421 protein-coding genes, 5 tRNA genes, 1 pseudogene and 1 riboswitch (2 of these 428 cut by a window edge) are annotated in these 452519 nt (G+C 66.0%); of the genes and pseudogenes, 203 read left to right on the plus strand and 224 right to left on the minus strand.

Going from position 1 to position 452519, the window contains the following annotated elements:
* The 4 genes in view from ftsE to J2X38_RS00285 are tightly spaced (at most 10 nt apart) and all read left to right on the plus strand, a layout consistent with a single transcriptional unit that may run on beyond the window.
* Positions 1–244: the final stretch of a cell division ATP-binding protein FtsE gene (gene ftsE, locus J2X38_RS00270; RefSeq protein ID WP_058539318.1), read on the plus strand. The gene continues 488 nt to the left of window position 1, outside the view; 244 of the gene's 732 nt are visible here — the last part of the coding sequence; its start codon lies off the left edge, out of view; it ends in the stop codon at positions 242–244.
* 10 nt (positions 245–254) lie between these two features.
* Positions 255–1160 carry an ABC transporter permease gene (locus J2X38_RS00275; RefSeq protein ID WP_058539317.1) on the plus strand — a complete coding sequence of 302 codons (906 nt, stop codon included), beginning with the start codon at positions 255–257 and terminating at the stop codon, positions 1158–1160.
* Positions 1157–1687, plus strand: a complete 531-nt coding sequence (locus J2X38_RS00280) for a YdcF family protein (protein ID WP_058539316.1) — start codon at positions 1157–1159, stop codon at positions 1685–1687. Before J2X38_RS00275 ends, J2X38_RS00280 begins: the two co-directional genes overlap by 4 nt.
* Positions 1684–2403 carry a 1-acyl-sn-glycerol-3-phosphate acyltransferase gene (locus J2X38_RS00285; protein ID WP_058539315.1) on the plus strand — a complete coding sequence of 240 codons (720 nt, stop codon included), beginning with the start codon at positions 1684–1686 and terminating at the stop codon, positions 2401–2403. Before J2X38_RS00280 ends, J2X38_RS00285 begins: the two co-directional genes overlap by 4 nt.
* An 87-nt stretch (positions 2404–2490) precedes the next feature.
* On the opposite strand, the gene J2X38_RS00290 is transcribed toward J2X38_RS00285, so the two are convergent.
* Positions 2491–3396 (minus strand): prephenate/arogenate dehydrogenase family protein, encoded by a 906-nt coding sequence (locus J2X38_RS00290; RefSeq protein ID WP_310252641.1) that lies wholly within the window; start codon positions 3394–3396, stop codon positions 2491–2493.
* Positions 3393–4508, minus strand: coding sequence for a histidinol-phosphate transaminase (gene hisC / locus J2X38_RS00295; RefSeq protein WP_310249875.1), 1116 nt, complete (start codon positions 4506–4508; stop codon positions 3393–3395). Before hisC ends, J2X38_RS00290 begins: the two co-directional genes overlap by 4 nt.
* Before the next feature lie 79 nt (positions 4509–4587).
* Here hisC and J2X38_RS00300 point away from each other — a divergent pair, with 79 nt between their 5' ends.
* The 3 genes from J2X38_RS00300 to metW are packed head-to-tail and all read left to right on the plus strand — an operon-like array spanning position 4588 to position 6727.
* Entirely contained in the window at positions 4588–5712 is a 1125-nt protein-coding gene (locus tag J2X38_RS00300; RefSeq protein ID WP_310249877.1) for a homoserine O-acetyltransferase, read from the plus strand.
* A complete protein-coding gene (locus tag J2X38_RS00305; RefSeq protein ID WP_058539311.1) occupies positions 5709–6146 on the plus strand; it encodes a GNAT family N-acetyltransferase in 438 nt (145 codons plus the stop codon). Before J2X38_RS00300 ends, J2X38_RS00305 begins: the two co-directional genes overlap by 4 nt.
* Entirely contained in the window at positions 6143–6727 is a 585-nt protein-coding gene (gene metW / locus J2X38_RS00310; protein WP_058539310.1) for a methionine biosynthesis protein MetW, read from the plus strand. The genes J2X38_RS00305 and metW overlap by 4 nt, the downstream gene beginning before the upstream one ends.
* Position 6728: 1 nt before the next feature.
* Here the strand turns inward: metW and J2X38_RS00315 are convergent, their stop codons facing one another.
* A complete protein-coding gene (locus tag J2X38_RS00315; RefSeq protein ID WP_137891631.1) occupies positions 6729–7394 on the minus strand; it encodes a TetR/AcrR family transcriptional regulator in 666 nt (221 codons plus the stop codon).
* 260 nt (positions 7395–7654) lie between these two features.
* Between J2X38_RS00315 and J2X38_RS00320 the strand changes: the two genes are divergently transcribed.
* Positions 7655–9952 carry a TonB-dependent receptor gene (locus tag J2X38_RS00320; RefSeq protein ID WP_310252642.1) on the plus strand — a complete coding sequence of 766 codons (2298 nt, stop codon included), beginning with the start codon at positions 7655–7657 and terminating at the stop codon, positions 9950–9952.
* Between the two features lie 48 nt (positions 9953–10000).
* On the opposite strand, the gene J2X38_RS00325 is transcribed toward J2X38_RS00320, so the two are convergent.
* Genes J2X38_RS00325 through hemC form a run of 5 tightly spaced genes read right to left on the minus strand, consistent with a single transcriptional unit; the run spans position 10001 to position 14927 of the window.
* Positions 10001–11134, minus strand: coding sequence for a CaiB/BaiF CoA-transferase family protein (locus tag J2X38_RS00325; protein WP_310249882.1), 1134 nt, complete (start codon positions 11132–11134; stop codon positions 10001–10003).
* A complete protein-coding gene (locus tag J2X38_RS00330) occupies positions 11127–12329 on the minus strand; it encodes an acyl-CoA dehydrogenase (protein ID WP_310249884.1) in 1203 nt (400 codons plus the stop codon). The genes J2X38_RS00325 and J2X38_RS00330 overlap by 8 nt, the downstream gene beginning before the upstream one ends.
* A gap of 48 nt (positions 12330–12377) precedes the next feature.
* Positions 12378–13274, minus strand: a complete 897-nt coding sequence (locus J2X38_RS00335) for a hypothetical protein (RefSeq protein ID WP_310249887.1) — start codon at positions 13272–13274, stop codon at positions 12378–12380.
* Between the two features lie 19 nt (positions 13275–13293).
* Positions 13294–13983: a uroporphyrinogen-III synthase gene (locus tag J2X38_RS00340; RefSeq protein ID WP_310249890.1), complete on the minus strand. Its 690-nt coding sequence runs from the start codon at positions 13981–13983 to the stop codon at positions 13294–13296.
* Positions 13980–14927 (minus strand): hydroxymethylbilane synthase, encoded by a 948-nt coding sequence (hemC, locus tag J2X38_RS00345; protein ID WP_310249894.1) that lies wholly within the window; start codon positions 14925–14927, stop codon positions 13980–13982. The genes J2X38_RS00340 and hemC overlap by 4 nt, the downstream gene beginning before the upstream one ends.
* Positions 14928–15070: 143 nt before the next feature.
* On the opposite strand from hemC, the gene tsaD reads away from it, so the two are divergent.
* From tsaD to J2X38_RS00360, 3 genes are all read left to right on the plus strand, one after another.
* Positions 15071–16105 (plus strand): tRNA (adenosine(37)-N6)-threonylcarbamoyltransferase complex transferase subunit TsaD, encoded by a 1035-nt coding sequence (tsaD, locus tag J2X38_RS00350; RefSeq protein WP_310249897.1) that lies wholly within the window; start codon positions 15071–15073, stop codon positions 16103–16105.
* An 11-nt stretch (positions 16106–16116) separates the two neighbouring features.
* Positions 16117–17109 carry an NAD(P)H-dependent glycerol-3-phosphate dehydrogenase gene (locus J2X38_RS00355; RefSeq protein ID WP_310249900.1) on the plus strand — a complete coding sequence of 331 codons (993 nt, stop codon included), beginning with the start codon at positions 16117–16119 and terminating at the stop codon, positions 17107–17109.
* 76 nt (positions 17110–17185) lie between these two features.
* On the plus strand, positions 17186–18718 hold the full coding sequence (locus J2X38_RS00360) for a lipopolysaccharide biosynthesis protein (protein ID WP_310249904.1): 1533 nt from the start codon (positions 17186–17188) through the stop codon (positions 18716–18718).
* A gap of 3 nt (positions 18719–18721) precedes the next feature.
* Here J2X38_RS00360 and J2X38_RS00365 read toward each other — a convergent pair whose 3' ends face one another.
* Together J2X38_RS00365 and J2X38_RS00370 are read right to left on the minus strand one after the other, a co-directional pair.
* Positions 18722–18979, minus strand: a complete 258-nt coding sequence (locus J2X38_RS00365) for a hypothetical protein (RefSeq protein ID WP_310249906.1) — start codon at positions 18977–18979, stop codon at positions 18722–18724.
* A 56-nt stretch (positions 18980–19035) separates the two neighbouring features.
* Positions 19036–20034: an adenosine kinase gene (locus J2X38_RS00370; RefSeq protein WP_058539299.1), complete on the minus strand. Its 999-nt coding sequence runs from the start codon at positions 20032–20034 to the stop codon at positions 19036–19038.
* A gap of 109 nt (positions 20035–20143) precedes the next feature.
* On the opposite strand from J2X38_RS00370, the gene J2X38_RS00375 reads away from it, so the two are divergent.
* The gene (locus tag J2X38_RS00375) at positions 20144–20827 is read left to right on the plus strand and encodes an EI24 domain-containing protein (RefSeq protein WP_310249909.1); all 684 of its coding nucleotides are present in this window, start codon (positions 20144–20146) and stop codon (positions 20825–20827) included.
* Positions 20824–21201 (plus strand): hypothetical protein, encoded by a 378-nt coding sequence (locus J2X38_RS00380; RefSeq protein WP_058539297.1) that lies wholly within the window; start codon positions 20824–20826, stop codon positions 21199–21201. The genes J2X38_RS00375 and J2X38_RS00380 overlap by 4 nt, the downstream gene beginning before the upstream one ends.
* Before the next feature lie 20 nt (positions 21202–21221).
* Here the strand turns inward: J2X38_RS00380 and queG are convergent, their stop codons facing one another.
* Positions 21222–22286 carry a tRNA epoxyqueuosine(34) reductase QueG gene (gene queG, locus J2X38_RS00385; RefSeq protein WP_310249912.1) on the minus strand — a complete coding sequence of 355 codons (1065 nt, stop codon included), beginning with the start codon at positions 22284–22286 and terminating at the stop codon, positions 21222–21224.
* A gap of 66 nt (positions 22287–22352) precedes the next feature.
* Here queG and J2X38_RS00390 point away from each other — a divergent pair, with 66 nt between their 5' ends.
* From J2X38_RS00390 to msrB (J2X38_RS00405), 4 genes are all read left to right on the plus strand, one after another.
* On the plus strand, positions 22353–23309 hold the full coding sequence (locus tag J2X38_RS00390; RefSeq protein WP_310249915.1) for an ATP-binding cassette domain-containing protein: 957 nt from the start codon (positions 22353–22355) through the stop codon (positions 23307–23309).
* Positions 23306–24598, plus strand: a complete 1293-nt coding sequence (locus tag J2X38_RS00395) for an ABC transporter permease (protein WP_310249919.1) — start codon at positions 23306–23308, stop codon at positions 24596–24598. The genes J2X38_RS00390 and J2X38_RS00395 overlap by 4 nt, the downstream gene beginning before the upstream one ends.
* Positions 24599–24688: 90 nt before the next feature.
* Entirely contained in the window at positions 24689–25939 is a 1251-nt protein-coding gene (locus J2X38_RS00400) for a cytochrome P450 (RefSeq protein ID WP_310249922.1), read from the plus strand.
* 43 nt (positions 25940–25982) lie between these two features.
* Complete coding sequence (gene msrB / locus J2X38_RS00405) at positions 25983–26468, plus strand: peptide-methionine (R)-S-oxide reductase MsrB (RefSeq protein WP_058539292.1); 486 nt, start codon at positions 25983–25985, stop codon at positions 26466–26468.
* A gap of 4 nt (positions 26469–26472) precedes the next feature.
* Here the strand turns inward: msrB (J2X38_RS00405) and J2X38_RS00410 are convergent, their stop codons facing one another.
* The 4 genes from J2X38_RS00410 to J2X38_RS00425 form a co-directional block, all read right to left on the minus strand.
* Positions 26473–28344 carry a hypothetical protein gene (locus tag J2X38_RS00410; RefSeq protein WP_310249925.1) on the minus strand — a complete coding sequence of 624 codons (1872 nt, stop codon included), beginning with the start codon at positions 28342–28344 and terminating at the stop codon, positions 26473–26475.
* Positions 28341–28772, minus strand: a complete 432-nt coding sequence (locus J2X38_RS00415) for a GtrA family protein (RefSeq protein WP_058539391.1) — start codon at positions 28770–28772, stop codon at positions 28341–28343. The genes J2X38_RS00410 and J2X38_RS00415 overlap by 4 nt, the downstream gene beginning before the upstream one ends.
* Before the next feature lie 25 nt (positions 28773–28797).
* Positions 28798–30333 (minus strand): NAD(P)/FAD-dependent oxidoreductase, encoded by a 1536-nt coding sequence (locus J2X38_RS00420; protein ID WP_310249930.1) that lies wholly within the window; start codon positions 30331–30333, stop codon positions 28798–28800.
* Positions 30334–30399: 66 nt separating this feature from the next.
* Positions 30400–32244, minus strand: a complete 1845-nt coding sequence (locus J2X38_RS00425) for a hypothetical protein (protein WP_310249933.1) — start codon at positions 32242–32244, stop codon at positions 30400–30402.
* A 226-nt stretch (positions 32245–32470) separates the two neighbouring features.
* Between J2X38_RS00425 and J2X38_RS00430 the strand changes: the two genes are divergently transcribed.
* Positions 32471–33433: a patatin-like phospholipase family protein gene (locus J2X38_RS00430; protein ID WP_310249935.1), complete on the plus strand. Its 963-nt coding sequence runs from the start codon at positions 32471–32473 to the stop codon at positions 33431–33433.
* Between the two features lie 133 nt (positions 33434–33566).
* Here the strand turns inward: J2X38_RS00430 and J2X38_RS00435 are convergent, their stop codons facing one another.
* From J2X38_RS00435 to J2X38_RS00475, 9 genes are all read right to left on the minus strand, one after another.
* Positions 33567–36338 carry a carboxypeptidase-like regulatory domain-containing protein gene (locus tag J2X38_RS00435; protein WP_310249938.1) on the minus strand — a complete coding sequence of 924 codons (2772 nt, stop codon included), beginning with the start codon at positions 36336–36338 and terminating at the stop codon, positions 33567–33569.
* 17 nt (positions 36339–36355) lie between these two features.
* Positions 36356–37180, minus strand: coding sequence for a molecular chaperone (locus J2X38_RS00440; RefSeq protein ID WP_310249942.1), 825 nt, complete (start codon positions 37178–37180; stop codon positions 36356–36358).
* Between the two features lie 188 nt (positions 37181–37368).
* Complete coding sequence (locus tag J2X38_RS00445) at positions 37369–37866, minus strand: DUF4402 domain-containing protein (RefSeq protein WP_058539286.1); 498 nt, start codon at positions 37864–37866, stop codon at positions 37369–37371.
* A 308-nt stretch (positions 37867–38174) separates the two neighbouring features.
* Entirely contained in the window at positions 38175–39140 is a 966-nt protein-coding gene (locus J2X38_RS00450) for a ParB/RepB/Spo0J family partition protein (protein ID WP_310249945.1), read from the minus strand.
* Positions 39141–39923: a ParA family protein gene (locus J2X38_RS00455; RefSeq protein ID WP_062186227.1), complete on the minus strand. Its 783-nt coding sequence runs from the start codon at positions 39921–39923 to the stop codon at positions 39141–39143.
* Entirely contained in the window at positions 39920–40570 is a 651-nt protein-coding gene (rsmG, locus tag J2X38_RS00460; RefSeq protein ID WP_310252644.1) for a 16S rRNA (guanine(527)-N(7))-methyltransferase RsmG, read from the minus strand. Before rsmG ends, J2X38_RS00455 begins: the two co-directional genes overlap by 4 nt.
* Positions 40571–40735: 165 nt before the next feature.
* Entirely contained in the window at positions 40736–42604 is a 1869-nt protein-coding gene (gene mnmG / locus J2X38_RS00465; protein ID WP_310249950.1) for a tRNA uridine-5-carboxymethylaminomethyl(34) synthesis enzyme MnmG, read from the minus strand.
* A 76-nt stretch (positions 42605–42680) separates the two neighbouring features.
* Positions 42681–44000: a tRNA uridine-5-carboxymethylaminomethyl(34) synthesis GTPase MnmE gene (gene mnmE / locus J2X38_RS00470; protein ID WP_310252646.1), complete on the minus strand. Its 1320-nt coding sequence runs from the start codon at positions 43998–44000 to the stop codon at positions 42681–42683.
* Between the two features lie 8 nt (positions 44001–44008).
* On the minus strand, positions 44009–44305 hold the full coding sequence (locus J2X38_RS00475; protein ID WP_310252647.1) for a DUF6489 family protein: 297 nt from the start codon (positions 44303–44305) through the stop codon (positions 44009–44011).
* 107 nt (positions 44306–44412) lie between these two features.
* On the opposite strand from J2X38_RS00475, the gene J2X38_RS00480 reads away from it, so the two are divergent.
* Positions 44413–45111 (plus strand): dienelactone hydrolase family protein, encoded by a 699-nt coding sequence (locus tag J2X38_RS00480; protein ID WP_310249952.1) that lies wholly within the window; start codon positions 44413–44415, stop codon positions 45109–45111.
* On the plus strand, positions 45108–45512 hold the full coding sequence (locus tag J2X38_RS00485) for a nuclear transport factor 2 family protein (RefSeq protein ID WP_058539279.1): 405 nt from the start codon (positions 45108–45110) through the stop codon (positions 45510–45512). Before J2X38_RS00480 ends, J2X38_RS00485 begins: the two co-directional genes overlap by 4 nt.
* Here the strand turns inward: J2X38_RS00485 and J2X38_RS00490 are convergent.
* The 6 genes from J2X38_RS00490 to hemE form a co-directional block, all read right to left on the minus strand.
* Positions 45509–45895, minus strand: a complete 387-nt coding sequence (locus J2X38_RS00490) for a DUF1489 domain-containing protein (protein WP_310249955.1) — start codon at positions 45893–45895, stop codon at positions 45509–45511. The genes J2X38_RS00485 and J2X38_RS00490 overlap by 4 nt on opposite strands.
* A gap of 77 nt (positions 45896–45972) precedes the next feature.
* A complete protein-coding gene (locus J2X38_RS00495; protein WP_156419827.1) occupies positions 45973–46635 on the minus strand; it encodes a TerC family protein in 663 nt (220 codons plus the stop codon).
* Between the two features lie 59 nt (positions 46636–46694).
* The gene (locus J2X38_RS00500; RefSeq protein WP_058539277.1) at positions 46695–46988 is read right to left on the minus strand and encodes an antibiotic biosynthesis monooxygenase; all 294 of its coding nucleotides are present in this window, start codon (positions 46986–46988) and stop codon (positions 46695–46697) included.
* Between the two features lie 9 nt (positions 46989–46997).
* On the minus strand, positions 46998–48254 hold the full coding sequence (rho, locus tag J2X38_RS00505) for a transcription termination factor Rho (RefSeq protein WP_058539276.1): 1257 nt from the start codon (positions 48252–48254) through the stop codon (positions 46998–47000).
* A 265-nt stretch (positions 48255–48519) separates the two neighbouring features.
* Positions 48520–48936, minus strand: a complete 417-nt coding sequence (locus J2X38_RS00510) for a CopD family protein (protein ID WP_405053411.1) — start codon at positions 48934–48936, stop codon at positions 48520–48522.
* A gap of 33 nt (positions 48937–48969) precedes the next feature.
* Positions 48970–49998, minus strand: coding sequence for a uroporphyrinogen decarboxylase (hemE, locus tag J2X38_RS00515; protein ID WP_082639746.1), 1029 nt, complete (start codon positions 49996–49998; stop codon positions 48970–48972).
* Between the two features lie 348 nt (positions 49999–50346).
* Between hemE and J2X38_RS00520 the strand changes: the two genes are divergently transcribed.
* From J2X38_RS00520 to J2X38_RS00575, 12 genes are all read left to right on the plus strand, one after another.
* Entirely contained in the window at positions 50347–51159 is an 813-nt protein-coding gene (locus tag J2X38_RS00520; RefSeq protein WP_058539273.1) for a pyruvate, water dikinase regulatory protein, read from the plus strand.
* Positions 51156–51752 carry a Maf family protein gene (locus tag J2X38_RS00525; protein ID WP_310249961.1) on the plus strand — a complete coding sequence of 199 codons (597 nt, stop codon included), beginning with the start codon at positions 51156–51158 and terminating at the stop codon, positions 51750–51752. Before J2X38_RS00520 ends, J2X38_RS00525 begins: the two co-directional genes overlap by 4 nt.
* The gene (gene aroE, locus J2X38_RS00530; protein WP_310249964.1) at positions 51749–52564 is read left to right on the plus strand and encodes a shikimate dehydrogenase; all 816 of its coding nucleotides are present in this window, start codon (positions 51749–51751) and stop codon (positions 52562–52564) included. The genes J2X38_RS00525 and aroE overlap by 4 nt, the downstream gene beginning before the upstream one ends.
* On the plus strand, positions 52561–53184 hold the full coding sequence (coaE, locus tag J2X38_RS00535; RefSeq protein WP_310249967.1) for a dephospho-CoA kinase: 624 nt from the start codon (positions 52561–52563) through the stop codon (positions 53182–53184). Before aroE ends, coaE begins: the two co-directional genes overlap by 4 nt.
* 19 nt (positions 53185–53203) lie before the next feature.
* A complete protein-coding gene (gene dnaQ / locus J2X38_RS00540) occupies positions 53204–53905 on the plus strand; it encodes a DNA polymerase III subunit epsilon (RefSeq protein WP_310249970.1) in 702 nt (233 codons plus the stop codon).
* Positions 53906–53950: 45 nt separating this feature from the next.
* Positions 53951–54523 (plus strand): ribosome hibernation-promoting factor, HPF/YfiA family, encoded by a 573-nt coding sequence (gene hpf / locus J2X38_RS00545; protein WP_310249973.1) that lies wholly within the window; start codon positions 53951–53953, stop codon positions 54521–54523.
* Between the two features lie 148 nt (positions 54524–54671).
* Positions 54672–55136 carry a PTS sugar transporter subunit IIA gene (locus tag J2X38_RS00550; protein WP_037514302.1) on the plus strand — a complete coding sequence of 155 codons (465 nt, stop codon included), beginning with the start codon at positions 54672–54674 and terminating at the stop codon, positions 55134–55136.
* A 163-nt stretch (positions 55137–55299) separates the two neighbouring features.
* Positions 55300–55638 carry a DUF1491 family protein gene (locus J2X38_RS00555; RefSeq protein WP_310249976.1) on the plus strand — a complete coding sequence of 113 codons (339 nt, stop codon included), beginning with the start codon at positions 55300–55302 and terminating at the stop codon, positions 55636–55638.
* 194 nt (positions 55639–55832) lie between these two features.
* Complete coding sequence (locus J2X38_RS00560) at positions 55833–56510, plus strand: cell wall hydrolase (RefSeq protein WP_058539267.1); 678 nt, start codon at positions 55833–55835, stop codon at positions 56508–56510.
* 161 nt (positions 56511–56671) lie between these two features.
* Entirely contained in the window at positions 56672–57292 is a 621-nt protein-coding gene (locus tag J2X38_RS00565) for a DUF4136 domain-containing protein (protein WP_310249979.1), read from the plus strand.
* Positions 57289–58398 (plus strand): M14-type cytosolic carboxypeptidase, encoded by a 1110-nt coding sequence (locus J2X38_RS00570; protein ID WP_310249981.1) that lies wholly within the window; start codon positions 57289–57291, stop codon positions 58396–58398. Before J2X38_RS00565 ends, J2X38_RS00570 begins: the two co-directional genes overlap by 4 nt.
* On the plus strand, positions 58398–58871 hold the full coding sequence (locus J2X38_RS00575; protein ID WP_310249984.1) for a GNAT family N-acetyltransferase: 474 nt from the start codon (positions 58398–58400) through the stop codon (positions 58869–58871). Before J2X38_RS00570 ends, J2X38_RS00575 begins: the two co-directional genes overlap by 1 nt.
* A gap of 64 nt (positions 58872–58935) precedes the next feature.
* Here J2X38_RS00575 and J2X38_RS00580 read toward each other — a convergent pair whose 3' ends face one another.
* Entirely contained in the window at positions 58936–59391 is a 456-nt protein-coding gene (locus J2X38_RS00580) for an Hsp20 family protein (RefSeq protein ID WP_310249986.1), read from the minus strand.
* 188 nt (positions 59392–59579) lie between these two features.
* On the opposite strand from J2X38_RS00580, the gene gpmA reads away from it, so the two are divergent.
* Positions 59580–60266 (plus strand): 2,3-diphosphoglycerate-dependent phosphoglycerate mutase, encoded by a 687-nt coding sequence (gene gpmA, locus J2X38_RS00585; RefSeq protein WP_310249988.1) that lies wholly within the window; start codon positions 59580–59582, stop codon positions 60264–60266.
* A 42-nt stretch (positions 60267–60308) separates the two neighbouring features.
* Here the strand turns inward: gpmA and J2X38_RS00590 are convergent, their stop codons facing one another.
* Positions 60309–62399, minus strand: coding sequence for a TonB-dependent receptor (locus J2X38_RS00590; protein WP_310249991.1), 2091 nt, complete (start codon positions 62397–62399; stop codon positions 60309–60311).
* A 212-nt stretch (positions 62400–62611) separates the two neighbouring features.
* Between J2X38_RS00590 and J2X38_RS00595 the strand changes: the two genes are divergently transcribed.
* On the plus strand, positions 62612–64645 hold the full coding sequence (locus tag J2X38_RS00595) for a DUF3857 domain-containing protein (RefSeq protein ID WP_310249994.1): 2034 nt from the start codon (positions 62612–62614) through the stop codon (positions 64643–64645).
* Between the two features lie 18 nt (positions 64646–64663).
* Here the strand turns inward: J2X38_RS00595 and dapD are convergent, their stop codons facing one another.
* Together dapD and J2X38_RS00605 are read right to left on the minus strand one after the other, a co-directional pair.
* Positions 64664–65506, minus strand: a complete 843-nt coding sequence (gene dapD, locus J2X38_RS00600) for a 2,3,4,5-tetrahydropyridine-2,6-dicarboxylate N-succinyltransferase (RefSeq protein WP_310249996.1) — start codon at positions 65504–65506, stop codon at positions 64664–64666.
* On the minus strand, positions 65503–66180 hold the full coding sequence (locus tag J2X38_RS00605; protein ID WP_058539261.1) for a pyrimidine 5'-nucleotidase: 678 nt from the start codon (positions 66178–66180) through the stop codon (positions 65503–65505). The genes dapD and J2X38_RS00605 overlap by 4 nt, the downstream gene beginning before the upstream one ends.
* Positions 66181–66336: 156 nt before the next feature.
* Here J2X38_RS00605 and J2X38_RS00610 point away from each other — a divergent pair, with 156 nt between their 5' ends.
* Both J2X38_RS00610 and J2X38_RS00615 read left to right on the plus strand, forming a co-directional pair.
* The gene (locus tag J2X38_RS00610; RefSeq protein WP_310250000.1) at positions 66337–68721 is read left to right on the plus strand and encodes a S8 family peptidase; all 2385 of its coding nucleotides are present in this window, start codon (positions 66337–66339) and stop codon (positions 68719–68721) included.
* A gap of 42 nt (positions 68722–68763) precedes the next feature.
* Positions 68764–70065, plus strand: a complete 1302-nt coding sequence (locus tag J2X38_RS00615) for an amidohydrolase family protein (RefSeq protein WP_310250002.1) — start codon at positions 68764–68766, stop codon at positions 70063–70065.
* Between the two features lie 2 nt (positions 70066–70067).
* Here J2X38_RS00615 and J2X38_RS00620 read toward each other — a convergent pair whose 3' ends face one another.
* On the minus strand, positions 70068–70562 hold the full coding sequence (locus tag J2X38_RS00620) for a DNA-deoxyinosine glycosylase (protein WP_310250004.1): 495 nt from the start codon (positions 70560–70562) through the stop codon (positions 70068–70070).
* 305 nt (positions 70563–70867) lie between these two features.
* Between J2X38_RS00620 and rpsL the strand changes: the two genes are divergently transcribed.
* The 28 genes from rpsL (at position 70868) to J2X38_RS00760 (ending at position 88331) form a co-directional block, all read left to right on the plus strand.
* Positions 70868–71239, plus strand: coding sequence for a 30S ribosomal protein S12 (rpsL, locus tag J2X38_RS00625; RefSeq protein WP_037515637.1), 372 nt, complete (start codon positions 70868–70870; stop codon positions 71237–71239).
* A gap of 73 nt (positions 71240–71312) precedes the next feature.
* On the plus strand, positions 71313–71783 hold the full coding sequence (rpsG, locus tag J2X38_RS00630) for a 30S ribosomal protein S7 (RefSeq protein ID WP_039578261.1): 471 nt from the start codon (positions 71313–71315) through the stop codon (positions 71781–71783).
* Between the two features lie 96 nt (positions 71784–71879).
* A complete protein-coding gene (gene fusA / locus J2X38_RS00635) occupies positions 71880–73973 on the plus strand; it encodes an elongation factor G (protein ID WP_310250007.1) in 2094 nt (697 codons plus the stop codon).
* 118 nt (positions 73974–74091) lie between these two features.
* Positions 74092–75282: an elongation factor Tu gene (gene tuf, locus J2X38_RS00640; protein WP_058539580.1), complete on the plus strand. Its 1191-nt coding sequence runs from the start codon at positions 74092–74094 to the stop codon at positions 75280–75282.
* 148 nt (positions 75283–75430) lie between these two features.
* A complete protein-coding gene (rpsJ, locus tag J2X38_RS00645) occupies positions 75431–75742 on the plus strand; it encodes a 30S ribosomal protein S10 (RefSeq protein ID WP_003042199.1) in 312 nt (103 codons plus the stop codon).
* Between the two features lie 298 nt (positions 75743–76040).
* A complete protein-coding gene (rplC, locus tag J2X38_RS00650; protein WP_058539599.1) occupies positions 76041–76817 on the plus strand; it encodes a 50S ribosomal protein L3 in 777 nt (258 codons plus the stop codon).
* A gap of 2 nt (positions 76818–76819) precedes the next feature.
* Positions 76820–77446: a 50S ribosomal protein L4 gene (rplD, locus tag J2X38_RS00655; protein ID WP_310250021.1), complete on the plus strand. Its 627-nt coding sequence runs from the start codon at positions 76820–76822 to the stop codon at positions 77444–77446.
* Positions 77439–77747: a 50S ribosomal protein L23 gene (locus J2X38_RS00660; protein WP_037515644.1), complete on the plus strand. Its 309-nt coding sequence runs from the start codon at positions 77439–77441 to the stop codon at positions 77745–77747. The genes rplD and J2X38_RS00660 overlap by 8 nt, the downstream gene beginning before the upstream one ends.
* 21 nt (positions 77748–77768) lie before the next feature.
* Positions 77769–78605: a 50S ribosomal protein L2 gene (rplB, locus tag J2X38_RS00665; protein ID WP_039578277.1), complete on the plus strand. Its 837-nt coding sequence runs from the start codon at positions 77769–77771 to the stop codon at positions 78603–78605.
* Positions 78606–78608: 3 nt separating this feature from the next.
* A complete protein-coding gene (gene rpsS / locus J2X38_RS00670; protein ID WP_037515648.1) occupies positions 78609–78884 on the plus strand; it encodes a 30S ribosomal protein S19 in 276 nt (91 codons plus the stop codon).
* Positions 78884–79264 carry a 50S ribosomal protein L22 gene (rplV, locus tag J2X38_RS00675; RefSeq protein WP_037515650.1) on the plus strand — a complete coding sequence of 127 codons (381 nt, stop codon included), beginning with the start codon at positions 78884–78886 and terminating at the stop codon, positions 79262–79264. Before rpsS ends, rplV begins: the two co-directional genes overlap by 1 nt.
* Position 79265: 1 nt before the next feature.
* Positions 79266–79973, plus strand: coding sequence for a 30S ribosomal protein S3 (rpsC, locus tag J2X38_RS00680; RefSeq protein WP_037515652.1), 708 nt, complete (start codon positions 79266–79268; stop codon positions 79971–79973).
* 11 nt (positions 79974–79984) lie between these two features.
* Complete coding sequence (gene rplP, locus J2X38_RS00685; protein ID WP_037515653.1) at positions 79985–80416, plus strand: 50S ribosomal protein L16; 432 nt, start codon at positions 79985–79987, stop codon at positions 80414–80416.
* Between the two features lie 5 nt (positions 80417–80421).
* On the plus strand, positions 80422–80625 hold the full coding sequence (rpmC, locus tag J2X38_RS00690) for a 50S ribosomal protein L29 (RefSeq protein ID WP_310250030.1): 204 nt from the start codon (positions 80422–80424) through the stop codon (positions 80623–80625).
* Between the two features lie 11 nt (positions 80626–80636).
* A complete protein-coding gene (gene rpsQ / locus J2X38_RS00695) occupies positions 80637–80906 on the plus strand; it encodes a 30S ribosomal protein S17 (protein WP_039578283.1) in 270 nt (89 codons plus the stop codon).
* 60 nt (positions 80907–80966) lie between these two features.
* A complete protein-coding gene (gene rplN, locus J2X38_RS00700) occupies positions 80967–81335 on the plus strand; it encodes a 50S ribosomal protein L14 (RefSeq protein WP_011543078.1) in 369 nt (122 codons plus the stop codon).
* Between the two features lie 2 nt (positions 81336–81337).
* A complete protein-coding gene (gene rplX, locus J2X38_RS00705; RefSeq protein WP_056373119.1) occupies positions 81338–81658 on the plus strand; it encodes a 50S ribosomal protein L24 in 321 nt (106 codons plus the stop codon).
* Entirely contained in the window at positions 81651–82229 is a 579-nt protein-coding gene (rplE, locus tag J2X38_RS00710) for a 50S ribosomal protein L5 (RefSeq protein ID WP_058539579.1), read from the plus strand. Before rplX ends, rplE begins: the two co-directional genes overlap by 8 nt.
* 50 nt (positions 82230–82279) lie before the next feature.
* On the plus strand, positions 82280–82585 hold the full coding sequence (gene rpsN, locus J2X38_RS00715; RefSeq protein ID WP_058539578.1) for a 30S ribosomal protein S14: 306 nt from the start codon (positions 82280–82282) through the stop codon (positions 82583–82585).
* 12 nt (positions 82586–82597) lie between these two features.
* Entirely contained in the window at positions 82598–83002 is a 405-nt protein-coding gene (gene rpsH, locus J2X38_RS00720) for a 30S ribosomal protein S8 (protein ID WP_037515661.1), read from the plus strand.
* Positions 83002–83535: a 50S ribosomal protein L6 gene (gene rplF, locus J2X38_RS00725; protein WP_056373116.1), complete on the plus strand. Its 534-nt coding sequence runs from the start codon at positions 83002–83004 to the stop codon at positions 83533–83535. The genes rpsH and rplF overlap by 1 nt, the downstream gene beginning before the upstream one ends.
* A 3-nt stretch (positions 83536–83538) precedes the next feature.
* Positions 83539–83892: a 50S ribosomal protein L18 gene (rplR, locus tag J2X38_RS00730; RefSeq protein ID WP_058539577.1), complete on the plus strand. Its 354-nt coding sequence runs from the start codon at positions 83539–83541 to the stop codon at positions 83890–83892.
* A 2-nt stretch (positions 83893–83894) separates the two neighbouring features.
* Positions 83895–84593 (plus strand): 30S ribosomal protein S5, encoded by a 699-nt coding sequence (gene rpsE, locus J2X38_RS00735; RefSeq protein WP_082521561.1) that lies wholly within the window; start codon positions 83895–83897, stop codon positions 84591–84593.
* A 4-nt stretch (positions 84594–84597) separates the two neighbouring features.
* The gene (gene rpmD, locus J2X38_RS00740) at positions 84598–84783 is read left to right on the plus strand and encodes a 50S ribosomal protein L30 (RefSeq protein WP_037515666.1); all 186 of its coding nucleotides are present in this window, start codon (positions 84598–84600) and stop codon (positions 84781–84783) included.
* A 55-nt stretch (positions 84784–84838) separates the two neighbouring features.
* Positions 84839–85363 (plus strand): 50S ribosomal protein L15, encoded by a 525-nt coding sequence (gene rplO / locus J2X38_RS00745; RefSeq protein WP_082521560.1) that lies wholly within the window; start codon positions 84839–84841, stop codon positions 85361–85363.
* Between the two features lie 143 nt (positions 85364–85506).
* A complete protein-coding gene (gene secY / locus J2X38_RS00750) occupies positions 85507–86880 on the plus strand; it encodes a preprotein translocase subunit SecY (RefSeq protein ID WP_058539576.1) in 1374 nt (457 codons plus the stop codon).
* A 48-nt stretch (positions 86881–86928) separates the two neighbouring features.
* Positions 86929–87588: an adenylate kinase gene (locus tag J2X38_RS00755; RefSeq protein WP_310250048.1), complete on the plus strand. Its 660-nt coding sequence runs from the start codon at positions 86929–86931 to the stop codon at positions 87586–87588.
* A 47-nt stretch (positions 87589–87635) separates the two neighbouring features.
* The gene (locus tag J2X38_RS00760; protein WP_310250051.1) at positions 87636–88331 is read left to right on the plus strand and encodes a hypothetical protein; all 696 of its coding nucleotides are present in this window, start codon (positions 87636–87638) and stop codon (positions 88329–88331) included.
* Here J2X38_RS00760 and J2X38_RS00765 read toward each other — a convergent pair.
* Together J2X38_RS00765 and J2X38_RS00770 are read right to left on the minus strand one after the other, a co-directional pair.
* The gene (locus J2X38_RS00765; RefSeq protein ID WP_310250054.1) at positions 88328–88858 is read right to left on the minus strand and encodes a YceD family protein; all 531 of its coding nucleotides are present in this window, start codon (positions 88856–88858) and stop codon (positions 88328–88330) included. The genes J2X38_RS00760 and J2X38_RS00765 overlap by 4 nt on opposite strands.
* Positions 88855–89385, minus strand: coding sequence for a ubiquinol-cytochrome C chaperone family protein (locus J2X38_RS00770; RefSeq protein WP_310250058.1), 531 nt, complete (start codon positions 89383–89385; stop codon positions 88855–88857). The genes J2X38_RS00765 and J2X38_RS00770 overlap by 4 nt, the downstream gene beginning before the upstream one ends.
* Positions 89386–89556: 171 nt before the next feature.
* On the opposite strand from J2X38_RS00770, the gene J2X38_RS00775 reads away from it, so the two are divergent.
* Positions 89557–90039 carry an outer membrane protein assembly factor BamE gene (locus J2X38_RS00775; RefSeq protein WP_310250061.1) on the plus strand — a complete coding sequence of 161 codons (483 nt, stop codon included), beginning with the start codon at positions 89557–89559 and terminating at the stop codon, positions 90037–90039.
* A gap of 61 nt (positions 90040–90100) precedes the next feature.
* Here J2X38_RS00775 and J2X38_RS00780 read toward each other — a convergent pair whose 3' ends face one another.
* Entirely contained in the window at positions 90101–92365 is a 2265-nt protein-coding gene (locus J2X38_RS00780; RefSeq protein WP_310250064.1) for an NADP-dependent malic enzyme, read from the minus strand.
* 131 nt (positions 92366–92496) lie between these two features.
* On the opposite strand from J2X38_RS00780, the gene mutS reads away from it, so the two are divergent.
* Positions 92497–95160 carry a DNA mismatch repair protein MutS gene (gene mutS, locus J2X38_RS00785; RefSeq protein ID WP_310250067.1) on the plus strand — a complete coding sequence of 888 codons (2664 nt, stop codon included), beginning with the start codon at positions 92497–92499 and terminating at the stop codon, positions 95158–95160.
* Positions 95157–97916, plus strand: a complete 2760-nt coding sequence (locus J2X38_RS00790) for a [protein-PII] uridylyltransferase (RefSeq protein WP_310250069.1) — start codon at positions 95157–95159, stop codon at positions 97914–97916. Before mutS ends, J2X38_RS00790 begins: the two co-directional genes overlap by 4 nt.
* Here J2X38_RS00790 and J2X38_RS00795 read toward each other — a convergent pair.
* From J2X38_RS00795 to hisN, 9 genes are all read right to left on the minus strand, one after another.
* The gene (locus tag J2X38_RS00795; RefSeq protein WP_310250071.1) at positions 97913–98464 is read right to left on the minus strand and encodes a methylated-DNA--[protein]-cysteine S-methyltransferase; all 552 of its coding nucleotides are present in this window, start codon (positions 98462–98464) and stop codon (positions 97913–97915) included. The genes J2X38_RS00790 and J2X38_RS00795 overlap by 4 nt on opposite strands.
* Positions 98465–98543: 79 nt before the next feature.
* The gene (locus J2X38_RS00800; protein WP_310250075.1) at positions 98544–99494 is read right to left on the minus strand and encodes an alpha/beta hydrolase; all 951 of its coding nucleotides are present in this window, start codon (positions 99492–99494) and stop codon (positions 98544–98546) included.
* 37 nt (positions 99495–99531) lie between these two features.
* The gene (gene pheT, locus J2X38_RS00805; RefSeq protein ID WP_310250078.1) at positions 99532–101919 is read right to left on the minus strand and encodes a phenylalanine--tRNA ligase subunit beta; all 2388 of its coding nucleotides are present in this window, start codon (positions 101917–101919) and stop codon (positions 99532–99534) included.
* Positions 101916–103034, minus strand: a complete 1119-nt coding sequence (gene pheS / locus J2X38_RS00810; protein ID WP_310250080.1) for a phenylalanine--tRNA ligase subunit alpha — start codon at positions 103032–103034, stop codon at positions 101916–101918. The genes pheT and pheS overlap by 4 nt, the downstream gene beginning before the upstream one ends.
* Before the next feature lie 144 nt (positions 103035–103178).
* On the minus strand, positions 103179–104081 hold the full coding sequence (locus tag J2X38_RS00815) for an AraC family transcriptional regulator (protein WP_082639963.1): 903 nt from the start codon (positions 104079–104081) through the stop codon (positions 103179–103181).
* 572 nt (positions 104082–104653) lie between these two features.
* The gene (gene rplT / locus J2X38_RS00820) at positions 104654–105019 is read right to left on the minus strand and encodes a 50S ribosomal protein L20 (RefSeq protein ID WP_037515683.1); all 366 of its coding nucleotides are present in this window, start codon (positions 105017–105019) and stop codon (positions 104654–104656) included.
* Positions 105020–105032: 13 nt separating this feature from the next.
* Entirely contained in the window at positions 105033–105236 is a 204-nt protein-coding gene (rpmI, locus tag J2X38_RS00825) for a 50S ribosomal protein L35 (protein WP_037515684.1), read from the minus strand.
* A gap of 117 nt (positions 105237–105353) precedes the next feature.
* Positions 105354–105704: a GFA family protein gene (locus J2X38_RS00830; protein WP_310250087.1), complete on the minus strand. Its 351-nt coding sequence runs from the start codon at positions 105702–105704 to the stop codon at positions 105354–105356.
* A 17-nt stretch (positions 105705–105721) separates the two neighbouring features.
* Positions 105722–106504, minus strand: a complete 783-nt coding sequence (hisN, locus tag J2X38_RS00835; protein WP_310250090.1) for a histidinol-phosphatase — start codon at positions 106502–106504, stop codon at positions 105722–105724.
* Positions 106505–106619: 115 nt separating this feature from the next.
* Here hisN and J2X38_RS00840 point away from each other — a divergent pair, with 115 nt between their 5' ends.
* On the plus strand, positions 106620–107162 hold the full coding sequence (locus J2X38_RS00840; RefSeq protein ID WP_310250093.1) for a TetR/AcrR family transcriptional regulator: 543 nt from the start codon (positions 106620–106622) through the stop codon (positions 107160–107162).
* 5 nt (positions 107163–107167) lie between these two features.
* On the opposite strand, the gene J2X38_RS00845 is transcribed toward J2X38_RS00840, so the two are convergent.
* Positions 107168–108103 (minus strand): ribose-phosphate pyrophosphokinase, encoded by a 936-nt coding sequence (locus J2X38_RS00845; RefSeq protein WP_037515690.1) that lies wholly within the window; start codon positions 108101–108103, stop codon positions 107168–107170.
* A gap of 137 nt (positions 108104–108240) precedes the next feature.
* Here J2X38_RS00845 and J2X38_RS00850 point away from each other — a divergent pair, with 137 nt between their 5' ends.
* From J2X38_RS00850 to rpmG, 5 genes are all read left to right on the plus strand, one after another.
* Positions 108241–109899: an NAD+ synthase gene (locus J2X38_RS00850; RefSeq protein ID WP_310250095.1), complete on the plus strand. Its 1659-nt coding sequence runs from the start codon at positions 108241–108243 to the stop codon at positions 109897–109899.
* A gap of 6 nt (positions 109900–109905) precedes the next feature.
* Entirely contained in the window at positions 109906–110109 is a 204-nt protein-coding gene (locus J2X38_RS00855) for a hypothetical protein (RefSeq protein WP_310250098.1), read from the plus strand.
* A 33-nt stretch (positions 110110–110142) separates the two neighbouring features.
* Complete coding sequence (gene gltX, locus J2X38_RS00860) at positions 110143–111453, plus strand: glutamate--tRNA ligase (RefSeq protein WP_310250102.1); 1311 nt, start codon at positions 110143–110145, stop codon at positions 111451–111453.
* Between the two features lie 143 nt (positions 111454–111596).
* Positions 111597–112334, plus strand: a complete 738-nt coding sequence (locus J2X38_RS00865) for a TonB family protein (protein WP_310250104.1) — start codon at positions 111597–111599, stop codon at positions 112332–112334.
* Positions 112335–112552: 218 nt separating this feature from the next.
* Positions 112553–112720 (plus strand): 50S ribosomal protein L33, encoded by a 168-nt coding sequence (gene rpmG / locus J2X38_RS00870; RefSeq protein WP_037515700.1) that lies wholly within the window; start codon positions 112553–112555, stop codon positions 112718–112720.
* Positions 112721–113017: 297 nt separating this feature from the next.
* Here the strand turns inward: rpmG and J2X38_RS00875 are convergent, their stop codons facing one another.
* The gene (locus tag J2X38_RS00875) at positions 113018–113503 is read right to left on the minus strand and encodes an Lrp/AsnC family transcriptional regulator (RefSeq protein ID WP_058539557.1); all 486 of its coding nucleotides are present in this window, start codon (positions 113501–113503) and stop codon (positions 113018–113020) included.
* A 137-nt stretch (positions 113504–113640) separates the two neighbouring features.
* On the opposite strand from J2X38_RS00875, the gene J2X38_RS00880 reads away from it, so the two are divergent.
* Positions 113641–113802, plus strand: a complete 162-nt coding sequence (locus J2X38_RS00880) for a hypothetical protein (protein WP_156419787.1) — start codon at positions 113641–113643, stop codon at positions 113800–113802.
* 25 nt (positions 113803–113827) lie between these two features.
* On the opposite strand, the gene J2X38_RS00885 is transcribed toward J2X38_RS00880, so the two are convergent.
* Both J2X38_RS00885 and J2X38_RS00890 read right to left on the minus strand, forming a co-directional pair.
* Complete coding sequence (locus J2X38_RS00885; protein WP_037515849.1) at positions 113828–114163, minus strand: glycine zipper 2TM domain-containing protein; 336 nt, start codon at positions 114161–114163, stop codon at positions 113828–113830.
* 162 nt (positions 114164–114325) lie between these two features.
* Entirely contained in the window at positions 114326–114688 is a 363-nt protein-coding gene (locus tag J2X38_RS00890; protein ID WP_037515703.1) for a response regulator, read from the minus strand.
* Between the two features lie 77 nt (positions 114689–114765).
* Here J2X38_RS00890 and J2X38_RS00895 point away from each other — a divergent pair, with 77 nt between their 5' ends.
* The 4 genes from J2X38_RS00895 to J2X38_RS00910 are packed head-to-tail and all read left to right on the plus strand — an operon-like array spanning position 114766 to position 117307.
* A complete protein-coding gene (locus tag J2X38_RS00895) occupies positions 114766–115029 on the plus strand; it encodes a DUF3572 family protein (protein ID WP_310250114.1) in 264 nt (87 codons plus the stop codon).
* On the plus strand, positions 115026–115667 hold the full coding sequence (locus tag J2X38_RS00900; protein ID WP_310250117.1) for an HAD family hydrolase: 642 nt from the start codon (positions 115026–115028) through the stop codon (positions 115665–115667). Before J2X38_RS00895 ends, J2X38_RS00900 begins: the two co-directional genes overlap by 4 nt.
* Before the next feature lie 15 nt (positions 115668–115682).
* Positions 115683–116147: a RidA family protein gene (locus J2X38_RS00905; RefSeq protein ID WP_310250120.1), complete on the plus strand. Its 465-nt coding sequence runs from the start codon at positions 115683–115685 to the stop codon at positions 116145–116147.
* 8 nt (positions 116148–116155) lie between these two features.
* Complete coding sequence (locus tag J2X38_RS00910) at positions 116156–117307, plus strand: GNAT family N-acetyltransferase (RefSeq protein ID WP_058539553.1); 1152 nt, start codon at positions 116156–116158, stop codon at positions 117305–117307.
* Here the strand turns inward: J2X38_RS00910 and J2X38_RS00915 are convergent.
* Both J2X38_RS00915 and panC read right to left on the minus strand, forming a co-directional pair.
* On the minus strand, positions 117304–117618 hold the full coding sequence (locus tag J2X38_RS00915) for a sel1 repeat family protein (protein ID WP_056373095.1): 315 nt from the start codon (positions 117616–117618) through the stop codon (positions 117304–117306). The two genes, J2X38_RS00910 and J2X38_RS00915, sit on opposite strands and share 4 nt — an antisense overlap.
* A gap of 137 nt (positions 117619–117755) precedes the next feature.
* Complete coding sequence (gene panC, locus J2X38_RS00920) at positions 117756–118598, minus strand: pantoate--beta-alanine ligase (protein ID WP_310250125.1); 843 nt, start codon at positions 118596–118598, stop codon at positions 117756–117758.
* Positions 118599–118684: 86 nt separating this feature from the next.
* On the opposite strand from panC, the gene J2X38_RS00925 reads away from it, so the two are divergent.
* The 7 genes from J2X38_RS00925 (at position 118685) to J2X38_RS00955 (ending at position 125029) form a co-directional block, all read left to right on the plus strand.
* A complete protein-coding gene (locus J2X38_RS00925) occupies positions 118685–119506 on the plus strand; it encodes a division plane positioning ATPase MipZ (RefSeq protein ID WP_137892187.1) in 822 nt (273 codons plus the stop codon).
* A gap of 291 nt (positions 119507–119797) precedes the next feature.
* Positions 119798–121192, plus strand: coding sequence for a phosphoglucomutase/phosphomannomutase PgmG (gene pgmG, locus J2X38_RS00930; protein ID WP_310250129.1), 1395 nt, complete (start codon positions 119798–119800; stop codon positions 121190–121192).
* Between the two features lie 191 nt (positions 121193–121383).
* Positions 121384–122199, plus strand: a complete 816-nt coding sequence (gene lptB, locus J2X38_RS00935) for an LPS export ABC transporter ATP-binding protein (RefSeq protein WP_310250132.1) — start codon at positions 121384–121386, stop codon at positions 122197–122199.
* 15 nt (positions 122200–122214) lie between these two features.
* Positions 122215–123681, plus strand: coding sequence for an RNA polymerase factor sigma-54 (gene rpoN, locus J2X38_RS00940; protein WP_310250135.1), 1467 nt, complete (start codon positions 122215–122217; stop codon positions 123679–123681).
* A 172-nt stretch (positions 123682–123853) separates the two neighbouring features.
* Positions 123854–123979 (plus strand): type B 50S ribosomal protein L36, encoded by a 126-nt coding sequence (gene ykgO / locus J2X38_RS00945; protein WP_003046794.1) that lies wholly within the window; start codon positions 123854–123856, stop codon positions 123977–123979.
* A gap of 97 nt (positions 123980–124076) precedes the next feature.
* Complete coding sequence (locus J2X38_RS00950) at positions 124077–124688, plus strand: HAD family phosphatase (RefSeq protein ID WP_310250137.1); 612 nt, start codon at positions 124077–124079, stop codon at positions 124686–124688.
* On the plus strand, positions 124688–125029 hold the full coding sequence (locus J2X38_RS00955; protein ID WP_310250140.1) for a hypothetical protein: 342 nt from the start codon (positions 124688–124690) through the stop codon (positions 125027–125029). Before J2X38_RS00950 ends, J2X38_RS00955 begins: the two co-directional genes overlap by 1 nt.
* A 106-nt stretch (positions 125030–125135) precedes the next feature.
* Here J2X38_RS00955 and J2X38_RS00960 read toward each other — a convergent pair whose 3' ends face one another.
* Positions 125136–127298 (minus strand): S9 family peptidase, encoded by a 2163-nt coding sequence (locus tag J2X38_RS00960; RefSeq protein WP_310250143.1) that lies wholly within the window; start codon positions 127296–127298, stop codon positions 125136–125138.
* A gap of 68 nt (positions 127299–127366) precedes the next feature.
* On the opposite strand from J2X38_RS00960, the gene J2X38_RS00965 reads away from it, so the two are divergent.
* The 6 genes from J2X38_RS00965 to J2X38_RS00990 all read left to right on the plus strand — a co-directional run bounded on the left by J2X38_RS00965 (position 127367) and on the right by J2X38_RS00990 (position 132516).
* Complete coding sequence (locus tag J2X38_RS00965) at positions 127367–129205, plus strand: aminopeptidase P family protein (protein WP_310250146.1); 1839 nt, start codon at positions 127367–127369, stop codon at positions 129203–129205.
* Positions 129206–129212: 7 nt separating this feature from the next.
* Complete coding sequence (locus J2X38_RS00970; RefSeq protein WP_058539544.1) at positions 129213–129674, plus strand: thioesterase family protein; 462 nt, start codon at positions 129213–129215, stop codon at positions 129672–129674.
* Positions 129675–129973: 299 nt separating this feature from the next.
* Entirely contained in the window at positions 129974–130435 is a 462-nt protein-coding gene (locus tag J2X38_RS00975; protein ID WP_310250152.1) for a hypothetical protein, read from the plus strand.
* 34 nt (positions 130436–130469) lie between these two features.
* Entirely contained in the window at positions 130470–131414 is a 945-nt protein-coding gene (gene ribD, locus J2X38_RS00980; protein WP_310252648.1) for a bifunctional diaminohydroxyphosphoribosylaminopyrimidine deaminase/5-amino-6-(5-phosphoribosylamino)uracil reductase RibD, read from the plus strand.
* Between the two features lie 8 nt (positions 131415–131422).
* Positions 131423–132049 (plus strand): riboflavin synthase, encoded by a 627-nt coding sequence (locus tag J2X38_RS00985; RefSeq protein WP_310250155.1) that lies wholly within the window; start codon positions 131423–131425, stop codon positions 132047–132049.
* Between the two features lie 32 nt (positions 132050–132081).
* Positions 132082–132516: a GFA family protein gene (locus J2X38_RS00990; RefSeq protein WP_082639966.1), complete on the plus strand. Its 435-nt coding sequence runs from the start codon at positions 132082–132084 to the stop codon at positions 132514–132516.
* On the opposite strand, the gene J2X38_RS00995 is transcribed toward J2X38_RS00990, so the two are convergent.
* The 6 genes from J2X38_RS00995 to J2X38_RS01020 are packed head-to-tail and all read right to left on the minus strand — an operon-like array spanning position 132513 to position 137351.
* Entirely contained in the window at positions 132513–132980 is a 468-nt protein-coding gene (locus J2X38_RS00995; protein WP_310250160.1) for an MmcB family DNA repair protein, read from the minus strand. The two genes, J2X38_RS00990 and J2X38_RS00995, sit on opposite strands and share 4 nt — an antisense overlap.
* 16 nt (positions 132981–132996) lie before the next feature.
* Complete coding sequence (gene ssb, locus J2X38_RS01000) at positions 132997–133554, minus strand: single-stranded DNA-binding protein (RefSeq protein ID WP_310250163.1); 558 nt, start codon at positions 133552–133554, stop codon at positions 132997–132999.
* A gap of 32 nt (positions 133555–133586) precedes the next feature.
* Complete coding sequence (locus J2X38_RS01005) at positions 133587–135449, minus strand: ferrous iron transporter B (RefSeq protein ID WP_058539538.1); 1863 nt, start codon at positions 135447–135449, stop codon at positions 133587–133589.
* The gene (locus J2X38_RS01010) at positions 135446–135706 is read right to left on the minus strand and encodes a FeoA family protein (protein ID WP_310250170.1); all 261 of its coding nucleotides are present in this window, start codon (positions 135704–135706) and stop codon (positions 135446–135448) included. The genes J2X38_RS01005 and J2X38_RS01010 overlap by 4 nt, the downstream gene beginning before the upstream one ends.
* 54 nt (positions 135707–135760) lie before the next feature.
* Positions 135761–136426 carry a COQ9 family protein gene (locus J2X38_RS01015; protein WP_310250173.1) on the minus strand — a complete coding sequence of 222 codons (666 nt, stop codon included), beginning with the start codon at positions 136424–136426 and terminating at the stop codon, positions 135761–135763.
* A gap of 4 nt (positions 136427–136430) precedes the next feature.
* Positions 136431–137351, minus strand: coding sequence for a DMT family transporter (locus tag J2X38_RS01020; protein ID WP_310250176.1), 921 nt, complete (start codon positions 137349–137351; stop codon positions 136431–136433).
* Positions 137352–137465: 114 nt separating this feature from the next.
* Between J2X38_RS01020 and J2X38_RS01025 the strand changes: the two genes are divergently transcribed.
* The gene (locus tag J2X38_RS01025) at positions 137466–138551 is read left to right on the plus strand and encodes an alkene reductase (RefSeq protein WP_310250180.1); all 1086 of its coding nucleotides are present in this window, start codon (positions 137466–137468) and stop codon (positions 138549–138551) included.
* A gap of 36 nt (positions 138552–138587) precedes the next feature.
* Here the strand turns inward: J2X38_RS01025 and J2X38_RS01030 are convergent, their stop codons facing one another.
* The 5 genes from J2X38_RS01030 to J2X38_RS01050 are packed head-to-tail and all read right to left on the minus strand — an operon-like array spanning position 138588 to position 142496.
* Positions 138588–139256 carry a hypothetical protein gene (locus J2X38_RS01030; RefSeq protein WP_310250183.1) on the minus strand — a complete coding sequence of 223 codons (669 nt, stop codon included), beginning with the start codon at positions 139254–139256 and terminating at the stop codon, positions 138588–138590.
* Complete coding sequence (gene ribH / locus J2X38_RS01035; RefSeq protein WP_058539533.1) at positions 139249–139674, minus strand: 6,7-dimethyl-8-ribityllumazine synthase; 426 nt, start codon at positions 139672–139674, stop codon at positions 139249–139251. Before ribH ends, J2X38_RS01030 begins: the two co-directional genes overlap by 8 nt.
* A gap of 10 nt (positions 139675–139684) precedes the next feature.
* Complete coding sequence (locus J2X38_RS01040) at positions 139685–140536, minus strand: EamA family transporter (protein WP_310250186.1); 852 nt, start codon at positions 140534–140536, stop codon at positions 139685–139687.
* A 7-nt stretch (positions 140537–140543) separates the two neighbouring features.
* Positions 140544–141818 carry a 3,4-dihydroxy-2-butanone-4-phosphate synthase gene (gene ribB / locus J2X38_RS01045; protein ID WP_058539593.1) on the minus strand — a complete coding sequence of 425 codons (1275 nt, stop codon included), beginning with the start codon at positions 141816–141818 and terminating at the stop codon, positions 140544–140546.
* A 57-nt stretch (positions 141819–141875) separates the two neighbouring features.
* Positions 141876–142496, minus strand: coding sequence for an ankyrin repeat domain-containing protein (locus J2X38_RS01050; RefSeq protein ID WP_058539592.1), 621 nt, complete (start codon positions 142494–142496; stop codon positions 141876–141878).
* An 86-nt stretch (positions 142497–142582) separates the two neighbouring features.
* Between J2X38_RS01050 and J2X38_RS01055 the strand changes: the two genes are divergently transcribed.
* The 3 genes from J2X38_RS01055 to J2X38_RS01065 are packed head-to-tail and all read left to right on the plus strand — an operon-like array spanning position 142583 to position 144379.
* Positions 142583–143227 carry an SCO family protein gene (locus J2X38_RS01055; RefSeq protein ID WP_310250191.1) on the plus strand — a complete coding sequence of 215 codons (645 nt, stop codon included), beginning with the start codon at positions 142583–142585 and terminating at the stop codon, positions 143225–143227.
* Positions 143227–143667 (plus strand): YcgN family cysteine cluster protein, encoded by a 441-nt coding sequence (locus J2X38_RS01060; protein ID WP_037515752.1) that lies wholly within the window; start codon positions 143227–143229, stop codon positions 143665–143667. Before J2X38_RS01055 ends, J2X38_RS01060 begins: the two co-directional genes overlap by 1 nt.
* On the plus strand, positions 143648–144379 hold the full coding sequence (locus J2X38_RS01065) for a YgjP-like metallopeptidase domain-containing protein (protein WP_310250195.1): 732 nt from the start codon (positions 143648–143650) through the stop codon (positions 144377–144379). Before J2X38_RS01060 ends, J2X38_RS01065 begins: the two co-directional genes overlap by 20 nt.
* Here J2X38_RS01065 and J2X38_RS01070 read toward each other — a convergent pair whose 3' ends face one another.
* The 5 genes from J2X38_RS01070 to J2X38_RS01090 form a co-directional block, all read right to left on the minus strand.
* Positions 144380–146575 (minus strand): PBP1A family penicillin-binding protein, encoded by a 2196-nt coding sequence (locus tag J2X38_RS01070; RefSeq protein ID WP_405053414.1) that lies wholly within the window; start codon positions 146573–146575, stop codon positions 144380–144382. It abuts the gene before it with no gap.
* 55 nt (positions 146576–146630) lie between these two features.
* Positions 146631–147038 (minus strand): peptide-methionine (R)-S-oxide reductase MsrB, encoded by a 408-nt coding sequence (gene msrB / locus J2X38_RS01075; protein ID WP_056373070.1) that lies wholly within the window; start codon positions 147036–147038, stop codon positions 146631–146633.
* A gap of 97 nt (positions 147039–147135) precedes the next feature.
* The gene (locus tag J2X38_RS01080; protein WP_310250198.1) at positions 147136–148233 is read right to left on the minus strand and encodes an FAD-dependent oxidoreductase; all 1098 of its coding nucleotides are present in this window, start codon (positions 148231–148233) and stop codon (positions 147136–147138) included.
* Entirely contained in the window at positions 148230–148943 is a 714-nt protein-coding gene (locus J2X38_RS01085) for a methyltransferase domain-containing protein (RefSeq protein WP_310250201.1), read from the minus strand. The genes J2X38_RS01080 and J2X38_RS01085 overlap by 4 nt, the downstream gene beginning before the upstream one ends.
* Entirely contained in the window at positions 148940–150007 is a 1068-nt protein-coding gene (locus tag J2X38_RS01090; protein WP_310250204.1) for a 3-oxoacyl-[acyl-carrier-protein] synthase III C-terminal domain-containing protein, read from the minus strand. The genes J2X38_RS01085 and J2X38_RS01090 overlap by 4 nt, the downstream gene beginning before the upstream one ends.
* A 94-nt stretch (positions 150008–150101) precedes the next feature.
* Between J2X38_RS01090 and J2X38_RS01095 the strand changes: the two genes are divergently transcribed.
* Positions 150102–150614: a DUF4402 domain-containing protein gene (locus J2X38_RS01095; protein WP_310250208.1), complete on the plus strand. Its 513-nt coding sequence runs from the start codon at positions 150102–150104 to the stop codon at positions 150612–150614.
* A 39-nt stretch (positions 150615–150653) separates the two neighbouring features.
* Here J2X38_RS01095 and catB read toward each other — a convergent pair whose 3' ends face one another.
* Both catB and J2X38_RS01105 read right to left on the minus strand, forming a co-directional pair.
* The gene (catB, locus tag J2X38_RS01100; protein WP_310250210.1) at positions 150654–151286 is read right to left on the minus strand and encodes a type B chloramphenicol O-acetyltransferase; all 633 of its coding nucleotides are present in this window, start codon (positions 151284–151286) and stop codon (positions 150654–150656) included.
* Positions 151287–151502: 216 nt separating this feature from the next.
* Positions 151503–152165 (minus strand): YggS family pyridoxal phosphate-dependent enzyme, encoded by a 663-nt coding sequence (locus J2X38_RS01105; RefSeq protein ID WP_310250213.1) that lies wholly within the window; start codon positions 152163–152165, stop codon positions 151503–151505.
* Positions 152166–152222: 57 nt separating this feature from the next.
* On the opposite strand from J2X38_RS01105, the gene J2X38_RS01110 reads away from it, so the two are divergent.
* Positions 152223–152873 carry a thiamine phosphate synthase gene (locus J2X38_RS01110; RefSeq protein WP_310250216.1) on the plus strand — a complete coding sequence of 217 codons (651 nt, stop codon included), beginning with the start codon at positions 152223–152225 and terminating at the stop codon, positions 152871–152873.
* A gap of 115 nt (positions 152874–152988) precedes the next feature.
* On the opposite strand, the gene J2X38_RS01115 is transcribed toward J2X38_RS01110, so the two are convergent.
* Positions 152989–153651, minus strand: a complete 663-nt coding sequence (locus J2X38_RS01115; protein WP_231732727.1) for a hypothetical protein — start codon at positions 153649–153651, stop codon at positions 152989–152991.
* Between the two features lie 328 nt (positions 153652–153979).
* On the opposite strand from J2X38_RS01115, the gene J2X38_RS01120 reads away from it, so the two are divergent.
* From J2X38_RS01120 to holA, 4 genes are read left to right on the plus strand one after another with little or no spacing between them, the layout of a single operon-like run.
* Entirely contained in the window at positions 153980–154441 is a 462-nt protein-coding gene (locus J2X38_RS01120) for a DUF3576 domain-containing protein (RefSeq protein WP_056373063.1), read from the plus strand.
* A gap of 54 nt (positions 154442–154495) precedes the next feature.
* Positions 154496–157045: a leucine--tRNA ligase gene (leuS, locus tag J2X38_RS01125; RefSeq protein WP_310250218.1), complete on the plus strand. Its 2550-nt coding sequence runs from the start codon at positions 154496–154498 to the stop codon at positions 157043–157045.
* The gene (gene lptE / locus J2X38_RS01130; RefSeq protein WP_310250221.1) at positions 157045–157593 is read left to right on the plus strand and encodes an LPS assembly lipoprotein LptE; all 549 of its coding nucleotides are present in this window, start codon (positions 157045–157047) and stop codon (positions 157591–157593) included. The genes leuS and lptE overlap by 1 nt, the downstream gene beginning before the upstream one ends.
* Positions 157590–158621: a DNA polymerase III subunit delta gene (gene holA, locus J2X38_RS01135; protein WP_310250225.1), complete on the plus strand. Its 1032-nt coding sequence runs from the start codon at positions 157590–157592 to the stop codon at positions 158619–158621. The genes lptE and holA overlap by 4 nt, the downstream gene beginning before the upstream one ends.
* A gap of 242 nt (positions 158622–158863) precedes the next feature.
* On the opposite strand, the gene J2X38_RS01140 is transcribed toward holA, so the two are convergent.
* The 8 genes from J2X38_RS01140 to J2X38_RS01175 form a co-directional block, all read right to left on the minus strand.
* Entirely contained in the window at positions 158864–161647 is a 2784-nt protein-coding gene (locus J2X38_RS01140; RefSeq protein ID WP_310250228.1) for a TonB-dependent receptor, read from the minus strand.
* A 243-nt stretch (positions 161648–161890) separates the two neighbouring features.
* Positions 161891–164698, minus strand: a complete 2808-nt coding sequence (locus J2X38_RS01145; protein WP_197411534.1) for a TonB-dependent receptor — start codon at positions 164696–164698, stop codon at positions 161891–161893.
* Positions 164699–164857: 159 nt separating this feature from the next.
* Positions 164858–165574, minus strand: a complete 717-nt coding sequence (pdeM, locus tag J2X38_RS01150; RefSeq protein WP_310250234.1) for a ligase-associated DNA damage response endonuclease PdeM — start codon at positions 165572–165574, stop codon at positions 164858–164860.
* A 40-nt stretch (positions 165575–165614) separates the two neighbouring features.
* Positions 165615–166640, minus strand: coding sequence for a retroviral-like aspartic protease family protein (locus J2X38_RS01155; protein ID WP_058539517.1), 1026 nt, complete (start codon positions 166638–166640; stop codon positions 165615–165617).
* 84 nt (positions 166641–166724) lie between these two features.
* Positions 166725–169133 (minus strand): ligase-associated DNA damage response DEXH box helicase, encoded by a 2409-nt coding sequence (locus J2X38_RS01160; protein ID WP_310250239.1) that lies wholly within the window; start codon positions 169131–169133, stop codon positions 166725–166727.
* A 181-nt stretch (positions 169134–169314) separates the two neighbouring features.
* The gene (locus tag J2X38_RS01165; RefSeq protein WP_310250243.1) at positions 169315–169782 is read right to left on the minus strand and encodes an SRPBCC domain-containing protein; all 468 of its coding nucleotides are present in this window, start codon (positions 169780–169782) and stop codon (positions 169315–169317) included.
* Positions 169779–170105: a metalloregulator ArsR/SmtB family transcription factor gene (locus tag J2X38_RS01170; RefSeq protein ID WP_310250245.1), complete on the minus strand. Its 327-nt coding sequence runs from the start codon at positions 170103–170105 to the stop codon at positions 169779–169781. The genes J2X38_RS01165 and J2X38_RS01170 overlap by 4 nt, the downstream gene beginning before the upstream one ends.
* Positions 170102–170575 (minus strand): VOC family protein, encoded by a 474-nt coding sequence (locus tag J2X38_RS01175; RefSeq protein WP_310250248.1) that lies wholly within the window; start codon positions 170573–170575, stop codon positions 170102–170104. Before J2X38_RS01175 ends, J2X38_RS01170 begins: the two co-directional genes overlap by 4 nt.
* A 100-nt stretch (positions 170576–170675) precedes the next feature.
* On the opposite strand from J2X38_RS01175, the gene J2X38_RS01180 reads away from it, so the two are divergent.
* Entirely contained in the window at positions 170676–171605 is a 930-nt protein-coding gene (locus J2X38_RS01180; RefSeq protein WP_310250251.1) for a glutaminase, read from the plus strand.
* A gap of 173 nt (positions 171606–171778) precedes the next feature.
* On the opposite strand, the gene J2X38_RS01185 is transcribed toward J2X38_RS01180, so the two are convergent.
* Together J2X38_RS01185 and gyrB are read right to left on the minus strand one after the other, a co-directional pair.
* A complete protein-coding gene (locus J2X38_RS01185; RefSeq protein WP_058539511.1) occupies positions 171779–172189 on the minus strand; it encodes a septal ring lytic transglycosylase RlpA family protein in 411 nt (136 codons plus the stop codon).
* Positions 172190–172322: 133 nt separating this feature from the next.
* Positions 172323–174899 (minus strand): DNA topoisomerase (ATP-hydrolyzing) subunit B, encoded by a 2577-nt coding sequence (gene gyrB / locus J2X38_RS01190; protein WP_310250254.1) that lies wholly within the window; start codon positions 174897–174899, stop codon positions 172323–172325.
* A 107-nt stretch (positions 174900–175006) separates the two neighbouring features.
* Here gyrB and J2X38_RS01195 point away from each other — a divergent pair, with 107 nt between their 5' ends.
* Positions 175007–175441 carry a hypothetical protein gene (locus J2X38_RS01195; RefSeq protein ID WP_310250257.1) on the plus strand — a complete coding sequence of 145 codons (435 nt, stop codon included), beginning with the start codon at positions 175007–175009 and terminating at the stop codon, positions 175439–175441.
* Positions 175442–175793: 352 nt separating this feature from the next.
* On the opposite strand, the gene J2X38_RS01200 is transcribed toward J2X38_RS01195, so the two are convergent.
* From J2X38_RS01200 to J2X38_RS01235, 8 genes are read right to left on the minus strand one after another with little or no spacing between them, the layout of a single operon-like run.
* Positions 175794–176297, minus strand: a complete 504-nt coding sequence (locus J2X38_RS01200; RefSeq protein WP_310250260.1) for a hypothetical protein — start codon at positions 176295–176297, stop codon at positions 175794–175796.
* 2 nt (positions 176298–176299) lie between these two features.
* Positions 176300–177001: a nitroreductase gene (locus J2X38_RS01205; RefSeq protein WP_058539507.1), complete on the minus strand. Its 702-nt coding sequence runs from the start codon at positions 176999–177001 to the stop codon at positions 176300–176302.
* Positions 176988–177860, minus strand: coding sequence for an RDD family protein (locus J2X38_RS01210; protein WP_310250263.1), 873 nt, complete (start codon positions 177858–177860; stop codon positions 176988–176990). The genes J2X38_RS01205 and J2X38_RS01210 overlap by 14 nt, the downstream gene beginning before the upstream one ends.
* Positions 177857–178897 carry a stage II sporulation protein M gene (locus J2X38_RS01215; RefSeq protein ID WP_310250266.1) on the minus strand — a complete coding sequence of 347 codons (1041 nt, stop codon included), beginning with the start codon at positions 178895–178897 and terminating at the stop codon, positions 177857–177859. Before J2X38_RS01215 ends, J2X38_RS01210 begins: the two co-directional genes overlap by 4 nt.
* Complete coding sequence (locus J2X38_RS01220) at positions 178894–180210, minus strand: DUF58 domain-containing protein (RefSeq protein ID WP_310250269.1); 1317 nt, start codon at positions 180208–180210, stop codon at positions 178894–178896. The genes J2X38_RS01215 and J2X38_RS01220 overlap by 4 nt, the downstream gene beginning before the upstream one ends.
* Positions 180207–181169, minus strand: a complete 963-nt coding sequence (locus tag J2X38_RS01225) for a MoxR family ATPase (protein WP_310250274.1) — start codon at positions 181167–181169, stop codon at positions 180207–180209. Before J2X38_RS01225 ends, J2X38_RS01220 begins: the two co-directional genes overlap by 4 nt.
* Positions 181159–182394: a DUF4350 domain-containing protein gene (locus J2X38_RS01230; RefSeq protein WP_310250278.1), complete on the minus strand. Its 1236-nt coding sequence runs from the start codon at positions 182392–182394 to the stop codon at positions 181159–181161. Before J2X38_RS01230 ends, J2X38_RS01225 begins: the two co-directional genes overlap by 11 nt.
* A complete protein-coding gene (locus J2X38_RS01235) occupies positions 182391–183101 on the minus strand; it encodes a DUF4129 domain-containing protein (RefSeq protein WP_310250281.1) in 711 nt (236 codons plus the stop codon). Before J2X38_RS01235 ends, J2X38_RS01230 begins: the two co-directional genes overlap by 4 nt.
* A gap of 132 nt (positions 183102–183233) precedes the next feature.
* Here J2X38_RS01235 and J2X38_RS01240 point away from each other — a divergent pair, with 132 nt between their 5' ends.
* Positions 183234–185435, plus strand: a complete 2202-nt coding sequence (locus tag J2X38_RS01240) for a thiamine pyrophosphate-dependent enzyme (RefSeq protein WP_310250284.1) — start codon at positions 183234–183236, stop codon at positions 185433–185435.
* A complete protein-coding gene (locus J2X38_RS01245; RefSeq protein ID WP_310250287.1) occupies positions 185432–186478 on the plus strand; it encodes an ACP S-malonyltransferase in 1047 nt (348 codons plus the stop codon). Before J2X38_RS01240 ends, J2X38_RS01245 begins: the two co-directional genes overlap by 4 nt.
* A 172-nt stretch (positions 186479–186650) precedes the next feature.
* Here the strand turns inward: J2X38_RS01245 and J2X38_RS01250 are convergent, their stop codons facing one another.
* Entirely contained in the window at positions 186651–187304 is a 654-nt protein-coding gene (locus J2X38_RS01250) for a LuxR C-terminal-related transcriptional regulator (RefSeq protein WP_310250291.1), read from the minus strand.
* A gap of 382 nt (positions 187305–187686) precedes the next feature.
* Here J2X38_RS01250 and J2X38_RS01255 point away from each other — a divergent pair, with 382 nt between their 5' ends.
* From J2X38_RS01255 to J2X38_RS01275, 5 genes are all read left to right on the plus strand, one after another.
* Positions 187687–188283 (plus strand): sigma-70 family RNA polymerase sigma factor, encoded by a 597-nt coding sequence (locus tag J2X38_RS01255; RefSeq protein WP_310250294.1) that lies wholly within the window; start codon positions 187687–187689, stop codon positions 188281–188283.
* The gene (locus tag J2X38_RS01260; RefSeq protein ID WP_310250299.1) at positions 188280–189341 is read left to right on the plus strand and encodes a FecR domain-containing protein; all 1062 of its coding nucleotides are present in this window, start codon (positions 188280–188282) and stop codon (positions 189339–189341) included. Before J2X38_RS01255 ends, J2X38_RS01260 begins: the two co-directional genes overlap by 4 nt.
* An 83-nt stretch (positions 189342–189424) precedes the next feature.
* On the plus strand, positions 189425–192850 hold the full coding sequence (locus J2X38_RS01265) for a TonB-dependent receptor domain-containing protein (protein WP_082639706.1): 3426 nt from the start codon (positions 189425–189427) through the stop codon (positions 192848–192850).
* 338 nt (positions 192851–193188) lie between these two features.
* Complete coding sequence (locus J2X38_RS01270) at positions 193189–193704, plus strand: hypothetical protein (protein ID WP_156419776.1); 516 nt, start codon at positions 193189–193191, stop codon at positions 193702–193704.
* Between the two features lie 218 nt (positions 193705–193922).
* Complete coding sequence (locus J2X38_RS01275; protein ID WP_310250374.1) at positions 193923–196439, plus strand: hypothetical protein; 2517 nt, start codon at positions 193923–193925, stop codon at positions 196437–196439.
* Between the two features lie 29 nt (positions 196440–196468).
* Here the strand turns inward: J2X38_RS01275 and J2X38_RS01280 are convergent.
* From J2X38_RS01280 to J2X38_RS01310, 7 genes are all read right to left on the minus strand, one after another.
* A tRNA-Glu gene (locus J2X38_RS01280) sits at positions 196469–196543 on the minus strand.
* Positions 196544–196594: 51 nt separating this feature from the next.
* Positions 196595–196670, minus strand: a tRNA-Glu gene (locus tag J2X38_RS01285).
* 67 nt (positions 196671–196737) lie between these two features.
* On the minus strand, positions 196738–197121 hold the full coding sequence (locus tag J2X38_RS01290; RefSeq protein WP_058539184.1) for a VOC family protein: 384 nt from the start codon (positions 197119–197121) through the stop codon (positions 196738–196740).
* A gap of 22 nt (positions 197122–197143) precedes the next feature.
* Positions 197144–198913, minus strand: coding sequence for a single-stranded-DNA-specific exonuclease RecJ (gene recJ, locus J2X38_RS01295; RefSeq protein WP_310250381.1), 1770 nt, complete (start codon positions 198911–198913; stop codon positions 197144–197146).
* Positions 198910–200442 carry a PH domain-containing protein gene (locus tag J2X38_RS01300; protein ID WP_310250384.1) on the minus strand — a complete coding sequence of 511 codons (1533 nt, stop codon included), beginning with the start codon at positions 200440–200442 and terminating at the stop codon, positions 198910–198912. Before J2X38_RS01300 ends, recJ begins: the two co-directional genes overlap by 4 nt.
* The gene (locus J2X38_RS01305; RefSeq protein ID WP_310250387.1) at positions 200439–200966 is read right to left on the minus strand and encodes a PH domain-containing protein; all 528 of its coding nucleotides are present in this window, start codon (positions 200964–200966) and stop codon (positions 200439–200441) included. Before J2X38_RS01305 ends, J2X38_RS01300 begins: the two co-directional genes overlap by 4 nt.
* A 25-nt stretch (positions 200967–200991) precedes the next feature.
* Positions 200992–202953 carry an alkyl sulfatase dimerization domain-containing protein gene (locus tag J2X38_RS01310; RefSeq protein ID WP_310250390.1) on the minus strand — a complete coding sequence of 654 codons (1962 nt, stop codon included), beginning with the start codon at positions 202951–202953 and terminating at the stop codon, positions 200992–200994.
* Between the two features lie 64 nt (positions 202954–203017).
* On the opposite strand from J2X38_RS01310, the gene J2X38_RS01315 reads away from it, so the two are divergent.
* Together J2X38_RS01315 and J2X38_RS01320 are read left to right on the plus strand one after the other, a co-directional pair.
* The gene (locus J2X38_RS01315; RefSeq protein ID WP_310250393.1) at positions 203018–203506 is read left to right on the plus strand and encodes an NAD(P)H-dependent oxidoreductase; all 489 of its coding nucleotides are present in this window, start codon (positions 203018–203020) and stop codon (positions 203504–203506) included.
* A 106-nt stretch (positions 203507–203612) separates the two neighbouring features.
* Positions 203613–204776 (plus strand): serine hydrolase domain-containing protein, encoded by a 1164-nt coding sequence (locus J2X38_RS01320; protein WP_310250396.1) that lies wholly within the window; start codon positions 203613–203615, stop codon positions 204774–204776.
* A gap of 128 nt (positions 204777–204904) precedes the next feature.
* Here J2X38_RS01320 and glpX read toward each other — a convergent pair whose 3' ends face one another.
* Entirely contained in the window at positions 204905–205873 is a 969-nt protein-coding gene (glpX, locus tag J2X38_RS01325) for a class II fructose-bisphosphatase (RefSeq protein WP_058539191.1), read from the minus strand.
* A gap of 111 nt (positions 205874–205984) precedes the next feature.
* On the opposite strand from glpX, the gene J2X38_RS01330 reads away from it, so the two are divergent.
* Positions 205985–206407: a hypothetical protein gene (locus tag J2X38_RS01330; protein ID WP_310250400.1), complete on the plus strand. Its 423-nt coding sequence runs from the start codon at positions 205985–205987 to the stop codon at positions 206405–206407.
* On the opposite strand, the gene J2X38_RS01335 is transcribed toward J2X38_RS01330, so the two are convergent.
* The 3 genes from J2X38_RS01335 to J2X38_RS01345 form a co-directional block, all read right to left on the minus strand.
* Positions 206404–207240 carry a hypothetical protein gene (locus J2X38_RS01335; RefSeq protein WP_310250403.1) on the minus strand — a complete coding sequence of 279 codons (837 nt, stop codon included), beginning with the start codon at positions 207238–207240 and terminating at the stop codon, positions 206404–206406. The two genes, J2X38_RS01330 and J2X38_RS01335, sit on opposite strands and share 4 nt — an antisense overlap.
* A 69-nt stretch (positions 207241–207309) precedes the next feature.
* Positions 207310–208641, minus strand: a complete 1332-nt coding sequence (locus tag J2X38_RS01340) for a homoserine dehydrogenase (protein WP_310250405.1) — start codon at positions 208639–208641, stop codon at positions 207310–207312.
* A 226-nt stretch (positions 208642–208867) separates the two neighbouring features.
* Positions 208868–209674: a hypothetical protein gene (locus J2X38_RS01345; RefSeq protein ID WP_310250408.1), complete on the minus strand. Its 807-nt coding sequence runs from the start codon at positions 209672–209674 to the stop codon at positions 208868–208870.
* Between the two features lie 342 nt (positions 209675–210016).
* On the opposite strand from J2X38_RS01345, the gene J2X38_RS01350 reads away from it, so the two are divergent.
* The 4 genes from J2X38_RS01350 (at position 210017) to J2X38_RS01365 (ending at position 212654) form a co-directional block, all read left to right on the plus strand.
* Positions 210017–210673 carry an energy transducer TonB gene (locus J2X38_RS01350; protein ID WP_137891529.1) on the plus strand — a complete coding sequence of 219 codons (657 nt, stop codon included), beginning with the start codon at positions 210017–210019 and terminating at the stop codon, positions 210671–210673.
* Between the two features lie 58 nt (positions 210674–210731).
* Entirely contained in the window at positions 210732–211544 is an 813-nt protein-coding gene (locus J2X38_RS01355) for a MotA/TolQ/ExbB proton channel family protein (protein ID WP_197411515.1), read from the plus strand.
* Between the two features lie 127 nt (positions 211545–211671).
* Positions 211672–212193, plus strand: a complete 522-nt coding sequence (locus J2X38_RS01360; protein WP_037517271.1) for a biopolymer transporter ExbD — start codon at positions 211672–211674, stop codon at positions 212191–212193.
* Positions 212194–212228: 35 nt separating this feature from the next.
* Positions 212229–212654, plus strand: coding sequence for a biopolymer transporter ExbD (locus J2X38_RS01365; protein ID WP_037517269.1), 426 nt, complete (start codon positions 212229–212231; stop codon positions 212652–212654).
* Between the two features lie 131 nt (positions 212655–212785).
* Here J2X38_RS01365 and J2X38_RS01370 read toward each other — a convergent pair whose 3' ends face one another.
* The gene (locus J2X38_RS01370; RefSeq protein WP_310250419.1) at positions 212786–213706 is read right to left on the minus strand and encodes a hypothetical protein; all 921 of its coding nucleotides are present in this window, start codon (positions 213704–213706) and stop codon (positions 212786–212788) included.
* A 210-nt stretch (positions 213707–213916) separates the two neighbouring features.
* On the opposite strand from J2X38_RS01370, the gene J2X38_RS01375 reads away from it, so the two are divergent.
* A complete protein-coding gene (locus J2X38_RS01375; RefSeq protein WP_310250421.1) occupies positions 213917–214489 on the plus strand; it encodes a superoxide dismutase family protein in 573 nt (190 codons plus the stop codon).
* 90 nt (positions 214490–214579) lie between these two features.
* Here J2X38_RS01375 and J2X38_RS01380 read toward each other — a convergent pair whose 3' ends face one another.
* Positions 214580–216178, minus strand: coding sequence for an MFS transporter (locus J2X38_RS01380; RefSeq protein ID WP_310250423.1), 1599 nt, complete (start codon positions 216176–216178; stop codon positions 214580–214582).
* Positions 216179–216285: 107 nt separating this feature from the next.
* Here J2X38_RS01380 and J2X38_RS01385 point away from each other — a divergent pair, with 107 nt between their 5' ends.
* The gene (locus J2X38_RS01385) at positions 216286–216777 is read left to right on the plus strand and encodes a low molecular weight protein-tyrosine-phosphatase (protein WP_310250426.1); all 492 of its coding nucleotides are present in this window, start codon (positions 216286–216288) and stop codon (positions 216775–216777) included.
* On the opposite strand, the gene thpR is transcribed toward J2X38_RS01385, so the two are convergent.
* Entirely contained in the window at positions 216684–217301 is a 618-nt protein-coding gene (gene thpR, locus J2X38_RS01390; protein ID WP_310250429.1) for an RNA 2',3'-cyclic phosphodiesterase, read from the minus strand. The two genes, J2X38_RS01385 and thpR, sit on opposite strands and share 94 nt — an antisense overlap.
* Before the next feature lie 158 nt (positions 217302–217459).
* Between thpR and J2X38_RS01395 the strand changes: the two genes are divergently transcribed.
* Positions 217460–218188 (plus strand): Bax inhibitor-1/YccA family protein, encoded by a 729-nt coding sequence (locus J2X38_RS01395; protein ID WP_310250431.1) that lies wholly within the window; start codon positions 217460–217462, stop codon positions 218186–218188.
* A 57-nt stretch (positions 218189–218245) separates the two neighbouring features.
* Here the strand turns inward: J2X38_RS01395 and J2X38_RS01400 are convergent, their stop codons facing one another.
* Together J2X38_RS01400 and J2X38_RS01405 are read right to left on the minus strand one after the other, a co-directional pair.
* Positions 218246–218812: a GNAT family N-acetyltransferase gene (locus tag J2X38_RS01400; protein WP_310250434.1), complete on the minus strand. Its 567-nt coding sequence runs from the start codon at positions 218810–218812 to the stop codon at positions 218246–218248.
* A complete protein-coding gene (locus J2X38_RS01405; RefSeq protein ID WP_310250438.1) occupies positions 218809–219438 on the minus strand; it encodes a glutathione S-transferase family protein in 630 nt (209 codons plus the stop codon). Before J2X38_RS01405 ends, J2X38_RS01400 begins: the two co-directional genes overlap by 4 nt.
* A 102-nt stretch (positions 219439–219540) precedes the next feature.
* Between J2X38_RS01405 and J2X38_RS01410 the strand changes: the two genes are divergently transcribed.
* Complete coding sequence (locus J2X38_RS01410) at positions 219541–220302, plus strand: competence/damage-inducible protein A (RefSeq protein ID WP_310250439.1); 762 nt, start codon at positions 219541–219543, stop codon at positions 220300–220302.
* On the opposite strand, the gene J2X38_RS01415 is transcribed toward J2X38_RS01410, so the two are convergent.
* Entirely contained in the window at positions 220275–221528 is a 1254-nt protein-coding gene (locus J2X38_RS01415; RefSeq protein ID WP_310250442.1) for an MFS transporter, read from the minus strand. The genes J2X38_RS01410 and J2X38_RS01415 overlap by 28 nt on opposite strands.
* A 60-nt stretch (positions 221529–221588) precedes the next feature.
* Here J2X38_RS01415 and J2X38_RS01420 point away from each other — a divergent pair, with 60 nt between their 5' ends.
* A complete protein-coding gene (locus tag J2X38_RS01420; protein ID WP_310250445.1) occupies positions 221589–222371 on the plus strand; it encodes a transglutaminase family protein in 783 nt (260 codons plus the stop codon).
* A gap of 101 nt (positions 222372–222472) precedes the next feature.
* Here the strand turns inward: J2X38_RS01420 and J2X38_RS01425 are convergent.
* Positions 222473–222546 (minus strand) — tRNA-Gly (locus J2X38_RS01425).
* A gap of 73 nt (positions 222547–222619) precedes the next feature.
* Positions 222620–223090 carry an Lrp/AsnC family transcriptional regulator gene (locus J2X38_RS01430; RefSeq protein ID WP_310250449.1) on the minus strand — a complete coding sequence of 157 codons (471 nt, stop codon included), beginning with the start codon at positions 223088–223090 and terminating at the stop codon, positions 222620–222622.
* A 97-nt stretch (positions 223091–223187) separates the two neighbouring features.
* Between J2X38_RS01430 and putA the strand changes: the two genes are divergently transcribed.
* Entirely contained in the window at positions 223188–226283 is a 3096-nt protein-coding gene (putA, locus tag J2X38_RS01435; RefSeq protein WP_310250452.1) for a bifunctional proline dehydrogenase/L-glutamate gamma-semialdehyde dehydrogenase PutA, read from the plus strand.
* 477 nt (positions 226284–226760) lie between these two features.
* Here putA and J2X38_RS01440 read toward each other — a convergent pair whose 3' ends face one another.
* Positions 226761–227699, minus strand: coding sequence for a tetratricopeptide repeat protein (locus J2X38_RS01440; RefSeq protein WP_310250454.1), 939 nt, complete (start codon positions 227697–227699; stop codon positions 226761–226763).
* 158 nt (positions 227700–227857) lie between these two features.
* Here J2X38_RS01440 and gdhA point away from each other — a divergent pair, with 158 nt between their 5' ends.
* From gdhA to J2X38_RS01465, 5 genes are read left to right on the plus strand one after another with little or no spacing between them, the layout of a single operon-like run.
* Positions 227858–229213 carry an NADP-specific glutamate dehydrogenase gene (gene gdhA, locus J2X38_RS01445; RefSeq protein ID WP_310250457.1) on the plus strand — a complete coding sequence of 452 codons (1356 nt, stop codon included), beginning with the start codon at positions 227858–227860 and terminating at the stop codon, positions 229211–229213.
* A 49-nt stretch (positions 229214–229262) separates the two neighbouring features.
* Positions 229263–230690, plus strand: coding sequence for a multiheme c-type cytochrome (locus J2X38_RS01450; RefSeq protein ID WP_310250460.1), 1428 nt, complete (start codon positions 229263–229265; stop codon positions 230688–230690).
* A gap of 4 nt (positions 230691–230694) precedes the next feature.
* Positions 230695–232665, plus strand: coding sequence for a heme-binding protein (locus J2X38_RS01455; protein ID WP_310250462.1), 1971 nt, complete (start codon positions 230695–230697; stop codon positions 232663–232665).
* 3 nt (positions 232666–232668) lie between these two features.
* On the plus strand, positions 232669–234600 hold the full coding sequence (locus J2X38_RS01460; RefSeq protein ID WP_310250465.1) for a hypothetical protein: 1932 nt from the start codon (positions 232669–232671) through the stop codon (positions 234598–234600).
* A 41-nt stretch (positions 234601–234641) separates the two neighbouring features.
* On the plus strand, positions 234642–238892 hold the full coding sequence (locus J2X38_RS01465) for a hypothetical protein (RefSeq protein ID WP_310252653.1): 4251 nt from the start codon (positions 234642–234644) through the stop codon (positions 238890–238892).
* A gap of 83 nt (positions 238893–238975) precedes the next feature.
* On the opposite strand, the gene J2X38_RS01470 is transcribed toward J2X38_RS01465, so the two are convergent.
* On the minus strand, positions 238976–241069 hold the full coding sequence (locus J2X38_RS01470) for a bifunctional (p)ppGpp synthetase/guanosine-3',5'-bis(diphosphate) 3'-pyrophosphohydrolase (RefSeq protein WP_310250468.1): 2094 nt from the start codon (positions 241067–241069) through the stop codon (positions 238976–238978).
* A gap of 192 nt (positions 241070–241261) precedes the next feature.
* On the minus strand, positions 241262–241594 hold the full coding sequence (locus tag J2X38_RS01475; RefSeq protein WP_310250471.1) for a CC_3452 family protein: 333 nt from the start codon (positions 241592–241594) through the stop codon (positions 241262–241264).
* Between the two features lie 125 nt (positions 241595–241719).
* Here J2X38_RS01475 and J2X38_RS01480 point away from each other — a divergent pair, with 125 nt between their 5' ends.
* The 3 genes from J2X38_RS01480 (at position 241720) to J2X38_RS01490 (ending at position 244233) form a co-directional block, all read left to right on the plus strand.
* Positions 241720–242241: a helix-turn-helix domain-containing protein gene (locus J2X38_RS01480; RefSeq protein ID WP_037517228.1), complete on the plus strand. Its 522-nt coding sequence runs from the start codon at positions 241720–241722 to the stop codon at positions 242239–242241.
* Between the two features lie 64 nt (positions 242242–242305).
* Positions 242306–243430 (plus strand): sensor histidine kinase, encoded by a 1125-nt coding sequence (locus J2X38_RS01485; RefSeq protein WP_058539236.1) that lies wholly within the window; start codon positions 242306–242308, stop codon positions 243428–243430.
* Positions 243427–244233: a LytTR family DNA-binding domain-containing protein gene (locus tag J2X38_RS01490; RefSeq protein ID WP_037517222.1), complete on the plus strand. Its 807-nt coding sequence runs from the start codon at positions 243427–243429 to the stop codon at positions 244231–244233. The genes J2X38_RS01485 and J2X38_RS01490 overlap by 4 nt, the downstream gene beginning before the upstream one ends.
* Positions 244234–244326: 93 nt before the next feature.
* Here J2X38_RS01490 and ribA read toward each other — a convergent pair whose 3' ends face one another.
* From ribA to J2X38_RS01510, 4 genes are all read right to left on the minus strand, one after another.
* Positions 244327–245373, minus strand: a complete 1047-nt coding sequence (gene ribA / locus J2X38_RS01495) for a GTP cyclohydrolase II (RefSeq protein ID WP_310252655.1) — start codon at positions 245371–245373, stop codon at positions 244327–244329.
* A gap of 5 nt (positions 245374–245378) precedes the next feature.
* Positions 245379–246173 carry an exodeoxyribonuclease III gene (locus tag J2X38_RS01500; protein ID WP_058539237.1) on the minus strand — a complete coding sequence of 265 codons (795 nt, stop codon included), beginning with the start codon at positions 246171–246173 and terminating at the stop codon, positions 245379–245381.
* Between the two features lie 390 nt (positions 246174–246563).
* A complete protein-coding gene (locus J2X38_RS01505; RefSeq protein ID WP_405053439.1) occupies positions 246564–247196 on the minus strand; it encodes a LolA family protein in 633 nt (210 codons plus the stop codon).
* A gap of 125 nt (positions 247197–247321) precedes the next feature.
* Positions 247322–249640, minus strand: coding sequence for a DNA translocase FtsK 4TM domain-containing protein (locus J2X38_RS01510; RefSeq protein WP_310250484.1), 2319 nt, complete (start codon positions 249638–249640; stop codon positions 247322–247324).
* Between the two features lie 124 nt (positions 249641–249764).
* Between J2X38_RS01510 and J2X38_RS01515 the strand changes: the two genes are divergently transcribed.
* Positions 249765–251006 carry an FAD-dependent monooxygenase gene (locus tag J2X38_RS01515; protein WP_310250487.1) on the plus strand — a complete coding sequence of 414 codons (1242 nt, stop codon included), beginning with the start codon at positions 249765–249767 and terminating at the stop codon, positions 251004–251006.
* A gap of 97 nt (positions 251007–251103) precedes the next feature.
* On the plus strand, positions 251104–251802 hold the full coding sequence (locus J2X38_RS01520) for a sigma factor (protein ID WP_310250490.1): 699 nt from the start codon (positions 251104–251106) through the stop codon (positions 251800–251802).
* A gap of 4 nt (positions 251803–251806) precedes the next feature.
* Here the strand turns inward: J2X38_RS01520 and J2X38_RS01525 are convergent, their stop codons facing one another.
* Together J2X38_RS01525 and J2X38_RS01530 are read right to left on the minus strand one after the other, a co-directional pair.
* Positions 251807–252457, minus strand: coding sequence for an LON peptidase substrate-binding domain-containing protein (locus J2X38_RS01525; RefSeq protein WP_310250493.1), 651 nt, complete (start codon positions 252455–252457; stop codon positions 251807–251809).
* Positions 252457–253368, minus strand: a complete 912-nt coding sequence (locus J2X38_RS01530; protein WP_310250496.1) for a tetratricopeptide repeat protein — start codon at positions 253366–253368, stop codon at positions 252457–252459. The genes J2X38_RS01525 and J2X38_RS01530 overlap by 1 nt, the downstream gene beginning before the upstream one ends.
* 191 nt (positions 253369–253559) lie before the next feature.
* Between J2X38_RS01530 and J2X38_RS01535 the strand changes: the two genes are divergently transcribed.
* The 3 genes from J2X38_RS01535 to J2X38_RS01545 all read left to right on the plus strand — a co-directional run bounded on the left by J2X38_RS01535 (position 253560) and on the right by J2X38_RS01545 (position 255397).
* Positions 253560–253634: transfer RNA gene (locus J2X38_RS01535), tRNA-Gly, on the plus strand.
* A gap of 396 nt (positions 253635–254030) precedes the next feature.
* Entirely contained in the window at positions 254031–254690 is a 660-nt protein-coding gene (locus tag J2X38_RS01540; RefSeq protein ID WP_310250498.1) for a helix-turn-helix domain-containing protein, read from the plus strand.
* A 71-nt stretch (positions 254691–254761) separates the two neighbouring features.
* The gene (locus tag J2X38_RS01545) at positions 254762–255397 is read left to right on the plus strand and encodes a class I SAM-dependent methyltransferase (RefSeq protein WP_310250501.1); all 636 of its coding nucleotides are present in this window, start codon (positions 254762–254764) and stop codon (positions 255395–255397) included.
* A 12-nt stretch (positions 255398–255409) separates the two neighbouring features.
* On the opposite strand, the gene J2X38_RS01550 is transcribed toward J2X38_RS01545, so the two are convergent.
* The 8 genes from J2X38_RS01550 to J2X38_RS01585 form a co-directional block, all read right to left on the minus strand.
* Positions 255410–256330 carry a cation diffusion facilitator family transporter gene (locus tag J2X38_RS01550; protein WP_310250504.1) on the minus strand — a complete coding sequence of 307 codons (921 nt, stop codon included), beginning with the start codon at positions 256328–256330 and terminating at the stop codon, positions 255410–255412.
* Positions 256314–259520, minus strand: a complete 3207-nt coding sequence (locus J2X38_RS01555) for a CusA/CzcA family heavy metal efflux RND transporter (RefSeq protein WP_310250509.1) — start codon at positions 259518–259520, stop codon at positions 256314–256316. Before J2X38_RS01555 ends, J2X38_RS01550 begins: the two co-directional genes overlap by 17 nt.
* A 3-nt stretch (positions 259521–259523) precedes the next feature.
* The gene (locus J2X38_RS01560; RefSeq protein ID WP_310250512.1) at positions 259524–260672 is read right to left on the minus strand and encodes an efflux RND transporter periplasmic adaptor subunit; all 1149 of its coding nucleotides are present in this window, start codon (positions 260670–260672) and stop codon (positions 259524–259526) included.
* A gap of 4 nt (positions 260673–260676) precedes the next feature.
* Entirely contained in the window at positions 260677–261948 is a 1272-nt protein-coding gene (locus tag J2X38_RS01565) for a TolC family protein (protein WP_058538635.1), read from the minus strand.
* A 57-nt stretch (positions 261949–262005) separates the two neighbouring features.
* Positions 262006–262332 (minus strand): hypothetical protein, encoded by a 327-nt coding sequence (locus J2X38_RS01570; RefSeq protein ID WP_310250522.1) that lies wholly within the window; start codon positions 262330–262332, stop codon positions 262006–262008.
* A gap of 13 nt (positions 262333–262345) precedes the next feature.
* Positions 262346–262720, minus strand: coding sequence for a DUF3703 domain-containing protein (locus J2X38_RS01575; protein ID WP_310250523.1), 375 nt, complete (start codon positions 262718–262720; stop codon positions 262346–262348).
* A 157-nt stretch (positions 262721–262877) separates the two neighbouring features.
* Complete coding sequence (gene copD / locus J2X38_RS01580) at positions 262878–263816, minus strand: copper homeostasis membrane protein CopD (RefSeq protein WP_310250526.1); 939 nt, start codon at positions 263814–263816, stop codon at positions 262878–262880.
* 4 nt (positions 263817–263820) lie between these two features.
* On the minus strand, positions 263821–264201 hold the full coding sequence (locus tag J2X38_RS01585; protein ID WP_058538638.1) for a copper resistance protein CopC: 381 nt from the start codon (positions 264199–264201) through the stop codon (positions 263821–263823).
* 150 nt (positions 264202–264351) lie between these two features.
* On the opposite strand from J2X38_RS01585, the gene J2X38_RS01590 reads away from it, so the two are divergent.
* The 8 genes from J2X38_RS01590 (at position 264352) to J2X38_RS01625 (ending at position 273367) form a co-directional block, all read left to right on the plus strand.
* Positions 264352–264615: a hypothetical protein gene (locus tag J2X38_RS01590; protein ID WP_058538639.1), complete on the plus strand. Its 264-nt coding sequence runs from the start codon at positions 264352–264354 to the stop codon at positions 264613–264615.
* On the plus strand, positions 264615–265055 hold the full coding sequence (locus J2X38_RS01595) for a periplasmic heavy metal sensor (RefSeq protein ID WP_310250532.1): 441 nt from the start codon (positions 264615–264617) through the stop codon (positions 265053–265055). The genes J2X38_RS01590 and J2X38_RS01595 overlap by 1 nt, the downstream gene beginning before the upstream one ends.
* Positions 265052–265636, plus strand: a complete 585-nt coding sequence (locus J2X38_RS01600) for an RNA polymerase sigma factor (RefSeq protein WP_310250535.1) — start codon at positions 265052–265054, stop codon at positions 265634–265636. Before J2X38_RS01595 ends, J2X38_RS01600 begins: the two co-directional genes overlap by 4 nt.
* A gap of 102 nt (positions 265637–265738) precedes the next feature.
* Positions 265739–267535, plus strand: coding sequence for a copper resistance system multicopper oxidase (locus tag J2X38_RS01605; protein ID WP_310250538.1), 1797 nt, complete (start codon positions 265739–265741; stop codon positions 267533–267535).
* Positions 267532–268695: a copper resistance protein B gene (locus J2X38_RS01610; RefSeq protein ID WP_310250541.1), complete on the plus strand. Its 1164-nt coding sequence runs from the start codon at positions 267532–267534 to the stop codon at positions 268693–268695. Before J2X38_RS01605 ends, J2X38_RS01610 begins: the two co-directional genes overlap by 4 nt.
* A 523-nt stretch (positions 268696–269218) precedes the next feature.
* Positions 269219–271921 (plus strand): TonB-dependent receptor domain-containing protein, encoded by a 2703-nt coding sequence (locus tag J2X38_RS01615; RefSeq protein ID WP_310250543.1) that lies wholly within the window; start codon positions 269219–269221, stop codon positions 271919–271921.
* Positions 271922–271931: 10 nt separating this feature from the next.
* A complete protein-coding gene (locus J2X38_RS01620; protein WP_310250546.1) occupies positions 271932–272636 on the plus strand; it encodes a PepSY domain-containing protein in 705 nt (234 codons plus the stop codon).
* Entirely contained in the window at positions 272633–273367 is a 735-nt protein-coding gene (locus J2X38_RS01625) for a PepSY domain-containing protein (protein WP_310250548.1), read from the plus strand. The genes J2X38_RS01620 and J2X38_RS01625 overlap by 4 nt, the downstream gene beginning before the upstream one ends.
* Positions 273368–273378: 11 nt before the next feature.
* Here the strand turns inward: J2X38_RS01625 and hutC are convergent, their stop codons facing one another.
* Positions 273379–274179, minus strand: coding sequence for a histidine utilization repressor (gene hutC / locus J2X38_RS01630; protein WP_058538647.1), 801 nt, complete (start codon positions 274177–274179; stop codon positions 273379–273381).
* Positions 274180–274389: 210 nt separating this feature from the next.
* Complete coding sequence (locus tag J2X38_RS01635) at positions 274390–275286, minus strand: LysR family transcriptional regulator (RefSeq protein WP_310250554.1); 897 nt, start codon at positions 275284–275286, stop codon at positions 274390–274392.
* Positions 275287–275420: 134 nt separating this feature from the next.
* On the opposite strand from J2X38_RS01635, the gene J2X38_RS01640 reads away from it, so the two are divergent.
* From J2X38_RS01640 to J2X38_RS01650, 3 genes are all read left to right on the plus strand, one after another.
* Positions 275421–276476, plus strand: coding sequence for an alpha/beta fold hydrolase (locus J2X38_RS01640; RefSeq protein ID WP_310250557.1), 1056 nt, complete (start codon positions 275421–275423; stop codon positions 276474–276476).
* Positions 276477–276588: 112 nt separating this feature from the next.
* Positions 276589–277596 carry an alpha/beta hydrolase gene (locus J2X38_RS01645; RefSeq protein WP_310250561.1) on the plus strand — a complete coding sequence of 336 codons (1008 nt, stop codon included), beginning with the start codon at positions 276589–276591 and terminating at the stop codon, positions 277594–277596.
* A 48-nt stretch (positions 277597–277644) separates the two neighbouring features.
* Positions 277645–278499 carry a carboxymuconolactone decarboxylase family protein gene (locus J2X38_RS01650; protein ID WP_310250563.1) on the plus strand — a complete coding sequence of 285 codons (855 nt, stop codon included), beginning with the start codon at positions 277645–277647 and terminating at the stop codon, positions 278497–278499.
* 46 nt (positions 278500–278545) lie between these two features.
* Here the strand turns inward: J2X38_RS01650 and J2X38_RS01655 are convergent, their stop codons facing one another.
* Positions 278546–279040 carry a PilZ domain-containing protein gene (locus tag J2X38_RS01655; RefSeq protein ID WP_171013627.1) on the minus strand — a complete coding sequence of 165 codons (495 nt, stop codon included), beginning with the start codon at positions 279038–279040 and terminating at the stop codon, positions 278546–278548.
* Positions 279041–279532: 492 nt separating this feature from the next.
* Here J2X38_RS01655 and J2X38_RS01660 point away from each other — a divergent pair, with 492 nt between their 5' ends.
* Genes J2X38_RS01660 through J2X38_RS01685 form a run of 6 tightly spaced genes read left to right on the plus strand, consistent with a single transcriptional unit; the run spans position 279533 to position 300307 of the window.
* Complete coding sequence (locus J2X38_RS01660; RefSeq protein WP_310250568.1) at positions 279533–293608, plus strand: VCBS domain-containing protein; 14076 nt, start codon at positions 279533–279535, stop codon at positions 293606–293608.
* A gap of 52 nt (positions 293609–293660) precedes the next feature.
* The gene (locus tag J2X38_RS01665; RefSeq protein WP_310250571.1) at positions 293661–294383 is read left to right on the plus strand and encodes an OmpA family protein; all 723 of its coding nucleotides are present in this window, start codon (positions 293661–293663) and stop codon (positions 294381–294383) included.
* Complete coding sequence (locus tag J2X38_RS01670; RefSeq protein ID WP_310250574.1) at positions 294383–295777, plus strand: TolC family protein; 1395 nt, start codon at positions 294383–294385, stop codon at positions 295775–295777. The genes J2X38_RS01665 and J2X38_RS01670 overlap by 1 nt, the downstream gene beginning before the upstream one ends.
* 35 nt (positions 295778–295812) lie before the next feature.
* Positions 295813–297960 (plus strand): type I secretion system permease/ATPase, encoded by a 2148-nt coding sequence (locus J2X38_RS01675; protein WP_310250578.1) that lies wholly within the window; start codon positions 295813–295815, stop codon positions 297958–297960.
* Positions 297957–299048: a cell wall hydrolase gene (locus J2X38_RS01680; protein ID WP_310250580.1), complete on the plus strand. Its 1092-nt coding sequence runs from the start codon at positions 297957–297959 to the stop codon at positions 299046–299048. The genes J2X38_RS01675 and J2X38_RS01680 overlap by 4 nt, the downstream gene beginning before the upstream one ends.
* A gap of 2 nt (positions 299049–299050) precedes the next feature.
* Positions 299051–300307 carry an HlyD family type I secretion periplasmic adaptor subunit gene (locus tag J2X38_RS01685; RefSeq protein ID WP_310250583.1) on the plus strand — a complete coding sequence of 419 codons (1257 nt, stop codon included), beginning with the start codon at positions 299051–299053 and terminating at the stop codon, positions 300305–300307.
* Here J2X38_RS01685 and J2X38_RS01690 read toward each other — a convergent pair.
* The 15 genes from J2X38_RS01690 to J2X38_RS01760 all read right to left on the minus strand — a co-directional run bounded on the left by J2X38_RS01690 (position 300253) and on the right by J2X38_RS01760 (position 314755).
* Complete coding sequence (locus J2X38_RS01690) at positions 300253–301326, minus strand: transglutaminase-like cysteine peptidase (RefSeq protein ID WP_310250586.1); 1074 nt, start codon at positions 301324–301326, stop codon at positions 300253–300255. The two genes, J2X38_RS01685 and J2X38_RS01690, sit on opposite strands and share 55 nt — an antisense overlap.
* 84 nt (positions 301327–301410) lie before the next feature.
* Positions 301411–301935: a bifunctional adenosylcobinamide kinase/adenosylcobinamide-phosphate guanylyltransferase gene (gene cobU, locus J2X38_RS01695; RefSeq protein WP_310250589.1), complete on the minus strand. Its 525-nt coding sequence runs from the start codon at positions 301933–301935 to the stop codon at positions 301411–301413.
* Positions 301932–303389, minus strand: a complete 1458-nt coding sequence (locus J2X38_RS01700; RefSeq protein WP_310250594.1) for a cobyric acid synthase — start codon at positions 303387–303389, stop codon at positions 301932–301934. Before J2X38_RS01700 ends, cobU begins: the two co-directional genes overlap by 4 nt.
* Entirely contained in the window at positions 303377–304315 is a 939-nt protein-coding gene (gene cbiB, locus J2X38_RS01705) for an adenosylcobinamide-phosphate synthase CbiB (RefSeq protein WP_310250597.1), read from the minus strand. The genes J2X38_RS01700 and cbiB overlap by 13 nt, the downstream gene beginning before the upstream one ends.
* Positions 304308–305282, minus strand: a complete 975-nt coding sequence (locus J2X38_RS01710) for an aminotransferase class I/II-fold pyridoxal phosphate-dependent enzyme (protein ID WP_310250599.1) — start codon at positions 305280–305282, stop codon at positions 304308–304310. Before J2X38_RS01710 ends, cbiB begins: the two co-directional genes overlap by 8 nt.
* Positions 305279–305998: an adenosylcobinamide-GDP ribazoletransferase gene (locus J2X38_RS01715; RefSeq protein ID WP_310250602.1), complete on the minus strand. Its 720-nt coding sequence runs from the start codon at positions 305996–305998 to the stop codon at positions 305279–305281. Before J2X38_RS01715 ends, J2X38_RS01710 begins: the two co-directional genes overlap by 4 nt.
* Positions 305995–306564 (minus strand): histidine phosphatase family protein, encoded by a 570-nt coding sequence (locus tag J2X38_RS01720; RefSeq protein WP_310250604.1) that lies wholly within the window; start codon positions 306562–306564, stop codon positions 305995–305997. The genes J2X38_RS01715 and J2X38_RS01720 overlap by 4 nt, the downstream gene beginning before the upstream one ends.
* Complete coding sequence (cobT, locus tag J2X38_RS01725) at positions 306561–307577, minus strand: nicotinate-nucleotide--dimethylbenzimidazole phosphoribosyltransferase (RefSeq protein WP_310250608.1); 1017 nt, start codon at positions 307575–307577, stop codon at positions 306561–306563. The genes J2X38_RS01720 and cobT overlap by 4 nt, the downstream gene beginning before the upstream one ends.
* A complete protein-coding gene (locus J2X38_RS01730; RefSeq protein ID WP_310250611.1) occupies positions 307574–307981 on the minus strand; it encodes a DUF1636 domain-containing protein in 408 nt (135 codons plus the stop codon). The genes cobT and J2X38_RS01730 overlap by 4 nt, the downstream gene beginning before the upstream one ends.
* Positions 307981–308526: a hypothetical protein gene (locus J2X38_RS01735; RefSeq protein ID WP_310250614.1), complete on the minus strand. Its 546-nt coding sequence runs from the start codon at positions 308524–308526 to the stop codon at positions 307981–307983. Before J2X38_RS01735 ends, J2X38_RS01730 begins: the two co-directional genes overlap by 1 nt.
* On the minus strand, positions 308526–310490 hold the full coding sequence (locus tag J2X38_RS01740; RefSeq protein ID WP_310250617.1) for a TonB-dependent receptor domain-containing protein: 1965 nt from the start codon (positions 310488–310490) through the stop codon (positions 308526–308528). The genes J2X38_RS01735 and J2X38_RS01740 overlap by 1 nt, the downstream gene beginning before the upstream one ends.
* Before the next feature lie 141 nt (positions 310491–310631).
* Positions 310632–310816: riboswitch (cobalamin riboswitch) on the minus strand.
* 51 nt (positions 310817–310867) lie between these two features.
* Positions 310868–312337 carry a S41 family peptidase gene (locus J2X38_RS01745; protein WP_310250620.1) on the minus strand — a complete coding sequence of 490 codons (1470 nt, stop codon included), beginning with the start codon at positions 312335–312337 and terminating at the stop codon, positions 310868–310870.
* A gap of 34 nt (positions 312338–312371) precedes the next feature.
* Positions 312372–313070 (minus strand): RlmE family RNA methyltransferase, encoded by a 699-nt coding sequence (locus J2X38_RS01750; RefSeq protein ID WP_310250623.1) that lies wholly within the window; start codon positions 313068–313070, stop codon positions 312372–312374.
* On the minus strand, positions 313067–314158 hold the full coding sequence (locus tag J2X38_RS01755) for a Ppx/GppA phosphatase family protein (protein ID WP_058538667.1): 1092 nt from the start codon (positions 314156–314158) through the stop codon (positions 313067–313069). The genes J2X38_RS01750 and J2X38_RS01755 overlap by 4 nt, the downstream gene beginning before the upstream one ends.
* 189 nt (positions 314159–314347) lie before the next feature.
* A complete protein-coding gene (locus J2X38_RS01760) occupies positions 314348–314755 on the minus strand; it encodes a glycine zipper 2TM domain-containing protein (RefSeq protein ID WP_058538668.1) in 408 nt (135 codons plus the stop codon).
* A 161-nt stretch (positions 314756–314916) separates the two neighbouring features.
* Here J2X38_RS01760 and J2X38_RS01765 point away from each other — a divergent pair, with 161 nt between their 5' ends.
* On the plus strand, positions 314917–315918 hold the full coding sequence (locus J2X38_RS01765; protein ID WP_310250629.1) for an esterase-like activity of phytase family protein: 1002 nt from the start codon (positions 314917–314919) through the stop codon (positions 315916–315918).
* A 37-nt stretch (positions 315919–315955) separates the two neighbouring features.
* On the opposite strand, the gene rpmB is transcribed toward J2X38_RS01765, so the two are convergent.
* Positions 315956–316249: a 50S ribosomal protein L28 gene (rpmB, locus tag J2X38_RS01770; protein ID WP_037517097.1), complete on the minus strand. Its 294-nt coding sequence runs from the start codon at positions 316247–316249 to the stop codon at positions 315956–315958.
* 139 nt (positions 316250–316388) lie between these two features.
* Here rpmB and tadA point away from each other — a divergent pair, with 139 nt between their 5' ends.
* On the plus strand, positions 316389–316844 hold the full coding sequence (tadA, locus tag J2X38_RS01775; RefSeq protein ID WP_058538670.1) for a tRNA adenosine(34) deaminase TadA: 456 nt from the start codon (positions 316389–316391) through the stop codon (positions 316842–316844).
* 86 nt (positions 316845–316930) lie between these two features.
* On the opposite strand, the gene J2X38_RS01780 is transcribed toward tadA, so the two are convergent.
* Complete coding sequence (locus J2X38_RS01780; RefSeq protein ID WP_310250635.1) at positions 316931–317635, minus strand: NAD-dependent deacylase; 705 nt, start codon at positions 317633–317635, stop codon at positions 316931–316933.
* Between the two features lie 127 nt (positions 317636–317762).
* Between J2X38_RS01780 and dapB the strand changes: the two genes are divergently transcribed.
* The 3 genes from dapB (at position 317763) to J2X38_RS01795 (ending at position 320625) form a co-directional block, all read left to right on the plus strand.
* Positions 317763–318491: a 4-hydroxy-tetrahydrodipicolinate reductase gene (gene dapB / locus J2X38_RS01785; RefSeq protein WP_058538672.1), complete on the plus strand. Its 729-nt coding sequence runs from the start codon at positions 317763–317765 to the stop codon at positions 318489–318491.
* 4 nt (positions 318492–318495) lie between these two features.
* Complete coding sequence (gene nth / locus J2X38_RS01790; protein WP_310250638.1) at positions 318496–319152, plus strand: endonuclease III; 657 nt, start codon at positions 318496–318498, stop codon at positions 319150–319152.
* Between the two features lie 99 nt (positions 319153–319251).
* Complete coding sequence (locus tag J2X38_RS01795; RefSeq protein WP_310250642.1) at positions 319252–320625, plus strand: M20/M25/M40 family metallo-hydrolase; 1374 nt, start codon at positions 319252–319254, stop codon at positions 320623–320625.
* Positions 320626–320628: 3 nt separating this feature from the next.
* On the opposite strand, the gene J2X38_RS01800 is transcribed toward J2X38_RS01795, so the two are convergent.
* Positions 320629–321219 (minus strand): TetR family transcriptional regulator C-terminal domain-containing protein, encoded by a 591-nt coding sequence (locus J2X38_RS01800; protein ID WP_310250645.1) that lies wholly within the window; start codon positions 321217–321219, stop codon positions 320629–320631.
* 33 nt (positions 321220–321252) lie between these two features.
* On the opposite strand from J2X38_RS01800, the gene J2X38_RS01805 reads away from it, so the two are divergent.
* From J2X38_RS01805 to J2X38_RS01815, 3 genes are read left to right on the plus strand one after another with little or no spacing between them, the layout of a single operon-like run.
* Positions 321253–322416 (plus strand): aromatic ring-hydroxylating dioxygenase subunit alpha, encoded by a 1164-nt coding sequence (locus J2X38_RS01805; protein WP_310250648.1) that lies wholly within the window; start codon positions 321253–321255, stop codon positions 322414–322416.
* A gap of 25 nt (positions 322417–322441) precedes the next feature.
* Positions 322442–323656 (plus strand): FAD-dependent oxidoreductase, encoded by a 1215-nt coding sequence (locus J2X38_RS01810; RefSeq protein ID WP_310250651.1) that lies wholly within the window; start codon positions 322442–322444, stop codon positions 323654–323656.
* Positions 323653–325257, plus strand: coding sequence for an NAD(P)/FAD-dependent oxidoreductase (locus J2X38_RS01815; protein WP_058538677.1), 1605 nt, complete (start codon positions 323653–323655; stop codon positions 325255–325257). Before J2X38_RS01810 ends, J2X38_RS01815 begins: the two co-directional genes overlap by 4 nt.
* On the opposite strand, the gene J2X38_RS01820 is transcribed toward J2X38_RS01815, so the two are convergent.
* The 7 genes from J2X38_RS01820 to J2X38_RS01850 all read right to left on the minus strand — a co-directional run bounded on the left by J2X38_RS01820 (position 325219) and on the right by J2X38_RS01850 (position 337292).
* Positions 325219–326529, minus strand: a complete 1311-nt coding sequence (locus J2X38_RS01820) for an amino acid permease (RefSeq protein ID WP_310250654.1) — start codon at positions 326527–326529, stop codon at positions 325219–325221. The two genes, J2X38_RS01815 and J2X38_RS01820, sit on opposite strands and share 39 nt — an antisense overlap.
* A 168-nt stretch (positions 326530–326697) precedes the next feature.
* Positions 326698–329130: a TonB-dependent receptor domain-containing protein gene (locus J2X38_RS01825; RefSeq protein WP_310250657.1), complete on the minus strand. Its 2433-nt coding sequence runs from the start codon at positions 329128–329130 to the stop codon at positions 326698–326700.
* Positions 329131–329271: 141 nt separating this feature from the next.
* Positions 329272–331089, minus strand: coding sequence for a sulfotransferase (locus J2X38_RS01830; RefSeq protein WP_310250660.1), 1818 nt, complete (start codon positions 331087–331089; stop codon positions 329272–329274).
* On the minus strand, positions 331086–331241 hold the full coding sequence (locus tag J2X38_RS01835) for a hypothetical protein (protein ID WP_156419744.1): 156 nt from the start codon (positions 331239–331241) through the stop codon (positions 331086–331088). Before J2X38_RS01835 ends, J2X38_RS01830 begins: the two co-directional genes overlap by 4 nt.
* A 17-nt stretch (positions 331242–331258) precedes the next feature.
* Entirely contained in the window at positions 331259–332860 is a 1602-nt protein-coding gene (locus tag J2X38_RS01840) for a DsbA family protein (RefSeq protein ID WP_310250665.1), read from the minus strand.
* Positions 332861–332916: 56 nt separating this feature from the next.
* The gene (locus tag J2X38_RS01845; protein ID WP_310250668.1) at positions 332917–334320 is read right to left on the minus strand and encodes a M48 family metalloprotease; all 1404 of its coding nucleotides are present in this window, start codon (positions 334318–334320) and stop codon (positions 332917–332919) included.
* 257 nt (positions 334321–334577) lie between these two features.
* Positions 334578–337292, minus strand: a complete 2715-nt coding sequence (locus tag J2X38_RS01850; RefSeq protein ID WP_310250671.1) for a ribonuclease E/G — start codon at positions 337290–337292, stop codon at positions 334578–334580.
* Positions 337293–337937: 645 nt separating this feature from the next.
* Between J2X38_RS01850 and J2X38_RS01855 the strand changes: the two genes are divergently transcribed.
* The 7 genes from J2X38_RS01855 to J2X38_RS01885 all read left to right on the plus strand — a co-directional run bounded on the left by J2X38_RS01855 (position 337938) and on the right by J2X38_RS01885 (position 346657).
* Positions 337938–338882, plus strand: a complete 945-nt coding sequence (locus tag J2X38_RS01855) for an N-acetylmuramoyl-L-alanine amidase (RefSeq protein ID WP_405053417.1) — start codon at positions 337938–337940, stop codon at positions 338880–338882.
* 252 nt (positions 338883–339134) lie between these two features.
* Positions 339135–340388: a D-arabinono-1,4-lactone oxidase gene (locus tag J2X38_RS01860; protein ID WP_310250678.1), complete on the plus strand. Its 1254-nt coding sequence runs from the start codon at positions 339135–339137 to the stop codon at positions 340386–340388.
* Positions 340385–341530 carry a DSD1 family PLP-dependent enzyme gene (locus tag J2X38_RS01865; RefSeq protein WP_310250681.1) on the plus strand — a complete coding sequence of 382 codons (1146 nt, stop codon included), beginning with the start codon at positions 340385–340387 and terminating at the stop codon, positions 341528–341530. The genes J2X38_RS01860 and J2X38_RS01865 overlap by 4 nt, the downstream gene beginning before the upstream one ends.
* Positions 341527–342150, plus strand: coding sequence for a helix-turn-helix domain-containing protein (locus tag J2X38_RS01870; protein WP_310250683.1), 624 nt, complete (start codon positions 341527–341529; stop codon positions 342148–342150). The genes J2X38_RS01865 and J2X38_RS01870 overlap by 4 nt, the downstream gene beginning before the upstream one ends.
* Positions 342151–342212: 62 nt before the next feature.
* The gene (locus tag J2X38_RS01875; RefSeq protein ID WP_310250686.1) at positions 342213–344732 is read left to right on the plus strand and encodes a transglycosylase domain-containing protein; all 2520 of its coding nucleotides are present in this window, start codon (positions 342213–342215) and stop codon (positions 344730–344732) included.
* A gap of 72 nt (positions 344733–344804) precedes the next feature.
* Entirely contained in the window at positions 344805–345932 is a 1128-nt protein-coding gene (gene prfB, locus J2X38_RS01880) for a peptide chain release factor 2 (RefSeq protein ID WP_056372785.1), read from the plus strand.
* Positions 345932–346657, plus strand: coding sequence for a class I SAM-dependent methyltransferase (locus tag J2X38_RS01885; protein ID WP_310250689.1), 726 nt, complete (start codon positions 345932–345934; stop codon positions 346655–346657). Before prfB ends, J2X38_RS01885 begins: the two co-directional genes overlap by 1 nt.
* 148 nt (positions 346658–346805) lie before the next feature.
* Here J2X38_RS01885 and J2X38_RS01890 read toward each other — a convergent pair whose 3' ends face one another.
* The 8 genes from J2X38_RS01890 to J2X38_RS01925 all read right to left on the minus strand — a co-directional run bounded on the left by J2X38_RS01890 (position 346806) and on the right by J2X38_RS01925 (position 354483).
* Positions 346806–347180, minus strand: coding sequence for a DsrE family protein (locus J2X38_RS01890; protein ID WP_310250692.1), 375 nt, complete (start codon positions 347178–347180; stop codon positions 346806–346808).
* Positions 347159–347908, minus strand: coding sequence for a HesA/MoeB/ThiF family protein (locus tag J2X38_RS01895; RefSeq protein ID WP_310250695.1), 750 nt, complete (start codon positions 347906–347908; stop codon positions 347159–347161). Before J2X38_RS01895 ends, J2X38_RS01890 begins: the two co-directional genes overlap by 22 nt.
* Position 347909: 1 nt before the next feature.
* Positions 347910–348458, minus strand: a complete 549-nt coding sequence (gene dut, locus J2X38_RS01900) for a dUTP diphosphatase (RefSeq protein ID WP_405053418.1) — start codon at positions 348456–348458, stop codon at positions 347910–347912.
* On the minus strand, positions 348421–349761 hold the full coding sequence (locus J2X38_RS01905) for a bifunctional phosphopantothenoylcysteine decarboxylase/phosphopantothenate synthase (RefSeq protein ID WP_310250697.1): 1341 nt from the start codon (positions 349759–349761) through the stop codon (positions 348421–348423). The genes dut and J2X38_RS01905 overlap by 38 nt, the downstream gene beginning before the upstream one ends.
* 109 nt (positions 349762–349870) lie before the next feature.
* Positions 349871–350983 (minus strand): hypothetical protein, encoded by a 1113-nt coding sequence (locus tag J2X38_RS01910; protein WP_310250700.1) that lies wholly within the window; start codon positions 350981–350983, stop codon positions 349871–349873.
* Complete coding sequence (locus tag J2X38_RS01915) at positions 350971–352095, minus strand: glycosyltransferase family 2 protein (RefSeq protein ID WP_058538692.1); 1125 nt, start codon at positions 352093–352095, stop codon at positions 350971–350973. The genes J2X38_RS01910 and J2X38_RS01915 overlap by 13 nt, the downstream gene beginning before the upstream one ends.
* Before the next feature lie 109 nt (positions 352096–352204).
* The gene (gene ubiB / locus J2X38_RS01920; protein WP_310250702.1) at positions 352205–353749 is read right to left on the minus strand and encodes a 2-polyprenylphenol 6-hydroxylase; all 1545 of its coding nucleotides are present in this window, start codon (positions 353747–353749) and stop codon (positions 352205–352207) included.
* Positions 353746–354483, minus strand: a complete 738-nt coding sequence (locus J2X38_RS01925; protein WP_058538694.1) for a class I SAM-dependent methyltransferase — start codon at positions 354481–354483, stop codon at positions 353746–353748. Before J2X38_RS01925 ends, ubiB begins: the two co-directional genes overlap by 4 nt.
* Before the next feature lie 94 nt (positions 354484–354577).
* Here J2X38_RS01925 and mutM point away from each other — a divergent pair, with 94 nt between their 5' ends.
* The 3 genes from mutM (at position 354578) to dnaA (ending at position 357705) form a co-directional block, all read left to right on the plus strand.
* Entirely contained in the window at positions 354578–355387 is an 810-nt protein-coding gene (mutM, locus tag J2X38_RS01930) for a bifunctional DNA-formamidopyrimidine glycosylase/DNA-(apurinic or apyrimidinic site) lyase (protein ID WP_310252657.1), read from the plus strand.
* A gap of 187 nt (positions 355388–355574) precedes the next feature.
* Positions 355575–355838: a 30S ribosomal protein S20 gene (gene rpsT, locus J2X38_RS01935; RefSeq protein ID WP_037514171.1), complete on the plus strand. Its 264-nt coding sequence runs from the start codon at positions 355575–355577 to the stop codon at positions 355836–355838.
* Positions 355839–356340: 502 nt separating this feature from the next.
* On the plus strand, positions 356341–357705 hold the full coding sequence (gene dnaA, locus J2X38_RS01940) for a chromosomal replication initiator protein DnaA (protein ID WP_310250707.1): 1365 nt from the start codon (positions 356341–356343) through the stop codon (positions 357703–357705).
* A 303-nt stretch (positions 357706–358008) separates the two neighbouring features.
* Here the strand turns inward: dnaA and J2X38_RS01945 are convergent, their stop codons facing one another.
* From J2X38_RS01945 to secB, 4 genes are all read right to left on the minus strand, one after another.
* Complete coding sequence (locus tag J2X38_RS01945) at positions 358009–358710, minus strand: DUF4136 domain-containing protein (protein WP_058538696.1); 702 nt, start codon at positions 358708–358710, stop codon at positions 358009–358011.
* A 170-nt stretch (positions 358711–358880) separates the two neighbouring features.
* Positions 358881–359879, minus strand: coding sequence for a tryptophan--tRNA ligase (gene trpS, locus J2X38_RS01950; protein ID WP_058538697.1), 999 nt, complete (start codon positions 359877–359879; stop codon positions 358881–358883).
* 3 nt (positions 359880–359882) lie between these two features.
* Positions 359883–361487, minus strand: a complete 1605-nt coding sequence (gene murJ / locus J2X38_RS01955; protein ID WP_310250711.1) for a murein biosynthesis integral membrane protein MurJ — start codon at positions 361485–361487, stop codon at positions 359883–359885.
* 24 nt (positions 361488–361511) lie between these two features.
* Positions 361512–362030, minus strand: coding sequence for a protein-export chaperone SecB (gene secB / locus J2X38_RS01960; RefSeq protein ID WP_058538698.1), 519 nt, complete (start codon positions 362028–362030; stop codon positions 361512–361514).
* Between the two features lie 251 nt (positions 362031–362281).
* Between secB and J2X38_RS01965 the strand changes: the two genes are divergently transcribed.
* Genes J2X38_RS01965 through J2X38_RS01975 form a run of 3 tightly spaced genes read left to right on the plus strand, consistent with a single transcriptional unit; the run spans position 362282 to position 364851 of the window.
* Positions 362282–362944 (plus strand): Tim44/TimA family putative adaptor protein, encoded by a 663-nt coding sequence (locus J2X38_RS01965; protein ID WP_137893901.1) that lies wholly within the window; start codon positions 362282–362284, stop codon positions 362942–362944.
* Between the two features lie 4 nt (positions 362945–362948).
* Positions 362949–364274, plus strand: coding sequence for an MltA domain-containing protein (locus J2X38_RS01970; RefSeq protein ID WP_310250716.1), 1326 nt, complete (start codon positions 362949–362951; stop codon positions 364272–364274).
* A gap of 1 nt (position 364275) precedes the next feature.
* Positions 364276–364851 (plus strand): Smr/MutS family protein, encoded by a 576-nt coding sequence (locus tag J2X38_RS01975; protein ID WP_058538700.1) that lies wholly within the window; start codon positions 364276–364278, stop codon positions 364849–364851.
* Here the strand turns inward: J2X38_RS01975 and dapE are convergent.
* The gene (gene dapE / locus J2X38_RS01980) at positions 364848–365981 is read right to left on the minus strand and encodes a succinyl-diaminopimelate desuccinylase (RefSeq protein WP_310250722.1); all 1134 of its coding nucleotides are present in this window, start codon (positions 365979–365981) and stop codon (positions 364848–364850) included. The genes J2X38_RS01975 and dapE overlap by 4 nt on opposite strands.
* Positions 365982–366077: 96 nt before the next feature.
* Here dapE and J2X38_RS01985 point away from each other — a divergent pair, with 96 nt between their 5' ends.
* Positions 366078–366545 carry a cupin domain-containing protein gene (locus J2X38_RS01985; protein WP_137893895.1) on the plus strand — a complete coding sequence of 156 codons (468 nt, stop codon included), beginning with the start codon at positions 366078–366080 and terminating at the stop codon, positions 366543–366545.
* Here J2X38_RS01985 and J2X38_RS01990 read toward each other — a convergent pair.
* The 27 genes and pseudogenes from J2X38_RS01990 to J2X38_RS02120 form a co-directional block, all read right to left on the minus strand.
* Positions 366542–367189 (minus strand): hypothetical protein, encoded by a 648-nt coding sequence (locus tag J2X38_RS01990; protein WP_310250725.1) that lies wholly within the window; start codon positions 367187–367189, stop codon positions 366542–366544. The two genes, J2X38_RS01985 and J2X38_RS01990, sit on opposite strands and share 4 nt — an antisense overlap.
* A gap of 68 nt (positions 367190–367257) precedes the next feature.
* A complete protein-coding gene (locus J2X38_RS01995; protein WP_310250727.1) occupies positions 367258–367929 on the minus strand; it encodes a glutathione S-transferase family protein in 672 nt (223 codons plus the stop codon).
* 182 nt (positions 367930–368111) lie between these two features.
* Entirely contained in the window at positions 368112–368774 is a 663-nt protein-coding gene (gene yihA, locus J2X38_RS02000) for a ribosome biogenesis GTP-binding protein YihA/YsxC (protein WP_310250729.1), read from the minus strand.
* Positions 368771–370516 (minus strand): membrane protein insertase YidC, encoded by a 1746-nt coding sequence (gene yidC / locus J2X38_RS02005; RefSeq protein WP_310250732.1) that lies wholly within the window; start codon positions 370514–370516, stop codon positions 368771–368773. Before yidC ends, yihA begins: the two co-directional genes overlap by 4 nt.
* 44 nt (positions 370517–370560) lie before the next feature.
* A complete protein-coding gene (gene yidD, locus J2X38_RS02010) occupies positions 370561–370773 on the minus strand; it encodes a membrane protein insertion efficiency factor YidD (protein WP_093510225.1) in 213 nt (70 codons plus the stop codon).
* Positions 370770–371114 (minus strand): ribonuclease P protein component, encoded by a 345-nt coding sequence (gene rnpA / locus J2X38_RS02015; protein ID WP_310250736.1) that lies wholly within the window; start codon positions 371112–371114, stop codon positions 370770–370772. The genes yidD and rnpA overlap by 4 nt, the downstream gene beginning before the upstream one ends.
* A 29-nt stretch (positions 371115–371143) precedes the next feature.
* Positions 371144–371278, minus strand: a complete 135-nt coding sequence (gene rpmH, locus J2X38_RS02020) for a 50S ribosomal protein L34 (protein ID WP_039570342.1) — start codon at positions 371276–371278, stop codon at positions 371144–371146.
* A 101-nt stretch (positions 371279–371379) separates the two neighbouring features.
* Positions 371380–371715 (minus strand): PGPGW domain-containing protein, encoded by a 336-nt coding sequence (locus J2X38_RS02025; RefSeq protein WP_058538709.1) that lies wholly within the window; start codon positions 371713–371715, stop codon positions 371380–371382.
* A gap of 237 nt (positions 371716–371952) precedes the next feature.
* Positions 371953–372750: an alpha/beta hydrolase gene (locus tag J2X38_RS02030; protein WP_137893885.1), complete on the minus strand. Its 798-nt coding sequence runs from the start codon at positions 372748–372750 to the stop codon at positions 371953–371955.
* Between the two features lie 84 nt (positions 372751–372834).
* A complete protein-coding gene (locus tag J2X38_RS02035) occupies positions 372835–373224 on the minus strand; it encodes a VOC family protein (protein ID WP_137893883.1) in 390 nt (129 codons plus the stop codon).
* A gap of 8 nt (positions 373225–373232) precedes the next feature.
* On the minus strand, positions 373233–373886 hold the full coding sequence (locus J2X38_RS02040) for a glutathione S-transferase family protein (protein WP_310250743.1): 654 nt from the start codon (positions 373884–373886) through the stop codon (positions 373233–373235).
* On the minus strand, positions 373886–374338 hold the full coding sequence (locus tag J2X38_RS02045) for a hypothetical protein (protein ID WP_310250746.1): 453 nt from the start codon (positions 374336–374338) through the stop codon (positions 373886–373888). Before J2X38_RS02045 ends, J2X38_RS02040 begins: the two co-directional genes overlap by 1 nt.
* Positions 374325–374837, minus strand: a complete 513-nt coding sequence (locus J2X38_RS02050) for a VOC family protein (RefSeq protein ID WP_058538714.1) — start codon at positions 374835–374837, stop codon at positions 374325–374327. The genes J2X38_RS02045 and J2X38_RS02050 overlap by 14 nt, the downstream gene beginning before the upstream one ends.
* Positions 374838–374839: 2 nt before the next feature.
* Complete coding sequence (locus J2X38_RS02055) at positions 374840–375250, minus strand: glyoxalase/bleomycin resistance/extradiol dioxygenase family protein (protein WP_037517040.1); 411 nt, start codon at positions 375248–375250, stop codon at positions 374840–374842.
* 16 nt (positions 375251–375266) lie between these two features.
* The gene (locus J2X38_RS02060) at positions 375267–376055 is read right to left on the minus strand and encodes a VOC family protein (RefSeq protein ID WP_310250751.1); all 789 of its coding nucleotides are present in this window, start codon (positions 376053–376055) and stop codon (positions 375267–375269) included.
* A gap of 24 nt (positions 376056–376079) precedes the next feature.
* A complete protein-coding gene (locus J2X38_RS02065) occupies positions 376080–376796 on the minus strand; it encodes a DUF899 family protein (protein WP_310250753.1) in 717 nt (238 codons plus the stop codon).
* A 23-nt stretch (positions 376797–376819) separates the two neighbouring features.
* Complete coding sequence (locus J2X38_RS02070; RefSeq protein WP_310250756.1) at positions 376820–377119, minus strand: DUF6958 family protein; 300 nt, start codon at positions 377117–377119, stop codon at positions 376820–376822.
* Entirely contained in the window at positions 377116–377667 is a 552-nt protein-coding gene (locus J2X38_RS02075) for a hypothetical protein (RefSeq protein ID WP_310250759.1), read from the minus strand. The genes J2X38_RS02070 and J2X38_RS02075 overlap by 4 nt, the downstream gene beginning before the upstream one ends.
* On the minus strand, positions 377664–378302 hold the full coding sequence (locus J2X38_RS02080) for a glutathione S-transferase family protein (RefSeq protein WP_310250761.1): 639 nt from the start codon (positions 378300–378302) through the stop codon (positions 377664–377666). The genes J2X38_RS02075 and J2X38_RS02080 overlap by 4 nt, the downstream gene beginning before the upstream one ends.
* Before the next feature lie 163 nt (positions 378303–378465).
* A complete protein-coding gene (locus J2X38_RS02085) occupies positions 378466–378852 on the minus strand; it encodes a DUF1428 domain-containing protein (protein ID WP_405053440.1) in 387 nt (128 codons plus the stop codon).
* A gap of 42 nt (positions 378853–378894) precedes the next feature.
* Positions 378895–379191, minus strand: a pseudogene (locus tag J2X38_RS02090) (DUF1428 domain-containing protein); the annotation flags it as partial.
* A 33-nt stretch (positions 379192–379224) separates the two neighbouring features.
* Entirely contained in the window at positions 379225–379899 is a 675-nt protein-coding gene (locus tag J2X38_RS02095) for a glutathione S-transferase family protein (protein ID WP_310250763.1), read from the minus strand.
* Between the two features lie 33 nt (positions 379900–379932).
* A complete protein-coding gene (locus J2X38_RS02100; protein WP_310250766.1) occupies positions 379933–380892 on the minus strand; it encodes an alpha/beta hydrolase in 960 nt (319 codons plus the stop codon).
* A gap of 31 nt (positions 380893–380923) precedes the next feature.
* Positions 380924–381142 carry a DUF4287 domain-containing protein gene (locus J2X38_RS02105; protein WP_310250770.1) on the minus strand — a complete coding sequence of 73 codons (219 nt, stop codon included), beginning with the start codon at positions 381140–381142 and terminating at the stop codon, positions 380924–380926.
* Positions 381139–381555: a DoxX family protein gene (locus J2X38_RS02110; RefSeq protein ID WP_310250773.1), complete on the minus strand. Its 417-nt coding sequence runs from the start codon at positions 381553–381555 to the stop codon at positions 381139–381141. The genes J2X38_RS02105 and J2X38_RS02110 overlap by 4 nt, the downstream gene beginning before the upstream one ends.
* Positions 381556–381582: 27 nt before the next feature.
* A complete protein-coding gene (locus J2X38_RS02115) occupies positions 381583–382017 on the minus strand; it encodes a VOC family protein (protein WP_137893864.1) in 435 nt (144 codons plus the stop codon).
* Between the two features lie 73 nt (positions 382018–382090).
* Positions 382091–382780 (minus strand): TetR/AcrR family transcriptional regulator, encoded by a 690-nt coding sequence (locus J2X38_RS02120; protein WP_082639623.1) that lies wholly within the window; start codon positions 382778–382780, stop codon positions 382091–382093.
* Between the two features lie 162 nt (positions 382781–382942).
* Between J2X38_RS02120 and J2X38_RS02125 the strand changes: the two genes are divergently transcribed.
* From J2X38_RS02125 to J2X38_RS02135, 3 genes are all read left to right on the plus strand, one after another.
* Positions 382943–384451: a YifB family Mg chelatase-like AAA ATPase gene (locus J2X38_RS02125; RefSeq protein WP_310250779.1), complete on the plus strand. Its 1509-nt coding sequence runs from the start codon at positions 382943–382945 to the stop codon at positions 384449–384451.
* Complete coding sequence (locus J2X38_RS02130; protein ID WP_058538726.1) at positions 384451–384744, plus strand: DUF1905 domain-containing protein; 294 nt, start codon at positions 384451–384453, stop codon at positions 384742–384744. Before J2X38_RS02125 ends, J2X38_RS02130 begins: the two co-directional genes overlap by 1 nt.
* 62 nt (positions 384745–384806) lie before the next feature.
* Positions 384807–386564, plus strand: coding sequence for a GGDEF domain-containing protein (locus J2X38_RS02135; protein WP_310250783.1), 1758 nt, complete (start codon positions 384807–384809; stop codon positions 386562–386564).
* Positions 386565–386597: 33 nt separating this feature from the next.
* Here the strand turns inward: J2X38_RS02135 and J2X38_RS02140 are convergent, their stop codons facing one another.
* Both J2X38_RS02140 and J2X38_RS02145 read right to left on the minus strand, forming a co-directional pair.
* Entirely contained in the window at positions 386598–387050 is a 453-nt protein-coding gene (locus J2X38_RS02140) for a polymer-forming cytoskeletal protein (protein ID WP_058538728.1), read from the minus strand.
* Complete coding sequence (locus J2X38_RS02145; protein ID WP_310250786.1) at positions 386980–388191, minus strand: M23 family metallopeptidase; 1212 nt, start codon at positions 388189–388191, stop codon at positions 386980–386982. Before J2X38_RS02145 ends, J2X38_RS02140 begins: the two co-directional genes overlap by 71 nt.
* Positions 388192–388422: 231 nt before the next feature.
* On the opposite strand from J2X38_RS02145, the gene J2X38_RS02150 reads away from it, so the two are divergent.
* Positions 388423–389829 carry an isoprenylcysteine carboxylmethyltransferase family protein gene (locus J2X38_RS02150; protein WP_310250789.1) on the plus strand — a complete coding sequence of 469 codons (1407 nt, stop codon included), beginning with the start codon at positions 388423–388425 and terminating at the stop codon, positions 389827–389829.
* Positions 389830–389841: 12 nt separating this feature from the next.
* Here the strand turns inward: J2X38_RS02150 and J2X38_RS02155 are convergent, their stop codons facing one another.
* The 5 genes from J2X38_RS02155 to J2X38_RS02175 all read right to left on the minus strand — a co-directional run bounded on the left by J2X38_RS02155 (position 389842) and on the right by J2X38_RS02175 (position 397136).
* On the minus strand, positions 389842–390144 hold the full coding sequence (locus J2X38_RS02155; RefSeq protein WP_310250792.1) for a hypothetical protein: 303 nt from the start codon (positions 390142–390144) through the stop codon (positions 389842–389844).
* Between the two features lie 108 nt (positions 390145–390252).
* Positions 390253–392514, minus strand: a complete 2262-nt coding sequence (locus tag J2X38_RS02160; RefSeq protein ID WP_310250794.1) for a TonB-dependent receptor domain-containing protein — start codon at positions 392512–392514, stop codon at positions 390253–390255.
* Between the two features lie 318 nt (positions 392515–392832).
* A complete protein-coding gene (locus J2X38_RS02165; protein WP_310250796.1) occupies positions 392833–394206 on the minus strand; it encodes a glutamate--cysteine ligase in 1374 nt (457 codons plus the stop codon).
* Positions 394207–394313: 107 nt separating this feature from the next.
* On the minus strand, positions 394314–396224 hold the full coding sequence (locus tag J2X38_RS02170) for a proprotein convertase P-domain-containing protein (RefSeq protein WP_310250799.1): 1911 nt from the start codon (positions 396222–396224) through the stop codon (positions 394314–394316).
* Between the two features lie 162 nt (positions 396225–396386).
* Positions 396387–397136: a 16S rRNA (uracil(1498)-N(3))-methyltransferase gene (locus J2X38_RS02175; RefSeq protein WP_310250802.1), complete on the minus strand. Its 750-nt coding sequence runs from the start codon at positions 397134–397136 to the stop codon at positions 396387–396389.
* A 204-nt stretch (positions 397137–397340) separates the two neighbouring features.
* Between J2X38_RS02175 and J2X38_RS02180 the strand changes: the two genes are divergently transcribed.
* The 4 genes from J2X38_RS02180 to ubiA all read left to right on the plus strand — a co-directional run bounded on the left by J2X38_RS02180 (position 397341) and on the right by ubiA (position 401214).
* The gene (locus tag J2X38_RS02180; protein WP_310250805.1) at positions 397341–398987 is read left to right on the plus strand and encodes a TadE/TadG family protein; all 1647 of its coding nucleotides are present in this window, start codon (positions 397341–397343) and stop codon (positions 398985–398987) included.
* Positions 398984–399580, plus strand: coding sequence for a TadE/TadG family type IV pilus assembly protein (locus J2X38_RS02185; RefSeq protein ID WP_058538736.1), 597 nt, complete (start codon positions 398984–398986; stop codon positions 399578–399580). Before J2X38_RS02180 ends, J2X38_RS02185 begins: the two co-directional genes overlap by 4 nt.
* On the plus strand, positions 399580–400239 hold the full coding sequence (locus J2X38_RS02190; RefSeq protein ID WP_058538737.1) for a TadE/TadG family type IV pilus assembly protein: 660 nt from the start codon (positions 399580–399582) through the stop codon (positions 400237–400239). The genes J2X38_RS02185 and J2X38_RS02190 overlap by 1 nt, the downstream gene beginning before the upstream one ends.
* 66 nt (positions 400240–400305) lie before the next feature.
* Entirely contained in the window at positions 400306–401214 is a 909-nt protein-coding gene (ubiA, locus tag J2X38_RS02195; RefSeq protein WP_310250811.1) for a 4-hydroxybenzoate octaprenyltransferase, read from the plus strand.
* Here ubiA and smc read toward each other — a convergent pair whose 3' ends face one another.
* From smc to J2X38_RS02215, 4 genes are all read right to left on the minus strand, one after another.
* Positions 401215–404658, minus strand: a complete 3444-nt coding sequence (smc, locus tag J2X38_RS02200; protein ID WP_310250814.1) for a chromosome segregation protein SMC — start codon at positions 404656–404658, stop codon at positions 401215–401217.
* A gap of 260 nt (positions 404659–404918) precedes the next feature.
* Positions 404919–405659 carry a thioredoxin domain-containing protein gene (locus tag J2X38_RS02205; protein WP_310250818.1) on the minus strand — a complete coding sequence of 247 codons (741 nt, stop codon included), beginning with the start codon at positions 405657–405659 and terminating at the stop codon, positions 404919–404921.
* Positions 405660–405696: 37 nt separating this feature from the next.
* A complete protein-coding gene (locus J2X38_RS02210) occupies positions 405697–406413 on the minus strand; it encodes a thioredoxin domain-containing protein (RefSeq protein ID WP_310250821.1) in 717 nt (238 codons plus the stop codon).
* Positions 406414–406422: 9 nt separating this feature from the next.
* On the minus strand, positions 406423–406995 hold the full coding sequence (locus J2X38_RS02215; protein ID WP_310250824.1) for a DciA family protein: 573 nt from the start codon (positions 406993–406995) through the stop codon (positions 406423–406425).
* Positions 406996–407042: 47 nt separating this feature from the next.
* Between J2X38_RS02215 and J2X38_RS02220 the strand changes: the two genes are divergently transcribed.
* Genes J2X38_RS02220 through nudC form a run of 3 tightly spaced genes read left to right on the plus strand, consistent with a single transcriptional unit; the run spans position 407043 to position 410226 of the window.
* A complete protein-coding gene (locus J2X38_RS02220) occupies positions 407043–408074 on the plus strand; it encodes an A/G-specific adenine glycosylase (protein WP_310250826.1) in 1032 nt (343 codons plus the stop codon).
* Complete coding sequence (locus J2X38_RS02225) at positions 408071–409357, plus strand: serine hydrolase domain-containing protein (protein WP_310250828.1); 1287 nt, start codon at positions 408071–408073, stop codon at positions 409355–409357. The genes J2X38_RS02220 and J2X38_RS02225 overlap by 4 nt, the downstream gene beginning before the upstream one ends.
* The gene (nudC, locus tag J2X38_RS02230; RefSeq protein WP_310250830.1) at positions 409357–410226 is read left to right on the plus strand and encodes an NAD(+) diphosphatase; all 870 of its coding nucleotides are present in this window, start codon (positions 409357–409359) and stop codon (positions 410224–410226) included. The genes J2X38_RS02225 and nudC overlap by 1 nt, the downstream gene beginning before the upstream one ends.
* A 143-nt stretch (positions 410227–410369) precedes the next feature.
* On the opposite strand, the gene J2X38_RS02235 is transcribed toward nudC, so the two are convergent.
* The 3 genes from J2X38_RS02235 to J2X38_RS02245 form a co-directional block, all read right to left on the minus strand.
* Positions 410370–410762: a DUF2497 domain-containing protein gene (locus J2X38_RS02235; protein ID WP_310250833.1), complete on the minus strand. Its 393-nt coding sequence runs from the start codon at positions 410760–410762 to the stop codon at positions 410370–410372.
* A 104-nt stretch (positions 410763–410866) separates the two neighbouring features.
* Positions 410867–412360, minus strand: a complete 1494-nt coding sequence (locus tag J2X38_RS02240; protein WP_058538745.1) for a TolC family outer membrane protein — start codon at positions 412358–412360, stop codon at positions 410867–410869.
* A gap of 36 nt (positions 412361–412396) precedes the next feature.
* Complete coding sequence (locus tag J2X38_RS02245) at positions 412397–413059, minus strand: protein-L-isoaspartate O-methyltransferase (RefSeq protein WP_310250837.1); 663 nt, start codon at positions 413057–413059, stop codon at positions 412397–412399.
* Positions 413060–413326: 267 nt separating this feature from the next.
* Between J2X38_RS02245 and J2X38_RS02250 the strand changes: the two genes are divergently transcribed.
* From J2X38_RS02250 to J2X38_RS02275, 6 genes are all read left to right on the plus strand, one after another.
* A tRNA-Cys gene (locus J2X38_RS02250) sits at positions 413327–413400 on the plus strand.
* A 458-nt stretch (positions 413401–413858) separates the two neighbouring features.
* Positions 413859–414239 carry an OsmC family protein gene (locus tag J2X38_RS02255; protein ID WP_058538933.1) on the plus strand — a complete coding sequence of 127 codons (381 nt, stop codon included), beginning with the start codon at positions 413859–413861 and terminating at the stop codon, positions 414237–414239.
* 189 nt (positions 414240–414428) lie between these two features.
* Positions 414429–415049 (plus strand): TetR/AcrR family transcriptional regulator, encoded by a 621-nt coding sequence (locus J2X38_RS02260; protein ID WP_082521505.1) that lies wholly within the window; start codon positions 414429–414431, stop codon positions 415047–415049.
* A gap of 461 nt (positions 415050–415510) precedes the next feature.
* Entirely contained in the window at positions 415511–416782 is a 1272-nt protein-coding gene (locus tag J2X38_RS02265) for an efflux RND transporter periplasmic adaptor subunit (protein WP_310250844.1), read from the plus strand.
* Between the two features lie 151 nt (positions 416783–416933).
* A complete protein-coding gene (locus tag J2X38_RS02270) occupies positions 416934–420125 on the plus strand; it encodes a multidrug efflux RND transporter permease subunit (RefSeq protein WP_310250848.1) in 3192 nt (1063 codons plus the stop codon).
* Positions 420126–420136: 11 nt separating this feature from the next.
* Complete coding sequence (locus J2X38_RS02275) at positions 420137–421546, plus strand: efflux transporter outer membrane subunit (protein ID WP_310250850.1); 1410 nt, start codon at positions 420137–420139, stop codon at positions 421544–421546.
* A gap of 7 nt (positions 421547–421553) precedes the next feature.
* On the opposite strand, the gene J2X38_RS02280 is transcribed toward J2X38_RS02275, so the two are convergent.
* Together J2X38_RS02280 and J2X38_RS02285 are read right to left on the minus strand one after the other, a co-directional pair.
* Complete coding sequence (locus J2X38_RS02280; RefSeq protein WP_310250852.1) at positions 421554–422957, minus strand: PLP-dependent aminotransferase family protein; 1404 nt, start codon at positions 422955–422957, stop codon at positions 421554–421556.
* Positions 422914–423354 carry a DUF983 domain-containing protein gene (locus tag J2X38_RS02285; RefSeq protein WP_310250855.1) on the minus strand — a complete coding sequence of 147 codons (441 nt, stop codon included), beginning with the start codon at positions 423352–423354 and terminating at the stop codon, positions 422914–422916. Before J2X38_RS02285 ends, J2X38_RS02280 begins: the two co-directional genes overlap by 44 nt.
* Positions 423355–423677: 323 nt before the next feature.
* On the opposite strand from J2X38_RS02285, the gene J2X38_RS02290 reads away from it, so the two are divergent.
* From J2X38_RS02290 to J2X38_RS02300, 3 genes are all read left to right on the plus strand, one after another.
* Positions 423678–425036 (plus strand): hypothetical protein, encoded by a 1359-nt coding sequence (locus tag J2X38_RS02290; protein WP_405053441.1) that lies wholly within the window; start codon positions 423678–423680, stop codon positions 425034–425036.
* A 163-nt stretch (positions 425037–425199) separates the two neighbouring features.
* The gene (locus J2X38_RS02295; protein WP_310250861.1) at positions 425200–429897 is read left to right on the plus strand and encodes an NAD-glutamate dehydrogenase domain-containing protein; all 4698 of its coding nucleotides are present in this window, start codon (positions 425200–425202) and stop codon (positions 429895–429897) included.
* A gap of 113 nt (positions 429898–430010) precedes the next feature.
* Entirely contained in the window at positions 430011–430868 is an 858-nt protein-coding gene (locus tag J2X38_RS02300; RefSeq protein ID WP_310250863.1) for a hypothetical protein, read from the plus strand.
* Here J2X38_RS02300 and J2X38_RS02305 read toward each other — a convergent pair.
* Together J2X38_RS02305 and J2X38_RS02310 are read right to left on the minus strand one after the other, a co-directional pair.
* On the minus strand, positions 430853–431098 hold the full coding sequence (locus tag J2X38_RS02305; protein ID WP_310250866.1) for a ribbon-helix-helix domain-containing protein: 246 nt from the start codon (positions 431096–431098) through the stop codon (positions 430853–430855). The two genes, J2X38_RS02300 and J2X38_RS02305, sit on opposite strands and share 16 nt — an antisense overlap.
* Positions 431095–431637, minus strand: a complete 543-nt coding sequence (locus J2X38_RS02310) for a DUF7010 family protein (protein WP_310250868.1) — start codon at positions 431635–431637, stop codon at positions 431095–431097. The genes J2X38_RS02305 and J2X38_RS02310 overlap by 4 nt, the downstream gene beginning before the upstream one ends.
* A gap of 150 nt (positions 431638–431787) precedes the next feature.
* On the opposite strand from J2X38_RS02310, the gene J2X38_RS02315 reads away from it, so the two are divergent.
* Positions 431788–432540, plus strand: a complete 753-nt coding sequence (locus J2X38_RS02315) for a DUF4019 domain-containing protein (RefSeq protein ID WP_310250871.1) — start codon at positions 431788–431790, stop codon at positions 432538–432540.
* A 171-nt stretch (positions 432541–432711) separates the two neighbouring features.
* On the opposite strand, the gene phbB is transcribed toward J2X38_RS02315, so the two are convergent.
* From phbB to J2X38_RS02355, 8 genes are all read right to left on the minus strand, one after another.
* Positions 432712–433434: an acetoacetyl-CoA reductase gene (gene phbB, locus J2X38_RS02320; RefSeq protein WP_137889145.1), complete on the minus strand. Its 723-nt coding sequence runs from the start codon at positions 433432–433434 to the stop codon at positions 432712–432714.
* Positions 433435–433540: 106 nt separating this feature from the next.
* Complete coding sequence (locus J2X38_RS02325) at positions 433541–435085, minus strand: DUF1963 domain-containing protein (RefSeq protein WP_310250874.1); 1545 nt, start codon at positions 435083–435085, stop codon at positions 433541–433543.
* Between the two features lie 94 nt (positions 435086–435179).
* Complete coding sequence (hemH, locus tag J2X38_RS02330) at positions 435180–436151, minus strand: ferrochelatase (protein WP_310250878.1); 972 nt, start codon at positions 436149–436151, stop codon at positions 435180–435182.
* Complete coding sequence (locus J2X38_RS02335; RefSeq protein ID WP_310250882.1) at positions 436148–438436, minus strand: molybdopterin cofactor-binding domain-containing protein; 2289 nt, start codon at positions 438434–438436, stop codon at positions 436148–436150. Before J2X38_RS02335 ends, hemH begins: the two co-directional genes overlap by 4 nt.
* A 75-nt stretch (positions 438437–438511) precedes the next feature.
* Entirely contained in the window at positions 438512–439225 is a 714-nt protein-coding gene (locus tag J2X38_RS02340; protein WP_310250885.1) for an SIMPL domain-containing protein, read from the minus strand.
* 51 nt (positions 439226–439276) lie between these two features.
* Positions 439277–439873 carry a hypothetical protein gene (locus J2X38_RS02345; protein ID WP_310250888.1) on the minus strand — a complete coding sequence of 199 codons (597 nt, stop codon included), beginning with the start codon at positions 439871–439873 and terminating at the stop codon, positions 439277–439279.
* Positions 439870–440292: a CoA-binding protein gene (locus tag J2X38_RS02350; protein WP_037516940.1), complete on the minus strand. Its 423-nt coding sequence runs from the start codon at positions 440290–440292 to the stop codon at positions 439870–439872. Before J2X38_RS02350 ends, J2X38_RS02345 begins: the two co-directional genes overlap by 4 nt.
* The gene (locus J2X38_RS02355; protein ID WP_310250892.1) at positions 440292–441281 is read right to left on the minus strand and encodes an Mrp/NBP35 family ATP-binding protein; all 990 of its coding nucleotides are present in this window, start codon (positions 441279–441281) and stop codon (positions 440292–440294) included. Before J2X38_RS02355 ends, J2X38_RS02350 begins: the two co-directional genes overlap by 1 nt.
* Before the next feature lie 91 nt (positions 441282–441372).
* Between J2X38_RS02355 and hflK the strand changes: the two genes are divergently transcribed.
* The 4 genes from hflK (at position 441373) to J2X38_RS02375 (ending at position 445492) form a co-directional block, all read left to right on the plus strand.
* Positions 441373–442530: a protease modulator HflK gene (hflK, locus tag J2X38_RS02360; protein ID WP_082639596.1), complete on the plus strand. Its 1158-nt coding sequence runs from the start codon at positions 441373–441375 to the stop codon at positions 442528–442530.
* Positions 442530–443381: a protease modulator HflC gene (hflC, locus tag J2X38_RS02365; RefSeq protein ID WP_058538831.1), complete on the plus strand. Its 852-nt coding sequence runs from the start codon at positions 442530–442532 to the stop codon at positions 443379–443381. Before hflK ends, hflC begins: the two co-directional genes overlap by 1 nt.
* A 128-nt stretch (positions 443382–443509) precedes the next feature.
* Positions 443510–445003, plus strand: coding sequence for a trypsin-like peptidase domain-containing protein (locus J2X38_RS02370; RefSeq protein WP_310250896.1), 1494 nt, complete (start codon positions 443510–443512; stop codon positions 445001–445003).
* 120 nt (positions 445004–445123) lie between these two features.
* Positions 445124–445492 carry a VOC family protein gene (locus J2X38_RS02375; RefSeq protein ID WP_310252664.1) on the plus strand — a complete coding sequence of 123 codons (369 nt, stop codon included), beginning with the start codon at positions 445124–445126 and terminating at the stop codon, positions 445490–445492.
* 123 nt (positions 445493–445615) lie between these two features.
* On the opposite strand, the gene J2X38_RS02380 is transcribed toward J2X38_RS02375, so the two are convergent.
* Positions 445616–446170, minus strand: a complete 555-nt coding sequence (locus tag J2X38_RS02380) for a nucleotidyltransferase family protein (protein ID WP_310250898.1) — start codon at positions 446168–446170, stop codon at positions 445616–445618.
* Between the two features lie 403 nt (positions 446171–446573).
* Between J2X38_RS02380 and J2X38_RS02385 the strand changes: the two genes are divergently transcribed.
* Positions 446574–448169: a helicase HerA-like domain-containing protein gene (locus J2X38_RS02385; RefSeq protein ID WP_405053420.1), complete on the plus strand. Its 1596-nt coding sequence runs from the start codon at positions 446574–446576 to the stop codon at positions 448167–448169.
* On the plus strand, positions 448166–448618 hold the full coding sequence (locus J2X38_RS02390) for a hypothetical protein (RefSeq protein WP_310250901.1): 453 nt from the start codon (positions 448166–448168) through the stop codon (positions 448616–448618). The genes J2X38_RS02385 and J2X38_RS02390 overlap by 4 nt, the downstream gene beginning before the upstream one ends.
* Before the next feature lie 105 nt (positions 448619–448723).
* On the opposite strand, the gene J2X38_RS02395 is transcribed toward J2X38_RS02390, so the two are convergent.
* Positions 448724–451423 carry a M1 family metallopeptidase gene (locus J2X38_RS02395; RefSeq protein ID WP_310250904.1) on the minus strand — a complete coding sequence of 900 codons (2700 nt, stop codon included), beginning with the start codon at positions 451421–451423 and terminating at the stop codon, positions 448724–448726.
* A 127-nt stretch (positions 451424–451550) separates the two neighbouring features.
* On the opposite strand from J2X38_RS02395, the gene J2X38_RS02400 reads away from it, so the two are divergent.
* Positions 451551–452519, plus strand: the 5' portion of a protein-coding gene (locus J2X38_RS02400; protein WP_310250907.1) for a cytochrome P450. 318 nt of this gene lie beyond the right edge of the window; the window shows 969 of its 1287 coding nt (coding positions 1–969); the start codon lies at positions 451551–451553; its stop codon lies beyond the right edge, outside the window.

Here is a 452519-nt window from a genome sequence, read left to right on the forward strand (position 1 = left end):
CGTCATCGCGCGGCCGCAGCTGCTCGTCGCCGACGAACCGACGGGCAACGTCGATCCCGAAATGGCGATGCGCTTGCTGGGATTGTTCGAGGCATTGAACCGCCTCGGCACCACGGTCGTCGTCGCGACGCACGATATCCACCTGATCAGCCGCATCGAGAATGCGCAGATGATGCGGCTCGAAAAAGGGCGCCTGTCCGACCCCACCGGCGCGCTGCGCTATCCGCCGGCAAACAGGGCATGATGGTGGGCCGATGATCATCCCGCGCGTTCCCGTCCAGCATCGCCGCCTGCTCCCCGACCGCCGCCTGTCGGGCCCGACGCCGTGGGTGATCGCGATCCTGATGATGCTGACTTTGCTCGCCGCCGCCGCCGGGGTCGGGCTTGCGCGTTCGGCGAACGCCATCGGCGCCGCGATCGCCGGGCGCGTGACGGTCCAGATCGTCACCGCGAACCCGGTGACGCGCGCCGAGCAGGCCGCGGCGCTCCGCCGGGCGGCCGCCGCGCAGCCCTTCGTTCTCTCGGCACGCTCGGTCGAGCCCGAAGAATTGCAGGCGACGCTCGGCCAATGGTTCGGCGCCGCCGAGGGCGACGACCCGGTGCTGAAATCGCTCCCTCTTCCGGCGTTGGTCGACATCGACTTTGTCGGCGAGGACCGCACCGGTCCCATGCGCCAGCTGGAGGCATTGGTCGCGCGCGAGGCGCCCGGCGCACGGATCATCCCGCACGCCGAATGGCTGGGGCCGGTCGCGCGGCTGATCCGCTCGCTCGCATGGATCGCCGGCGGCATGGTGGTGCTGATGACGCTCGCCAGTGCCGCGGTGGTGATCATGACCGCGCGCGCCGCGCTCGCGACGCATTTCCCGACGATCGAGATGCTTCATATGATCGGCGCGACCGACCGCCAGATTACGCGGCTGTTCCAGCGCCGCATCGCGATCGACACCGCTTACGGCATCGCGCTCGGCACCGTCGTCGCCGCCGCGATCCTGCTCTTGATCGGCTTGCAATGGTCGGGGGTCACAGCGGGGCTTGCGGCGACCGCGTCGCTTGGCCCCGCCGGCTGGGCGCTCTTGCTGGCGCTGCCGCTATTGGCTATCGCGCTCGCAGCCCTCACCGCCCGCCAGACCCTGCTCGCGGCGCTCAAGAAGATTCTATGATCAAGCGCCTGATTTCCCTGTTGTTCCTGGCCTGGGTGCTCGGCTTCGCATGGTTCGCGCTGCTGCTGCCGCTGCCCGCCGATGCGCAAAAGACCGACGCGATCGTCGTGCTCACCGGCGGCCCGGGACGTATCGACCGCGCGCTCGAACGGCTCGAGGCGGGCGACGCCAAGCGCCTCCTCATCAGCGGCGTCGCGCGCGAGGTGAAGCCGCGCGAGCTTGCCGCCGAGTATAAACGCCCGGTTTCGCTGTTCGACTGCTGCATCGCGCTGGGGTTCGAAGCTGAGGATACCCGATCGAACGCCACCGAGGTCGCGACCTGGGTAGAGCGCCGCAAATATAAGAGCATCCGGCTGATCACCACCGACTGGCATATGCGCCGCGCCGAGTATGAAATCGGCCGCGCGGTCGGCGACAAGGTGACGATCCTGCCCGACGCGGTGCGCAGCCAGCCCAATTTCGCGACGCTGTTTCGCGAATATCATAAATATCTGGCCGGACTGGCGGGCGGGCTGCTCGGCCTGTGAGATACGCCATCGCCCTGTTCCGTTCGATCCTGTTCTGGATCGCCTTTTTCGTGATGAGCAGCATCAGCTCGATCGGCGGGGTGATCGCGCTGCCGATCTCGCACCGTGGCACGATCTTTTTCGTGCGCATCTGGGCGCAGTCGCACCGGCTCTTCTGCCGCTTCCTGCTCGGCCAGACGATCGTCGTCGAGGGCGAGATGCCCGACATCCCCGTCCTCTATGTCTTCAAGCATGAATCGGCGTTCGAAACGGTCGAGCAACCGATGCTGTTCAAGCATCCCGCGGTGTTCGCGAAAGAAGAATTATTCTCGATCCCCGTGTGGGGCCAGGCGGCGCGCTTTTACGGCTTGATTCCGGTCGACCGCGATGGCGGCGGCAAGGCGATGCGCGCGATGCTCGGTGCGGCGAAGGCCGCGCTCGCAGCAGGGCGCCCGCTCGTGCTGTTCGCCGAGGGAACACGCGTCCCGCACGGCGCAGCGCCGCCGCTCCGCCCCGGTTTTGCCGGCATGTACCGCCTGCTCGGGGTTGATGTGATCCCCGTCGCGGTGAACAGCGGGCTGGCTTTCCCGCCGCGCCGCTGGGTCAAATGGCCGGGGACGATCACCTACAAGATCGGCGAAACGATCCCCGCCGGGCTGCCGCGCGAAGACGCCGAGGCCCGCGTGCGGGTGGCGATCAATGCGCTGAACCCGCCTGAGGCGTTACTGGAAACTTGACCGTCGCCCCCGCGAAGGCGGGGGCCGCTGGCAACCTTGCGCTACATCGATAGCGGCCCCCGCCTTCGCGGGGGCGACTTGTATTTCCTAGTGCTTCCGCCCGAAATCGGGCGCCGCATCGTCCTGCCCCTGTTCGATGATCGAGCGCCGGATCGCGCGCGTGCGCGTGAACCAGTCCTCGAGCTTGTCGGCATCGCCGCGGCGGATCGCCTGCTGGAGCACGGTCAGATCCTCGTTGAAACGCTGCAAGGTCGCGAGAACGGCATCCTTGTTGGCGAGGAAGACGTCGCGCCACATCACCGGGTCGCTCGCCGCGATGCGCGTGAAGTCACGAAAGCCGCCCGCCGAATATTTGATCACTTCGCTCTCGGTAACCTCTTCGAGCTCGCTCGCGGTGCCGACGATCGTGTAAGCGATGAGGTGCGGCAAGTGGCTCGTCACCGCGAGCACCATGTCGTGATGCGCCGCATCCATGATATCGACCTTGGCGCCCAATGCCTGCCAGAAGGACGTCACTGCCGTCACGGCGTCTTCGGACGCACCCGCACCCGGCGTGACGATGCACCAGCGGCCATCGAACAAGGACGAAAAACCCGCTGCCGGGCCGCTATTCTCGGTCCCCGCGACCGGATGCGCCGGAATGACGGCATGATCGGGCAGCGCCTTCGCCAGCGCTTCGGCGACACCCGCCTTCGACGAGCCGACATCCGAAATGATCGCCTCGGGCTTCAGCCCCGGCGCGATCGCGACGGCGGCATCGGCCATCCGGCCGACCGGCACCGCCAGAATGACGAGGTCGGCGTCGGCCACCGCGACGACCGGGTCATCGACAATCGCATTGCAAAGCCCGAGCTCGCGCGCGATCTTGCGCACTTCGGCGCTGGCGTCATGGCCGGTCACCACCACCTGCGGCAGCCGCTCCCCGATCGCGCGCGCGATCGATGAGCCGATCAGGCCCAGCCCGACGATGGCGACGCGATCAATCGTCATCAGCCGTTCAGCGCGGCGCGGATCGCCGCCGCGAGCCCGCGCGTCTCGTCTTCGGTACCGATCGTCATGCGCAGCGCATTCGGCAGCCCCTGCCCCGGCAGCCAGCGGACAATATAGCCCGCCTCCATCAACCGGTTATAGACGGTCTCGGCGCTCACATCGCCTTCGAACAGCACGAGGAGGAAATTGCACGCCGACGGCACGACGCGAATGCCATGGTTGCCGAGGCTCTCGAGTTCCCCCGCCAGCCAGGCACGCCATTCGGCATTATGCTCGCGGCTGTGCGCGACGAATTCCTCGTCGCCGAGCGCCGCGACCGCCGCCGCCTGCCCCGCGCGCGTGACGTTGAACGGCAGGCGGATGCGGTGCAGCGCCGAAATCACCTCGGCGGCCGCATAGCCCCAGCCGATGCGCTCGGCGGCGAGCCCGTGGATCTTCGAGAAGGTGCGCGTGACGAACACATTGGGCTGCGTCTTCGCAAGCTCGAGCCCGCCGTCATCCTCGGCGTCGGACAGATATTCCGAATAGGCCTGATCAATCACGAACAGGATATTCTTCGGCAGTCCGGCATAGAGCCGCGCGACCTCGTCGCGCGTCGCGAGCGTGCCCGTGGGGTTGTTCGGATTGGCGAGATAGACGACGCGCGTCTTGTCGGTGACCGCGGCGAGCAGCGCGTCGACGTCGGTCGCATAGTCCTTGTCGTCGGCCTCGACCGGCACCGCGCCCACGCGCCGCGCGGCGATTTCATAGACCGCAAAACCGTAGCGGACGTATAATATCTCGTCGCCGACGCCGGCATAAGTGCCCGCCGCGAGGTGGAGCAATTCGTCGGATCCGTTGCCGCAGATGATCCGCGCCGGATCGAGTCCGAACTTCGCCGCGATCGTTTCGCGCAAGGTCGCCGAACCGGGGTCCGGATAACGCGACAGCGCATCGGGCGCCGCCTGCGCCGCAGCGAACGCCGCGCGCGCCTTTTCGCCGGTCCCGAGCGGATTTTCATTTGCGCTCAGCTTGATCAGCGGACGGCCGTCGGCGCCCGCCGACTTGCCGGGAACATAAGGGGCAATGCCGCTGATCCACGGCTTGGGCTGAAGGCTTTGGGGCGCGTCGGTCATGCCGCGCCGTTTAACGGCTATGCTGCGCGAGTCCAGTACGTTGACAGGGTGCGTGCGCCCGCTTAGCCCCGCGCGAACCATGGCGAGCCTGCTCCACGATATCCAGCATCATAGCGTGACGATCGCGGCGCCGCTGCCGCTCGACAGTGGACAGGTGCTGGGCTCGGTGACGATCGCCTATCAAAGCTATGGCGCGCTGAACGCTGACAAGTCGAATGCGGTGCTGATCTGCCACGCGCTCACCGGCGACCAATATGTCGCGAGCGACCATCCGGCGACGGGCAAACCCGGCTGGTGGGCGCGCATGGTCGGGCCGGGCAAGCCGATCGACACCGACCGGTTCCACGTCATCTGCGCCAATGTGCTCGGCAGCTGCATGGGGACGAGCGGCCCCGCCTCGCCCGATGCGGCGACCGGCGCGCCGCTCGGCATGGCGTTCCCCGTCATCACGATCACCGACATGGTGCGTGCGCAGGCGATGCTGCTCGACCATCTCGGCATTTCGCGGCTTCATGCCGTCGTCGGCGGGTCGATGGGCGGCATGCAGACGCTCGCCTGGGCCGCGACCTATCCCGAACGCCTCGCCTCGGCGCTCGTCATCGCGAGCGCGGCGCGCCATTCGGCACAGAATATCGCGTTCCACGAGGTCGGCCGGCAGGCGATCATGGCCGATCCCGACTGGCAGGACGGCCAATATTACGGCAGCGCGCGCGCGCCGACCAAGGGTCTCGCGGTCGCGCGTATGGCGGCGCATATCACCTATCTGTCCGAAGAGGGACTGACCGAGAAGTTCGGCCGCCGCCTGCAGGCGCGCGACATCAAGAGCTTCGGCTTCGATGCCGATTTCCAGGTCGAATCGTACCTCAGGCACCAGGGGCTGGCCTTCACCGACCGCTTCGACGCCAACGCCTATCTCTATATCACGCGCGCGATGGACTATTTCGATCTCGCCGACCCGCACGACGGGCGGCTTGCGGGTGCCTTCGCCGCCGCAAAAGACGTGCGCTTCACGCTCGTCAGCTTCGACACCGACTGGCTCTATCCGACCTCCGAATCGCGCCGCGTCGTGCAGGCGCTGCAAAGCGTCGGCGCCGCGGCGAGCTTCGTCGAACTGTCGGCACCCTTCGGCCACGACAGCTTTCTCCTCGACGTCCCGGCGCTCGACCGCCTTGTCGCAGGATCCCTGCTGGCAGGTCTGGCATGAGCGAAATCTATCGCCTGTCCTTCGACCCGTCCGACATGCAGGTGGGCGCGATCCACGCCTTTCTGACGCAGAGCTATTGGGCCGAGAATATTTCGCCCGCGACCGTCGAACGCGCCATCGCGGGGTCGCTGTGCGTCGGTATCTTCGCGCCGGGCGGCGAGCAGGTCGGCTTTGCCCGCGTCGTCACCGATCGCGCGACCTTTGCCTATCTGGCCGACGTCTATGTCCTCGCGGCGCATCGCGGACACGGCCTCGCTGCGCGCATGGTGACCGCGCTGCACGATCATCCCGATCTGCAAGGGCTGCGGCGGTGGATGCTCGCGACCAGCGATGCCCACGGGCTTTATGCCGCACTCGGCTGGACTCCGATCGACGACGCCAAGCCGTTCATGCAAAGGCACTTCCCCAACGTCTACAGGCAGGCCGGACGATGAAACTGCGCCCCGATCTGGCGATCATTGCCGATGCCGTTCCCCGGGCGTCGCGCGTGCTCGACGTCGGCTGCGGCGACGGCGAATTGATGGCGGCGCTCCAGAGCAAGGGGGTCGATACGCGCGGGCTCGAAATCGATCCCGACAATGTCACCGCCGCGATCGCGCGCGGCCAGTCGGTCGTACAGGGCGACGCCAACCGCGACCTTGCCGACTATCCCGACGACGCCTTCGACTATGCGATCCTCTCGCAAACGCTGCAGACGACCGAGCGCCCCGACCGGGTGGTCGACGAACTGCTGCGCATCGCGCCGCGCGCCTTCGTCAGCTTCCCCAATTTCGCGCATTGGCGCGTCCGGCTTGCCTTGCTGTGGAACGGGCGGATGCCGGTGACGCGGCTCTTGCCCGTCGCCTGGTACGAAACGCCGAACATCCACCATGTCACGGTCAGCGATTTTCGCGATCTCGTGCGCGCGAAGGGCATCAAGGTCGAGCGCGTCTGGCACCTGTCGGGCGACAGGCCGGCAAGCGACGCCGCCGCCAGCTGGCGCGCCGAACATGCGATCTTCCTGATTTCGCGCTAAATCAATCCTGCTTCTTCAGCCCGTTCGCGAGCAGGTCGTTGGCGATCCGCGCGATCTCCGAAATGTCGCTCTCGGTGTCCCACAATCCGTAGCGCATGCCCAGAAACACGTTCATCCCGCCGATCGCCCACGCGTGGATCTCGCTGACGTCATCGCGGATTTCACCGCGCGCCGCACCGCCCTCAAGCCGCTGGCGGACGCGCGCGACGGTCGTTTCATAGTGGCGGCGATAACTCGCATAATCGACGAACTCGGCCTCGTCGATGATGCGGTAGATCTCCTTGTTCGCGCGCACGAAGCCGAGGTAGGATTCGAGCCCGATGCGCTCGGCGCTGATCTCGTCGGGCGCCGCCTGGACGATCGGCGTGACATGGTCGCGTAGCCGTTCGCTCATATAGCGGACGAGCGCCTGGAAGATTTCCTCTTTCGAATCGAAATAGGTGTAGAAACTGCCGAGCGCGGTCCCGGCGCGGCGCGTGATCGCGCTGATCGACGCTTCGTGGAACCCGCGTTCGCCGAATTCGATCGCCGCCGCGTCGAGCAGCTTGCGCAGCGTCCGCCGCCCGCGCTCGGTGCGCGGCGTCTTGTCGCGCGCGTCGCCCGCGCCCCGTTCGGTTTCGGCCTGCCCCGTTTCGGCCCGTCCCGTTTCGCTCTGCGGCTGATCCATGACTGCCTTTCCGTCTCCCCTCCGTCCGGCTCCCCCTGCATCGTGGCATTTCCGCACCACTGGCAAGCAAAAAGCGACAGAGTCATATTCCAAGTTGAAACTTGGTTCATGTTTCATTATTGGATGCGGCGCGGCTTGGCAAGCACCAGCCCAAGAAAAGCAAACAGGGTGGCGAGGGGTCACCCGCCACATGGGAGAGTCATATGCGTCCTTTCGCCCGCCCGCTGCGTCGTGCCATCCTTGCCACCAGCGCGCTTTCCATGATCGTCTTTGCTCCCGCGGCTTTCGCGCAGGAAGCGGGCGCGACCGACGCCGGCGATAACGAGATTATCGTGACGGCACGCCGCCGCGACGAACGCCTGATCGACGTTCCTGTCGCGATCACCGCTTTTTCGGGCGAGGCACTGGCAAAGGCCGGGGCGCTCGACATCACCGACGTTGCCCAGACGACCCCGAACACCACGCTCGAGGTTTCGCGCGGCACCAATTCGACGCTCAGCGCGTTCATCCGCGGCGTCGGCCAGCAGGATCCGGTGTCGGGTTTCGAACAGGGCGTCGGCATCTATCTCGACGACGTCTACCTCAACCGCCCGCAAGCCGCGGTGCTCGATATCTATGACGTCGAACGCATCGAAATCCTGCGCGGGCCGCAAGGCACGCTCTATGGCCGCAACACGATCGGCGGCGCGGTCAAATATGTGACCAAGCAGCTGCCGGAGGAATTCTCACTCAAGATCAAGGGCACGCTCGGCACCTACGACCAGGCCGACCTCGTCGTGACCGCAAGCGCACCGATCGGCGACCTCTTGCGCGTCGGCGGCTCGGTCGCGCGCCTGTCGCGCGGCGGTTTCGGCGACAATCTCACCACCGGCCGCGAAAATTACAACAAGGACGTCTGGGCAGGCCGCGGCACGGTCGAACTCGGCGGTTATGGCGCGCCGGTGCTGATCCGCATTTCGGGCGATTACAGCAAAGACAAGAGCGATCCGCGCGGCGGCCATCGCCTGATCCCGTCGCTGCTGACCAACGCCCCCGTGCTTGACGATGTGTTCGATAGCCGCGGCGGTCTCAACGATCCGAAACAGGAGATCGAGGCATATGGTCTGGCGATGAATGTCACCGCCGAACTCAGCGACACGGTCACGATCCGGTCGATCAGCGCCTGGCGCAAGGACACGTCGGCGACCCCGATCGACTTCGACGCGCTTCCCGGCGTCGATATCGACGTTCCCGGCTTTTACTACAACGAGCAGATCAGCCAGGAATTCCAGCTGCTCTACGAAGGCGACAAGCTGAAGGGTCTGCTCGGCTTCTATTATCTCGATGCGACCGCCGACACGTTGTTCGACGTCCGCATCTTCAACAACCTCGCAGGCCTCACCGCCTTTACCGAGGCCGATGTCGACACCCAGACCTTCGCGGTGTTCGGCGACTTCACCTATGATTTCAACGACAAGCTCAGCCTGTCGGTCGGCGGCCGTTACACGTGGGACGAACGCGAAGCGTCGATCCTGCGGCAGAATTATCTTGGCGGCGGTTCGCCGGTGTTCGGCGGCGCGGGCGTCGCATTCGGCGCGCCGGGCACCAATTTCAACGGCAAGCGCGACTTCAAGAAATTCACCCCGCGCGCGTCGCTGTCGTTCAAGCCCACCCCCGACCATAATTTCTACGCGAGCTATTCGCAGGGTTTCAAGGGCGGCGGGTTCGATCCGCGCGGCGTCGGCGTCAACGCGCCGGGCGCCATCCCGGGCCGGCCGACCGACGCGGAAATCGCTTCCTTCCTGAGCTTCCGCCCCGAAAAGGTCGAAAGCTACGAGGTCGGCTACAAGGGCAGCCTGATGGACGGCGCGGTCAATGTCGCGCTCGCCGCCTTCTATGCCGATTACACCGACGTCCAGATCCCGGGATCGGTCGCCTGCACCGTCAGCGGCCTGCCGAGCTTCTGCGGTGTGGTCTCGAACGCCGGTAAGGCGACCTTCAAGGGTGTCGAATTCGAGGGCCGCGCGCGGCTTGGCGAGGACCTGGCGACCGCAGGCGACCGGCTGACGCTGTCGACCGCGCTCGGCTTTATCCAGGCCGATTATAAGGAATATATCTCGAACATCCTCGTCGGCGGGGTCAACACGCCGACCGATGTTTCGGATTTCCGCGAGGTGCAGAACACCCCGAAATGGACCGCCAGCGGCACCCTCGCTTACTCGACCCCGATCGGCGACGGCGATTTGAGCTTCGGCACAACCTTGTCGTACCGCAGCAAGACCTATCAGTTCGAAATCCCGAACCCCTATATCGACCAGAAAGGGTTCGCTTTGTGGGATGCCAGCCTCGTCTACACCGCGCCCGACGACCGCTGGAGCCTCGGCGTGTTCGGCAAGAATCTGACGAACAAGGAATATAAGACCTCGGGCTATACGTTCGTGAACGTCAACCCGGTCACCGGCGCGATCATTCCGGGCGCGAACGGCTTACCGACGTCGGCGCTGGGCCGCGAAGGCACGCTGACCGCCTTCTACGGCAATCCGCGCCAGGTCTTCGTGACCGGCACCGTCAAATTCTGATCATCGGATAAGGGGGAGAAAGGGGCGTCCGTTGCGGCGCCCCTTTTTCTATGGGCTGAGCGGAGGCGCCCCGGTGCGCGCAACCATCCGCTCACCGTCGATGACGATCGGGCTGGCGAGCCCGTCGACGCTGGCGCCGTCGGGGCGGAAACGCATCCCGCGCGCCTGAACCTGCGGATCAGCAAAAACGCTCGCGATATCGTTGATCGGCCCCGCCGGCACCCCTTCGGCCTCGAGCGCCAGCGACAGCGGTAGCGCGTCCCATGTGGCGATCTTCGCCGCCAGCAGCGGGATCAATTCGGCGCGATTCGCAAGCCGCGCCGCATTGGTCACGAAACGCTTATCGTCGGCCCAGCCGGGCTCGCCCAAGATCACACATAATTTACGAAACTGGCCGTCGTTGCCGACCGCAATCACCAGCTGCCCGTCGGCGGTCGCGAACGCCTGATAGGGCACGACATTGGCGTGCCCATTGCCCATCCGCCGCGGGGAAACGCCACTCGCGAGATAATTGGCCGCCTGATTGGCGAGCACCCCGACCTGGCAATCGAGCAGCGCCATGTCGATATGCGCACCCCCACCCTGGGCATCGCCTGTGGCGTCACGCCGCCGCAGCGCCGCGAGAATCGCGACCGTCGAATACATGCCGGTGAAGATGTCGGCATAGGCGATTCCCGCCTTTTGCGGCGCGCCGTCGGGCTCGCCGGTCAGCGACATCGCGCCGCCCATCGCCTGGATGATGAAATCATAGCCGGCACGGTGCGCATAAGGCCCGGTCTGCCCAAAGCCAGTGATCGAACAGACGATCAGGCGCGGAAAGTCGGCACACAAGCTCGCCGGATCGAGGCCATATTTGGCGAGCCCGCCGACCTTGTAATTTTCGATGACGACATCGGCGTCGGCGATCAGCGCGCGTGCTGCGGCCTGCCCCTCAATGGTCGCAATGTCGATCGCCACGCCTGTCTTGCCGCGGTTGGTGCTGTGATAATAAGCGGCGCCGAGATTCTCGCCGCTCTCATCCACAATGAACGGCGGGCCCCAGCTGCGCGTATCGTCGCCGGCGCCCGGCCGCTCGACCTTGACCACCTCGGCACCCAGATCGGCGAGCAATTGCCCGCACCACGGCCCCGCGAGCACCCGCGCCAGTTCGACGACGCGGATGCCCTCTAATGGCTTAGGCAAAGGCCGAAATGCCGGTGATCGCGCGGCCAAGAATCAGCGCATGGACGTCGTGCGTGCCCTCATAGGTGTTCACCGTCTCGAGGTTCACCGCATGGCGGATCACATGATAATCGGCCGAGATGCCGTTGCCGCCGTGCATATCGCGCGCGACGCGGGCGATATCGAGCGCCTTGCCGCAATTGTTGCGCTTGAGCAGGCTGATCGCATCGGGAATCAGGCGGCCTTCGTCGATCAGCCGGCCGACGCGCAATGCGGTCTGGAGCCCCAGCGCGATCTCGGTGAGCATGTTGGCAAGCTTTAGCTGGACGATCTGGTTCGCCGCGAGCGGCCGCCCGAACTGCTTGCGTTCGCCGGTATAATTGCGCGCCGCTTCGTAGCAGAATTCGGCGGCGCCCATCGCGCCCCAGCCGATGCCGTAACGCGCGCGGTTGAGGCAGCCGAACGGGCCCTTGAGACCCGACACATGCGGCAACAGCGCATCCTCGCCGACCTCGACCGAATCCATCACGATCTCGCCCGTCACCGAGGCGCGAAGGCTCACCTTGCCCTCGATCTTCGGCGCCGAAAGCCCCTTCATCCCTTTTTGGAGCACGAAGCCGCGAATCGCGCCGTCATGCGCCTCCGACTTCGCCCACACGACGAAGACGTCGGCGATCGGCGAGTTGGTGATCCACATCTTCGCGCCCTTGAGGCGGTAGCCACCCTCGATCTTTTCGGCGCGCGTGCGCATGCCGCCCGGGTCGCTGCCCGCATCGGGCTCGGTCAGGCCGAAACAGCCGACGAGTTCGCCCGAGGTCAACCCGGGCAGGAACTTCCGCTTCTGTTCCTCGCTGCCATAGGCGTTGATCGGATGGATCACGAGCGAGCTTTGCACCGAACAGGCCGAGCGATAGCCCGAATCGACGCGCTCGACTTCGCGCGCGATCAGCCCGTAGCTGACATAGTTGAGCCCCGCGCCGCCATATTCGGGGTCGATCGTCGCGCCGAGCAGGCCGAGCGCGCCCATTTCGGACATGATCTCGCGGTCGAAGCGCTCGTCGAGAAACGCCGAGGTGACGCGCGGCAACAGCGCATCGGTCGCATAGGACCGCGCCGTATCGCGAACCATCCGCTCCTCTTCGCTGAGCTCGGCGTCGAGCTGGAGAGGATCGAGCGGGTCGAGCGCTTCGATGCGCTGCGGATCGGCGAGGGCCATGGAACGGGCTTTCTCTCTAAACGGCGGGCAGCCCTACCGGATTGCGCGCTATGGGGTCGGATCGGCCGCGTTGCGGGCGATCGCGGCAGCGGGGCTGTCGCGCGGCTCCAATATCGCCGCCGTCTCGATCAGGTCAAGCGCACGCCGTGCCTCATGATAGCGCCGCGCATCGATCACCCACTCCCCCGCAACCTCCGACCCGGGCATCGCCTCGACCTCGGCGATCGCGAGGTCGGCTTGCCCGGCCGCGAGATAGCGCCGGGCGCGGTCGAGCCGTTCGGAGGCGCGCGGCGACTGCGTTCCGGCGGCACGCACCACGAACAATTCGCCGAGTTCGCGGCGCAGCCCGGTCCACAGGCTGCCGCTTCCGTCGCCGCCGCGCCCGACAAGCTGCGGCCCCATCGCATCGAGTTCAGCGCGCAGCTGTTCAAGCGTCACCGGATCGCGCGACGTATCGATGATCGTCTTGACGGCGTTGGGCTGGTCGTCGCCGAAGCGCAGCCGCAGCTGCGCGTCGAGATAGCCCAATGACAGCCCGCGATCGAGCGCGCGGCGCACGGCAAAGGCGACGAGCAGCCCCTCGGCGCGCGATGCGTTGCCCGACGCCGATTCGGCCTCGAGCGTGATCCGCGACAGGCGCTGTTCGAGTTCGGCGACGCGCGCCGCGAGCGCGTTGGCGCCGTCGATCGGCGCGACCATCAGCGGCGGCGCGTTAGCCCCGCTTTTTGCGGCAAGCGGATTGGTCGCCCCCGCGGGCGCCGCGACCATTTTCGCGGTGGGTGGTAAGTTGTTGCCCGTCAGCCAGCGATTCACAGCCCATCCGCCGCCGGCGATACCGATCAGAAGCAGCAGGAAGGCACCGATGGCGAGAGCGCGAAACGATAGTCCCCTTTCGGGTACTGCCTCGTCCGCCGACGAGGACGTGTCGATGCTGTCGATTGCCATGTTTCTCTTTCGAACGACCCTATTTTGCACCCTTGTGCCACAAAGCACGCGCTTGTGCCAATATTGCGACATCGTCGGGCTGTCCCGCGATGGCCAGATCGCGCCAGCCGTCGCCCGCCGCAGCCGCAGCCGCAGGGCTGATCGCGACAAGCGACAGGTGCGCGCGCGCACCGCCGACGAGCTGCGAAATTCGCTGGGCGGCGCGCGCCGAATGCGCGAGCAGGATCGCGGGGGCGGCGATCAGCGCGTCCCATTCGGCCGACACCGGGGCGGGATCGACGGCATAGCAGGGCAGCGCGGTAATCATCGCCCCCCGTGCGTCGAATTCCGACCGGTCGGAGCCGCAAAGCCAAAGAATATTGTGGATATTTTCTGACGTCATATCGTCAAGAAGCCGCTGTGCGCCCGATGATCCGGTCATCGCCACCGTCAGGCCCGCCGCCTCGGCCGCCCGCGCGGTCGCTGCGCCGACGGCATAGACGGGCAGCGACGCCAGCTCGGCCAGTCCCCGCCCCGCCAGTCTTGCGGCAAAGGCGCTGGTCAGCAGCAGCGCGTCGAAATCTGCAGCAGCCGGTGGGCTCCAATCGAGCGAGCGCGCGGCAAAAAGCGGCATCGCGCGGGCGTCGAACCCCAGTTTTTTGGCCCGCTCGACCGTCGCTGCATTACCCGGCTCGGGTCGCGTGACGATCAGCGGCGGGCCATCGGTCATGCCGCGAACAGGCTCCGCACGCTCTCGGGCGCCTCGCCGAGCAGGCGATGCGCCAGCGCCGCGGGCGCATCGGAATCGGCAACAAGAATGTGCCCAGCGGCATGTTCGGCCCCATCGTCGGAGAAAATCTCGGCATCGAGCCGCAGCGTGCCGTCATCGCGCCAATGCGCATGGGCGGCGACGGGCGAGCGGCAGTCGCCGCCAAGCGCCGCCAAAAACGCGCGCTCGGCCGCAACGGCAAGATGCGTCGGCGCATGATCGATCGCCGACAGCAGCGCGCGCGTCGCCGCATCGTCGGCGCGGCATTCGATCCCGATCGCGCCCTGCGACGCCGCGGGAAGCAGCAGGCTCGCCTCCTGTATCAAACCGACGTCGTGCATCCCCAGCCGCTCAAGCCCCGCCGCCGCGAGCAAGGTCGCATCGGCATCGCCCGCCGCAATCTTCGCGAGCCGCGTCGCGACATTGCCGCGCAGCAGCACTGTTTCGAGGTCGGGACGGATCCGCTTCACCTGCGCGGCGCGGCGCGGGCTGCTCGTCCCGAGCCGCGCGCCCTGCGGCAGGTCGGCGATCGTCGCCGCCTTTATTCCCTCGCGCACCACCAGCCGGTCGCGCGGGTCGGCGCGTTCGAGCATCGCGCCGAGGAAAAAGCGCGCGTCGCGGATCGTCTCGACATCCTTCAGCGAATGGACCGCGATATCGATCGTCCCGGCATCGAGCGCCGCATCGAGCTCGCGCGTCCACAACGCCTTGCCGCCCACCTCGGCGAGCGCGCGGTCCTGGATCTTGTCGCCCGTCGCGGTCATCGGCACGATTTCGAGCGCCGCCATATCGATGCCATGGCTGGCAATCAGCGCCGCAGCCGCCATATGGGCCTGAGCCATCGCGAGCGGCGAGGCCCGGGTGCCGATACGCAGCGGGTTTTCGGGGGTCGGAAGTCTATTCATCGTCCCGCTGCTAGAGCATTTCCAGAAAAAGTGGGAACCGGTTTTTCGACTGGAAATGCTCCGACATCATCAGGAGCCTTTTTAAAGGCTCCGCCGCGGCTTGCCCTGCCGATAAAGGGGCGGGTAAAGGAACGCGCAATAATATGACCCTGATCCTCGGCCTTGAATCGAGCTGCGACGAAACCGCGGCAGCGCTCGTCGACAGCGATCGGCGCATTTTGGCGCACCGCGTCGCGGGGCAAGAGGCCGAACACAGCCCCTATGGCGGCGTCGTTCCCGAGATCGCGGCGCGCGCGCATGTCGACCGGCTGGCGCCGATCGTCGAGGGCGTGCTCGCCGACGCCGGCGTGTCGCTTGGCCAAGTCGATGCGATCGCCGCGACCGCCGGGCCGGGGCTGATCGGCGGGGTGATGGTCGGGCTCGTCACCGGCAAGGCGCTCGCCCACGCGGCGAACAAGCCGCTGATCGCGGTCAATCATCTCGAAGGCCATGCGCTCAGCCCGCGCCTCGTCGAACCCGGCCTCGCCTTTCCCTATCTGCTCCTGCTCGTCTCGGGCGGCCATTGCCAGCTGCTGCTGGTGAAGGGCGTCGGCGACTACCGCCGCCTTGCGACGACGATCGACGATGCCGCGGGCGAAGCCTTCGATAAGACCGCGAAGCTGCTCGGCCTCGGCTATCCCGGCGGCCCCGCGGTCGAGCGCATCGCGAAGGAAGGCAATCCGCATGCCGTCCCGCTGCCCCGCCCGCTCGTCGGCAGCGCCGAACCGCATTTCTCCTTTGCGGGGCTCAAGAGCGCCGTCGCGCGGGCCGCCGCATCGGGTGCGCACAGCATTCCCGACCTCGCCGCCTCGTTCCAACAGGCGGTCGTCGACTGCCTCGTCGACCGCAGCCGCATCGCGCTCGCCGCCTGCCCCGATGCGACCGCTTTCGTCGTCGCGGGCGGGGTCGCCGCCAATGGCGCGATTCGCGGCGCGCTGACCGATCTCGCGGCGCGATTCGACAAGCCTTTCGTCGCGCCGCCGCTCTGGCTCTGCACCGACAATGGCGCGATGATCGCCTGGGCGGGCGCCGAGCGTTTCGCGGTCGGCCTCACCGATCCCCTCGATACCGCCGCGCGCCCGCGCTGGCCGCTCGACCCCGAGGCCGAAGCCGTGCGCGGCGCCGGAGTAAAAGCATGACAGGTGAAAGCATGACGTCATATGCCAGATTCGGCGTGATCGGCAGCGGCGCGTGGGGCACCGCGCTCGCGCAGCTTCTCGCCGCCGATGGCGCCCCCGTCCGTCTGTGGGCGCGCGAAGAGGATATCGTCGCGGCAATCAACGCCGAGCATCGCAATCCGGTTTTCCTTCCCGGCGCCGCGCTCTCGCCCTCGCTGACCGCGACCGGCGCGCTTGCCGATATGGCCGATCTCGACGCGCTGCTCGTCGTCGTCCCCGTGCCTTTCCTGCGCGCGGTGCTCGCCGAACTGCCGCCGGGCGACGCGCCGCTGATCTTTTGCAGCAAGGGCATGGAGGCGGGCAGCTTCGCCTTTCCGATCGACATGGCGCGCGATCTCGCGCCGTCGCGGCCGCATGCCGTGCTCTCCGGCCCGACCTTCGCGCACGAAGTCGCCGCGGGTCTGCCGACCGCGATCACCCTCGCTGCCGCCGACGCCGATCTCGCGGCCGGGATAGCGCAGGCGCTCGCACGCCCGCATTTCCGCCCCTATGTGTCGACCGACGTCATCGGCGCCGAGATCGGCGGCGCGGTCAAGAATATCCTCGCGATCGCGTGCGGTATCGTCGACGGCGCCGGGCTCGGGCTCAACGCGCGCGCCGCACTCATCAGCCGCGGCTTTGCCGAAATGACACGCTTCGGACTCGCGCGCGGCGCGCAGGCCGAAACGCTGGCGGGCCTCGCGGGCCTCGGCGACCTCGTCCTCACCTGCACTTCATCGAACTCGCGCAACTTCGCGCTCGGCCAGGGGCTCGGGCGCGGTGAGGCAGCCGAGATACTGATGGCCGACCGCCGCACCGTCGCCGAAGGGGCGTTCAGCGCGCCCGTGGTCGCAGCCGCAGCGCGCGCCGACGGGATCGACATGCCGATCACCGACACCGTGGCGCGGCTGGTTGCCGGCGAAACGCGCGTCACCGACGCCATTCAGGCCTTGCTCAGCCGCCCGCTGCGACCCGAAGGGCGATGAATATCTTCGCACAATTGCCTGCACTCCCCGGCCACGCTAGACTGACGGTCAGGGCAAAGCAGAAGGGGCGGAAGGCTTGAGCCAGACGGACAGCGCAGCCGCGCCCTCTTCACCTCCCGGCACGCCCCCGGGCGATGCCGACACGGCCGCGCTCGCCAAGGGCGGACGCACCAATTTCTTTGGCTTCATCCTGCGCCTCGTCGCGCGCCTGCCCTTCCTCTATGTCGCGGGCCGCTGGTACGGGCCCGAGGCGGTCGGGCGTTTCGCTTTCGCCGTGCTCGTCATCGAGCTGGTCGCGCAGCTCGCGACGCTCGGGCTCAAGCGCGGCCTCGCCGAACAGCTCAGCGCGCCCGGCGCCGACCAGCGCACCGTCGTATGGGACGGCATGTTCGTCGCCTTTGTCGCGTCGGCGGCCGGGTCATTGCTGCTGGTGCTGCTGCCGCAACTGATGTTCCCGTCGGGCGGCATCGACAGCGCCGATCGCTGGATGGCGCTGCTGGTCTTCGCGATCGCGGGCACCGATATCGCGCTCGCCGCCTGCGCGTATAAATTCGACGTCGGCGCCACCGTTCGCGCGCGCGCGGTGGTCGAGCCGTGGGTGATCAGTATCGCCGCCGCCGGATTCTTCTTCGTGTCGAAGCGCGACGGGCTGATGCTCTCCTATGCCGCCGCGATGCTCGGCGCCTTCCTCACCGCGCTAGTCCCCATGCTGCGTCACTATGGCGGACCGCGGGGATGGCAACCGCATCCCGCGCACCTGATCGCAGTTGCGCGGCGCAACGCACCGCTCGCCGCCGCCGACGCGATCGAATGGGGCACGCGGCGCCTCGATCTGTTCATTCTCGGCCAGTTCACTTCGCCGACGATCTACGGCATCTATTATATGGCGCAGCAGGTCGCCTCGCTGCCGCAAAAGCTCAAGACCAGCTTCGAGCCGATCCTTGGCCCCGTCATCACGCGAAATCTCGCCGAAAAGCGGCTTGCCGCCGTGGCGGCACAAGTGAGTCAGGTCGGTTTCTGGATCATCGCCGCGCAGGCCGGCGTCGCGCTCGCGCTCGGCATTCCGGGCGAAGCGGTGATGGGGCTCGTCGGCCCCGAATTCGTCAGCGGCACCGCCGCGCTCGCCTTCCTGCTGGCCGCCGAGGTCGTCGCCGCAACCGCGGTCGTCAGCGAGGCGGCGCTCGTCTATGTCGCGCGCCACCGCAATTTGCTCATCAGCATCGCGACGCTCGCGCTGCAGGCGGGGCTCAGCGTCGCGCTGATCCTGATCGCCAAATCGATGGGCCTGCCGCCGATCTATTACGCCGGCGCCGTCGCGCTCGCGCTGATGCTCGCACTCGGATTTGCGTCGCTGGTGAAGGCACGACTGCTTGCGCGCATCCTCGGCGCGCCGGTGAACAGCCTGCGCTGGGCGCTCGTCTGGGCAACCGCGGGCGCGACCATCCTCGGCTATGGCGCGACGCAGCTTCCCGAATGGGCCGAGCTCCTGATCGGCGTGCCCTTCATTCTCGGCGTCTATGGGTGGCTGATCTGGACACGCGGCTTCGGCCCGGCGGACCGCGAACTGTTCAGGAAACACCCCGAACCCGCCGCGGCGCCCGCGGGCTGATCCTTAATCGACCGCTTTCTGCGCCGCGTCGCCGACATTCTCGGCGGCATCGCCGACCTTTTGCGCCGCTTCGCTGACCGCGCCGCTCTGCGCCTTGTCGTTGGCGAGGAACTGGAAGGCGAAAAAGGCCGCGACCAGAATCGCGACGAGGAAAATCAGCCCCATCCCAAACCCGCCGCGACGGCGCGGTTCGCGGTCGATCACCGTGGTCGTGTGCGTCGTCCCGTCGGGATCGCGCGTCTCGTGAATTTCGTCGGCCATAAGAATCTCTCCCATGCTGTCTGGCGCATAGGACGCTTCATGGCCGACGAAGGTTCCTATCCCAGCCGTTCGGCGATCTTCGCCTTGAGGTCGGTCTGCGCGCGCGGACCGACCTGCGCGATGATTTCGCGCGCGCACACGGCGCCCATCGTCAGGCAATCGGCAATCGGACGGCCCTGCGCCTGTCCCGACAGGAAACCCGCGGCGAACAGGTCGCCCGCGCCGGTGGTGTCGACGACCGTGTCGATCGGCTCGGCGCCGACTTCGGTGCGCGTGCCGCCGGTCAGCGCGATCGCGCCGTGCGAGCCGCGCGTGACGACGAGCAGCGGCACCTGCGCCGCGACGGCGGCGACGGCTGCTTCGAAATCGTCGGTTTCGGCGAGCGCGCAAATCTCGACCTCGTTCGCGAAGAGGATGTCGAACAGCCCCTCGGCGATCAGCTTGCGGAAATCGGCGCCGTGACGGTCGATGATGAACGCATCCGACAGCGTGAAGGCGACCTTGCGTCCCGCCGCGCGCGACACGTCGATCGCGCGCCGCATCGCTGCGCGCGACAGCTCGGGATCCCACAAATAGCCTTCGAGATAGAGAATCTCCGAATCGGCGATCCACGCTTCGTCGATCATTGCCTGATCGAGCAGATGGCTCGCGCCGAGGAAGGTATTCATCGTGCGCTGGCCGTCGGGGGTGACGAGGATCAGGCAGCGCGCGGTCGGCGCGCCTTCGCTGAGCGGCGGGGTTTCATAAGCGACGCCAAGCGCGCGCAGGTCGTGCGTGAAAACATGGCCGAGCTGATCGTCGGCGACCTGCCCGATAAAGCTGCAACGCTGGCCGAGCGCGGCCATGCCCGCCAATGTATTGGCGGCCGAACCGCCCGACATTTCGATCGCGGGTCCCATCGCGGCATAAAGCCGTTCGGCTTCTTCGGCGTCGATCAGCCGCATCGACCCCTTGGTCAGACCTTCGGCGGTGATCAGCGCATCGTCGGCGCGGGCGATGACGTCGACAATGGCGTTGCCGATGGCGACAACGTCGAAACGGGCGGTGGAGGCCATGAAAAATCCTGTGATGCGTGGAAAAAGCTGCCGCGCGCCTTAGGCGGCGGGGCCCGCCAAGGCAAGCATAACGCTTGACCCGCGCCGCGACGGCCACCATCCCCGGACCATGGCCCGCGCCGTTCATGCTTTTCTGCTCGCGCTAAGGGACTTGCCGCAGCCCCGCGTGATGCGCGTGCTGGCGCAAAGCCTCGCGCTCACGCTCCTGCTCCTCGCCGTTTCGGGCGCCGCGATCTTTTTCGCGACCCGCTGGGCACTGGCGCACTGGAAGTGGCTCGACAAAGCGCAACTCGACATGGCGGGCATAGTGATCGTTCTGGTCATCATTGCGGGAAGCTGGTTGCTCTTCCGCGCCGTTGCGATCGTCGTCGTCGGCCTGTTCGCCGACGGCATCGTCGCCGATGTCGAGGGGCGCCACTACCCCGCCGCCGCCCGGCGCGCCGTCGATGTCGGCTGGCGCCAGAATATCGGCCTCGCGCTGGCTTCGCTGGTTCGGTTGATCGGCGGCAATCTGCTCGCGCTGCCGGTCTACATCCTGCTGCTCGTCACCGGTATCGGAACCCCGATCTTCGCCCTGCTCGTCAACGCATTGCTGCTCGGCCGCGATCTTGAGGCGATGGTGCTCGCGCGCCATCCGGATCGTCCACGGCTCGACCGGCCGGCGCGCTGGTCGCTCGGGCTGCTGTCTGCCGCAAGCTTCGTGGTACCCATCGCCAATCTATTGGCGCCGATTCTGAGCGCGGCTATGGCCGTACACATGCTGCATCTGCGCAATGGGGACCAGAAAAGATGATCGAAAACCGCCGCCTGGCCGCCATCGCCGGTCTCGCTTTGACGCTCGGCGCGTGCGCCGGCCCCGCGATCCCGCGCCCGTCAACCCCATCCGCGGCAACCCCGCCGCCGACAACGGTGGTCCGGCCGGTGCAGAATAATGCGCTGATCGGCAACAGCGCCGATGCGATCGGCCGGATGTTCGGCAAGCCGCACCTCGACGTCACCGAAGGCGCCGGCCGCAAGTTGCAATTCGCCGGGTCGAACTGCATCCTCGATGTCTATTTCTACGCCCCGCGCGCGGGCGCGAATCCCGTCGCGACGCACGTCGATGCCCGCACCCCCGATGGCCGCAACGCCGAAGTGAACAGCTGCGCCCAGTCGTTCCGGCGCTGATCGCCAACCCTTGTCAGGCGTCATGACGCCAGTTCGGCGAGCGCCCAGAGCGCCGCATCGGCGACCATCGGCGATTCATCCTTCGCCAGTCGTTCGAGCACCGGCACAAAACGGACATCCCCGCTGTTCCCCGCCGCGATCGCGGCATTGCGCACCATCCGCCCGCGCCCGATCCGCTTGATCGGCGACCCCGCGAACACCTGCCGGAAATCGGCATCGTCGAGCGCGAGCAGGTCGGAAAGCGACGGCGCGACCAGTTCGGCACGCGGCAGAAAGGCGCGATGCGCGTGCGCGGTTTCGGCGAATTTGTTCCACGGGCACGCCGCAAGACAGTCGTCGCAGCCATAGATGCGGTTCCCGATCCCGCGCCGCAGCGCGACCGGGATCGGGCCATTATGCTCGATCGTCAGATACGAGATGCAGCGCCGCGCATCGAGCCGGTACGGCGCCGGAAAAGCCTGCGTCGGGCACGCGTCCTGACACGCCGAACAGCTGCCGCACGTATCGCGGCCCGGCCTCGACGGCCCCAGCTCCAGCGTCGTGTAGATCGCGCCGAGGAACAGCCAGCTGCCATGATCGCGGCTGACGAGGTTGGTGTGCTTGCCCTGCCAGCCGAGCCCCGCCGCCGCCGACAGCGGCTTTTCCATCACCGGCGCGGTGTCGACGAACACTTTGACCTCGGCGTCCTTCACCTCCGCCACCAGCCAGCGCGCGACCGCTTTCAGCGCCTTTTTGACGACGTCATGATAATCGCCGCCCTGCGCATAGACCGAGATGCGCCCGCGACCCGGATGATCGGCGAGCGCCAGCGGATCGAGCGCCGGGGCATAGCTCATGCCGAGCGCGATCACCGATTTGACCTCCGGCCACAGTCCCTTGGGCGATCCGCGCTGTTCCGCACGGCTTTCCATCCAGATCATGTCGCCGTGGCGCCCCTCGGCGAGCCATTGGTCGAGCCGCGCCGCGGTCTCAGGCGCCGCATCGGCATGCGCGATCCCGAACGCCGCGAAACCATGCGCGCGCGCGACGGCTTCGAGCCGTTCTTCGAGGAGAGGCGTTTCCAGAGGCAAGGCTTCGGCAACCATTGCCGCTCTATACGCGAGCGGCCTTGCCGTGCCATAGTTTGGTGAGCCAAGATTGGGGACCCGGGTTTGAGCGATTTCAGCGTCGAGGCGAATGGCCTCACCAAATATTTCGGCAATTACAAAGCGGTCGATCATGTGTCCCTCGCGGTGCCGACGGGCAGCATCTATGGCGTGCTTGGTCCCAATGGCGCGGGCAAGACGACGAGCCTGCGCATGACGCTCGGCATCATCGACCCCGATGAGGGCACAAGCCGTCTCTTCGGCGGGCAGCGGCCGCAATCGGTACGCCACCGGATCGGCTATCTTCCCGAGGAACGCGGGCTGTATCCGGGCATGAAAGCGCGCGAGGCGATCGCCTTCATGGGCGCGCTGCGCGGGCTCGACTGGTCCGAAGGGCGCCGCCGCGCCGCGGGATTCATGACCGAACTCGGGCTCGAACGCGTGATCGACGAAAAAATCCGCAAAATGTCGAAGGGCATGGCGCAGATGATCCAGCTGATCGGCTCGATCGTCCACGCCCCCGACCTCATCGTACTCGACGAACCCTTTTCGGGGCTCGACCCCGTCAATCAGGAACGGCTCGAAATGCTCGTGCGGCGCGAGCGCGACCGCGGCGCGACGATCCTCTTCTCGACGCATGTCATGGCGCATGCCGAACGCCTCTGCGACCGCATCGCGATCATCGCGCGCTCGGCGCGCCGCTTCGAGGGCACGGTCGACGAGGCGCGCGCGCTGCTGCCGATGCAGGTGCGCTACACGCCGCGAACCGCGGGCGATCCCGCCGCGGTTGCCGCAAATCTCCCGGCGGGCGCGGAACTGCGCGGCGATGCCTGGCATTTCGCGATTCAGGACGCCGATGTCGAGCCGTTGCTCGCGCGCATCACCGCGAGCGGTCATGGCGTCACCGGCCTGTCGATCAGCCGCCCCGCACTCCACGACGCCTTTGTCCATATCGTTCGCCAGGTCGACGCGGGATTCGACGCCGATGCAACCGAGGACGCCGTAGAGGAGGCCAGCGCATGACCCCCTTCATCCGCAGCATGTTCGTCGTTGCGCGGCGCGACTTTCTCGCGATCGTCGCGACCCCGACCTTTCTCCTCTTCCTGCTTGCCCCCTTGTTCATGGTCGCGATGGGGCTCGCCGGCGGCATGGGCGCATCGCAGCTTGCCGACAGCGCGCGCGGCGCCGGCCGCATCGTCGTCGTCGCCGATCCGGCAGATATCGAGGCGCTTCGGGCCTCCGATCAGCGCCTCCGGACTGGAATGACCCGCGAACCCGCACCGCTCGATATCCGGATCGCCAGCCCCGCCAACGGCGATCCCGTTGCGATCGCACGCGAAAAGGGCAGCGACACCTATGCCGTCATGAGCGGCCCCCTGACCGCCCCCCGCATCGTCGAGCGCGAGAAGGGGAGCAGCGCGGGCCGCTATCTCGCGCTGCTTGCGGGCGATGTGCAGCGCGCGCGCGCCGCCGGGCCGATGCCATCCATCACCCCCGATTTCGAAGCGCTGTCGAGCGGCGGCACCAGCATCGCGGTGCAACAGTCGCTCGGTTTCGGCGCGGTCTTCATCATCTTCCTCCTGACCTTGCTGCTGGCGGGCCAGACGGTAAGCTCGCTCGCCGAGGAAAAGGGCAACAAGGTCATCGAAATCCTCGCCGCCGCGGTGCCGCTCGAAAGCGTCTTTCTCGGCAAGCTGCTCGGCATGCTCGGCGTCGCCGTGCTCTTTATCGCCTTCTGGATGATCGTCGCGATCGGCGGCGGGCTGATCGCCGCGACGCAGGTCGATCCCGCCGCGATCGCCGCCGCGGGCAAGGCCGGCAAGGCGACCGCCGCGCTCGTCTCGATGCCCGCGACGGGCTGGCCTTTCTTCCTCGGCATCGGTTTCGCCTATTTTATCCTGTCCTTCCTCCTGCTCGGCGCGGTCTTCCTCGGTGTCGGCGCGCAGGCGGGATCGGTGCGCGAAATCCAGATGCTCAGCCTGCCGATCACCATCTTCCAGGTCGGCATGTTCAGCCTGTCGGCCGGCGCCGCGAGCGCACCGGGCAGCGGCCTTGCGCATTTCGCCCAGATCTTCCCCTTCTCCTCACCGCTTGCGATGGCTGCGCGCGCCGCGACCGACGATGCCAAGGCGGTCCATTTGCTCGCGCTCGGCTGGCAGGCGATCTGGGTCGCGCTCGTCATCTTCCTGTCGGTGCGCCTGTTCCGGTCGGGCGTGCTCAGCGGCGGCAGCGGCTGGAAATTCTGGAGCCGTAACAAAGCGGTTGCGCCTGCCGCGGCGGCTGCGCAGGCCGCTTCGTCCCAGTCTCATTGACAAAGCTGTTAGCAGTGGCATTCTGCAACTGATTTCGCCGACGGCGGCAAGCGTCGCGGCGAGTCCTTTGCAAAGAGAGGAGGCCCCCCGATGGCGACTGCAGCGAAGCCCCAGCCTGTCACCCCCCAGCCTGTCACCCACGCCTATGACATGAGCCCCGCCGCGATCTATTCGGAAGATCGCTGGCAGGAGCCCTTCGCCAAACTCCGCAAATTGGGCGGCATCGTGAAGTGCGAGGACAGCGTCCACGGGCCTTACTGGAATATCGCGAGTCACCAGGCGATCCAGCATGTCGAGGCGCTGCCCGACATCTACAGCTCCTCTTGGGAATATGGCGGCATCACGATCCTCGAACGCGACGAGGACGAGGATTTCCGCCTGCCGATGTTTATCGCGATGGACCGGCCGCAGCACACCGACCAGCGCCGCACCGTCGCCCCCGCCTTCACCCCCGCCGAAATGACGCGCCTGTCCGAAGATATCAGGAACCGCACCGGCGAAGTGCTCGACGGCCTGCCGTGGGGCGAGACGTTCGACTGGGTCGACCGCGTGTCGATGGAACTGACGACGCAGATGCTCGCGATCCTGTTCGATTTCCCGTGGGAGGATCGCCGCAAATTGAGCGAATGGTCCGACTGGATGGGCGACGTCGAACTCGCGCAGAAACCCGAGCTCAAGGAACAGCGCCGCGCGGTGCTCGAGGAAGCGTTCGTCTATTTCCAGCGCCTGTGGATGGAAAAGGCGAACCAGCCGCCAACCCCCGACCTCTTGTCGATGATGCTGCACAGCGAAGCGATGAGCCACATGGACAAATATGAGTTCATCGGCAACCTCGTCCTCCTGATCGTCGGCGGCAACGACACGACGCGCAACACCATGTCGGGGCTCGCTTACGGTCTCGACCAATATCCCGAGCAGCGCGCGAAGCTCGAGGCCGATCCGGCGCTGATTCCGAATGCGGTCAGCGAGATCATCCGCTGGCAGACCCCGCTCGCGCATATGCGCCGCACCGCGCTCGCCGATACCGAGCTGTTCGGGCACAAGATCGCCAAGGGCGACAAGCTGATCCTCTGGTATCTGTCGGCGAACCGCGACGAAAGCGTGTTCAGCGACGCCGACGACATCGACCTGACGCGTGAAAACGCGCGGCGGCACCTGTCTTTCGGCTATGGCGTCCACCGCTGCGTCGGCGCCCGCCTCGCCGAATTGCAGCTGCGCATCCTGCTCGAGGAAATGGCGGCGCGGCGCATGCGCGTGACCGTGACGGGCACCCCCGAGCGCGTCCACGCCTGCTTCGTCCACGGTTTCCGGTCGATCCCCGTCCAGATCGAGAAATATTGACGCGCGCTTGTAACCCTTCGGCCCCGGCGCACGTATCGAGGATATGATCGAACGTCGTCATCTCCTCGGCGGACTCGCGCTCGGCGGCGCCATCATCGGCGCACCGATGCTTTTCGCCAAATCGTCGCGTCCGAAGGCACAAGCCGGTTGGCAGCTTTCCGATGCCGAATGGAAAAAGCGCCTGTCGCCGCTGCAATATCGCGTGCTGCGCGAAGCGGCGACCGAGCGCCCCTTCACCAGCCCGCTCGACAAGGAAAAGCGCGCCGGCACCTTCGACTGCGCCGGCTGCGCGCTGCCGCTCTATTCGAGCCGGACCAAGTTCGACAGCGGCACCGGCTGGCCCAGCTTCTGGGCACCGCTGAAGGGCGGAATCGGCACATCGACCGACCATGAACTCGGCTATGCGCGCACCGAGGTGCATTGCAAACGCTGCGGCGGCCATCTCGGCCATGTCTTCAACGACGGACCGAAACCGACGGGCAAGCGTTATTGCATGAATGGCGCGGCGCTGACCTTCCGCCCCGCCTGACCTTTTACTCGGGCTTCACCCGCCACACCGACAGCCCGGCGCGCGACGCGATCGGCACCGCTTCGAGCCACGTGGGCGGCGTTCCGGCGTAGAGCTGCGCCGCGAGCGCATCTTTACGCGCGCTGCGATATTTGGCGAAATCGTTGGCGGTCCGGCAAAATATGATCAGGGTCGCCGCCTGCTTGCGGACCAGCGCCTCGGCGTGTCCGGGGTCACCGGCAAAGACGCGGATCGAGTCCGCCATCGCCTCCTTGTTGCGATGATGCGGCGTCGCGACCAGGCTGTGGTGCGTCCAGAAAATCACCGGCGCGCCCAGGTCGATCGGGGTCAGGATCGTCGTCGTCGGCAGGCGGTTCAGCTCGGCGATCGCCGCGGGACTGAGGCAGTCCTCCTGGTAGGGATTTGCCGCGGCGACCTCTTCGATGGCCTTGTCCTCTTCGGCGTTCAGCGACGGGATCACCAGCCCGAGCACGGCTGCCACCGCCATGCTGCCGAACAGCGGCAGCGTCAGCGCGGCGGCAGCCGACGCAAGGATACGCAACAAGGTCGATGGAATCGTCCGCGCCCATGCCCAGGCGCGCAGGCCGAGCCACGCGCAGCCCGGCAACGCAAAGACATGTGCGGTCGAAACGCTGCGCAGGACGAGCAGCGACAGCGCCGCCGCCCCGAGCAGCGCAACGATGATCGTCGCCCAATTCCTGCGGTGGATGGCCGCCGAGCAGCTCCGCCACGCGAGCAATGACCCGGCGAGACCGATCAGCGATGGCACGAGCACGTGGATCGCACTGGACGGCGGCGACATCCACAGGGGCTGGCCCTCGAGGACATTAAGATACCAATATTGCACGACGATCGGATCGAGCGCGGCAAAGGGGCCGTTCGCGCATTGCGGTTCGGTCCACACCAGCGCCCCCGCCGCCGACAGGCCGGCCAGTCCCAGCAGCAGGAAGCGAACCCACGGCTGGTCCGGTTTGGCGCGCGCGGCCGCGAAAGTCACCGCGGCGGCGGCGATGAACGCCGCCATATAGGGCGCCGAAAGCGAATCGCACCAGTTGCCGAGCAGCCCCTCGGGGCCGCGCGTCGCAAACTGGAGCAGCAGCGCGCCGCCCGCGAGTGCGCCCATATAGCCGCAAAGCCGGGTGCGATCCTCGGCGCGTCCGTGGAGCGCCCAGCGCAGGGCGGCAAGGCCGGCGAACAGCGCGACGATCGGCAATCCTTCGATCGACACCGCGAGCAGCGCCGCGGCGAACAATCCGCCGAGCAGGCCCGCCTGCCAGGTCGCGGGCCGCAGCGCCTGCGCCATGATCAGCATCGCGAGGAAAATCTGCCAGCCGTGATGGTCGACCCGAAGCGGGCGGAACTGCACCAATATATAACCCGACATGATCAGGAAGAGCGGCACGGCATAGGCGATCCGCCGGTCGGACAGACCCCGATAACCGAGCGCGCAGGCGACGCTGAGCGCCGCGCCGAGCAGCGGCGGCCACAAGGTCATCACGATCCGTTCGGCCATCGCCTTCCCGAACAACGGTTTCAGCAGCAAGATGCCCGCCGCCAGCGGCGCATCGACGACGCGCGACCAGTGCATCAGCACCCCGCCGCCCGCCGGATTGACGCGATATTGCGAGAGATCCCACCAGCCCTGCCCCGCAAGGAGATCGCGGACCTGCGCCATGCGCATCGCGTCGTCGGTATCCGACAGATCGAGCGCGCCGATTGCCTGCCATTTCGCGATGATCGCGACGAGGCTCATCGCCCCCCAGATAATCAGCGCGATGCGGACCGGGGTGAACCACGGGCTCAGCACGATGCCACCGGATTCCGGTGCGCGAACGGATGGCTCCGCGCCCGCGGGAAGCGCGGACGCGTCGCTCATGTCGTGACAGCCCGGAACACGATATGGCGGCGCAGCAAATAGGTCGTCTGAAAGCTGACGATGATCGCCGCGAGCTTTGCGAGCCGCGGATCGAGGCCGAGCGCGCTGCCGCCGCCGACGATCGCGGTCGTGACAGCCAGACCGACGAGCGCCGACCCGACAAAAAGCAGTTTCTGGCGTTGGCGTTCACCGGTGCCGCGCGCCGCGGCGCCGTCGGCAAAGACGAGCCGGCTCGACACCAGCCAGTGCACGAGAATCCCGGCGCAATAGCCCGTCGCCGAGGCCGTTACGGGCGACAGCCCGGCGTCGAGCAGCAGCAGGAAGAGCCCCGCATCGCTGCCGAGCGCGAGCCCGCTCGCGAGCAGATAGTTCAGCCAGCGAATCTCGCCGCGCCGCACCGACGCGATCAATCTGGTCACCGGTAGCATGGCGCCGATCCCCCCGGCCAAGCGCTTACGCGGCCTTCGCCACGCGCGTGGGAACCTCGCGGACCGACGCCAGCGCCGCCTGCTCGCCCTCGGTGCCGCTTTCATGATATTCGGCATCTTCGTTGACGCCCCAGATATCATAGAGTTTTTCGCCCGCGACGATGTTGCGCACCGTCAGCATCGCGGTCATCATCGCATGATCCTGGTTGTTATAGCGATGCATGCCGTTACGCCCGACCATGTGCAGCGTCGGATAACGCGCCTCCAGCTCGCTGCGCATCGTCTCGACATGCTTGGCATAATCATCGTCATAGACCGGATAGGCCTTTTCCTGCCGCACCACCGCGCCGCCGACGACATCTTCCGGATCGCAAAGACCCAGGATTTCCATTTCCTTCGTCGCCAGCGCGATCAGTTTTTCGTCGCTCGACGCCCAGAGCCCGTCGCCCTCGAAACAGAAATATTCGAGGCCGACGCACGCGAGTTCGGGGTCGGGCACCATTTCAGGCGACCAGCTACGGAAATTCTGCACCCGGCCGACCTGCACCTTGCTGTCGTGGATATAAATCCAATTGTCGGGAAACAGATCCTCGGAGCGAATCTTGAGCGCGACGGTCAGAAAGTCGCGATATTTGAGGTTCGGCGCGGCGCTGAGCGCCGACGCGGGCAGCGGATGGATACGCGCCGCGAGTTCGCGCATCGGCGCCGAGCTGATGACATGCGCGGCATCGATCACGACATCGCCGTCGGGGCCGGTCGCGGTCATCCGCCAGCGGCCCGTCTTCTGATCCTGCGTGAGCTGCTTGAAGCTGTGGCCCATCAGCACATGGTTGCCGCCCGCGACGACCTTGTCGCGCGCCGCGTCCCACATCATGCCGGGGCCCAGCCGCGGATAACGAAAGGTTTCGAGCAGGGTCTTGGTCGCCATGCCGTCGTTCGGGCGCTTGTTAAGCCCGAGGCTGCGCTTCAGCCCGTCGATCACCGCGCCGCCGAGGCTAAGCCCCTTGATGCGCTGCGCCGCCCAGTCGGCCGACATTTCATCGCACGGCATGCCCCACACCTTCTCGGTATAGGTCTTGAAAAAGATCGAATAGAGTTTCCGCCCGAACTGGTTGATCGTCCAGTCCTCGAAGCTGCGGACATTCTTGTTCGGCAGCAGCTTCGCCTGCGCATAGCTGACCATGCACAGCGTCGAGCGAAAGATGCCAAGGTTCCACAACGCCTCGAAAGCGCGCAACGGATAGGAATAGAATTTGCCCTCATAATAGATGCGGCTCATCCGCGGGCGCTCGATGAAATCGTCGGGAAGAATCTCGTTCCACAGGTCGACGACTTCGCGGCTCTTCGAAAAGAAGCGGTGGCCGCCGATGTCGAAGCGAAAGCCCTCATGCTCGACCGTGCGGCTGATCCCGCCGACATAGACCGGATCCTTTTCGATCACCGTCACGCTGTACCCCTGCTGGGTCAGCTGATAGGCGGCTGTCAGTCCCGCGGGACCGGCGCCAATGATGGCGACGTCGGCGCTCGTCGGACGGCTTTTCGACACTTGGGCGTTGGTCACTTCGATATTCCCCCACACAGGCAAATTGCTGTCCGTCGCAATGGAGGAAACATGGATAAGAAACGGTTAATGGAAGGAAGGATTTCGCTCTAACCGCGGGCTTTGCTGGGCGGACGCGACGATGCGATACACATGAAAAGAGCCCGAGGAGAGCCTGGGTTGTGGTTCCAGCCAATCGACCGGCTGACGGTGCAGCAAATGCGCAGCCAATCCATGCGGGCGGGCGGCCGCCAGAGGCGCGATGTCATTCTCGCAGAACACCAGATATTGCGCCCCTCCCTCGCTGACCAAAGGCCGCGCCGCGGCGGGCGGCGCGAGAAAGGCCGACAGGACGCGATTGATCGTCGCATGGTTGCGGTGATGGCCCGTTGTCACCACGCTGTGCGGCGTGCTGACCAAGAGGGTCGGCGCAATATTGATCGATGCAAAGAGAAGCGCCGGAGGTTCGCCGGCAAGCGCCGGACGCCCTTGCGACAGACAGACCGGGTTGCTGCCGCTCGCCGCCGCCGTCGCTGACCCGGCTTTCAGCAACGAAAGGTTGAAACCCAACGCCATGGCAATCGTCGGAATTGACAGCAAAAGGAGCAGCGTTCCGGTCAGGCGGCGCCAAATGCTCGACCCCGCATCTCCCCAGCGCCAAAAGGCCAGCGCGAGCGCGGCAAACGCCGGGATCATATAGGCATGGGCCACGGCGAGCGAGCGGATCACCAGAACCGCCATGATCGCGCCGAACAGGATCATTAGGCCAAGGCGCCCCCAATTTTCGGCTTCGGGACGACCCCGCGCCCTGTGCCAGGCCCACAAGGCCGCTCCCAAGCCGATAACAGTGGTAAGGATATAGGCCGCCCTCCGCGCGGGCACCTGCTCCCACAAAGGCCGTCCTTCGAGAATCGGTTCATACCAATAGGTGCGGACAAGCGGTTCGAGTTCGCCAAACGGCCCCGCCAGGCAAGCCGTCCCCGTCAGGACAAAGCCCGCCGCAAAGACGATCCCCGCTGTCCCGACGATCGACACGCGCTGGCCAAGCGAAGCGGTCCAGCGGGGCGGCGCGGTCAAAGCAATCAGGAACACCGCCCCGGCCGCGGCGGTGGCAAGCAGATAGGGCAAGGAGAAGCTGTCGCAAAAAGCGGTCGAGAGATAGGCCGCACCGCGGAACGGCAGCGACCAGAGCGCGGGGAGCAGGATCATCCCGGCCGAAAAACCGCGGAGCCGGCTCGCCTTGGCCGGATCGCGCAGCCAGTCGAAGACAAAGAGCGCCCAGAAAAGACCCAGGAAGGGAAATCCTTCCAGCGAAATCTCGACATAGATGCTCGCCGCGAGCGCCGACCATAATCCGTTCGCGAAGCTCGCCGGCCGCAGCGCGAGCCACAGAAGAATGACCGAGAGCAACACCTGCCAATTGTGATGATCGATATTGAGCGGGGCGAAATGATGGAGATAGCTGATCGTCGTCGCCGCGATCGCGAGGCCGATGAAGACGAACGGCCGGTCGCCCAAAATCTGCAATATCCGGGAAAAGACGAGCAGCAACGGCAGCGCCAGCAGCGGCGGATAGATCGCCAGCACCCAGCGCTCGGCGGTTTGCGGATCGACGAACAGGCTGAACAGATCGATCAGCACAACGATCGGCGCATCGATGAACCGCGACCAATGCGTCGGCCCGCCCCCGCCGCCCGGGTTGGTGCGATATTGCGCCGTGTCGAACCAATTTTGTCCGCCAACCAGGTCACGCACCTGCGCCAGCCGCATCGCATTGTCGGGATCGGAAAAGGCCAGGTTCGCGATCGCGTCGCGATGCAGAAACAGGCTGGCCACGGCGAAGCCCAGCCACAGGATCAGCGCCAGCCGATCGGGCGAAAGCGCGGCGGCAGAACCCGCATCATGGCGCTTTTTTGCCACCGTCGCGGCCATCCGTCTCTCCTATGGCCACATCCAGCCCCGCCGCTCTCCATAGCTATTGCGCGCTAAAGACTGGTTAATGTCGTGGTAGCGATAGACGTGCGCGGTGGCTCTTTCCCTGCCGATCATGGCTAAAAATCGGTTACCGGCATCCTGTGTTTCTGCGCGACGCGCCGCTTCGCCACTTGGGGCGGCGCCCGGCTTGCGGTAAACTGGCGCCGATCAAGGAGACGCAGGCATGGCAGGCGGTCTGGCAATCGTATTGAGCGGCGGCGGCGCGAAAGGCGCCTTTCAGGTCGGCGTCGTCCACGAACTCGTCGTCAATCGCGGCGTTCGTCTCGACATCGTCGCGGGCGTATCGACCGGCGCGATCCAGGCGCTCGGCGTCGCGCAGGACGATGTGCCGGGGCTGCTCGACGCCTGGCTCGGCATCCGCGGCAACAGCTCGATCTACAAGTCGCGCCCGCTCGGCGTCGTCGGCGGGCTGCTCGGCGAGGATGCGCTCTACGACACCGCGCCGCTCAAACGCCTGCTCAAAGGCTTCGCGAACGACGCCAAACTGCGCGCGAGCGGGCGCAAGCTGCTCCTCGGCGTCGTCAACCTCGGGACCGGCACCTATCGCAGCATCGACGAGAGCGTGCCCGGCATCCACAATTGGGTTTACGCCAGCTGCGCGATGCCGCTCTTTTTCGACCCGCTCAAGACGCGCGCGAGCGACGGGACCGAGGAACAATGGGTCGACGGCGGCGTGCGCGACGTGACGCCCTTGAGTTCCGCGCTCGAAATGAACCCCCGCGGGGTGATCGCGGTGCGCGCCTCGCCCGCGCCGCGCCCCGGCCCGGTGCGCACCTTCCCCAATCTGATCAAAATCGGGCTGCGCGCCGTCGATATATTGCAATCCGAAGTATCGGCGAACGACCTCGCCGGCGCCGCGCTGATCAACGACCTGATCGCCGCGCGCGAGGGCCAGCTTCGTGCGCTCCAGAACGAAGGCATCGGCGGCGCGCAGGCCGCGCGTATCCTCCGCCCGCTCGATGTCCAGATCGCCCGCTACCGCTTCGCCCCGATCCGCATCATCGAGCCTGAGGAAGAAGTCGCCGAAACGCTCGAATTCAGCCCCGCGAAAATCCGCGCCGCAATCGACGCCGGCCGCCGCGCGGTCGACCGCGAATGGGACGCGCTGGAGCCGTTGCTGAGCTGAAGGCGGACATCTTCTATCATCGTCACCCCGGACTGGATCCGGGGTCCATAGCTACCGTCGCGCTAATGGATCCCGGATCAAGTCCGGGATGACGAAAGGAGGAGATGTCCGTTCCCCACCCCCTAAAAGCTGCCTAGCAACTACAATTCCCCTCGCCCGGTGGCCCGCGCGCACTGGTGCTGCCGGGCAACGCTCCGTCACGTATCGCAACGTCGCGGTGCAGCGGCTTCAGCGACAACGTCCCCAAGCGCACGCGCGGGGTCGCCTTGCCGGGCGCCGCGCTCACCGTAAACGCACCGTCGAGCCGCAGAGCCGCGGCCGACGCCTTGCCCAGCCGCACCGTGTAGCGCCCGTAAGCGACGCCCTCGAACAGGAAATAACCGTCGAATTCGGTGATCGTCGTCGCGCGCACGCGGCCTTCGGCGTCGACGAGTTCGACACCCAGTCCCTCGATCGGATTGCCGCCGTCGCGCCGCAGCGTGCCCTCGATTTCGCCCGCCGCCGCCATCGGCAACAACACGCGCGTCGCAACCCCGGGCCGCGGGGTGACCACGACCCCCGGCAGCGCGGGCTGGACATAGGGATCGGGCAGGCTGCCGGCGTCGATGCCGATCATCACCGGCCGGAAGGGTTCGAGCCCGTCGATCGCACCGCGCCCCGCCTTGTCGGTTGCGGCGTCGACAAAGGCGTTGCCCGCGGTCAGCGGCACGTCGGGCAGCGCGGCTTCGCTTGGCTGGCGGACCCCGTCGCCATTCTCGTCCATCCACACCTCGGCGATCACCTGTCCGCGGCTCGCAAGCTTTTCGCTCGACACGCGCCAGCCGCCGTTCGTTCTCGGCCCGAAGCTGAACGCGAGTGCGAGCGACGCCGCAACCGATCCGTCGCTCGCGACCTCGCCGAATCCCGTCAGCTGCAACTTGTTGAAACGGCGTGTATATCCGATCCCCGCCCGCGCGCGATCGAGTCCGCGATCATAGCCGAGCTCGGTGCGCCACTCGGCGTCGCCCTTCCCCGCCCATTCGCCGATCAGCGTCATGCGCGAATCGGCATTGGCGCCCGACAGCGCAAAACGCGCCTCGCCGCGGACGCGAACGCGCCCGATGCGGGCGTTGGCGAGCAGGCTGGCGGTGAGGTTGTCGGGCGGATCGGGGCCGATAGGCACCTTGGTCCGGCTCCAGTCGAGCTGCCCGGTAAAGGTCAACGCGCGAAAACTCGCCGACGCGCGCGCGCTGGCTTCGATGCTGTCGACCCCCGACCATCGTTCGACCTGCCGCACGTCGAAATGCAGCGGCAGCACCGTGCGCCCCAGCTTGACCGACTGGTCGACCGATACTGAATATATGCCGTTGATATTATTGATCAAGCGATCCGAAACGAACCCGCCCCACCCGCGCATCGCATCGGCGCGCACATAGGTTTCGCCGAACGCCGCAAGCCAGCTCGCACGCGCGGCCAAACCGCCATTATCGGCATAGCTGCCGCCCACCTCAAGCAAGGTCGGCCCGATCGAGCGGCGCAGCGCGACTTCGCCATAATTGTAGCGGACATTTTCGATCAGCAGGCTGTGGAAATAGGCGGCCGCCGACGTGCGTGTATCGAGCCCGCGCTCGATCCCCATCGTCCCGCGCCAGCCGCGCCGGAACGCCCCGCGCCGCCGGTCGCCGAACTCGATCAGATCGGCATTTTCCTGCGCGAGGCCCGCCCAGTACCAGGTCTGCTGCGGCGGGATCGAATCCATCCCCACCTGCACCTGCCGGATTTCGCGCCGGACCTGCCCCTGCGGCCCGTACAGCACGATTTCGAAACGATTCGCGCCATATTGCAGCGGCACATCGATGAATTCGTATCGCCCATCGCCGTTCGGGTTCGTAAAAGCGAGCAATTGCCCATTGCGATACAGCTCGGCATCCCAGCCTCCGGGCAGATCGCCGCGAAAGGTCGTCTTGTCGAAGGCGTCGGGCCGCTCGATCGGGCGATTGGTGAGCACCGCGCCGCGCCCCGGCGCCGACGCCGCGACGATCCCGGTCGAGAGCAGGCTGACATCGCCCACGCCATAGTGCGTCGCCTTCAGCGGCCCGAGCAGCCGCCCCTGCGGATCGGTTCGGTAAAGCCGCATCCGCAGGCTGTCGGGCACGCCCTCATTGTCCGACGACAACCGCGCGTCGAAACTCTGCCTGAGCACCTCGCCCGCCGCAAAAATCTCGTAACGTCCCTGGACATAGGATCCGCCGCGCTTGTCCGACACGACGCCCGCCGACGCGACGACATCGACCGACGGCGTCGCCCATGCCTGATACGGCCGCGCCGCCTGCGGCAGGCTCGCGAGGTCGAACTGCGCCTGCGGGCGGATCGCCGCGGCGCGCGCGCGGCGTTCGGCGGCGAGCTGGAACGGCAGCTTGTCCTTCGAATCGATCCGCAGCACCGCGTTCGACAGGTCGGCAGCAAGCGGCACACCCAACCAACTATTAAGACTATCGAGATCGACGCACCAGCCCGCGGGCGTGTCGCGGATCGTCGTCACATTCAGCCGAAAACTCTCGCTCGCCGCGCGCACTTCGCCCGCGTCGCGGTCGATCGTCAGGCTGCGCCGCTCGTCGAACACCCAGCCGGTTGCGCGGCGCAACTTCTTGTCGACGCGTACCGCCAAATCGAGCGCGAGCACGACATCGCCCAGATCGACGCAAATCCCCTGCGGCGTCTGATAGCCGCGTACCCCGTCGCCGAGTCGATATTGCCCCGAGCGCACGTCGAACAGCCAGCTGTCATCCTCGTTCGGCGCCCAGCTATCGCTCGCCACGGAAACAGGCTTTTTCTCAATGGCTTCGGCGCCGGCAGGAACAAGCCCCACCAGCGCCAGCCCGGCCAGTATCGCCGGTTTCCATCGCGAGAGCGCCGCGCGGATCATCCGCCCCGCTTATCCGATCATTTCACCACCCGCTCGGCCTGGTCGATCGTGCCGCCGCCGACTTCGCGATCCTCTGTGTAGCGAATGCGCACCGGCCCCTTCAGCTTCGCCGCGAGCTCCCCCGGAACGCGCAGCGACACCTTGCGCGCGCCGACCTCGGGATAGACCGCGATGCCGCGTGCGACGAGCAAGGGCTCGGGTGTCCCCGGCCGCGTCACCTCGATATCGCCATAGACCGAGCGGTTGCCCGTGCGCGCGAGGTCGAAATTGAACGCCGGTCCGTCCTGGGTCTCGCTCACCCACGCCGCGCCGATCGCGGCTTCGGCACCGAGGTCGCCCACGCGCACGATCACCGGGATCGTAATCCCGTAAATCGGTGTGAGCGCAATCGACACGCCCTCGCCTGCCGGCTTTGGCTCGGCAGTCGCTGGCGCCGCGTCGGGAACCGCACGAAACAGCATATGCGCGCGATATTCGCCTGGCGGCGTGCCTTCGGGCAAACGCACCCCGACGCGCACCACCTGCGGCTGGTTCGGCGGCAGGGTGACGCGGCGCGGGCTGAACGCGATCATGTCGAGCGCGGTCCGCTCGGCCGCCGTGACATTCTCCTCGGCGATCTCGTCGAGCCCGCCCTCGGCCGTCATCCTTTTGATCTCGAGGCTGATGCGATAGGTCGCGGGCTCGGTGCCGATATTGTTGAGCACCACTTCGGTCCCGCGCGATCCGTCGAGGATGACGCGCGTCGGCGCGACGAGCAGGTCGCCCGCCGCCAGCACGGGCGATGCCGCGGCGCCGAGCGCAGCCGCAGTGAACAGGCCAAGGGCCTTCAAAAAGCGAAGCATTGGATACGATCCCCACAATCGTCCGGGAAACGGCCCCACACCGCCCCGATGGTCGCATCCTGCCTGCACCGACATGGTTGATATTTCGCTAACTATGCGGACCGCGGCCGAAAAAAGGGGTCGCCGAACGATGTCCGGCGACCCCATTTTAACGGCTGGCGGATCTCGGCCCGCCAGGCCCCCCAACCTTATTGGTAGTTCGCGGTCACATTGAACGTGCCCGAATAGTCGCCCGACGCCTGGTTGGCGCCAACGCTCAGCGTGCCGCCGACCTGAAAGCTGCCCCCGGTCGTGCCCAGCGTGATGTTCGGCGACGAATAGGTCAGCGTTGACGACATCGTGCCGCCGAGCGAGCCGTTGAGCGTCACGCTCGAATCGCCGCCGACCAGCACCACGGCACCGTTGGTGCCCTGGACGTTATAGCTGCCCGCCGTCGTCGTGCCCGTGCAAGTCAGGCCCGCGCCGCAGGTCGCGGCACCAGCGGTCGACACTGCGACGGTCGAGGCGGTCGCGCCGCTGATGATCGTCGCATATTGCAGGTCGCTGGTCTTGGTGAGCGTGATCTGGCGCAGGATCTTGGCCGTCGCCGTGCCGGTGGCCGACGCCGCATGCGCCGCCGAGGCGTTCATGGCGAGGGCAGCAATCGCGGCGCCCGCGAGGGCGCGCTTCATTCCATAGTTGCGCATATGATTTGGTCCCTTGAATTCGGTCTAAAACTCGAATGGAAATCCCACCCCATTCGGCGACCTGTTTAGAGGGCGACCTGTTCAGGCTTTGCCAGCAAGCTTGGTTAACGGCACAATAGGGATTGACCCGCGGTACGCAAAATAAACAATATAAATCAATGATTTACATTCATTTTCGGCGGGTTGTAGGGACTCTGTTTCGTTCATTAACGGCCCGGACTGGCACAAATCGGGTGAGCGCGGGGCAGAATCGCGAGGAGCCCGTCAGAGCCGTTTCAAATCGATTCGCCCGTCTTTCATCATGGCGATCAAATCCCCTCGCCCGACAACCGCTGGCAGATCATATCGAGCTGATCGAGCGATGCGAATTTCAGCGTCAGTGCGCCCTTGCCCTCGCCGGCATAATGAATCGCGACACCGATTCCGAGCAGTTCGGACAAATGCCGCTCGACCGCGACGATGTCGGGATCGCGGCCGCCGTCGGCGCTCTTATATTCGACCGGTGCCTTGCGCGGCGCATCGCCCCCCTTGCCCGCGCGCACCAGCGCCTCGACCGCGCGGACCGACAGCCCTTCCTTGACGACGCGGCGTGCGATCGCCTCGCCGCCGTCGGCACCGATCAGTGCGCGCGCGTGGCCCATCGCGAGCGACCCGTCGCCGACGAGCGTCTGCACGCTCGCGGGCAGGTCGAGCAGGCGCATCAGATTCGCGACGTGGCTCCGCGATTTGCCGACCAGCTTCGCCAGCGCTTCCTGATTATGCCCGAAATCCTCGATCAGCCGGCGATAGGCGCTCGCCTCTTCGATCGCATTGAGGTCCTGGCGCTGGATATTCTCGACGAGCGCGATCTCGTAAGTCGCGGCATCGTCGAGTTCGCGCACAAGCGCGGGAATCTGGTGCAGCCCCGCGCGCTGCGCCGCGCGCCAGCGCCGTTCGCCGGCGACGAGCTGAAACCCCTCGCCGTCGGGCGAACGTCGGACGATGATCGGCTGGAGCAATCCGCGCAGCCCGATCGAATCGGCAAGCTCGGCAATCGCATTTTCGTCGAAATGGCGACGCGGCTGGCCCGGCAGCGGGCGAATCGCCCCGACGGGGACATGCTGCACCGAATCGCCCGTTACCGGCGTCGCCTTCGCTGCCGCCCCGGGAGTCGCGAGCACCGGTGCCTCGACCGCGACGTCGCCGAACAGCGCGTTGAGCCCGCGGCCAAGCCCCGAAGGTCGCTTGCGCGCGGGCGTCGATTCCGATCCTGTTTCGTCTTTATTATCAGACATTTATGCAGCCTTGCGGACGTTAGGAAGCCGGTCGATCAGCTCGCGCGCGAGCGCGATATAGGCGGCCGATCCGGCGCAGCGATGATCGTAAATCAACGCCGGCAAGCCATGGCTCGGCGCTTCGGACAGGCGAACGTTGCGCGGGATCACCGTTTCGAAGACGACGGGGCCGAGCACCTCGCGCACATCGTCGGACACCTGATCGGTCAGCCGGTTGCGGCGGTCGAACATCGTCAGCGCGACGCCCAAGATCGACAATTTCTGGTTAAAGCGCTCGCGCACGCGCTCGACTGTGGTGAGCAGCTGACTCAGCCCCTCGAGCGCGAAAAACTCGCATTGCAGCGGCACGATCAGCGATTCGGCCGCGATCAGCGCGTTGAGCGTCAGCATGCCGAGCGACGGCGGACAGTCGATCAGGCAGATATCCCACTGCCCCGCCTCGGCGCTCGACAGCGCCTGTTGCAGGCGGTGCAGCCGGTCCTGAAATTCGATCAGCTCGATCTCGGCGCCCGAGAGGTCGACCGTCGCGGTGACGATATCGAGCCGCGGCACCGCGGTCGGGATCGCGCATTCGGCGAGCGTCGCGTCGCCGCGTAGCAACTCATAGCTCGAACATTCGCGTTGCGACTGCTTGATTCCGAGCCCCGTCGACGCATTGCCCTGCGGATCGAGGTCGATGATCAGCGTGCGCCAGCCGGTTGCCGCGAGCGCGGTCGCCAGATTGATCGCCGTCGTCGTCTTGCCGACCCCACCTTTCTGGTTCGCCACGGCAATGCGGATCATCGCTTTCCTCGCTGTTTTGCCGCGATTTTTCCGGAACCCACCAAAATCTGGCTCTCGGCATCGGTGCGGCTCTGTTCCACGTGGAACATTCTCTGCCATGGCTGGGGCAGCAAAGCCAGTTCCTTAACCGCGTTTCGCCCCTTTGGCAGTAACCATCGCGTCGTTTCGGTGGAAAAACGGGCGGATAAGTCGAGCAGCTTGTCGAGCGGGGCAAAAGCACGCGCGCTGATCGTCGCTCCGGGCCGGATCTCGATCCGTTCCAAAGGCGCCTCGACGACCTCGACATTTGCCAGACCCAGCTCCGCAGCGACAGTCCGCAGGAAATCACAGCGCCGCTTGCGCGATTCAACGAGCAGCATCGGGCGCGAACTCAATATGGCGATAACGAGCCCCGGCAACCCCGCGCCGCTCCCGAGATCGATCCAGAGACCGTCACCGTCGCGCGTATCGAAAGACAAGAGCTGGGCGCTGTCGGCAATATGCCGGACCCACATCGTCGGGATTGTCGACGCAGCGATCAGATTCTGCCGGTCGTTCTCGGCAACAAGCTTGGCAACAAAGCGGTCAAGCTTTTCCCACTGATCCGGTGTCGGCGCGAACGCTTCGCCAATCCAAGCGCGCGCGGCGTCTTCACTCTCCAATGGCATTGAGACGTCGGACAAGCTGTCCCCTTTCTTCGTCATTCCCGCGAAGGCGAGAATCCCGCTCTTTCCATTCCCTGCAAACCGCCAAACCCGAGCTTGGGTCGGACTAAAAGCGGAATTCCCGCCTTCGCGGGAATGACGGGAAGAGAATCATATTCTGAATTTCCATTACGCCGCGCGCCGCCGGCTGTGCACCATGATCGCGGTCAGCGCCGCGGGTGTTACCCCATCGATCCGCGCCGCCTGCCCCAGCGTCTCGGGGCGCGCCTTCGTCAGCCGCTCGACCATCTCGCGCGACAGCCCGCCGATCGCGGCATAGTCGAGCACGGGATCGAGCATGATCGCCTCATTCGCCGCGAGCGCGCGCAGCTCGGCATCCTGCCGCGCGATATAGGGTGCATAATGCGCGTCCTCGGCGATCTCGGACAGAATCGTCGGATCGATTGAATCGAGTTCGGGTGCGAGTATGACAAGCCGCGCCATCGTGATGTCGGGATAGCGCAGCAGGTCGATCCGCCGGCGGGCGATACCGTCGCCCGGAAGCGCCAGCCCGACCGCGGCATAATCGGCGGTCGCGACCGGCCGATCGAGCAAGGCTTCTGCGCGTGCCCGCTCGGCCTGCCGCGCTTCGAACAGCGCGGCGGTCGCGGGCCGCACCAACCCCAATGCGATCCCCTTCGGAGTCAACCGCGTTACGGCATTGTCGGCGCGGAGGCGCAGCCGATATTCGGCCCGCGCGGTGAGCATGCGATAGGGTTCGGTGACGCCCTGCAGCACCAGATCGTCGACCATCACACCGATATAGGATTCGGATCGGTCGAGGATCAACGGATCGCGGTCTTGCACAGCGAGCGCGGCATTCGCGCCGGCGACCAGCCCCTGCGCCGCCGCCTCCTCATATCCGGTCGTTCCGTTGATCTGCCCCGCGCACCAGAGGCCCGGCAGCGCGCGCACCTGCAATGTCCGGTCGAGCGCACGCGGATCGATATGATCATATTCGACCGCATAGCCCGGCACGACCATCTCGACCGTCTCGAGCCCCTCCATCGTGCGCAGCATCGCGAGTTGCACGTCGGCGGGAAGCGAGGTCGATATCCCGTTCGGATAGACGAGAAAGCTGTCGAGCCCCTCGGGCTCCAGAAACACCTGATGCCCGTCGCGGTCGGCAAAGCGGTGGATCTTGTCCTCGATCGACGGACAATAACGCGGTCCCGCCGCGCCTATCGCTCCGGTGAACAGCGGCGAGCGATCGAGATTCGCCGCGATGATCGCATGGGCTTGGGCATTGGTGCGCGTGATCGCGCAAAAGATCTGCGGCACCGTCCGTTCGCCGTTCCACGTGGAACAGGTCCAGCGCGCGCCTTCCGCGCCATCCGACGGCTGCTCCTCGAGCCGCGCCCAGTCGATCGTCCGCCCGTCGAGCCGCGGCGGTGTCCCCGTCTTGAGCCGCGCCATCGGCAGGTCGGCCGCGCGCAATTGCTCGGCGAGTCGGTGCGCGCCGGCCTCGCCGATGCGGCCGCCCTCCATCCGCTCTTCGCCGCGGAAGAGCCGTCCGCCGAGGAATGTCCCCGTTGCAAGCACGACCGCGCGCGCACTCAAAGCGGACCCGTCGGCCAGATCGAGTCCTGCGACGCACCCATCCTCCGACAGCCGCAGCGCCGCAGCCTCGCCCGCCACGACGGTGATGCCGCCCTCTGCCGCGAGCAATTTCTGAATCGCCGCGCGATAGAGTTTGCGGTCGGTCTGGACGCGCGGCCCCTGCACCGCCGCGCCCTTCGATGCGTTGAGCATGCGATAATGGATCGCCGCGCTGTCGGCGGCGCACGCCATCCAGCCGTCGAGCGCATCGACCTCGCGCATCAAATGACCTTTGCCGAGCCCGCCGATCGCGGGGTTGCACGACATCGTCCCGATCAGTGCGGGGTCGAAACTTACGAGCGCGACGCGCGCGCCGAGCCGCGCCGCCGCCGCAGCGGCTTCGGTTCCGGCGTGCCCACCGCCAACGACGATGACATCGAAAATTGCTTCATTCTGCATGATTGGTGCGGCCTTTACCGCAAAGCGCGCGTCGAATCCACCGTGCTGCTTGCCGCTCGATGTTTCACGTGGAACATCATTTCCCGATGCAGAAACGCCCAAACAGCGCATCAAGCATTTCCTCGACTCCGGCGCGCCCCGTGATCCGGTCGAGCGCGGTCGCGGCGAGCCTAAGTCGCTCGGCGAGCAAGATTAAATCACGTGCCTCGCGCGAGCCTGCCTCGATCGTCAGCCAGTCGCGCGCTTCGGCGAGCGCGGCGCGCTGGCGCTGGCGCAGCGCGGCTTCGCCCTCGCGCGGCAACAAGGTGCGTGCCATGTCGACGATATAGCGATGGAGCTTGTCCATCCCCTCGCCCGTCGCCGCTGACAGAATCAGGTCGCAATGCGCCGCCCCGGCCTCCGCCGCCGCATCGCCCGACCAGCGATCGGCCTGCGCGGCGATAGTAATGCAGCGCGGATGCTCCGGTGCTTCCTTCGGCGGGCCGAGCCACAACAGGATATCCGCACCCTCGACTGCCGCCCGCGCGCGGTCGATTCCGATCGCCTCGATCACATCGGCGCCCTCACCCCGAATCCCCGCGGTATCCGAAAAGCGCATCGCGATCCCGTCGAGCGCGAGCGGCGTTTCGATCACGTCGCGCGTGGTCCCCGCCACGGGTGACACGATCGCCAGCTCGCGCTGCGCCAAGGCATTGATCAAGGTCGATTTTCCGGCGTTCGGCGGCCCCGCGATCACCACCGACAGCCCTTCGGCGATCACCTCCGCCGCCGGCCGCGCCAGCCATTCGCCGAGCTCGCCCGAAAGGGCCCCCATCCCCGCAATCAAACGCCGCGCGACAGCGTCGCCCACTTCGACATCATCCTCGTCGGCAAAATTCAGCTCGGCTTCGGCCCCCGCCATCAGGTTGAGGAGCCGGTCCTGCCAATCTGCGACCGCGCGCGAGACATGCCCGCTCGCCATGCCGAGCGCCTGCACGCGCTGGCTTTCGGTTTCGGCGGCGAGCAGGTCGGCCAGCCCCTCGGCCTCAGCCAAGTCGATTCGTCCATTGTCGAACGCACGCCGCGTAAATTCCCCCGCGACCGCAGGGCGTACCCCCGGCATCGCGCCAAGCGCCGCCTCGACCGCCGCGACCACCGCGCGACCGCCGTGCAGATGCAATTCGGCGAGATCCTCGCCGGTCGCCGTCGCCGGTCCGGGGAACCACAGGATCAACGCGTTATCGAGCGGCGCGCCATCGGTGCCTTTGAGCGCAGCGAGTGAGGCATGACGTGGCTCGGGCAGCCTCCCTGCGAGCGCCCGCAGCGCTGTCCCGGCAGCCGGTCCACTGACGCGCACAACGCCGATCGCCGCCGGCGGCATTCCGCTCGACAGCGCAAAAATCGTATCGCTTACAATGGCTTGGATCAGCTCTTGCGTCCCTTGGCGGCCTTGTCGCCATCGTCCTCGCCGGCCGATTTCGACGCGCCGCCCATCAATCCGCCGCCGAACTGCCCGAGCAACGACTGGACGAGCTCGAGCCCGCTGCCGCCCATCGGCACCCAGGTCTTGACCATCGACTGGACCATGTCGGGGGTAATCCCCTTCGCCATCAATTCCTTGACGCGGTCGAGGTAGATATCGTGCAACGGCTCGAGGTCGGGAAGGCCGAACAGGCGCCGCGCCTCTTCGGGGGTGCAATCGATCTCGATATTGAACTTCATCGCCTGTCTCCGCCCCGAAATGCCGGTTAGCCGCTTGAGCCACGCCCGCAGCCCCGCTAGCTTCGCGCTTTCACCACAAAGAAGCAAGAGTCAGGAGAGCTCCCCACATGGCCGCAACGAACACCGACATCCCGACGCTCAACGGCGCCGGCACGATCCCCGCCTATGTCGCGCGACCCGACGCCGACAGCACGCGCGCGATCATCGTCATCCCCGAAATTTTCGGCGTCAACGAAGGCATCCGGCAGAAGTGCGACGACTGGGCGGCCGAAGGCTATCTCGCGATCGCCCCCGACATCTTCTGGCGTTTCGCGCCGGGGGTCGAGCTCAGCCCCGATATCGAGGCCGAATTCCAGCAGGCGCTCGGCTATTTCGGTCAATATGACGCCGATGACGGGGTCAAGGATATCGAGGCCGCGATCCACTGGCTGCGCAGCCAGGGCGCCGGCAGGATCGGCGCGGTCGGCTTCTGCCTCGGCGGCCGCCTCGCCTATATGGCGGCGACGCGTACCGATATCGACGCTTCGGTCGGCTATTATGGCGTCATGATCGACCAGATGCTGAACGAAAGCCACGCGATCGCCAACCCGCTGATGCTTCATATCCCGACCGAGGATCATTTCGTCGACCATGCGGCGCAGAAAAAGATCCACGACGCGCTCGATCCGCACCCGAAGGTCACGCTCCACGACTATCCCGGGCTCGACCATGGTTTCGCCGCGACAATGGGCAATCGCCGCAACGAAGAGGGCGCACAGCTCGCCGATGGCCGCACCCGCGCCTTCTTCGCCGAGCAGCTCGCATGAGCGCGCCGCATCCCGGCCTCGCCGCCTGGCACGCCTATATGGCGGGCGGCGGCGATCCGCAGGCGCTCCGTGACCTGCTCGCCGAGGATGCGGTGTTCCATTCGCCCGTTGTCCACACCCCGCAGGAGGGCCGCGACAAGGTCTTCGCCTATCTCCACGCGGCAAGCCACGTTCTCGGCGGCGACGATTTCCGCTATCTGCGCGAGATCGTCGATGGCGACCAGGCGGTGCTCGAATTCCAGAGCAGCCTCGACGGCATCCAGATCAACGGCGTCGACATCATCACCTGGAACGACGAGGGAAAAATAAGCGATTTCAAGGTGATGGTTCGCCCGCTCAAGGCGATCAACAAGGTCTGGGAAAAGATGGGCGAAATGCTGGCAGCGCAAGCCGCGAATTAAATCAGCATCAGTTCGGCGAGCTCGCGATAGAGTTCGGGCGGTAGCGCGCCCACGCCGCTTTGATCGTCGACCCCCTTCGGCGCATCGGCGTCGGCCAGATAGCGCCAGCCCTGATGCGCGCGCTTCGGCTGCGGATGCACGCGCTCGAGACCGGCGACGCACACGATGTCGACGCGACCGTCGCTGCGATCGTCAAAGCGCAGGATTTCCACGCGCGCAACGAGCGTATGCTTCACGATGAAATGGAGCTTGCCACCGATCAGCTCGTCGGCGCGCTTGGGCCGGAACCGCGTCGCAAAGCGAATCTCGCCGCCTTCGGCATAATTGGCGATCCGCGCCTCCAGCGCCGGATAGTCGGTGCAGCCGACGGCAACGCGGGTCATGTGGAGTGCGGACATGACCGAGAGATGGGAACGGATAAGAAAAAAGCCAGCCCCGCGAAGGGCTGGCTTTTCCTTTTTTAGCCGAACAGCGTCCCGACCCCGACACCCGGGTCGACCCAGCCTTCGTAGATCATCTTGACCGCGACATAGACGATCACGGCAAGGCCGACGTAAGCGATCCAGCGGTAGCGCTCGATATATTTGGCGATGATGTTTGCCGCGAGGCCCATCAAGGCGACGGCAAAGATCAGCCCGACGATCAGGATGCCCGGATGCTCGCGCGCCGCACCAGCGACCGCAAGCACATTGTCGAGGCTCATGCTGACGTCGGCGACGGCCACCGCCCAGGCGGCGCCGGCAAAGCTCTTGGCGGGCTTCAGGCCCGAATGCTCGTCCCCCGCAATCTCGGGCGACCCATGCGACTGGCCGGCGTGACGCAGCTCGCGCCACATCTTCCACGCGACCCACACGAGCAGCAGCCCGCCGACAAAAATCAGCCCGACGATCTGCATCAGCTGGGTGACGACGAGCGCGAAGGCGATGCGCAGCACCAATGCCGCGATCACGCCGATCAGGATGACCTTCTTGCGTTGCTCAGCGGGAAGACCCGCGGCGAGCGCGCCGACGACAATCGCATTGTCACCCGCGAGGACGAGGTCGATCATCAGCACCTGCAGGAAGGCGGCAAAGGCCGCGGGCTCGGTGATGTTCGAAAAATCGTTGACGATCGCGCCCCACATCTCGGCGGGTCCGCCAAATCCGGCGGCATGCGCGCCGGCCTGGGTCAAAATTTCCAAAATCACAGCGGCTCTCCGAAATAGCTGACCTCTGGCATAGGGTCATAAAAGTGATGCAGCAACGCCCGCCATTGCTGGTAGCGATCCGATTGCCGGAAGCCGTCCCGATGATCCTCGACCGACCTCCACTTCACTAAAAGCAGATAAGCCTGTCCGGTTGCTATCGGGCGGCAAATTTCGAGCGAAATAAAGCCGGGCGACGCGGTGATCAGCGGCCGCGCTTCGCGGACGGCCGCCTCGAAATCGGCTTCGCTGCCCGCACGGACGTGCAGCAAGGCGTGTTCGATCACGGCCATCGCGGCGGCTTATTGGTTCATGCTGTCGAAGAAATCTTCGTTGGTCTTCGAATCCTTGATCTTGTCGAGCAGGAATTCCATCGCGTCGATCGTGCCCATCTGCATGAGGATGCGGCGCAGCACCCACATCTTGCTGAGCTTGTCCTTCTCGACGAGCAATTCTTCCTTGCGGGTGCCCGACTTGCCGACATCGAGCGACGGGAAGATGCGCTTGTCGGCGACCTTGCGGTCGAGCACGATTTCCGAGTTACCCGTGCCCTTGAATTCTTCGAAGATAACCTCGTCCATGCGGCTGCCCGTATCGATCAGCGCGGTCGCGATGATCGAGAGCGAACCGCCTTCCTCGATGTTACGTGCGGCGCCGAAGAAGCGCTTGGGGCGCTGGAGCGCGTTCGCATCGACACCGCCGGTCAGCACTTTGCCCGAGCTCGGAACAACGGTGTTGTAGGCGCGGCCGAGGCGCGTGATCGAGTCGAGCAGGATGACGACATCCTTCTTGTGCTCGACGAGGCGCTTGGCCTTTTCGATCACCATTTCGGCAACCTGGACGTGGCGCGTCGCGGGTTCGTCGAAGGTCGACGAGACGACTTCGCCCTTCACGCTGCGCTGCATGTCGGTGACTTCCTCGGGACGCTCGTCGACGAGGAGGACGATCAGGTAAACCTCGGGATGGTTGTCGGTGATCGCCTTGGCGATATTCTGCAGCAGCACCGTCTTACCGGTACGCGGCGGCGCGACGATCAGCGCGCGCTGGCCCTTGCCCTGCGGGCTGACGAGGTCGATCACGCGCGCCGACTTGTCCTTGACGGTCGGGTCGACGGTGTCGAGCGACAACTTCTGGTTCGGATAGAGCGGCGTCAAGTTATCGAAATTGACGCGGTGGCGCACGACATCGGGATCGTCGAAATTGACGCTGATCAGCTTGGTGAGCGCGAAATAACGCTCGCCGTCGCGCGGGGCGCGGATTTCGCCTTCGACGGTGTCGCCGGTGCGCAGGCCATATTTGCGGACCTGGTTCGGCGAGACATAGATGTCGTCGGGACCCGCCAGATAATTGGCTTCGGACGAACGCAGGAAACCGAACGAGTCCGGGAGGACCTCGATCGTGCCCGACCCGATAATTTCCTCGCCCTCTTCGGCGAGTTCTTTCAGGATCGAGAACATCAGGTCCTGCTTGCGCAGCGTCGATGCGCCCTCGACCCCCAGCTCTTCAGCCATTTCGACGAGCTGGGCGGGGGCTTTGGTTTTAAGTTCTTTAAGATGCATGGATGGATTCCAGGATAGGTTTTGGGAGAAATAACAGTCGATTTCGATGCACCCTGGGGTGCCTATCCGGCCGTGGGACGACCGTTACAGATAGCTTCGGCGCAAGGAAGCGCCGCCCGCGCGGAGCGGGGTTGATCGGCCCCTATAACCGGGCCGGGTTCAAGTCAATCGGGCAGCGGTGATCGGGCGCTTTCGCGCTGCCTTTTTATCCCTCGTCACCCCGGACTTGATCCGGGGTCCATTTGCGCTGGCGCCGGAGGGGAGATTAGGGGCGAACCACGACGAGGATAACGATAATCGCCGCGGCGACCCCGGGAACTTCGTTGAGCATCCGCAGCCGCTTTTCGGAGAGCGGACGCTCGCCGCGCGCGAGTTTCTTCGCATAGCCGATCATCCAGCCATGATAGCCCGACAGCGCGATCACGAGCAGGAATTTGGCGATAAACCATCCCTCGTGCCAATAATCGCCGTTGAAAGCGAGCATCAGCCCGAAGATCCAGACGATGATGAGCGCGGGATTCAAGATGATCCGCCGCAGCCGGTCTTCGCGCTCGATCCATTTCTTGTCCTCGTCGGATCCGACCGGACATTGATGGTGATAGACGAAAAAGCGCGGCATCATGAACAGGCCGGCCATCAGGAAAATCACGAAAATGATATGCGCGGCTTTGATCCAAAGCATCGTCGCCCCCAAAAAACCAGCCAGTTCCATAGATTATCCGCCGCGAACGCGCCTGATCAGATGCTCGACATGCGCGATCGGCGTGTCGGGCACGATGCCATGGCCGAGGTTGAAGATATGGGGACGCGACGGGAAGGCCGCAAGGATGCGATCGATCGCGGTATCGAGCGCTTCGCCGCCGGCGACAAGCGCGAGCGGATCGAGATTGCCCTGCACGGGAAGATGCGCCGGCAGGATCGCGTCGGCCCACAGCGGATCGACCGTTTCGTCGAGCCCGATCGCGTCGACCCCGGTCTCGTCGGCATAGGCGCGGAGCTTGCCGCCCGCACCCTTTGGAAAGCCGATGATCGGCGTGTCCGGATGCAGCGCCCTCAATCGGCGCACGATCTCGGCGTTAGGCGCGATCACCCATTGCTCATATTGCGCCGGCGACAGGCTTCCCGCCCAGCTGTCGAACAACTGCACTGCGTCGACGCCATTTTCGATCTGACCCGACAGATAGGTGACCGTCAGCTCGACGATCGCGTCGATAATCGCCTGGAACGCCGCTGGATCGCCGAACGCGAGCCGCCGGGCGGTAGCCTGATCCTTCGACCCCTGCCCCGCCACCATATAGGTTGCGACCGTCCACGGGCTCCCTGCAAAGCCGAGGAAGGTCGTTTCAGACGGGAGCGAGGCCGCGACGCGCGTCACCGTCGCATAAACCGGATCGAGCCGCTGGTGCGCCGCTTCGAGTGACGCCAGGGCGCTATCGACGAGCGGCGGGGCGAGCCGCGGTCCCTCACCCGCCTCGAACCACAAATGCTGGCCGAGCGCGTGCGGGATCACGAGAATGTCCGAAAAGAGGATCGACCCGTCGAAACCGAAGCGCCGGATCGGCTGCAACGTCACTTCGGCCGCGGCCTCGGGATCGTAGCAAAGCTCGAGGAATCCGCCCTTGGTTTCGCGCAAGGCACGATATTCGGGCAGATAGCGCCCGGCCTGGCGCATCAGCCAGAGCGGCGGGCGCTCCTGACGCGCCCCGCGCAGCGTTGCCAGAAGCTTCTTCGGTGACGCCTTCACGCGAGCCCTCTTTCTTCTCAATATAATCTTAAATGAAATTGTGGTGGTTTGTTGGTCGGCGGACAAGCGCGGCTTTAGGCCGGGGCGTCCTTTTTGCCAACAGCTTGACTCCACAGCCGCCGCCGCCCGCCGCAGAGTCGACCCTCGCTTATCCCGCTATTCACAGCCTGTGGATAAGATTCGTCCCTTGTGGATAAGCGATGGAGCGGAATCGACACGGTCGGGGATGAATCGATCGTCCCGATTTGCTCCCCGCGCTTCTCCAAAAATTATCCACAGGGCTCTATTCGTCATCCCGGACTTGATCCGGGATTGCCTTTTTCGGCAGTTTCCCGCCATGGTGCCGCGATGGGCCGGCTCCACTTACATCTCATATCCGACTCCACGGGCGAGACACTCGAAAATATCGCCAAGGCGGCGATCGCGCAGTTCGACGATGTCGAGGTCGTGCGCCATTTCTGGCCGATGGTGCGATCGGAATCGCATCTCGACCGGATCATGGCCGAAGTGCAGGCCAGCCCCGGGATGATCCTCTTCACGCTCGTGAACGGCGAGCTGCGCGTCAGCCTCGAACGCCGCGCGACCGCGCTCAACCTGCCGACGGTTGCGGCGCTCGACGCCGTGACCGACGCGCTGTCGCGGATGCTCGGGCAGGAAGCGAAGGCGCGTCCCGGCCGCCAGCATCAGCTCGATGCCGCCTATTTCGCGCGCGTCGAGGCCATTCAATTTACCGTCGCGCATGACGACGGCATTGGCTGGGAAAATTGGGAACAGGCCGACATCGTGCTTGCCGGCGTGTCGCGCACGTCGAAAACCCCGACGAGCATCTATCTCGCGAACCGCGGCTTCAAGACCGCGAATATCCCGATCGTCCCCGAATCGCCGCCGCCGAGCGCGCTGTACACGCTGAAGCGTCCGATGATCGTGGGGCTGACGACCGGGCTCGACCGGCTCGTGCAGGTCCGCCGCAACCGCCTCCTGTCTTTGAACCAGGCGCCCGAGACGAGCTATGTTGACGACGAGCGGGTGAAGGCCGAGCTCGCCTATGCGCGGCGGATGTTCGCCGACAATGGCTGGCCGGTGATCGACGTCACGCGCCGCTCGATCGAGGAAACCGCCGCCGCGGTGATCAAGCTCGTCGAAGACCGCAGCGCCGCATGACCCTCCTCCTCGCCTCGCAAAGCAGCGGCCGCGCCGCGATGCTCCGCGCCGCCGGGCTCACCTTCGAGACGAGCGCCGCGCATGTCGACGAGGAAGCGCTCACCGCCTCGCTGCTCGCTGCCGGGCAGACCCCGCGCAACATCGCCGACGCGCTTGCCGAGGCGAAGGCGATCAAAATCTCGTCGCGGCTTCCCGGCGTGACGGTGCTCGGTGCCGACTCGACGCTTGCGCTCGACGACGGGTCGATGCTCGCGAAGCCCGAAAGCCCGGAAGAGGCGGCCGAGCATCTCCGCCGCATGGCCGGCACGCGCCACCGGCTGTTCAGCGCCGCGGTCGCCGCACGCGACGGTGCGCCTATCTGGCGCGCGATCGGTGAGGCGAAGCTGTGGATGCGCCCCTTGTCCGACGCCTTCATCGCCGACTATGTCGCGCGCGAATGGGACAGCATCCGCTGGACCGTCGGCTGTTACGAAATCGAAGGAGCGGGCGTGCAATTGTTCGAACGGGTCGAGGGCGATCCCTGGACCATCATCGGTATGCCGATGCTCCCCTTGCTGGCGTGGCTGCGCACCACCGGGCTGGCCGCGTCATGAGCGGTACACCCTATGCCGAGGTGATCGGCGATCCGATCGCCCAGTCGAAATCGCCGCTGATTCACGGCTTCTGGCTCGAAGCGCTCGGGCTCGAAGGCGATTACCGCCGCGCGCATGTGAAGCCCGACGAGCTCGCCGCCTATATCATCGAGCGCCGCTCCGATTCCGATTGGCGCGGCTGCAACGTCACCATGCCGCACAAGGCGGCGGTGATGGATCTTGTCGACGATCCCGGCGACATTCGCGGCTCGATCGGCGCGATGAACACGATCGTCCGCCAAAAGGACGGGTCGCTGATCGGCACCAACACCGATGCGGCGGGCTTTTATTCGCCGCTCGCCGAACTCGATCTCGAAGGCGCACCCGTCGCCGTCGTCGGCGCTGGCGGTGCGGCACGCGCGGTGCTGTTCGCGCTCGCCCGTGCCAATGTTGGCCCGGTGACGATCCTCAACCGCAGCCCGCTGAAAGCAATGGGCCTGCTCGCGACCTTCGGTCTCAAGGGCGACGTCGTCGCGCTCGACGCGCAGCTCCCGCCCGTGTCCCTGCTCGTCAATTCGAGCAGCCTCGGCATGAAGGGCCAGCCGCCGCTCGATCTCGACCTGTCGCCGCTCGCCGACGATGCGATCGTCTATGATCTCGTCTATTCGCCGCTTCAGACGGGCTTGCTCAAGGCGGCCGAGGCGCGCGGGCTCGATACCGTCGACGGGCTCGACATGCTGATCGGCCAGGCCGCGCTCGCCTTCGAGCTTTTCTTCGGCGCGTCGCCGCCCGAAGGCCGCGACGAGGAGCTGCGCGCGCTGCTGACCGCATGACGCATAACAAGCGCCTCGGCTCGCGGCTCCGCCGTCCCTTCATCCTCGGCCTCACCGGGTCGATCGGGATGGGCAAGTCGACCGCGGCGATGATGTTCGAACGCGAAGGCGTGCCCGTGTTCGACGCCGACGCCGAGGTCCACCGGCTGCAAGGCCCCGGCGGCGCATTGGTCGCCGCGATCGAGGCGCGTTTTCCCGGCACCACCGGCCCGAACGGCGTCGACCGCCAGAAACTCGGCGCGCTGGTGCTCGGCAACACCCACGAACTCGCCGCGCTCGAGGCGATCATTCACCCCGCCGTCGGCCGCGCGCAGAAACGCTTCCTCGCGCGCCACCGCGCGCGCGACGTCGTCGTGCTCGACATCCCGCTGCTCTTCGAAAAGGGCGGCTGGCGAAAGGTCGGCGCGATCGCCGTCGTCTCGGCGCCGGCATGGCTGCAGCGAAGGCGCGTGATGCGCCGTCCGGGCATGACCGCGGCGAAGCTGAAAGCGATCCGCCGGCTGCAGGTTCCCGACCGCGTCAAGCGCGCGCGCGCCGACTTCATCATCGAAACGGGCCGCCCGAAAAGCGAGACGCACCGCCAGATAAGATTCATCGCCTCTTGTTTCCACGCCCGATAGGGTCCAGATTAAAGCCTCGATGCGCGAGATTATTTTCGATACCGAAACCACGGGTTTCGATCCCAGGAGCGGGGACAGGCTGGTCGAAATCGGGTGTGTCGAACTGGTCGACCGCCGCGAAACCGGCGTCACCTTTCACGCCTATTTCAATCCCGAACGCGACATGCCCGCCGCTGCCGAAGCGGTGCACGGCCTGTCGATCCAGTTCCTGTCGGACAAGCCGCTGTTCGCGACTCGCGTCGACGAGCTGATGGAGTTTCTGGGCGACGCGCCGCTCGTCGCGCACAACGCCGCCTTCGACTTCGGCTTCGTCAACGCCGAACTCGCGCGCGCCGGCCGCCCCGCGCTCGACATGACGCGCATGTGCTGCACCGTTCAGATGGCGCGCAAGCTCCACCCCGGCGCGAAACACAGTCTCGACGCGCTCTGCACGCGCTACGGCATCGACCGTAGCCACCGCGTCAAGCATGGCGCGCTGCTCGACGCCGAACTGCTCGCGCATCTCTATATCGAAATGACCGGCGGCCGGCAGATCGGCCTCGGACTCGCCGCGTCGAGCGCGAGTATCACCGTCGCGGCCGCCCCCGCGCCCGCCGCATCGCGCGGCACCGACCGTCCCTTTCGCGAACCCCGTCCCCATATGGCGTCGGCCGCCGAACTCGCGCGCCATGCCGAATTTGTCGCAGGGCTGAACCAGCCGCTGTGGCTCGATACGGTGTGATGACCCTCCCTTAAGTCATCGCACCGGCCAAGAAGGAGAAGAAAAATGGAAATCCGCGTTTCTGGCCACCAGATCGAAACCGGTGAAGCGCTGCAGTCGCACGTATCGGATCGGATGAACGCGATTGCCGACAAATATTTCTCCCGCGCGATCGGCGCGCACGCGACCTTCGGGAAGGGGCCGCACGACAGTTTCCAGTGCGACATCGTCGCGCATGTGATGCAGGGGCTGGTGCTGAAGGGGCATGGTCAGGCGCAGGACGCGCATGTCGCCTTCGAAGGCGCCGCCGAGCGTATCGAAAAGCAGCTCAGGCGCTATATGCGGCGATTGAAGGATCATAACAACGGCGTGGCGGCACCTTCGCCGACGGTCGACGAAATCGAGGACAATGCGGGCTACACCGTGTTCGACGCCGGCAGCGACGAGGATGCGGGCGACTCGCCTGCGATCATCGCCGAAACGCGCGTCGATATTCCGAGCAGCAGCGTGTCCGACGCGGTGATGATGCTCGACCTCAGGAACACCAACGCGCTACTCTTCGTTAACAGCAGGACCGGCACGCATAATATGGTCTATCGCCGCGACGACGGGACGATTGGCTGGGTCGAACCACGATAGGACTGGATTTTCTCCGCCATCCGGCTTAAGGGCCGCGCCCAACGATGCCCGAAGCCGGGTTGGCGGGGGGCCTGCCACGACAGATCCGCGATCGCTTGCCAGCATGGTTTCTGGCGGCGGCCGGCGTTTAACAAGATTTGACCAGACAATGAATCTTTCTTCCCTTCTCTATCCGGCGACCGTGCGCGCGCATGTGCAGCTCGATTCGAAAAAGGCGCTCTTCCCCTTTGTGGGTGATCTCGCGGCACGTTCGCTCGGCCTCGATGCGGGCGAAGTCAGCGAGGCGCTGCTCGAACGCGAACGCCTCGGCTCGACCGGGTTCGGGCGCGGGATCGCACTTCCGCATGCCAAGATGGCCGATCTCGGCGGCGTGCGCGGCCTGTTCCTGCAGCTGGCGCGGCCGATCGACTTTACCGCGGTCGATGGCCTTCCGGTCGACCTGCTCTTCATCCTGCTGTCGCCGCTCGATGCCGGCGCCGATCATCTGAAGGCGCTCGCCGGCGTGTCGCGGATGCTCCGCAACGATGCGATCGCCGAACGGCTGCGCGGCGCGAAGAGTGACGAAGCGCTTTATGCGATGCTCGCCGACACCGAAGCGCGTGACGCGGCCTGATAAGGCATCGCGCACGAGCTGAATCCTCCCTGTGCCGCAGGCATGGGGAGGGGGACCGTTCGCGAAGCGAATGGTGGAGGGGCCGCAACGTCGCGTCATTGCCCCTCCGTCAGCGGCTCCGCCGCTGCCACCTCCCCATCGCTGCGCGACAGGGAGGAACTTGATGACCCGCCTCAAAAGCCGTTTTCTCGTCGACCTGCTGCTTCGCCGCACCGAAGCGGCCGGCGGCTTTGCGACCGTGGTTATCAAAGGCGACGAAACCTCCGGAATCATTCTCGTCCAATGCAGCGATCGCGGTGAACCCGGACCGCTGCTCGAACGACGCTTTTCAGTAGGCGGCAACTATATCTGGGAGGCGGTCGGCCCGGCCGACGCAAAAGATAGTGAATCGCGCGCGATCTATCAGGACCGGCGGCGAAAGGCCGATCCCGATATGTGGCTGATCGAACTGGATATCGCGGATGCGCCACAACTCGTCGCGGAGTGGGCCGCGTTAACTTGACTCTGTTGCGGCGCACAATAAGTGCCGCCCATTCGATAACGCGTAGGTCGTTCCGCGGGTTGCACTGCTTTGCAAGCACCCGGCAAACGGTTTGGACACGCAGTCGGACGATGACCGCAGGCGGCGATACAGGACCATAGTCCCCCGCCTGTTTTGAGAGGTTCGGTTCATCGGCCGCACTTTTGACGGACAATATGAGTCGCATTCTGAACGTAGCCGGCATGGCTGCCGTCGGCATGACTGCCGCCTCCATGCTGCTTTTGGCGGAACCGGGCTTTGCAAGCGATCTTGCGGCCGACGCCAATATCCCCGCGATCATCCTGCCGGGCGCCGACGCGCCGGTCGTGGCTGAGAAGGCGGACCTGTCGACCGATGCCGAACTTCCGGTCGAAGACAGCCAGAAAACCGAAGACGAATCGGCGCCCGAGCCGCAGCCGGCGCCGGTCACCGCTGACTCGACCGCCGATTCGCTCGCCGAACTCGTCGCTGCGACACCGAAGCCAGCCGACATCGACCCCGAACTGCGCTGCCTTGCCGGCGCGGTCTATTTCGAATCGCGCGGCGAATCGCTTCCGGGCCAGCTCGCGGTCGCGCATGTCGTGATCAACCGCGCCCAGTCGGGACGTTTCCCCAAGAGCCTGTGCGGTGTCGTCCTTCAGAAGAGCCAGTTCAGCTTCGTGCGCGGCGGCCGGATGCCCGCGGTGCGCAACGCGGCGCAGTGGAGCAACGCCGTGGCGATCGCGCAGATCGCGCGCGACGGCAGCTGGAAGAACCACGCCCCGGGCGCGCTCTTCTTTCACGCGCGCTATGTCTCGCCGGGCTGGCGCAAGACGCGCATCGCGCAGATCGACAACCACATCTTCTATCGTTGACCGGGCGGGCGCCGCGAGAAGCCGCGCTCCCTCTCTTCGTCACCCCGGGCTTGATCCGGGGTCCAGCTGCGCCATCGCCGATAGATGCCGGATCGAGCCCGGCAAGGCGAAGCGATAGACCGTTCATTGCCAAGCCATATTTGCTGGCGCATGAAGCGGTGATGACGCGTCCCATTTCTGTCGCCCTGCTCTCTGCAGCGGCGCTCGCTCTCGGTGGCTGCGCCACCGCGGTTCCCCCGGTCGAAGTCACGCGCTTCCACGCCAGCGCGCCTGCAGGCTGGGCGCCGGGCACGCGCTATACGGTCGACGCCGCGCCGCTCGGCAACGCCGGGGCGATGATCGACGCGCCCTCGCTCGAATGGAACAGCTACCGCACCGCGGTCGAACAGCAATTGCAACGGCAGGGACTCGTTGCGGCGCCCGACGGCGCCCGCGCGCCCTTGAAGGTGCGCATCGGGTTCGAACGCATGAACCGCGAAGGCGTTGGGAGGCGATCGCCCGTCTCGGTCGGCGTCGGCGGTTCGACGGGCAGCTATGGGTCGGGCGTCGGACTCGGGATCGGCCTCAACCTCGGCGGCGGTCCCAAGCGGATGGCCGACCTCCAGCTCGCGGTGCGCATCGACGATGCCGCGAGCGGCCAGGCCTTGTGGGAAGGCCGCGCGTTCACCGCGGTCCCGGTGAAGGCGCCCGCCAGCCAGCCCAGCCTCGCCGCGGCGAAATTGGCCGACGCGCTATTCAGGGACTTCCCCGGGGAATCGGGACGCACTATCAGCGTCAAATGACCATCAGCATCAACGCCGCTTTCGACAGCGGCAATATCGTCGTGGAAAATGTCGACGGCACGTCAGCGCGCCTTTCGATTCGCAAGGACCGCGAATCGGACTTTTTCCAGTGGTTCCATTTCCGCGTGTCGTGCGCGGTCGGCGACGCGCTCGACCTCGCGATCACCGGGCTTGGCGACTCGGCCTATCCCGATGGCTGGCCGGGCTATGCCGCCTGCGCCAGCACCGATCGCGAAACCTGGTTCCGCCTCGATACAGCTTATGAAGCCGGCACGCTGACGATCCAGCACACCGCCGAAAGCCCGATCCTCTATATCGCCTATTTCGCGCCCTATTCGATGGAGCGCCATCACGACCTCGTCGCGCAAATCGCCGAATGCGAAGGCGTCACCTATCGCTGCCTCGGCACCAGCCTCGAAGGCCAGCCGATCGACTGCCTCGAACTTGGCACCGGCCACACACAGGTCTGGCTCTATGCGCGCCAGCACCCGGGCGAAAGCATGGCCGAATGGTGGATGGAAGGCGCGCTCGAAAAGCTCGTCGATCCCGCCGATCCGCACGCGCGCTCGTTGCGGAACAAGTGCCGTTTCCACATCGTCCCGAACATGAATCCCGACGGCTCGTGCCGCGGGCATCTGCGCACCAATTTCGCCGGCGTGAACCTCAACCGCGAATGGGACAATCCGACCGCCGAGCGTAGCCCCGAAGTGCTCGCCGTCCGCAACGCGATGGACGCGACCGGTGTCGACTGGGCGATGGACGTCCATGGCGACGAAGCGATCCCCGCGGTGTTCCTCGCGGGTTTCGAAGGCATTCCGTCGCTCAAGGCCGAACAGACCGAAAAATATAAGGCGTTCGAGACCGCGCTTGCCGCGAACACCCCCGATTTTCAGGTCGACCTCGGCTATGCCGAAACCGCGCCGGGGCAGGCGAATCTGTCGATGTCGACGACGCAGGTCGCCGAACGCTTTGGCGCGGTGTCGATGACGCTCGAAATGCCGTTCAAGGACAATCGCGACCTCCCCGACCCCGCCCAAGGCTGGTCGCCCGAGCGTTCGAAGCTGCTCGCACACGCGTGCCTCGCGACGCTGGACCAGCTTCTCTGATGTCCAATGCGGGCGCCTGGCGGATCGTCGAGGATGATCTGTCGGGCGCCGACATCCGCGCGCTGCTCGAGCAACATTTTGCGGGCATGCTCGCGAACTCGCCGGCCGGAAGCTGCCATTTCCTCGATTTCGACGGGCTGCGCGCCGACGGCGTGACCTTCTGGTCGATTCACCGCGGCGACGAGCTCGCGGGCTGCGGGGCGCTCAAGATGCTGGGCGCCAAACACGGTGAGATCAAATCGATGCGCACCGCCGAACCCTTCCTGCGCCAGGGTGTCGCGGCGCATATGCTCGACCATATCATCGACGTCGCGCGGACCCGCGGTCTCGGTCGCCTCAGCCTCGAAACCGGATCGAGCGGCGCCTTCGAACCGGCAATCGCGCTTTACCAGCGTTACGGCTTCACCGAGTGCGAGCCTTTCGCCGACTATAAACCCGACCCGTTCAGCCGCTTCATGACCCGCGTGCTCTAGTCACGAAAACGGGGCCCGGAAGGGACTCCGGACCCCGCAAATTCGTTCAGCCGAGAAGGTCGCGTTACGCGGCCTTCTTTTCCTCGATCGCCGGCGCGCTGCCGCCGATCGCAATCTTGTGCGGCTTCATCGCCTCGGGCACTTCGCGCACCAGGTCGATCGCGAGCAGCCCGTCGGCGAGGTCGGCCTGTTCAACGCGCACGAAATCGGCGAGCTGGAAGCGGCGCTCGAACGCGCGCGTCGCGATGCCGCTATAGAGCAATTGGCGCGCCTCGCCTTCGGCCACCGGCGCCTTGCGGCCGCTGACGGTCAGCATGTTCTGCTGCGCGGTGATGTCGATTTCGTCGGACTTGAAGCCGGCGACCGCGACGGTGATGCGGAAATGGTCGTCGGCGAGTTTTTCGATGTCGAACGGCGGATAATTTTCGGCGCCCGAACCACCCGTTTCGAGGAAATCGAACAGGCGGTCGAAACCGACGGTCGAACGGCGATAGGGGGTCCAGTCGAAACTGTTACGCATGGATCTTTCTTCCTTTTACAAAGCGAAGGCAGGGACCGCGGCGGCATGCCGCGATCGCCACCCGGCCCCGTGTCGGCGGCCGGATAGGGTCAATCTGGTAGCCAGCGAAACCATTTCAAGAGGGCGGTTGGCGTTCGGCGAAAACCCGCGCTAAAGGGCGGCGTCTCTCTCCAGCGCAAGGATCCGAAATGCCCCAGCTCATCCTCATCCGTCACGGCCAGTCGCAGTGGAATCTCGAAAACCGCTTCACCGGCTGGTGGGATGTCGATGTCACCGAAAAGGGCGTCACCGAAGCGATCGCCGCGGGCGAGCTGATGAAGGCGAAGGGCATTGCTCCCGACACCTGCTTCACCTCGGTCCAGTCGCGCGCGATCAAGACGCTGAACCTGGCGCTTGAGGCGATGGGCCGGCTCTGGCTCCCCGTCACCAAGGACTGGCGCCTCAACGAGCGTCATTATGGCGGGCTCACCGGGCTCGACAAGGCCGAGACCGCGGCGAAGCATGGCGACGATCAGGTCAAGATCTGGCGCCGCAGCTTCGACATCCCGCCGCCGCCGCTCGAAGCGGGCTCGCCGTGGGACCTGTCGACCGACCCGCGTTACGCCGGCATCGATATTCCCTCGGCCGAAAGCCTCAAGGACACGATCGAGCGCGTGCTGCCCTATTATGAAGCCGCGATCGTCCCCGAACTCGCTGCGGGCAAGACGGTGCTGATCTCGGCGCACGGCAACAGCCTCCGCGCGCTCGTCAAGCATCTCTCGGGCATTTCGGATGCCGACATCACCGGCCTCGAAATCCCGACCGGCCAGCCGATCGTTTACGAACTCAACGACGATCTGAGCGCGCGCGAGCGCTATTATCTGAGCGAGCGGTAAGGTCCCGTACCCCGGCGAAAGCCGGGGTACACCGCGGGGACGCTAAAGCGTCCCCGTCACGGTCAGCTGGAAAAACCGCCCGAACTTGCGCAGCCTCTGCTCGCTGAACGCGACCGGCCCGTCGCGCCGGTCGACAAACACCGTCCGGTTGAACCCGTCCCTCATATTCGCGAGGTTGCGGTACGACAGCTTCACCGTGAAGCCCGCGACATCCTTATGCTCGACAAACGCGGTGACGAACGGCCCGTCGGTATATTCCTTCTCGATCGCGCCGAGCCGCAAATTCGGGCTGTAGCGCTCGTCGAAATAGCCCGCGCCCCACGCGAGGTTCGTCCCCGGCACGTCATGCCGCAGGCTCAAATCGACGACATATTCCTGCCCCTCGCTCTGGTCGCGCCACAGGTCGGTGAGCGGGTCGCGCACGCGGTTGCGACGCCAGGTGATGTCGCTGTTGATCCGCGCCCCCTTCCACCCCAGCCGGTCGAGCAGCAAGGTCGCCTTCGAACTGATGCGATAGAGATGCGCGGGCGGCAAATTGCCGCGTCCTTCGGTCGTCGGCGACAGCGGCACCTGGTCGACGAGGTCCTGCGCATAGGCGTAAGCGACGGCGACCGACGCATTGCCCCACGCGCCCATATCCTGCACGAATTCCAGCTCGGTGCGATTGAGGACCGGCGGCACGAGCAGCCCGTTGCCACCATTGCCCTGCCCGTTCGCGACATCGACCGAGCTCGCGAAATCGAAAAAGTCGAGCTGGTCGACGCGGCGCTGGAGGAACCAGTTGATTGTCGTCTTGGGCGCAACCTTCCATGCCAGCGCGACCTTGCCCTTCGGCCGGACGAAGCGGCGCGTCAGCCCGCCCGGCCCCGACGAGGTCAGCTCGCTATATTCGGCGCCGAGGTTGATCTGTGCGGTGAGGTTCGACGCGAGCGACCGGCCCCAGGTTAGCGACCCTTCTCCTCTCCTCTCCTCGACCCTCGTCCGCTCGCCGCCGAAAACGACGGGCCGGAAACTGCCATCGGGTTGCAGCACCGCAAATTCGGAATCGACGTCGAGTATATTGTACGCACCCTCGAGCGCGACCTGCCAGTCGGTGCCGCCGCCGGTGCGCCAGCTATATTCGCCGCGCACGATCGACTCGCCCTCGTCGGCGGTCTGCTTGAACCGCTCGCCCGCCCGCCCGCCGATCTCGCGATCGACGATGAAACTGTCGACGAACGGGCTATGCTCGAACCGGTACAGCGTGATCAGCTTCAGCCGCCCCTTGCCCAGCCCCAGCTCATAATCGCCGCCGATATCGAAATTATGCTCGTCTTCGGTGAAGCGGAACGCCTCGCGCACAATGCCGGTGCCGGGCTGAACAGACGTCCCGTCGACCCGCTCGTCGAGGCCCACCAGCTGACCGCCCAGATTGAAATTCCATTTGTTGCCGTTCGCGGTGGTCCGCGCGAGCGCCGCCGACAGGCGCGGCTGGTCGGCGTTGTAGCGGCCGAACTCGTCGCGCACGAACAACAGGTCGCCATTGCCGTCAAACCGCTGTTCGGGCCCCCAATGCCCCTGACGCCGCGCTTCGTTCTTCAGGCTGAGCGTCACATTCATGCCGCCGAGCTTGCCCGTCGTCGAAATCTCGCCGTTCAGCCAGTTCTTGTCGAGCCGCGGGCGCCATTCGGGCTGCCAGCGGATCGTCGTCTTGAACCCGCCGCTCCCCGCGCCCGCGACGAGCACGACGTTCGCGACCTGTCCGGTCAGCCCCGGGACGTTCAGCCCCGCGCCGTCGACGATGTCGATATAGGCGACCTCGGCCGCGGTGATGCGGGCCAGCGCGGTGCGCGCATCGGTCGATTTGTTCGCGATGCGCTCGCCGTCGATCAACACATTCTCGGTCGCCGCGCCCAGCCCGCGCTCGCCGCCGTTGGTGCCGGTGACGATCAGGAAGCCCGGCACCTTTTCGACCATGTCGAGCGCGGTGCGCGGTGCGAAGCGCGTGAAGTCGGCGGGCGTATAGCGTTCGGCGCCATTCACCGGCACGGGGATCGCCGCCGGAGCGTCGCCGGTGGGTTCCTGCGCAGCGGCGGGCGCGGCCGACAGCAGAGCCAATATGGCCAGCGATGACCCGTGAAAAACAGCCGACATAATTCCCCCTCGCGGCCGCTATCGAAACAGATGGCCTCCCCAATCGCGAATAATTCGCAATAATTATCCAGCGCTATATTGTCTACCAACGGCTGGCGTCATTCGACGAAGGCCTGGCGATCAGCTTCGACCCCGCTTTTGGCAGCCACCTCGGGTCTCTTCTTGCATCGTGATGAATTCGCGACATTATGCTGCGGAGTCGGGGGGGTATAGTGCGCATTCCAGTTTCGATATTCGTGGCGGCCGTGCTCGCGCACGCGCCGGTCCGTGCCGAAGACAATCAGATCCAGCGCGGCGCGGTGCCGCCTTGGGCGGTTCCGTCCGAACTGATGCCGGTTCCGGGCGATGCCGGCGGGATGTTTTTCGTGCGGCGTCAGGATGTGCTCATTCATCTGGATGAACGGGGGCAGGCGCAATATTTCGGTTATCGCATCCGGATCCTCCATCCGAATGCGTTGCAAATCGGAAATGTCTCGACCGCCTGGAATCCCGCATCGGGCGCCCCGGTGGTGCATCTGGTCAAGGTTCATCGGGGCAACGAGACGATCGACGTTCTCGAAAAGACATCGTTCGAAATCCTGCGCCGCGAGGATCAGCTGGAAGCGGCGAAACTCGACGGCGTCCTCACCGCGGTGCTCCGCGTGCCCGATCTGCGCGTCGGCGACGAGCTTGAGGTCGAGCTGACGACCCGGTCGAGCGACCCCACTTTGGGAAAGAATGATTCGGGCCTTCTCTTTCTCGCGCCCAACCCGGCGCCCGGCCGCTACCGGCTGGGACTGAGCTGGGACAAGGGGCTGAAGCCTGCGGTCAGGATGACCCCCGACATGACGGCGATCGGCGTATCGCGCGACGGCGGGATCGACTTCCGGTTCGACAATCCGGCGCTTCTGACGCTGCCGAAGGACGCGCCGGCGCGCTATCAATGGCAGCGGATCGTCGAATTCACCGACTTCGCCGACTGGGCCACGATTTCACGGCACTTCGCCCCGCTGTACGCAAAGGCCGCGGCGATCGCCGACGGTTCGTCGCTCGACAAGGAAGCGCAGCGCATCGCCGCGGCGCACGCGAAGCCGCTCGACCGGGCCAATGCCGCGCTGAAACTGGTGCAACAGGATGTGCGCTACATCTATGTCGGGCTGGGCAGCGGAAATCTCACCCCCGCCACCGCCGAGGAAACATGGCAGCGGCGTTACGGCGACTGCAAGGGCAAGACGGCGCTGCTGCTGGGCTTGCTCGGCAAGCTCGGAATCGACGCCGAAGCTGTCCTCGCCAACAACAGCGGTGCCGACGACGGCCTCGACGAACGCCTGCCCAATCCGGGGATATTCGACCATGTGCTGGTGCGGGCAAAGATCGACGGCGCTGCCTACTGGCTCGACGGCACGCTTCCGCCGGTCGTTCCGTCCGCTGCCACCCCGGCGATTCCCTACCGATGGGTCCTGCCGGTGACCGCGAAGGGCGGCGCGCTCCAGAAACTCGAATGGCGCCCGGCCAGCAAGCCGAACGAAATCACCCTCTATGAAATCGACGCGCGGGCGGGCTTCGATCGGCCGGCGCGGGTGACGAACACCACCATCGTCCGCGGCATCCGGGGGTTGCAGCAACAGGTCGAGCTGTCCGGATTGACCGCCGATCAATTGCGCGACGGCATGCGCCAACAGCTGGTGGGCGGAACGTGGGAGACGGTCGACGACGTCAAATGGCGCTATGATCAAAAGGCCGAGGCCAGCGTCCTCACCATCACCGGGACATGGACGGTCGACTGGGACGATGACGGCGACGGCGACAAGTCGCTCGCGCTGCCCGGCGGGGGTTTCAACCCGCCCGAACGGCGCGCGCGGGCGGCGGATCAGAATCAGGACCTACCCTATTATAGCGCCCCTGAATTCGACTGCCGCGTGACGACGCTGCGGCTGCCGGCGACGACGAACGCCGCGAACTGGTCGTTCAAAACGGGCTATGACACGCGCATTTTCGGCAAGAATCATTACCGCGCCTTCGACCTTCGCGACGGATCGATCCGCCTGGTCCGCGGCCTGCGCGTCGAACAGCCCGAAATCGACGCGATCAGCGCGCGGCGCGACAATGGCCGGATTGCCAGTTTTGACAACAGCATGGCATGGGTCTTTTACAAGCCCGACGTCGCCAAGCCGCCGGCGCCCGGCGGCAGGCTCGTGCCCGCCACCTACGAGATCGACTGGACCGCCGACACCGTACCCTGCCTTTCGCCCGCCACGATACGCTGATCGCGGCGCAGGCGGCGATCAGTCGCGCAGCAGCTCGTTGATCCCGGTCTTTGCGCGCGTCTTCGCGTCGACGCGCTTGACGATCACCGCGCAGTACAGCGACGGCCCCGGTGACCCGTCGGGAAGCGGCTTGCCCGGCATCGCGCCCGGCACAACGACCGAATAGGCCGGGACTTCGCCGATGAAGATTTCGCCCGTCGCGCGGTCGACGATCTTGGTCGATGCGCCGAGATAGACGCCCATCGACAGCACCGCGCCCTCGCGCACGATCACACCCTCGGCAACCTCGGCGCGCGCGCCGATGAAGGCGCCGTCCTCGATCACCACCGGGCCCGCCTGCAGCGGTTCGAGCACGCCGCCAATCCCGGCGCCGCCCGACAGATGGACGTTGGCGCCGATCTGCGCGCAGCTGCCGACGGTCGCCCAGGCGTCGACCATCGACCCTTCGCCGACATAGGCGCCGATGTTGACGAAGCTCGGCATCAGCACCGCGCCCTTGCTGATAAAGGCGCCGCGGCGGACGATCGACCCGGGAACGGCGCGGAAACCCGCGTCGCGAAAGCGGTTCTCGCCCCAGCCGGCGAATTTCGACGGCACCTTGTCCCACCAGCGTGCGCCGCCGGGACCGCCTTCGATCAATTCCATGTCGTTGAGGCGGAACGACAGCAGCACCGCCTTCTTCAGCCACTGGTTGACCTGCCAGGTTCCGCCCGCATCGCGCTCGGCGACGCGGTAGCTGCCGTCGTCGAGGCCCGCGAGCGCGGTCTCGACCGCCTCGCGCACCGCGCCCGTCGTCGTCAGCCCCAGCGTGTCGCGGTCATCCCATGCGGCTTCGATCGTCGATTGCAGGTCGGTGGTCATGAAATTCCCCATGGTAAAGGCAGATTGTCGAGCCAGTCGGCGATGTCGGTCGCGTGGAAATCGACATGCTCCGGCAGGTGGTCCCGATGACCGCTTTCGCTGCCATTGTCCAGCCAGACGGTCGTCATGCCGAGCGCTTTGGCGGGCGTCAGATTGCGCGCCATATCCTCGACGAAGACGCTTTTCGCCGGGTCGATTCCCAGATGCGTGATCATCATGGCATAGGCTTCGGGATCGGGCTTCGGCGTATAGCGCGTGACGCGGATATCGCAGATGCCGTCGAACAGGTCGGCGATCCCGCGCGCGTGAAGCACGCGTCCCGCATAATCGGCATCGGCGTTGGTGAAGATCAGCTTGCGCCCCGGCAGCCGCTCCAGCCCCGCGCGCAGCCGCGCATCGACACTCAGCCGGTCGAGCGCAATGTCATGGACATCGACCAGAAAATCCTCGGGGTGCACGCCGTGGTGCCGCATCAGCCCCGCCATCGTTGTGCCATGGTCGTGGAAATATTGCTTCTGCACCCGCCGCGCCTCGGCGGCGTCGACATTCAGCAGCCGCATGATGAAGGCGCCCATGCGTTCGTCGATCAGGTCGAAAAGCCTCGCCGACGGCGCATAGAGCGTGTTGTCGAGATCGAAGATCCAGCTGTCGATATGGTCGAGCGGGGCGGGCATGCGGCGGCGCATAATGGCTGGGCGGGATGGGGGCAAGCGGAGGTGAAAAGATCCTCCCCATGCCTGCGGCACAGGGAGGATCGGTTAACCGCATGATGCTACCCCTCCCCCCTCCGCCGCGCTAAAAGGCGGACATCACGGCAAAGGGGAACGGCGATGGCCGACGCGAACCGACGCAGCAGCATCCGGCGGATGGCCGCGCGGCCTTTGCCCCTTCTGCTGGGTCTTGCCGCGCTCTCGCTCGCCGCATGTGGCGGTGGCGGTGCACGGCCCTCGCCGACCCCCGCCCCGCCGCCCGCCCCTGCCCCGGCGCCAACCCCGACCCCCACGCCTGCACCCACTCCGACCCCGCCGCCGACGGGCAATTTCGATACCGCCGAAACGCGCCGCTCCGACGGCGTCAATTTCCACGGCGCGATCACCGCCTATCAGGCGGGGGCGACGGGGCAGAATATCCTCGCCGGCGTCATCGACGACGGGATCGATCAGGACAGCCCCGAATTCGCCGGCCGCATCTCGTCGCAATCGATCGACCTCGCCGGATCGCGCGGCATCAACGGCGAGGGGACGCACGGCACCAACGTCGCGCAGCTGTTGCTCGGTGGAAAGAATGACGTCGGCACCTTCGGCATCGCGTTCAACGCCAACCTGCTCGTGCTGCGCGCCGACCGGCCCGGCAGCTGCGCGACCGAAGACCCCTCGAACGACGAAAGCGGCTGCCGTTTTCCCGAAACCGCGATCGCGGCGGGGCTCGACCGTGCGGTCGGCGCGGGCGCGCGCGTCGTCAACATCTCGCTCGGCGGCGAAGACCTGCCCGGTGCCACCTTGCGCGCGGCGGTCTCGCGCGCGACCGCGGCGGGGATTATCGTCATCGTCTCGGCGGGGAATGACGGCGACACGACCGCGAACGGCAATGACCCCAACAACCCCGATTTTTTCGCGCGCGGGCTGCGCGACGCTGGCGGCGGGCTCGTCGTCATTGCCGGATCGGTCAATGAAAATGGCGCGATTTCCGGGTTCAGCAACCGCGCGGGCGGCTATGCCGGCTCCTACCTGAGTGCGCTCGGCGAGGGTGTGTGCTGCGCCTATGAAAATGGCGTGCTCAAGACCGAGGGCAATTTCGTCTTCGTGCTCAACGGCACCAGCTTTGCCGCGCCGCAGGTTGCGGGCGCGGTCGCGCTGATCGCGCAGGCCTTTCCGAACCTGTCGAGCCAGCAGATCGTCTCGCTTCTCTATCAATCGGCGCGCGATGCCGGCGCGGCCGGCGACGATGCGGTGTACGGACAGGGCATCCTCGACATTGCGCGCGCTTTCCAGCCGATGGGCGCCACATCGCTCGCGGGCACCGCGACCGCGGTCGCGCTCGGCGCGCCACTGGGTATCCTCGGCGGTCCGATGGGCGATGCCGGCGGGGCCGGCACGACGGGCCTTGTCACCGACGGCTTCGGCCGCGCTTTCGACGTCGATTTCGGCGGCTCGCTGGGCCAGCGGCGTCCCGACTTCAAGCTTTCGGGCGCGATCGGCGGTCTCGTCCGCCAGCAGAGCGCCGCAAGCCGGTCGCTCGCGCTCTCGCTCGTCACCGCGCCCGGCACCGGCGGCACCGACGCGCTCGCCGGCCTCTCCTTCCACGATGCGCAGCGCGCACGCACCCTCGCCGCCTCGGTGATGACGCGCCTCGATGGACGGACGCGCATCGGCTTTACGGCCGGCCGCGGCACCGGCGGCCTGCTCGCGGGCGAGCGCGGCGAGAGCGGCCACGCGATGCTGATTGGCGACGCCGCGCACGAGGGCTTGGGCTTCGCCGCAAGTCCCGGAATTGGCACGATAATCCGGCATAATATCTTTAATAATCAATATGTTAATATGATATTGGAAAATGGCTGGGTGTCAGGAACACGCTGGCAGGACGACCCCTTCCTCCGCTACCGATCGGGCCATGACAGCCGCTACCAGCGCGTCGGCGCCGCGTGGGATGCGCGCTTCGGCCCGGTCCGCACCGCGCTCGGCGCGAGCTGGCTGCGCGAATCGGACAGCCTCCTCGGCGCCCGCCTCGGCCCGATGTTCGGTGCCGGCGGCGCCACCAGCCTCGTCGGCGATGCCAGCTTCATCCTCGATGTGCGCGATGATTGGAAAGTTGCGGCCGCCTGGCGCCAGATGTGGACACGCCCCGACAGCCAAGGCTTGATTGCGGGCGGCGTGCTCTGGTCGACCGCCTTCTCGTTCGACATTGCCAAGGCGAATCTGATGCGGCCGGGCGACCGCGTCGCGCTCCGTTTCGCCCAGCCGCTGCGCGTCGCGCGCGGCGGCATCGACCTGATGCTTCCCGTCGCGCACGACTATGCGACCGGCCGCACCGACTTCGGCCGCCGCAGCTATAATCTCGCGCCGACGGGCCGCGAACTGGTAGTCGAGGCGAGCTATGCACTGTCGCTCTTCGGCGGAGAACTGATCGCGAATAGCTGGTGGCGCCGCGATCCCGGGCATATCGCCGCGATGCCCGACGACCGGGGTGCGGCGCTTCGCTTTACGATGGGCTTCTGATCGGCTTTAACGCTCCTCAATTCAAATACAGGGGATGCCAGAATGAAGCCGATTCAAATTCTTCCGCTCGCGCTCATCGGCGCGGCGCTCGCCACGCCGCTCGCCGCGCAGGCGCCGACGCGCACGGTGATCCACGCCGGGCAATTGCTCGCCGAACCCGGCAAGCCCGCGCGCGGCGCCTCGACGATCATCGTCGAGGGCGGCAAGATACTGAGCATCGCCGACGGCTATCAGCCCGCCGACCCCGGTGCGACGCTGATCGACCTCAGGGACAAATATGTCCTCCCCGGCCTGATCGACAGCCATGTCCATCTGACCAGCGACGCGGGCGGCATCGCCGGCCAGCTCGAAGAGGTTACGCTCAGCCCCGCCGCGCAGGCGTTCAATGCCGAGGCGAACGGGATGAAGACGCTGCGTGCGGGCTTCACCACCGTCCGCAACCTCGGCGATGGCGACGGCGCAACTCTCGCCCTCAGGGATGCGATCCTCGCGGGCAAGGTGCAGGGGCCGCGCATCGTCGACGCCGGCAACAGCATTTCGGGCAGCGCGGGGCATATGGACGGATCGCTCGGTTATCGCGACGAGCTCCGCCCCTTCTTCGCGGGTGCGGGCAACACCTGCAACGGCGCCGACGACTGCCGCCGCGCGGTGCGGCTGCAGATCGGGCGCGGCGCCGACGTGATCAAATTCGCCTCGACCGGCGGGGTGAACAGCCGAATCGGTGCGGGTCTCGGCAAGCAGATGTTCGACGACGAGGCACAGGCGATCGTCGACACCGCGCATCTGTTCGGCAAGAAGGTCGCGGTCCACGCGCACGGCGCCGACGGCATCCGCCTCGCACTCGACGCGGGGGCCGACTCGATCGAGCATGGCACGATCCTCGACGAGGCGACGATCGCGGCGTGGGCGAAATCGAAGACCTATTATGTCCCGACGCTGTCGACCGTGAACGGCTACAAGGAACGCATCGCGGCGAACGCCAACGCTTATGAACCCGATGTGCTCGCCAAGATCAAATGGCGCATCGAGATCACCGGCAAGAGCTTGCAGCAACTCGTCCCGCGCGGCGTGCGCATCGCCTTCGGCACCGACGCGGGCGTGTCGAAGCACGGCCGCAACGGCGACGAGTTCGAACTGATGGTCCAGCATGGGATGAAACCGGTCGAGGCGCTGAAGGCCGCGACGGTGAACGCCGCCGACCTGCTCGGCCTGTCGAACGAGATCGGCACGATTGCGCCGGGCAAGAGCGCCGACATCATCGCGGTCGCGAGCGATCCGGTCGCCGACGTGCGCGTGCTGAAGAAGGTCGACTTCGTGATGGCGCGCGGGACGGTGGTCGACTGAAATCAGAGCGCGCCGCGCAGCGTCAGCCAGCGATCGCGCTTCGCCGCGAAGCCGATCGTATGCGCGGCGCTGCTCGACGGAAGGTCGACAATCGTGATGCCTTCGAGTGGCGGCAGCTGCTTCCGTCCGATCGCCGCGGCCTTGCCGCCGTTGAAGGCGATCATGCGCAGGTCGGGCAGATCGGCGATCAGCGCCGCGAGGTCGTGCGCCTCGGCTTCGCGGATTTGGCTGTCGCTGCTCATGTGCCGTTCGGCGCTGCGGATCACGTCCCACAGCCCGACCTTGGCCTCGCGCAGCGCGGCCAGCCTGTCGGCATAGGGCAGGTCCGCGAGCGGCTGGCCGATGACCGCGCCGAGCAGGCGCCAGAACTGGTTCGTCGGATGCGCATAATATTGCTGCTCGGCGAGCGAGCGGACGCCGGGCAGGCTCCCGAGAATCAGCAATCGCGTATCGGGCGCGACGTGAGGCGGAAAGCTGGCGTGGCGGACGGCGGGCATGGCTCCCGATAGCCCGCCCCGGCCAGCGCAACAATATTGCCCGCCCCTTGACCCGCGAGGGAATCGGGTCTAGGGGCCCGCTCGACCGAAAAGGGCAGTTTGCTGCCTCTTTCAGTTGCAACAGCGCTTGAACATTGCTGGCGCGGATGGAGCCTCCGGAAGATCTTAGCGATCCGCCGGGGTCTTTTGCTGTTATCAGGTCGGCCCTTTTTCGCCTTTTTTGGCGGGTCAGCGGCCGGAGCTTCATCCACCGCGGTACAGTAACCGTTCGCTTTGATGGGCGGACATTTAAAGGTGAAGCATTCATGCCCACGATCAACCAGCTGGTCCGCAAGGGCCGGACTCCCCAGAAGGTGAAGTCCAAGGTCCCGGCGATGGACGCAAACCCGCAAAAGCGTGGCGTTTGCACCCGTGTCTACACGACGACCCCGAAAAAGCCGAACTCGGCGCTCCGTAAGGTTGCGAAGGTCCGCCTGACCAACCAGCGCGAAGTCATCACCTACATCCCCGGCGAAGGCCACAACCTCCAGGAACACAGCGTTGTGCTGATCCGCGGCGGTCGTGTCCGCGATCTTCCCGGTGTGCGTTACCACGTCCTGCGCGGCGTGCTCGATACGCAGGGCGTGAAGGACCGCAAGCAGAGCCGTTCGAAGTACGGTGCGAAGCGTCCGAAGTAAGGACCGCTTTTTCGGCTATTTGATCATCCCTGGCTGCCCTGGCGCCGGGATGCTGTTGTAAAAGGAATTACCTATGGCTCGTCGTCGTCGTCCTGAACGCCGCGAAATCCTGCCCGATCCCCGTTTCGGTGATACGGTGCTGTCGAAATTCATGAACAGCGTCATGCTGGACGGGAAAAAGTCCGTCGCCGAAAGCATCGTTTACGGTGCGCTCGAGTCGGTCGAAGCCCGTGCCAAGAAGGAACCCATCGGCGTGTTCCACGAAGCGCTGGCGAACATCCGCCCGAACATCGAAGTCCGCAGCCGCCGCGTCGGCGGTGCGACCTATCAGGTTCCGGTCGAAGTCCGTCCCGAACGTGCGCAGGCGCTCGCGATCCGCTGGCTGATCACCGCCGCGCGCAACCGCAGCGAAACCACGATGGCCGCGCGCCTGTCGGGCGAGCTGCTCGACGCGTCGAACAACCGTGGCAACGCCGTAAAGAAGCGTGAAGACACGCATCGCATGGCCGAAGCCAACCGCGCCTTCAGCCACTACCGCTGGTAAGCGCGCGCGGGACGCTGTCGCGTCTCGCAATCGTAACAATCATTCCTATATCGGGGGCGGCTCTAAAGGCCGCCCCCCACATCCAAGGAAAAGACCATGGCACGCAGCCATCCGCTCGAAAATTATCGCAACTTTGGGATCATGGCGCACATCGACGCCGGCAAGACCACGACGACCGAGCGTATCCTTTACTACACCGGCAAGTCCTACAAGATCGGCGAAGTCCATGACGGCGCCGCGACGATGGACTGGATGGAGCAGGAGCAGGAACGCGGCATCACGATCACGTCCGCGGCGACCACTTGCTTGTGGAAGGCCGACGAAGGTCAGGGCCCCGAGCATCGCCTGAACATCATCGACACCCCCGGCCACGTCGACTTCACGATCGAAGTCGAGCGTTCGCTGCGCGTGCTCGACGGCGCGATCACCGCGTTCGACGGCGTTGCCGGCGTTGAGCCGCAGTCGGAAACCGTGTGGCGTCAGGCCGACAAGTATAAAGTTCCGCGCATGTGCTTCGTCAACAAGCTCGACCGCACCGGCGCCGACTTCTATTATTGCGTCCAGACGATCATCGATCGCCTCGGTGCGACCCCGGCCGTCCTCTATCTGCCCATCGGCGCCGAAGGCGACTTCAAGGGTCTCGTCGACTTGGTCAACGAGCGTGCGATCATCTGGAAGGACGAAAGCCTCGGCGCCGAATTCTTCTATGAGGAAATCCCCGCCGACCTCGCCGACAAGGCGGCCGAATATCGCGAAAAGCTCGTCGAACTCGCCGTCGAACAGGACGACGACGCGATGGAAGCCTATCTCGAGGGCACCGTTCCCGACGTCGCGACGCTCAAGAAGCTGATCCGCAAGGGTACGCTGGCACAGGCGTTCGTTCCGGTCCTCTGCGGCTCGGCGTTCAAGAACAAGGGTGTCCAGACGCTGCTCGACGCGGTCGTCGACTATCTGCCGAGCCCGCTCGACATTCCCGACGTTCAGGGCCTGAAGCTCGACGGCGAGACCCCCGATTCGCGTCCGCCGGCCGACGATGCGCCGCTGTCGCTGCTCGCGTTCAAGATCATGAACGACCCGTTCGTCGGCTCGCTCACCTTCGCCCGCATCTATTCGGGTACGCTCAACAAGGGCACGTACCTGAACTCGGTGAAGGACAAGAAGGAAAAGGTTGGCCGCATGCTGCTGATGCATGCGAACAGCCGCGAAGACATCGAAGAAGCCTATGCGGGCGACATCGTTGCGCTCGCCGGCCTCAAGGAAACTACCACCGGGGACACGCTCTGCGCGACCAACGCGCCGATCATCCTCGAGCGGATGGAATTCCCCGAGCCGGTCATCGAGCTGTCGGTGGAGCCGAAGACCAAGGCCGACCAGGAACGTATGGGCATCGCGCTCAACCGCCTGGCCGCCGAGGATCCCTCGTTCCGCGTGTCGACCGACCATGAATCGGGCCAGACGATCATCAAGGGCATGGGCGAGCTTCACCTCGACATCCTCGTCGATCGCATGAAGCGCGAGTTCAAGGTCGAAGCGAACGTCGGCGCGCCGCAGGTGGCGTACCGCGAATCGCTCGCGAAGGCCGTTGACGTCGACTATACCCACAAGAAGCAGTCGGGCGGCTCGGGCCAGTTCGGCCGCGTCAAGGTCAGCGTCGCTCCCGGCGAACGCGGCGCGGGCATCACCTTCATCGACGAGATCAAGGGCGGTAACATTCCGCGCGAATATATCCCGTCGGTCGAAAAGGGCATGCGCGAGTCGGCCGAAAACGGTCACATGATCGGCTTCCCGATCATCGACTTCGAAATCAAGCTCACGGACGGCGCGTACCACGACGTCGACTCGTCGGCGCTGGCGTTCGAAATCGCGGGCCGTGCGGCGATGCGCGAAGTGGCGGCGAAGGCCGGCATCAAGCTGCTCGAGCCGGTGATGAAGGTCGAAGTTGTTACCCCTGAGGAATTCATGGGCGACGTGATCGGCGATCTCAACAGCCGCCGCGGGCAGATCCAGGGCACCGACAGCCGGGGCATCGCCCAGGTCGTCGAGGCGATCGTTCCGCTGGCGAACATGTTCGGCTACGTCAATCAGCTGCGCAGCTTCAGCCAGGGTCGCGCCAGCTATTCGATGCAATTCTCGCATTACGAAGAAGTGCCGACCAACGTCGCCGAAGAAGTGAAGGCCAAGATGGCCTGATGGGTCAAAGCCGCGCGGGCTTGCACCGCGCGGCAAGACCCTCTAAGGGCGGCGCCTGATTCAGCAGGCTCGTCCAGGACTGATCAACGCAAACATTGAACAAGAAGGTTATACCATCATGGCCAAGGCTAAATTTGAGCGGACGAAGCCGCACTGCAACATCGGCACCATCGGTCACGTCGACCATGGCAAGACCTCGCTGACCGCAGCGATCACCAAGGTGCTCGCCGAAACGACCGGCGGCACCGCCGTCGACTTCGCGAACATCGACAAGGCGCCCGAAGAGCGCGAGCGCGGCATCACCATTTCGACTGCACACGTCGAATATGAAACTGCTGACCGCCACTATGCGCACGTCGATTGCCCGGGCCACGCCGACTATGTGAAGAACATGATCACCGGTGCCGCCCAGATGGACGGCGCGATCCTCGTTGTGTCGGCCGCTGACGGCCCGATGCCGCAGACGAAGGAGCACATCCTGCTCGCGAAGCAGGTTGGCGTTCCGACCATGGTTGTCTTCCTCAACAAGGTCGACCAGCTGGACGATCCCGAGCTGCTCGAACTCGTTGAGCTCGAAATCCGCGAAGAACTGTCGAAGCGCGACTTCGACGGCGACAATATCCCGATCATCCCGGGTTCGGCTCTCGCCGCCCTCGAAGGTCGTGACGACGCCATCGGCAAGGACGCGATCCTGAAGCTGATGGCTGCCGTCGACGCGTGGATCCCGCAGCCGGAACGTCCGCTCGACAAGCCCTTCCTGATGCCGATCGAAGACGTGTTCTCGATCTCGGGTCGCGGTACCGTCGTTACCGGCCGTATCGAAACCGGCATCGTCAAGGTTGGTGAAGAGGTCGAAATCGTCGGCATCAAGGACACCAAGAAGACCGTCGTGACCGGCGTCGAAATGTTCCGCAAGCTGCTCGACCAGGGCCAGGCTGGCGACAACGTCGGTGCGCTGATCCGCGGCGTCGGCCGTGAAGAAGTCGAGCGTGGCCAGGTTCTGGCAAAGCCCGGCTCGATCACGCCGCACACCGAGTTCACCTCGGAAGTGTACGTCCTGTCGAAGGACGAAGGCGGCCGTCACACGCCGTTCTTTGCGAACTATCGTCCGCAGTTCTACTTCCGCACCACCGACGTCACCGGCGAAGTCATTCTGCCCGCCGGCACCGAAATGGTCATGCCGGGCGACAACGTCCAGCTGTCGGTCAAGCTGATCGCTCCGATCGCCATGGACCCGGGTCTCCGCTTCGCAATTCGCGAAGGTGGCCGCACGGTCGGCGCAGGGGTTGTGGCCACGGTCACAAAGTAATATAGGGCCGCGAGCCGCGCGATTCGGAACTGATTCGCGCGGCTCGTAGCTTAAAGAATTTTGATGGCCGATCCGGTTTCCCTGCGGAAATCGGAGCAGGCCATTTCGGCTCTTTCGCATCGTTAGACGGGATTCGACTGGAACAGTCATGGAAACGCAGAATATTCGCATTCGCCTGAAGGCCTTTGATCACCGCGTGCTCGATCAGGCCACCACCGACATTGCCGATACGGCACGTCGTACCGGAGCGCTTATTCGCGGCCCGATCCCGCTTCCGACGCGTATTGAAAAATTCACCGTGAACCGCGGCCCGCATGTCGACAAAAAGTCGCGCGAGCAGTTCGAGGTGCGCACCCACAAGCGGCTGCTCGACATCGTGCAGCCCACCCCGCAGACGGTCGACGCGCTCATGAAGCTCGACCTCGCCGCGGGCGTGAACGTTGAGATCAAGCTGGCCTGAGGCCAGCGCAGCCCCGGTGAAAACCGGGGTCTCTATCGGCAGGACACTTCGGTGACTGCATTGTCCGGCGCGATCCGGACCGACGATAGGGTGGATACCGCCGGTCGTTTCTTCGGAAACATCCAGACCGGGCTGCGTCCCCCGTCTCGCCGCTCTCCTAAGGGAAGGCGGCACCTCAGCCCGGACGGGGCGATGTATCGAAATTTTGGGCTGGGAGGGTTCTCGTCGGGGTTTGCCTTGATGAGGTCCCACACGCCGTGCGGAATGGTCCGCCCGGCCTCTGTTGAGGAGTATGATCATGCGGACTGGCGTGATCGCGAAGAAAATGGGGATGACCCGCCTGTTTCAGGACGACGGCCGCCACGTGCCCGTCACCGTCCTGAGCCTCGAAGGCTGTCAGGTCATTTCTGTGCGCGAACAAGAACGTGACGGCTATGTGGCCGTTCAGCTCGGTGCCGGCTCGGCGAAGGCGAAGAATGTTGCGAAGCCGCAGCGTGGCGCTTTCGGCAAGGCCGAAGTTGAGCCCAAGGCGAAGATCGTCGAATTCCGCGTCGCCGACGACGCGACGCTCGACGTCGGCGCCGAACTGTCGGCCGACCATTTCGTCGCCGGCCAGATTGTCGACATCCAGGGCGTGACCCAGGGTAAGGGCTTTGCCGGTGCGATGAAGCGCTGGGGCTTCGGCGGTATGCGCGCGTCCCACGGTGTTTCGATCAGCCACCGTGCGCATGGTTCGACCGGTAACCGCCAGGATCCGGGCCGCGTCTTCAAGAACAAGAAGATGGCCGGCCACATGGGCGCACGCAACCGCACCCAGCAGAATCTCGAAATCGTCCGCACCGACGTCGAGCGCGGCCTTCTCTTCGTCAAGGGTTCGGTCCCTGGCTCGAAGGGCGGCTGGCTGATGGTCCGCGATGCGGTCAAGCTGCCGCGCCACCCCGAGGCCCCCTATCCGGCGGGCATCAAGAGCGCAGCGAACGCCAATCAAGAAGCCCCGGCTGATGCGCCTGTGGAAACCCCGGTTGAAGAAACCGTGGTCGACACTGCCACCACCGACGGCGCACAGGAGTCCTGATCATGAAGGTCAAGGTTCACACCATCGACGGCAAGGCCGGCGCGGACATCGATCTTAACGACGATGTGTTCGGCGTCGACCCGCGTGCCGACATTCTCCACCGTGTCGTCAGCTGGCAGCTCGAAAAGCGCCGTGGTCCGGCTCGCGCCGCCCGCGAACGCAGCGACGTGTCGCGCACCGGCAAGAAGTTCGGTCGCCAGAAGGGCGGCGGTACGGCTCGTCACGGCGATCGCGCAGCTCCGATCTTCATCGGCGGCGGCAAGGCGCATGGTCCGCGTGCCCGCACCTTCGGCCACTCGCTGAACAAGAAGATCCGCACGCTCGGCCTGAAAATGGCGCTGAGCGACAAGGCGAAGGGCGGCAAGATCCTCGTTCTCGACACGCTCGAGCTCAAGGACGCCAAGACCAAGGCGCTCGCCGGCCAGCTCGGCAAGCTCGAACTCGGCAATCGCGCACTCTTCATCGACGGTGATGCAGTGCACGAAAGCTTCGCCATGGCGTCGGCCAACCTGATCGGCATCAACTCGATGCCGGCCGCGGGTGCCAACGTCTATGACATTTTGCGCGCCGATACGCTGGTCCTGACCCGCGCCGGCCTCGAAAAGCTGGAGGCACGCTTCAATGGCTAAGGCAAAAACAGTCGACGCGCGTCACTATGACGTGATCCTCGCTCCGGTGATCACCGAAAAGTCGACGCTGCTCAGCGAAAATGACGCCGTGGTGTTCAAGGTTGCGAACGACGCAACCAAGCCCGCGATCAAGGCCGCCGTCGAGGCGCTGTTCGATGTCAAGGTTCTCAGCGTCAACACGCTGATCACCAAGGGCAAGACCAAGCGCTGGAAGGGCAAGCCCTACACCCGCAGCGACGTGAAGAAGGCGATCGTTCGCCTGGCCGAAGGCCAGACGATCGACGTCACGACCGGCGTCTGATTGTAGGAAGAGGCAGAGAAAATGGCACTTAAATCCTATAATCCGACCAGCCCCGCGCAGCGCGGCCTGATCCTCGTCGACAAGTCGTCGCTGTGGAAGGGCAAGCCCGTCAAGGCGCTGACCGAAGGCAAGAACAAGACCGGTGGCCGCAACAACAAGGGTCATGTGACCTCGCGCGGTATCGCCGGTGGCCACAAGCAGAAGTACCGCTTCATCGACTTCAAGCGTCGCAAGTGGGACATGCCGGCTACCGTCGAGCGTCTGGAATATGACCCCAACCGCACGGCGTTCATCGCGCTCGTCAAGTATGAAGACGGTGAGCAGACCTACATCCTGGCGCCGCAGCGTCTGGCCGTTGGCGACACCGTCGTTGCCGGCAAGAAGACCGACGTGAAGCCGGGCAATGCGATGGAATTGTCGCAGATGCCTGTCGGCACGATCGTCCACAATATCGAGATGAAGCCGGGCAAGGGTGGCCAGATCGCCCGTTCGGCTGGCACTTATGCACAGGTCGTCGGTCGCGACCGCGGTCTCGTCATCGTGCGTCTCGGTTCGGGCGAGCAGCGTTACATTCGCGGCGAGTGCATGGGCACGGTCGGTGCGGTGTCGAACCCCGACAACCAGAACACCAACCTGGGCAAGGCCGGTCGTAATCGCTGGCTCGGCAAGCGCCCGCTGACGCGCGGTGTTGCAAAGAACCCGGTCGATCACCCGCATGGCGGCGGCGAAGGCCGTACCTCGGGCGGCCGTCACCCGGTTACCCCGTGGGGCAAGCCGACGAAGGGTGCGCGTACGCGCCACAACAAGTCGACCGACAAGATGATCATCCGGTCGCGTCACGCGAAGAAGAAGAGGTAAGCCATGGCTCGCTCGGTCTGGAAGGGTCCTTTCGTGGACCTCCATCTGCTCAAGAAAGCCGAAACGGCCCAGGACGGCGGCAGCAATGCCCCGATCAAGACCTGGTCGCGTCGGTCCACCATCCTGCCGCAGTTCGTGGGGCTGACCTTCAACGTCTACAACGGCCGCAAGTTCGTGCCGGTGTCGGTGAACGAAGACATGGTCGGCATGAAGCTGGGTGAATTTGCGCCGACGCGCTTCTTCCCCGGTCACGCTGCTGACAAGAAGGGCAAACGCTAATGGGCAAGGAAAAGTCCCCCCGCCGCGTTGCGGATAACGAGGCTCTCTCGGTCGGCACGCAGATTCGCGGTTCGGCGCAGAAGCTGAACCTCGTTGCCGCGCTGATCCGCGGCCGCAAGGTCGAAGACGCGATGAACATCCTCACCTTCTCGAAGAAGGCGATGGCTGTCGACGTGCGCAAGGTTCTCGCCAGCGCGGTCGCCAACGCGGAAAACAACCACAACCTCGACGTTGATGCGCTCGTCATCAAGGAAGCGAGCGTGGGCAAGTCGATCTCGATGAAGCGCTGGCACGCTCGTGGCCGCGGCAAGTCGACCCGGATCGTCAAGCCGTTCAGCCGCATCCGCATTGTCGTGCGCGAACAGGAAGAAGAGGCGTAAGATGGGCCAGAAGAGCAATCCGATCGGCCTGCGCCTGCAGGTCAACCGCACCTGGGACAGCCGCTGGTTCGCCGAAGGCCAGGACTATGGCCGCATGCTGGTCGAGGATCTGAAGATCCGCCAGTATGTGTTCAAGAACCTGCCGCAGGCCGCGATCTCGAAGGTCGTGATCGAACGTCCGGCGAAGCTGTGCCGCGTCTCGATCTATGCCGCCCGTCCGGGCGTCATCATCGGCAAGAAGGGCGCGGACATCGAAAAGCTGCGCAAGAAGCTCGGTGAACTGACGGGCAGCGACGTGTCGCTGAACATCGTCGAAATCCGCAAGCCCGAAGTCGACGCCAAGCTCGTCGGCCAGGGCATTGCCGATCAGCTCGAACGCCGCGTCGCGTTCCGTCGCGCCATGAAGCGCGCGGTTCAGTCGGCGATGCGTCTGGGCGCCGAAGGCATCCGCATCAACTGCGCCGGCCGTCTCGGCGGCGCGGAAATCGCGCGCACCGAATGGTACCGCGAAGGCCGGGTGCCGCTTCACACGCTGCGCGCCAATGTCGACTATGCCGAATCGACCGCTCACACCGCCTATGGCGTGTGCGGGATCAAGGTGTGGATCTTCAAGGGCGAGATTCTCGGCCACGACCCGATGGCGACCGACCGTCTGATGCTCGATGCACAGACGACCGGCGTCCGTCCGGCTCGTGAAGATCGCCGCTAAGGACTGCTGACATGCTGCAACCGAAAAAAACCAAGTTCCGCAAGGCTTTCAAGGGCCGCATCCATGGCAATGCCAAGGGCGGAACCAGCCTGAACTTCGGCTCCTACGGGCTGAAGGCAATGGAACCCGAGCGCATCACCGCACGCCAGATCGAAGCGGCTCGCCGTGCGATCAGCCGCGCGATCAAGCGTCAGGGCCGTTTGTGGATCCGCATCTTCCCCGACGTCCCCGTGTCGTCGAAGCCTGCCGAAGTCCGTATGGGTAAGGGCAAGGGTTCGCCGGAATTCTGGGCCGCTCGCGTGAAGCCGGGTCGCATCCTGTTCGAACTCGACGGCGTCCCCGGCCCCGTGGCCGCGCTGGCGTTCGAACGCGCCGCGATGAAGCTGCCGATCAAGACGAAGGTGATTGCCCGTCTCGGCGACACCTCGCATCTGGAGGGTTAAGGGCCATGTCCAAGACCGAAGATTTCAAGGCCAAGACCGACGACCAGCTCGCCGAACAGCTTGGCGAACTGAAGCGCGAGGCGTTCAACCTCCGCTTCCAGGCGGCCACCGGCCAGCTTGAAAAAGCATCGCGCGTCAAGGAAGTGCGGCGCTCGATCGCCCGCATCAAGACGCAGCAGACCGAGCGCACGCGCTCGGTCGCGAAGTAAGGAGACTATCGATGCCGAAGCGCATTCTGACCGGTACGGTGGTGTCCGACAAGGGCGACAAGACCGTCGTGGTGAAGGTCGAACGGAAGGTGAAGCACCCTCTGTACGGCAAGATCATCCGCCGCTCGAAAAAGTATCACGCCCACGATGAGGACAACGCCATCAAGGCCGGCGAAACCGTCCGCATCGAGGAAACGAAGCCGATTTCGAAGCTGAAGACGTGGAAGGTGCTCGACAAGGTCGACACCCACAGCAAGCCCAAGACGGCTGCTGACGCCTAAGCTGAGTTTCACGGAACCGCCGGGGCATCCCGGTAGGCCAAAAGAGAAGGAAATGCATCGATGATCCAGATGCAGTCACAATTGGAAGTCGCTGACAACAGCGGTGCCAAGCGCGTCCAGTGCATCAAGGTGCTGGGCGGGTCGAAGCGTCGTACCGCCGGCGTGGGCGACGTGATCGTCGTGTCGATCAAGGAAGCCCAGCCCCGCGGCAAGGTGAAGAAGGGTGACGTGCATCGCGCCGTTATCGTTCGCACCGCCAAGGACGTGCGCCGCGCCGATGGCTCGGTCATCCGTTTCGACAGCAACGCCGCGGTGCTCGTCAACAAGAATGAGGAGCCGATCGGCACCCGTATCTTCGGCCCCGTCGTCCGCGAACTGCGCGGCCGCGGCTATATGAAGATCATCAGCCTGGCACCGGAGGTTCTCTGACCATGAGCATGGCAAAGATCAAGAAGGGCGACACGGTTGTCATCCTGTCCGGCAAGGACAAGGGCAAGACCGGCGAAGTGACGCAGAGCCTGCCGAAAGACGGCAAGGTCGTCGTCGCTGGCGTCAATGTCATCACGCGCCACCGCAAGCCGAGCCAGACCAACCCGCAGGGTGGCCTGGAGCGCAAGGAAGCGCCGCTGTACGCGAGCAAGGTCGCGATTGCCGATCCCAAGACCGGCAAGCCGACCCGCGTTCGTTTTGAAACCAAGGACGGCAAGAAGGTCCGCGTGGCCGTGAAGTCCGGGGAGACGCTCAATGGCTGACAACTACACCCCGCGCATGCGCACTCGCTATGACGATGTGATCGTCAAGGCGATGACCGAGAAGTTCGGTTACAAGAATGCGATGGAAGTGCCGAAGATCGAAAAGATCACGCTCAACATGGGCGTCGGCGAAGCCACGCAGGACAAGAAGAAGGTCGAATCGGCGGCTGCCGAGATGGAACTCATCGCCGGCCAGAAGCCTGTCGTGACCAAGGCGAAGAAGTCGATCGCACAGTTCAAGCTGCGCGAAGGCATGCCGATCGGCTGCAAGGTGACCCTGCGCCGCGAACGCATGTACGAATTCCTCGATCGCCTGATCACGATCGCAATGCCGCGCATCCGCGACTTCCGCGGCGTGTCGGCGACGAGCTTCGACGGCCGTGGCAACTATGCCATGGGCCTGAAAGAGCAGATCATCTTCCCCGAGATCAACTATGACCGCATCGACCAGGTGCGCGGCATGGACGTGATCGTCACCACCACCGCCCGTACGGACGATGAAGCCCGCGAACTGCTCAAGCTGTTCGGCTTCCCCTTCCCGATCGAAGCGCAGGAAAAGGAAGCCGCCTGATCCCCCCGGGATCTGGCAGGCTCTTTCAAGAAGGAAAGAGAACTTAAGTCATGGCGAAACTGAGTTCGGTAAACAAGAACGAGCGTCGCAAGCAGCTGGTGAAGAAATACGCCGGCCGTTACGCGAAGCTGAAGGCGATTGCAGCGGACAACTCGCTCGACGATGGCGAGCGTCTGATCGCGCGCCTCAAGATGGCGGAAATCCCGCGCAATGGTAACCCGACCCGCATCCGTAACCGGTGCGAGCTGACGGGGCGCCCGCGCGCTTATTATCGCAAATTCCGGCTGTGCCGTATCCAGCTCCGCGATCTGGCCAACAAGGGCCTGATCCCCGGTGTTGTGAAGTCGAGCTGGTAAGGGACTGACAAGATGGCAATGACCGATCCCCTGGGTGATATGCTCACCCGCATCCGCAACGGCCAGACGGCGAAGAAGGACAGCGTCCTGACGCCGGCTTCGACCCTGCGTGTCCGCGTTCTCGATGTTCTCCAGCGCGAAGGCTATATCCGCGGCTACAGCGAAGAAGCGCTGGGTGCCAAGGGTCAGCACAAGGGCATCCGCATCGAACTGAAATATTTCGAAGGGCAGCCGGCGATCCGCCATGTGGCGCGCGTTTCGAAGCCGGGCCGCCGCGTCTATTCGGGTTCGAAAGAACTTCCGATCATTCGCAACGGCCTTGGTATCACCATCGTGTCGACCCCGCGCGGCGTTCTCTCGGACGCCGAAGCACGCGAACATAATGTCGGCGGCGAAGTGCTGGCGGAGGTGTTCTGATGTCGCGCATTGGTAAAAAGGCAGTGGCAATCCCCGGCGGCGTTACCGCCGCGATCGACGGCGGCCAGCTTTCGGTCAAGGGCCCGAAGGGCACGCTCGCGATGCCGCTTTCCGACCTCATCAACTATGAAGTCGCCGAAGGCAGCATCTCGGTCCAGCCCGCGAACGGTACCCGCGAAGCTCGCGCTTTCTGGGGCATGCAGCGCACGCTGGTGCAGAACCTGATCACGGGTGTGACCGAAGGCTTCACCAAGGTCCTCGAAATCACCGGTGTCGGCTATCGCGCCAACTCGCAGGGCAAGAATCTGAAGCTGCAGCTCGGCTACAGCCACGATGTCGATTTCGCGGTGCCCGAAGGCATCGAGATCAAGACGCCGGACAACACGACGATCGAGATCAGCGGCATCGACAAGCAGCAGGTCGGCCAGGTCGCGGCGGAAATCCGCCGTTGGCGTAAGCCCGAACCCTATAAGGGCAAGGGCATCAAATATCGCGGCGAGTACATCTTCCGCAAAGAAGGCAAGAAGAAGTAAGCCATGGCACATCTTACCCCTTTCCAAAAACGCCGTCAGCGCGTCCGTACCGCCCTCCGTCAGCGCGCGGGTGGCCGCGCTCGCCTGTCGGTGCACCGTTCGGGCCGCCACATCTACGCTCAGCTCATCGATGACGCTGCCGGGCAGACGCTCGCTGCGGCCTCGACGCTGGACAAGGATGTCCGCGGCAAGACCGGCGCGACCACCGCGGCGGCTGCCGACGTTGGCAAGCGCCTCGCCGCAGCTGCGAAAAAGGCGGGCGTGACGCAGGTCGTGTTCGACCGCGGCGGTTTCCTGTTCCACGGGCGCATCAAGGCGCTGGCCGACGCGGCTCGCGAAGGCGGATTGGAGTTCTAATGATGGCAGACGAAGTACAGAACGTCGAAGGCGCTCCCGAAGCAGCCCCCACCGATGGCCAGGCTCCGCGCCGCGGCCGTGGCGGCGGCCGCGATGGTGGCCGTGGCGGTCGTGACGGTGGCCGTGGCCGCCGCGACGATCGCCGTCCGCGCGACGAAGACGGTGGCGAAGAGCTGATCGAAAAGCTCGTTCACATCAACCGCGTCTCGAAGACCGTGAAGGGCGGCAAGCGCTTCGGTTTTGCCGCGCTCGTCGTCGTCGGCGACGGCAAGGGCCGCGCCGGTTTCGGTCATGGCAAGGCGCGCGAAGTGCCCGAAGCCATTTCGAAGGCGACCGCTGCCGCGAAGAAGGCGATGATTCGCGTTCCGCTGCGCGACGGCCGCACGCTGCACCATGATGGCCGTGGCCATTTCGGTGCCGGCAATGTGACGCTGCGTTCGGCACCCGCCGGTACCGGCATCATCGCCGGTGGCCCGATGCGCGCCGTGTTCGAATCGCTGGGCGTGGCCGATGTGGTGACCAAGTCGGTCGGCACCTCGAACCCCTACAACATGATCCGTGCGACCTTCGAAGCGCTCGGCGAGCAGACCAGCCCGAAGTCGGTCGCGCAGCGCCGCGGCAAGAAGGTTTCGGACCTGATCAAGCGTGGCGGTGCGTCCGACCGCGCAGCCGAGGCGGAAGCCGCGGCGGTGACGGAGTAAGACGATGGCTGACAAGAAGATCAAGATCCGCCAGATCGGCTCGCCGATCCGTCGTCCCAAGAGCCAGCGTGCGATCCTGACCGGCCTCGGCCTGGGCAAGATGCACCGCGAGGTCGAACTGGTCGACACCCCGGAAGTGCGCGGCATGATCCGCAAGCTGCCGCACATGGTCGAAGTCGTCGAGGGCTGAACCCCTCGCGACCCGACCTTTACCTATCAGCGCGATAAAAGCGAAAGCGAGTGCAATGACGATCAAGCTTAATGAACTTCGTGACAATGATGGCGCCCGCAAGGGCCGTATGCGCGTCGGACGCGGCATCGGCTCGGGCAAGGGCAAGACCGCCGGCCGCGGCCAGAAGGGCCAGAAGGCCCGCAGCGGCGTCGCGATCAACGGCTTCGAAGGCGGCCAGATGCCGCTCCACATGCGTATTCCGAAGCGCGGCTTCAACAACATCTTTGGCAAGGATTTCGCGATCGTGAATCTGGGCATGATCCAGAAGCTGGTCGACGAGAAGAAGCTCGACGCCAAGGCTGTCATCGATCACGCCGCGCTCAAGGCCGCCGGCGTTGCCCGCGGCGGCAAGGACGGCGTCCGCCTCCTCGCCAAGGGTGAAATCACCGCGAAGCTGAACTTCGCCGTTGCCGGCGCGTCGAAGGGCGCGATCGAAGCGGTCGAAAAAGCTGGCGGCAAGGTCGAACTGCCCGAACCCAAGGCCGAAGGCGAAGGCAAGAAAGCCAAGCGCAAGGCCGAGGCGGCAGCCAAGAACTAATGCTTACGGGGGCGGGTCGGCGACAGGTCGATCCGCCCCCGACGCATCTGAATTCGGGCCTTTGCCCTTGCGCTTCGTGACTGGCGAACGCACATAGGCGCCGGGTCGCGGGGGCGCGGTCCGCCACTCGAGGAAAGATCACCATGGCCTCTCGCGCCGACCAGCTTGCTTCCAACCTGAACTTTTCGAAGTTCGGTCAGGCGACCGAACTCAAGAACCGTATCTGGTTCACGATCGGCGCGCTGATCGTCTTCCGTTTCCTGTCGTTCGTGCCGCTGCCGGGGGTCGACCCCGTTGCGCTGGCGTCGCTCTACAGCCAGGCGGCGTCGGGCGGCGTGCTCGACATCTTCAACACCTTCTCGGGCGGCAGCCTGGAGCGCATGAGCATCATCGCGCTCGGCGTCATGCCCTATATCACGGCGTCGATCGTCGTGCAGCTGGCGGCGGCGTTGTCGCCCAGCCTCGCCGCGCTCAAGAAAGAGGGCGAAAGCGGGCGCAAGAAGCTCAACCAGTATACGCGCTACGGCACGGTTTTCCTGACCGCGATCCAGGGCTATTTCATCGCCGTCGGGCTTGAATCGCTCGGCGCGACGCAGGGCATCGCCGCGGTCGTCGACCCCGGCATGATGTTCCGCATCGGCGCGGTCATCAGCATCGTCGGCGGTACGCTCTTCCTGATGTGGCTCGGCGAACAGATCACCAGCCGCGGGATCGGCAACGGCGTGTCGCTGATCATCATGGCGGGCATTCTCGCGCAGCTGCCGCGCAGCTTTGCCCAGATGTTCACGCAGGTGCGCGAAGGCTCGATGGGCGGCGGCACGATCCTCGCGGTCGTCGGCGGCGCGATCGTCATCATCGCGTTCATCAGCTTCATGGAACGCGCGCAGCGCCGCGTCCTCGTTCAATACCCGAAGCGCGCGACGCAGCGCGGCGGGATGCAGGCCGACCGCAGCCATCTGCCGCTCAAGGTCAACACCGCCGGCGTGATCCCGCCGATCTTCGCCTCGTCGCTGCTGCTGATGCCGCTGACGGTCACGCAGATGATGGGCCAGAACGTTCAGGGCGACACCGCGACCGGCGATTTCCTGATCACGCTCAACCAGTATCTCGCGCACGGGCAGCCGCTGTATATGGCGCTCTATGCCGCGGGCATCATCTTCTTCTGCTTCTTTTACGTCGCGGTCGTCTTCAACCCCGAAGAAACCGCCGACAATCTGAAGCGCCAGAACGGGTTCATCCCCGGCATCCGCCCGGGCAAGAACACCGCCGCCTATCTCGACCATGTGCTGACGCGCATCACCGTGCTCGGTGCGGCCTATCTGGCGGCGATCTGTCTGATCCCCGAATATTTCATCGCCGGATCGGGTCTGCCGTTCCAGCTCGGCGGTACCAGCCTGCTGATCATCGTGAACGTCACGATCGACACGATCAGCCAGATCCAGAGCCACATGCTCGCGCATCAATATGGCGACCTCATCAAGAAGGCCAAATTGAAGGGGGGCGTTGCGCGGCGCTAAAGCGCCCGCTACGCCAACCGCGACACGGTAGGGCAAACAGGGGTCCCCATGACGCTGAATATCATTTTGCTGGGTCCGCCGGGTGCGGGCAAGGGAACGCAGGCGGTGCGCCTGGAAGACGAGCATGGCATGGTCCAGCTCTCGACCGGCGACATGCTCCGCGCCGCGGTCAAGGCGGGAACGCCGATCGGCGTGCAGGCGAAAGCCGTGATGGATGCGGGCGAACTCGTCTCGGACGAAATCGTCTCGGGCCTGATCGGCGAACGGCTCGACCAGCTCGGCAGCGACGTTTCGGTGATCTTCGACGGTTATCCGCGCACCGCGGCGCAGGCCGAAGCGCTCGACACCATCCTGTCGGCGCGCGGCCGCAAGCTCGACCATGTGATCGAGCTGCAGGTCGAGGAAGATGCGCTCGTCGATCGCATCACCGGCCGCTTCAGCTGCGCCAAGTGCGGCGCGGGCTATCATGATCGCTACAAGCTGCCGAAGGTCGAAGGCACCTGCGACGTTTGCGGCAGCGACGAATTCAAGCGCCGTCCCGACGACAATGAGGAAACGGTGCGCACGCGCATGGCCGAATATCGCGCCAAGACCGCGCCGATCCTGCCGATCTACGAAGCGCGCGGGATCGTCACCCACGTCGACGGGATGGCGCCGATCGACGAGGTCAACGACGCAATCGAAACCATCCTGGCGACTGCTGGCTAGCCAGTCCCCCCGGCGCCGGTTATTGAGGCGCCAAGGGGGACAGGCTGATGGCAATTTCCAGATATTTCGCAGGTGCGGCGCTGATCGCGGCGCTTGCCTTTGCGCCGGCTGCAAACGCCAAGGTTGTCGACCAGAGCGAGATCGGTTTCGCCGTGGCGCATACGGCGCAGGTCGCCGCGACCCCCGCCGATGTGTGGAAAATGCTCCGCATGCCGCAAAGCTGGTGGTCGAAGGATCATAGCTGGTCGGGCGACGCCGCGAACTTCTGGCTCGATCAGCAGGCGGGCGGCTGTTTCTGCGAGAAATTGCCCGACACCGGGGCGGGCGTCGGCAGCGTCCAGCACGCGCGCATCCTCTTTTCGAAACCGAACCAGATGCTGCGCCTGTCGGGCGCGTTCGGGCCGCTCCAGGGTGAGGCGCTGACCGGGACGCTGACGATCCAGATCAAGGAAACCCCGACGGGCAGCGCGCTGCGCTTCGACTATGTCGTCGGCGGCTATATGCGCTTCAAGATCGCAGACATCGCGCCCGCCGTCGACAAGGTGATCGGCGAGCAGTTGCTCGGCCTCGCGAATGCGCTCGGCGGCGCGCTACCCCCGACCCGCGACGAAAAGGCCGCGGGCGAGGCGGCGGAAAAGCCGAAGGCCGAAACGCCGCCCGCGAAGGAAGAGCCGGGGCTGGGCGCCGCGGTCGCCGATCTGGTCGAGGAAGAGGCAAAGCCCGCCCCCGACGAACGCCGCTAGGCGTCGGGCTTTCCGCGCAGCTTGGCGAGCGCCGCAAATGGCCCCGCGGCCTCTTCGCTGAGCACGCCCTTTTCGGCGAGGATGCGGTCGGCGTCGGGATGGCGCGGGAAGGGGTTGAGCGCGAGCGAGAGCGTTTGTACCGCGGCTTCGCCGAGGTCGGCGCGGTCACCCTCGAGCGGCAACAGATCGAGATCGTCGCTGCCGATCTCGATCTCTTCGTCCTCGCCCACGGGCGCATCGACATCGCGCAGGAAGCGCAGGTCGAACGGTTCGACGATTGCCGCTGGAACGGGCAGGTCGGTCGCGGCGCAGGCTTGCACGACATGCGCCTGCACCTCACCCTTCGCGCCGATGCCGCCGGCGATCGCGCGGACTTCGCCAGTGACGACGAAGCGGTCGAGCGCGACGAGCGCCAGCCGCTCGGCTATTCGCGCGCGCGTCTCGGCATCGGCCTCGATCGAAAGGGTACGGCCATGCGCGGCGTCGGCCAGCGTCACGACGAGCGAGAATTCGGGCGGCGTGCTCAACGTGCGGCTCCACCGAGATGGTCTGCGATAATAAGATCGACGACCGGGGTGGCCGCGAGTGCGGCCCGTAGAACAGCGACTTCCGCCATCACATGGGTGAGTCCGGCTTCGGCGGGCTCTTGGCCGCGCCACAGATTACGGACCAGCGCGCCGCGCAATTCGTCCGATCCATCGGCGGCGCGATAGGCGCCGAGCCGCCCGCCGAGCGCGCTCATCATCCGGCCGACCTGCTTGCCGACGACCATGTCGCCAAAGCCGATCTGGCGCATCTGCCCATCCATGTCGTTCACGAACAATTCGGTGAGCTGGACGCCCGCGAGCCCGTGCGCCGGTTCGTCGTCGATCCGGTGCAGCACGAGCGCCATCACCAGGCTGATCATGTCGAAGCGGCCGTCGAGCGTGTCGGGAACGCTGCCTTGCGCGTACCAGTGCGGCGCGCGCGCGGCGGCGACGACGGCGTTCCATAGCGGGCGGCGGGCCTCGCGCGGGTCTGGATCGGATTTGAAGAGTTTGCGAAGTGAGAACATGGCAGCTGCTTAGGCGCATTCGGGCCGCCCGAAAAGAGCCGCCGGTCAGCTTGTGGCAAGCTTTGCCGCGGCACAAGCGGCTTGTGCGCGCTGTCCGCTTGCGGTTAAGAGGCGCGAGAGCCAGCGCCGACCGCCCGGACAAGCGGCGGACAGGCGCAACGGAGATATTTGATGCCGAATTCGATCCTTTCGCTTCCTGCCCCGCGCGCGCGCCTCGTCGTGCTCGGCCTCGCCGTCGCGCTCGCCACCAGCGGTTGCGCGCAGCTCAAGGGACGGCAGGGCTATGTCGTCGATCCGTTGCTGACCGAGGCGATCACGCCCGGCGTCGATAACCGCGAATCGGTCGAAAAGACGCTCGGCCGCCCGACCTTCGTCGGCCAGTTCAGCAACAATGAATATTATTATGTCTCGCGCGAAACGCGTCAGCTCGCCTTCGCCAAGCCGCGCCCGGTCGATCAGCAGGTGCTGCGCGTCCGTTTCGACGCCGCGGGCAATGTCGCCGCGGTTGATCGCACCGGTCTCGAACTGGTGAGCAAGATCAACCCCGAAGGCGACAAGACGCCGACGCTCGGCCGTCATCGCAGCTTCTTCGAAGATATCTTCGGCAACATCGGCGCCGTCGGTGCGCCGGGTGCGGGTGCGCCGGGGCAATAAGCCCGCAGATACCGGCAACGGACAGAAAAGCGGCGGTGCCCCGGGGCACCGCCGCTTTTTCTTATTGCGCTATCCCGCCGGCCGCGAGCACCGCCAGCGTGACGAGGTCCGACGCGGTCGACGCCATCGTCGCGACCTGCACCGGCTTTTCCATGCCGACGAGCATCGGGCCGATGACGGCGCCGCCGCCGAGTTCGCGGAGCAGCTTCGCCGAGAGATTGGCCGATTGCAGCCCCGGCATGATCAGGACATTCGCGGGTCCCGACAGGCGGCAGAAGGGATAATTCTTCATCACCTTCTCATTGAGCGCGACGTCGGGTGCCATTTCGCCTTCATATTCGAAGGCGGGCCCCCGCTGGTCGAGGATCGATACCGCCTCGCGGATGCTTTCGAGCCAGCTTCCCTCGGGATTGCCGAAGGTCGAGTAGGACAGGAAAGCGACGCGCGGTTCGTGACCCATGCGCCGCGCGACCTGCGCCGTGCGCTCGGCGATATCGGCGAGCATCTCGGCGGTCGGCCGCTCGTTCACCGTCGTATCGGACATGAAGATGGTGTGGTGCTGATCGACCAGAATGTGGATACCGAACGGCGTCTTGCCCTCGGCATGGTCGATCACGCGCCGGATTTCGCGCATCGACTGCGAGTAGGTGCGCGTCGTGCCCGTGATCATCGCATCGCCGAGCCCCATTTTGAGCAAGAGCGAACCGAAGATGTTGCGGTCGCGATTGACCATGCGCTCGACGTCGCGGCGGAGGTATCCGCGGCGCTGCAGCCGTTCGTAAAGCATGTCGACCATCTGCGGGACGTGCGGCGAATTGACGCTGTTGTGGACCTCGAAGCTTTCGGCGTCGGCGACGCCCATCGCGCGAAGCTTGTCGTGCAGCCCCTCGCGCCCGACGAGCACGGGGATTCCGTACCCGCCATCGCGGAACTGGATCGCGGCGCGAAGCACGACTTCCTCTTCGCCCTCGGCAAAGACGACGCGCTTCGGATTGTTGCGCGCGGCTTCATAGGCGAGCGTCAGCACCGAGGTGGTCGGATTGAGCCGCGCGCGGAGCTGGGTGCGATATTCGTCGAGATTGTCGATCGGCCGCTGCGCGACGCCGCTCTTCATCGCCGCTTCGGCGACCGCCGCCGGCACGATTTCCATCAGCCGCGGATCGAAGGGCGAGGGGATGATATATTCGGGGCCGAAGCTCGATGCGCGCCCGCCATAGGCCGCGGCGACCTCCTCGGGCACCTGCTGGCGCGCAAGGTCGGCAATCGCATACGCAGCCGCGATCTTCATCTCCTCGTTGATCGCGGTCGCATGGACGTCGAGCGCGCCGCGGAAGATGAAGGGGAAGCAGAGCACATTGTTGACCTGGTTCGGATAGTCCGACCGTCCCGTCGCGATGATCGCGTCAGGTCTTGCTGCACGGGCGTCCGGCGGCGAGATTTCGGGATCGGGGTTCGCCATCGCAAAGATGATCGGCGCGGGCGCCATATCCTTCACCATCTCGGGCTTCAGCGCCCCCGCGGCGGACAGGCCGAGGAACACGTCGGCGCCGACGAGCGCTTCGGTCAGGTTCCGCGCTTCGGTCGGCACCGCATGCGCCGACTTCCACTGGTCCATGCTTTCGGTGCGGCCCTGATAGATCGTGCCCTTGCGGTCGCACATGATGACATTTTCGTGCCGCACGCCCATCGCCTTGATCAGCGCGGTGCATGCGATCGCCGCGGCGCCGGCGCCGTTGACGACGACCTTCACCGTCGCGAGATCGCGTCCCGTCAGGTAACAGGCGTTGATCAGGCCCGCCGCGGTGATGATCGCGGTGCCGTGCTGGTCGTCATGGAACACCGGGATGTTCATGCGTTCTTTCAGCGCCGCCTCGATGATGAAGCAGTTGGGCGCGGCAATATCCTCGAGGTTGATGCCGCCAAAGCTCGGCGCGAGCAGTTCGACCGCCTCGATAAAGCGCTGCGGATCTTCGGTGTCGACCTCGAGGTCGATCGAATCGACGTCGGCGAAGCGCTTGAACAGCACCGCCTTGCCTTCCATCACGGGTTTCGATGCGAGCGCGCCGAGGTTGCCGAGCCCCAGGATCGCGGTACCGTTCGAGATCACCGCGACCAGATTGCCCTTGATCGTATAATCATAGGCCTTGGCCGGATCCTCGGCGATCGCGAGCACCGGAACCGCCACACCGGGCGAATAGGCAAGGCTGAGGTCGCGCTGCGTCGCCATCGGTTTCGACGCGACGATCTCGATTTTCCCGGGCCGGCCATAGGCGTGGTACAGCAGCGCCTCGCGGTCCGAAAATTGCACCTTGCTGCCACTATCCATCGTTTATCCTCTCAAATGAATTCACAAGATGCGCGCCCGAGCCCATTCCCTAGCGTCGCCAAGCGGAAATGGAACCCGCGAATCGCGCGCGCGTCTTGCCACGGCCCTATATCCGTCCCTAAGCATGTCGCATGCCTGTCACCGCCCGCTCCGCTGCCAATATGAACAATCCCGCGCCCGCCGCGACGCCGATGATGGCGCAATATTGGGCGTTGAAGGACAAGGCGGGCGATTGCCTGCTCTTCTATCGCATGGGCGATTTCTTCGAGCTGTTCTTCGACGACGCGAAGGCGGCGGCGTCGACGCTCGACATCGCGCTCACCTCGCGCGGCGAACATGATGGGCAGCCGGTGGCGATGTGTGGCGTTCCCGTCCACGCCGCCGAATCCTATCTCGCGCGGCTGATCCGCGCCGGGCACCGCGTCGCGATCGCCGAACAGATCGAGACGCCCGCCGAGGCGAAGGCGCGCGGCGGATCGAAGGCACTCGTCGCGCGCGACATCGTGCGCTTCGTCACCGCGGGGACGCTGACCGAGGAAAGCCTGCTCGAAGGGCGCAGCGCGAACCGGCTCGCCGCGCTTGCGCAGATCGGCAGCGACGGCGAGGTGGCGATTGCCGCGGCCGATATTTCGACGGGGCGCTTCGAGGTGGTCGCGGTCCCCGCGCAGGCGGTCGATGCCGAACTCGCGCGGCTCGCGCCTTCGGAGCTTCTGATCAGCGAGAGCGCCGAAGACCTGCCGATCTCGTCGGCGCGGCAGATCGTGCGGCGGCCGCCCGCGGACTTTTCGAGCGCGAGCGCACAGAAGCGCCTCGAAACCTTCTTCGGTGTCCAGACGCTCGACGGCTTCGGCCAGTTCGGGCGCGGCGAAATCGCTGCTATGGGCGCGCTCGTCGCCTATCTCGACCATGTCGGCACCGGCGGACCGACCTTCCTCCAGCCGCCGGTACGGCACCTCGCGTCGGGACGGATGGCGATCGACGCCGCGACGCGCGAGAGCCTCGAACTCGTCCGCACGATGGCGGGTGCGCGCGACGGCAGCCTGCTCGGCACGATCGACCGCACCGTCACCGCGGCGGGCGCACGCCTGCTCGCCGACGATCTCGCGAGCCCGCTCACCGACAAGGATGCGATCCTCGACCGGCTCGACCTTGTCGACGGTCTCGCGCGCGACGCCTTGTGGCGCGGCGAGCTGCGCGCGGCGCTCCGCGCTTTGCCCGACGCCGGCCGCGCGCTCGGCCGCCTCGTCGCGGGGCGCGGCGGGCCGCGCGACCTGGCGCAGCTGCGCGATGCGCTCGGCGGCGCTCGGCTCTTGCGCGAACGGCTTGCGCGCCGGCCCGACCTGCCGCCCCTGCTCGCGCGCCTACTTCCGGGGCTCGACGGTCATGGCACGCTCGTTGACGAACTCAGCCGCGCGCTGATCGAAACCCCGCCGGTCGACGCCGCGCAGGGCGGCTATGTCGCCGAGGGTTACGACCATGCGCTCGACGCGCTGCGCGAAACCGCGCGCGACGGACGCAAGGCGATCGCGGCGCTCGAAGCCGACTATCGCGATCGCACCGGCATCGCCTCATTGAAGATCCGCCACAATGGCGTGCTCGGCTATCATGTCGAGGTGCCCGCAAAGCACGCCGACGCACTGATGGCCCCCGAATCGGGCTTCACCCATCGCCAGACGCTCGCGGGGGTCGTGCGCTTCAACTCGTCCGACCTCCACGATGCCGCGAGCCGCGTCACGCAGGCGGGCGTCCACGCGATTGCCGCCGAGGCCGCGCATCTCGAATCGCTGACCGACGCTGCGATCGCGCGCCGCGAGGCGATTGCTGCATCGTGCGACGTGCTCGCGCGCATCGACGTCGCTGCGGCGCTCGCCGACCATGCGATGAGCCACAATTGGTGCCGTCCCGATCTCGCCGACGATCCGTGCCTCGACGTCAGCGGTGGCCGCCATCCGGTGGTCGAAGCGGCGCTCGCGAAGTCGGGCGAACGGTTCGTTCCCAACGACGTCTCACTGTCGCAGCGCGACCGGCTGTGGCTCGTCACTGGCCCGAATATGGGTGGTAAATCGACCTTCCTCCGCCAGAATGCGCTGATCGTTGTGCTCGCACAGGCGGGCGGGTTCGTCCCTGCTGCTGCCGCAAAGCTCGGGCTCGTCGACCGGCTGTTCAGCCGCGTCGGTGCGAGCGACAACCTCGCGCGCGGGCGCTCGACCTTCATGGTCGAGATGGTCGAGACCGCGGCAATCCTCGCGCAGGCGACCCCGCAAAGCTTCGTCATCCTCGACGAGGTCGGGCGCGGCACCTCGACCTATGACGGGCTCGCGCTCGCCTGGTCGGTGGTCGAGGCGGTGCATGAGGTCAACAAGTGCCGCTGCTTGTTCGCGACGCATTATCACGAGCTGACGCGGCTCGCCGAAACGCTGAACGCGCTGTCGCTCCACCATGTTCGCGCGCGCGAATGGCAGGGCGATCTGGTGTTGCTCCACGAACTCGCTGAGGGTCCCGCCGACCGCAGCTACGGCCTCGCGGTCGCGCGCCTCGCGGGCGTGCCCGCGGGGGTGGTAAAGCGCGCCGAGGCGGTGCTCGCCAAGCTTGAGGCGGGGCGCGAGAAGACCGGCGGGCTTGCCGCGGGGCTCGACGATCTGCCGCTGTTCGCCGCGACGCTTGCCGAGGCGCCCGCGGCGGCGAAGGATGCGTTGCGCGAGGCGCTGGCAGGTATCGATCCCGATGCGCTCGCGCCGCGCGAGGCGCTCGACGCGCTCTATACGCTCAAGCGGCTGATGGCGGATGAGCGATGAGCGACCTGTTCGACAATCTCGACCAGCGCCGCGCGATCATCGATCGCCGCGCGCTGTCGGGGCGGCTCGAAGAGATCGCCGGCGAAATGAGCGACACCGGCAAACGCCGCCGCGCGCTGGTCGACCTGCTCAAGGGCGCGCTCGAGGATGGCCGCGCCGAGATCGAGCGCCGACTGCTCGAACGCCCCTCGTCGGGGCGCGTCGTCGCCAATGCGACGGCGTTCCTGATCGACCAGATCATCCGCCTCAGCCATGATTTCACCACCGGCCATATCTATCCGTCGGCCAACCGCTCGGCGGGCGAGCGCATCACTTTGATCGCGGTCGGCGGCTACGGGCGCGGCGAAATGGCGCCGCACAGCGATATCGACATCGGCTTCTTGACGCCGTTCAAGCAGACGAGCTGGACCGAACAGGTAATAGAGGCGCAGCTCTATACCTTGTGGGATCTCGGGCTGAAGGTCGGCCATTCGAGCCGCTCGCTCGACGAGATGGTGCGCGCGGCGAAGGAGGATCTCACGATCCGCACCGCGCTGCTCGAAGGGCGCTTCATCTGGGGCGACCGCGCGCTTTACGATCAGGCGTCGGCGCGCTTCGACGCCGAAGTTGTCGCGGGCAATGCGCGCGCATTCGTCGCCGAAAAACTCGCCGAGCGCGACGAGCGGCACAAGCGGATGGGCGATTCGCGCTATGTCGTCGAACCCAATGTGAAGGAAGGGAAGGGGGGGCTGCGCGACCTCCATACGCTCTTCTGGATCGGCAAGTTCATCCACCGCGTGCGCACCGTGCCCGAGCTGGTCGATGCGGGGCTGATGTCGGGGCGCGAGCTTCGCCAGTTCGCGCGCGCCGAAAATTTCCTGCTCGCGGTGCGCTGTCACCTCCATATTCTCGCCGGCCGCGCCGAGGACCGGCTGACCTTCGACTTCCAGCCCGAAATCGCGCGCCGGATGCATTTTGCCGACCGGCCGGGCAAGAGCGCGGTCGAGCGCTTCATGCAGCTCTATTTCCTCCACGCCAAAAGCGTCGGCGACGTCACCGGCACCTTCCTCGCGCATCTCGACGACCAGATGGCGGCGCGCGGGCGGCGTTTCCTGCCGACGATCCGGCGCCGCCCGGGCAAGCTTCACGGCTTCGTGCTCGACCGCGGCCGGCTCGCGTTGCCGAGCGACGACTTTTTCCAGCAGGAGCCGGTGCGGTTGGTCGAGATTTTTGCGCTCGCCGACAAGCATGGCCTCGAAATCCATCCGCAGGCGATGCGGCAAGCGCGCCACGATGCGAAGCTGATCGACGCGCGCGGGGTGCGCCGCATCGCACGCGCCAACGAGCTGTTCCTCGACGTGCTGACGAGCCCGCGCGACCCTGAAACGGTGCTGCGCTGGATGAACGAGGCGGGGGTGTTCGGCCGCTTCGTTCCCGATTTCGGCCGCGTTGTCGCGCAGATGCAGTTCGACATGTACCATCATTATACGGTCGACGAGCATACGATCCGCGCGATCGGTCTGCTCGCTGACATCGAGCAGAACCGGCTCAAGGACGATCATCCGCTGTCGACCGCGATCATGGACCAGATCCATTCGCGGCGCGTGATCTATGTCGCGGTGCTGCTCCACGACATCGCCAAGGGGCGCGGCGGCGACCATAGCGTGCTCGGCGCCGAACTGGCGCTGCGCGTCTGCCCGCGGCTCGGGTTGAACGAGGCGGAGACCGAGACCGTCTCGTGGCTCGTGCGCTATCACCTCCTGATGTCGGCGACCGCGTTCAAGCGCGACCTTGCCGATTTCAAGACGATCCTCGATTTCGCGCAGGTCGTGCAATCGCCCGAACGCCTGCGACTGCTGCTCGTGCTCACCGTCGTCGACATTCGCGCGGTCGGCCCCGGGGTGTGGAACGGCTGGAAACGCCAGCTGCTCACCGAGCTTTACGACGCCGCCGAAGAAGTGCTGCGCCTCGGCCACAAGCAGCGCGGCCGCGAGGCGCGGATCGAAAGCAAGAAGGAAGCGGTCGCGGCGCAGTTCGGCTTCGACCAAAAAACCTTCGACAAGGTCGCAAAACGCCTTCCCGAAAGCTATTGGATCGCCGAACCGGTCGAGGTCATCGCCGCCAACCTCGTCCATATCCGGCAGGCGGGCGACGCGCCGCTGCATATCGCCGCGGTCCCCGACGACGATCGCGGCGCGACCTTGGTGATGGTGCTCGCCGCCGACCATCCAGGGCTATTCTATCGCATGGCGGGGGGCATCCACCTCGCTGGCGGCAACATCATCGATGCGCGCATCCACACGACGCGCGACGGGCTCGCGCTCGACAATTTTCTTGTCCAGGATCCGCTCGGACGGCCGTTCGCCGAAGCGGGGCAGATCGGCCGGCTGACGCGTGCGATCGAGGATGCGCTCGCCAACCGCCACAAATTGCTGCCCAAACTCGAAGCGCGGGCATTGCCGCGTACGCGCGCCGAGGCATTCCGCGTCGCGCCGAACGTCTTTGTCGACAATAAGGCTTCCAATCGGTTTACGGTGATCGAGGTCAATGCGCAGGACCGCCCCGCGCTGCTCAATCAGCTCGCCTATGCGCTGTTCCAGTCGAAGGTGACGGTGCACAGCGCGCATGTCGCGACCTACGGTGAGCGCGCGGTCGACACCTTCTATGTGACCGACCTGATCGGCGACAAGATCGACAGCCCGGCGCGCGTGAAGAGCCTCGAGAAACGCCTGCTCGAAGCGGCGACGAGCCAAAGCGAGGATGCCGTCGCGGCCTAGAAGTCGAACCCTTGCTGCACCGGGGGAAGGGGCACGCCTTCGAGTTCGAGCATCCGCGCCTTGGATTGCGAGCCGCCCGGCGCGGAGAACCCGCCGATTCCGCCACCCGCAGCCATGACGCGGTGACAGGGGATGATCAGCGGCACGGGATTCGTCGCCATCGCCTGCCCGACGGCGCGGGCATGTTCTGGCCCCACGTCCAGCGCCCGTGCGACGGCGCCATAGGTGGTCGTTTCGCCCCAGCCGAGCTTGCGTACCAAAGCATAGACTTGTGCGAAGAAGGGCGGCTGTTCGCCCAGATCGATCGGTATGTCGAAAAACTCGATCCGTTCGCCTTCGAAATAACGGATCGCCGCGTCGATGACAGCCCCAATTTCGGCCGGGGGCGCGCTACGCACCGCGTCGGGCAGGCGGCGTAAAATGGCGCGCTCGGCTTCGGCCGCGGTCGACGCAGGCAGGCGAAAACTCATAATGCCGGTGCGCGTCCAGCCGATGGCCGCGACGCCGGCCGCGGTTTCGAAAAGCTGATAATGGCTATGGCCGGGCATATCCGTCCCTCATCTTGGGTTCGATATAGGGCGTTGTTTCGCCAAAACCATATCGCAAGATGCTTGCCCTTCAGCCGCCTCAGGGTCCCGCCATGATCGCCGCCGCCGCGAGCAGTCCGCTGTTGAAACGCTGCGACAGCGCGGCGTCGGGGATCGCATTGAAGGCGTGAATCGCACCGGCATAACTGTGCAGGTCGACGGGCACCCCCGCCGCGACGAGCCGGCGCGCATAGTCAAGATTTTCGTCGAAGAAGAGGTCGAGGCTTCCGGTCGCGATATAGGCGGGCGGGAGGTTCGACAGATCGTCGGCAAGGCTCGGCGAAAACCAGCCGCGCCGGGTGTCGTCGATCTTATAGTCGCCCTGCAGCGCGCGCCAGCCGAAGCGATTGCTCGCGCGCGTCCAGATGAACTCGCCCGTCGTCGGATTGTTGTACGGACAGGCATCGCCGCCGGTGCGGTGATCGAGCATCGGATAGGTCAGGAGCTGACCCGCGATCGCGGGTCCGCCGAGATCGCGCGCCATGATCGCGAGTGCGGCGGCCAGTCCGCCGCCCGCGCTCTCGCCCGCGACGATGATCCGGCCCGCGTCGAAGCCGAGCGCCTCGGCTTGTCCCGCGAGCCACGCCAGCGCCGAATGGCAATCTTCCTGCGGTGCGGGGAAGGGGTGCTCGGGGGCGAGCCGATATTCGACCGACGCGACGGGAACGCCCGCGGCCGCCGCCAGCGCGGCGGGCCCGGCCTGCATCTGTTCGACCGATCCCATCACCATGCCACCGCCATGGATGTGCAGGATCGCGCCGCCGCCCGGGCGCGTTGTGGCCGGGCGATAGAGGAAGACCATTATGTCGGGTCCGCCATGGATCGACGGCACGAGCAGCTTCTCGGGCGCGATGACCGGTGGCGGCAGGATCGAATAAGTCTCCGCCGCCTTGGCCCGAATCTGGGCGATCGGCGTCGCGTCGAGATCGACGCGTGGAAACAGGTCGATGATCGGCGCTATCTCGCGGTCGACGAGGTGGCGGGTGTCCATATCAAACTCTCCCCTTCATCCCTCGCCGACGCGAAGATCAGCCGCGCAGCACCGCCCCGACCTTCGCCGCCGCGGCGACCACCTTGTCGGCGATCGCCTTCAGCTCGGCGTCGTTGAAGCTCTTTTCCAGCGGCTGCAGCTCGACCTCGACCGCGAGGCTGACCTGACCCTCGGGCACGCCCTGCCCCGCGAAGCGGTCGAAGAGGCGCGCATCGACGATCGCCGCCTTGTCGGCGCCGCGGACAGCGCGCACCAGATCGGCGGCGGTCAGGCTGGTCGGCGCGAGGAAGGCGAAGTCGCGGCGCACCGATTGTAGCGCGGGCGGCGTGAACGCCGCGCGGGCGGGCCCGCTCGCGCGCTTCGCCGGGATCGCGTCGAGGAAAATCTGTACCGCCATCACCGGGCCGTCGACATCGAAGGCGCGCGTCAGCAGCGGGTGGAGCGCGCCGAACTCGGCGAGCACCGCCTTGGGACCGAGCCGTAGCGTCGCCGACTGGCCGGGGTGCCAGATACTGCCGGTCGTGTCCGCCTCCATCACCTGCAACCGGTCGGCGGGCGCGCCCGCGGCCTCGAGCAGCGACAGCGCCGCCGCCTTGGCGTCGAACGCATCGAACGGCGCGGCCTTGCCCGCCTGCCAGCCGCGCGCTTTTTTGTCGCCCGCCATCAGCACGGCGAGCGTCGGATGCTCGGCGTCGGACAGATAGCGCCGCCCGATCTCGAACAGGCGGATGCTGTTCGCGCCGCGATTCTGGTTGCGCTGCGCCGCGGCGAGCAGGCCGGGGAGCAAAGACGGGCGCATGACCTTCAGGTCTTCGCTGATCGGATTGGCGAGGCTCCACGTGCCACCGCCGAACGGCGCGGCATCGGCTTCGCTGATGAACGACCAGGTGACCGCTTCGTCGAACCCGGCGGCGGCCGCGGCGCGGCGCACGCGGCGTTCGGTGAGTTGTTCGGCGGTCGCGGTCGGCTTCGCGACGCCGTCGGTGCGCGGCAGCGGCACCGATGCCACGGCGTCGAAGCCGATGATGCGCGTGACTTCCTCGACGATATCGGGGGCGCCGTCGACATCGCGGCGCCAGCTCGGCACCGCGACCTGCCAGCGGCCACCCTGTTCGATCACCGAAAAACCGAGTGCGGTCAGAATCTCCTGCTGCCGTTCGGGTGCGATCGCGATGCCACCGAGCGTTGCCGAAAGCGCCGGGTCGTAATCGACCGTCTTCACTTCGGCGGGCGGGGTGCCCGCGCGCGTCATGGCCGAGGGGGTGCCGCCGCAAATCGCGAGCACATGCGCGGTCACGATCGCGGTCGCGTCGTCGAGGAACGCCGGATCGACCCCACGCTCGAAGCGGCTGCGCGCGTCGCTGGTCAGCGCGAGCGCCTGGCCGGTGAGCGCGATGCGTTCGGGGGCAAAATAGGCGACCTCGATCAGGACGTCGGTCGTCGTCTCGCTGCACCCGCTATGCTCGCCGCCCATGATGCCGGCGATGTCGTGGACGCCTTGATCGTCGGCGATCACCGTCATCGTGTCGGTGAGGGTATAGTCCTTGCCGTTCAATGCGGTGACCGTCTCGCCGTCTTTCGCGCGGCGCGCGACGAGCGCACCGGTGAGCTGGGCGCGGTCATAGATATGGCTCGGGCGGCCGAGATCGAACATCACATAATTGCTGATGTCGACGAGCGCCGAGATCGAGCGCTGCCCGACGGCTCCGAGGCGGCGGCGCATCCATTCGGGCGCGGTGCCGTTGGCGACGCCGCTGATCGTGCGGCCGTAGAAAGCGGGGCAGCCCTCGGGATCGAGGGTAGCGATTTCGGTCGCGGGCGCACCCTCCCCGATGATCGTCGGGATATCGAGCGGCTTCAGCGTGCCGAGCCCCGCCGCGGCGAGGTCGCGCGCGATCCCGCGCACGCCCATGCAGTCCTGCCGGTTCGGGGTGATCGAAATGTCGATCACCGGATCGCCCGCGCCGCTGTAATCGGCAAAGGGGGTGCCGATCGGGGCGTCGGCGGGAAGCTCGATGATCCCGTCATGATCGTCGCCAAGCTCGAGCTCGCGCGTTGAGCACATCATGCCGTTCGATTCGACACCGCGCACCGCGGCGATCTTCAGCTCCATGCCGTTCGCGGGCACGACCGCGCCGGGCAGGCCGAGCACGCCGATCAGGCCGGCGCGCGCGTTGGGGGCGCCGCAGACGACGGTCAGCGGAGCGCCGCCATCGCCGGTGTCGACGGTCAGCACTTGCAGCTTGTCGGCTTGCGGATGACGTTCGGCGGTCAGCACCTTGGCGACGCGGAAGCCCGCGAGCTTTTCGGCGGGGTTCTCGACGCCTTCGACCTCGTGGCCGATACGGTTTAGTGTCGCGACGACGTCATCGACGGTCGCGCTCGTGTCGAGATGCTCTTTCAGCCAGTCGAGGGTGATCTTCATGCTGAAATCCCCCCGCTGAGCGTAGGCACCGACAGCGCGCCGAACCCGTAGTGCGACAGCCAGCGCAGGTCGCCGTCGAAGAAGGCGCGCAGATCGTCCATGCCATATTTCAGCATCGCGAGCCGGTCGACGCCGACCCCGAAGGCGAAACCCTGCCACTCGTCGGGGTCTAGCCCGCAGTTCGCGATCACGCGGCGGTTGACCATGCCGCTGCCGAGCAGCTCCATCCACGCATGGCCTTCGTCGTCGCCATTGCCGCCGACGATGCGGCGGCCCTTTTCCTGTTTATAGCCGACGTCGACCTCGGCCGAGGGTTCGGTGAAGGGGAAATAGGAGGGACGCAGGCGGAGCACGATGTCGTCGCGCTCGAAATAGGCTTTGAGGAAGGTTTCGAGCGTCCATTTGAGGTGGCCCATATGGATGCCGCGGTCGATGACGAGCCCTTCGACCTGGTGGAACATCGGCGTGTGCGTCGCGTCGCTGTCGCTGCGATAGACGCGGCCGGGCGCGATGATGCGGATCGGCGGCTCCTGCGACATCATCGTGCGGATCTGCACCGGCGAGGTGTGCGTGCGCAGCAGCATGCGGCCGCCTTCACCCGGACCGGCGTCGGCGCCGCCGCGCATTTGGTCGGGGAAATAGAAGGTGTCGTGCATCGCGCGCGCCGGATGCGTTTCGGGAATGTTGAGCGCGGTGAAGTTGCGCCAGTCGTCCTCGATCTCGGGACCCGTCGCGACGGCAAAGCCCATGTCGGCGAAGATTTCGGCGAGCTCGTCCATCACCTGGCTGACCGGATGCACGCTGCCGCGTGGGCCTGCGTCGGCGGGCAGCGACATGTCGATCGCTTCGGCGGCGAGCTTGATGTCGAGCGCCGCGGCATCGAGCGCCGCCTTGCGCGCGCCGAGCGCCGCGGTGACCGTTTCGCGCAGCGCGTGGATTTCGGGGCCTTTCGCCTGCCGCTCATCGGGGGTCATCCCGCCCAGCGTCTTGAGCAGCGCGGTGATCGCCCCCGCCTTGCCGAGCGCCGACACGCGCAGTGCCTCGATCGTATCGAGGTCGGCCGCCGCCGCTATCTCGTCCACCAGCCGGGTCTGAATGGCCTGAATGTCGCTCATTGTCGTTCGTCCTGTTCCGGCGGCGCTGGCGCTGTCGGCCTGCATTTCTCTGGTTCTATGGATAGGGCGGCTAGCCGCGCGTCCGTCGCCTGCCGCTTGCACCGAACGCGCCGCGCGGGTCAAGTCACTTGGCGGAAAACGGGGCTATCCGGCCGGCTTGTGCAGACCCTGCACCGCGGCGCCGGCAGCGGCAGCCCGCGCAAACGCCGCAGCGCCCAAGATCGGCTTGGCGCGCGCGGCATAGTCGCGCGGGCTCATCCCCATAAAGCGCTGGAAGTCGCGCGTGAACTGCGCCTGGTCGTAATAATGGTGATCCATCGTATCGATCCACGCCATCGACGGGTCGAGCATGAAGCGACCGAGCGAGCGCAGGAAGCGCTGGCGCCGCAACAGCAATTTGGGCGAAAAGCCGAAGGCACGGTGGCACAGCCGCTCGATCGAACGTTCGGAGAGCGACAATTTGGCCGACAGATCGGCGACACTCGTCACCTCGTCGTCGACCAGCGCCCGATGCGCGGCAAGGATCGCCGGGTCGTCGGGCGGCGCATCGGCGAGGAGGGCGCAGGCATGGCCGTCGATCAGCGCCGCCGCGGCGTCGACATCCTTCACTTGCCGCAAGGCGCCCAGCAACGGCGCAAAGGGAGCAAAGGCCGGATGGGTGCCGCCGTCGGTCATGCGGTCGGCCAGGTCTTCGGCGGACAAGGGAATGAATTTGGCCCAGCCCATCGGCAGGATGCCGATACCCCAGGCACGCATGTTGCCCGCCGCGAAATAGGTCGCGGTGCTTGTCGGACCCGTGGCGACGAAGCGGGGCGCCTTGATCACCGGGCTGTCACCGATCGCCGCGAGCGGCCGGTCGCCCTCGATGAATCGCAGGTTCGCCCATTCGGGGTGCAGATAATCCTCGACCCGGCTGCCGTCGGTTCCGGCGACTTCGCTCAGATAGATGGTGCTGACATAGGGGCGTAAGGCGGGCGACAGCGGAAAAAAGCGCGTGGCGACGCGCGCGCCGGCCGGAAGAAGAGGAGATGCGTCGCTGTGCGGCATGCTGTCCCATTCCTAGAGGGCGAAGTGCATGAAAAACAATGCCCCCGCGCCAATATTTGTCGGGTTCTTACAATTTTATACGCGGCGGCTGCTGCATAGTTGCGCGGTCCGCTCCGAAGGGGGCGTGTGAGGAGAATCGCCGCGTGACGCCAAGGGATGGGGCTTGGCGGGGACCTGAAATAAACGACTGATTTTCCGAGCTTCGTTCCGGCCGTCAGCTTTCTGCGACCCACGGCTATTCGGATCGGGCGGGGGGGCGATGGTTTCCACTGGAACCATTGTCGAGGCGGCGCGGAGCGGGAGCTGCGCGCCGCCTCTTCGTTTGGGCGGGTGACGGTAGATTTCCGCTTCGGGTGGGAAGCGGACGGCGCTTCATTTTCCTTCGTCACCCCGGACTTGATCCGGGATCCCGCTTTTTGACGCACAGGCTGGCTTCGACCTCAAGCGGGACCCCGGATCAAGTCCGGGGTGACGATGATGGATAGGACATCGTTAGCCGCCATTGCGATCCCAAAGAAAAAGGGCGGCCCCACCGGGACCGCCCTTGTTTCGTTTGCCTTGGCTGAAAAGCGTCAGGCTGCCTTGGGCAGCGCCGCTTTCGCCTGGGCGATGATCGCCCCGAAGACATTGCCTTCGTTCATCGCGAGGTCGGCCATGACCTTGCGGTCGAGCTCGATCCCGGCCAGCTTCACGCCGTGCATGAACTGCGAATAGGTCAGGCCTTCGGCGCGGACCGCGGCATTGATGCGCTGGATCCACAGACCGCGGAAATTCCGCTTCTTAACCTTGCGGTCGCGATAAGCGTACTGGCCGGCCTTTTCGACCGCCTGCTTGGCGACGCGGATGGTGTTCTTGCGACGGCCGTAATAGCCCTTCGCCTGTTCCAATACGCGTTTGTGCTTGGCGCGCGTGGTGACGCCGCGTTTGATGCGTGACATGCCTTAGCGCTCCTTACTTCAGGCCGTAGGGCGCCCAGAGGCGCACATGGGCCACATCCGAATCGCTGAGCACGCTGGTGCCGCGGTTGGTGCGGATATATTTTGCATTGTGGCTGCTCAGGCGGTGACGCTTGCCGACGACGCCGTGCTTCACCTTGCCCGAAGCGGTGAATTTGAAGCGTTTCTTCACACCGCTCTTGGTCTTCATTTTGGGCATTTTGGTCTCCTTTGGAAGTCCGTTTGCGTATCGGCCTGGCAGCCCTTTCAGCCAGCCGACACAATCGGAAGCGGGGCGCTTAGGGGGATTCGCCCGGAAATGCAAGCGATTCGGGGGTTAAAAACTCGCGCCGTCGACCTTCTGGATATTGAGCGCATCGAGGTCGGCGTCGGGGACGCAGCGTAGGTTGACCGCGGCCATCTTTGAGCCGTCTGGACCGGTGCCGACAGAGAAACCCTGGCATCCGCAGTCGGTGCAGAATTGATGGTCGATATTATGCTTGTTGAACGTGTAGCTCCCGAGCTTGTCGGCGCCGCTCTCCAGCCGGAACTGGTCTATGGGCACGAAGGCGAGCAGGAAGCCTTTGCGCCGACAGTGCGAGCAATTGCAGCTCATCGCCGTGCCCGGAATGTCGCCCTCGACCGTATAGGTCACCGCGCCGCAATGGCAGCTTCCTTGAAAAGCCATGTCCGTTCCTCTCCTTGTCAGTGGTGACAGGCGAGTCCCTCTATCACATCCTCGAGCCGTGCGGGGTCGCCGATTGCGATGACATGCCCCGAACTGTCGGCGCTCAACGGATCGCCGTTCCAGTCGCACATTGTCCCGCCCGCGCCTTCGACAATGGGAGCAAGCGCGGCGAAATCATGGAGCTTCAACCCCGCCTCGACGACGAGGTCGATATGACCGCTCGCGAGCAGGCCATAATTATAGCAATCGCCGCCGAAGACCATGCGCTTGTGCGACGTCTTCGCCGCGAGCGCCATGAAATGCTCGGCGTCATGGTCGGCGAAATATTGCGGGCCGGTCGTCGCGAGCACCGCATCGGCAAGGGTGCGGCAGGGGCGCGTGCGCGCCGGCGCACCATTGAACAAGGTCGGCTGTCCGAGTGCGCCGACCCAGCGTTCGCCATTGATCGGCTGGTCGATGATGCCGAGGATCGGCCAGCCATCCTGGAGCAGCGCGATCAGCGTGCCGAAGATCGGGCGACCCGCCATGAAGCTGACGGTGCCGTCGATCGGGTCGAGCACCCATTGGCGCGACGCGTCGGGGCGCTCGGCGCCATATTCCTCGCCGATGATCCCGTCGCGCGGCGCCTCGGCATCGAGCAGGCGGCGCATCGCGGCCTCGGCGGCGCGGTCGGCTTCGGTCACGGGCGAGGCATCGGCCTTGGCCTCGTGCGTCCAGTTGGAGCGGAAGAGCGGACGGATCGCTTCGCCGGCGGTGTCGGCAAGGCGATTGGCGAGGGTAAGGTCTGATGTGATCGACATGGCCCTGCGCTAGCTCAGCCGGCCTCCGGCCGCCAGTCCATGCAAACCTATTGCACCGACCGAAGCCTGATTTTATCAATTTTACAATATTGGTATAAACTGTAAAATCACTCATATGCCGGGTGACTTTCCCCTCGATCCGATTGTCGCGACCTTCGCGCGCTACGGATTGCGCAAGACGTCGATGGAGGACGTCGCGCGCGCACTCGGTGTGTCGCGGCAAGCACTCTATAACCGGCACGGATCGAAGGGGGCACTGGTCGATTGGGCGACCAAATGCCTGATCGACAGCTCGCTGGCCGCCGCGCTCGCCAGCATCGACCAGCCCGCAAAGACGCTCGTCGAACGTCTGACCGACGCGCTCGACGCATGGGCAGGCCGGCACATGGACGCCCTTCACGCCTCGCCACAAGGCACCGAGATCGTGGCGACGCTCCAGCGCGATCCGCCCGAGGCGGTCCGTGTGGCCGAGCGCCGGCTGGTCGCGGCGATGGCCGAGGCGATCCGGTTCAGCGGACCGGGCTCGGCGGTCTCGCGCGCGGGCAGTATGGCGCAGGCTCTATGCTGGACCGCACGCGGCCTCGTTCATGCCGTGCCCGATCATGCGACCTTCCGGCGGCAGCTCGATCATATCGTCGGCGCGCTCGTCGCGCGCTGATGCGATCAGTCGAACAGCGAGGAGACGCTCGATTCGTCGGCGATGCGCTTGATCGCTTCGCCGAGCAAAGGCGCGACGGTGAGCGCGCGAACCTTGCTGCTGTCGTTCACCGCGTCGGTCGGCTGGATCGAATCGGTGATGACGAGTTCGGTAAGCTCGCTCGCATCGACGCGCGCGACCGCGCCGCCCGACAAAACGCCGTGCGTACAATAGGCGACGACGCCCTCGGCGCCCGCGGCCTTCAGCGCGGCGGCGGCGTTGCAGAGCGTGCCCGCCGAATCGACGATATCGTCGATCAGGATGCAGAAGCGGCCCTTCACGTCGCCGATGATGTTCATCACTTCCGATTCGCCAGCGCGCTCGCGGCGCTTGTCGACGATCGCCAGCGGCGCGTTGTCGAGCCGCTTGGCGAGCGCGCGCGCGCGGACCACGCCGCCGACGTCGGGCGACACGACCATCAGATTCTTGCCCGCAAAGCGCGCCTGGATATCGGCGCTCATCACCGGCGCGGCATAGAGGTTGTCGGTCGGGATATCGAAGAAGCCTTGGATCTGCCCCGCGTGCAGGTCGATCGCGAGCACGCGGTCGGCGCCCGAAGTGGTGATCAGGTTCGCGACGAGCTTTGCCGAGATGGGGGTGCGCGGGCCGGGCTTCCGGTCCTGGCGGGCATAGCCGAAATAGGGGACGACCGCGGTGATGCGTTTCGCCGATGCGCGGCGCAGCGCGTCGTTGATGATGAGCAGCTCCATCAGATTGTCGTTCGCGGGGAAATTCGTCGGCTGAACGACGAAGACATCCTGACCGCGGACATTCTCATGGATTTCGACGAAGACCTCTTCGTCGGCGAAGCGGCGTACGCTGGTGTCGGTCAGCGGCAGTTCCAGATAGTCCGCGATCGCGCGGGCGAGGGGGAGGTTGCTGTTGCCGGAGATGAGTTTCATGCGCTGCGAAGCCCTTTCGCGCGGAGTGGGATTGCGCGCCCCCTTAGCCAGCGCGGGCGGATAGGGGAAGGGGTTAAAGCCCGATCCGCTGCGCGCGCCGCAGTTGAAATCGGCGCGCGTCGGCCTAAACCACCGACATGACACAAAAGCTCACCATCGTTCTTTCGCAAATGACGCAGGTCGTGGGCGACCTCGCCGCCAACAATGCGGCGATGCGCGACGTCCGCGCGCGGCACCCGGACGCCGACCTGATCCTCTATCCCGAACTCCAGCTGATCGGCTATCCGCCCGAGGATCTGGTGCTGAAGCCCGCGCTCGCGGAGCGCGCCGCGACGATGCTCGCCGAACTCGCCGCTGATACCGCCGATGGCGGCCCGGCGATTCTCGTTGGCTCGGTCGAACGGGAAGGCGACAGCCTCTATAATATCGTCGCGCTGCTCGACGGCGGCCGGATCGTCGCGACGCGGCGCAAGCACGAACTCCCCAATTACGGCACCTTCGACGAAAAGCGCGTGTTCGTCCCCGGGCCGCTCCCCGATATCGTCGAATGGCGCGGCGTGAGGCTTGGCCTGCCGATCTGCGAGGACGGCTGGTTGCCCAAGGTTTGCCAGCACCTGGTGAGGCAGGGCGCCGAGCTGCTGATCTCGGTCAACGGCAGCCCCTATGAGATCGACAAGGACGAGCGGCGTCTGACGCAGGTGTTCGCCAGCCGCGTCGCCGAAACCTCGCTGCCCGTTATTTTTCTCAACCGCGTCGGCGGGCAGGACGAAATCGTGTTCGACGGCTGCTCGTTCGTGCTGAACAGCGACGGGACGACGGCGCACCGGTTGACCGACTGGGAGTCCGAGGAGCGGGTCACGCACTGGACCAAGGGCGCCGACGGCTGGACGTGCGCGACGGGCGCGATCGCCGAATGGGAATCGCATCCCGCCGATATCTACAGCGCGATGATCATATCCTTGCGCGACTATGTCGAACGCAACCGTTTCCCCGGCGTCGTGCTCGGCCTGTCGGGCGGAATCGATTCGGCGATCTGCGCGGCGATCGCCGCCGATGCGCTCGGTCCCGACAAGGTGTGGTGCGTGATGATGCCGAGCCGCTTCACGAGCCAGACCAGTCTCGACGATGCCGCGGGCTGTGCGGCGATGATCGGGTGCAAGCTCGACACCATCTCGATCGTCCCCGCGGTCGAGGCGTTCGACGCGATGCTCGCGGGCAGCTTCGCCGACAAGGATGTCGACATCACCGAGGAAAATGTCCAGTCGCGCATCCGCGGCGTCACCCTGATGGCGCTCAGCAACAAATTCGGCCCGATGCTGCTGACGACGGGCAACAAGAGCGAGATGAGCGTCGGCTATGCGACGATCTATGGCGACATGGCGGGCGGCTATAATCCGCTGAAGGACGCGTATAAAATGACGGTGTTCGCGGTGGCGAAATGGCGCAACGAAAATGTGCCGCGCTTGTCGCGCAACCCGGTGACCCCGGTGATGCCCGATACCATCATCACCAAGCCGCCGAGCGCCGAGCTGCGCCCCGACCAGAAGGACGAGGACAGCCTGCCGCCCTATGCCGACCTCGACCGCATGCTGCATATGCTCGTCGAGGAGGAAGCGAGCGTCGATGATGTCGTGGCGAAATATGGCTTCGATCGCGATGCGGTGGCGCGGATCGAACGCCTGTTGATGCTCGCCGAGTATAAGCGCCGCCAAGCGCCGCCGGGGGTCAAGCTGTCGACGCGCAATTTCGGGCGCGACCGGCGCTATCCGATTACGCACGGCTTCCGGACGGCGTAGCGCAGCGTGGCGAACTGGCTCACCGGGATTGGGTATGCGCTGTCGATCGTCAGTGTGGCGCTGCTCGCGTGGGCCGCATGGCCCGCGCCCGATGAGGATCGCGCATTGGTCGGCGCCGTGATCGCCGGCGCCGCGCTATCGGTCGTCGGCATGGCGCTGCGCTGGGTCGCGCACATCGTCCAGAATCGCAAGATCGCGGAAGACGACTGACGGCGGCCCGATATGCGGTTATAGGCGCGCGCTATGACTGTCGTTACCCGTTTCGCCCCTTCGCCGACCGGCACCCTGCATGTCGGCAATGTCCGCACCGCGCTGCACAATTGGCTGTGGGCGCGAAAGCATGGCGGGCGCTTCCTGCTGCGCATCGACGACACCGACCTCGAACGCTCGAAAGAGGAATATGTCGATGCGATTCGCACCGACCTCGCGTGGCTGGGCTTCGATATCGACGGCGAGGAACGGCAGTCGGCGCGCTTTGCGCTTTATGAGGCCGAGTTCGAAAAGCTGAAGGCAGCGGGGCGCGTCTATGCCTGTTACGAGACGCCCGAAGAGCTCGATATCCGCCGCAAGATATTGCTCTCGCGCGGGCTGCCGCCGGTTTACGAGCGCAAGCCCGCCGATGCGCCGGTCGCCGAGGGCATCGCGCCGCACTGGCGTTTCCGGCTCGACCATGACGCGGCGATCGAGTGGACCGACATGGTCCGCGGACCGCAGCATTTCGAACCCAAGACAATGTCCGACCCGGTCGTGCGCCGCGCCGACGGCAGCTGGCTTTACCTGTTGCCGAGCGTGATCGACGATATCGCGATGGGGATCACGCATGTCGTGCGCGGCGAGGATCATGTGTCGAACACCGCTTCGCAGGTCCAGATGTTCGCCGCGCTCGGCGCGACGCCGCCCGCCTTTGCGCACGAGGCGCTGCTCGTCGGGACCGAGGGCAAATTGTCGAAGCGGCTGGGCTCGCTCGGCATGGCGAGCCTGCGCGAGGACGGGATCGAACCGATCGCGCTCGTCGCCTTGCTCGCCCGATTGGGGACGAGCGATCCGGTCGAGCCGGTGACGGATGTTGCGCCGCTGGTCGAAAGCATCGATTTCGCGCGCTTCGGCCGCGCCCCCGCGCGCTTCGACGAGGCCGAGCTGGCGCTGCTCAACCAGAAGATATTGCATCACACCGACCATGCGGCGATCGCGGACCGCCTGCCCGCCGCGATCACCGCGGCGCGCTGGAACGCGATTCGGCCCAATGTGATGACGGTGGCCGAGGCGGCCGAGTGGGTGCCCGTGTTCGACGGCCCCTTTGCCTCGCCGCCCGCCGAAGCGGCCGACCGGCCGGTACTCGAAGCGGCGGCGCAGGCTGCGCCGGCGATCGATTGGGGCGCCGACCCCTGGCATGCGCTGACCGCCGCGGTGAAGGAGGCGACGGGGGCAAAGGGCCGCGCGCTCTTCCTGCCGCTCCGCCGCGCGCTCACCGGGCGCGACCATGGCCCCGACATGGCCGAACTGCTCCCGCTGATCGACAAGGATCAGGCGGTGGCGCGGCTTTCCGCCGCCTAGGTCTCCCACAGCATCGCGTGAAAGCTTGTTTACCGATCCACTTGACATGTGACGTGATGTTATAATATCACTTCATTCTGACCTGGCCGACAGCAACGGTCGGAACGCGGCGGGGCCGGGTCATACAGGCAAGGAGAGAGGCCATGACCCTGATACCCCTGATTTCGGCGATTATGACGGCGCCCGAGGCGACCACCGCGCCCGCCGGCGCGGCGGTGCCGCTGCCCCGCAACAGCTATGGCAGCGACGCCCGCCACCACCCCGTCGCGGCGCTGTTCGCCGTCGGGCTGCCCGCCGCGCTGGTCGTCGCGGTCGCGCTGTCGCCGATGATCGTCGAAATGGTGCCAAAGAGCGAGCCGATGACCGGGACGCTGATCGAACTCGAAAAGCCGCTCGATCCGCCGCCGCCCAAACAGGCCGACGATGTCGAGCCGATGCCGAGAGCCGCATCGACGCCCGACGTTATCGATCCGGTCGTTCCGACAACGTCGCTGACGGAACCTTGGGCCGATACGGGGTCCTCAATACCCGACGTCGGCCCCGTCGATCCAGGCCCGCCAGCACGCGCAGCCGATCCGCCGACGATACCCAAGCTGGTGCTTGCACAGCTCGACCAGCGTTATGCGGATCTTTTCCAGCCCGATTATCCCGCGCGCGCGCAGCGCGAGGGGATCGAGGGCGTCGCGGTCGTCCGCGTGCTGATCGGCACCGACGGGCGGGTGAAGGCGGTCGAACTGGTCAGCACCGACGATCCGGCGTTTTTCGAGGCGACGAAACGGCGTGCGCTCACCAAATGGCGCTTCAAAGCGGCGACGCGCGGCGGCGTGCCCGAGGAAAGCTGGAAGGAAATGCGCGTCCGTTTCGAGATCAAGAACGCCTAAGGCCATAAACCTGACCCCTCCGGACGGGCGGCCGATGTGCCGCCCGTCCTTCCTTTCGCTTGACAGAAAGGCCGAATCCCGCCAAAGGCGCCCGGATATTGAGGGGCGGCGCGGCGTCGCGCGGCCCTTTCATGTTTTTCACACCAACGTCGGGGCCCTAGTCCCGCCGCATCCCTCGGACCTCCGATGGATGTGCAGTTAATTCGAGGAACAGGGCCATGGCCAAGCCGACGACCGTCAAGATCAAGCTGGTGAGCACCGCCGACACGGGCTTTTTCTATGTCACGAAAAAGAACCCGCGCACGATGACCGAAAAAATGTCGGTGCGGAAGTACGACCCGCGTGTCCGCAAGCACGTCGAGTTCAAGGAAGCCAAGATCAAGTGATGCATTTCCTCGTGCGCTGAAGCGCGCGGGTTAGAAATGCGTCATCCCGGCGAAAGCCGGGATCCCGAAGGGCGGCCGCGTGCCGCCCTTTTTCGTGCCCGGAGAATGGCGGCTTTGGGTGGGAAGCGGCCACCCCAACATTCGTCTTTCCCGCGAAAGCGGGAACCCAGTAGCAACGGCAGCTCGCGGGGGCCCCGCTTTCGCGGGGATGACGAAGTAAGAGGTGGAGCGGCAACTAACGGTCGCTAACGGCCGTTCGCCCGGCGCCGCCACGCCCCCGCCCGCCCGCGGTCGGCGTCAGAAATCGCGCAGCGGCCGGCGCGCGACGTCATTCTCGATGATGTGCCGGATCGTGATCAGCGTCTTGAACGAATGCACGCCCTTGTCCTCGCCCAGCGCGCGGCGGGTGAAGGCGTCATATTCCTCCATTGAGCCGATCTGCACCTTCAGCAGGAAATCATCGTCGCCGGTCACGTCCCACGCCCCCGTGATTTCGGGGTGGCGGGCGATCTCGCGCGCGAATGCGTCCATAGTCTGCGGCCCGGCCTGTTGCATCCGGACGAGGATATGCATGGTGAGCGCCGATCCGGTCAGCGCCGGATCGACCACCGCGATATCGGCGACGATCACTTTTTCCTCGCGCATCCGGCGCAGGCGGCGGAGCACCGCCGACAGCGACAGCCCGACCTTGTCGGCGAGGATTCGCGCGGGCTGGAGATTGTCGTGCCGCACCAGCGCGAGCAGCCGGCGGTCGAAATCGTCGAGGTCGATCATTTTTCGCATAAACTAAACAATAGCGCGAAAATTGGTCGCCCGCACGATCAATTTCGGCGCCGATCGCCGCATTTGCCGGGGTAGATGGGATTCATCCGGGCCGCCCCCTCCCCATCTTCCGCGGACCCGGATGAAGGAGACATAAGATGACCCATAACACCCCCGAAACGCGCTGGATCACCCGCATCTGGACCGCCGCCGTCACGGCCTCGGAGGCCGCCGTCGCCATCCACTATTCGGCGCCGTGGCTGCGCACCGCCGCACCGCGGCGTTCGGAACGGACCGCCCGCGACGCTTGCGCCGCCTGACGGTCCTTTCCTTCCCCCGCGGCGGTCAGCAGCGACGCTTGCGGTCGATCTCGCGGCCGAGCAGCGCGCCGCCGGCGGCACCGAGGATCGTGCCCGTGGCGCGGTCGCCCCGGCTATCGATTTCGCGGCCCAGCAGGGCGCCGGCGGCGCCGCCGACGATCAGCCCCGTCGTGCCGCTGGTGCGGCAGTTCCGATAATATCGGCCTTCGCGGTGACGCCGATATTCGCGGCGATCCTGCCAGCGGTCATGGTCGCGGTCGTAATGCCCGTGCCGATGGTGGCGGCTGCGCGCCTCGGCTTCGGTCGGCATGGCGGCCAGCGTCGTCGCGCCGATCAACGCCGTCAAGGCCAGCCTCTTCATCAAAAACATCTTATGTCCTTCCATCCTGAACCCCCGCGATCAGGATTAGGAAAAGAAAGCTGGCCGGTGGCTGAACCGGCCGTGCGCTCACCGCCCGCGCCAGCGACTCGCCGATGATTTTGGGCGGCCCGTCGCAATCGACGTCGGGCGATCGAAAAAAGGCTAGGCGAAGGCTCCGACGCTTTCGATGAACTTGATCACCGAAATCGGTTTGGACACATAGGCTTCGGCGCCCGCCGCCTTGATCTGCTCCTCGTCGCCCTTCCCCGCATAGGCGGTGACCGCCATGATCGGCACCGCGCGCAAGGTCAGGTCGGCCTTCATCTGGCCGATCAGGTCGAGCCCGCTGACATGCGGCAACTGGATGTCCATGATGATCAGGTCGGGCGACACTTCGCGCGCCTTGGCCAGCGCGTCGCGTCCGTCGCGCACCGGATGCGCGCTATAGCCATGGGCGTTGAGCAGGTCGCAGAAGAGGCGAAGGTTGAGCTCATTATCTTCGACGACCAGGATGGTCTTGCCCATGTTACTTATGTTCCCCACCTTGCGTACGCGGCCCGTTTAGGCGAATCGGCGGCATGACACAATTAGGGACACACGACTTGCACGATGGCGATGCCGCGCTGGCGCTTCAGGCGCTCGGCTGGATTTTGAGCGACGAACCGCGCGCCGAACGGCTGCTTGGCCTGACCGGGCTCGCCCCCGGCGAACTGCGCGCCTCGCTCGGTGAGCAGGCGACGCTCGCGGCGATCCTGTCGTTCCTCACGGGCCACGAAAACGACCTTGTCGCCTGCGCCGATGCGTTGCAGGTGCCGCCTGCCAGCATCGCTGCCGCCGCCCAGAGACTCGAAGGAACCACCGCATGAACCGCCCGCTCGTCATCACCGATTGCGACGAGGTGCTGATGCACATGGTCGTCCCCTTCGCCGAATGGGTCGACGCCGAACATGGCGTGATCTTCCGCATCGAGGACGCGAGCTTCGCGAACGCGCTGAAACGCAAGGAATGCGGCACGCCGCTCGAGGCCGCCGAAGTGTGGCCCTTGCTCGACGGCTTTTTCCGCCGGGAAATGACGCGGCAATATCCGATCGCCGGTGCGCTCGCGGCGATGGCGGCGATCGGCGCCGAGGCCGATATCGTTGTGCTCACCAACGTCGGCCCCGAACATCAGCAGGCGCGCATCGAACAGCTCGCGCTCCACGATTTCCACGCGCCGGTGATCGGCAGCCGCGGCGGCAAGGGCGAACCGGTGCGCCGCCTGATCGAAGAATATAAGCCCTCGGTCGCCGTCTTCATCGACGATCTCGCGGGCCATCATATGTCGGTCGCGCAGGAGGCGCCCGACGTGTGGCGGCTCCATCTCGTCGGCGAGCCGGCGATCGCGGGCAAGATCGCGCCCGCGAAGCACGCGCATGCGCGCATCGACGACTGGACGGCGGCGCGCGACTGGATCCTGGCGCGCCTCGCCGAAAACATCCCCGCCCCGGCCCCCGAACCGGTCTAACAAGGAAGCTCTCTCATGGATATCGCCGCCAAAATCGCCGAACTCGGCCTCGAACTCCCCAAGCCCGCCGCGCCGGTCGCCGCCTATGTCCCCGTCGTCGAGCATGGCGGCCTGCTCTATGTCAGTGGCCAGTTGCCGTTCCGCGACGGGCAGGTCGTCACCGGCCGTCTGGGCGAAGATGTCGACGTCGCGGGCGGGCAGGATGCCGCGCAGCGCGTCGCGCTGATGCTCGTCGCCCAGATCGGGCAGGCGCTCGGCGGCGACTGGTCGCGCGTCGAGCGCATCGTCAAGCTCGGCGTGTTCGTCAACAGCACCCCCGGCTTCACCGATCAGGCAAAGGTCGCCAATGGCGCGTCGGACCTGTTCGAGACGCTGTTCGGCGAAGCGGGCCGTCATGCGCGCGCCGCGGTCGGCGTCGCCGTGCTGCCGCTCGGTGCCGCGGTCGAGGCCGACGCGATCGTCGCGGTGAAGCCCGCCTAGGAATTCCGGTGGCAGAGGCCGACCCACCCGCGCGCACGATATCGCTCGGAACCGGCGTCGCCGCCATCGACGCCGCGGCATGGGACGCCTTGCACGATGGCGGCAATCCGTTCGTCGGCCACGCCTTCCTGTCGCTGCTCGAGCAATCGGGCAGCGTCGGGGCGGGTACGGGCTGGCAGGCGGCGCCCTTGCTCGTCGAGGATGCCGGCGGGACGCTCGTCGCCGCCGCGCCCGCGTACCTCAAGTCGCACAGCCAGGGCGAATATGTGTTCGACCATGCCTGGGCCGACGCCTGGGCACGCGCGGGCGGCGATTATTATCCGAAACTGCAGATCGCGGCGCCCTTCACCCCCGTGCCGGGACCGCGCCTGCTGGCAACGGATCGGGGCGACGCCTTGCTGCTGCTCCGCGCCGCCGAGGCGGTGGTGCGGCAGAACCAGCTATCGTCGGCGCACGCGACCTTTGTGGCGCCCGACCAGATGGCCCTGTTCGAGGAGGCGGGCTGGCTCGTCCGCCGCGATATCCAGTTTCATTTCGCGAACGCGGGTTATCGCAGCTTCGACGATTTCCTTGGCACGCTGAATTCGGCGAAGCGCAAGCAGCTCCGCAAGGAACGGCTGCGCGCGGTCGACGGTCTGCGCATCGAGGAGCTGACGGGCGACGCGATCGGTCCCGAACATTGGGACGCGATGTGGCTTTTCTATCAGGACACCGGTGCGCGCAAATGGGGGCATCCGTACCTCACGCGCGAAGCGTTCGACCTGATGGGCGAGCGGATGGCGGAGCAGATCATCCTGCTGATCGCCTATGACGGCGAGCAAAGACCGGTCGCGGGCGCGCTGCACTTCGTCGGCGCCGATACGCTCTACGGCCGCTATTGGGGCTGTCTCACCGAGATCCCGTATCTGCATTTCGAACTATGCTATTATCGCGCGATCGACATTGCGATCGCGCGCGGCCTGCGGCGCGTCGAGGCGGGCGCGCAGGGCGGGCACAAGCTCGCGCGCGGCTATGGCCCCGTCGCGACATGGTCGGCGCATTTCATCGCCGATCCGGGATTTCGCCGCGCGGTCGCCGATTATCTCGAACAGGAACGCCGCGCCGAAGAAAGTGAAATGGAGTGGCTGGAAGGGCAGACGCCCTTCAAGCGAAAGGATTAGGCCGCGAAACGGCGCGCGGCAGGACGGCGGGCGGTCTCGTCGAGCCAGGCGCGCGCCTGGCGCTGCGCCTCGGCGATTTCGCCCGGCGACATCTCGTCCGACAAGTCGGCGCGGCACTGCTGGCCTTCGATATTGCCGCCGAGCGCGGCGAGGTTGAACCATTTATGCGCCTGGATCAGGTCGACATCGACCCCGCCAGTGCCGGTCGAAAAAGCGATGCCGAGATCGAAATAGGCATTGGCGTCGCCGCGCGCGGCGTCGAGCAGACGGCTCTCGATCAGATATTGGGCAGACTTCAGACTATTCGCCATGATAACCCCCTTTGCCTCCACCCCACATGGAGACCTCGGGGTCCAAAGTTGCGGTTTATGGTCAACAAAGCGTTAACGGCGATCCGACTTTTTTGTGGATATCGTCCGAAGCTCCCGGAAATCGGTGGGTTTTGGCGTTAATCGCCGACCGGAAGATTGTCGATCAGCCGCGTTTTTCCGATCCGTGCCGCCGCCAGAAGCCGCGCGGGCTTCCGAAAAGCGTCCAGTCTCTCGAGGCTGTCGGCATCGGCGAGTGCGACATAGTCGACGCTGTCGAAGCCCCCCCCGACGATCACCGTCTCGGCCCTGGCGAGCGCTTCGCCAACATCGGCGCCGCCCGCGATCGCTTGCGCCGCGGTGTTCAGCGCACGCGGAAAGATGGTTGCCGCCGTGCGCTGTTCGGGGGAGAGATAGGCGTTGCGCGATGACAGCGCGAGGCCGTCGGTGTCGCGCGCGATCGGCGCCCCCAAAATGTCGATGCCGAAGTCGAGGTCGCGCGCCATGCGGCGGATGATCGCGAGCTGCTGCCAGTCCTTTTCGCCGAAGATCGCGACGTCGGGCCGCACCTGGTTGAACAATTTGGCAACGACGGTCGCGACGCCGTCGAAATGGCCGGGGCGCGCCGCGCCGCAATAATCGGCGCCGAGTTCGGCGACCTCGATATGCGTGCTGTGTCCGCCGGGATACATGACGCTGACATCGGGCGCCCAAAGCAGGCTGGTGCCTTCCTCGACCAGCATCGCCGCATCGCGCGCCTCGTCGCGCGGATAAGCGGCGAAATCCTCGTTGGGGCCGAATTGCGTCGGATTGACGAAAATCGACACGACCGCGTGGTCGGCGACGCGCTTTGCCATGCGCACGAGCGAGAGGTGGCCATCGTGCAGCGACCCCATCGTCGGGACCAGAGCGACGCTCTTTCCTCCCTGCTTCAGTGCCGTAACGGCACGGTGCAGCATCGCGATGTCACGGATGATTTGCACGGCTGGTCGCCCTCCGATATTGGCGCGACTATATCACTTCGCGCGCCGGCCGCCATGCCGCGCAAACAGGAAAATCGCAACGCCCCATGACGACCTCAGCGACGAAGCCCGCACCGCACCGCATCATCTTTGCCAATGAAAAGGGCGGGACGGGGAAATCGACTTGCGCCGTGCATTTCGCGGTCGCGCTGGCGAGCCAGGGCTGGCGCGTCGCGGGCATCGATCTCGACCCGCGCCAGCGCACCTTCCACCGCTATCTCGAAAATCGCGAGAATACCGCGAAGCGCCGCGAGATCGCGCTGCCGACCCCGCGCTTCGAGGTGTTCACCGGCTCGACCATCGAAGAACTCGACGACCAGGTCGCGGCGCTGAGCGAAGACGTCGATTATCTGATCGCCGACACCCCGGGGCGCGACGATGTCTTCGCGCGCCACCTCGCGACGAGCGCCGACACGCTCGTCACCCCGATCAACGACAGCTTCATCGATTTCGACCTGATCGGACAGGTCGATCCCGAAACCTTTCAGGTTACCCGCCCCAGCTTCTATTCCGAACTGATCTGGGACGCGCGCAAGACGCGCGCGAAGACCGACGGGCGGACGATGGATTGGATCATCCTGCGCAACCGGCTCCAGCATGTCGACGCGCACAATATGCGCCGCGTCGGCGAGGCGCTGACCCAGCTGTCGCGGCGCGTCGGGTTTCGCGTCATCCCGGGGCTCGGCGAGCGCGTCATCTATCGTGAGCTTTTCCCGGCTGGCCTCACGCTGCTCGACAAGGCGCACCTTGGCGGCATGGGGATTGGTCACGTCGTCGCGCGGCAGGAACTCCGCGAGGCGATGGGTGGACTGAACCTCCCGGTGCGCGAAAGATTGCATCCGGATGGGGATTTGTTCGCCGCCGCCTAGGGTCCGTACTCCACTACAGCGCCGTCGAGGTTTGAAGCAAAATGGCTCAGTGCGAGGAGAGAAGGCGGAGGAATATGTCGATATTTCCAGACTTCTCGACGAAGCAATGGGCCATTTTGATCAAATCCCTTCGGGACGCCCAAATGGCTTCCATCTCGATCCGAGAGCCGCTTGGAAAGGCAACCAGCCTTCCCGGCGCATCTCTCGGCCCGATCTGTTCGCCATTTGGGCGCCTCGACGGCGCTGTAGTGGAGTACGGACCCTTACCTTCTCTCCCCAAGAGGATCAAAGATGACGCACAATTTCCACCCGACGATGCTGCGCGAATATGACATCCGCGGGGTCGTTGGCGACACGCTGTCCGACAAGGATGCCTATGCCATCGGCCGCAGCTTCGCGACGCTGGTCCGCCGCGCGGGCGGCAAGCGCATTGCCGTCGGCTATGACGGCCGCCTCTCGTCGCCGATGCTCGCCGATGCGCTGATTGCCGGGATCAACGACGCGGGCGCCGACGCGCTCAATGTCGGGCTCGGGCCGACGCCGATGCTCTATTATGCCGCGTCAACCGAGGATGTGGAGGGCGGCATACAGATAACCGGTAGCCACAATCCCCCCGACTATAATGGCTTCAAATTTGTGATGCAGGGGCGTCCCTTCTACGGCGCCGATATTCTGGGCATCGGCGAAATGGCCGCCGCGGGCGACTGGGAGTCCGTCGATGTTGGGGGCGAAGGCACGTCGCAGAGCATCGATATCGTCGACGCCTATGTCGACCGGCTGGTCGAGGGCTTCGCCGGCGGCGCCTTCCGCATCGGCTGGGACGCCGGCAACGGCGCCGCGGGCACCGTCATCGAGAAACTCACCGCGCGCCTTCCGGGCGAGCACCACCTGCTGTTTACCGACATCGACGGCCATTTTCCGAACCACCATCCCGATCCCACCGAAGAGAAGAATCTCGCCGATCTGCGCAAGCTCGTCGCGGAGAAGAGCCTCGACTTCGGCGTCGCTTTCGATGGAGACGGCGACCGCATCGGCGCGATCGACGGCGAAGGCCGCGTGATCTGGGGCGACCAGCTCCTGCAAATCTATGCCGCGGCGGTGCTGAAGGACCTGCCCGGTGCGACGGTCATCGCCGACGTGAAGGCGAGCCAGGCGCTGTTCGACCGCGTCGCCGAACTTGGTGGCAAACCGCTGATGTGGAAGACCGGCCACAGCCTGATCAAGGCGAAGATGAAGGAAACCGGCAGTCCGCTCGCGGGCGAGATGAGCGGGCATATCTTCTTCGCCGACCGCTATTATGGTTATGACGATGCGCCCTATGCTGCGGTGCGGCTGATCGAGGCGGCGACGAAGCTCGGGCAGAGCGTCACGCAGCTGCGCGGCAATATGGCGCCGATGGTCAACACCCCCGAAATGCGCTTCCAGGTCGACGAGAGCCGCAAATTCGCCATTGTGGATGAAGTCCTCGACCGGCTCACGGCATCGGGCGCGCAGGTCGACCGCACCGACGGCGCGCGCGTGCTCACCGACGACGGCTGGTGGCTGCTCCGCGCCTCGAACACGCAGGATGTGCTCGTCGCGCGCGCCGAAGCCAAGGACGAGGCGGCACTGGCGCGGCTGCTCGCGGCGATCGACGAGCAGCTCGCTTTGTCGGGGATCGTACGCGGGCCGCAGGCGGCGCACTAGGCTCCTGCTCCCCTCCCTTTCAGGGAGGGGTCGGGGGTGGGTATGCGGATGGAAAGAACGCCTGCGGCGACCTACCCCTAACCCCTCCCTGAAAGGGAGGGGAACGGCCCTGCAAAAATCTTGCCAGATTGACCTTGGCCGCGTCGCTGGGGTAACGCCGCCCGGGGGCTAGAAACGGAACCGACCGACCTATGACCGACGACGAATCCAATGCGGGCACGCTGACCGAGAGTGATCATGGCGTCACCGAGCACAAGGCGCATGTCCGCAAGGATGCCGCTGCGGGCAACGGTCTGGCGGTCATTTCGATCGCCAAAAGCTATGACAAGCGCACCGTCCTCTCCGACGTGTCGCTGTCGGTCGGCAAGGGCGAGGTGGTCGGCCTGCTCGGTCCCAACGGCGCGGGCAAGACGACCTGCTTCTATTCGATCATGGGGCTGGTGAAGCCCGACGCCGGGCGCATCATGCTCGACGGCGCCGACATCACCGCGCTGCCGATGTATCGCCGCGCGATCCTCGGCCTCGGCTATCTGCCGCAGGAAACCTCGATCTTTCGCGGCATGACGGTCGAGCAGAATATCGGCGCGGTGCTCGAACTCAGCGAGCCCGACAAGATCGCGCGCGAACGGCGCATGGAAGAATTGCTCGACGAATTCGGCCTCACGCGCCTCCGCGATTCGGCGGCGATGGCGCTGTCGGGCGGCGAACGGCGCCGCGCCGAAATCGCCCGCGCGCTCGCGGCCAACCCGTCGATCATGCTGCTCGACGAACCTTTTGCTGGCATCGACCCCTTGTCGATCAGCGACATTCGCGATCTGGTCGTCGACCTCAAGACGCGCGGCATCGGCGTGCTGATCACCGACCACAATGTGCGCGAGACGCTCGACCTCGTCGACCGCGCCTGCATCATCTACGACGGCAAGGTGCTGCTTGCCGGCTCCCCGGAAGAGCTCGTCGCCGACCCCGAGGTGCGTCGCCTCTATCTCGGCGAGGGCTTCTCTTTGTAATGTTATGACACGCTGATGGCGTTGGGACCGCGCCTCGATCTCCGCCAGTCGCAATCGCTGGTGATGACGCCGCAGCTGCAGCAAGCGATCAAGCTGCTGGCACTGTCGAATCTCGAACTCGAAGCCTATCTGGCCGAGGCGCTCGAAGGCAATCCGCTGCTCGATACGGCGTCGGCCGACAGCGACGGCAGCGCGGGCGATCCCGATGGCGTGCCTGGCGGCGACGCACCGGCGGCCGAGGCCGCGACGCTCGACGCCGATCAGGCGCTGTCCGCCGACGGCGGCACCGCGAACGATCTCGACGTCGATCTTGCCGCCGATAGCTTCCACCACGACAGCGCCAGCGACAATGTCGGCCTGTCGGGGAGCGGCGAGGATATCGATTTCGACAGCTTCGCCGAGCATGAGGGCACGCTGCACGACCATCTGCTCGCGCAGGTCGGCGAACGTTTCAGCGGGGTCGAGGCGATCGTCGCGGGCCAGCTCGTCGCGCTGATCGACGAGGCGGGCTATCTGCGCGCCGACCTTGCCGAACTCGCCGCGCAGCTCGGCGTTCCGCTCGCCTTGCTCGAAGAGATACTCGCGGGCATCCAATGCTTCGACCCCTCGGGCGTCGGCGGGCGCGACCTCGCCGAATGCATCGCGATCCAGGCGCGCGAGGCCGACCGCTACGATCCCGCGATGGCAACGATGATCGCGCACCTCGATCTCGTCGCCAAGGGCGCCTTCCCGCAACTGAAGCGCATCTGCGGGGTCGACGACGAGGATCTTGCCGACATGATTCGCGAACTGCGCGGCTATGATCCCAAGCCCGGGCTCAAATTCGGCGGCGATGGCGCCCCGGCGGTCGTCCCCGACCTCTATATCCGCCAGACCGCGAAGGGCTGGGCGGTCGAGATCAACAGCGGCACGCTGCCGCGCCTTCTCGTCAACCGCCGCTATTATACCGAACTCGCGCAGGGCGCGGCGGCGAAGAACAAGGCGTGGCTCTCCGAACAGCTCGCGGGCGCCAACTGGCTCGTCCGCGCGCTCGACCAGCGCCAGCGCACGATCGTCAGGGTCGCGAGCGCGATCGTGAAGCAGCAGGAAGGCTTTTTCCTCCACGGCGTCGCACACATGCGCCCGCTGACCTTGCGGCAGGTCGCCGAGGAGATCGGCATGCACGAATCGACCGTCAGCCGCGTCACGAGCAACAAATATCTGAGCTGCGCGCGCGGATTGTTCGAGCTCAAATATTTCTTCTCGAGCGGCATTTCCGATACGCAAGGCGACGGCGCGGTGTCGGCCGAGGCGGTGAAGAGCCGGATCAAGGCGATGATCGAGGCCGAGGATGGCAAGGCGATTCTCTCCGACGAGACGATCGCGCAGAAACTCTCGGCCGAGGGCCACGACATCGCACGGCGCACCGTCGTCAAATATCGTGAGGCGATGGGTTTTGGCTCGTCGGTGCAGCGGCGGCGGCAAAAGGCGCTGGCGGGGTAGCATATCGTCGCCCCCGCGAAGGCGGGGGCCGCAGGCGGTGTAGCGCGAGGCCGATGGCGGTTCCCGCCTTCGCGGGGACGACGTTTTCTCCTCGCAGCCGGTTGACTTTTTACCCGCTTCCCCATAGTTGCGCCGCTTCGCGTCAATACGCCAAGATTTACGGACAGAGATCATGAAGATTCGCAACAGCCTGAAGTCGCTGAAGGACCGCCACCGGGATAACCGCGTTATCCGCCGCCGTGGCCGCACCTATGTGATCAACAAGACCAACCGCCGCTTCAAGGCGCGCCAGGGCTAATGCCCCTGCGCGGGGTGATTTCGCCCCGTTTGTTTTTGATGAACAGCGTTACGCCGTCGGAGGCTTCCGGCGGCGCTTTCGCGTGTCTGGAGGCCGCATGATTCGGCAGAGTGTGATCTTCGACGTCGGCCGCGTCCTGTTCGACTGGGACCTGCGCTATCTCTTCGCCAAGCTGATCGCCGACAAGGACCAGCTCGAATGGTTCGTGACGAATGTCGTCACGCCCGGGTGGCATTTCCAGCACGACGCCGGGCGCCCGCTCGCCGAGATGGTGCCCGAACGGAAAGCCGAGTTTCCCGATCATGCGCCGCTGATCGATGCCTATGCGACGCGCTTCAACGAGACGATTCCCGCGCCGATGCCCGGCAGCCTCGAACTCGTCGAGCGCCTCGACGCCGCGGGCGTGCCGCTGTTTGCGATCACCAACTTCGGCCATGAATTCTGGGAAGCTTTCCGCCCGACCCAGCCGGTCTTCGATCGCTTCGGCGATATCATCGTGTCGGGGACCGAGAAATTGATGAAGCCCGACCCCGCCATCTACCGCCTCGCGATCGAGCGATTCGGCATCGACCCCGCGGGTGCGCTGTTCATCGACGACAATGCTGCGAATGTCGCGGGTGCCGAATCGGTTGGCATTGCCGCCCATCGCTTTGAGGATGCGGTGACGCTGGAGGTCGAATTGATCGCGCGCGGATATTTGCCGGTCTGATGAGCAGGGCGGACCGCCTCGAGCGCCTCGACACCCGCCGTGTCGAGCTGGAAGCCGAATATGAGGCCGTACTGCTAGACGCGTTGCGCCGGGTTGCTGCCGGCTCATGGGGCTTGTTTGGCCACACCAAGGATCGCGCGGCGCACGCCAAATGGGAACCCGTCGTTATGGACCTGTGCGACCGGGGCGAAGAAATCGATCAAGTGCGCGATCAACTGGGCTTGCAGCCCTTCGCGCTGCACGAAGAATTCGAGGCGTCTCGCGGACCCGTCGCATCGAACGCGCCGGGCGAACCCAAGCAGGCGAAGGCATGGCTGCAGCGGCTGGGCAAGGACGCCTAGGCGCTTACGCATCATCCAAAAACATCGTCATTCCCGCGAAAGCGGGGACCCAGCGAGCAACCGTCTGAACTGGGTTCCCGCTTTCACGGAATGACGACGTTTGTGATTATTTCTCGACCCCCAACTGCGTCAGCACAAAGGCGAACTCTTCGGCATCCTCGCGCAGCGCGCCCCAGCGGCCCGACTTGCCGGCATGGCCGGCGCCCATGTTGGTGCGCAGAAGCAGCGTCGCGTCGTTGGTGCGCGTCGCGCGCAGCTTCGCGACCCATTTGGCGGGCTCCCAATAGGTCACGCGCGGGTCGTTGAGGCCGGCCGACACGAGCATCGGCGGATAGGCCTTTGCGGTCACATTGTCGTAAGGGCTGTAGCTCAGCATATAGTCGAACGCGGCCTTGTCGGTGATCGGATTGCCCCATTCGGGCCATTCGCCGGGGGTCAGCGGCAGCGTTTCGTCGACCATCGTGTTGATCACATCGACGAAGGGCACGCCCGCGAGCACCGCGCCCCACAGCTCGGGCGCCTGATTATAGACCGCCCCCATCACCTGCCCGCCCGCCGAACGGCCCTCGATCGAAATCTTGCCCGCGCTCGTATATTTCGCCGCGATCAGGCCCTTGGCGACGTCGATAAAGTCGTTGAACGTATTCTTGCGCTCGGTCGTCTTGCCCGCGAGATACCAGGCGCGGCCGAGGTCGTCGCCGCCGCGCACATGCGCGATCGCGTAGATCATGCCGCGATCGACGAGGCTGAGCCGCGTCGTCGAGAAGCCTGGCGGGACGCGGTAGCCGTACGAGCCATAGACATAGAGGTGCATCGGCGCACTGCCGTCGCGCGGCGTGCCCTTCTTGTAGACGAGCGAGACCGGCACCGGCGTGCCGTCGCGCGAAGGCATGTTCACCAATTCGGTTACATAGTCATCATGATTATAACCGGATGGAATTTCCTGCACCTTCAGCGTCTCGAGCTTGCCGCTCGCAAGGTCGTAATCGAACACCGTGTCGGGGGTGACCATCGATTCATAATCGAGGCGCAGCTTGTCCTGATGATATTCGGGATTGTCGCCGAGCCCCGCCACATAGGTCGCCTCGGGGAACTGGATCCGGCCGGGGGTCAGCGGCGCGTCATATTTGCGGACATCGACCTGATCGACGCCCTTCTCGCGCGTTTCGAGGACGAAATAGTCGCGGAAGACCGAAAGCCCGGTGATGTAGCTCGCATCCGATCCTGGGATCAGCGTCTTCCACGTTCCCGGCGCCTTGATGTCGGCGGTCGCGACGCGGAAATTGGGATGCTCGTCGTTGGTGTAGACATAGAGCGTGCCGTTGCGCTCATCGACGCTATATTCGCGGCCCTTCTTGCGCGCCGACACGAGCTGCATCTTCGCTTCGGGATTGTCGGCGGGGAGCAGGTAAACCTCGCTCGTCTCGTTATCGCCCGTCGCGATCACGATATAATTGTCGGCCGCGGTCTTCCCGATCCCGACCCCGAAACCGATGTCGGCTTCCTTATAGAGCAATTTGTCCGCGCTCACCGGGGTACCCAGCTTGTGCAGCCGGACATTGTCGGTGCGCCAATTCTCGTTCGCGAGGCCATAGAGGATCGCATCGTTCTGCGCCGTCCATATCAGTGACGACAGCGTGCCGGGGATCACGTCGGGCAGCATTTCGCCGGTATCGAGATTGCGGATGCGCACCTCGAACCGTTCGGAGCCATTGTCGTCGAACGAATAGGCCATCAGCTTGCCGTTCGGGCTGACCGATACCTCCGCGAGACGGAAATAATCCTTGCCCGCGGCCATCGCGACCTCGTCGAGGATCAGGATCGCGTCGCCGCCCGCGGCGGGTTTACGATACCATTTCTTATATTCGGCGCCCTCTTCAAATTCGACCCAATAGACCCAGTCGCCGTCCTTCTGCGGCACGGAAGAATCGGCTTCCTTGATCCGACCCTTCATCTCCTGGAAGATCGTTTCGACGAGCGCCGCATGCGGCTTCATCGCGGCGTCGAAATAGGCATTCTCGGCCTTCACATAGTCGAGCACATCCTTGTCATCGATCGTCGGATAGCTCTCGTCCTTCAGCCAGTGATACGGGTCGGAGAGTTTTTTGCCGTGCAGCGTCACTTCGTGCGGGCGCTTTTCCGCGACCGGGGCAGCGGGCAGGGCAGGGGTCGGGCTGGTCAATGCGGCATCTTTCTCTTTGGCGAACAGGGCAGGCGATGCGACAAGCGGGGTGGCAATTGCTGCCAGAAACATCCAAATAGCGCGCATCGAAAAATCCCCCGCGGTGTCGCCCGATTGGGCGGGATCGCCTACGATGTAGGAACAAGGAAGCGACCATGTCCAGCCCCGTCCCCCAATCGGTCTATGCAGAGCGCCTCGCCCGCGTCCGCGCCGAACTTGCCGCGCGCGGTCTCGACGGCTTCGTGGTGCCGATCAGCGACGAACATATGAGCGAATATGTCGGCGACTATGCGCAGCGCATGGCGTGGCTGACGGGCTTCGGCGGTTCGGCCGGCACCGCGGCGGTGCTGCCCGCAAAGGCCGCGGTGTTCGTCGACGGGCGCTATACGGTGCAGGTGCGCGATCAGGTCGATGGGTCGCTGTTCGACTATGTCGGCGTGCCGCAGTCGAGCGTCGCCGAATGGCTCGGCGCACATGTTAGCGCGGGGCAGAAGATCGGTTTCGACCCCTGGCTCCACGGCATCGACTGGGCGCGCGGGCTGGGCAAGGCGCTCGCCGACAAGGGCGCGCAGCTCGTCGCGGTCGACGCCAACCCGCTCGACGCCGCGTGGGACGACCGGCCCGCGCCGAGCGCCGCCGCGGTGACGGTTTATGACACGCAGCTCGCGGGGCAGGCGGCGACCGACAAGCGCGCCGTGATCGCCGACTGGCTGAAGGCCAGGGGGCTCGACACGACGGTGATGACCGCGCTCGATTCGGTCGCGTGGACCTTCAACATCCGCGGGTCGGACGTCAGCCACACGCCCGTCGGGCTCGCCTTTGCATTGCTCCATGCCGACGCGACCGCCGACCTGTTCATCGCGCCCGAGAAGGTCACCGACGCGGTGCGCGCGCATCTGGGCAACAGCGTGCGCGTCCACGACCGCGACGCGTTCGAGGCCGCGCTCGCCGATCTCAAGGACAAGAAGGTCGCGGTCGACCCCGACCGCGCGGTTGCGGCGATCTTCACCGCATTGGAAGCGGCCGGCGCGAAGATCGAACGCCACCGCGACCCCGCGGTGCTGCCCAAGGCGATCAAGAACGACACCGAGCTGAACGGCACGCGCGCCGCGCACGTCCGCGACGGCGTCGCGGTGTCGCGCTTCCTGCAATGGATGGAGGATGTCGCGCCGCAGGGCGGGCTCGACGAACTCGGCGCCGCGGCGAAGCTGCGCGAATTTCGCGACCAGAATGGCGCGCTTGTCGATCTGAGCTTCGACACCATCTCGGCGGCGGGTCCGAACGGCGCGCTGCCGCATTACAAGGTCGACGCGACGACGAACCGCGCGATCGAGACGGGCACGCTCTATCTCGTCGATTCGGGCGGGCAGTACGCCGACGGCACGACCGACATCACGCGCACGATCGCGATCGGCGCGCCGACCGCCGAAATGCGCCGCCGCTTCACGCAGGTGCTGAAGGGGCATATCGCGCTCGCGACCGCGCGCTTCCCGAAGGGCACGCGCGGCAGCCAGCTCGACATTCTTGCGCGCCAATATCTGTGGGCCGACGGGGTCGATTATGCCCACGGCACCGGCCACGGCGTCGGCGCTTATCTGGCGGTCCACGAAGGCCCGCAGCGTATCGCCAAGCCGTCGGGCGGGCAGGCGGGGACCGAGGAGGCGCTCCACGCGGGCATGATCCTCTCGAACGAGCCCGGCTATTACAAGGCGGGCGCGTTCGGCATCCGCATCGAAAATCTGGTGATCGTGGTGCCGCAGAGCATCGACGGCGCCGAAGAGGATATGCTGGGGTTCGAGACGATCACCTTCGCCCCGATCGCACAGAACCTCATCGACGCCGCGCTGCTGTCGGGTGCCGAGGCCGACTGGCTCGACGCCTATCATGCGGCGGTGTTCGAAAAACTCGCGCCCGGGATGGCCGGCGACGACCGGGCCTGGCTCGAAGCCGCGTGCGCGCCGCTCGACCGCGCCCCCGCCGCGCTCGCGGCTTGATCGCCACATGACCGACCTTCGCAGCGACGTGCCGCTCGCCGATTTCCGTGTGCAGGAGCGCGTCCGCGTCCGTTTCAACGAGATCGACGGCCAGAATATCGTCTTCAACGCCAATTATCTCGTCTACGCCGACATCGGCGTGACCGAATATTTCCGGGCGCTCGGCGAGGGGCAACCCGGACCCTATTTTCACCAATATGGTACAGATATTCACGAGACGCATTGCGAGATCGACTATCATGCGCCCGCGCGGCTCGACGAACTGATCACGATCGCGGCGCGAATCAATCGCTTCGGGCGGACGAGCTTCACGGTTCATTGCGGGATTTTCCGCGAAAATGAGCGGCTCACCGATATCGAGATCAGCTACGCCCATCTCGACACCGACAGCGGGACGCCGACGCCGCTGCCGGGCAGCTTCATTGCCGAAGTCAGGCGATTCGAAGCAAGGACGCCCGTACAGGACTGATTCGCGATCGCCCGATTCGAACCGGATCGTATTTCTCGACTAAAAAAGTCAGGTTTTTAGCCCGAAAATGGGCAAAAAAAAGGGCCACCCGAAGGTGGCCCGTGAAAGTTTTGGGAGAGGATGCCTAAAAGGCATGCTCATATTGCACTGCACCAAAAATGTTGCAACTGCGAAATGGACATCTGCTATTGCATTTTTTGCAATCGAGAACGCTCCCATTCTTCATCTGACGCAATCCCTCGCGCGCGTCGCTTCCCCTCGCAAATTGCCGCGACATCGCCTAAATTGGGCCAATGGGAATGTTCAACAAAGTGGATGTCGGCGGCGGCCTGTCCGATTTCTGGGCCTATATCCGCGAACCGCGCCCGCATCGCTGGGCGATCTGGGGTGTCGCGCTGGCGCTGACCTGGCTGATTTTCACCGGGGTCGAGAAATATTTGATCCCTTATGAAAAGCCGAAAGAGCAGATTATCTATTTCGAAAACTGGACCGCGAACCGTAGCGCCGCCGAGATCCGCGCCGACTGGGTTGCGCGCGCCAAGGAAACGACGCTGCACAACGCCCAGAAGCGCGCCGAATATCAGCGTTTCGCCGACAGCCTCGGCATCGAATATGATTCGGCCGAGGCGGACAAGGTGACGCGCGAGACGCTGGGCGAAGAGGCGGCCGCGGCGGCGAAGAAAAAGCCCTTGCCGATGGCGACGCGCTCGACGCTCGCCGAACGCGCGGCGCGCAGCGCGCAGCCCAAAGCCGCCGACTGACCATATGCAGCGCGGCCCCGCCGATGCCGACTGGATGGCGGTCGCCATCGCGCTCTCGCGGCGCGGCCGCCCGGCGTCGGCACCCAACCCGAATGTCGGCTGTCTGATCGTCCAGCAGGGCAAGGTTATCGCGCGCGGCTGGACCCAGCCCGGCGGACGGCCGCATGCCGAGGCGGCGGCGCTCGCGGCGGCTGGCGACGCGGCGCGGGGCGCGACCGCTTATGTCACGCTCGAGCCGTGCGCCCACGCGAGTCCGCGCGGGCCGGCGTGCAGCGATTCGCTGATCGCCGCGGGCGTTGCGCGCGTCGTGATCGCGGCGCAGGACCCCGATCCGCGTACCAACGGCAAGGGCATCGCGCGGTTGCAGGCGGCGGGGATCGAGGTCGTCTTCAACGTCCTTCCCGCCGCAGCGCGCGCCGCGATGGCGCCCTGGTGGACGCGGCACACCGAAGGGCGCCCGTTCGTGACACTCAAGCTCGCGACCTCGCTCGACGGCTGTATCGCCCGCGCCGACGGGTCGAGTCGCTGGATCACCGGCGAACGTGCCCGCGCGCACGGGCATCTCGAACGCGCGCAGCATCAGGCGATCCTCGTCGGACGCGGGACGCTTGAAGCCGACGCACCGAAACTCGACGTGCGGCTGCCGGGGCTCGAAGGCCGCAGCCCCTGCAAATTCCTGCTCACCCGCAGCAAAGCGCCCGAAGGCTGGACCGCCGTCGCCTCGCCCGAAGCGATCGACGATGTCGATTCGATCTTGGTCGAGGGCGGCGCCGGCGCGGCGTCGGCCTTCCTCGCCGCCGACCGCGTCGACCGGCTTCTGCTCTATCGCGCGCCGATCCTGATCGGCGGTGGCAATCCCGCGCTCGGCGACATCGGGCTGACCGATCTTGCCGATGCGCACGGCCGCTGGCGCCTTACCGACAGCCGCCTGCTTGGCAGCGACCGGCTCGACGTCTACGAGCGCGTCAGAGAAGGATAACGCTCCCCATGTTCACCGGCATCATCACCGACATCGGCACCATCCGCAGCCGTGAGGACCGCGGCGATACGCGGCTCGTCATCGACACCGCCTATGATGTCGGCAGCATCGATATCGGCGCGTCGATCGCCTGCTCGGGCGCGTGCCTCACCGTCGTCGAAAAGGGCGTCGACGACGGCAGCAACGGGCCCGGCGGCTGGTTCGCGATCGACGCGAGCGGCGAAACCCTCGCGCGCACCGCGCCGGGGATGTGGGACCAGGGGCGCCGCCTCAACCTCGAACGCGCGCTCAAGATCGGCGACGAGCTTGGCGGGCATATCGTCACCGGGCATGTCGACGATATCGGCCGCATCGTGTCGGTCGAACCCGTCGGCGACAGCGTGACGGTCACCGTCGCCGCGCCCGCATCGCTCGCACCGCATATCGCGCCCAAAGGCTCGATCACCGTCGACGGGGTGTCGCTGACGGTCAACGAAGTGACCGACCAGCCCGGCGGCGAGGCGCATTTCACGCTCAACATCATCCCGCACACGCAGGAGATGACGACGCTGAACGAGGCCGCGGCGGGGCGTCCCGTCAATCTCGAGATCGATATTCTCGCGCGCTATCTCGCGCGGATGCAGGCGCGGGGATAAGGGGCGCCGCAAACGGGGAAGGAAGGTCCGCTATGGTAACGGCGATACGGGGTTCCTGTTTGTGCGGCGAAATCCGTTTCGAAATCGACGGAAAAATTGGCCCCGCCGGCCAATGTCACTGCTCCAAATGCCGCAAGGTATCGGGCACGGACGGCAACGCCGTCTTCTATGCGTCGGCCGCCGGTTTCCGCTGGCTGGCGGGCGAGGATTTGATCGAGCGTTTCGCCGTTCCCGATGGCGGCGGCTGGACGTCGCATTTCTGCCGGCGATGCGGCAGTCCGGCGCCGCTGAGTGACGCGAACGGCAAGTTTTTCTTCGTCCCGGCGGGCCTGCTCGACGACGATCCTGGCTTTCGCGGCTATGCGGCTCATATTTTCGTCGGATCGAAGGCGCCCTGGGTTTGTATCGCCGATTCCGCGCCGCAATATGAAGCGGGCTTTGATTCGGCACCGATCGACCGCAGCTAACCCTCGACCCAGCCCGCCGCCAGCTCGGGATCGGCGGCGATCATCGACCGCCGCATCGCCAGCCGCCCGATGCGCAGCAGCTCGGCCTTGCGCCGCGCGGGCGCAAGGTTGCAACTCGCCGCTTCGCGTACAACCGCCGCGCCATAACGGTCGGCGACGATCAGCCCCGATGTTTCGCGGCGATAGCCCTCGGTCTCGAGGATCGCGGGGTCGAGCCCCGACGCGAGCGCCCAGTAGAAACGGTCGCACCAATCGCAATAGTCGGGCCATTTGCCGTCGCCGTGCAGGTCGGCGCGGCTGACCTTGATCTCGACGATGGTGATCTGGCCCCTGGCGTCGATCGCGGTGAGGTCGGTGCGCCGCCCGTTGGGCAGCGGCACCTCGGGGATCGCGACCAGCCCCGCCTGCGCGAACAGCCGGCATACGCCGCGCGCGACATCCGCGGCGGTGATCATATCCGTCATCGCTTAAAGTCCGTCCTCAGAACGGAACGTCGTCGTCCAGATCGTCGTCGAACGGCGGGCGTCCGCCGCCGCTGCCCGAACCGCCGCCAAAGCCGCCGCCGGACGATCCGCCCGACGAACCGCCGCCGCCCTGATTCCAGCCGCCGCCCGAGCCACCGCCCGACGAGCCGCCGCTCCATTCGTCACCGCCGCCGCCGCTGCCGCGCGAGCCACCACCGCCCGGCGCGCCGTCGAGCATGGTCAGCGTGCCGCCCATGCCGGCGATCACGATCTCGGTCGTATATTTGTCGTTGCCGTCGCGGTCCTGCCATTTGCGCGTGCGCAGGCTGCCCTCGATGTAAACCTTCGAGCCTTTTTTCAGGAAGCGTTCGACGACGCCGATCAGCCCTTCGCCGTTGATCACGACCTGATGCCACTCGGTGCGCTCCTTGCGCTCGCCGGTCATCCGGTCCTTCCACTGCTCGGACGTCGCGATGCGGAGATTCGCGACCTTGCCGCCGTTCTGGAACGACTTGATTTCGGGATCGGCGCCGAGGTTGCCGATCAAAATTACCTTGTTGACGCTGCCAGCCATTGCCGCTCCGCTCCGCTAGAAAATGTGGAGGATCAGCCTAGTCCAAAGGCGACGGCTGTCCAGTAAGTGATTCCGGCAGCGGCATAGGCGAGCAGGAACAAATAGCCAACCATGAACATGGGCCATTTCCACCCATTGGTCTCGCGCCGGGTGATCGCGATCGTCGAAATGCACTGCGGCGCAAAGACGAACCAGGCGAGGAAGGCGAGTGCGGTCGCGAGGCTCCACTTGCCCTGCAATCGTTCGCCCAGCGACTGCGCCATCGCCTCTTCGTCGCCGCTGGCGTCGATCGCGTTGGCGGTCGCCATCGCCGACACCGCGACCTCGCGCGCCGCCATCGCGGGGATCAGCGCGAGCGCGATATCATGGTTGAAGCCGATCGGCTTGACGACGACCTCGAGCCCGCTCGCGATGCGCCCGGCGACACTATATTCGACCTGGCTTTCGCCCTCGGGTGCCTGCGGGAAGGTAAGCAACAGCCACAGTATGACGGTGGTCATCGCGATGATCGTGCCCGCGCGGCGGAGGAAGATCCACGCGCGCTGCCACAGGCCGATCGCGATGTCGCGCCAGCGCGGCATCTGGTATCGCGGCATTTCCATCATAAAGCCGGCGCCCGCACCCTTTGCCACCGTGCGGCGCAGGACATAGGCGACGACGAGCGCGCCGACGATCCCCGACAGATAGAGACCGAAGAGCACCAGCCCCTGCAGCCCCACCGGCGATCCGCCGACATTGGTGTTGGGGATGAAGGCGGCGATGATCAGCGCATAGACGGGAAGCCGCGCCGAACAGGTCATCAGCGGCGCGATCAATATCGTCGTCAGCCGGTCCTTTTCGTCGGGAATCGCGCGCGTCGCCATGATGCCGGGGACCGCGCAGGCGAAACTCGACAGCAGCGGGATGAAACCGCGCCCCGACAATCCGACCTTGCCCATCAGCCCGTCCATCAGGAAGGCGGCGCGCGTCATATAGCCCGATGCTTCCAAAAGCAGGATGAAGAGGAAGAGGATCAGGATCTGCGGCAGGAAGACGACGACCGCGCCGACGCCGGCGAGCAGGCCTTCGACGACCAGCCCGCGCAGGAAATTGTCGGGGAAGGTCGCGACGACCCATTGCTGGACCACCCCGATCCCGCCTTCGAGGAAGTCCGCAGGTGCCTCGGCGGCGGCATAGACCGCCTGGAACATCACGAACATCAGCGCGAGCAGGATGATCATCCCGGCGACCGGATGCAGCACGACATTGTCGACGCGCTGTGTCCAGCGGCGCACCGGCGTTTCGCTGAGGATCGCGGCGCGCGCGAGCGTGCGCGCGCGCTGGTGGAGCGACGCGTCATTGGCTTTGGCGGGCACGGCGACTTCGCCCGCGCTGTGCGACCGGATCGCGCCATCGACGGCGGCGAGCAGTTCGGCCATCCCGCGCTTGCGCACCGCGACGGTGGGGACGACCGGGACGCCCAGCTCCTTCGACAGGCGTTCGGCGTCGAGCGTCAGCCCGTCGCGGGTCGCGAGGTCGACCATGTTGAGCGCGACGACGGTGGGCAGGTTCAGCGCGAGCAACTCGAGCGCGAAGCTGAGATGATTGTCGAGGTTCGCCGCGTCGAGCACGACGATCAGCGCGTCGGGGCGCTTCTCGCCGTCCTGCCTGCCGAGCACGACGTCGCGGGTGACGGCTTCGTCCAGGCTCGCGGGGGTCAGGCTGTACGTGCCGGGCAGGTCGATCAGCGAGATCGGGCGGCCATCGGCAAAGCTCGCGTGCCCCGCCTTTCGCTCGACCGTGACGCCGGGGTAGTTGGCGATTTTTTGCCGCGCGCCGGTCAGCGCGTTGAACAGGCTCGACTTGCCGGCGTTGGGATTGCCGACGAGCGCGATCGAGGGAATCGCGCCGGTCATGCGACGGGCTCGATTTCGATCGCCGCAGCCTGCCGCGCGCGGATGATCACTTTCATGCGTCCGACGGTGAGCGCGAGCGGATCGCGCGAGAAGATGCTGCCGCGGTGAAGCGGGGTGACTTCGCATCCTTCCATCAGGCCGAATTCGCGCAGGCGGCGCCCCTCGTCCTCGGACATCGCAGTCCAATCGATGCGGGCGATCCGCACCGCAACACCCAGCGGCGCACGATCCAGCACATTTTCGAGCAAAGCAGTCATTTGCGAGCGATTATCAATAACAATCGCCGAGCGCCAGTCCTTTATCGAAACGCGTCACCGCCCCGGGTAACGCAGCCGCCCGACGAAGCGCGCGAGGCTCGGCCGTTCGATGCTGCGCGCGGCGCGGCGGTGCTTCCAGCTTTCGAAACGCATCACCTGGTCGATACGGCGTGCGAGGAAGGCGCGCGTATCGGCCAGATCCTCGCTTTCGTCGCTCAGGAACACCGCCATCGTCGAACCATAGACGGCGCCAAGGATCGCGCGCTTGCTATAGTGATTATAGTCGGTCGCGGTGTCGCCCGCGAGCCGCCACATATGGTCGGCGGCGCGCCAGCCGAGCTTGGCGGCGTGCGGTGCATTGGTCGGCAGCGCGAGCAGCGCCAGTGCGCGGCGCAGCGATTCGCGATGCGGCGCGAGCAGATCGATACGCGTCTCGACGAGAGTGGTGATGCGCTCGCGAATCTTCAGCGTCGCGAGCTTCTCGGCGGGCCAGCGCGCTTCCATCGCCGCGTCGATATCGGCGAACCAGGCGTCGACCATGTCGCGGCCGCCGCCGGGAAAGGCGAGGCGTGCGACATCGGTGTCGATGCCGACGCGCGCCGCGGCATCGGCGAGCGCGGCGTCGCCAAAACCGTCGAACGCCGCCGATGCCGCAATCAGCGGCGCCAGCGCGGCGCGAATCTCGTCGAGGGTCGGGTCGGCGGGAAGGATCGAAGCCATAGCTTCAGATAGGCCGCGCCGCGCGGTTCGGCAACCGGATCAGCACCAGCGCCGCGCCGACCATCATCCCGCCGAAAATGTCGATCGCCGACAGCGTTTCGCCGAACCCGATCCAGCCGGTGAGCGCGGCGAAGGCGGGCTGGATCAGCAGCGTCAGCCCGATCACCAGCGGCGAGAAGCGCGGCAGCGACCAGATCATCAGCCCCTGCCCGATAACCTGGCTTACCAATGCGAGCAGGATCAGCGGGGTCCAGTTATGCGGCATCACCGTTTCGCCGAGCGCAAGCGCGGTGCCGAGCAGGATGGGAACGCAGACCGCCGAGGCGATGGCGAGCGCAGACCACGGCGCGAGCGTATCGCGCACCCGCTGCATCAGGATGACATAGACCGTATAGAGCACCCCCGCGAGCAGGCTGAGCAGGTCGCCGACGAGATAGTCGGGTGACAGTTCGTAACTCTGCCCCATCAACAGCGCCGATCCGGCGAAGGCGAGCAGGATCGCCGCCGCCTGCCAGCCGCGCGGCATTTCGCGGGTCAGGAAGATCGTCCACAGGACGAGCAGCAGGCTGGCGCAATTGCCGAACAGCGTCGCATTGGCGACTTTCGTCTGCAGGATGCCGAGGTGCCAGGCGGCGAGGTCGAGCGCGAAGAAGATGCCCGCCGCCGCGGCGATCAGCAGCGCGGGGCGCGGCGGCATCCGTCCGCCCGTTTCGCGCCATGCGAAGATCAGCAGCAGCGGCAGCGCGAGCGTCATCCGCCAGAAGGCCGAGGCGGTGGGCCCCACGCCGTCGGCTTCGGCCATCCGCACGAGCATCGCGCCGAGCGACAGCGCGATATTGCCGCCGAGCAGCGCGGCAAAGGCCCAGCGTACGGCTCCAACGCCGGCGACCGATTCGCTGTCGATGCTGTCCATCTTCGCTGTCATTTAGATTTTCTTTTGATACTTACCATTGTGCCGGCGCCGCGGCGTCCATAGCTTCGCGGGCCATAGCGGCGACCAGTGGGGTCGCCCATGAAAAAAGTGCGACGTGGAGGAAAGATGACTCTATCCCTGTTCGATCCGATCAAATTGGGCGCCATCGAAGCGCCGAACCGCATCATCATGGCGCCGCTGACGCGCGGCCGCGCCGGGCCGGGTTTCGTGCCGAACGAACTTGCGCGCGACTATTATCGCCAGCGCGCGTCGGCGGGGCTGATCATTTCCGAAGCCACCGGCATTTCCCAGGAAGGCCTCGGCTGGCCGAGCGCGCCGGGCCTGTGGACCGACGCGCAGGTCGAAGGCTGGAAACCGGTGACCGACGCCGTGCATGAAGCGGGCGGGCGCATCGTCGCGCAGCTCTGGCACATGGGCCGCGTCGTCCATTCGGTGTTCAACGACGGCAAGCCGCCGGTTTCGGCGTCGGCGACGCAGGCGCCGGGCAAGGCGCACACGCCGGCCGGCCGTTTCGAATATGAAGTCGCGCGTCCGCTCGAACTCGGCGAAATCCCGCGCGTGATCGCCGATTATGTGAAGGCCGCCGAAAATGCGAAGCGCGCCGGCTTCGACGGCGTGCAGCTCCACGGCGCGAACGGCTATCTGATCGACCAGTTCCTGCGCGACGGCAGCAACCTGCGCGACGATGATTATGGCGGTCCGATCGAGAATCGCATCCGTTTGCTCCGCGAAGTCACCGAAGCGCTGATCTCGGTCTGGGGTGCCGACCGCGTGGGCGTGCGCCTGTCGCCCAATGGCGACACGCAGGGCGTCGACGACAGCGCCCCCGAACGGCTGTTCCCGATTGCCGCGGCGGCGCTCGACGCGCTCGGTATTGCCTTCCTCGAACTGCGCGAACCCGGTCCCGACGGCACCTTCGGGCGCACCGACGTTCCGAAGCAGTCGCCGTCGATCCGCGCCGCGTTCAAGGGACCGCTGATCCTCAACAGCGACTATGACGTCGCGCTGGCCGAGGCCGCGCTGGTGAGCGGCACCGCCGACGCGGTCGCGTTCGGCCGCCCCTTTATCGGCAACCCCGACCTGGTCGAGCGCATCCGGAACGGAGCTGAATGGGCCGCCGACAATCCGCAGACCTGGTATTCGCCGGGCCCCGCGGGCTACACCGACTATCCTGCGCTGCAAACGGCGTAGGGTTTCCATGATCCGGGCGGCGCTGTGCTGTCCGGATCATCCCTTTTCGGCAATCGCCTTGTCGATGATCCCGGCGCCGATCGGCCCGAGAACATTGCCGCCGAAGCGGAACAGCACGAACGCGCCGGCGAAGAGTAGCAATGGCTCGATGAAGCCCACGACGATTGCCGCGATAACGAGCGCGACGAACAGCGTGACGAAGCCGTTACTCAATGCCTGCTGACCCTTGGGGGCCAGTTCGATCGTGCGCGGTCCTTTGGCGTCCCACCATTTGCCCGTAACAATCGTCTTGCGGGTGCTTCCGGCTTGCGGCGCCGGACGGCTCGCGATCTGCGCGGGCTCGGGGTTGGATTTCAGCGCGGGCCGGTCATTCGGCTGCGGATTCTTCCATGGCCGTTTGTTACGCTCGGCAACAGCCGCCGCCACGCGATCTTTGCCGCTATTCGCCGCAGTGCTGGGCGTGGCAAGCCGTTGTGTGGGCGCGGGCCGCGCGCTCAGCCCCGATTCGGTGCGCGCCGCGGCGGACATATCGGGGACGGCGCTTGTCTTCGCCGGCCGAATCGGCTCGACCCCCATCTTGCGGTCGTGAAGATCCATGCGCTCGGCCGCGCTCAGCGGGGTCTGTCCGGTTTCCCTGTCGATCACCACCAGCCGACCGCCGCGCTCGACGACGGAAAAACGGCTGGGAGGCGGGCGATCAACCAATGCCGAATTGTTCCTTCAGCGCGAGCATGGCGAGTGCGGCCTTCGCCGCTTCGCCGCCCTTATCCTTGCGCGTCTTGTCGGCGCGCGCAAGCGCCTGTTCTTCGTTCTCGACGGTGAGGATGCCGTTGCCGATCGCGAGCCCGTCGAGCGTCAACGCCATGATGCCGCGCGCGCTTTCGTTCGACACGACCTCGAAATGATAGGTCTCGCCGCGGATCACGACGCCGAGCGCGACATAGGCGTCGTAGCGCCCGCTATCGGCGGCGAGCGAGATCGCCGCGGGCACTTCCAATGCCCCGGGGACGGTCACCGTGTCATGGCTGTGCCCCTCGGCGTCGAGCGCGCTGCGCACGCCGTCGAGCAGCATGTCGTTGAGGTGAGAATAAAAGCGGGCTTCGACGATCAGAACATGTGCCATGACGGCCTCCTTAGGTGGATGGGGGAAGATGCGAAAGCAGCAAAAGCAATGCCCCTGCGGCAATCAGGATGGCGGCCGTCAGACTGTGCGGCGTGATGCGCTCTTTCATGGCGATCCACGCTATCACTATGCTGACCAGGATACATGTTTCGCGCAGCGCGCTGACGACGGCAACGGGCGCGTATCGCAGAGCGACGAGCGTCGAACCGAAGCTGACGATAGCGAGCGAGCCCGCCGCCAGGCCCGGCCGCAGATTGTTCCGCATGCGCTTGGCGGCGGCGGGTCCCGCCGACGCCCGGAACTGGATCACCAGCGCTATCCCGGTCGCGAAGAAGAACCAGCAGAGAAAGGGCAGAATACCCTCGCTCGCCCGCATCCCGCCCGCATCGACGATCGTATAGGCGGCGGTCAGGGTTCCTGCCGTCAGTGCGGCGACAAGCCCGGCGGTCCCGATACGACCGCCGGCTGATAGCGATAATATCCCGGCACAGATCGCAGCGACTCCGGCAATCTCCCCGAAACCGGGAATTTCGCTGAACAACAATGCGCCGCCGACCGTTGCGATGAGCGGCGCCGTTCCGCGCGCGATCGGAAAGGCTACCGAAAAATCGTTAAGCGTATAGGAGCGCGTCAACACCAGCGAATAGACGCTGTGCAGGACGACCGCTCCGCCAAGCCACGGCAGCATAGCCGGAGTGGGCAAGCCGGTGAACATCAGCGGAATGGCGGCGGCGCCAGCCCATGTTGCGCCGCACAGCGCGCGAACCGCTGCTTGATCCTCGCCCGATTTTAACAGGGCGTGAGAGGAAGCGGTAGTCAGTGCGGCGACAAGCGCGAAGCCGATGCCCAGCGACTGGCTCAATGCCCGATCACGCCTCTCCGGGTATCGGGCGTTCGCCGACGACCGACAGGCCATAGCCTTCGAGCCCGACGATATTGCTGTGGGTGGGGGTGAGCAGTTCCATCGCATGGACGCCAAGGTCGGCGAGGATCTGCGCGCCGATCCCGTAAGTGCGCAGGTCCATGCCGCCGGTCGGCGCCGGGAGGGCATCGGCCTCGGCCGACCCGGGAAGCGGACGCATCAGCATCACGATCACACCCGCGCCGGCTTCGCCGATCGCATCCATCGAACGCTGCAGGCGGCGCTTCTTCGGTCCGGGGCGGCCCATGATATCGTCGAAGATCGACACCGGGTGCATGCGCACCAGCGTCACCCCCTCGGGGTCGATCGCGCCCTTCTGGAGCACGAGATTGACCGTGCCGTCGATCTTGTTGCGATAGGATTTGAGGCGCCAGTCGCCACCATAGTCCGATTCGAACGGGTCGTCGGACACGCATTCGACCAGCCGGTCGTTGCGGTGGCGATAGGCGATCAGGTCGGCGATCGTCCCGATCTTGAGCCCGTGGCGGCGCGCAAAGGGGATGAGGTCGTCGAGCCGCGCCATCGTCCCGTCGTCGTTCATGATTTCGCAGATCACGCCCGAGGGGTTGAGCCCCGCCAGCCGGCTGATGTCGACCGCCGCCTCGGTGTGGCCGGCGCGCACGAGCACGCCGCCGTCGCGCGCGATCAGCGGGAAGATATGGCCCGGGGTGACGATGTCGTCGCGGGTCTTGCCGGCGTCGATCGCGACCGAAACGGTGCGCGCACGGTCGCCCGCCGAAATGCCGGTGGTCACCCCCTCGCGCGCCTCGATCGAGGTGGTGAAGGCGGTTTCGTGCCGCGTGCCGTTGTTCCGGCTCATCAGTTCGAGCCCGAGCTGGTCGACACGCTCGCGGGTCAGCGTCAGGCAGACGAGACCGCGGCCGTGGGTGACCATGAAGTTGATCGCATCGGGGGTCGCCATCTGCGCCGGGATGACCAGGTCGCCCTCATTTTCGCGATCCTCGTCGTCGACGAGGATGAACATGCGGCCGTTGCGCGCCTCGGCGATGATTTCCTCTGGCGTAGCCATCGGCGACAGGTCGCTGCCGTTCGCGAGCCAGTTTTCGAGCTTGCGCAGCGTTTCGGCGGTGGGGTTCCAGCCGGGCGAATCGAGGTCGCGCAAACTGTTGGCGTGGAGGCCCGCGGCACGGGCGAGACCCGAGCGGGACATGGTCCCGTCGTCGACGATGGCGCGGATGCGATCGATGAGCTGTGTAGACATGATCGCCATGTCTCACATCATAATGTGATTGTCAATTCAGATATCACATTGGGTTGATCAATTGGGCCCGAACTTCGGGCCCAGGTCGCGGATCGGGCCATCGGGCTTGGCGTCGAGCAGCGCGACAATCTGTCCGGTGCGGTCGTCGCGCTTGGCATAGGCGCGCGCCGACATGCCGGCGACATGGTCGGCCTTGTCGGGGTTGGCGCCGCGCTTGACGAGCAGGCGCACCATGCCGACATTCTTCGACTGCACCGCCAGGATCAGCGCGGTTTCGCCGCGCCGGTTGGCCTGGTCGACGGGCGCCTTTTCCTTGAGCAGCTCTTCGGCGCCGTCGGTGAAATTGATTAGCGCGGCGTGCATCAGCGGGGTTACGCCCTGGCGATCGCCGATCGAGGGATCGGCGTCCTTGGCGAGCAGGAAGCGCAGCCAGCTGATGTCGCGGCGTTTGGTGACGATGATCAGCGCGGTTTGGCCGGTGTCGGGATTGCGCGTGTTGATGAACGACGGATCGTCCTTCAGCGCCTCGGTCGCCTTGGTCCCGTCGCGGTTTTCGACCGCCTGCAAAAAGGCATAGCCGCCGCGGAACTGCGCCTGCGCGGGGCTGAGCAACAGACCCGTCGCGGCGACCAGCGCGGCGAGGAAAGCGGCGAAGCGGAATTCCGCACGGCGAAACATGATCGGCGACCCCTGGGGCAATTTGTCCGCCGCTGACGCGACGACAAAGGTTGATTTTCCGAGGCTAGCCGATCAAGGCTGGCCAGATGATGAATATCGCAAATATGGGACAAAGGTTCGTCCGCGCAAGCCTGATGATCGCTTTTGGCGCCGCGCTCGCGGGTTGCAGCGGCGGCGGCGATGCGCCGCCCGCGAAACCGCCGCTCGAAGGCGCGCGCATCGGCGGCGCCTTCACGCTCACCGACCAGGATGGCAAGACCGTCCGCGATACCGATTTTGCGGGCAAATATCGCCTGATCTATTTCGGCTACAGCTTCTGCCCCGACATCTGCCCGGTCGACCTGCAAAAGCTGATGCGCGGCCTGTCGCAGTTCGAAAAGGCCGACGCCGCGCGCGGCGCGAAGGTCCAGCCGCTCTTCATCACCGTCGATCCGGCGCGCGATACGCCCGCGGCATTGAAGCCCTTCGTCGCGCGCTATCATCCGCGCCTGCTCGGCCTCACCGGCACCCCCGAACAGATTGCCGCGGTCGCAAAAGCCTATGTCGTGACGTACAACAAGGTCGAGGGTTCGGCGCCCGACCGCTATCTGATGGCGCACAGCCAGCTCGCCTTTCTGATGGATCCCGACGGCAAGCCGGTTGCGCTGCTGCCGCTCGACGATCCATCGTCCGACGTCGACGAAGGCTCCCCCGACAAGGTCGCCGCCGAGCTGGCGAAGTGGGTCAAGTAATGGCCCGCGAGGCGCAACCCTTCTGGGAAGCGCCGCTTGCCACTCTCGACGCGGGGCAATGGGAAGCGCTGTGCGACGGCTGCGGCAAATGCTGCCTCCACAAGCTCGAGGATGAGGATACGGGCCGCATCTATCCGACCAATGTCGCGTGCCGCCTGCTCGACCTCAAAACCGCGCGCTGCGGCGACTACAAGCATCGCCGCCGCCACGTTCCCGATTGCCTGACGCTGACCAAGGGCAAGGTCGCCGACATCGAATGGCTGCCGCAGACCTGCGCCTATCGTCTGCGCGCCGAGGGCGAGCCGCTGCCCGACTGGCATTATCTCGTCTGCGGCGACCGCGATGCGGTTCACCGCGCGGGCGAGTCGATCGTCGGCTGGACGGTCGGTGAGGACATGGCCGGGCCGCTCGAGAATCATCTTGTCGAACGCGTCGTTTGATCCTGCGGCCGAGGGGCCGCACATCTGGGTCGGCGACGAAGCCTGGCCGGTACGCGTCGTCCGGCACGCCCAGTCGCGCCGCTACCGCCTCGTTTTCGACGGCGCGCGCGGCGAGCTGCGGCTGACCGTTCCGCGCCGGACCAACGAGCGCGCGGCACTGAAATGGGCCGGCGAACAGCAGGCGTGGCTCGTCGAACAGGTCGGCAAGGCGGCGCTGCCGGTCATCGTCGGTCCCGGCGCCTCGGTGCCCGTTTTTGGTGTCGAGCGTCATATCGACTGGACCGCGACCGCGCCGCGCGCGATCCGTCTCGGCGGCGATAGCCTGCACGTCGGCGGTCCGCTCGAAACTGTCGGTCGGCGCGTCGAACGCTGGCTGAAGGGACAGGCGCTGGGTCTGATGGAGCGTGAAAGCCGCGAAATCGCCGCGGCTGCGGGCCTGTCGGTCGGCCGCGTCGGGGTCGGCGATCCGCGCAGCCGCTGGGGCAGCTGCACGCACGACGGCGACCTGCGCTACAGCTGGCGGCTCGTGATGGCGCCCGATCATGTTCGGCGTGCCACGGTCGCGCACGAGGTCGCGCACCTTCGGCATATGGACCATGGCGCGGCCTTCCACGCGCTCGTCGACGAGCTGCACGACGGCGATGTCGCCACGGCGCGCGGCTGGCTGCGCCGCGAAGGGCGCGCGCTCCACCGCTACCGCTTCACGGCCTGACTAATCGCTCGCGGTATCGGAAGGCGGTCGCTGTTGCGGCGGTCTGACGACCGGCGGTGCGGTTTTCGGCACCGTCACGATCTTGGGCTGACCGCCATTCTTCGGCGCCGCGCCATTTTCGGCCGGCGGCCGCCGCCCGGTCTGCTCCTCGATCCATTGCTGGTCGAGCACCGGTCCATCCTCGGTCGGCGGCGGTGCCGGGTCCGCGCCCTCGGGCGGGCGGCTGTCATAGGGCAGCTCGATCGGCATGCCATTCTCGTCGACGAAGCCCTCCTGGCCCGGCTCGCCCATATAGGCCTCGCCCTCGTCCTCGAGCTGCCATTCGGGCAGCACGACCTCGGTGTCGAACTGCTCGACCGGCCGCCGCGCGACCGCGACACGCATATAGTCGGCAAAGGCCTTCGCGGGCGCACGGCCGCCCTGCAATCCGCCGACGGCCTTCGCGTCGTCGCGGCCCATCCACACGCCGGTCGTGATCCCGCTCGAAAAGCCGAGGAACCAGCCGTCCTTGTTGCTCGACGTCGTCCCGGTCTTGCCCGCGACGGGGCGGCCGATTTGCGCGGCCTTGCCGGTGCCGGTGTTGACCGCGGTCTGCAGCAGGTCGGTGATGCCCGCCGCGACCCAATGGTCGACCAGCGTCGTCCCGCGCTCGGCGGGGCGCTGATAGAGCAGTTCGCCGCCCGCGGTCGTCACCTTGGTGATGCCATAGGGCTGCACCGACACGCCGCCGCGTGACACCGCGGCAAAGGCCGCAGTCATGTCGATCACGCGCACCTCGGCGCTGCCGAGCACCATCGAGGGATGCGTATTGACCGGCGTCGTGATGCCAAAGCGGCGCGCCATATTGGCAACCGCCGAAAAGCCGACTTCGTCACCCAGCTTCGCCGCAACCGTATTGACCGAATAGGCAAAGGCGCTGCGCAAATCCATCGTGCCCGAAAAACGCCCCGATGAGTTGCGTGGGCTCCAGCCGTTGATCGTCACCGGCTCGTCGACCACCGGATCGCTGACCTTATAGCCCGCCTCGAGCGCCGCCATATAGACGAAGAGCTTCCACGCCGATCCCGGCTGGCGCAGCGCCTGCGTCGCACGGTTGTAGTTCGACGTCACATAATCCCTGCCGCCAACCATCGCGCGCACCGCACCGTCGCGGTCGAGCGAGACCAGCGCACCCTGCACATTCTTCGGCGTGTTCGCCTGGATCGACGCGGTCGCCGCGCGCTGCATGCCCAGATCGATGGTGGTATAGACGTCGAGCGCCTCGCTGCCCTCGTCGATCAGCATATCGAGCTGCGGCAGCGCCCAGTCGCTGAAATAGCGCGCGCTATTCTGTCCGGTTTCCTTGGCGAGCTGCACATTGGCGGGCTCGGCGCTGTCGGCCTGCGCGCGCGTGATGACGCCCGCGTCGACCATGACGTCGAGCACGACCCCGGCGCGGCCCAATGCCGCCTGCGCATCGGCGGTCGGCGAATAGCGCGATGGCGCTTTGACGAGGCCCGCGACGACGGCGGCCTCGGACAGCGACATTTCGGTCGCGCTATGCCCGAAAAAGCTGTTCGACGCGGCGTCGATGCCATAGCTGCCGCCGCCGAAATAGACCTTGTTGAGATAGAGTTCGAGCAGCTCGTCCTTCGAGAATTTCCATTCGAGCGCCAGCGCGAGGATCATTTCGCGCATCTTGCGCGTCCAGGTGTAGCTGTTCGACAGGAAGATATTGCGCGCAAGCTGCTGGGTGATCGTCGAAGCGCCCTGCATGCGGCGGCCGGTGCCGTAATTCTGTACCGCGAACGCGGCGGCGCGCGTCATGCCGACCGGATCGACGCCGGGGTGATAGCGAAAGCGCCGGTCCTCGACCGCGACCATCGCGTCCTGCATCACCTGCGGCGTTTCGCGCAAGGTCAGCCAGCGGCCATAATTGGGGCCGAGCGACAGGAAGACGGTGCCGTCGGCGGCGCGGACGCGGATCGTCTGCCCCGCCGGCGATTTCTTGAGCTCCTCGAAGCTCGGCATGCGCTGCACCGCGATGCCGACCGCAACGCCCAGCGCGACGAGGCCGACGACCGCGAGGCCGAGGCCCCAGCGAAAGGCGCGGCGCAGCCACACGCGCCAGCCTGACGGCTCGCCGCCGGGCGTGCCGCTGCGCTTGCTGGACGATGACGATTTATTCGACGAAGCCTGCTGTCTTTCACGGCGCAAAGCCGGTGTTCCTTCCCTCACTGCGCCCCTGATGCGTCAGTCCGGGAAGGAGGTTTCAGCCTTCGCCGGTCTGCGCCTCATCCGGCGAGCGGTCCGCGAAGTCAAGCGCCGCGCTGTTAATGCAATAGCGCAGCCCGGTCGGCCCGGGGCCGTCGGGGAAGACATGGCCGAGATGGCCTTCGCATTTGGCGCAGCGCACTTCGGTGCGGACCATGCCGTGGCTGGTATCGGTCAGTTCGGTCACCGCGCCGCCCTCGGCGGGGGCGGTATAGCTTGGCCAGCCCGACCCGCTGTCGAACTTGGTGCGGCTGTCGAACAGGGGTTCGCCGCAACCGGCGCAGCGGTACATGCCGTCGCCCTTGTGATCGGTATATTTGCCGGTGAACGCCCGCTCGGTGCCGCCTTCGCGCAGCACATGGTGCGCCATCGGGTCGAGCGTCTTTTCGGTTTTCGGGTCGGTCATGGAGGATCTCCTTCGGACGGGCTGTTTCGTTCCCATCGCTGTTGGCACCAATATCGGCGCGGCGCCGCACTATCGCAAGGGGGAGCGGGGTGAGCCGTTAGCGGGGCTCGATCCGCGTCGCCTCTGACATCATTCGCACCAACGCCGGAAAAAGTGACGCCATGCCCGTGATGATCCCCGCCGTGCGCCGGTTCTCGCCCATCCGCCAGACGAGATTGGCGAGCGCAAAGGGGCGCGTCATCGTCGCCGCGAGGCGTTTCTGATATGCGGGCGCCGCATCGCCGCCGCTGTGACGCCACGCCGCCACCGCCGCCTCGGCGCTCGCGAGCGCGAGTCCCATACCCTCGCCTGCAAGGCTGGGGATTACCCCGGCCTGATCGCCGAGCCGGAACAACCCCGGCGCCGTATCGCGTGCGCGCCAGCCATAAGGGACGTGCCCGATCGCATCGACGGCGCGCGACCAGTCGGCATGCGCCAGCCGTTCGCCGAGATGCGGCATTGTGTCTGCCAGCGCGCGCAGGAGCGTCGCCGGATCGCCCCCCGCGTCATCGAGCCGCGACTTGTGCACCGCAAGGCACAGGTTGCCGCTGCCATCCTCCTGCCGCACCAGCCCGGCATAGCCGCGATCGAACAGGTGGAGTTCAACGGCATCGCCAATCAGCCGGTCGAGCGAAGGATGTGCCGGAAGCCGCAAGCGCAACCCCATCACGGGGTCGGCGCGTTGCCATGCGGCGGGCTCGCGTGGAAAGCCGCGAAACCCGTGCTTGCCCGCGGCGAGGAAGATCGACGATGCGGCCAGCATCGCACCGTCGCGCGTCTGCACCGTGCCGCCTTCGAGCGCCGTCGCATGGATGCCGCGTTCGAGGCCAGCGCCTGCCGCCACCGCCGCCGACTGCAACGCGCCGTCGAGCCGGCGGCGCGACACCCCCATCGCCTCGCCGGGCAGCGCGGTCTCGCTCTGCCGCTGGCCCGCGAACAGGCGCACGCGGCGAACCGCCTGCCCGCCGAGCGCCGCGCGCTCGATCCCGAGCACATCGAGCCGCTGCAACGTCTGCCAGCTCAGGAAACCGCCGCACAGCGCGTCGCCCGTTTCGCGCGTGCGTTCGAGTAGCAGTGTCGTGGCACCGCTGCGCGCCAGCCCGATCGCCGCGGCCGACCCGGCGGGGCCGGCGCCGACGACGATCGCATCGCTCACCGGATACGCTCGACGCAAAGCCGGTACGGAAAGCTGCGAAAGATCCGGCATTCGCTTGCCGCCTCGGGCAAGGCTTCGGCCAGCATCGCCCGCCATTCGGCGCGGCGAAAGCTGCGCCCGACCGATAGCTGTCCGTCGCGCCGCACGATCGGATCGACGAGAGCGAGAGTCGCGAGCAGTGGAAAGCCCGCAAAGGGCAGGCGCCGGCGATGGAGGTCGTTGACCAGCCAACCGCGCGCCGCCTCGCCTTCCATGAAGCGGAGGAATTCGGTGCGCTGCGCGGGCGTCATATGGTGGGTGACGAGGCTGGAGAGGATGATGTCCCACCCCTGCCCCGCGAGCGCGCGATAATCGCCGGTGATCAACCGCGCCCGCGTACCGAGTCGCATCGCCGCCACCGCCTCGCTCTTGCGATTGAGGTCGACGCCGACCAGGTCGAGCGCGACCCCGCGCCTGTCGCCCCAGCGCGCGATCCGCGCGAGCATGTCGCCCGCGCCGAACCCGACGTCGAGGATGCGCCACGGCCGGTCGCCAACGCCGCGCGCACGCACCCGATCGAGAAAGTTCAGCGTCGGGCGCGGCGCCATCGTCAGACCGTTGATCCGCGACAGGTCGGCAAGCACGCGCGCATAGCGTTCGGGCGGCAGCTCGGCGGCGTCCATCTCCTCCTCGCGGACGATCGGGACACGAAGGCTGGCGAAGGGGTTCATGCCTTGAACCGGATCGCTTCGGCGGCGAGCCCGGGGCCGAATGCGATCGCGACCCCCTCGCCCGCCGCGCCGCGCGCCATCATGTCGGCGAGTACGAACAATATCGTCGCCGACGACATATTGCCGAAACGCGCGAGCACCGCGCGGCTGTCGGCGAGGGTGTCCGGATCGACGCCGAGCGCATGCTCGACCGCGTCGAGTACCGAACGCCCCCCGGCATGGACCGCGAGCAGGGGCGGCGGACCGGCCTCGCCGAACAGTGTGCGCTGCACATCGGGCCTCGCCAATGTTTCGCGCAGCCGCCCGGGCACTTCGCCCGACAGCTGCATTTCGAACCCCTTGTCGCCGATGTCCCAGCGGATCAGGTCCGCGCTGTCCGCGAGCGCGAGGCTGCGGCCTTCGCCGAGTTCGAGCCCGCCCGGCGCGGCCGACACGATCCCCGCCGCCGCGCCGTCGCTGAATTGCAGCATCATCAGCAGGGGTTCGGCTTCGACGGCGGGCGAGAGGTGCAGACTCGACAGCTCGACGCTGACCACCAGCACGACGGCGCCGGGTTCGGACCGCACGATATGCCGCGCGGTGCGCAGCGCGGTGACCCCGGCGTAGCAGCCCATGAAGCCGATCAGCACGCGCTCGACCGTCGCGGGCAGGCCCAGCCGCTGCGCGATGATCTGATCGATCCCCGGCGCGACGAAGCCGGTGCAACTCGCGACGACGATATGCGTGACGCGCGCCGGGTCGAGCGCGTCGCCGAGCGCCGCGATCGCCTGCATCGCGAGGTCGGGGGCATATTCTGCATAGGCCGCCATCCGCGCCGAAGTCGGCGGCAGGCCGGGGACGTCGTAAAATCCGCCCGCGCCGACGGGCGATCCGCCGTCGGCAGTCGGTGGCAGCACCGACCAGCGGTGGTCGATCCCCGATCGCGCCGCCATCCGCGCAAAGAGCGCTCGCATGCGCGGGTCGGCGAGGCGCGGCGTCGCCCAGTCGATGAACGACTGATGGATGTCGTGCCCCGGCACCGCGGTGGCGAGGGCGTTGAGCCGGACGGGCGGAGGGCTGCTCATGGCGCGGGTTTGACCCAAAAGCGCGGCGGTGGCCAGCGGATAAGGTGCTGCGCCATTTTACCCGGGATTAACCATGCTGTGGCAAGGGGAAGATGTGAAACTGCGTCTTTTCCTTGGCTTGGGCCTGTTGTTCGGCGCCGCACCTGCCGCAGCGGCGCAATGCATGCTCTGCGCGCAGGACAGGGCGGCGGGAATCGCGGCGCGCAAGGCCGAGGTGCCGCTGCGCGTCGATGTCGAAACCCGGCTCGACATGGGCCGCGTCGCGGTCGGCGCGATGGGGGGCGAGATCGAAATCGATCCCGCCTCGGGCGTCCGCCGCGTGCGCGGCGACGTCGTCGATCTCGGCGGCTTCGCGCTGACCGGCACCGTCACCGTGCGCGGCGAACCGGGCGCCGAGGTGCGCGTGATCCTTCCCGCGAGCGTCGACCTCGAAAGCGGCCACGGCCGCACCGCGCGCGTCACCGGCCTCGTCACCGACCTTTCGGCCGCGCCGCGTCTCGGCGCCGACGGCCGGCTTCAGTTCCGCTTCGGCGGCCGGCTACAGATCGCCGGGCTCGACGACGGCGACTATCGCGGGCGCGTCCCGGTGACGGTCGAATATCAATAGGGCGAGGTGGAAAGCGAACCGTCGCTTTCCACCCCCGGATCAACGCGATTGCCAGCCGCTCCACAACTCGCGCAGGCCGGCGATATCGCTGCTGCATAAGTGCGGCATCGCCTCGCGCAGTCGTTCATCGGGCCAATGCCACCATTGCATGTCCAGCAACGCCGCGATGTCGCCATCGGCGAAGCGCTTGCGAATCGGGGCTGCCGGATTCCCGCCGACGATCGTGTAGGGGGCAACGTCGCGGGTCACGACCGCCCGCGTGCCAATGACGGCGCCGTCGCCGATCCGAATGCCCGGCATGATGATGGCTTCCGAACCGATCCAGACATCGTGGCCGATCACGGTATCGCCTGCCGGGAGAAAGCCGTTCCGGGCGCCGCCGAATGCCGGAACCTCGGGCATCCAGAAAAAGGGAAAGGTGCTGATCCAGTCGTTCCGGTGGCCCTGATTGCCGGCCATGATGAAGGCGGCGCCCGACCCGATCGAGCAGAAGCTGCCGATGATCAGCTTGTCCGCATCCTTGTCGGGAAGGATGAAGCGGGCGCAGTCGTCGAAGCTGTGTCCGTGATAATAGCCCGAATAATAGCTGAAGCGGCCGACCCGAATATTCGGCTGCGTAACTTGTTTGTCGAGCGTTATCCCCTTGAAGGGGCTTTCGAAAAAATTGTCCATTGTGAACACCTGCGGTGTCGATGGCCTGTCGGCCAACGAAGGATGAAGATGATATTCATCAACAGGCGCGACCGGGCGGTGCGCCTTCGTCGTTCCTCGCGTCAGTGGCGCGGGAACCCCATGCAGGTGGTACACGGTGCGGACTTCATGGAAGACAAGCTAAAACGTCACGAGCGCCGTGGCAACATCGCGGCACCGAAATCGGCATTCACTGGTTCAGCTTCGCGACCCGAACAGCGCCGTCCCGACGCGCACATGCGTCGCGCCCAGCATCACCGCGGTTTCGTAATCGCCGCTCATCCCCATCGAACGCCCCGTCAGCCCATGGCGTTCGGCGAGTTCGTCGAGCAGCGCGAAAAAGGGGGCGGGTTCGATATCGGCGGGGGGGATCGCCATCAGGCCGTCGATCGTCAGCCCGGCGTGCTGCGCTTCGGCCAGCAGCGCCGGCAGGTCGCGGGTCGCACAGCCGCCCTTCTGCTCCTCGTCGCCGATATTGACCTGGACGAACAGTTGCGGCTGCTTGCCTGCCTTTTGGCACGCCTTCGCGATGGCCTGTACCAGCGAGCTGCGATCGAGCGAGTGGATCGCATCGAACAGCGCCACCGCTTCCTCGGCCTTGTTCGACTGCAACTGGCCGATCAGGTGGAGCACGACATCGGGGGTTTCGGCGCGCAGTTCGGGCCATTTCGCCGCGGCTTCCTGCACGCGATTCTCGCCGAAGTGGCGCTGGCCCGCGGCGATCAGCGGGCGGATGGCGTCGGCGTCGTGGGTCTTCGACACGGCGATCAGGCAGATATCATCGGTCCGCCGCTGCGCGCGCTTTGCCGCGCCCGCGATATTGGCATTTACCTCGGCCAGCCGGTCTGCTGCTTCGCTCATCGTCTCGCTTCCATCCCGCGCGTTGCGCGCGCTCGCGACGCGCCTATAGAAAGGGCGATGCGCCCGCGCCACCCCCTGTCCCCCAAATCGCCAAACGCATTGCCGAACGCATGGCTGTTCAGCGACGAGCGGACCGCGGCTGGTATCGCCGAACTCGCGGCGCTGCTTCCGCCCGGCAGCGGCATCGTCCTTCGCCACGACAGCCTGGCGCCGGGTGCGCGCTGGCGCCTGCTGCGGCGGTTGATGCGCACCGCGCGCGCGCGCGGGCTTACGGTACTGCTCGCTGGACAGCCGGCCACGGCGCGCCGCTGGGGCGCCGACGGCGTCCACCTTCGCCAGCGCGATGTAAAGCGGGCGGGGCAGGCGCATCGGCTCGGCCTGTTGCTGACGATGCCCGTCCATGGTGCGCGCGAGGCGCGCCGCGCGCGCAAAGCCGGCGCCGGCGCCGTCTTCATCTCGCCGCTCCATCCGACGCGTTCGCATCCCGGCGCACCGGTGCTCGGGCGCGCGATGTGGCTGCGGCTCGCGCGGCTATCGGGCGCACGGCCGATAGCGCTCGGCGGAATGACAGCGGCGCGCGCGCGCGCGCTAAATCGCGCAAGCCGGATCAAGCCCGGCTGGGCGGCGATCGATACCTGGGCGGATAGGCGGGAAGAAAAGGCGACAAAGCGCCGACGGCAATCTGCGTCGATATTTGGGTCTGGGTGAGTCGAAAATGACGGCGTTCCGTGACCCGGAGCGCAGCGCACTTAATGTGCGTGAGCACCGGAAGCGCGGAAGGTCGCCATTTGCAGGCCGCCCTGATCCAAATAGCGATGCAGATTTAGAAGCGGAACGCGGTTCCGACATAGACCGCCTGGCTGTCGCGGCGCGTATCGGTCAGCGGTTCGATGCGGTCGTCGCTCTTGTACCGAACGCCCGCGGTGACGTCGATGTTCTTGGTCAGGCGATAGCTGCTGACGACATCGACGGCCGACGCTTCGCCAGGAGCGGTGACGCGATCGGTTGCCCCGCTTGGGTCGCTTGGGCGGTTGACCATACGCGTGGCGAAGCGCGACTTTTTCTCGTCCTGTTCCGGAGCCTTCGCGACCGGCAGGTTGCGAAGGTCGGTGCCGCGCGGCAGCGCCGGCGTGACGAATTTCTCGAATCCGACCGAGGCGCCGAGATTATAGGCGACCGGAGTAATCGCGATCGGCGCGGTCCGGCCCGCAGCCAGCGCAGAGGTGCGCGCGGCGCTCGACGCGTCGTCGCGGGCGCGAATCACGACGGTGATCGCGCGATTCTTGCGCCCGTCGTCGGGAAGCGCGGGGGTGAAGCTGAAGCTGCCGCGCTGTTCGGCCGACATTTTGTTATAGCGTGCGATCAGCCGCTCATCGCCCGATGCCGGGGTGAACTGGCCAAGCAGGGTTTCCGAAAGATTGGTGTCGCGGATGCGGTCGCTGCTCGACATCGCGGCGAGCGCTGGCGGAAGCGCAAGCGAAACCACCGCCAAAGCGGTGAGGCTTCCTTTCCAAAAATGTCGCGATGTCCGCGCCATTGCCCTGCGACTCCAACCCCAATTGATTCTTCAGATAGGACTCCCGGGGCAACATTGCCAGTGAATCCCGTCAAATTGTTGCAACGATTCCGATTTTTGCCAAAATTGTTGCGGGATCGTCACAGTGCATTTCGAATCTGACCAGAATCTGAACCGCGGCAAAGCCGAAATTGCCGCGCTTGCGGGGCGGCGACAAGGGCGATAGAGACGCTGGCAATATCGTTCCGCGCGGCCGATTTTCCACGTCGGACGGGCTCAAGAGATAAGGTGTACCCGCATGTCCCAGCTTTCCGTCCTTGCCACGCTCGGTCGCCGTCCGGCCGCGCTCGCGCTGCTTGGGCTCGCGGCGCTTGGTCTTTCGGCCTGCGCGAACAAGGAACGGCCGCGCGCCGATCTCGCCGCCAGCCAGGTGACGACGATTGGCGTCAACAGCTATTTGTGGCGCGCCTCGCTCGACGCGCTGTCGTTCATGCCGCTGCTCCAGGCCGATTCGGCCGGCGGCGTCGTGATCACCGACTGGTATGCAAACCCGGCGAACCCGGGCGAGCGGATGAAGGTTACCGTCTCGATCCTCGACCAGGATCTGCGCGCCGACGCGCTGCGCATAGCGGCTTCGCGCCAGGTCGCGCAGGGCGGCAGCTGGGTCGACGCGCCGGTACAGGCGGCGACGGTGCAGAAGCTCGAGGAAATCATCCTCACCCGCGCCCGCGACCTGCGTCGCTCGGCCATCAGGGACTAATCCGGCGGCGCGCTTTCCGCGCCTGCCCACACAGACTAACGGGGTAACCGACGAATGACCCGCGAACCGCGCTTTGGCGCCCTCGCCGCCGACGCCCGCTGGCAAAAGGCGTGGGAGGCGGCGAACAGCTTTGCCACGACCGATAGCGAAGATCGGCCCAAGGCCTATATCCTCGAGATGTTCCCCTATCCGTCGGGGCGCATCCATATGGGTCACGTCCGCAACTATGCGATGGGTGATGTCCTCGCGCGCTTCAAGCGGATGACGGGGCACGACGTGCTCCACCCGATGGGCTGGGACGCGTTCGGCATGCCCGCCGAGAACGCCGCGATGGAAAAGGGCGTCCACCCCGGCGGCTGGACGCGCGACAATATCGCGTCGATGCGCGCGCAGCTGAAGCGCCTTGGCCTCGCGATCGACTGGAGCCGCGAGCTCGCGACGTGCGAGCCCGATTATTACGGCCAGGAACAGGCGCTGTTCCTCGACCTGTTCGCCGCGGGGCTCGTCACGCGCAAGCACAGCTATGTGAACTGGGACCCCGTCGACATGACCGTGCTCGCGAACGAGCAGGTGATCGACGGCCGCGGCTGGCGCTCGGGCGCGCTCGTCGAAAAGAAAAAGCTGTCGCAGTGGTTTTTGAAGATCACCGACTTCGCCGACGAACTGCTCGAAGGGCTGGGCGCACTCGACAGCTGGCCCGACAAGGTGCGGCTGATGCAGGAAAACTGGATCGGCAAGTCGCAGGGGCTGGAGTTCAGCTTCAAGCTCGCTGGCGGCGCGGCCGGTTTCGACGTCTTCACGACGCGCCCCGACACGCTTTACGGCGCAAGCTTCGCGGCGATCTCGCCCGACCATCCGCTCGCCGAGCGGCTCGCGAAGGATTCGCCCGAGCTCGCCGCGTTCATCGAGAACTGCCGCCGCCAGGGCACCGCGGCCGAACAAATCGACACCGCCGAGAAGATGGGCTTCGACACCGGCATCGCGGTCGAACACCCGCTCGATCCCAACTGGCACCTGCCCGTCTGGGTCGTGAACTATGTGCTGATGGACTATGGCACCGGCGCGATCTTCGGTTGCCCGGCGCACGATCAGCGCGACCTCGACTTCGCGCATAAATATGGGCTGCAGGTCCACCGCGTCATCGCCGACGGCGACGCGACCGCGCAGCATTTCACCGGAACCGAAGCCTACACCGGCCCCGGCAAGCTGGTGAACAGCCACTTCCTCGACGGCATGACGATCGACGAAGCCAAGGCCGCGGTCATTACGCGCGCCGAGCATGAAGGCTGGGGCAAGGGCACCACCGTGTGGCGCCTCCGCGACTGGGGCGTCTCGCGCCAGCGCTACTGGGGGACGCCGATCCCCTTCATCCACTGCCATGCGTGCGGCACCGTGCCAGTGCCCAAGGACCAGCTTCCCGTCGTCCTGCCCGAGGATGTCGATTTCTCGGTTCCCGGCAATCCGCTCGACCGCCATCCGACGTGGAAACATGTCCATTGCCCCGGCTGCGGCGGTGACGCGGTGCGCGAAACCGACACGCTCGACACTTTTGTCGATTCGTCCTGGTATTTCCTGCGCTTCGCCAGCTCGCCGTCGGACAAGCCGTTCGATCCCGAGGTGATCCGCCGCTGGCTGCCCGTCGACCAATATATCGGCGGCATCGAGCATGCGATCCTTCACCTGCTTTATGCGCGCTTCTGGACGCGCGCGCTCAAGCATATGGGCATGATCGACATCGCCGAGCCCTTCGCGAGCCTTTTCACGCAGGGCATGGTGACGCACGAAACCTACAGCCGCGTGCAGGGCGAAGGTCTGCCGCCGCTCTACTTCACCCCCGAGGAGATCGAGCGTCGTCCCGACGGTGCGACGCTCACCGCCGACGGCTATTCGGTCGACGTCGGCCGCGTGATCAAGATGTCGAAATCGAAAAAGAATGTCGTCGATCCCGACGCCATCCTCGACCAGTATGGCGCCGACGCCGCGCGCTGGTTCATGCTGTCGGACAGCCCGCCCGAACGCGACCTGCCGTGGAGCGAGGCGGGCATCGAGGGCGCATGGCGCTTCGTCCAGCGCTTGTGGCGGATCTTCGGCGACACCGAAAATGTCGGTGACGGTGCCGAAGACCTGGGCCTTGCGCGCAAGCTGCATCAGGCGATCGCCGGCGTTGCCGCCGACATCGAATCGCTTGGCTTCAACAAGGCCGTCGCCAAGGTCCACGCGCTCGCGAACGAAATCGAGAAGGCCAAGCCCTCGGCGACCCGCGCCGAGGCGTGCCGCACCCTCATCCTGCTCGTCGCACCGATGCTGCCGCACCTCGCCGAAGAGGCATGGTCCGCGCTTCCCGCCGGCCAGCGCACGACCGCGATGATCGCCGATGCCGCATGGCCCGCCGCCAATCCGGCACTGCTCGTCGATGACGAGGTGACAATCGCCATCCAGATGGCGGGTAAGCTGCGCGATACGATGACGCTCGCCAAAGGTCTCGACAAGGATGCAGTGGAAGCCGCGGCGCTCGCGCGCCCGCGCATCGTCGAGCTGCTCGCCGGCGCCGCGCCGAAGAAGGTCATTGTGGTCCCCGACCGTTTGGTGAATATCGTTCCCTGATGCGTAATCTCCTGACCTCTTGCCTCGTCGCTGCTTCGCTGCTTGTCGGCGGCTGCGGGCTCCGCCCGCTCTACGCGAACGGCAGCAAGGGGGCGGTGGCGCAGGTGCTCGCCGACGTCGACGTCGCGGCGATCGAGGGGCATAGCGGCTGGCTCGTCCGCAACGCGCTCCGCGACCGGCTGCAGGCGACGCAGGGCGGCGAGGGCGCGGGCAAGCGCCTCCGCCTCGACGTGCGGCTTGAAGATTCGATCACCGGCTTCGGCGTCCGCGCCGACGATGCGGTGACGCGCGAGCGGCGGACGCTGCGCGCACGCTACCAGCTCGTGAATGCCGCGACCGGCGAAGTGCTGCTCGACGCGACGGCGTTCTCCGACGCGGGGATCGACGTCGTCGGCAGCGAATATGCGACGATCGCCGCCGAATCCTCGGCGCTCGAACGCCTCGCGTCGGCGGTCGCCGACCAGATCGTCGCGCGCCTCGCCGTCTTTGCGAACCGCGGCGGCGGACAACCGGCCGCTGCGCCCGCCCCGACGCCCGCAGGGCAATGAAGACGGTCAAGCCGAACGAACTCGAACGCCTCTCGCGCCTCGACCCCGCGGTTCGTTTCACCCTCCTCACCGGCCCCGACGAAGCGACAATGGAAGCCGTCGCGAGCCATTTGATCGGGCTCGCGGGCAAGGATGCCGAACGGCTCGACCTTTCGGGATCGCAACTCTCGCAGGACCCGTCGCTGCTTGCCGCCGAAGCCGCGTCGATGTCGCTCTTTTCGTCCGCGCGCGTGATCAGGGTCGAATTGTCGGGCAGCGGCGACGACGGCCTTGCGGCGGTCGAGGCGCTGCTCGCCGCCGAAACCGCGATCAACCCGGTAATCGCGACCGGCGCGTCGGTCACCGCCAAGTCGAAACTCGTCAAGCTCGTCGAAGGCTCGGATCATGCCGTTGCGGCGATCTGCTACCAGCCCGACCGCCGCGCGCTCGTCGGCATCGCGATGACGGCGGGGCAGGAACAGGGGCTGCGGCTCGCCAATGCCGAGGCACAATTGCTCGTCGACCTCGTCTCGGGCGACCAGGCGCTGATGCGGCGCGAGATCGAGAAGATCGCGCTCTACCTCGACGCGGGATCGGACCGGCAACGACAGGTGACCGCGGCCGACATCGCCGCGCTCGGCGCCGCGACGCACGAGGAGGATGTCAGCGAGTGCATCAATGTCGCGCTCGGCGGCAAGGTACGCGAAATGCCCGAGATGCTGGCCAAGGCGACGGCGGTCGGCGTCGCCGAAATCCGCATCATCCGCGCGCTCGCGATCCGCGCGATGGCGCTTGCGCGCCTACGCGCCGAGGTCGACGGCGGCGCGCACCCGGCCACCGTGGTATCGGCGCGCACCAGCGGTATTTTCTGGAAGGAGCGCGACGCGGTGACCGCGCAGCTCCATATCTGGGATTCGGTCCGCATCGCACGGCTGATGAGCCGCTTGCTCGACTGCGAACGCGCGCTCAAGGCGTCGGGCACCGCGGGCGCCGTGCTGTTCCGCAAGCTGATGACCGACATCGCGCACCAGGCCGCGCGGGCGCGGTAGGTTCAGGCAGCTTCCGACCGGAGCCGCCCTTCCTTTCATCGTCATCCCGGACTTGATCCGGGATCCATAGCTGCGCCGTCGTCGTGGGTCCCGGATCACGTCCGGGATGACGACGCGGGGGTAGTTTGCCGTCTGCTCCCACCGTTGGGACATCACCCAAAAGGAAAGGGCCTGACGCGACAGTGCCCGGCCGCGGCAGGCCCTCCCTACGCCCTCCCCAAAGCGGGGAGGGGGAGAGACGGTCAGAACTGGCCGCGCAATGTCACGCCATAGGTGCGCGGTTCGCCGGGGAAGCCGACGAATAGCTGGTTCGCGGTGCCCGCCAGCCCGGAGGAAGCGGGCGCCGCGACGGCGCGGAAGGTGCCGCCGCCTTGCAGCGGCATGTCGGCGCCGATCTGGTAATATCGCTTGTTGAGCAGATTCTGGCCCCACAGCTCGATGCCCCAGCGCCGCTCGGGTCCATAGAGGCCGATGCGGCCGTTGAAGATCGCGAAACCGTCCTGGATCTTTTCGACGTCGAGGTCGGAGCCGGTGTTGGTGTCGCTTTGCAGGCGCGTGTCGAGATAGACGAGCGCGCTCATCCCCGAACTGCCGATCGGCGGCGTCCAGCTGATCCCCGCGGTCGCGACATAGCGCGGCGCGTTCGACACGCCGCGGCCGGGAAGCTGGAACAGCACCGGCGACAGCGGCCGCCCGCCCGTGCCCACCAGATTGCGGCGATAGAGCGTGTCGACATAAGTCAGCCCCATATTGACCGACACATAACGCGCGGGGCGCAGGAAGGCTTCGATCTCGATCCCCTTCGACCGCACGCCGGGTTTCAGCCGGTCGGACGGGCAGGCGCCGGTCGCCGCCAACCCGTCGGAATCGGCGCCGTTCAGATCGTCCTTGCACGCCTGAATGTTGGTGACCTCGAAATTGACGCCGTTGAAGGTGTTGAGCTGGTAATTGCTATATTCCTGATAGAAAGCCGCAACATTGACGTCGATCCCGGGGCCGTCCCATTTGATCCCGAGTTCATAGGCATCGACCTTTTCGCTCGCGAACTGCAGGTCGCTCGCCTCGGGCCGGCCGTTGCCGCTCGTGTTCGCGGGCAGCGCCAGCCGCGCCGCGCAGGCCGGGTCGAAGGCCGTGTTGCATGTCCGGTCGAGCGCCGAGAAATCGAGGTTGAAGCCGCCCGCTTTATATCCCTTCGACGCCGATCCATAGACGAGCCATTCGGGGGCGGGTTTCCAGCTCAGCACCGCGGTTCCGGTCCATTCATTGTCCTTGAACTTCGTCCCCGCGCTGCCGCGCGGCAGGTCGGGCGCGGTGCTGTTGATGACGCAGGGCAAGGTCGCGAGCGACTGGAAGGGCGAATTGACGATCAGCGGGCAGATCGCATTGTTGAAATTCGCGTCGGCATCGAGGGTCTTGCGCTCGCTCGTGTAGCGCGCGCCGATCGTGAAGGTCAGCACGTCGGGCACGATATCGAAGCTGTTGTGCGTAAAGACCGCGAAGTTGCGGCTGCGCTGCGCAAAGGTCGATCCCTGATTGCCAGTGCCGTTGATCGCGAGCGTCGGCTGGCCGAGCGCCGCGGCGAGCGAGCCGAATCCCGGGCGCGCCGGATTGGCGATCAGCGCCTGCAGCAGCGTCCGCGTCGCGCCGGGCGGCAGCACGGCGATCGTCCCCTGCACCACCGGCACGTTCACGCACGACGCATTCGAGGGCAGCACCGCCGAGGGCAATGCGCTCGCGAAGAGCAGGCAGTTGGCGAATTGCTCGTAATTATTGCCGTAAACAATGTCGTCGTCGACATCGAGTTTCTCGTTCGCATAATAGCCGCCGACCAGCCAGTCGAGCCGCCCGTCGAACGCCTCGCCCTGCAACCGGACCTCCTGCGTGAACAGGCGGAACCGGCGGTCGAGGTCGGTGCGGCGCAGTATGTCGAGCGCGCTGAAATCGGCGTCCTGACCCTGCGCATTCTTGTAATCGCGATAGGCGGTGATCGAGGTCAATGTCGCCGCGCCAAGCTCCCAGTTCAGCTCGCCCGACACACCCCAGTCCTTGGTGTCCGAGCGATAGGTGACTCCGGGCGTCGTCGACTGCCGCCGGACAAAGGGCGTTCCCGCCGGCGGGACCTGATGGTTCGCGCCCAGCGCCTGCAGGATCGGCAGCAAGGTGTTCGCCGATGCGACGGGAAAGCCGTCGGGTCCGCGCGTCAGGTTGCGCACGGGGTTCAGCAGGACGCCGCCGCAGCAATTTTCGTTGCGCTTGCTGTAATCGGCGATCAGGCGGAATTTCAGCGTCTCGCTCGGTTCGAACAGCAATTGCCCGCGCGCCAGCCAGCGATCGCGGTCGTTGATGTCGGGTTCGCCCGCCGTCGCATTGTCGATGAAACCGTCGCGTTTCTGCCAGACACCGTCGAGCCGGGCCGCCACCTTGTCGCCCAGCGGCGCATTGATCATCCCGTCGACGCGCCAATAATCGTAATTGCCATAGGATATCGAACCCTTGGCGCCGAAGCGGCCGAGCTCGGGACCTTTGGTGACGATGTTGATCAGCCCCGCGGTCGAGTTGCGCCCGAACAAGGTGCCCTGCGGCCCGCGCAGCACCTCGACGCGTTCGATGTCGCCGAGTTCGGACAGGCCGACCCCGGTGCGGCTGCGATAGACGCCGTCGATGAACAGGCCGACCGACGATTCGAGGCCGGGATTTTCGCCGACCGTGCCGATGCCGCGGATGCGTGCCGAGAAATTGACCTCGCTCGTCGCGCCCGACACGAGCAGCGACGGGGCGACCTGTCCCAGCGCACGCACGTCGGTCGCGCCGGTCTTTTCCAGCGTCTCGCCGGTGACCGCCGAAACCGCAATCGGGACATCGGACAGCGCCTCGCTGCGCCGCGTCGCGGTGACGATGATCGTTTCGTCATTCGCCTCGGCGCCGGCTTCCTGCGCCGCGGCGGGCGCGGCCCACAAGGCGAGGACAAGCGGCAGGCCCGCGGCGTTGCTACGCAGCAGGCGGGTACGGCGGGAACAGTTTTTCATGGGTCAGGCCCTCCTCCACAGGTGTTTTTTCGCGGGAGAGCGTCATGATATTCTATTTGTGCAGCAGCCTATCATGACCGGGCCGGGCCAAGCCAGCGCAACCCCGTCCGGCAACCTCATTGTCCGGCGTGCCGCGGCATTTATGTCACAGCTGTCAGATGTGACGGGTTGACTTGTCCGGCCAAAAGAAAGGGGGCGGAACAGCATGTGTCCCGCCCCCGATAGTCTGTCATTCGCTGGTGTTTAGAACTTACCGCGCAACGTCACGCCATAGGTCCTCGGTTCGGCAAGGAACTGCGAGAAGATCTGGCGGCCGCCCGGATATTGCGGGTCGGCAAAGGCGGCGGTCGCCGAGGTCGCACCTTCCTGGAAGGGCGAGTTGAACGCGACCTGGGCATATTGCTTGTTGAAGATATTCTGGCCCCAGAATTCGATTCCCCATTTCTCGTCGGGGCCGCGAATGCCGATGCGCGCGTTGAACAGCGCATAGCCATTCTGTTCCTTCTGCGGGAACAGGTCCGAACCGGTGTTGTAATCGCCGGTCATGCGGCCGTCGACATAGACGAGGCCGGTCAGCCCGCTGCTGCCGATGTCGGGGGTCCAGGCGATGCTGCCGGTCGCGACCAGTTCGGGCGCGTTCGACAGATTGTTGCCCGGCAGCAGGCGCAGCGCCTGGTCGAGCGGGGCGCCCGAATTATTGCCGACCAGCTGACCGCGATATTTGGTCTTCGCATAGGTCAGGCCGGCGGTCATGCGGAAGCTGCGCGCGGGGACGAGCGAGGCTTCGAGTTCGAAGCCTTCCGACCGGACGCCATGGCTGACGTCGTCGCTGGGACAGGCGCCGGTGGTCGCCGCCGCGGCGTTGAAGTTCGGCGCACCGGTAAACTTGCTCTGGTCGCGGTCGCCGCCGTTCAGGTCGCTGTCGCAGCCGTTGACGTTCTGGACGAGGAAGACGGTGCCGTTGAACGTGTTGAGCTGGAAGCTCGAGAAGTCCGACCGGAAGAAGGTTAGGCCGAGGCCGAACGGACCGGTCGCATATTTGGCGCCGAGTTCATAGCTGTCGACCTTTTCGGGATCGAACTGCAGGTTGCCGACCAGCCCCTGCGCGCCGCCGGGGGTCGCCGCGAAGGGCAGGATCGGCGATTTCAGCGCCGAGCGGTCGAGGTTGAAGCCGCCCGCCTTGTAGCCGCGCGAATAGCTCGCATAGACCATCAGGTCGTCGACCGGCTTGTACGACAGGATCGCGGTGCCGGTCCATTCGTCCTCGCTGCGTTTGTCGTTGATCGACACATTGTTGAGCTCGGCGGTCGAATTGCCCTGGCAGCCGAGGCCGATCAGGCCGCCCGCGACGGCGCGGATGGTGGCGTTCGGGCTCGACAGATCGTCGAGCAACCGGCCCTGGATCACCTGACAGGCGGTGTTGTCGTTGGTGAAGGTCGCCGAGAACTTCTTCTTGTCGTTGGTGTAACGGACGCCGAAGGTGAAATCGAGCTTGTCGGTGATGTGGAAGATATTGTGCGTGAACAGCGCCCAGTTCTTGCCATTCTGGCGATAGACGTCGTTGATGCTGCCCTTGTCGCTGATCCCATCGAGCGCCGCGAGGCTCGCGACGATATCGGGGCCGGCGGCGGGACCGAAGGCGCCCAGCAGGGTCGCCTGGCCGACGCCCGGGATGATGCACGACGGGCTGGCCGGCGAATAGAGGCCCGAGAGCGCCGTGCCCGTGATCAGGCGGCACGCCGCGAACCGGCCATAGTCTTCGCCGAAGCGCAGATTGTCGCGCACCCGCAGCTTTTCATCGGCATAGAAGCCGCCGACGAGCCAGTCGAGCTTGCCGTCGAACGCTTCGCCCTGCAGGCGCAGTTCCTGCGTGAAGGTGTGGAACTGGCGATAGGCGTCCTTGTCGGGGGCGCGATAGAGGATGTCGACCGTGCCGTAATCGACGTCGCCCGCCTGGCTCGACCGGTACTCGCGGTACGCGGTGATCGAGGTCAGCGTCGCGCCGCCGAAATCATAGTCGATCTGGCCCGAGAAGCCGTAATCCTTCGTCTTGCCGGCAAAGCTGCGGCCCGGGGTGACCGAAATGTCGCGGCTGTAACCCTGGTTGAACGCACCGACCGACTGGCCGAGGTCGCGCAGCACGTTGATGATATTGTTCGACGTCGGGGTCGCACCCGCGCCGACGGTGCTGGGGGTGTTGAGATTGCCGATATATTGGTTGACGCTCGGCCCGACATAGGTCGCCGCGCAGCATTCCTCGTCGCGCGAGGTATAGTCGGCGATCAGGCGGACCGACAGCGCATCGGTCGGTTCGAACAGCAATTGCCCGCGCAGGAAATAGCGGTCGCGGTTGTTGACGTCGCGATTGTTCGCGGTGTCCTTGTAGAAACCGTCGCGCTTGACCCACACGCCGTCGAGGCGCGCCGCGAGCGTTTCGCCGAGCGGGCCGGTAACGCTGCCGCCGAGACGCCAATAATCATAATTGCCATAGGTGACCTCACCCGTGGCGCCGAAGTTGAAATCGGGCTTTTTCGAATAGATGCTGATCAGGCCCGCCGACGAGTTGCGTCCGCCGAGCGTGCCCTGCGGGCCGCGCTGGACTTCGATTCGGTCGAGTTCGCCGAGCTCGTTGAGCCCGATGCCCGAACGCGAACGGTAGACGCCGTCGATGAAGACGGGGACCGAGCTTTCGAGGCCGGGGTTGTCGCCGACGGTGCCGATACCGCGGATACGCGCCGAGCCGTTGGCTTCCGAGCCGGTCGACGACACGAGCAGCGACGGCGCGAGCTGATTCAGCTGGCGAATGTCGTTCGCGCCGCTGTTCTGCAGCGTTTCGGCGCTGACGGCCGAGATTGCGACCGGCACGTCGGAGAGCAGCTGCGAGCGGCCCTGCGCGGTGACGATGATCGGGGTGTTGTCGCTGTCGTCGGTCGCGGTGTCGGCCGGCGCGTCTTGCGCAAAGGCGGGAACCGAGAACGCTGCCATGGCAAGCGATACGCCGAGCGCGCTGGTGCGCATAAATCGGGCAGCACGAAGGGAAGATGATTTCATATCGGGCACTCCTCTCAACATTTATTTATTTTTGTTGCGGTCGGAGCATAACTCAATTGCGCGGCCGATCCAGCGGGGGGCACGTATTTGCGTCGTTTTTGACGGGGTGATGCTTTTTGGCCACAGGCGGAAAAGCGCCTGTTCGACGGGGCTTAGGGCCTAGCGAGTGGCAACCGCGCGGCTTGCCGTAGCGTCATCGGCCGCCCGGCCGGGGCAAGGAAAGCAGAGCCGGCGGCCGCGCGCGACCAGCATCGCCTCATACGCACCGGAAAAATTCGCGGCGATGACCACGTCGTCGACCGCGAGCCCGCCCGTCAGCGCACCGAAAGCGGGAAGGATCAGGCGCTGTCCATCGCCCGCGAAACAGGGGCGGGATACCGAACGGCCGCGGATGTTGAGCCGCAATTTGGGATGGAAATGCCCCGAAATTTCCGGCCGCGTTTCGCGGCCTATGCTTTGGTGGCGAAAAACGATGCCGTCGATCACCAGCTCGTCGGCGACCTCGCCTCCCCACGCGCCGCCGGTCAGCCCGTCGTGATTGCCCGCGATCCACAGCAGCTTCGCCGACGCCGCCTGCCCGAACAGGCGATCGGCGACCGCGGGGACGATGCGCTCCGCCGCATCGCGGTCGTGAAAACTGTCGCCGAGGCACCAGATCGCGCGCGCGCCGGTTTCGGCCGCGAGCGCGGCGAGCCGGTCGAGCGTGTCATGGCTGTCATAAGGCGGCAGCGGCTGGCCGAGCGCGGCGTACCAGCTTGCTTTCTCCAGATGCAGGTCGGCGACGATCAGCGCGCCGTGGCGCGGCCAGAACAGCGCCCGGTCGGCCAGCATCTGAAACTGCTGGCCTGCAAAATCGAAGGTCGCGGCGGCGGACATACATCCGCTATGGCTGCGGCGGCACCCCGCCGCAAGCGCCCTAGCCTCCTGCGGCGATCCCATTTGCGGCGAAGCGTTGGCCGGACTCGCGATGCGCCCCGTCGGGCAGGTCGAACACGACGCGCTTGTTCGGGAAATCGATTTCGACCCGGTCGAACATCGACAGGCTGTCCATCCCCAACAGCAGGGCGGGCCGTTCGTGCAGGCCCAGCGCGCGGAACGCCTGGCCGTCGGCGAAACTCACCGGCAGGTCGTTGACGTCCATGCCGTTGATCACGATGCGTTTGATCGCGGTGCGCGTTGCGGGCACCGCCTCGCCCGTGACCGCGTCGAGGATCGTCGCCTCAAAGGGAAAACGGTTGGCGCGCTTGCTCGCGACCAGCCTTTGCAACGCCATATTGCCGACGCTCGTCTGCGCTCCGGTGTCGACGATCACGTCGATGCGTTTGCCGTTCAACCGCGCGTCGGACAGGATCAGGCGCCCCGCCGAATTGCGCGCGGTGACGACGATCGCGTCATCGTCCTTGATGAGCGACGGCGCGCGGCGGCGCGTTTCCAATATCTGCATGCTTTCCTTGCGGAAATCGATCAGCACGCGCCGTTCTTCGAGCATGTCGACCCCGATCAGCCCCGCGGCGCCGATATGCCTCCCGAAAAAGGCGGGCGCTTCGACTGAGGCGAGGTGCAGGTTCGACATCTGCAGCGCGGCGACGCGGTAGCTGGGCACCGTCGCCGCGCCGCCGATCGTGGCGAGCCGTAACTTCGCTCCCTCGGCCAGTCCCAGCCTTTGGGCAAGTTCGCGGGCGATCACCGTTCGCTCGGCGCCGGTGTCGACGAGGAAGGAGAAGGGGCCCTTGCCCCCAACCATGACCTTTACCGACATGCGCCGCGATGCATCAAGGTCGAACGGCTGGATAAAGGGCACCACCGTCACCGGCGGCGCGACGATGTCGCCGGCCGGTGCCGGAACGGGGGGCGGATCGGCGGGAGCCGGGGTCGCGCCAATCAGCGCGGGGGCGGCGAGCAGCAGCGCGAACAGGACGGACCGCTGGATAGCTTGGGTCATCGCTGGCATCCTCATTATGTTTAGGCGTAATCTACGCCTCATCGGGCGTCGCAGCAAGCGAAACGCCGGATGCGCCGCGCCGCCTTATCCGGGGCGCATGGCTTTTTCCGCCAAGCTGTCTGCCAATTCGCCCAGCAGCGCGTCGTCGATATCGGCGGCCGCGACATTTTCGCGCCCGATCAGCACGAGCACCGGGATCGCGAGCGGACTGATCCGGTCGAGCGTCCGGTGCAGCATCGTTCCCGCCGCGCGGTCGAGCAGGTCGCCGAGCCGCGCCACGTCGGTCAGCCGTTCGCGTGCGTCGGCCCAGGCGGCTTCGAGCAGCAGATGGTCGGGTTCATATTTGCGCAGCACGTCGAAGATCAGGTCGGTCGAAAAGGTCACCTGCTTGCCCGTCTTGCGCTTGCCCGGATGCTGGCGCTCGATCAGCCCGCCGATCACCGCGACCTCGCGGAAGGCGCGCTTCAGGAGGTGCGACCGCTCGACCCATTCGACGAACTCCTCCGACAGAATCTCGGCATCGAACAGATTTTGCGGATGCAAGACGGGCCGCAGCGACCAGATCGCGATCGCATAGTCCGACGCGACGAAGCCCAGCGGCTGCAACCCCGCGCGCTCCATGCGCTTGGTGATCAGCATGCCCAGCGACTGGTGCGCGTTCCAACCCTCGAACGGATAGCAGACGAGATAATGATTGCCCTCGTGCGGGAAGGTCTCGACGAGCAGCTCGCCGGGGCGCGGCAGCGCCGATCGCAGCGCCTGCATCTCCAGCCAGAAGCGGACATCCTCGGGAAAGCGCTGCCAGCTCGCCGGGTCGGCGAGGAACAGCCGCACCCGGTCGGCGAGGCGCGTCGAGATCGCGAGGCGCGCGCCCATATAGCTCGGGATGCGCGCCGGACGCGTCGTCGCGCGTACGATCAGGTCGGTGTCGCGGATCGCCTCGACCTCGAGGCTGAGGCCGGCGAAGGCGAAGGTGTCGCCGGGCGACAGCGTGCTCGCGAAATATTCCTCGACCTTGCCGAGCCGCCGGCCGTTTTTGAACCGCACATCGGCCATCGGCGCCTCGACGATGATTCCCGCGTTGAGCCGGTGCTGCACCGCCAGCCGCGGATGCGCGATGCGCCAGCCGCCCTGCCCGTCGGGCGCGAGGCGGCGGAAGCGATCATAGCTTTTGAGCGCATAGCCCCCATCGCGCACGAAGCCGAGCAACCGCGCGAAGGTCGGCGCATCGATCCATCGATAGGACGCCGCCGAGCGGATTTCGGCGAGCAGCGCATCCTCCTTGAACGGCGCCGCGCACGCGAGCGCCATCACATGCTGCGCGAGCACGTCGAGCGCGCCGGGGCGAAAGCGGTCGGCGTCGCGCTCTCCCGCCTCGACGGCATCCAGGGCCGCGCGCGCCTCGAGATATTCGAAGCGGTTGCCCGGAACAATCAGCGCCTTGCTCGGCTCGTCGAGCCGGTGGTTCGCGCGCCCGATGCGCTGGAGCAGCCGCGACGAGCCCTTCGGCGCCCCCATCTGGATCACGCAATCGACGTCGCCCCAGTCGAGCCCGAGGTCGAGGCTCGACGTCGCGACGAGCGCGCGCAGCCGTCCTTCGGCCATCGCCGCCTCGGCGCGCAGCCGCGCCTCGCGGTCGAGGCTGCCGTGGTGGATCGCGATCGGAAGCGACAGGTCGTTGACCTTCCACAGCTCCTGAAAAATCAGCTCGGCGAGCCCGCGGGTGTTGCAGAAGATGATCGTCGTGCGGTTCTTCGCGACCTCATCCATCACCTGATGCACCGCCCAGCGCCCCGAATGCCCGGCCCAAGGCACCGCACCCTCGGGCAGCAATATGCCGATCTCGGGATCGGCGCCGGCCTCGCCCTCGACGAGCGTCACCGCCTCCGCATCGCCGTTCGGCGCGAGCCAGCTGCGATAGGCGGTGGTGTCGGCGATCGTCGCCGACAGGCCGACGCGGCGCAGCCCCGGCGCGATCGCCTGGAGCCGCGACAGCGCGAGGCTGAGCAGGTCGCCGCGCTTGCCGGGCGCAAAAGCGTGGATTTCGTCGATCACCACGGTCTTCAAATCGGCGAACATCGTGAAACTGTCGGGATAGGACAGCAGCAGCGACAGCGATTCGGGGGTCGTCAGCAGGATGTTCGGTGGCCGGCTGCGCTGGCGCGCCTTCTTGTCCGACGATGTGTCGCCGCTGCGGCTCTCGACGCTGATGTCGAGTTCCATCTCGGCGATCGGGCCGAGGAGGTTGCGCTCGACGTCGGCGGCGAGGGCTTTGAGCGGCGAGACGTACAGCGTGTGCAGCCGGTCGGTCGGATGCCGCGCCAGATCGACGAGTGTCGGCAGAAACCCCGACAGCGTCTTGCCCGCTCCCGTCGCGGCGACGAGCAACGCGCTTTCGCCGCGTTCGCCCGCGGCGAGCATGTCGGCCTGATGCCGCCTGAGCCGCCACCCGCGCGCGGCGAACCAGTCGATGAAAGGGGCGGGGAGGGGCATATGTGGAACGTGGGGCGCGCGAGAGGCGCGCGCAATCTTTCTCTCGTCGTCAGCTAACGACCGGTTGCGGACGCTTCTTCTCCCCTTCCGCTTGCGGGAGGGGTCGGGGGAGGGCCTGTTTCGGCCCCGACCGCTATTTGACATGCCCTCCCCTAGCCCCTCCCGCAAAGCGGGAGGGGGACTAAAGCCCCGCTTCCATCTCCTTGAGCAACCCCCGCCAAAACTCGCCCAACCTTCGCTGGAACAGCATCAGTTCGAAACCGTGCCGCGCGACATGTTTCTGCGGGATGTTGTCCCAGCCGCGATGCTCGACCGTCACACGCGTCTCGTCGCCAACCGCCTCGAAGCGCACATCGACCTCGGTCGCCTGGTCGTCCCGGAAGCTGGGCAATCGCCAGCCGAATGCCAGCCGCTCGCCGGGCAGCCAGTGATGCACCGCGCCAATCTCCCACTCTTTGCCGTCGTCGAAGCGCGTCACGAGCCGCCCGTCCGGCCCCGTGGGGTCGAAGCGCAAAGCGCCGTCGCCGCGCCGCGACAGCTGGAACAGGGGATGGCTCTTCCACCATAGCCCGATATCGCGCGTGAAGGCGGTAAAGGCGACGTCGGGCGTCACACCGATACGCAAGGCGACGATCACCGCAGCGGTCATGCGCCGCCCTCGACATGGCGTTTGAATGCCGCGAGCTGGTGCGACCACAGCGCCTCGGTCTCGACCAGCCATTGTTTGAGCTCGGCGGTCGCACCGTCCTTGAGCGAATAGATGCGCACGCGCGCGTCGAATGCCGGATGGCCGTCCTCGACCAGCCCGCCTTCCTTCAGCGCGCGCAAATGGCGGCTCATCGCGGGCGGCGCGAGGCCGAGTTCGGCCGCGAGTTCGCCCGCACTGCGCGGGCGCTCGCCCAGCAGTTCGATCGCGCGCCGCCGTTTCGGATCGGCGAGCGCGCCCAGCATCCGGTCGAGCGCGGCGCTCAATCGTCGAGCCGCGTCTTAGTCGTGAACCCGCCCTCGGCGTCCCATTGTTCGGCGGTTTTCGCCTCGACCGTCACGCCAAAGGTCCAGATATGCCCCTCGGGGTCCTTCGCGCGGTAGCTGCGGTCGCCGTAGAACTGCGTCTCGGGCTCGGCGATGATGTCGGCCCCCGCGGCGCGCGCCTTTTCGCAATGCGCGTCGATATCCTCGCCCACTGCCAACTGGATATGCACCGACTGCGTGTTCTTGCCGCCAATCGATTTGGGGCTCTTGTGATCGTCGGACCATTCGCTGCCGACCATCAACGTCGATGTGCCAAAGCCCATTTCCGAATGGGCGAGATTGCCGTCGCCGTCCAGCAGCACGAAAAGCGGTTCGAAACCGAACGCCTCTTCCAGCCAGCGGAACGCCGCTTTTGGGTCCTGATAGCTGACGGCGCTGGAAAGGCCCTTGCCGCGCGGATGATCGACCATGTCTCTTCTCCCGAGTCGCTAGTTAATTACCATTTCATAGAATATTTCTAGAAAAATGAAAATACATCCTTCGCGCATTGATTATGCTAGGCGAAGCGCCATGACCGACGATCTGCGCAATCATATCGAAGAGGCGATGAAGCTCGCTGCGGCGCATCTCGGCCAGGGCCGCGTCGCCGACTATATTCCGGCACTCGCCAAGGTCGATCCGAACAAGCTCGGCTTCGCGCTCGCGCTCCCCGACGGCACCGTCCACACCTCGGGCGACGCCGACGAGCCCTTCTCGATCCAGTCGGTGTCAAAGGTCTTTACGCTCGCGCTCGCGCTGCGCCGTGTCGGCAGTTCGCTGTGGGACAGCGTCGGGCGCGAGCCTTCGGGATCGGCGTTCAACTCGATCGTCCAGCTCGAAAGCGAGCATGGCATCCCGCGCAATCCGCTGATCAACGCGGGCGCGATCGCGACGACCGACCGGCTGATCGACGGGCGCAGCGGCGACGCGGTCGCCGACGAGATCGTCGATTTCATGCGCGCGCGGGCAAACGACGAAGACGTCGGGATCGATTTCGACGTCGCTTTCTCCGAATCCGAAACGGGCGCGCGCAACCGCAGCCTGTCGCATTTCATGGACGCGTTCGGAAATCTGAAGCACCCGGTGGAAACGGTGGTCGGCGTCTATTTCCGTCAGTGCGCGATCGCCATGTCGTGCCGCCAGCTCGCGCGCGCCGGGCTGTTCCTCGCAATGGAGGGCCGCGATCCGCGCACCGGCGAGCAACTGATCGAGCCGCACCGCGCGCGGCGCATCAACGCGATCATGATGCTCTGCGGCCATTACGACAATAGCGGCGAATTCGCCTTTCGCGTCGGTCTGCCGGGCAAGAGCGGGGTCGGCGGCGGCATCCTCTGCATCGCGCCGGGGCAGGGATCGATCGCGGTCTGGTCGCCCGCGCTCAACGAGGCGGGGACGTCACTCGCGGGCGCGGTTGCGCTCGAACATTTTGCTTATGCGGCGGGGTGGTCGGTGTTCGATTAGCGGGGAGCGGGAGCTGGGGGGTGGTGAGCGGACGTTTGCTATCCCAACTTCGTCATCCCGGACTTGATCCGGGATCCACGACGACGGCGCGGCTATGGATCCCGGATCAAGTCCGGGATGACGATGAGAAGAAGGTCCACAATCGGTCGGTAGGAGCCGGTTGCCAGCATGGCTTAATCGTCGTTGAGAAGTGCCAGCTTCACGCGCGCGGTGCCGCTGCGTTGCATGCCGATTTCGCGTGCCGCGGCGTGGCTGACGTCGATCACGCGGCCGCGCGAAAAGGGGCCGCGGTCGTTGATGCGTACCACGACGCTGTCGCCGTTCGAGGTGTTGGTGACGCGCACCATGCTGCCGAAGGGAAGCGAGCGATGCGCTGCGGTGAGCTGGCCGGGGTCGAAGCGTTCACCGCTCGCGGTGCGGTTTCCGGCAAGCTCGTTGCCGTAATAGCTCGCCACGCCGCCACCGATTTCGGTTTCTGTCTCGTCGACAATGTCGGCGATCGGATTGTCGGTGACTTCGACTTCTTGCGCCGCGGCCGAGACCGTGAGCAGAAGCGGCATCATCATGGCAGAAAAGACCCGCATGACATCATCCCCTTGTCAGAGGAGGCGCCAAAAGCAGCGGCGGCCTGCCAAGGCAAGCCGCCGCGCGTTGGATTGAAGTGATTTTGCGTCCGGATGTGCGATTTGTTCGGTTTTAACCGAATAATAACTGAACTTAGACGTCCAGATTCGCCACCGACAGTGCGTTCGTCTGAATGAAATCGCGCCGCGGTTCGACCTCGTCGCCCATCAATCGTTCGAAGATTTCGTGCGCGACATCGGCTTGTTCGGCCTCGACGCGGAGCAGCGAACGGTTCGACGGGTCGAGCGTCGTTTCCCAGAGCTGCTCGGCATTCATCTCGCCCAACCCCTTGTAGCGGCTGATCGCCAGACCCTTGCGGCTGTGCGCGAAAATCGCCTCGAGCAGTTCGGACGGCCGCGTGATCGGCGTGACCTTGCCGGCGGTCGCGGCGGGCAGGTCGCTGTCGCTCGCTTCGGCATCGTCTTCGGCCGCCTCGGCGGCCGCCAGCGCGGCGGCGTCGGCGGCCATTGCCGCGGCGCTGCTGCCCTTCACCAAACGGCCCGGATGCGCGTAGGTGTCGGCCTGTTCGCCCGCGAGCTTGTGCAGGCGGCGCGCCTCCTGACTCGCGAGGAAAGCGGCGTCGACCGCATGATGGTCGCTGACCCCGCGCCAGCGCTTTTCGAGCGTATAACCGCCGCCCGCCGCGACGATCGTCCATTTCGCTTCGGCGCCCCCGGTCAGCGCGCGTTCGGCGGCATTGAGCCATTCGGCCGCGCGCACGCCCGCCGCGGTGCGGCCAGCGCTGTCGAGCTCGGGATCGAGCGCGCCGTTCAGTGCCAGGGCTTCGATGAGCTCGTAGTTGTGGCCGCGCGGGACATAACGCATCAGCGCGCGCAGACGCCGGCCATGCTCGATCAGATCGCGGAGGTCGGCGCCCGACCGCGCACCGCCGGTGGTCTCTAACATCAGAGCATCGATACCGCCGTCGACAAGGTAATTTTCGAGCGCGGTATCATCCTTCAGATACACTTCGCTGCGCCCCTTCGCGACTTTATAGAGCGGCGGCTGGGCGATGTAGAGATGGCCGCCCTCGATGATCTCGGGCATCTGGCGATAGAAGAAAGTGAGCAGCAAGGTGCGGATATGCGCGCCGTCGACGTCGGCGTCGGTCATGATGACGATCTTGTGATAGCGCAGTTTCTCGAGGTTGAACTCGTCGCGGATCCCGGTGCCGAGCGCCTGGATCAACGTCCCGACTTCCTTCGACGAGATGATGCGGTCGAAACGCGCGCGCTCGACGTTCAAAATCTTGCCCTTGAGCGGCAGGATTGCCTGAACCTTGCGGTCACGACCCTGCTTCGCCGATCCGCCTGCCGAGTCACCCTCGACGAGGAAGAGTTCGCATTTGGTGGGGTCGCGTTCCTGGCAGTCGGCGAGCTTGCCGGGGAGCGAGGCGATGTCCATTGCGCCCTTGCGCCGCGTCAGTTCGCGCGCCTTTTTCGCGGCTTCGCGCGCGGCGGCGGCATCGATGACCTTCTGGATGACCGCCTTGGCGTAAGCGGGATTTTCCTCGAGCCATTCGGTCATCCGGTCGGCCATCAGGCTTTCGAGCGGCTGGCGCACCTCCGACGAGACGAGCTTGTCCTTGGTTTGCGAGCTGAACTTCGGATCGGGCAGCTTGACCGAGACGATTGCGGTGAGCCCTTCGCGCATATCCTCGCCGGTCAGCGAGACTTTTTCCTTCTTCAGGATGCCCGACTTGTCGCCATAGCCGTTGAGCGTGCGCGTCAGCGCGGCGCGGAACGCCGCGAGGTGCGTGCCGCCGTCGCGCTGCGGGATATTGTTCGTGAAGCAGAGGACATTTTCATAATAGCTGTCGTTCCACTCGAGCGCGACGTCGATGCCGATGCCGTCGCGCTCGCTGCTGATCGCGATCGGGTCGGGGAGCAGCGCGGTCTTGTTGCGGTCGAGATAGCGCACGAACGCGCCGATGCCGCCTTCGTAGAACAGATCATGGCTGACATGCTCGGCATGGCGTGCGTCGACGAGCTTGATGCGGACGCCCGAGTTGAGGAAGGCGAGTTCGCGATAGCGATGCTCAAGCTTCTCGAAATCGAATTCGAGAACATTCTTGAACGTCTCGGTCGACGCCTGAAAGGTGACGCGCGTGCCCTTCTTGCCCGCGGGGGCAGGGCCGTTGACCTTGAGCGGGCCGACCGAATCGCCATGTTCGAAGCGCATCCAATGCTCTTCGCCGTCGCGCCAGATCGTGAGTTCGAGCCATTCGCTGAGGGCGTTGACGACGCTGACGCCGACGCCATGCAGTCCGCCCGACACCTTGTACGCATTGTCGTCGCTCGTGTTCTCGAACTTCCCGCCGGCGTGGAGCTGGGTCATGATGACCTCGGCCGCCGAAATGCCTTCCTCGGCGTGGATACCCGTCGGGATGCCGCGGCCATTATCCTCGACGCTGACCGATCCGTCGCTGTTGAGCGTGATCAGCACAAGGTCGCAATGCCCCGCGAGCGCCTCGTCGATCGCATTGTCCGAAACCTCGAACACCATGTGATGCAGGCCCGACCCGTCGTCGGTGTCGCCGATATACATGCCCGGGCGTTTGCGCACCGCGTCGAGGCCCTTGAGAACCTTGATCGAATCGGCGCCATAGGCGTTTGTGTTGGGCTGGTTGGCGGGCGCGACCGGCGCCGTATTTTCTGGGGTGTCCGTCATAGCGATTATATAGGGTCGAAGGCAGCAAAACCCAAGCGAAAATGCGGCTCTCGGTCGTGTCGCGACGAGCGTTGCGCGGGGGCGTCGCGGCGGCTAGTTTCAGAGGCATGAAACATCGTCTCGTCTTCCCCGCCGCCGCCCTTCTGACAGCCGCGCTCGCCGCGTGCAGCCAGCCCGCGCCACCCGCCGAAAACGCCCCCGCGGTTGCCGGCGAGCCGCTCGCCACGCGCGCGGTGATGATCGGCACCGAAGGGCCGAGCCTGCCCGCCTGTTCGAGCATCAGCCGCGTCAAGACGGGCGGCACCGACGTCTATTGGGCGCCTGCCGAAACGCGTGCGGTCAAGGCGAAGCTCGCCGGCGGCGCAAATGTGTCGCTCTGCGAAGCGGCCGAGAATGACGCCTGGTTCGGCGTCGTCTTCGCCGCCCCCGGCACCGATCCCGACATGTGCGGCGTCGGCAAGTCGGTGCCCAATGCCCGCGAATATCAGGGGCCGTGCCGCTGGGGCTGGATCAAGGGCGGCACGGTGCAGCTGGGCGGCTAAAGCCACAAAAACCCCGCATGCGCGCGTTCGATTTGTGTCTTTTGTGGCTTTAAGGCGACAAAGGATACCCATGAACGCGCCGAAACTGTCTCCTTTGTCGTGTTAAGGTCTGTGCGGGATATTGCCCGTGCGCAGGTGATGATCGACGATTCAAAGAGCCAGCGGTCAGGCTGGCACAGCCGGATAATGTAGGAAAGCGTCGTTCTCGAATAGTCCTCCCTGTGGCGCAGCCATGGGGAGGTGGCAGCGCGAAGCGCTGACGGAGGGGCTTTGGCGCTACCGTCGCGGCCCCTCCACCACTTGCTTCGCAAGCGGTCCCCCTCCCCATCGCTGCGCGACAGGGAGGATTTTTTTACCGGCAATCCTCGATCACGCGGCCGATCTCCGACTGCACGGGCAGCGTCATCGCGCCGCCGCCGGGCGTTTCGAGCGCGAAGCGGCCACGGCTGAAGGCGATGCGGTCGAGCCGCGGGTCGCGGTTGGCGAGGTTTGCGCTGCCGTTATCGAAGCGGATCCGGTCGGTCCCCGCGCTGGTGCGCAGGCTGACATCGCCCGCGAGCGCCGATGTCATCCGGATGCCGCCGCCGCTGCACGTCAGGCTGAGCAGCGGGTTCGCGCTGCCCGTCGGGACGAACGCCGCGGTGCGGCTGCCGCTATCGTAACGCCATGCGCCGGCGTTGACCGCGCGGTCTTCCCAGCCTGCCGTGGGGGTCGGCAGCGGAGCCGGAGTTGGCGCGGGTGCGACGGGCTGCGGGGGCGGCGGTGCGACGGGTTTCGGGATCGCGGTGCAACCCGCGACAACGAGCATCAGCGCGCCCAGGGCGCCATAGCGAAAACCCGGCTGCTTGCTGATCATCTTTAAAATCCTTGCCAATCAATCACTTCGTCGATCGATGCGCGCGGCACCGGCCACTGGTTCACCGCCGCTTCGGTATCGGCATAGCCGATCGCGAGCCCGGTGAACAAAATCTGCCCGTCGTCCAGCGCCAGCGTGCGGCGGATCGTTGCGCCGTACATTGCCCAGCATTCCTGCGGGCAACTGGCAAGGCCATGTTCGACGAGCAGCAGCATCACCGATTGCAGCCACATGCCCATGTCCGACCATTGCGGCGGGCCCATGATGCGCGAACAGTGGAGGAAAAGCATCACCGGTGCGCCGAAACCCCGGTAATTGTCCATGAACTGAGCGATACGCCCGCGCTTGTCCTCGCGCGGGATGCCGAGCGAGGCGTAGAGCGCTTCACCGACGCCGAAGCGGCGCGCTTCCCACGGTTCGGTCAGCCCCTTCGGATAGATATCATATTCGGGCTCATAGCCCTCGCGCCCCATCGCGGTTCGCGCGGCGACCGCATCCTTCACCGCCTGCCACGGCGCGCCGGTCACCAATGTTGCCTGCCACGGCTGGAGGTTGCCGCCCGAGGGTGCACGCTGCGCGGCGGCGAAGATGTCCTTGAGCAAAGCCTGATCGACCGCCCGATCGGTAAAGGCGCGCACCGAACGGCGCGCGTGGAGCGCATGGGTCACGCCATTCTCAGTTGCGGGGGTGTCAGTCGCTGGCATATTTATCCTCTCGCCGCTTGCCGAACAGCAATTTGCGTTCGAGCCGGGCTTTCAGCTGGCGGTAGTAGGAAAGCAGGAAGACGTCATCCTCTTCGGCGATCGCGCGCCCGATCTTAGCGCGGATCGCGTCGGCGACCTCGCGCATCGCGCGCGGATCGCGGCCGCGCAGCACGCGCTCGAGTTCCTGAAGCTCGAAAATGCCATAGACGGCGAGTTCGGCCTCGCTGAAGACCATCGCATCGCCCGCGGCCTCGACCCCGATATCGGCGTCGAGCTTCACGCGCTGCGCCATCACCACCCAGGTTCCCGCGATCAGATCGCCCATCCGCATCCGGTCGCGGTTGAACAGCAGGAACAGGCTGAGCGTCAGCGACCAGAGCACGCCCGCGAGGATGAGCCAGCCCGACACCGCATCCTCGGCGACGCCGACCCCCAGCATCATCAGCGGCAAAAAGATTTCGAGCTCGCGGATCAAATTGCGCGCGACGACCGCATCGGCGGTAAGGCGCCCGCCGTCGCGCGCGACGACGCGGATGCCCATCAGCCTTTTGCCCGGCGTCGCCGCGCGCGAACCGAGCTCGAACCCGATGAACCAGAAGGTGCGCAGCAGAAAGGCGCCGAGCATCCAGATGACCTCGGTGACATCCGACTGCGAGGCGACGCCGATCCACAGCATGGCCAGCCAGAACAGCAGGAGCGCGAGCTGGATCAGGATCAGGTCGACCAGCAGCGCCCCGAACCGCAGCCCCGAGCCGGCGATCTTCAATTCGAGGTCGACGCCTTCGGGCGTGATGAACTGACGGATTTTTTTGGCGCGCGCGGCGCGCTGCCTGGCATTGGCCTCTGCAGCGGCGCTCATGTCACATCCTCGCGCCGCGGGATGTAATAATAAGCGAGCCAGAACAGCAGCATCAGCGCGCCGATCGCATAGCGCAGCATCGTATCGGTGATCAGCTGGCGGCCGAAGCCTTCGAGCAGGCCCGCGGCGAACAGCATCAGGATGACCCCGACCATCACCTTGCCCGCGGTGCGCCCAGCGTCGGCCGCCGCCTGCAGCCGTCCGCGCGCGCCGGGAAAAACGACCGCGGTGCCGATCCTGAGGCCCGCGGCGCCCGACAGCGCGGCGGCGAACAGCTCGGTGGTGCCGTGGATGAACAGCCAGCCGCCGAAATCATAGCCCAGCCCCTTCGCCGAAAAGACCGCCATCATCGCGCCGAGCCCGATCCCCTGATAATATTCGAGCATCATCGTCGGTACGCCAAAGGCGAAACCGAGCGCAAAGGACAGGATCGACACCTGGCTGTTGTGCGTGAACAAATAGGTCGCGAAGACGTGCAGCCCGCTCTCGCCCTTGCTCGCCGCCGCCTTGCCATGGCCCAGCGTCGATTGCAGGAACTCGGCCGTCGCACGCGGGTCGCGGCCGCCCGACATCTCTTCGGGGACGAAGTTGAAATACCATTCGGGGTTGCTCGCGACGAGAGAATAGCTGGTCAGCGCGCCGAGCAGGATGATCAGCGAAATGATCAATGTTTCCTTCCACACCGAGCGCACCGCGGCGGGCCAGTCGTAGAGGAAGAAGCGGCGGAGGCGGTTCCAGCGGCTTTCGCGCACGCCATAGACGAGGAAATAGCCGCGGATCGACAGCGCCTCGAGATGATCGAGCAGCGCCTTGTCGAGGCTCGTCGCGCGCGCGATCGACAGCGACGACAAGGTGGCGCGATAGAGCAGCGGCAATTGCAAGAGCTCGTCGCTGGTCAGCGCGGCGGCGCCTTTCTTCTCGAGCTTGGCGAGCAGCAGGTCGAAGGCGATCCAGTCGGCCTCGCGCTCGGCGCGAAAGCGGCTCGTCGAAAAGCTCGGCGCGTCGATGAGCCGTGCGGGAGCGCCGGGCGGGATCACAGGCTGCCCGCCCTTTTGATGCCGAGATAGGCTTCGACCGCGCTCGCACCCATCGCGTCGGCGGGCACTTCGATGACGTCGGCGCCGAGGCGCTGGAGCCGCGCGATCACCAGCTGCCGGTCGCGCAGCATAGCCGCGGCGACGTTCGCGCGCGTGACGTCGGCGCCGCTTTCGGGACGGCGGCGCTCCTCGGCCTCGACCTCTTCGTCCTTGATCACGACGAACAGCAGGCGGTGCTTCTTCACCAGCCGGCCGGCGGCGCGGATCATCAGGTCGGCGCTCGTCGCGTCGGTGAATTCGGTGAACAATATGATCAGCGAGCGGCGGTTGAGCTGCGCCGACAAGGTCGTCAGCGCGAGGGTGAAATTGCTTTCGACATGCGCATAGTCGATCAGGCTCGCGGCGCGCTGCAACGCCGGGAAATCCTGCGTGTGCATATAGGCGGGGGTCAGCGTCTGCGGCTTTGCGGCAAAGGAAAAGAAGCTGATCCGGTCGTTGAGTTTGAGCCCGACATAGGCGAGCAGCAGCGCCGCCGACACCGCGCGGTCGACGCGCGGCATGCCGCCGACGGGCTCGGCCATCGTCCGCCCGCTGTCGATCGCGAGCACGACGCGGTTGTCGCGTTCGACGCGATATTCCTTGGCGAGCAGTTTGACGTGGCGTGCCGACGCATTCCAGTCGATCGCGCGCCGGTCCATCCCCGGCTGATATTCGGCGAGCGCCTCATATTCGGTGCCTTCGCCGCGAAAGCGTTGCTGGCGGAGGCCAAACCAGCTGTTGCGCTGGAACAGCCGGCTGCCCTCGTCGGTCACCGCGCGCAGGCTGGGAACGATTTGGATCGCGCCGTCGATGGCGAATTTGCGCTGTTTCCAGACGAGCCCGAGCGGCCCCGCCCAGCGGATCCATAGCGCCTCGACCCGTGCCTGCCCGCGCCGCGATGCCGTGAGCGTCAACGTGCGGGCGAGCGCGTCGCCCACGGCCGTACGGCGCATATCGTTCGCGAGCCGCCCGCCTTCGGCAAGCCGTTCGTCGAGTGCGAGCGCGAGTTCGGCGCGCGGCGGCACCGCTCTCCCGGTCGCGGTGAGCGACAGGTCGAACGGGTCGCCGACCCCGACCTGATGCGGAAAGCGCGCATCAAGGCTCAGGTGACGCGGATTGGCGCCCGCGATCGTGTCGAGGATCAGACATGCGACGATCACCCCGATCCAGCCGGGCGCGACGAGCCACAGCTCGGGCCGGATCAGCCCGAGCGCGAGCGCCATCGGGGCGCCCGCGAGCAGCAGATAGATCGCGCGCCGGGTGGGGTAGATCACCGCGGCACGTCCTCGCGTTCGAGCAAGGCCGCGACGACCTGCTCGACGTTGCGCCCTTCGATTTCGGCGGCGGCCGACAGGATGACGCGGTGGCGCAGGACGCCGGCGGCGAGGCGCTGGACGTCGTCGGGGATCACATAGTCGCGCCCGTCGAGCGCCGCCGCGGCGCAGGCGGCGCGCGCGAGCAAGGTCGCGGCGCGCGGGCTGGCGCCGCATTCGAGGTCGGCGCTCTCGCGCGTCGCGCGGACGATGCGGACGATATAATCGACGATCTCGTCGGCCAGCCGCACCGTGGCGATCGTGTCGATCGCGGCTTCGATCGTCTTCGCGTTCGCCACCTCGGTGACGCCGAAATCGGCGACCGCGGGGCTTTTGAAGCGCCCGCCATGGTCGGCGACGATGCGTCGTTCCTCGTCGGCGGCAGGATAATCGACCACGAGCTTGAACAGGAAGCGGTCGAGCTGCGCCTCGGGCAGCGGATAGACGCCCTGCTGTTCGATCGGGTTCTGCGTCGCGAGCACGGTAAAGCGCGGGCTCATCGCATGCGCCTCGCCATTGATCGTCACGCGCCGCTCCTGCATCGCCTCGAGCAGTGCGGCCTGCGTCTTGGGCGGGGTGCGGTTGATTTCGTCGGCGAGCAGTAGCTCGGTAAAGATCGGGCCTTTGGTGAGGGTGAAGCTCGACGTCTGGAAGTTGAACAGGTTCGACCCCAAAATGTCGCCGGGCATCAGGTCGGGGGTGAACTGGATGCGCCCGAATGCAAGGCCGGTCGCGCGCGCGAACGCCTGCGCGAGCAGCGTCTTCGCGGTTCCCGGCGGGCCTTCGAGCAGGACATGCCCGCCCGCGAGCAGCGCGATCGTCACCATGCGGGTGAGCGGTCCCTGGCCGAACACGACCTTGGCGACCTCGCCCTCGATCGCTGCGCCGAGGGCCCGAACGCTCTCGATATTAGCTGTCACGGAGTAGATCCTTCCTGATGTCGTGCAGCGCTTGCGCGCCCTCTAGAAACTCATGGGTGTTGCGCGCGAGCGGCAGGCGCCGCGCGAGGCTGGAGAAAGATTCTTTTCCCGCCTCGAGATGCTTGTCGATCCAGCGGTCGGTCGCTTCGGCGTCGAGCCCGCCGGGGGCATGCAGCCGCCGCGCGATCGCGATGCGCTGGCTCTTAACAAAGGCATCGGCGCCGTCGAGTTCGCGCCGGGCCTGCCGGATCAGGTCGGCGCTGTTCGCGATCAATGCCGCCTTCGACACCGGGATCGCACGGCGGGGATTGAGCGCCGGGCCGAACCGCATCCACGCCTGCCACAGCGCGAGCAGCCCCGCGGCGATCAGGCAGAGCGTGATACCGATGAAGGGCGGGACGAAGGCGAAACGCAGCAGCGAGCGCTGGCCGCCGAATCCGTTCAGCGTCAGGTCGAACGCCAGCGCGTCGGTGTCGGCATCCTCGGCAACGGCGTCGATCAGCATGGCGGCGCCAAGCGCGCCGTCGCGCGACGCAAAGGCGAAATTGTCGACAAGGTCGGGGTCGGCGAGGATATAGAGATCGCCCTCGCTGACCCGGGCAAGCACCGCGCCGCCGCTCGGCCCCGCGATCAGCGTTTCTAGAACCTGGCCTTCGACCGTTTGTACATTGGCCGGCAGGTGCGCCGTGAAACTGCGCCCGGCAATATGGGCCGGCACCGCCTGCGCCTTGCTCGGCCGCGCCTCGATACGCACGCTGCCGAAACGACCGGCGGGAAACATCTTGGCCGGCGGTTTGACAGGAAAACCCAGGCTGACCCAGCCCGGTTTCGGCGTATGGCCCGGGATCGCGGCGGTCTGCCATTTGGGCAGCACGACGATCGCGCGGGCGCCCCCCTGCATGTCGAGCAATTCGGCCAGTTCCTCGACACGGGTGCGGTGCGTCGGGGTCAGGATCAGCAGCGGCTGGTTCTCGCCATAGCGCGAGGCGGCGACGCGGCGGCGAAGCTCGACATCGGCACCGGCGCGTTCGAGCAGGTCGACGATGCCGGCATAGCCGGGCGCCGCCTTGGACAAGGCGTGGCCGCCGCCGTCTTTGCCGCTGCTGATTTGCGGACCGAGCGCTATCAACGCCCAAAGTGCGATGAAGGCGACGATGCCGATCGCCACCACCCCCGCGATCAGGCGCGGATTAAAGCCATGATCGCCCGCGACGGCGTCGGTCATGCCCGCGCCCAATTCTTTGGCACCGTCAGTTCGGCATAAGCATTGCGGCACCGCTCCCAAGCCGTCGCGTCGATGGCGCGTCCCCCGAACAGGCTGATCTCGACCGCGCGCGCGATGCGGCTGAACGCGCCCCGTGCGACCGCGGGCAGGTCGTGCGCTTCGGCGAGGTCGCGCGAAGTCATCGCGGGTTTGACGAGCCCGGGGCGGCGGCCCTCGATATCCTCGACGCTGCGATAGAGCAGAAGGTGCACCGCTTCGGCATAACGCCCCTCGGCGGCGAGCGCGTCGGCTTCGGCGAGGAGCGCGCGCGCCGCGCCGGCTTCGGCCAGCCCGGCGGCGTCCTCGGCGTCGTCACCGCCGGCCTTGCGGCGGAACGGCAGATTGTCGACCCAGCGCGCGAAGGCGGGGACGAAATGATAGAGGAGGAAGAGCAGTACCAGCGCCACCGCGATCCACATCAGCGGCTTGGCGGCGGGGGCGCTCCAGTTAAAAAAGCTGCCGATCGCGTCGAGCAGCGACTTCAGCCACTCGGGCGTCGGTGGCGGGGGCGGCGGTGGGGGTGGAAAGGCGGTCTGGATCTCGCCGCCTGCGATCGTCTGGCTATAGCCCGGATCGACGAGTTCGGGGTCGATCAGCCATCCTCCGCCCGCATCGGCGCTCGATGGTTCGGACGCGGCCGACGCCTGGGCGATCCACATCGACATCATGTTGAAATTATTGTCCCGCCCCGGTCGATCATCGCGGTAAGTGGTAGCGCGAGCCTCGTCGGGAAGGCAAGACATGCTTGCGTGCGAAACTACCCCGTTCTAGCGCGCGACAATATCAGACGGAGGACCAAGGTGGACGCAGCGCAGGCGGTGCATGAAAAATTCCTGGCGGCGCTGGCCGAAGGACGATTGCCCGATCGCGCCGACGCGCCCGATCCCGCGGTGGTCGGCCTGTCGCGCGCCGAGGCGACCGATATCTTCCTGTCGCAGCTGACCAGCCGCCAGATGGACCGCTTGTCGCGCCATTTGCAGGCGCGCGGCGAGGGCTTCTACACGATCGGATCGTCGGGGCACGAGGGCAATGCCGCGGTCGCAGCGGCGCTGCGCGTCACCGACATGGCGTTTCTCCACTATCGTTCGAACGCGTTTCAGCTCCACCGGTCGCGCCAGCTTCCCGGCGGGACGCCGACGTGGGACATGCTGCTGAGCTTCGCCGCGTCATCCGAAGACCCGATCTCGGGCGGACGCCACAAGGTGATCGGATCGAAGCCGCTCAATATCCCCCCGCAAACCTCGACGATCGCCTCGCATCTGCCGAAGGCGGTCGGCGCCGCCTTCTCGATCGGCATCGCGCGCCGCCTCGGTATGACCGGGCTGCCGCTGCCCGACGATGCCGTCGTGCTGACGAGCTTTGGCGACGCGTCGGCGAACCATTCGACCGCGCAGGGCGCGTTCAACACTGCGGGCTGGGCGGCGTTCCAGGGATCGCCGATGCCGCTCATTTTCCTCTGCGAAGACAATGGTATCGGGATTTCGACGCGTACCCCGACGGGCTGGATCGAGGCGCAGTTCCGCCACCGCGCTGGGCTGCACTATATCAAATGCGACGGCACCGATCTGGTCTCGGCCTATGCCGGGGCGGCCGAAGCCGCCGACTATGCGCGCCGATACCGTAAGCCGGTCTTCCTCCATATGGCGACGGTGCGCCTCTATGGCCACGCCGGCTCAGACGTGCAGGGCGCGTATCTGCCCAAAGCCTTGATCGAGGCCGACGAGGCGCGCGATCCGCTGCTCGCGGGCGCGGCGCTGATGGCCGAGCATGGCTGGATGTCGCCCGCCGAGATCGCCGACGCCTATGAGGATATCGGCGGCACGCTCGCGCGGCAGGCCGAGGCGGCGATCCTGCGCCCGAAGATCACGACCCCGAAGCATGTGATGGAAAGCCTGATCCCGCCGAAGCGCGAGGTCGCTCGTGTCAACACGCCGACCGACGAAGACCGCAAGGCGATGTTCGGCAGCGATGCCGGCGCGATGGACAAGCCGCAGCATATGGCGCGGCTTTTGAGCTGGGCGCTCGCCGACCTCATGCTCGCGCACAAGGAAATTATCGTCGCGGGCGAGGATGTCGGGCCGAAGGGCGGCGTCTATAACGTCACCGCGAAGCTCCACCAGCGCTTCGGGTCGGCGCGCGTCGTCAATACTTTGCTCGACGAACAGGCGATCCTCGGGCTCGCGATCGGCATGGCGCACAATGATTTCCTGCCGATGCCCGAGATCCAGTTCCTCGCCTATGTCCATAATGCCGAGGACCAGATTCGCGGCGAAGCCGCGACGCTCAGCTTCTTCTCCGACGGGCAATATACCAACCCGATGGTGCTGCGCATCGCGGGGCTCGGTTATCAGAAGGGCTTCGGCGGCCATTTCCACAACGACAACAGCCTCGCGGTTTTTCGCGACATTCCCGGCGTCATCCTCGCGGTGCCGTCGAACGGGCGCGATGCGGTGGCGATGCTGCGCGAGTGCGTGCGGCTCGCGCGCGAGGAACAGCGCGTCGTCGTCTTCGTCGAACCGATCGCGCTCTATATGACGCGCGACCTCCACGAGGAAGGCGATGGCCTGTGGACCAGCGCCTATGAAACGCCGGGCGACGGCGCGCCGATCCGCTTCGGCGATGTCGGAGTGTACGGCAAAGGCACCGACCTTGCGATCGTTACCTATGGCAATGGCTATTACCTGTCGCGTCAGGCCGAAAAGCTGCTCGCTGCCGACGGCGTCAAGGCGCGCGTGATCGACCTCCGCTGGCTTGGCCCGGTCGACGAGGAGAAGCTCGTTGCCGCGGTTGGCGATGCAAAACGCATCCTGATCGTCGACGAATGCCGCATTACCGGATCGCAGAGCGAGGCGCTGATGGCGACCTTCGTCGAGCGCACCCGGGGTAAGAAGCTCGCGCGCATCGCCGCCGACGACAGCTTCATCCCGCTCGGCCGCGCGGCCACGCTGACCCTGCCGAGCCGCGATTCCATCTATGCCGCCGCGAAGGAGCTTCTGGCATGAGCGCGCGGAAGACCGCGCTCGTCGTCGCGCCGGGTCGCGGCACCTATGGCAAGGGCGAGCTTGGCAGCATCGCGCGGCTGCATGGCGCACGCTTCGGCGCGCTGATCGCGAATTTCGATGCGCAGCGCCGCGAGCGCGGCCAGCCGACGGTGAGCGAACTCGATGGCGCCGACCGCTTCAGCGTGAGCACGCACATGCGCGGCGATGTCGCGGCGCCGCTGATCTACACCGCGACCGCGCTCGACTATCTCAGCATCGACCGCGACCGATATGATGTCGTTGCGATCGCGGGCAATTCGATGGGCTGGTACAGCGCGCTCGCGCTCGGCAGCGCGGTTTCGGTCGAGGACGGCTTTCGCATTTCGAACGCGATGGGGCTCAACAGCCAGACGCACGGGCCGGGCGGGCAAATCCTGCTGCAAGTCGTCGACGAGGATTGGCGGCCGGTGCCGGGGTTGCGCGAGACTTTGTCTGCCCTTGTCGCCGAGATCGGCGCGCGTCCCGGCCACGCGCTCGCGCTGTCGATCGACCTTGCCGGGATGCTCGTGCTCGCGGGCAATGAAGATGGTCTCGCCGCGCTGCTCGCCGAAGCGCCGCCGACGCCGGGGCGCGATCCGCTGCGGCTCGCGGGCCACGGCCCCTTCCACACCCCGCTGATGTTCGGCAGTTCGGACAAGGCGATGGCCGAACTGCCGCATTCGCTCTTCCACCGCCCCGCGCTGCCGCTGGTCGACGGGCGCGGGCAGATCTGGCGGCGCCATGCGAGCGATCCGGCGATGCTGTGGGATTATACCTTCGGCCACCAGATCCTCGCGCCCTATGATTTCGCGCTGTCGGTGCAGGTCGCGGTGAAGGAATATGCCCCCGACGCCATCATCCTGCCGGGGCCCGGCGACACGCTCGGCGGCGCGATCGCGCAATCGCTGATCGGCATCGGCTGGCAGGGAATCCGGAGCAAGGCCGATTTCGCGGCACGGCAGGCGGCCGACCCGATCCTGCTGTCGATGGGCCGCGCCGAACAGCGCGCGCTCGTCACGGGATAAGATAGGGCCGGCAGGGGAGGAACATCCCCTGCCGGCCCGTTCGCATGGCATCAGGTGGGGTTGACCCCATGCGGATGAACGGCAGCGCCAATGGGGACCAACTCAAGGGCGGTACACCGTTCATGTCCCTTATAGGCGCGCTGCGCCGCATCCGGCCGGGGCTCCTGCACAATCAAGCGCCAAAACGGAGCGGATTGCCCGGCGCGCCGCGCGCGAACTCGGCGATGAACTGGAGCCGGAGCAATTCGGCGACATTGCCGGCGCCGGCGCGGCGCATGATGTTCGCGCGGTGCACTTCGACCGTGCGCGGGCTGAGTTCCAGCTGACGCGCGATCGCCTTGTTGCCGAGCCCCGCCGCGATCGCATCCAATATGTCGCGCTCGCGCGGGGTCAGCGCCGCCAGCCGTGCCTCGGCCTCGCGGTGCCGGTCGAGCGCGCGCTGCCGCGCACGCCAGTCGGCGAGCGCCGCATCGATCGTGCGGCGGACGAGGCGCGGGTCGAGCGGCGCGGGCAGCAGATCCTGTGCCCCGCCGCGCAGGATCGCGCGCGATTCGGCGATACTGAGCTGTTCGGCAGCGACAAAGGCGACGGTTCCGGCGCGCGCCGCGACGCGGTCGAGCAGCGCGGCGCCGCCGGTCCGCCCGGGCTGGCACCAGTGAAAGAGCAGGATGCCGCACGACTCCGGACCCTCGGCTTCGATCCACGCATCGGCGCTCGCAAAGCTGCGCACGATCCGTTCGGACCCCGCCGCGAGCACGCGGAAACAGGCCGCCCGCTCGGTCGGGTCGGGCAGGATCAGATGGATATGGTCCCCGCTTTCGGTCACGATGAGCGGGATGCCGGTTAAGGCTGCGCGCGAACAGCGGCGAAGGGTCGGCGATGGCGCCATTCTGGAGCCGCCGATGGTCTGCGATTGCCCCCGCGGGTCAGTCGGCCGGATTATGCTTGGCGAGAAAGGTTTTGATCGAGGTCAGCAACGTCATTCGATCGGCCTGGCGCGTGAAATAATGGTCGGCGAGCGGGACCGACACGAACTCGACCGTCTTGCCGTGGATGATCAGCAGCGGCGCCTTGATTGTCAGGCAATACTTTCTTCAGTTAGATAAAAATCAAATGTTACCGGTTACGTAGCCTTGTTCTCCTGCGCGCGTGTCGATCTTCTGGAGATCAGGGGCCGGGGCATTTGAATATTCAGACCTCTACGCGACTTGAGCGGGAGCCTGCGCCGAAAAAAACGGGGCGCATTTGGCCCGGATAGCCGTCTTGTTTTTTGGAGAGGGAAAAAAGGGAGAGACGTGACGGCGGAACCCGCCTCCGAACTGGAGCGGTTGACCCGGAAGTTCCGGCCGCCGCTGATCGCCTTTTTTTCCCGACGCGTTGCCAGCCTCGCGGAAGCCGAAGACATGACCCAGGAGGTTTTTTTGCGGTTATCGAACGCGCAAAGGGGCGACGAAGAGACGAGTGCCGCCTATATTTTCCGGATCGCCGCCAATCTGGTGACGGATCGGGCGCGCCACGACCGTGTGCGCCGGAACTTCGCGGACGCGGTACGAAGCGACGCCAGCGCCGGCGTTGACGGCTTTGACCCCTTTCGGATCGCTTCGGCGCGCGAATCGATTTCGATCCTGTGGGCCGCGATCCAGGCGCTTCCCGAACCGACGCAGCAGATTTTCATATTGTACCGGGTAGAGAATATTCCGAAGCAGACGATCGCCGATAATTTCGGATTTCACCTCCGCACCGTCGACAAGCATATTTCGCGCGCCCTCGTTTTTCTGGCCCGCCGGATGGAGCGACGGCCATGATCGTTCCGCAGAATGACAATGATCGCGTCGCCGAGCGGGAGGAGCAGGCGGCCGCCTGGTGCCTGCTCATCGCCGACCGGGCGCTGACCGTCAGCGAACAAAGTGCCTTCGACGAATGGCTGGCGGAGGACGAGCGCCACGCCCACCATTTCGAGCAGATGGTGACGGTGTGGCAGGGAACCGATGCGATCGCCGAAATGCCCGGCTTCCTGTCGCTCCGTGCCGAGGCTTTGACCGCGATGGAAAAAGCGCGCCGCGCGGCAGAGCCCGCTCCGACGCGCCGCCGGGCGATCGCGACGATGGCCGCGCTCGCGATGGTCACGGGCATGGGCGCCTGGTATTGGAGCGAGGGGCCCGACGTCTATTCCACCGAGGTCGGCGAGCGGCGGATCGTCCGGCTCGACGACGGGTCGAGCGTCTCGCTCGATGCCGCCAGCCAGATGTCGGTGTCCTTCACCGACCATCGCCGCGCGATCATACTCGATCGCGGCCGGGCCAAGTTCGACGTCGCAAAGGACCCGCTCCGGCCGTTTACCGTGACCGCGGGGTCGCAATCGGTGGTGGCGATCGGGACGAGTTTCAGCGTCGAACTGCTGCGCGATCAGCTTCGTGTCCTGTTGTTTGAAGGACAGGTCGCCGTCGTTCCGCGCGGCGCGGTCGCAGGGCATATCAAGGCGCGGCGACCAGTCGCGCAGGCGACGACCCAGCTTTTGCCCGGGCAGGAACTGGTCGCCAGCCTTTCATCGGGCGCGACGGAAATCCTTCCCGTCGATGCGGGGCGCTCGCTGGGATGGGAAGGGGGGCAGGTCGATTTCGTCGATATGCCGCTGAGCGATGCGGTCGAGCGGGTCAATCGGTACGCGGCATCGCCGATCGTCCTTCGCGATGCGGCCGCCGGCCGTCATCTCGTCAATGGCGTATTCGATGCGGGCGACGCCGACAGTTTCGTCAAGGGCGTGACGTCGCTCTATCCGTTGGCCGCGCACGAAGAGGGCGGCAAAATCATTATCGAAACTGTAAATTTTAGTAACGACGAAGAAAAAATGGACCAAAGATAAAAATCTGGGGCGCAATCTTGTGGGTGGTTCGTCTTTATGACAGAGGGGCAGCAATATCGATCCCTCGCATAGAGGGAGAGGGTATGTCAAAACGTCGTTATTTGTTGTCGAGTCTTGCGCTCGGCGCGTTGGTTGCCGTGTCGGCACCTGCCTATGCTGAAGTGCGCCAGGTTCAGCAGTTCGATATTCCGGCCCAGGATCTGGGCGGCGCATTGCGCGCTTTTGCGCGTGCATCGGGCGCGCAGGTGATTTTCGACGGCAAGGCGGTGCGGGGCAAGCGCAGCGAAGGCTTGCGGTACCGGTCGGGCGCCGAGGAGGCGCTCCGCGAACTGCTGCGCGGGACGGGCATGACCTATCGGCGCAATGGCAAGATCTTCATCGTAAGCCCGATGCGCCGGATCGCGCAGCTTCCGGTCGAGATGGCGAGCGCCGCGCCGGTCGCGGCCGCGTCCGCCGCGCCGGGGCAGGAGATCAGCGACGGCAGCGAAATCATCGTGACGGCGCAGAAGAAAGAAGAAAAGATCATCGACGTGCCGATCGCGCTTACGGCGCTGTCGTCCGCGGCGCTCGACGACCGCAAGATCGAGGGCGGCTCCGAACTGCTTCGCGCGGTTCCGAACATGAACTTCTCGAAGGGCAATTTCAGCATGTACAACATCGCGATCCGCGGGATCGGGACGAAGGCGGTATCCGCTTCGACCGACCCTGCGGTGGCGGTGAGCTTCAACAACACGCCGCTGATCCGCAACCGCCTGTTCGAATCCGAATTTTTCGACATGCAGCGGGTCGAGGTGCTGCGCGGACCGCAGGGAACGCTCTATGGCCGCAATGCGACCGGCGGTGTGGTCAATCTGATACCGGCGCTGCCCGAGCTTCAGGATTTCGGGCTCGATGCGAAGGTGGAGGTCGGCAATTATAAGACGATGCGCGCATCGGCGATGGTCAACGTGCCATTGGGCGACACGCTGGCGGTGCGCGTCGCGGGTGCGCTGACCAGCCGCGACGGGTTCGACTATAACAGTTTTACGGAAAAGCGCGTGAACGGCCGCGAGCTGTGGTCGACGCGCGCCTCGATTGCGTGGGAGCCGGGCGACCGTTTCCGCGCCAATGCGATCTGGCAGCATTTCGACGAGGATGACAATCGGTCGCGCACCGGAAAGCAGTTATGCGCGCGCGATCCCGGGCCGGCGACGGTGGGCGGTATCCGGGTGCCCGACGGGACCCGGAACGAGACGGCCACTCGCCAGGAACTCGATTTGCGGTCGCGGCTCAGTCAGGGCTGCCTGCCCGTTTCACTCTATGACGATCAATCTTATGGCGCGCCTAATGCGGGGGGCTATGCCGCTATCGTCGCCGGCTCCACCGACTATGTCAAAATGGGCTATCGCGGCAGTGATCTTCTGCGCGGATTGGTCCGCGGCGATCCGTTCGCGGGGGTCCAACAATCGCGCAACCTGCGCGAAATCGCAACGAGCATCGATCCGGTCTTCCGCGCGAAGAATGATGTCTTCCAGCTCAACATGGAATTCGACCTCAGTGACGGGTTGAAGCTGGTGTCGCAGACCGCCTATGCGCGCGATCGCTATTATTCGTCGCAGGACTATAATCGTTTCGTCTCGGCGCCCGTGTTCGTGAACACATCGGGATTGATGGATGGGCTGCCGGGCACGCCGGACATCATCATCCCGCGACCAGGCCGGCCGCCTCTCGTCATTCCCGGGCGACCCAGTCCCAATCCGATCGACCAGTCATATGCTGCGCCGGGCGGGATATATTGCGACCCGCAGCTCGGCTGCTCGGACCGGATGCTGTCGATGGATCTCAGCCGGTCGCGCAATCGCCAATGGTCGCAGGAGTTTCGCCTGCAATCGGCGTTCGACGGACCGCTCAATTTCAGCCTTGGCGTCAACTATCTGAACTTCAAATCGCAAGACGACTATTTTGTCTTCAACAATCTCTATTCATTCATCGCCTATAACCGGTACAACCGGGCGACCGGTACGGCAGCGGGGAGCGAGTTCAAATATCGCGATTGTCCGCCCGATGTGACGGATCGGGATTGCATCTATGTCGACCCCAATCCGATATCGTCACTCGACGAAAACGGGCATAATTATTTCCGTAGCCGCAATAATGTCCAGACCAAATCCTGGGCGATCTTCGGTGAAGCCTATTGGAACGTCACCGACGAACTGAAGGTCACCGCCGGGCTGCGGTTCACGCGCGATGACAAGAGCGCGACGCTCTATCCGAGCCAGCTCCTGCTCGGGGGCGGTGCGAACGGTACCAGCGGCGGGAGCATCAGCGGCGGATATCAGGCCAGTGACCCGATCGATCAGCGTTGGTCGAAGCCGACCGGGCGACTGGTGGTCGACTGGAAACCCGACCTTGCGTTCACCGACGACACGCTAATCTATGCCTCGGCGTCGCATGGCTACAAAGGTGGCGGAGCCAACCCGGCGCGCCCCGCGATTAGCGATACGAATGTCCAGTTCGGTGACATTCCCGCGACCTTCAAGCCCGAATATGTCAATGCATTCGAGATCGGGACGAAGAACAGCTTCGACGGCGGGCGGCTGACGCTCAATGCCACCGGCTTCTTCTATGACTATACCGGTTATCAGGTTTCGCAGATCGTCGACCGCATCGCGCTCAACGAGAATTTCGATGCGACGAGCTGGGGGCTGGAGTTTGAGGCAGCCTGGCGCCCGTCACGCGCGTTTCGCGTCGATGCCAATCTCGGCTATCTGCAGACGCGGCTGAAGAAGGGCGCAAGGTCGATCGACGTGATGGACCGCACGCAGGGCAATCCCGACTGGGTTCTGCTTCGTCCCTTCCTGCAGGTCCCCTCGAACTGCATCGCGCCGCGCGCCTATGTCGAGCGGATTCTGCAAAGATCGGCGAATGACAGCGCGTCCGCCGGCGCCGCGCTCTACGGGCTGTGCGGCCAGTCCAGCGGGTTCGGCAATTTCGATCCCAGCAAGCCGGCGGGCTTTTATGCGCAGCAATATGGTTTCACTTACGACCCCTTCGCGCCCTATGACCCGACCAAGGTTGGCGCGATCGTTCCCTATGATCCGGCGAACCCCAACGCCTGGCGGAGCCAGGTCAGCGGTGCGCCCAACGGCGGACGCGGTTTCCAGGCCGATCTTGCCGGGAACGAGCTGCCCAATTCGCCGCGGATCACGGCCAATATCGGGGCGCAATATACATTCTTCTTCGGCGACTGGGACCTCACCGTCCGCGGCGATTATTATCGCCAGTCGAAGAGCTTCGCGCGTGTCTATAACACCGAATATGACCGGCTGAAGGCTTGGGACAATGTCAACGTGGCAGTGACGCTGGCGCGGCCCGATTCAGATCTGACCTTCCAATTCTATGTCAAGAATCTGTTCAACGACGCACCGGTCACCGACTTCTTCACCAACAGCGACGACTCCCTGCTCAGTACCAACGTCTTCACGCTTGATCCGCGCATCATCGGGTTCAGCGCCATGAAGCGTTTCTGATCCAGCGCAGGTTTTACTTCTCCTCCCGCGTAAGCGGAGGAGAAGTTGGGAGCGGGCATGTCTATATTGAAACTTTTACTGTTACTTCGGACGGGAAAAGATAATTTATCGGAACAATTAATATAGTTCGAATAAAATATCAATATTCATATGTAGTAGACGGTATTGCACTGTCTACTATAGAGGGGAATTGTTGCCCAATAATACTGTCAATTAGATAGTAGGTATAATACTTATAAGATTCAGTATTGACCTGATGTGAATCCATACTAAAAAGCAAAATGCATCGATTCGATTGATGCTTAAATAAAATCCAAACAGTAAACAGGAGAGATAATATGAGGAATATTATTGCCCTTTGCGCAACTGCGCTCGCGCTTGCCAGTCCGGCAGTTGCCCAGGCCGCCACTTTTTCTCCGGACGGAACCTATGTGTTCACGGGTTCGGTCGAGGTGAAGAAGAACCTGCCCGTCTGGACGACCTGCGGCCTGACGCTCACGATCAACGTGACGGGCGGCGTCGCCACGTCGTCGGCCAGCCTCTCCGGAGCTTTTCCTTGCACGGGCATCACCTTTACGGGCGGCCCTTTCGCGACCGACGGGCTTGGCTCGCCGGTCACAGTGCTGGAGATGCTTGGCGTGACAACCAATATCCCGGCGATCCCGACGATGCCCCCGATTCCTGCCGATTCCTGTTCTGGCGATCTGCTGGCTCTCTGGAATGCCGGCACGATCGAGTTTCAGGACGGCGTGTCGGACACTCCTGACGCCAGCGCGCCCGGGACGGAGCCCAACTGCAAGATCAAGGGAACCCTCACCCAGACTTCGCCCGCAACGCCGCTCGTCATCACCTGAACGACCACTCCCGGAGGCCGCCATCGACTCCTGATGGCGGCCCCAACCTGGCGGGCGCCCGTTAACGGCGCCTGCCTTTTGCGTCAGGCAGGATGTTTCGGGATTGTCCTTTGCGTCGTGATGGCAAGTTTGCGCTGCTAGGATGCGCGCGTAGCGGGCGGGCGACGGACTCGCCCGGCTGTCCCGGACTTTTCCGGACCCCGAAGCTCTGGATCGCAGTGGCTTCGCTGGCCGCGTCGGGTGTCGATCAGGCGCGCGCGCAAACACTTGTCCAAAGCGCGGGAATGGATTCGGCCGCGGCAGCCGGACGACCCGATCCGTCAACGATCGCCGCCACCGCCGATTCAGAGATCGTCGTCACGGCCGGTCGCCGCGGCGAAGCCAGGGTCGCGGCCGAAACCGAATTCGGCGAAGGGGAAATCGCCAGTCAAGGCGCCGACAGCATCCAGGATCTGCTGAAGCGGCTTGCCCCTTTTATCGACGATGGCGGTGAAGAGCCTGTCCTGCTGATCAACGGCAAGCCCGCAGGCTTCGACCGTTCGATCCTCACCTATCCCGCCGAGGCACTCGACCGGCTCGCCGTGTTGAAGCCCGAGGCCGCGGCGCAATATGGCGAACCCGCAGGAAAACGTGTCATCAATCTGGTGCTCAAGAAAAATTTCTCGACGCTGAACGCCGACGCGGGCGCGAGTTTTGCGACGGCCGGCGGCCAATATGGCGGCATCCTGTCGGCAACGCGGACCGCGATCAGCGGCGACATGCGCTGGAACGCGCAAGCGCGGATCGGCGCGGATAGCGCATTTCGCAAAACTGCGCGCAATATCCCGCCGCGCGACGGGACATTCGACAGTGTCGGATTCATCGCGGCCCCGGACGGCGGAGAGATCGACCCCGCGCTCAGCCGGTCAGCCGGACATCTGGTGACGGCCGCCGCCCTCCCGTCCGGCGCGCTGACGGGGACGCCCGGCATCGACGACTTCGTCGCGACCGCCGGCGCGCTTCATCCCGTCGATCCCAACCGCTTCGAAACGCTGCAATCGTCGCGTCGCCATGCCTCGGTCAAGATCGGCGTCACGCGTCCGCTGGGCGGTTTTTCCGCCTCGCTGAACCTCAATGCCGGCCGGAGCGACAGCGGGGGGGAGCGGGGTTTGCCGATGGCATCGGTGGTCGTTCCCGCGGGCCATCCCTGGTCGCCCTTTGCGGACGACATCGTCCTGACCCGGCCCTTTGCAGGCGAGCGCGCGCTTCGCTCTGACAATGGCTCCACCTCGCTCGGTGCGTCGCTGATGCTGAACGGGCGTATCGGCGGTTGGCAAACCAGCCTCGCGATCAGCTATTTGCGCAACCACGCCGACAATTTCCTCGAAAGCGGTATCGACGTCGCGCGCGTCCAGCGATTGATCGACGACCGCGATCCCGCATTCAATCCCTATGGCGAGTGGGACGAAGGGCTGATGATCGCGACGCGCACCCGGACGAAAAGCGAAAATATCAGCGCCCGGCTCAACGTGCGAAAGACGATCGTCGATCTGCCGGCGGGGCCGCTCACCTGGAATCTCACCGCCCATACCGGCCGCAATCGCACCGAAAGCCGGCAAAGCGATGCCGCGGGCAACCGAATCGCCTCGAACAGCATGACGCGCAGCCAGTCGAACGGGCTGATGTCGCTCAGCATACCGGTTTCGCGCGCGGGCGAGGCGGAAGCGGGCTGGCTGGGCGACCTGACCATCGACCTGTCGGCCAGCGCGCAGCTGATGACGGACAGCCGGCCGCAGAAGGGATATGGCGGCAGTATCAGCTGGTCGCCCTCGCCGGTGATCCTGTTCCGCGGGACGATCGATTTCAGCGAAGCCGCACCCTCGTTCGACCAGCTCGATGCGCCGATCGTTACCACGATCATTCGCGTTTTCGACTATGCGCGCCAGGCGATTGCCGACCCCGTCTGGATCACCGGCGGCAATCTCGACCTGAAGAGTGGCCGCCGGCAAAGCGTGACGCTGACGGCCCTGGTGCGGCCGCTGGGCAACGAGGTGCTGACGCTCAATCTTGGCTATCGCCAGTCGGTCGCAAAGGGGGGCTTGGCGGCCTTTCCCGAACTGACTCCCGCCATCGAGGCCGCGTTCCCCGCACGGGTTACGCGCGATGCGGAAGGGCGGCTCGTTGCAGTCGACGCGCGCGCGATCAACCTGGCGCGTGACACCAATGTCGATCTGTCCGCCGGCATCGCGCTCCGGCTGATGCTTGGGGGCGGTGAAGGGCAAAGCGAAACCGCCGCGAATCCGTGGCAGCTCAACCTGTCGCTCGACCACGGCTTGCGGTTGAAAAATGAACTTCTGACGCGTCCCGGCGTCCCGGTGATCGACCTGCTGCGCGCCGGCGGGCAATCGCTTCACAGCCTGTCGTTTCAGGCGTCGATCGGCCGGCGGGGGATCGGCAGCACGCTGAGCGGCAGCTGGAGCAGCTCGGGACGATTGCGGGGCGGCGATGAAGTCTTTGTCTTCAAGCCGCCGCTGAAGCTCGATCTTTCGGCCTTCATCGAACCCGACCGCATATTCGCGGTTCCGGCCAAGAAGGGTTTGATGAGCGGGCTCAAACTGTCCGTCGATATCAACGATCTCCTGGGCGGGTATCGCCGGGTGACGCGCGAAGACGGGACGGTGCCTGCGGGATATAGCCGCAACGAAATCGAGCCCCTCGGCCGCGTGGTGCGATTGACGGTGCGAAAGAAGTTTTGATGGCGCGCCCTGACCGCGCGCCTTGCCGCTGGTGACCCCTACGGGAATCGAACCCGTGTTTCAGCCGTGAGAGGGCCGCGTCCTGACCGCTAGACGAAGGGGCCTTATGGGTCGGAAAATTTGCGGAAAGGGGAGCCGACCGCTCCCGTGCCCGATGGTGACCCCTACGGGACTCGAACCCGTGTTTTCGCCGTGAAAGGGCGACGTCCTAGACCGCTAGACGAAGGGGCCGTCTGATCGGTGAAGCGGCGCATTAGCCGTGCGTGTTCCCCCGGTCAAGGACTCAATCGGCGCTAATTTAACCGTGCCGCGAATGGCATACCGCCTGCAGCTTGTTGCCCTCCGGATCGCGGACATAGGCGCCGTAATAGTTGGCGTGATAATGCGGGCGAAGCCCCGGCGCGCCCTCGTCGCTGCCGCCATGGGCAAGCGCCGCGGCATGAAAGGCATCGACCGTTGCCCGGTCGGCGGCGATGAAGGCGATATGGGTGCCATTGCCGACCGACACCGGTTCGCCATTGAAGGCCGGGCCGACGAAGACCTTGGGGCCGGTCGGCGTGCCATAGCCCTTGCCTTCGCTCTGCCGCACGAATCCGGGATGCCCGAGCACCGCCATGATCGCGTCGTAAAAGGGTTCGGCGCGGGCGAAATCTTCGATGCCGATTGTGATGTGGCTGTACATCGTCGCTTTTCCCTTCGTGCCTTCAGTCGGCCCAGGCCGCGTCTTCGAGGTGGAGTTCGGCGGCCGGCCGGCTGCCCCAGTCGTCGCGTTTCGCGCGGCCCGCAAGCCATAGTTTGCGGCTGCCGCGTGCGTGGAGCAACGCCTGACCCAGCTCGGTCTCGGCGCTGCGGAACGCGACCGCCTTGAAGCGCCCGCCGTCATCGCCCGACACGATCAGGCGGACATGGTCGGTGCCGACGATCCCCGATTCGACGATCCGCACCGGCCCGGTCGCGACGCGCGGCGCGGGCCATCCGGCGCCGTAAGGTCCCGCGCTCTCGATTGCGTCGCACCAGAGCGGGTTGATCCCGCGCGGCGCGAGCACCGCGTCGATCAGCAGCGACTTGTCGCCGCTCGCGCGCTCGACGTCGGCGGCGAGCCGATCGTTCAAATAGGCGCCGAGCGCGTCGACCTTGTCCGCCGCCACGGTGAGCCCCGCCGCCATCGCATGGCCCCCGCCGGCGACGAGCAGCCCCGTTTCCTTCGCGGCGAGGATCGCGGCGCCAAGGTCGACGCCGCTGATCGAGCGGCCCGACCCCTTGCCGACGCCATCCTCGTCGAGCGCGATGACGATCGCGGGGCGGTGCAGCCGTTCTTTCAGACGCCCGGCGACGATGCCGATCACCCCGGGGTGCCAGCCCTGCCCGGCGACGATCGCGACCGGTGCGTTGCCGCACGCCGCGCTGGCGTCGATCGCCTGTTCGAGCACCGCGGCCTCGATCGCGCGGCGTTCTTCGTTGAGCCGGTTGAGTTCGACCGCGATGTCGGCGGCTTCCTGCGGGTCCGATGTCGTGAGCAATCGCACCCCGAGGTCGGATTTGCCGACGCGCCCGCCGGCGTTGATGCGGGGGCCGAGCGCAAAGCCCATGTCGCTCGCGCTCGGCGGCTTGGTGAGGCGCGCGGCGTCCATCAGCGCGGCGAGGCCGGTGTTGCCGCGCCGCGCCATCACCTTCAGCCCCTGCGTCACCAGCGCGCGGTTGAAACCGGTGAGCCGCGCGACGTCGGCGACGGTGCCGAGCGCGACAAGATCGAGCAGGTCGATCAGCGCGGGCTCGTCGCGCGTCGCGAAGAAGCCGCGCGCGCGCAGCGTGCGGAGCAAAGCGGCGCCGAGCAGGAAGGCGACCCCGACCGCGGCGAGATTGCCGTGGATTGCGGCGTCGGGTTCCTCGTCGAGCCGGTTCGGGTTCACCAGCGCGAAGGCCGCGGGCAGCGTCGTCGCGCATTGGTGATGGTCGACAACGATCACCTCGACCCCCGCCGCCTTGGCCTCGGCGATCGCGTCGAACGCCTGCGCGCCGCAATCGACCGTGACGACGAGTTTCGACCCCGCCTCGCCGATCCTGACCAGCGCCGCGCCCGAGGGGCCGTATCCCTCCATCAACCGGTCGGGGATATAGGCGCCCGCGGGCAGTCCGAGCCCGCGCAGCAGGCGCACGAGCAAGGCGGCCGAGGTCGCGCCGTCAACGTCATAATCGCCGAAGATCGTCACCGCCTCCTTGCGCTCGACCGCATCGGCGAGCCGCGCGGCGGCGGCGTCCATGTCGCGGAACAGCGACGGGTCGGGCATGAAGCCGCGCAGGGTCGGCGTGCGCTGGCGGTCGAGGTCGTCGCGCGTCACCCCGCGCGCGAGCAGCAATTGCGTGACAAGGTCGTCGGGCGCGAGATTTTCGGACGCCATGTCGGCGCTCGCGCGCCGCCAGTGCCACGGCTGGCCCTTGATCGAGTGCGTAATCCCCAGCGCCGTTTCGCTCATGACCGCGCCCTCGCGGCGAGGATGCGGGTGCGCAGGTCCAGCGCGGCGGCCAGCGGGATCGCTGGGATCTCGTGCGCGCCAAGCGAACTGCCGCCGGGGACGCCGAAGACGAGCGTCGCGAGGCCGAGCGGGCGGAGGATGAAATCGCTCTTGAGGTCGACGCTCTGCACCGACGCGTGCGGCAGCAGCGTCGTCTTGGGTTTCCACGCCCCGCGCCGGATCGCGACCTGTTCGCCAAGGTCGGCCCAGCGATGGAAGCGCGCGCCGAACAAGGATCCGGCACCGATGAGCAGCCCCAGGGCCGGACCGAACCAGCCGAGATTCTGCCCGAATGAAACGGCGACAAGGCCGCCAATGGTTGCGCCGACGGCACCGATCAGCCCGCCGAGCGCGACGATGCCGTGGCTGCGCTGCCACGATTGGCCGGCATCGGGGCGCCGGATCGCGACCTCGTCCAGCACCGGGTCGATCGCATCGAGCTTCGCAAAGGGAACGACCTGATGGTCATTTTCCTTCCCGCCGTCGCTCGCCAGGCTTTGCAGGCGGAGTTCGTGCCAGCCGAAGCGTTGGCGGAACCAGCCGGTGACGAGGATCGCCGCCTGCACGCGCTTCACCGGCACCGCGACGTCGGTACGCGTCGTGAGGCCGCGGGTGCGGCGCAGCGCGCGCGGCTCGCGCGTCAGGCGGAAACCCCAGTTGGCGAAAAACATCGTCGCGATCCCGCTCGCAAAACCGATGAAGATCAGCGACAGCACCGCGCCGACGCCCGCGACCCAGCGATGCGCGAGCAGCCACTGGTCGAGCCCGTAATCCTCGGCGATATCGATCCAGTCCCGGGGGTCGAAGACGTTGAAATCGAACGGCAGCAGCCCGTCGAAAAACTGCATGCCCGCGCCGACCACCGCGAGCGCGGCGAGCGAGAAGTTGAACAGGCCGGCGATCAGCAACTGGCGCGGCCCCATCGCAAAGAGCAACCGGTCCTCGGTCGCGGGCGGTGCCTCGGGCGCATCGGCGACGACGGGCGCAGCCGCCTCGCCGCTGCGATGCGCGCGGATCGTTGTGCGCAGCGCCTGCGCCGAATCGAGCGCAATCGCGTCGAGGCTTGCGTCATTCTCCTTGCCGCCCGCGCCGGTCTCGAACCCGACCTTGGCGATGCCGAGCGCGCGCGAGACCAGCCCCTGCTCGATGCTGACGTCCTGGATGCGGTCGAAGGGGATGGTGCGATGCTGGCGCGCGAAAACGCCGCTTTCGATCACGACCTCGTCGTCGCCGACGAGAAAGCGGAAGCGCAGCCACTGGAACCACGCTGCGAGCAGCGAGAAGAGCAGAAAAGCGCCGATCGCGGGCACGATATACACCCAGTTGCCGGTGAACCCCAATGCGGCCACCGCGGGCAGGAAGTTGAGCGAGCGCGGCCCGAGCTTGACGATGGCGAGCGCGAGCGTCGCGGGGTGGAGCCGCTGCCAGTCCGGCTCGTCCCCAAAATCGGTTGCGGGGGTGGCAGCGATCGCTGCGGCGTCGTCGCTCATGCGAAATCGGTCTGGATATGCCGGCGGATCGTCTCGCGCATCGCGGCCGCCAGGTCAGCGTGGAGTCCGGGCAGCGTCACCGTGCTGTTGTGCGTGCCCGAGGTGTGGACGATCAGGTGCGAGAGGCCGAACCAGCGCTCGATCGGCCCCTGCCCGACGTCGATATGCTGGACGCGCACAAAGGGGACGATCGTATCGGTGCGGAACAGCCAGCCGCGCGCGACGCGTAGCTGTCCCTCGCCGATCTTGTACCCCCAGCGCGACACGCGGCGCGAAGGAAAGCTGACGATCACGATCGCCGCGATCACCCACGCGGCGGCGGTGATCAGCCCGTACGGTCCCTCGATATGGCGGATCAGCAGCGCGTCGAACACGCTCGCGCCGATCGCGAGCGGGATCAGGTTGAGCGCGGTCGCGATGCGCAGCACCTGGGCATAGGCGGGATTGACCGGATCGAGCCCCTCGGCGGCATTGAGCGCCTCTGCGTCGAAAGGGTCGGTCGGGTGCGCGGGGGTGTCGGTCATATTCCTCCGATAGTCGGTGGCGGCCCTATGGCACAACCACATTGAAGCGCGGGTCGGCGGGCGGGTGGAGCGCGAACCACGACAGGAACGCCGCACGGTCGCCGTCGATCCTGATCGCGCCCGACTGGAGCAGCGCCGGAAACTGCGCCTGCCCCAGCATCACATCGTCGAGCGTCGTCCGGTTTATCGTGATCGTCGCGGTGGGCGCGGGGTCGGTCAGGCCGTACCGCGGCACCTCGACCCCGCCGCCGACGACGATCGCGACCGTTTCCTTGCTGTCGGGCAGGATAAACTGGAACGTGCCTTTGACTGCGCCCGCTTTCGCGGCGTCGAAGCGCGTCGCGAGCGCGTCGAAAAACACCGCGGTCGGGATTGCGCTGACGAACGACCGGCTTTGGCCATTGCTCGTCCCGCCCGGAACCGCATTGCCGCGCAGCGTCGCGGCGGCGGCGAGATAATAGTTGCGCCACGCGCCTGACTCGGCCTGATACCCCATCTGGTCATAGGCCGAGGCGAGCGCCGCGCGCGCGTCCCTGTTGTCGGGCTCGGCAAACACCAGCTTGTTCAACAGCTCGGCCGCCCAGCGATAATCGCCGGCCTTGATTGCCGCCCTGCCCGCCGCGAGCAGCTTGTCGGCACCGCCCGCAAGCGCGACATATTTGGGCGCCGATTGCTCGGGCGGCAGCGGATTGAAATTCGCCGGATTGCCGTCCCACCAGCCGAAATAGCGCTGGTACGTCGCCTTCATGTCGTGGTTGAGCGTGCCATAATAATTGCGGGTCGAGAAATCCTTGCCCTGCACCGGCGCCTCGGCGGTCTGGTCGGCGAGTTCGTGAAGCGTCGCACCGCGATTGGCGAGAAACAGCGTGCGGTCGTGGACATAACGATACGCGTCGCGCTGGTTGGCGAGCAGGCTGCTCACCTCGCCCGCCCCCCATGTCGGCCAGTGATGCGACGCCAGCGCGACCTCGGCCTTGCCGCCCCAGCGGACGAGCGCGGCGTCGATCACCTTCGACCAGTGCAGCGCATCGCGCACCTGCGCGCCGCGAAGGGTGAGCACATTGTGCAGCGTGTGCGTGACGACTTCGGTCGTGTGCAGCGCTTTATACGCAGGGATATAAAAGACGAACTCCGACGGCGCCTCGGTGCCGCCGGCATCGAGGAAATCGAACGCCAGCCCGTCGATCGTCAGCGTGCCGCCGGTCGCGGCGACGCTCTCGGTCGGCTCCATATATCCGATGGTGCCCGACGACAGCTTCGGCCCCAGCCCGGTGTCGACCTGTCCCGCGGCCCCGGGCGCGAGGATCGACCCGAACATATAGAGCGCGCGGCGTCCCATCGCGGTGCCGGCAAGGACATTCTCCGACGTCGCTTCCTCCGAAAAGCCGTGCGGCGCGATGATGCGGATTTTCTCGCGTTTGACCTGTTCGGGGGTGACGATGCCGCCGACCCCGCCGAAATGGTCGCTGTGGCTGTGGCTGAAGATCACCGCCTTGACCGGCAGCCTGCCCGATTTCGCCTCGACCGTGTCGGCGAACAGCTTCCAGCTTGCGGCCGCGGCTTCTTCGGACAGCAACGGGTCGACGATAATCCACCCGCTCTTGCCGCGGATGATCGTCATCACCGAAATATCATAGCCGCGAACCTGCCAGATCTTGCCCGGCACGACCTCGAACAACCCATGCACCGCATTCAGCCGCGCCTGCCGCCACAGCGACGGGTTTACCGTATCGGGCGCCTCTTTGGCGTCGAGGAAGGCGTAGGGCCGCCGGTCCCACACCGTCTTGCCGTCCTTGCCCAAAATCACGCCGCCCGGAATTTCGGCGAGCTTGCCGCGCAGCACATTGGCCTCGTCGCGCGGATCATCGAGTGGCAGGCGTTTGGCGATCTCCGCTTGCGCGGTGCGCGTCGCCTCGCTCGCGGCATCCTGCGCGGTGGCGGCGAAGGGCAGGGTCCCGGCAAGCAGCAGGGCGGTCAGTCGGCGCATGTCATGTCTCCCCTATGTTTCGGGCAGCTTGCGCCGCGTGCCGGTGCTTGGCAAGCATCGGCCCATGACCGACGCACCGCACCTCCTGATCGCCTGGCACAGCCGCACCGGTGGCAGCGAGGCGCTCGCGCGCGCTGCGGCCGAAGGTGCCGGTACGGCGGCAAGGCTTATCGCCGCGGCCGATGTCACGCCCGACGATCTCCACGCTGCGGGCGGCTATCTGTTTGTCGGCCCCGAAAATCTCGCTGCGCTCTCGGGCGCGATGAAGGAGATGTTCGACCGCTGCTATTATCCGTGTCTCGGGAAGCTCGAGGGCCGCCCCTATGCGACGATCATCTGCGCGGGCTCCGACGGCGAAAACGCCCAGCGTCAACTCGACCGGATCGCGACCGGATGGCGGCTGAAGCGGGTGGCGGATCATGTCATCGTCAACACCGCCGCGCAGACGCCCGAAGCGATCCTTGCGGCCAAGACGATAGCCGCGGATCGCCTCGCCGAAGCGCGCGACCTCGGCGCGGCACTCGCCGAAGGATTGGCGGCGGGAATATTTTGAACAACTTTTTCTCGTTTATTGCCCGAGCTTGACGCCTCCGACAGTGTATTGATACGGCGAGAAAAACGCACTTGATATACTCCTCAAGCTTTAGGACCATCAAATAATGCTGAATAGAATTTCTGCCGCAATTGGCCTGATTGCGGTCATGGGCGGGCTTGGTAATAGTGTGAGTGCCCGCTCAGCGTCTGTAGCGGAGGCTGAAAACAAGGCAGCCATTGAACAGCTGGTCCACAGCGAGATGAGCTCGCGCGGCATTCCGGGGCTCCAGTTGACGATCGTGCGGCAGGGCAAGATCCTGTTCACCGGCGCCTATGGTCAGGCCAATGTCGAGGCATCGACCCCCGTCACCGAACAAACCACCTTTCCGATCAACTCGATCAGCAAGGCCGTTGCCGGCGTCGCGGCGATGCAGCTCGTCGAGGCCGGCAAACTGGATCTCGATGCGCCTGTTGCGACCTATCTCGAAACGCTTCCCGCGACGTGGAGCGGCATTACCGTTCGGAATATCCTGACCCACATGTCGGGCCTGGCCGAGATTTCGGATGACAATCTGCGCCTGATCGATGGCGCCGAACCCGATGCCGCTTGGGCAAAGGTGCAGGAGCTTCCCCTGAGATCATCGCCCGGTACGAAATTCGCCTATACCCAGACCAACTATGTCGTGATGGGGAAGGTTATCGAGAAGATCACGGGGAAATCCTACGCCGATTTCGTGCGCGATCGGCAGTTCGATGCCGTGGGGATGAAGCGCACGCGCTTTGCTGATGTTACCGGCGCCAAAGCCGGGCCCCACGCGGCGGCGCTCTATACGCATCTGACGCTGCGGATCGAGGGAATGAAGACCGTCGGCGCCGAACGAAGCGAGGTGCCGTTCGCGCGGCATGAACCGTGGACGGAAATTCTATTCCCGGCCGGTGGTGTCCGAACGACGTCCACCGATTTGGCAAAGTGGGTTATCGCTCTGCAAAAACAGAAGCTTGTCAGCAAGGACGGCCTGCAGCAGCTTTGGAAGCCCCAGCCGCAAGCGGACGGCACGTATCGCGGCTTTGGCTCGCCCGTAAATGGCTATGGATTGGGTTGGCCCTCGGCTCGGCGTGCCGACCATCCGGCCATCACGCCCGTCGGCGGAGCCCGCGCCACCATATTCATCTATCCCGGTGACGATCTCTCTATTGTCGTTCTGACTAATCTGATGGGCGCTTCGCCCGAGAAATTCGTCGATAAGATTGCTGCATTATATATTCCCGGCCTGACCGCCGGGAATTGATGGCAGCTCCCCGCGCAAGGCCGGGCGAAAAGCTGACGCGGGCCGCGTAGCAATACCGTCGCCCCCGCCTTGGCAGGGGCGACGAATGGTGACGGTCGGCAGCGGCCCTCCGTCCGCCGGTTTCGCGGTCAGTGCGAGCGATGCTCGCCCTTCACCCAGCGCACCGTGCCCGACGAGGCGCGCATCACCACCGTCTCGGTGGTCATCACCCCGTCGCGGCGGCGCTTGACGCCGCGCAGCAGCGATCCGTCGGTCACGCCCGTCGCGGCAAAGATCACGTCGCCCTTGGCAAGGTCCTCGAGGTCATAGACGCGGTCGAGATCCTCGATGCCCCATTTCTTCGCGCGCAGCCGCTCGTCGTCGTTGCGGAAGAGCAGGCGGCCCTTGAACTGCCCGCCGACGCAGCGCAGCGCTGCGGCGGCGAGTACGCCCTCGGGGGCGCCGCCCGACCCCATATAGATGTCGATATTGGTGTCGGGGTTGGTCGTCGCGATCACGCCGGCGACGTCGCCGTCGGGGATCAGCGCGACGCCGCAGCCGATCGCGCGCAGCTCGGTGATGATCGCTTCGTGGCGCGGGCGGTCGAGCACGCAGACGATGATCTGCTCGGGCTTGCAGCCCTTTTCGCGCGCGACGGCTTCGACATTCTCGCGCACGCTATTGTCGAAATTGACGATGCCGGGCGAATAGCCCGCGCCGACCGCGAGCTTGTCCATATAGACGTCGGGGGCGTTGAGCAGGCAGCCTTCCTCGGCGATCGCGAGCACCGCGAGCGCGTTGGGGCCGGCCTTGGCGGTGATCGTCGTGCCTTCGAGCGGGTCGACCGCGATGTCGATCTTCGGGCCCTTGCCCGGCGCGTTGCCGACCTTTTCGCCGATATAGAGCATGGGCGCCTCGTCGCGCTCGCCTTCGCCGATGACGATCGTGCCGTCCATATAGAGCGTGTTGAACGCGGTGCGCATCGCCTCGACCGCGGCGGCGTCGGCGGCCTTCTCGTCGCCGCGGCCGATCAGCTTCGCGGCGGCGATCGCCGCGGCTTCGGTGACGCGCACCATCTCGAGCACGAGCACCCGGTCGAGGTTGCTGCTATTCGTCATGTCGGCCACTCTCCGTCTTTACTTGTTCCGCCGCGTGGGCATGGTGGGCGCCATATGGTCGCCCGCGCCACTTGTCGAGAACGCTTCGCCCGATTCGGTGCCGCTTTCGCCATGAGCTGTGTCATCGCGATGACGGCGGTGGCACCCGCCGCCGCGCAGATGCAGGGACCGCCCGCACCGCCGCCGCCGCGCGATGCCGAAAGCGCCGCCGCGAAGGCAAAGGAAATGGTCGACCCGATCAAGCGCTGCAAACCCGCCGACGACGGTTCGATCAATGTGTGCGGCTCCGACACCGATCTGCACCGCCTGTCGCCCGAACTGCGCGCGATCGCGAAGGAGGGCCGCGAGGCGCCGCCGAAGCTGCCGCGCGCCGAGGCGCAGGCGATGACGCTCGACAAGCTGCCGTACAATTGGATGTCGCTCGGCGGGCGCTACAAACCGGGCCCCGAATATAATGCGCTCTACGAAGCGGTGAAGCGTGCGACTGATCCCGAAACGGGCACGCCGCCGACCCCCGAAGAGCCCGAGCCCTAGGCGAAGACTTCCGCCGCTGCGCGGCGCGGACCGGCGGCGCGGAGGAACCCAGCCGAAACAAGGATCTTCCCCAGAAAATAGGCCGCGAGAAGCAGGATCCACGCGAAGCTCATGGCGATTTCGAGCGCGCTTCCGGGCGCTTGCGCATTCTTCCAGATGACCGCGCTGTGGACGAGGATAAGCCCGCCGAGCATGAGGCCGAAGACTGTACCGAAAGCCAGATAAAAGCCGAAGAGACGCCATTGCGCCTGCCCGGTCGCCCGCCACGATTCGGCGATAGCCGAAAAGGGATTGAGCCGCCCGCCCGCGCCCATGATCGCACCGGTCAGGCAGAGCCGGGCCTCGATCCATGTGCCAAGGACGACGAGCGCCAGCCGGTAGGCCCCGTCGACGAAACTCCCGGCCAGTGCGTTCCACTCGGCGATACCGATCGTGAGCAGGATCGGCAGCGTCGCGATTACGCCGATGCTGAAATAGAGCAGGATAATGACGATCAGATACGCCGCGCCTGCGACCATTCCGTACATGATCTCCGAAATATAGCCTTCGCGAAACTCGGCGAGGATCGCGTTCCACGCCGCGAACATCGCGCCCGCGACGATCACCGACACGATGCCGAGCAGATAAAGCGGTCCGGTGATCGAGCCGCTGATATAGGTGCCATAGGTGTTGACCATCAGCGCGATGATGGTGCGAAGATTGAAGATAGGCTCGCTCGACAGCAGCAGGAACGGCACCAGCACGCCCAGCCCGATATAGGCGAGCAGCGCCCGCCAATGTTCGGCCGCCAGCGCACGCGCCTCGGCCAGCCCCTGCCTGATTTCGATATCCATGTCCGCCCCCTCTTCCCCTCATCAGGGCTAACAGCGGGGCGGGCGATTGCAAGTCGGCGTTACCGCCCTTTACAGCGCGAGGATCGGCATATGCATCGGCGCGCCGACGACATGGTCCGACGCGGCGAGGATAGCGAGCGCGGCGTGGATCGTACTGGCCGGACCTTCGTGGGTGACGAGCACGATGACGACGCCGCTGCCGTCCTCGCTGCCGCGCTGGATCAGGCTTTCGATCGACACCCCGGCATCGCGCATCGCCGTCGCGATCTCGGCGAGCACGCCGATGCGGTCCTCGACGATCAGGCGGACATAATGCTTGCCGATCCGCGCGCCGGCGTCGGCGACGGGTGCCTGGTCGAGCGAATCGACCGGCATCGCAAAGGCGGGGCCATATTCGTCGCGCGCGATGTCGATGATGTCGGCGACGATCGCCGACGCCGTCGGCCCCGCGCCCGCGCCCGCGCCCTCGAAAAAGAGGCGCCCGACGAAATTGCCCTCGGCGACGACGGCGTTCAATGCGCCGGGGACATAGGCGAGCGGATGATCGGCGGGGACGAGGCACGGCTGGACATGCTGGTAGAGGGCGCCCCCGTTCTTGGCGGCATCGCGCTCGGCCATGCCGATCAGGCGGACGCGGTGGCCGAGCGCTTCGGCCTCGCGAATGTCGGCGGCGATCAGCCCGCGGATCCCGTCGGCGGTCACCGCGCCGATATCGAGCCGCGTCCCGAAACACAGCGCGGCGAGGATCGACAATTTATGCGCGGCGTCGATCCCGTCGACGTCGAAGGTCGGGTCGGCCTCGGCATAACCCTCGGCCTGCGCCGCGGCGAGCGCATCGGCGAAGCTCGCGCCGTTCCGCTCCATCTGCGTCAGGATATAATTGCAGGTGCCGTTGAGGATGCCATAGACGCGCGCGATCTCGTTCGCCGATGCGCCCTCGCGGATCGCCTTGATCACCGGGATGCCGCCCGCGACCGCGGCTTCATATTTCAGCGGCGTGTCTTTCTCTTCGGCGAGCCGCGCGAGGTCGAGCCCGTGGTGCGCGATCATCGCCTTGTTCGCGGTGACCAGCGCCTTGCCCGCGCCGAGCGCATGGCGCGCCAGCGTCAGCGCCGGGCCGTCGGCGCCGCCGATCATCTCGACGATGACATCGACGTCGTCCGCCGCGACGAGCGCGTCCATATCGTCTTCCCAGCGATAGGGCGACAGGTCGACGCCGCGATCCTTGTGCCGGTCGCGCGCCGACAGCGCGACGATCTCGATCGCGCGTCCGGCGCGGCGCGCGATCAGGTCGCGGTTCGCCTCGAGCAGCCGGACGACCCCGCCACCGACGACGCCAATCCCCGCGAGCGCGACACGCAGCGGCGGGCGAGGGGCGGTCGGGGCGGAATAGGGCGACATGCGAGGAGCTCCGTATAGACGCGGAGCCGCGCCCCGCCGTTGCGAGCGCCCTATCGGCTTTTGCCATGGAAACAAGCCCGGCGCGCCTAGGGCGCGCCGAAGCTGAGCTTTATCCGGTCATGGAAAGCGGCACCGGCCCGCTCGCACACCCGGCCTCTAGGCTATGAGAGGCCGGGTAGCGGGAGCGGGCCGGTGCCGCCTCCGACGTCAGTCGGAGAAACAGAAATCAGTCCACCGGCTTGCGCGTGCGCGTGCATTCGCCGAGCGCGCCGAGGACGACACTATAGTCCGACGCCGCCTTGCGCCGATCCTCGGGGGCGGTTCCCGCCAGCTTGCTCAGCGGCAGCTGGCGCGGCAATCCGCAAGCGAGCCGATACCAGGCGAGCGTATTGCGCTGTGGCACCGCCGCCGACGCGTCGACGATCTCGCCGAACGCCGCCGCCCAGCGCCGCGACCCGTCGGCAGCGGTCAGGATGGTCAGCGACACGGGCTCTCCGGTCCTGGTGTTGAGGAACAGCTGCGTCTCGCCCTCGCCGGGCAAGGTGCCCGGAACGTGGAAGCCGTTCGCGACGCCGGTGATCGCCGGCGGCGCGCCGGGCTTGACCAGTTCGGTGAGCACGGCGCGCAATTGCGCCTCGGTCGCCGGATCCCACGGCAGCTGTGCATCGGGCGCGATCAGCTGGACGCTGCCGGTGTTGCTGCTGCCTGCCGTCGCCCCGGCGACGGGCCGGGCAAAGAGCAGGACGGGCTGTTTCTTCTTCAGCTTCGCCGGCTTTCCCTTCGCGTCGAGGGGCAGGTCGACGAGGTAGGAGATTCGCGCCGCGAGCGGTCCCGCGCCGCGAATCAGGCTGACAACGTCGGACTCGACATAGAATCGGGTGTGGCCCGCCGCGACTCCGGGGGCTCGCTCGGGTTTGAGCGCCGTGGCCTTATATATACGCGCGTGCAGCACGGTCGGCGCCGCGGTCGCCAGATCGGCGATATCGGCATAGCTGTACGGACTGGCCGCGGCGGCGGCCGGGGGCGCCTGCATCGCGGAAACGCTGGGGATTCCAAGAGTTAAGGCGAGAATGCCGGCGATAGCGGCCGGGTGGGGGAGGCGCATGATCGTTCCACTTTCCGTCGTTTATGACACCGGTATCGGCGTTGAAATCCCCATCATGGGACAAGGCACATTAACCGCTGATAAAGGGTTTGCGAATGTGCCGCCACCGCGATAGGACGGGCCGCGAAGCGTCCGGCAAAAACATAATAAGCCGAACGTAGCGCCGTCGGGTCTCGCACAACGCATCGGAAATCATCCGGGCATTTGGCAACCGAACCCGCCGGCAGGGAATTGGTGTCAGGATGATCTAGCAAGGAGCGTCGTCCCTGAATGGCTTATGGTGATAATGTCGACCCTAAAAACAGGGTAGTGGCGATTGTCTTGGTTGGTCTGCTTACAGCGGTTCTGGGCTACGGCCTGGTCAACGGCTTGAATATCAGTATCGTCAAGAAACTCGCCGAAAAATTGGATGTGGTGGACGTAGAAGAGCCGCCGCCGCCGGAGGAACCCCCGCCGCCGCCGCCGCCGGACAATAAATTGCCGCCGCCGCCGCCGGTTGTGACGCCGCCGTCGCCCATTCCGCCGCCGGTGACGACCAACACGGTCCAGTCGGTGCCGAAGGCGCCGCCGACGCCGCCCCCGCCCGTCTATACGCCGCCGGCACCGCCGGCGCCGCCGCCGACGCCTGATCTCAGCGCTGCCGGTACGCCCAAGGGCAACCCGGGCCGCTGGGCGACGAACGACGACTATCCGGCCCGTGCCATGCGCGAAGAGCGTGAAGGCACCACCGGGTTCCGCGTCACCTATGGCGTCGATGGCCGCATCACCTCGTGCGATGTGACCTCGTCGAGCGGTCATGCCGATCTCGATGCCGAAACCTGCAAACTTATCCAGCGCCGTGGCCGGTTCAATCCGGGCAAGGATCGCGCGGGTAACCCCGTGGGCGGCAGCTACAGCAATCGTATCCGTTGGCAGATTCCGCGCTGATCGCGCGACCGGATCTGTGTTTCGAACTTATCGAATATTTTGAGAGGGATTTTCCAGTATGTTTAATCTGATCGCAAATGCCGCCGCTGCGGCAGCACCGGCCCACGAAGCGGGGCTCAGCCTGATGCCCGCCGCGATGTGCGTGAAGGAAGAAGGCGCGAGCCCCTATGGTCTCGTCCCCGCACTGTGCGAAGGCGGCATCGTCTCGCAGGTCACCTTCCTCGTCCTGCTGATCATGTTCGTCGGCACGCTCTACATCCTGTTCACCAAGCTGTTCGAACAGAATAAGGTGATGAACCAGGGCAAGGCCGTCGACGCCAATTTCTGGCGCGCTCCGACGCTCGCCGACGGCGCTTCGAAGCTCGAAAAGAACAGCGCGTATCGCCAGGTCGTCGAAGACGGTCTGCGCGCCAACGAAGAGCATAACAAGCTCGCCAACCCCGTCGAAGCCCACGACTGGATGCACGGCACGCTCGAGCGTTCGCAGAACCACATCAACTCGAAGCTGAACTCGGGCCTCGCCTTCCTTGCGACCGTCGGTTCGACCGCGCCGTTCGTCGGTCTGTTCGGTACGGTTATCGGTATTCTTCGCGCGCTCGTGAAGATCGGTGCGTCGGGCCAGGCTTCGATCGACACCGTCGCCGGTCCGGTCGGTGAAGCTCTGATCATGACCGCCATCGGTCTGATCGTGGCGGTTCCCGCGGTGCTCGCGTTCAACTGGCTCCAGAGCCGCAACAAGGCGATTGCCCGCCGTCTGTCGACCTTCTCGAACGACGTGCTCGGCTCGATCATGTCGAACGGCCAGGTGAAGCCGGCGTCGCTGACCCCGGCGAAGGCTGCTGCTCCGGCCGCGGCACCGAAGAAGGCCTGATCGGTCTCCTGGACCCCCGCCTTGTCGCCGCGTGGCGAAAGGCGGGGTCCGTTGGACAGGGAAGGCGGGCTCAAGGCACGCCGTCCCGATGTCCGTGACAGAAATTTTGTGACAGGATGCTAATCCTATGGCGATGAGTGTAGGCGACAAGGGTGGCGAAGACGCCCCGATGTCCGAAATCAACACGACTCCGCTCGTGGACATCATGCTTGTGTTGCTCATCATCTTCCTCATCACGGTTCCCGTGGTGTTGGAGACGGTGAACCTGAAACTGCCCGACGTGGCGTTTGAGGTGACGACGACGAAGCCTGAGAATGTGCTGCTTTCGATCCGTTCGGCTGATACCGACGGCGATGGCGAGCCCAACCCCGAGAGCACGGCGTGTGAAGTATATTGGGGCCAGACCCCGGTGGATTCCAAGCAGTTGCTGGAACGTGGACAAAAGAAGCTCGAGCAGCTGCTCGAGGATATCGGCGGTCCGCAGAATATCACCGAGGAAAACTTCCCCGAAGTGCACATCCGCGGCGACGTCAACACGCCGTACCAGTGCATCGGTGGCGTGATCTACACGATGCAATATGCCGGCTTCCAGAAGATCGGGTTCATTTCGGAACCGGCTCCTGGTTCGGGTACGGTGGGCCGCCTGTAAGGGCGCGCTCCGTTTAGGAACGAAGGAATAATCGCATGTCCATGGCAGTTGGAGATCGGGACGAAAATGAACCGATGATGGACATGAACACGACGCCGTTGATCGACGTCATGCTCGTGCTCCTCATCATGTTCATCATCACCATCCCGGTCCAGACCCACGCGGTGAAGATCGACCTGCCGGTCCCGACCGACAGCCAGAGCAATGTCGACCCCGAAAAGAACAAGGTGATGATCGATCCCGCGGGAACGATCACCTGGAACGGTTCGCCGGTCGACCTTGCGCAGCTGGCAAATTATCTGGAACAGACCAAGGCACTGCCGGTCGAACCCGAGCTGCAGGTCCAGCCCGACCCCTATGCACGCTATATCGTCGTCGACAATGTCATGGCGGTGATCAAGCGCAGCGGCGTCGGCAAGCTGGGCTTCGTCGGCAACGAGCAATACGCCCGCGTCTTCTGATCTTCGATCAGGGCCGTCAGGCAAAAAATATGGGGCCGCGAAGCAATTCGCGGCCCTTTTTTTGCGCCCGGCCGATCTGGGCCGAATGGCCGGTTCCGACCGATTGCGGACATTCTGTCTCGCAGTTTGCGCTACCTTGCCGCCTCTCGAATATTCGCGTTATTCAGATTATTCCGCGTCCATTTGTTGGAATTCTCATAGGGCTCCAATATCTCCGGGTCCTGCTTCTCACTCCACATTCGCGTCGGAGGATGGTGCTTTATAAGAAATCGATCAAGCATCGCTTTGGTCTGCGCCTCAAAATCTCTCGCCTTGCATATGTTCAACGGTGAAAATTTAATCGCCAAGGCGAATCGCTGATAGTCCGTATAGAGTGTGCACACGCGCATATTAGGACCGCATTTTACACGTCGGCGCCATTTTTTCGGATCTATGGTGTCGAAATAAAGTTCCGATGTGACTCCAGATTTCTTATTTTGAATCTCTAGAGTATTTTTGTCCGTGTTTATTTCATCATACGCTTCCCACCCGCAATATTTTCCTCGATAAAGATTTGGATCGGAGCCAAAGGATCCTTGGGTTTGGAGAAAGGCCTTCAACAAATCTTCTCGTTTTTGATCCGGAAGGTTGACGACCGGGATTCCCCAACTGGTCAGTTGGACAAAATATTTCTCCTGGGGCCAACCGGCACTATGCCGGTTATATTGTTCAATGTCCTTGTGAAACCCATCCGGTTCCCCAGTAGGCCAATGGACGTATAAATAGATTTCTTTCTGCCGACCGCCCGCAAGGTTCGAACGGTCGATCATATAGGCGGCGGGAATGGCGAACTCTAACCGCTCATGCGTGGTCTCCGGCTGCTTATCTGACCTAAAACGCCAGACGGACAGACTGACGGGTTTCATCGATTTGATGTCTCCCCGTCCGACAGCTCCAGAAAAGCCTTTTAGTTTCACCCAATGCTTCCGCTCCTCCCGTCGGTCTAATTCATAGTTGGTAGCAACGACGGTTAACCCAATAGCGGCCAAGCAAATTGTCGACTTGATCCACATTTCTTTTGCAGCATCCTATCGTGGAGTTCGCATAGCGATTAGCCGAAGGCAGATGACAATTGCGTAAACAGCTTCGCGAGTCCGCTTCCCACCCCAAAGCCGACTTATCCCCTTGGAACTCGCGGCAATTGCAGGCATCACCGGCGCAGCGGGATCGAAACGCGCCGTGACGACGTTCTGATTCCGATCCGGATCAAAGGGAGCAGCAAGATGACGATGGGTTCGCACCGTAAACAGATCATGGTCCAGGGGGCCGTTGTCATCGGGGCGCTCGCGCTCGCCGGCTGCGCCGGGATGGGCAAGAAGTCGACGACGACGCTGCCTCCCGCCGACGCCTATGCCCAACTCTATGACAATAAGGGCGCTGACCGCGGCCGCGCCGACATCTATCGTGACACGACGGGTCTCCGCATCGAACTCGTCGCGCGCGGCTTTGCGCCGGGCACCTATGGGATGCACGTCCATGCCGTCGGCCAGTGCAATGCGCCCGATTTCGCAAGCGCGGGTCCGCACTGGAACCCGACCGGCGCCCAGCACGGCCGCGACAATCCGATGGGCGCGCATCACGGCGACCTTCCCAACCTCGTGATCGAGCCCGACCAGATCGGCCGCGCGACGCTGCGCCTCGTCGGCTCGCGCTTCGAGGGCGATGGCGCGCTGCTCGATGCCGATGGCGCCGCCTTCGTGATCCACGCCGGACCCGACGATTACAAGACCGACCCCAGCGGCAACAGCGGCGGGCGCGTCGCGTGCGGCGTCATCGTCAAAGAGACGGCGAAGTAAGACTGCTTCCGCCCCGTCGGTCCCCTAGGGACTGACGGAGGCGGATTTCAAACCTTGGCTGACTAACTTGCGGGCGCCTCGACCGAAAGGTCAGGCGCCCGCCGCGCGTTCGGCGATCGTCGCTTCGGCCGCTGGCACCGCGCGATAGGCATAGAGCAACAGGCCGAGCGCGATCGGCGCGACCCCGATCAGCGACAGAATGCCGGTGCGCAGGTCGCCGACCGGCTTGCCATCGACGATCGTCCCCGCCAGATCCGAAATCTGCCCGACCATATAGGGGCCGAACGACAGGCCGACGAGCGTCGTGCCGAGGAAGAAGGCCGCGGTCGCGGTGCCGCGCATCCGCGGCAGCACCAGGTCCTGCGTCGTCGCCGCAGCCGCACCCAGAGCCGCCGCACCAAGCATGCCGGCGAGGAAGTTCATGACATAGAAGAGCGTCGAATTTTCGGTCGTGTAGCCGATCCAGATCGGAATGATCGGGGCGACGACGCCGAAGATGATCATCAGGATGCGGCCCGCGGGATTCTTCGCCCGCAAATGATCGGCGAGGCGGCCGCCGATGATCACGCCGACGAAACCGGCGACGGCACCGTTCGCGCCGAGGATGAAAGCCAGCTCCTGCTTGGGCAGGCCCAGCACGATTTCGGCATAGGGCGCCGACCAGAAAGCGAGCGCATAGGCGGCGAGGCTGACCAGACCATAACCGAGCGTGGTGCAGATGAACGCCGGAGTGCCCCAGATGAGCCGGAAGGTCGCCGGATCGTGCGCGCGCAGCGCGCTCGCCCAGGAAAAGACCGCATAATAGCCAAGCGCGACCGCCGACCATTGCGGGAAATTGCCCGTCAGGCGGATCATCCACCAGGCAAAGGCGGCGATGGCGGCGGCAAAGCCGATGTTGATCGCCAGCGCCGCGGGGCCGCGCTTTGCGGCGCCCCACAGCGTCAGCGGCGGCACGATCATCGACAGATCCTTGCCGAACTCGCGTAACGGGTCCGGGCAGCCCGGGCTCGCGACGCCGTCCATCGCGCCGCGGACCGGCTCGCGCAAGCTGGCGACCCAGAGCGCAAGGAGCAGCCCGGGGATGCCGACCGCGAGGAAGGCCGCCTGCCAGCCGACCAGCCCCATCGGCCCGTCTGCAGGGAAATTCCTGTTCCATGCCTCGACGATCAGCGCGCCGATGAACAGCGACACGCCGCCGCCGAGGTAGAGTCCCGACGAATAGATCGCGAGCGCGGTCGCTTTTTGCCGCTTGGGGAAATAGTCGGAGATCAGCGAATAGGCGGTCGGGCTCGCGGTCGCCTCGCCGACGCCGACGCCCATGCGCGCGAAGGTCAGGGTCAGCTGGTTATACGCAAAGCCCGATGCCGCGGTCATCGCCGACCACAGGGTCAGCCCGATCGACAGCAATTTCACCCGGTTCCAATTGTCGGCGAGGCGCCCGAGCGGAATTCCGAACAGCGCATAGAAAACCGCGAAAGCCGCGCCGCCGAGGAAGCCCATGTCGCCATCGGTCAGGCCGAGGTCGGCCTTGATATCGACCGCGAGGATGCTGATGATCTGCCGGTCGATGAAATTGAGGATATAGACGACGACGAGCACCGACAGGACGTACCAGCTATATCCGGTGGCCTTCGGTTCGGCCGGAACCGGCGCATCGGACGTGACATTCTCGCTGGTGGTCTCGGCCATCTGGCAACCCTCTCCCTGACCCATTATCTGTTGTGGCTCATGGCTAGCAGAGCCGGACGAAGGCGCAAGTTGAAAGTCGGTTCAACTTTATGGGGAACATGGTCGATATGCGCAACGATAGAGAAATTGCCAAACCCGCGATCCTCTTCCTCTGCCTCGGCAACATCTGCCGCTCGCCGCTTGCCGAGGGCGCCGCGCGCGCCGCCTTTGCCCGCGAAGGCATCGACGCGACCCTCGATTCGGCGGGAACCGGCGACTGGCACGTGGGCCGTGCCCCCGATGCCCGCGCGCAGGCCGAAGCGCGCCGCCGCGGCGTCGACATTTCGGCGCTGCGCGGCCGCCAGCTCCGCCGCGCCGATTTTTACGATTTCGACCTGATCCTCGCCGCCGACGCGAGCAATTTGCGCGACGCCCGCGCGATCCGGCCGCCCGACGCGACCGCCGAGCTCCGGCTGATGCTCGACCTTCTGCCCGGTCGCGGCGGCGAAGGCGTCACCGATCCTTATTATGGCGAAGACGACGGCTTTGCCGCGACCTGGGACGATGTCGATGCGGTCGCGGCGGCGCTCGTTGCCGAATTTTCGCCTTCCAGCGGATAACGCGCCACGGGGTGATAGCGCGAGCCGCCATGGCCGAGTTCGCTTTCATACAGCGTGACATGGCCGAATTCGAAAGCCGGGCTCGCAAGGTCGCCGCTCAGCGCAAGGAAGGGCGCGACCGGTCCTGAGTTGCGGTTCAGGCGCGCGAGCGTGACATGCGGAACAAAGGCGCGCGTCTCGGGCGCGATGCCGACGCGCGCGAGGCGCTGGTCGACCTTGCGGTGCAGCGCCGCGAGCGGATCGTGCGGCTCGACCCCGGCCCAGATCATGTGTGGCCGCCCTTGCCGTTCAAACAGGTCGACCCCCGCAATCCGCGCCGTAACGCGCGGCGCATGGAGTGCGCCGAGCGCCGCGGCGATATCCTCGGCCATATGGCGGTCGACCTCGCCGATGAAACGCAGCGTCAAGTGGAGCTGCTCGTCATTTTGCCAGCGCGCGCCCGCGATGCCGTGCATCGCGGCGAGCAATATGTCGCGGACCGGACGCGGCGGGCGCAGCGCGACGAACAGGCGGTGCGTGGACATGGCGGGCAACATAATGGGCGGGGTTTCGGATCGCGACCCCCTAACCGCCGGGCAGGCAATAATATTGCTCTTGTCCGGTTTCGCTTGAAACAGGAGGGGAAACGCCCGATATTGCTGTCTACGGCCGGTATGGGCTGGCCGATGATGGAGTAATGACAATGGCGAATTGGAACGACCCCAATATGGCGGCTTCCGGTTTTGGTGCCGGCGCGAACGCAATGGACCAGGCCGTCGATGCCGGCCTGCGGTCGTACATGCTGTCGGTTTACAATTATATGGGCTCGGGCGTGCTGCTGACCGGCATCGTCGCGATGCTGGCGTTCAATAGCGGCTTTACCCAGTCGCTGATCGGCAGCCCGCTGATGTGGGTGGTGATGCTCGCGCCGCTGGCCTTCGTGCTGGTGCTGAGCTTCGGGATCAACAAGCTGTCGACGACGGCGGCGCAGACTTTGTTCTGGGTCTATGCCGCGGTGATGGGCCTGTCGATGTCGACGATCTTCCTAGCCTTTACGGCGTCGTCGATCGCGACCACTTTCTTCGCGACCGCGGCGGCCTTCCTTGGCCTTAGCCTTTACGGCTACACGACCAAGAAGGATCTGTCGGGTTTCGGCACCTTCCTGATCATGGGTGTCGTCGGCATCCTCGTCGCGATGGTGATCAACATGTTCGTGCAGTCGAGCGCGCTCAGCCTCGCGATCAGCGTGATCGGTGTGCTGCTGTTCGCGGGCCTCACCGCCTATGACACGCAGAAGATCAAGAGCATGTATTTCTATGTCCGCGGGACCGACTTTGTCGGCAAGTCGGTGATCATGGGCGCGCTGACGCTCTACCTCGACTTCGTCAACATGTTCACCTTCCTGCTCAACCTTCTGGGCAGCCGCGAATAAGCGGGACGGACGAAGGCCGAAACAAGCGAGCCCGGCGGAGCGATTCGCCGGGCTCTTTTATTGGTCAGGGCGGAGGATGCGCCTCGCCCGCCATTCATCGGCGGTGATTTCCCATAATTCCGAGGGTAAGGCGCCTTCGACATAGCGCTTTTCGCCGCACCAAACGGCACGCATGCCGCTGCCGGTCGAGATGGCGCGCGATGCGCGATTTTCGATCGCCTTGGGCACGCGCAGGATCGGTTGGTCCAGCACGTCGAACCAATAATCGGTCACGGCATCGCTCGCTTCGCGCATCAAGCCTTTGCCCCAGTGGACGGGATCGAGCCAGAAACCCCGGTTGTCGTCGGGATTGAGCATCAGGCTGATGACGCCGATCAGGGTGCCGGGCTCCTGCCGCGTTCGGATCGACCAGTGCCAGGCCTTGCCTTCGCGCATAGCCGGAAGCGCGACGTCGCGGACAAAGGTCAGCGCGCCGTCGTCGGGATAGGGCCATGGAACGAACGGATTCAAATGGCGCACGATCTGCCATTGCGGGAAAATGGCCTGAATGGCCGAATGATCTTCCAGCACCAGCGGCCGCAGCAGGAGTGTTTCGGTCGTGAGGTCCGGAAATGGTGACGTCATTGCGCCCCCTGCATCTCGGCGATCAGCGCATTGTCGATTTCCTTCGCGCGCTTGTACGCGGCGCGTGTCCGCAAGGGCGCGACATAGGCCTCGAACGCCGGGCGCGACGCGATCGTGCCGAACTGGAGACCCCAGTCGATCTGGCTGCCGACATAGACATCGGCGGCGCTAAAGCGATCGCCCGCGACGAACGCCTTGTCCGCGACCGCGCTTTCGAGCGCGTCGAGCGCGGCGGGAAGCGAGCCGAAGCCCGCCATGCGCTGCTGGTCGGCATCGGGTTCGAGCCCGAACTGCTTGGCGGTGATCGCCTGCTCGACGGGCCCCGCGGCAAAGAACAGCCAGCGATAATAATCGGCGCGGTCGGCCACATCGGGCGCGAGGCCCGCTTCGGGGAAAGCGTCCGCCAGATAGGCGCAGATCGCGGCGCATTCGGTGACGACCTTGCCGTCGTGGACGACCGCCGGAACCTTGCCCATCGGGTTGATCGCGAGGTAATCGGCCCCCTTCATCGTCGTGGCATAATCGAGAATACGCGCCTCATAGGGGGCGCCGACCTCTTCGAGCATCCAGCGGACGATCTGCCCGCGCGACATCGGATTGGTATAGAAAATCAGGTCTTCGGTCATCGCGCTTCTCCCATGCGGTTCGATTCGAGTGTGAACATATCAAGAACATGATCCGACCGCCAGCGGGCTTGTTTTGTCACCATAGGCGGCTAAGGCAAAGGCATGAGCGAAGAACGCATCTGGACCGCCGCCGTGCTGGTCATCGGCGACGAGATTCTCTCGGGCCGCACGCAGGACAAGAATGTGTCGCAGATCGCGACCTGGCTCGACGTGCAGGGCATTCGCCTGCGCGAAGTGCGCATCGTCCCGGATGTCGAGCAGGAGATCGTGGATGCGCTGAACGCGATCCGCGCGCGCTACGACTACGTCTTCACCACCGGCGGCATTGGCCCGACGCACGACGACATCACGGTCGATGCGGTGGCGAAGGCGCTCGGCGTCGGCGTCATCATCCACCCGGCAGCGCGTGCGATCCTAGAAAATTATTACACCGCGCGCGGCAGCGAGCTGACCGAGGCGCGGCTGCGGATGGCGCGCGTGCCCGACGGCGCCGACCTGATCCCCAACCGCATGTCGGGCGCACCCGGGATCCGCATCGGCAATCTGTTCGTGATGGCGGGGGTGCCGCATATCACCGCGGGCATGCTCGATGCGCTCACCGGCGAGCTCGAAGGCGGCGCGCCGCTCGTCGCGCACACGATCGGCGCGTGGGCACCCGAAAGCGAGATCGCCGATCTGCTGCGGCAGGGCGAGAAGGATTATTCGGGCGTTGCGATCGGCAGCTATCCCTTTTTTCGCGACGGCAAGATCGGCGCCAATTTCGTGATCCGTTCGACCGACGGCGAACAGGTCGCGGCGTGCGTCGGGGCGCTCACCGCGGGTTTCGAAGCGCTCGGCTATGCGGTGACCGACGGCGGCATCTGATCGGCGGCATCATCGTCGCTTGTCTGCGTCGCGCGCGGCAGGCGGCGGAGCATCAGGATCGCGAACAGGCCAAAGATCGCCGCGACGACAAAGGCCGCACCGGGGAAATGCACCGGCGCGCCGTCGGCGGTGAAATAGGCCATCGTTCCGGTCAGGAGCAGCGGCGCAAATAGCTGCCCAAGCCCCATCGCCATCGCCGAAATCCCCTGCACCTCGCCCTGCGTTTCGGCGGTCGCGCGGCGCGACATCATCGCCATCAGCGACGGCTGTACCGGCGCCTGCAACGCGACGGGGATCAGCAGCAGGAACGCGCCGATCGTCGAGGTGGTGAAGGCATAACCAACATAGACCAGGGTCGCGACGAGGATGCCGAGCGTCGCCGCGTCGCGCTCGCCGAAGCGCGCGACCGCGGGGCCGACGACGAAAACCTGCCCGAGCGCGATCATCACCCCGACCGCGGCGAGGCTCGCGCCGATCATCCCCGGCGTCCAGCCGAGTTGCGCGATGCAATAGAAGCTCCACGTCATCGGATAGACGAGGCTGGCGATCTGCCACAGCACGAGCACCCCGGCGACGCCGTCCATGCCGGGCAGCCTGCGCATCGTCTTCCACGCGCCGAGTGGATTGGCGCGGCGCCAGTCGAACGCGCGGCGGCGTTCGGGTGGCAGCGTTTCGGGAAAGATGAAGTAGCCGTAGAGCATGTTCGCCGCGGCAAGGATCGCCGCCGCCACGAACGGCGCGCGCGGGCTGATCTCGCCGAGGAAACCGCCGAGCGCGGGTCCCGCGACGAAGCCAATGCCGAACGCCGCGCCGACGAAGCCGAAGTTCCGCGCGCGCTCCTCGGGCTGGGTGATATCGGCGATCGCCGCCTGCGCCGCGGCATAGCTGCCGCCGAAAATGCCCGACAGCGCGCGCGCGACGAACAGCCAGGGCAAAGTCTCGACAATCGTCAGCAGCGCATAATCAACCGCAAGCCCGCCGAGCGCGAGCAGCAGCACGCGCCGCCGCCCGAAATGGTCCGAGAGATTGCCGAGCACCGGCGAGGCAAGGAAGGTCGCGATTGCCATGACGAGGCCGATCCAAGCGCCGACCTCAATCGCGTGCGGCAGATCGATTTCGCCGACCTCCATCACGAGCTGCGGCAGCACCGGCATGATGATGCCGAAACCGACCGCATCCATGAAGATCGTCGCGACGATGAACGGGATGGTCCGCGCCGGCGTCACTTGCTCTTTCTTTCTGCTGTCCCTAGCGCCACCGAACCCTCCTTCATGCGTTGCCGATAGATGAAACTCGAAATTTCCGCCTCCCTAAATTATCGTCTGTCCGAGCCGGTCGACCTGATGCTGCAGATCGAGGCCGCGAACGGGCACGGCCAGCGCGTCCTTGACGCGTCGCTCGACGTCGGCACCCCCGAATTTGTCGCGCGCGTCCCGGCGGCCGACGGCATCTGCGAGCCGATCTGGCTGCGCGCCGAGGGGAGCCTGCGCGCCGAATATCGCGCGCGGGTCGAGATCGACCGGCCCGACACCGACTTCCGCTCGCTCGCTGCGGTGCCGCTCCACCGGCTCCCGGCCGAAGCGATCCCCTACCTCAACGAATCGCGCTATTGCCCGTCGAACAAGTTCCACGCTTTCGTTGAGCGCCGCTTCGGTGATCATGAGGGCGGGGCGAAGATCGGCCGGATGCGTGACTGGATCGAAAGCCGCTTCACTTATGTCTCCGGCTCGAGCGATGCCGAGACGGGCGCGCTCGACAGCTTCGTCGAACGCCGCGGCGTGTGCCGCGACTATGCGCATGTGATGATCGCGCTCGCGCGCGCCGCGCACATTCCGGCGCGGATGGCGAGCGCCTATGCGCTCCGCGTTTCGCCGCAAGATTTCCACGCCGTCGCCGAGGTCTTTCTCGATGGCGACTGGCACCTCGTCGATGCGACGGGCATGGCGCGCGCCTCCGAAATGGCGCGTATTTGCGTCGGGCGCGACGCGGCCGACATATCGTTCCTCACCGCGTACCGCGATATCGCTTTCGTCAGCCAGTCGGTGAAGGTGAAGCGCGTAGAGGGCTGAAGAGGCCGTCGTGGCAAAGCCACGCCGTCGATCCTCGCTGCGCGAGGTCGGCCGGACTTTCGCTTGTCGCGATTTAGCGGGGCTAAATCGCTGCGAAAGTCTGGAGCGGGTGAAGGGAATCGAACCCTCGTCACTTGCTTGGGAAGCAAAAGCTCTACCATTGAGCTACACCCGCACTCGGCAACGACCGATAGGCGGCCTTTGCCGTCATCCGCGGCGCGGGTCAATCCTTTGCTGGCGGCGCGGTGTCAGCGCGCCGATTCGCAGATCGTCTCCATCGCGACAAAGGTCGATGTGCTCGCGACATGCGGCAGGCTCGAAATCTTCTCGCCCAGCACGATACGATAGCGGCGGATGTCGGGGGTGCGAACCTTGAGCAGATAATCGAAGCTGCTCGCGATCATGTGGCATTCCTCGACCTCAGGAATTTGCCGCACCGCCATGTTGAACTGTTTGAGCGCATCCTCGCGCGTGTCCGACAGCTTCACCTCGGTAAAGGCGACATGGTCGAGCCCGACCTTGGCGGGATCGACGATCGCGCGAAACCCGACGATCAGCCCGCTGTCGACGAGGCGTTTCACGCGCTGCTGGCACGGCGTTTTCGAGAGACCCACCTGCAGCGCGAGTTCGGTAAAGGTGATCCGCCCGTCGCGGCCCAGAATCGCGAGGATCTTGCGGTCGAACTCGTCCATTTCGACTGTCGAAGAGGTATTTTTCATACGTATCGACTAGGATTGATCGGAAACTTGGTCAATTCATATATAGGATAGGAAAAAACAAGTCGGATCGACTGAGGGCAATATGCTATCAGGCGGCATGACCCAAAGCCCCGATCGCGCGCCCATTCGCGCCCTCGCCCGCCGCAGCGAATCCGACATCGTCGCCGAGCTGCGTAGCGCTCTTGCCACCTCTTCGGCCAGCGTCGAAGCCGTGACACGGCGCGGGCTTGAACTGATCCGCAAGGCGAAGGCTGAGGGGGAACGCGAGACGCTCGTCGCACAGTTGATGAACCGCTATCGCCTGTCGACCGAGGAAGGCGTCGTGCTGATGTGCCTCGCCGAGGCGCTGCTGCGCGTTCCCGACAATGCCACCGCCAATGCGCTGATCCGCGACAAGATCGCCGGACGCCATTGGAAGGACGGCGAGGATGAGGACAGCCCGTTGATCGTTGCGCTGTCGTCGCGCGGGCTTTCGTTGGGTTCGGCGACGCTGATGCTCGACGCGATGGGCAGCCGGGCGAACCCGCTGACACTCTTGAAATCGATGGTCCGCCGCTCGGGCGAGCCGGTGATTCGCCAGGCGGCGCTCGCGGCGATGAAGATGCTGGGCCAGCAGTTCGTGATGGGCGAGACGATCGACGCCGCGGTCAAGCGCGCCGACAAGGAAAAGTCCGAGCTCGCAAGCTTCGACATGCTCGGCGAAGCGGCGCGCACCGCCGAGGATGCGGCGCGCTATTACGAGAGCTATGCCAATGCCATCGCGCGCATCGGCAAGGCGGCGAAGCCGGGCGACCCGCACGTCAACCACGGCATTTCGATCAAGCTGTCGGCGCTCCATCCGCGTTATGAATATCTCCAGCACGCGCGCGTGATCGGCGAACTGGTGCCGAAGGTGATCGAACTCGCGAAGGCGGCGCGCGCGGTGAACATCCCGCTGATGATCGACGCCGAGGAAACCGACCGGCTCGAGCCGCATATGGACGTGTTCGCGGCGCTGATCGACGCCGGGATCGCCGATAACTGGACCGGGCTCGGCATCGTGATCCAGGCGTATCAGAAGCGCGCGCCGGCGGTGATCGACTGGCTCGCGAACCGCGCACGGACGCGCGGGGTCAAGCTGTCGATGCGCCTCGTCAAGGGCGCCTATTGGGATACCGAGATCAAGCGCGCGCAGACGCTGGGGCTCGGCGATTTCCCGGTCTTCACGGCGAAGCTGCACACCGATCTCAACTATATGCGCTGCGCCCAGCTGCTGAGCGACTGCCAGGATTGCATCTATCCGGCGTTCGCGAGCCACAATGCGATGACGCTCGCCTTCGTCTCCGAACTGTTCGCGGACGCCGATTACGAACTGCAGCGGCTGCACGGCATGGGCGAAGGTGCGCATGACGCGCTCGTCGCGCTGTTCCCGCCGCCGCGCCCGGTACGCGTCTATGCCCCCGTGGGGACGCACCGCGACCTGCTCGCCTACCTCGTTCGCCGCCTGCTCGAAAATGGCGCGAACTCCAGCTTCGTCCATCAATTTTCCGATCCCGGCGTCACCGCCGAACAACTCGCGGTCGATCCGCGCAGCGTTGCGAGCGCGGCATCGTCGAATATCGCGACCGGGCTTGGGCTCTTCGATCCGGTGCGCCGCAATTCGCGCGGTTACGACCTCGGCGATCCGGGTGTGCCCGAGGCGCTGGTCTCGGCGATCGGTGCGGCGCGGCGGAGCGACCTGGTCGCGGCGCCGATCGTCGGCGGCGTGGCGCGCAAGGGCAAGGCCGAGGCGGTGCGCAATCCCGCGACGGGCGCCGTCGTCGGCCAGGTGATCGAGGCCGATGCCGCGACGGTCGCCGATGCCGTCGCCGCAGCGCGCAAGGCGCACGGCGACTGGAGTCTCGCGGGCGGTGCCTTCCGCGCCGAACGGCTCGAACGCGCCGCTGATTTGCTCGAGGAGCATGACGCGCTCTTCCTCGGCCTCGCGATCGACGAGGCGGGCAAGACGCTCGTCGACGCGATCGCCGAAGTGCGCGAGGCGGTCGATTTCCTGCGCTATTACGCCGCGCAGGCGCGCGCCGACTTCACCTACCCCGTCGCGCTGCCCGGCCCGACGGGCGAGCGCAACGAGCTGATGCTCGAAGGCAAGGGCGTGTTCGTGTGCATCAGCCCGTGGAATTTCCCGCTCGCCATCTTCCTGGGGCAAGTGTCGGCGGCGCTCGCGGCGGGCAACAGCGTGCTCGCGAAACCCGCCGAGCAGACCCCGCTGATCGCGCATGCCGCGGTCGAACTGTTGCTCGAGGCCGGCATCCCCGGCGACGTGCTCCATTACCTCCCCGGTCGCGGCGAAACCGTCGGCGCGGCGCTGACGAGCAACAACGACATCATCGGCGTGGCCTTCACCGGATCGACCGAGGTCGCGCGGATGATCAACCGCAGCCTCGCCGGACGCGACGGCCCGATCGCAACGCTGATCGCCGAGACCGGCGGCGCGAACGCGATGATCGTCGATTCGACCGCGCTCCCCGAACAGGTCGCGCGCGATGCCGTCGCCTCGGCCTTCCAGTCGGCGGGGCAGCGCTGCTCGGCGCTCCGCCTGCTCTGCGTGCAGGAAGATGTCGCCGATACGATGATCGAGATGGTCGCGGGCGCGATGGCCGAGCTCAACGTCGGCGATCCGTCGATCCTCGCCACCGATGTGGGTCCGATCATCGATGATGAAGCGCGGGCGAATATCGCCGCCTATGTCGCCGAAGCGCGTGCAGCAGGCCGCGTGATCGCCGAAGCCGGGCGGACGAATCTGCCCGCCGATGGTCATTTCGTGCCGCCGGTGGCGATCCGGCTCGATCATGTCACTGACCTCAAGCGTGAGATTTTCGGGCCCGTGCTGCATGTTGCGACGTGGAAGGGCGGCGAGCTCGACGCGCTCATCGATTCAATCAACGCCTCGGGCTATGGCCTCACGCTTGGTGTCCACACGCGCATCGATGGCGTGGCGGCGCACATCGCGGCGCGCGCGCAGGTCGGCAACGTCTACGTCAACCGCAATCAGATCGGCGCGATCGTCGGGTCGCAGCCGTTCGGCGGGCGTGGGCTTTCGGGCACCGGCCCGAAAGCGGGTGGCCCGCACTATCTGCACCGCTTCGCCGAGGAAAAGTCGATCTCGACCGACATCACCGCGGCGGGCGGCAATGCGGCGTTGATGGCGGGTTAGGGTCCGTACTCCATTACGGCGCCGTCGAGGTTTGAAGCAAAATGGCTCAGTGCGGGGAGAGAAGGCGCAGGAATATGTCGATATTTCAAGACTTCTCGACGAAGCAATGGGCCATTTTGATCAAATCCCTTCGGGACGTCCAAATGGCTTCCATCTCGACCCGAAAGCCGCTTTCAAGGGCAACCAGCCCTCGCGGCGCGTCTTTCGGCCCGATCTGTTCGCCATTTGGGCGCCTCGACGGCGCCGCAATGGAGTACGGACCCTGATCCTGCGCTGGCTGATGGGCGGCGGCTTCGGCAAGCTGCGCATCAGCCGGTCAGCTGTGACCACGAGGCCCGATACAGAGTGGACGGCTGTCCCGGGCAAATACGTCCGAAATCGTCTCGCGGCAAAAATGCCGCGGCGACCCTATGTTATGGTTGCCCCCCGCAGCGATGACGGCGTACCGCGTTCCGGGCGGCGCGCCAACGGGGATTTTTACGCACCCGGCACGCCGAGCAACTGCGCCTGCGCCTTCAATCGTCCCGCCGCCGCCGGGTTCGCCGCAATCCCGTCCTTCAGCGCCTGCGCGGCCTTTGCCGTCTCACCCAGCGTCATCCGGCTGCGCATCAGCATGATCCAGCGGTCGACGTCGGCCGGATTGGCCTTCAGCTTCGCCTCGAGCCCGCTCACCATGCCCTCGATCATCTGATCCTGCTGGCCCTTGGGGAGCTGCGACGCCGCTTCCATGTCGGCGCGGCTCGGCCCCGGGATCGCGCGCGCGGCAACCGGCATCTCGTTGGCGGTCAGCGGGCGCGCCGCTGTGCTCGCGAGCCGCGCCGCGATGTCGATCTTGTGGATCTGCCCGACCTGCTCGATCGTGCGGCGGAGGTCCGCCTCCCACGGTGCGCCCTGCGGCGTGTCGGCGAGCAGCGCGAACCAGTCTTCGATCGCGCCCTTGTGGTCGCCGCCAATATCCTTCTTCACCGCGAGGAAATAGCGCGCGCGCGGATCCTTGGCGTCGAGCGCGATCGCCCGGTTGAACGCTTCGAGTCCGGCGGCGGGCATCGGGTCGCTGTCGCTTCCCATCACTCGCGCCTCGCCCAGCGCCGACCAAAGACCTGCCGAATCGGGTGAAAGCGCGACCGCTTTCTCATACGCCCCGGCCGCACCCACGAAATCGCTCAGGTCGAATCGCGCCGCGCCGAGTGCGGTCCACGCTTCGGCACTGTTCGGCTCGCGCTTCGTGCGCGCTTCCAGCTCGGCGAGTTGATCGGACGGTGCGCCCGTGCCCTGCGTTGCGAGATCGGGCGTCGAGGGGCCGGAATCGCGCCAGATTGCATAGCCGATGGCGGCGGCCAGCAGAATGAAGGCGGCGATCAATATCATCCGGTTCGTGCCCGTCATGCCGCCCGCCATCTTGTTGCTCTCGCTCATTTTTGCCCCTCTTGTGCGCGCCGCGAAAAAATGCCGCCTGTGCGCGCAGTCATATTGCCTTTGCTTGGCGATGGTGTAGCCTTTGGCATACAAGGTCGGTCAACGATAAAATCGTCAGGGGTCGCACCGGCTTTCCCAGTCATACAGGGGAGGGGTGCATGGCAGTTTCGGATCACGTCGACTTTTCGACGTTCATGGAAGGCGTGAAAAAGCGCAACCCGGGTCAGCCCGAGTTCGTCCAGGCGGTGCAGGAGGTGTCGGAGGACATCTTCGATTTCATCGCCGACAAGGAAGAATATCACGCGCAGCAGATATTGCGGCGCATCGCTGAACCCGACCGCGTCGTGTCTTTCCGCGTCTGCTGGGAAGACGACAATGGCAATATCCGCGTCCAGCGCGGCTGGCGCGTCCAGAACAACAATGCCATCGGCCCGTACAAAGGCGGTATCCGCTTTCATCCGAGCGTCACCGAAAGCGTTCTCAAGTTTCTGGCGTTCGAACAGACGTTCAAAAATGCGCTCACCGGGCTGCCGATGGGCGGCGGCAAGGGCGGCTCGAACTTCAATCCCAAGGGCAAGAGCGTGCGCGAGATCATGCGCTTTTGCCAGAGCTTCATGACCGAACTTTATCGCCACATCGGCGCCGACATTGATGTGCCGGCGGGCGACATCGGCGTCGGCGGGCGCGAAATCGGCTTCATGTTCGGCCAGTATAAGCGGATCACCAACGAATTTACCGGCGTGCTCACCGGCAAAGGCCTCGAATGGGGCGGCTCGCTGATCCGCACCGAGGCGACGGGCTATGGCGCGGTTTACTTCCTCGCCAACATGCTCGCAGCGAAAGGGCAGGATCTCGTCGGCAAGACGGCGGTCATTTCGGGATCGGGCAATGTCGCGACGCATGCCGCCGAAAAGATCGTCCAGCTCGGTGGCAAGGTGCTGACGCTCTCGGATTCGGGCGGCTTCATCCACGATCCCGACGGCATCACGCAGGAAAAGATCGACTGGGTGAAGGCGCACAAGACGCATCGCCGCGGCCGGATCGAGGAATATTGCGACGAATTCAAAAGCGCGAGCTTCACTGCGGGCAAGACGCCGTGGGGCGTGAAGTGCGACGTTGCTTTGCCGTGCGCGACGCAGAACGAATTGCTCGGCGACGATGCCAAGGCGCTGGTCGCAAACGGATGCATCGCGGTCAGCGAGGGCGCGAACATGCCGACGAACCTCGAAGGCGTGCATGTCTTCAAGGACGCGAAGATCATGTTCGCACCCGGCAAGGCGGCGAATGCCGGCGGCGTTGCTGTGTCGGGGCTCGAAATGAGCCAGAACAGCGGGCGCCGCGCCTGGAGCGAAGGCGAGTTGCAGCAGATGTTGAAGGACATCATGGACGGCATCCACAAGAGCTGCATTACTTATGGCGATCAGGGCGACGGCTATATCGATTATGTAAAGGGCGCCAATATCGCGGGATTCAAGAAGGTTGCCGACGCGATGCTGGCTTTCGGGGTGGTGTAATTCGGCTCAAGGCGTAAAAGCGCCGGGTTGGGGAAAAGGGGTTCTGCGGATGACGACGCACGCTGGAAAGGAGCGCGCCGATCGGCCTTGGGCGGTATTTGCCGCCCTGACGCTGCTCGCGCTTGCCATTGCGGCGTTCGTCTTCGCAGCCCCCGCCCGGTCGCAGGGCGAAAGCGGCGCGCGCTATACCGGCGTCGCCTCGTGCGCGGGGTCGACCTGCCACGGCCGGATGGAGGGTGACGGCACCGTCGTCCGTCAGGACGAGCTGATGAAATGGCAGGAACCGTCGACCCCCGGCGGCGCGCATAGCCGCGCGTGGGCGGTGCTCAGCAATAACCGCAGCCAGTTCATCGCGCGCAATCTCGGCATCGGTGACCCATCCAAGGCGCAGATGTGCCTCGGCTGCCACAGCACCGCGGGCACCGCGCGCGCGGTTCCCGCCGAAGATGGCGTCGGCTGCGAATCGTGCCATGGTCCGGCGGGCGGCTGGCTCGCAAGCCACTATGCCGGGGTCGGGACGAACGCCGATCCCGACCGCGAAATGCGAGCCAAGCATCTCGCGAACCTGTCGGCGGGGCTGAAGAAGCTTGAGGACCCGGTCGTCCGCGCGGGCGTCTGCGTCGACTGCCATTTCGGGTCGGCGGGCGATGGCCAGTTCGTCACCCACCGTATCATGGCGGCGGGGCATCCGCGCATTTCGTTCGAGCTCGACCTTTTCTCGTCGCTCCAGGCGCACCATCAGGAGGATGCCGACTATGGCTGGCGCAAGTTCGGTGCCGCGAACCGGCGCACCGATCATGTCCAGATGTGGGCGGTAGGGCAGGCGACCGCGATCGAGCGCAGCCTCGCGCTGTTTCAGACGCGGCGCGGGACCGAGGGCATGTTCCCCGAATTTTACTTCCTCGATTGCCACAGCTGTCACCGCCGCATCTTCGACCAGGCGAAGCCGGTGCGCACGGGGCTCGACAATCCCGGCCGCTCGATCCCCGAAGGCATGCCGCCCTATAATGACGAGAATCTGATCATGCTGGCGGCGGCGGCACGTATGGCGTCGCCTTCGCTCGCCGACCAGCTCGCGGTACGCACCGCGGCGTTCCACAAGGCGATGGCGAGCGACCGGCCGAGTGCGGTCGCTGCCGCGGCGCAGCTTTCGCAGACGGTCGCGGCGCTCAAGAGCGCCTTTGCGTCGCGCAGCTTCTCGGGCGCCGATGCCTTTGCGATGGTCGACGCGATTTCGGCGAAGGCGATCAGCGACCGCTACACCGACTATTCGGGGTCGCAGCAGGCCGTCATGGGCGTCGACACCTTGCTCAACGCGATGGTCTCGTCGGGCCGCGTCACCGTGGGCGCGGCGGCGGGCATCCGGGGCGACATCGACCGCGCTTACGCCGCGGTGAAGGACCCTAACGCGTACAAACCCTCCGAATTCCAGGCTTCGTTCGGCAGCGCTGTGCGCGCGATCGGAGCGCTGCGGTAAGATCATGCGAAGCAAGACCCATCTTTTCCGTTCGGCCGCCTTTGCCGCGATAGGCGCGTTGCTGCTCACCTCGTGCGGCGGTGGTGGAGGCGGTGGTAGTACGCCGACCCCGACACCCACGCCGACCCCCACGCCAACGCCGACTACGGTGTATACGCCGCCCGCCGCCGAAGCGCTGACCACGGCGGACGTCGAGCGCGTGCTCGCCCAGGCGATATCGGAAGCGCAGGCGCGTAGCCTGCCATCGGTGATCGCGGTGACCGACCGTGTGGGTAACGTGCTCGGCGTGTTCCGCATGACCGGCGCACGCGCGACCGCGACGACCGCGCCCGCTCCGAACGGCGTGAATATCGACGCGCAGAATGTTACTTTCCCGGCCGAGGGCGGCGCGATCGCCAAGGCGGTGACCGGCGCGTACCTCTCGAGCGGGGGCAACGCTTTCTCGACCCGCACCGCGAGCCAGATCGTCCAGGAACATTTCCCGCCCGCGCCGACTACGGTGGGGCTCGAAAGCGGTCCCTTGTTCGGCGTCCAGTTCAGCCAGCTGCCATGCAGCGACCTGTCGGCACGTTTCGGCGCGCCGGGCGCGGCGGCGTTGATCGGTCCCAAACGCTCGCCGCTCGGCCTCGCCGCCGATCCGGGCGGATTGCCGCTCTACAAGAATGGCGTACTCGTCGGCGGCATCGGGGTGATGGGCGACGGTGTCTATGGCAGCGATCCGAACATCCTCGACATCGACAACGACCCCGAGGAGTTCATTGCGCTCGCGGGAACGCGCGGGTTCGAAGCGCCGGGGGCGATCACCGCCGACAAGATCACGGTCGACGGGACGAGCCTGCGCTTTTCGGACGCGACCTTCGCCGGGGTGATGTCGAGCGGCAGCGCGAGCTTTGCGAGCCTCAACGGCACCGCGGGCAATCTTGTCTCGGTGATCGGCTATGCCAATGCCGCGGTGACCGCGGGGGTCGCCTATGGCAGCGAGGCGTCGGGCGTCCGCGCCTCGACGCCGGCCGAATTTTCGAACCGCGATGCGTTCGTCCTCACCAACGGCAGCGGCACGAACCGCTATCCGCTGCGCGCGGGGACCGACGGCGCGACGAACAGCGCGCCGCTGACGCAGGCCGAGGCGCGCGCGGTGCTCGAGGAAGCCTTCACCGTGATGAGCCGCGCGCGCGCGCAAATCCGCCGCCCGCTCGACAGCCGCGCGCAGGTGACGATCAGCATCGTCGACACGCACGGGTCGGTGCTCGGCATCGTGCGCTCGCCCGACGCGCCGATCTTCGGCACCGATGTGTCGTTGCAAAAGGCGCGGACCGCAGCCTTCTTCTCGGGCGCGCAGGCGGGAGGCGAACTCGGCGCCAATGCCAGCGCCGACGTGCGCCAGTTCGTCACCGCAACACGAACCTTCCTGAACAATCCGGCCGCGCTCACCGGAACAATCGCCTTTTCCGACCGCGCGAACGGCAATCTGTCGCGCCCCTATTTCCCCGATGGCGAGGTCGGCCGTCCGCAAGGGCCGCTGTCGCGCCCGATCGCACAGTTCAACCCCTTCTCGACCGGGCTGCAATCGGCGCTGATCATCGGCAATCTCGGCGCACATCTCGGCTTCGTTTCGGGCGCCAGTCCGACCGATACTCCGCAGCGCTGCACGACCTTGCCCGACGTTGCCGCGGGGCAGAACCGGCTGCAGAACGGCATTCAGATCTTCCCCGGATCGGTCCCCATCTATCGCGGCAACCAACTGGTCGGCGCGATCGGTGTGTCGGGCGACGGCATCGATCAAGACGACATGATCAGTTTCCTCGGTGCGCATAATGGCGGCGCGCGCGTCGGCGGCATCGGCAATGCGCCGGCCGCGATCCGTGCGGACACCGTCGTCGTAAATGTCGGCGCCGGGGTTCGCCTGCGTTACATCAGCTGCCCGTTCGCCCCTTTCCTTGATACGGCGAACCAGAATGTCTGCAACGGGCTATAGGCGATGATGACGGGGGGCAGCCTTTGGCCGATCATCGCGACACTCGCGGCGCAGGGCGCGCCGGGGGCCGATGTCACGCCGCCGCCGCCCGCGCCCGAAGGTCCGCCGGTCGCGGGTGACGCGGCGCCCGCAGAGCAGCTCGCCGAAGAGCTGATTCCGCCGCCGCCGCCCGTCGACTGGCAGGAGGTGATCAAGGACGACCCGGTGACGCAGATCATCGAGGGCCGCCGCCGCCCCGGCTATCGCCCCGACCGTCCCGACGCCCTGAGCCAGGACAATGTCGGCGCGCTGCGCCCGCCGCCGCCGCAAGCCTTTCCGGGGATGGAGGACCAGCTGCCCGTTCCGGACCGCTGGCGCCTCATCGAAACGCTTGGCGTGGTCAAGGAACGCTGGTTCGACCCCTATAACCAGAACACCTACAAGGGCGACCGCGCGATCGACCGCAGCAAGGTCAAATGGCTGCCGATCAAGGGCGACGACTGGTTCTTTGTCGCCAACGCCGTGTCCGACACGGTGTTCGAACCGCGCACTTTCCCGATCCCCGTCGGCGTCCAGACGACCGAACGGCCGGGCAGCCTCGACGTGTTCGGCAAGGATCGCAGCTTCGTCTTTGCGCAGACCTTCATCGCCGGCGCGGCGCTGATCAAGGGCTCGACCGCGTTCAAGCCACCCGACATCGAATATCGCGTCACGCTCGCCTATCAGGCCAATTATGTCGACGTGCCCGAACGGCGCGTGCTCGACGTGCGCCCGTCGAAGGCGAGCCATCGTTATGACTCATTTCTCGGGGTGCAGGAGCTGTTCGTCGACAAGCATCTCGGCAACACGTCCGACCGATATGATTTTTATTCGATCCGCCTCGGCATCCAGCCGTTCCAGAGCGATTTCCGCGGTTTCCTGTTCAACGACAGCCAGCTTGGCATCCGCCTGTTCGGCAACCGCGACAACAACCGCTTTCAATATAATCTCGCGGCCTTCTGGCGGCTCGAAAAGGACACGAACAGCGGCCTCAACGACATCACCCAGACCCCGCGCAGCGATTTCATTTTCACGGGCAATCTTTATCGCCAGGATTTCCCGGTCGTCGGGCTGACCAGCCAGGTCAGCGTGACGTATAATATGAACCGCGAAAAGAATGACGTGCAGATCGACCATAATGGCTTCCCTGTGCGGCCGGCGCTGCTTGGCGATTTGCGTGGCCGCGAATATGATGTCGTTTATCTGGGCTACAGCGCCGACGGCCGCGTCGGCCGTATCAACGTCACCGCGAGCTTCTACGCCGCGCTGGGCGAGGACCGGAACAGCTTCTTCACGAGCAAGCCTGCCGAAATCCGGGCGGGTTTCGGCGCGGTCGAACTCAGCTACGATCACGACTGGATGCGCTTCCGCCTGTCGGGACTCTACGCGACCGGTGACGGCGATCCGTATAACAAGACCGAGGGCGGGTTCGACGCGATCTTCGAGAATCCGATCTTCGGCGGCGCCGACACCAGCTACTGGATTCGCCAGACGATCCCCTTCGCGGGCGGCGGGCGCGTCATCGCGATCAGCGGTCGCAACGGAATCCTGAATTCGCTGCGCTCATCGAAGGAAGAGGGGCAGTCGAACTTCAACAATCCGGGCACCGTCTTCGTCGGCGCGGGTGCCGATTTCGACCTGACCCCCGAATTCCGCGTGAGCACCAATTTCAACCATCTGTGGTTCGAAAATACGTCGAGCCTGCAGGCGCTGCGCACCGAAGGCTCGATCCCCAAGGATATCGGTTTCGACCTGTCGGTGGCGACGATCTGGCGGCCGAAGGCGACGCAGAACATCGTCGGGCGCCTCAGCGGCGCGGTGCTGCTGCCCGGCAAGGGGTTCAAGGACCTGTTCGACAACAAGCAGAAGAATGACGCCTACGTCTCCATCCTCGCCAATGTGATCGTGAGTTTCTGATCGTGACGCGCAAACTCTTCGCCCTCTTCGCCTTCTTGCTGATGAGCATCAGTCTGGGCGTGAGCGTCACGCGCGCGGCCGAAGAGGAAAAGCCGCTCAAGATCGAATATCGCTTCACCCCGCCGGCGCCGCGCGAGCAGAGCGATGCCGATGTCAGCGCGAAATCGGAGGGCTGCTACAGCTGCCACACGCGTACCGACCAGCCGTCGATGCACGCGACCCCCGCGGTGAAGCTTGGCTGTACCGACTGCCACGGCGGCGATGCGAGCCAGCGCGGCACGCCGAGCCTTGGCTACCAGCATCCGACGAACAAGGCGGTGATGGCGCTCGCGCACCCGCAGCCGACGCTGCCCGGCGCGTGGCACGACAGTTCGGCGAACCCGCAGCGCAGCTATACGTTGCTCAACAAGGAATCGCCTGAATTCATCCGCTTCGTGAACCCCAGCGACTATCGCGTCGCGCGCGAAGCGTGCGGTTCGTGTCATCTCGAGGTGATCGAGGCGACCGAGCGGTCGATGATGTCGACCGGCGCGATGCTGTGGGGCGGCGCGGCGTATAACAACGGCATCGTCCCCTATAAGAACTACATCTTCGGCGAGGCTTATACCCGCAAGGGCGAACCCGCGTGCATCCTGTCGCCCTCGTCGCGGTTGACCGCCGAGGAATATAAGGAAGCGTGCAAGCCGAGCTTTGGCTTCGACAAGATTCTGACCGACGAAGAGAAAAAGCGCGGCGCGCTCGCGAAAATGTATCCGTTGCCGCGCTGGAGCGTGCTGCCGCCGGGCGACGTGTTCCGCGTGTTCGAACGCGGCGGGCGCAACATCAACACGCAATTCCCCGAAATCGGCCTGCCCAACCCGACGGGCAGCATCCAGCGGCTCGAGGAACCCGGCCGCCCCGACCTCAAGCAATCGAACCGCGGGCCCGGCACCGGCCTGCGCGTCTCGATCCCCGTGCTCAACATCCACAAGACGCGCCTCAACGACCCGCTGTCATGGTTTATGGGGACGAACGACCAGCCCGGCGACTATCGCCATTCGGGCTGTTCGGGCTGTCACGTCGTCTACGCTAACGACCGCGAGCCGCGGCACAGCCTGACCTATGCCAAATTCGGCCGCGACGGCGAGACGGCGACGGTCGATCCGACGATTGCGGAGAAGAAATGGAAGCCCGAAGGCGGGCACGGCGGCGATGCGCATGGCGCGGGCGACGGCCATCAGGCCGGCGGCGGTCATGGCGCGCTGGTCGATCCCGCCGATCCCGACGTTCCGGCACGCCCCGAGCAGCAGCCGCGCCGCGAATCGGGGCATCCGATCAGCCACACCTTCACCCGCGCGATCCCCACGTCGCAGTGCATGTCGTGCCACATGCACCAGCCGAACATCTTCCTGAACTCCTACCTCGGCTACACGATGTGGGATTATGAATCCGACGCGCCGCAGATGTGGCCGGGCCCCGACAACACGGCGCCGCGCCCGTCGGGAATGAGCGACGAAGAGTATCACAAGAAATACAAGCAGCAGCGCTATCCGACCGCGGCCGAGGTCCATCAGGTGCTCGAACGCAACCCCGAGGGCGCGGCGACGCGCGGGCTGTGGGCGGACGTCGAGTTTTTGCGCGACGTCTATGACGTCAACGACAGCAACAAGGATACGCAGTTCGCCGATTATCACGGCCATGGCTGGAATTTCCGCGGGATCTTCAAGCGCGACCGCAACGGCAATCTGCTGACCGCCGACGGCAATATGTCGACCTATGGCACCGACACCGCGAATATCATCGATCCCAAGGATCCCGAAAAATGGCGCAAGAGCTGCAGCCATTACACCGATCCCAAGGAGCGCGACATCTGCCTGTCGAGCGCCGATCCGGGCCGGCCGGGTGTAGAGGGCAAGTTCGTGCCGCCCGGGATCAATCCCGGCAAGGCGGTCCATATGATGGACATCCACGCCGAAAAGGGCATGCAATGCGCCGACTGCCACTTTGCGCAAGACAGCCACGGCAACGGCTATATCCAGGGCGAGGTCGCGAACGCGGTCGAGATCAGCTGCAAGGATTGCCACGGCACCGCCGACGCTTTCCCGAACCTCTTGACCTCGAACGTCGCCGCGCGGCCGCAGGGCAATAATCTCGCGCTGCTGCGCAATCCCGACGGGCGTCGCCGCTTCGAATTCCAGTATAATGACGATGCCGAAGTGATCGGGCTGATCCAGCGTTCGATCGTCGATCCGAAGCTCGAATGGCAGGTCAGCCTCGTCAAGCAGGCGGTGACTCCGGGGCCGCATTTCAACGCCAAGGCGGCGCGCGCGAAGCTGATGGCCCGCGCGGGCAGCGAGGACGGCAAGTTCGAATGGGGACCCGGCGTCGCGAAGGAGGATCGCGCGCACGGCGACGACAAGATGACCTGCTTCACCTGTCACCTTAGCTGGACCACCAGTTGCGGCGGTTGCCATTTGCCGATCGAGGCGAACTGGAAGACCAAGATGCACCATTTCGAGGGGGAGGAGACGCGCAACTTCGCGACGTACAACCCGCAGGTGGCGCGAGACGAGATGTTCCAGCTCGGCCGGCACCAGCTCACCAAGCCCGGCGAGCCCGGCCCGAACGGCGAGGCGCGCGGTATCATCACGCCGGTGCGCTCGACCTCGGCGCTGGTGCTGTCGTCGACGAACATCAATCGCGAGCGCATCTATGTGCAGCAACCGCCGATCTCGTCGGCGGGCTATTCTAGCCAGGCGTTCGCGCCGCACTTCCCGCACACGGTGCGGCGTTCCGAAACCAAGCAGTGCAGCGACTGCCACCTTTCGGTGGCCGACGACAATAATGCGATCATGGCGCAGCTCAATTTGCTCGGCACCAATTTCGTCAATTTCGTCGGTTTGAATGTCTGGTCGGGTCAGGAAAACAGCTTCCAGGCGACGCGCGTCACCGAATGGGACGAACCGCAAGCGGTGATCGGCAGCTATCTCCAGAAATATGCCTATCCCGATTATTGGAAGCTGCACGTCGAACAGAATGGCCGCGAGCTCAAAAATTGGGTGCGCGGCAAGACTTTCGACGAGAAGGGCTCGGGCGAAACGCACGCACTCGAGGAATTCGCCAATATCGTCCAGGGCACGAGCGGGCGCGTGAACTGCCTGCAGCAGCGCGGCGAATATATGTTCGTCGCCGAAGGCAAGGGCGGCTTCCGCGTCTATGACGTCGCGTCGATCGGCAACAAGGGCTTCTCCGAACGCATCATCCGCGCGCCCTTCTCGGCGCTCGGGCACGACACGCATGTGAAGACGAAGAATGCGACGTGCATGGCGATCGCGACGACGCAGCCGGTCAGCGTGTCGCGCAACGAGAATATCGTGAAGAATTTCCCCGAGAACCACGAACAGGTGATGCACGACATCTACCGTTACGCGGTGATCACCGACAGCGTCGAAGGGCTGGTGCTCGTCGACATCGACACATTGGCCGACGGTGAATTCCGCAACAACAAGTTCAAGCGCGCGCTGACGTGGAACGAGGGCAACGTGCTGGCGGGGGCGCGGCATGTGACGCTCGCGGGCAGCATGGCCTACATCACCACCGACGCGGGCCTCGTCGTGCTCGACCTGTCGACGCCGCTCCAGCCCAAGGTCACGGCGCAGCTGCCGCTGACCGATGCGCGTGCGAGCGCGGTGCAGTTCCGTTACCTCTGGGTCACCGATGCCGAAGGCGTGAAGCTGTTCGACGTCACCAATCTGGCGCAGCCGGTAGCGGTGCCCGCGGGCACGGTGCGGCTCGCCAACGCGCGGAAAATCTATCTGGCGCGCACCTATATGTATGTCGCGGCGAAGGCGGACGGGCTGGTGATCGTCGATGTGACGCGCCCCGCAGCGCCGATCGTCTGGCCGGGGCTGACCTTTGGCGGCGCGCTCAATGATGCCGAGGACGTGATCGTCGCATCGACCAATGCGTCGCTCTTCGGTTATGTCGCCGACGGGCGGAACGGGATCAAGGTACTGCAGCTAACCAGCCCCGACAACCCGGGCCTTTACGGCTTCTCGCCGAAACCGACCCCCGAGCTGATCGCGTGGGCGAAGACGCCGTCGCCCGCGCTCGCGCTGTCGAAGGGTCTCGACCGCGACCGCGCGGTCGACGAGACGGGCGGCCAGATGGCGGTTTTCGGGCGCGTCGGATCGCGGCCGTTCACGCGGCCCGAAATGGAGAAGCTGTTCCTGAACAGCAAGGGCGTGGTCTACAAGGTCAGCGACGAGGTCGACCAGAATGCCTGGCGGCCGCCGCTGCTCTACGCGAACTGATGAATCGTCGTCCCAGCGACAGCTGGGACCGCCATCGTTCCGAAAAATGCTGCCAGCGATCCCAGCTTTCGCTGGGATGACGGTTATTGCCGCTCGGCCTGAACCACCGTGTCCGACGCGCGCAGCGCTGACAATATGCGCATCACATGCTGAACATCGCGCACCTCGACGACGACGTCATAGGTGTGGAAACCACCCTCGCGGTTCGACAGGCGCAAATTGGTGATGTTCGCCATATTGGCGGCGAGGATGCCCGACATTTCGGCGAGCGTGCCGGGCTCGTTCAAAATGACGATGCACAGCCGGGCATTGCCGCCCTCGCTGTCTTCCTGCCACCTGAGGTCGATCCAGTCGGCATCGATCCCGTCGGCAAGGCGGGGGCAGTCGATGACATGCACCTCGATCCCTTCGCCCGGCCGTGACAGGCCAACGATGCGGTCGCCCGGAACGGGGTGGCAGCAATCGGCGAGCTGATAGGCGACGCCCGGCGTCAGCCCCGCGATCGACACTGCAGCGCCCTGCACGAGCTTGCCGGGCTTGGTCTTCATCTCGGCGGTGATGCCGGGGACGAGCGCCTCGAGCAGCGCATTGTCGGTGATCCGCTGCTTGGCGATCGCGACATAGAGCGCGGTGTCGTCGTCGAGCTTCAGCCGCTCGCGCGCCGCGATCCGCGCCTTGTCGCCGACCTTGTTCGGCAGGCGGAGCGCGATTTCGTCGTACATCTTGCGGCCGAGCGACGCGAGTTCGACCTTTTCCTTTGACCGCACATGGCGGCGGATCGCCGCGCGCGCCTTGCCGGTGACCGCAAAGCCCAGCCACGCGGGTTGCGGCGTCTGCTTGTCGGAGGAGAGGATTTCGACCGTGTCGCCGTTGCTCAGCTGGGTGCGGAGCGGCACCAGCCTGCCGTTGACCTTGGCGCCGACGGTGCGGTCGCCGAGCCCGGTGTGAACGGCGTAAGCGAAATCGACCGGGGTCGCGCCCTTCGGCAACTGGTGCAAACTGCCCTTCGGGGTGAAGGCGAAGATGCGGTCCTGATACATCGCGATGCGCGTGTTTTCGAGGAACTCCTCGGGGTCGTGCGTCTGTTCGAGGATTTCGATCAGGTCGCGGATCCACCCCGCCTGACCGTCGGGGGCGGTGCCGCCCTGTTTATACGCCCAATGCGCGGCGAAGCCGAATTCGGACTGCTGGTGCATGCCGAGGCTGCGAAGCTGGATTTCGATCCGCATATTCTGCTGGTGCATGATCGTCGTGTGCAGCGACTTGTAGCCGTTGCGCTTCGGCGTCGAGATATAATCCTTGAATCGGCCTGGCACCATTTTCCACTTGCGGTGGAGAAGGCCGAGCGCGGCGTAGCAATCGGCATCGGTCGGGGTGATGATGCGAAAGGCGATGATGTCGGTGACCTGCTCGAAGCTGACGTGCCGTTCCTGCATCTTGCGCCAGATCGAATAGGGGTGCTTCTCGCGCCCCGACACATCGGCCTCGATGCCGTTCTTGGCGAGCAGCTCCTTGAACTCGCGGCTGATCGCCGTGACCTTGTCCTTGCCGCCCGCGGTCAGCTTGGCGAGGCGGCCGGTGATCGTCGCATAGGCTTCGGGCTCGAGCTCGCTGAACGCGAGCAGCTGCATCTCGCGCATATATTCGTACATCCCGATCCGCTCGGCGAGCGGGGCATAGATATCCATCGTCTCCTTGGCGATGCGGCGACGCTTCTCGGGATTCTTGATGAAATGCAGCGTCCGCATATTGTGCAGCCGGTCGGCAAGCTTGACCAGCAGCACGCGGATATCGTCCGACATGGCGAGCAGGAATTTGCGCAGGTTTTCGGCGGCGCGCTCGTTTTCGGTCTGCGCCTCGATCTTGCTGAGCTTGGTGACGCCGTCGACGAGCCGGCCGACGTCGCTGCCGAACAGGCGTTCGATCTCTTCAGGGGTCGTCAGCGTATCTTCGAGCGTGTCGTGGAGCAGCGCGGTGACGATCGTCTCGGCATCGAGATGGAGGTCGGTCAAAATGCCCGCGACCTCGACCGGATGGCTGAAATAGGGGTCGCCCGACGCGCGCTTCTGGCTGCCGTGCTTTTGCACGGTAAACACATAGGCGCGGTTCAGCAGCGCCTCGTCGACGTCGGGATCATAAGCGCGCACGCGCTCGACAAGTTCATATTGCCTCAGCATCGCGTTCAATGTCGTTGATGTAGAGGCAATTGCAATGCGAAATTTGCTTGCGCCGAACTGCCGGCGTTCCGCAACTTTGATAAAGGCGGTTGGAAGCATCGTTCGCCGAGGGCGGGACGCGCAAGAAAAACCGCCGCACTCCATCCGCGAAAGGAGAAGTGCAGCGGTTTTCGATATGGCCCGCGGGGCGGATTATTTCACGGCGTTGCAGCGCGCGAGGTCGTTGGCGTCGAGCGCCTTGCCGCCTGCGGTGAAGCTCGTCACGGGACCGACAGCCTTCGCGAGCGCCGAGCACATGATCAGCGGGCGGCTCGTTCCCTGGCCGGCGATGCAGCTGGCTTCCTTGCACGCCCAGACCACATCGCGCGCGACGAAGCGCGTCTGGGTAGCCGGGCTGGCGAGCTCGGCGTGATAATAGGTGCCGCCCGCGGCGGTCGCGGCCGACGCGAATGCGAGCCCGCCGAACAGCGCGGCGCCTGCAATCGCGAAGTTATGGGTGCGGGGAGAAAGCGTGAATATGGGCATTGGGACCTCCTGTTTTTGCGCAACCAAAAGGTTGCGAAGCGCTACCTAGACTTTGAGTTGCGAAATGCAACGGAGGCCCTATATTTTTTTGACGGATATGCCGATTTTACGTTAGGGCTTGGGTCATGGGAAAATTACGCGAACTGCTGAACGATATGGACGGGGGCAATTGCGCCCTGCCGCTGGCGCTGGAAGCGATGGGCGAGCGATGGTCGTTCATGATCCTTCGCGCGGCCTTCAACGGCGTCCATCATTTCGAGGAGTTCCAGCAGGAACTGAACATCGCGCGCAACATCCTGTCGAACCGGCTGTCGCGGCTGGTCGACCATGGGATCATGGCGCGCGAAGTGATGGCCGAGGACCGGCGCAAGGTTCAGTATCAACTGACCGAAAAGGGCATCGAACTGCTCCCCGCGATGATTGCGCTGCGCCAATGGGGTGAGAAATGGGGCGCGGGCGTGCCGTCGACCCCGGTGCTGGTCGATGCGCGCGACGAACAACCGATCGGCCCCGTCACGCTCACCGCGCACGACGGCCGGGTGATCGGGTATAAGGAATTGCTGTGGAAGCATCGCGCGGAACTGCAGCCGCTTGGTCAGGCCCGCGTGCGCAGCGACGGCGGACTGGCGCCGGTAGCCGCCGAATGATCGGCCGCGCCGGTTTCCGATATCGCCCGCGCGGCGACTGACCATCGCCATCGCACAGACTCCCATGCCGCTTTTCCGACTGTCCTCGCCGGGCCCTTTCTTCGACAACAAGGTCCGGGCCTTCTGGAACCTGCAGATATTGGGCTGGGCCGCATGGCTAGGCCTGCGCGGGGTGTCGGGGCTTGCCAATGGCCAGGCCTTCACCTTCCTCATTCCCCAGACGATTTCGGCGATCACCGGCTTTTCGCTGACGCTGATCCTGTCGGCCTGTTACCGCGCGCTGATCAACCGCCGTCCGCTCTTGATGTGGGGCGTCAGTTTCGGGCTGGCGGGGATCGCGACCGCGCTCTGGGCCTTTATCGACGCGTGGGTCGCGCAGATCCAGAATCCGGCGAGCGACGCGGGCTTCACCAGCCTGCTCCTCGGCGCGATGTATATCGACGCGACATCGCTCGCGGCCTGGTCGGCGCTCTATTTCGCGATCAACTATTTCCTCCAGCTCGAGGAGCAGAATGACCGCGTCATCCGCCTCGAGGCGCAGGCGGCGTCGGCGCAGCTCGCGATGCTCCGTTACCAGCTCAACCCGCACTTCCTGTTCAACACGCTGAACAGCATTTCGACCCTCGTGCTGCTGAAACAGGCCGAGCCCGCCAACGCGATGCTGTCGCGCCTGTCGGCGTTCCTGCGCTACACGCTCGCGAACGAGCCGACCGCGCAAGTGACGCTGGCGCAGGAGATCGAGACGCTGAAACTCTACCTCGAAATCGAAAAAATGCGCTTCGAGGACCGGCTGCGCCCGCATTTCGCGATCGATCCGGCGGTCGCGCGGGCCCGATTGCCCTCGCTTCTGCTCCAGCCGCTCATCGAAAATGCGATCAAATATGCGGTGACGCCGCAGGAGGATGGCGCCGATATCACGCTGTCCGCACAGTTGGCCGGTCAAAATGTTCGGATTACCGTGTCCGACACCGGCGCGGGATTGTCAGCCGAGCGCACGGACCCCACCACAGGCATTGCAACGGAATCGACCGGTGTGGGTTTAGCCAATATCAGGGACCGGCTGGCGCAGGCTTTTGGCGACCAGCACCGGTTCGACGTCCATGTGGGCGCTGAGGGCGGCTTCACGGTGGTTATCGAGTTTCCGTTCCAGCCCGATGGGCAAATGACGATTGGAACCGAGAGAACATGACGATCAGAACCATCCTGGTGGATGATGAAAAATTGGCCACCCAAGGCCTGCAACTGCGGCTAGAACCGCACACGGACGTCGAAATCGTCGACACCGCGCAAAATGGCCGCGAAGCCATCAGAAAGATCAAGACCCACAAGCCCGACCTGGTTTTCCTCGACATCCAGATGCCGGGTTTCGACGGCTTTTCGGTGATCCAGGGATTGATGGAGGTCGAACCGCCGCTGGTGGTGTTCGTCACCGCCTATTCGGATCACGCGATCCGCGCGTTCGAGGCGCAGGCGGTCGATTATCTCGTCAAACCGGTCGAGCCTGAGCGGCTTGCCGATGCGCTCGACCGCGTCCGCCAGCGGCTCGCTGAAAAGCGCGGCGTCGCCGAAGTCGAGCGCCTCAAGACCGTGCTCGCCGAGGTCGCGCCCGAAGCGGTCGAGGATTATGACGCCGAGGTCGCCCCCGATACGCACGCCGCCGATCGCTATGAAAAGATGATCAACATCAAGGATCGCGGCCAGATCTTCCGCGTCGACGTCGACAGCATCGAACGCATCGACGCCGCGGGCGATTATATGTGCATCTACACCGCCGACAACAGCCTGATCCTGCGCGAAACGATGAAGGATCTGGAAAAGCGGCTCGACCCGCGCAATTTCCAGCGCGTGCATCGCTCGACGATCGTCAACCTGTCGCAGGTCAAGCAGGTCAAGCCGCACACCAACGGCGAATGCTTCCTCGTGCTCGGTTCGGGTGCGCAGGTAAAGGTCAGCCGTAGCTATCGCGACGTCGTCGCGCGGTTCGTGCACTAAGATGGCGTCGATGGCGTCGCCCCGGCGCAAGCTGGGGCCGCTATCGTTCTGACAAGACGGTGGAGATCCCAGCTTTCGCTGGGATGACGCGCGCTAAAGCTGGTGCCCCGTGCGATCGCGTTTCGTGGCCAGATATTGCTCGTTATATTTGTTCGTCGGCAGCGCTAGGGGCAAGCGCTCGACCACCTCGACGCCCTCCTTCTCGAGCCGCGCGACCTTTTCCGGATTGTTCGTCATCAGCCGGATGCGGGGGATATTGAGCAATTCGAGCATCCGCCCGGCAATCGCGAAATCGCGCGCCTCGACCGGGAAGCCGAGCCGCAGATTGGCGTCGACCGTGTCATAGCCCTGATCCTGCAGCGCATAGGCGCGCAGCTTGTTGACGAGGCCGATGCCGCGGCCTTCCTGCCTGAGGTAAAGCAGCACGCCCCACGGCGCGTCTGCCATCGCATGGAGCGCGGCATGGAGCTGTGGCCCGCAATCGCATTTGAGGCTGCCGAGGACGTCGCCGGTCAGGCATTCGCTGTGGAGGCGAACGACGGGCGGATTGCCGTCGCGCTTGCCGATGACGAGCGCGACATGATCCGACGCCTCTTCGGGAGAACGGAAGGCGACGATCTCGGCGCTTTCGCTGGCTTCGACGGGAAGGCGCGCGCGTGCCGCGACCTGGAGGCGCGTGGGATCGAGCAGCGCTGCAACATCGTCGACGCTGCACATGGTTTCGGCTTCTCCCGTAGCTTCGCGCACGAAGAAAGCGGGGAGCAGGCCGGCGTGCCGCGCCATCGTCATGGCGGCGGTCGCGGCCGCTTCGCCGCTGGTCGGGATGGTACGAAAGGGCCCCTTGAGCGGGTTCGCCAGATCGAGCGCCGGATCGGCGATGGCGAGGGCGGCCGTGACGGTATCGGCGGCGTTCGCCAGCCGGACCGGACCCGGCGTTGCGGCCACGCGCTGATTGGTGAGCTTGAGCGTGACCGCGCGTTCGCCCGAGAGCAACACGTCGTGGCTTCCAAACTCTGCAAGTGCATTATCGCGGGCGCTTTCGACCGCGAGCAGATCGAGCGCCCCGTCGGTGCCCTGCACACGAAACGGCCAGCCGCGCCGCAGCGCGTCGATGGCGCGTGCCGCCCGTCGGGCGCCGATATGGCTCAAAAATCGAACTCGGTGATCAGCGGGATATGGTCCGACGGGCGTTCCCAGCTGCGCGCGGGCTGGACGATGCGGTGCGATACCGCCTTGGGCATCAGGTCGGGGGTCACCCACATATGGTCGAGGCGGCGGCCGCGGTTAGACGCTTCCCAATCCTTCGCGCGGTAGCTCCACCAGGTGTAGAGACGCTCCGGCGCCGGGATGAAGTGGCGCCCGAGGTCGACCCAGTTCGATGCCGCCTGCAGCCGTGCGAGCGTTTCGACCTCGATCGGGGTGTGGCTGACGACATCGAGCAGCGCCTTGTGGTTCCACACATCGCTTTCGAGCGGTGCGACATTGAAATCGCCGGTCAGCACCGTCGGCGCATCGACAAGGGCGCTCGACCATTCGGTCATGCGGCCGAAGAAATCGAGTTTCTGCCCGAATTTCGGATTGAGGGTGCGGTCGGGAATGTCGCCGCCCGCGGGAATATAGACATTGTCGAGCCGCACGCCCGACGGCAGCGTGACACCGACATGGCGCGCCTCGCCATTCGCTTGCCAGTCATATTTGCGTACGTCGGTCAGCGGCAGCTTGCTGACGATCGCGACGCCGTGGTGCATGCGCTGGCCGTGGGTGACAATATGCTCATAGCCCAACCGCTTGAACATGTCGGGCGGGAACAGCGTGCATTCGACCTTGGTCTCCTGCAGGCAGAGGACGTCAGGCGCTTCTTCGCGAAGGAATTTTTCGACGATGCCGATGCGGGCGCGGACGCTGTTGATGTTCCACGAAGCGATGCTGGTACGAGTCATGCGGTGGCTCTATCGGCGCGAGCGCGGGCGTGCAACGGCACGAGGAGAAATCTTGCCCGGCGTGCGGTGCGCGAGCACCGGACAAATTAAACCCCCGTCCCAGGGGCGGTGGAACGGGGGTTCAAGGTCAGCGTTCGTCACGCTCTTGAATGAAGGCACCTGGCAGTCCGGGTGGGGCAACAGGGGGAAACCCAAATCCGGGGGCCGTGGTGGCGCCTTCGAGAGATGGAATAGCCGGTCTTCCCTGTCGCCAAGCTGAACGAAAATGAACGCCTTCGCGCCGTTTTTTGCAGTTCGTCGATGCAGGGCGACGGTTGGTCCGGAAAACGGCGCCGAATCCATTCGGGGCTCCGGCGCCGCCTGAAGAGGTCGTCAAAAAGGGCGGGTGTGTCAGCCCGCGCGGCCGCGCTGCTTGGGCCGCGGGTCGGTCCATTTGAAGGCCGAGTCGGCGACCGCGACGTTGAATTTCTGGTTGGTGAGGTCGATCCGCGTCCGGTTGTTCTGCGAATCGAGCGCGACCCAGCCGCGAAGCCGCAGCCCGGCGGGCGCCGAGCCGTCGCGGACGAATACCATGGTGATCGTACCATATTCGGGGCGCTTGGGATCCTTGACCTCGACGCTCAGCACGTCGCCGCTGCCGGTGGGCAGGACCTTGGCATATTTGGTGAGATCGCGGTCGGGATCGAGCAGCGCGCCGAGCGGCGAATTCTTCACCGGCCAGCGCTGCACCTGCTTCACCTCATAGTCGATCATCGTCAGCGAACTGCCGTCGCCGACGATCAGCAACGGCACGTCTTTCTGATACTGGAAGCGAATCTTGCCGGGCCGTTTCAAGGTCAGCTTGCCGCTCAGCCGTTGGCCGTTGCGATCGGTCTGCACGAAATCGGCGGTCATCGAGCTTGTCGACTTGAGATGCGACTGCACCGACGACAGCGCGCTCGCCGATTGGGCGATTGCAGGCGCGCCAATGGCGAGGCCGGCGGCCGCCAGCGGCGCGAGCGTCCAGGCAGCAAGGCGGATCATATTCGTCTTCAGGGTCATCTGGCTCTCATTTTCAAACATGGTGGCCGGTCATCGCAGGCGGGCATTGAACCCGCGCTGAACCTCTCGTTAGACGCTGTTCAAGTCGTGAGGCCGTCAATGGTTCCTCATCTTTGCTGGCCGTACTGGTCGGTGAGCACGTCGCGGCGGCCGACATGGTTGGGCGGACTGACCAGCCCTTCCTCCTCCATCCGCTCGATCAGGCGCGCCGCGCTGTTGTACCCGATGCGCAATTGGCGCTGCAGCCAGCTTGTCGACGCCTTCTGGCTTTCGACGACGATCTGGCACGCCTTTGCGTACATGCGGTCTTCGGCGCTGTCGCCGCCCGCGGGGGCGCCCTCCATAGCGAAACCGCCGTCCTCGGGATCTTCGGTGACGCTCTCGATATAGTCGGGGCGGCCCTGGCCTTTCCAGTGATCGGCGACTGCGCGGACTTCGTCGTCGGACACGAACGGCCCGTGGATGCGCGTAATCTGCTTGCCGCCGGGGACATAGAGCATGTCGCCTTTGCCGAGCAGCTGTTCGGCGCCCGCTTCGCCGAGGATGGTGCGGCTGTCGATCTTTGACGTCACGTTGAAGCTGATGCGCGTCGGCAGGTTCGCCTTGATCACGCCGGTGATGACGTCCACCGACGGACGCTGCGTCGCGAGGATCAGGTGAATGCCCGCGGCGCGTGCCTTTTGCGCGAGGCGCTGGATCAGGAACTCGACCTCCTTGCCCGCGGTCATCATCAAATCGGCGAGTTCGTCGACGACGACGACGATCTGCGGCAGCGGCGCGTAATCGAGCGTCTCTTCCTCATAGACCGGCTGGCCGGTGTCGGGATCGTAACCTGTCTGGACGCGGCGCCCGAGCGACTTGCCCTTGGCGAGCGCGCCGCGCACCTTGTCATTGTAGCTCGCGAGGTTGCGCACCGACAGCGACGACATCATCCGGTAGCGATCTTCCATCTGCTCGACCGCCCATTTGAGCGCGCGGATCGCCTTTTTGGGCTCGGTCACGACGGGGGCAAGCAGGTGCGGAATATCGTCATAGACGCTGAGTTCCAGCATCTTGGGATCGATCATGATCATCTTCACCTGGTCGGGACCGAGGCGATAGAGAAGCGACAGGATCATCGCGTTGAGACCGACCGATTTACCCGAACCCGTCGTACCCGCGATCAGCAGGTGCGGCATCGGCGCCAGGTCGGCGATCATCGCGTCGCCGCTGATATTCTTGCCCAGGATGATCGGCAGCGCGCCGGTCTGGTCCTGAAACAGCGCGCTGCCGATGATTTCGTGCAGCACCACCGATTCGCGGTGCGCGTTGGGCAGCTCGATGCCGATCACGGTACGGCCGGGGATCGGGGCGATGCGCGCCGACAGCGCCGACATGTTGCGCGCGATATCGTCGGCGAGGTTCGACACGCGGCTCGCCTTCGTGCCCGGCGCGGGCTCGAGTTCGTACATCGTGACGACGGGGCCGGGGCGGACCGCGGTGACGACGCCCTTGACCTGGAAATCCTCGAGCACCGATTCGAGCAGGCGCGCGTTGCGTTCGAGCCCCGCCTTGTCGATCTGCCCGGTCGGCCCCGGGGGCGGCGGGGCGAGCAGGTCGATCGACGGCAGCTGATAGTTGGTGAACAGCTCGGTCTGCGGCTTGGGTTTGGGTTTCGAGGGCGCGGTCCGCTGTGCGGGGTCGGCGATTTCGGGCGGGGCGCGGTCGCTCGGCTCGGCGACCGCGCGCGGCCGCACGACACGATCCTCGATCAGGCTCGGCGCCTTCACCTCGTCGCTTGGCATCCGCGCGGGTTCGATGACGCGGTTGCTGCCCTCGGCGGCGGGCAGCCTGAAGCGCGACGCCCAGCCCTTTTCGAGCCGCAACGCGCGCCACGCGAGCCACAGGCCAAGCCCGACAAGCAGCAGGATCGTCGCAAAGCGGATCAGCGCAGCGGCGGGTTCGCCCGCCTGCGCGAATAACGGCGCGACCGCGCCGCCGATCAGCAGCGCGATGATCCCGCCCCAGCCGGCGGGCATCGGCGCGTTCGTCGCGGGCGACCAGAGTTCGGCGCCCAGCCCGACGAGAAGGATGCCGATGAAGCTGTAAGCAAGCTGGCGCGGCCAATAGGGCTGCGCCTCGCCCGTCCACAGCCGCCACGCGATGATGCCAAGCAGCGGCAGCAGCAGGACAATGGGTGCGCCACCGATCGACAGGCCAAGGTCGGCGAACCAAGCGCCCGCACCGCCCATCCAGTTGGCGGCGGTGCCGTGCGCGGCGGTGTTGAGCGCCGCATCGGTGCTGTCATAGGTGACGAGCGCGAGGGTCAGGAACAGCGTGAACAGGCCGAGCGCCACCGCCGCGGCGATCACGAGCGATCGCGCGATGCTTTGGCGGAAAACCGTGCGCCAATCGGCCTTTGCGGGTGCGGCCTTGCGGCTAGCCATGCTCTTATCCGGTCCCAGTCAGTTAACCACGGCGATATGCGCATGGGGCGGACTCGGCGTCAAGCGCGGCCCAGCGCTCGCCCACAGCCTTTCCAACCGCCCTGCCGCACGCTAGGGCAACGGCATGAGTGAAACGCTGCGCAGCGATGTCCTGATTTCGGGTGGCGGCCTTGTCGGCCAGGCGCTCGCCCTCGCCCTTGCCCACCATGGCCTGTCGGTCCAGATCGTCGATCCCGCCGACCCGGTGACGACGATCGCGCCGGGGTTCGACGGCCGCGCCTCGGCGATTGCCAGCGCGACATGGCAGATGTTCGAGGTGCTGGGGATCGCCGATCGCCTTGCCGGGCATGGCTGCCCGATCCGCGCCATCAAGGTGGGCGACGGCGCCCCCGACAGCGGCCGCGGCGGCGAACTCGACTTCGTCACCGCTGAAGGTGATCCGCCGCTCGGGACGATGGTCGAGAATCGCCAGCTCCGCCTCGCGCTTGCCGCTTTGCTCGCTGACGCGCCGCTCGTCCGCCTGCTGATGCCGGCACAGGTCGTGTCGCGCGAGATCGACGCGCATGGCGTCACGCTGACGCTCGCCGACGGCACAAAGCTCGCGGCGCCGCTGCTGATCGTCGCCGAGGGGCGCCGCTCGCCGACGCGCGACGCCGCGGGGTTCAGCATCGCCAACTGGTCGTACCATCATCATGCGATGATCGGCGCGGTCGCGCACGAACGGCCGCACGGCCAGGTCGCGCACGAAATCTTCTATCCCTCAGGTCCGTTCGCGCTGCTGCCGCTCGTCGACGACGCGCAGGGACGCCACCGTTCGGCCTTCGTATGGACGGTCGCCGAAAAGGACGGTCCCGGTTTCGCCAAGCTCGGCGAGCGCGGCTTCGTTGCCGAGCTGCAGAAGCGCGCGGGCGGGGTGCTCGGCGCGATGGAGCTCGTCGCGCCGCGCATGACCTATCCGCTCGGCTTTCATCACAGTGCGTCGATCGTCGCCGACCGCATCGCGCTCGTCGGCGACGCCGCGCACGGCATCCACCCGATCGCGGGGCAGGGGCTGAACCTTGGTCTCCGCGACGTCGCGGCGCTCACCGAAGTGCTCGTCGAGGGGGCGCGACTCGGGCTCGACCTCGGCGATGCGGCGCTGCTCGCGCGCTATCAGCGCTGGCGCGGGCTCGACAATATGATGGTCAGCCTCGCGACCGACGGGCTGACGCGGCTGTTCGGTATCCCGGGTCGCACCGCCGCCGCGGTGCGACGCACCGGGCTCGGCGCGGTACAGCGGATGCCGATGCTCAAGCGGTTCTTCATGGACGAGGCGCGCGGCGAGGCGGGCGACCTGCCGCGCCTGCTCGCGGGCGCCGAAGTCTAGGTATTACTACCTAGGGCGCTGATAGCCCGCCACTAAGCATGACATCCTATCCCTGAGCGCGCGGCAACCACGCTGCGCCCAGGATGGGGACGGGACCATGTCGGCAAAAAGCGACGCGCTCGAAGCAGCGGTGACGGACTATATTAAGGCGCGAACCGCGCTCGACACGGCACCGGGCGCGCGGACGCGGGCTTTGGCCGACCGCAGCTTCGCCCGGCTGGCAGCGCTCGCCGCGCCGCGTATCCGCTATTTCACGCGCAGCTATGGGCTGGCCGATGTCGCCGAGGATGCCGCGCAAGTGTGCGCGATCGCGCTTCATCGCGCCGCCGAACATTATGATCCGGCGCGCGCGCGTTTCACCACCTATGTGAACTGGCAATTCCGCGCCGAACTGCAGGCGCTGCGGCACCGGCTTCACGGCGACCAGCGTTGCGCCGGGCGACGGCATGTCACCGCGACGCTATCGCTCGACGCGTTGCAGGAGGAGGGCGCCGACGCGTGGCTGACTGATCCGGCGGCCGAAAACGCGACCGAGCAGGGCGCGGCGGACAATCTTGCCGCGCTTTTGGCCGACCGGTTGGTTGAGGAGTGGGCGAGCCGTCGCCGCGCCAGGCTGGGCGCATCGCGCGGCGATGAAAGCCGGCTGGCAACCCGGCTCGCCGCCGAAAAGAAACTCGTTCGGCACCATCTGATGGTGAGCGACGCGGCGGAACGGTTGCGCGAAAGCGACCGGCATGTCGTACGTCGGGCGCTCGCCGACATCGCCCAGCATGCGCCGGTACGCAAGCTCCACTAATACGCTATTGCAACGTGGCGCGGCCGTCGTCGCCGTCGAAACGGCCGAAAAATTGCATCAGCTGGACGACCAGTTCGGCGCGCGCGTCGATCGGCGTCGCTTCGAGCAGTGCCTGCTTCGCGGCGGCATCGAACGGCGCGACTTGCGCGATACCGTTGACGAGCGTCGCGTCGTCGAGCTGGCCGACCGAGTCCCAGTCGACGACATAGCCCTGCCGCGCCGCGAAGCGTTTCGCCTCGCGTTCGAGGCTCGCGCGCTCGATGCTCGCGAGGACCGCCTCGTCCTCGGCTTCGAGTTCGATCTCGGCCTCGACCTGCCGGAACGGCGTCGTGACGTCGAGTTCGCGGCGGACGCGAAAGCGCGCGACGCCTTCGAGGACGAGGTTGAAGCGGCCCTCGTCGAGCGCCTCGACGTCGACGATGCGCCCGACGCAGCCGACGTCATAGAGCGCCGGCGGTTCGCGATCCTCTTCGCCGGGAAGCTGGCGCGGCTGGATCATCCCGATCTGCCGGTCGCGCGCCAGCACTTCCTGCACCATCGCCGAATAGCGCGGCTCGAAGATATGCAGCGGCAGGTGCAGCCCCGGAAACAGCACCGCGCCGGTGAGCGGAAAGATCGCGATCCGCTGGATAGTCAAAGGCGCGGTTTCGCCCATCAGCCGAACAGAATCAGCGACAGGCGCCGCCGCTGCGCGGCCACCCATGCATCCTCGAGGCCGACGGCTTCGAATAGCGAGAGCAGCTTGGCGCGCGCGGCATCCTCGTTCCATTCGCGGTCGGCGGCGACGATATGGAGCAGATTGTCGGAGGCGGCATCGCGCTGGCCGGCACCGATCTGGGCGCTCGCAAGGTCGAAGCGCGCCTGATGGTCACCGGGATTCGCGGCGACCGCGGCCTCGAAGGCGGCGAGCTCGCCCGCATCGGGGGCGTCGGCCGCCAGTGCGAGCGCGCTTTTCGCCTGCGCGATCGCGGGGTCTTCGCCGATCTCGGCCGGCACCACGTCGAGCGCGGCCTGCGCGCCTTCGATATCGCCCGCGAGTAAGAGCGCGCGAATCAAGCCGCCGTGCGCCGCGGCGTTATCGGGCGCGATGTCGAGGATTTGCGCAAAGAGGCTCGCGGCGCGCTGACCGTCGCCTTCGGCCAGCACGCCTTCGCCCATTTCGATCAGCGGCGCGATCTCGACCGCGCGGGCGGTCGCCTCGCTCTCGATCGGGAGCTGCGCGAGCAGCTGGTCGAGAATCGCCTTCAGCTGGCTTTCGGTGCGCGCGTTGGTCAGGTTCGCGACCGGCTGACCCTGAAAGATCGCATAGACGGTCGGGATCGACTGGACCTGGAACTGGCCGGCGATGAAGCGATTCGCGTCGACGTCGACCTTGACCAGCACAACGCCCTTGTCGGCATAATCCGCGGCGACTTTTTCGAGCACGGGGCCGAGCTGCTTGCACGGGCCGCACCATTCGGCCCAGAAATCGAGGATGACGAGGCTGGTCATCGAGGGTTCGACGACGTCGCGGCGGAAGGCTTCGACGGCTTCCTTTTCGGTGGGATTCAGACCGAGCGTGGCCACGCAGATATGCTCCTGTTTTGATTTGCCGTCGCTTCTGCGCCGGCGGAAAGACTCTTGCCCCGCTTATGTGGGATTTGCGGGCGATATGCCAACCCTTCGGAGAAAATGCACAATCAGGGGTTGCCGAGTCAAAAAGCCGGTGCTAATCGCCCGCCTCACCCGCTGGAACCGACCGGTTTCCAGCCGCCAGAGCGGGCGTAGCTCAGGGGTAGAGCACAACCTTGCCAAGGTTGGGGTCGAGGGTTCGAATCCCTTCGCCCGCTCCAGTTTTCTTCATAAAATCAGTCATTTAGTGAAAGCGCGGATTGCGTCTTCACTGGTGGCAAGCCTGTGGGGACGGAGCTTTGTCTCCATATTGTCACCAGCTCCAGGCGAGGATCCGGACAGGTCGGCGGTATCTCGCGTAGTGTCGACACGGGGCTGCGCCCGGCGGCGGTGCGTCCCCGCGGGAGCCGCTTGTTCCGGACGGGGCGCAAGGAGAGCGAGAAGGATTCCGGACTTCCGGGACGGACAATGGCTGGGAGAGGCTCCAGGCGCTCGTCGCGGAGATCAGCCATGATCCTGTTCGAATTATCCCGTCCGCCGAGACAATCGACGAATGACGGCGCCGGATCGCCGAGGTAGCCTACCAGTCGATGGCGAAGAATTTCTGGCAGGGCGCCTTGCGCATCGAGGGCGAGACGGCCTGGTGGTCGGGCACGATCGGCGATGCGATTCCCCATCGTCATTTTGCGGCCCAGGCGGTTTTCGCGGACTCGCCCGTGCGAGCCATCGGAAGCGACGGCCGCGAAATTTCGGGCACCTGCCTGTTGATCGAACCCAACGCCCGGCACCAACTGCTCCCGTCCGCCGGTGCGGATATCTGTTTTGTCGAACCGACCGCCGGTTTCGGTCCGCCCGACACGTTGCGGGATCGCATCGAAGCAGGCCGGTTTCAGATCGTGCCGGGCGCTGCGACGCGTTCCTTCTGGCAGGACTGGATGATGCGCGCCCCGCGGCGAAGCATCGATACGCGCATCTCGGACATGACTGCGACGATCGAACGGCGCCTCCCGCTCGGCGCGGTTCGTCTGTTCGATGTCGCCGCCGGGACCCGGCTTTCGGTCGGCCGGCTCCGGCACCTGTTCGCTTCCGAGATTGGCATGCCGTTCCAACGCTATATCCTGTGGCGGCGCCTGAGCGCGGCGTTCGAGGGGCTGCTGGCAGGATCGAACATCACCGAGGCGGCCCATGCAGCCGGCTTTGCCGACGCCGCGCATTTTGCCCGGACGATCAAGGCCATGTTCGGCATCCGCGCCAGCGACATCATTCTGGAGCGATAGCCGCATCGTTCAAGCGTGCCGGTCCCCGCGGGACTAGTTTCCCGATTATGACAGACACAAATCGAGATTTCGTGCCCGCGCTGGGCAAGGCGGGCAATATCGAGCGATACGATGCTGTTCTCGCCTTGATGACGCGCGAAAAGAGGTGGCGGGGCGAGCTGGTGAAGCTCGTCGCTCCGGCGGCCGGCGAGACGATCGTCGATATCGGATGCGGCACCGGAACGCTTGCGATAGCGCTCAAGGCGGCGACCCCGACCAGCATCATCTTGGGCGTCGATCCCGATCCGGATATACTCGACATCGCCCGGAGAAAGGCAGGAGAGGCGGATGCGGACATCCTCTGGTTCGAGGAGATGGGCGATGCGCTCGATCAAATCGGCCCGCTCCAGCAATGCGACAAGATCGTCTCGAGCCTTGTGCTCCATCAATGCCCGATGGACGTGAAGGAAGCGATCGTCGGTCAGATGTGGCGGCTGCTGAAACCGGGCGGCGGGCTCTACATCGCCGACTATGGCGAGCAACGCTCGCTCCTGATGCGAACTTTGTTCCGGCAGGTTCAGATGATCGATGGCTTTGAGCTTACCGAGCCGAATGCGCGGGGCTGCGTCCCCGAAATCCTGCACGGCGCGGGTTTTCGCGATGTCGAGGAAGTCCGGGCCATCCAGACCCCGACGGGATCGATCTCCCTTTATCGGGCGGAGCGCTAGCTCGCGCCGCGGCTAGTCATGCTCCGGCTCGGCGCATTGCTCGCTGGCGGATTCCATCTGCAATGTTGCGTGCGAGATTTCGAATGCGTCGTGCAACGCTTCCGAAACCGCCAGCCGAACGGCGTCCGCTTCACGCCCCGGCGTCAGGACCACATGCGCCGTCAGGCTCATATCGCGGCCAGCGATGGACCAGAGATGGAGGTCGTGGACTTCAGCCACACCCTCGACAGCTGCGATGCTTGCGCGCACCGCCCCAAGATCGACGCCTCGCGGAACGCCTTGCAGCAGGATATTGGTGGTGTCGCGCAGAAGAATCCACGTCCGCGGCAGCACCCAGAGGCCGATCGCGATGGCGACGATCGGGTCGACCCAGCTCCAGCCGGTGAAATAGATCAGGATCGCGGCCCCGATGACCCCGAGCGAACCGAGCATATCGGCCCAGACCTCGAGATAGGCGCCCTTGACGTTGAGGCTCTCGTCCTTGCCGCCCGAAAGCATTCGCATCGATACAAGATTGATGATGAGCCCTGCGGCGGCAACCGCCAGCATGCCGAGCGACTGGACCTCCTGCGGCTCGACGAAACGCTTGATCCCTTCGTAGAGAATATAAGCGGCAACCGCGAAGAGCAGCAGGGCATTGAACGCTGCGGCGAGGATTTCGAAGCGGCGGTAGCCATAGGTTCGCTTGACGTCGGCGGGGCGGCGACCGATGCGGATCGCGGCCAGCGCAATCGCGAGCGCGGCCGCATCGGTGAACATATGCCCCGCATCGGAGAGCAGGGCGAGGCTGTTGAACAGCCACGCCCCCACCAGTTCGGCGAGGAGAAATGTGCCCGTCAGCGCCAGCGCGATCGTCAGGTTCCGGCTGTTCGCGCCCGCCATATGGTCGTGCCCGGAATGGCCGCCCTCTTCTTGACTATGCGAATGCGCCATCGTCGATCCTTTCGTCCTTCTGCGCGCGTCCGCCTCCATAACGCGCGTAGAGGGTCGGAAGTACGAAGAGAGTGAGCAAGGTGGCCGAGATCAGCCCCCCGATCACCACCGTTGCGAGCGGCTTCTGCACCTCGGCTCCGGCGCCGGTCGCGAGCGCCATCGGCACGAATCCGAGACTTGCGACAAGCGCGGTCATCACCACGGGACGCAGGCGCATGAGCGCGCCTTGCCGCGCGGCTTCCGCCCGCGCCATGCCTGAGCGCATCAGCTCCTGGATCGACGACACCATCACGAGCCCGTTGAGCACCGCGATACCCGACAGCGCGATGAACCCGACTGCTGCCGAGATCGAGAAATCCATGCCGCGCAGGAACAGGGCGAGCACGCCGCCGATCAGCGCCAGTGGCACCCCGGTGAACACGATCGCCGCGTCGCGCGGCGAACGAAGCGCGCCGTAGAGCAGCAGCAGGATCAGGATGAAACACGCCGGGATGACGAGCAGGAGCCGATCGCGAGCGGAGGCCAGATTCTCGAACTGGCCGCCCCATTCGAGGTAGCTGCCCGCGGGTAAGCGGACATCCTTCGCGATACCTGCCTTGGCATCGGCGACGACGTCGGAAATCGCGCGGCCGCGAACATTGGCCTGGACGACGATGCGCCGCTTGCCATTTTCGCGACTGATCTGGTTGGGTCCATCGATGACGCGGATGTCGGCGACGCTGGCGAGCGGCACGAAAGAGCCGCCGGGAACGCGGACCTGCACCTGTTCGAGCACCGAGAGGTCCGAGCGCTGCGCGTCCGACAGCCGGACGACCACGGGGAAGCGGCGGTCGCCCTCGAAGATCGTGCCGGCCTGGCGGCCGCCGATCGTCGCGGTTACGACGTCCTGCACATCCTGTGCGGTGACGCCGAGCCGCGCCATCGCCTCGCGGTTCGCCCGAATATCGAGCATCGAGAGACCTTCGGTTTCTTCGACACGCACATCGGTCGCGCCATCGGTCTTCCGCAAGATCGCGGCGATTTCCTGCGCGGTCCGGTTCATGGCGTCGAAGTCGTCGCCATAGACTTTGACGGCAATGTCGCCGCGTACGCCGGCGATGAGCTCGTTGAAGCGCATCTGGATCGGCTGGGTGATCTCATAGGCATTGCCCGGAATCTTGTTCAGCTCCTTTTCCAGCCGTTCGACCAGTTCGGCCTTGGGCAGGCTGGGGTCGGGCCACTCCTTTCGGGGTTTCAGGATCACGAAATTGTCGGTCGCATTGGGCGGCATCGGATCGGAGGCGAGGTCTGCCGTTCCGGTCTTCGAAAAGACGATGTCGATCTCGGGCTGCTTCGAGAGCATCCGTTCGATCGGAACCTGCATCGCCTGGCTCTGGACCGAGGTCGAGGGAACGCGGAACGCCTGGATAAGCAGGTCGCCCTCGTCGAGCTGGGGCAGGAACACCTGGCCGAGCGAGAAGAAGGCAAGGATCGCGACGACGAACCCGCCGATTCCGGCGCCGAGCGTGACCTTGGGTTTGCTCATCGCCCGGTCGAGGCCGGGTTCGTAGCGTTGCTTCAGCCACACCATGATTCGGCCCTCCTTCTCCTCGACGCGCTTGGAGAGCCAGATGGCGATCGCGGCCGGCACGAAGGTCAGCGAGAGGATGAAAGCGAAGGCGAGCGCAATGATCACGGTCAACGCCATCGGAATGAAGGTCTTGCCTTCGACACCGCTCAAGGTGAGCAAAGGCACATAAACGAGGATGATGATCGCCTGGCCATAGACCGAGGGGCGCACCATCTCGCGCGCCGCCGCTGCGACCGAAGCAAGCCTCTCCTGAAGCGTAAGGATCCGCCCCTCGCGATGCTGGAACTCGGCCATGCGGCGAAGCGCATTTTCGACGATGATGACGGCGCCATCCACGATGAGGCCGAAGTCGAGTGCGCCGAGGCTCATCAGGTTCGCCGACACGCCCGCGTGCAGCATACCGAAGCTCGTGAGGAGCATGGTGATCGGGATGACGAGCGCCGCGATCAGCGCCGCGCGGAAGTTGCCGAGCAGCAGGAAGAGCACGACGATAACAAGCAGCGCGCCCTCGGTCAGATTCTTGCCGACCGTCCAGATCGTCGAATTGACGAGCTTGGTGCGATCGAGAACCGGTTCGATGACGACGTCGGGCGGGAGCGACGCGTTGGTCGCATCGAGCCGGTCGGCAACCGCGGTCGCGACGGCCCGGCTGTTCTCGCCGATGCGCATGATCGCGGTGCCGACGACGACCTCGGTGCCATTCTCCGATGCTGAGCCCATGCGTACGGCTTGGCCGGTGCGGACGCTTGCCACCTGGTCGAGTGTGATCGGCACGCCCGATCGCGTCGCGACCACGACCCGCGACAGCTCGGCGGTATCGCGAATGAGCGCATCGGAGCGGACGGCAAGCCCTTCGCCGTTGCGTTCGACGACCCCGCCGCCGACGCTTGTGTTGTTGCGTTCGAGTGCTTCGGCAAGATCGGTGAGGCTGAGGTCGAGCGCCGCCAGCCTCTGCACATCGGGCACGACCATATATTGCTTCGAATAACCGCCGATCGCATCGATCCCGGCGACGCCCGGGACGGTGCGGAGCAGCGGCGTGACGATCCAGTCCTGCGCGGTGCGAAGATAGGTGGCCTTGTCCGCCTCGGTGACGAGGCGTTCGCCCTCGGGTGTTACATAGCTGCCGTCGGGTTGGAGGCCGGGTTCGCCGGGCTTGTGCACATCATCCTTGCGGTGCGCGAGACGCACCGTCCACATATAGACTTCGCCGAGCCCCGTCGCGATCGGACCCATCTCGGGCCGGACGCCGTCGGGCATGGTTTCGGTGGCTTCATTGAGGCGCTCGCCCACCTGCTGGCGCGCAAAATAGATATCGGTCCCATCGGTGAAAACGGCGGTGACCTGGGCGAAACCGTTGCGGCTCAGCGAGCGTGTATATTCAAGCCCTGGAATCCCCGCGAGCGCAGTCTCGATCGGGAAGGCGACCTGCTTCTCGACAAGTTCGGGTGAAAGCGCGGGCGCGCGGACGTTGATCTGGATCTGGTTGTTGGTGATGTCGGGAACCGCGTCGATCGGCAGGCGCGACAGCGCGAAGGCTCCGATGACGGCGGCGATGGCGGTGAGCAGGACGACAAGCCAGCGCTTCTCGACCGCCCAGGTAACGGTGCGGGCGATCATGGCTTAATCCTCATGGCCTGCTTCGCCCTTGCCGATTTCCGACTTGAGCGCGAAGCTGTTGGTGATGGCGATCTGTTCGGTGCCTTTCAGTCCCGAGCGTATGATCACATTGGCGCCGGCGCGGTCGCCCAGCACGACCGGAACGACCTTAAAACCCTCTTTGGTGCGAACGAACACGACACTCTTGCCTTCGACGGTCTGGATCGCGGTCGAGGGAGCGCTGATCGATGCATCGCCGTCGGCGCCAGCGAGCGCGACCGAGGCGGTCACCGCTTCGCCGACGCGCCATTGTCCGGCGCGATTATCGAGGATCGCGATCGCGGGCACGAGCTTCGTGGCCGGATCGAGCGCGGGCGAGACGAAGCTGATCTTGCCGGTCGCCTGGCGTCCGGGCGCGCTGACCGAAACGATAGCGCCCGGGCGGATGCGTCCTGCGTCCGCGGGCTGAAGGTTCAGCGACAGCGAAACGCTCGACAGGTTCGCGATGCGGTAAAGCTCGGCGTCGGCGGCGACGGTCTGTCCGAGAACGACGCTGCGCGCGATCACCTGCCCCGAGATCGGCGCGGCAATCGCGATCCGGTTGAGCTGGCCGCCACCGCCTCCAGCTGCCGATAGCTGTTGCTGGGCGAGCTGATAGGCGATCCGCGCCTCGGTCGCGGCGGTTCGCGCCGCAATGACATCCTGCTCGGGCGACACGCGCTGCGCGAACAGCCGTTCCTCGCGGGCGAGATGGGAGTTGGCGAGCGCGAGGCGCGCGCGCGTCGCCTGCACCTCGCCCTGGAGCTGCGCTGCCTCCCGGCTTTCGATGATCGCGAGCGTCTGTCCCCGGCCGATGGTCTGCCCGAGATTGCGATTGAGGGCGACGACGCGCCCGCCGATCGCGGCCGACACGGCCTGGGTTGCTTGCGGATCGCCTTCGATCGTCGCCGGCAATTGCAGGGCGCCGGCGCTGCCGACCGTCGGGCGACCGAGGGCGATCCCGGCGATCTTGACCTGTTCGTTCGTGAGCGCGATTTTTCCTTCGTCGGCATGGCCGGCCTCTTCCTCGCCATGCTCGTCGGCGGGCTTGGCGCTCTCGCCGCCGCCGCACGCCGCGAGGAAGAATGGCAGTGTCGCGGCGAGCAGCAGCTTTCGGCTGATGTTGATGGTCATGGCGTCAATTTCCTTCGAGGGGCGCGGGAGCCGTGAGGCGTTCCAACCGGGCCTTGGCAAGTTGATAGGAGGCGAGCGCTTCGATCGACGCGACCCGCATCTCGGTCAGCGTCCGTTCGGCATCGAGCAGGTCGAGCTGCCCGAATTTGCCCTCGCGGTAGCCGATGCGCGCGATCCGGGCCGCTTCCATCGCTGCCGAGAGGGCGGGGCCGCTCGCGACCCGCGCCGCCGCTGCCGCATTGGCGGCCTCTACCTCGGCATCGCTGATCGCCTGCTCGACGTCGAGCGCTGTGACACGGCGCTGCGCGTCGGCGCGCCGCCGCTCGGCATTCGCCTGATCGACCGCCGCGCGTCCGTTGTTGAACAGCGGCAGCGGCACCGAGACGCTGAACACCGCCGCCACGTCGTTGGTCGCCTCGAGTCGGCGAACCCCCGGCCCAACCGTGACGTCGGGCACGCGCTGCGAGCGTGCCAGCTGGACGCCGGCATCGGCTGCCCGGAGATCGGCGTCGGACGCCGCCAACGCGAGCGTGCCCGACGCCGAAACAGGGCGGGGTGGGCCCGTCGTTCCGTTTCCGGGTCCGCCGAGCACCGCTATGTCGAGCGGGCCGGCGACCGGACGTCCGACGCGCCGCGCGAGGTTGGCACGGGCGGCATCGGCGAGGCGCCGCGCCTTGTCGGCCTCGGCTTCCGCGGTCAGGCGCGCGACTTCGGCGCGCTCCTGTTCGAGCGGCGATGCGCGCCCTGCCTGCACCCGGATTGTCGCGGCACGCGCGGTGTCGCCCGCGATACGATACTGGTCCTCGGCAATCGCGACCCGCACTTCGGCCGCGGAGGCCTGGATATAGAGTTCGGTCACTTGCAGCCTTATGTCCGCCCGGGCGATCGCTTGGGCGATTTGCGCGCGGTGCGTCGCTGCATCGGCAACCGCGACGCGCGCTTGCCGCTTGCCGCCGAGTTCGAGTGGGATCGCGACGCTTGCCGTCACGTCGGCGCCATTGATGCCATTATAGGGCCCGGTGCCGACGAAATTCTCGACTTCGACCGAAAGCGCGGGATTGGGCCGGAGCCCCGCCGCGCGGCGCGCGGCGTTCGCGGCATCGACGTCCGCCGCCGCGGCTTCGGCCGCGGGCGCGCTGCCGCCCGCGAGCGCGACGGCCTCGCCGAGCGTCAGAAGCGGACCCGATATCTGGCGGCTTTCGGTGCCGGCCTCCTGTGCGTGCGCGATTGCGACGCACGATGTGGCTGCCACCAGGGCAGCAACGAACCTGAACATAAAGATTCCATCCTCGGTTGATCGGAGAGATCGCCGCATAAAAAGCGGCGAGCGTGCTCAGATCGCGAGGAGCGGCGGATCGAGTAGCGGGGGCAGGACGCGCGAAGCGAGCTGGGTCACGGGCGCGGCAAAAAGCGGCGCGCGGGCTGGTTGCGCTGGGGTGTCGGTCGACGTGGCCTTGAGGTCCGGCGCGACAGGGCAATGATGATGCCCGCCATGCACGAGCGTCGATGCGGGATTCGGCCTGTCCTGTTCGCCGTCGCCGGCCGACAGGTGAAAGGCGGTTTCGCTTGCCGTGAAATGTGCCGACGCCGGTTCGGCGACGTGCATGCTGCAAAGCAGCACCCCGATGATCATCAGCAGTCGCATGAACGCATTCGGCATGGCCGTTCCCTTATCAGCGCGAAACCGGTTTGTCGTGTGGCGAAATCATCTTGGCGAGATCGGGCGGCACCGGCATTGGACGGAAGGCGCTGATCCGTGCGCGGCCGGTGTTGCCGACGGGCAGCCTTCCGGTTAGCGATCCCAGCGGGACGAGGGCGAGCCGCAGCAGCTGGCCGGCCGCCTCGCGCCAGTCGCGAAGGGCAATCGCAAAACCGAGCATGTGCCAGTGCGCAGACAGGTGAAGCGTGAGGAAGGGCTGCGCGACGATGTGCGCGCGTCCGATGGCGTTCCAGGCGGTGGGATGGTCGCCGTCGCGGCGCGCGGCACGATATTGCGTCATCTCGGCCGCGATCAGGGCGGCCGCGTCCCGACGGTTCAACATGCTCATGCGACTATCCCTTCGCTCGATTCGCTGCCCTTATGCACCCTGTAGCTACTACAGGGTCAAGCCTGCCGATCGATCGACACGGCGCCACGCATTTTCGGATTTGCGCCATGCTACTGACTTGTCGCGACCGCGATGTTAAAGCGCCGGCGGGTGCCGGTCACGCGGGGTTGAAGGGCTCCAGCATGCCGAACCATGCGACGAGCGCGAGGATTGCGAGACCCGCCAGGGCTTCGAGGACCAGGCTGCGGCGCATCGCGCGCGCGGCGCTGGCAGGATCGGTATCGGGCTCGTCGCATGCGCGCCCGAGCGCGGGGGTGAGACGCCAGCGGTTGGCGGCGGCGAGCGCCAGCATCGCGGCGAACAGGACGAGCTTTATCGCGAGAAGCTGACCATAGGGCGAGGCGATCGACCGCCCGATATTCTCGGCCCCGACGATCATCTGGCCGTTCACCAGTCCGGTCGCCGCGATCAGGAGCACGCACAATGTCCCCACCGGCGCGAACCGGTCGAGGCTTCGGGCCGTCATCGCGAGACGGTCTTTTGCGACCGGTTCGCCCGGACGGAGCATCAGGAGGAAGCCGGCAATCGCGCCCAGCCAGATCGCGGCGGCAATCATATGGAGCGCGTCGCTTGCCCGGTGAATCCATCCGGCGGTGCCTTCGCTCGCGCCGGCATGGCCCGACCAGACCAGCGTCGCCAGCGCAACGGCTCCGGCGACGGCGACGATTATTGTCGCCGCGACCGGGCTGCGGGCGATACGGAAAGCGGCGACCGCGGTGACAAGCAGGGCAGCCATGCGCACGAGCCAGGCGACGCCGACATCGGTCTCGTCCACGAGCGCGACGACCATTGCCGGGTCGATGGCGAAGATCCCGACCCCCTGCATGCTGGCGGTCAGGACCGCCATGCCCATGAGCGAAAGGAACAGCGCCGCGGCGCAGAGCCACGGCAGCGGCCGGGAGAGGATCGATCCCAGTTCGGGATCCCGTCGCTCGCCAGGCTCCAGCGCATGGAGCGGGAAAGCGGCGAGTCCCGTGATGAGCATCAGGACAGCGAACAGCGCGAACCGGATACCCATCAGCAGGAGATCGGCCACGGCCTTATTTCACCGTGAAGCTGAATTCGCTTCCCATGCGGTGCGTATCGGCGCCCGCTGCCGACCATGTGACCTTGTAGGTGCCGGGGACGAGCGCGCGCTTGGCGGTGAGCGTCAGCGACTTGCCGTCCTTGCCCATCGTCGACGTCGCGGGAATCTTCATCGGTGCGTGATTGGCCATGCCCGGCATGCCGGTCATCACCAGCTCCGCTTTCACGGTCGAGGCGATCAGCTTTTCGTTGAAGCGCAGGTTGACCGAGGTCACCTTCGAGGCGGTCGCATTCGCGGCCGGGGTCGAGCCCACCAGCTTGGTATGCGCGCCCGCCGCGACGGGCGTCAGAAGCAGCGCGAGGGCGGCGGTTGCAGCGGGGAGAAATGACTTCATTATAAAAACCTCCAAATCCGGGTCTGTCCTGCTAAATACGCAAGGCGGCGGCACAGCCCTCGGAATTTCGACAAGACTTTGTTGGACTATTTCTGAGGGGTGATGCGATCGTCCGCGTATGCTGTTTGGAAGGACTGGCGGGAAAGGCCGATGGACGAACTCCGGATTTTGAATGAGGCGCCCGTTCCGGCCGCGCTCGAAACGCTCGACGAGCGTGTGCTGTCCGCGCTCGCGGGTCGGCAGCGCGAGGCGTCGGCGGTGCGGCGCATGATGGCGATTGCCGCTTTCGTTTCGCTGGGTGGTGGCTTCGTTGTCGGCAGCGCCGTCGTTCCGCCCGCCGTTGCCGCGAGCCCGATCACGCCGCTCATTCCGGCCAGTCCGCTGGCCCCCTCGACCTTGCTGGATTCGCGTTGATGACGTCGTCGCGCCGTTTGCTGCTCTTCGGTCTGGTCGCGTTCGTCGCAGCACTCGCTGGCGTGCTCGCCGGACGCCTCGTCGTCGAGGCGCCGCGTGCCAGCGAAACCGAACTCCACGGGCTTCTCCATCGCGAGCTGAAGCTTTCACCCGCGCAGCAGGTGAAGCTCGACAAGATCGAGGCGAAATTCGCGACCCGGCGCGATGCGCTCGAACTCGACATGCGCGCCGCCAATATCCGGCTCGCACAGGCGATCGAGGCCGAACATGGCTATGGACCGCGCGTTACCGAGGCGATCGACGAGACCCACCGGGTGATGGGCGAGCTGCAGAAGGAAACGCTCCAGCATCTGTTCGCGATGCGCGTCGTTCTCGATCGCGAGCAGGCCGCGATGTTCGACAAGAGCGTGGTCCGGGCGCTGACCGCCGATGCGCGGTGACCCTCGACCTTGCGCAATGTAGCGACCGCGAGCTCGCCGCGCTGGCAAGCGCCGGTCAACAGCAGGTCTATCGGGAATTGTTGCGACGCTACAAGCCGCCAGTCTTTCGCCTGATCCGCGCGAATATTGGCGATCCGGACGAGGCAATGGATTTGACGCAGGAAACCTTTGTTGCCGGCTTTGCGGCGCTCGGCCGCTATGATGCGGACCGGCCTTTCCGGATATGGATCGCCCGGATCGCGCTCAACAAGTGTCGCGACTGGGCGCGGCGCCGCGCGGTCCGGTCCTTCTTCGCTCGCGCCTTGCCGCTCGAAAGCGCGCATGATGTCGCGAGCGACGGCCCGGCGCCCGATGCCGAAGCGGCCGATCGGGCCGAACTCGCTCGCGTCCGCGCCGCCATGGCCCGCCTCGCACCCAATTTGCGCGAGGTTCTGGTGCTTCGCGGCGTCGAGGAACTGAGCCAGGCGGAAACCGCCGAACTCCTCCAGACCAGCGAGAAGGCGGTCGAGATGCGGCTCTACCGCGCCCGCGCGAAATTGAAGGCGCTGCTCGGCGAGACGGTCGCGCGCGGGACAGGCTGAAGGCAGAAGCGCGGCCCACCCCGCAATTTCGTCCGAAAGCGTGAGGGGCGGGCGAGCGTGCCGCGTATGACTATTAGAGACAAGGCAATATCCGGGAATTTTATGAAGATAGACAGGCGTCGTTTCGTGACGGGAGCATTGGGCGGCGGAACCGTGGCCGCGCTTGCCCCCTGGTTTCCGGCCTGGGCGCAGTCGGTATCTCCCGGCATCGTCGCGCCGCTGCCGACGGTGTCGGGCAATGACATCAGCCTTCGCATCGCGCGTCAGACGATGCGGGTCGACGGCAAGGTCAGCCGCGCGATCGGGATCAACGGCACCGTGCCCGCGCCGCTCGTGCGCCTGAAGGAAGGCCAGACGGCCCGGCTCACCGTCATCAACGACCTCGATGAGGACAGCTCGATCCATTGGCACGGGCTGATCCTGCCGTTCCACATGGACGGCGTGCCCGGCGTCAGCTTCCCCGGGATCAAGCCGCGATCGCGCTTCGTCTACGAGTTTCCCGTCGTCCAGTCGGGGACCTATTGGTATCACAGCCATTCGGGGCTTCAGGAACAGCTTGGTCATTACGGCCCGATCGTCATCGATCCCGCCGGCGCCGATCCGATCGGTTATGATCGCGAGCATGTCGTCGTCCTCTCGGACCATAGCCAATTGTCGCCCGAGGCGATCTTCCGAAAGCTCAAGGTCAACCCGGGCCATTTCAACATGCAGCGCCAGACGCTGTCCGGGCTGCTCGCCGGCAAGGACCAGTCGCTGAAGGAACGTGTCGAGTGGGGCGCGATGCGGATGGATCCGGCCGATGTCGCGGACGTCAGCGGATCGACCTATAGCTTCCTCGTCAACGGGCATGGCCCGCGCGACAATTGGACCGCGCTGTTCCACCCCGGCGAGCGTGTGCGGCTGCGGATCGTCAACGCCTCAGCGATGACGATCTTCAATGTCCGCATCCCGGGTCTCAGGATGACCGTCGTCCAGGCCGACGGGCTCAACGTCGTGCCGACCGAGATCGACGAATTCCAGATCGCGGTCGCCGAAACCTATGACGTCATCGTCACGCCGGTCGAGGACCGCGCCTACACGCTGGTGGCCGAGGCAAACGACCGTTCGGGCATGGGTCGCGCGACGCTCGCGCCGCGCGCCGGCATGGCCGCCGAGGTGCCGCCGCTCCGCGAACGCCCTCTGGCGACGATGAAGGATATGGGGATGGGCGCGATGGCGGCGGGCGGCGGTGACGCGGCGTGCGCGCCCGAACATGCCGCGATGGGCCATTGCGCGCCTGCGCCAGCCGAGGATCATAGCGCCCACGGCGCGGCGGGCGGGGCAGCTGGCGGCGCGGCCATGCAGCACAGCATGCGCGACTTCAGCGTCGCGCCGCAGGTCAAGCGCGACCCGAGCGTCCAGACGATCTCGCCGATGCCCACCGACCGCATGGGCGAGCCGGGGCAGGGGCTCGAGGATGTCGGGCACAAAGTGCTGACCTATCACGATCTTGTCGCGCTCGAACGCAATCCCGACGTGCGCGCCGCCTCGCGCTCGCTCGACATCCACCTCACCGGCAACATGGAACGCTTCATGTGGTCGTTCGACGGCGTGAAGATGTCGGACTATCACGAACCGATCCCCTTCATCGAGGGCGAGCGGGTCCGGATCAACCTCATCAACGATTCGATGATGGGCCATCCGATCCACCTGCACGGCCACTTCTTCGAACTGGTCACGGGCAAGGGCGATCGCTCGCCGCGCAAGCATACGGTGCTCGTCCAACCGGGCGGCACCGCGAGCTTCGACTTCACCGCCGACGCGCTCGGCGACTGGGCATTCCACTGTCACCTTCTCTATCATATGCACGCGGGGATGATGCGTGTCGTTAGCGTTCGCCCGAAGGGAGACGCGAAATGACCCGGGTCGCACTCCTTCTCGCCGGCATCGCCCCGTTCGCCTTCGCCGCCCCCGCGGCGGCCCAGTCGATGGATCATTCGATGCACGGAACGGCGCCGACGCCGGCACCCAAGCCAGCGCCCGCCCCCGCGACCACCGGCGACGCGCCTGCTGAGCCGATGGATCATGGTGCCATGCAGGATATGGGGCCCCCGGTCGAAGCCCCGGGCTGCGCGCCCGAACATGCGGCGATGGGCCACTGCACGCTCGAGCCCGAGCCCATGAACAAGAGTGGACGCTCAATGGACGCGATGGACCATGGCGCGATGTCGCCGTCCGATCCCGACTGCCCGCCCGAGCATGCGAGCATGGGCCATTGCACGCCGAAGGCCGCGGGCACGATGGAAGCCAAGAGCGGCGCCAGCGGCACCGATTTGCCCCCAGGCGACGCCACCGCGCCCGCGCCGCCGTCCGACTGGTATGCCGACCGCGTCTATCCGAGCGCTGAAATGGAACATTCGCGCCACGAGATGATGATGGAAAATGGCGGACAGACCATCGGCTTCATCAGCCTCAACCTTGCCGAATATCAGGCGCGCAAGGGCGGCGACGGTCTGCGCTGGGAAGGCGAAGCCTGGTATGGCGGCGACATCAACCGGCTCACGCTCAAAAGTGAAGGCGAGACCGTCTTCGGCGAGGGCATTGAAACCGTCGAGACCCAGGTTCTCTACAGCCGCGCGATCGGACCCTATTTCAACGCGCAGGCGGGCATCAGGCAGGATTTCGGACAGAGCCCCGACCGCACCTATGCCACGGTCGGTTTCGAAGGGCTCGCGCCCTATTGGTTCGAGGTCGAGGGCGCGTTCTTCCTGTCGAACAAGGGCGATCTGCACGCCCGGCTGGGCGGCTATTATGATCAGCGGATCACCCAGAGGCTGATCCTCCAGCCGATGACCGAGATCAATTTTGCGCTGCAGGACGTGCCCGAGATCGGCGTTGGCTCGGGGTTGTCCGACGTCGAGCTCGGGCTTCGCCTGCGCTACGAGATCGTCAGGGAGTTCGCGCCCTATGTCGGTGTCGAATGGGCGCGCAAGGTGGGCGATACCGCGCGCTTTGCCCGCGCGGCGGGCGAGGATCCGAGCGGGGTCAGCTTCGTCATGGGGATACGCGCCTGGTTTTGAGCTGCGGCGGGCGGCGCATCGGGAGGAGGCACATCGTGATGCACTCCTATCGCCGCCTTGCGCTCCAGGCTTTGGCAGGCGACGCCGCTATCTAGCTGGTGATCATCGCCCGACCCGGCGCAGGCCCGGCCCGGCCCGGCGGAAGGCAGCGGAATCTCGCGCCGCCGCTCCTTCGCGAACGACCAACGCGATGAAGGGACTCGCAGTTCCGGCATCCCGCACGATTCGCCGGGGAGGGAAATGCCCGATGGGAGCAGGAACGCCTTCGACGTGGCGGCCTTCGGCGGCGAGGGTCAGTCTTTGGTTTTTACGGCCTGGCCGACACCCGGCACGCATCGCCGTCCGCATTCAAAAAAATGTCATTCGGCGTGAGGGGTAGATGCTTCGGATGCGTATTATATCGACCGGCTGCGCGCTGCCGATGCGCATCTAAGATATTGATCTTCAACGTAATTTTTTGTTGACCTGTATATACATTTGATGCTCTCTGAGGTGGGTAACGCAACCAGAAGGGGGTTTCGCGATGAAGATCAGGACAGTTTTGCTCGCCGGCGCAGCGGCTTGTGCGGGCATTTCCGCGCCAGCATTCGCGCAGGCCGAGTCGGCACCCGAGACGGGCGCTGAAGGCGCGACGAGCGGCAGCGATATCGTTGTGACCGGGTCGCGCATTCGCCGCCAGGATCTCGCCGGGGTCGGACCGGCGACCGTGGTATCTGCCGAGCAGATCGAAAATACCGGTGTCGTCAATATCGAGACGGTGCTGCAGCGCTTGCCCGCCAACGCCGGCTTCGCGGGCAACCAGACGTCGGCCTATTGGGCGAACAATGGATATGGCACGGCGCAGGTGAACCTGCGCGGTCTCGGCATCAAGCGCACCCTCGTCCTGCTCAACGGCCGCCGCCTCGTCGCGGGCGGCACCGGGGCGAACTCCTCGCCCGACCTCAACATGATTCCCGTCGCGGCGCTCGCACGCACCGATGTGCTCAAGGACGGCGCCTCGGCGATCTACGGCGCCGACGCGATGGCGGGCGTCGTCAACCTCGTGACCCGCACCGACTATGAAGGTCTTGGCCTCAGCGTGCGTCAGGGTATCACCGAAAAGGGCGACGGGTCGGACTTTACCGCCGACCTCCTCTGGGGCGTCCGCAATGATCGCGGCGGCTTCATGGCGGCAGTCACCTATCAGAAGACCAAGGCGGTCAACATGGCGAGCCGCGCGCCCTGCTCGCTGGCGGAAACCACGCCCGGCATGCTGAGCTGCGTCAACAGCGCCTCGACGATCGGCGGCCGCGCGGTGCTGCCGAATGGGCAGCAGATCAACTTCAATCAGGTGTTGGGCGGCAACGGCAATTTCTTCGAGCCGTACAGCGCGGCGAAGCATAATTTCAACTCGAACCCGTTCCTCAACGCGGTTAGCCCCGTCGAGCGCGTCAGCACGGCCTTCTTCGCCGACTATGATTTGACCGACGATATCGAGGCGTTCGGCGAATTCCTTTACACCTTCCGCAAGTCGAACCAGATCGCGACGCCCGGAACGCTGCGAAATCTTTCGATCGCGGCGAGCAATCCCACCAATCCGACGGGGCAGAATATCGTCCTCATCCAGCGCCGCCTCGCCGAGCCCGGCCCGCGCCAGTTTTTTCAGGAAACCGACACCTGGCAGGGCACCTTCGGCCTCCGCGGCAAGCTCTCGAACAATTGGGGATGGGAAATCGCCGGCGCGTTCGGTCGCAACACCGCGGTCGACGGTTCGACGAACATCGCCAATCTCGAGCGTGTCCGCAACACGATCGACACGACCAAGTGCAGCCTCGCCGCCGGTGCGACGATCCCGTGCGCCGACTATCTCGGTTTCGGCGACCTGACGCCGGAGGTTCTCGACTATATTCTCTTCACCTCGCGCGACCGCGGCGGCAATGAGCTCGCGACGGTCACTGCCGATATCAACGGCGACCTGTTCAAGCTGCCCGCGGGACCCGTCTCCTTCGCGGCGGGTGTCGTCTATCGCAAGGAAAAGGGCTGGCGCGATCCCGATCCGCTGACCGTGCTCGGTATCGCCAACACCAACCAGCAGAGCCCGATTTCGGGAACCAGCACCGCCAAGGAAGCTTATCTCGAGCTGTCGGTGCCGATCCTTGCCGATACGCCCTTCTTTCAGGCGCTGACGGCGGGCGGCGCGGTCCGCTATTCGAACTATGATCTGTTTGGCAGCGACTGGAACTACAAGGGCAGCCTCGACTGGGTCATCAACGACAGCTTCCGCCTGCGCGGTACCTATGGCACCGGTTTTCGCATTCCGAACGTCCCCGAATTGTTCGGCGGCGTGTCCGAAGGCAATCTGACGACGACCGATCCCTGCTCGCGCTATTCGACCAGCGGCAATGCCGGGCTGATCGCCAATTGTCAGGCGTCGGGCGTGCCGGCAAACTATGTCCAGCTCGGCACGACGATCCTCACCACCGTCGGCGGCAACGAGAATCTGAAACCCGAAAGTTCGACCACCTGGACGGTCGGGACGGTCGTTTCGCCTAAGGGGCTGATCCCGGGCCTGTCGCTCACCGCCGACTGGTTCGACATCAAGATCAAGGACGCGATCCGCGCGATTCCGGGCTCGACCAAGCTCGCCATCTGCTACGCGAGTACGAACCTGTCGCATCCCTTCTGCGATGATTTCACGCGCAGCCCGCTGACCGGCGAAGTGACATTCCTCTCCGCCCAGCCGATCAATACCGGCCGCGAGGAGATGAACGGGCTCGATCTCGGCCTCGTATATGCGGGCGGCATCGGCAGCGTGAATATCTCGCTCGACGTCAACCTGACGTATCTCAACAAATATGTCGTCCTGCCCTTTCCGGGCGGCGCGCCGATCGACTTCGACGGCTTTATCGGCGGCGGCAATGGTGGTTATCCGAAGTGGCGCGGCTATGGCGTGCTGACCGCTGAAAAGGATGGTGTCAGCGCGACCTGGTCGACGCAGTGGGTCGGCAAGGCGACCGACTTCAATGCGGCACCCGGCGAAATCGGCTACAGCACGCCCAATGTCTTCTACCACAATCTCCAGGTCGCTTTCGAAATCGACGAGAAGACCCGCTTCCAGGTCGGCGTCGACAATCTTTTCGATCGCAAGGCGCCCTATATCCAGAGCTTCACCGATGCGAACACCGACACGATGACCTATGACCTGCTCGGACGGCGTTTCTACGTCGGCTTCCGGACGGCTTTCTGAGGGTATCGACATGGCGATCCGTTGGCCTCTGCTCGTCCGGCGAACGCACAAATGGCTGGCCCTGGTGGTCGGCTTCCAGGCTCTGCTCTGGACGCTGACCGGCTTCTACATGGTGGTCGTGCATATCGACACCATCCATGGCGACCATCTCGTGCGCGCGCCGATGACCCAATCATTCGACTTGGCGGGCCTGGCGCCGCCGTCGCGGATCGTTGCGGCCGCGCCCGGTGCGTCCGAGGTTCGCTTGCAGCGGTTCTTCGATCGCCCCGTCTGGCGCGCAGAAACTCCCGAGGGGGCGCGGCTGTTCGATGCCCGCTCGGGTGCGCCGCTGCCTGCGCTTACCGCGTCCCAGGTCCGCACGCAGGCGCGGCGCATCTACACCGGCGACGGCAAGATCGTGTCGGTACGCCTGCTGACCAAGGCGCCGCAGGAAATGCAGTCGCGGGAGCCGCCCTATTGGCAGGTCGAGTTCGAGGGCTGGAACCGCCCGACGCTCTACCTCTCGCCGCAGACGGGCGAGCTGATTTCGCGGCGCCACGCACTCTGGCGCGTCTTCGACTTCGCCTGGATGTTGCACATCATGGATTATGACGAGCGGACCGACGTCAACAATCCGCTGCTTCGCGTCGCGACATGGAGCGCCTTTGCCATGGCGCTCACGGGGGCCTGGCTGCTGATCTGGTCTTTCAAGCGCCGCAAAGGGAAGAAGGCATGAAGAAGATACGCCTGACGCCGCTATTTTTCCGGCGCATCCACAAATGGGTCGGCCTGATCCTCGGACTTCAATTCCTGCTCTGGGCCCTGAGCGGCTCGGTGATGGCGCTGCTCGACAAGGACAAGGTCGGCGGGCACGGCGGCGGCATGTCGCACGCGCACCCGCTGCCGGCCGGCGAATATTTCGACGTTGCGGCGCTGCCGCGCCACGAACCCGTCACCGGGATCGTTCTGCGCGATCTCGGCGCGCGCCCGATCTATGAACTTCGCACGACCAAGGGCACGCGCCTCGTCGATGCGACGAGCGGCGAGACGGTCCATGTCGACGAGCAGATGGCGCGCGACATCGCATCGATGATGAACGAGGCGCCGATCCGTAAGGTGAGCGTGCTCGCGAAGCCCAACCTCGAATCGCGCGATCATGAAGGCGCGATGTGGCGGGTCGACTTCGCCGATGCCGAGAATAGCAGCGCCTATGTCTCGCTCGACACCGCGCGCTTTCTTGTCATGCGCGGCGACACATGGCGGACCTGGGATTTCTTCTGGATGCTCCACAATATGGACTATGTGAACCGGAAGAGCTTCAACCACCCGCTGATCATCTTCGTCGCCTTCGGCGCGCTATGGCTCTCGGGCACCGGCTTCTACCTGCTGTTCAAGAGTTTCAGCCGCGCCGACTTTCGCTGGCTGCGCCGACGCCGCAAACCCGTCGTCACCCGCAGCGCGGCCTGACCTGCCCGCGGTCAGTCGTCGATCGAGAAGGCGGCCGACAGCTCGAAGCGCGATCCGGGATGCGTCAGCCAGGCGTGGCTGACGAGGCGCGAATGACTCCATGTCCGGCGCGTCATCCGCAGCACGGGTTCGCCGTCCGAGAGCCCCAGCATGCTGTGGGTGCGCGCGTCGGGCATCTCGGCGCGAACCCGATGCTCGACGCGCTCGAGCGGCGCCGTCCTTGTCAGATATTCGTTCGGCGTCATCTGCGTGAAGTCGATCTTGCCATAGTCGGGGGCGGCCGACGCGAGCACGAAACGCTCTTCGAGCTGGATCGGGAACTCGGCTTCATGATGCACGATGATCGAGTGGAACAGCCTGGTCCCGATCGGAACCTCGAGCAGCGCCGCCATGTCGGCATTGGCGCGTATCTCGTCATTCTGCACGACGCGCGCCCGATAGATATGCCCGCGCTCCCGGATTTCTTCGGCGATATTGCGGATTTCGATCATCTGGCCGATCGGCTTGGGCTCGGCGATGAACGATCCGCTGCCCGCGCGGCGCACGAGAACGCCCGCGGCCTGTAGCTCGCGTAGGGCCCGATTGGCGGTCATGCGCGACACGTCGAACTGTTGGACCAGCTCGGCTTCCGACGGCACCCGGTCTCCCGGCTTCAGATGCCCGTCGCGAACGGCATCGCAAATGCTCTGCTTGATGGCGGCGTAACGAGGCGGAGACCGGTCATTTTCTTCGTCGGAGCCGCGGGGCCGGGCGGCCGCGGATCCAGTCGAAAGCTTTGATCCGCGTCCGGGCGTGCGAGTGGTAAAATCCATAGCCCGTCTATACAGGTTGCGGTCGGCAGAAGCCAAGCACGCTGTTGCAGGGCGCTCAGACGCCCGGCAGGATCCCCGTGATCTGGCCGTGACGTTCGGGGCTGCGCCGGACCTGGCCTTCGGACCGAAAAGCTGCTTTCAGCGATGCGCGCCGGCTTCGGAGGGCGCGTTGGAGCCACGCCGTGGACAAAGAGCAACAATATGGGCCGCTCACGTCGGCCGATAACGTAGCGCTTCTACGAGCAGATTGAACGCCGGCGTCGGTTGCCGGCGGCTCGGATAATAGAGATGGTAGCCGTCGAATGGCGGGCACCAGTCTTCAAGTATGTACAGCAGCTGGCCCGTCTCGACACCTTGGACGACATAATCGTCCATAAGGAAGCCGACGCCATGCCCCGCTAGTGCAGCCTCGAGGATCAAATGGCCGCTGTTCAATATGACCTGTCCCTCGACGCGAACATTGACAGCTTGCCCATCCTTCTCGAACTCCCAGGCATAAAGGCCGCCCGAACTCCACATGCGCAGGTTGATGCACTTGTGCTGTGTAAGATCGTGCGGGGTCTGCGGGATTCCATGGACTTCCAGATAGGTGGGCGCCGCGACCGCCACCATGCGCAGCGGCGGCCCTATCCGTACCGCGATCATGTCCTTGGCGACCTGTTCGCCAAGCCGGACGCCCGCGTCATAGCGTTCGGCGACAATGTCGGTGAGCCCGGACTCGGCGTTGATCTCGACCTTGATATCCGGATAACGCCTGAGAAAGCCGTCGATCGCCGGCCAGAGCAAGGTCCGTGTCGCATGGTCCGAGGCGGTGATGCGAATGTTTCCCGAGGGGCGCTCACGCAGCTCGCTGAGCTCGGCAAGCTGCCGGTCGATCGTTTCGATGGCCGGGCGCAGCGCATCGAGCAGCCGCTCCCCGGCCTCGGTCGTCGCGACGCGGCGCGTGGTCCGGGCGAGAAGCCGGAGACCGAGCCGCGCCTCCAGCTTGCGCATCCGGTGGCTGAGCGCCGAGGGCGAGACGCCAAGGCGCGCCGCCGCGCGCGTGAAGCTCCCTTCCTGCGCGACCACGGCAAAGGCTTCGAGATCTGCCAGATTCTGCCGCGGCACGCGCCTCTCCATTGCTGAATACTATTCACAAGTTCATCTCACATTGCGCGGCTAATTGCACGAGGGGCTTTGCGGTAAAAGGTGGCTTCCCCTTCGCCAAGGAGCGTCCGATGAGCCGCCGGAAGAGATATGTCATGCCGCTTTGGATCTGTTGCTGCATCGCCGCGGCCCCCGCCGCAATGAGTCACGCGGCGCAGGCCGATCCGTTGATCATCGCGGATCAAGGCAGTTTCGCGGTCGGCGGCACGGTGACGGCCACCCCCGGCGCATACGACAATAACAAACCCACCGCCGCGGGACAGACGCTGCACGCCGATCATCTCTATGCCTTTTACCAGGCGCCGCAGAACTCCAGGGCGCTACCGATCGTCATGCTGCACGGTGCCTTCCAGTCGGCGCGCAGCTGGGAGACGGCGCCCGACGGCCGCGAAGGCTTTCAGACGCTATTCCTTCGCCGCCGATTCCCGGTCTATCTGGTCGATCAGCCGCGCCGCGGCCGCGCCGGTAACAGCAGCGTCGCGGCGACGATCGAGCCGGCGCCCAACGATCAGCTTTTCTTCGATCAGTTCCGGATCGGCAAATGGCCAAACTATTTCGACGGCGTGCAGTTCGATCGCAAGCCCGAGACGCTCGACCAGTTCTTCCGCTCGGTGACGCCGAACACCGGTCCTTATGACGCCGGGGTCATCGCGGATGCGATGTCGGCACTGTTCGACCGGACCGGGCCGGGCATCCTTTTCACCCACTCGCAAGGCGGTGGTCCTGGCTGGCTGACCGCGATCCGAAACCCGAACGTCAAGGCGATCGTCGCGTTCGAGCCGGGCAGCGGCTTCATCTTTCCACAAGGCGAACTACCCCCGGCAATGCCGAGCGCCGCCGGCACCCTGTCGCCCGAGGCGGTGCCGCTGGCGGATTTCGAGAAGCTCACGCGCATTCCGATCATCATCTATTATGGCGACAATTTCCCGGTCGAGCCGACCGCCGAGCGCGGACAGGACAATTGGCGGGTGCGGCTCGCGATGGCCCGGCTCTGGGTCGACGCCATCAACAAGCGCGGCGGCGACGCGCGGCTGGTGCATCTCCCGGAGATCGGCATTCGCGGCAACACGCATTTCCTGATGTCGGACCTCAACAATGTCGAGATCGCGGAGCAGGTCTCGCAGTTCCTTGCCGAGAAGAAGCTGGATTGAGCGCCTCAGGATTGGATTTCGAATGACCGACCGACCCATCGACACCCAGAGGCGCGCGTTCCTCGGCGCATCCGCGCTCCTATTCTCGGGCGCAATGTCAGGAGCGACCGCAATGGCCAGTGCCACCCCTTCGACCGCCAACACCAACCGGAACCCGCTGGGACTCGTCCATCGCGGCGCGATCACGCAGAACGTGGCGGGTAAGGTCAATATCCACCCGGTCCAATACAGGCTGAACGGTCTCGACATCGTCGCGAACGTCTACACGCCGGCAAACTATGATCCGGTAAAGGCCTATCCTGCCATCATTCTCGCGCATCCGAACGGCGGGGTGAAGGAACAGGTCGCGGGTCTCTATGCGCAGCGTCTCGCCGAACAGGGCTATGTCACGATCACCGCGGATGCCGCTTACCAGGGCGGAAGTGGTGGCCAGCCGCGGAGCGTCGACAAGCCCCAATACCGCATCGAGGACATCCACGGCATGGCGGATTTCATCACGCATTACCCGGGCGTCGATGCCGCGCGGCTGGGCCTGTTCGGCATTTGCGGTGGCGGCGGATACTCGCTGTCCGCGGTAAAAACCGACAAGCGCTTCAAATCGGTCGCGACGCTGAGCATGTTCAACTCTGGCCGGGTGCGCCGCAACGGCTTTGCGGACTCGCAGCTCGATACGATCGGGGAGCGGTTGCGGCGGGCTTCGGCCGCGCGTGCCCAGGAGATGGCGGGGGGAGAAATCCTTTATGCCGGCGATGCCGACATGACCGACGCACAGATCGCGGCGCTGCCGTTCGAAATGTACAGGCAGGGTTACGAATATTACTGGCGGACCCACGCGCACCCGAATTCGACCTTCAAATATACGATGAGCGGCCTGCTCGACCTGATGCGCTGGGATGCCACCGATCAGATCGACCTGATCGACCAGCCGTTGCTGATGATCGCGGGCAGCAAGGCCGACAGCCTCTACATGTCCGAGGAGGCCTTCTCGAAGGCCAGAGGGGCGAGCGACAAGGCTTTGTTCACGATCGAAGGCGCCACGCACATCGAGACCTATTGGGTTCCCGAATATGTCGACGCCGCGATGGGCAAGCTGTCGTCATTCTTCGCGCGGACGCTGTAGGCCGGCAGTTCGCCGGTCTGCCTCGCCCGCCACTCCAAGGAATTGATCATGAACATCGTTAAAATCGCATCGTTGGCGGGGCTGCTGATCGGCATGGCTATCGTTCCCGCTCAGGCGCAGTCACAGGAGGCTTCTTCGATGGAAACCGGACAATCGCGTGCCCAGCAGCTCATGGGTGACATCGCGCCCAAGCTCGCCGAACTCACCGACGATGTTCTCTTCGGCGATGTGTGGGAGCGGCCCGGCCTGGCGAAGCGCGACCGCAGCCTGATCACCGTCGCGGCGCTGATCGCGCTCAACCGCCCCGAACAGCTTCGTTCGCATATGCGGCTCGCGCGCCAGAACGGGGTCGCCGAAGCGGAACTGGTCGAGACGATCACGCAGCTTGCCTTCTATTCGGGCTGGCCCAACGCAATCGCCGCGGTTGGCGTCGCACGCGAGGTCTTCGCCGAGAATGATGCGCAGAAAGGAAAGCCCCCGTCATCCACGAATGACGCCGTCGTCGTGACCAAGGCTGGCTCGCAGCCGTCGGTAGCCGGCGCCGCCGCCAATTTTACCGGCGCCGTCCGGGTCGACATGCGCTTCCAGCGCCCGCTTCCCGCGCGCACCGGCGGCGGCATCGTGACCTTCGAGCCGGGAGCCCGGACCGCCTGGCACAGTCACCCGATCGGTCAAACGCTGATTGTGACCGAGGGCCGCGGGCTGGTCCAGCATTGGGGCGGCCCCGTGCAGCCGATCGGCATTGGCGACCTCGTCTGGATCCCGCCGGGCGTCAAGCATTGGCATGGTGCAAGCGCAACTGACAGCATGGTTCATGTGGCGATCGCCGAGGCACAGGACGGGCAATCGGTGACGTGGATGGAACAGGTGGACAACGCGCAATATCGAGGGTCGGATCGCTGATCCGTCCGCCAGATTGACTTGCGCGCGTCGAGCAGTTGCCCGGGGCTCAGCCCGCCGAGAAGTTCAGCGACACGAGGGCAAAGACGAAGAGAAGAGCCACGGCCGTGAACAAAGCGGTCAGCGCCGTGAACAGGATCGCGCTCGACGGCCGCCGCGCATAAAGTTCGTTGGCATCGCTCGCGCTCGCCGCATCGGCCATATCGTCCGCTTCCTCGTCGGGGGCTGCTTTGAGCAGCGCCGCGCTGATCGCGCTCGCGGGGACGGGCGTCAGAAACTCACAGCCGAAGAGCCTGCCGTCGTGGCGAACGACGCGCGCGGGGGCGGCGCCGAGTTCCGGCAAGACCAGCAGGAAGGTTTCGCCGATGGAAAAGCCCGCTCCGGTTTCGATCAGCAGGCCGGTCCGCGACAGGTTGCGGATGATCACCGCGGATTCGGCCGTGGCCGTGCGCGCCGCGACATCGAGCCGGAGGGTGCGGCGGCTCGTTCGCCTGCGATCGGTCGTTTCGACGGGGTTCGCGATGTGCGCCAGCAAGGATCTCACCAACGTCTCCTTTGGTGATCCCTTATCGCCCGGCAACCCTTAATATTGCATTTTCGCCGCGGTTCTCGGGTGCGCCAGTCGAGTGCAACTGGCCTCGCTAAGATCGGGTCGGACCCACTTAACGCCGCGCGGAGCGCCGGGGCGATTCGCCGCCTCGACGGCGCCTTGGATGCGACGAGCCGTGTTAATTTGTGGTTCTAATTGGGACGTCGGCACGCCTTTCGCGGCGGGCGATCCTGAAAAGGCGGCCGGATTATCACATTGAATATACGTTGTATTTTATTCTCCAGACCGCGGAAGAATGATCGGCCGATCAGCCAAAATTAGCGATTGCTAAAAATGTGTTAACGCGCTTGCGGAGTCCCGGGAATCCATGTTTCCTAATGGGTGGGGAAGGTCCGAGTCGCTCGGACAGTGGGTCGCACTGACATTGGTGGAAATTTTGCTGTGCCGTTTTTGCGGCAGGGCGAGGTGCGTTCGAGGGAAATTGACATGGATGCTTTCGACAATCCGGCGCGGAATGGAATCACCGGTCCCGCGCGCGACGGCGCATCGAACGAGCAGTCGAGCCGGGCCGCACCGGGCGGCGAGTTTCTTGCCGCGGCGAACGTGACCGCCGCCGCGTCGATCATACCGCTGGCGATCCAGGCCATCCTCGTTCCCGACGCAAGCGGCCGCGTCGTCCTGCCCGCGGGCGCATCGATCGACGATATCACGATTTCGGGAACCGACCTGGTCATCACCCTGCCGAACGGTCAGGTGTTCATCATTCCCGGCGGTGCGGTCGATGTTCCGTCGATCGTCGTCGATGGCGATACGGTGCCGGCGAGCACGGTGGCGCAGCTGCTGGAGAATCTGGGCGAGCTGAACCCCGAAGCCGGCGTCCGCAGCTCGGGCGGCAATTTCGCCGATCCCGAAGGCCCGATCCAGGATGCTTATGCGCTCGGCGACCTGCTGCCTTACACGCAGCTTGCGTTTCCGCAGCCCGAAGACCGCGAACTGCTGCCGGCCGTTTCCGACGAGGAACCGACGATTCTGATCGTCACGCCCGATCAGCCCGCGGGGCTGACCGCCGCAACCGCCAGCGTCAACGAAGCCGGGCTTCCCGCGCGCGGCAACGAGCCCGCGGGCAGCAACAGCGCCGCGAACAGCGAAACCACGACGGGTTCGATCGTCTATGACGCCGGCGACGGTCTCGACACGATCACGATCAACGGCATCGCCATTACGGCGGTCGGCCAGGTCATCACGACGCCGCTTGGCCAGCTGACGATCACCAGCCTGACGCCGGGCAATGTCGGCTACAGCTACACGCTCACCGACAACACCAATGCGAACGCCAATCTGACCGACCCGCTCACCGTCGTCGTCACCGACAATGACGGCGACACCGCGACGGCGACGCTGACCGTCTCGGTCGTTGACGACGTGCCGACCGCGCGGGGCGACACCGACCGGGTCGCCGCGGGCAGCTTTGCGCCCGAGACGGGCAATGTCCTGACCGGAACGGGCACGACCAGCGGGGCGGCAGGGGCCGACACGCCGGGCGCCGACGGCGCGAGCCTGACGGGGATCCGCGCTGCGAGCGGCGAAGGCGGATTTTCGGCGCCGGGCACGGTGCAGGGCCAATATGGCACGCTGACGATCAATGCCCAAGGCGGCTACACCTATGTCCGGAATCCGGGCACCGCCGGCGGCGTCAACGACGTCTTCAGCTATCAGATTACCGACGGTGACGGCGATACGTCGACGGCGACCCTTACCATCAGTATCGCCGACGCGCCGACCGTCATCACCTTCGTCCCGGGCGATGGCGAGGGTGATGGCGGGACGGTCGTTTATGAGGCCGACCTCGGCCCGCGCGAAGGTGAGGCGCCGGGTTCGGCCTTTGCTGGCGGCGAAGGCGGCAGCGACGCCTCGACCAGCGGCACAATCACTTTCACCGCGGTCGACGGCGTCGGCAGCGTGTCGATCGGCGGCGTCGTGGTGACGCCCGGATCGCTGCCGCAGACGATTTCCAGCGACGCGACGGGGACGCTTGTCGTCACCGGCTATAGTTTCAACGCCGCGACCGGCGAGGGTTCGATCACCTATGTCTATACGCTGATCGACAACACGCTCGACGGCGACGGCACGACGGTCAGTTTCGCCCTCGTCATCACTGACGCCGACGGCGACACCGCGACGGACACGCTCGACATCGATATCGTCGACGACACGCCCACCGCACGCGCCGACAGCGACAGCGTGACCGAGGATGGCCCGACGGTGGCCGACGGCAATGTGCTGACCGGCAGCGGCGGCGAAGATTCCAATGGCACCGACGGCGTCGCCGACGTGCAGGGCGCCGACGGCGCGGCCGTGACCGCGGTCGCGGGCGGCGCGGTGGGCGAACCGCTCGCCGGCGCTTACGGTGCGCTGACGCTGAACAGCGACGGCAGCTACAGCTATGCCCTCAACAATGCGGCACAGGCGGTGCAGGGCCTCGCGGCCGGGCAGACGCTGACCGAGACCTTCACCTACACGATCACCGACGGCGACGGCGACACGTCGTCGACGACGCTGACGATCATAATCAACGGCGCCGACGACGGCGTCACGATCAATGGCATCAATTCCGAAGGCGGCGACCTGACTGTCGATGAGGATGATCTGGCCGACGGATCGTCGCCCGACGCGGCGGCGCTCACGCAGGCCGGCAGCCTCTCGATCTCGACCCCCGACGGGCTGGGCAATGTGACGATCGGCGGGACGCAGGTGGTGACGAACGGCGTCTTCACGCCGGGCACCGCGACGAGTCTGCTTGGGCTGATCAACATCACCGGCTTCACCCCGGTCACGGGCGCCGACGGGTCGGTGATCGGCGGCACCTTCACCTATAATTATGTGCTGGGCGACAACACGTTGACGCATGGCGCGCAGGGCGAGGACAATGTCACCGACAGCTTTGCGGTGATCGTCACCGACAGCGACGGGTCGACCGGCACCGACAGCATCGACGTGCGCATCATCGACGATGTTCCGACCGCGCGCGACGATGTCGACAGCGTGACCGAGGATAGCGGAAACGGCGACAATCCGCCGGCTGCCGATGGCAATGTTCTGACGGGCTTGGGTGGCGGCGACGCCAACGCGACCGACGGGGTCGCCGACACTCAAGGCGCCGATGGCGCGACGGTCACGGCCGTCGCGGGCGGCGCGCTGGGCGAGGCCTTTGCCGGCGCTTATGGCTCGCTGACGCTGAACGCCGACGGCAGCTATCGCTATGTGCTGAACAACCAGGCGCAGCCGGTGCAGGGCCTTTCGGCGGGTGAAACGCTGACCGAGACCTTCACCTACACGATCACCGACGGCGACGGCGACACCGCGGCCGCGACGCTGACAATCACGATCAACGGCGCCGACGATGGCGTGACGATCAATGGCCTGAATGCCGAAGGCGCCGAAGTCATCGTCAACGAAGACGATCTGTCCGACGGCTCGTCACCCGACGCGGCGGCGCTGACGCAGACGGATAATTTCACCGTTTCGACCCCCGACGGGCTCGGCAATGTAACGATCGGCGGCACGCAGGTCGTGACGAACGGCGTGTTCACCGCGGGCACCGCGACGAGTCCACTTGGAACCGTCAACATCACGGGTTTCACGCCGGTGATCGGCGCCGATGGCTCGGTGATCGGCGGGACCTTCACCTATAACTATGTCCTTTCGGACAACACGCTGACGCATAGCAGCCAGGGCGAGGACTTCGTCGGCGACAGTTTCGCCGTTGTCGTGACCGACAGCGACGGATCGACCGCCAACGCCAGCCTCGACGTCCGGATCATCGACGATGTCCCGACCGCGGCGGACGATGGTACGACGCAGGCGGCCGAAAATGCGCCGGTCACGATCGACGTGCTCGCCAACGATGTGCGCGGCGCCGACGGCGTCCAGCCTTCGGCGGTCCAGCTCGTCGCGGGTTCGCTCACCGGCACCGGCACGCTCGTCAACAACGGTGATGGCAGCTTCACCTACACGCCCGGTGCGCAGGAAACGGGCAGCGTCAGCTTCCAGTACCGGATCACCGACGGCGACGGCGACACCGACGTCGCCACCGCGACGATCACGCTCGTCGCCGATTCGGCGCCGCAGATCGGCAAGACCGCCGATGTCACCGTCGACGAGGATGGCCTCGTGGGCGCCAATGCCGACAACGGCCTGTCCGGCGAGGTGACCTCGACCGGCAGCGCCAGCGCCAGCGGCACGATCACCGTTGATTTCGGCAGCGACGTGCCGGCGACGCTCGCGGGCTCGCTCGTCCTCAACGACAGCGCCGCGCTCGACACGCATCTGACCGTTGGCGGCGTGCCGGTGACCTTCGACAAGGTCGGCAACGATCTTGTCGGTTCGGTCGGCGGCAACGACGTGATCCGCATCAGCCTGACCACCCCGACTGCGGGCCCCGGCGCGACGCAGGTCACCTATGGCTATACGGTCACCCTGTCGCAGGCGATCGACCAGGCGGTTCCGGGCAGCGAGGATAGCGATTTCCTTGCGGGGATCGGCTTCACCGTCACCGACAATGACGGCACCACCGCGTCGGGTTCGTTCGGCGTCACGATCGTCGACGATTTGCCGACGCTCAATGTCTCCGACACGCCGACGACCGTCGTCGAAGGCGCGACCGCGACGGGTACGTGGACGCTCGACCGGGGCGCCGATGGCGTTTCGTCGGTCAATGTCAGCTTCGGCAGCGGCAGCGCGACGCTGTCGCTTGCCCCCGGAAGCAGTGTGTCGATCACCCAGCCGACGGGCACGCTGACGGTCAACGCCAACGGCACCTTCAGCTTTGCCGCCGCGGGCAACCAGAACAACGCGACGAATCCGTCGGCCAGCTTCACCCTGTCGGCGGTCGACCGCGACGGCGATCCGACGTCGGACAGCCTAACGATCGCGATCACCGACGGCGCGAACCCGAAGAACGCCTCCCCGATCACGCTGACGGTCGACGAAGCCGCGATCAATGCGATCGGCAGCAACCCGGCGAGCCCCGCCGAAGTGACCAGCGGCGACCTCATTTTCTCCGCGGGCTCGGACACACTTTCGGGCTTCGCCTTCACCGGCGTCGCCGGGCTTGTCGCCAATCTCGACGGGACGGGCATCGACCTTTTCTGGTCGATGGCGCCCGGAGGGCAGACGATCGTCGGCTCGCTCACGCTGGGTGGTCCGGCCGCGATCACGATCAGCCTGACGGCCCCCGCATCGATCCCGCCCGGCCTGTCGGGAATCGCCACGGTTACCGTCACGCTTGCCGACAACCTGCCCCACGCGCTGGCGATGGCGGCGCAGACGCAGGCGCTCGGCGCCGTCACGGTGCAGGCGACCGATACCGACGGTGACCCGGCAACGGGCGTCGTCACCGTGCAGGTCACCGACGATGTTCCGGCCGCCAAGCCCGACGCCGACAGCGTGACCGAGGATGGTCCGCTGACCGCCGACGGCAATGTTCTGACCGGTACGGGTGGCACCGACGGCAATGCGACCGATGGCGCTGCCGATACCCAAGGGGCAGACGGCGCGACCGTCACGGGCGTGAGCTTCGGTGCGACGGTCGGCGCCGTGGGCGCGGGGTTGGCGGGCGCCTATGGCACGCTGACGCTGAACGCCGATGGCAGCTATAGCTATGTCCTCAACAATGCGGCGCAGCCGGTGCAGGGCCTTTCGGCCGGTCAGACGCTGACCGAGATCTTCACCTATACGATCACCGACGGCGACGGCGATCCAGCGACGACGACGCTGACGATCACGATCAACGGCGCCAACGACGGCGTCACGATCAACGGCCTCGACGCCGCTGGCGCCGAACTGTTCGTCGACGAAGACGATCTGCCGGCGCGTCCCGGCGAGCCTGCGGGCTCGGACACGACGCCCGACAGCCTGACCGACAGCGACAGCTTCACCGTATCGACCCCCGACGGTATGGGCAATGTGGTGCTGACCAGCTTCAACGGCGTGCCGCTCGGTACCCCGCTGACGCTCGTCGTCGCGAATGGCACCTTCACGCCGCAGTCGGTTGCGAGCGCCTATGGCACGCTCAATGTCACCGGCTTCACCGCGGTGACCGGCGCCGACGGTTCGGTGATCGGCGGGACGTTCACCTATAGCTACACGCTGAACGACAATCGCACCGACCATCCGGCAGCGGGCGAGGATAATCGCAACGACAGCGTCGGCGTGACCGTTACCGACATCGACGGGTCGACCGCCAGCGCGACGATCGACATCCGTATCACCGACGACGTGCCCGCCGCCTCGCCCGAAGCGAACCAGAATGTCGCCGAGGGCGCGACGGTCACCGGCGCGCTCGACTTCGTGCAGGGCGCTGACGGCGCGACTGTCACCCAGATCAACGGCACGGCGCTGGTCTTCGGTGGCGACGGCTTCTCGCAGGCCATCGATATCGGCCACGGCACGATCAAGGTGAAGGCCGACGGCAGCTACAGCTTCACCGCCGACGCATCGGTGCCCGGCACCGGCAGCGCCGCCGCGACCTACACGGTCACCGATGGTGACAACGACACCGCGACCGCGTCGATCAGCTTCACGATCACCGACGCCAACGTCCCGACCGCGGGCCAGACGCAGGCTTCGGTCGACGACGATGCGCTCGCCGGCGGCAATCCCGCCAGCACAGCCGGCGACCTGACCGATCCGAACAGCGACGGCGACAATAATCAGGCGACCTTCAGCGGCCTGCTCAACCTCAATTTCGGTGGCGACGGCCCGGGTTCGGTGAACTTCGCCGCGATGAACGGCCTGTTCGTCATTGTCGGCCAGGAATCGGTCCAGCTTGGCTGGAACGCGGGCACCAACACGCTGACCGGCACCGGTCCGCGCGGCGTGCTGTTTACCGTCGAGGTTACCAACCCCGCGACGGGCGCGTACAAGGTGACGCTGGTCGACAATGTCCTCCACACATCGGGCGGCGACGAGAATGACGCCACGGTGGTGCTGGGCTTCACCGTCAGCGACAGCGACGGATCGACGGCGCCTGGCACGCTCCAGATCAGCTTCGACGACGATGCGCCCACGGTGGTTGCGAATACCACGCAGCCGGTGCTGACGGTCGATGAATCGGCATTTGGCACCGACGCGCCGTTCAGCTTCGCATCGGTCTTTACCCCGACCTTTGGCGCCGATGGCGCCGCAGCGACGAATTCGACGACCTATGCGCTCGGCATCACGGCCGGACCGACGGGTCTTGTCGACACGCTGACGAACCAGGCGGTGGTGCTCAGCGTCGTCGGCGGCGTGGTCGAGGGCCGGACCTCGACCTCGAACGAGCTGGTCTTCACGGTCAGCGTCGCGGCGAACGGCACGGTCACGCTCGACCAGAGCCGCGCGGTGGTCCACACGCCGAACAGCGGACCCGATCAGCCGACGAGCCCGTCGGCCGACAATCTGATCACGCTGACCGCAACGGTTACCGATGCCGATGGCGACACGGCGACGGCCACCGCCAATATCGGCCAGAATCTGGTATTCGAAGACGATGCGCCGGTGGCGAATGACGATATAGCGGGCCTTACCGAAGGCGGCCCGATCTCGGTCATCTTCGACGTCGACACCAACGACACCGACGGCGCCGACGGTTTGGGCAGCCGCACCTTCACCAGCCTCACGGGCACCTATGGTACGATCACGCTTAACCCCGACGGCACGCAGACCTATACGCTGACCGCCGCTGGCCAGACCGCGATCAACGCGCTGGCGCCCGGGGCGACGCTGACCGACATCTTTACCTACACCCTGACCGACAAGGACGGTGACAGCGACCCCGCGACGCTGACGGTCACGCTGACCGGCACCGACGACGGCGTGACGATCACCAACCTGGTGCCCGAGGCGCAGGGTGGCGATGTCTCGGTCGATGAAGACGACCTGCCCGCGGGTTCGGATACGGCGAAGGAATCGCTCACCCAGACGGGCACCTTCAATATCTCGGCACCCGACGGCGTCGCGAACCTCACGATCCATGGCGTGCAGGTCATCAACAATGGCGTGTTCACGCCGGCGACGATTCCTACCCCGCTCGGCAATACGCTGAATATCACGGCCTATAATTCGGCAACTGGCGAGATCAGCTATAGCTACACGCTGGCTGCCGCCGAGGCCCATGCGACGGGCGCCAGCGAGAACAGCCTGTTCGAGAATTTTGTCGTCACCCTGACCGACGTCGACAATGATACGACCAGCAGCACGCTGTCGGTGAATATCATCGACGACGTCCCGACCGCGCGGCCCGATGCCGACATCGTCGTCGCCGAGGATGCGGCGGCGGTGGGCGGCAACCTGCTGACCAACGACACGCGCGGCGCCGACGGCGCGACGGTGACGTCGGTGACGATCGGGGCGACGACCACCGCGATCAATGCCGTCGGCACGACGACGATTACCACGGCGAACGGGGTCTATACCTTCACTGCGGCCGGCGCATGGACCTTCGATCCGAACCCCGTGAGCAATGCCGCGGCGGTGAATGCGGGCTTCAGCTACACGATTACCGACGGCGACGGCGATCCGGCGACGTCGACGCAGGCGATCAGCCTGACCGACGGCGCCAATCCGATTGGGGGCGGATCGATCACGCTCGCGCTCGACGACCAGAATCTGGTCGACGGCTCGACCCCCGCCGGCCCCGATTCGGCGAATGCATCGCTTGTCTTCACGCCCGGCTCGGACGCCATCGCCTCGATCGTCTTCGCGGCCAGCGTTGCCGGGCTGGGCGGCGGCCTGACCTGGGTGCGCGTCTCCGATACGCAGATCACCGGCTCGGACGGCGCGCGTCTCGTCGTGACGCTCGACCTGGTGCGCGTGGGCAATAATGCATCGGTCACCGCGACGCTCAACGACAATCATGACAACCACACCGGCATCGATGTCGACGATCTCGCGAACCTCGGCTCGGTCGGCGTCGTCGCCACCGACAGTGATGGCGATACGGCGACCGGCACCGTCACGGTCACCATCTCGGACGATTTGCCGACCGCGCGCGCCGACACCGATGCGGTGACCGAGGATGCGGCGAGTCCCGCCACCGGCAATGTCGTGACCGGCGTCGGGACGACCAATGCGCCCGGAAGCGCCGACACGCAGGGCGCCGACGGCGCCAGCGTGACAGGCGTCATCGCCGGCACGTCCGGGGGCGCGGTGGCGGGCAATGTTGGAACGCCGCTCGCGGGCACCTATGGCTCGCTGACGCTGAACGCCAATGGCGGCTACAGCTATGCGCTGAACAACGGTAATGCGACGGTGCAGGCGCTGGGGGTCAACGAGACGCTGACCGAAACCTTTACCTACACCATCACCGACGGCGATGGCGATCGGTCGACGACGACGCTGACGATCACGATCAATGGCTCGAACGACCTGCCGACGATCGGGACGGCGACGACCGCGGTATCGGACGAGGGACTTGCGGGCGGCTTCCCCGATACGACGGGCACCGTCGATACGACGAACGAGACGGTCCGGAACGGAACGATCACGGCGACGGATCCCGACGGCGACGCTCTGACCTTCTCGCTCGGCGCACCGGCGACGGCGCTGTTTTCGGGCGGTCAGCCGATCGTCTGGGATACGACCAACCCGCAGCTGCTGCTGGGCAAGGTCGGTGCCAATACGATCATCAGCGTATCGATCAACAACAGCGGCAACTTCACCGTGACGCTGTCGCGGCCGATCGATCATCCCAACACGACCTTGGAAGACGCGCTGTCGCTCGTCGTTCCCGTCAGCGTCAACGACGGCACGACGACGGTGACCAACGCGACGGCGCTGACCATCGGGCTCGAGGACGACTCGCCGATCGCGATCGCGCCGCTTGCCGCGGCGCTGATCAATGCCCCCGGCTCGTCGGTGTATCAATCGCTCGATACCGACAATGACGTCGACAATAATTATGGTGGCGACGGCCCGGGCAGCGTGATCTTCACCGCCGCGACGATCGCGGCGCTCCAGGCGCAGAATCTGACGGCGGGCGGTCTGGCGCTGAACTACGTCATCTCGGCCGGTGGCACCATTCTGACCGCCGAAAAGCCGAACGGCGACGATGTCTTTATCATTCGCCTCCAACCGGCGGGCCACGCCGACCAATATCAGGTCCAGATGGTCCAAAAGCTCGATTCGACCCAGACGGTCGATTTCGACAGCGGCAGTTACAACTTCGTCGGCGGCAACACGTCATGGGCCGGCTTTACGGTGGCGGGCGACAATAACAGTCAGGACTTGCTGTTGACGCCGATGACGGGCGGGATCGATGGCGGGACCGTGAACACCAACAATGGCACGGGTGGGATCAGTGATGGCCAGTCGATCAAGGCTGGTGAGGCGATGCGGGTCGATTTCGTCGTTGACCTGACCGGATCGCCGAACAGCGGCGCGAACTATGCCACGCCCGCCAACCAGAACCATGCCTTCGACTCGCATTATAATGCGAACGGCGCGTCGGCGCTGTTTACGAATATCGGCTCCAGCAGCAGCGTCCGGCTTGTCGCGCGCGACGACATCGACACCGACAACGACATCGGCGACGGTGTGAAGGATACGATCACCAAGGTCGCAATCAGCTTCAACAATGCGACGCTCAGCGTGACGGCGAATGGCACCTATAATGTCGGCGGCCAGAACTTCACCGTGACCTTCGCCAACGGCGAAGCGACCGTCGCCGGTGTCGTCGCGAATACCGTCGTCGCCGGTTTTACCGCCGACGGATACAACAGCATCGAATTCCACCATGCCGGCGGCGATACGTTCAAGATCGGCGACTTCGGTGCGGTGGTGCAGACCGAAAACCCGGTGAACTTCAACGTCCCGGTCACCATCGTCGATCGCGACGGCGACACCGCGCAAGCGTCGCTGGCGATCACCACGGCTTCACCGCTGCTGGTGATCGGTTCGGCAACCGGTGACGTCGCTGGCGAGCCGACCGACCATGTCGTCGCCAATCCGCAAGGCCAGGTCGACGGCGCGATCCAGGGCAGTGCTTTCGACGATACGCTGGTCGGTGATCCGGGATCGGTGACGATCACCGAAGGGCAACAGGCGAATATCGTTCTGGTGCTTGACAGTTCGGGCAGCATGACGACGCAGATTCCGTTCGGAAACAGCACGATCTCGCGGCAACAAGCGCTTGAGGATGGTGTGCAGGCGCTGATCGACAGCCTGGCGGCGTCGGGGGCCAAGGACATCCGTATCACGATCATCGATTTCGACGCGGATGGGGACAATCTTGGCACCTTCGACCTGATCGTCAACGGGGTCGTCCAGACGCAAGAGGTCAACGATGCCAAACAGGCGGTCGAGGACATGTCGGCGGGCGGCGGCACCAACTATGAAGACGGCCTCCAGGATGCGCTGAGTTGGATCAACGGCGGTAACGGCATTGTCGGCGCCGACATTAATAAGGTCGTCTTCGTTTCCGACGGTCTTCCAACCCTATGGAATACTGGCGGCAACGGCAGCGATTCCGACGCCACCAACGTCCAGAATGCGATGGACCAGGTGCTCGGCACCGACGGCTCGAACGAGCCGCAGCAGATACTCGCGACCGGCTATTCGATCGATTCGATCGGGATCAACGTCAATGCGACGCTGCTTGCACGGCTCAGCGATGTCGAGGACGGCGTTGCATCGGGCGGGACGGGCAGCGCGACCAACGCGACCTCGGCCGAAGAACTGGCTGCCGTGCTCCAGGTTCTGGGCGGCTCGACCGACCTCGCCGCCGCGGCGAATGACACCATCAACGGCGGCGCCGGGGGCGACGTGATCTTCGGCGACGTCCTGTTCACCGATACGCTGGCGACCCAGCTGGGCGTGAGCCTTCCCGCCGGGTCGGGCTGGGCCGTCTTCCAGACGCTCGAAGGTCGGGCAAATCTGGAATCGATCGATCCCGGACTCAATGGCGCCGATTGGACCCGTCAGGATACGATCGCCTATATCCGCACGAATTACAGCGCGCTGGCACAGGAAAGCGGACGGACCGGGGGCAACGACACAATCAATGCCGGCACCGGGAACGACATCGTCTTCGGCCAGGAAGGCAATGACATTATCGACGGTGGCGACGGCGATGACCTGATCTCGGGCGGCACCGGTTCGGACACGCTGACCGGTGGTATCGGCAACGATATTTTCTGGCTCGCCAATGGCGAATTTGGGGCGGGCGAAACGATCAACGGCGGCGCGAACAGCGACACCATCCTGCTGACCAATGCCACGACGGTCAATTTCGCGGGCGGCACGATCAGCGGCGTCGAAACGCTGACGGGCAGCAGCGGTATCGACACAGTCTCGATGTCCGCGGCGCAGTGGGCGTCGTTCGGCACGATCGACCTTGCCGGTGGCGCCGACGCGCTGAACATCGCGGTCAGCGGCGCGGTGAATATTTCCGCCGCAGGCGCGCCGACGGTCAGCAATGTCGAGACGAGCAACCTCACCGGCTCGGGCGGTGCGGACACGCTGACGCTGACCGGCGCGCAGCTCGACGCGATCATCCAGGCGGCCGGGACGATCGACCTTGGCGCGAACAACAGCGATACGATCGCACTCACCTCGACCTCGGCCGACCTCAACGGCCTCGCCGATGGCAGGCTGGTGAATGTCGAGACGGTTTCCGCATCGGGAGCGGCGGCCGGCGTGACGATCAACCTCGGCGCGCAGACCGAGACGATGACAATCACCGGGTCGGCGAGCGGCGACGCACTCACCGCGAGCACCGGCAACAACAGCGTGGTCAACGCCGGGGCGGGGGGCGATACGGTCACCATCAACGCCGCGGCGCTGACGACGCGCGCCTGGACGGTCGACCTCGGCAACGGCGATGGCGCAGTGGACAAGATCGTCTTTAGCCACACGGCCCTGGGGTTTGGCGACAACACGGTCGCCACCGTCAGCAATTTCTCGACGACGAACGACCGGGTCGCGGTGTCGATGGGCGGCACCAGCCGCACCGATGGCAGCTTCGTGACCGTGACGGCAACGCAGACCACCATCGGCGCCGGGGTCGAAGTCGTCGAACTGGTCAATAGTGCCTGGGTGACGGGTTCGCTTGGCAATGACGGCGACGGATCGACGATCGAGGGTTTCATTCAGAGCGCAACCGACGGCATTCCGGTCGGGATCTATACGTTCATCGTCTATTCGGGCACGGGCGGTTCGGCGAATGCGGGCATCTATTCGGTGTCGATCACCGGCTCGGCCAACCCCACCCAGGGCGGCATGGCCGTCGAACATATCATGACGATCAACGGTGTCGGTTACGGCAATCTTTCCGCCACCAACTTCGTCGGAACCGCCGACCCGATCATCCTCGATCTGGGCGGCGACGGCTATGCCTTTGGCGCGACCGCGGCATTCGACATCAATGCCGACGGTGCGGCCGATCGGGTAACGTGGAATTCGTCGAACGACGGCATTCTGGCGGTCGACCTCAACGGCAATGGCAAGATCGATAGCGGAACCGAGATTTTCACCCCCGGCTTCGGTGGCGGCAATTTCGCCAGCGGCGTCGCGGCGCTCGCTTCGCTCGACGGCAATGGCGACGGCATCATCGACGCGGCCGACGCGGCTTTTGCCAACCTCCTGATCTGGCAGGACGCCAACGCCGACGGCGTCAGCGATGCGGGCGAGCTTTCGAGCCTTGCCGATCGGGGGATCGCCTCGATTGCGACGGGTGCCACCCCCACCGATGAGCAGGTCGATGGCCAAGCGGTGACCGCACGCGGCGGCTTCACCCGCGAGGACGGCACGAGCGGCGACTATATCGAAGTTCAGCTCGACACACAGCTCGGTGCCCGCGCACCGGCGCGCGAGGCGGAAGACGTCCAGCGCGCCGCGGGCAATCAGGCGCTGACGAGCTCGCTGGTCGCCGCGTCGCTGATCGTGGGGATTCAGGGCGCGCAGCCGGATAGCGGCGCGTCGCCGATCGTCGCGGCGAAGGACGAGCCGAGCATCGACCAGGCCGACGGCGGCGTCGCAGCGGCATCCATCGATGCTGCGGCGACGGCCGCGCCTTCGAGCGCCGCCAGCGACGGCCCTGCCGAAACGCCGAAAACCGCCGCGCCCGACACATCGGCCACGCTGCATTCCGACGACGCGAGCCCCGCCGCGATCGACGGCGCGCAGGACAGCGGCTGGCGCAGCGAAACCACCGACAATGCCGACGCCGACAGCTCGGATTCGCTGGCCGACATGATCGCGGATCGCGGCTCGTTCGATCCGGGCGTGATGGACGGTCTGCTCGCGCTGGCGGCGGTGCCCGCCGATGCGGTTGCCGCGGGTTCGGATGCCGCGGCGCATGATCCGGCGGCGACTGCGGTGCTTGCCGAGGTCCTGGAGAGCGGCGGCAGCGCGGTCGATCAGCTGATCCACGCCGTCACGGGCGGCCATGAACCGGTGCAGATCGCGGCCGGTGAGACGCCCGCTTTCGATCTGGCGCAGTTCCTCGATCAACAGGTCGCGCCCGATGTGGCGTTCCCGGCCAGCCAGCCGCTGGCAGTGGATCTTCACCATATGGCGGCGGCCTGATCGAGCAAATTTAGGACCAGTGGAACAGAGAATAACGGGAGGGCGATACGAAATGGCACATCAACCGGGAAAATGGATGGCGGGGGCATTCGCCGCGCTGGCCTTCGCCCAGCCTGGCAGCGCATATGCGCAGGCTCTTGCCGATCTGCCGATCGACCAGGTGCGGACCGAGGTCCAGACCCGGTACGACGCGGCCTTGGCGCTGACCACCGATCGATCGGTCGTCGCCGCCAACAGCAACACCTATACCTGGGCGTCCGAAGCCAAGGTGCAGTGCGGCATCGCAAAAGGCTTCCTGAAGTCGGGCAACAAAGACGCCGAAAGCCTGCGTCGCTGCGATTTCGCCTATGGCATGATGCGGAACCAGCCGCCGCCGACGCCCGAGGCGCCGCTCGTACCGCCGGCACCGCCGACGGAAAATTGCCCGCCCGAGGTCGCCTCGACCTTCTATTTCGACTGGGATTCGACCGCCGCGCCCGCCGATGCGGGCCAGTCGGTCGCCTTCATGGCCGAGAATCGCACGCGTTGCGGCTGGCGCAGCTTTACCGTCGTTGGCCACACCGACCGGTCGGGCTCCGACAAATATAATGACGGTCTGGCGCTGCGGCGCGCGCGCGTGATCGCCGACATGATGGGCGTCGCGGGCATTCCGGCCGATGCCATCGCGGTGTCGGGCATGGGTGAGCGCAAGCCGCGCGTCCAGACCGTGGACGGCCAGCGCACGCCGGAGAACCGGCGCGTCGAAGTTGAAGTGAACGGGACGGGGGGACAGTGATGAAACCGCAATATAAGCTCGCCGGCTTTGCCTCGGCCATCGCCATATCCTTTTTCGCGACCTCGGCCCTGGCCGAGCCGACCAGCATGCAGAATGTCATGGCGGTCGCGATCGATTCGAATCCGCAGATCAACCAGGCGGAAATGAACAAGCAGGCGATCGAGTTCGAACTCGAGCAGGCCAAGGGCCTGTATCTGCCGCGCGTCTCGCTCGAATTGTCGGCGGGGGTCCGCCGGCTCGAAAATGCGACGCGCCGCAACCTCGGCATCGCCAACGACGAACTCTATCCGCTCGAAGCGGGGATCCGCGCTGAGCAGACGCTCATCGATTTCGGGCGGCGCCACGGCGAAAAGCTTCGTCAGGCGGCGCGTGTCGACGGCGCGGCGCTGCGCGTGGTCGAACGGTCCGAGTTCATCGCGCTGCAATCGGCGCGGCAATATCTCGACGTCCTGCTGCAGCAGCGCGTCGTCGCCGCCGCCGAAGACAATATGACCTTTCACAACAGCCTGGTGTCCGACCTGTCGACCGGCGTGACCGCCGGATCGATCAGCGTCGCCGACCTGCAGCAGGCGCAGGAACGCGCCAAGGCGGCAAGCGTGCGCGTGTCCGAAGCCAAGGAAGCGCTGCAGAATGCAAGGATCGAGCTGCTCGCGCTCAGCGGGCTCGAAGTTGAAGAGGTGCAGATGCCGCCGGCGATGGCCGAAAAGCTGCCCGTCAGCCTGAGCGAAGCGGTCGGCCTGACCCGGTCGCGGCACCCCAAGGTGCTCGAAGCGCAGGCCGACGTCGATGCGGCGAATGCCGAGGCGAAGAAGGAAAAGGGCGATATCTTCCCTACGATCGGCCTCGAATTTTCGGGCCGGGTGGGCGAGGATATCGACGCGTTCCGCGGCGAGACGACCGACCTGTTGGGCCGTGTGGTCCTGCGCTGGGATATTTTCAATGGCGGGATCAACCAGGCGAAATATCAGGAGATGATACGCCGCGCGAGCGAGAGCCGCTTCCGCCTGCATGAAACCGAGCGCAACGCCGAGGCCGATACGCGCCGCGCGTGGAACAGCCGCGAGACGCAGACCGCGGTGTTCCGGGATCTTGTCGATCAGAGCAAGTCGACCGACGAACTCCTGCTGTCGTACCGCGAGCAATTCTCGGTCGGCCGCCGTTCGCTGCTCGACGTGCTCGATGCGCAGAACACGCGTTTCAACGTTCAGGTCCGCGCCGAAACGGCGCGTTTCTCGGAGATGTTCGCGGTCTATCAAATCCTCGCATCGACCAACAGTTTGCTGGAGGCGTTCAACCTGACCGCCCCCGAAGCGCGCCGCGTCTATGCGCGCGAGAAGGTCGGTTACGGTCCGCCGGCCCCGGCCGAACTGCAGCGCCGCCACTATCCGCAATGATGTCAGTGGGTTGATTCCAAGTAGAAAATTTCAATATGGTGCAGAATCAATCCTCGATTGCGCGTATCGGTAAAGAGGTGCCGGGCGATCCGCTGATCGCCTGCATCCTCTTTGTCGCGCAGCATTTCGGCCAGAATTTCCAGCGCGGCGCGCTCTCGGCGCTCGCGCGCGATGAGAGGGGTTTCCTCCCCTTTCATCAGGCCGAAGCCGCGCTCGACCTCTGCTTCATCAACAATGAGCGGCTCTATGCGCGCAAGGTGCGGAACCTTGCGCGCGAGCTGCCGGCGATCATCCGGCGCACCGATGCATCGTGCGCGGTGCTGATCGAAGCGCGCGATAGCCAGTATCTCGTCTGGGAACCGGGCGCCGAAGCGCCAGTTTGGGCCGACGAAGACAGTGTCGAGGAAAGCTATGCGGGGCAGGCGGTGGCGGTGGCCGCCGATCCGACCGCGATCCGCGCCGAAGAACGGCCGTGGGACGAACAAGCCAAGCGCCACTGGTTCTGGAGCGAGGTCCGGCGGATGCGCCGTTCCTTCTATCCGGTGCTCGGCGCGGCGCTGATGATCAACCTGCTCGGCTTTGCGCTGCCGCTGTTCACGATGAACGTCTATGACCGCGTCATCCCGAACAAGGCGGTGTCGAGCCTGTGGGTTCTCGCGGTGGGCGCGCTGCTCGCCTTCGCGGTCGAATTCACGCTCCGCCTCGCGCGTTCGACCTTGCTCGACGATCTCGGCCGCGAACTCGACGTCAAATTGTCGGAGAAGATCTTCTCCAAAGTGCTGAACATGCCGCTCGCCGACCGCCGCGGCAGCACCGGCATGCTCGCGCGGCGCGTCTCCGAATTCGAAAGCATTCGCGATTTCTTCGCCTCGACGACGATCGTGCTGATCGTCGATGTCGTCTTCCTCGTGCTGTTCCTGATCATGATCGCGGTGCTCGCGGGCTGGCTCGCGCTCGTCCCGCTGGCGATCATCGTCGCGATGGGCGTTGCCGGCTATTTCCTGCAGCGACGCATGGCGCAGGCGTCGCTCGACAATCAGGCCGACATGAGCATCCAGCATGCGATGCTCGTCGAGGCGATCGGCGGGGCCGAAACGGTCAAGAGCTGCGCCGCCGAGGGGCAGGTGCTCGGGCAGTGGCGCCGGATGGTCGACACCAGCGCGCGGACGCAGGCGGTGATGCGCCGCACGGGCGCCGCGGCGATCAACCTCGCGACGCTGGGCCAGCAATTTTCCAGCCTCGCGCTCGTCGTCGGCGGCTTCTACCTGTTCGATGCGGGCAAGATTTCGATGGGCGCGATCATCGCGATCGTCATGCTCGCCGGCCGCTCGATGGCCCCCGTCGGGCAGCTCGCCTTCCTGATGACGCGCGGGCGCCAGGCGCTGACGACGATGGCGAGCATCCAGCAGATGATCGAGGCCGACGACGAACGCCGCATGGGCAGCAGCGCGCTGAACCTCACGATCGACACGGGCAATGTCTCGGTCGAGGGCCTGTCCTTCACCTATCCGGGCGCCGCGGCGCCGTCGCTGACCGACATCGACCTCAAGATCGCGGCGGGCGAGCGGATCGCGATCGTCGGGCGCGTCGCGTCGGGCAAGTCGACGCTGGGGCGCCTGCTCTGCGGCCTGTACGCGCCCGAGGCGGGCAATATCTTCATCGACGGGCTCGACAGCCGTCAGCATTCGCCGATCTACCTCCGCTCGCAATTCCGCTTCGTTGGGCAGGATGCGGTGTTGTTCAGCGGCTCGATCAAGCAGAATATGCAGTTTTGCGCGCCCGCCGCGACCGACGCCGAGTTGCTCGCGACCTTGCAGTCGATCGGCGCCGACCGCTTCATGGGCCGCGACGAAACCGGGCTCGACCGCGGCACCGGCGAGCGCGGCGGCCAGCTTTCGGGCGGCCAGCGCGGCTTCCTCACCATCGCGCGCGCGCTGGCCTCGCCCTCGCGGCTGCTCTTCCTCGACGAACCGACCGGCGCGATGGACACACAGAGCGAACGGCTTTTCATCAACGCGCTCGATAGCGCCGTCGCGAAATCGCAGACGGTGATCATCGCGACGCACCGCGAGGCGATCCTGCAGATGTGCGACCGCATCATCGTCATCGACGGCGGGCGGATCGTCGCCGACGGCCCGCGCGCCGAAGTCCTCGCGCGATCGACCAAGGAACCGGCATCATGATCCCTGAGCTTAACATCGGGCGCGATGGCGCCGCGGCCGCCGACGCACCCTGGGCCGATGCCCGGCAGGGGGCGCCCAAGAGCCTGAAGCGGATCCTGCTGGGTCTCGCGCTGTTCGCGGCCGCGATCCTGTTCGCCTCGTCCAACGATCGCCTGTCGCGCTTCGTCGAAGGCGTCGTCGCCAGTTGGACCGCCGATCCCGTCGAAGCCGCCAAGGCGGCGAAGCAACAGGCGATTGCAAAGCTGATCACCGAAACCGAAACCAACTCCGTCGTTCCCACCGCCGAAGGCGCCGATGCCGTCGCGCGCAACGCGCTGCTCCCGGTCTCGACGCTGCCGGTCGAGGCGGCGCGGCCGTTCCTGATGCCGACGATCTCGCTGGCGCAGGCGACCAACGCGCAGCGCTGTCTGACGCAGGCGATCTATTATGAGGCGGCGACCGAATCCGATGCGGGCAAGGCCGCGGTCGCGCAGGTCATTCTCAACCGGATGAAGCACCCAGCCTATCCTAACACCGTCTGCGGCGTGATCTATCAAGGCAGTTCGCGCCCGGGTTGCCAGTTCAGCTTTGCCTGCGACGGATCGATGCGCCGCCCGCCGGTACCCGCGCTATGGCGCCGTTCGGCCGAGATCGCGCGCGCCGCGCTGTCGGGCCATGTCGAGACGAGCGTCGGCATGGCGACGCATTATCACGCCAATTATGTGCTGCCGCGCTGGGCACCGAAGCTCACCAAGATCGAGCAGATCGGCGCGCATATCTTCTATCGCTGGCCGGGTTCGTGGGGGAAGCCGGGGGCTTTCTCCGACGCCTATGCCGGCGCTGAGTGGATTCCGGCGTTCAGCCAGCTTTATCAAGGCAGTACTGCCGCTGTGGTGGCGCTACCCGGCGAAGCGATCGCGGTCGAGGGTGTGCCCCCGCCGCGCGACCCGACCGACCACCGCGCCGACAATGACGTCGGCGGTCGTGTCGATATGACCAAGGGCTGGGTTCCCAATATTCCCGACCCGGCGCAGAGCAAGTCGCGCTTCGACAGCCTGACGAGCCAGCAGGGCACCGCAGCCACACCCGAATTCCAGCCCGGAACATAACCATGGGAATCGTGAAATTCTGGCAGCGCCTCCGCGGGAGCGAGCAGATCATGGTCGGGGCGGCGGCGGGTTTCGTGCTGTTCCTGCTGTGGGCGAGTATCGCACGCGTCGATGAGGTGTCGCGCGGGCAGGGCCGCGTGATCCCTTCGTCGAAGGTGCAGATCATCCAATCGGCCGAACCCTCGACGATCCGCGAAATCCTCGTGCGATCGGGGCAGACGGTGAAAAAGGGCCAACTGCTCGTGCGGCTCGACAATACGACGTCGCAGTCCGAACTTGGCCAGCTCGAAACCGAAAATGCCCGCCTCGCGCAGCGCGCCGCGCGCCTTGCGGGCGAAGGCGGCGGCGCGGGTTGCGTTGGGACAAGCTGCGGCGACGAAACGCGGCTGGCCGAGGTCCGGCGCTCGTCGCTGCAAAGCCAGCTCGCCGCGCTGTCGGCCAGCGTCGAGCAGCGCCGCCGCGATATGGGTGAAGCGCAGGCGACCGCCTCGTCGCTCGAAAGCAGCCTGAGCCTCGCGCGCGAACAGGTCGCGATGCTCGCGCCGCTCGCGGCAAAGGGCGTCGTGCCGCAGACCGAGCTGCTTACCGCGCAGCGCGAGGTCGTCGACATCCAGGGCCGGCTCGCCGCGGCGCGCCAGGCGATTTCGCGCTCGCAGGCCGCGGTGCGCGAAGCGGGCGCCGAAGTGTCGCGCGCGCGCTTCGATTTCCAGCAGGAAGCGCTCAACGAACGCAGCCAGCTAACGACCAAGATGGCGGTCAACGAGGAAACGATCCGCGGCGCCGAAGGGCGGCTCGCGCGATCCGAAATCCGCTCACCGACGCGCGGGGTCGTCAACGACCTGCTCGTCAACACGCTCGGCGGCTATGTGAATGCGGGCGAAAAGATCATGCAGATCGTGCCGCTCGGCGACAAATTGCTGATCGAAACGCGCGTCACCCCGCGCGACATCGCGTTCATCAAGGTCGGCGACCCCGCGAACGTCAAGGTCACTGCGTACGACTTTTCAATCTATGGCGGGCTCAACGGCAAGGTCGTCCGCGTCTCCGCCGACAGCATCTATGACGAGGTCGAACGGCAGGCTTATTTCACCGTCGTCGTCGAAACGACCAACAGCTATCTGACGTCGAACGGTCGGCGGCTGCCGATCACCCCCGGCATGCTATGCGACGTCGAAATCGTGACCGGTAAGAAATCGGTGCTGAGTTATTTGCTCAAGCCCGTCTTGAAGGTCAGCGGATCGGCGCTTACCGAACGCTGATTGTTCAGCGCCAGCGCGTAGGATTTTTGCGACGCCGGGATCGCCGCGAAATTCGCCGACGGCTGTGTGCCGCGATAGGCGTGGACCCAGCGGCGGTTCTCGCTGAACGACAACACCGGACGCACCGCATTGGCCCGGCTGCCGTCGTAAAGCCGGTCGGTCACATTATCGAGGACGACCTTCCCGGCGTCGGTCTGGACGAGCAGGAAGGCATGGTCGGCGTTCGCGGCGAGGTCGCGAAGGAGGACGAGCTTCATGCGGTCGGCGTCGACTCCCGCGGCGCGCAGCATCTGCATTTTCAGAATCGCGAAATCCTCGCAATCGCCTTTGCCGCGCGCGATCGTTTGCTCGGCGGTCGCCCAGAAATCGCGCTGCCGGTAATTGCGGTCGTCGTTCACATAGGCGATCTCGCGATTGACCCATTGATTGACCCGCGCGAGCAGGTCCTGCTCGGCCAGCCCCGGCGAAGCGTTCGCGCGGCGTAGCTTGCTTTGCATCAGCCCGGCGGGCGCGGCGCGGCGGACATGATCCCAGCGGTCGTCGAAACGCGTGCGTTTGACCAGGATCGCGCGGGTGCCGAGTTCGGCGGCCGGATCATATTCGGCGGTTTCAACGAGCGGTACGAAAATCGACGGCGCACCGCAGCCCTCGGACGAGGCGAAAGCGATCGGGGTGCGGCTGGCGGGCTCGAGCGCCTGCCGAACCGGGAAAGCGGCGAGGCCGGCGGTGATCGGTACAGCGGCAGCGGGTTCGGACGCCGCGATTCCCTGCTGGTCGGCCCGGATGCGCTCGAGCGCGCTCGGCGCTCCGCCCAATATGGCGCGTGAGATGTCGGCCCTGGCCGGCGGCGCATAGCTCGCCGCGACGGGGCATGCGGTCTTGCTGCCCGCCAACGCCTTGGCGTTGAGCAGCTTCGACGAGGCGTGCGCGTGCGACGGCGTCAGCGCTGCGGCGGCAAGCGCGATGGAGACAGGAAGCCATCGCGAATCGCCAGCGACAAGATGGGCATGCTTTCTCATGCGGCCCGATTTGCCGGGGCGGCGTGAGGATATGCTTCATGACGATAGTAAACGCAGCATTCAGCACGTTTCGGAAAGCGAGGGCTATGCCCCGCGCGGCTTGAGTGTCAGGGGCAGTCCGGCGGTGAGCAGCACCACTTCGTCCACCGTCGCCGCGACCGACTGGTTGAGCTGCCCGGCTGCGTCGCGAAACGCCCGTGCGAGTGCATTGTCGGGCACGATGCCGAGGCCCACTTCGTTCGCGACGAGGATCAGCGTCCCTTCGAAGCGGTTGATCGCATGGCATAATTGGCCGCCCGCACGCGGAATGTCGGCGTCGGCGAGCAGCAGGTTCGAGACCCAGAGCGTCAGGCAGTCGACCAGCACGACCGCATCTTCGGCATCCAGCGCGTCGATAGCGGCGGGCAGGTCGCGCGGCGCCTCGACCGTGCGCCAGCGCGCGTCGCGGTCGGCCTGGTGGCGGGCGATCCGCTCGTGCATCTCGTCGTCGAACGCTTCGGCGGTCGCAACGAAGACCGGGCTGCCGCCCGCAGCTTCGGTGCGCGCCTGCGCATAGCGGCTCTTGCCCGATCGCGCGCCGCCGAGCACGAACAGCGACGATCCGCTCATGCGCCGATCCCCGCGATGCGCAGCATCGTATCGATATCGGCGTGCCCCGCAAACTCGGCTGCGATGTCGTCGAGCGCCGCATCGACGTCGGCGGCATAGTCGCGCCCGCCGCCCGCTACCTCGATCCGCGCCAGCAACGCGCGGCGCAAGTCGGACGAAGCGAACAGGCCGTGGAGATAGGAGCCGATGGCATTGCCTTCGCGATTGATCGCCCCATCCCGCGCACCGTCCTCCAGAACGGCGAATGGCTGCGCCGTACCGGGGCCGCTGGTTTCGCCCATATGCATTTCATAGCCCTCCATCGCTGCACCCAATGCGGTGCCCTGCACGTGACGCAACGTCTTTGCGGGCGAAAGAATCGTTTCGACGTCGAGCAGGCCGAGTCCTTCGACTTCGGCCGGCGCGCCTTCGAGTCCCAGCGGGTCGGCGATCCGGCGCCCGAGCATCTGGTAGCCCCCGCACAGCCCGACGATCATCCCGCCGCGCCGGTGATGCGCCTTGATGTCGATGTCCCAGCCCTCGGCACGCAGCGCCGCGAGGTCGGCGATCGTCGCCTTCGATCCCGGCAGCACGATGATCGCCGCCTCGGCTGGGATCGGCCGGCCCGGCGGCACCATCACAATCTCGACCCCGGGCTCGAGCTTCAGCGGATCGAGATCGTCGAAATTCGAGATGCGCGGCAGGATCGGGCAGGCGATCATCTTACGCCCCTCGCGCGGGTCGGCCGGGCGTTCGAGGATCACCGCATCCTCGCTCGGCAGGCGCGAGGCGGCGCTCAGCCACGGGATCACGCCGAACCCCAGCCACCCGCTGCGTTTCTCGATCTCGCGATAGCCGTCCTCGAACAGCGCGGGGTCGCCGCGAAACTTGTTGATCAGGAAGCCGCGGATCATCGCGGCGTCCTCGACGTCGATCACCGCGCGCGTCCCGACGAGCGAGGCGATCACGCCGCCGCGGTCGATGTCGCCAATCAGCACGACGGGCACGTTCGCGGCGCGCGCGAAACCCATGTTCGCGATGTCGCCCGCGCGCAGGTTGATCTCGGCGGGCGATCCGGCGCCTTCGACGATGACGATGTCCGAGGCGGCGCGGAGGCGTTCATAGCTTTCGAGCACTTCGGCCATCAGCGCACCGCGCGCCTCGCGGAAATTGCCGCTGCCGAGCGTGCCGCGCACGCGGCCGTGGACGATCAGCTGCGAGGTGCGATCGGCCTGCGGCTTCAACAGCACCGGATTCATGTCGCTGTGCGGTTCCACGCGGCACGCGACGGCTTGCAGCGCCTGCGCGCGCCCGATCTCGCCGCCGTCGGTCGTCACAGCGGCATTGTTCGACATATTCTGCGGCTTGAAGGGAAGGACGCGAAGGCCGCGATTGGTCAGCGCGCGGCACAGCGCCGCGACGAGCACCGACTTGCCGACGTCGGAGCCGGTGCCCTGCAGCATCAGCGCAGCCACAGCGCGCCCCCCGCGATCAGCCACAGCAGCAGGCAGGCGCGGATATAGATGGTGAGCGCGCGGTCGATTTCGTCGCCGCCCGCGTCGCTGGTCCCATCGCCGATCCATGGTTTGTCGTGCATTACGCCATCATAGGCGATCGGGCCCGCGAGCCGAAGCCCCAGAACGCCCGCCATCGCCGCCTCGGGCCAGCCGGCGTTGGGCGAAGCGTGGCGCCGCGCGTCGCGCCACAATACACGCCAGCCGCCGCCGCCCGCCAGGCAGATGAGCACGCCGGCCAGCCGCGCCGGAATCCAGTTCAGAAGATCGTCGAAACGCGCCGCCGCCCAGCCGAAGGCGCGCCAGCGCTCCTCGCGGTGCCCGATCAGGCTGTCGGCGGTGTTCACCGCCTTATATGCCCATACGCCCGGGAGGCCGAGGAGGAGCAGCCAGAAGAGCGGTGCCGCGACGCCGTCGCAATAGCTTTCGGCAAGGCTTTCGATCGCGGCGCGGGCGACGCCAGCTTCGCCCAGCGCGGCGGTGTCGCGGCCGACGATCATGCCGACCGCACCGCGCGCGCCGGCGAGGTCGCCGGCATCGATCCGCTCGCCGACCGCGCGGACATGATCGAACAGGCTGCGCTGCGCGAGCGCCGGCCAGGCAAGGATCGCCACGCCGATCCAGCCCCAGCCGCCGAGCGACGCGAGTAGCAGGCGCTGAAGCGCCCAGCCGGAGCCGGCAACGAGGATCAGCAGGACGAGCAGGGTCAGGACGCCGAGCGCGCGCCGTGCGCCGAAGCTATATTCGGGACGGTTCCACCGCGCCTCGCAACTGTCGATGATCCGCGCAAACAGTCCGACGGGGTGGCCGATGTGGCGATAGAGTGCGCGCGGCCAGCCGAACGCTGCGTCGAGCGCGAGTGCGGTGAGCGCGACTGGCTCAGCCATCGGTTAGCGCCGCTTCGAGCCGCGCGCGCGCGGCGGCGTGGGCGGGGAGGCCGATCCGCAGCCAACGCGGCTGGTCGGCGAAGGGACGCGTCAGGATCGCGCGCCGCGCGAGCCGTTCGAACAGCGCATGCGCGTCGCCGGTTTCGATCAGGCGAAAGAGCGGGCAGTCGCCGATCGGCCGATGACCCTGACGCACCAGCAGGGTGTCGAGCGCGGCGGCATCATCGGCGAGCCGGCGCCGCGCGGTGGCGATCCAGTCGCGATCGGCATAGGCAGCGGTTCCGATCGCGATTGCGGCCGCGGATAAGGGCCATGCACCAAGCCGTTCGCGCAGCGCCGCGACGATGGCTTGCGGCGCGACGACGAAGCCGAGCCGGATGCCCGCGAGGCCGAAAAATTTGCCGAAGGAGCGAAAGACGATCAGCCTTCTGCCGTCATCGACCAGCGGCGCGATACTCGTGGCCGGATCGGTGTCGGCAAAGGCTTCGTCGACCAACAGCCAGCCGCCGGGTCCGCGCCCGTCCAGCAGCGCCTGCATCGCCGCGGCGCCGGTCGCGCGGCCGTCGGGATTGTTGGGGTTGGCGAGGATCAATGTGCCGTCGTGGCCGCATGCCGCTTCGGGGGCGATCGGCGTGCTTCCCGCGACCATTTCGCCATGGGTGCGATAGCTCGGCGCGATATGCCGTGCGAGGCCTTCGATCAGCGTCCCGGTCAGGCGCAGGCCGATCTCGCTTCCGGGCACGGCGCAGACATGGCGGGCGTCGACACCGAAACAGGCGGCGGCGACGGCTTCGAGCTGCGCGAGTGCGTCGGGGTCGGGCAGCCGGTGCCAGTCGAAAACCATCGCGGCCGCGCCGGGCCAGGGGTGCGGATTGATCCCGGTTGACAGGTCGAGCCAGTCGCCATCCCCGAACGCGCGCTTCGCGGCTTCGAGCCCGCCGCCGTGCCATGTCCATGGGCTGCTCATGCAAGATGCGCGAGCAGCAGGGCGGCGGCGAGCAGCAGGCTTTCGGCTATCTCGATTCCCGCGCCATGGCCATCGCCTGAAATCCCGCCGATCCTGCGCAGCAGCCACCAGCCACAGAGGAGGAAGATCAGGGGTGCGATGAGCAGCGAGGGTGATACCCACGCTGCAGCGACGAGAGCCAAGCCCCAGATGACGAAGTCCACTGGCCGCACGGCATTGCGGAAACGCGACCCGAGTCCCGCGTGAAGGTCGGGCAGCGCGCGCGACCATGCGAGCGGGCCGATCCGCGCGGCAAAGGGTATGAGCGCGATGGCGGCGAACATCTGGCGATCGAGCAGCGCGTGGAGCAGCACCAGCTTGGCGATCAGTTGCAGCGCGATGGTCACCACCGCGAAGCTGCCAACATGCGGATCGGAGAGGACGCCGAGCAGGCGTTCGCGGTCCTTGTGCGCCGCCCCGCTTGCGTCGGCGATGTCACCGAGCCCGTCGAGGTGCAGCGCACCGGTCACTGCGACCCAGAGGATGAGCGCGCACGAGGCGCCGGTCCACGGATCGATCCGCGCGCCGGCCCAGCCACCCGCCGCGACGAGCGCGCCGACGATCAGCCCGACGGCGGGAAACCAGCGCATCGACGCCGCGAATTCGTCGCTCGACACCGAAATGCGCGGGGTGGGGAGGCGCGTCAGGAACTGGATCGCGACGATGAGCCCCTTCATGGATAGAGCCCCGCGATCTGCGCGCTGGGCGGTTCGCCCGGCCAGACGCAGAGCGAGAGCAGCGCGGCGTAGGGCAGGTCGAACGCCCAGAGCTGGCGCTGGTCGAACCCGCACAGCGCATGGAGCGCGGCGCGCATCGCGCCGCCGTGGGTGACGATCAATGTTGGAACCGGCGCAAGGTCGGCGATGGCGGCGGACACGCGCCGGGCGAACACCGACCAGCGTTCGCCGCCGGGCGGGGGATTGGCGTCGGGATCGCTCCAGAAGCGGCCGAGCGCGTCGCGGTCGATGGTGCTCGCCGCTTGGCCGTCCCAGTCGCCGAAATCGAGTTCGCGCCAGCGCGGATCGATGATGAGCGGCACGCCCAGCGCCGCGCCGATCGCTTCGCCGGCCGCGCGGCTGCGGTGAAGGTCGGATGCGATCAGGCGTTCGATGCCGAGGTCCCGGGCTTGCGCCACGCAAGCGGCGATGCCCTCGGCAGTCGGCGCGCCATCGGTGCGTCCCATCAGCAAACCCGGCGTTTCGGGCGCGCCGTGGCGCAGCAGATGGAGCGCGAAGCCGCTCACAGCGACGCCGAAACCTGCGCTTCGGCAAAGGTCGCCATTTGGTCGTGCGCTGCGAGGGCGCTGCGAATGATGTTCGCCGCGACCGCCGCGCCGCTGCCTTCGCCCAGCCGCATGTCGAGCGACAGCAGAGGGGCGAGGCCGAGCAGGTCGAGCAGACGCTTGTGTCCCGGCTCGGCCGAGCAATGGCCCGCGATGATATGGTCCGCGATCGCGGGATTCTCGGCCGCAAGCGGTGCGATGGCCGAGGTGCAGATGAAGCCGTCGAGCAGCACCGGAACGCCAAGCTGGCGTGCGCGCACGATCGCGCCCGCGATCGCCGCAATCTCGCGCCCGCCGACGCGGCGCAGCGTCTCGAACGCCGAGCGCGGCGCATCGATGTGAAAGGCGAGCGCACGCTCGATCACCTCGACCTTGCGCGCGACGCCGTGGCCGTCGACCCCGGTGCCGGGCCCGACCCATCCCGCCACGCCGCCGGCGAAGCTGCGCGCGCAGAGCGCGGCGGCGGCGGTCGAATTGCCGATCCCCATTTCGCCAAGGACGATCAGGTCGAGGCCGGAGTCGACCACCGCCGCGCCGCGGTTCAGCGCATCGAGGCATTCGGCCTCGCTCATCGCGGCATCGACGGTGAAATCGGCGGTCGGCCGGTCGAGATCGAGCGCGACGACGGCGAGTTCGAGCCCCGCCGCGCCCGACAAAGCGTTGATCGCGGCGCCGCCGTTTGCGAAATTGGCGACCATCTGTGCTGTGACGCTCGGCGGAAAGGCGCTGACGCCATGGACGGTGACGCCATGGTTGCCGGCGAAGATCGCGGCGCGGGCGCGGGCGATCCGCGGTCGCGCGCGGCCCTGCCAGCCGGCGAAAAAGATCGCCAGATCCTCGAGCCGCCCGAGCGATCCGGCGGGTTTGGTCAACTCGCCTTGCCTTACCCGCGCGTCGGCGGCGGCCCCGGCATCGGGATCCCGCAGGTTCGCAAGCGCGGCCTCGAAGGCATGGACGGAGGCAAAGCTGGTCATTCGGCGACAAATCCTGGTGGCGGGGTGCGGGTGATGAAATGCCCTTTGACGCCTTCGGGCCAAAGCGAAAAGGGGACGCGGCCATGCTCGCTTGTCGCATAATGGACCGCATAGTCGAGGATGGCGCGCGCGGACTCTTCATCGCCCTGAAACCGGCCGAGGACATAGCCGACCTTGTCGGGCGCGCGCAGGTGGACGGTGCAATGGTCCTGGCATGCGAACAGGCACGCCATTTCCTGCACCGCGATGCCGGCGTAGCGCGGATCGCCTTCCTTAAGCTGTTTCAGCGCCTCGACGAGCCGCGCACCACCGCGCACGCCGTCGGCGTCGTCCCGGGACTCGCGGCTGTGGCGGCAGGTGTTGCACACCACGACCGCGGGGCCCGGGTCGACGCGCGTCAGCATTATGCCGCCGTTGCCGGTTGCGGCGGCGCCGGGACGCCAACCGCCACGAGCGCGCGATACAGGGCGTAAAGCCCGATCAGGATCGCACCGTTGCGCACGAACTGTTCGGCGAGCAGGTCGGGTGCCATCGCGGTGTGCAGCCCGCCGAGCACAAGCGCCCATAGGAGGATGATGCCCTTGAACGCCGTGAACCCCGCCGCATAGGCGAGGCTGAGCCGCGCCGCGACCGAGCGGTATGGGAGCGCCCGCAACGCCGCATAGCTTGCGAGCGCCGATCCCACCGCGGCGGTGCCGAGCCCGGCGCCCCAGCCGAGCGTGCTCCCGTCGCGCGGATAGCCGAGCAGAAAGAAGCCGACGAACTGGCTCGCGGCCCAGGCGAGCAGCATCAGCGCGATGCCGTCACGGCGGCGCATATGCACCGCCGCGAGCGCCGCAAGCGCCGGAAAGGGGGTCGCGCATGCGAGCGCGAGCGTCGTCGCGGTGCTCGCTGCCGTCAGCAGCGAGACCCAGAGCGCCGACGCACCCCGGTCCGACAGCGCGGCCATCAGAAGCGCCCCCGGATGCCGGCGTAGATGCTGCGGCCGAGCGAGCCATAGCGGAACGCCGTCATATATTGCTCGTCGAAGATATTCTCGGCGCGCGCGAACAGCTTCACCGCGTCGGACAGCGCATATTCGGCGCGCAGGTCGACGAGCGTATAATCGTCGAGCCGCGTCGCATTGCTCGCATTGTCATAGCTTTTGCCCGACCAGCGCACCGCCGCACCGAGTTCGAGCCCGAAGCCGAAGGCATAGCTCGCCGAGGCGTTGGCGGTGTTGCGCGGGCGGCGCGGCAGCCATTTGCCGAAATTGGCGGTGCCTTCGGAGCGGTCCTCGGCGACGATCCAGCTGGCATTACCGTCGAGCGTCAGCCCGCCGAGCGTCAGCGCCGCGGACGCCTCGACGCCATGCGCTTCGCTGCGCGCGACATTCAGATAATAGCCGAAGCGCGGGGTCGCCGGGCTGCTGCCGGGCACCGTGCAGAGCGGATCGGTCGAGGTCGGAAAGCTGCAGCTGTTGAAGATGATCTGGTTCGTCGTCGTGCGGTGGAACCAGCTCGCGCCGACGACGAGCTTGCGGTCGAACAGATGCTGCTCGATGCCGGCTTCCCAGCCATGCGCTTCTTCGGGGTCGAGCCCGACATTCCCATATTCACTGAACAGCTGATAAAGCGACGGCGCCTTGAAGCCTTCGCCATAGCTGGCGCGCAGCACGGTGCCGGTGGCGAGACGCCAGACGCCGCCCGCCGCGAACAAGGTTTGCCCGCCGTAGCGGTCGTGATCGTCATAGCGGACGCCGCCGTTGAGCGTCAGGCCGTCGATCGGCTCGATGCTCAATTGACCATAAGCGCTCGTGAGTTCGGCCTTGCCGCGCACGAACGCCGGAAGCGGGGTCGCCAGCGATGCCGAGGGCGAACGGCTGCGGAAGTCCGAGCGTTCATTCTCGACCCCGAAGATCGCGGTGATGCGATCGGTAAAATCGAAGCTGCCCTGATATTCCCAGCGCTTGTTCTGGCCGTCGGCCTCGAAGCTCTGCGGACGCGCGCGGTCGGGATTGAAATTATCGCGGTTGGTGTCGGTATAGGCAAAAGCGACGCGGTTGCGGAACCGCCCGTCGACGAGGTCGAAATTGAGCCCCGCATAGCCGACGAATTCCTTGTTGAGCCCATAGTCGTTGCTGTCGGTATTGAAGCCGTCGAATTCGACGCGGCCGCTCGAATAATAGCCGCGGACCTCGGCGCTGACATTGTCGGCGAGCGCCAGTTCGGCGCGGCCCGAAAGATTAGTGTTGCGATAGCCGTCGCGCTCGACCCCGCCGAACGCCTTGGCGTGCGACGAAATGCCGTCGGTGGTGAAGCGCTGGCCGCCGAGGCGCCAGGCGAGCGGGCCGGTACGGCCGCCGATCGCCGCGCGCGCGCTCACCGTCTCGCGCGACCCGGCCTCGAGGTCGAAGCTGCCTTCGAGAGATTTTTCGGGCGAGGCGGTGACGATGTTGACAACCCCGCCGATCGCCTGGCTGCCCCACAGGATCGACTGCGGGCCGCGCAGCACCTCGATCCGGTCGATATCGCCGACGAGCAGGTTGGCGAAGTTGAAGCCGCCGCCGGTCGACGACGGATCGTTGAGCTTCACCCCATCGATCACGACGACGGTGTGCTCCGATTCGGCGCCGCGGATGCGCAGCGAGGTCGAGGTGCCGTAGCCGCCGTTGCGCGCAATGCTGATGCCGGGCGTGCGGAGCAGCAGCTCGGTGACGCCGATATCCTGCGCGCGGTCGATCGCTTCCTTGTCGAGCACGGCGATCGACGACGGCACTTCGTCGAGCGTCAGCGGCGTGCGCGTCGCGGTGACGATGATGCTGTCGCCGTCGGCGGCGACGGCGTGCGCGGTCGACGCTTCGTCGGCGAACGCAGCGGAGGATGCCGCAACGGCGGCGAGGCAGATCGAACTTCGGAAAAACACTTTAAACACAGGATAACCCCTCGACAATGCCGCTCACGAACACGGTCGATGCGGTTGTCCCGGGGACACACGACATCGCCCGCGCCCATGCGCGGCCAAGCTTGTCGTCATGCGGGTTCACCCCCGTCCGCCCGGCACACCCTGTCCGCGCGAAAGACGACGGCGACGGGCAGGTCTCCTGGCTTGCGGGTCAGCGCCGGTCGGCCGCCTTCTCGGGACCGAAATCCCAATGGCAAGTGGCCGATGGCTCGCCGCGTACAGTTGCAGGGGCAGCCGGGGTTTTCCCGTTCCCTCTTAGTCCCCGTCGCCGGGGAACCTGTCGCTTGCCGCGGCCGTTAGCCCCTTTTTCGGGCCGCGGTCAATTGCTGCGATGCAGCAGGGGGCGATCAGAACAGCCCGGGCAGTTCGCGCTGCGCCGCGCTCGGCCGCTCGGGGGTCAGCATTTCGGGCTCGGCGAGCACGCGCGCGCTCCGGCTCCGCGCCGCCGCCCCCGCGCTGGCGTCGGCGATCCGCGTGGTACAGGCGGTGCCCGACAGGAAGCCGATCGCGGCGCGGATCGATGCCTCGCGCGGGTCGCCGAGCGGGACGGTCAGATCGTCGCTCGCAGCGCAGCTGTTCGTGATTTTCGGAGCGAGGCCGTCATAATAGTCGCCCGCGCCGGCCGAATTGGCCGTCGCAAAGGCGACGACGCGCATGCGGTCGTCGCATTCGGCCTTGTCGAGCGCGATCTGGCCGACCGGCTTGCCATAGGTGTTGCCGCCGACCAGCGTCATATTGGTGCCGAGATAGGGCAGCATCGAATTGATCACGAGTTCGCTCGCCGATGCGGTCGACGCGGTGCCGATAAAGGCGATGCGCGTCGGCGCGATCGACTGGCTTACCGGCGCAAAGCGGTGCTCGTCATTCTCTGCGGATTTGTTCGGACGAAAACGGGTCTGCGAGAAGAGTTGCCCGGCGCGATTTGCGCCCATCAGGTCGCCCATCAGATTGGCCGTCGAAACGAGGCCGCCGCCATTGTAACGGAAATCGATGATGATGTCGGTCACGCCGCGCGCGCCGAAATCGGCGAAGGCCGCCTTCAACTGGTCGTCCGCCGACGAGATGAAGGTGCGCAGGTTCAGATAGCCGTAGCTGCGGCCGCCCTCGTTGATGATCTTTGCGCCATAGCGGTCCGAAACCGGATCGAGCGAATAATCGGCTTTGGCAACGGTGACGTCGCGCGTGCCGGCCGCGTCGGTGATGCGCAGCACGCGGCTGACCCCGGGGTCGTTAGGGCCGAGTGCATTGGTGAGGCCCGCGGTTCCTTCGGCGGCGACGATGCTCGCCACGCTACGCAAATTTCCGCTGTTCGTGCCGATGGCGACGATCGCGGTGCCGCGGTCGATCCCGGCAGCAAAAGCCGGCGCGCCCTCATAGGCTTCCGCGATGAGGATGCGCTGACCCGCCGCATCATAGGTCATGCGGACGCCAAACCCCGCGCTCGACCCACTGGCGTAGAAGGCGTTCTCCTCGGCGATCGAGGTGATGTAGGTAAAGAAACGATCCTTGTTCAGCGCGCGCGCCGGGGCGACGAGCGCGTCGATATAGGATTCGACATTGCTATGGCTCGCCGCGCTGACGTTCGCGACGTCGCTGGGGAACAGATACCATTCGTCGATCACCGCTTTCGCAAAAGCCTGGCGCGACGCCAGCGCGCAAGTGGCGGTCGGGGTCGGGGTCGGGGTAGGGGTTGGCGTTGGGGTGACCGTGACGGCGCCGCCGCTTCCGGGGGTGCTCGAACCACCCCCGCCGCCGCACGATGCCAGCATCAGCGCGGCGAGCGTCACAGCCGCGACCGACTGCCCCGACTTGGCCATCAAAATTCTCCCCCGGATCGACCCATTACACTGTTTATTCCGCGTCCTTGCTCCGGCCCTTGAAGCCTTGGGCGATGACATAGAGCTCGGGCGACCCCTTGCGGCTCGCCGGCGGTTTGGCGTGCTTTACCGTTGTGAAGTGACGTTTTAGTAGAGTCAGCAGCGTGTGATCCGCCCCGCCCGCGAACACCTTGGCCACAAACGCGCCGCCGGGCAGCAGATTCTGCACCGCGAAATCGGCGGCGGTTTCGGCAAGGCCGATCGTGCGCAGATGGTCAGTCTGTTGATGGCCGACGGTGTTCGCCGCCATGTCCGAAATGACGAGGTCGGGGGCGCTGCCGAGCGCCGCGATCAGCGCGCCCGGCGCCGCATCGTCCATGAAATCCATTTCGAGGATTTCGACGCCCTCGATCGGCTCGCAGTGGAGCAGGTCGATCCCCGCGACACGCGCGCGCGGGTTCGCTTTGCGTACGACCTGCGACCAGCCGCCGGGCGTGATGCCAAGGTCGACGACCGCGCGCGATTTCTTGAGGAAGCCGAATTTCTCGTCGAGCTCGATCAGCTTGTATGCGGCGCGCGAGCGATACCCCTCGGCCTGCGCGCGGCGGACATAGGGATCGTTCAATTGCCGCTGCAGCCAGCGCGTCGATGAGACGCTGCGCTTGCGCGCGGTTTTGACGCGGACGTGCAGGCCGCCGCGGCCGCTGCCACCCTTTCCGCCGGCACCGCTCATTTGCGATACTCGCGGCGGGTGACGGGGATGTCGCGGCCCTGCATCGCCAGCGTGCGCAGGATGCCCTCGCGGATGCCGCGGTCGGCGACACCGACACGCACGGCGGGCCACAGGTCGATGATGCTCTCGAGGATCGCGCAGCCCGCGACGACCAGGTCGGCGCGCTCGCGGCCGATGCATGCGATTTCGGCACGATCGGCGATGCTCGCGTCGGCAAGGCGGCGGCTGATGTCGCGCATCGCATCGGATGGGACCACCAGCCCGTCGACCGCGCGCCGGTCGTATCGCGGCAGGTCGAGGAAGACGCTGGCGAGCGTCGTCACGGTGCCGCTGGTGCCGAGCAGGCGCAGCTTCTGACCGGCAAAGCGTTCGGCGCGCCCGGCAAAGGCGGCAAAAGCCTCGCGCGTCACTTCGCGCATATGCGCATAGGCGGCCTGGCGGCCGGCGAGGCTGTCGTCGGGAAGCGGCGCATGTTCGGTCAGCGAGACGACGCCCCACGGCACGCTGATCCAGTCGTGGATCTTGACGTCATGGTCCGACACATCGACGTGCATCAGCTCGGTCGAACCGCCGCCGATGTCAAAGATCAGCGCCGGGCCTTCGCCGGGCTCCATCAGATTGTGGCAGCCGAGCACCGCGAGCCGCGCCTCTTCGGCGGCCGAGATGATGTCGAGGACGATGCCCGTTTCGCGGCGGACACGCTCGGCCAGTTCCTCGCCGTTGCTCGCGCGGCGGCACGCTTCCGTCGCGACCGCGCGCGACAGCGAGACGTGGCGGCGGCGCAGCTTGTCGGCGCAGATCGACAGCGCCGCGACGGTGCGGTCCATCGCCGCGTCGCTGATGCGGCCGCTGCCGTGCAAGCCTTCGCCGAGGCGGACGATGCGCGAAAAAGCGTCGATGACGACGAGCTCGCCATTTTGCGGGCGAGCGATCAAAAGCCGGCAATTGTTGGTGCCAAGGTCGATCGCGGCATAGCTGCGCGGCCGCGTGATCGGCATCGGACGCGATTCGCCACCCGCCTTGTTTCGTCCTTTTACCGCCGGGCCTGGCCGCGGCGGTCGCCCTGATGGCGCTGCCATTTGCCGCATGGCTATTGTAACCTGTTCTGCTCACGCGCCCGCAAGACCGCAGGCGTGCACTTGGCAGCAAACCTAGGCTTTCCCGGCCATTATGGCAAGGCCTCCTCCCCGGCCTGCTGGGCGCAAAGAAAACCCCGCCCGGCGCGGGGCCGGGCGGGGTGGAGGAGGGAAGGAAATTATTGGGGGTCGGGACAGCCCTTAACGGCAGCCGTCATTCCCCTTGTCGATCGCGCGGCCGGCGAGGGCGCCGACAGCGCCGCCGATGATCGTGCCGACCGTGCGGTCGCCGCGGCCGGCGATTTCATGACCGGCAAGGCCGCCTGCAATCGCACCGATCACGGTGCCGCCGGTGCCCTTGTCGCACTGGCGATAGTTGCGGCGGTCACCACGGTAATAGCGGCGATCATTGCGGTAATCGCGGCGGTCGCGGCGATAGTCGCGGCGGTCATAGCGGTCGTAGCGACGATCGTCGCGGTCGTAGCCGCTGTAATAGCTCGAATAGCCGTCGCGGTCATAATAACCGTTCTGCGCCGCGGCGGGAGCCGCCATGCCCAGCGTCGCGGCGGACATCAGGGCGGCGATCGAGAGGGTCACCATCTTTTTCATTGTCGTTCTCCTTCGTCGTCATTGGCCCGACTGGGCTTTGTCGATGAAACAGGTTTTGCCTGATTCGCATTGAGCGAAGCCTGAACATGGTTGTTGGCTGATGTTCAGCTTTCTGCGGCGAACCGCTTCCCTTTCGCGTATCGCCGCCCTAACCCGCGGCGATGCGCCGCTTGCTCTTCGCTGCCCTGATCTTTCTTGCCGTCGGTCCGGTGCCCGGCACCGTCATGCGCTTTCCGAAGGGCGACATGACCGAAGGCGCCGCCGCGCGTCCGCTGGTTTTCGCGCCCGAGGCTTCGGGTGCGATGCGGTTCGTCCGCGGCTGGCATCTCGTCAGCCCGCACAGCCGGTTCGGCGGCTTTTCGGCGCTCGCGCGGATGGGGCCGGACCGGTTTCAGCTGATCGGCGACAATGGTTATGGAGTGCGCCTGACGCTCGATGCGCGCGGTTCGGTTTCGGATGTCCGGATTCGCGCGCTGCCGACGCCCGACGGCCGGCCGCAACGCAAATCCATGGTCGATGCCGAGGCGATGTTTGTCGCCCCCGAAAGCGGCAAGAGCTGGATCGCGCTCGAGGGGATCAACGAAATCTGGCGACTCGATGCCGGTCTTTCGGCAATCGAGTCGCGACGCAAGCTGCCCGAACCAGCGCGCTGGCCCAGGAATCGCGGGCCTGAGGCGATGACGCGGCTGCCGGACGGCCGGACGGTGGTCTTTCTGGAAGACGCCAACGACGATCCGCGCGGGCGCGAGGGGTTGATCTACACCGGCGATCCGGCCGCGCCCGGTCCCGCGCCGATTCGCTTCTTTTATGATTCGGCGGGGCGCGGGCTGGTCAGCGATGCCGCTGCGCTGCCCGACGGTCGCATCCTGATCGTGCACCGACGGCTCGGTTTCGACCCCGTTTTCACGACGATCGTCGCTGTCGTCGACCCCGCGGACATAAAGAAGGACGCTGTCGTGCGATCACGGACGATCGGCCGCGTCCCGGCGGCGCTCGCCGAAAATTATGAAGGCGCGGCGATTTCGGTCGAGCAGGGACGGACCTGGTTGTGGCTCGTTGCCGACAATAATTTCAATGTCTGGCAACGCAGTCTGCTGCTGCAATTTGAACTAGTGGGCCTGCCGCCGAAAAAGAGGCCGGACAGCAAAAAGGCCGCGCGGTGATCCGGCGGCCTGATTGCTTTTAGCGATTCGAAAGCGCTTAAGCGGCCTTTTCGGCCAGCTTCTTCGCGACTTCCTTCTTCACCTTGCGCGCCGAAGTCGACAGCTGGTCGTCGCCGGCCTTCAGCAGCCAGTTGTCGAGACCGCCATTATGCTCGACCGTGCGCAGGCCGTGGGTCGACACGCGCAGCTTGACACCCTTGCCGAGCGCGTCCGACAGCAACGTCACATTCTGCAGGTTGGGCAGGAAAGTGCGCTTGGTCTTGTTGTTGGCGTGGCTCACATTGTGGCCAACCTGGCGGCCCTTGCCGGTCAGTTCGCAGATGCGCGACATGGTCTTCGTCCTCGTCAAAAAATTTCAGGTCGGCGTCCGGGCACTTCCCGCAAAACGGGGAATACAGAACCGGAGTGAGCCGGGAAAGGCGCGCGCTTATCGGCTTGCAGGAGATTCGTCAAGCGCATAGGCCGCTTTTATGGCCCAGTTTCCGCTTCCCGAACCGATGCGCCGCGCGCTCGATCTCGCCCGCATCGCCGCGGAATGGGGCGAAGTGCCCGTCGGCGCGGTGATCGTCAAGGACGGTGCGATTATCGCCGAGGGCCATAACCGCCCGCGCGAATCGCACGATCCTACCGCGCATGCCGAAATCGTCGCGATTCGCGCCGCGGCGGCCAAGCTCGGTAACGAGCGGCTCGATGGCTGCGACCTTTATGTGACGCTCGAGCCCTGCGCGATGTGCGCCGGCGCGATCGCCCACGCTCGAATCGCGCGCCTCTATTATGGCGCCGACGATCCGAAGGGCGGCGCGGTCGTCCACGGCCCGCGCACCTTCGCGCAGCCGACGATCCACCACCGGCCCGAGATTTACGACGGCATCGGCGAAGATGAAGCGGCGGCGCTGCTCAGAGATTTCTTCGTGGCGCGGCGGTAGAAACCTACCGTCGCCCCTGCGAAGGCAGGGGCCGCGAGAGATTCAGCGCTATGCCCACGGCGGCCCCTGCCTTCGCAGGGGCGACGTTATTCCTTCAACATCTCCGCCACCCACTCGGGCACCAGCCGCGTCGCCGGACCCTGCCGCGCCTCGTTGAACCAGTAGCTGCCCTGGCTCGGCTCCATATTGAGCTCGAGCGTCCGCGCGCCCGATGCGCGCGCCTCGCGCACGAAGCCCGCGGCGGGATAGACCGCGCCCGACGTGCCGATCGAAACAAACAGGTCGGCGCGGTTCAGGGCGTGGTAAATGTCCTCCATCCGGTACGGCATCTCGCCGAACCAGACGATGTCGGGGCGCAGGGTGCCGACGATGCCGCACGCGCTGCACGCTGGCCGGTCGAGCAACGGCCCCGTCCACGGCACTCGCGCGTCGCATGCGGTACACCAGGCATTGAGATGCTCGCCGTGCATATGGATCAGCCGTTTCGCGCCCGCCCGCTCGTGCAGGTCGTCGACATTCTGCGTGACGATCAGCAGTTCGCCCGGCCATACGGCGTCGAGCCGCGCGAGCGCTTCGTGCGCGGCGTTCGGCGCCTTGGTCTGGATCGCCTCGCGCCGCATATCGTAGAAGCGCAGGACAAGGTCGGGATCGCGCGCAAAGGCTTCGGGGGTCGCGACATCCTCGACGCGATGCTGTTCCCAGAGGCCGCCGCTGTCGCGAAAGGTGTCGATGCCGCTTTCGGCCGAAACGCCGGCGCCGGTCAGGATGACGATATTCTGGATGTCACGCATGACTCCTCTTCTATCCGCTCGCATCGAGCGAAGTCGAGATGCCCATCGGCATTGCGTCATTTTGATGGGTGTCTCGACTTCGCTCGACACGAGCGGCTAAAGGGAGCGGCAATTTAGGGGACGGCATATGACCAGCATCGGTATTATCGGCAGCGAAGGTCGGATGGGCGTCGCGCTCGCCGCTGCGATCTCCGAAGCGGGGCAGCGCAGTTGTGGCGTCGACCGGGGCGGCAATGTTCTGAGGCTCGCCAGCGACGCCGACGTTCTTGTCGATTTCTCGTCGCCCGCGGCGCTCGAGGCGACGCTCGACGCTTGCGTTGCGGCGAAAACGCCGATCGTCATCGGGACGACGGGGCTCGAGGAACGCCATCATTATCTGATCGACGATGCCGCAAAGGATATCGCGGTGCTTCAGACCGGCAACACCTCGCTCGGCGTCACGCTGCTCGCGCATCTGGTGCGCGAGGCCGCGACGCGGCTCGGCGCCGACTGGGATATCGAGGTGGTCGAGATGCACCACCGGATGAAGGTCGACGCACCGAGCGGCACCGCGCTGCTGCTCGGGCAGGCGGCGGCGCAAGGGCGCGGGATCAACCTCGACACCTGCTCCGAACGCGGCCGCGACGGGCTTACGGGCGCGCGCGGTCATGGCAAGATCGGCTTCGCGTCCTTGCGCGGCGGGACGGTTGCGGGCGACCATGACGTGATCTTCGCGGGGCCGGAGGAGATGATCACCCTCTCGCACCGCGCCGAAAACCGCATGATCTTCGCGCGCGGCGCGGTGCGCGCGGCGCTGTGGCTGCTCCAGCAGAAGCCCGACCGCTACACGATGCCGCAGGTGCTCGGGCTTAACTGATCCGATGAAAAAGGCCGATATCTTCGAATTCTACCGGAGGCTCGCGGAACTCAACCCGAGCCCCGAGACCGAGCTGGAGTTCGGCAACACCTATCAGCTGCTCGTCGCGGTTGTGCTGTCGGCGCAGGCGACCGACGTCGGGGTGAACAAGGCGACGCGGAAGCTGTTCCAGGAGGTGACGACGCCGCAGCAAATGATCGACCTTGGCGAAGAGGGGCTGAAGCAGCACATCAAGACGATCGGGCTGTTCAACGGCAAGGCGAAGAATGTCATCGCGCTCAGCGAAATCCTCGTCCGCGAGTTTCACGGCGAGGTGCCTGCCGACCGCGACACGCTCGTCGAACTGCCCGGGGTGGGGCGCAAGACCGCCAATGTCGTGATGAACTGCGCCTTCGGCGCCGAAACCTTCGCGGTCGACACGCATATCTTCCGCGTCGGCAATCGCACCGGGCTCGCACCCGGCAAGACCGTGCTCGCGGTCGAAAAACAGCTCGAAAAGAATACGCCCGCACCGTTCCGCGTCGGCGCGCATCACTGGCTGATCCTCCACGGCCGCTATATCTGCAAGGCGCGCACCCCTGAGTGCTGGCGCTGCCCGGTCGTCGACCTCTGCCGCTACAAGCCGAAGACGCCGGCACCGAAGGCGAAGAAGGCGGCATAGGAATCGTCGTCCCGGCGAAAGCTGGGACCGCTGCCGCCCGGCCACCACGATAGCGATCCCAGCTTGCGCTGGGATGACAGCTGGTTAGGGTCCGTTTCCATGCGCAACCTTACCGCTCCGCTCGCCCTCGCCGCCGCCTTGCTCGCCGCCGCGCCCGTCCACGCCAAGCCCGCCGATACCGAGGCGGCGAAAAAGATACTGAAGGACAGCGTTGCGATTCCGACGGTCGAGGGGCGTGGGCAGGTACCGAAGCTGGCCGCCTATTATGCGAGCGTGCTGAAAGCCGCGGGCTATGCCGACAGCGATATCGAGATCACGCCGATCGGCGAAACCGCGACCTTCGCCGCGACGCTGCACGGTACGACGAAGCAAAAGCCGATCGTGCTGCTGGGCCATATGGACGTCGTCGAGGCCGATCCCAAGGACTGGACGCGCGACCCCTTCGTGCCGGTCGAGGAAGAGGGCTATATTTTCGGGCGCGGGTCGGAGGACAATAAGTTCGACGTCTCGATGATGGTCGCGACGATGGCGCAGCTCAAGAAGGACGGCTTCAAGCCGAAGCGATCGATCATCCTGCTGCTCTCGGGCGACGAGGAAACCTCGATGACCACGACGCGCGCGCTCGCAGCGAAGTATAAGGGTGCCGAATTCGCGCTCAACGGCGACGGCGGTGGCGGAACGATCGGCGAGGACGGCAAACCCAAATATTATGGGCTGCAGGCGGGCGAGAAGACATATGCCGACTTCACACTCGAAGTCACCAACCCGGGCGGCCACAGCTCGCGCCCGTCGGGCAGCAATGCGATCGTCCAGCTGTCGACCGCGCTCGCCAAGGTGGGCGCCTATCGCTTCACGCCGCAGCAGAACGAGCTGACCAAGGTCGGCATGCCGATCGTCGCCGACCAGGTCGGCGGCGATATCGGCGCGGCGCTGAAAGCCTTTGCCGCGAACCCGTCGGACGCGAAAGCCATTGCTGCGATCCGCGCCGACCCCGAATATATCGGCCAGATCGGCACCACCTGCGTGCCGACGCTGGTCAAGGGCGGGCATGCCGAGAATGCGCTGCCCCAGCGTGCGACCGCGAACATCAACTGCCGCATCTTCCCCGGCGTGCCGGTCGAAACGGTGCGCGCCGAGCTCGAAAAGGCGATCGCCGATCCGGCGATCAAGGTGAAGACCGATCCCGACGCGAGCGCGAGCGATGCCTCGCCGCTGCGCCCCGACGTCGTCGCGGCGGTGACGAAGGCGGTGCATGCGCGCGCTCCGGGCCTGCCGATCATCCCGTCGATGAGCGCGGGCGCGACCGACAGCTATCATTTCCGCATCCAGGGCGTGCCGAGCTACGGCGTCGCGGGTCTCTTCTCGAAAGCGAGCGACAGCTACGCGCACGGCCTCAACGAGCGCGTGCCCGTCGATGCGATCGCGCCGGCGCTCGCCCATTGGGACAGTTTGCTGCGAGACCTGTCGAAATAAGGGTCAGACGAGCGCGAAGACCGCGCGCTCGACCATCGCGACTGCCGCCTCGGCGCCGAAACTTTCGGCGTCGAGCGACAGCTCGAGCCACAGCCCGTCGACCATCGCGGTCAGCATGATCGCCAGCCGCTCGGCATCGGCCGCGCCGCACGCGACCAATAATTCGCCGAGCCGGGCGCGATAGCCGGCGTAACTTTCCGCGTGGATCGCCGCCATGCGCGCGTCGCTGCGTGCGAGCGCCCAAAAGGCGGTCCATGCGCCGAGCAGTTCGGGATCGGTCACCGGCGGACGGAAGCTGGCGGTGAGGTAAGCGGTCAGCCGCGCGCGCGGATCGCTGCCCGCCTGCACCATCGCGGCGGCGAAAATCGCGTCCATGCGGTCGCTCGTCGCTTGATAGGTCGCCGCGACCAGATCGTCGATGCCGCCGAAATAGTGGCGCAGCAGCCCCGGCGACACACCCGCCTTCGCGCAGATCGCGCGGACGTTGGTTCCCGCCAGCCCATGCTCGGCAAGGCACGCCGCGGTCGCCTCGATCAGGTCGGCGCGGCGTGCATCGGCGCTCTCGCGCGTAAAGGCTTGGCGAACGGCGGTCATATTGTTATACATATGTACAACAAGGAACGAGATATGGCAACTGCACCCCTTCGCGATTCGAATATCGACCCGCTCGACGGCTGGTCGCTGCCCGCCTGGACCTATAGCGATCCTGATTTCTATGCCGCTGAAATGGAACGGATCTTCCGTCCGAGCTGGCAGGTCGTCTGCCACGATAGCGACATCCCGAACGTCGGCGACTGGCACAGCATCGACTATTGCGGCGAGAGCGTGATTCTGGTGCGCGGCACCGACCGCAATGTACGCGCCTTCACCAATGTCTGCCGCCATCGTGGCTCGCGCCTTGTCGACGGCGCGGTGGGTTGCGCGAAGAAGCTCGTCTGTCCCTATCACGCGTGGACGTACGAACTCGATGGCCGGCTGACTGGGGTGCCCGATTCGGCGAGCTATCCGACGCTCGACAAGGGCAAGGCGGGGCTCGTCCCCGTCGGACTCGAACAATGGCGCGGCTTCTGGTTCGTGCGGCTCGAGGATGACGGCGGCCCGTCGGTTGCGTCGATGATGGCGCCTTACGAGGCGCAGGTCGCCCCGTATCGCTTCGAGGAGCTCGGCGCGCTCGGCCGCGTCACGCTTCGCCCGCGCGAGGTGAACTGGAAGAATGTCGGCGACAATTATTCGGACGGGCTCCACATTTCCGTCGCGCACCCCGGCCTCACGCGCCTGTTCGGCAAAAGCTATGGCGTCGAGGCCGAGGATAATGTCGACCGCATGTGGGGCGATTTGATCGATCGGCCGTCGGTGAACTGGTCCGAGCGCATGTACCAGCGGCTGTTGCCGCCGGTGCCGCACCTTCCGCAAGCGAACCAGCGCCACTGGCTCTATTTCAAGCTCTGGCCCAATGTCGCCTTCGACATCTATCCCGACCAGGTCGATTTCATGCAGTGGCTGCCGACCGGCCCGACGACCTGCCTGATCCGCGAAATCTCCTATGTCCTCCCCGATGAGCGCCGCGAGATGAAGGCCGCACGCTATCTGAACTGGCGCATCAACCGGCAGGTCAATGCCGAGGACACCGAGCTGATCACGCGCGTTCAGCAGGGGATGGCGTCGAAGAGCTTCACCATGGGTCCGCTCAGCGACAAGGAAGTGTGCCTCAAGCATTTCTGTTCGCGGATGCGCGACCTGATCCCCGAAGCGCGGCACGAGCATGCCCCGCCGCCGGGGTGGAGCCGCTAGTCACAACGCACGGGAGGAGGGGAGTATGAGCGATCCAGTCATCATCGTCGGCGGCGGCCCCGCGGGCATGGTCGCGGGCCTGTTGCTTGCGCGCGCCGGGGTTCCCGTCACTATCCTCGAAAAACACGCCGATTTCCTCCGCGATTTCCGCGGCGACACCGTGCATCCCTCGACGCTCGAACTGTTTCACGAGATCGGTCTGCTCGAAGAGTTGCTCAAGGAACCGCACGCTGCCATCGATACGATGACGCTCAACCTGCTCGGCGGGCGCTATACGATCGCGACGATGAAGCATCTGCCCGTCGCGGCGCGCTTCGTGGCGATGATGCCGCAATGGGATCTGCTCGATTTTATCGCGGGGAAGGGCCGGAAATATCCGACCTTCGATCTGCGCATGTCGACCGAGGCGACTGGGCTCACCTGTGACGCAAACGGCCGCGTCAGCGGCGTGACGCTGGCGAGTGGCGCGACCCTGCCCGCGCGGCTCGTTATCGCCGCCGACGGGCGTCGTTCGGTGCTGCGCGATGCCGCCGAACTGCCGCTCGAAGATCTCGGCGCGCCGATGGACGTGCTGTGGTTCCGCATCCCCGTTCCTGCGGGCATGGACATGTCCGAAGTCGCGCTCGGCACGATCGACAAGGGCGGCATGGTGGTCGCCATCCCGCGCGGCGACTATTGGCAATGCGCGCAGATCATCGAAAAGGGCGCCTTCGCGCCGATCGAAGCGCGCGGGATCGCGGCCTTTCGCGACAAGATCGTTGCAATCGCTCCCGGTCTCGCCGCCGGGATCGACGCGATCCAGAGCTTCGACGACGTGAAACTGCTCACGGTTGCGCTCGATCGTCTCACGCGCTGGTCGCGCCCCGGCCTGCTCGCAATCGGCGACGCCGCGCACGCGATGTCGCCCGTCGGCGGCGTCGGGATCAACCTCGCGGTGCAGGATGCCGTTGCGACCGCGAATATCCTCGCCGCGCCGCTTGCGGCTGGCGCCGATCCCGACCCGCTGCTTGCGAAGGTGCAGGACCGCCGCTGGAAACCGACGACGCGGATGCAGGGGCTCCAGCGTTTCGCGCATCAGAATATCATCGAACCGATGCTGCGCGGCGAAATCACGCGCGTCCCGCTCGCCGTCCGATTGCTGGACCGTTTCCCGCTGCTCCGCCGCATCCCGGGCCGAATCCTCGGCCTCGGCTTCGGCCGCCAGCATGTCCAATCCCCGCTTGCGAAAGAGTTTCAATGACCAAAGCCTATGACGCCCTGATTATCGGCGCCGGCCACAACGGCCTCGTCTGCGCCTTCTATCTCGCCAAGGCGGGGCTGAAGGTGCGCATCGTCGAGGCGCGCGACGTCGTCGGCGGCGCCGCGGTGACCGAGGAGTTCGCGCCGGGGTTCCGCAATTCGGTCGCGAGCTACACGGTCAGCCTGCTTCAGCCCAAGGTCATCGCCGACATGAAGCTGGCCGATCACGGCTATCGCGTGATCGAGCGGCCGATCAGCAATTTCCTGCCGCAGGAAGATGGCGGCTATCTAAAGCTCGGCGGCGGGCTCGAACGTACGCAAAAGGAATTTGCGCGCTTCTCGGCGCATGACGCCGCGCGCCTCCCCGAATATTATGACATGCTCGAGGGCGTGGCCGATGTGCTGCGCGACCTCGCATTGAAATCGCCGCCAAATGTCGGCGACGGCTTCAAGACGTTGCTCGACGCGGCGCGGCAGGGGCGCGGCCTCACCAAACTCAGCCTGTCGCAGCAGCGCGACGTGCTCGAACTCTTCACCAAGTCGGCGCGCACCTTCCTCGACAGCTGGTTCGAAAGCGAAGCCGTCAAGGCGGCTTTCGGTTTCGATGCGGTCGTCGGCAACTACGCCAGCCCCGATACGCCGGGCAGCGCCTATGTGCTCCTCCATCATGTTTTCGGCGAGGTGAACGGCAAGAAGGGCGCGTGGGGCCACAGCGTCGGCGGCATGGGCGCGATTACCCAGATGATGGCGAAGGTGTGCACCCAGCTCGGCGTCGAGATCAGCCTCGAAGCGCCCGTCGCGCGCGTATTGGTCGATGGAAACAAGGCCGTCGGGGTCAAGCTGGTCAGCGGCGAGGAGATCGTGGCTGCGCGCGTGATTGCCAATGTCGGGCCCAAGCTGCTTTACGAACGGATGTTCGACGAGGGCGATATCGCGCCCGAGTTCCGCCGCCGGATCAAGGCGTTCAAGGCGGGCAGCGGCACCTTCCGCATGAATGTCGCGCTCAGCGAACTGCCGCGCTTCACCTGTCTGCCCGAACCGGGCGAGCATCACCAGTCGGGGATCATTCTCGCCCCGACGCTCGACTATATGGACCGCGCCTTCCTCGACGCGAAGCAGTACGGCTGGTCGAAGAAACCGATCGTCGAAATGCTCATCCCGTCGACCGTCGACGACAGCCTCGCGCCGCCGGGCCAGCATGTCGCCAGCCTCTTCTGCCAGCAATTCGCCCCCGAACTTCCAGACGGACGCGACTGGGACGCCGAGGAGGGGAAGGCCGCCGATACGATCATCGACACGGTCGAGGCTTATGCCCCCGGCTTCCGCGCCTCGATCGTCGGGCGCCAGATCCTCAGCCCCAAGGGGCTCGAACGCAAGTTCGGGCTGGTCGGCGGCGACATCATGCACGGCAATATGAGCCTCGACCAGCTATGGTCGGCGCGCCCGGTGCTCGGCAACGGCGCCTATCGCGGGCCGGTGAAGGGTCTTTATATGTGCGGCGCGGGCACGCATCCCGGCGGCGGGGTCACCGGCGCGCCGGGGCATAATGCGGCGCAGGTGATCCTACGCGACCGGGGTTTCTTCGCTCCCCGATGGCGTTGAGGCTGGCGCCGATCCGCGCGTCCACCAATAGAGCGGCAGCCCCGCGACCATCAGGATCAGGCTCATCGCGCTGACGTTCAGCCCGGCGCCCCACAGCGTCCAGACCGAATAGGCGAGGCCGATCAGGGCGACCGGTATCGCCACGCGCAGGCGCAGCGCGGCGGCGGCGCAGGAGAGGTAGAGCCAGAGCGTCACCGAGGTCGACAAGATGGCCATGAAGGTGAACATCTCCGCGGTCGATTTGTTGCTGTTCAGCACGACGCACGCGGTCGCGAGGCCGCTCGCGATCAGCAGCGCGGCAACGGGCGTGCCGTGGCGGTTGGTGCGCGCGAACCATGCGGGAAACAGCCCCTGGCGCGCGAGCGTTGCCGGCAGTTCGGCCTGGATCAGTGTGAAGCCGTTCAATGCCCCGATCGCGCTGATCGCGGCAAAGGCGGCGATGAACAGCGCCGGACCGTGCCCCCAATAGGTTTCGGCGAACAGGGCGAACGGCGCGTCGGACGTCGCGACCTTGTCCGCCGGCAGCATCAGCGCGACCGCCGAACAGACGATCAGGTAGAGGATGCCCGTCGCCAGCGTGCCGATGATCGTCGCGCGCGGGATGGTGACGACCGGATCCTTGACCTTGTCGGTCGCGACGCTCGCCGATTCAAAACCAAGCAGCGCCCACAAAGTGAGGATCGCCGAACCGCTGACCGCGGTCAGCGACAATCCCTCGGCCGGGAAGGGTGTCGTGACGACGGGGGTCTCGCTGCCGAATGCGATCGGTATCAGGACGATTACGGTCAGCAGCGGGATCAGCTTAATAAGCAGGGTCACGATCTGGAAACGCCCCGCCGCGCGCGCGCCGCGCCAGTTGATCGCGGTGACGATCCAGATCAGCGCGAGCGTCGAGAGCGCCATATGGTCGCCGAGCGCTGGCGCAAAGAGGCTGAGAAAGCTGACCGCGGCGACCGCGAGCGTCACATTGGCGGTCCACACCGACACCCAATAGGCCCAGCCGATCATGAAGCTGGGAATGCGCCCGAAGGCGAGCTGGACAAAGGCGGTCGGCCCGCTCGCGCGCGGAAAGGCGACGGTCAGCCGCGCCAAAACCACCGCGAGCGCAAGCGCGCCGGCGATCGTGATGACCCACCCTGCGACGCCGTTCCACCCGAACGGGGCAAGGCTGGCGGGGAGGAGGAACACCCCCGATCCGATCATATTGCCCATGACGAGCGCGACGCACATTGCAAGGCCGAGCTTTTGGGCGGGCCTGATGCCTGCGGTCATCTCTTCTGCCATGCGAAGCCGGTTCCCATCCTCTATCCCCGATCGCGATCGCCCCGGGTGCCGATACCGTCCGATCGGGGTCTGTTCGTCCATCCCCCGCGTGGGGGATAGAGCCGAGGGGCGGCGCGATGCGCGTTGCGCGTTTGCGCCGTCCCCTCAATGGGCCGCTCAGAAGTCCTTGCTCACCTTGATGCCGATCAGGCGTGGGCGGATGACATTGTCATAGAAGACCCCGCCGCCCGGGGTCAGGCCATCGCCGTCGCCGCACACCGTCTCGCCGCACTGGACCGCGCTGTTGATCACGCCGCGGCTGTCGAACAGGTTCGTTGCGAACAGTTCGGCATCCCAGCCCTCGCCCTTCACCCCGATGCTGAAATCGGCGGTCGTATAGGCTTTGAAATTGCCGACGATGTCATTTTCAAGCGTGCGAAGGTCGGACCGCCTTTTGCCGATATGGTTGACCGCGAACTGGACGTGGCCATCGAGGCCGCTGATCGGGAATTCATAGCGCGCGACGGCATTGCCCTTGAACTTCGCGGTGACCGGAAGGCGCGATCCCGACGGCGCGAGCAGGCTGTTGTCCGTTGTCGTGCAATCGAAATCGGCATTGGCGATGGCGCAGAAATCGCGGCGGATCGTCGCGTCGTTATAGCTGGCGCCCATCCCGAGCGAGAAGCCGCCCGAACGATAGCTGACGTCGGCTTCGACCCCGCGGATCCGCGCGATGCCGGCGTTGCGCACTTCGCTCAGCCCGTTGGCGCCGAGGAAGGACAGCTGGATATTTTTCCAATCCTGCTGATACACCGCGCCGTTGAACCGAACCGGACCGAAACTGGTCTTCCATCCGAGCTCGTAATTGTCGAGCGTGTCCGAACCATAGGGCGGCAGCGAGCCGCGCCGGTTGATGCCGCCGGGACGGAAACCGCGCGACCAGGTCGCATACATCATCACATCGTCGGTGAACTTGTACGTCAGGTTCAACTTGTGGATGAAGTCGGTCTTCTTGGTTCGCTTGTCGAGGTTGGTGCAGGGCGAGCCATCGACGACGGCCGGACCCTGGCACGCATAGACCGGATTGCTGCTGTACCCCGGGTTGCTGTAGCCGAAGAAGCCGACGAGGCTGTTGTCGAACTTGTACAGGCGGCCGCCGCCGGTCAGCGTCAATTTGTCGGTGATATCGAAGCTGAGCTCGCCGAACGCGGCATAGTCGCGGTCGACGCGCAGCTGTTTGGTCAGCCAGATATTGTCGACGGTGCCGGGGACCTGCAGATCGTCGGACAGGTTGTCGATGATATAATGCTGCTCGATATTGTGCGACTGGCGCTGATAGAACAGCCCGCCGATGAAGCGGATGCGCGCGTCGGCGGGCGAGGCGACGCGGATTTCGCCGAAGTTGCGGCGATAGCGGTCGATGCCCTGAATATACTGGTTCGGGCTGATCTGGTCCCCGGCATTGTCGTAAAGATAGACCGCCGATCCAAAGAGCGCGTCGTAGAAATAGGCATAATCCGAATAGTCGCTGTCGGTCAGCGTCTTGCGGCGCAGATGCCCGCCGGTGACGGTCAGGTCCCAATTGCCGATCTTGCCCTCGATCGTCAGCGCGGCCTGGATCCATTTATCGTCGCTGCGTTCGGGGTTGTACTGCACCGTCTGCAGGCTGCGCGTTACCGCCGACGAGCGTTCCTGCGCGAAGCTGCCATTCGCTTTCTGGATCTGGCCCATCAGCGTCGGGCGGATCGTCCAGTCGTCGTCGAGTTCGATGCCGAGCGCGAGGCGCGCGCCATAGGTGTCGACGGTGTTATAGTCCTTTTCGACCAGATCGGCGTTGTTCTGCGTGATGTCGTCGCCGGGAAGGTTGATGACCGTGTCATTCTCGCCGTCGCCATCGGTGTCAGTGTTCTGGCTGATCGGATAGACACGCGTCCCCGCGATATTGTCGATATAGCCCGCGTCGTGGCGATACCAGCCGACGAGGCGCAGCGCCGCGCGATCGCTGATCCGGGCGTTGATGAAGCCCTCGGCAACGCCGCCGATGCCGCCGCGCGTCACGCTGTTGAGTTCGAGGCCCACCGAGCCATAGGTGCCGCTGGTGTCGGGCTTGTTGGTGACCAGCTTGATTGTGCCCGCCATCGAGCTTGCGCCATAGAGCGTGCCCTGCGGCCCCGCGAGCGCCTCGACGCGCGCAAGATCATAGGCGTGGATGTCGAGCGCGCCCTGGATGGTCGTGATCGGCATTTCGTCGAGATACGTGCCGACAGTCGGCAGCGAGGTCGAGTGATTGGCGTTCTCGCCCGACGCGACGCCGCGGAAATAGACCTGGCTGAACCCCGGCGCGAGCGTCTGGATCGTCACCGATGGCAGGAATTTGACGACGTCCTGGAATTCCTTGACCTGCAGCTCGTCGAGCCGCTCGGTCCCGATCGCGGTGATCGCGAGCGGCACATCCTGCAGATTTTCTTCGCGCTTCGACGCGGTGACGACGATGTCGCGATCGTCGTCGGTGTTGTTTTGCTGGGCCAGCGCCGTTCCCGATGTGCACAGGATCGTGCTGCCGAGCAGGAGCGCGCCGCTTTTGGTCAATACTGCCGATAGTTTCCGCATGGAATCCCCCTCACATGACAGCCATATGACGGAGCATGACGCACCGCGGCGCAAGCGCAAGCATTGTTGGCAGAGTGCCGTGGTCGTTGGTCGAAAATGTCGTCGGCTGTTGCCGAAAGGCAACGTTTTGTCGCGTAGAGCCTAGCCGAAATCGGCGGGAATAGCGGGATAGGCGCCCAGCACGGGGCCGAGCGCCTGCTTCAGCGGATCGAGCCATTTTTCATAAGGTTGCCATTGCCCGACGCCATCGCGATTGATCGGTTTGCGCACCTGTTCGCTCGACGCCGTGCGCACCGCGCGCGCATTGGAGTGGAACGCCATGCAGGCGGCTTCGAAGGGCTGGTCCAGAAAGGCGAGCATGGCGCGAACCTCGGTTTCGGGGGCATCGAGCAGCGCCTCGTGGATCACGCGGTGGACGCGGCCGGGCTGGACCGCGTCGATATGCGCCATCAGCCGCACATAATCGCGGTAATAGCCGCCGACGTCGGCGAGGCCGTAACTGAACGCCTGCCCCTTCGCATAATGCTGGCGGAAGTTCGAAAAACAGCAGTCGAGCGGATGCCGCCGCGCGTCGATGATCTTCGCATTCGGCAGGATCAGCCGGATGAAGGCGGTGTAGAGCCAGTTGTTCGGCAGCTTGTCGATATAGAAGGGCTTGTCGGTCTTGCGCTGCACCGCGGTGCGCTGGAGGAAGGCGGCGCCCAGCTCAGCGAGCCGTTCGCGCGGCGTCTCGGCCAGCGCCTCTATCCAGCGGCGGCCGTCGTCATACGCCTCGCGGCCGAGGCCGAGCGCGAGCGCGGGGATGTCGGGCAGTTCCATCGTGCCTTCGATCGCCGAATGGCAGCTGAGGATCTGTTCGATCAGCGTCGATCCGGCGCGCGGCATGCCGAGGATGAAGATCGGATCGGGCGCGGGGTCGCCCGCGCCGGCGCGCGAAGCGAAGAATTCGGGGGTGCAGGCGGCGATGATCGCGTCGACCGCCGCGCTCGTTTCGGCGGCGCGATAGCCGAGCTGGCCCGACCGGATCGCGTTGCCCGCGGCATAATGGCGAAACGCGGACCCATGTTCGGCGGCATCGTCATACGCCTTGCCGAGCGCGAAATGCAGGTGCAGCCGGTCGTCGGCGCGCGCCTCGGCGGTGGGTTCGGCCGCAACAAGCGCCGCTTCCATCGCGGCGCGGTCATCTGCACCGAAGCGGATCGTCTTGAGGTTGGCGAGGCTCCACCAGATTTCGCCGAGCCCCGGATCGGCGGCAAGCGCGCGGCGATAGGCGGCGATGCTGTCGTCCTGCCGCCCCACGGTCTTGAGCATATGACCATAGCTCATCCACAGCTTGGCATGATCGGGGAAACGGCGCGTCAGCTCTTCGTAAAGCGCGAGCGCCTCGTCATAGCCGCCGATGCGGCCAAGCGCTGCGGCGCGCAAATTCGCGTGCGCGGGGTTGTCGGGATCGTCGCCGAGCACCGCATCGAGCGTCTCGGCGGCGTCGGCGAAGCGGTTCTGCTTGTAATAGACGGTCGCGAGATTGGCGCGCGCGGCGCCGAAACCCGGCGCAAGCTGCAGCGCGCGCGACAGCAATTTTTCGGCGTCCTCATAACGTCCGATCCGGCCCGCCACCTCGGCGAGCATGCGGATCGCCGCGACATCGGTCGCATCTTCGCGGAGCCGCTGGCGCAGCGCCCCCTCGGCATCGGGCAGCCGGTCCTCGGCGAGTGCGAGCGCGGCGTCGACCATCGCTTCATCGTGGATCGTTACGCCGACGGCGGCGAGCGACGCCGCCTGCGCTTCGGTTTCGCGGTCCAGCGCGCGCAACGCATGCGCGGCAAGCCGGTGCGCCGCCGCCGATGTCGGGACCGCCTCGATGATCGCCTGCGCCTGCGCCAGCGCGGCGCCGGGCTCGCCGCTCAGCAGGCGGCGGGCGTTGGCGAGCGCTTCATCGTGCGAGACGGTCGCGGTCATCGCGAAAATTTCGTCATTCCCGCGAAGGCGGGAATCCCGCTCTGCGGCCGGGCACCCTTCACCGAAGCTCGATTGCGAAACGACAGGAAGAAGCGGGATTCCCGCCTGCGCGGGAATGACGAGGAGGGAAATTCCGGCACCTTGTCGATCATTTCCCCCTCGATCTCCCTCAGCTTTTCGCCGTGCGGGCTTTCGCGACGGCCTGCTTCAACGCGTCGTAGCCGATCTGCCCCTGGAACAGCTGGTTGCCGACGATCCAGGTCGGGGTGGCGTTGAGCTGCAACTGGGTCGCGATCGCGAGGTTGCTGTCGAGTTCGCGCTGGAACAGCGCCTCGTTCGCGGTCGCATCGGCGGTGCCGTCGGTGACGACGCCGACCTTTTCGGCGGCCGCGGCGATCGCCGCCTTGTCGAGCGAGCCCGCCGCGAACATCGCGTGGTGGAAGGCGTCATATTTGCCCTGCCGCGCCGCGGCGAGCGCCATGATCGCGGCGTCGCGGCTTTGCGGCGCGATGATCGGCAGTTCGCGGAACACGACCTTCAGCCTTTTGTCCTCGCGAATCAGCCGGTCGACGTCGGGCACGCTCGCGCGGCAGAAACCGCACGCATAGTCGGTGAACACCACCAGCGTCACATCGCCGTCGGCGTTGCCCGCCCACGCCCCGGCATAGGGTTTTTCGAGCGCGGGGCGGATCGCGTCGATCGCCTTGGCGATTTCGCCATTGCGCTGCGCTTCGAGCGCCGCGGGAATGATCTGCGGGTTCGCCTTGATATAATCGGCGACGATCGTTTCGACCTCGCTCTTGCTCATCCCGCCGCCGAAGCGGCCGCCGAGCCAGAAGACGATGGCGAGGAGCAATATGCCGCCAAGCGCCAAACCCCATGTGCGCGTTGAAACGCCGTCCATTCCCGTCCCCTTCACCTGCGGCAAGCCCTGCGCCGGCATCGCCTTGGCATTCGCGGTCTTTTTCATTGGCGGCGCAATCGGCGAGCGATCGTCGCCTTCCATCGCGCTCGCCCCCGGTGCGGGCTTCGCGACAGCCGGAATCGCGGCGTCGCCGGCGAACAGCGGCAAGTCGGGCGCGGCAGGTGCGTTCGCCTGCGCGGCAGCGGCTTCCTCGCGCGCGAGCAATTGCTCGAGCCCCGAGGGCGGCGGCGCCAGCTCCTCGCGCGGCGCGGGGCGGAGCTTGCTTGCGGCATCGCCGATGCCGTCGCGAAGACTTTCGCCACTCGCCTTGGCGATGTCGACAACGCCCGCCTTGGTCTTGCCCGCGACTTCGCCGAGCCCGCGCCCGGCCTCGCTCGACAGCTTCCGGGCCTTGTCGCCGAGCGCCATCTTCTCCCACGCCTCGCCGCTCGCCTTGGCGGCGGCGCGGCCGGCCTGCGCCGATCCGCGCCCCGCCGCGCGCGCGGCGCGCGCGGTCAGCGCACCCGTCTTTGCCGCGAGTGCGCGTGAGCGGCGCGGAATTTCCATCGCTTCGACGCGCGCCGGAATGTCGGCGCGGTCGCCGACACGGATCGTCCAGTCGGCAAAGGCTTCGGCGCCGCTCTGGATACGGTCCCACAGGTTCGCCGCGCCGGCCTTGATCGCCTCGGGCTTCACCAGCGGATCGCGCGGCTTTTCGGGGGCGCTGTATCGCGCGAGGTCGATGCCGACCGGGGGCTCGTCCTTCGGCTTCGCCAATCCTTCGCCCGGCGCCGGCGCACCGCCCGTCGGCGTCGGCGCGGGGTCGCGCAGCCATGGCTGGTAATAATCGTCTTTTTTATCAGTCACTTATCGCCCTCGAGCATCACGGAAATGCGACGCGTCGCCCCTGTCTTCACCCGAAACTAACGCCGTTTGCGCTCGCGTTCCACCTCGGCGCGAGCCACCAACGAAATATCCTGTGCACGGATCCAGTCGGGCGAGCCTTGGGGCAAACCCTGCATCGCCATTTCGGCATTACGCAGCGCAAGCCCCGACTGTCCACCCTCAAGACTGTAGCGTTCGGCCGAGGCGAGCGCGGCGCGCGCCTGATCGCCCTTGTTCGCGTAAACGATTCCCAGCTGATACCAGGCGAACGGATTTTGATTGTCGAGCGCCACCGCGGTTTTCAGCACCTCTTCGGCTTCGGCATAATTCGCCGGATCCTCGGTCGCGATCAAAGCATGGCCCAGCGTCGCGCTGATCAACGGCTGCGACCGCGAGTTGGTGACGGCTTTGCGAAGCGCCGGGATCGCTTCCTTCGGGCGCCCCGATTCGAGCAGCACCTGGCCCTCGAGTTCGAGGAAATAGGGGTCGCTGGGATTGCTCGCGAGCAGACCCTCGACTTCGGTCAGCGCCTTTTGCGGATAGGCGCTTTTGTGCCACGCATAGGCGCGGGCATAGCGCGCCGGAATGCTGCTGTTGCTTTCGGGGAATTTGCGCAGCGTCCGCTCGGGCTCGGCCATATAGCCCGACAGCTTCGCCTTGATGCGCTGGAAGCGCGCCTCGATTTTCGGGTCGGCGGGCTTTTCCCATGCCGGATCGATGACATAGACTTCGCGCAGCGTCTGGATGCGGTCGCCCGACATCGGGTGCGTGCGGCCGTAAGCCTGATCGTCGTCCTGTTTGACCCCATAGCGGAATTCGAGATTCTGCAGTTTCTTGAAAAAGGCGAGGCTGCCGCGGCCGCTGATCCCGGCCTTCGACAGATATTGCGCGCCCGCGGCGTCGGCGGTCGATTCCTGGACGCGGCTGAACGCGAGGAACTTGCCGAGCGCGGCTTGCTGGCCCGCCATCATGACGCCCATGCCCGCCTCGCCCGCGCCCGCCGCGATCGCCGCGGCGCCGAGCAACAGGCTGAGCAGCGAGATACCCGTCGCGGTCTTGGCGCCTTCGTTGACCCGGATCGCGTGGCCGCCCATCACATGGCCGAGTTCGTGCGCGAGCACGCCCTGCACCTCTTCGGCGCTGTCGGCGGCCTCGATCAGCCCGCTGAAGACATAGATGTCCTGACTGCCGGCGACAAAGGCGTTGATGCTGCGGTCGCCGAGCAGGTGCACACGCACCTGTCCGGGCCTGAGCCCCGCGGCGACGAGCAGCGGGTCCATCATGTCCTGGAACAAAGCTTCGGTTTCGGCGTCGCGCAGGATCGACTGCGCCGCTGCCGGGCGCAGCGCGATCGCGCACATCGCAAGCAATGTCAGCGCGATACGGAAAATGGAGCGCAGCTTTTGCGCCCCGAACGCGGGCTGCGGCGGGAAAGCGGTCATCCCCGCCTCTCTTGCGCCGCGCGCCTGAACCCCGAGTGAAGCCATGCGGGCTTATTGGGGATCAGTGCGCGCGGACGCAAGGTCAGCTTGCAATTTCTGCGACGGGTGGCCGCGCGTTTGAGAATCAGGAGCGGTCTGCGAAGTCCGCGTGCCCCCGCGAAGGCGGGGGCCCATCACCGGTGGGTGCTATTTCGAGCCATCAGGAGATGGGTCCCCGCCTTCGCGGGGACACACGGCATCTTACTCAGTGCTGGGCATCAATTGCCAAACGTACGCTGCCACCAGCCGCGGCGCGGTTCGCCGTCGGGGCCTTCGCCCTCGCCGTCGGCATCGGCCGCAACCGGTTCGGCTTCGCCGGCGGTCGCGGGCTGCGCTGCCGCCTCGGCGGCGACGGCCTTTTTCGCGCGGCTCGCACGCTTCTTGGGTGCGGGCTTGGCGGGTTCGGCTTCGGCTTCCGCTTCAACCGGAGCTTCGGCAGCGGGTGCTTCGACGGCGGGCGCTTCGACGGTCGGCGCCTCGGCGGCATCCGCAGCCTCGGCTTCGGCGGCCGCAGCAGCCTTGGTCTTGCGCGGCGCGCGCTTGCGCTTCGGTTTTTCCTCGGCGATCGGCGCTTCTTCGGCAACCGGTTCGGCGGCTTCGACCGTCTCTACCGGAGCGACTTCAGCTTCGACCGCAGCGTCGTCGGTCGTCTCCACCGCATCGGCCTTCTTGCGGCCGCGTCCGCCACGGCGGCGGCGCGGTTTGGCTTCGGCTTCGGCTTCCTCGGCATCCACGTCGGGGGCAGCCTCGACGGCTTCGGCCGGTGCGGCCTCGCCTTCGTCGGCCTCGGCGCCGTCGCCTTCGCGATCGTCGCCGCCTTCGCCGGCCTCGGCGATTTCATTGCCTTCGTCGTCGCGGCGACCGCGGCGGCCACGGCGGCGGCGGCGGCGGCGCTTGCGGCCTTCGCCGTCGGCATCGCCTTCCTCGCGGTCGCGTGTACCTTCTTCGCGGTCACGCGAACGCGCCGGACGCTCTTCGGCGGCCTCTTCTTCGGCTTCTTCTTCCTCGTCCTCGGGATAGTCTTCGTCGTCGTCATCCTCGATCGGTGCGATCGGGGCGAAGCTGCGGCGCGCGATCGGCGGCGGACCGCTGACCTCGACCGCCATGCGCGCGCCTTCGGTCTCGCCGTCGGGCAGGATTTCGACCGTCACGCCGTAAAGCTCTTCGATCTCGCGCAGTTCGCGGCGCTTTTCGTTGAGGAGGTAGAAGGTCGCTTCCTGGCTGGCGCGCAGGGTGATCTTATTGCCCTTGCCGCGTGCGGCTTCCTCTTCGATCAGGCGCAGCGCGCTGAGCCCCGCCGACGAGGCGGTACGGACGAGGCCGGTGCCTTCGCAATGCGGGCAGGGGCGCGTCGATGCTTCGAGCACGCCGGTGCGCAGGCGCTGGCGGCTCATCTCCATCAGGCCGAAGCCCGAGATGCGACCGACCTGGATGCGCGCGCGGTCGTTCTTGAGCGCATCCTTCATCGCGCGCTCGACCTTGCGGACGTTCGAGCCATGATCCATGTCGATAAAGTCGATCACGACAAGCCCGGCCATGTCGCGCAGGCGCAGCTGGCGCGCGATTTCGGCCGCGGCTTCCAGGTTGGTGCTGAGGGCGGTCTGCTCGATATTATGCTCGCGCGTCGAGCGGCCCGAGTTGATGTCGATCGACACCAAGGCCTCGGTCGGGTTGATGACCAGATAGCCGCCCGATTTCAGCTGGACGACGGGATTGAGCATCCCCGCGAGCTGATCCTCGACGCCGTAGCGCTGATAGAGCGACACGGGGTCGGCATATTGCTTCACGCGCCGCGCGTGGCTGGGCATCAACAGCTTCATGAACTGCTTCGCAGCCTTGTAGCCGTCGTCGCCCTCGACGAGCACTTCCTCGATGTCTTTATGATAGATGTCGCGGATCGCGCGCTTCACCAGGTCGCTGTCCGAATGGATCAGCGCCGGTGCCGAGCTGCCCAGCGTATTTTCGCGGATCTCGTCCCACAGGCGCGCGAGATAGTCGAAGTCGCGTTTGATCTCGACCTTGGTGCGGCTCATCCCCGCGGTGCGGACGATGCAGCCCATCGTCGGCGGCAGCGCGAGCTCGTCGATCATCGCCTTCAGCTTGCGGCGATCGGCGCCGTTCGAAATCTTCCGGCTGATGCCGCCACCGTGCATCGTGTTCGGCATCAGCACGCAATAACGGCCGGCGAGCGACAAATAGGTAGTGAGCGCGGCGCCCTTGTTGCCGCGTTCTTCCTTGACGACCTGGACCAGCATCACCTGACGGCGACGGATAACGTCCTGGATCTTGTAACGGCGGCGCAGCGACATACGGTTTTCGCCGTCTTCGTCGTCGCCCCGGCGGCTGCGTCCGCGGCCGCCCTTGCGATTATTGTTTCCGCGCCCACGGCCGCGGCCCCGGCGATCGCCGCGGCCATCCTTATTTTCTTCGGAGCCCTCGGCGCCCTCTTCGGCGTCGCCATTTTCGGCATCGCCATTGTCGTCGCGATCATCATGGTCATCGTGCCCATCGTCGTGATCGTCACGGTCATCGTCGCGATCGCCGCGATTGTCGCCATTATCGTCTTCGTCGTGATATTCGACGTCGGCGACATCGCCTTCGAGCTCGTCGAGGTCTTCCTCGGCGCGCTGCGCGGCGGCGGCGGCATGTTCGGCCTCTTCGCGCAGCAGCGCGTCGCGGTCTTCCTTCGGAATCTGGTAATAGTCGGGGTGGATTTCGCTGAACGCGAGGAAGCCGTGGCGATTGCCGCCATATTCGACGAACGCCGCCTGCAGCGACGGTTCGACACGGGTAACCTTGGCCAGATAGATATTGCCCTTGAGCTGCTTGTGCTCGGCGGACTCGAAATCAAACTCCTCGATTCGGTTGCCCTTGGTGACGGCGACCCGGGTTTCTTCCCGGTGCCGCGCGTCGATCAACATGCGCGTGGTCATTAGATACACTCCAAGCGCGCCTCAGCGCGCCATCAAAAAATCCCGCGAACCTGCCCGAGGGCGGGCCGCGGCGGATACGGGTGAAAAGAAAAAAGACGTTATTGCCGAAAGGAGCCTGCGTCCGGTCCTGGACGCGCATGCGGTCTTCAAATCCGGCGACGGCCGGGGCGAAAGCGCCCGCGTCGCGGAGTGAAGAGGGCATGGCAAGCCTCATGCGGCATCAACCTGTTACGGGATGAGCGGGCGGGCAGGGCGGGCGTGATGCGCACGCCCCGACTGTCCGGTCAACCGGGTGGACTGGCGGCAGGTCGCCCTTCCCCGTAAGTCCGGCGCCAAGGCGGCCATGTTCCGCATATTCGCGGAGCAGGCCCTCCCCTCAAAAGGCCGGACGGCACCGGGAACGACACCGTCAGTGAGGGCGTGCTAGCATCGGCATGTGCCGACGGCAACCACAACCACCGTACAAAGATAGGATGGCGCCGGGGTGTTGCAATTATGCACGCCGTATCAAACGTCATTATTCGGCAGTTAACCGGCCTTTCACGCCTCACGGCTAACGATATCTTCACCATGTTTTGCGGCCGGGGGCGCCATGTTTCGAATAAGCGCTGGACCATCGCGCGCATCGGGCGGCATAGACGCCCCATGAGCCCGCTGCTCGTCCTGCTTGGCATGATTGCGACCCCGGCGCCGGCGCTGACGGGGCAGGCGGACGCGAGCCCGATCGGCGATTCGGTAAATCGGTTCGAACGCACATCGCGCGGCCTGCGCCCCCAATTGCAGTCGCCCGCCCAGTTCCGCGCCAAACGGCCCGAAAAACGTTACAGCGTCACCGTCCCGATCGGCAAACCGAAGCCTTCGGTGGCGCTGCCGCGCATCGAGGGGCCGGCGAACAGCCGCCTGCCGCTCGTCGTGATCGACGCGGGGCACGGCGGGCACGACCCCGGCGCAATCAGCCCGCACAGCGGCAAGCGCGAAAAGGACATTACCCTCGCGCTCGCGCGTGCGATCCGCGACGACCTGCTCACCTCGGGCCGCGTGCGCGTTGCGCTGACGCGCGCGGACGACCGTTTCCTGGTGCTCGAGGAACGCTATGGCATCGCGCGGCGGCTGAAGGCCGATCTGTTCATCTCGGTGCACGCCGATGCCGCCGAGAATCAGCAGGCCAGCGGTGCCTCGATCTACACGCTGTCCGAAGTCGCCTCCGACCGCGAGGCGGCGCGGCTTGCCGCGCGCGAGAACAAGGCGAATGTCATCAATGGCGTCGATCTGGGCGCACACAGCGGCGATGTGTCGGCGATCCTGCTCGACCTCACCCAGCGCGAAACGATGAATGTCGCGTCGGATTTCGCGCGGCTGCTCCAGCGCGAGGCGTCGGACGACGTCAAATTCCGCACCACCGCGCACCGCTTCGCCTCGTTCATCGTGCTGAAGGCGCCCGATACGCCGTCGGTCCTGTTCGAAACGGGCTTCATCTCGAATAAGGAGGATAGCGAATTCCTCGCCTCGTCGGCGGGCCAGAAAAAGGTCGCGCGCGGGGTGCGCGACGCGGTGCAGATCCATTTCGCGCGGCGGATCACGGCACGTTGAGCGACGCTTCGCGCCAATTGGTAGGTTGGCGTCGATGTCTGTTGCGGGATGGGGAGTCGCGACCCCCTCTCGTCATCCCGGGCTTGACCCGGGATCCCGCTTTTTGGAGCATCGACCAGCTTGGGTTTCAAGCGGGACCCCGGATCAAGTCCGGGGTGACGATGAAAGAGAAGGTCCGCGACTGGTAAAATATAGTCTTGACTAACTTTGCTGCGGCGCACAGCTTCGACGTGCTCGCTGCGGGAGGGAAGCATGGCGTGGAGCAACTGGTCGGGCAGCGTCACTGCAAGCGGCGAGGTCGCGCGCCCGCAAAGCGAGGATGAGCTGGCGGCGCTCGTTCGCAGCGCGAACCGGCTGCGCGTCACCGGCGCGGGGCACAGTTTCATGCCGCTCTGCGAATCGGCCGAGCTCATCGTCAGCCTCGACGATATGGCGGGTGCGATCCATATCGCCGCCGACCGCCGGACCGCGCGCATCCCGGCGGGCTGGAGCATCCGCCGGCTGACCGCTGCGCTGTGGGACGAGGGGCTGGCGCTCGCCAACCAGGGCGACGTCAATCCGCAGTCGCTAGCCGGCGCAATGGCGACGGGGACGCATGGCACCGGCGTCGACCTCGGCTCGCTCGCGACTTTTGCACGCGGTTTCCGCCTCGTCGGCGCCGACGGTGAGGCGCATTGGTGTGATGCCGACACCAACGCCGATCTTTATCAGGCGCAGCGTCTGTCGCTGGGGCTGTTCGGCGTGGCGACAGAAATCGAGGTCGCGGTCGTCCCCGCCTTCCACCTCGTCGAACGCATCGAAAAGCGCCGCTGGGCCGAGATTCGCGAAAGCTATGACGAGCTGGCGCAGTGGCACCGCCATATCGAATTCTGGTTCTTTCCGTACAGCGACCATGTGATCCTGAAGACACTCGACCTATGCGACCCGTGCGACCCGCCGCCGAGTACGACCGACATGGAGGAGGCGACCTTTCGCCGCATCCTCGACCTTTCGGCGCGGCTGCCGTTCCTCACCCCTTTTCTTCAGCGCCTGATGATGAAAAGTGGCATTTCGGGCCGGCGCCGCGGCCCCGCGCACGCCATTTTCCCGTCCGACCGGACGCTGCGGTTCGAGGAGATGGAATATGAAATGCCGCGCGCCGCCGGGCTTGATACGCTGGACGAAGTCGTCGGCTGGATTCGCAAGAAACGGCTGCCTGTGACCTTTCCCTTCGAATATCGCACCGTTGCTGCCGACAATATCTGGATGAGCCCGATGAACGCCGGGCCGGTCGCCGCGATCTCGATGCACCAATATGCGAAAATGCCCTGGGCGGCCCTTTTCACCGATGCAGAGGCGATCTTTCGCGGCGCCGGTGGGCGCCCGCACTGGGCGAAGCGCCACAGGCTGAGCCGTGCCGACGTCGCGGCGCTTTACCCGATGGCGGCGCGCTATACAGCGGTGCGCCGCGCCGCCGACCCGCACGGCAAATTCCTCAATCCGCATCTGGAGACATTGTTCGCATGACGACCGACCGTGAATTGCACGACCATCTGATCGGCCGGCAGGGTTCGCGCGCCGACCTCAACACGCCGGTGCTTGTCCTCGATGTCGACGCCCTCGACCGCAATATTCAGCGCATGGCCGCGCTCACGGCGCAGCATGGCGTCGCGCTGCGCCCGCATGCCAAGACGCATAAGAGCGTCGACATCGCCAAGCGCCAGCTCGCGGCAGGCGCGGTCGGCGTTTGCTGCGCCAAGATCGGCGAGGCCGAGGTGCTCGCCGAGGGCGGGGTGACCGGCATCCTCATCACCTCGCCCGTTGCCGCTCCCGCCGCGATCGAGCGGCTGGCGAAACTCGCGGTCACCGACGATGGGCTGATGGCGGTCGTCGATCATCCGGGCGTTGCCGAGCGCATCGACGCGGCGCTGGCGGCGGCGGGCGCGAAGCTCGACGTGATCATCGACATCGACCCCGGCATCGCGCGCACCGGCGTCGCGTCGGCCGAGGCAGCCGTGGCCTTGGCGAAGACCATCGCCGCATCGCCGCACCTCGAATATCGCGGCGTGCAATTTTACTGCGGGTCGCAGCAGCATATCGAAAGCTACGCCGAGCGCCGCGCCGCGATCGTCGAACGCACCGCCTATCTGCAGGCGGTGATCGCTGCGCTGACCGAAGCCGGTTTCGCGCCCGCGATCATCACCGGGTCGGGCACCGGCACGCACCGGATCGACCTCGAGCTCGGCGTCTTCACCGAATTGCAGGCGGGTTCCTATGTCTTCATGGACAAGCAATATCTCGACTGCGACATCGCCGATGGCGCCGAACCGCCGTTCGAGGTTTCGCTGTCGGTCGACGCGCGCGTCGTCAGCGCCAATCACAGCGGGCTCGTCACAATCGATGCCGGATACAAGTCGCTGTCGACCGATGGCGGCGTCGCCGTGGTGCAGGGCGGGGCGCCCGAAACCGCCTTTTTCGCCTTCATGGGCGACGAGCATGCCGCGCTGATCGCGCCCGAAATCGGCAACGCGCTCGCCCCCGGCGATCCGGTCAGCCTGACCGTGCCGCACTGCGACCCGACGGTGAATCTCTATGATTTCTATCATATCGTCGCGGGCGACACGCTCGTCGACATCTGGCCGGTGAGCGCGCGCGGCCGGGCGCGGTGATCGCCGCCGCCCGCCAGCCGCCGAAGCAGGATCGCGCGCGGCAGACGCAGGGACGCCTGCTCGATGTCGCGGGCGAATTGCTCGCCGAGGTCGGGCTCGAGCGGATTTCGACCAACATGATCGCCGCGCGCGCCGGGCTGACCCCGCCCGCGCTCTATCGTTATTTCGACGACAAATATGCGGTGATCGAGGCGCTCGGGCGGCGGCTGATGGAGCGCCAGAACGCCGTGCTCGAACGCTGGATCGCGCGTCATGCGCCCGCGGGGGTCGCGGGCATGGCCGATCATATCGGTGACCTGCTGGCCGAAAATGCCGCGGTGACGCGCGCCGAACCGGGGGCGGTTTGGATCTTGCGTGCGCTGCACGCGACTCCGCGCCTCGTGCATGTCCGGCTCGAATCGCATCGCCATGTGACCGGCCGGCTCGCCGATGCCTGTACGCCGCACCTTCCTGGCATCGAGCGCAAAATACTCTGGTCGAGGCTGCGGCTGGCGGTCGAGCTTGGCTTTGCCGCCGACGAAATGCTGTATGAGGAAGACCGCGTTTCGGCGGGCGCCGTGCATGGCGAAGTGGCCGCGATGCTGCGTTCGGCGTTGCTCGACCTGACCCGAAGTGCCTAGTCGCGCACCTCGCCGCAAGCACGCTTCCCTTTCGTCGACACAGGCTTTAGAGGCGGGGACATATGGCCGCTGACAGTCCGCCCGATTTCCGCTTGCGCCTGCGCCGCGACAGCAATGCCGTCATCGCATGGCTGAGCGATATGTGGACGCGGCGCTGGTTCCGCTGGCTCGGCTATCTCGCGCTCGCGGGCGTTCTCTTTCTTGCGCTGATCTGGGTGGTTTTCGCGCGCGACCTGCCGTCGGTCGACCAGCTTCGCGACTATGAACCGCCGCTGCCGACGATGGTCCGCGACGGCGAGGGCAAGCCGGTGCACAGCTATGCCCGCGAACGCCGCGTCCAGCTCGAATATAGCGAATATCCGCAGCTTTTGGTGCGCAGCTTCCTCGCGGCCGAGGACAAGACCTTCTTCAGCCATGGCGGCATCGACTATCCGGGGATCGCCTCGGCGATCATCACCAACCTGACGAACAGCGGCCGCCCCATCGGCGCCTCAACGATCACCCAGCAGGTCGCGAAGAACCTGCTGCTCACCAACGAGCTCAGCTATCGCCGCAAGGTGCGCGAGGCGATCCTCGCGATGCGCATCGAGGATGCGCTGACCAAGGAACAGATTCTCGAGCTGTACCTCAACGAAATCCCGCTCGGCCGCCGCAGCTTTGGTGTGCAGGCGGCGAGCCGCGCCTATTTCGACAAGGATGTCGACCAGCTCCAGCTGCACGAGATGGCCTTCCTCGCGATCCTGCCCAAGGCGCCCGAGAAATACGGCCGCGCGCGCTTTGAGCGCGAGGCGCTGGCGCGGCGCAATTTCGTGCTGGGGTCGATGCAGGACAATGGCTGGATCAGCACCGCGCAGCGCGATGCCGCGCGCGCGATGCCGCTCGGCCTCACCAACACGGGCAACACCGCGATCGCGCAGGTCGGCGGCTATTATATGGAAGAGGTGCGGCGCCAGCTGATCGCCGAATTCGGCGAAACCGCCGACAAGGGTCCGCACAGCGTCTATGCCGGCGGCCTCTGGGTGCGCACGCCCTATGACGGCAAGATGCAGCAGGGCGCGACGATGGCGCTGCGTAAGGGGCTCCAGCGCTACGACGCGGGCAAGGGCTGGTCGGGACCGATCGCGACGATCGAGGCCGACGACCAGTGGCAGAGCCGCCTCGCGTCGAGCTTCATCGGTATCGATTACGACAATTGGCGCGTCGCCGCGGTGCTGTCGAAGTCGGCGGGCGCGGCGCGGATCGGCTTTTCGAACGGCGACACGGGCACGCTGCCCGCGAGCGCCGCGACGATGGGCTATCGCAAGACCGGCGGCAGCGCTTTCTCCGCAATGCGCCCCGGCCAGCTGATCGTCGTCAAATCGACCGGCGGCAGCAGCTATGCGCTGCGCAACATTCCCGAAGTCTCGGGCGGCATGGTCGTCGAAAGCCCGCATTCGGGCCGCATCTACGCGATGCAGGGCGGCTTCGACGTCCGCCTGTCGCCCTTCAATCGCGCGACGCAGGCCGAACGCCAGCCGGGTTCGACGATCAAGCCCTTCGTCTATGCCGCCGCGCTCGACAATGGCATGACCCCCGCGACGATGATCGTCGACGGGCCCTTCTGCGTCTATCAGGGCGCGAGCCTCGGCAACAAATGCTTCCGCAACTTCGGCGGCGCGGGCGGGTCGGGTGAGCATACGATGCGCTGGGGTCTCGAACAGTCGCGCAACCTGATGACGGTGCGCACCGCGAGCCAGGTCGGCATGGAGCCGGTGGTCGAAACGATCCAGACGATGGGCATCGGCAAGCACGAACCCTATCTGTCGACCGCGCTCGGCGCCGGAACGACGACGGTCGAAAAGATCACCAATGCGTACGCGATGCTCGCCAACCACGGCCGCGCGCTGAAACCGCGCGTGATCGACTATGCGCAGGACCGCCGCGGCAAGGTGGTCTTCCCCGCCAATTGGAAACCGTGCGAGGGCTGCAACAAGAAGGATTGGGACGGCCGGCCGATGCCGCGCTTTGCGAGGTCGGGCAAACAGCTGATGGACCCGATCACCGCCTATCAGGTCGTGCATATGCTCGAAGGCGTCGTCCAGCGCGGCACCGCGGTGCGGCTGCGCGACCTCGACGTGCCGCTGTTCGGCAAGACCGGCACGACCTCGGGGCCGAACGACGTCTGGTTCGTCGGCGGCACGCCCGACGTGATTGCGGGCATGTATATCGGCTTTGACCAGCCGCGCAGCATGGGCGGTTATGCGCAGGGCGGCAGCTATGCCGCGCCGATCTTCAAGGATTTCGCGCTCGCCGCGCTCGCCGATCGCCAGCCGATTCCCTTCTCGGCGCCGAAGGGCGTGCGCATGGTCCGCATCGACCGTCAGTCGGGCCGCCGGGTCTATGGCAGCTGGCCGGGGACCGACCCGAAGGCGTCGATCATCTGGGAAGCCTTCAAGCCCGAAAGCGAACCGCGCCGCACGATCCGCGAAGAGGAAATCAAGCCGATCAAGACGCAGCGGCGGGCAACCGGCGGCGCGTCGCAAAAGGGATCGACCGGCCGCACCGACAGCGACTTCCTCGACGACCGCGGCGGCATTATCTGACGGCTTGGACCACCTTCCCCTGCGGCGCTTGAAGCCGTAAGGGCGGGATCAACATATTTCAGGAGCAAGGACATGCGCGCCGAAGCGCAGGATCATATCGACAAGATTGGCGCCGCGCTGGCGCTGCTGCGGCGTTTCCTCGACTGGGACCGCGCGGTGCGGCGGCTCGACGAACTCAATGCGAAGGTCGAGGACCCGACGCTGTGGAACGATGCCAAGGCGGCGCAGGAGGTCATGCGCGAACGCCGCCGGCTCGACGAGGCGATCAATGCGACGCGCGCGATCGAGACCGAATGCGCCGACACCGCCGAGCTGATCGAGCTTGCCGAGATGGAAGGCGACGAGGCGATGGTCGACGAGGCCGTGGCGTCGCTTGGCGTGCTCGCGGCGCGCGCCGAAGAGGACAAGATCAAGGCCTTGCTCGCGGGCGAAGCCGACGCCAACGACGCCTATATCGAAGTCCATGCGGGCGCCGGCGGCACCGAAAGCCAGGACTGGGCCGAAATGCTCCAGCGCATGTACAGCCGCTGGGCCGAAAAGCGCGGGCTGAAGGTCGAGCTGGTCGAATATCAGGCGGGCGAACAGGCGGGCATCAAATCGGCGACGATGCTGGTGAAGGGCGAAAACGCCTATGGCTATGCGAAGACCGAAAGCGGCGTCCACCGCCTCGTCCGCATCTCGCCCTATGACAGCTCGGCGCGGCGCCACACCAGCTTTTCGAGCGTCTGGGTCTATCCGGTGATCGACGATAATATCGATATCGAGATCAACGAAGGCGACCTCAAGATCGACACCTATCGCGCCTCGGGCGCGGGCGGCCAGCACGTCAACACGACCGATTCGGCGGTGCGCATCACGCACATCCCGACCGGCATCGTCGTCGCCAGCCAGAACGACCGCTCGCAGCACAAGAACCGCGCGACCGCGATGGGAATGCTGAAGGCGCGGATGTACGAAGCCGAGCTGCAGAAGCGCGAAGCCGCGGCGTCGGGCGAATATCAGGCGAAGACCGAGATCGGCTGGGGCCACCAGATCCGTTCCTATGTCCTCCAGCCCTATCAGCTGGTGAAGGACCTGCGCACCGGCGTGACCTCGACCGCACCGTCCGACGTGCTCGACGGCGCGCTCGACCCCTTCATGGCGGCGGCGCTGTCGCAGAAGGTGACGGGCGAGAAGGTCGAAGTGGAAGATATCGACTGATGAAGCGCGTCGCCGCTCTTGCCGCGCTGGCGATGTTGCCGCTGCTCGGCAGCTGCGATGACGCGCCGTGGGACGATGGCAGCGACCGCGCCGAGACCGCGCGCGAATTTCCGCCCGCCGACCGGCCGGTCGCGCCGACCGTCTCGACCAAATGGTCGACCGAGGAAGCGCGCGACCGCGTCAACGAGGCCGAGGATGTCATGAACTCGGCCGACGTGCGGCCCGGCATGACCGTCGCCGACATCGGCGCGGGCGACGGCTATTATACGGTGCGCCTCGCGCAGCGCGTCGGCGTCGGCGGGCGCGTGCTCGCGCAGGATATCATTCCCGAGGTGATCGAGCGGCTCGCCGACCGCGTCGCGCGCGAGCGGCTCGACAATGTCTCGCTGAAACTCGGCGCGGTCGACGATCCGCGCCTGCCCGCCGCGAGCTTCGACCGCGTGTTCATGGTCCATATGTATCACGAGATCGGCGAACCTTACGCCTTTCTGTGGCGGCTGCGCCCGGCGCTGCGCAAAGGCGGGCAGGTGCTCGTCGTCGACGGCGACCGCCCGATCGCGCAGCACGGCACGCCCTTCCGCCTGCTCGTCTGCGAGTTCGAGGCGGTGGGCTACAAGCTCGTCTCCTACGACGACAAACAGCACGCCGGCGGCTACCTCGCACGCTTCGAGCCCGAAGGCAGGCGTCCCGAGCCCGATGCGATCAAGGTCTGCGATAATCCGTGACGCTTTGATCCTCCCTGCGGCGAAGCCGTGGGGGAGGGGGACCGCCGCCGTAGCGGTGGTGGAGCGGCAGCGACGTCGCGCCATTAGCCCCTCCGTCAGCGCTTCGCGCTGCCACCTCCCCATGCCTTCGGCACAGGGAGGATCCAGATCAATAAACGATCAGCCGGTCGTCGGCGCCGACCTCGGCGAGAAAGCTGACCAGCCCCGCAGCGCGAACATGTGGCACCAGTTCGGTTGCCGCGATGCCGACGAGCGCCATGCCCGACTGGCAGACGAAAAGGTCGACCTCCATCGCGATCGCTTCTTCGACGAGCCAGGCGAGATCGGGCTGTCCGGCGGCGCGGCGCGCTTCGTCGCCTGAAAAGGACACGGGATCGCGCAACAGCGCCGCGGCCTCGCCTTGCAGGAAGATCCGCACCGGCCGGCCCAGCGCCGCCGCCGCCATCCCCGCTTCGAGCGCGGCGTAAAGCCGCCGCCCCTCGGCGACCGCGACGATGATGTTCAGGCTCGGCAGACCGGGCATAGCGGATCCTTCGGTACGCCAACCTCGCGCCAGCGCCTGTCGAGCATATCGACGATCGCGAGCCGGCCGGTCAAGGACGACCCAAGGCCGGTAAGCGCGCGCACCGTCTCCAGCGCCGCCATCGTGCCGATCATCCCCGCGAGCGCGCCCATCACGCCGGTTTCGGCGCAATTAATGCCTTCGCGGTCGGGATCGGAGCCGACCAGGCACGCATAGCAGGCGCACTCCGCGCGCCAGCCTTCGTAGAGCGCGACCTGCCCCTCGAAGGCGCCGATCGCGGCGCTGAGCAGCGGAATGTGCAGCGCGACGGCGGCGCGGTTTGCGGCGAGCCGCGTGCCGAAATTGTCGCAGCCGTCGAGGATCAGGCTTGCGCCCGCCAGCAGCGCCTCGGCGTTGCTCGAATCGAGCCTTTCGGCGACCGCGATGGCATCGACATGCGGATTGATCCGCCGCGCCGCGCTGGCCGCAACATCGGCCTTGCGCGCGCCGATATCGGCATCGGTGAACAGCGGCTGCCGCTGCAGGTTCGACAGCTCGATCACGTCATGATCGATGATCGAGAGCTTGCCCACGCCCGCCGCCGCCAGATAGATGATCGCGGGACAGCCGATCCCGCCCGCGCCGATAATCGCGACATGCGCGCTCTTCAGCTTCGCCTGCCCCGCGCCGCCAAAGGCCGGCAGGATGATCTGGCGGGCATAGCGGTCGAGTTCGGCGTCGCTCAGCAAACTAGTCGACCGGCCGCCGCAGCTTGATGCCCGACAGCGAAGCGAGGCCCGCCATGTCCGCGGTCTCGTCGACCGCATCGCTCTCGACCCCGGTCGATCCGAAACCGCCCGCGCCGCGCACCGTCTCATCAAGCGTCTCGACTTCGGCAAAGGCCGCGCGCTGGACGGGCGCGGGGACGAGCTGCGCAACGCGGTCGCCGCGCTTGATCTCGAAACTCTCGTCGCCGAGGTTCGCGAGGATCACTTTCACTTCGCCGCGATAGTCGCTGTCGATCGTCCCGGGCGTGTTGAGGCAGGTGACGCCATGTTTGAGCGCGAGGCCCGAGCGTGGACGCACCTGGACCTCATAACCGGCCGGGATCGCCATTGCGAAGCCGGTCGCGACCGCGTGGCGTGCGCCGGGGCGCAGCGTCAGCGTCTCGGCCGCGACGACGTCCATTCCCGCCGCGCCATCGCTGGCATAGGCGGGCAGGGGCAGGCCGCCGCCGTTGGGCAGCCGCTGGATGGCGATCTCAATCTTTTTCAAGGGGTGAATTTTTTTCGAGCTCATCGGCGATCTTTTCCATCAATTTGCGGGCGACGGCCTGCTTGGGAAGCCGGTCCCAGCTGTCTACGCCGTCTTTGCTAACGATATGCACCCGGTTGTTTTCGCCGCCCATCGGGTCGGCCGAAACATCGTTCGCGACGATCCAGTCGCATCCCTTGCGCGCAAGCTTGGCCTGCGCATGTTCGATGACATCGTTGGTTTCGGCGGCAAAACCGATCAACAGTTTCGGGCGTTCGGGCGATTTGGCGAGGCCGGCGAGGATGTCGGGATTTTCGGCCAGCGCAAGCGGCGGGACCGCGCCGCTACCGTCCTTCTTGATCTTTTGCACCGCAGTGTCGGCGGCGCGCCAGTCGGCGACCGCGGCGACCATGATCGCGGCATCGACGGGCAGGCCTTGCTGCACCTCGGCGGCCATCTCGACCGCGGTCTCGACATCGACGCGGATCACGCCGGGCGGGGTCGGCAGCGGCACGGGGCCGGCGATCAGCAGCACCTCGGCGCCGGCTTCCGCGGCGGCGGCGGCAATCGCAAAGCCCTGCTTCCCGCTCGACCGGTTGGCGATGTAGCGTACCGGGTCGATCGGTTCGTGCGTCGGGCCGGCGGTGATCAGGATGCGGCGGCCATAGAGCGGGCGGTGATTTTCGTCGGCGAAGTCGGGCTGGCCGTCCATTTCTCCCCTCCCGCTTGCGGGAGGGGTCGGGGGAGGGCTTGTTGGGTTGGGTGACCGGGACAGACCCTCCCCTAGCCCCTCCCGCAAGCGGGAGGGGGACTGGAGCGCCGCATCGATCGCTTCCTTGATCGCGGCGGGTTCGGGCAGGCGGCCCGGGCCATATTCGCCGCACGCCATCTCGCCCTCGTCGGGTTCCATCACGGTCACGCCATCGCCGCGCAAGGTCGCGATATTGCGGCGCGTTGCGGCGTGCAGCCACATTCGCACGTTCATCGCGGGCGCCGCGAGCACCGGCTTATCGGTCGCGAGCAGCAATGTCGTCGCGAGGTCGTCGGCGATCCCCGCCGCCATCTTCGCCAAAAGATCGGCGGTCGCCGGCGCGACGACGACCAGGTCGGCCTCGCGGCTGAGCTGAATATGCCCCATCTCGACCTCGTCCTTGAGGTCGAAGAGGTTGGTATAGACCTTGTTCTCGCTCAATGCCGCGAGCGTCAGCGGCGTCACGAACTGCTCGCCCGCGCGCGTGATGACGCAGCGCACGACATAGCCCGCCTTGCGCAGCAGGCGGACGAGCTCGATCGATTTATAGGCGGCGATACCGCCGCCGATGATCAAAAGAATGCGCGGAGCGGACATCAGCGGTGGCAAGCCTGCCGCGAGCGGGCGGCGATCGACTGGGTTTGGTTCATCGCCGTCTCCTTCGCGCATCAGTTATGCGCTTCCTCGCTTCAGTTCAAGCGGACGCCTAAATCGCAGCAGCGGGAATCGCGCGCATCGGCTGTCGCAACGATCGTATTAAAGCGGTCAGCGCGGCGGGTGCGAAGGCGAGGCCGACGAACAAAGTCGGCGTGACGAGCATCGCCCAATAGAAATTGGCGGGGCGCGCAAAGAGCATCAGCAGCGCCGCATAGCCGAGCTGGATCAGCAGCACGGCGAGCCCGAGCCGCGAGCGCCATGCCGCCCAGCCGAGCAGCGCGAGCGGCACGAGCAGCGCGCCGACCCATCCCGCAAAAAAACGCAGCAGCGACGATGCCTGGACGAACGACAGATAGGCGATCCAGCCGCCCTGTCCGTTCCAGCCCTGGCTCGCGGCGTCGGCGGGGGTCGTCACCGCCGCCAGCGCCGCGATATGCGCCGCGAGGCCGGCCGCGAAGCATAGCCCGACTGCCAGCCAGCCCGCTGCGGCGCGCCAGTCGCGATCGATCAGCGCGAAAAGCCCGAACAGCATCGCTACGGGAAGTATCGTCTCGCGGATCGCGAGCGCTGCGGCGACGATCGCCATGGTCCACCACGGACGGGCGGGGCGATAGAGCGCAAGCGCGAGCGCGAGGAGCACGCCCGCCGCGGCTTCGTGGATGAACAGCCACTCGCGCGCGGCGAGCTGCGTCAGGTTGGCCGCGACGAATAGCGCGCCGACCGCGGCGTAGCGGGGGAGCGCGGGCTCGGTCCGCAGCCGCCGATACCAGGCAAGGATGGCCGCGCCGCCGATGACGAGGAAGAGCAGCATCGCCTTCCGTTCGCCCAGCGCGGCGACGATATAGGCCAGCGCCGGCAAACGGACCGTCACAAAGGGGCGCAGCGGATAATCGCCGGCGCGGTGTTCGGCGGCGGCCGCGGCGTAATAGGCTTCGCCCGCATCGACCCGCTGCGCGATGCGCGCGTAGAGCGCATGGTCGCCGACGAGGCCGTCGAATTGCGCCGATGTGGGCTTTGCGACCGCGACATGCTCGCGGCCGACACCGCCCATCACACCCCAAATCATCAACAGCGCAAGCAGGCCCAGCATCGCCGCCGCGACGGGGCGCGAAACCCCGGCGAAGCGGTTCCAGCCCGGTGCGCCCGTCGTCATTTGCGCCATGTGAGCGCCGACGACATCGCGAAGTTCCAGATCGCACCGACCAGCACACCCGCAACCCCCGCCACCCACCAGCGCTCGTCATGCCCGGCCATCCACGTGCCGATGCCGATATTGGCGACCGCGCCGAGCGCCGAAATCGCATAGAAGCTGGCAAGGCCGCCGACCAGGCGCCAGCCCTTGAGCTTGCGGTCGGCGTAGGTGAAGCTGTTGTTGAGGAAGAAGTTGAACGCGATAGCGGTGATCACGGCGCTGGTCTGCGCGGTGACAAAGGCGCTGCCGGTGCCGAGGATCGTGCGCAGGACGGCGAGGTGGACGAACACGCCGAGCCCGCCGACCATCAGGAATTTGAGCAGGCGGACGGGGACGAAGCGGCCGATCGTCTTGTCGGCGATCAGCTCGGCATATTCGGCGATCACGCGCGCGCCGATCTTGCTCTCGCCCGCCTCGCGGGTGCGGAATTGATAGGGGATTTCGGCGACCTTCAGCGGCGCCGGGCTCGACGCCAATATGTCGATCAATATCTTGAACCCGATCGCCGAGAGGCGCGGCAGCGCGCGTTCGAAGGCATCGCGGCGAACCGCGAAGAATCCGCTCATCGGATCGGACACATCGGTGCCGAGCGCGATCTGTCCGGCGCGCGTCGCGAGGCGGCTCATCCGCGCGCGGTCCTGGTCCCATTCGCCGATCCCGCCGCCCGCGACATAGCGCGTGCCCACCGCGATATCGGCTCCGCCCGCGATCGCGTCGATCAGCCGTGGCAGCGCGTCCTCGCTATGCTGGAGGTCGCCGTCCATCACCGCGACCACGGGCGCGGCGGTCGCCAATATGCCCTCGACCACCGCCGACGACAGGCCGCGGCGGCCGACGCGCTGGACGATGCGCACATGCCGCGATCCGCGGCCGATGCGGCGCACCAGTTCGCTCGTCCCGTCGGGCGAATTATCGTCGACGAAGACGACTTCCCAGCCGCGCCCCGCGAGCACGACCGAGAGTTTTTCGATCAGTTTTTCGACATTGGCGGCTTCGTTGAGCGTCGGCACCACGACCGCCACCTCGAGAGGCAGGGTGTCGACCGGCAGGATCTTGTCGGCAATCAGGATGTCGTGGCGCATGAAACCTCGGTTCTGTCCGGATTTCACGTCCGGGTTGGTCGAGGTCCACGCTTAACGATTTAAGGTAAATGTCCGGTAACCAGCTAATTCCCGGCCCGATGAACGAGGGTCAGCCCAGCCAGTTCAGGATGCCGGCGCCCGCCGCGGCGCCCGCGAGCGCGGTCAGGGCATAGCGCCACCAGCGCTTTTTCTCGCCCACGTCCCACATCAGCGCGATGTCGGGCAGCGGCGGGGCGGGCGGCGCGGCGCCCTTTTTCGGCAATTGCGCGTCGAGGCGGCGGATGATGTCGGGGATCAGCGCCAGCGTCTTGCCCTGTTCGCGCAAACCGTCGGCGAGCGCAGCCTCGGGGCCGAGTTCGTCGCGGATCCATTCGCTGACGAACGGGCCCGACACGTCCCACATATTGATCTTGGGGTTGAGCATCGTTGCGACGCCCTCGACCATCACCATCGTTTTCTGGAGGAGGAGGAGGTGCGGCTGCGTCTGCATGTCGAAATCGCGCGTGATCGCGAACAGCCCGTCGAGCATCTGCCCGACGCTGAGTTCGCTCACCGGCTTGCCGCGCATGGGTTCGCCGACCGCGCGGAGCGCCGTCGCGAACTCCTCGACATTATGATAGTCGGGCACATATTGCGCTTCGAAATGGATTTCGGCGACGCGGCGATAATTGCCCGTGGTCAGGCCATAGAGGATTTCGGCGAGCCAGTAGCGCGCCTGCCGGTTGATCCGTCCCATGATGCCAAAGTCCACCGCGGCGATCGTGCCGTCGGCTTTCACGAACAAATTGCCCTGGTGCATGTCGGCGTGGAAGAAACCTTCCGCAATGGCTTGCCGCAGGAAGGCGTTGACGAGATTCGCCGACAGCGCCTCCATGTCGTGCCCCGCGGCGATCAGCTGCTCGCGGTGCGAAATCTTGATGCCGTCGATCCAGTCGAGCGTCATCACGCGGCTCGCGGTGCGGTCCCAGTCGATCGCGGGGACCTGATAGGTCGGCACCCCGACCATCGCGTCGGCGAGTTCGGACGCCGAGGCGGCCTCGCGGCGGAGGTCGAGCTCGCGCAAGGTCCAGCGGCGGAAATTGGCGATCACTTCGCGCGGGCGCAACCGCGTCGCTTCGCCGCCGAGCGCCTCAAGATGCGCCGCCGCCCATTCATAGGTGTCGATGTCGCGCGCGAATTGCTTGTCGATGCCGGGGCGGCGGACTTTCACCGCGACCTTGCGGCCGTCGGTGGTGACCGCGCGGTGGACCTGCGCGATCGAGGCCGAGCCGACGGGTTCGGGATCGAATTCGCTGTAGAGGCTTTCGAGCGGCGTTTCGAAGACCGCCTCGATTTCCTGCTTGATGCGGTCGAAATCGACGGGCGCGAGTGCGTCCTGCAGGCTCAGCAAATTGCGCGCCGCTTCTTCGCCGACAAGGTCGGGACGCGTCGCAAGCGTCTGGCCGAGTTTCACCGCGGCGGGGCCGATCGCCTGAAATGCGGTGGCATAATCAGGGATTTTCGGCTGGATCGTGCCCAGCCGTGCAATCCGGCACAGACGCTTCACCCCCGCCGGCGTTTCGGGCGCAGCTTCGATCCCGCGCAGCGCACCGTGGCGCGCGAGGATGCGGCCCCATTTCAGCAGGCGCATTATGTGGATGACGGGACGGGTCAAGCTTTCCACCCGCTGTGGATCGCGACGAGGCCGCCGAGGATCGGCTCGACCTTCACTGCGGTGAAGCCGGCGTCGCGGATCATCTGCGCGAACTTGGGCATCGGCGGGAAGCGGCGGATCGATTCGATCAGATAGCGATAGCTGTCCTCGTCGTCGGCGATCAGCTTGCCAAGCTTGGGGACGAGGTGGTGCGAATAGGCGTCATAAGCCTGCGCGAAGCCCGGCCATTCGTTCGTCGAAAATTCGAGGCAGAAGAAACGCCCGCCATAGCGCAGCACGCGGTGCGCTTCCCTGAGGGCCGCCGGGATGTCGGTGACGTTGCGGATGCCGAAGGCGATCGTATAGGCGTCGAAAAACTGGTCGGGGAACGACAGTTTCTCGGCATTCTGTTCGGACCAGACGAGGCTGTCGATGCCGCGTTCGGCCGCGCGTTCGACGCCGACGCCGAGCATGTCGGGGTTGATATCGGCGACGGTGATGCTCGCGCCGAAGCGCTCCATGCGAAAGGCGATGTCGCCGGTGCCGCCCGCCATGTCGAGGATCGTCTCGCCCTCGCGCGGCTTCACGCGGCGCACGAAGCGGTCTTTCCACAGGCGGTGCATGCCGCCCGACATCGCGTCGTTCATGATGTCGTATTTGCGCGCGACGCGGCTGAACACTTCGCCGACCATCGCGGTCTTCTCGCCCGCGGGAACCTGTTCATAACCGAAGCTGACGGTGTCGGGAGTGGCCATGGAGTGCGCGCCTTTGCGGGGGAGGAAGTGTGTTGCGTCGGCCTTTAGCCGGGCCTTGCCGTGCAGGCAAATGGCGCGTAGCCCGATGCGCGATATGCCCGAATTGCCCGAAGTCGAAACCACCGTCCGCGGCCTCGCGCCCTTCCTCGAAGGCCAGCGGCTGACCGCGGTCACCACCTTCCGGCCCGACCTGCGCCGGCCCTTTCCCGCCGACCTTGCGCAGCGGCTCACCGGCGCGACGGTCACGGGCCTGTCACGCCGCGCCAAATATGGTGTCATCTCGACCGACCGCGACGATCATATGATCTTCCATCTCGGCATGTCGGGGCGCTGGCGGACCGAAGGCGGCGAGGCGGGCAAGCACGATCATCTGCTGCTCGAAACCGCGGGACACCGGCTGTTCCTCCACGATCCGCGGCGCTTCGGGTCGGTCGACCTCGTCAGCGGCGATCCGCTGACGTTGTTCCCGGCGTTCGTGACGCTGGGTCCCGAACCTTTGTCCGAAGCCTTCGACACCGCCTATCTCGCGAAGGCGCTTGCCGGGCGCCGCGCGCCGATCAAGGCGATGCTGCTCGACCAGACGCTCGTCGCGGGGCTGGGCAATATCTATGTCTGCGAGGCGCTCAACATGGCGCGCATTGCGCCGACGAAGCCCGCGGCCGACGTATCGAAGGCGAAGCTCGCGGCGCTGGTGCCGGCGATCAAGGAGGTGCTGATCGCGGCGATCGCGGCGGGCGGCTCGACCTTGCGCGATTTCCTCAGCCCCGAGGGCGATCTCGGCTATTTCGCCAAGGACTGGCGCGTCTATGGCCGCGAGGGCGAGGCTTGCGAATGCGGCGGAACGATCGCGCGGATCGTCCAGAGCGGGCGCTCGACCTTCTTTTGTCCGAAATGCCAGCGGTAATGCGTTTGCTTTCCCGCAATAGGCATTGACCAAAAGGGCCAAGCTGGCTATGCGCGCACCCTTCGAGCAGGGTCCGGGTTACCGGAACCGGCCGTATCCGGACATTGATTCGCCTGTTTGCGCGATTCGGCTGCTCCGGTGACGCTGCGCTCCGACTGACTTAGACCGTTTGGAAACCGAGGAATTTATGGCCAATACGCCGCAGGCAAAAAAGCGCATCCGCCGCAACACCGCGCGCACCGTCGTGAACAAGAATCGCGTTTCGCGCATCCGCACGCTGGTGAAGAAGGTCGAAAACGCCGTCGCCGCCGGCGATAAGGACGCGGCCGCGACCGCACTCAAGGCGGCGCAGCCTGAAATGGCGCGCGGCGTTGCCAAGGGTGTGCTCCACAAGAACACCGTGGCACGCAAGTTCTCGCGCCTGACCAAGAGCGTGAACGCGATCGCCTGATTCGCTTCGTCCCGAAAGGGAACAAAAAGGACCCGCTGGCTTCATGCCCGCGGGTCCTTTTTTGCGTCGGATATTGTGACAGCGCGATGGCAATAGTGTTGCAGCGCGGTAAGTGACGGATTTACGGCGATTCGTTGTTTGGTCACCGGAATGACATATTTAAACTGTTGAAAAACAGTCATAAAATGACGTTCTGGCGCGATTCCGGCCCCCCTAGTGAGTCAAGATTTTTATTTCAGTATTTTTACACGGCCAGACCTTGATCGACTCGGCGCGGCCTGACTAGACAGGGTGCGTCGTCGGCCTTCGCCGGTGGCCGCCACATCGACATGATTCGCATCTTCTCGGGCTATCTGCCCCGGATAGTATGCCTGCGTCCTGCGCAGGCGACGAATCGGCGCGTGGTCGGCCGCCCGATCGTGCGGCGCGCGGGGACCTGAGGGGGCGGCACGGCGTGATAGAAAGCAGCAATCGGCATGGATATGACGCAAAGGGCGGAGCAATGAGCGGTGATGCCGCGACGCTCTGGCCGCGCGTGGCCGAAGGGCTGCGCCGCGACCTTGGCGTGCGTACCTTCGATCATTGGCTGAAGCCCGTGCGTTTTGCCGACTATTGCACGCTGTCGGGCGTGGTGACGCTCGAAACCGTCAGCCGCTTTTCGGCGAACTGGATCAACGAGCGTTTCGGTGACCGGCTCGAACTCGCATGGCGCCAACAGCTGCCCGCGGTGCGCGGCGTCACGGTGCGCGGCGGCGCTGCCGCCGACGATCGCGCCACGGTGCTCGCAGCCTCGCCGTTGCCGAGCTTTGACGCGCCGCCGCCGACACCCGCCGCCAATCCCGCGCTGCTGGGCTTCGACCCGCGCCTGTCGTTCGACCGCTTCGTCGTCGCGCGCAGCAACATCCTCGCCGCCAACGCCGCGCGCCGCATGGCGATGGTCGAGACGCCGCAGTTCAACCCGCTCTATCTCTGCTCGGGCACCGGGCAGGGCAAGACGCATCTCCTGCAGGCGATGGCGCAGGATTATGCCGCGGCGCACCCGACCGCGAACATCATCCTGATGTCGGCAGAAAAATTCATGCTCGAATTCGTCGGCGCGATGCGCGGCGGCGACATGATGGCGTTCAAGGCGCGGCTGCGCGCCGCCGACCTGCTGCTGCTCGACGATCTGCAGTTCGTGATCGGCAAGAATTCGACACAGGAAGAACTGCTCCACACGATCGACGACCTGATGACCGCGGGCAAACGCCTCGTCGTCACCGCCGACCGTCCGCCGGCGATGCTCGACGGGGTCGAGGCACGCCTGCTGTCGCGCCTGTCGGGCGGGCTGGTCGCCGATATCGAGGCGCCCGAGGATGATCTTCGTGAACGCATCATCCGCCAGCGGCTGACCGCGATGCCGATGGTCGATGTTCCCGACAATGTCGTCGCCTATCTGGTCAAGCATTTCACGCGCAACATCCGCGAACTCGAAGGTGCGCTCAACAAGCTGCTCGCTTACGCCGCGCTCACCGGCACGACGGTCGATATCGCGCTCGCCGAAGACCGGCTGGCCGAAAATGTCCGCACCGCGCGCCCGCGGATCACGATCGACGAGATCCAGCGTGCGGTCTGCGCGCACTACCGGCTCGACAAGTCCGAAATGTCGTCGAAGCGTCGCGTTCGCGCGGTCGCGCGCCCGCGCCAGGTCGCGATGTATCTCGCGAAGGAACTCACCCCGCGTTCGTACCCCGAAATCGGGCGCCGCTTCGGCGGGCGCGACCATTCGACGGTGATCCATGCGGTACGCACGGTCGAGGCACTGCGCGTCGCCGACAGCGAGCTCGACGCCGAGATCGCGGCGATCCGGCGCAGTCTCAACAGCTGATCCACAGACATATCCCGGGGATGTCCCCGGGGTTATCCACATCGTCGCGGGCCGTGAGGTCCGCTTTGGGGTGGTGAGCGGACGTTGCTTCCTTACGCTTCGTCATCCCGGACTTGATCCGGGATCCCGCTTTTTGAGGCATCGGCTGGCTTCGACCTCAAGCGGGACCCCGGATCAAGTCCGGGGTGACGAGAGTGTTGGAGTCCGCAACCGGTCGAAAGCGGATATCGCTTTGATGCCAACCAAAAAAAGGCCCGCCTTCCTTTCGGATGGCGGGCCTTTTGCTTTGGCTTGCGAGGCGGTTCAGCCCTTTTCGGGCGGCGCCACCGTGATCCGCACCCGCTCGCCCGAATTGCCGGGGAAGCCGGTGAACATCGCCTCGACGAGGTTCGGGACGAGCGCCTGCAGATTGTTGTCGCGCGACTGCGCCTCGGCATGGCCTTCGAACAGGCGCGAGCCGTCGGCCGCGCGGTTGATCTGGAGGTTCAGCCCGCTGGTGTAGACGGTGTAGCTGCTGACGTCGTTATAGCCGCCCCATCCCGGGCCGAACCCGCCCCACAGGAACGGGTCGCGATAGCCATAGACATAGCGGCGTCCGCCGCGGCCGCTGACGATCACCGGGCGATAGAAGCCGCGGCCATAATAGCCGCCGTAACCGCCGTACCAGGGGTCGCCGAAGCCGGGGCTCGACACGACGCGCTCACGCCCCTTGTCGACGCCATAATCCATGCGGACGATCAGGTCGGCGCGTTCGCCATTCGCCGCGGGGCGATAGCCATAGCGCGTCAGTTCGCCGGCGACGAGATTGGCATAATGCCCGAACTCGATGCCGCCCTGCAGCGCGGGGTTGCTCGCCTCGACGGTGAAGCTCTGGCCCTGCGGTGCGGGAAGCTGCGTCTGGAAGCGCGCGACATCGGCCTTGAACGGCGTCGCGCAACCCGCGAGCGCGAGCGCCGCGCCGGTCATCGCGGCCAGACCCAGCCGCCTAAGATTCATCTTGCTCATCGTCTTGGCTCCGTATTCGGGAAGCGCATATAGCCGCGCTCTCGTACCATAGACTACGCCGGTGCGACTTAACCTTGGTTGAACTCGTTTCATCGCATGGCGGTTCCACGACCCGATATGGGGTCGCGCGCCGCAAAAACAAGAAATTTCGCCTGCGAAACAGCGCGCTGTCAGCGGCACAGCCCCAGCGCGGCATAAGCGGCGTCGAGCGTCGGCTTGGCGAGCGCCGATGCGCGCGCCGCACCGGCCTCGAGCGCCGCGTCGATCGCCGCCGGGTCGGACTTGAGTTCGTTCAGCCGCGTCGCGATCGGGCGCAGCGTTTCGACGAGCAGTTCGCCGAGCGCGGGCTTGAACGCGCCGAAGCCTTGCCCGGCAAAGCGCGCGAGCACCTGATCGACGCTTTCGTCGGCCATCGCGGCATAGATGGCGACCAGATTGCGTGCTTCCGCGCGCCCTTCGAGCCCCGCGGCCTCGGACGGCAGCGGTTCGGCGTCGGTCTTCGCCTTTCGAATCTTCGCCATGATCGTGTCGGCATCGTCGACGAGGTTGATGCGGCTCGCATCGCTCGGGTCCGACTTCGACATCTTCGCGCTGCCGTCGCGCAGGCTCATGATCCGCGCCGCCGCCGCCGGGATCGTCGGTTCGGGCAGGGTGAAGGTCTCGGTGGCCGTGTCGAGGTTGAACTTGGTTGCGATGTCGCGCGCGAGCTCGAGATGCTGCTTCTGGTCGTCGCCGACGGGCACATGCGTCGTCTGATAGATCAGCACGTCGGCCGCCTGCAGCACCGGATAGGCGAACAGCCCGACGCTCGCGCCCTCGCGGTTCTTGCCCGACTTTTCCTTGAACTGCGTCATCCGGTTGAGCCAGCCGATGCGTGCGGTGCAGAACAAGAGCCACGCGAGCTCGGCGTGCGCGGGAACGCGCGCCTGGTTGAACAGGATGGATTTCGCGGGGTCGATCCCTGCGGCCAGCAACGCCGCCGCCATTTCGCGCGTGTTCGCGGTCAGCTCGGCGGGGTCGTTATAGACGGTGATCGCGTGCAGGTCGGCGAGGAAATAGAGCTTCTCGCCCGGCATCTCGTCCTGCATGCGCACCCAGTTGCGGATCGCGCCCAGATAATTGCCGAGATGCAAATTTCCGGTGGGCTGGATGCCCGATAGCGTCCGCATGTCTTACTCCTCTGTCGCCGCCGGTTTGGCGCGCCGCCGCGTCAGCATGGCGACCAGATCCTTGTCAAGCGCGCCGACGAGGAAGGCGACGACGAAAAACACCGCGCCGCCTGCCGTACAGAGCGCCGCGAGCGACCAGATCCGCTCGAAAACGCCGCCGCCATAATAAGGCGCCATCATCGGCATCATCCACCACAGCAGCGCCGACATCGCCGCGACGGCGATCAGCTGGCGCGCGATGCGTCCGGCGAGCTTCGCGGTGAAATGGAACCAGCCGCGGCGGTGGAGCACGGTGTAGAGCAGCAGGCAGTTGAGCGACGCCGACGCCGCAGTCGCGCCCGCAAGCCCGACGATGCCATAATGTTCGACGACATAAAGGTTGATCGCGATATTGACGATCAGCGCCGCGAGCGCGGTCCACACCGGGGTGCGCATATCCTCGCGCGCGAAGAAGCCCGGATTCAAAATCTTGACGATGACATAGGCGGGAAGCCCCGCGACGAGTGCAGCGACGATCTGCGCCATGATCGCGCCGTCGGCCTCGGTGAACCGCCCGCCGACGAAGAAAGCGGTGACGAACGCCGGAGCACAGATCGCGAGCGCGGCGGCGGCGGGCAGCGTCAGCAGCGTCGCAATCTCGAACGCGTTGCCCTGCAATCGCTGCGCCTCGGCGGCGTCGCCCGAATGGATATGGCGCGACAGCATCGGCAGGATCGCGGTGCCGAGCGCGATGCCGACGATGCCGAGCGGCAGCTGGTTGAGCCGGTCGGCGAGCTTGAGCAGCGTGAGCGATCCCTGCGCCAGCGAGGTCGCGAAGAAGGTGTCGACGAACTGGCTGATCTGATAAATCCCCGCGCCGAAGGTCGCAGGCAGGATCAGCATGCCGAGCTTTTTGACCTCGGGCGTGAGCCGGGGCAGGTGCCAGTGCAGCTTCAGCCCGGCGCGGCGCACCGCCCACCACATATAGGCGAGCTGGACGACGCCCGCGATACTCACCGCGACGCACAGCGCTTCGGCGACGATCCGGTCGTCGCCCCCCGGACCGCGCAGCCACCATCCGGTGATGATGCCGCCGATCAGCACGATATTGAGCAGCACCGGCGCAAAGGCCCCCGGCGCAAAGCGCGAGCGGGCATTGAGCAGGCCCGACAGCATCGCGACCAGGCTGACCAGCGCCAGATAGGGGAAGGTGACGCGGCTCAGGAACACCGCGAATTCGAACTTGCCCGGCACCTCCTGGAAATCGCGCGCGAGCAGCCATACGATTCCCGGCATCGCGATCATCATCACGGCCGAAAAGGCGAGCAAGATCCAGAGGAAGACCGAGAGGACATCGTCGGCGAATTTCGCCGCCGCCGCCTCGCCGCCCCCCTCCGCGTCGGTGCCGTGGAGCGCGCGGCTGTATGTCGGGACGAAGGCGACCGAGAAGGCGCCCTCGGCGAACAGGCGGCGAAAGGTGTTGGGCAGCGTGAAGGCGAGCTGGAAGGCGTCGGCGGCGAGGCCGGCGCCCAGCACGCGGGCGAGCAGCATGTCGCGGGCGAAACCGAAGATCCGGCTGACCATCGTCAGCCCGCCGATCGTCCCGACATTTTTGATGAGGCTGCTCAACCCGTCAGCCCGCCCGAAAGGGGGTTAAGCCTGGCCGACCGGCGCGACGTCGCCCGCCTGCTCGGCTTCGACCTGCTGGACCTGCTGCATGAACAGGCCGTGGAAATCGATCGGTTCGAGCAGCAGCGGCGGAAAGCCGCCGTCGCGGACGGCATCGGCAACGACGCGGCGCGCGAAGGGGAACAGGATGCGCGGCGCTTCGGCGAGGAAGAAGGGCTGCAGCTGGTCGTCGGGGACGTTGCGCACGCCGAACAGGCCGGCGTATTTCAGGTCGATCACAAAGCTCGTGCCCGCATCGGTCTTCGACGTCACGTCGATCTTCAGCGTCACTTCGTACAGATTGTCGCCGACGCTGTCGGCCGCGATGTTGAACTGCACATCGACCTGCGGCGCGTCCTGCCACTGGTAAACCGCGGGGGCGTTCGGATTTTCGAACGACAGATCCTTCACATATTGCGAAATCAGGCCGATCGCCGGGCTCGTGTCCTCGCCATTGGGCTGCAGGGCGGGATTGTTGATGTCGGCGCTGGTCTCGTCAGCCATGATGAAGAAGCTTTCACTGAAAAGATGGAAACAATATCGGCATCCGCGGACCGTGTCGGAACCGCGGCGGACGGTTGCCGCGGCGCTTAGCAGCGCCCGGCGGCGAGCACAATGGCCGCCCTGTCGATCCTATAGTTAAGGGCGAATCGTTGACCCGCCGCGCGGCAGCGGTCATGGTCATTTGAAACTGAGGCGCGTATCGCCTATGTATCAACCACTATGTTTCTATTGCCCGCATTGGACTTTTGCCCGTGACCGCTTTTTCGATCGTCCTGCTCGCCATGATTGCCGCCTTCCTCGGCATGCGGCTCTACTCGGTGCTCGGCAAGCGCACGGGGCATGAGCAGGAGCCCGTGCTGCCGCGCGAGCGCACCGCCGCCTCGCCGGTCCGGCTCGACGAGAATGACGGGTCGCAGGCGCCCGCGACCGCACCGGCCGACACTTCGGGTCTCGTTTACGAACCCGCTGCCGAGGCGGGCCTCCGCCAGTTGCTGGCTTCCGACCGCAATTTCGACGCCGGCCGCTTCATGGAAGGCGCCGAAGCCGCGTATCGCATGATCCTCGAAGCCTATTGGAAGGGCGACCGCGACACGCTGCGCGACCTGTGCGACGACGACAGCTACGAAGCCTTCGCCGACGCGATCGCCGCGCGCGAAAGCCGCGGGGAAACGCTCGACAACCGCCTGATGGGAATCGATTCGGCCAAGATCACCGCGGTCGAACTGAATCGCAGCGAGGCGCGCGTCACCGTTCGTTACCACGCCGATATCAGCGCGGTGACGCGCGACGCCGACGGCAAGCTGATCGCCGGGTCGATGAGCGACGCGTCGCAGACCGACGATTTGTGGACCTTCCGCCGCCAGATCGGCAGCAACGACCCCAATTGGGTGCTCGACGAAGCCGAATCGGCCTGATCGCATGATCCGGGCGGTGGGGGCGCCGCGCGCGCGGACTTTCGGATTCGCGCTGCTCGCTACTCTGCCACTGCTTTCGGGTTGCGCGTCGGTGATTCCCGAGGCGGATAGCGGCCGTCCCGCGACCACCAGCCCTGCACCGCCGCGTCCGGCTGGCACGCCGCGCCCCTATATACCGCGCCCGTCTGAGGGCGCCGGCGCCGCCGCGCAGCCGATTCCCGCGACCCCACGAGCGGCGCTTCCCGCAACGCCCGTCCCGGCCGATGCGACGACCGCCGCTGCCAGCGGCGTTGTCGCGGGCCCCGATTTCGCGACGCTCGGTGTGACCGCCGAACAGGCGAGCGCGGCGCTCGTCGCGTTTCGGATCAGCTGCCCCTCGGTCCAGCGCCGCACCGACACCAGCGGCCTGACGCAGGGCGCCGACTGGACCGAAAGCTGCAACGCGGCGAAAAGCTGGAAGGACGGCGACGCTTCGGCCTTCTTCACCAACTATTTCGGCACCGTACAGGTCGGCGCCGGCACCGCCTTCGTCACCGGCTATTACGAACCCGAAATCGCCGGCTCGCGCACGAAGCAGTCGGGTTATGACGTCCCCATCTATCGCCGCCCCGCCGACCTGATCGAAGTCGACCTCGGCCAGTTCGCCGACGATTTGAAGGGCCGCAAGATTCGCGGCCGCGTCGATGGCAGCAATTTCACCCGCTATTATGACCGCACCGCGATCGAGAGCGGCGCGCTCGACGGGCGCGGGCTCGAAATCGCCTATGCCGCCGACGCCGCCGAATTCTTCTTCCTGCAGGTGCAGGGTTCGGGCCGCCTCCGCCTGCCCGACGGCGGCATCATGCGCATCGGCTATGATACGCAGAACGGCCGCGGCTATGTCGGCATCGGCAAGCTGCTGCTCGACCGCGGCGAGCTGCAGCGCGGGCAGGCGTCGATGCAGGGCATCCTCGACTATCTCCGCGCCGATCCGGTGCGCGGCGCCGCGGTGATGAACGAGAACCCAAGCTGGGTCTTTTTCCGCGAACTCACCGGCCCCGGGCCGCTCGGCGCGCTCGGCGTCCCGGTGACCGGCCGCGCGAGCGTCGCCGCCGATCCCAAATATGTGCCGCTCGGCGCGCCCGTTGTCCTCTCGCTCGACCGCGCCGAGCCCAATGGGCTGTGGATCGCGCAGGACACCGGCGGCGCGATCAAGGGCGCCAACCGCTTCGACAGCTTCTGGGGCGCGGGCGACGATGCGCGCGCGATCGCGGGCGGCATGGCGGGGCGCGGCTCGGCGCTGCTGCTGCTGCCGCGTGCCAGCATCGCACGGCTGATCCCGGCGCCTTGATGTGCCGCGGCGCCTCGCCCCCGAAGAAAGCGCGCTGTGGAAAAAGGTCGCGGCGACGGTAAAGCCGCTCGCCAAGGCGAAGGCGCCGTCCGCGCCCGTGGCGCCGCCGACCGTGAAGCCGCCGAAACCCACCCCGCGCGGCGTCGCGGTGCCCGCCGCCGCGCCGCGACCCGCGACGAAACTGCCGCCGCCGCGCCGTACGCACCAGGCGGCGACGCTCGACGGCCATTGGGACCGCCGCTTGCGCAAGGGGCTCGTCCGCCCCGATCTCAGCATCGACCTCCACGGCCATACACTCGCCTCGGCGCAGGCTTTGCTCGACGAGGCGATCGGGCGCGGGCTGATGCGCGGCGCGCGCGTGCTGCTGGTGGTGGCGGGACGTTTGCGTCCGGGGGCCGACCGCCTGCCGCAGATGCACGGCGATCCGCGCCCGCGCGGCGCGATCCGTGCTTCACTGCCCGACTGGCTGGCCTATTCGCCCTACGCCGACCAGATCGTCGCGCTCCGCCCCGCGCATATCAGCCACGGCGGCGCGGGCGCGGTCTATGTCATCCTGCGGCGCGCCCGCGAAGATTAGACGAAAGCGCGCATCAATATGCCGCGATAGATGGCGGTGAGCGTGTGCAGATCCTCGACCGCGACGGCTTCGTCGAGCTTGTGCATCGTGGCATTGGTCAGCCCGAACTCGACCACCGGGCAGAGCGCGTGGAGGAAGCGTGCGTCCGAGGTGCCGCCGGTGGTCGACATTTCGGGGCGCACATCGGTTTCGGCATGGATCGCCTCGGCGACCAGTTCGGACAGGTCGCCCGGCGGGGTCAGGAAGGCTTCACCCGAAATCTTGCCGAGCACCTTGGCATTGGGCTCGACGTCGTGCGCAAGACGCTCGATCATCGCGACGAGGTCGGCGCCCTTATGCCGGTCGTTGAAACGGATCGACAGGCGGGCGCGTGCCGACGCGGGGATGACATTGGTCGCGCCATTTCCGACCTCGACGTCGGTGAATTCGATGTTCGACGGCTGGAACCAGTCGTTGCCCGCGTCGAGCACGACCGCATCGATCGCGGCCAAAATCTTGACCAGCTTGGGGATCGGATTGTCGGCGAGGTGCGGGTAGGCGACATGGCCCTGCGTTCCCGGCACGTCGATCCAGATATTGACCGAGCCGCGCCGGCCGATCTTCACCATGTCGCCAAGCCGGTTCACCGACGTGGGCTCGCCGACGACGATCATGTCGGGGCGGACGCCGCGCGCGTCCATATGCTCCATCAGCGCGCGCGTGCCGAAGATCGCGGGGCCTTCCTCGTCGCCGGTGATGATCAGGCTGATCGTGCCCGCCTCGACCGGCGTCGCGGCCGCCGCAGCGACAAAGGCGGCGATCGAGCCCTTCATGTCGACCGCGCCGCGGCCGTAGAGCAAATCGCCGCGCACCTCGGGAGCAAAGGCATCGCCGGTCCAGCCGATACCCGGCGGCACGACATCGAGATGCCCCGCAAAGCCGAAATGCTTCGGCCCCTTGCCCGTCCGCACCGCGAGCAGGTTTTCGACGGGGCCGTCGGGTTCGATCCCGTCGATGAACCGCTCGACGGTGAAGCCGAGCGGGGTCAGCGCCGCCTCCAGCGTGTCGAACACGGCGCCCATGGCGGGGGTGACGCTCGGCGCGGCGATCAGCGCCTTGGCAAGCTCTACGGGATCGACGGTGATGCTCATGCCGCTCCCTTACTCCCTCGCGCGGCCGCAAGTCGAGGCTTTGCATCGCGCCGCCTTTGTGCGAAACAAAGTGGGAACAAAGCCACGAGGACTGCCATGCCCAAGCTCGATCTCGATACGATCCCGCAAACCAACACGACGGGCTATCCCGCGCCTTACGATGCGCCTGTGCAGGGCCGCTGGTACCGCCGCCTCGCGCCGCCGACGGGGCTCAGCGACTTCGCCGCGAGCCATGTCGTGCTCAAACCCGGTGCCTGGTCGTCGCAGCGTCACTGGCACGACGGCGAGGACGAGATGCTCGTGATGATTTCGGGCGAGGCGGTGCTGATCGAAGATGACGGACGCTGGCCGATGCGGCCCGGCGACATCGCGGTGTGGCCGAAGGGCAGCACCAACGGCCATCACCTCGTCAACGAATCGGGCGCCGACTGCGTCTTCGTCGCCTTGGGCGGCGGCAAGAAATACGACACCGGCGGCGGCTATTCGGACATCGACATGCTTTTCACGCCAGACGGCTATTTCCACAAGGACGGGACACCCTATCCGACGTCGCGGATTCCCTAGAGAATTCGGTAACTCAGCAGTGTGAAGCGGGCGGGTGCGGTCGCATAGACGCCGTGACCGCGCGCCGCCGGCGATCCGAAGACCAGCCCGATGCGGTCGATGTCGGCGAGTGCGGCCTCGATCGAGCCCGGCTTCGATCCGGCGGTTCGGCCCAGGACGGAAATCCAGTTCGGATCGTCGAGCCCGACGCTGATTTCATGTTCGCCCGGCGCGATTTCGCGCACCGTGGCGGCGGGGGCGTACCAGCGAAAATCTTCGTAGCGGCCCTTCGCGCTCCAATTGTCGCCGCGCCGCTGGAAATAGAGCGACACGGTGGCGGGAACATCGGGGCTTTCCTGCGGCACGAAGCGCGTGCCGGCCTGTGCATCGACGCGGTAGCGCACGACGATGCGGGCTTGCGGCGAGATCGGGCCGGGGCGGAAGGTGACATAATGGACATGGCCGGCGGCGGCGCTGCCGACGGGAAAGTCGAATTGCCACCCGGTACGTGTCGGCTGCGGACGCAGCGGCATGCCTTGCGAATAATTCTTGCCGCGAATGATCGGGCCGATCTCCCAGTCCGCCCCGCGCTGCGCCGCCGCCGGGCTGGTGGCGGGGAGCAGCAGGGCAAGGGCGATCAGCGCCGCGGTGACAGGATATCGCATAGGCCCGGAATAGCAGGCCGACATGGTCATGTCCTGAACGGCCGGTTCATCGCCGCGATAGCTTGGACTCAGCCCTCGACCGGACCCTCGAACTTCTCGATGATCCAGTCCTCGGCCTGCGCGCCGCCGATCCATTCCTGCATGCACGGATGGCTGATCACCGCCTGCGCATAGGCGGCGGCAAAGCGCGGCAGCGGGATCGAGTAAGTGACGAAGCGCGTGACGACGGGCGCGAACATGATGTCGGCCGCCGACCATTTGCCGAAAAGATAATCGCCGTCGCCGCCGAAGCGCGCGCGGGCCTCGGCCCAGATCTGGAAGATGCGGACGACATCGGCCTGCACTTCGGGGAGCAGTTCGGCGGGGGGGTAGATGCGCCGGATGTTCATGCTGTGGTTGCGGCGGAGCGCGGCGAAGCTCGAATGCATTTCGGCCGCCATCGAGCGCGCCATCGCGCGCGCCGCCATGTCGTCGGGCCAGAAACCTTTGGTGCCGCCGGTCTTTTCGTTGAGATAGTCGATGATCGCGAGGCTGTCCCACACGACGATATCGTCGCCGTCCCACAGGATCGGCACCTTGCCGCCCGACGGCGCGAACTCGTCGCCTTCGCGGCGGTTCGACCAGTCCTCGTCGTAAAGCGGGACGGTGACTTCCTCGAACGGCAGGCCGCTATGCTTGACCGCGAGCCAGCCGCGCAGGCTCCAGCTGGAGTATGCCTTGTTGCCGAGGAAGAGTTTCATGGTGTCTCCTTTAATCCCTCTCCCCTTGCGGGAGAGGGTTGCGCAGACTTGGCAGCTTGCTGCCTAGTCGTAGCTGGGAGAGGGGGTGTCAACGGTTGCGTGCGCACGCCCCCCCCTCCAGGTTCCGGTAGCGGACAAGTCCGCAACCTGCACCATCCTCTCCCGCAAGGGGAGAGGAGAAATTATGACTCGACCGCCTCCAGCACCGCGGTACGCAGCTCGGCGATGCCCATGCCCTTTTCGCTGCTCGTCGCGATCACCTGCGGATGCGCGGCGGGATGCTTGCGGGCTTCGGCCTCGGTCGCGGCCTGCACCGCTTCGAGTTCGGTCGCCTTGATCTTGTCGGCCTTGGTGAGCACGATGCGATAGCTGACCGCCGCGGTGTCGAGCATTTCGAGCACGTCGCGGTCGACGTCCTTGATCCCGTGGCGGCTGTCGATCAGCACGAGCGTGCGTTTCAGCACCGCGCGGCCGCGGAGGTAATCGTTAATCAGGAAACGCCATTTCTTGACGACATCCTTCGGCGCCTTGGCGAAGCCGTAACCGGGCATGTCGACGAGCCGGAAGATGAGCGGATCTTCGCCGACGTCGAAATAGTTGAGTTCCTGCGTCCGCCCCGGCGTCACCGAGGTACGCGCGAGCCCGTTGCGGTTCGTCAGCGCGTTGAGCAGCGACGATTTGCCGACGTTCGAGCGCCCCGCGAACGCGATCTCGGGCACGCTCGGCGGCGGCAGATGCTGGAGCGCGGGCGCCGATTTCAGGAACGCAATCGGTCCCGAAAACAGCTTGCGCGCGCGCTCCGCCCGTTCGGGGTCGGCCCCGGGTTCAAGTTCGACTTCGCTCACGTCGTCGGTGCCGCCTTCAGCTGCGGGAACTTGCGATACATCCACTGCTGCTGCGCGATCGACAGGATATTGTTGGTGATCCAGTAGAGCAGCAGACCCGCCGCGAACGGCGCCATGATGAACATGAACAGCCACGGCATGATCTTGAACACCTGTTGCTGCACGGGGTCGGTCGCCTGCGGGTTCAGACGGAACTGCAGGAACATCGTGATGCCCAGGATCACCGCGAGAATGCCGATGCTGAGGATCGACGGCGGGGTGAAGGGCAGCAGCCCGAACAGATTGAGAATGTGCAGCGGATCGGGCGCCGACAGATCCTTGATCCACAGGATGAACGGCTGGTGCCGCATTTCGATCGTCAGCATCAGCACCTTGTACAGCGCATAGAAGATCGGGATCTGGATCAGGATCGGCAGGCAGCCGGCGAGCGGATTGATCTTCTCGTCCTTATAGAGCTTCATCAGCTCCTGCTGCATCTTGGGCTTGTCGTCCTTATGGCGCTCCTGCAGCGCCTTCATCTTCGGCTGGACGAGGCGCATCTGCGCCATCGATCCGAACTGGCGCTGCGCGATCGGGAACATCAGCGCGCGGATGATCAGGGTCAGCGCCATGATCGCGACGCCGAAATTGCCGACCTGCTTGAACAGCCAGTCGAGCAGCTTGAAGATCGGCACCTCGAAAAATTCGAACCAGCCCCAGTCGATCGCGTTCGACAGGCGCGTGATGCCCTGATCGTCCTGATAGTGCGAGAGCGTGCTCACTTCCTTGGCGCCGGCAAAGACGCGGCTGGTGGTCGTGATCTGCTTGCCCGGCGCAACCTCGACAAGGTCGCGGGCAAAGGCGGCGCGATAGGCACCGCCCGGCAGCGAATTGAACGCGGCCGAGACCTTTTCGCCCTTCGCCGGAACCACCGCGGCGAGCCAATATTTGTCGGTGAAACCGAGCCAGCCCGCCGAGGTGTAGGAAACGGTGTTGTTCGCCGCCTCCTCGAGTTCGTCATAATTGGTGAAGTTCGACTTGCCGTCGAGATAGCCGGTCGGGCCAACGTGGATCGTCCAGCTGTCCTGCTCGTGCGGGTCGGTCGGCTTGCCGGTGCGGTCGATATAGGTGCCGCTGCGCACCGCGACCGGCGTCGCGCCGGTGTTGGCGATCGTCTGCTTCGCGGTGATCAGATAATCGCTGTCGATGCTATATTCGATGCGGAAGGTCTGACCGGCGCCGTTGGCCCAGCTCAGCGTGACCGGCGTCGTCGGGGTCAGTTTGGTCCCGTTCGCAGTCCAGACCGTGGTCGGACCCGGAACGACGACACCCTGCGCCGACCAGCCGATGCTCGCGAAATAGGCGGCCTTGGTGCCCGCGGGGGCAAAGAGGCGGACCGGCGGCGAATCCTTCTTGATCGTCTGGCGATATTTGCTGAGCGTGATGTCGTCGACGCGCGCGCCGACGAGGTTGATCGAGCCCTTGATCGCCGGGGTTTCGATCGGGATGCGGTTGCCGTCGGCGAGCACGGCCTCGATCGGGCGGATCGCTTGCGGTGCCGCCGTCGCCGGCACGCCGGGCGCGGGCAGCGCAGCGGGCTGGCCCGGCGCTGCGGCGGGTGCGGTGCCGCCCGGCCCGGCGACCGTCGTGGTCACATCGGGCTTGTCGGGGGTGGGGAAGAATTTCTCGGAGACGAAATTCCAGCCGATCAGGATGGCCACCGACAACAAAATTGCCGCGATCATGTTACGCTTGTCGTCCACGCTCTTCGGTCTCTCTTCGTATCAAAAAAGTCGGGGAATGCCGTTCAAGGAACGGGGTCGTAGCCGTGGCCCCCCCAAGGATGGCAGCGCAATAGCCGCTTTGTCGCCAGCCAGCCACCCTTGATCGCACCATGGCGCTGGAGCGCGGTGATGGCATAGGCGCTGCACGACGGCGAATAACGGCAGGTGGGCGGAAGGATGCGCGAGGGGCCGATTTGCCACCCGCGCGCGATCAGGATCAGCAGTTTCGCGATCATGCCGGTTTTACGAGCTTCTTCGCCGCGCGCTTCAGCGCCGAATCGAGATGCTCGCCAAGTTCGGCAAAGACGATGTCGTTGCCGCCCGGCCGGCCGATCAGGACATGGTCGGCGCCGGCGATGCCCGATTCGGGCAGGGCGGCGCGGCACAGTTCGCGCAGCCGGCGCTTCATCCGGTTGCGCGTGACGGCGTTGCCGACTTTCTTGCTGACGGTATAGCCGATGCCCAGCGAATCGTCGCCGTCGCCGCGCTGGCGGACGAGCAGGACAAAGCCGGGCATAGGAAAGCGAAGGCCGCGGTTGGCGGCCAGGAATTCGCTGCGTTTTGAAAGCGTTCGCACCAGTGTGACTGGCGCAGAAGCGTCAGCGATCAGGCCGACAGCTTCTTGCGGCCCTGGGCGCGGCGGTTGGCAAGAATCTTGCGGCCGCCGACAGTCGCCTTGCGGGCGCGGAAACCGTGGCGACGGGCGCGTACGAGGTTGCTCGGTTGAAAGGTACGCTTCATCGCGGTTGTCCCTAATTCTCGTCAAAGGCTTTAACAGAAAAGGGCCGCCAAACGTGGGCGGCCACTGATGGAGGCGCGGATAAGCGAGAGTCGGCGCAAAGTCAATCGCCATTGGCGCGGTTTTCGGTCGTTTCGCCATCGGCTGCCGCCAGCGCTTCGCGTTCGCGCCGCCGCGCCGCGCTGGTACGCCGCATCAACCGGTCGGTCCAGCCGGCATAGCGCGGGTGACGCCGCTTGAAGCGGACATAGACGCGCTTCGCCCACTCGCTGTTCTGCAAAGCCAGCATCAGTCCCGCGGGAAACAGGATGACAAAGCCCGGCCCCGGCAGCGGACCGAGCAAGGGCGCGGCGATCATCAGCAGGACGCCAAGCACGAACAGCGCCGTCCGCACCCGCGGGTTCGATCGCAATCGCTGGTAAAGGCTGCGTTTCGCCATGGGGGCGATGTGGGGAGGCTGCGGCGTGTTGCAAGGCTAAAGCAGCTTGGCGCGCGCGGGTTTATGATCGCACGCGGCGGTTTTGGGGTGGTGAGCGGACGTTGCTCTCTTTTTCGTCATCCCCGCGAAGGCGGGGATCCCGCTTGGCGACGGTGAGAGAAAAAGCGGGATTCCCGCCTTCGCGGGAATGACGGGGTTCGGTCATGGCTGCCTTCACGAACGCAGTCGCGACGACATTCAATTCAGCGTGACAAACCGCGCCATATCGTCGCGCGTCAGATAGCGAACGTCGTCGAACGGGGTGCTGTTGGTCAGCGCGTAAAATTCGCGCGCCTTCGCATCGTTCAGCCCCATTTCGCGGTAATAGCCGAGATATTCGGCGTGGACCGGGTCGTTCGCCGGATAGTCGTTCGCCTCGCGCCCATATTCGTCGGCCCAGCTGTGGACGCCGAATTCGGCGTCGGGCGCGGCGCGGCGGGTGACCCCGGCGAGCCACAGTTCGACCGCGCCCGAGCGGATCGAGCCGCCCGCCGGAACCACGGTTTCGAGCCCCGCGCGGCGGATTGCGCGCGCGAGGATCAAATTCGCTTCCTCGTCGAGGCTACCGGGGCAGTCGAGCATCTCAAGCCGCTTGAGACCGGGATAGGCCGCGAGCATCGCCGCGAACTGGCGCGGGGTGGCCGAGGTGACGTCGCCCGCCATCCGGACGGTCGCGCCGTCGATCACCGAAAAGGGACCGAAACGCGCCTTGGCATGGCCGAGTGTCGCGAGCGTGGCGGCGGGGGCGTAGCGGCGCGTCGCCGCGAAATCGGCATCCTCGGCGAGCGCCTCGTCATCCAGCAGCGCGGCGCCTTCGTCGATGACATCCTCATCGCTGTCGGCGACGCCGTCTTCGACGCCGGCATCGTCATAAGTCCACGTCACCGTCGTGGTGGTGATCGTCACGACCTGCTGCGCCTGCGCCGGCGCGAACGCGAGCACCGCCGCCAAAGCGGCGACGATGAGCGTGCGAAGGAAGGCCGACGGCGAAACCATAGGTCCGCCTTCGCGCGTGCGCGCCTATCAAATGGCGAACAGGCAGTGTCAGCGCGCCGTTAACCGCGATCCGGGACAATCGCGCTACAGCTCGCTTTCGGTGCCATAGGGTGTCGTGATCGCTTCGAGCAAATGGCCGTCGGGATCGGCGAAATAGACGCCGCGCCCGCCGAAATGGCGATTGATCTCGCCCGGCCGGGTTCGCGCGGGGTCGGCCCAATAGTCGAGTCCGCGCGCCGCGAGCCGGTCGATTACGCCGTCGAACTCGGCTTCGCTGACCAGAAAGGCATAATGCTGCGGCGCGACCGGTCCGTCCTTTTGCATGAAATCGACCGACACATGATTCGCGAGCCGGACCACCATGAAATGGAGGAAGGGTTCGGGCGGGTCGAGCGCGAACATCCCCGCCAGGAAGGCCGAGGACGCGCGCGTGTCGCGGCACCAGATGATCGTGTGATTGAGCTCGACCGCCATTGGCTTCCTCAATCGCGATCAGGTGCGCCGAGCGGGAAATAGGGACGATAGGGCCGCGCGTCCTCGACGCAGCGCGAGATTGTCGGATGCGCGAGCAGCCGCGCGCGATAGGCGCGCAGATTCTCGTATGTGTCCGGGATTCGATGAACCCAGTCGGCGTAGAAGAGCGAAGGCGCCGCAGCACAATCGGCCATGGTGAAGCCATGGGGCGTCGCCCAGCCGCCGCCCGCCAGCTCCTTGTCGAGCCAGCCATAGATGGTATCGAGCGCGGCCTTCGACTGCTCGACGATCATCGGGACGTGATTTTCGGGCCCGCGGATCGCGTCTGCGACGACCGCCTGCATCCGGCCCATGACATGATTGTCGAAGACGCGGTCGAACAGCCGGACTTTCAGCGCCGCATCGAAATCCGCCGGGATCAGGCGCGGTTCGGGCACCAGCCGGTCGAGATATTCGATGATGATCGACGATTCAAAATAGGGAATGCCGTCGTGAACGAGCAGCGGAAACTGCCCGACCGGCCAGTGCGCTTTCAGCTCGGGCATATGGTCCGGGAACGCCGGGTCGACCGAGCGATAGTCGAATTCGATCCCCTTCTCGTACAGCGCGATCAGCACTTTCCAGGTGTAGGAGGAGAAGGGGTGGCCATAAGTGATCAGCATCAATTACCATCCTTGCGCGTCAGCCAGGCGAGCGGCCAGCCGACGAAGAAAATATGCGGAAAGAGCGCGACCGCGCCTTTGACGAGGTCGGTCGGCGGGAAGGGCACTCCGAAGCGCAGCGGCAGCACGATCCCGTTCATGATGACATAGAGCAACAGCCCGTAGAGCGTGCCGGTGAGCCACCATGGCCATACGGTCAGCGCGGTCCAGCGCCGCGCGACAAAGAACCACGTAGCGACCATCGCGCCCATGATCGCATAATGCGTCGCGAGCCCCGCGATATCGCCCCCGATGCCCCAGCCGCGCGCGGCGTCGCCGAACGGCCCGCTCGCGACGGCGTGGAGCATCGAGGAGACGGTGCCCCCCTGCACGACGCTCGACACCGCCGCATAGACGATGTCGAGCGTGCCGCAGAGCAGCCAGGCGAAGAGCGCCGGACTACGCCGCGTCAACGGCTTCGCCCCGCACCGCGGCCTCGATCTTCGCGATATCGATCTTCTTCATCGTCATCATCGCCTCGAACGCGCGTTTGGCGGCCGCGGGGTCGCCCCCCATCGCCGCGTCGGTCAGCGCGCGCGGAGTGATCTGCCAGCTCAGGCCCCATTTGTCCTTGCACCAGCCGCACATGCTTTCCTGTCCGCCATTGCCGACGATCGCGTTCCACAGCCGGTCGGTTTCCTCCTGCGTGTCGGTGTGGACCTGAAAGGAAAAGGCCTCGCTATGCTTGAAGGCGGGGCCGCCGTTGAGCCCGACGCACGATATGCCGAGAACGGTAAAGTCGACCGTCAGCACGTCGCCCTCCTTGCCGCTCGGATTGTCGCCCGGCGCCTTGTGGACCGACCCGACCTTGCTGTCGGGGAAGGTCGCGGCATAGAAGTTCGCGGCTTCCTCGGCGTCCTTGTCGTACCAGAGGCAGAGGGTCACGGGCTGGCTTGTCGGTTGGTTCGTCATTTTCACTCTCCTTTGATCGGCGCGCCGATCGACCATTGATGGCCGAACGGATCCTTGATTTGGCCGTAACGGTCCCCCCAGAACATATTGTCGAGCGGCATCACCACCGTCGCGCCGGCGGCGACCGCGCGGTCGAACCAGGCGTCGGCGTCGTCGACGTGCAGGTGCAAGGTCACGCCATCGGGCTTGCCCGAGGGTTCGCTGACATATTCGGGAAATTCGTCGTGCATCATCAGCGACGCGCCGTTGATCGTCAGATGCGCGTGCATCAGCCGCACGCCATCGTCGGCGGGCATGCGCATATTCTCGGTCGCGCCGAACGCCTTGATGTAAAAATCGATCGCCTCGCTCGCGCGCTTGTCGGCGATGGCGATATGCGGGGTGAGTCCCGTCGTCGGGCCCTGGTTTTCCATCCTCTCTCTCCTTTGCTTATTTGCGCGGACCGACGAAGCCGACGGGCGCGCCCTGCGGGTCGATCGCGTTCATCGCATATTCGCCGCCGGGGATTTCCATCGGTTCGCTGGTGATCGTGCCGCCGTTCGCGGTCACCGCGGCGTGCGCGCGGTCGATGTCGTCGACGCCGATGTAGAAATTCCACACGGGCACCGGATAGCCCTCCATCAAGGGCATCACCGCGCCGATCATCACGTCGCCGCGCTGGACGAAGCGGTAGGCGCCGAGCGGCCCCATATCCATCTCGCCCTCCTGCCCCCAGCCGAAATGCTTTTTGTAAAAGGCGATCGCGGCGTCGGGGTCGCTGGTCGCGAGTTCGTTCCAGCGGACGTGCTGCGCTTCGGTGACCGAAAACACGCCGCCTTCCCCCGGTACGGCATCCTCGGGCGGGATCGGGTCCATGATATAGAAATGCGCGCCCTGCGGGTCGCTGACCATCGCGATGCGCCCGACGGGGAGGTCGGTCGCGGGCATATGTACCGCGCCGCCATCGGCCTTGATCGCATCGATAGCGGCATCGACATCGGCGACCTCGAGATAGCCGAGCCAGCCGGGGCGTGCGCCGCCCGCGAGCATATCGGCGCCCAGCGCGAGCACCCCGCCCGCGGTGCCGCCGTCGCTGCGCGTGATCATGCGGTAATCGACGCCGCCGGCCGCGGCGTCGTTCTGCGCCGCGATGGTCCAGCCGACGACGGCGCCGTAAAAGGACGCCGCGCCCGCGGGATCGGGGGTCATCAGCTCGTACCAGATGAAATTGGATGCCATCGTCTCTCTCCTCTTTCCTTGGTCTCAATAGGTCAGGCTGGGAAACCAGTCGCCGCGTCCCTCGGGCGTCATGTCGAGCAGGCCCCAGAGCGGATCGACAAGGTCGCCCGCGCGGTGGTGCTGGCCGGGATCCTCGGGCGCATAGGCCATCTCGCTCGCCCAGACGTGGCGGATCCTGGTCCCGTCCTTGCGGAACACGTTGAAGATCGTCTCGTCCCAATTCTCGCCGGGCTTCATCCCATGCTCGGCGCGCTTGGCGTCGGTCAGCTTCGACGTGTCGCCGAAATAATCGGCCGAATAGCGTCCATCGACGTCGGACAGAAAGATGAGGTGCGGCCAGCGCCGCTCCTTCGCCCAGGCTTCGAGCCGCGCGATCGGCGACTTGGCGACGATGTAGAGCGGCGCGCGCTGCCCGACATGACGCGCGCTGCCGTCGATCGCGTCGAGCATATGCGTGCACCCGTTGCACGGCTTGTCGCGCTCGGGCCCGAACATGAAGCTTTGCAGGATGATGCTCGGCTTGCCCTCGAACAGCCCGGACAGCTTCACCCGCTCGGGGCGCTCATATTCGCCGATACGTTCGAAGCTATAATCCTCGGGCACCGCGCCGCCCGGCGGCAGCGCGCGCCGCTTGGCGGCGACCGCCTCGATCTGGCGGCGCAGCGCGATTTCGTCGGCGAGCAGCTCGGCGCGCGCGGTGCGATAAGCTTTGCTCTCGTTCGGGAAGGACAGATGTTCCATGGCCTGCTTCCTTCTGGGTTCGCTTATAGCCGGTGCAGCCGCAGCGGCTTCACATTTTCGCGCGCGATCAGCCCACGCGCCTCAAGATCGAGCTGAACGCCCTTCAGCCACCAGCCCGCCTTGGCGCCGCCGGGGAACAGCGCCTCGGGCAGCAAGGGCAGCACGCCGGCCTTGACCTCCGCGACTGTCAGCCCGGGTTTACCCTTCGGCACCGCCGCGAGCAGCGCGTCCTTCATTGCGTCATATTTGGCCTTGTCGACCTGCATCGCGAAACCCGGGCTGGTTATGCTGCGCATCTCGGTGCGTTCGATGGTTTTGCTCATCCTGCATATCCTTTCGTCGCTTCGATCGGCGGGGCGCGGAAACCCATCGCGGCCCACGCCTTCAGCAGCCGCCACATGAACTTGCCCGTCGGGGTCCGGTAATTGGGGATGTCGCCCGGCAGCTCGACCCCGTCGGGCCGGTCGCCGACGATCGTCCGCATCTCGGCGGCCGGGCGCTCGGCCTCGGCTATGCGTCCCGAATAAACGCTCAGCCAATGCCCCTTGGTGAATTCGAGCGCGATCGGCGCGTTGCAGCAGCGCGCGACGAACCGCCGCGTCGGCGAATCGGGCTTCAGCCGATGCTCGTCCAGCTGGTCCGATCCCGACAGCCATTGCAGCCGGTCCTTGCGCATCAGCACATAGGGCGTCCCGCCGTCGGCGCCGACGACTTCCGGCGCACCCGGAAGCGCGGCGAAGCTCCGGCCCGCCTCCTGGCAGCTATGGCAATAGCAGGTCGCCGCGACGATCGGCTCGCCGCTGAGCTCCAGCCGCACCGCGCCGCACGGGCACGAGGCGGTGCGCGTCATGCCGGGCTCGCCGCGGGTCATGCGTCCAGCTCCGCCATCGCCTTGGCGATCGTCACCGGTGCCTTGGGCCGCGCGTACATCGAGTTCAGATAGGCGCTGAGCGCGGGGGCATCGTCCAGCATGTCTTCCAGCTTGGCCCAATCGAGCGTGTAGGCGGCATTGAAATCGGCCACCGTCACCTGCGCGCCGACGACAAAGTCGCGCCCCTGCATATGTTGTTCGAATATCGCGATCATCCGTTTGCAATCGCGCCTCGCCAGCGCAATTTCCGCGGCCGATTGCTCGTCGGGCGCATAGAGGAAGCTGTGCAATGCGATCCGCCACAGCGGCGCTTCGATTTCGGTCATCAGGAAAAACAGCCAGCGATACATTTGGCCGCGATCTTCGGGCGTGCCGGGGATCAGCCCGCCGCCGGGAAAGCGGCCGCCATATTTATCCGCCAGATAGAGCTGGATGGCCGCCGATTCGCTTACCACCAGGTCGCCGTCGACCAACACCGGCAGCTTCGCGGCCGGATTGAGCGCCAGAAACTCGGGCGTCAGCTGCTCGCCGGCGCCGAGGTCGATCGAGATGATCTCGTGCGCGAGATCGAGTTCGTTCAAAAGCCACATCGCACGCAGCGCGCGGGTGGGGGGCGTTCCGTAAAGTTTTATCATCGTTCGGGATCCTCTTCTCGATCCTCCCTGTCGCGCAGCGGTGGGGAGGTGGCAGCGCGCAGCGCTGACGGAGGGGCCAATGGCGCAGCGTCGCGGCCCCTCCACCACCGCTTCGCGGCGGTCCCCCTCCCCATGGCTTCGCCACAGGGAGGAGCAGCTGCGATCACGCCTCGACGATCGGTGCGAAACCGCCATAGATCATGCGCGCGCCGTCGAACGGCGTGTTCTCGGAACTGGCCTTCATACGCTCGTCGGCCATCATCTTTTCCCAGCCCTGGGTGCGCGCTTCCTTGCTCGGCCATTCGACCCAGCTGTAGACGACGCTTTCGCCGTCCTTCTTGTGCGCCGCCCTTGCATAGTCGGTGACCTTGCCGTCGGGGACATCGTCCGCCCACGCCTCGACGACGCGCGTCGCGCCGTAATCGATGAAGACGCCCGACATCTTCTGCGCCAGCTCGCGATAGGCTTCCTTGTTGGCGTCGGGGACGGGCACGATATAGCCGTCGGCATATCCGGTCTTGCCGTCGCCTCCCTTGGCGTCATCGACGATCGAGTCGAATCCGCCGATGATCATGCGCTTGCCGTCGAACGGCATCTCGCCGCCCATTTGCGCCATGCGCGGGTCGCTCATCATCTTTTGGTTCGCGGCATCGCGCGTCGCCTTGTCGGGATATTCGAACCAGCTGAAAACGACCGTCTCGTCGGGCTTCGCCTGCACGGCGCCCTTGAAGTCGTTGACCTTGCCGTCGGGGACATCGTCGCCCCAGCATTCGACCATGCGCGCGACGCCGAATTCCTTGAACAGCGGCGCCGCATCGGCGGCGTGCTTGCGATAGGCTTCCTTGTTGGCGGTCGGCACCGCGACCACAAATCCTTCTACATAGGTCATCTTGTCTCTCCTTAGGGGGGTGGGAGTGGAACTTCAGGCAGCGGGTGGGCCCGCTTCTTCGCTGAAGGCTTCGAGCTGTGCGTCCATCGCACGCTGGAATGCTGGCCGGGCGAGGCAGCGGTCGAGATAGGCCTGCAGCCGCGGTTGTTCGGCGATCAGTCCGGCCTCGACACCTTCGCGCAGCACGGTCGCCATCGCGATGTCGGCGACGGTGAAGTCGCCCGCGACATATTGTTTGTCGCCGATCGCGTCGTTCAGGCGGCCGAGCCGGCCCTGGATGAATTCGATCAGGCTCGGCCGGCGCAGCTTCGCCCATTCCTCGTCGGCCGCGAAAATGTCGACATTGCCGAGTTCGAACAGCATCGGCTCGACGCTGTTATAGGCGGCGAACAGCCAGGCGAGCGTGTTGGCGCGCGCTTGGCTGTCGCGGGGCATCAGCCGTTCGTCCTTCTCGGCGAGGTGGAGCAGGATCGCGCCGCTTTCGAACAGGCGGATGCCGCCGTCGTTGAGCACCGGCACCTGCCCCCATGGCTGGAACAGGAAATGGTCGGCGGGGCGGTTGATCGCGCTGATCAGATGCTCGGCATAATCGAGCCCGATTTCCTCGCACGCCCAGCGCGGGCGGAGGTCGCGGACATAGCCGCGGGCGAAATCGGGCACCCAGTCGAAGGCGGTGATCTCGAGCTTGGCGTTCGGGTTGACGGACATGATCGTTCCTCTCTTTTTGTCTTGTCGTTGGGGTCAGAAGGTCGGCATCGGCGGCTTGGCGTCGTCGAGGAAGGGCACGACCGTCGCGACGATCGCGGGCGCCTCGCTCATGATCCCGACGTGCGAGGTCGCGGGCAGGATCGCGAGCCGCGCCTTCGGCGCTTCGGTCATGAAACCCTGGGTCGCTGCCGCGATGTCGCCGCCGCCGCGCAGCTTGAACAGCGCGATCGCATGATCGAGCGTGACGCCGTCGGCGTCGCCGATGATCACCATCGTCTTGCCGGGGATCGCGCGAAGCTGTTCGTCGGAATAGGCGAAGGGCGTGGCGTCGAGCGTCTTGATATTCTCGACCAGTTTCGGAAATTTGTCGGGCGTCGGCGACAGGCTCTTGTAACCCGTTTCGATCGGGCTGCCGGCGAAGGTCTCGGGGGTGATCTGCGCGATACCGGCGAGCACTTCGGGATACCAGCCGTCGAGCCGCGAGGTTCCCGACAGGATGACCTGTTTGCCAACCCGTCCGGGGTGGCGGACCGCCAGCGCGATCGCGGTCGATGCGCCCATCGAATAGCCGAGCACGTCGGCCTGTTTCACCCCGAGCTTGGCGAGCACCGCGGCGGCGTCGTCGGCCATCAGGTCATAGCTGAGCTTGCCGTCGACCCCGCCCGACCGGCCATGGCCGCGCGCATCGATCGCGATCACCGGGCGCGTCGCAGCCAGGGGATCGATCAGCGGCTTCATCGCGTCGGAGAACATGAACGCGCCGTGGAGCACGAGAAGCGGGGTCTTGCCCGACGCGAGATCGCCGTGCAGTTGGTAATGGATGCGCGTACCGTTCACGTCGGCGTCGCCATTCTTGACCGCTACCGGTGCCGCGGCTTTGGCGGCTTCTGGGGCGGCGGCGGGCGGCGCGGCCTGCGCCGGCTGCGGCAGGGCCGCGGCGGCGAGCAGCGCGAAGACGGGCACGAAGCTCCAACTGGAGGAGTGGTTTGTCATTCGACTATTCCTCTTATTCTAAAGACGGAGGCTAGGAGCGTTTGCCTTTGATCCAGGCGACGATCGACATCGCATGGCCGTGACCGAGGTCGTAATCAGCCTTCAGCCAGTCGATGATCGCACCGGCCTTGATCCCCGGGGCGAGGCCGTTTTCGTCGGCGAGGCCTTTGTCGATCGCGATGGCCTTCAGCGCGCCGGCCGATTTTCCGGTCTTGGTTTCGACATTGTCGATATAGGCCTGAAAGCTCATGCGCTCGCTCCTGCGCTGAGCGGGATCAGCGCGCGGAGGCGCGGATCGCGCAGCCACAGGCCGCCCCACAGCATCAGGCCAAGATAGACGCCGAACAGGCTGTGGCTGAACAGCGGGCTGTCGATGCGCACATGCGTGCCGATCGCGCCGCCGAGATAGCCGGTGATCAGGATCGCACCGAGGATCGCGGTGCGCGGCCAGATATACAGGAGCGTCGGGATCAGCAGCAGCGTGCCGAGCAGATACATGGTGCCGACCTCAAGCGGCCATCCTAGATCGGGCGGGCTATATTTGATCGCGGTCTCGGGCGACACCAGCTTGAGCCCGGCGTCGAAGAGCAGGAAGAGGATCACAAGGCCGCTCAAAACGCGGCCGGCGATCAACTGGCCCTTGGCGGGGGTCGTATCGGTCATCCTCTTCCTCCTCCCTTATGCTTTATGTCAGGCCGATGCTTCGGCGGGCTCGCCGGCGGGGATCGCGGTCGGGTCCATCCACATCACTTCCCAGATATGGCCGTCGGGATCTTCGTAGCTGCGGCCGTACATGAAGCCGAAATCCTGCGTCGGGGTCGGGTCGGCCTTGCCGCCCGCCTTGACCGCCTTGTCGACCTGTCCGTCGACCGCGTCGCGGCTGTCGGCCGAAAGGCAGAGCAGGACCTGCGCATGGGTGCGCGCGTCGGGGATCGTCTTGGTCGTGAAGTCCGCCCATTTCGCGTGGGTCAGCAGCATGACGTGGATCGAACCCTCTTCGACGACCATGCACGCGGCGGTTTCGTCGGTGAAGGCGGGGTTGTTCGCCGCGCCGATCGCTTCGTAAAAGGCTTTCGACTTGTCGAGGTCGGTGACCGGCAGGTTCACGAAAATCATCTGGGGCATTTACTCTCTCCTTTGGGGGGTGGTGATTGTTGAAGTCAGCGTGCGCGGTGCGCGGCGGCAATTACCTGTCGCATCATGGCGTGCCGCCGGCGCCGAACAGCATCCGGACATAACGCTTCAAATGGGTGACGGTGCCGCGCGCAATCGCCGGATCGTTCGTCGTTTTCGCCAGGACGAAGGCGCCCTGCAGCACCGACTGGACATGCTGGGCCAGGCCGATCGCGGTGATATCCTCGGGCACGTTATAAACGTCCATCGCCGCCTGGATGTCGGGCGCGAGTGCCTGGCAATAGGCGTTGATGCTTGCCTCGCAAGCGGCGCGGATGCGGTCGTTCGTCGCATAGGCTTCCTGCACCATCGTGCCGACGAAGCAGGTATAATCTTCGGTGGGTCCGTCGAGCATCGACAGGCGGAAATCGATATGGCCGAGCAGCCGGTCGAGCGGGTCCTCGAGGCTGACATGCGGTGCCAGCTCGAACATCGGCCGCGCGCGCTCGGTCCAGCCCTCGGCCGCGGCGACCGCCAGCTCTTCCTTCGACGCGAAGTGATGGAAGAAGGCACCCTTGGTCACCCCCGCCGCCGCGCAGATCTGGTCGACCGTCGTCGCCGCATAGCCCTGCTTGCGCACCGTGGCATGCGCCGCGGCGATCAGCTTGGCGCGCGCGCTGCCGCGCGGCGCGCGGACCGCAGGGGTGCCGCCGCCCGCCGGGGGGACATCGCGGGCGGCGGCTGCGGGGATCGAGGGCGGGTGATTCGTCGTCATGCGAATCGACATACCAACTAGTTGGTATGTTGTCAAACCGGCATAAACATCGGCGATGTGCGCGATGATTGGAAAGTTGCGAAAAGACTCGACCTTCCCGCCACTTCGCCTAAACAGGGCATCGGAACAAAGGGGGCACATCGGTGCTGTTCCGGGGGGAATATGGTCGCAGTCGTTTCAACCACTGCCTATCTCGGCATCGACGCGCGCGGGGTCGAGGTGCAGTGCCAGATCACCCCTGGCGTCCCGCGCTTCGTCGTCGTCGGCCTGCCCGACAAGGCGGTCGGCGAAAGCCGCGAGCGCGTCCGCGCCGCGATCGCCGCGATCGGCCTGTCGCTTCCGCCCAAGGTCATCACCGTCAACCTGTCACCCGCCGACCTGCCGAAAGAAGGCTCGCACTACGACCTGCCGATCGCGCTCGCGCTGCTCGGCGCGATGGGGGTGATCGATGCCGAGACGCTCGCCTCCTACGTGGTCGTCGGCGAACTCGGGCTCGACGGGCGCGTTGCGGCGTCGCCCGGCGTGCTGCTCGCCGCGATCCACGCGGGCAGCGCCGGGCTCGGGCTGATCTGCCCGGCGGCGCAGGGGCCCGAGGCGGCGTGGGCGGGCAATGTCGAAGTGATCGGCGCGCCCGACCTCCTGTCGCTCCTCAACCATTTCAGGGGCCATGCGCTGCTCGCGCCGCCGCTGCCGGGCGAGGTCGAGATGCCGGTGCGCTCCGCCGACCTCCGCCAGGTGAAGGGTCAGGAGACCGCCAAACGCGCACTCGAAATCGCCGCCGCCGGCGCGCACAATCTGATGATGTCGGGTCCGCCCGGCGCCGGCAAATCGCTGATGGCGGCATGCATGCCGGGCATCCTGCCCGATCTCACCCCCGCCGAGGCGCTCGAAGTGTCGATGATCGCGTCGGTCGCCGGGAACCTCGAGGGCGGACGCCTGATCCGCGCGCGCCCGTTTCGCAGCCCGCATCATTCGGCATCGATGCCCGCGCTCGTCGGCGGCGGGCTGCGCGTGCGGCCGGGCGAGGTCAGCCTTGCGCATCTGGGCGTGCTGTTCCTCGACGAATTGCCCGAATTCCAGCGCGGCGTGCTCGATTCGCTGCGCCAGCCGCTCGAAACGGGCGAGGTCAGCGTCGCGCGCGCCAATGCGCATGTCACCTTCCCGGCGCGTGTGCAGCTCGTCGCGGCGATGAACCCATGCCGCTGCGGCCATCTGGGCGACCCCGCGCTCGCGTGCAGCCGCGCGCCGCGCTGCGCCGCCGATTATCAGGCGAAGCTGTCGGGGCCGCTGCTCGACCGCATCGACCTGCATGTCGAGGTGCAGGCGGTGAGCGCCGCCGACCTCGTCCTGCCGCCGCCCGCCGAGGGCAGCGCCGAGGTCGCGGCGCGCGTCGCGGCAGCGCGGGCCGCGCAGACCGCACGTTATGCGACGCACAAGGCGCGGACCAATGCGGAGATCGACGGCGAGCTGCTCGAAGCGGTCGCGACCCCCGACGAAGCGGGGCGCAAACTGCTGGCGCAGGCGGCCGAAGCGATGCGGCTGTCGGCGCGCGGCTATACGCGGATATTGCGCGTCGCGCGGACGATCGCCGATCTGGCGGGCAGCGACGCTGTTGGGCGCATCCATATCGCCGAAGCGCTCAGCTATCGACGGCAGGCACCGAGGAACTGATGGAGGAGATCGTCTTCGAGGCGGAGATCATCGAATGGCGCGGGCCGGCGCCCTTTCTTTTCGCGCCGGTTCCGGGCGAACATGTCGGTGCCGTCCGCTACGCCGCGATGACAGAGAGCTATGGCTGGGGTGTCGTGCCCGTGGTCGCGACCGTGGGGGAGACGGCGTTCGCTACGTCGCTTTTCCCGCGCGACGGCACCTATCTGCTGCCGATCAAGGTCGCGGTCCAGCGGTCCGAAGCCGTGGGCCTCGGCGATCGGATCGCGGTCCGGATGCGCGTCGGCCGGCCTTAGATTCGCGCGACCCTCCCGATGGTGGTAAACATTTCCGAACATATTGATGCGATGGGGTAGGGATGATCGCGGCGGCACATCTTCTGGCGCACCTGTGCGGCCGGCTGGGGCTTGGCTTTGCCGTCCTCGTGCTCGCGATGTGGGCAGCACCGGCAGCGGCGGGGACGCTCGACGTCGATCGCGACCTTTGCCATGCGCAGACCGGTGTCGCGGCGCGCGATAGCAGCCTGCCCACGCTTCGCTTTTCGTGCAGCGGATCGCCCGCGGATTATCAGCAGGGCAGCCTCTGGCTGCGCGCGCCGCTTGAGGGGCCGGGCGCCCGGCGCGGCGATGTCACCCTGATGGTCCATCAGTCGCGTTTCGACCGACTCGCCGTCGCCTTTTCCTACGCCGACGGCACGACGCGCTGGCAGCAGTTGCGGGCAGGCGATTATGGATCGCATTGGCGCACCGGCGGGCAGATCCTGTTCGAAGCGCCCGATGGCGGCGCGGCGTTGACCGCGGTGACAATGCGCTTCGATCGCCTGTCCGGCCACCAGTTCATCCACGCGCGGCTCATCCCGAAAGCCGAGGCGGCGATGCAGTCGGCGGGCATGGCGGCCGCGATCGGTGCGGCGCTCACGCTGCTGCTCATCAGCTGTATCTACAGCCTGTCGCTCGCCTTTGCGGTGCGCCGCCAATATCTGGCGTGGCAGGCGGCATGGTCGGGCACGATGCTGCTGTGGGGCGCGCTCTGGTCGCAGATCCACCTTGCGCTCGTGCCCGGATTGGCCGGGACGGTGACGACGCAAATCTGCACCTTCCTTTCCTGCCTTGCCATCGCGCTCGCGACGGTCAGCGCGGCGACGGCGGTCGACCGCGGACGGGTGCCGAAGTGGCTTCGCGCCGGCACGCTCATCCTTGGGCTCGGCGTCGGGCTCGCCGGCATCCCGTTGGCGCTGATACGCGGCAGCAGCCTGGGGCTCTTGGGCGACGCGCTGGGGCTGGTCGTCCTTGCCGATCTGGCGGCGGTGACCGTCTATCTTGGCTGGGCATGGCGGCGCGGATCGGTCGAAGCGCGCGATTTCCTCGCGGCGTGGGGACTGCCGATGGCGGTGCTGGCCGCCATCCATGTCGTCGATGTCGAGGACGGTTTCTGGGGCGGCGGATCGAAGCTGCTCGTGCTGGTTGCCGCGACCTGGCAGGCGCTTTGGCTGGCGGCGGCGGCGACGCGGCGGCTCGGCCATCTGCGCATCGAACGCGACCATGCGCGCAGCGCCGCAGCGCAGGCGCAGCAACTCGCGCGGCGCGACCCGCTGACCGGCCTGCCCAACCGCCGCGGTTTTGTCGAAAGCGTCACGCCGTTGCTCGAACGCGCGCGTGCGGACAATCTGCCCGCGGCGCTGCTGCTCGTCGACATCGACCGTTTCAAGTCGATCAACGATATCTATGGGCATGATGCGGGCGACGTGGTGCTGTGCGGTATCGCACGGCGGATCGGGCGCTGGGAGGGGCCGATGTGTACTGTCGCGCGGCTCGGCGGCGAGGAGTTCGGGTTGCTGACGATCGGGATGGAAGGGATCATCCTCGGCCGCTTCGCCGAAAGCATCCGGCGCGGGATCGCCGCGTGCGACCACAGCGAGACGGTCGGCGAGCGGCTGGTCACCGCCAGCGTCGGCGTCGCCGAGGTGCGGCCGGCGTGCGATTTCCAGCAATTATACCGGCTCGCCGACGAGGCGCTTTATGATGCGAAGCGCGGCGGGCGTAACAAGGTGGTCGTCCAGCGGCACTATGACATGCCGGGACGCGCGTCCGCCCGCGAGGTTGCGAGAACGAATTGAAGGCTGCGCGGACGCGGCCCCATCGGAATCGGTTTAGTTGGAGACGACCTCGAGCGGCGGCGGGGCTTTCGCCGCGGCGGCACCGTGGCGGCGGTGGCTCAGCTTGCCTTCGACCTTGCCGCCATTTTCGATCGTGATGTTTTCATAGACCACGTCGCCTGTGATCCGCGCGGTCGCGTGGACGATCAGCGTCTTCGCTTCGATCGCGCCGTCGAGCAGGCCCGCGATCTTCGCGGTTTCGGCAACCACCGAACCCTTGATCTCGCTCGCCTCGCCCTGGACGAGGTTGGCGCATTTCAGGTCGCCCTCGATCTTGCCGTCGACGTGCAGGTCGACGCTGGCGGCCACATTGCCGGTGACGACGACGTCCGATCCGAGGATCGAAAAGGTCGTGTGACGCGCGCCGGTCGCCATCTTAGCGGGCACCACGGGCGGCAGCGACGGAACCGACTCGCTGTCGGGCGTCGTCTTTGACTTCGAGAACATCGGCTTTGGCCTCCAGGAAGCGGCGCGGGTTGACCGCGACGCCATTCAAACGGACTTCGAAATGCAGGTGGCTGCCGGTCGAACGGCCGGTCGAGCCCATTTTGGCGATCTGTTGCCCCGCGGCAACCTGCGCGCCGACGGTCGAGGTAAAGCCCGACAAGTGAGCGTAGCGGGTCAGGATGCCCTGACCGTGATCGACCTCGACGACATTGCCGTAACCCGACTTCTGCCCGACATAGACGACGCGGCCGGGGGCGGCGGCGAGGATCGGCGAGCCCATCGGACCGGGGAAATCGAGCCCCGAGTGCATCGCACCGGCGCCGGTGAAGGGATCGCTGCGATAACCGTAGCTCGATGAGAGCATCAGCACATTGGCGGGCTTGCCCGAGGGGAGGGCAACGAGCGTGCGTTCGAGCACTTCCATGCGGAACAGCGCGCTTTCGAGCGCGGCGAACGACTTGCCGAGCGAACTCGCGCGGCCCTTGCCGCCGCGATAGGGGATGAAGGGACCACCGCGGCCGGCCGCGGCGTTGCGAACGAGCGCTGCGGGGTTCATGCCGAGCTTGGCGACGGCGCCTTCGGCCTTCGCGGCGCGTTCGTTGACGGCGGTCAGCAGGCGCGTCGCGAAATCTTCCTGGCGCGCCTCGAGGCGGGCGAGGATCTGTGCTTCGGGGGGCAGGTTCGGGTCGATCAGCGCGCTGGTTTTAAGGGGCGCCTGTTCGGCCGCCGGCGCGGCGCCCGCGGCATGGGCTTCGGGCGTCACGGCCGCGGGCTCGACGCCGAAGTGGACCTTCGACCATTCCTCGAGCTGTTCCTGCCGGTCTTCGAGGTCGGCGGCGGTTTCGGCGACATTGTTGCGATATTTGGCGATTCGCGCTTCGGAGGCGGCGGCGGCAGCCTGCTGCTGCGCGACCGCGGCGCGCTCACCCGAGCTCAGGAGCTGGTTGACGAGCACGGCCAGCGTCGCGCCGGCCCATGCGAGCAGCACGATGCCGGCGATCAGCGCGACGCGCTTTTGCCAAATGGCGCTGACGCGCACGAAACGGACATGTCCGTGCGTGCGGACGAAGATTTCATGGTCCTGAAACAGCGCAGAAAAACGCTGGCGCAAATCGCGCAGACCCGTTGTTTTCGATGACAAGTGGCGACCCCATCTTGTGTTTTATTGGAGCCCTCCGCCCCGATTGATGCGCGCTGTATCAGGCCGGTTGCACAGGTGCGAATCTTTGGAGGGCGACTCGGGCCGAGTCGAAATTTTCGCGCGGTGAACGGTGTCAAACGGTCGGAACGCCGCCATTTTGGCAGGAAAACGCCCGCGAATCGGAAAATGCGATTGACGGCTTGCTTACCATTTTCGGGTAACGCTAAGCGGGTGAATATCATGGCGAAATCTGCATCATCCGACGCCCACGAATCGGCAAGCGCTCCGATCGCGCCGACGGGCGTCCGGCCGCGTTCGGCCGTCAGCGCCGGGGTGGGCATCGTCGGGCTCGCCGGTCTGGTGAGTTATTTGTTGATCGCGCGTTTCGCGCCCGACATTGCGGCCTTCCTCGGTATCGACTGGGGAACCCGCGGGGCGATGAACGGGCCCAATTCGGCGATCGCGAGCGTGCTTGCCTGTGGCGGACCGATGGTGCTGTGGTCGATCTTCGTCGACAAGGTTCACCGCAATCCGTCGACCGGGATCGACTGGGCGCAGCGCCGTCCGTGGCGCGAGACGCTCGACATCAGCCTGACCAAGCTCGCCGGAATGTGGGCGACCTGGGGGCTGATCGCGCTGATCTATGCGACGATGCGCTATTATTGGGAGGGCAATTACGCCTTTTCGATGAACCTGCTCGAAACCGTCGCGCCGTGGCTGCTGCTCGTTTCGGTGCCCTATATGCTGTGGCTCGACCGCCGCATGGTCGAACCGCGCGACGGTTGCTACGCCTTCGGCCGCTGGCTGATTGCGCCCGGCCAGCCGGTCGACGGCAAGGCCATCGGCCATCATCTGCGCGCGTGGGCGGTGAAGGGCTTTTTCACCGCCTTCATGCTGTCGATCGTGCCGGGCAATTTTTCGGCGCTGGTCACGGTGCCGCTGAGCGAAATCCTGGCCAATCCGTACAAGACCGGGATCTGGACGATCAATTTCCTCTATTTGATCGACGTCCATATCGCGACGGTCGGCTATATCCTGACCCTGAAGCCGCTCGACGCGCATATCCGCACCGCCAACCCCTATGGCATGGCGTGGGTCGCGGCGCTCGTCTGTTATCCGCCCTTTATCCTGATGAACGGCGGGCCGCTCGATTATCAGATGTACGGCTCCGACTGGGGCTATTGGCTCGCGGGGCACGAAAATCTGCTAATCGTCTGGGGCATCGTGCTGGTGTTGCTGACCGCGATCTACAGCTGGGCGACGATGGCGTTCGGGATCCGCTTTTCGAACCTGACGCACCGCGGCATCATCACGCATGGGCCGTACATGTTCACGCGCCATCCGGCCTATATTTCGAAGAATATGACCTGGTGGATCGGCTCGCTGCCCTTCCTCGTCACCGCGGGCGGCTGGGTCGAAGGCGCGCGCAACGTCGTGCTGCTCGGGCTGGTCAGCGGCGTCTATTACTGGCGCGCCAAGACCGAGGAGAAGCATCTCCTCGCCGATCCCGCCTATGTCGCCTATTGGAACTGGGCGCAGGAGCATGCGCTGGTGCCGCGCCTGTTCGCCCGGATGACCGGCCGCACGCGCCCGCTGATCCGGCTCGAGCCCGACGCGCGCGTCGGACCGGTCGCCTAGCTTTCGTTCGCGCTAGTTTGTAACGCCATGGCTTGCAGCGGCCTCGGCTGCACGGCGCGCTTGCAGTTCGGCATGCGCCTCATTGATCGCACGCCACGCTTTTTCGCAGCGTTGCTTGTCGGAAGACCGCTCGCTTGTGCAGAGCTGATTGAGCCGCGCGAGGACGGCCTTGGGGCTGTTGTCGCGGCCTGCCGGAAATGCCCGGACCTGTTCGCCCATGGCGTTGGCGCCGATAGCGGCGGCCGAGTTGATATCGATGCCCTGCGCCGCCGCGGCGGTGGAAAACAGGCCAAGCGCGATCAGGCTGGTGGTCAAACGTCGCATCATCGACTCCCATATCGTTGCAGGGCGATGATAACATGGAAGTAATTGGAAGCGAAGCCCGATCCGCGCGGAGCGAAGCCCCGCGCGGATCGACGGCTTTTAGAATTTGAAGCCCGCTTCGATGCCATAGATGCGGGGTTCGTTGACGTAGCTGGTCAAATTGTTGAAATCGATGCCGCCGGTCGGCGATTCATCGTTGGTGACGTTGCGCACAAAACCCGCGATGTCGAAGCGGTCGGTTTTGTAGCCGACGCGAACGCCGCCCTCGAGCAGCTTGTCGTCGGAGAATTCGACCGAGCGATAGAGGAAGAACTGCACCTTCGAGCGGTAATACCAGTCGGTGAAGGCATAGATGGCGCCGTCGCCGACGGGGATTTCATAACCCGCGGTCCAGTTGAGCGTCCACTTCGGCGACTGCGGCAGCTGGTTGCCGTCGATCGAGAAGATGCCGGGGCTGCCCGGACGCGCCGGGTCGAGCACGGTGCACGGCGTCGCCGAGCCGCAGCCCGCGACGAAGGCGTTGGCATCGTCGATCTTCGCCACGTTCCACGCGCCGCCGATCGAGAAGGTCAGGCCCTTGGCCGGTGCCGCCTGCAGTTCGGCCTCGATACCATGGCCCTTGGCGTCGACGTTGAGCAGGCTCGCGACGTTCGACGTGCCGCCGACCGCGGTCAGCTGAAGATCCTTGGTGTCGAAATAATAGCCGGTCAGGTTGAAGCGGACGCGGTTGTCGAGGAAGTTGGTCTTGATCCCCGCTTCATACGACATCGTCTCTTCCTGATCGGCGGTCGAAATGACGCGCGAGAAGGTCAGGCGGCCCTGCACCGACGGCGCGCGATAGCCGCGCGCGACGCGGGCGTAGAGGGTGAGCGCGTCCGACGCTTCATAGGTCGCGCTGGCATCCCACGTCAGCAGCTTGCCCTTGACCTTTGCCGCCTGCGGCGGGACCGGCGTGTTAGGGCTGACGACGAAGGGCGGGCGCGTTTCGACCGGGCGCGACGCGACAAAGTCGCGCGTGTCATGGTTGTAGCGCGCGCCGGCCTGCAGCTTGAAGCCATTGTCGAACGCGTAATTGACCGAGCCGAAGATGCCATAGGCCTCGCTGTCCTGGCGCTGGATGGCGATCGCCGAGGGGGTCGCGTCGGTCGGCCCGCCGAACTCGAAGCTCGAAATGTCGAGCTTTTCGTCGAAATAGAAGGCGCCGAACTGATAGCCGAGCCCGCCGCTGTTGTTCGACGCGATGCGGATTTCCTGCGTGAACTGGTCGAGGCTCGGCACATTGTCCTGGCTCTGCGCCTGGAACGGGATCAGCCCCGGACCCGACACGGGCAGGAACACCGCGCCGAAGCCGCCGTCGATGTCGCCACGGCTGCGGAAATTGCCGTTCCAATAGGAGGTGATCGAGTAAGCGGTGACTGGCCCAAAGTCATATTCGAGGTTCAACCCGGCGTTATAGGTGTTGAGCTTCTGGAAATTGAGCCCGTCCTGATAGACTTCGTCGCGCTTGAATTCGGTGCCCGCGCCGCCGAGGCCGACGAGCTTGTTGCTGCCCGGAAGCTGCGTGTTGGCGCGGAAGATGATCGCCGAGCCGTCATAAATGCGGACCTGTCCGGTGACGCGGCCGGTGAAGGGGCCGTTTTCATATTGAAGCTGGAGGCGCGCGGCGATGTCGTCATAGCCGCCGAGATCGTTCTTTTTCGTGGTCGCGATGTTGTCGACCCAATTGTCGCGGTGCTGGAAAAGCGTCGACAGGCGGACCGAGAAGCCATTGTCGTCGGCGGCACCCGCCGCGACCTCGACCTGCGTCGTGCCGTAGCGGCCATAGCTGGCGCGCGCATAGCCACCGGTCTTGCCGGGCTTGACGGTGTCGAACTTGACGATGCCCGCGGGGGTGTTGCGGCCGAACAGCGTGCCCTGCGGCCCGCGCAGCACTTCGACGCGGTCGAGGTCGAAGATCGGGAAGCCCTTGAGGATCGGGTTTTCGAGCACGACGTCGTCATAGACGACGCTCACCGGCTGCGATGCGTTGAGGTCGAAATCGGTGTTGCCGAGGCCGCGGATATAGAAACGCGGGAAGGTGCGGCCGAACGAGCTTTCGATGTTCAGGCTGGGGACGCGGCCCGCGAGCACGCGGACGTCCGAACCGGTCGAGGTGATCGCGTCGAGCGTATTGCCCGACAGCACCGAGACGGCGACGGGCACGTCCTGCAGGCTTTCCTCGCGGCGCTGCGCGGTGACGACGATGTCGCCGAGGCCGCTGTCTTCGGCGACGGGGGCGGCATCCTGCGCGGCGGCGGGGGCGGCCCAGGCGGCAGTGGCGAGGGCTATGCTTATAGCAATAGTGGAAGGAAAGTGGCGCATGGCGAGCTTCCTGAAACAGAGTTGACGATGGGAGAGTGGAAAAACCAACGGCTCTTTGGCTTTCCGCACGCGCGCAATCAATCGCGGAAGCGTGCGCCGCTGACTTTCATGTCAGCAGTGTTGCGCATTTGCTGCACTTTGGGGGCGGGTCGGTCGGCTGCCGTCGGCCGCGAACGACGCCAACCATCATCGTCACCCTCTAACGAGACACGTGGCTCGTTAGACTTGATCCGGGGCCCATGACTTCAGCGCTGCCGTGGATCCCGGATCAAGTCCGGGATGACGAGAGGGAGGACACCCGTCGCATGCGTCGGTGGGTTAAAAGCTGAGCTCGTCGTAGATTTTCGAAAGATCGCCGCCCCATGGGCCTTCGTAACGGTCGAGCAGGTCGTGCGCCGGGGATTTGCCGTTCTTGGCGATGCGGCGGAGGGGTTCGAGGAAGCCGACCTCGTTATCGCCCATCGAATTGACCTCGCCGCGCGCGGCGAGCCCCGCCGCCGCGATGTCGAGGACGCGGTGCGCGAGTTCGCCCACGGTGCCGCCGCCGGGGGCGGGGGCGCAAAGGCCGTCGCGCGGGACGGCGTCGCGGAGCGTCTGCTGCTCCTCGATGCTCCAGCCCTTGACGAGATCCCACGCCGCGTCGAGCGCGCCCTGGTCGTAGAGCAGGCCGACCCACAGCGCGGGAAGCGCGCAGATGCGGTTCCACGGGCCGCCGTCGGCGCCGCGCATTTCGAGGAAGCTTTTGAGCCGCACTTCGGGGAAGGCGGTCGAGAGATGGTCGTTCCAGTCGGAGAGGCGCGGCTTTTCGCCGGGCAATGCGGGCAGCTCGCCCTTCAGGAAGTCGCGGAAGCTCTGCCCCGCGGCGTCGATATATTTGCCGTCGCGGAAGACGAAATACATCGGCACGTCGAGCATATAGTCGACATAACGTTCGTAGCCGAAGCCGTCTTCGAACACGAAGGGCAGCATGCCGGTGCGCGCGGGGTCGGTGTCGGTCCAGATATGGCTGCGGTACGACATGAAGCCGTTGGGCTTGCCCTCGGTAAAGGGCGAGGAGGCGAAGAGCGCGGTCGCGAGCGGCTGCAGCGCGAGTGACACGCGGAACTTCTGCACCATGTCGGCCTCGCTTTGATAATCGAGGTTGGTCTGAACGGTGCAGGTGCGCAGCATCATGTCGAGCCCCATGCTGCCGACGCGCGGCATATGGTCGAGCATGATCTTGTAGCGCCCCTTGGGCATGATCGGCAGCTCGGCGCGCGTCTTGTCGGGCCACATGCCGACCCCGAGGAAACCGAGGCCGAGTTCGGCGCCGACTTCCTTCACCTGTTTCAAATGGCGGCCGGTTTCGGCGCAGGTCTGGTGGAGATTTTCGAGCGGCGCGCCCGAGAGTTCCAATTGACCCGCGGGCTCGAGGCTGACGGTGCCGTCGCTGCCCGCGAGCGCGATCACCTTGCCGCCCTCGATCACCGGTTCCCAGCCGAAGCGCGTGAGCGCCATCAACAGGTCGTGGATGCCGCCGGGCTCGTCGTAGGACGGCGCGCGATGGTCGGCGGTGCGATAGACGAATTTCTCATGCTCGGTGCCGATGCGCCAGCGGTCCTTGGGCTTTTCGCCCTTGATCATGGGGACCGCGAGCTGATCGCGGCTTTCGACGATGGGATCGTTGCTGTCCGAGGCGGTGCGCGTGCTCATATCGCGCCATTATACGGTTCGGTACAGAAAGCAATCGGCTGTTGCCGCCTGCTATTTCACCGCGGCGCGAAGGTCGATCGTGAAGCGCGATCCCGGTGCCATGCCGATCAATTGATCGTCACGTCGAAGGCGACGGCCAAGGCGTTGCCGGGTGCCAGTGTCGGCGTGGTCGCGGCGACAATATTGCCGCCGATCGATGCCCCGAACGGATCGCTTTCGTCGGCGCCGCTCGCATTGTCGTCCTCGACCGTTGTCGCACCCGCGCAGCTTGTGCCGCTGCGGAGCGAACCGGGGGTGAAGGTCGTATTCGCGGGCAGCGGATCGGCGATGGCGATGCCCGTCGCGGTGCCGCTGCCATTGTTGGTGACGAGGATGCAATAGCGCATCGTTGCGCCGGGGATCGCCTTTGGATCGGTCGTCCCGTTCGAGGGGTCGCTGATGATGCTGCTGGTCTTGGCGATCGTCAGGTTCGCGGTCGGGCGGCAGAAGGTGATATCATGGATCGCGGCGCCCTGTTGTCCGGGGTCGGCGGGGGCGAGGCCGTGGCTGCCATAGGTGATGGTGATCGTGTCGACTGGTGCGGCAAAGGTGACGACGACGTTGCCGTTCGCGCTGGCGTCGGCCGAGGTGGCGTCGCCATAAGCGCTGTTGCCGATGACATAATTGCTGACCCCGTTGGTCAGGGTTGGCATCACCGGCGATCCGTTGAAGCTGCCCGTCACGGTCAAACGGTCGGCGAATTGTCCCGCCGCGTAATCGATATCGAACACGCGAAATTGCACGCCGGGCACCGCGGTCGGCAGCGTGATCGTCGAGGTGATGGTGCCGGCCTGGCTGGTGAAATCCGCGATCTCGAAGATCGAAAATTGCGCCGGGGAGAGGCCGCCGGTGACGACATTCTGGCGCGTCGGCGACTGGCCGCCATAGGTCGCATTGTTCAGGAACGCGCCGCCGCTGATGCCGATATTGAAGTTCATCGTGCCGATCGCGGTCAGGGCATAGCTGCCGCTCGTCGTGCCCGCGGTCCAGGTGACGCCGTCCCAGTCGTGCATCGTCGTGCCGACGGGGCAGACGAGCGTCGGCGGTGTTCCCGCGGTGCGCGTGCCCGACACGGTGAAGCTCGCCGAATCATAGTCATCCTCGCCCGCCGCGCCGTTGCCGGGGGTCGAATCGAAGTCGAAGGCCGACGACGCGCTGACCTCGGCGATATTGGTCACGCTCGCGCCCGCGGTGGCGGTGACGGTGCCGGTGATCGTCACCGTCCGCGTCGTTCCGGGCGGGATATTGCCGACCGTCCACACGCCGGTCGTGCTGTTGTAACTGCCGAAACCCGAGGCGCTGGTGAAGGCGAAGCCCGCGGGCAGCATGTCCTGCACGGTGACGCCGGTCGCGGTCAGCGCCGAGCCGCTCGCGTTGGTCACGCTCAATATATAGTTGATGCTGGCACCCGCCGCGGGCGACGCGTTGCTCACCGACTTGGTCAGCGACAGGTCGGCGGACGGCGCGATCGGCACCGTCGTGAGCGTCAGGTCGGTGCGCGTGAAGTTGCCGCTGTCGCCATTGAGCGAGTCGCAGATCGTGAGTTGCCACGTCCCCGCCGAGCCCTGGCCATTGAAGCTCGCGAGCGAGCCCTCGGGACGGAAGCTGCGCTGATAGGGCGGCGCTGCCGCCGTGGTGTCGTTGGTGGAGTGCGTCGTGATGCTCGCTGCCGCGCTATCGTCGAACATGACGTTCAGATTGTCGGCGGAGGTGCCGACATTGGTGATCAGATTGACGATAGTGCCGGATGGCGAAACCAGAGTCGCGCGGACATCGCCGCGATAGCTGTGGGTGAACTGGACGCCGATATTCACATCGGTGACCTGCGCATTGGCGGCGACGGTGAAATTTCGCACCATCGGACTGGCGCACGTCGTCGCGGTTTCGCTGATCGTGCCGGTCGCAGTGTTGCTGTAGCTGGTGGTCGTCTGTGCGGCGGCGGGATTGCTGGCAAGCGTCACCGCCAGCCAAACGAGCATGAGACATACTCGCACAGACTGCAAACACTGGCCCCCACGCCAGCGGTATCGGCTCTGGTCCCGCCGTTGCATGGCGCCGCTATGGCCCGGGCATAGCTAATATCGGGTTAAAATCGGTAACTTGGCCGCATTTCTGTGCGGCAACGGGACAAAAGCGGGAATTCAGGCGCCCGCTGACCAATCGCCATTTTGCGCCATCCAGATGCCGACGGCGGCGATCGCTGCGGTTTCGGCGCGCAGGATGCGGGGGCCGAGCGCGATGCGGCGGACGGCGGGATTGCCGGTCAGAAGCTCGCGCTCGCGCTCCGTAAAGCCGCCTTCGGGGCCGGTGAGGATCGCCGCCGGTGCGGGGGCGTCGATGCTGGCGAGCGGCGCGCCGCCGGCTTCGTCGGCGAACAGCAGCGTGCGCCCGGCCGGCCAGTCCTTCAAGAGCTGGGGCAGTTTGACGGGCTCGGCGAGCGTCGGAAGCGCCGTGCGTCCGCATTGCTCGCACGCTTCGACGATCTGTGCCTCGAGCCGCTCGCTTTTGACGCGTTCGACGATCGTGCGTTCGGTGATGACCGGCTGCAGGCGGCTGACGCCGAGCTCGGTCGCCTTTTCGATGATCCAGTCGAGCCGCGCCTTCTTGACCGGCGCGAAGCACAGCCAGAGGTCGGGAACCTGCTCGATTTCGCTGATCTGCCGCTCGATGCGCAGCGTCAGCGACCGTTTCGCGGCGTCGGCGACGACTGCGAGCCATTCACCGCTGATATTGTCGAACAGCAGGATCGGGTCGCCCGCCTTCATCCGCATCACATGGAGCAGATAATGCGCGGCGGGGCCGTCGATCATGGGGGCGGCATCGGGCCCCAACGGCAAATCGACAAACAGGCGGGGTGTGCTGGCGGGGGGCCAGGCAGGAGTCGCGGGCATATGGGGCCGATAACAGAAGGCGATATTTTGTGCATCCTTTGCCGTGAGGCGATGGGCCTTGTCCCGATCCGGGTCAGAACCGCCGATCCGGGCCGGTCGACCCGCCCCCGATTAGCATTTTGGTAAGCAGTCTTCCCCTAGGTGCGAGAATACCAGCGGCCCAAATCTAGTGGGGGGCGTCGCGGGGCGAAGAGGGGTTAGGCCATGCGAGGGACCGTGTTCAGCCGGCTGCGGCTCGGCGCCACAAAGCTTTTGCGCGACCAGCGCGGCAACGCGTTCATGCTGACCGCGGCGGCGATCGTGCCCGTGATCGGTATCGTCGGTTCGGCGGTCGACATCGGCCGCGCCTATATGACGCAGCTGCGCCTGCAGCAGGCGTGCGACGCGGGCGTCCTCGCCGGGCGCCGCGCGATGGGGGCCGGGGCCTATGGCGTGGACGAGGAAGCCGAAGCGGACAAGATGTTCAACTTCAACTTCCCGACCGGCCGTTATGGCGCCACGGCCATCAGCTTCTCGTCGGAGGCCGACGGCACGGCCGACGTCACCGGCACCGCGAGCGCGACCCTCCCCACCGCGCTCATGTATATTTTTGGCAAGGGCCAGTTCAACCTTTCCGCCGCCTGCACGGCAAGGCTCGAAATCTCCAACATCGATGTGATGCTCGTGCTCGACGTGACCGGATCGATGGAGCAGACGAACGATGGCGATGACCAGAACAAGATAACCGGGCTGAAAGCGGCGGCGAAGTCTTTCTTCACCACCCTGACCAGCGCGGACATCGGCGACGGCCAGCTCCGTTTCGGCGTCGTACCCTATAGCACCACGGTCAATGTCGGAAAAATCCTTCGCGACGAAAACACCGCGTGGCTGTCGCAAACCGTGACGGTGCCCTCACGGCGGTGGGGGTCGGGCCAGGAAGAGGAATGCCGAAACGAGGGGTCGAACAGGAACCCGCGATGGGTCTGCAGCATGGTGACGAAGAACCTCTATCATTATGAGGATCGGACCTTCACTGTCGGATCGCCCACGATCGGCTCCAATGGCACCATATTGAGGTTCGCAACGGGAAGCGAAGGCGCGAATGTGTCCACCCGTTGGGGCGGCTGCATAGTGGAGCGGAAGACCACGGCTTTCGGTCCTGAGGAGACGGCGCCGGCCGACGCCTTCGACATGAATATCGACATGGTGCCCAACGCCAACGCAGACACCCAATGGCAACTGCTCCTTCCCGCTTTCGTCCACGATCGCCGGCAGGTTGCGCCGTTCCAGTCATCGACGAACTTTTCGAGGGTCAGCAATGTCGCCTGTCCCAATCCGGCGATGAAATTGACCGTGATGACGAGCGCGGACCAGGAGACGTTCGACGATTATATCGACGGCCTGCTTACGGGCGGCGGCACCTATCACGACGTCGGCATGGCGTGGGGGGCGCGGCTGATTTCGCCGACCGGGCTGTTCGCCGACGAAAATGATGCCACCGACGACGGCGAGCCGATCGACCGGCACATTCTTTTCATGACCGACGGCCTTATCGACACGTCGAACACCCAGTACACGCACCAGGGGCTGGAACGGTCGATGGTACGGGTCGGTTCGACCAGCAAGGCGGATTCGGATGCGCGGCACACCAACCGGTTCCTGCAGCTTTGCCGGGCCGCGCGCGATCGGGGCATCACCGTCTGGGTGGTGTCCTTCGGCCTTTCCGTAGAGGAGGAAGAGAGCGAGTCGAATCGGAATCTCGGCCGATGCGCCTCTTCGGGTCAGGCGCTCGCGTCGAGCAATACCGAGGAATTGGACAGGAATTTCCAGTCGATCGCGCGGCAGATGTCGAAATTGAGGTTGGCGCAGTGACGCGCCGCGCCGCCTTGCTTCGCCGTCTGCGCCGGAACGAGCGCGGGGCGGCCCTGGTCGAATTCGCGCTGACCGCGCCGGTCTTCCTTCTCGTCCTGTTGGGAATATTCGACTTTTGCTGGCAAATGTACGCCCAGCAGGTGCTGCAAGGTGCGGTGAGCGAGGCCGGCCGCGACTCCACGCTACAGGCCTACGCGCTCAATCAGTCCGCGCTCGACGATCGTATCGAGGCACAGGTTCTGAACATATTCCACAATGCGACGGTGACCTTCACCCGCAAGGCATATGACCGTTTCGATCAGGTTGGCGTCGAGGAACGTTATACCGACGACAACGACAGCGGCAGCTATGACGCGGGCGAATGTTTCGACGACTTCAACAACAATGGCCGATGGGACGCCGATCGCGGCATCGAGGGCAACGGCGGCGCCGACGACGTGGTTCTCTATACAGTGTCGATGACATTCGACCGTGTCCTGCCGGTATGGAAAATGCTGGGTCAGCCGCAATCAACGACGCTTTCCTATTCTACGGTACTACGCAATCAGCCGTTCGCCAGCGGTAGCGATGCGCCGCCGGACGAGTGCCTGTGATGGCCCGCCGTCACATCGTCCGCCGCGCGCGGATTGCAATCCGGCAGCTCGCGCGCAACGCCCGGGCCGCGGTCATCATCGAAATGGCCTTTGCCATCCCGCTGCTGGCGCTGATCGGTTTCGGCGGCCTCGAAATTGCGAATCTGACGCTCGTCAATACGCGCATCAGCCAGATCGGGCTGAGCGTTGCCGACAATGCCTCACGCATCGCGGCGGGAAGCAACCTGGCGCTGCCGCAAGTCCGCGAAGTCGATATCAACGACGTGTTCGCAGGCATCGAGAAGCAGGCGGGGGGGCTGGAATTCAAGAAAAATGGTCGCCTCATCCTCTCCAGCCTCGAGCGCAACACCGATAATGGTCAGTGGATACACTGGCAGCGCTGTTATGGCGATCTGGACATCGATTCGGAATTTGGTCCGGAAGGGACGGGCGAGGATGGCGACGACTTCGCAGGCATGGGGCCGGAGGGCGAGGAAGTAACGGCCGCGCCGGGGACCGCCGTGATGTTCGTCGAAGTGACCTATAAGTATCAGCCCCTGCTTTATGGCAAATGGCTGGGTGCCCGGACGATCACGACGACCGCCGCCTTCAATATCCGCGAGGCGCGCAATCTCACTGGCGGGGTCTTTGGACCCGGCGTGGCGTCGACCTGCACCTGACCGCGACCGGCTTCGCTCAATCAGCCATTTATCGCGCGCGCCGCGCCTGCTATCGCCCGCGCATCGATGACTGCCACCCATCCTCCCGATAGCCAGCTTCGCGGTTTCGTCGCCCTGCTGCCCTCCGCAGCACGGCCCTATGCGCTGCTCGCGCGGTTCGACCGGCCGATCGGCTGGTGGCTGCTCTATTGGCCGTGCGCGTGGGGGCTTGCGCTCGGCGGCGGCGCGGTCAGTCACTGGCCCTTGTTCCTGTGGATGCTGGTCGGGGCGATCGCGATGCGCGGGGCGGGCTGCGTCTATAACGATATCGTCGACCGTGACCTCGACGCGAAAGTGGCGCGGACCGCGTCGCGTCCGGTCGCGAGCGGGGCGGTGTCGGTGCGCAATGCGCTGCTGTGGACATTGTTCTTGTCGCTCGTCGGCCTGCTTGTGTTGCTCCAGTTGCCGCGCCCGGCACAGATCGTCGCGCTCGGCAGTCTGATCCTCGTCGCGGGCTATCCCTTCATGAAACGCATCACCTGGTGGCCGCAGGCGTGGCTGGGCCTCGTGTTCAGCTGGGGCGCGCTCGTCGCGTGGGTCGCGGTCGGCGGGGCGGAGGGCGCTGCCCTCCCGTTGCTTTACGCCGGCTGTATCGCGTGGGTGATCGGCTATGACACCATCTATGCGCTGCAGGATATTGAGGACGATATGCTGATCGGGGTGAAGTCGAGCGCGCGCGCGATGGGCCGCCATGTGAAGGGCGGGGTCGCGATGTGCTACGCGCTTGCGCTCGCCTGCTGGGGCGGCGCGCTGTGGGCGGTGCGGCCCGATCCGCTGGTGCTGATCGCGCTGCTGCCCGCAGCGGTGCATCTGACGGGGCAGGTGGTCACGCTCGACCCGGCGAATGGCGAGGATGCGCTGGCGAAGTTCCGGAGCAATCGGTTCGCGGGACTGCTGGTGTTCGCGGCGATGCTCGTCGTGGGCATGGCGCCCTAGTTACTCCGCCGCGAGCAACTCCTCGGCGCCGCCGAGGTCGACCGACACGAGGCGCGAGACGCCGCGCTCGATCATCGTCACCCCGAACAACCGGTGCATGCGCGCCATCGTCACCGCATTGTGCGTGACGATCAGGTAGCGCGTGTTCGTCTCGCGCGCCATGCGGTCGAGCAGGTCGCAGAAACGCTCGATATTCGCGTCGTCCAATGGCGCATCGACCTCGTCGAGGACGCAGATCGGCGCGGGATTGGTGAGGAACAGGCCGAAGATCAGCGCCACGGCGGTCAGCGCCTGTTCGCCGCCCGAGAGCAAGGTGAGCGTGCCGAGCCGTTTGCCCGGCGGCTGCGCCATGATTTCGAGCCCGGCTTCGAGCGGATCGTCCGAATCGACGAGCTCGAGATGCGCCTGCCCGCCGTTGAACAGCATCGTGAACAGCCGCTGGAAATGCTGGTTCACCGCCTCGAACGCCGCGAGCAGCCGCACCCGGCCCTCGCGATTGAGATTGCCGATCGAGCCGCGCAGACGATGGACCGCCTGCGTCAGCTCCTCGATCTCGGCGGCGTTCTTCTCGCGCTCGGTGTCGAGTTCGGCGAGTTCGTCGGCGGCGACGAGGTTCACCGGGCCGAGCCGCTCGCGGTCGGAAACGAGCCGGTCGTGCTGTGCCGATTCGGCGTTGGCGTCGCCGACGCTGCCCGATTCGAAGCCGGCCTTTTGCGGCAGCAGCGGCGGGGGGCATTCGAAACGCTCGCCCGAAAGGCGGCCCATCTCGATGCGGCGGAGTTCGGCATTTTCGGAGCGCGCGATCGCGCCGGCACGCGTTTCGCGCGCGCCGGCGACGCGCTCGCGGATGGCATTCAGCGCGGTTTCTGCCTCGCGCAGCGCGGCTTCGGCGGCGCGTTCCTGCGCTTCGGCGGCGGCGACTTTTTCGCGCAGATCGGCCTGCTGTGCTTCGGCGGCGGCGCGCTGCTCAGCAAGCTTTGCCGGGGCGTCGGCGAGTTTCGCCGCTTCGGCCGCCAATGCATCGGCGCGCTTGTCCATTTCGGTCACGCGCCGTGCGGCCTCGCCCGCGCGCGCCTTCCAGCTCTTGATCTCGGCGCTGACGACCGCTTGACGTTCGCTCAGACTGGCAAGCGTGCGTTCGTGCGCCGCCAGCGCATCGCGTGCGGCATTGGCATCGGTGCGTGCGCGGTCCGCCGCATGCTCCTCGGCCTCGAGCGCCGCGCGCGCGATGCTGTCGTCGGGCAGCGCGGCGAGCGCGCTTTCCTGCACCGCGAGCTGTTCGGCGGCGTCTTTTGCCGCCTCGGCGATTTCGGCGAGGCGGCGGTCGAACAGCGCCGCGGCGTCGCGGTGTCGGTCGATCGCACCCTGCGCCTGGTCGGCGGCGCGCAATGCGGCCCGGCGCGCTTCGTCGGCCTGTGCGAGCGCCTTGCGCGCCGCGACCGCGGCGGCGGTGAGCTCGGACGCCTTTGCGGCGGCGGCATCGCGCCGGTCGCGCAGGCCCTGCACGCCGAGCTCGACCTGCGGGCGCTGCGCGGTGAGTTCGTCGAGGCGGTTCTGGCGTTGCAGCCGCTCGGTCGCGGTCGCGCCGTCGCCGCGCGTAACGAAACCGTCCCAGCGGCGCATTACGCCATCGACGGTGACGAGGCGCTGGCCGACCGCGAGCGGCTGGCCGCCGTCCCCCTCAACGACCGCGACCTGCGCGAGACGGCGCGCGAGGGCGGCAGGCGCCTGTACATATTCGGCGAGTGGCTTGGTGCCGGCGGGGAGGGAGGGGTCGCTTTTTGCGGCCTCGGCGCCGCCCCAGCTGCGCGCCGCATCCTTGTCGGTTCCCGCGTCGAGATCGTCGCCGAGCGCGGCGGCGAGCGCGGCTTCATAGCCCGGCGCGACGCGGAGCTGGTCGAGAATGCGGTCGGCATCGCTGCGCGCCGCGGCGAGCGCGCGTTCGAGCGTCGATGCCTCGCCTTCGAGCGCGGCGAGCGCGGCGCGCGCTTCGGCGAGCCCCGCCTCGATGCCCGCAAGGTCGGTGGCCGTCGCCTCGCGATCGGCCTCGGCTTCGTGCAGCGCATTTTCGGCGGTCGCGATCGCGGCCTCGGCGGCTTCGGCCCCCTTCTTGCTGTCGGCGAGCGTTGCGGCGAGCGCGGCGCTGTCGCCGAGCGCCGCGACCTCGGCGTCGACGCGCGCCTTGTCTCCCGCGATGCGGCGTACGGCAGCTTCGGCGCTGTCGCGGGCCGACACCGCGATGCGCCGGTCGGCGGCCTCGCTCGCCGCCTTGGCGCGCGCCTGCGCGAGCGCGACCTCGGCGTCACGCAGCCGTGCCTGTGCGGCGAGGCTGGCGTCGGCAAGGGCAGCCTTGCCTGCGTCGTGCCCGGCGATCTCCTGCGCCAGCGTTCTGGTTTCGGCGTCGAGCGCCGTGAGCGCCGCATGGGCTTCGCGCGCCAGTTCGCCTTCGTGCGCGCGGTCGTCGGCGATGCGGCGTTGCTGCGTCGCCAGATCGTCGAGCCGCTGGAGCGCGGCGCGCTCCTCGCCGTGCAAGCGCACCTGCGTTGCGGTCGCCTCGGCGAGCGCGCCGCGCTGCGCCTGCGCGTCGCTCCGCGCCGCCGCGACATGCGTAGCGACCTCGGTCTGCGCCTTGGAGATGGTTTCGAGTTCGTCTTGCGCGGTCTTGACCGCCGCCTCGGCGGCGTCGGCATCGCGGCGCGCCTGATCGGCAGCGGCCGCGGCATCGCGCCAGCGGGCATAGATCAGCCGCCCCTCGGCGATGCGGATGTCGTCGCTGAGCTTCTTGTATTTCTCCGCCGCGCGCGCCTGCCGGCGTAGCGCGTTGGCGCGTACCTCCATATCGGCGACGATCTCGGAGAGGCGCGTGAGGTTGGTTTCGGTCGCGCGCAGTTTCTGCTCGGCGTCCTTGCGGCGGACGTGCAGCCCCGCGATGCCCGCGGCTTCCTCGAGCATCGCGCGGCGGTCGGTCGGCTTCGCCGCGATGACGTTGGCGATCTTGCCCTGGCTGACGAGCGCGGGGCTATGCGCGCCGGTCGCGGCGTCGGCGAAGATCAGCGCGACGTCCTTCGCGCGCACGTCGCGGCCGTTGGCGCGATAGGCGCTGCCCGCGCCGCGCTCGATGCGGCGGATGACTTCGAGATCGTCGCCGTCGCTCGAATCGGACAGACCCGCAACGAGCGCCCCTTCGGTATCGCAATGAAGCGCCACCTCGGCGAAATCGCGCGCCGGGCGCGTCGAGGTGCCGGCGAAGATCACATCCTCCATCCCGCCGCCGCGCATCGACTTAGGGCTGGATTCGCCCATCACCCAGCGGATCGCTTCGAGCAGGTTCGATTTGCCGCAGCCATTGGGGCCGACGACGCCGGTCAGCCCGGGTTCGATACGGAGTTCAGTGGGTTCGACGAAGCTTTTGAAACCGGTGAGGCGCAGCCGCTTTATCTGCACGGGGCGGCCCCGTGCAGGTCATCGAATCGGAGCTGGTGCAACCTTGGTGTCACATATCCCCCTGCAGGCCGTCATGCCGCGCGGGGCGATGAGGCGCAAGGGCCGGCTAAACGATCCTCCCTGTCGCGTAGCGATGGGGAGGTGGCAGCCCGAAGGGCTGACGGAGGGGCTACGACGCTAGCGTTGCTGCCCCTCCACCCACTCGCTTCGCGAGCGGTCCCCCTCCCCACGCCTTCGGCGCAGGGAGGATCAAATCCGAATCAGCGTGCGCCCATCGTGCGGAGGCGGTCGCGCAGCGGAGCCCATGATGCGACGCCTTCGGCGACCTGGCCGTTGATGACAAAGGTCGGCGTGCCGGTGATCTGATATTTCTCGACGCCGGCGTTGGTGCCCTTTTCGATCGCCTCGACATTTTCGACCTTGGCGAGGCACTGCTGGATCGTCGCGGCGGGAACCCCGCGCTGCTGATAGAATTGATCGATGCCCCAGCCCTTGGCGAGCGCGGTAAAGCGCTGTGCGGGGGGCAGCTTCATCGCTTCCTCGATCCCCGGCGCCGGCTTCGACGCGCCCGCGATGAACGCCTCATGCTCGAGGAAGGTCGCGTCGGCGAGCGGGAAGAAGCGGTCGGGGCCGGTGCATTTAACGATCGCGCCCGCGATCGCGTCGACGGGGTGGAGCATGAACGGCGTCAGCTTGTACGACACACGGCCGGTGTCGACGAAGTCACGCTTCAGCTCTTCGTGCGAATCCTTGGTGAACTGCGCGCAATGGCCGCAGGTGAAGGCGCCAAATTCCTCGAGTTTGATCGGTGCGTCGGGGTTGCCCATCACGACGCCGTCGCCGTCGACGCGCACGACCTGCGACCAGCTCTTGCCGGCCGGCGGCGCGACCTTGGCGACCACGGACTGTTCCTTGGAGGGGTCGGTCGCGCCGTCGCCGCAACCGGCGAGGGCGAGCGCGCCGAGCGAAGACAGAAGGGCGATACGAAGCGATGCGGTCATATTCTTACTTTCTCCACAGAACGGGAATGCGGCGCTTTTAAGCGGCCTTGATCGCGAGGTCGAGTTTCGATTTGAGTGCGGGCCATGCGGTGACCCCGGCATTGCGGCCATTGACGAAAAAGCTCGGCGTGCCTTCGACATTGTCGGCATTGAGCCCGATGTTCGTCATGCCGGTGAGCTCGGCCTGCGCGACCTCGCTGTCGAGCGCGGCGTCGATCTGCGCCGGTGTGTAGCCGCGTGCGCGCATCAGCGCGGTGAGCCCCGTGCCGGCGGCGATCTTGCGCGCGCGCTCGCCGGTGGTGCCTTCGAACCAGCTCTTCTTCTGCGCCTCGGTCGCCTTCTGGATGCTGGCGATCAGCGCGGTGAAATGGTTGAAGATCGCCTGATGATTGCCCGCGAACGCCTTGGGACCGCCGCAGCGCGCGAGCAGCGCCGCGGTCATGTCGACGGGGTCGCGCACCAGGTTGCGATATTCGAACAGCACGAGTCCGCGATCGACATAGCCTGTCTTCAGCGGCAGCGCGCTCGCCTTCGCGAAATCGGCGCAGACGTGGCAGGTGTAGCTGAAATATTCGACGACCCGCACCTTCGCGGCGGGGTTGCCGGCGAGGAAGGCGCCGATCGGGGTCGTCGTGACGGTCTGCGACCAGAGCGTGGGTTTCGCCGGGGTCGCGGCGATCAGGCCGAGCGCGGCGCCCGAAAGTGCCAGCACCGCCGCGCGGCGATCGAGAAGCGGGTCGTCAAAAGCGGACATCCGTCTTTCCTAACTGATACGGGGAAGCTTGGGCGGCGTCGCCAGTCCTGCCGCCATGCGTTCGAGCACGGTGCGCAGTTCCGGGTCGCCGATGTCGCGCAGGCTGTCCCCCAGTTCGGCGGGTACGGGTTTCAGCATTGCCGGCGGCTGAACGGGCGCGGCGGGCGTGACCTGACCGTGCGTCATGCGAACCTGCGCGACGGCGGCATAACCGAAGAAGCGGTTGACCGCGCCGATGATGTCGGGCGCGACATGCTGGAGCATCGGCGCGTGCGCGCCGCTGATCGTCAGGTGGAGCGTGCCGCCCGCTTTCTGGCCCGCCGGGAAACGGATCATCGCGGGCTGGGTGACGTCGGCGAGCCGGTCGCCGACGATCTCGCGCCAGCGGCTGACCACCGAGCTTTGGACAAAGCCAAACTTGCGAAAGGCGGCGCGGCCGATTTCGGGAACGAGGTCGGACACCATGCGCGCTTCGCCGCCGCGCGGGCGTTCGTAAACGCGCACGGGCGGCTTGGCGGATTTCGCCTTGCCTTTCGCCTTGGCCTTTTTGGCCGGCGCATCCTCGCCTACGTCTTTCGTCATGCCGGGTGCCATGCCATAGGCGGGGGGTGAGCGTCCAGACTTCCCACATGGCAGATGACATCGCCCGCGACTTCGCGGACCGGCTGCTCGGCTGGTACGACCGGTCGGCGCGGGTGCTGCCGTGGCGGATCGCGCCGAACAGCGGCGGCGTCCCCGATCCCTATCGCATCTGGCTGGCCGAAGTCATGTTGCAGCAGACGACCGTCGCCGCGGTCGCGGGCTATTTCGCGCGCTTTACAGAACGCTGGCCGACGGTTGCCGATCTGGCGGCGGCCGACGACGCCGATGTCATGGCGGCGTGGGCGGGGCTTGGCTATTACGCCCGCGCGCGCAATCTGCTCGCCTGCGCACGCGCGGTCGTTCGCGACCATGGCGGGATATTTCCCGATAGCGAGGCCGCCTTGCGCGCGCTGCCGGGGATCGGCGACTATACCGCGGCGTCGGTCGCGGCGATCGCTTTCGGGCGCGCCGCGGTGGTCGTCGATGCCAATATCGAGCGCGTGATCGCGCGCCACCGGCTGATCGAAACCCCGCTGCCGATGGCGAAGCGCGAGATTCGTGCCGCGCTGGCACCGCTAGTGCCCACGGATCGCCCGGGCGATTTTGCCCAGGCGCTGATGGATCTTGGCGCGACCGTCTGCACGCCGCGCGGCCCTGCCTGCGCGATCTGCCCGCTGATGGCCGACTGCCGCGCGCGCGGGCGGGCGGATATCGAGCGCCTGCCGGTGAAGCCGCCGAAGAAAGCCAAGCCGCATCGGCATGGGCTGGCGCACTGGATCGAGCGCGATGCGCAGGTCTGGCTCGTGCGCCGGCCGGGCAAGGGCATGCTCGGCGGGATGCGCGCGCTGCCCGGCGGCGACTGGAGCGATGCGCGGCCGTCCGAGTCGGGAATCGTCAGCGTCGACCATGGTTTTACCCATTTCGACCTGACGCTGACATTGGTGCGGCGCGACGCTCCGCCACAAGGCCCCGATGCCGCAGCGGAAGGCCGATGGTGGCCGATCGCGGACCTTGACGCGGCGGGGCTGCCGACGCTCTATCGCAAACTGACCGACAAGATGCTGGAGAGAGACGCATGAACATGATGGTGTCGCGCCGCGCACTGATGGGTGGGATGGCGCTGGCGGGCGCGGGGGCGTTGCTGCCGCGCGCCGCGCTGGCGTGGAAGATCGACGGCGCCGCGCTCTATCCCGCGACCAACGCGTTCATCAAAGGCTTTGTCGACCGCCGCGAACTGGCGGGCACGCTCGCCGCAATCGGCAAGGGGCAGGAGGCGCCGGTCTTTTTCGGTGCGGGGGTGCAGTCGAACGATTCGGCGACGCCGGTCGGCCCCGATACTTTGTGGCGCCTCTATTCGATGACCAAGCCCGTCACCGGCATCGCCGCGATGCTGCTGATCGAGGACGGCAAGATGAAGCTCGACCAGCCGATTGCCGACTTCCTGCCCGCCTTTGCGAATATGAAGGTGCAGAACACGCCCGACGGCTCGATCACCGATGTGCGCCCCGCGAAGGGCCCGATCACGGTGCGCCAGCTGCTCACGCACACCGCGGGGCTCGGCTATAATATCATCCAGAAGGGGCCGATCAAAAAGGCCTATGACGATAATGGCATCACTGGCGGGCAGGCGAGCCGGCTGCCGATCCCGGGTTTCGCGCCGGTAACCCCCGCGCCGAGCCTCGCCGTGATGGCCGACCGGCTCGCGGCGCTGCCGCTCGTCTATGAGCCCGGCACCAAATGGAGCTATTCGATCAGCCTCGACCTGATGGGGCGGCTGATCGAGGTCGTGTCGGGGCAGCCGTTCGATGCCTTTCTGAAGGCGCGGCTGTTCGATCCGCTCGGCATGACGAGCACCGGCTTCATGGTCGCCGCGAAGGACGTCGGGCGCTTCACGAGCAATTATGCGCCCTTCGGCGGCGCGCTGATTCCTTTCGATCCCGCGGCAAGCTCGATCTATCTCGACCCGCCGCCCTATCCCTTCGGCGGCGGCGGCCTCGTGTCGAGCGCGCGCGACTACGACCGCTTTCTCGCGATGCTGCTGGGTGAAGGAGAAACCGGCGGGAAGCGCGTGATGAAGCGCGAGACCGCGCGGCTCGCGATGTCGAACCTCATCGCCGACAGCGTCGACCGCAAGGGAACCTTCATCGACGGGCAGGGCTTTGGTGCGGGCGGCCGCGTGTCGCTGCCGACCTCGCCGGGTGGCGAGGGGATTTTCGGCTGGGCGGGCGCCGCGGGGACGATCGGCTTCGTCCACCGGGGGCTTGGCTATCGCGTCGGCGGCTATACGCAGATCATGCCGCCCGATGCGGTGTCGTTCCAGGGCAAGTTCGGCGAGACCTTCTTCAAGGATGTGACGCGCTGATGCCGCTTCCGCTCGGATTCACCGGGGCGTGGCTCGACCGCGCCGATCAATTGCGTACCAACGAGGCGGCTTTCGCTGCGGCAGTGGCCGATCCGCGGGCGCGCTGCCTTGTGCTCGACGGCATCGACTTCGTGCCGGGCGAGGGCGGCGGACTCTTGTGGGAGCCGCTCGACCCCGCCGACGATCGCGCGCTGATGCTGCTTGGTATCGACAATGACGGGATCCCGCATTTCGTGCGCGAGGCCGCTTCGGGGGCGCGGATCGATGCGCGGTCGCGCACGGTGATGCGGTTGCTGCCGCTGCTTTCGGGCGCGGATGCGGCGCTTTATGGCGGTGCGCGCAGTCTTGTCGACTGGCACGCGCGGCATCGTTTCTGCGCGGTGTGCGGTTCGCCGACCGACCTGTTTCGCGGCGGGTGGGGGCGGCGTTGCGGCAGCTGCAATGCCGAGCATTTCCCGCGCGTCGATCCGGTGGTGATCATGCTTGCCGAATGCGAGGGGCGAGTGCTCGTCGGGCGGCAGGGCGGGTTTCCGCCGGGATTCTTCTCGGCGCTCGCGGGGTTCGTCGAGCCTGGCGAATCGCTCGAGGAAGCGGTCGCGCGCGAATTGTTCGAGGAGGCGGGCATCCGCGTCTCGGATGTCAGCTATGTCGCGAGCCAGCCCTGGCCGTTCCCCTCGTCATTGATGATCGGGTGCCGCGCGGTCGCGAAGAATCCCGCGCTCACGCTCGACACGACCGAGATCGAGGCCGCGATGTGGGTCGACAAGGCCGAGGTACGCGCCGCGCTCGCGGGCGACATGGGCGCGCCGTTCATGGCGCCGCCGCCGCTCGCGATCGCGCGATATTTGCTGGAAGATTGGGCCAGATAAATCCTCCCTGTGCCGCAGGCATGGGGAGGTGGCAGCGCGAAGCGCTGACGGAGGGGCTAATGGCGCAACGTTGCTGCCCCTCCACCATCCGCTACGCGGATGGTCCCCCTCCCCATCGCTACGCGACAGGGAGGATAAAGTGACTAGAGCCGCTTGCCGGTAATCCGGCTGATTTCCTTGGCGACCATCGCCTCGACCAGCGCGGGCAGGTTGGTGTCGAGCCAGTCCTTGAGCATCGGGCGCAGCGCGTCGAGGACGACATCCTCCATCGTGCGGCCGGCGACGGTCGGGGCGGCAACGGTTGCAGCGGCGACCGCGGGCGCGACCGCTGCGGTCAGCGCTTCGAGCGACTGGCGCGCAGCATCGGCGCTTGCTTCGGAAACGAGCTCCGCGGCCACGGGGGCGACATCGGCCCGGTCTTCTTCATCCTGAAGGTCGAGAATATCATCGGCTTCGGGGACGCGGATCTCGCGTGCCGAGCCCGGCGCCTCGTCGCGAGCGATCACGCGCCGAATCGACGACAAGATATCTTCCATCGATGGTTCCCGCGACATATCGCCCATAACCAACCCCCTAAACCATCGCGATTACCGGATGGTTAACCATCCTCTTACCGATTCGGGGTGGATTTTGCCAAGCCTTATTGTGGCGAGAGCGATGGCGGACCGACGGGAACGCTGGCGGTGGCGGCGGGAACGGCGCGCGTGTCGGTTGCGACTTGCTGCGGCGCCGGATCGTCGGCCCAATCCCAGATCTCGCCGCGCACGCGCTTGTAATTGACTTCGGGATCGTAGAGCGCGCCGCCGCCGATGCCGAGATCGCGCGCTTCGGCCTTGCCCATTGCGGCGAGGACCGAGAAGGCGGCGACGTACGAGTTGCGCTGCGCCGACACGAGCTGGACCTGCGTGTTCAGATATTCCTGTTCGGCGTTCAAAATGTCGAGGATCGACCGCGTGCCGACGCTGTTTTCGGCGCGTACGCCTTCGAGCGAGAGCGCGTTCGCGCTGACCGCCTGCTGCGTCGCGGTGATGATGCGTTCGTTCGCCTGCCAGGCGGCATAGGCGCCGCGCGTCTGCGCGATCACGCCGCGTTCGGTTTCGACATATTGTTCGATCGCCTGGCTGCCGCGCGACTGCGCCTGCCGCACCTGGGCCGACCGGCGGCCGCCGGTGAAGATCGGCAGCGTTACCGAAACCCCGGCGGCCGCGTTCGATGTTTCCTGCAATACGCCGACGCCGGTGACGCCGCTGTTCAGCGAGCCGAGGTAATTATTGTAGCCGCCGCCGACCGTCGCCGAGAGTTTCGGCGCGCGGGCTGCCTTTGCCGCACCAATGTCCGCCTTGGACGCATTGACCAGCTGATTCGCGGCCTCGATATCGGGATTGGCGTTGAGCGCGATTCCGACCGCTTCTTCGGCGCTCGCGGGCAGGTTCGGCAGCTTCGGCGGTGCCTGCAGATCGGTCGGTGCGTCGCCGACAAGCCGGATATAGGATTCGCGGCTGCCGATCAGATTGGCCTCGGCGTTGCGCAAATCGCCTTCGGCGAGCGCGAGCCGCGCCTCCGACTGGGCAACGTCAGTGCGCGTCAGGTCGCCGATCTCGAAGCGATCGCTCGTCGCCTGAAGGTTGGTCCGCAGGACCGAGACGTTCTTTTGGTTAAGCTGGACGATCGCCTGGTCGCGAATGACGTCCATATAGGCGCCGACGACCTGCGAAAACACGCTTGCTTCGGTTGCGCGCAAGTCGGCTTGTCCCGCCTCGACGCGATATTTCGCTGCGCGCACGGCGTTGCGGACGGCGCCTCCCTGATAAATCGGCACCGACAGCTGGCCGCTCGCGGTAATCGATCGCATCGGCGCGTTGAAGCTGTTGCCGGGGATGATCAGATTTTCCTCATAATCCGCGCGGGTGTTGACCTCGGGAAGGCCGAAGCTTTTCTGGATCGGCACATTCTCGTCATTCGCGCGCTGTCCCGCGCGCGCGCCGGTCAGCGTCGGATTGTTTTCATAGGCCTTGGCCAGCGCACCCTGCAATGTTTCGGCCTGCGCCGCCGCGGGCAGCATCAGCGCACCGACCGCGAGTCCGGCGAGCCAGCTGGACCGGCGAAGGGGCTGTTTCTTATTATTATCGTTCATAAAGATGTCAGCCCCGCAACAAGGAAGGAAGTGGCCTTAAAACTGAAAAGCGACCGGTGCCGCAAAGCCCGGCAGCGGCGCGACGTCCATGTCGGCGAAGCTGCGCAGCGCGATCGCGCCGCCGGCCTTCACGCCCTCGACCAGCCGCGTCACCGCGCCTTCGCGCCGCGCCGCGATCAGCCGGCCGCCGTCGGCGAGCTGTGCGACCAGCGCATCGGGCAGCGTTTCGATCGCGCCCTCGATGATGATGCGGTCGAACGGTGCCGCATCGGGCGCACCGGCGGCGAGCGGTCCCCGGGTCCAGCGGATATTGTCGTTGGCGACCGCGCCCTCTGCCACCGCCATCAATTCACCCTGTTCCTCGACGGCATGCACTTCGGCGCCGAGCAGCGCGAGCAGTCCGGCGGTATAGCCCGTCGCGCTGCCGACCAGCAGCACGCGCTGGCCGGGGCGGATCGCCGCCGCGACCAGCATCCGGCCGGTGACCAGCGGCGCGTTCAGTGCGCGGCCGTGGCCCAGCGTGATCGGGCGGTCCATATAAGCGACGCCGGCGAGCGCGGCGGGCACATGCGCCTCGCGCGGTGCCGCGGCCATCGCGCCGATCACCGCGGGGTCGATGACGTCGTTGGTCCTCAGCTGGCTGTCGATCATGGCAGCGCGCATCTCTGCCGCAGTGATTTCGCTAAACTTCGTCGCCATCAGCCTTTTCCAATTCCCTGGAACTTGAACCTTTGCGGGGCAGCTTTAGCCGAAGCAATGCTGTATTGCAATAGTAATACAGCCCCGCAGCCGCATTGTCGCCGCGCATAGCTGTCAATGGGGGTGTCGCCAAGCCTCATCGCGCGCTGCGCCGCGGCCCGGGCGGTGCCGGTCCGGCGAATCCTTGACAAGGCAGCCAAAGCCCCTCACTAGCGGCGCCGTCCAACACCCGGCCCGTCCCTCTCAGGATGCGGTAATTTGGCATGAGGCCCGATGGCGGAGTGGTGACGCAGCGGATTGCAAATCCGTGCACGCCGGTTCGATTCCGGCTCGGGCCTCCAAACTTTTCCCAAGTCGCAAAATCAGACTTCGCTTGCGTCGGTCCCATGGCGTCGCCCCTATCGCGCAATCTGTAGCGCCGGTTTCTGACGGTAGCCTGACGACACGCAGCCGTTCGGTAGCCCCAAGGACAAAGGGCTGCCCCTTTCGGAGCAGCCCTTCCATTGTCGTGCCTGTTCGCGGACGATTATCCGAGCCGGACCCCCGCGAGGAAGGTCATGCTCAAATCTGCCGCATGCGGCGCGTGACAATGAGACATTCGACCACCTCCTTTCGCTTGTTGACGATGAAATCAATGTAAGATTCCTGGCGGTCAGTTCAAGATGTTTGCGTTTGCCCCGCACACGGAGCCAGGCGGACGATATCCAGCTTGTGAATCGTCCCGCATTTCCGCTTGCCGTTTGCGCGCCCTGCCGGGAAAGAAGTTTCTATCGGACTCGTTCGCATGGAGGACAGCAGCATGGCCCATGGCACCGCCCGCATCGGCAAGGATCATTATCGCACCGCGATCAACGTCGGCGGCCATGAGCTGATCGGCGACGAGGGGCCGGGGCTGGGCGGGCAGAATCTGGGGCCGGCGCCTTATGATTTCCTGCTCGCGGGCCTCGGCGCGTGCACCGCGATCACATTGCGCATGTACGCCGACCGCAAGGAATGGCCGCTCGAATCGGTCGATGTCGGCCTGCGGCTCGTCAACAAGGACGGCCTTCGGGTCGATCGGGTGCTGACGATCGCGGGACTCGACGACGAACAGAAAGCACGGCTCGCCGATATTGCCGAGCGGACGCCGGTGACGCTGACGCTGAAGGGCGGGCTGCCGATCGACACAAGATTGGCATAGGATCCTCCCTGTCGCGAAGCGATGGGGAGGGGGACCATGCGAAGCATGGTGGAGGGGCCGCGACGTTGCGTTATGGCCCCTCCGTCAGCGCTTCGCGCTGCCACCTCCCCATTGCTTCGCAACAGGGAGGATAGGGGATCGGGCGCGCCACTGGACAAGTTGCGATCTACCACTTATATACCAGCCGTTATGGAAATCGAAACCGCCACCGTCGCCACACCGCATAAGGGCCGTCCGCGCGAATTTTGCGTCGACATGGCGCTGGCGGCGGCGCTGCGCGTCTTCTGGTCGAAGGGCTATGAGGGCGCGTCGATGGCCGATCTGACCGAGGCGATGGGGATTACCAAGCCGAGTTTGTACGCGGCCTTCGGTAACAAGGAAGCCCTCTTCAACAAGGCGCTCGACCTTTATGAGCGCGAAAAGGCCGACTATATGCATGCGGCGCTCGATGCGCCGACCGCGCGCGGCGTCGCCGAGCGGCTGATGTACGGGGCGCTCGACATGTACACCTGCCCCGAAAATCCGAACGGCTGCCTTGGCGTGATCACCTCGGTCGCGTGCGGCGCCGAGGCCGAATGCATTCGTCAGGCCGTGCTCGAACGCGGCGCGACGGCGAAGCGCGCGATGCTCGAACGCTTTGCGCGCGCCAAGGAAGAGGGCGACTTCCCGCCCGACACCGACGCCGAAGGTCTGGCGGCGTTCCTGACCGCGGTGAACCAGGGCATGTCGGTGCAGGCCGGCGCCGGCGCGACGCGCGCCGAGCTGGAGCGGCTCGTCGAAACCAGCCTGAAGCTTTGGCCGGGGCGTTGATCTGAGCATTTACCGGCCGAAAGACCGGCGCCCACTGTTTCGGTAAACGCTCGGAAAGAAAAATTTTACTGCCCGGTACAGAATGGTCTTGACGCAGCGCAACATGACTTATATACCACTCAGTATACAAAGATAGGCTCTCCCCCGAGACCGGCCGCAGTGTGACAAAGATCGTGCGGCGGCCGGAAGTTTCACCATCGAATAATTTCCCGGAAGAGAGTCTTGCTCCGGTCGGGCGCCCGAAGGCGCTTGCCCGCAAGATATAAACAGGGACCCCGCGCGCGCATGGGATGCGTGTGGCGGGACAGGGCGGCCGTCCTCTGTCGAGGGCCCTCTGGCAACAAGGACCATTTGCGACACCAGCCGGAGGCATGCGCTTCCGGCGCTGGCTGCCTGCGCCCCCCTCCCCCTCCCCCGGGGGCGCAGGCGGCCAAAACGAACGAAAAGAAGAGGGCATTTCCATGACCGTCCACACCCCGATCGAAAAACTCGACCCCGCCGACGCGAAGGTCCGGCGCGAACTCAAGACATTGCTCCACCCCGGCCGCGGCCGCCGCGCCGCGTGGATCGGGGCGTTCCTCGTGCTCATTGTCGGCGCCTGGTGGCTGCTCCGCGACGGTCCGCCGCAGGCGGCCGCAGCGCCCGCGCCCGTGCTCACCGTCGCCGCGCCGATCGCGCGCGATGTGACCTTGTGGGACGAATATATCGGCCGCTTCGAAGCGTCGAAAGCGGTCGAGGTGCGCCCGCGCGTTTCGGGCGCGATCACCGCGATCCACTTCACCGACGGGCAGATCGTCCGTCAGGGTCAGCCGCTTTTCACCATCGATCCGCGCCCCTATCGCGCCGCGCTCGCCGAAGCGCGTGCCTCGGCGGCCAGCGCGCGCAGCGACCTTGCGCTCGCGCGGCTCGAACTCGAACGCGCCGGGCGGCTCGTCGATGTCGAGGCGGTGTCGCAGAGCGAGATCGACCGGCTGCGTGCGCGGGTGAACGCTGCGAATGCCGCGCTGGCTGGTGCCGATGCGCGCATCGCGGCGCGCTCGCTCGACGTCGAATTTACTGTCGTTCGCGCGCCGCTGAGCGGCCGTATTTCGGATCGCCAGATCGACGCGGGCAACCTTGTGTCGGCGGGCGATGCCGGCGGTACGCTGCTCACGACGATCAACGCGCTCGATCCCGTGTACTTCACCTTCCAGGGATCCGAAGCTTTGTTCCTCAAGACCAAGCGCGAGGGCGGCGATAAGGGTGCGACGGTCGAAGTCCGCCTGCAGGACGAAAGCGATTATCGCTGGAAGGGGCAGCTCGACTTTACCGACAATGGCCTCGACCCGCGTTCGGGCACGATCCGCGCCCGCGCCAGCTTCCGCAACCCGGAAATGTTCCTGACCCCCGGCATGTTCGGCAACATGCGCCTGACGACCGGCCAGACGGCGCGCGCGCTGTTGATCCCCGCCGCGGCGGTGCAGACCGACCAGGCGCGCAAGATCGTCTATGTCGTCGGCAAGGACGGAATGGTCGCGGCAAAGCCGGTCGAGCTTGGCCCCGAAGTCGATGGTCTGCGCGTCATCCGTTCGGGCCTGACCCCGACCGATCGTGTCGTCATCAACGGCTATCAGTTCGCGCGTCCCGGCGAAAAGGCCGTGGCCAAGGCGGGCAAGATCGTCGCCACGGCACCCCCCGAGGGTGCGGCTGCCTCCGTCGAACCGGTGTCGGCGCAGGCGACCTTCACGCGGTAACTTCTCTCCCCTCCCGCTTGCGGGAGGGGTCGGGGGTGGGCCTGTGGCTATGCCCTCCCCGCTGCGACTAGCGAGCAAGCTCGCAAGTCTCGCTACCCCTCCCGCGGGGCGGGAGGGGAAGGTTTACAGATCATAGAACAGGGGCTCTCCCATGCGCCTATCCCGCTTTTTCATCGACCGGCCGATCTTTGCCGCCGTGCTCGCTGTCATCATCACCATCATCGGTGCGGTCGCCTATATCGGCCTGCCGGTCTCGCAATATCCCGACATCGTCCCCCCGACGGTGACGGTGACCGCAACCTATCCGGGCGCGTCGGCTGAAACCGTCGCCGACACAGTGGCGGCGCCGATCGAGCAGGAAATCAACGGCGTCGACAATATGCTCTATATGAGCAGCCAGTCGACCGGCGACGGTGTCGTCACGATCACCGTGACCTTCAAGATCGGCACCGACCTCGATGCCGCGCAGGTCTTGGTGCAGAACCGCGTCGCGATTGCGACCCCGCGCCTCCCTGAAACGGTGCAGCGCCTCGGCGTGGTGACGCGCAAGACCTCGCCCGACTTCCTGTTGATCGTGAACCTGGTTTCGCCCGACAAGTCGCTCGATCGCGCGTACATCTCCAACTATGCGCTGACGCAGCTGCGCGATCGTTTGAGCCGTATCGACGGCGTCGGCGACGTGCGCCTGTTCGGCAGCCGCGACTATGCGATGCGCGTGTGGATCGATCCCGGCCGCGCCGCCGCGCTCGACCTGACCGCGGGCGAGATCGTCACCGCGCTGCGCCGCGAGAATGTGCAGGTCGCCGCGGGCTCGCTCGGCCAGCCGCCGCATGCCAACGGCAGCAGCTTCCAGCTCAGCGTCGAAACGCAGGGCCGCCTGACCGACCCCAAGGACTTCGCCAACATCGTCATCCGGACCGATGCCGACGGGCGGCAGGTCCGCGTGTCGGACGTCGCGCGCGTCGAACTCGGCGCGTCGGACTATAATTCGAACACCTATTTGTCGGGCGACCCGACGGTCATTCTCGCGACCTTCCAGCGCCCGGGTTCGAACGCGCTTGCTGCGGCGCAGGCGGTCGAGGCTGAAATGGCGGCGGCATCGAAAAGCTTCCCCAAGGGCCTCGAATATCGCGTCATCTATAACCCCACCGAATTCATCGCCCAGTCGATCGACGCGGTGATGGAGACGCTGTTCGAAGCCGTCATCCTGGTCGTCATCGTCATTCTGGTCTTCTTGCAGAAATGGCGCGCGGCGATCATTCCGGTGCTCGCGATCCCGGTGTCGCTGATCGGGACTTTCGTGGTGCTCGCGGCGTTCGGTTACAGCCTCAACAACCTCTCGCTGTTCGGGCTGGTGCTCGCGATCGGCATCGTCGTCGACGACGCGATCGTCGTCGTCGAAAATGTCGAACGCAACCTCGAAAAAGGCATGAGCGCGCTCGAAGCTGCGCGCACGTCGATGGATGAGGTCTCGGGCGCGCTCGTCGCGATCGTGCTCGTGCTCTGCGCGGTGTTCGTGCCGACCTTGTTCCTCACCGGGCTGTCGGGTGCCTTCTATCAGCAGTTCGCGGTCACCATCTCGACCGCGACGATTATCTCGCTGGTGCTTTCGCTCACGCTGTCGCCCGCGCTTGCGGCGATCCTGCTCAAGCCGCACGCTCCCGCGCAGGCAGACGGATGGCTGATGGCACGCGTTCACTATGCCGGCGAACGCTTCAACCAAGCTTTCGAGAAGCTGAGCAATGGCTATGCGCGGCTCACTGACCGGCTGGTGCGCGCGCCGAAGAAGATGATGATCACCTATGGTGCGCTGATCGCCGCGACCACGGGCCTGTTCTGGGCGACGCCGACCGGCTTCATCCCCGCGCAGGATCAGGGCTATTTCCTCGTCGTCGCCAAGCTGCCGGCGGGCGCCTCGGTCGAACGCACCGATGCGGTGCTGAAGAAAGTCGCCGGCCGCGTGTTGCCGATCAAGGGCGTCCTCGGCTCGGTGATGCTCGCGGGCTTCGATGGTCCGTCGCAGACGCTCGCGCCGAACTCGGCCGCCGCTTACTTCCCACTCAAATCCTTCGAGGAGCGCGGGAAGCTCGGCGTCAATTTCGAGGACATCATGAACCAGGCGCGTGCGAACACCGCCGACATCACGGAGGCGCAGATCGTCATCATCCCGCCGCCGCTGATCCAGGGGATCGGTTCGGCTGGTGGTTACCGGATGATCGTCCAGGATCGCGGCGGGAACGGCTATGCCGCGCTCGCGAACGAGACGAACAATCTGATCGGCAAGGCGAACCAGACCCCGGGTCTCGCGAACGTCTTCACCTTCTTCGACCCGTCGAACCCGCGCGTCTATGCCGATATCGACCGGGCAAAGGCGAATATGCTCGGCGTCCCGCCCGAACGCGTGTTCGAAGCGTTGCAGGTCTATCTGGGTTCGGCGTTCGTCAACGACTTCAACCTGCTCGGCCGCACCTATCGCGTCACCGCACAGGCCGACGCGCCCTACCGCCAGACCGTCGCCGATATCGCGAATCTGCGGACGCGGTCGGACTCGGGCGCGATGGTGCCGATCGGGTCGGTCGCGAACTTCGAGGACCGCACGGGGCCGTATCGCGTCACGCGCTACAACCTCTTCCCCGCGGTCGAGATCGACGGCGATACCGCCCCCGGTTCGTCTTCGGGCGCGTCGCTGACGACGATGGAAAAGCTTGCGTCGGACTCGCTGCCCGCGGGTTACGGCACCGAATGGACGGGTATCGCTTTCCAGCAAAAGGCCGCGGCGAATACTGCGGGCATCGTCTTCGCGCTCGCGGTGGTCTTCGTCTTCCTCGTGCTCGCGGCGCAATATGAAAGCCTGATGCTGCCATTGGCGATCATCTTCATCGTCCCGATGTGTCTGCTCGCGGCGATGGTCGGCGTGAATTTGCGCGGCATGGACAATAATGTGCTGACGCAGATCGGGCTTGTCGTGCTCATCGCGCTTGCTGCGAAGAACGCGATCCTGATCGTCGAATTCGCCAAGCAGGCCGAGGAAGAAGATGGTCTGTCGCCGATCGAAGCCGCGGTGCGTGCCGCGCGCGACCGTCTGCGCCCGATCCTGATGACCAGCTTTGCCTTCATCCTCGGGGCGGTGCCGCTCTTGATCGCAAGCGGGGCGGGGGCAGAACTGCGCCAGGCGCTCGGCACCGCCGTCTTCTTCGGCATGCTCGGCGTGACGGCGTTCGGCCTCATCTTCACCCCGACCTTCTACGTCGTCGCACGCTCGCTCAGCCACTGGTCGGCCGAGCGGCGCGCGCGGCGCGGGTCGGACGACCACGGGACCGCGCTGCCGGTTCCGGCGGAATAAGGAGCAGGAATATGATCCTTCGCAATATCTTCACTGCCGCCTCGGCGCTGACGCTCGCCGCTTGCGCGGTAGGTCCGAACTATGCCGAGCCCAAATCGGCGTCGGCCCCCGTCGCCACCGGGCCGTTCGTCTCAGCGAACAGCCCCGCGGTCTCGCTCGCGCCGGTCGCGGGCGATTGGTGGCGGCTCTATAACGATCCTGTCCTCGACGGGCTCGTCGGCGATGCGCTCGCCGCCAACACCGACGTTCGCGTTGCGGTCGCGAACATCGCCCGCGCTCGCGCATCCTTGCGCGGCGCGCGCGCCGACCGGCTGCCGCAGGGCGAGATCGGCGCCGGCGCCAATTACGGCCGCAGCCCCGAAGGCCAGCGCCTGCCGGGCGCCGACCGCGAAGATTGGGCGGTCGATGTCGGGCTGAATGTCTCGTACGAGGTCGACCTGTTCGGCCGCGTCAGCCGTTCGATCGAGGCCGCGCGCGGTGACACCGCCGCCGCCGAAGCCAATGCCGACGCGGTGCGCGTGATCGTCGCCGCCGACACGACGCAGGCCTATGCCGATGCCGCTTCGGGCGCGGCGCGGCTTGATGTCGCGCGGCGCATCGTCAGCCTGCTCGACCAGCAGGTGAAGCTCACCGAACGCCGCAAGGAGGTCGGGATGGCGACGGGGCTCGACCTCGCGCGCATCACGACCCTGCGCGACCAGCGTTCGGCCGACATCCCCTCCATCGAGGCCGAGCGGCAGGCGGCGTTGTTCCGCCTCGCGACTCTGACCGGTCGTGCTCCCGCTGCGCTCCCCGCGATCGCGGCGGACCGCAACATCAGCCTCGAAATCACCGACCCCATCCCGGTCGGTGATGGGGCGGCGCTATTGAAGCGCCGTCCCGACATTCGCGCCGCCGAGCGCCGCTTGGCCGCCGACACCGCGCGCATCGGCGTCGCGACCGCGGATCTTTATCCGCGGATCACGCTCGGCGGGTCGGCCGGTTCGACGGGGTCGGGCTTTGGCGATGTGTTCGGCGGCGGGCCGATCCGCTGGCTGCTCGGGCCGCTGCTCAACTGGGCGTTCCCCAATCAGGAGCCTGCACGGGCGCGGATCGCGGCGGCCGAGGCGGACACGCAGGCATCGCTGGCCGAATTCGACGGCACGGTGTTGCGCGCGCTCGAGGAAACCGAGACGGCGCTGTCGTCCTATGCGCGTTCGCTCGAACAGCGGCAGGCGCTGCGCGCCGCGCGCGATCAGGCCGAACGCGCGGCGCGGATCGTGCGCGCGAAGCGGCAGGAGGGCGCGTCGGATTCGCTCGAATGGCTCGATGCCGAACGGACGTTCGCCGAGACCGAAGCGGTGCTCGCCGCGCAGGACGGGCAGATTTCGCGGCGCCAGATCGCGTTGTTCCGCGCACTCGCGGGCGGCTGGTCGACCTAGGGCCGCGTCAGACGATATGGCTCGCCGCGCCGCCGGGCGTCCATAGCTGCGCCGCGAGCCGGTGCAGCGCGCGCGAAAGCCCGCGGCGGTCGATCGTCCCGCCGAGCGAGATGCGCATCGCCCTGGGCGTGTCGGCGGCAACCGCGAAGCGGTCCGATTGCACCGCCGACAGCCCGTCGAGCGCGAGCGCGGCGGCGAGCGTGTCGGGCTGGATGTCGACCGCCAGCGGCAGCCAGAAGTGATAGCCTTGCGGGTGCGCGGCATGGCGTCCGTCACCCAGCACGCTGTGCGCCAGCCGCTGCCGCCAACTCGCCTCCTTGCGCACCGCGTCGATCAGCGCGTCGAGCGTTCCGTCGGCCAGCCATAGCGATACCATCGCGACGTTGAGCGGCGGCGCCATCACCGCGCTTTCATGCTGGCACGCCGCGATTTGCATGGCCTCGGCCACCCCCGGCGCGCGGACAAAGCCGACACGTAGCGCGGGCGAGACGATTTTCGCCATGCTCGTGACATACCAGCCGACCCGCGGCGCGAAGCTCGCGATCGCGGGGATCGGCGCGTCGGGGAGCAGGCCATAGGCATCGTCCTCGATGATCTGGACGCCTGTTTCCTCAGCCCACGCGGCGATGGCCCGCCGTTCCCCGATTTCGATCGTCGCGGTGGTCGGATTGTCGTTGGTCGGCACGATGTAGAGTGCGCGCAGCGGGGCGGCGGCATGCGCCGCCTCCAACGCTTCGGCGGTCATTGCGGCGAGCGGGACGAGCGTGACGCCGATGCGCCGCGCGATTGCAGCGAAACCTGGATAGACGAAGCGCCCGCACGCGACGCGGTCGCCGCGCTTGAGGATCGCCGAAGCAATGGCGTGCAGCCCATTTTGCCCGCCGGCGGTGACGATGATCTGCTCGACCGAAGACGACAGGCCGGTGCGGGCGAGCAGTTCGGCGCCGCTTTCGCGGTCCGCCGCGGCGCCGCCCGGCCGCTGATAATGCAGCCGCGCGAGACCGTCGGCACGCCCCAGCGTGCCCAGCGCCGATGCCATGGCGTCGGTCAGACGGCTTTCGATCGGGATCGGCGGGCTGTTCATCGCGATGTCGCTCTGCGCCGCCGTCGCCACCTCGCCGGTCCGCACATCCTCGCTGATAAAGCTGCCCGCGCGGCCGCGCGCGACGATCAGGCCGCGCTGGCGCGCCAGGTCATAGGCTTTGGTCACGGTGGTGAGGTCGATGCCGAGTTTTACCGCGAGGTCGCGCTGCGGCGGCAGGCGATCGCCGTGGCGCAGCTCGCCGCGCGCGACCGCCGCCGATATCGCGGCGGTCACCGCCTTATATTTGGGCCCTGCCGCGTTCGCGATGTCGGGGAGCCATGCGTCACCCGCCACGCCGTTCGTCCGCTTCATGTTTTTCGCGCGCATTCAGCTTCGCCCACAGATGCTCGGTCCCCGATTCCTGCGCCTTGTTCACATATTGCGAGGCGACCAGCCAGCCCTTGATCGGGCGCAGCGGCAGCACGCACCCGATGACCATGATCGGGATCGAAAAGACCAGATGGACCCACAGCGGCGGGCTGTAGGCGATCTGCAGCCACACGATCACGAAGGTCAGCGGGAACGCCACGATGCACTGCGAAAAAAAGGCGGGGCCGTCGTCGGGCGCGGCAAAGCTGAAATCGAGCCCGCAATTCCCGCAGCGGTCGGCAAGCTTCAGCCACGAGCGAAACATATGTCCCTTGCCGCATTCGGGGCATTTGCCGTGCCATCCCGACCAGAGAATCCAGCGCAGCTTTTCGTTGCCCATATCACCGCTCGTCATGTCCGACTCCAACAGAAAGCATCATATATGCCATGCAAAAAGCATATGGTGCGGAGATTTGGGCAAGTGAAGGAGAAGCATAACCCTATGACATAGAAGGTTTATATGGATTTTCCGGGTTTATGGCATGGTGATTATCTAAATATGATCCATGCATAATGGAGAAATTTCGGGCCAAAGAGGCGTTTGGCCGCTCTTTTTGCCGTACAATCGCGCCGCGAAGCGCGGCGGCGCAAAGCGCGGATCGCCCCCGCCATCGTTTACGCCGCTTTTACCAGTCCCGGTGCATAAGATTTACCGATGTTTGCGACTGGGGACAAATGATGGACAGCATGCGCGGACTGCTTTCGGGCAGCCACGACCAGGAGGATGGAGCGATCGACGCGCCCGCGTCCGTCGGCGTCGACGAACGGCGGATGCAGGTTCGGGCCTATAATTACTGGGCCTCGCTGCTCGCCGACCGCGCTTATCCGTCGGTCGAGGACCTCGACCTCGACGGCGCCGATTTCGGCTCGCACTCGGTATTGCTCGACTTCACCGCCGGGGTCGAAAACCCCGGGCTCGCCTTCCTCGGCGACACGCTGCGCGAAGAATCGCAGATCGACGAGGACGTCCATTATATCAGCCAGATTCCGGGCCGATCCCTGCTGTCGCGCCTCACCGACCATTATCTCCAGATCATCGCCAACCGTGCGCCGATCGGCTTCGAGGCCGAGTTCGTCAACGATCGCGGCACGACGATCATGTACCGCGGCATCTTGCTGCCCTTTTCGTCCGACGACGACACGATCGATTTCATCATGGGCGTGATTAACTGGAAGGAGGCGGTCGCCGCCGATCAGGCCGAGGAACTGCAGCTGTCGGTCGAACAGGCGCTGCGCAGCGCCGCGCCGCTGACCGCGCCGGTGCCCGTGTGGGCCGATGGTCCCGACTCGCAGCATCTCGACGACGATGTCGCGGTCGATGCGGCCCCCGGTTTCGCCGGGCTGGGCAAGGATGAAGAGCTCTTGCTGGATGCCGAGGTCGAGGCGGACGAAGACGACGGGGACGAGGACGAGGTGCCGGTCGATCCGGGGCAGGATGCCGAACTCGCCGACTGGCTCGCGCTCGCACGCGAAACCGCCGAACGCGCGATCGCCGCCGACAGCCGGAGTCGCGGTGCGCTCTATCAGGCGGTCGGCAAGGCGTGGGATTTCGCGCTCGCCGCCGAGGAGCAGCCCGACGCCTTTGCCGCGCTGCTCGACGACGCCGGGCTGGCGATGCAGGAGCGCGCACCGATGACCCCGGTCGTGAAGCTGGTTTTCGGCGCGACCTATGACAAGACGCGGCTTGCCGAATATGCCTGCGTGCTCGGTCATGCCAAGGACGAAGGCGTGGGGCGCGGCGAACTCAGCGCCTATCTCGACCGCTATCCGGGCGGGCTCAAAGGGCTGGTCAAGGACGCGCGCGCGCGCCGCAAGCCGGCCGACGCCGCCGAACGTCCCGACGAGACGCTCGACGCATTGCGCCGCGCGCACCCGGCGCTCATCCTTGAGCATGACGCCGGCGGCGCCGAATTCGTCGTGCTGATCGCGCGCGCGATGCCGGGCGGGCACATCGGCATCGTCGCCAAGGCGGCCGACGATCCGGCGCTGGTGGCGAAGCTGGCGAAGAAGGCGGTTCCGATCACGCAGAACGGCTGAGAGCGTTCACGCAACAGAAAATCCGAAAATTGAAATTATTTTACGCGGGCGCGCGAACGAGGTCTTGAGCCGCGCGCCGCTGAGGCGCATAGGGGGCGGCAGCGAACGGGCCCCCGCCGATCGTCGGCTGGGTCCCCCTCTTTGGTTCGGGATGCTGCACTTTATGTCTCAGAATTTGTCCGACACGCCGGAAACGGACACCACCACCACCGCCAAAATTCCTTCGAAAATAGCCGCCGCCTATCTGGCGGCGCTGCGTGGCAGCGCGCTGCCGGGCGAGGGCGACGATATGGACAAGGCGGCGCTCGCCGACGCGAGCCAGTTCGCCGCGCGCGCTGCGCTCGATCGCGCCGAAGCGACCCCGTCGCTGCTCCTCGAACCGATCGCTGCCGACGGCACCGACCGCCGGATGCGGCTCGCCATCATCAACGACGATATGCCTTTCCTCGTCGATTCGACCTCGCAGGCGGTCGCCGCGCAGGGGCTGGCGGTCCACCGCATCCTTCACCCCGTCGTCGCGGTGAAGCGCGATGCCAAGGGGCATCTGCAGGAAGCGGGCGAGGGCGGAACGCGCGAGTCGGTCATCTATATCGAGCTTGAGCGCGGCGACGCGCGCGCGCGCCGGCGCCTGCTCGACGGGCTCGAAGCCGCGCTGCGCGACGTCCGCGCGGCGGTACGCGACTGGCGCGCGATGCGCGCCGCGATGCTCGCCGATGCCGCGATGCGCGTCGAGGGCGAAGCCGCCGAGCTGCTGCGCTGGTTCGAGGGCGGGGCGATGACCCAGCTTGGCCATGAGTGGCGGACGCGCGATGGCAAGGTTCAGGATTCGCTGGGGATCAGCGAGAGCAGCGAAAGCCAGCTGCTGTCGCCCGCCGCACTCGAAGCCGCCTTCGCGTGGTTCGACAAGGGCGGCCATGCGCCGCTGCTGATCAAGTCGAACCGGCTGTCGGCGGTGCACCGCCGCGTGCTGCTCGACCTCGTCATCGTGCCCGAAGTGAAGGGCAAGAAGGTCGAGCGCCTGTCGATCCATGCCGGCCTGTGGACGAGCCAGGCGCTGTCGGCGCCGCCCGCGAAGGTGCCAATGCTGCGCGCGCAGCTCGAAGCACTGATGGCGAAGTTCGGCTTCGACCCCACGGGCCACGCGGGCAAGGCGCTCGCGCATGCGCTGACCGCGCTGCCGCACGACCTGCTGATCGCGTTCGACGCGGCGTCGCTCGAAGAGCTGGTGCTGACCTCGATGTCGATCACCGACCGGCCGCGGCCGAAGGTGGTGACGGTGCAGAGCGCGCTGGGCCGCCACCTGTTCGCCTTTGTCTGGTTGCCGCGCGACGAAGTGTCGACCGGCCGCCGCCTCGCGGTCGAATCGCTGCTGGTGCGCGAAGCGAAAGCCGGCGTGATCGGCTGGACGATGGTGCTCGAAGACGGCGGCGCGGCGCTGCTGCGCTACACGCTCGACCTGCGCAGCGGCGGCGTTGTTCCCGATACCGAGGCGCTCAACGCGCAGCTCGAACAGATGGTGCGCGGCTGGCAGCCCGAGGTTGAGGCGGCGCTGGCGAAGCGCGGCGAACCGGGCCGCGCGGCGGCGCTTGCGGCGCGCTTTGCGCCGACCTTCCCGCCCAATTACCGCAACCTCTATAATCCCGAGGAAGCGGCGCGCGACATCCTGCGCCTGCGCGATCTAGACGCCGCCAACCCTCGCAGCGTGCGCCTCGCGCGCAAGAGCCTCGACGGCGACGATCGCCTGCGGCTCAAGGTTTATAGCGCGGCCGGCCCGCTCGCGCTGTCCGCGGTCGTCCCCGCGCTTGAACATTTCGGCTTCGAGGTGCTCGAGGAAATCCCGACCGCGCTGAACAGCCGCGCCCCCGGCGCCGAGGGCGACGACGAGCAGGCGATCGTGATCCACGATTTCACCTTGCGGCTGCCCGCCAACGTCGACGAGCTCGCGCTGCTTCCTTATGCCGAAGTGCTCGAGGGCGCGATCGCGGCGGTGCTCGACGGGCGCGCCGAGAATGACGCGTTCAACGAACTCGTGCTCACCAACCAGACCGACCCGCGCGCGATCGTGTGGCTGCGCGCCTGGTTCCGCTATCTGCGTCAGGGCGGCTCGGCTTACGGCATGGACACGGTCGTCAGCGCGCTGCGCCATGCGCCCGCGCTGACCGCCGCGCTGATCGAGCGTTTCGCGGCGCTCCACGATCCGAAGGCGCGCGATGCGAAGCGCGCCGAGGCACTCGAAGCCGATATCATGGCGGGCTTTGCCGACATCAAGTCGATCGACGAGGATCGCATCCTCCGCCTGTTCCACGCGGTGATCGGCGCAACGCTGCGCACCAACGCCTTTGCGCCCGCCGCCGAAGAAGCGCTGGCGTTCAAGATCGACAGCGCGCAGGTTCCCGGCCTGCCCAAGCCGCTGCCGTGGCGCGAAGTGTGGGTCTATTCGCCGCGCGTCGAGGGCATTCACCTGCGCGCGGGCCCGGTCGCGCGTGGCGGGCTCCGCTGGTCCGACCGCCGCGACGACTTCCGCACCGAAATCCTCGGGCTGATGAAGGCGCAGCGCGTCAAGAATGCCGTGATCGTGCCGACCGGCGCGAAGGGCGGCTTTTATCCCAAGGCGCTGCCCGACGTGTCGCTCGACCGCGATGCGTGGTTTGCCGAGGGCACCGAATGCTATCGCATCTTCATCCGCTCGCTCTTGTCGATCACCGACAATCTGGTCGCGGGCAAGGTCGTGCATCCGAAGGGCGTCGTGATCCACGACGGCGACGATCCTTATTTCGTCGTCGCCGCCGACAAGGGCACCGCGACCTTCTCCGATGTCGCCAATGGGCTCGCGATGGAGCGCGACTTCTGGCTCGGCGACGCGTTCGCGAGCGGCGGGTCGAAGGGTTATGACCATAAGGCGATGGGCATCACCGCCAAGGGCGCGTGGCTGTCGGTCCGGCGCCACTTCGCCGAAATGGGCGTCGATGTGCAGACCGACACGATCCGCGTCGCCGGCTGCGGCGACATGTCGGGCGACGTGTTCGGCAACGGCATGCTGCTGTCGAAGGCGATCCAGCTGACCGCCGCCTTCGACCATCGCCACATCTTCCTCGACCCCAATCCCGATCCGGCGAAGAGCTGGAAGGAACGCGAGCGGATGTTCAACCTGCCGCGCTCATCCTGGGCCGATTATAACGCCAAGCTGATCTCGAAGGGCGGCGGCATCTTCCCGCGCAGCCAGAAGAGCATAACGCTGACCCCTGAAGTGCAGGCGCTGCTCGGCCTGTCGGTCTCCGAAATCGACCCGGTGTCGCTCATTTCGGCGATCCTCAAGGCGCCGGTCGACTTGCTGTGGTTCGGCGGCATCGGCACCTATGTGAAGGCCGCGAGCCAGAATAATGCCGAGGTCGGCGATCCCGCGAACGACGCGCTGCGCGTCGATGCCGAGGATCTGCGCGTGAAGGCGGTCGGCGAGGGTGCGAACCTTGGCACGACGCAGGCGGCGCGCATCGCCTTCTCGGCGAAGGGCGGGCGGATCAACACCGACTTCATCGACAACAGTGCGGGCGTCGATTGCTCGGATAATGAGGTCAATATCAAGATCGCCTTGAACCGCGAGATGGCCGAAGGGCGCCTGTCGCAGGACGACCGCGACGCGCTGCTCGTGCGCATGACCGACAATGTGTCGGAGCTGGTGCTCGAGGACAACCGGCTCCAGGCGCTCGCGCTGTCGATCGCCGAAAAGGGCGGATCGGCGGCGGTGCCGTCGCTCGTCCGGCTGATGGAGACGTTCGAGGCATCGGGCCGGCTCGACCGCAAGGTCGAGGGGCTCGCGGCGAACGACGAACTGCTCCGCCGCGCCGCCGAAGGGCGCGGGCTGACGCGCCCCGAACTCGCGGTGCTGCTGTCGACCGCGAAACTCGCGCTGCAGGATGCGATCGAGCATAGCGACCTGCCGAACGATCCGGCGCTCGGCAGCGACCTTGCCGCCGCTTTCCCCGACGAGATGCAGCGCGATTTTGCGCAGGCGATCGCCGATCATCAGCTGCGCCGCGAAATCATCGCGACGAAGATCGCGAACCGCATCATCAACCGCATGGGCATCGTCCATCCCTTCGAGCTGGTCGAAGAGGAAGGCTGCGCGCTCGGCGACATCGCCGCGGCCTTCGTCGCGGTCGAGCGCCTGCTCGAAATGCCCACGATCTGGGACGCGCTCGACGCGGCAAAGATCGACGAAAGCATCCGCCTGTCGCTGTTCGCGCAGGCGGCGTCGGCGATGACCTCGCAAATGGCCGACCTCTTGCGCGTGACGCAGACATTGTCGCAGCCGGGCCCCGTCGTCGCACGGCTCGAACCCGGTGTCGACCGCCTCAACGCGAGCGTCGACGCGCTGCTCAGCCCTTCGGTCAAGCATCAGTGGGACATGCTGACGCAGCAACTGCTCGACGCGGGCGCGCCCGAGGCGCTGACCGCGTCGGTCGTGCGGCTGTTCAAGACCGACGGTGCGATCGGCATCGTCGACCTTGCCGAACGGCGCGGCGACGACGAGGTCGCGGTGACCAGCGCGTTCACCCATCTGGGCGAAGCGCTGGGGCTCGATTGGGCGCAGACGCTGGCGGCGCATATGAGCCCCGCCGATCCGTGGGAACGCCTGCTCGTCAACAGCCTTGCGCGCGATTTCCAGCAGATGCGGCTGACCTTCCTCGCGGGGCTGCCGAAGGGCGATCTCGACGCGGCGGTGACCAAATGGCTCGCCGATCATGCGCCGCGGGTCGAGCAGTTCCGCGCGACGGTCGACCGGGCGCGGATGATCCCGAACCCGAACGGCGCGATGCTGTCGCATATCGCCGGGCAGGCACGCGGGCTCCTGGGGCGGTAGCAGCCGCCTGAGGGTAATAAATAGGGACAGTCCCTATTTAATCGAGAACGGCAGAGCGGATTCCACCGATCGGCCAAATTAAATAGGGACTGTCCCTATTTATTGGAGTGCCCATGCTGTTCCAGCCCCGCGTCGCGATCCTCGTCCCGGCGCCCGACTATTACGAGAAGTGGCAGCCCGCTTTCGCCCGCAAGGCGGCGGCGCTGACCGCGGCCGGGCTGATCGTCGAACAGCGCGTGTGGACCAATCCCGGCGATTTGTCGGGTTTTGATCTGGTGCTGCCGCTCTTCGCGTGGGGGTATCAGCGCGATGTCGCAGGCTGGTACGCGCTACTCGACCGGATGGAGGAGGCGCGCCTGCCGGTGGCCAACCCGGTGCCGGTGCTGCGCTGGAACAGCGACAAAGCCTATCTTGGCGAACTCGGAGCAAAGGGTGTCGCGGTTGTGCCGACGGTCGAGGTCGCGGCGCTCGACGACGCGAGCCTGAGCGAAGCGATGTCCGAGCTCGCGACCGACGAGGTCGTGATCAAGCCGGCGATCTCGGGCGGCGCCGACGGAACGCATCGCATCGCGCCGGGCGCACCGATTCCCGCCGACGCAATGGGCGCGCGGCGGCTGGTCCAGCCGCTGATGCCCGGCATCCTGACCGAGGGCGAATTTTCGCTTTTCTTCTTCGCGGGCAAGTTCAGCCATGCGATCGTCAAGCGTCCGGCCGCGGGCGATTTTCGCGTGCAGGAGCAATTCGGCGGGCGCGAAGAGCCGTGGGACGCGAGCGACGCCGCGCAGACCCTCGCCACGGCGGCGCTGGCCGCCGCGCCAGCCGCGCCAGTCTATGCGCGCGTCGACATGGTCGGCGACGCCGCGGGCACGCTCCACATCATGGAACTCGAACTGATCGAACCGTCGCTGTTCCTGCATCACGCGCCCGACAAGGGCGCGGCGTTCGGGCTGGCGGTCTACGGCGCGATCTGATCCGGCCGATTGCGCCACAGCCACTGGCGGATCGCCGAGGTCAGGTTCGGCGGATCGTCGGCTTCCATCCGCTCGACATCGATGCGCGCGACAAGCGCGTTGACGGGGAGCGCCTGCCGCGCGGCTTCGGCTTCGAGTGCGTCCCAGAACATCGGCTCGAGGCTGATCGAGGTCGGGTGACCCGCGATCGTCACCGAGCGCTTGACCGGCGGATGAAGCGGCGTGTTCAACGGCGTGCGCGCCAGCGCCGCAGGATCCACGCGGCGGCGATCAGTTCGATGATGCCGACGAGGAAGCCGAGGTTGAGCGGAAGGCCGATGCCGAACAGCGCGAGTGCGGCGACGAGCAGGATCGAGCCGCCGAGCGCCCAATAGGCGATGTCGCCATACATCGTCCGGAAGAGGAAATAGCGTGCGCCGACGATCGCGGCGAAGGTCGGGATCGCGAGGTCGGGCGCGCGGACGAGTAGCACCCATGCGATCAGCACGCCTACGAAGAGCGGGATCGTCGCCTCGATCGCGAGCGTTTCAAGCGGCTTGCCGATGGTGGCCTTGGGTGCCTTGAATGCAGCGCGTTCGATGAGGACACCGAGCGGATGGATCGTCATGCCGCCGAAAAAGAGCGCCGCTAAGGCGGCCGTGGTGCCGTGAAGCTGCCATATCGTTCCGGCGATCAGCCAGACGAGGCCCGAGACGAGGACGCCGGGGGCGCCGCCGGCATAAGCGCGCGCGAGGTCGTGCTGGGCGGCAGGGAGTGAGGCGTCGGTCATGCGCCGGGTGTAGCGGCTTGATTCGCGGCGGCAAGGCCACAGCCGCGCCGCCGCGCCGACCAAAATCGGGGTACGATTTATTTGGGGTGGCAGGGCATTTCCGCGCTCTGTAAACCGGCCAGCCGATCCGGCGCGAATGCAGACAGGCTTATGACAGGACTTCAGGCGCTCACCGAAAAAGAAAAAGAGACGTTGCGCCTGCTCGTCGATGGCCATGACGCGAAATCGATGGCGCGGCATCTGGGACTGTCGGTCCACACGATCAACGAACGGCTGCGCGATGCGCGGCGCAAGATGTCGGCGTCGAGCAGCCGCGAGGCGGCGCGGCAGCTGCGCGAGATCGAACGGCAGGACCCCCAATTTCTGGCGGACAGGGTTTTGGGGGATGCGGCCGCCGTCACGGACATGGAAGGGCTTCGGGCACCGGCCGGGACGCGGCGCATGTCGCGCCGCTTCGGCTGGATAGCCGGAGGAATATTCATGTCGATCAGCCTTGCTTTCTATGCTCTCGCGTCCCTGTCGGGGACCGCCGCGCCGTCTGCTGCGCCGAAGCCTGCTTCCGCCGCGCCCGCCGCCGAAACCGCCGCGGTACAGGCTGCGCGGCAGTGGCTTGCCCTCACCGACAAAAGCGACTGGAACGGCAGCTGGAATGCGACGGGGCAGGCGTTCAAATCGCTTAACACCAGCGAGCGGTGGGCCCAAGTGTCGGAGACGGTGCGCACGCCGCTCGGCGCGGTCGTCTCGCGCGAACTGATCGGCGAGGAATTTGTGCCCGCGCCTCCCTATGGCTATCAGCTCGTCAAGTTCCGGACGAGCTATGCGAACAAGGCGGGGGCGATCGAAACGCTGTCGCTGGTTCGCGAGGGCGGCGCGTGGCGCGTGGTGGGGTGTACGATCGAGTAGGGGGAATGCGGGCGGCTTGGTGGGCGACGGCAAAGCCGCCGCCTATCGTCAGACGGGTTCGGCGATCTTTCCGGATCGCCGCCCCGCTGGCCGTGCCGGGCCGTGGCTTCGCCACCGGTTTCCAGCTCGCCGTTCGCTGGCGCGAACGACATTGCTGGCGCCCTCGGCCCGTCAGTACATATGCTGCCCGCCATTGATCGACATGGTCGATCCGGTCACGAACCCCGCATCCTCGCTGCACAGGAAGGCGACGCCGCGCGCGATCTCGTCGGCCTGACCCAAGCGTCCGACGGGGATCTTCGCGACGATCTTTTCCAGTACCTGCGGCGGGACCGCGGCGACCATGTCGGTGTCGATATAGCCCGGCGCGATCGCGTTCACCGTCACGCCCTTTTTGGCGCCTTCCTGCGCCAGCGCCTTGGTAAAGCCGTGGATGCCCGATTTCGCGGCGGCGTAGTTGACCTGGCCATATTGCCCAGCCTGGCCGTTGATCGACCCGATGTTGACGATGCGGCCCCAGCCGCGCTCGACCATGCCGCCAAAGGTCGCCTTCGCCATGTTGAAGCAGCCGCCGAGGTTGACGCGCATCACATCGTCCCAGTCGTCATAGCTCATGCGCGCGAGCGTGCCGTCGCGCGTGATGCCGGCGTTGTTGACGACGATATCGATGGGGCCGAATTCCTCGGCGATGCGCGCGCAGCTGTCGAGGCATGCCTGATGGTCGCCGACGTCCCATTTGATCGCCGCGATGCCGGTGCGGTCGGTGAATTCGCGCGCCTTTTCGTCATTGCCGCCATAGTTGGCGACGACGGTGACGCCCTGTTCCTTGAGTTTCAGGGAAATCGCTTCCCCGATGCCGCGGCTGCCACCGGTAACGATTGCGATGCGTGCCATAAATCCTTCTCTCCCACAGAGTTATGGACCATGACTAGGCGGCGCAAGCGGCCGCCGCAAGTTTACCGGAACGTCAATCGCAAAGCTATTCAAGGGATAGAGGCGGTTAGCTGCTCACTTGGACACGCAGTTTCGAAAAATCGCCGATCGCAAGGTTGGCCTTGTCGATCGTCACCACCAGATTGTCGCGGTCGCCAAAGATGCGGCTCATCAATCCGCTGGTCGGCAATTCGAGCAAAACCGCGTCGCGTTCCTCGTCATAATCGGGGACGTGGCGAAAGGGCTCATGCCCCATCGCCGCCATCTCGCGCTCGGCCAGGGTGCGCCACCAGGGCTCGAAAAGCGCGCGCGCCGGCGCCGACAGATTGTCGGGATTGGCGCACCAGGCATGTTTCGCGCGATCGAACAGGATCGTCTGATAGTCGTGAACCCAAAGATTCGCATCGGCGCGGTGCGTCGTCAGCGGCAGGGTGATCGTCTCGACCTGTTCGGCGCCCGTTTCGGGGTCGGTCGAGCGGATCACCTTGACCCAGCGGATCGCGTGCAGCCCCGCCATCACCGCCGTTGCGTCGCCGGCCGAGAAATCGGCGCGCCCGGCGCCGTCGCGGACGATCGCGATAATCTCTTCGGCGCGCGCGCGCGCTTCGCGGTTGAGCGCGGCGCATTGTTCCATTTCGCCGGGATTGTCGGTGTCGGCCTCGGGAGGCGCTTCGGTCATCAGCCGGTCGAGCCGCTGTTCGAGCAGCGCGACCATCGCGGTCATGCTGCCCCAGTCGAAGGGATGGAAGGCGGGGTCGGCGATGTCGTAGCCGCGATCGTGGAGCGCGGCACCGGGCTCATCCGGATCGCCTTCGCTGCGCGGATCGGCATCGCCCGCGCGGACGGCGACCAGGTCGACGGGCCATTCGGGAAAGGCGCGCACGGCAAAGGAGGCGAGATCGCCCGAAGCGAGGCCGCCATGCGGGCCGAACCATCCCTCGGGATCGTTGAGCGTGAAGGGCGGTGCAACGGGCATGCCGGTATCGCGCAGGTGAAGGACGCGCAGCGCATGTTTGCGGCGGTGAATGAAGAAGGCGAGCGCGCCGTCGCGCGGCCCCAGTCCACCCCACAGGTCTTGCGGCAGGTCGGCGCAGCTGATCTGCGCCAGAAAATCCGCTGGCTGATCGTCGATCCTTGGCCATTCCATGCCCGCGGGCAGGTGCGGGCGGCCACCGAGCCAGCTGTTCGTCGATATGGCGTCGCGCGGCGGAATCTGGGGAATGAGGCGAAGCGTGACCTCTTCGATATCGGCCTTCTCGATCCGATGCGCTTCGTCCTCGACCCCGGAAATCACCGGTTCGAGGGCAACCTCGACGGGTTCGGCAACGGCGACGGGCTCGGGCGAGATTTCATATTCGGCCTCGGCCGGTATTTCGAGCGGCGTCTTGCGGCTGATCCGCGCGAGCCGTGAGGGAGAGATTTCGACCTCCTCATATTCGGGTGCGGTTTTGCGCGAGAGTTTGGGCAGGCGGATTTCACGGGGCTCGCGCGGAACTCGCGGCGCGGCGGGTGCGGTGCGCGGTCGCCGCGACCACCAGATGGCGAAGCCGATCGCCAATAGGGCCAGCGTCACTCCGGCGAGCATCAGCACCGCCGATTCGACCTCGTTCATCGCGAATCTCCAAAATGGCGCGGTTCAAGAAGCTTTCCGCACCGTGTCGGATCAATTTAGCGCATGGACCTAAACAGTTGGTAAGCGGCCGCGATCAGAGCCAGCCCGCGAGTTGACGGCGGACCAGGCTCTCGAGCATCGCCATGCCGGGCGCATCGGCGTTGAGGCAGGGGAGATAGGCGAAATCCTTGCCGCCGGCGTCCGCATATTGGCCCTTGCCGCGCATCGCGAGCTCTTCGAGCGTTTCGAGGCAATCGGCGGCAAAGCCCGGCGCGAAGATGGCGACACTCCGCCCCTCGCGGCCGAGCTGTTCGAGGCGCGTGTCGGTCGCGGGTTCGAGCCACTTGGCGCGCCCGAAGCGCGACTGGAAGCTGACCTCGATCGGGCGCCCCAAGGCTTCCGAAAGCCGGCGCGCGGTCGCCTGGCACTGGTCGTGATAGGGATCGCCGAGCGTCCGCGTGCGCTCGGGCATGCCGTGGAAACTTGCGAGCAGGACGTCGGGGGTGAAGTCGAGCGCGGCCAGTCCCTCCTCCACAGACGCTTTCAACGCGCCGAGATAGGCGGCATCGCCATGATAGGGCGGCAGGAAACGCAGCGTCGGCTGCCAGCGCAGCGATTGCAGATGCTGGCCCGCCGCATCGACGACGGTCGCGGTCGTCGCGGCGCAATATTGCGGATAGAGCGGTGCGATGAGGATGCGGTCGCATCCCGCCGCCTTCAGCGCATCGATTGCCGCGCCGATCGCCGGTTCGCCGTAGCGCATCGCATAAGCGACCCGCACCGTTTCTCCGAACGCCGCCTGCAAGGCTTCGGCCTGACGGCGCGTGATCGCGGCGAGCGGCGAGCCTTCGTCGGTCCACACTTGCGCGTAGGCATGCGCCGATTTCTTCGGGCGGGTGGTCAGGATGATCCCGCGCAGGATCGGCTGCCACAGGATTTGCGGGATTTCGACGACGCGGCGGTCGGACAGGAATTCGGCAAGATAACGCCGTACCGAGCGCGCGTCGGGGGCATTGGGGGTGCCGAGGTTGACGAGCAGAACGCCAATCTGTGGCGGCGCGCTCACAGCGGGTGCGCCGAAAGGGGCAGGCGGCGGATGCGGCGGCCGGTGGCGGCAAACATCGCGTTGGCGATGGCAGGGGCGACGACGGGAACGCCGATTTCGCCGAGCCCGCCGGGCTCGCGGTCGCTCTCGACGAATTCGACCAATATCTGCGGCGTTTGCGACAGGTCGGGCAGGCCGAGCTGGCCCAATTTGCGCGCGGTCGCGAGGCCGCCTTCATAGTCGGTCGTCGCGCCGGCGGCGGCGGCGAGGCCGAAGATCAGCCCGCCCTCGATCTGTTGCCGCGCGATCGTCGGGTTCACCAGGCGCCCGGCGTCGACCACCGCGACCAATTGCTCGACCTGCAGCCCGCGCTCGCTTGGCCGCGCGGTCGCCATCAGCGCGATATGGCTGCCGCGCATTGCATGGCACGCGAGCCCCTGCGCGGTCCCCGACAATCCGCCTTCCCAGCCGCCGAGGCTGGTCGCGGTGAGCAGGCAGCGCGCGAGCAGCGGCGCATTGCCGAGCATCGCCATGCGATAGGATAGCGCATCGGTTCCGGCGCGCGCCGCCATTTCGTCGATAAAACATTCGGTAAAAAACGCGGTGTAGCTGTCGGCGTTGCCGCGCCAGCGCCCCGTCGGCAGGCCGATGTCGGCGGGGCAATGGTCGACCGCGAAGTGCGGGATCGCATAGCTGCTCGCCGCGCCCTCGACCGCAGCCGCATCGGGGTTGCCCGCCGCTGCGCGCTGCGCGACGTCCGCCGGCGTGTTGTCGAACAGCCGGTCGCGAAATTCATGGTTGGTCGAGGGAACGGCGATGCGCGTGACGAGTGCGTCGATCCCGCCCGCGGCGTTGAGCGTGGCGGTCAGCTTGGCGCGCGCGGGCGCGCGCGGCGGCAGGCGCATAATCTCTTCGGCGCGCGACCAGGCGAGCTGGACGGGGCGTTTTACCTGCAGCGCGATGATCGCCGCCTGCACCGCGACATTGTGGTCGAGGCAGGCGTCGAACGATCCGCCCGCCATCATCGGGAACAGCGTGACATTGGCGGGCGCCAGCCCCGTCGCGCGCGCCACCGCATCGCGGCATTGCGCGGGCGCCTGCGTCGCGACCCAGACGCGCAGGCCGTCGCCGTCGGGCGCGGCGGTCGCGGTGCGCGTTTCGATGGCGGCGTGGAGCGCGGGCGCGACGGCATATTCGGCGGCGATTTTTTGCCGTCCTTCCATCGCCTCGGCGACGTCGCCTTCGCTTGCGATGCGATAGCCCTCGTCCTTCAGCGCCGATTTCAGCGCCGTGTCGATCCGGTCGGTCGAAATCGGGGTGCCTTCGGTTTCGAAGACGGGCGCGAAGCGGTCGAGCGCGCGGTTCGCGGCCCACCAGTTGCGCGCGACCGCCGCGACCCAGCGCTCATGCGTGACGACATGCAGCAGGCCGGGCGAGCCGAGCCCTTTCTTGCGGTCGATGCTTTTCAGCCGCGTCGCGCCGAGCGGGCCCTGGCGGATCGCCGCGAACACCATGTCGGGCAGGCGGATGTCGCCGGCATAATTGGCCGAGCCGTCGATCTTGGCGGGCAGATCGAGCCGCGTCAGCTCCTTGCCGTAAAGCGGGTCCGAACTGCTCGCACGATAGACGGGCTCGGCGGGCGGTTCGAGCAGCGCCGCGGCCGCCGCGACATCGCCAAAGCGCAGCCTTTTCTTGCCATGGGTGACGAAGCCGTCCTGCGTGTCGCATTCTTCCCAGTCGGCGTCCCAGCGATTGGCCGCCGCCATCATCAGCAGCGCGCGCGTCTGCGCCGCCGCGGCGCGGCACGGTGCTTCGAACATGCGCACCGACGAGCTGTTCGCGGTGAGCATCACCGCGTGGCGCACCGCCCATTCGCGGCGCGCCCAGCTGCGCACATCGGACACGAAATCGGGAACACCGGCGCGCGGGGTGAAGACCGCGCTATCCTCGTCGATCAGCAGCGTGTTGGTATAGAGCGGGTTGATCGGCGCGCTCTCGACCGCGATCGTCCGCCAGTCGGCGCCGAGTTCGTCGGCCATGATCTGCGGCAGCAAGGTGGTGACGCCCTGCCCCATCTCGCATTGCGGGACGATCGCGCTGATGTGGCCGTCGTCGCCGATCTTGAGGAAGGCGTTGAACATATGCTCGTCGGGCGCGGCGGTCAGGTTCGGCTGATAATCGCGCGGCCACAGGCTCCACGCGATCGCCAGCCCGCCCGCCGCGGTCGCGCCGACCAGCAGCGAACGGCGGCTGACGTGCGGCAGGCGCGATTTATCTTTCCCCACGATGTCGCGAATGCCGGCCATGCTCGCTGCTGATAGTCAGGGGTGCGAATCGGCGCAAAGAAAATCGGCCTTTCGCGCGGCCGCCAGCGTTGCGCTCTATTTCTCCGACAAAGCGAAGTCGACGCGCACCGAAACCTGCGATTCGCTGACCCCCGGATTGAACGGCGGGGCGGCGTTGGCCGATTGAGCAGCGGCCTCATAAGCGACGCCGCCGGCATAAGGCATCGGTGGCGCGCTGTCGCCGCCATCGCGGATCGTCAGCACCCGGTCGATCTTGAGCCCCGCGGCGCCCGCATAAGCGTCGGCGCGCGCGCGCGCGGCGCGATAGGCGGCGGCGTAAGCCGATTTGGTCGCAGCTTCCTGATCGGAGACGCGTAGCGTCGGCCCCGACAGGACATTGGCACCCGCCTCTGTCGTCGCGGCGACGGCTTCGCCCGCCTTGTCGACCGCGCGCATCCGCACCTCGACCTGATTGACGGCTTCATACTTGCCCTTGTTGGCGCCCCAGTCGATCCGGTTCACGGTCAGCTGGCGCGTCTGGAGATCCTTGCCCGCGACACCAAAGGCTTTGAGCGCCTCGGTCACCTTGGTCATCGTTTCATTGTTGCGCTGCGTCGCGGCTTCGGCCGACGCCGCGATGGTGCTCACGCCGGCGGTGAAGCGCGCCTCGTCGGGCCGCGTTTCGGATCGGCCGGTCGCGGAGACCGAGAGCAGCGTCTCGTCATGCCCGACGCCGCGCGGGTCGGGCGCCTTTTCGCTGCACGCGCCGAGCGCGAGCAAAGGAATCAGCATAAGGGTCTGGGTGCGCATATATTTTCTCCCGTTCGATGCGACCTAGCGCATGACGGGGGAATCGGTTCCTTACCAACCCCAGGGCGCGGGCGGCGGCGTCACCGGTTTCGCATAATCAAAGGCAACGCGGAAATGCCGTCCCTGCCGGTCGAGGCCGTAGGTGAAGCCCGCGTCCGTCGTTTCGACCGACCAGATGTTGCTATTCGAAACGCTGCGGCCGGTTGCGGTGAACATCGCGATCGATTCGGCGTCGACGGGGAAGGTCTGGCGCGTTGCCGTCCCGGCATCGGCGGTGTCGCCGCCATAGAGGGTGACGGCGTCGGGCTTGCCGTCGGCGTGGCGATGGTCGTGCTTGAGGCGGAGGCCGGCGGGCGTCCGGGTGATGACCCATGTCCGCGAGCGATCCCAGCCGCCGTCTTCGGCCAGCCCGTCGATGTGAAAGGGAATCTCGATCCGGTCGGGCGTGCAATGGCGGACGTGCATCACCATCGCCTTGCCGCGCATCTCGGCGTCGGCCTCCTGATCGCTTGCGAGCTTGCCGGCGTAGGCTTGGCCGCAGCGCGCCGAAAGCGCCTCGAAAAACGCATCCTGCGGGCTGTTGGCGACGGAAGTCGTGGCGCATCCCGCGAGCATGGTCGCGGTGAGCAGCGAAAGCGCGGCTTTCACTTCAGCAGGCCGAGTCGCGGGATCTCGACCTTGGGGCAGCGATCCATGACGACGGTCAGTCCCGCGGCCTCGGCGCGTTTCGCCGCGGCTTCGTCGATGACGCCGATCTGCATCCACACCGCCTTCGCGCCATGGACGATCGCCTCGTCGACCGCGGTGCCGGCGTCGGCGCTGTTGCGGAAAATGTCGACGAGCTCGGCGGGCGGTTCGACGTCGGCGAGCGTCGCGACGACGGGCGCGCCGTGGATTGTCTTGCCGGCGTGGCCGGGGTTCACCGCGATCACGTCATGCCCTTGGCCCACGAGGAAGGCGAGGACGCCGTTCGACGGGCGTGCCGGGTTCGGCGACGCGCCAACGACGGCGATGCGGCGCTTTTGTCCGAGCAGTTCGCGGATTTCGCCTTCGTCGTTGATCGCCATTATCGCCCCTTTCGTGTGTTCAGCCAGTCGGCAACCTTCGCCGCTATCGCATGGAATGGCTCGCCCGCGGGATCGGTTCCCGCCGCGGGCGGCACGCCGCCATCGCTCGCAAGGCGGATGCCCATCGACAGCGGCACGCGCCCGAGGAAGTCGAGGCCCATCGTCTTTGCCGCCGCTTCGGCGCCGCCGCACCCGAACGGGTCGCTGACCTCGCCGCAATGCGGGCAGGCATAGCCCGCCATATTCTCGACAAGCCCGATGATCGGCACGTCGGCCTGTTCGAACAGGCTGACCGCGCGCGTCGCGTCCATCAGCGCCAGGTCCTGCGGGGTCGATATGATCACCGCGCCCGCGGGCTTGTGGCGCTGGATCATCGTCAGCTGGACGTCGCCGGTGCCCGGCGGCAGGTCGACGACGAGCGTGTCGATGTCGCCCCAGCTTGCGTCGACGAGCTGTTCGAGCGCCTTGCCCGCCATCGGGCCGCGCCACGCGATCGCCTGTCCGGGCGCGGCGATCTGGCCGGTCGAGAGCATCGGCACGCCATAGGCGTTGGGGACGGGGGCCAGCTTCGATCCGCGCGCTTCGGGCTTCACGCCCTCGCTGTCCATCAATCGGGGTTGCGAAGGCCCGTAGATGTCGGCGTCGACCAGCCCGACTTTCACGCCGAGGCGGCGCAGCGCGACCGCGAGGTTCGCGGCGAGGGTCGATTTGCCGACCCCGCCCTTGCCGCTGCCAACCGCGATGATCGTCATCGCTTTCTTTTCGGCGGTCATCGCGATGCGGACCTCGCGCACCCCGGTTTCGGCAAGCAGGCCGGCGCGGAGCTTGTCTTCCAGCGGCTGGCGCTCTTCGACGGCAAGCCCCGACACATCGAGCACCACCGCGAGCAATCCCGAATCGTCGAGCATTCGCAGGCCTGACGACCGTCCTCCACTGAGGTCGGCGGCAGCGGCGGTCAGGCGGGCGATATCGGCGCTTTGTTCGGTCATGTCCGCGGCAGATAGGCATGATTGGTGCGTTTGCCAGCCATTTTCGTGCGCACCCCCTGTTAATCGCGGCCGCCGACCCTATAAAAGCCTTATGAACGACAAGATTGACGGCAGCATGGGACGCCGCAGCCCGAGAGGATTGCGGCAATTTTTCCATCAGATCAGCCAGATGGCCAACAGCCCCTGGGGCAGCGGTCCCGGCAAGGGGGATGATGACGGGAAGGGTGATGGCAAAAAGCCCGGCCCGCGCAACCCGTGGGTCACGCCCGATCCGGCCGACCAGCGGCGCGCGCAAAAGCCGCGCGGCCCCTCGGCGCTCGACGAATTGCTGCGCAAGGGACGCGGCGGTTTCGGCGGGGGCGGCTCGGGCGGCGGCAGCCCGTTCAATTTCGGCGATTCGGCGAAGCTCTGGAAATGGGTGGTGCTCGCGCTCGTCGCCGCGTGGGTGCTTTTCTCCTCCTTCCACATCGTACCGCCCGAAAAGGAAGGCGTGGTCACGCGCCTCGGCAGCTATTCGCGCACCGTCGGGCCCGGCGTGAAACTGACCTGGCCGGCGCCGATCGAGCGCATCCGCCTCGAGGACGTTCGCGCGATCCGCACGATGGCGGTCGGCTCGCCGAACGCGACCGACGAGAATTTCGTGCTGACGCGCGACCAGAGCATCGTCGACCTCGCTTATGAGGTCCGCTGGTCGGTGCGCGATCCCGAGCTGTTTTTCTTCCAGCTCGCCGATCCCGAAGGCACGATCCGCGAAGTCGCCGAAAGCGCGATGCGCGCGACGGTCGCGAACTTCGACCTCGTCCAGGCGATCGGCCCCGGCCGCGTCGAGATCGAGGCGCAGGTCCAGCAGCGCATGCAGGAATTGCTCAACCAGTATCGCGCCGGGGTGATGATCCAGGGCATCGCGATCCGCCAGGTCGACCCGCCGAGCCAGGTCGACGAGGCGTTCAAGGAAGTCACCGCGGCGCGGCAGGAACGCGAATCGGCGATCAACCTCGCGCGCGCCTATCAGCAGCAGGTGCTCGAACGCGCCCGCGGCGACACGTCGGCATTCGACCAGATCTACGCGCAATATGAACTGGCACCCGAAGTGACGCGCAAGCGCCTTTATTATGAAACGATGGAGAATGTGTTGTCGAACGTCGACAAGACGATTGTCGAAGCACGCGGGGTGACCCCCTATCTGCCGCTCAACGAAGTGCAGAAGCGGATCAAGGCGCCTGAAGCCGCCACGAAGGGAGGCGAATGATGTTCGGTTCGTTCTTCCAGAACCCGATGCGGCTGCTCTTTGGCGTGGTCATCATACTCGTCATCCTGTCGCAATCGCTGGCGATCGTGCCCGAGGACAAGCAGGCACTGATCCTGCGCTTCGGCGAGATCGAGCGGACGGTGAACCGCTACAAGGAAGGCGAGGATTTCGGCAAGTCCGGCGCCGGCCTCGTCCTGCGCGTGCCCTTCACCGACGGCATCCAATATATCGACAAGCGCATCCTCGGCGTGAACATGGAGCGCCAGCAGGTGCTCTCGACCGATCAGCAGCGCCTGCAGGTCGACGCCTTTGCGCGCTTCCGCATCACCAATCCGGTGCGTATGTACACCGCGATCCGCACCGAGGATAAATTGCAGGCGCAGCTTGCGACGATCCTCGGCTCGTCGCTGCGCAACGAGCTGGGCAAGCGCACCTTTGCGACCTTGCTGTCGCCCGAACGCGGTGCGGTGATGGACAATATCCAGGTCGCGTTGAACCGCGAGGCGAACAAATATGGCGCCGAGATCATCGACGTTCGGATCAAGCGCGCCGACCTTCCCGAAGGCGCGACGCTCGAGGCGGCGTACAACCGCATGCGCACCGCGCGCCAGCAGGAAGCGATCTCGATCCGCGCCGAAGGGCAGAAGGAAGCGCAGATCATCCGCGGCAGCGCCGATGGTGAAGCGGCGCGTATCTATGCCGCCAGCTTTGGCAAGGACCCCGAATTCTATGACTTCTACCGCGCGATGCAGAGCTATCGGCAGACCTTCCTGGGTGAAAACAACACGGGCGGGACGTCGATCATCATGTCGCCCGACAATGAATATCTGAAGCGGTTCAGCGGCGGTTGATGAGGGCGGCTGCCGGCTGAATGGAACTTGCAGCGCTCGTTCATGTTCAATCACCGTTCAGCCAATTCGCCGCAGATAGCCGCGGCCGGGGCAGATGAGTTTTTCGAGAACGAAAAGGAATTTCGATCGTGCGTTATGTTTATGGCATCACTTCGGCCTTGCTGGCGGGTGGCACCGCGCTGGCGCTGGTCACCCAGTCCCCCGTCGGCGCGCAGGTCGCGCAGAATGAGAAGAGCGAAATCGCCAAGGTCGTTCCGCGTTCGGGTGCGCCCGAAAGCTTCGCCGACCTGGTCGAACAGCTGCAGCCCGCGGTGGTCAACATCTCGACCAAGCAGGAAGTCACGCTCGGCGTCCGGCTCAACCCCTTTGCCGGGACGCGCGAGCCGATCACGCAGGAACAGCAGGGCGGCGGCTCGGGCTTCCTGATTTCGGCCGACGGCTATATCGTCACCAACAATCACGTCATCTCGGGCGGTCCGCGCGGCGAGGCGGTGAACCAGGTGACGGTGACGCTGACCAACCAAAAGGAATATAAGGCGACGATCGTCGGCCGCGACGTCGCGTCCGACCTCGCGCTGCTCAAGATCGACGCGACCGGCCTGCCCTTCGTCAAATTCGCCGACGGCGGCACCGCGCGCGTCGGCGACTGGGTCGTCGCGATCGGCAATCCGCTCGGCCTCGGCTCGACGGTGACCGCGGGCATCATCTCGGCGGTTCAGCGCAACATCGGGCAGGGCGGCGCCTATGACCGCTATATCCAGACCGATACCGCGATCAATCGCGGCAATTCGGGCGGCCCGCTGTTCGACCTGCAGGGCAATGTCGTCGGCATCAACAATATGCTGATCTCGCCCGTCGGCGCGAACATCGGCGTCAATTTCGCGATCCCCGCCGATGCGGCGATCCCGGTGATCAACGCGCTGCGCGCGGGCGAGAAGGTCCAGCGCGGCTATCTCGGCATCGGCATCGCGCCGGTCGACGAGGATCTCGCGGCGGCGCTCGGCCTGCCCAAGGACCGCGGCGAGTTCATCCAGCGCGTCGAACCCGCACAGGCGGGCGAAAAGGCCGGGTTGAAGCGCGGCGACGTCGTGACCAAGGTCAACGGCAAGGACGTCACGCCGCAGCAGACTTTGTCGTACATCGTCTCGAACACCAAGCCGGGCACGCGCATCCCGCTCGAGATCATCCGCGACGGCAAGGCGATGACGCTCAATGTCCTCGTCGGCACGCGTCCGCCCGAGGAAGAGCTGGCGGGCGCCAATTTCGACCCCGAGGCCGAGCAGGCAGAACCCGAGGATCCGACCGGCGCGGCCGACAAGGCGATCCAGGACGAGCTTGGCCTGTCGGTGCAGGTGGTGACCCCCGATATCGCGCGCGCGGTGGGTGTCGACGCCGGAACCAAGGGTCTGGTGATCGGCGCCGCGTCGGCGAGCAGCGACGCCGGCCGCAAGGGCCTGCGCCGCGGCGACGTGATCCTCAGCGCGAACCGCACCCCGGTCACGACGAGCGAGGCGCTCGCCAGGACCATCGCCGACGCGAAGAAGGCGGGCCGCGATGCGGTGCTGCTCGAAATCCAGCGCCGCGGCCAGCCGTCGGCCTTTATCGCGATTCGCGTGAAATAGGCTTCGGCTTCCGGTCCATCAAACGGGGCGCCGCACCTTCGGGTCCGGCGCCCTTTTTGTTTGCGCGCCGCGGTTCTTGTTCATATTATGTTCTCATAAGAACGAGTCGGGAGAAAGATGATGATTGGCTATGTGACGCTGGGCACGAAGGATCTGGCAAAGGCGGCGGTCTTCTATGACGCAATTGCCGCCGAACTCGACACGCCGCGGATGATGGAGTTCGACGGCTTCATCGCGTGGGGCAAGCCGGGCGGCGGCGCGGGCATCGGGCTGACGCGGCCCTTCGACGGCAATGTCGCGACGGTCGGCAACGGCGTGATGGTCGCGCTGCAGGCGAAGGACAAGGACCAGGTCCACCGCCTCCACGAAATCGCGCTCGCGCATGGTGGCACATGCGAAGGTCCGCCGGGACCGCGCGGCGAGGGGTTTTACGCCGGCTATTTCCGCGACCCCGACGGCAACAAGCTCAACGCCTTCATCATGGGGTGAATGGGTCGGGGTCGATCTCGGCTTTGGGGGTGGGGAGCGGGCGTTCATGTTCCCCACTTTCGTCATCGCGGACTTGATCCGGGTGACGATGATTGGGGAGACGGCATTCGGTCACGCGCCGCCCTACGCCTCCCGCAACAATGGCCAGAGTTCCAGCCACTTTTTGGATCGCCGTCGCTCGTCGTAAACGTCGCGCTTCAGGTCGACGAAATTTGCCGCGGGACGCAAGATCAGGCCGAAAAGATCGTCGGTGCCCAGGGGAGCTGCGACTTCGCAGAGGCCGGCACCATGATGTCGGGCCGCAACGGCGGTCGCTGTCTCGGGCCAATGGCGCATTGCATCGATGGCGGAAGCATAAGGCGGATCGCCGTTACGGATGTGCATCCGTGCCTGATTCTTGACCGACCAGAGGGCCGATGGCTCGATTGCCGCCAGCCGATCCTCGTGGTGCCGATCGAGTGCCGGGTCGGTTCGATCGGGATCGTACCAGATCACGTCGATATCGCCATTGGGCGCCGATGGCGGATATTGGTGCAGATGATCCCAAACCGCGTTTCGGATAAAACCCGCCCCGATCCAGCAATCGGGCAGATCGAGCGCCGCAACCGTCGCGAGCAGATGCCAGCGCCGCCGGTCGGCGCGCAGGATGGAAATTATCTCGGCCTCCGCAGCGCTCATCTGCAAGAGATAGCGTGCTTGGCGGCGATTGGATATGCCCGCCGCCGGTCGATGCCGGCGGCGGGCATGGAAAGCGCCTTTCCTAAAATATCCCGCCATGATCTATGCTGTCGGATGGCCCGACCCGACACCATTGCTGTTCTTGCCCGTGGCGCGATGGGCCGACCGCCGGCGCGATCCGTTAAAGCCACAAAAGCCCCATTTTCGCTTCGCGCGTGCGGGGCTTTTGTGGCTTTAGCGCCAGCGGCGGTGTTCCCCCGTGCCGCCGCGAAACGCGAATTCAGTGTAAAGTTCGGCGGTTTTTGGCCGTGTGCTGGTTTCGGCGGCCACGCTGGTTTGCCGATTGCCTGCACTCACCCGCCGCTCTAACCTCGACGCAACATTTCAAGGTGGAGGACAGCGGGTGAGCGACGGCAGTACGGCAAGCGAAATCTATATCGGCCTTGGCGGGGGCGGCGCAGCCGATGGCCCGCGCCAGTCGCTGGTGCTGAAACGTGCGAACCGTCACGGGTTGATCGCGGGTGCGACCGGCACCGGCAAGACGGTGACCTTGCAGGGGCTCGCCGAAGGCTTTTCGGCGGTCGGCGTTCCGGTGTTTGTCGCCGATGTGAAGGGCGACCTTGCCGGCATGGCGATGGCGGGCAGCCCGACCGCGAAGACGCACGAGATTTTCGCCGCGCGCGCCGCCGAGATCGGCGATGCGACATGGGCCTATCGCGACAATCCGGTGATCTTCTGGGATTTGTTCGGCGAACAGGGGCACCCCGTGCGCACGACGATTTCCGAAATGGGCCCGCTGCTGCTCGCGCGGCTGATGGGGCTCAACGAGGTGCAGGAGGGCGTGCTCGCGATTGCGTTCCGCGTCGCCGACGAACAGAATCTGCTCCTGCTCGACCTCGGCGACCTGCAGGCGATGCTGTCGTGGTGCGCCGAAAGCGCCGACGAGCTCACCACCAAATATGGCAATGTGTCGAAGGCGACCGTCGGCACGATCCAGCGCCAATTGCTGACGCTCGAAAGCCAGGGGGGCGCCAATTTCTTCGGCGAGCCCGCGCTCGACATTCAGGACATGATCCGCACCGACGAAAATGGCCGCGGCTATGTGAATATCCTCGCCGCCGACAAGCTGATGGCGAGCCCGAAGCTTTACGCGACCTTCCTCCTCTGGATGCTCAGCGAGATGTTCGAGACGCTTCCCGAGGTCGGCGACCCCGACAAGCCGAAGCTCGTCTTCTTCTTCGACGAGGCGCATCTGCTGTTCGACGATGCGCCGCCCGCGCTGACCGAAAAGATCGAGCAGGTCGTGCGCCTGATCCGCTCGAAGGGCGTCGGCGTCTATTTCGTCACGCAGAACCCGATCGACGTCCCCGAGGAAGTCGCGGGCCAGCTCGGCAACCGCGTCCAGCATGCGCTGCGCGCCTTCACCCCGCGCGACCAGAAAGCCGTGAAGGCGGCCGCCGACACCTTCCGCCCCAACCCCAAGGTCGATGTCGCGCGCGAGATTACCGAGCTCAAGGTCGGCGAGGCGCTGGTGTCGCTGCTGATGGCCGACGGCGCGCCGTCGCCGGTCGAACGCACTTTGATCAAGCCGCCCTGCTCGCGCGCGGGACCGCTCGACGCCAAGGAGCGCGCGATCATCAAGTCGATCTCGCCCGTCGAGGGCAAATATGACACCGCCATCGACCGCGAAAGCGCCGAGGAGCTGCTCGCCGCCAAGGCCGAGCAGGCGCAGGCGGCCGCAATCGAGGCGAAGGCGCAGGCCGAAGCCGACAAGCAGGCGGCGATCGCCGCGAAGGAAGAGGCGAAGGTCAAGGCTGCCGAGGAACGCGAGCGGCTGCGGCTCGAAAAGGCCGCGGCGCGCGAAGCCGCGAAACCGTCGATGACCGAAAAAATGGTCCAGTCGGCGGCACGCTCGGCGGCGACGAGCCTCGGGCGGCAGGTTGCGGGCAAGTTCGGCGGCCAGCTGATGCGCGGGATATTGGGCAGCCTGTTCAAGTGAGCGAAGCCGATGCCGCGCTGATGGAGGCGAGCCTGACGGCCGTCGCCGACGCCGGCATCGACATCCGCCACGCCCTGTTCGACCGCTTCTTTGCTGCGTTTCCCGAGCGGCGCGCGAGCTTCATGGTCGTCGACGCCTCGTCGCGGCGGATGACCGACGAGACGCTGCAGATGATGTTCGGGCTGGCGAAGCGCGAAGGCTGGGTGTGGCCGCTCGTCGCCGAGCTTGTCTTCACCCACCGCGCCTATGGGCCGCTGCCGATCGCCGAATATGACGCCTTCATCGACATGACGGTCGCCGAACTGGGCGCTGCGGCGGGCGGGGCATGGAGCAACGAGACGGCGACCGCGTGGCAGCGCCATGCCGATGCGCTCAAGGCGATGATTCGCCGCGCGCGCGCCGAATGGGAAAGCGCGATGCCGGTCGGGGCGCCGCAGCCGGCCGAGTAATAATCCACCCTCGTCATTCCCGCGAAGGCGGGAATCCCGCTTATTCAAGCGCTGGTTCAAAGCGGGATCCCCGCCTTCGCGGGAATGACGAAATGGATTGTTTTCTTACTTCGCCTTCAACCAGCCGGCGATTTCGCCCTTGATGCGCGGGCGGCTGACGCTGCGTTCCTTCAAGGACGCGAGCGTCTTGTCATAGGGCTTGCGCACGTCGGCGGGCAGCGGCGCCGCGATCCGCTCGAGCTTCGTGATCATCGCGGGATCGTTCGACGAGGCTGCGAGGCCCGCGAGGAAGCGCGCGCGTGCCGAGGCGTCGATCAGCCGGTCGACCGCGGCCTGGTTTGCCTGCGCGAAATCGACCGCCAGTTCGGGGTGATTCTTCGCGACCGCGCCGATGATCGAGGCGCTGACGGTCTTGCCGGGTTCGTCGGTGAGCGCGAGGTCGAGGGCGCGTTTGGCAAGGGGTTCGTCCTTCGTATTGCCCAAGAACGTATAGAAGGCGCTGCGTTCGACCGCCGATTTCGATCCCTTCGCCATGGCGCGCAGCTTGGTCCATTCAGCCTCGCTCGCGTTCGCCGCGACGATGTCGAGCCAGCGCGATTTCAGGGGGCCGTCGAGCGCCGCGGGATTGCTGTCGAGCAGCGCGAAGCGGCGGCGGGCCTCTGCCAGCACCTTGGCGTCGCCCAACGTCCCGAGCGCGCCGAGCAGTTCGGAGCGCAGGATGCTGTCGAGCGCGGGTTCGCCGACACGCGCGTCGAAGCCGAGGCGTCCCATCGCGGGCGTGAGCGCCGCCGCACCGCGTGCCGCGATCTGTTTCTGCACCGCCGGCTGGTCGTCGAAATAGCCATATAGCGCCGCGTAACGCCCCGCGACGTCGCCGAGCAGCTTCTGGCTCGCATCGTGCGGCACTGCTGTCAGCAGGTCGAGCGCGGCGCCCATCGGCTGGTAGCCCGCATAAGCGAGCGCGAAATTGTCGCCGAGCAGCCCGAGCTGGTCGATCGGAGCGAGCTTCGCGAAGTCGCCGCGGAGCGCGGCCAGCGCGGCGGGCGAATAGAGGGTGCGGTAATAGCCCGCCTGACCCGCGTTGATCAGCACGGGGCCGCAACCGGGCAGGGTGAGCGTGCCGGTGCCGCCGGCGACCACCTGCCGCGCGACCGCGCCATTTCCGGCGCGCGCGAGCACGGGCACCTGCCAGCGGCGGCCTTCGGCGGCGATGCTGTCCTTGCGATCGCGCGAAAACTCGCTCTGCGTCAGCTGGACGGTGGTGTTGCCACCCGCGCAGGACACGGCGCCGACGCGAAGCAGCGGGATTCCCGGCTGGTTCGTAAAATCATGCGCGATCGCGGTCAGCCCCTTCGCGCCCGCCGCCTCGACCGCGTTCCACAGATCGTCGGTGCGCGTGTTGGCATATTTATGCTTTGCCATGTAGCTCTGCAGCCCGCCGCGCCACACATCCTCGCCGGCATAGGCTTCGAGCATCGTGATCACCGCCTCGCCCTTCTGGTAGGTGATCGCGTCGAACGCCTGGTTGGTGTCCTCGACGGTGCGGATCGTCTGGACGATCGGGTGCGTCGTCGCAAAGGCGTCGAGCGCCATTGCGCGCTCGCGGCCGTCGACGCGGTCGAGCAAAGGCTGCCAGTCGGGATGGAAATGGTCGCTCGCCTTGGTTTCCATCCAGCTCGCGAAGCCTTCGTTGAGCCAGAGGTCGTCCCACCACGCCATGGTGACGAGATCGCCGAACCATTGGTGCGCGACCTCATGCGCCTGCGTCGAATAAATCTGCTGGCGCGTCGCTTCGCTGGTGATCTTCGGATCGTCGAGCAGGATGCGCTCGAAGGTGAAGATCGCGCCCCAATTTTCCATCGCGCCGAAGAATTGCGACTGGCCGGGCCCCGCGACATTGTCGAGCTTGGGCAGCGGATAGGGCTGGCCGAAATAGTCGCTGTAATAGCCGAGCAGGGGGCCGAGGCTGTCGAGCGCGAAGCGCGCCTGCTCGCCCGACCCCTTGGGCGACACGATGCCGACCTCGGCGCCGCTCTCGCTTTTCGCCGCGAGCCGCTCGAAATGGCCGGTCGCGAAGAAGAGGAGGTAGGACGACATTTTGGGCGAGATCTGGAAGGTGACCTTCTTCTTGCCGCCCTCGACCGGCGTTTCGCTCGCCACGGGCATGTTGCTCACCGCCAGATCGCCCGCGGGAACGGTCGCCGCGAGGGTGAAGGTCGCCTTGTAGCTCGGCTCGTCGAAGCTCGGGACGAAGCGCCGCGCGTCGGGCGCCTCGAACTGGGTGAACAGTCCGCGCACCTCATTGCCGGTAACCTTGTCGGGATAATCGAGCGCGAAAAGTCCGTTCGCCTGCGTGTTGATCACCCCGGTGTAGCTGGTGGTCAGGCGGTATTTGCCGCGCGCGAGCGTTGCGGGGGCGTTGAAATTTACCGTCTGCGCGGCAGCATCGACCGTGACGGTCAGCGGAATCGCCTTGCCGTCGGCGCCGGTCAGGCTCGCGCTCTCGAAGCTGAGGTCGAGAGCGTTCAGCGTCAGCGTCGCCGAGGGTTCGTAAAGCTCGAGGTCGATGCCCGCGTCGCCGGTAAAGCGCAGCGCCTTGGCGTCGGGCGTGACGCTGATGTCATAATGCACCGGCCACGCGATCCGCGGCAGCTGGCTCGGCACGCTGGTATCAAGCGGTGCGCCGGTGAGCGCGGTCGCGGCGGCGAGAGGGGTTGGGGATTCGACCCCCGGCTGCGCGGCGCAGGCGGCAAGGCCGAGCGACGAGACGGCGGCAACAAGCAAATGACGAGTCGAGAGTTTCATGATTGCGATCCCCGGTAATGATTTTGCGGTCCGGGCTAGGCGCATGCGCCAGCCCCCGCAACGCCCCCTTTCGGCAGGCCGTCGTCGAGGCTCGACAGACGGCACGCGATGAGGCAGCTTTGGTTGCATGACAAAACCTATATTGCCTGGAGAGGTAGCCGCCGCCGTCGTCGACCCCGTCGCATACGGCCAATGGGATCCGCTGCACGAACAGCTCGCCTGGGCCCGCGCGAATGCGCCGCTCGCTGTCGCCGAGAATCACGATCACGACCCCTTCTGGCTGGTGACGCGCCACGCCGACATCATGGCGATCAGTCGCGACCCGCAGCGTTTCGCGAACGGCATCCGCCCGACGGTGCTGACCAACCGCGACGGCGAGGCGCTGGCGCGCGCGGCGACGCCGAATAATGACGGGCATCTGATTCGTTCGCTCGTCCAGATGGATGCGCCCGACCATATGAAATACCGGCTGCTGACGCAGAGCTGGTTCATGCCCAAGAATTTGAAGATCGTCGAGGATCGCGTCCGCCAACTGGCGCGCGAGACGGTCGATCATATGCTCGAAGCGGGCGGAGAGTGCGATTTCGCGCGCGACGTTGCGGCGCATTATCCGCTGCGCGTCATCATGGATATATTGGGCGTCCCGCGCGAGGACGAGCCGCGCATGCTGATGCTGACCCAGCAATTGTTCGGCCCGACCGACCCCGAACTGAACCGCAGCCGCGAGGCGATCACCAGCGCCGAACAGGCGATCGCGATGCTCAACTATGTGATCGCCGATTTCGAAAATTATTTCGGAGCGCTCACCGCCGAGCGCCGTGCCAACCCGCGCGAGGACATTGCGACGGTGATCGCCAATGCGACGGTCAATGGCGAGCAGATTCCTGATCGCGAAATGTCGGGCTATTATATGATCGTCGCGACTGCGGGGCATGACACGACGAGCGCGTCGACCGCGGGCGCAATCATGGAACTCGCGAAGAACCCGGCGCTGTTCGAGCGTTTTCGTGCCGCCGATAGCGATAAGGCGGGGCTGATCGAGGAAGCGATCCGCTGGACCACGCCGGTGCAGCATTTCATGCGCAGCGCCAGGGAA

Source organism: Sphingopyxis sp. BE235 (genome assembly GCF_031457175.1).
In the GTDB taxonomy this organism is placed as follows: Bacteria; Pseudomonadota; Alphaproteobacteria; order Sphingomonadales; family Sphingomonadaceae; genus Sphingopyxis.

Excerpts from the sequence above, each read along its gene's own strand:
- J2X38_RS01090 (WP_310250204.1), bottom strand. The coding sequence starts at position 150,007 with ATGAGCAGCCCTCCGCCCGTCCGGCTCAACGCCCTCGCCACCGCGGTG.
- J2X38_RS01685 (WP_310250583.1), top strand. The coding sequence starts at position 299,051 with ATGGGAATCGTGAAATTCTGGCAGCGCCTCCGCGGGAGCGAGCAGATC.
- rpsT (WP_037514171.1), top strand. The coding sequence starts at position 355,575 with ATGGCCAATACGCCGCAGGCAAAAAAGCGCATCCGCCGCAACACCGCG.
- rpsS (WP_037515648.1), top strand. The coding sequence starts at position 78,609 with ATGGCTCGCTCGGTCTGGAAGGGTCCTTTCGTGGACCTCCATCTGCTC.
- J2X38_RS02040 (WP_310250743.1), bottom strand. The coding sequence starts at position 373,886 with ATGCTGATCACTTATGGCCACCCCTTCTCCTCCTACACCTGGAAAGTG.
- J2X38_RS01500 (WP_058539237.1), bottom strand. The coding sequence starts at position 246,173 with ATGACTCGTACCAGCATCGCTTCGTGGAACATCAACAGCGTCCGCGCC.
- metW (WP_058539310.1), top strand. The coding sequence starts at position 6,143 with ATGAAACTGCGCCCCGATCTGGCGATCATTGCCGATGCCGTTCCCCGG.
- J2X38_RS01675 (WP_310250578.1), top strand. The coding sequence starts at position 295,813 with ATGGTGCAGAATCAATCCTCGATTGCGCGTATCGGTAAAGAGGTGCCG.
- J2X38_RS00355 (WP_310249900.1), top strand. The coding sequence starts at position 16,117 with ATGACGTCATATGCCAGATTCGGCGTGATCGGCAGCGGCGCGTGGGGC.
- J2X38_RS01550 (WP_310250504.1), bottom strand. The coding sequence starts at position 256,330 with ATGGCGCATTCGCATAGTCAAGAAGAGGGCGGCCATTCCGGGCACGAC.
- J2X38_RS01405 (WP_310250438.1), bottom strand. The coding sequence starts at position 219,438 with ATGACCGAAGACCTGATTTTCTATACCAATCCGATGTCGCGCGGGCAG.
- J2X38_RS01835 (WP_156419744.1), bottom strand. The coding sequence starts at position 331,241 with ATGATCGACAAGGTGCCGGAATTTCCCTCCTCGTCATTCCCGCGCAGG.
- J2X38_RS01185 (WP_058539511.1), bottom strand. The coding sequence starts at position 172,189 with ATGCGGGTCTTTTCTGCCATGATGATGCCGCTTCTGCTCACGGTCTCG.
- rplN (WP_011543078.1), top strand. The coding sequence starts at position 80,967 with ATGATCCAGATGCAGTCACAATTGGAAGTCGCTGACAACAGCGGTGCC.
- J2X38_RS01020 (WP_310250176.1), bottom strand. The coding sequence starts at position 137,351 with ATGACAGCGAAGATGGACAGCATCGACAGCGAATCGGTCGCCGGCGTT.
- phbB (WP_137889145.1), bottom strand. The coding sequence starts at position 433,434 with ATGGCACGCATCGCAATCGTTACCGGTGGCAGCCGCGGCATCGGGGAA.
- J2X38_RS00395 (WP_310249919.1), top strand. The coding sequence starts at position 23,306 with ATGACCCCCTTCATCCGCAGCATGTTCGTCGTTGCGCGGCGCGACTTT.
- rpsH (WP_037515661.1), top strand. The coding sequence starts at position 82,598 with ATGGCAATGACCGATCCCCTGGGTGATATGCTCACCCGCATCCGCAAC.
- J2X38_RS00975 (WP_310250152.1), top strand. The coding sequence starts at position 129,974 with ATGTTCAACAAAGTGGATGTCGGCGGCGGCCTGTCCGATTTCTGGGCC.
- J2X38_RS00900 (WP_310250117.1), top strand. The coding sequence starts at position 115,026 with ATGAACCGCCCGCTCGTCATCACCGATTGCGACGAGGTGCTGATGCAC.
- J2X38_RS01670 (WP_310250574.1), top strand. The coding sequence starts at position 294,383 with ATGAAACCGCAATATAAGCTCGCCGGCTTTGCCTCGGCCATCGCCATA.
- hflK (WP_082639596.1), top strand. The coding sequence starts at position 441,373 with ATGAACGACAAGATTGACGGCAGCATGGGACGCCGCAGCCCGAGAGGA.
- J2X38_RS00840 (WP_310250093.1), top strand. The coding sequence starts at position 106,620 with ATGCCGGGTGACTTTCCCCTCGATCCGATTGTCGCGACCTTCGCGCGC.
- J2X38_RS00925 (WP_137892187.1), top strand. The coding sequence starts at position 118,685 with ATGACGACCTCAGCGACGAAGCCCGCACCGCACCGCATCATCTTTGCC.
- J2X38_RS02110 (WP_310250773.1), bottom strand. The coding sequence starts at position 381,555 with ATGACCGATACGACCCCCGCCAAGGGCCAGTTGATCGCCGGCCGCGTT.
- leuS (WP_310250218.1), top strand. The coding sequence starts at position 154,496 with ATGACCCGCGAACCGCGCTTTGGCGCCCTCGCCGCCGACGCCCGCTGG.
- J2X38_RS00815 (WP_082639963.1), bottom strand. The coding sequence starts at position 104,081 with ATGCCGCACAGCGACGCATCTCCTCTTCTTCCGGCCGGCGCGCGCGTC.
- pheT (WP_310250078.1), bottom strand. The coding sequence starts at position 101,919 with ATGAAGATCACCCTCGACTGGCTGAAAGAGCATCTCGACACGAGCGCG.
- msrB (WP_056373070.1), bottom strand. The coding sequence starts at position 147,038 with ATGACCGACCCGAAAACCGAAAAGACGCTCGACCCGATGGCGCACCAT.
- rplF (WP_056373116.1), top strand. The coding sequence starts at position 83,002 with ATGTCGCGCATTGGTAAAAAGGCAGTGGCAATCCCCGGCGGCGTTACC.
- J2X38_RS00485 (WP_058539279.1), top strand. The coding sequence starts at position 45,108 with ATGAGCGCGCCGCATCCCGGCCTCGCCGCCTGGCACGCCTATATGGCG.
- J2X38_RS00305 (WP_058539311.1), top strand. The coding sequence starts at position 5,709 with ATGAGCGAAATCTATCGCCTGTCCTTCGACCCGTCCGACATGCAGGTG.
- J2X38_RS00370 (WP_058539299.1), bottom strand. The coding sequence starts at position 20,034 with ATGGCCTCCACCGCCCGTTTCGACGTTGTCGCCATCGGCAACGCCATT.
- J2X38_RS01760 (WP_058538668.1), bottom strand. The coding sequence starts at position 314,755 with ATGAAAAAGATGGTGACCCTCTCGATCGCCGCCCTGATGTCCGCCGCG.
- J2X38_RS01595 (WP_310250532.1), top strand. The coding sequence starts at position 264,615 with ATGACGTCGTCGCGCCGTTTGCTGCTCTTCGGTCTGGTCGCGTTCGTC.
- catB (WP_310250210.1), bottom strand. The coding sequence starts at position 151,286 with ATGGACAATTTTTTCGAAAGCCCCTTCAAGGGGATAACGCTCGACAAA.
- J2X38_RS00760 (WP_310250051.1), top strand. The coding sequence starts at position 87,636 with ATGGCAATTTCCAGATATTTCGCAGGTGCGGCGCTGATCGCGGCGCTT.
- J2X38_RS01085 (WP_310250201.1), bottom strand. The coding sequence starts at position 148,943 with ATGAACCCCTTCGCCAGCCTTCGTGTCCCGATCGTCCGCGAGGAGGAG.
- J2X38_RS01420 (WP_310250445.1), top strand. The coding sequence starts at position 221,589 with ATGAAACTCGAAATTTCCGCCTCCCTAAATTATCGTCTGTCCGAGCCG.
- J2X38_RS01050 (WP_058539592.1), bottom strand. The coding sequence starts at position 142,496 with ATGTTTCGCCGTGCGGAATTCCGCTTCGCCGCTTTCCTCGCCGCGCTG.
- J2X38_RS00960 (WP_310250143.1), bottom strand. The coding sequence starts at position 127,298 with ATGCGCGCTATTTGGATGTTTCTGGCAGCAATTGCCACCCCGCTTGTC.
- ribH (WP_058539533.1), bottom strand. The coding sequence starts at position 139,674 with ATGGCACATGTTCTGATCGTCGAAGCCCGCTTTTATTCTCACCTCAAC.
- thpR (WP_310250429.1), bottom strand. The coding sequence starts at position 217,301 with ATGTCCACGCACCGCCTGTTCGTCGCGCTGCGCCCGCCGCGTCCGGTC.
- J2X38_RS00845 (WP_037515690.1), bottom strand. The coding sequence starts at position 108,103 with ATGAAACTCATCTCCGGCAACAGCAACCTCCCCCTCGCCCGCGCGATC.
- hemC (WP_310249894.1), bottom strand. The coding sequence starts at position 14,927 with ATGAATAGACTTCCGACCCCCGAAAACCCGCTGCGTATCGGCACCCGG.
- rpsE (WP_082521561.1), top strand. The coding sequence starts at position 83,895 with ATGGCAGACGAAGTACAGAACGTCGAAGGCGCTCCCGAAGCAGCCCCC.
- J2X38_RS00575 (WP_310249984.1), top strand. The coding sequence starts at position 58,398 with ATGTCCAATGCGGGCGCCTGGCGGATCGTCGAGGATGATCTGTCGGGC.
- dapD (WP_310249996.1), bottom strand. The coding sequence starts at position 65,506 with ATGACCACCGACCTGCAATCGACGATCGAAGCCGCATGGGATGACCGC.
- secB (WP_058538698.1), bottom strand. The coding sequence starts at position 362,030 with ATGGCTGACGAGACCAGCGCCGACATCAACAATCCCGCCCTGCAGCCC.
- J2X38_RS01890 (WP_310250692.1), bottom strand. The coding sequence starts at position 347,180 with ATGCCCGGTCTGCCGAGCCTGAACATCATCGTCGCGGTCGCCGAGGGG.
- J2X38_RS01845 (WP_310250668.1), bottom strand. The coding sequence starts at position 334,320 with ATGACCGCTTTCCCGCCGCAGCCCGCGTTCGGGGCGCAAAAGCTGCGC.
- rho (WP_058539276.1), bottom strand. The coding sequence starts at position 48,254 with ATGCATCTTAAAGAACTTAAAACCAAAGCCCCCGCCCAGCTCGTCGAA.
- rplC (WP_058539599.1), top strand. The coding sequence starts at position 76,041 with ATGCGGACTGGCGTGATCGCGAAGAAAATGGGGATGACCCGCCTGTTT.
- J2X38_RS01665 (WP_310250571.1), top strand. The coding sequence starts at position 293,661 with ATGGCACATCAACCGGGAAAATGGATGGCGGGGGCATTCGCCGCGCTG.
- J2X38_RS02260 (WP_082521505.1), top strand. The coding sequence starts at position 414,429 with ATGGAAATCGAAACCGCCACCGTCGCCACACCGCATAAGGGCCGTCCG.
- J2X38_RS00755 (WP_310250048.1), top strand. The coding sequence starts at position 86,929 with ATGACGCTGAATATCATTTTGCTGGGTCCGCCGGGTGCGGGCAAGGGA.
- J2X38_RS00565 (WP_310249979.1), top strand. The coding sequence starts at position 56,672 with ATGACGCGTCCCATTTCTGTCGCCCTGCTCTCTGCAGCGGCGCTCGCT.
- J2X38_RS01305 (WP_310250387.1), bottom strand. The coding sequence starts at position 200,966 with ATGACCGACACCCCCGCGCACCCGACCGACCCTTTCGACGCAGAGGCG.
- J2X38_RS01210 (WP_310250263.1), bottom strand. The coding sequence starts at position 177,860 with ATGAGCGCCGCTGCAGAGGCCAATGCCAGGCAGCGCGCCGCGCGCGCC.
- J2X38_RS02190 (WP_058538737.1), top strand. The coding sequence starts at position 399,580 with ATGGCCCGCCGTCACATCGTCCGCCGCGCGCGGATTGCAATCCGGCAG.
- J2X38_RS01180 (WP_310250251.1), top strand. The coding sequence starts at position 170,676 with ATGACCGACGATCTGCGCAATCATATCGAAGAGGCGATGAAGCTCGCT.
- rpsL (WP_037515637.1), top strand. The coding sequence starts at position 70,868 with ATGCCCACGATCAACCAGCTGGTCCGCAAGGGCCGGACTCCCCAGAAG.
- J2X38_RS01990 (WP_310250725.1), bottom strand. The coding sequence starts at position 367,189 with ATGCGATATCCTGTCACCGCGGCGCTGATCGCCCTTGCCCTGCTGCTC.
- J2X38_RS01750 (WP_310250623.1), bottom strand. The coding sequence starts at position 313,070 with ATGAGCGGTGCCGGCGGAAAGGGTGGCAGCGGCCGCGGCGGCCTGCAC.
- J2X38_RS01385 (WP_310250426.1), top strand. The coding sequence starts at position 216,286 with ATGCGCAACGATAGAGAAATTGCCAAACCCGCGATCCTCTTCCTCTGC.
- J2X38_RS01345 (WP_310250408.1), bottom strand. The coding sequence starts at position 209,674 with ATGCAGGCGCCCCCGGCCGCCGCCGCGGCCAGTCCGTACAGCTATGCC.
- J2X38_RS00775 (WP_310250061.1), top strand. The coding sequence starts at position 89,557 with ATGCCGAATTCGATCCTTTCGCTTCCTGCCCCGCGCGCGCGCCTCGTC.
- J2X38_RS01515 (WP_310250487.1), top strand. The coding sequence starts at position 249,765 with ATGAGTGAAACGCTGCGCAGCGATGTCCTGATTTCGGGTGGCGGCCTT.
- J2X38_RS02130 (WP_058538726.1), top strand. The coding sequence starts at position 384,451 with ATGGAGGAGATCGTCTTCGAGGCGGAGATCATCGAATGGCGCGGGCCG.
- gpmA (WP_310249988.1), top strand. The coding sequence starts at position 59,580 with ATGCCCCAGCTCATCCTCATCCGTCACGGCCAGTCGCAGTGGAATCTC.
- J2X38_RS01905 (WP_310250697.1), bottom strand. The coding sequence starts at position 349,761 with ATGTCCGCTCCGCGCATTCTTTTGATCATCGGCGGCGGTATCGCCGCC.
- J2X38_RS01985 (WP_137893895.1), top strand. The coding sequence starts at position 366,078 with ATGCCCAAGCTCGATCTCGATACGATCCCGCAAACCAACACGACGGGC.
- pheS (WP_310250080.1), bottom strand. The coding sequence starts at position 103,034 with ATGAGCGACATTCAGGCCATTCAGACCCGGCTGGTGGACGAGATAGCG.
- J2X38_RS01055 (WP_310250191.1), top strand. The coding sequence starts at position 142,583 with ATGATGAATATCGCAAATATGGGACAAAGGTTCGTCCGCGCAAGCCTG.
- J2X38_RS02285 (WP_310250855.1), bottom strand. The coding sequence starts at position 423,354 with ATGACGAGCGGTGATATGGGCAACGAAAAGCTGCGCTGGATTCTCTGG.
- J2X38_RS01400 (WP_310250434.1), bottom strand. The coding sequence starts at position 218,812 with ATGACGTCACCATTTCCGGACCTCACGACCGAAACACTCCTGCTGCGG.
- pgmG (WP_310250129.1), top strand. The coding sequence starts at position 119,798 with ATGACGCACAATTTCCACCCGACGATGCTGCGCGAATATGACATCCGC.
- rpoN (WP_310250135.1), top strand. The coding sequence starts at position 122,215 with ATGGCGTTGGGACCGCGCCTCGATCTCCGCCAGTCGCAATCGCTGGTG.
- dut (WP_405053418.1), bottom strand. The coding sequence starts at position 348,458 with ATGAGCTCGAAAAAAATTCACCCCTTGAAAAAGATTGAGATCGCCATC.
- J2X38_RS00880 (WP_156419787.1), top strand. The coding sequence starts at position 113,641 with ATGACCCATAACACCCCCGAAACGCGCTGGATCACCCGCATCTGGACC.
- J2X38_RS01620 (WP_310250546.1), top strand. The coding sequence starts at position 271,932 with ATGGCGATCCGTTGGCCTCTGCTCGTCCGGCGAACGCACAAATGGCTG.
- J2X38_RS02165 (WP_310250796.1), bottom strand. The coding sequence starts at position 394,206 with ATGAGCACGCGCACCGCCTCGGACAGCAACGATCCCATCGTCGAAAGC.
- J2X38_RS01110 (WP_310250216.1), top strand. The coding sequence starts at position 152,223 with ATGCGCCCGCGCCACCCCCTGTCCCCCAAATCGCCAAACGCATTGCCG.
- rplO (WP_082521560.1), top strand. The coding sequence starts at position 84,839 with ATGACGATCAAGCTTAATGAACTTCGTGACAATGATGGCGCCCGCAAG.
- rpsG (WP_039578261.1), top strand. The coding sequence starts at position 71,313 with ATGGCTCGTCGTCGTCGTCCTGAACGCCGCGAAATCCTGCCCGATCCC.
- J2X38_RS00525 (WP_310249961.1), top strand. The coding sequence starts at position 51,156 with ATGACCCTCCTCCTCGCCTCGCAAAGCAGCGGCCGCGCCGCGATGCTC.
- J2X38_RS02025 (WP_058538709.1), bottom strand. The coding sequence starts at position 371,715 with ATGGCGAAACGCAGCCTTTACCAGCGATTGCGATCGAACCCGCGGGTG.
- J2X38_RS00375 (WP_310249909.1), top strand. The coding sequence starts at position 20,144 with ATGGCCCGCGCCGTTCATGCTTTTCTGCTCGCGCTAAGGGACTTGCCG.
- J2X38_RS01005 (WP_058539538.1), bottom strand. The coding sequence starts at position 135,449 with ATGACCGGCGCGATTCCCTCGATCGCGCTCGTCGGCAATCCCAACGCC.
- gdhA (WP_310250457.1), top strand. The coding sequence starts at position 227,858 with ATGGCAGTTTCGGATCACGTCGACTTTTCGACGTTCATGGAAGGCGTG.
- J2X38_RS00830 (WP_310250087.1), bottom strand. The coding sequence starts at position 105,704 with ATGGCTTTTCAAGGAAGCTGCCATTGCGGCGCGGTGACCTATACGGTC.
- J2X38_RS01640 (WP_310250557.1), top strand. The coding sequence starts at position 275,421 with ATGCCGCTTTGGATCTGTTGCTGCATCGCCGCGGCCCCCGCCGCAATG.
- rpsN (WP_058539578.1), top strand. The coding sequence starts at position 82,280 with ATGGCGAAACTGAGTTCGGTAAACAAGAACGAGCGTCGCAAGCAGCTG.
- J2X38_RS01165 (WP_310250243.1), bottom strand. The coding sequence starts at position 169,782 with ATGACCGCTGCGGTGATCGTCGCCTTGCGTATCGGTGTGACGCCCGAC.
- J2X38_RS00850 (WP_310250095.1), top strand. The coding sequence starts at position 108,241 with ATGACACAAAAGCTCACCATCGTTCTTTCGCAAATGACGCAGGTCGTG.
- J2X38_RS00280 (WP_058539316.1), top strand. The coding sequence starts at position 1,157 with ATGATCAAGCGCCTGATTTCCCTGTTGTTCCTGGCCTGGGTGCTCGGC.
- J2X38_RS01010 (WP_310250170.1), bottom strand. The coding sequence starts at position 135,706 with ATGACTGCTTTGCTCGAAAATGTGCTGGATCGTGCGCCGCTGGGTGTT.
- ubiA (WP_310250811.1), top strand. The coding sequence starts at position 400,306 with ATGACTGCCACCCATCCTCCCGATAGCCAGCTTCGCGGTTTCGTCGCC.
- rplB (WP_039578277.1), top strand. The coding sequence starts at position 77,769 with ATGGCACTTAAATCCTATAATCCGACCAGCCCCGCGCAGCGCGGCCTG.
- J2X38_RS00875 (WP_058539557.1), bottom strand. The coding sequence starts at position 113,503 with ATGCGAAAAATGATCGACCTCGACGATTTCGACCGCCGGCTGCTCGCG.
- J2X38_RS02270 (WP_310250848.1), top strand. The coding sequence starts at position 416,934 with ATGCGCCTATCCCGCTTTTTCATCGACCGGCCGATCTTTGCCGCCGTG.
- J2X38_RS02170 (WP_310250799.1), bottom strand. The coding sequence starts at position 396,224 with ATGCTCGTTTGGCTGGCGGTGACGCTTGCCAGCAATCCCGCCGCCGCA.
- J2X38_RS01925 (WP_058538694.1), bottom strand. The coding sequence starts at position 354,483 with ATGGCCACTCCCGACACCGTCAGCTTCGGTTATGAACAGGTTCCCGCG.
- J2X38_RS00480 (WP_310249952.1), top strand. The coding sequence starts at position 44,413 with ATGGCCGCAACGAACACCGACATCCCGACGCTCAACGGCGCCGGCACG.
- lptB (WP_310250132.1), top strand. The coding sequence starts at position 121,384 with ATGACCGACGACGAATCCAATGCGGGCACGCTGACCGAGAGTGATCAT.
- J2X38_RS01450 (WP_310250460.1), top strand. The coding sequence starts at position 229,263 with ATGACGACGCACGCTGGAAAGGAGCGCGCCGATCGGCCTTGGGCGGTA.
- J2X38_RS01350 (WP_137891529.1), top strand. The coding sequence starts at position 210,017 with ATGGCTTATGGTGATAATGTCGACCCTAAAAACAGGGTAGTGGCGATT.
- J2X38_RS01830 (WP_310250660.1), bottom strand. The coding sequence starts at position 331,089 with ATGACCGCGACCGTCTCGCACGATGAAGCGCTCGCCAACGCCCGCCGC.
- J2X38_RS00905 (WP_310250120.1), top strand. The coding sequence starts at position 115,683 with ATGGATATCGCCGCCAAAATCGCCGAACTCGGCCTCGAACTCCCCAAG.
- J2X38_RS02205 (WP_310250818.1), bottom strand. The coding sequence starts at position 405,659 with ATGACCGCATCGCTTCGTATCGCCCTTCTGTCTTCGCTCGGCGCGCTC.
- J2X38_RS01315 (WP_310250393.1), top strand. The coding sequence starts at position 203,018 with ATGACCGACGCACCGCACCTCCTGATCGCCTGGCACAGCCGCACCGGT.
- ssb (WP_310250163.1), bottom strand. The coding sequence starts at position 133,554 with ATGGCTGGCAGCGTCAACAAGGTAATTTTGATCGGCAACCTCGGCGCC.
- J2X38_RS01660 (WP_310250568.1), top strand. The coding sequence starts at position 279,533 with ATGGATGCTTTCGACAATCCGGCGCGGAATGGAATCACCGGTCCCGCG.
- J2X38_RS01735 (WP_310250614.1), bottom strand. The coding sequence starts at position 308,526 with ATGGCCGCGCTGTCGGACCGGGGTGCGTCGGCGCTCTGGGTCTCGCTG.
- J2X38_RS02355 (WP_310250892.1), bottom strand. The coding sequence starts at position 441,281 with ATGACCGAACAAAGCGCCGATATCGCCCGCCTGACCGCCGCTGCCGCC.
- J2X38_RS01610 (WP_310250541.1), top strand. The coding sequence starts at position 267,532 with ATGACCCGGGTCGCACTCCTTCTCGCCGGCATCGCCCCGTTCGCCTTC.
- coaE (WP_310249967.1), top strand. The coding sequence starts at position 52,561 with ATGACGCATAACAAGCGCCTCGGCTCGCGGCTCCGCCGTCCCTTCATC.
- prfB (WP_056372785.1), top strand. The coding sequence starts at position 344,805 with ATGCGCGCCGAAGCGCAGGATCATATCGACAAGATTGGCGCCGCGCTG.
- J2X38_RS00275 (WP_058539317.1), top strand. The coding sequence starts at position 255 with ATGATCATCCCGCGCGTTCCCGTCCAGCATCGCCGCCTGCTCCCCGAC.
- J2X38_RS02060 (WP_310250751.1), bottom strand. The coding sequence starts at position 376,055 with ATGGCATCCAATTTCATCTGGTACGAGCTGATGACCCCCGATCCCGCG.
- J2X38_RS02105 (WP_310250770.1), bottom strand. The coding sequence starts at position 381,142 with ATGAGCTTTCAGGCCTATATCGACAATGTCGAAACCAAGACCGGAAAA.
- J2X38_RS00890 (WP_037515703.1), bottom strand. The coding sequence starts at position 114,688 with ATGGGCAAGACCATCCTGGTCGTCGAAGATAATGAGCTCAACCTTCGC.
- dnaQ (WP_310249970.1), top strand. The coding sequence starts at position 53,204 with ATGCGCGAGATTATTTTCGATACCGAAACCACGGGTTTCGATCCCAGG.
- J2X38_RS02380 (WP_310250898.1), bottom strand. The coding sequence starts at position 446,170 with ATGAGCGCTGCGGAGGCCGAGATAATTTCCATCCTGCGCGCCGACCGG.
- J2X38_RS02235 (WP_310250833.1), bottom strand. The coding sequence starts at position 410,762 with ATGGAAGATATCTTGTCGTCGATTCGGCGCGTGATCGCTCGCGACGAG.
- J2X38_RS01310 (WP_310250390.1), bottom strand. The coding sequence starts at position 202,953 with ATGCGCCGACTGACCGCCCTGCTGCTTGCCGGGACCCTGCCCTTCGCC.
- J2X38_RS01945 (WP_058538696.1), bottom strand. The coding sequence starts at position 358,710 with ATGAGCAAGATGAATCTTAGGCGGCTGGGTCTGGCCGCGATGACCGGC.
- J2X38_RS00315 (WP_137891631.1), bottom strand. The coding sequence starts at position 7,394 with ATGGATCAGCCGCAGAGCGAAACGGGACGGGCCGAAACGGGGCAGGCC.
- J2X38_RS00430 (WP_310249935.1), top strand. The coding sequence starts at position 32,471 with ATGGCAGGCGGTCTGGCAATCGTATTGAGCGGCGGCGGCGCGAAAGGC.
- J2X38_RS00580 (WP_310249986.1), bottom strand. The coding sequence starts at position 59,391 with ATGCGTAACAGTTTCGACTGGACCCCCTATCGCCGTTCGACCGTCGGT.
- J2X38_RS00660 (WP_037515644.1), top strand. The coding sequence starts at position 77,439 with ATGGCTAAGGCAAAAACAGTCGACGCGCGTCACTATGACGTGATCCTC.
- J2X38_RS01475 (WP_310250471.1), bottom strand. The coding sequence starts at position 241,594 with ATGCCCATATTCACGCTTTCTCCCCGCACCCATAACTTCGCGATTGCA.
- J2X38_RS02075 (WP_310250759.1), bottom strand. The coding sequence starts at position 377,667 with ATGACCCGCGGCGAGCCCGGCATGACGCGCACCGCCTCGTGCCCGTGC.
- J2X38_RS01565 (WP_058538635.1), bottom strand. The coding sequence starts at position 261,948 with ATGTTCAGGTTCGTTGCTGCCCTGGTGGCAGCCACATCGTGCGTCGCA.
- J2X38_RS00400 (WP_310249922.1), top strand. The coding sequence starts at position 24,689 with ATGGCGACTGCAGCGAAGCCCCAGCCTGTCACCCCCCAGCCTGTCACC.
- rplV (WP_037515650.1), top strand. The coding sequence starts at position 78,884 with ATGGGCAAGGAAAAGTCCCCCCGCCGCGTTGCGGATAACGAGGCTCTC.
- hflC (WP_058538831.1), top strand. The coding sequence starts at position 442,530 with ATGTTCGGTTCGTTCTTCCAGAACCCGATGCGGCTGCTCTTTGGCGTG.
- trpS (WP_058538697.1), bottom strand. The coding sequence starts at position 359,879 with ATGCGGACGCTATCGGGCATCCAGCCCACCGGAAATTTGCATCTCGGC.
- J2X38_RS01910 (WP_310250700.1), bottom strand. The coding sequence starts at position 350,983 with ATGGCGCAAATGACGACGGGCGCACCGGGCTGGAACCGCTTCGCCGGG.
- rplX (WP_056373119.1), top strand. The coding sequence starts at position 81,338 with ATGAGCATGGCAAAGATCAAGAAGGGCGACACGGTTGTCATCCTGTCC.
- J2X38_RS02035 (WP_137893883.1), bottom strand. The coding sequence starts at position 373,224 with ATGGCGGTCGAGCTCAATCACACGATCATCTGGTGCCGCGACACGCGC.
- hutC (WP_058538647.1), bottom strand. The coding sequence starts at position 274,179 with ATGGATTTTACCACTCGCACGCCCGGACGCGGATCAAAGCTTTCGACT.
- rsmG (WP_310252644.1), bottom strand. The coding sequence starts at position 40,570 with ATGCCATTGGAGAGTGAAGACGCCGCGCGCGCTTGGATTGGCGAAGCG.
- J2X38_RS01205 (WP_058539507.1), bottom strand. The coding sequence starts at position 177,001 with ATGCCAGCGACTGACACCCCCGCAACTGAGAATGGCGTGACCCATGCG.
- J2X38_RS01120 (WP_056373063.1), top strand. The coding sequence starts at position 153,980 with ATGTCCCAGCTTTCCGTCCTTGCCACGCTCGGTCGCCGTCCGGCCGCG.
- J2X38_RS01455 (WP_310250462.1), top strand. The coding sequence starts at position 230,695 with ATGCGAAGCAAGACCCATCTTTTCCGTTCGGCCGCCTTTGCCGCGATA.
- J2X38_RS02310 (WP_310250868.1), bottom strand. The coding sequence starts at position 431,637 with ATGACCGACGCCTCACTCCCTGCCGCCCAGCACGACCTCGCGCGCGCT.
- J2X38_RS01815 (WP_058538677.1), top strand. The coding sequence starts at position 323,653 with ATGACCAAAGCCTATGACGCCCTGATTATCGGCGCCGGCCACAACGGC.
- hpf (WP_310249973.1), top strand. The coding sequence starts at position 53,951 with ATGGAAATCCGCGTTTCTGGCCACCAGATCGAAACCGGTGAAGCGCTG.
- J2X38_RS01995 (WP_310250727.1), bottom strand. The coding sequence starts at position 367,929 with ATGAAACTCTTCCTCGGCAACAAGGCATACTCCAGCTGGAGCCTGCGC.
- J2X38_RS02275 (WP_310250850.1), top strand. The coding sequence starts at position 420,137 with ATGATCCTTCGCAATATCTTCACTGCCGCCTCGGCGCTGACGCTCGCC.
- J2X38_RS01460 (WP_310250465.1), top strand. The coding sequence starts at position 232,669 with ATGATGACGGGGGGCAGCCTTTGGCCGATCATCGCGACACTCGCGGCG.
- J2X38_RS01320 (WP_310250396.1), top strand. The coding sequence starts at position 203,613 with ATGCTGAATAGAATTTCTGCCGCAATTGGCCTGATTGCGGTCATGGGC.
- hisC (WP_310249875.1), bottom strand. The coding sequence starts at position 4,508 with ATGACCGACGCGCCCCAAAGCCTTCAGCCCAAGCCGTGGATCAGCGGC.
- mutM (WP_310252657.1), top strand. The coding sequence starts at position 354,578 with ATGCCCGAATTGCCCGAAGTCGAAACCACCGTCCGCGGCCTCGCGCCC.
- J2X38_RS00885 (WP_037515849.1), bottom strand. The coding sequence starts at position 114,163 with ATGAAGAGGCTGGCCTTGACGGCGTTGATCGGCGCGACGACGCTGGCC.
- J2X38_RS01230 (WP_310250278.1), bottom strand. The coding sequence starts at position 182,394 with ATGACCGACGCCGTCGCGGGCGATCATGGCTTTAATCCGCGCCTGATC.
- dapB (WP_058538672.1), top strand. The coding sequence starts at position 317,763 with ATGACCAGCATCGGTATTATCGGCAGCGAAGGTCGGATGGGCGTCGCG.
- J2X38_RS01375 (WP_310250421.1), top strand. The coding sequence starts at position 213,917 with ATGACGATGGGTTCGCACCGTAAACAGATCATGGTCCAGGGGGCCGTT.
- J2X38_RS00365 (WP_310249906.1), bottom strand. The coding sequence starts at position 18,979 with ATGGCCGACGAAATTCACGAGACGCGCGATCCCGACGGGACGACGCAC.
- cobU (WP_310250589.1), bottom strand. The coding sequence starts at position 301,935 with ATGAGCGGATCGTCGCTGTTCGTGCTCGGCGGCGCGCGATCGGGCAAG.
- aroE (WP_310249964.1), top strand. The coding sequence starts at position 51,749 with ATGAGCGGTACACCCTATGCCGAGGTGATCGGCGATCCGATCGCCCAG.
- J2X38_RS01200 (WP_310250260.1), bottom strand. The coding sequence starts at position 176,297 with ATGATCAGCAAGCAGCCGGGTTTTCGCTATGGCGCCCTGGGCGCGCTG.
- J2X38_RS00550 (WP_037514302.1), top strand. The coding sequence starts at position 54,672 with ATGAATCTTTCTTCCCTTCTCTATCCGGCGACCGTGCGCGCGCATGTG.
- J2X38_RS00970 (WP_058539544.1), top strand. The coding sequence starts at position 129,213 with ATGACCGACCTTCGCAGCGACGTGCCGCTCGCCGATTTCCGTGTGCAG.
- queG (WP_310249912.1), bottom strand. The coding sequence starts at position 22,286 with ATGGTTGCCGAAGCCTTGCCTCTGGAAACGCCTCTCCTCGAAGAACGG.
- J2X38_RS00450 (WP_310249945.1), bottom strand. The coding sequence starts at position 39,140 with ATGTCTGATAATAAAGACGAAACAGGATCGGAATCGACGCCCGCGCGC.
- J2X38_RS02315 (WP_310250871.1), top strand. The coding sequence starts at position 431,788 with ATGACAGGACTTCAGGCGCTCACCGAAAAAGAAAAAGAGACGTTGCGC.
- J2X38_RS01650 (WP_310250563.1), top strand. The coding sequence starts at position 277,645 with ATGAACATCGTTAAAATCGCATCGTTGGCGGGGCTGCTGATCGGCATG.
- J2X38_RS01265 (WP_082639706.1), top strand. The coding sequence starts at position 189,425 with ATGTCAAAACGTCGTTATTTGTTGTCGAGTCTTGCGCTCGGCGCGTTG.
- J2X38_RS01860 (WP_310250678.1), top strand. The coding sequence starts at position 339,135 with ATGGCGTGGAGCAACTGGTCGGGCAGCGTCACTGCAAGCGGCGAGGTC.
- J2X38_RS00490 (WP_310249955.1), bottom strand. The coding sequence starts at position 45,895 with ATGACCCGCGTTGCCGTCGGCTGCACCGACTATCCGGCGCTGGAGGCG.
- J2X38_RS01855 (WP_405053417.1), top strand. The coding sequence starts at position 337,938 with ATGAGCCCGCTGCTCGTCCTGCTTGGCATGATTGCGACCCCGGCGCCG.
- J2X38_RS02135 (WP_310250783.1), top strand. The coding sequence starts at position 384,807 with ATGATCGCGGCGGCACATCTTCTGGCGCACCTGTGCGGCCGGCTGGGG.
- J2X38_RS02080 (WP_310250761.1), bottom strand. The coding sequence starts at position 378,302 with ATGATAAAACTTTACGGAACGCCCCCCACCCGCGCGCTGCGTGCGATG.
- J2X38_RS01510 (WP_310250484.1), bottom strand. The coding sequence starts at position 249,640 with ATGGCTAGCCGCAAGGCCGCACCCGCAAAGGCCGATTGGCGCACGGTT.
- J2X38_RS01160 (WP_310250239.1), bottom strand. The coding sequence starts at position 169,133 with ATGCCCCTCCCCGCCCCTTTCATCGACTGGTTCGCCGCGCGCGGGTGG.
- J2X38_RS01765 (WP_310250629.1), top strand. The coding sequence starts at position 314,917 with ATGCGCCGCTTGCTCTTCGCTGCCCTGATCTTTCTTGCCGTCGGTCCG.
- J2X38_RS01810 (WP_310250651.1), top strand. The coding sequence starts at position 322,442 with ATGAGCGATCCAGTCATCATCGTCGGCGGCGGCCCCGCGGGCATGGTC.
- J2X38_RS02180 (WP_310250805.1), top strand. The coding sequence starts at position 397,341 with ATGCGAGGGACCGTGTTCAGCCGGCTGCGGCTCGGCGCCACAAAGCTT.
- rpmI (WP_037515684.1), bottom strand. The coding sequence starts at position 105,236 with ATGCCCAAAATGAAGACCAAGAGCGGTGTGAAGAAACGCTTCAAATTC.
- J2X38_RS02225 (WP_310250828.1), top strand. The coding sequence starts at position 408,071 with ATGAACATGATGGTGTCGCGCCGCGCACTGATGGGTGGGATGGCGCTG.
- rpmD (WP_037515666.1), top strand. The coding sequence starts at position 84,598 with ATGGCTGACAAGAAGATCAAGATCCGCCAGATCGGCTCGCCGATCCGT.
- J2X38_RS02055 (WP_037517040.1), bottom strand. The coding sequence starts at position 375,250 with ATGGAAAACCAGGGCCCGACGACGGGACTCACCCCGCATATCGCCATC.
- J2X38_RS00605 (WP_058539261.1), bottom strand. The coding sequence starts at position 66,180 with ATGCCCGCCCCGCTCGACCATATCGACAGCTGGATCTTCGATCTCGAC.
- J2X38_RS02050 (WP_058538714.1), bottom strand. The coding sequence starts at position 374,837 with ATGACGAACCAACCGACAAGCCAGCCCGTGACCCTCTGCCTCTGGTAC.
- J2X38_RS02240 (WP_058538745.1), bottom strand. The coding sequence starts at position 412,360 with ATGAACGATAATAATAAGAAACAGCCCCTTCGCCGGTCCAGCTGGCTC.
- msrB (WP_058539292.1), top strand. The coding sequence starts at position 25,983 with ATGATCGAACGTCGTCATCTCCTCGGCGGACTCGCGCTCGGCGGCGCC.
- J2X38_RS00410 (WP_310249925.1), bottom strand. The coding sequence starts at position 28,344 with ATGAGCGACGCGTCCGCGCTTCCCGCGGGCGCGGAGCCATCCGTTCGC.
- J2X38_RS00555 (WP_310249976.1), top strand. The coding sequence starts at position 55,300 with ATGACCCGCCTCAAAAGCCGTTTTCTCGTCGACCTGCTGCTTCGCCGC.
- pdeM (WP_310250234.1), bottom strand. The coding sequence starts at position 165,574 with ATGTCCGCCGCCGCGACCTTCGATTTTGCAGGCCAGCAGTTTCAGATG.
- J2X38_RS01710 (WP_310250599.1), bottom strand. The coding sequence starts at position 305,282 with ATGAGCAGCCCATGGACATGGCACGGCGGCGGGCTCGAAGCCGCGAAG.
- J2X38_RS01800 (WP_310250645.1), bottom strand. The coding sequence starts at position 321,219 with ATGACCGCCGTTCGCCAAGCCTTTACGCGCGAGAGCGCCGATGCACGC.
- J2X38_RS01260 (WP_310250299.1), top strand. The coding sequence starts at position 188,280 with ATGATCGTTCCGCAGAATGACAATGATCGCGTCGCCGAGCGGGAGGAG.
- J2X38_RS00780 (WP_310250064.1), bottom strand. The coding sequence starts at position 92,365 with ATGGATAGTGGCAGCAAGGTGCAATTTTCGGACCGCGAGGCGCTGCTG.
- J2X38_RS02140 (WP_058538728.1), bottom strand. The coding sequence starts at position 387,050 with ATGTTCTCGAAGTCAAAGACGACGCCCGACAGCGAGTCGGTTCCGTCG.
- J2X38_RS01025 (WP_310250180.1), top strand. The coding sequence starts at position 137,466 with ATGACTCTATCCCTGTTCGATCCGATCAAATTGGGCGCCATCGAAGCG.
- ribD (WP_310252648.1), top strand. The coding sequence starts at position 130,470 with ATGGCGGTCGCCATCGCGCTCTCGCGGCGCGGCCGCCCGGCGTCGGCA.
- J2X38_RS01145 (WP_197411534.1), bottom strand. The coding sequence starts at position 164,698 with ATGAAATCATCTTCCCTTCGTGCTGCCCGATTTATGCGCACCAGCGCG.
- J2X38_RS01865 (WP_310250681.1), top strand. The coding sequence starts at position 340,385 with ATGACGACCGACCGTGAATTGCACGACCATCTGATCGGCCGGCAGGGT.
- recJ (WP_310250381.1), bottom strand. The coding sequence starts at position 198,913 with ATGAGCGAAACGGCGCTGGGGATTACGCACTCGATCAAGGGCCAGCCG.
- J2X38_RS01245 (WP_310250287.1), top strand. The coding sequence starts at position 185,432 with ATGAGCGCGCGGAAGACCGCGCTCGTCGTCGCGCCGGGTCGCGGCACC.
- rpmG (WP_037515700.1), top strand. The coding sequence starts at position 112,553 with ATGGCCAAGCCGACGACCGTCAAGATCAAGCTGGTGAGCACCGCCGAC.
- J2X38_RS01570 (WP_310250522.1), bottom strand. The coding sequence starts at position 262,332 with ATGCCGAATGCGTTCATGCGACTGCTGATGATCATCGGGGTGCTGCTT.
- J2X38_RS01575 (WP_310250523.1), bottom strand. The coding sequence starts at position 262,720 with ATGAGCATGTTGAACCGTCGGGACGCGGCCGCCCTGATCGCGGCCGAG.
- J2X38_RS00615 (WP_310250002.1), top strand. The coding sequence starts at position 68,764 with ATGAAGCCGATTCAAATTCTTCCGCTCGCGCTCATCGGCGCGGCGCTC.
- J2X38_RS00770 (WP_310250058.1), bottom strand. The coding sequence starts at position 89,385 with ATGTTCTCACTTCGCAAACTCTTCAAATCCGATCCAGACCCGCGCGAG.
- J2X38_RS01395 (WP_310250431.1), top strand. The coding sequence starts at position 217,460 with ATGGCGAATTGGAACGACCCCAATATGGCGGCTTCCGGTTTTGGTGCC.
- fusA (WP_310250007.1), top strand. The coding sequence starts at position 71,880 with ATGGCACGCAGCCATCCGCTCGAAAATTATCGCAACTTTGGGATCATG.
- J2X38_RS01825 (WP_310250657.1), bottom strand. The coding sequence starts at position 329,130 with ATGCGGAAACTATCGGCAGTATTGACCAAAAGCGGCGCGCTCCTGCTC.
- J2X38_RS00500 (WP_058539277.1), bottom strand. The coding sequence starts at position 46,988 with ATGGCCGTGATCGAACACGCCTTGCTGCACGTCCGTGCGGGCAGCGAA.
- J2X38_RS00455 (WP_062186227.1), bottom strand. The coding sequence starts at position 39,923 with ATGATCCGCATTGCCGTGGCGAACCAGAAAGGTGGGGTCGGCAAGACG.
- rpmB (WP_037517097.1), bottom strand. The coding sequence starts at position 316,249 with ATGTCGCGCATCTGCGAACTGACCGGCAAGGGCCGCCAGGTTGGCCAC.
- J2X38_RS01480 (WP_037517228.1), top strand. The coding sequence starts at position 241,720 with ATGGGAAAATTACGCGAACTGCTGAACGATATGGACGGGGGCAATTGC.
- J2X38_RS01590 (WP_058538639.1), top strand. The coding sequence starts at position 264,352 with ATGGACGAACTCCGGATTTTGAATGAGGCGCCCGTTCCGGCCGCGCTC.
- J2X38_RS00320 (WP_310252642.1), top strand. The coding sequence starts at position 7,655 with ATGATCGTCTTTGCTCCCGCGGCTTTCGCGCAGGAAGCGGGCGCGACC.
- cobT (WP_310250608.1), bottom strand. The coding sequence starts at position 307,577 with ATGACCAGCTTTGCCTCCGTCCATGCCTTCGAGGCCGCGCTTGCGAAC.
- J2X38_RS01645 (WP_310250561.1), top strand. The coding sequence starts at position 276,589 with ATGGCCAGTGCCACCCCTTCGACCGCCAACACCAACCGGAACCCGCTG.
- J2X38_RS01330 (WP_310250400.1), top strand. The coding sequence starts at position 205,985 with ATGAGCTGTGTCATCGCGATGACGGCGGTGGCACCCGCCGCCGCGCAG.
- J2X38_RS01805 (WP_310250648.1), top strand. The coding sequence starts at position 321,253 with ATGGCAACTGCACCCCTTCGCGATTCGAATATCGACCCGCTCGACGGC.
- tadA (WP_058538670.1), top strand. The coding sequence starts at position 316,389 with ATGGCCCAGTTTCCGCTTCCCGAACCGATGCGCCGCGCGCTCGATCTC.
- tsaD (WP_310249897.1), top strand. The coding sequence starts at position 15,071 with ATGACCCTGATCCTCGGCCTTGAATCGAGCTGCGACGAAACCGCGGCA.
- J2X38_RS02290 (WP_405053441.1), top strand. The coding sequence starts at position 423,678 with ATGGACAGCATGCGCGGACTGCTTTCGGGCAGCCACGACCAGGAGGAT.
- J2X38_RS01470 (WP_310250468.1), bottom strand. The coding sequence starts at position 241,069 with ATGCTGAGGCAATATGAACTTGTCGAGCGCGTGCGCGCTTATGATCCC.
- rplT (WP_037515683.1), bottom strand. The coding sequence starts at position 105,019 with ATGTCACGCATCAAACGCGGCGTCACCACGCGCGCCAAGCACAAACGC.
- J2X38_RS00445 (WP_058539286.1), bottom strand. The coding sequence starts at position 37,866 with ATGCGCAACTATGGAATGAAGCGCGCCCTCGCGGGCGCCGCGATTGCT.
- holA (WP_310250225.1), top strand. The coding sequence starts at position 157,590 with ATGAAGACGGTCAAGCCGAACGAACTCGAACGCCTCTCGCGCCTCGAC.
- J2X38_RS00865 (WP_310250104.1), top strand. The coding sequence starts at position 111,597 with ATGACCCTGATACCCCTGATTTCGGCGATTATGACGGCGCCCGAGGCG.
- J2X38_RS02325 (WP_310250874.1), bottom strand. The coding sequence starts at position 435,085 with ATGAACGAGGTCGAATCGGCGGTGCTGATGCTCGCCGGAGTGACGCTG.
- J2X38_RS00440 (WP_310249942.1), bottom strand. The coding sequence starts at position 37,180 with ATGCTTCGCTTTTTGAAGGCCCTTGGCCTGTTCACTGCGGCTGCGCTC.
- J2X38_RS02375 (WP_310252664.1), top strand. The coding sequence starts at position 445,124 with ATGATTGGCTATGTGACGCTGGGCACGAAGGATCTGGCAAAGGCGGCG.
- J2X38_RS00995 (WP_310250160.1), bottom strand. The coding sequence starts at position 132,980 with ATGACGGATATGATCACCGCCGCGGATGTCGCGCGCGGCGTATGCCGG.
- J2X38_RS00475 (WP_310252647.1), bottom strand. The coding sequence starts at position 44,305 with ATGAAGTTCAATATCGAGATCGATTGCACCCCCGAAGAGGCGCGGCGC.
- J2X38_RS00330 (WP_310249884.1), bottom strand. The coding sequence starts at position 12,329 with ATGGCCCTCGCCGATCCGCAGCGCATCGAAGCGCTCGACCCGCTCGAT.
- ykgO (WP_003046794.1), top strand. The coding sequence starts at position 123,854 with ATGAAGATTCGCAACAGCCTGAAGTCGCTGAAGGACCGCCACCGGGAT.
- dapE (WP_310250722.1), bottom strand. The coding sequence starts at position 365,981 with ATGAGCATCACCGTCGATCCCGTAGAGCTTGCCAAGGCGCTGATCGCC.
- lptE (WP_310250221.1), top strand. The coding sequence starts at position 157,045 with ATGCGTAATCTCCTGACCTCTTGCCTCGTCGCTGCTTCGCTGCTTGTC.
- J2X38_RS02295 (WP_310250861.1), top strand. The coding sequence starts at position 425,200 with ATGTCTCAGAATTTGTCCGACACGCCGGAAACGGACACCACCACCACC.
- J2X38_RS01585 (WP_058538638.1), bottom strand. The coding sequence starts at position 264,201 with ATGAAGTCATTTCTCCCCGCTGCAACCGCCGCCCTCGCGCTGCTTCTG.
- J2X38_RS01360 (WP_037517271.1), top strand. The coding sequence starts at position 211,672 with ATGGCGATGAGTGTAGGCGACAAGGGTGGCGAAGACGCCCCGATGTCC.
- yidD (WP_093510225.1), bottom strand. The coding sequence starts at position 370,773 with ATGATCGCGAAACTGCTGATCCTGATCGCGCGCGGGTGGCAAATCGGC.
- J2X38_RS00425 (WP_310249933.1), bottom strand. The coding sequence starts at position 32,244 with ATGGCCGCGACGGTGGCAAAAAAGCGCCATGATGCGGGTTCTGCCGCC.
- mutS (WP_310250067.1), top strand. The coding sequence starts at position 92,497 with ATGCCTGTCACCGCCCGCTCCGCTGCCAATATGAACAATCCCGCGCCC.
- J2X38_RS02245 (WP_310250837.1), bottom strand. The coding sequence starts at position 413,059 with ATGGCGACGAAGTTTAGCGAAATCACTGCGGCAGAGATGCGCGCTGCC.
- J2X38_RS01140 (WP_310250228.1), bottom strand. The coding sequence starts at position 161,647 with ATGAAAAACTGTTCCCGCCGTACCCGCCTGCTGCGTAGCAACGCCGCG.
- J2X38_RS01430 (WP_310250449.1), bottom strand. The coding sequence starts at position 223,090 with ATGAAAAATACCTCTTCGACAGTCGAAATGGACGAGTTCGACCGCAAG.
- J2X38_RS01730 (WP_310250611.1), bottom strand. The coding sequence starts at position 307,981 with ATGCTGACGCGCGTCGACCCGGGCCCCGCGGTCGTGGTGTGCAACACC.
- J2X38_RS00570 (WP_310249981.1), top strand. The coding sequence starts at position 57,289 with ATGACCATCAGCATCAACGCCGCTTTCGACAGCGGCAATATCGTCGTG.
- J2X38_RS02125 (WP_310250779.1), top strand. The coding sequence starts at position 382,943 with ATGGTCGCAGTCGTTTCAACCACTGCCTATCTCGGCATCGACGCGCGC.
- J2X38_RS01755 (WP_058538667.1), bottom strand. The coding sequence starts at position 314,158 with ATGCGGCAAATGGCAGCGCCATCAGGGCGACCGCCGCGGCCAGGCCCG.
- J2X38_RS01105 (WP_310250213.1), bottom strand. The coding sequence starts at position 152,165 with ATGAGCGAAGCAGCAGACCGGCTGGCCGAGGTAAATGCCAATATCGCG.
- rpsJ (WP_003042199.1), top strand. The coding sequence starts at position 75,431 with ATGGAAACGCAGAATATTCGCATTCGCCTGAAGGCCTTTGATCACCGC.
- J2X38_RS01365 (WP_037517269.1), top strand. The coding sequence starts at position 212,229 with ATGTCCATGGCAGTTGGAGATCGGGACGAAAATGAACCGATGATGGAC.
- nth (WP_310250638.1), top strand. The coding sequence starts at position 318,496 with ATGAAAAAGGCCGATATCTTCGAATTCTACCGGAGGCTCGCGGAACTC.
- rpsC (WP_037515652.1), top strand. The coding sequence starts at position 79,266 with ATGGGCCAGAAGAGCAATCCGATCGGCCTGCGCCTGCAGGTCAACCGC.
- J2X38_RS01060 (WP_037515752.1), top strand. The coding sequence starts at position 143,227 with ATGGCCCGCGAGGCGCAACCCTTCTGGGAAGCGCCGCTTGCCACTCTC.
- J2X38_RS00380 (WP_058539297.1), top strand. The coding sequence starts at position 20,824 with ATGATCGAAAACCGCCGCCTGGCCGCCATCGCCGGTCTCGCTTTGACG.
- J2X38_RS01625 (WP_310250548.1), top strand. The coding sequence starts at position 272,633 with ATGAAGAAGATACGCCTGACGCCGCTATTTTTCCGGCGCATCCACAAA.
- J2X38_RS02160 (WP_310250794.1), bottom strand. The coding sequence starts at position 392,514 with ATGCGCCACTTTCCTTCCACTATTGCTATAAGCATAGCCCTCGCCACT.
- J2X38_RS01355 (WP_197411515.1), top strand. The coding sequence starts at position 210,732 with ATGTTTAATCTGATCGCAAATGCCGCCGCTGCGGCAGCACCGGCCCAC.
- J2X38_RS00590 (WP_310249991.1), bottom strand. The coding sequence starts at position 62,399 with ATGTCGGCTGTTTTTCACGGGTCATCGCTGGCCATATTGGCTCTGCTG.
- J2X38_RS02210 (WP_310250821.1), bottom strand. The coding sequence starts at position 406,413 with ATGTCCGCTTTTGACGACCCGCTTCTCGATCGCCGCGCGGCGGTGCTG.
- J2X38_RS01875 (WP_310250686.1), top strand. The coding sequence starts at position 342,213 with ATGGCCGCTGACAGTCCGCCCGATTTCCGCTTGCGCCTGCGCCGCGAC.
- J2X38_RS02030 (WP_137893885.1), bottom strand. The coding sequence starts at position 372,750 with ATGGTTTCGCCGTCGGCCTTCCTTCGCACGCTCATCGTCGCCGCTTTG.
- J2X38_RS02115 (WP_137893864.1), bottom strand. The coding sequence starts at position 382,017 with ATGCCCCAGATGATTTTCGTGAACCTGCCGGTCACCGACCTCGACAAG.
- J2X38_RS01505 (WP_405053439.1), bottom strand. The coding sequence starts at position 247,196 with ATGATCCGCCTTGCTGCCTGGACGCTCGCGCCGCTGGCGGCCGCCGGC.
- J2X38_RS01235 (WP_310250281.1), bottom strand. The coding sequence starts at position 183,101 with ATGATGTCGATGTGGATCGCCCAGGCGTCGGCCGCGTCCGAACCATCG.
- rpsQ (WP_039578283.1), top strand. The coding sequence starts at position 80,637 with ATGCCGAAGCGCATTCTGACCGGTACGGTGGTGTCCGACAAGGGCGAC.
- J2X38_RS00620 (WP_310250004.1), bottom strand. The coding sequence starts at position 70,562 with ATGCCCGCCGTCCGCCACGCCAGCTTTCCGCCTCACGTCGCGCCCGAT.
- J2X38_RS00340 (WP_310249890.1), bottom strand. The coding sequence starts at position 13,983 with ATGACCGATGGCCCGCCGCTGATCGTCACGCGACCCGAGCCGGGTAAT.
- J2X38_RS01490 (WP_037517222.1), top strand. The coding sequence starts at position 243,427 with ATGACGATCAGAACCATCCTGGTGGATGATGAAAAATTGGCCACCCAA.
- J2X38_RS00495 (WP_156419827.1), bottom strand. The coding sequence starts at position 46,635 with ATGTGGGGCGCGATCGTCAACGATTTTTCGAACATCACCGAGCCCGCG.
- tuf (WP_058539580.1), top strand. The coding sequence starts at position 74,092 with ATGGCCAAGGCTAAATTTGAGCGGACGAAGCCGCACTGCAACATCGGC.
- J2X38_RS00795 (WP_310250071.1), bottom strand. The coding sequence starts at position 98,464 with ATGCCCGGCCATAGCCATTATCAGCTTTTCGAAACCGCGGCCGGCGTC.
- J2X38_RS02395 (WP_310250904.1), bottom strand. The coding sequence starts at position 451,423 with ATGAAACTCTCGACTCGTCATTTGCTTGTTGCCGCCGTCTCGTCGCTC.
- J2X38_RS02120 (WP_082639623.1), bottom strand. The coding sequence starts at position 382,780 with ATGACGACGAATCACCCGCCCTCGATCCCCGCAGCCGCCGCCCGCGAT.
- J2X38_RS00435 (WP_310249938.1), bottom strand. The coding sequence starts at position 36,338 with ATGATCCGCGCGGCGCTCTCGCGATGGAAACCGGCGATACTGGCCGGG.
- J2X38_RS01560 (WP_310250512.1), bottom strand. The coding sequence starts at position 260,672 with ATGACCATCAACATCAGCCGAAAGCTGCTGCTCGCCGCGACACTGCCA.
- J2X38_RS01555 (WP_310250509.1), bottom strand. The coding sequence starts at position 259,520 with ATGATCGCCCGCACCGTTACCTGGGCGGTCGAGAAGCGCTGGCTTGTC.
- J2X38_RS01615 (WP_310250543.1), top strand. The coding sequence starts at position 269,219 with ATGAAGATCAGGACAGTTTTGCTCGCCGGCGCAGCGGCTTGTGCGGGC.
- rplE (WP_058539579.1), top strand. The coding sequence starts at position 81,651 with ATGGCTGACAACTACACCCCGCGCATGCGCACTCGCTATGACGATGTG.
- J2X38_RS02095 (WP_310250763.1), bottom strand. The coding sequence starts at position 379,899 with ATGTCCGTCAACCCGAACGCCAAGCTCGAGATCACCGCCTTCGACTGG.
- J2X38_RS00610 (WP_310250000.1), top strand. The coding sequence starts at position 66,337 with ATGGCCGACGCGAACCGACGCAGCAGCATCCGGCGGATGGCCGCGCGG.
- rpmH (WP_039570342.1), bottom strand. The coding sequence starts at position 371,278 with ATGAAGCGTACCTTTCAACCGAGCAACCTCGTACGCGCCCGTCGCCAC.
- J2X38_RS00950 (WP_310250137.1), top strand. The coding sequence starts at position 124,077 with ATGATTCGGCAGAGTGTGATCTTCGACGTCGGCCGCGTCCTGTTCGAC.
- J2X38_RS02280 (WP_310250852.1), bottom strand. The coding sequence starts at position 422,957 with ATGCGCGCGAAAAACATGAAGCGGACGAACGGCGTGGCGGGTGACGCA.
- J2X38_RS00955 (WP_310250140.1), top strand. The coding sequence starts at position 124,688 with ATGAGCAGGGCGGACCGCCTCGAGCGCCTCGACACCCGCCGTGTCGAG.
- J2X38_RS01780 (WP_310250635.1), bottom strand. The coding sequence starts at position 317,635 with ATGCGTGACATCCAGAATATCGTCATCCTGACCGGCGCCGGCGTTTCG.
- J2X38_RS01520 (WP_310250490.1), top strand. The coding sequence starts at position 251,104 with ATGTCGGCAAAAAGCGACGCGCTCGAAGCAGCGGTGACGGACTATATT.
- J2X38_RS01745 (WP_310250620.1), bottom strand. The coding sequence starts at position 312,337 with ATGGCCAAGTCGGGGCAGTCGGTCGCGGCTGTGACGCTCGCCGCGCTG.
- J2X38_RS01820 (WP_310250654.1), bottom strand. The coding sequence starts at position 326,529 with ATGACCGCAGGCATCAGGCCCGCCCAAAAGCTCGGCCTTGCAATGTGC.
- rpmC (WP_310250030.1), top strand. The coding sequence starts at position 80,422 with ATGTCCAAGACCGAAGATTTCAAGGCCAAGACCGACGACCAGCTCGCC.
- J2X38_RS01410 (WP_310250439.1), top strand. The coding sequence starts at position 219,541 with ATGAGCGAAGAACGCATCTGGACCGCCGCCGTGCTGGTCATCGGCGAC.
- J2X38_RS01690 (WP_310250586.1), bottom strand. The coding sequence starts at position 301,326 with ATGAGAAAGCATGCCCATCTTGTCGCTGGCGATTCGCGATGGCTTCCT.
- J2X38_RS02300 (WP_310250863.1), top strand. The coding sequence starts at position 430,011 with ATGCTGTTCCAGCCCCGCGTCGCGATCCTCGTCCCGGCGCCCGACTAT.
- J2X38_RS02265 (WP_310250844.1), top strand. The coding sequence starts at position 415,511 with ATGACCGTCCACACCCCGATCGAAAAACTCGACCCCGCCGACGCGAAG.
- cbiB (WP_310250597.1), bottom strand. The coding sequence starts at position 304,315 with ATGGCTGAGCCAGTCGCGCTCACCGCACTCGCGCTCGACGCAGCGTTC.
- J2X38_RS01290 (WP_058539184.1), bottom strand. The coding sequence starts at position 197,121 with ATGTACAGCCACATCACAATCGGCATCGAAGATTTCGCCCGCGCCGAA.
- J2X38_RS02100 (WP_310250766.1), bottom strand. The coding sequence starts at position 380,892 with ATGACAAACCACTCCTCCAGTTGGAGCTTCGTGCCCGTCTTCGCGCTG.
- J2X38_RS01440 (WP_310250454.1), bottom strand. The coding sequence starts at position 227,699 with ATGAGCGAGAGCAACAAGATGGCGGGCGGCATGACGGGCACGAACCGG.
- J2X38_RS01270 (WP_156419776.1), top strand. The coding sequence starts at position 193,189 with ATGAGGAATATTATTGCCCTTTGCGCAACTGCGCTCGCGCTTGCCAGT.
- J2X38_RS01335 (WP_310250403.1), bottom strand. The coding sequence starts at position 207,240 with ATGGATATCGAAATCAGGCAGGGGCTGGCCGAGGCGCGTGCGCTGGCG.
- J2X38_RS01370 (WP_310250419.1), bottom strand. The coding sequence starts at position 213,706 with ATGTGGATCAAGTCGACAATTTGCTTGGCCGCTATTGGGTTAACCGTC.
- J2X38_RS01465 (WP_310252653.1), top strand. The coding sequence starts at position 234,642 with ATGAGCATCAGTCTGGGCGTGAGCGTCACGCGCGCGGCCGAAGAGGAA.
- J2X38_RS01915 (WP_058538692.1), bottom strand. The coding sequence starts at position 352,095 with ATGCGCCACGACATCCTGATTGCCGACAAGATCCTGCCGGTCGACACC.
- J2X38_RS00915 (WP_056373095.1), bottom strand. The coding sequence starts at position 117,618 with ATGGCGAATAGTCTGAAGTCTGCCCAATATCTGATCGAGAGCCGTCTG.
- mnmG (WP_310249950.1), bottom strand. The coding sequence starts at position 42,604 with ATGCAGAATGAAGCAATTTTCGATGTCATCGTCGTTGGCGGTGGGCAC.
- J2X38_RS01155 (WP_058539517.1), bottom strand. The coding sequence starts at position 166,640 with ATGACCCAAGCTATCCAGCGGTCCGTCCTGTTCGCGCTGCTGCTCGCC.
- J2X38_RS02070 (WP_310250756.1), bottom strand. The coding sequence starts at position 377,119 with ATGAGCAAAACCATCGAACGCACCGAGATGCGCAGCATAACCAGCCCG.
- J2X38_RS02255 (WP_058538933.1), top strand. The coding sequence starts at position 413,859 with ATGGCCCATGGCACCGCCCGCATCGGCAAGGATCATTATCGCACCGCG.
- J2X38_RS01605 (WP_310250538.1), top strand. The coding sequence starts at position 265,739 with ATGAAGATAGACAGGCGTCGTTTCGTGACGGGAGCATTGGGCGGCGGA.
- J2X38_RS01680 (WP_310250580.1), top strand. The coding sequence starts at position 297,957 with ATGATCCCTGAGCTTAACATCGGGCGCGATGGCGCCGCGGCCGCCGAC.
- J2X38_RS02340 (WP_310250885.1), bottom strand. The coding sequence starts at position 439,225 with ATGCGCACCCAGACCCTTATGCTGATTCCTTTGCTCGCGCTCGGCGCG.
- J2X38_RS02175 (WP_310250802.1), bottom strand. The coding sequence starts at position 397,136 with ATGCCCGCGACTCCTGCCTGGCCCCCCGCCAGCACACCCCGCCTGTTT.
- J2X38_RS01525 (WP_310250493.1), bottom strand. The coding sequence starts at position 252,457 with ATGGGCGAAACCGCGCCTTTGACTATCCAGCGGATCGCGATCTTTCCG.
- J2X38_RS01850 (WP_310250671.1), bottom strand. The coding sequence starts at position 337,292 with ATGACCACGCGCATGTTGATCGACGCGCGGCACCGGGAAGAAACCCGG.
- glpX (WP_058539191.1), bottom strand. The coding sequence starts at position 205,873 with ATGACGAATAGCAGCAACCTCGACCGGGTGCTCGTGCTCGAGATGGTG.
- rplR (WP_058539577.1), top strand. The coding sequence starts at position 83,539 with ATGGCACATCTTACCCCTTTCCAAAAACGCCGTCAGCGCGTCCGTACC.
- J2X38_RS02220 (WP_310250826.1), top strand. The coding sequence starts at position 407,043 with ATGGCAGATGACATCGCCCGCGACTTCGCGGACCGGCTGCTCGGCTGG.
- gltX (WP_310250102.1), top strand. The coding sequence starts at position 110,143 with ATGACTGTCGTTACCCGTTTCGCCCCTTCGCCGACCGGCACCCTGCAT.
- J2X38_RS01175 (WP_310250248.1), bottom strand. The coding sequence starts at position 170,575 with ATGGTCGATCATCCGCGCGGCAAGGGCCTTTCCAGCGCCGTCAGCTAT.
- J2X38_RS01340 (WP_310250405.1), bottom strand. The coding sequence starts at position 208,641 with ATGTCGCCCTATTCCGCCCCGACCGCCCCTCGCCCGCCGCTGCGTGTC.
- J2X38_RS00520 (WP_058539273.1), top strand. The coding sequence starts at position 50,347 with ATGGGCCGGCTCCACTTACATCTCATATCCGACTCCACGGGCGAGACA.
- secY (WP_058539576.1), top strand. The coding sequence starts at position 85,507 with ATGGCCTCTCGCGCCGACCAGCTTGCTTCCAACCTGAACTTTTCGAAG.
- J2X38_RS02215 (WP_310250824.1), bottom strand. The coding sequence starts at position 406,995 with ATGACGAAAGACGTAGGCGAGGATGCGCCGGCCAAAAAGGCCAAGGCG.
- J2X38_RS00415 (WP_058539391.1), bottom strand. The coding sequence starts at position 28,772 with ATGCTACCGGTGACCAGATTGATCGCGTCGGTGCGGCGCGGCGAGATT.
- hisN (WP_310250090.1), bottom strand. The coding sequence starts at position 106,504 with ATGTCGATCACATCAGACCTTACCCTCGCCAATCGCCTTGCCGACACC.
- J2X38_RS01015 (WP_310250173.1), bottom strand. The coding sequence starts at position 136,426 with ATGGCTTCGATCCTTCCCGCCGACCCGACCCTCGACGAGATTCGCGCC.
- J2X38_RS00985 (WP_310250155.1), top strand. The coding sequence starts at position 131,423 with ATGTTCACCGGCATCATCACCGACATCGGCACCATCCGCAGCCGTGAG.
- J2X38_RS02350 (WP_037516940.1), bottom strand. The coding sequence starts at position 440,292 with ATGGCGATCAACGACGAAGGCGAAATCCGCGAACTGCTCGGACAAAAG.
- J2X38_RS01380 (WP_310250423.1), bottom strand. The coding sequence starts at position 216,178 with ATGGCCGAGACCACCAGCGAGAATGTCACGTCCGATGCGCCGGTTCCG.
- J2X38_RS00335 (WP_310249887.1), bottom strand. The coding sequence starts at position 13,274 with ATGGCAATCGACAGCATCGACACGTCCTCGTCGGCGGACGAGGCAGTA.
- J2X38_RS00560 (WP_058539267.1), top strand. The coding sequence starts at position 55,833 with ATGAGTCGCATTCTGAACGTAGCCGGCATGGCTGCCGTCGGCATGACT.
- J2X38_RS01970 (WP_310250716.1), top strand. The coding sequence starts at position 362,949 with ATGATCCGGGCGGTGGGGGCGCCGCGCGCGCGGACTTTCGGATTCGCG.
- J2X38_RS00800 (WP_310250075.1), bottom strand. The coding sequence starts at position 99,494 with ATGGACACCCGCCACCTCGTCGACCGCGAGATAGCGCCGATCATCGAC.
- rplP (WP_037515653.1), top strand. The coding sequence starts at position 79,985 with ATGCTGCAACCGAAAAAAACCAAGTTCCGCAAGGCTTTCAAGGGCCGC.
- J2X38_RS01715 (WP_310250602.1), bottom strand. The coding sequence starts at position 305,998 with ATGAAGGGGCTCATCGTCGCGATCCAGTTCCTGACGCGCCTCCCCACC.
- J2X38_RS00990 (WP_082639966.1), top strand. The coding sequence starts at position 132,082 with ATGGTAACGGCGATACGGGGTTCCTGTTTGTGCGGCGAAATCCGTTTC.
- J2X38_RS01485 (WP_058539236.1), top strand. The coding sequence starts at position 242,306 with ATGCCGCTTTTCCGACTGTCCTCGCCGGGCCCTTTCTTCGACAACAAG.
- gyrB (WP_310250254.1), bottom strand. The coding sequence starts at position 174,899 with ATGACGGACACCCCAGAAAATACGGCGCCGGTCGCGCCCGCCAACCAG.
- J2X38_RS02065 (WP_310250753.1), bottom strand. The coding sequence starts at position 376,796 with ATGGAACATCTGTCCTTCCCGAACGAGAGCAAAGCTTATCGCACCGCG.
- J2X38_RS01195 (WP_310250257.1), top strand. The coding sequence starts at position 175,007 with ATGAAACATCGTCTCGTCTTCCCCGCCGCCGCCCTTCTGACAGCCGCG.
- J2X38_RS01885 (WP_310250689.1), top strand. The coding sequence starts at position 345,932 with ATGAAGCGCGTCGCCGCTCTTGCCGCGCTGGCGATGTTGCCGCTGCTC.
- rplD (WP_310250021.1), top strand. The coding sequence starts at position 76,820 with ATGAAGGTCAAGGTTCACACCATCGACGGCAAGGCCGGCGCGGACATC.
- J2X38_RS02335 (WP_310250882.1), bottom strand. The coding sequence starts at position 438,436 with ATGGCCGGCATTCGCGACATCGTGGGGAAAGATAAATCGCGCCTGCCG.
- J2X38_RS01300 (WP_310250384.1), bottom strand. The coding sequence starts at position 200,442 with ATGAGCGACGACGCCGCAGCGATCGCTGCCACCCCCGCAACCGATTTT.
- J2X38_RS00300 (WP_310249877.1), top strand. The coding sequence starts at position 4,588 with ATGGCGAGCCTGCTCCACGATATCCAGCATCATAGCGTGACGATCGCG.
- nudC (WP_310250830.1), top strand. The coding sequence starts at position 409,357 with ATGCCGCTTCCGCTCGGATTCACCGGGGCGTGGCTCGACCGCGCCGAT.
- dnaA (WP_310250707.1), top strand. The coding sequence starts at position 356,341 with ATGAGCGGTGATGCCGCGACGCTCTGGCCGCGCGTGGCCGAAGGGCTG.
- J2X38_RS00965 (WP_310250146.1), top strand. The coding sequence starts at position 127,367 with ATGTCCAGCCCCGTCCCCCAATCGGTCTATGCAGAGCGCCTCGCCCGC.
- J2X38_RS00790 (WP_310250069.1), top strand. The coding sequence starts at position 95,157 with ATGAGCGACCTGTTCGACAATCTCGACCAGCGCCGCGCGATCATCGAT.
- J2X38_RS00510 (WP_405053411.1), bottom strand. The coding sequence starts at position 48,936 with ATGCTTTGGATCAAAGCCGCGCATATCATTTTCGTGATTTTCCTGATG.
- ribB (WP_058539593.1), bottom strand. The coding sequence starts at position 141,818 with ATGTCTACACAGCTCATCGATCGCATCCGCGCCATCGTCGACGACGGG.
- putA (WP_310250452.1), top strand. The coding sequence starts at position 223,188 with ATGACCCAAAGCCCCGATCGCGCGCCCATTCGCGCCCTCGCCCGCCGC.
- J2X38_RS01795 (WP_310250642.1), top strand. The coding sequence starts at position 319,252 with ATGCGCAACCTTACCGCTCCGCTCGCCCTCGCCGCCGCCTTGCTCGCC.